The sequence below is a fragment of the Agrobacterium tumefaciens genome, assembly GCF_013337285.1.
In the GTDB taxonomy this organism is placed as follows: domain Bacteria; phylum Pseudomonadota; class Alphaproteobacteria; order Rhizobiales; family Rhizobiaceae; genus Agrobacterium; species Agrobacterium burrii.
Map to the genome: position 1 here is coordinate 112,916 of NZ_SUPW01000002.1, position 448,559 is coordinate 561,474.

The 448,559-nt window shown below is 59.2% G+C and carries 446 protein-coding genes, 3 tRNA genes, 1 other RNA gene and 1 pseudogene (2 of these 451 running past the window's edge); 265 read left to right on the top strand and 186 right to left on the bottom strand.

Annotation, left to right across the window (positions count from 1 at the left end):
- From purU to FCH38_RS06300, 7 genes are all read right to left on the bottom strand, one after another.
- Window positions 1-268 carry the 5' end (the start) of a formyltetrahydrofolate deformylase gene (gene purU, locus FCH38_RS06270; RefSeq protein ID WP_149899857.1) on the bottom strand. The gene continues 617 nt to the left of window position 1, outside the view, so the window shows 268 of its 885 coding nt (coding positions 1-268); the start codon lies at window positions 266-268; its stop codon lies beyond the left edge, outside the window.
- Between the two features lie 205 nt (window positions 269-473).
- A complete protein-coding gene (locus FCH38_RS06275; protein ID WP_174373216.1) occupies window positions 474-1,250 on the bottom strand; it encodes a YbaY family lipoprotein in 777 nt (258 codons plus the stop codon).
- An 83-nt stretch (window positions 1,251-1,333) separates the two neighbouring features.
- Window positions 1,334-1,576 (bottom strand): helix-turn-helix domain-containing protein, encoded by a 243-nt coding sequence (locus FCH38_RS06280; RefSeq protein ID WP_174373217.1) that lies wholly within the window; start codon window positions 1,574-1,576, stop codon window positions 1,334-1,336.
- 9 nt (window positions 1,577-1,585) lie between these two features.
- Complete coding sequence (locus FCH38_RS06285; protein ID WP_149899860.1) at window positions 1,586-2,125, bottom strand: DUF2975 domain-containing protein; 540 nt, start codon at window positions 2,123-2,125, stop codon at window positions 1,586-1,588.
- Window positions 2,126-2,266: 141 nt separating this feature from the next.
- Window positions 2,267-2,653, bottom strand: a complete 387-nt coding sequence (locus FCH38_RS06290) for a hypothetical protein (protein ID WP_236776570.1) — start codon at window positions 2,651-2,653, stop codon at window positions 2,267-2,269.
- 193 nt (window positions 2,654-2,846) lie between these two features.
- Entirely contained in the window at window positions 2,847-3,371 is a 525-nt protein-coding gene (gene hutX, locus FCH38_RS06295; protein ID WP_149899861.1) for a heme utilization cystosolic carrier protein HutX, read from the bottom strand.
- Window positions 3,372-3,381: 10 nt separating this feature from the next.
- Window positions 3,382-3,729, bottom strand: coding sequence for an antibiotic biosynthesis monooxygenase family protein (locus FCH38_RS06300; protein ID WP_149899862.1), 348 nt, complete (start codon window positions 3,727-3,729; stop codon window positions 3,382-3,384).
- 196 nt (window positions 3,730-3,925) lie between these two features.
- Between FCH38_RS06300 and FCH38_RS06305 the strand changes: the two genes are divergently transcribed.
- From FCH38_RS06305 to FCH38_RS06315, 3 genes are read left to right on the top strand one after another with little or no spacing between them, the layout of a single operon-like run.
- Window positions 3,926-4,819, top strand: coding sequence for a heme/hemin ABC transporter substrate-binding protein (locus tag FCH38_RS06305; protein WP_174373218.1), 894 nt, complete (start codon window positions 3,926-3,928; stop codon window positions 4,817-4,819).
- Window positions 4,816-5,904, top strand: coding sequence for an iron chelate uptake ABC transporter family permease subunit (locus FCH38_RS06310; RefSeq protein ID WP_174373219.1), 1,089 nt, complete (start codon window positions 4,816-4,818; stop codon window positions 5,902-5,904). Before FCH38_RS06305 ends, FCH38_RS06310 begins: the two co-directional genes overlap by 4 nt.
- Window positions 5,901-6,683 (top strand): heme ABC transporter ATP-binding protein, encoded by a 783-nt coding sequence (locus tag FCH38_RS06315; protein WP_149899865.1) that lies wholly within the window; start codon window positions 5,901-5,903, stop codon window positions 6,681-6,683. The genes FCH38_RS06310 and FCH38_RS06315 overlap by 4 nt, the downstream gene beginning before the upstream one ends.
- Window positions 6,684-6,694: 11 nt before the next feature.
- Here the strand turns inward: FCH38_RS06315 and FCH38_RS06320 are convergent, their stop codons facing one another.
- Window positions 6,695-7,051 carry a YbaN family protein gene (locus tag FCH38_RS06320; RefSeq protein WP_149899866.1) on the bottom strand — a complete coding sequence of 119 codons (357 nt, stop codon included), beginning with the start codon at window positions 7,049-7,051 and terminating at the stop codon, window positions 6,695-6,697.
- A 252-nt stretch (window positions 7,052-7,303) separates the two neighbouring features.
- On the opposite strand from FCH38_RS06320, the gene FCH38_RS06325 reads away from it, so the two are divergent.
- The 5 genes from FCH38_RS06325 to FCH38_RS06345 all read left to right on the top strand — a co-directional run bounded on the left by FCH38_RS06325 (window position 7,304) and on the right by FCH38_RS06345 (window position 11,571).
- Window positions 7,304-7,699: a VOC family protein gene (locus FCH38_RS06325; protein ID WP_149899867.1), complete on the top strand. Its 396-nt coding sequence runs from the start codon at window positions 7,304-7,306 to the stop codon at window positions 7,697-7,699.
- 30 nt (window positions 7,700-7,729) lie between these two features.
- A complete protein-coding gene (gene ung, locus FCH38_RS06330) occupies window positions 7,730-8,443 on the top strand; it encodes a uracil-DNA glycosylase (RefSeq protein WP_153516477.1) in 714 nt (237 codons plus the stop codon).
- A 70-nt stretch (window positions 8,444-8,513) separates the two neighbouring features.
- Window positions 8,514-9,590, top strand: a complete 1,077-nt coding sequence (locus FCH38_RS06335; protein WP_174373220.1) for a DUF2218 domain-containing protein — start codon at window positions 8,514-8,516, stop codon at window positions 9,588-9,590.
- A gap of 164 nt (window positions 9,591-9,754) precedes the next feature.
- Entirely contained in the window at window positions 9,755-10,699 is a 945-nt protein-coding gene (locus FCH38_RS06340; protein ID WP_174373221.1) for a VOC family protein, read from the top strand.
- Between the two features lie 257 nt (window positions 10,700-10,956).
- Window positions 10,957-11,571, top strand: coding sequence for an alpha/beta hydrolase (locus tag FCH38_RS06345; protein WP_174373222.1), 615 nt, complete (start codon window positions 10,957-10,959; stop codon window positions 11,569-11,571).
- 74 nt (window positions 11,572-11,645) lie between these two features.
- Here FCH38_RS06345 and FCH38_RS06350 read toward each other — a convergent pair whose 3' ends face one another.
- Window positions 11,646-12,230: a hypothetical protein gene (locus FCH38_RS06350; RefSeq protein WP_153516481.1), complete on the bottom strand. Its 585-nt coding sequence runs from the start codon at window positions 12,228-12,230 to the stop codon at window positions 11,646-11,648.
- Between the two features lie 673 nt (window positions 12,231-12,903).
- Between FCH38_RS06350 and FCH38_RS06355 the strand changes: the two genes are divergently transcribed.
- Window positions 12,904-13,437, top strand: coding sequence for a transglutaminase-like cysteine peptidase (locus FCH38_RS06355; protein WP_174373223.1), 534 nt, complete (start codon window positions 12,904-12,906; stop codon window positions 13,435-13,437).
- Window positions 13,438-13,491: 54 nt separating this feature from the next.
- Here the strand turns inward: FCH38_RS06355 and FCH38_RS06360 are convergent, their stop codons facing one another.
- Complete coding sequence (locus tag FCH38_RS06360; RefSeq protein WP_174373224.1) at window positions 13,492-14,379, bottom strand: EamA family transporter; 888 nt, start codon at window positions 14,377-14,379, stop codon at window positions 13,492-13,494.
- 241 nt (window positions 14,380-14,620) lie between these two features.
- Between FCH38_RS06360 and FCH38_RS06365 the strand changes: the two genes are divergently transcribed.
- Both FCH38_RS06365 and FCH38_RS06370 read left to right on the top strand, forming a co-directional pair.
- Window positions 14,621-15,919 (top strand): adenylosuccinate synthase, encoded by a 1,299-nt coding sequence (locus FCH38_RS06365; RefSeq protein WP_174373225.1) that lies wholly within the window; start codon window positions 14,621-14,623, stop codon window positions 15,917-15,919.
- A 70-nt stretch (window positions 15,920-15,989) separates the two neighbouring features.
- The gene (locus tag FCH38_RS06370) at window positions 15,990-18,272 is read left to right on the top strand and encodes a hypothetical protein (protein ID WP_174373226.1); all 2,283 of its coding nucleotides are present in this window, start codon (window positions 15,990-15,992) and stop codon (window positions 18,270-18,272) included.
- Window positions 18,273-18,716: 444 nt separating this feature from the next.
- Here FCH38_RS06370 and rpoH read toward each other — a convergent pair whose 3' ends face one another.
- The 3 genes from rpoH to FCH38_RS06385 form a co-directional block, all read right to left on the bottom strand.
- Window positions 18,717-19,619 carry an RNA polymerase sigma factor RpoH gene (gene rpoH, locus FCH38_RS06375; RefSeq protein WP_149899876.1) on the bottom strand — a complete coding sequence of 301 codons (903 nt, stop codon included), beginning with the start codon at window positions 19,617-19,619 and terminating at the stop codon, window positions 18,717-18,719.
- Between the two features lie 167 nt (window positions 19,620-19,786).
- A complete protein-coding gene (locus FCH38_RS06380) occupies window positions 19,787-20,611 on the bottom strand; it encodes a class I SAM-dependent methyltransferase (RefSeq protein ID WP_174373227.1) in 825 nt (274 codons plus the stop codon).
- 286 nt (window positions 20,612-20,897) lie between these two features.
- Window positions 20,898-21,920, bottom strand: a complete 1,023-nt coding sequence (locus FCH38_RS06385) for an RluA family pseudouridine synthase (RefSeq protein ID WP_174373228.1) — start codon at window positions 21,918-21,920, stop codon at window positions 20,898-20,900.
- Between the two features lie 38 nt (window positions 21,921-21,958).
- Here FCH38_RS06385 and FCH38_RS06390 point away from each other — a divergent pair, with 38 nt between their 5' ends.
- Together FCH38_RS06390 and FCH38_RS06395 are read left to right on the top strand one after the other, a co-directional pair.
- Window positions 21,959-22,351 carry a hypothetical protein gene (locus tag FCH38_RS06390; RefSeq protein ID WP_153516486.1) on the top strand — a complete coding sequence of 131 codons (393 nt, stop codon included), beginning with the start codon at window positions 21,959-21,961 and terminating at the stop codon, window positions 22,349-22,351.
- Window positions 22,341-23,201, top strand: a complete 861-nt coding sequence (locus tag FCH38_RS06395; protein WP_174373229.1) for a TrmH family RNA methyltransferase — start codon at window positions 22,341-22,343, stop codon at window positions 23,199-23,201. Before FCH38_RS06390 ends, FCH38_RS06395 begins: the two co-directional genes overlap by 11 nt.
- Before the next feature lie 253 nt (window positions 23,202-23,454).
- Here FCH38_RS06395 and FCH38_RS06400 read toward each other — a convergent pair whose 3' ends face one another.
- Entirely contained in the window at window positions 23,455-24,690 is a 1,236-nt protein-coding gene (locus tag FCH38_RS06400) for a hypothetical protein (RefSeq protein ID WP_174373230.1), read from the bottom strand.
- Window positions 24,691-25,000: 310 nt separating this feature from the next.
- The gene (locus FCH38_RS06405) at window positions 25,001-25,597 is read right to left on the bottom strand and encodes a DUF1134 domain-containing protein (RefSeq protein ID WP_174373231.1); all 597 of its coding nucleotides are present in this window, start codon (window positions 25,595-25,597) and stop codon (window positions 25,001-25,003) included.
- 251 nt (window positions 25,598-25,848) lie between these two features.
- Between FCH38_RS06405 and chpT the strand changes: the two genes are divergently transcribed.
- The 3 genes from chpT to FCH38_RS06420 all read left to right on the top strand — a co-directional run bounded on the left by chpT (window position 25,849) and on the right by FCH38_RS06420 (window position 28,276).
- Window positions 25,849-26,496: a histidine phosphotransferase ChpT gene (gene chpT / locus FCH38_RS06410; protein WP_149899883.1), complete on the top strand. Its 648-nt coding sequence runs from the start codon at window positions 25,849-25,851 to the stop codon at window positions 26,494-26,496.
- Window positions 26,497-26,583: 87 nt separating this feature from the next.
- A complete protein-coding gene (locus FCH38_RS06415; protein WP_174373232.1) occupies window positions 26,584-27,123 on the top strand; it encodes a GNAT family N-acetyltransferase in 540 nt (179 codons plus the stop codon).
- A gap of 106 nt (window positions 27,124-27,229) precedes the next feature.
- Window positions 27,230-28,276 carry an alpha/beta hydrolase family protein gene (locus FCH38_RS06420; RefSeq protein WP_174373233.1) on the top strand — a complete coding sequence of 349 codons (1,047 nt, stop codon included), beginning with the start codon at window positions 27,230-27,232 and terminating at the stop codon, window positions 28,274-28,276.
- A 71-nt stretch (window positions 28,277-28,347) separates the two neighbouring features.
- On the opposite strand, the gene FCH38_RS06425 is transcribed toward FCH38_RS06420, so the two are convergent.
- Window positions 28,348-28,863, bottom strand: a complete 516-nt coding sequence (locus FCH38_RS06425) for a GNAT family N-acetyltransferase (protein ID WP_174373234.1) — start codon at window positions 28,861-28,863, stop codon at window positions 28,348-28,350.
- 139 nt (window positions 28,864-29,002) lie between these two features.
- Window positions 29,003-29,707 carry a response regulator transcription factor CtrA gene (gene ctrA, locus FCH38_RS06430; protein WP_006314973.1) on the bottom strand — a complete coding sequence of 235 codons (705 nt, stop codon included), beginning with the start codon at window positions 29,705-29,707 and terminating at the stop codon, window positions 29,003-29,005.
- A 479-nt stretch (window positions 29,708-30,186) separates the two neighbouring features.
- Between ctrA and FCH38_RS06435 the strand changes: the two genes are divergently transcribed.
- Together FCH38_RS06435 and FCH38_RS06440 are read left to right on the top strand one after the other, a co-directional pair.
- Complete coding sequence (locus tag FCH38_RS06435) at window positions 30,187-30,537, top strand: flagellar export protein FliJ (protein WP_149899887.1); 351 nt, start codon at window positions 30,187-30,189, stop codon at window positions 30,535-30,537.
- A 286-nt stretch (window positions 30,538-30,823) separates the two neighbouring features.
- A complete protein-coding gene (locus tag FCH38_RS06440; protein WP_174373235.1) occupies window positions 30,824-31,027 on the top strand; it encodes a DUF1059 domain-containing protein in 204 nt (67 codons plus the stop codon).
- Window positions 31,028-31,148: 121 nt separating this feature from the next.
- Here the strand turns inward: FCH38_RS06440 and FCH38_RS06445 are convergent, their stop codons facing one another.
- The 4 genes from FCH38_RS06445 to cysQ form a co-directional block, all read right to left on the bottom strand.
- The gene (locus tag FCH38_RS06445; protein ID WP_174373236.1) at window positions 31,149-31,430 is read right to left on the bottom strand and encodes a GNAT family N-acetyltransferase; all 282 of its coding nucleotides are present in this window, start codon (window positions 31,428-31,430) and stop codon (window positions 31,149-31,151) included.
- A gap of 223 nt (window positions 31,431-31,653) precedes the next feature.
- A complete protein-coding gene (locus tag FCH38_RS06450; protein ID WP_004430042.1) occupies window positions 31,654-31,929 on the bottom strand; it encodes a DUF1153 domain-containing protein in 276 nt (91 codons plus the stop codon).
- 191 nt (window positions 31,930-32,120) lie between these two features.
- Complete coding sequence (locus FCH38_RS06455) at window positions 32,121-33,164, bottom strand: DUF2793 domain-containing protein (RefSeq protein ID WP_174373237.1); 1,044 nt, start codon at window positions 33,162-33,164, stop codon at window positions 32,121-32,123.
- 352 nt (window positions 33,165-33,516) lie between these two features.
- Complete coding sequence (cysQ, locus tag FCH38_RS06460) at window positions 33,517-34,305, bottom strand: 3'(2'),5'-bisphosphate nucleotidase CysQ (RefSeq protein ID WP_174373238.1); 789 nt, start codon at window positions 34,303-34,305, stop codon at window positions 33,517-33,519.
- A 333-nt stretch (window positions 34,306-34,638) separates the two neighbouring features.
- Here cysQ and FCH38_RS06465 point away from each other — a divergent pair, with 333 nt between their 5' ends.
- The 6 genes from FCH38_RS06465 to FCH38_RS06490 all read left to right on the top strand — a co-directional run bounded on the left by FCH38_RS06465 (window position 34,639) and on the right by FCH38_RS06490 (window position 40,321).
- Window positions 34,639-35,541, top strand: coding sequence for a branched-chain amino acid ABC transporter permease (locus FCH38_RS06465; protein ID WP_046797796.1), 903 nt, complete (start codon window positions 34,639-34,641; stop codon window positions 35,539-35,541).
- A 4-nt stretch (window positions 35,542-35,545) separates the two neighbouring features.
- Window positions 35,546-36,943 (top strand): high-affinity branched-chain amino acid ABC transporter permease LivM, encoded by a 1,398-nt coding sequence (gene livM / locus FCH38_RS06470; RefSeq protein WP_153516495.1) that lies wholly within the window; start codon window positions 35,546-35,548, stop codon window positions 36,941-36,943.
- Window positions 36,943-37,833 (top strand): ABC transporter ATP-binding protein, encoded by an 891-nt coding sequence (locus tag FCH38_RS06475; protein WP_149899892.1) that lies wholly within the window; start codon window positions 36,943-36,945, stop codon window positions 37,831-37,833. Before livM ends, FCH38_RS06475 begins: the two co-directional genes overlap by 1 nt.
- The gene (locus FCH38_RS06480) at window positions 37,833-38,561 is read left to right on the top strand and encodes an ABC transporter ATP-binding protein (RefSeq protein ID WP_153516497.1); all 729 of its coding nucleotides are present in this window, start codon (window positions 37,833-37,835) and stop codon (window positions 38,559-38,561) included. The genes FCH38_RS06475 and FCH38_RS06480 overlap by 1 nt, the downstream gene beginning before the upstream one ends.
- 170 nt (window positions 38,562-38,731) lie before the next feature.
- Window positions 38,732-39,085: a DUF6867 family protein gene (locus tag FCH38_RS06485; protein ID WP_149899890.1), complete on the top strand. Its 354-nt coding sequence runs from the start codon at window positions 38,732-38,734 to the stop codon at window positions 39,083-39,085.
- A gap of 117 nt (window positions 39,086-39,202) precedes the next feature.
- Window positions 39,203-40,321, top strand: coding sequence for a branched-chain amino acid ABC transporter substrate-binding protein (locus tag FCH38_RS06490; protein WP_153516498.1), 1,119 nt, complete (start codon window positions 39,203-39,205; stop codon window positions 40,319-40,321).
- A gap of 100 nt (window positions 40,322-40,421) precedes the next feature.
- Here FCH38_RS06490 and FCH38_RS06495 read toward each other — a convergent pair whose 3' ends face one another.
- The 5 genes from FCH38_RS06495 to FCH38_RS06515 all read right to left on the bottom strand — a co-directional run bounded on the left by FCH38_RS06495 (window position 40,422) and on the right by FCH38_RS06515 (window position 47,566).
- On the bottom strand, window positions 40,422-40,982 hold the full coding sequence (locus tag FCH38_RS06495) for an AAA family ATPase (RefSeq protein WP_174373239.1): 561 nt from the start codon (window positions 40,980-40,982) through the stop codon (window positions 40,422-40,424).
- Between the two features lie 265 nt (window positions 40,983-41,247).
- Window positions 41,248-42,177, bottom strand: coding sequence for a response regulator (locus FCH38_RS06500; RefSeq protein WP_149899896.1), 930 nt, complete (start codon window positions 42,175-42,177; stop codon window positions 41,248-41,250).
- Complete coding sequence (locus FCH38_RS06505) at window positions 42,174-45,572, bottom strand: hybrid sensor histidine kinase/response regulator (RefSeq protein WP_174373240.1); 3,399 nt, start codon at window positions 45,570-45,572, stop codon at window positions 42,174-42,176. The genes FCH38_RS06500 and FCH38_RS06505 overlap by 4 nt, the downstream gene beginning before the upstream one ends.
- A 31-nt stretch (window positions 45,573-45,603) precedes the next feature.
- The gene (locus FCH38_RS06510; RefSeq protein ID WP_174373241.1) at window positions 45,604-46,374 is read right to left on the bottom strand and encodes an SDR family oxidoreductase; all 771 of its coding nucleotides are present in this window, start codon (window positions 46,372-46,374) and stop codon (window positions 45,604-45,606) included.
- 157 nt (window positions 46,375-46,531) lie between these two features.
- Complete coding sequence (locus FCH38_RS06515; RefSeq protein ID WP_174373242.1) at window positions 46,532-47,566, bottom strand: glutamine synthetase beta-grasp domain-containing protein; 1,035 nt, start codon at window positions 47,564-47,566, stop codon at window positions 46,532-46,534.
- Window positions 47,567-48,047: 481 nt separating this feature from the next.
- Between FCH38_RS06515 and FCH38_RS06520 the strand changes: the two genes are divergently transcribed.
- From FCH38_RS06520 to aidB, 22 genes are all read left to right on the top strand, one after another.
- Window positions 48,048-48,254 (top strand): DUF2735 domain-containing protein, encoded by a 207-nt coding sequence (locus FCH38_RS06520; RefSeq protein WP_174373243.1) that lies wholly within the window; start codon window positions 48,048-48,050, stop codon window positions 48,252-48,254.
- Window positions 48,255-48,595: 341 nt separating this feature from the next.
- Window positions 48,596-49,885 (top strand): urea ABC transporter substrate-binding protein, encoded by a 1,290-nt coding sequence (urtA, locus tag FCH38_RS06525; protein ID WP_174373244.1) that lies wholly within the window; start codon window positions 48,596-48,598, stop codon window positions 49,883-49,885.
- A gap of 288 nt (window positions 49,886-50,173) precedes the next feature.
- Window positions 50,174-51,787, top strand: coding sequence for an urea ABC transporter permease subunit UrtB (gene urtB, locus FCH38_RS06530; protein ID WP_174373245.1), 1,614 nt, complete (start codon window positions 50,174-50,176; stop codon window positions 51,785-51,787).
- Window positions 51,784-52,956 (top strand): urea ABC transporter permease subunit UrtC, encoded by a 1,173-nt coding sequence (gene urtC / locus FCH38_RS06535; protein WP_174373246.1) that lies wholly within the window; start codon window positions 51,784-51,786, stop codon window positions 52,954-52,956. The genes urtB and urtC overlap by 4 nt, the downstream gene beginning before the upstream one ends.
- Before the next feature lie 4 nt (window positions 52,957-52,960).
- Complete coding sequence (gene urtD, locus FCH38_RS06540) at window positions 52,961-53,722, top strand: urea ABC transporter ATP-binding protein UrtD (protein ID WP_174373247.1); 762 nt, start codon at window positions 52,961-52,963, stop codon at window positions 53,720-53,722.
- 76 nt (window positions 53,723-53,798) lie between these two features.
- Complete coding sequence (locus FCH38_RS06545; protein ID WP_174373248.1) at window positions 53,799-54,317, top strand: hypothetical protein; 519 nt, start codon at window positions 53,799-53,801, stop codon at window positions 54,315-54,317.
- 14 nt (window positions 54,318-54,331) lie between these two features.
- Window positions 54,332-55,027, top strand: coding sequence for an urea ABC transporter ATP-binding subunit UrtE (urtE, locus tag FCH38_RS06550; protein WP_174373249.1), 696 nt, complete (start codon window positions 54,332-54,334; stop codon window positions 55,025-55,027).
- Window positions 55,028-55,281: 254 nt separating this feature from the next.
- Entirely contained in the window at window positions 55,282-56,535 is a 1,254-nt protein-coding gene (locus FCH38_RS06555; protein WP_174373250.1) for an alpha/beta hydrolase family esterase, read from the top strand.
- On the top strand, window positions 56,442-57,293 hold the full coding sequence (locus FCH38_RS06560) for an urease accessory protein UreD (RefSeq protein ID WP_174373251.1): 852 nt from the start codon (window positions 56,442-56,444) through the stop codon (window positions 57,291-57,293). The genes FCH38_RS06555 and FCH38_RS06560 overlap by 94 nt, the downstream gene beginning before the upstream one ends.
- A gap of 111 nt (window positions 57,294-57,404) precedes the next feature.
- A complete protein-coding gene (locus tag FCH38_RS06565; RefSeq protein WP_006315002.1) occupies window positions 57,405-57,707 on the top strand; it encodes an urease subunit gamma in 303 nt (100 codons plus the stop codon).
- 10 nt (window positions 57,708-57,717) lie between these two features.
- Entirely contained in the window at window positions 57,718-57,975 is a 258-nt protein-coding gene (locus tag FCH38_RS06570; RefSeq protein WP_153516511.1) for a DUF1272 domain-containing protein, read from the top strand.
- A gap of 20 nt (window positions 57,976-57,995) precedes the next feature.
- Entirely contained in the window at window positions 57,996-58,301 is a 306-nt protein-coding gene (locus FCH38_RS06575) for an urease subunit beta (RefSeq protein WP_046797816.1), read from the top strand.
- Between the two features lies 1 nt (window position 58,302).
- Entirely contained in the window at window positions 58,303-58,659 is a 357-nt protein-coding gene (locus FCH38_RS06580) for a GFA family protein (protein ID WP_149899908.1), read from the top strand.
- 3 nt (window positions 58,660-58,662) lie between these two features.
- On the top strand, window positions 58,663-59,085 hold the full coding sequence (locus FCH38_RS06585; RefSeq protein ID WP_174373639.1) for a lysozyme inhibitor LprI family protein: 423 nt from the start codon (window positions 58,663-58,665) through the stop codon (window positions 59,083-59,085).
- A gap of 5 nt (window positions 59,086-59,090) precedes the next feature.
- The gene (locus FCH38_RS06590; protein ID WP_174373252.1) at window positions 59,091-59,735 is read left to right on the top strand and encodes a Urease operon accessory protein; all 645 of its coding nucleotides are present in this window, start codon (window positions 59,091-59,093) and stop codon (window positions 59,733-59,735) included.
- A 4-nt stretch (window positions 59,736-59,739) separates the two neighbouring features.
- Window positions 59,740-61,449 (top strand): urease subunit alpha, encoded by a 1,710-nt coding sequence (gene ureC / locus FCH38_RS06595; RefSeq protein ID WP_149899910.1) that lies wholly within the window; start codon window positions 59,740-59,742, stop codon window positions 61,447-61,449.
- Window positions 61,450-61,461: 12 nt separating this feature from the next.
- Complete coding sequence (locus tag FCH38_RS06600) at window positions 61,462-62,127, top strand: TIGR02117 family protein (RefSeq protein ID WP_174373253.1); 666 nt, start codon at window positions 61,462-61,464, stop codon at window positions 62,125-62,127.
- A gap of 153 nt (window positions 62,128-62,280) precedes the next feature.
- The gene (locus FCH38_RS06605; RefSeq protein ID WP_153516515.1) at window positions 62,281-62,817 is read left to right on the top strand and encodes a peroxiredoxin; all 537 of its coding nucleotides are present in this window, start codon (window positions 62,281-62,283) and stop codon (window positions 62,815-62,817) included.
- A gap of 145 nt (window positions 62,818-62,962) precedes the next feature.
- A complete protein-coding gene (gene ureE, locus FCH38_RS06610; protein WP_174373254.1) occupies window positions 62,963-63,457 on the top strand; it encodes an urease accessory protein UreE in 495 nt (164 codons plus the stop codon).
- Between the two features lie 3 nt (window positions 63,458-63,460).
- The gene (locus tag FCH38_RS06615; protein WP_174373255.1) at window positions 63,461-64,132 is read left to right on the top strand and encodes an urease accessory UreF family protein; all 672 of its coding nucleotides are present in this window, start codon (window positions 63,461-63,463) and stop codon (window positions 64,130-64,132) included.
- Window positions 64,133-64,393: 261 nt separating this feature from the next.
- Window positions 64,394-65,005 carry an urease accessory protein UreG gene (ureG, locus tag FCH38_RS06620; RefSeq protein WP_046797824.1) on the top strand — a complete coding sequence of 204 codons (612 nt, stop codon included), beginning with the start codon at window positions 64,394-64,396 and terminating at the stop codon, window positions 65,003-65,005.
- Window positions 65,006-65,008: 3 nt separating this feature from the next.
- On the top strand, window positions 65,009-65,833 hold the full coding sequence (gene aidB / locus FCH38_RS06625) for an AidB family quorum-quenching N-acyl homoserine lactonase (RefSeq protein ID WP_174373256.1): 825 nt from the start codon (window positions 65,009-65,011) through the stop codon (window positions 65,831-65,833).
- Between the two features lie 71 nt (window positions 65,834-65,904).
- On the opposite strand, the gene FCH38_RS06630 is transcribed toward aidB, so the two are convergent.
- The 11 genes from FCH38_RS06630 to FCH38_RS06680 form a co-directional block, all read right to left on the bottom strand.
- Entirely contained in the window at window positions 65,905-66,594 is a 690-nt protein-coding gene (locus FCH38_RS06630; protein ID WP_174373640.1) for a Crp/Fnr family transcriptional regulator, read from the bottom strand.
- A 444-nt stretch (window positions 66,595-67,038) separates the two neighbouring features.
- Entirely contained in the window at window positions 67,039-70,359 is a 3,321-nt protein-coding gene (locus tag FCH38_RS06635; protein ID WP_174373257.1) for an efflux RND transporter permease subunit, read from the bottom strand.
- 13 nt (window positions 70,360-70,372) lie between these two features.
- Window positions 70,373-71,566 (bottom strand): efflux RND transporter periplasmic adaptor subunit, encoded by a 1,194-nt coding sequence (locus tag FCH38_RS06640; protein ID WP_174373258.1) that lies wholly within the window; start codon window positions 71,564-71,566, stop codon window positions 70,373-70,375.
- A 364-nt stretch (window positions 71,567-71,930) separates the two neighbouring features.
- Window positions 71,931-72,923 (bottom strand): ABC transporter substrate-binding protein, encoded by a 993-nt coding sequence (locus tag FCH38_RS06645; protein ID WP_174373259.1) that lies wholly within the window; start codon window positions 72,921-72,923, stop codon window positions 71,931-71,933.
- 21 nt (window positions 72,924-72,944) lie between these two features.
- Complete coding sequence (locus tag FCH38_RS06650) at window positions 72,945-73,817, bottom strand: ABC transporter permease (protein ID WP_174373260.1); 873 nt, start codon at window positions 73,815-73,817, stop codon at window positions 72,945-72,947.
- Complete coding sequence (locus FCH38_RS06655) at window positions 73,814-74,689, bottom strand: ABC transporter permease (RefSeq protein ID WP_174373261.1); 876 nt, start codon at window positions 74,687-74,689, stop codon at window positions 73,814-73,816. The genes FCH38_RS06650 and FCH38_RS06655 overlap by 4 nt, the downstream gene beginning before the upstream one ends.
- A gap of 249 nt (window positions 74,690-74,938) precedes the next feature.
- Window positions 74,939-75,733 (bottom strand): ABC transporter ATP-binding protein, encoded by a 795-nt coding sequence (locus tag FCH38_RS06660; protein ID WP_174373262.1) that lies wholly within the window; start codon window positions 75,731-75,733, stop codon window positions 74,939-74,941.
- Entirely contained in the window at window positions 75,730-76,167 is a 438-nt protein-coding gene (locus tag FCH38_RS06665) for an NUDIX hydrolase (RefSeq protein ID WP_153516524.1), read from the bottom strand. The genes FCH38_RS06660 and FCH38_RS06665 overlap by 4 nt, the downstream gene beginning before the upstream one ends.
- Window positions 76,168-76,169: 2 nt before the next feature.
- A complete protein-coding gene (gene hydA / locus FCH38_RS06670) occupies window positions 76,170-77,627 on the bottom strand; it encodes a dihydropyrimidinase (protein ID WP_174373263.1) in 1,458 nt (485 codons plus the stop codon).
- Between the two features lie 2 nt (window positions 77,628-77,629).
- Window positions 77,630-78,058 carry an endonuclease domain-containing protein gene (locus FCH38_RS06675; RefSeq protein WP_174373264.1) on the bottom strand — a complete coding sequence of 143 codons (429 nt, stop codon included), beginning with the start codon at window positions 78,056-78,058 and terminating at the stop codon, window positions 77,630-77,632.
- Between the two features lie 188 nt (window positions 78,059-78,246).
- Window positions 78,247-79,494 carry a Zn-dependent hydrolase gene (locus tag FCH38_RS06680; protein ID WP_174373265.1) on the bottom strand — a complete coding sequence of 416 codons (1,248 nt, stop codon included), beginning with the start codon at window positions 79,492-79,494 and terminating at the stop codon, window positions 78,247-78,249.
- A 260-nt stretch (window positions 79,495-79,754) separates the two neighbouring features.
- On the opposite strand from FCH38_RS06680, the gene FCH38_RS06685 reads away from it, so the two are divergent.
- From FCH38_RS06685 to FCH38_RS06695, 3 genes and pseudogenes are all read left to right on the top strand, one after another.
- Complete coding sequence (locus FCH38_RS06685; protein WP_149899924.1) at window positions 79,755-80,396, top strand: TetR family transcriptional regulator C-terminal domain-containing protein; 642 nt, start codon at window positions 79,755-79,757, stop codon at window positions 80,394-80,396.
- Between the two features lie 255 nt (window positions 80,397-80,651).
- A pseudogene (locus FCH38_RS06690) lies at window positions 80,652-80,975 on the top strand (DUF2325 domain-containing protein); the annotation flags it as partial.
- Window positions 80,956-81,243 carry a hypothetical protein gene (locus FCH38_RS06695; RefSeq protein WP_174373267.1) on the top strand — a complete coding sequence of 96 codons (288 nt, stop codon included), beginning with the start codon at window positions 80,956-80,958 and terminating at the stop codon, window positions 81,241-81,243. The pseudogene FCH38_RS06690 and the gene FCH38_RS06695, both read left to right, overlap by 20 nt.
- A 6-nt stretch (window positions 81,244-81,249) precedes the next feature.
- Here the strand turns inward: FCH38_RS06695 and FCH38_RS06700 are convergent, their stop codons facing one another.
- The 5 genes from FCH38_RS06700 to uppO all read right to left on the bottom strand — a co-directional run bounded on the left by FCH38_RS06700 (window position 81,250) and on the right by uppO (window position 84,263).
- Window positions 81,250-81,660 carry a DUF423 domain-containing protein gene (locus FCH38_RS06700; RefSeq protein ID WP_210267129.1) on the bottom strand — a complete coding sequence of 137 codons (411 nt, stop codon included), beginning with the start codon at window positions 81,658-81,660 and terminating at the stop codon, window positions 81,250-81,252.
- Window positions 81,657-82,058 carry a group II truncated hemoglobin gene (locus FCH38_RS06705; RefSeq protein ID WP_149899927.1) on the bottom strand — a complete coding sequence of 134 codons (402 nt, stop codon included), beginning with the start codon at window positions 82,056-82,058 and terminating at the stop codon, window positions 81,657-81,659. Before FCH38_RS06705 ends, FCH38_RS06700 begins: the two co-directional genes overlap by 4 nt.
- A gap of 103 nt (window positions 82,059-82,161) precedes the next feature.
- A complete protein-coding gene (locus FCH38_RS06710) occupies window positions 82,162-82,515 on the bottom strand; it encodes a DUF86 domain-containing protein (RefSeq protein WP_149899928.1) in 354 nt (117 codons plus the stop codon).
- Window positions 82,515-82,811 carry a nucleotidyltransferase family protein gene (locus FCH38_RS06715; RefSeq protein WP_149899929.1) on the bottom strand — a complete coding sequence of 99 codons (297 nt, stop codon included), beginning with the start codon at window positions 82,809-82,811 and terminating at the stop codon, window positions 82,515-82,517. The genes FCH38_RS06710 and FCH38_RS06715 overlap by 1 nt, the downstream gene beginning before the upstream one ends.
- Window positions 82,812-82,847: 36 nt before the next feature.
- Entirely contained in the window at window positions 82,848-84,263 is a 1,416-nt protein-coding gene (gene uppO / locus FCH38_RS06720) for a polysaccharide biosynthesis phosphomannomutase UppO (protein ID WP_174373268.1), read from the bottom strand.
- A gap of 257 nt (window positions 84,264-84,520) precedes the next feature.
- Here uppO and uppM point away from each other — a divergent pair, with 257 nt between their 5' ends.
- Window positions 84,521-86,146, top strand: a complete 1,626-nt coding sequence (gene uppM / locus FCH38_RS06725) for a polysaccharide biosynthesis protein UppM (RefSeq protein ID WP_174373269.1) — start codon at window positions 84,521-84,523, stop codon at window positions 86,144-86,146.
- A gap of 19 nt (window positions 86,147-86,165) precedes the next feature.
- On the opposite strand, the gene FCH38_RS06730 is transcribed toward uppM, so the two are convergent.
- The gene (locus FCH38_RS06730; RefSeq protein WP_174373270.1) at window positions 86,166-86,375 is read right to left on the bottom strand and encodes a hypothetical protein; all 210 of its coding nucleotides are present in this window, start codon (window positions 86,373-86,375) and stop codon (window positions 86,166-86,168) included.
- Window positions 86,376-86,621: 246 nt separating this feature from the next.
- Between FCH38_RS06730 and uppL the strand changes: the two genes are divergently transcribed.
- Both uppL and FCH38_RS06740 read left to right on the top strand, forming a co-directional pair.
- Window positions 86,622-87,416 carry a polysaccharide biosynthesis UDP-hexose transferase UppL gene (gene uppL, locus FCH38_RS06735; protein WP_174373642.1) on the top strand — a complete coding sequence of 265 codons (795 nt, stop codon included), beginning with the start codon at window positions 86,622-86,624 and terminating at the stop codon, window positions 87,414-87,416.
- A gap of 226 nt (window positions 87,417-87,642) precedes the next feature.
- Window positions 87,643-87,888, top strand: coding sequence for a hypothetical protein (locus FCH38_RS06740; protein ID WP_149899931.1), 246 nt, complete (start codon window positions 87,643-87,645; stop codon window positions 87,886-87,888).
- A 24-nt stretch (window positions 87,889-87,912) separates the two neighbouring features.
- Here FCH38_RS06740 and uppJ read toward each other — a convergent pair whose 3' ends face one another.
- On the bottom strand, window positions 87,913-88,857 hold the full coding sequence (gene uppJ, locus FCH38_RS06745) for a polysaccharide biosynthesis UDP-hexose transferase UppJ (RefSeq protein ID WP_174373271.1): 945 nt from the start codon (window positions 88,855-88,857) through the stop codon (window positions 87,913-87,915).
- A gap of 8 nt (window positions 88,858-88,865) precedes the next feature.
- The gene (uppH, locus tag FCH38_RS06750; protein ID WP_236776571.1) at window positions 88,866-89,777 is read right to left on the bottom strand and encodes a polysaccharide biosynthesis endo-1,4-beta-xylanase UppH; all 912 of its coding nucleotides are present in this window, start codon (window positions 89,775-89,777) and stop codon (window positions 88,866-88,868) included.
- 210 nt (window positions 89,778-89,987) lie between these two features.
- Here uppH and uppI point away from each other — a divergent pair, with 210 nt between their 5' ends.
- Together uppI and uppG are read left to right on the top strand one after the other, a co-directional pair.
- Window positions 89,988-91,058: a polysaccharide biosynthesis UDP-hexose transferase UppI gene (gene uppI / locus FCH38_RS06755; RefSeq protein WP_153516532.1), complete on the top strand. Its 1,071-nt coding sequence runs from the start codon at window positions 89,988-89,990 to the stop codon at window positions 91,056-91,058.
- A 2-nt stretch (window positions 91,059-91,060) separates the two neighbouring features.
- Window positions 91,061-92,140, top strand: a complete 1,080-nt coding sequence (gene uppG, locus FCH38_RS06760; protein WP_174373643.1) for a polysaccharide biosynthesis glycosyltransferase UppG — start codon at window positions 91,061-91,063, stop codon at window positions 92,138-92,140.
- Window positions 92,141-92,182: 42 nt separating this feature from the next.
- Here uppG and FCH38_RS06765 read toward each other — a convergent pair whose 3' ends face one another.
- Window positions 92,183-93,253 carry a GNAT family N-acetyltransferase gene (locus tag FCH38_RS06765; RefSeq protein ID WP_174373644.1) on the bottom strand — a complete coding sequence of 357 codons (1,071 nt, stop codon included), beginning with the start codon at window positions 93,251-93,253 and terminating at the stop codon, window positions 92,183-92,185.
- A 525-nt stretch (window positions 93,254-93,778) separates the two neighbouring features.
- Here FCH38_RS06765 and uppW point away from each other — a divergent pair.
- From uppW to FCH38_RS06785, 4 genes are all read left to right on the top strand, one after another.
- Entirely contained in the window at window positions 93,779-95,149 is a 1,371-nt protein-coding gene (uppW, locus tag FCH38_RS06770; RefSeq protein ID WP_236776572.1) for a Wzy-type polysaccharide biosynthesis protein UppW, read from the top strand.
- A 590-nt stretch (window positions 95,150-95,739) separates the two neighbouring features.
- Window positions 95,740-97,689, top strand: coding sequence for a methyl-accepting chemotaxis protein (locus FCH38_RS06775; protein WP_174373274.1), 1,950 nt, complete (start codon window positions 95,740-95,742; stop codon window positions 97,687-97,689).
- Window positions 97,690-97,891: 202 nt separating this feature from the next.
- On the top strand, window positions 97,892-98,944 hold the full coding sequence (locus FCH38_RS06780; RefSeq protein ID WP_174373275.1) for a type I restriction endonuclease: 1,053 nt from the start codon (window positions 97,892-97,894) through the stop codon (window positions 98,942-98,944).
- Between the two features lie 437 nt (window positions 98,945-99,381).
- Window positions 99,382-100,647, top strand: coding sequence for a tyrosine-type recombinase/integrase (locus tag FCH38_RS06785; RefSeq protein WP_174373276.1), 1,266 nt, complete (start codon window positions 99,382-99,384; stop codon window positions 100,645-100,647).
- Here the strand turns inward: FCH38_RS06785 and FCH38_RS06790 are convergent.
- Window positions 100,644-101,105, bottom strand: coding sequence for an Arc family DNA-binding protein (locus FCH38_RS06790; RefSeq protein ID WP_174373277.1), 462 nt, complete (start codon window positions 101,103-101,105; stop codon window positions 100,644-100,646). The two genes, FCH38_RS06785 and FCH38_RS06790, sit on opposite strands and share 4 nt — an antisense overlap.
- Before the next feature lie 119 nt (window positions 101,106-101,224).
- Between FCH38_RS06790 and FCH38_RS06795 the strand changes: the two genes are divergently transcribed.
- From FCH38_RS06795 to FCH38_RS06875, 17 genes are all read left to right on the top strand, one after another.
- Complete coding sequence (locus FCH38_RS06795; protein ID WP_174373278.1) at window positions 101,225-101,461, top strand: hypothetical protein; 237 nt, start codon at window positions 101,225-101,227, stop codon at window positions 101,459-101,461.
- Between the two features lie 92 nt (window positions 101,462-101,553).
- Window positions 101,554-101,832, top strand: coding sequence for a hypothetical protein (locus FCH38_RS06800; RefSeq protein WP_174373279.1), 279 nt, complete (start codon window positions 101,554-101,556; stop codon window positions 101,830-101,832).
- Window positions 101,829-102,041 carry a hypothetical protein gene (locus tag FCH38_RS06805; protein WP_112998192.1) on the top strand — a complete coding sequence of 71 codons (213 nt, stop codon included), beginning with the start codon at window positions 101,829-101,831 and terminating at the stop codon, window positions 102,039-102,041. The genes FCH38_RS06800 and FCH38_RS06805 overlap by 4 nt, the downstream gene beginning before the upstream one ends.
- Window positions 102,038-102,508 carry a hypothetical protein gene (locus tag FCH38_RS06810; RefSeq protein ID WP_174373280.1) on the top strand — a complete coding sequence of 157 codons (471 nt, stop codon included), beginning with the start codon at window positions 102,038-102,040 and terminating at the stop codon, window positions 102,506-102,508. Before FCH38_RS06805 ends, FCH38_RS06810 begins: the two co-directional genes overlap by 4 nt.
- Window positions 102,505-103,338, top strand: a complete 834-nt coding sequence (locus tag FCH38_RS06815; RefSeq protein WP_174373281.1) for a hypothetical protein — start codon at window positions 102,505-102,507, stop codon at window positions 103,336-103,338. Before FCH38_RS06810 ends, FCH38_RS06815 begins: the two co-directional genes overlap by 4 nt.
- On the top strand, window positions 103,338-103,613 hold the full coding sequence (locus FCH38_RS06820; RefSeq protein WP_236776586.1) for a DUF6074 family protein: 276 nt from the start codon (window positions 103,338-103,340) through the stop codon (window positions 103,611-103,613). Before FCH38_RS06815 ends, FCH38_RS06820 begins: the two co-directional genes overlap by 1 nt.
- Complete coding sequence (locus FCH38_RS06825; RefSeq protein WP_174373283.1) at window positions 103,610-103,906, top strand: hypothetical protein; 297 nt, start codon at window positions 103,610-103,612, stop codon at window positions 103,904-103,906. The genes FCH38_RS06820 and FCH38_RS06825 overlap by 4 nt, the downstream gene beginning before the upstream one ends.
- The gene (locus tag FCH38_RS06830) at window positions 103,903-104,343 is read left to right on the top strand and encodes a hypothetical protein (RefSeq protein ID WP_236776573.1); all 441 of its coding nucleotides are present in this window, start codon (window positions 103,903-103,905) and stop codon (window positions 104,341-104,343) included. The genes FCH38_RS06825 and FCH38_RS06830 overlap by 4 nt, the downstream gene beginning before the upstream one ends.
- The gene (locus tag FCH38_RS06835) at window positions 104,340-104,798 is read left to right on the top strand and encodes a hypothetical protein (protein WP_174373284.1); all 459 of its coding nucleotides are present in this window, start codon (window positions 104,340-104,342) and stop codon (window positions 104,796-104,798) included. The genes FCH38_RS06830 and FCH38_RS06835 overlap by 4 nt, the downstream gene beginning before the upstream one ends.
- A complete protein-coding gene (locus FCH38_RS06840; RefSeq protein WP_174373285.1) occupies window positions 104,749-105,339 on the top strand; it encodes a hypothetical protein in 591 nt (196 codons plus the stop codon). Before FCH38_RS06835 ends, FCH38_RS06840 begins: the two co-directional genes overlap by 50 nt.
- A complete protein-coding gene (locus tag FCH38_RS06845; RefSeq protein ID WP_174373286.1) occupies window positions 105,336-105,557 on the top strand; it encodes a hypothetical protein in 222 nt (73 codons plus the stop codon). The genes FCH38_RS06840 and FCH38_RS06845 overlap by 4 nt, the downstream gene beginning before the upstream one ends.
- The gene (locus tag FCH38_RS06850) at window positions 105,554-105,874 is read left to right on the top strand and encodes a hypothetical protein (protein WP_210267130.1); all 321 of its coding nucleotides are present in this window, start codon (window positions 105,554-105,556) and stop codon (window positions 105,872-105,874) included. Before FCH38_RS06845 ends, FCH38_RS06850 begins: the two co-directional genes overlap by 4 nt.
- Window positions 105,871-106,080 (top strand): hypothetical protein, encoded by a 210-nt coding sequence (locus FCH38_RS06855; protein WP_174373288.1) that lies wholly within the window; start codon window positions 105,871-105,873, stop codon window positions 106,078-106,080. Before FCH38_RS06850 ends, FCH38_RS06855 begins: the two co-directional genes overlap by 4 nt.
- Window positions 106,077-106,979, top strand: coding sequence for a ribonuclease H family protein (locus tag FCH38_RS06860; RefSeq protein WP_236776574.1), 903 nt, complete (start codon window positions 106,077-106,079; stop codon window positions 106,977-106,979). The genes FCH38_RS06855 and FCH38_RS06860 overlap by 4 nt, the downstream gene beginning before the upstream one ends.
- Window positions 106,976-107,398, top strand: a complete 423-nt coding sequence (locus FCH38_RS06865; RefSeq protein WP_174373289.1) for a hypothetical protein — start codon at window positions 106,976-106,978, stop codon at window positions 107,396-107,398. The genes FCH38_RS06860 and FCH38_RS06865 overlap by 4 nt, the downstream gene beginning before the upstream one ends.
- Entirely contained in the window at window positions 107,395-108,012 is a 618-nt protein-coding gene (locus FCH38_RS06870) for a DUF6362 family protein (RefSeq protein WP_174373290.1), read from the top strand. The genes FCH38_RS06865 and FCH38_RS06870 overlap by 4 nt, the downstream gene beginning before the upstream one ends.
- A gap of 68 nt (window positions 108,013-108,080) precedes the next feature.
- Window positions 108,081-108,150, top strand: a tRNA-Met gene (locus tag FCH38_RS06875).
- Window positions 108,151-108,186: 36 nt separating this feature from the next.
- Here FCH38_RS06875 and FCH38_RS06880 read toward each other — a convergent pair.
- Genes FCH38_RS06880 through FCH38_RS06890 form a run of 3 tightly spaced genes read right to left on the bottom strand, consistent with a single transcriptional unit; the run spans window position 108,187 to window position 109,039 of the window.
- Entirely contained in the window at window positions 108,187-108,432 is a 246-nt protein-coding gene (locus FCH38_RS06880; RefSeq protein ID WP_174373291.1) for a hypothetical protein, read from the bottom strand.
- 24 nt (window positions 108,433-108,456) lie between these two features.
- Window positions 108,457-108,813, bottom strand: coding sequence for a DUF4160 domain-containing protein (locus tag FCH38_RS23630; RefSeq protein ID WP_174373292.1), 357 nt, complete (start codon window positions 108,811-108,813; stop codon window positions 108,457-108,459).
- A gap of 7 nt (window positions 108,814-108,820) precedes the next feature.
- The gene (locus FCH38_RS06890) at window positions 108,821-109,039 is read right to left on the bottom strand and encodes a hypothetical protein (RefSeq protein ID WP_174373293.1); all 219 of its coding nucleotides are present in this window, start codon (window positions 109,037-109,039) and stop codon (window positions 108,821-108,823) included.
- Between the two features lie 113 nt (window positions 109,040-109,152).
- Between FCH38_RS06890 and gp10 the strand changes: the two genes are divergently transcribed.
- From gp10 to FCH38_RS06980, 18 genes are all read left to right on the top strand, one after another.
- Window positions 109,153-109,485, top strand: coding sequence for a capsid staple protein (gp10, locus tag FCH38_RS06895; RefSeq protein ID WP_174373294.1), 333 nt, complete (start codon window positions 109,153-109,155; stop codon window positions 109,483-109,485).
- Window positions 109,486-109,487: 2 nt separating this feature from the next.
- Window positions 109,488-109,727, top strand: coding sequence for a hypothetical protein (locus FCH38_RS06900; RefSeq protein ID WP_174373295.1), 240 nt, complete (start codon window positions 109,488-109,490; stop codon window positions 109,725-109,727).
- A gap of 27 nt (window positions 109,728-109,754) precedes the next feature.
- Window positions 109,755-109,997: a spike base protein, RCAP_Rcc01079 family gene (locus FCH38_RS06905; RefSeq protein ID WP_174373296.1), complete on the top strand. Its 243-nt coding sequence runs from the start codon at window positions 109,755-109,757 to the stop codon at window positions 109,995-109,997.
- A 2-nt stretch (window positions 109,998-109,999) separates the two neighbouring features.
- Complete coding sequence (locus FCH38_RS06910; protein ID WP_174373297.1) at window positions 110,000-110,440, top strand: helix-turn-helix domain-containing protein; 441 nt, start codon at window positions 110,000-110,002, stop codon at window positions 110,438-110,440.
- Complete coding sequence (locus FCH38_RS06915; RefSeq protein WP_210267131.1) at window positions 110,437-111,933, top strand: terminase; 1,497 nt, start codon at window positions 110,437-110,439, stop codon at window positions 111,931-111,933. The genes FCH38_RS06910 and FCH38_RS06915 overlap by 4 nt, the downstream gene beginning before the upstream one ends.
- Window positions 111,934-111,942: 9 nt before the next feature.
- Window positions 111,943-112,239: a hypothetical protein gene (locus FCH38_RS06920; RefSeq protein WP_174373298.1), complete on the top strand. Its 297-nt coding sequence runs from the start codon at window positions 111,943-111,945 to the stop codon at window positions 112,237-112,239.
- 10 nt (window positions 112,240-112,249) lie between these two features.
- The gene (locus tag FCH38_RS06925; RefSeq protein WP_174373299.1) at window positions 112,250-112,465 is read left to right on the top strand and encodes a hypothetical protein; all 216 of its coding nucleotides are present in this window, start codon (window positions 112,250-112,252) and stop codon (window positions 112,463-112,465) included.
- A gap of 1 nt (window position 112,466) precedes the next feature.
- Entirely contained in the window at window positions 112,467-114,173 is a 1,707-nt protein-coding gene (locus tag FCH38_RS06930; RefSeq protein WP_174373300.1) for a portal protein, read from the top strand.
- Window positions 114,170-114,463 (top strand): hypothetical protein, encoded by a 294-nt coding sequence (locus FCH38_RS06935; protein WP_174373301.1) that lies wholly within the window; start codon window positions 114,170-114,172, stop codon window positions 114,461-114,463. The genes FCH38_RS06930 and FCH38_RS06935 overlap by 4 nt, the downstream gene beginning before the upstream one ends.
- The gene (locus tag FCH38_RS06940) at window positions 114,441-115,235 is read left to right on the top strand and encodes a hypothetical protein (protein ID WP_174373302.1); all 795 of its coding nucleotides are present in this window, start codon (window positions 114,441-114,443) and stop codon (window positions 115,233-115,235) included. Before FCH38_RS06935 ends, FCH38_RS06940 begins: the two co-directional genes overlap by 23 nt.
- A gap of 3 nt (window positions 115,236-115,238) precedes the next feature.
- Window positions 115,239-116,234 carry a major capsid protein gene (locus FCH38_RS06945; RefSeq protein ID WP_174373303.1) on the top strand — a complete coding sequence of 332 codons (996 nt, stop codon included), beginning with the start codon at window positions 115,239-115,241 and terminating at the stop codon, window positions 116,232-116,234.
- A gap of 25 nt (window positions 116,235-116,259) precedes the next feature.
- Window positions 116,260-116,703, top strand: a complete 444-nt coding sequence (locus tag FCH38_RS06950; RefSeq protein WP_174373304.1) for a Bbp16 family capsid cement protein — start codon at window positions 116,260-116,262, stop codon at window positions 116,701-116,703.
- A complete protein-coding gene (locus FCH38_RS06955; RefSeq protein ID WP_174373305.1) occupies window positions 116,696-117,175 on the top strand; it encodes a hypothetical protein in 480 nt (159 codons plus the stop codon). The genes FCH38_RS06950 and FCH38_RS06955 overlap by 8 nt, the downstream gene beginning before the upstream one ends.
- A 76-nt stretch (window positions 117,176-117,251) precedes the next feature.
- The gene (locus FCH38_RS06960; RefSeq protein WP_174373306.1) at window positions 117,252-117,833 is read left to right on the top strand and encodes a hypothetical protein; all 582 of its coding nucleotides are present in this window, start codon (window positions 117,252-117,254) and stop codon (window positions 117,831-117,833) included.
- Between the two features lie 3 nt (window positions 117,834-117,836).
- Entirely contained in the window at window positions 117,837-120,155 is a 2,319-nt protein-coding gene (locus tag FCH38_RS06965; RefSeq protein WP_174373307.1) for a hypothetical protein, read from the top strand.
- A complete protein-coding gene (locus FCH38_RS06970) occupies window positions 120,152-120,619 on the top strand; it encodes a hypothetical protein (RefSeq protein WP_174373308.1) in 468 nt (155 codons plus the stop codon). Before FCH38_RS06965 ends, FCH38_RS06970 begins: the two co-directional genes overlap by 4 nt.
- Complete coding sequence (locus FCH38_RS06975) at window positions 120,612-121,136, top strand: virion core protein, T7 gp14 family (protein WP_174373309.1); 525 nt, start codon at window positions 120,612-120,614, stop codon at window positions 121,134-121,136. Before FCH38_RS06970 ends, FCH38_RS06975 begins: the two co-directional genes overlap by 8 nt.
- Before the next feature lie 3 nt (window positions 121,137-121,139).
- Window positions 121,140-123,410, top strand: coding sequence for a TIGR02594 family protein (locus FCH38_RS06980; RefSeq protein WP_174373310.1), 2,271 nt, complete (start codon window positions 121,140-121,142; stop codon window positions 123,408-123,410).
- Between the two features lie 309 nt (window positions 123,411-123,719).
- Here FCH38_RS06980 and FCH38_RS06985 read toward each other — a convergent pair whose 3' ends face one another.
- A complete protein-coding gene (locus FCH38_RS06985) occupies window positions 123,720-124,010 on the bottom strand; it encodes a hypothetical protein (RefSeq protein WP_174373311.1) in 291 nt (96 codons plus the stop codon).
- Between the two features lie 76 nt (window positions 124,011-124,086).
- Here FCH38_RS06985 and FCH38_RS06990 point away from each other — a divergent pair, with 76 nt between their 5' ends.
- The 13 genes from FCH38_RS06990 (at window position 124,087) to FCH38_RS07050 (ending at window position 138,647) form a co-directional block, all read left to right on the top strand.
- A complete protein-coding gene (locus tag FCH38_RS06990; protein WP_174373312.1) occupies window positions 124,087-131,109 on the top strand; it encodes a hypothetical protein in 7,023 nt (2,340 codons plus the stop codon).
- Between the two features lie 62 nt (window positions 131,110-131,171).
- Entirely contained in the window at window positions 131,172-132,491 is a 1,320-nt protein-coding gene (locus tag FCH38_RS06995; protein ID WP_174373313.1) for a hypothetical protein, read from the top strand.
- Window positions 132,491-133,045: a hypothetical protein gene (locus FCH38_RS07000; protein ID WP_174373314.1), complete on the top strand. Its 555-nt coding sequence runs from the start codon at window positions 132,491-132,493 to the stop codon at window positions 133,043-133,045. The genes FCH38_RS06995 and FCH38_RS07000 overlap by 1 nt, the downstream gene beginning before the upstream one ends.
- Window positions 133,042-133,608 (top strand): macro domain-containing protein, encoded by a 567-nt coding sequence (locus FCH38_RS07005; RefSeq protein ID WP_174373315.1) that lies wholly within the window; start codon window positions 133,042-133,044, stop codon window positions 133,606-133,608. Before FCH38_RS07000 ends, FCH38_RS07005 begins: the two co-directional genes overlap by 4 nt.
- 167 nt (window positions 133,609-133,775) lie before the next feature.
- Complete coding sequence (locus FCH38_RS07010) at window positions 133,776-134,357, top strand: Panacea domain-containing protein (RefSeq protein ID WP_174373316.1); 582 nt, start codon at window positions 133,776-133,778, stop codon at window positions 134,355-134,357.
- Entirely contained in the window at window positions 134,329-134,745 is a 417-nt protein-coding gene (locus tag FCH38_RS07015; protein WP_174373317.1) for a hypothetical protein, read from the top strand. Before FCH38_RS07010 ends, FCH38_RS07015 begins: the two co-directional genes overlap by 29 nt.
- Before the next feature lie 76 nt (window positions 134,746-134,821).
- The gene (locus tag FCH38_RS07020; protein ID WP_174373318.1) at window positions 134,822-135,346 is read left to right on the top strand and encodes a peptidoglycan recognition protein family protein; all 525 of its coding nucleotides are present in this window, start codon (window positions 134,822-134,824) and stop codon (window positions 135,344-135,346) included.
- Window positions 135,346-135,636 carry a hypothetical protein gene (locus FCH38_RS07025; RefSeq protein WP_174373319.1) on the top strand — a complete coding sequence of 97 codons (291 nt, stop codon included), beginning with the start codon at window positions 135,346-135,348 and terminating at the stop codon, window positions 135,634-135,636. The genes FCH38_RS07020 and FCH38_RS07025 overlap by 1 nt, the downstream gene beginning before the upstream one ends.
- On the top strand, window positions 135,633-135,980 hold the full coding sequence (locus FCH38_RS07030) for a hypothetical protein (protein ID WP_174373320.1): 348 nt from the start codon (window positions 135,633-135,635) through the stop codon (window positions 135,978-135,980). Before FCH38_RS07025 ends, FCH38_RS07030 begins: the two co-directional genes overlap by 4 nt.
- Entirely contained in the window at window positions 135,962-136,261 is a 300-nt protein-coding gene (locus FCH38_RS07035) for a hypothetical protein (protein WP_174373321.1), read from the top strand. Before FCH38_RS07030 ends, FCH38_RS07035 begins: the two co-directional genes overlap by 19 nt.
- A complete protein-coding gene (locus tag FCH38_RS07040) occupies window positions 136,258-137,727 on the top strand; it encodes an SGNH/GDSL hydrolase family protein (protein WP_174373322.1) in 1,470 nt (489 codons plus the stop codon). The genes FCH38_RS07035 and FCH38_RS07040 overlap by 4 nt, the downstream gene beginning before the upstream one ends.
- 65 nt (window positions 137,728-137,792) lie before the next feature.
- The gene (locus FCH38_RS07045) at window positions 137,793-137,945 is read left to right on the top strand and encodes a hypothetical protein (protein WP_174373323.1); all 153 of its coding nucleotides are present in this window, start codon (window positions 137,793-137,795) and stop codon (window positions 137,943-137,945) included.
- A gap of 87 nt (window positions 137,946-138,032) precedes the next feature.
- Entirely contained in the window at window positions 138,033-138,647 is a 615-nt protein-coding gene (locus tag FCH38_RS07050; protein ID WP_236776575.1) for a hypothetical protein, read from the top strand.
- Here FCH38_RS07050 and FCH38_RS07055 read toward each other — a convergent pair.
- The 5 genes from FCH38_RS07055 to FCH38_RS23460 form a co-directional block, all read right to left on the bottom strand.
- Window positions 138,644-138,880, bottom strand: a complete 237-nt coding sequence (locus tag FCH38_RS07055; RefSeq protein ID WP_174373325.1) for a hypothetical protein — start codon at window positions 138,878-138,880, stop codon at window positions 138,644-138,646. The genes FCH38_RS07050 and FCH38_RS07055 overlap by 4 nt on opposite strands.
- 212 nt (window positions 138,881-139,092) lie before the next feature.
- Window positions 139,093-139,509: a hypothetical protein gene (locus FCH38_RS07060; protein WP_174373326.1), complete on the bottom strand. Its 417-nt coding sequence runs from the start codon at window positions 139,507-139,509 to the stop codon at window positions 139,093-139,095.
- A 10-nt stretch (window positions 139,510-139,519) separates the two neighbouring features.
- On the bottom strand, window positions 139,520-140,182 hold the full coding sequence (locus FCH38_RS07065; RefSeq protein WP_174373327.1) for an SOS response-associated peptidase: 663 nt from the start codon (window positions 140,180-140,182) through the stop codon (window positions 139,520-139,522).
- A gap of 2 nt (window positions 140,183-140,184) precedes the next feature.
- Window positions 140,185-140,556 carry a hypothetical protein gene (locus FCH38_RS07070; protein ID WP_236776576.1) on the bottom strand — a complete coding sequence of 124 codons (372 nt, stop codon included), beginning with the start codon at window positions 140,554-140,556 and terminating at the stop codon, window positions 140,185-140,187.
- A 94-nt stretch (window positions 140,557-140,650) separates the two neighbouring features.
- On the bottom strand, window positions 140,651-140,851 hold the full coding sequence (locus FCH38_RS23460) for a dehydrogenase (RefSeq protein ID WP_336510793.1): 201 nt from the start codon (window positions 140,849-140,851) through the stop codon (window positions 140,651-140,653).
- Window positions 140,852-140,981: 130 nt separating this feature from the next.
- Here FCH38_RS23460 and FCH38_RS07075 point away from each other — a divergent pair, with 130 nt between their 5' ends.
- Window positions 140,982-141,395, top strand: a complete 414-nt coding sequence (locus FCH38_RS07075) for a hypothetical protein (RefSeq protein ID WP_174373329.1) — start codon at window positions 140,982-140,984, stop codon at window positions 141,393-141,395.
- Window positions 141,396-141,425: 30 nt separating this feature from the next.
- Here the strand turns inward: FCH38_RS07075 and FCH38_RS07080 are convergent, their stop codons facing one another.
- The 3 genes from FCH38_RS07080 to FCH38_RS07090 form a co-directional block, all read right to left on the bottom strand.
- Window positions 141,426-142,664 carry a hypothetical protein gene (locus FCH38_RS07080; protein ID WP_174373330.1) on the bottom strand — a complete coding sequence of 413 codons (1,239 nt, stop codon included), beginning with the start codon at window positions 142,662-142,664 and terminating at the stop codon, window positions 141,426-141,428.
- A 116-nt stretch (window positions 142,665-142,780) separates the two neighbouring features.
- Entirely contained in the window at window positions 142,781-143,389 is a 609-nt protein-coding gene (locus tag FCH38_RS07085; RefSeq protein ID WP_174373331.1) for a hypothetical protein, read from the bottom strand.
- Window positions 143,390-143,477: 88 nt separating this feature from the next.
- Window positions 143,478-143,554: transfer RNA gene (locus FCH38_RS07090), tRNA-Arg, on the bottom strand.
- 520 nt (window positions 143,555-144,074) lie between these two features.
- On the opposite strand from FCH38_RS07090, the gene FCH38_RS07095 reads away from it, so the two are divergent.
- Both FCH38_RS07095 and FCH38_RS07100 read left to right on the top strand, forming a co-directional pair.
- The gene (locus tag FCH38_RS07095) at window positions 144,075-144,581 is read left to right on the top strand and encodes a MarR family winged helix-turn-helix transcriptional regulator (protein WP_149899937.1); all 507 of its coding nucleotides are present in this window, start codon (window positions 144,075-144,077) and stop codon (window positions 144,579-144,581) included.
- 242 nt (window positions 144,582-144,823) lie between these two features.
- Window positions 144,824-145,099 (top strand): hypothetical protein, encoded by a 276-nt coding sequence (locus FCH38_RS07100; RefSeq protein WP_174373332.1) that lies wholly within the window; start codon window positions 144,824-144,826, stop codon window positions 145,097-145,099.
- Between the two features lie 46 nt (window positions 145,100-145,145).
- Here the strand turns inward: FCH38_RS07100 and FCH38_RS07105 are convergent, their stop codons facing one another.
- Together FCH38_RS07105 and FCH38_RS07110 are read right to left on the bottom strand one after the other, a co-directional pair.
- The gene (locus tag FCH38_RS07105) at window positions 145,146-145,607 is read right to left on the bottom strand and encodes a hypothetical protein (protein ID WP_174373333.1); all 462 of its coding nucleotides are present in this window, start codon (window positions 145,605-145,607) and stop codon (window positions 145,146-145,148) included.
- Window positions 145,608-145,699: 92 nt separating this feature from the next.
- Window positions 145,700-146,704, bottom strand: coding sequence for a LysR family transcriptional regulator (locus FCH38_RS07110; protein WP_153514870.1), 1,005 nt, complete (start codon window positions 146,702-146,704; stop codon window positions 145,700-145,702).
- A gap of 255 nt (window positions 146,705-146,959) precedes the next feature.
- Between FCH38_RS07110 and chvE the strand changes: the two genes are divergently transcribed.
- From chvE to araD1, 4 genes are all read left to right on the top strand, one after another.
- The gene (chvE, locus tag FCH38_RS07115; protein WP_149899941.1) at window positions 146,960-148,024 is read left to right on the top strand and encodes a sugar ABC transporter substrate-binding protein ChvE; all 1,065 of its coding nucleotides are present in this window, start codon (window positions 146,960-146,962) and stop codon (window positions 148,022-148,024) included.
- 91 nt (window positions 148,025-148,115) lie between these two features.
- Entirely contained in the window at window positions 148,116-149,654 is a 1,539-nt protein-coding gene (gene gguA, locus FCH38_RS07120; RefSeq protein WP_149899942.1) for a sugar ABC transporter ATP-binding protein GguA, read from the top strand.
- Window positions 149,651-150,847 carry a sugar ABC transporter permease GguB gene (gene gguB, locus FCH38_RS07125; RefSeq protein ID WP_153514874.1) on the top strand — a complete coding sequence of 399 codons (1,197 nt, stop codon included), beginning with the start codon at window positions 149,651-149,653 and terminating at the stop codon, window positions 150,845-150,847. Before gguA ends, gguB begins: the two co-directional genes overlap by 4 nt.
- Window positions 150,848-150,962: 115 nt before the next feature.
- A complete protein-coding gene (gene araD1 / locus FCH38_RS07130; protein ID WP_174373334.1) occupies window positions 150,963-151,958 on the top strand; it encodes a 2-keto-3-deoxy-L-arabinonate dehydratase AraD1 in 996 nt (331 codons plus the stop codon).
- Window positions 151,959-152,195: 237 nt separating this feature from the next.
- Here the strand turns inward: araD1 and FCH38_RS07135 are convergent, their stop codons facing one another.
- From FCH38_RS07135 to FCH38_RS07160, 6 genes are all read right to left on the bottom strand, one after another.
- Window positions 152,196-152,606 carry a VOC family protein gene (locus FCH38_RS07135; protein ID WP_149899945.1) on the bottom strand — a complete coding sequence of 137 codons (411 nt, stop codon included), beginning with the start codon at window positions 152,604-152,606 and terminating at the stop codon, window positions 152,196-152,198.
- Window positions 152,607-152,660: 54 nt separating this feature from the next.
- Complete coding sequence (locus FCH38_RS07140) at window positions 152,661-153,125, bottom strand: GNAT family N-acetyltransferase (protein WP_149899946.1); 465 nt, start codon at window positions 153,123-153,125, stop codon at window positions 152,661-152,663.
- Between the two features lie 119 nt (window positions 153,126-153,244).
- On the bottom strand, window positions 153,245-153,841 hold the full coding sequence (locus FCH38_RS07145) for a class I SAM-dependent methyltransferase (protein WP_149899947.1): 597 nt from the start codon (window positions 153,839-153,841) through the stop codon (window positions 153,245-153,247).
- A gap of 4 nt (window positions 153,842-153,845) precedes the next feature.
- Window positions 153,846-154,661, bottom strand: coding sequence for a transglutaminase family protein (locus tag FCH38_RS07150; protein ID WP_174373335.1), 816 nt, complete (start codon window positions 154,659-154,661; stop codon window positions 153,846-153,848).
- A gap of 21 nt (window positions 154,662-154,682) precedes the next feature.
- Complete coding sequence (locus FCH38_RS07155) at window positions 154,683-155,624, bottom strand: alpha-E domain-containing protein (RefSeq protein ID WP_149899949.1); 942 nt, start codon at window positions 155,622-155,624, stop codon at window positions 154,683-154,685.
- A gap of 3 nt (window positions 155,625-155,627) precedes the next feature.
- Window positions 155,628-157,037 (bottom strand): circularly permuted type 2 ATP-grasp protein, encoded by a 1,410-nt coding sequence (locus tag FCH38_RS07160; RefSeq protein ID WP_174373336.1) that lies wholly within the window; start codon window positions 157,035-157,037, stop codon window positions 155,628-155,630.
- Between the two features lie 477 nt (window positions 157,038-157,514).
- On the opposite strand from FCH38_RS07160, the gene FCH38_RS07165 reads away from it, so the two are divergent.
- From FCH38_RS07165 to FCH38_RS07180, 4 genes are all read left to right on the top strand, one after another.
- The gene (locus FCH38_RS07165; protein WP_174373337.1) at window positions 157,515-158,411 is read left to right on the top strand and encodes a DMT family transporter; all 897 of its coding nucleotides are present in this window, start codon (window positions 157,515-157,517) and stop codon (window positions 158,409-158,411) included.
- 78 nt (window positions 158,412-158,489) lie between these two features.
- Entirely contained in the window at window positions 158,490-159,107 is a 618-nt protein-coding gene (locus tag FCH38_RS07170; protein WP_153514885.1) for a L,D-transpeptidase, read from the top strand.
- 241 nt (window positions 159,108-159,348) lie between these two features.
- Window positions 159,349-159,738, top strand: coding sequence for a DoxX family protein (locus FCH38_RS07175; RefSeq protein WP_174373338.1), 390 nt, complete (start codon window positions 159,349-159,351; stop codon window positions 159,736-159,738).
- Between the two features lie 161 nt (window positions 159,739-159,899).
- Entirely contained in the window at window positions 159,900-160,808 is a 909-nt protein-coding gene (locus tag FCH38_RS07180; RefSeq protein WP_174373339.1) for an EamA family transporter, read from the top strand.
- A gap of 228 nt (window positions 160,809-161,036) precedes the next feature.
- Here the strand turns inward: FCH38_RS07180 and FCH38_RS07185 are convergent, their stop codons facing one another.
- Window positions 161,037-162,521: a DEAD/DEAH box helicase gene (locus tag FCH38_RS07185; protein ID WP_149899954.1), complete on the bottom strand. Its 1,485-nt coding sequence runs from the start codon at window positions 162,519-162,521 to the stop codon at window positions 161,037-161,039.
- Between the two features lie 460 nt (window positions 162,522-162,981).
- On the opposite strand from FCH38_RS07185, the gene FCH38_RS07190 reads away from it, so the two are divergent.
- Window positions 162,982-166,680 carry a response regulator gene (locus FCH38_RS07190; protein WP_174373340.1) on the top strand — a complete coding sequence of 1,233 codons (3,699 nt, stop codon included), beginning with the start codon at window positions 162,982-162,984 and terminating at the stop codon, window positions 166,678-166,680.
- 32 nt (window positions 166,681-166,712) lie between these two features.
- Here FCH38_RS07190 and mnmD read toward each other — a convergent pair whose 3' ends face one another.
- Window positions 166,713-167,468, bottom strand: coding sequence for a tRNA (5-methylaminomethyl-2-thiouridine)(34)-methyltransferase MnmD (gene mnmD / locus FCH38_RS07195; RefSeq protein ID WP_174373341.1), 756 nt, complete (start codon window positions 167,466-167,468; stop codon window positions 166,713-166,715).
- On the opposite strand from mnmD, the gene FCH38_RS07200 reads away from it, so the two are divergent.
- The 9 genes from FCH38_RS07200 (at window position 167,467) to FCH38_RS07240 (ending at window position 173,411) form a co-directional block, all read left to right on the top strand.
- Window positions 167,467-168,675 (top strand): NAD(P)/FAD-dependent oxidoreductase, encoded by a 1,209-nt coding sequence (locus FCH38_RS07200; RefSeq protein WP_174373342.1) that lies wholly within the window; start codon window positions 167,467-167,469, stop codon window positions 168,673-168,675. The two genes, mnmD and FCH38_RS07200, sit on opposite strands and share 2 nt — an antisense overlap.
- 96 nt (window positions 168,676-168,771) lie before the next feature.
- Window positions 168,772-169,479: a DUF1045 domain-containing protein gene (locus FCH38_RS07205; protein WP_153514894.1), complete on the top strand. Its 708-nt coding sequence runs from the start codon at window positions 168,772-168,774 to the stop codon at window positions 169,477-169,479.
- Window positions 169,480-169,682: 203 nt separating this feature from the next.
- Window positions 169,683-170,606: an allantoinase PuuE gene (gene puuE / locus FCH38_RS07210; protein ID WP_174373343.1), complete on the top strand. Its 924-nt coding sequence runs from the start codon at window positions 169,683-169,685 to the stop codon at window positions 170,604-170,606.
- The gene (gene uraD, locus FCH38_RS07215) at window positions 170,606-171,103 is read left to right on the top strand and encodes a 2-oxo-4-hydroxy-4-carboxy-5-ureidoimidazoline decarboxylase (protein ID WP_174373344.1); all 498 of its coding nucleotides are present in this window, start codon (window positions 170,606-170,608) and stop codon (window positions 171,101-171,103) included. Before puuE ends, uraD begins: the two co-directional genes overlap by 1 nt.
- 52 nt (window positions 171,104-171,155) lie before the next feature.
- A complete protein-coding gene (locus tag FCH38_RS07220) occupies window positions 171,156-171,446 on the top strand; it encodes a nucleotidyltransferase family protein (RefSeq protein WP_149899961.1) in 291 nt (96 codons plus the stop codon).
- Window positions 171,443-171,805, top strand: coding sequence for a DUF86 domain-containing protein (locus FCH38_RS07225; protein ID WP_174373345.1), 363 nt, complete (start codon window positions 171,443-171,445; stop codon window positions 171,803-171,805). The genes FCH38_RS07220 and FCH38_RS07225 overlap by 4 nt, the downstream gene beginning before the upstream one ends.
- Before the next feature lie 3 nt (window positions 171,806-171,808).
- Entirely contained in the window at window positions 171,809-172,306 is a 498-nt protein-coding gene (locus tag FCH38_RS07230; protein ID WP_174373346.1) for an ureidoglycolate lyase, read from the top strand.
- Window positions 172,306-172,662 carry a hydroxyisourate hydrolase gene (uraH, locus tag FCH38_RS07235; protein ID WP_174373347.1) on the top strand — a complete coding sequence of 119 codons (357 nt, stop codon included), beginning with the start codon at window positions 172,306-172,308 and terminating at the stop codon, window positions 172,660-172,662. Before FCH38_RS07230 ends, uraH begins: the two co-directional genes overlap by 1 nt.
- A gap of 5 nt (window positions 172,663-172,667) precedes the next feature.
- Window positions 172,668-173,411 (top strand): metallophosphoesterase family protein, encoded by a 744-nt coding sequence (locus tag FCH38_RS07240; protein ID WP_174373348.1) that lies wholly within the window; start codon window positions 172,668-172,670, stop codon window positions 173,409-173,411.
- A 3-nt stretch (window positions 173,412-173,414) separates the two neighbouring features.
- Here FCH38_RS07240 and FCH38_RS07245 read toward each other — a convergent pair whose 3' ends face one another.
- Complete coding sequence (locus tag FCH38_RS07245; RefSeq protein WP_174373647.1) at window positions 173,415-174,686, bottom strand: serine hydrolase; 1,272 nt, start codon at window positions 174,684-174,686, stop codon at window positions 173,415-173,417.
- A 191-nt stretch (window positions 174,687-174,877) separates the two neighbouring features.
- Here FCH38_RS07245 and FCH38_RS07250 point away from each other — a divergent pair, with 191 nt between their 5' ends.
- Both FCH38_RS07250 and FCH38_RS07255 read left to right on the top strand, forming a co-directional pair.
- A complete protein-coding gene (locus tag FCH38_RS07250) occupies window positions 174,878-175,462 on the top strand; it encodes a TetR/AcrR family transcriptional regulator (protein WP_174373349.1) in 585 nt (194 codons plus the stop codon).
- Window positions 175,459-175,803 carry a DMT family transporter gene (locus tag FCH38_RS07255; protein WP_149899968.1) on the top strand — a complete coding sequence of 115 codons (345 nt, stop codon included), beginning with the start codon at window positions 175,459-175,461 and terminating at the stop codon, window positions 175,801-175,803. Before FCH38_RS07250 ends, FCH38_RS07255 begins: the two co-directional genes overlap by 4 nt.
- Window positions 175,804-175,998: 195 nt before the next feature.
- Here the strand turns inward: FCH38_RS07255 and FCH38_RS07260 are convergent, their stop codons facing one another.
- The 4 genes from FCH38_RS07260 to puuD form a co-directional block, all read right to left on the bottom strand.
- Window positions 175,999-177,132: an alpha-hydroxy acid oxidase gene (locus FCH38_RS07260; protein ID WP_174373350.1), complete on the bottom strand. Its 1,134-nt coding sequence runs from the start codon at window positions 177,130-177,132 to the stop codon at window positions 175,999-176,001.
- Window positions 177,133-177,212: 80 nt separating this feature from the next.
- Window positions 177,213-177,932 carry a sulfite exporter TauE/SafE family protein gene (locus FCH38_RS07265; RefSeq protein ID WP_174373648.1) on the bottom strand — a complete coding sequence of 240 codons (720 nt, stop codon included), beginning with the start codon at window positions 177,930-177,932 and terminating at the stop codon, window positions 177,213-177,215.
- Between the two features lie 304 nt (window positions 177,933-178,236).
- Window positions 178,237-179,547 carry a guanine deaminase gene (gene guaD / locus FCH38_RS07270; protein ID WP_174373351.1) on the bottom strand — a complete coding sequence of 437 codons (1,311 nt, stop codon included), beginning with the start codon at window positions 179,545-179,547 and terminating at the stop codon, window positions 178,237-178,239.
- The gene (puuD, locus tag FCH38_RS07275; RefSeq protein WP_149899972.1) at window positions 179,544-180,806 is read right to left on the bottom strand and encodes a urate hydroxylase PuuD; all 1,263 of its coding nucleotides are present in this window, start codon (window positions 180,804-180,806) and stop codon (window positions 179,544-179,546) included. Before puuD ends, guaD begins: the two co-directional genes overlap by 4 nt.
- 461 nt (window positions 180,807-181,267) lie before the next feature.
- Between puuD and FCH38_RS07280 the strand changes: the two genes are divergently transcribed.
- Window positions 181,268-181,606 carry a hypothetical protein gene (locus tag FCH38_RS07280; protein ID WP_174373352.1) on the top strand — a complete coding sequence of 113 codons (339 nt, stop codon included), beginning with the start codon at window positions 181,268-181,270 and terminating at the stop codon, window positions 181,604-181,606.
- On the opposite strand, the gene FCH38_RS07285 is transcribed toward FCH38_RS07280, so the two are convergent.
- From FCH38_RS07285 to FCH38_RS07305, 5 genes are all read right to left on the bottom strand, one after another.
- Window positions 181,582-182,511, bottom strand: coding sequence for a LysR substrate-binding domain-containing protein (locus FCH38_RS07285; protein WP_174373353.1), 930 nt, complete (start codon window positions 182,509-182,511; stop codon window positions 181,582-181,584). The genes FCH38_RS07280 and FCH38_RS07285 overlap by 25 nt on opposite strands.
- A 237-nt stretch (window positions 182,512-182,748) precedes the next feature.
- Window positions 182,749-183,603, bottom strand: coding sequence for a xanthine dehydrogenase accessory protein XdhC (gene xdhC, locus FCH38_RS07290; RefSeq protein ID WP_174373354.1), 855 nt, complete (start codon window positions 183,601-183,603; stop codon window positions 182,749-182,751).
- Window positions 183,604-183,796: 193 nt separating this feature from the next.
- On the bottom strand, window positions 183,797-186,136 hold the full coding sequence (gene xdhB, locus FCH38_RS07295) for a xanthine dehydrogenase molybdopterin binding subunit (protein ID WP_174373355.1): 2,340 nt from the start codon (window positions 186,134-186,136) through the stop codon (window positions 183,797-183,799).
- A gap of 3 nt (window positions 186,137-186,139) precedes the next feature.
- Window positions 186,140-187,609 carry a xanthine dehydrogenase small subunit gene (xdhA, locus tag FCH38_RS07300; RefSeq protein ID WP_174373356.1) on the bottom strand — a complete coding sequence of 490 codons (1,470 nt, stop codon included), beginning with the start codon at window positions 187,607-187,609 and terminating at the stop codon, window positions 186,140-186,142.
- Window positions 187,610-187,745: 136 nt separating this feature from the next.
- Complete coding sequence (locus tag FCH38_RS07305) at window positions 187,746-188,522, bottom strand: 3-hydroxybutyrate dehydrogenase (RefSeq protein WP_174373357.1); 777 nt, start codon at window positions 188,520-188,522, stop codon at window positions 187,746-187,748.
- 220 nt (window positions 188,523-188,742) lie between these two features.
- Here FCH38_RS07305 and FCH38_RS07310 point away from each other — a divergent pair, with 220 nt between their 5' ends.
- The 4 genes from FCH38_RS07310 to sbmA all read left to right on the top strand — a co-directional run bounded on the left by FCH38_RS07310 (window position 188,743) and on the right by sbmA (window position 193,558).
- Window positions 188,743-189,804: an LLM class flavin-dependent oxidoreductase gene (locus FCH38_RS07310; RefSeq protein ID WP_153514914.1), complete on the top strand. Its 1,062-nt coding sequence runs from the start codon at window positions 188,743-188,745 to the stop codon at window positions 189,802-189,804.
- Between the two features lie 54 nt (window positions 189,805-189,858).
- Window positions 189,859-190,611: a type I methionyl aminopeptidase gene (gene map, locus FCH38_RS07315; protein ID WP_153514915.1), complete on the top strand. Its 753-nt coding sequence runs from the start codon at window positions 189,859-189,861 to the stop codon at window positions 190,609-190,611.
- A gap of 295 nt (window positions 190,612-190,906) precedes the next feature.
- Window positions 190,907-192,097 carry an MFS transporter gene (locus FCH38_RS07320; RefSeq protein WP_174373358.1) on the top strand — a complete coding sequence of 397 codons (1,191 nt, stop codon included), beginning with the start codon at window positions 190,907-190,909 and terminating at the stop codon, window positions 192,095-192,097.
- Between the two features lie 192 nt (window positions 192,098-192,289).
- Window positions 192,290-193,558, top strand: a complete 1,269-nt coding sequence (gene sbmA / locus FCH38_RS07325) for a peptide antibiotic transporter SbmA (protein WP_174373359.1) — start codon at window positions 192,290-192,292, stop codon at window positions 193,556-193,558.
- Between the two features lie 53 nt (window positions 193,559-193,611).
- Here the strand turns inward: sbmA and FCH38_RS07330 are convergent, their stop codons facing one another.
- Window positions 193,612-194,595 carry a polysaccharide deacetylase family protein gene (locus FCH38_RS07330; protein ID WP_174373360.1) on the bottom strand — a complete coding sequence of 328 codons (984 nt, stop codon included), beginning with the start codon at window positions 194,593-194,595 and terminating at the stop codon, window positions 193,612-193,614.
- Between the two features lie 151 nt (window positions 194,596-194,746).
- Between FCH38_RS07330 and FCH38_RS07335 the strand changes: the two genes are divergently transcribed.
- The 5 genes from FCH38_RS07335 to FCH38_RS07355 all read left to right on the top strand — a co-directional run bounded on the left by FCH38_RS07335 (window position 194,747) and on the right by FCH38_RS07355 (window position 199,262).
- The gene (locus tag FCH38_RS07335; RefSeq protein WP_149899982.1) at window positions 194,747-195,331 is read left to right on the top strand and encodes an NnrU family protein; all 585 of its coding nucleotides are present in this window, start codon (window positions 194,747-194,749) and stop codon (window positions 195,329-195,331) included.
- A gap of 155 nt (window positions 195,332-195,486) precedes the next feature.
- Window positions 195,487-196,158 carry a tetratricopeptide repeat protein gene (locus FCH38_RS07340; RefSeq protein WP_149899983.1) on the top strand — a complete coding sequence of 224 codons (672 nt, stop codon included), beginning with the start codon at window positions 195,487-195,489 and terminating at the stop codon, window positions 196,156-196,158.
- Between the two features lie 133 nt (window positions 196,159-196,291).
- A complete protein-coding gene (der, locus tag FCH38_RS07345) occupies window positions 196,292-197,722 on the top strand; it encodes a ribosome biogenesis GTPase Der (RefSeq protein WP_149899984.1) in 1,431 nt (476 codons plus the stop codon).
- Window positions 197,723-197,919: 197 nt separating this feature from the next.
- Entirely contained in the window at window positions 197,920-198,528 is a 609-nt protein-coding gene (locus FCH38_RS07350; RefSeq protein WP_149899985.1) for a DUF2026 family protein, read from the top strand.
- 122 nt (window positions 198,529-198,650) lie between these two features.
- A complete protein-coding gene (locus FCH38_RS07355) occupies window positions 198,651-199,262 on the top strand; it encodes a hypothetical protein (RefSeq protein ID WP_174373361.1) in 612 nt (203 codons plus the stop codon).
- Window positions 199,263-199,460: 198 nt separating this feature from the next.
- Here FCH38_RS07355 and FCH38_RS07360 read toward each other — a convergent pair whose 3' ends face one another.
- Window positions 199,461-200,510 carry a bifunctional monoglucosyl/glucuronosyl diacylglycerol synthase gene (locus FCH38_RS07360; RefSeq protein WP_149899986.1) on the bottom strand — a complete coding sequence of 350 codons (1,050 nt, stop codon included), beginning with the start codon at window positions 200,508-200,510 and terminating at the stop codon, window positions 199,461-199,463.
- 139 nt (window positions 200,511-200,649) lie between these two features.
- A complete protein-coding gene (locus FCH38_RS07365; protein WP_174373362.1) occupies window positions 200,650-201,570 on the bottom strand; it encodes a PfkB family carbohydrate kinase in 921 nt (306 codons plus the stop codon).
- A 156-nt stretch (window positions 201,571-201,726) separates the two neighbouring features.
- On the opposite strand from FCH38_RS07365, the gene FCH38_RS07370 reads away from it, so the two are divergent.
- From FCH38_RS07370 to FCH38_RS07380, 3 genes are all read left to right on the top strand, one after another.
- Window positions 201,727-203,391: an alpha-glucosidase family protein gene (locus FCH38_RS07370; RefSeq protein ID WP_174373363.1), complete on the top strand. Its 1,665-nt coding sequence runs from the start codon at window positions 201,727-201,729 to the stop codon at window positions 203,389-203,391.
- Complete coding sequence (aac(6'), locus tag FCH38_RS07375) at window positions 203,388-203,843, top strand: aminoglycoside 6'-N-acetyltransferase (protein WP_174373364.1); 456 nt, start codon at window positions 203,388-203,390, stop codon at window positions 203,841-203,843. The genes FCH38_RS07370 and aac(6') overlap by 4 nt, the downstream gene beginning before the upstream one ends.
- Window positions 203,844-204,143: 300 nt before the next feature.
- Complete coding sequence (locus FCH38_RS07380; protein WP_174373365.1) at window positions 204,144-204,782, top strand: cell division protein ZapB; 639 nt, start codon at window positions 204,144-204,146, stop codon at window positions 204,780-204,782.
- Between the two features lie 69 nt (window positions 204,783-204,851).
- On the opposite strand, the gene ade is transcribed toward FCH38_RS07380, so the two are convergent.
- Window positions 204,852-206,546: an adenine deaminase gene (gene ade / locus FCH38_RS07385; protein WP_174373366.1), complete on the bottom strand. Its 1,695-nt coding sequence runs from the start codon at window positions 206,544-206,546 to the stop codon at window positions 204,852-204,854.
- 272 nt (window positions 206,547-206,818) lie between these two features.
- Between ade and FCH38_RS07390 the strand changes: the two genes are divergently transcribed.
- Complete coding sequence (locus tag FCH38_RS07390; RefSeq protein WP_174373367.1) at window positions 206,819-207,766, top strand: HD-GYP domain-containing protein; 948 nt, start codon at window positions 206,819-206,821, stop codon at window positions 207,764-207,766.
- Here the strand turns inward: FCH38_RS07390 and FCH38_RS07395 are convergent.
- Both FCH38_RS07395 and FCH38_RS07400 read right to left on the bottom strand, forming a co-directional pair.
- Window positions 207,763-208,272, bottom strand: coding sequence for a GNAT family N-acetyltransferase (locus FCH38_RS07395; RefSeq protein ID WP_174373368.1), 510 nt, complete (start codon window positions 208,270-208,272; stop codon window positions 207,763-207,765). The genes FCH38_RS07390 and FCH38_RS07395 overlap by 4 nt on opposite strands.
- Window positions 208,272-210,461, bottom strand: coding sequence for an anthranilate synthase (locus FCH38_RS07400; RefSeq protein ID WP_174373369.1), 2,190 nt, complete (start codon window positions 210,459-210,461; stop codon window positions 208,272-208,274). Before FCH38_RS07400 ends, FCH38_RS07395 begins: the two co-directional genes overlap by 1 nt.
- Window positions 210,462-210,743: 282 nt before the next feature.
- Here FCH38_RS07400 and FCH38_RS07405 point away from each other — a divergent pair, with 282 nt between their 5' ends.
- On the top strand, window positions 210,744-211,652 hold the full coding sequence (locus FCH38_RS07405; RefSeq protein ID WP_174373370.1) for an extensin family protein: 909 nt from the start codon (window positions 210,744-210,746) through the stop codon (window positions 211,650-211,652).
- Between the two features lie 70 nt (window positions 211,653-211,722).
- On the opposite strand, the gene FCH38_RS07410 is transcribed toward FCH38_RS07405, so the two are convergent.
- Window positions 211,723-213,963, bottom strand: coding sequence for a TonB-dependent hemoglobin/transferrin/lactoferrin family receptor (locus FCH38_RS07410; RefSeq protein ID WP_174373371.1), 2,241 nt, complete (start codon window positions 213,961-213,963; stop codon window positions 211,723-211,725).
- A gap of 354 nt (window positions 213,964-214,317) precedes the next feature.
- Between FCH38_RS07410 and FCH38_RS07415 the strand changes: the two genes are divergently transcribed.
- On the top strand, window positions 214,318-214,839 hold the full coding sequence (locus tag FCH38_RS07415; protein WP_149899996.1) for a TIGR00645 family protein: 522 nt from the start codon (window positions 214,318-214,320) through the stop codon (window positions 214,837-214,839).
- Between the two features lie 100 nt (window positions 214,840-214,939).
- Window positions 214,940-215,656: a helix-turn-helix transcriptional regulator gene (locus FCH38_RS07420; RefSeq protein WP_153514931.1), complete on the top strand. Its 717-nt coding sequence runs from the start codon at window positions 214,940-214,942 to the stop codon at window positions 215,654-215,656.
- Between the two features lie 26 nt (window positions 215,657-215,682).
- On the opposite strand, the gene FCH38_RS07425 is transcribed toward FCH38_RS07420, so the two are convergent.
- The 3 genes from FCH38_RS07425 to FCH38_RS07435 all read right to left on the bottom strand — a co-directional run bounded on the left by FCH38_RS07425 (window position 215,683) and on the right by FCH38_RS07435 (window position 218,293).
- Window positions 215,683-216,840: a DUF2333 family protein gene (locus tag FCH38_RS07425; protein WP_153514932.1), complete on the bottom strand. Its 1,158-nt coding sequence runs from the start codon at window positions 216,838-216,840 to the stop codon at window positions 215,683-215,685.
- Between the two features lie 241 nt (window positions 216,841-217,081).
- The gene (locus tag FCH38_RS07430; protein ID WP_149899999.1) at window positions 217,082-217,534 is read right to left on the bottom strand and encodes a pseudoazurin; all 453 of its coding nucleotides are present in this window, start codon (window positions 217,532-217,534) and stop codon (window positions 217,082-217,084) included.
- 177 nt (window positions 217,535-217,711) lie between these two features.
- Window positions 217,712-218,293 carry a thymidine kinase gene (locus tag FCH38_RS07435; protein ID WP_149900000.1) on the bottom strand — a complete coding sequence of 194 codons (582 nt, stop codon included), beginning with the start codon at window positions 218,291-218,293 and terminating at the stop codon, window positions 217,712-217,714.
- A gap of 385 nt (window positions 218,294-218,678) precedes the next feature.
- Here FCH38_RS07435 and FCH38_RS07440 point away from each other — a divergent pair, with 385 nt between their 5' ends.
- The 4 genes from FCH38_RS07440 (at window position 218,679) to FCH38_RS07455 (ending at window position 222,531) form a co-directional block, all read left to right on the top strand.
- Window positions 218,679-219,581, top strand: a complete 903-nt coding sequence (locus tag FCH38_RS07440) for a choline ABC transporter substrate-binding protein (protein ID WP_369809539.1) — start codon at window positions 218,679-218,681, stop codon at window positions 219,579-219,581.
- Between the two features lie 187 nt (window positions 219,582-219,768).
- Complete coding sequence (choW, locus tag FCH38_RS07445) at window positions 219,769-220,620, top strand: choline ABC transporter permease subunit (protein ID WP_149900002.1); 852 nt, start codon at window positions 219,769-219,771, stop codon at window positions 220,618-220,620.
- A complete protein-coding gene (choV, locus tag FCH38_RS07450) occupies window positions 220,617-221,663 on the top strand; it encodes a choline ABC transporter ATP-binding protein (protein WP_149900003.1) in 1,047 nt (348 codons plus the stop codon). The genes choW and choV overlap by 4 nt, the downstream gene beginning before the upstream one ends.
- A gap of 544 nt (window positions 221,664-222,207) precedes the next feature.
- The gene (locus FCH38_RS07455) at window positions 222,208-222,531 is read left to right on the top strand and encodes an ArsR/SmtB family transcription factor (RefSeq protein ID WP_046797913.1); all 324 of its coding nucleotides are present in this window, start codon (window positions 222,208-222,210) and stop codon (window positions 222,529-222,531) included.
- Between the two features lie 140 nt (window positions 222,532-222,671).
- Here FCH38_RS07455 and FCH38_RS07460 read toward each other — a convergent pair whose 3' ends face one another.
- Window positions 222,672-223,847, bottom strand: a complete 1,176-nt coding sequence (locus FCH38_RS07460) for a DUF3095 domain-containing protein (RefSeq protein ID WP_174373372.1) — start codon at window positions 223,845-223,847, stop codon at window positions 222,672-222,674.
- A gap of 286 nt (window positions 223,848-224,133) precedes the next feature.
- On the opposite strand from FCH38_RS07460, the gene FCH38_RS07465 reads away from it, so the two are divergent.
- The 4 genes from FCH38_RS07465 (at window position 224,134) to queF (ending at window position 227,249) form a co-directional block, all read left to right on the top strand.
- Window positions 224,134-225,240 carry a branched-chain amino acid ABC transporter substrate-binding protein gene (locus FCH38_RS07465; protein ID WP_149900005.1) on the top strand — a complete coding sequence of 369 codons (1,107 nt, stop codon included), beginning with the start codon at window positions 224,134-224,136 and terminating at the stop codon, window positions 225,238-225,240.
- A 68-nt stretch (window positions 225,241-225,308) separates the two neighbouring features.
- A complete protein-coding gene (locus FCH38_RS07470) occupies window positions 225,309-225,710 on the top strand; it encodes a glyoxalase superfamily protein (protein WP_174373373.1) in 402 nt (133 codons plus the stop codon).
- 154 nt (window positions 225,711-225,864) lie between these two features.
- Window positions 225,865-226,767, top strand: coding sequence for a cation diffusion facilitator family transporter (locus FCH38_RS07475; RefSeq protein WP_174373649.1), 903 nt, complete (start codon window positions 225,865-225,867; stop codon window positions 226,765-226,767).
- A gap of 17 nt (window positions 226,768-226,784) precedes the next feature.
- Window positions 226,785-227,249 (top strand): preQ(1) synthase, encoded by a 465-nt coding sequence (gene queF / locus FCH38_RS07480; RefSeq protein WP_149900007.1) that lies wholly within the window; start codon window positions 226,785-226,787, stop codon window positions 227,247-227,249.
- A gap of 25 nt (window positions 227,250-227,274) precedes the next feature.
- Here queF and FCH38_RS07485 read toward each other — a convergent pair whose 3' ends face one another.
- Together FCH38_RS07485 and FCH38_RS07490 are read right to left on the bottom strand one after the other, a co-directional pair.
- On the bottom strand, window positions 227,275-228,024 hold the full coding sequence (locus FCH38_RS07485; RefSeq protein ID WP_174373374.1) for a DUF2076 domain-containing protein: 750 nt from the start codon (window positions 228,022-228,024) through the stop codon (window positions 227,275-227,277).
- Between the two features lie 100 nt (window positions 228,025-228,124).
- Window positions 228,125-228,715, bottom strand: coding sequence for a HupE/UreJ family protein (locus FCH38_RS07490; protein ID WP_153514941.1), 591 nt, complete (start codon window positions 228,713-228,715; stop codon window positions 228,125-228,127).
- 232 nt (window positions 228,716-228,947) lie between these two features.
- Here FCH38_RS07490 and FCH38_RS07495 point away from each other — a divergent pair, with 232 nt between their 5' ends.
- Window positions 228,948-229,529 (top strand): ATP-dependent Clp protease proteolytic subunit, encoded by a 582-nt coding sequence (locus FCH38_RS07495; protein ID WP_046797919.1) that lies wholly within the window; start codon window positions 228,948-228,950, stop codon window positions 229,527-229,529.
- A 174-nt stretch (window positions 229,530-229,703) separates the two neighbouring features.
- On the opposite strand, the gene FCH38_RS07500 is transcribed toward FCH38_RS07495, so the two are convergent.
- Window positions 229,704-229,961 carry a pentapeptide MXKDX repeat protein gene (locus tag FCH38_RS07500; protein WP_149900010.1) on the bottom strand — a complete coding sequence of 86 codons (258 nt, stop codon included), beginning with the start codon at window positions 229,959-229,961 and terminating at the stop codon, window positions 229,704-229,706.
- Between the two features lie 184 nt (window positions 229,962-230,145).
- On the opposite strand from FCH38_RS07500, the gene FCH38_RS07505 reads away from it, so the two are divergent.
- Window positions 230,146-230,694 carry a sigma-70 family RNA polymerase sigma factor gene (locus FCH38_RS07505; protein ID WP_149900011.1) on the top strand — a complete coding sequence of 183 codons (549 nt, stop codon included), beginning with the start codon at window positions 230,146-230,148 and terminating at the stop codon, window positions 230,692-230,694.
- Window positions 230,691-231,335: an NrsF family protein gene (locus FCH38_RS07510; RefSeq protein ID WP_174373375.1), complete on the top strand. Its 645-nt coding sequence runs from the start codon at window positions 230,691-230,693 to the stop codon at window positions 231,333-231,335. Before FCH38_RS07505 ends, FCH38_RS07510 begins: the two co-directional genes overlap by 4 nt.
- A gap of 63 nt (window positions 231,336-231,398) precedes the next feature.
- On the opposite strand, the gene FCH38_RS07515 is transcribed toward FCH38_RS07510, so the two are convergent.
- Window positions 231,399-232,481 carry an esterase-like activity of phytase family protein gene (locus FCH38_RS07515; RefSeq protein WP_174373376.1) on the bottom strand — a complete coding sequence of 361 codons (1,083 nt, stop codon included), beginning with the start codon at window positions 232,479-232,481 and terminating at the stop codon, window positions 231,399-231,401.
- 281 nt (window positions 232,482-232,762) lie between these two features.
- On the opposite strand from FCH38_RS07515, the gene FCH38_RS07520 reads away from it, so the two are divergent.
- The 4 genes from FCH38_RS07520 to leuA all read left to right on the top strand — a co-directional run bounded on the left by FCH38_RS07520 (window position 232,763) and on the right by leuA (window position 236,494).
- Window positions 232,763-233,941 carry a benzoate/H(+) symporter BenE family transporter gene (locus FCH38_RS07520; protein ID WP_174373377.1) on the top strand — a complete coding sequence of 393 codons (1,179 nt, stop codon included), beginning with the start codon at window positions 232,763-232,765 and terminating at the stop codon, window positions 233,939-233,941.
- Between the two features lie 34 nt (window positions 233,942-233,975).
- The gene (locus FCH38_RS07525; RefSeq protein WP_153514948.1) at window positions 233,976-234,245 is read left to right on the top strand and encodes a BrnT family toxin; all 270 of its coding nucleotides are present in this window, start codon (window positions 233,976-233,978) and stop codon (window positions 234,243-234,245) included.
- Window positions 234,226-234,462 (top strand): type II toxin-antitoxin system BrnA family antitoxin, encoded by a 237-nt coding sequence (gene brnA, locus FCH38_RS07530; protein ID WP_174373378.1) that lies wholly within the window; start codon window positions 234,226-234,228, stop codon window positions 234,460-234,462. The genes FCH38_RS07525 and brnA overlap by 20 nt, the downstream gene beginning before the upstream one ends.
- Before the next feature lie 322 nt (window positions 234,463-234,784).
- The gene (leuA, locus tag FCH38_RS07535; RefSeq protein ID WP_149900015.1) at window positions 234,785-236,494 is read left to right on the top strand and encodes a 2-isopropylmalate synthase; all 1,710 of its coding nucleotides are present in this window, start codon (window positions 234,785-234,787) and stop codon (window positions 236,492-236,494) included.
- Between the two features lie 213 nt (window positions 236,495-236,707).
- Here the strand turns inward: leuA and FCH38_RS07540 are convergent, their stop codons facing one another.
- Complete coding sequence (locus FCH38_RS07540) at window positions 236,708-237,658, bottom strand: metallophosphoesterase family protein (RefSeq protein ID WP_153514950.1); 951 nt, start codon at window positions 237,656-237,658, stop codon at window positions 236,708-236,710.
- 81 nt (window positions 237,659-237,739) lie between these two features.
- Between FCH38_RS07540 and FCH38_RS07545 the strand changes: the two genes are divergently transcribed.
- Window positions 237,740-238,219, top strand: a complete 480-nt coding sequence (locus tag FCH38_RS07545) for an NUDIX domain-containing protein (RefSeq protein ID WP_153515120.1) — start codon at window positions 237,740-237,742, stop codon at window positions 238,217-238,219.
- 15 nt (window positions 238,220-238,234) lie between these two features.
- On the opposite strand, the gene FCH38_RS07550 is transcribed toward FCH38_RS07545, so the two are convergent.
- Window positions 238,235-239,227: a glutathione S-transferase family protein gene (locus FCH38_RS07550; protein ID WP_153514952.1), complete on the bottom strand. Its 993-nt coding sequence runs from the start codon at window positions 239,225-239,227 to the stop codon at window positions 238,235-238,237.
- Window positions 239,228-239,523: 296 nt separating this feature from the next.
- On the opposite strand from FCH38_RS07550, the gene FCH38_RS07555 reads away from it, so the two are divergent.
- Both FCH38_RS07555 and FCH38_RS07560 read left to right on the top strand, forming a co-directional pair.
- Window positions 239,524-240,093, top strand: coding sequence for a GNAT family N-acetyltransferase (locus FCH38_RS07555; protein WP_153514953.1), 570 nt, complete (start codon window positions 239,524-239,526; stop codon window positions 240,091-240,093).
- Window positions 240,094-240,607: 514 nt separating this feature from the next.
- Window positions 240,608-241,921, top strand: a complete 1,314-nt coding sequence (locus FCH38_RS07560) for an MFS transporter (protein WP_174373380.1) — start codon at window positions 240,608-240,610, stop codon at window positions 241,919-241,921.
- Between the two features lie 57 nt (window positions 241,922-241,978).
- On the opposite strand, the gene FCH38_RS07565 is transcribed toward FCH38_RS07560, so the two are convergent.
- Window positions 241,979-242,944, bottom strand: a complete 966-nt coding sequence (locus FCH38_RS07565) for an MBL fold metallo-hydrolase (protein ID WP_174373381.1) — start codon at window positions 242,942-242,944, stop codon at window positions 241,979-241,981.
- A gap of 87 nt (window positions 242,945-243,031) precedes the next feature.
- On the opposite strand from FCH38_RS07565, the gene FCH38_RS07570 reads away from it, so the two are divergent.
- Window positions 243,032-243,985: a LysR substrate-binding domain-containing protein gene (locus tag FCH38_RS07570; protein WP_174373382.1), complete on the top strand. Its 954-nt coding sequence runs from the start codon at window positions 243,032-243,034 to the stop codon at window positions 243,983-243,985.
- On the opposite strand, the gene FCH38_RS07575 is transcribed toward FCH38_RS07570, so the two are convergent.
- The 5 genes from FCH38_RS07575 to FCH38_RS07595 all read right to left on the bottom strand — a co-directional run bounded on the left by FCH38_RS07575 (window position 243,982) and on the right by FCH38_RS07595 (window position 251,335).
- Window positions 243,982-244,395, bottom strand: coding sequence for a GNAT family N-acetyltransferase (locus FCH38_RS07575; RefSeq protein ID WP_153514957.1), 414 nt, complete (start codon window positions 244,393-244,395; stop codon window positions 243,982-243,984). The genes FCH38_RS07570 and FCH38_RS07575 overlap by 4 nt on opposite strands.
- A gap of 84 nt (window positions 244,396-244,479) precedes the next feature.
- Window positions 244,480-246,564 (bottom strand): hypothetical protein, encoded by a 2,085-nt coding sequence (locus FCH38_RS07580; protein ID WP_174373383.1) that lies wholly within the window; start codon window positions 246,562-246,564, stop codon window positions 244,480-244,482.
- A 1-nt stretch (window position 246,565) separates the two neighbouring features.
- A complete protein-coding gene (locus FCH38_RS07585) occupies window positions 246,566-249,376 on the bottom strand; it encodes a DUF4159 domain-containing protein (protein WP_174373384.1) in 2,811 nt (936 codons plus the stop codon).
- On the bottom strand, window positions 249,373-250,287 hold the full coding sequence (locus FCH38_RS07590) for a DUF58 domain-containing protein (protein ID WP_174373385.1): 915 nt from the start codon (window positions 250,285-250,287) through the stop codon (window positions 249,373-249,375). The genes FCH38_RS07585 and FCH38_RS07590 overlap by 4 nt, the downstream gene beginning before the upstream one ends.
- A 37-nt stretch (window positions 250,288-250,324) precedes the next feature.
- A complete protein-coding gene (locus tag FCH38_RS07595; protein WP_149900025.1) occupies window positions 250,325-251,335 on the bottom strand; it encodes an AAA family ATPase in 1,011 nt (336 codons plus the stop codon).
- A 138-nt stretch (window positions 251,336-251,473) separates the two neighbouring features.
- Here FCH38_RS07595 and FCH38_RS07600 point away from each other — a divergent pair, with 138 nt between their 5' ends.
- Genes FCH38_RS07600 through FCH38_RS07610 form a run of 3 tightly spaced genes read left to right on the top strand, consistent with a single transcriptional unit; the run spans window position 251,474 to window position 253,988 of the window.
- A complete protein-coding gene (locus tag FCH38_RS07600) occupies window positions 251,474-252,103 on the top strand; it encodes a DUF1285 domain-containing protein (RefSeq protein ID WP_174373386.1) in 630 nt (209 codons plus the stop codon).
- Entirely contained in the window at window positions 252,100-252,735 is a 636-nt protein-coding gene (locus FCH38_RS07605; protein ID WP_174373387.1) for an NUDIX hydrolase, read from the top strand. Before FCH38_RS07600 ends, FCH38_RS07605 begins: the two co-directional genes overlap by 4 nt.
- On the top strand, window positions 252,732-253,988 hold the full coding sequence (locus FCH38_RS07610) for a CCA tRNA nucleotidyltransferase (protein ID WP_174373388.1): 1,257 nt from the start codon (window positions 252,732-252,734) through the stop codon (window positions 253,986-253,988). Before FCH38_RS07605 ends, FCH38_RS07610 begins: the two co-directional genes overlap by 4 nt.
- Window positions 253,989-254,014: 26 nt before the next feature.
- On the opposite strand, the gene FCH38_RS07615 is transcribed toward FCH38_RS07610, so the two are convergent.
- From FCH38_RS07615 to hemF, 3 genes are all read right to left on the bottom strand, one after another.
- Window positions 254,015-254,200: a DUF1059 domain-containing protein gene (locus tag FCH38_RS07615; protein ID WP_046797940.1), complete on the bottom strand. Its 186-nt coding sequence runs from the start codon at window positions 254,198-254,200 to the stop codon at window positions 254,015-254,017.
- Window positions 254,201-254,333: 133 nt separating this feature from the next.
- Window positions 254,334-254,603: a hypothetical protein gene (locus tag FCH38_RS07620; RefSeq protein WP_174373389.1), complete on the bottom strand. Its 270-nt coding sequence runs from the start codon at window positions 254,601-254,603 to the stop codon at window positions 254,334-254,336.
- 122 nt (window positions 254,604-254,725) lie between these two features.
- A complete protein-coding gene (gene hemF / locus FCH38_RS07625; RefSeq protein ID WP_174373390.1) occupies window positions 254,726-255,637 on the bottom strand; it encodes an oxygen-dependent coproporphyrinogen oxidase in 912 nt (303 codons plus the stop codon).
- A 231-nt stretch (window positions 255,638-255,868) separates the two neighbouring features.
- Between hemF and FCH38_RS07630 the strand changes: the two genes are divergently transcribed.
- Window positions 255,869-256,144: a hypothetical protein gene (locus FCH38_RS07630; RefSeq protein WP_149900030.1), complete on the top strand. Its 276-nt coding sequence runs from the start codon at window positions 255,869-255,871 to the stop codon at window positions 256,142-256,144.
- A gap of 13 nt (window positions 256,145-256,157) precedes the next feature.
- Here the strand turns inward: FCH38_RS07630 and FCH38_RS07635 are convergent, their stop codons facing one another.
- Both FCH38_RS07635 and FCH38_RS07640 read right to left on the bottom strand, forming a co-directional pair.
- On the bottom strand, window positions 256,158-257,810 hold the full coding sequence (locus FCH38_RS07635) for a Na/Pi cotransporter family protein (RefSeq protein ID WP_149900031.1): 1,653 nt from the start codon (window positions 257,808-257,810) through the stop codon (window positions 256,158-256,160).
- Between the two features lie 174 nt (window positions 257,811-257,984).
- On the bottom strand, window positions 257,985-258,458 hold the full coding sequence (locus tag FCH38_RS07640) for a tRNA (cytidine(34)-2'-O)-methyltransferase (protein ID WP_174373391.1): 474 nt from the start codon (window positions 258,456-258,458) through the stop codon (window positions 257,985-257,987).
- Between the two features lie 234 nt (window positions 258,459-258,692).
- Here FCH38_RS07640 and FCH38_RS07645 point away from each other — a divergent pair, with 234 nt between their 5' ends.
- From FCH38_RS07645 to FCH38_RS07660, 4 genes are all read left to right on the top strand, one after another.
- On the top strand, window positions 258,693-259,568 hold the full coding sequence (locus FCH38_RS07645) for a phosphodiesterase (protein WP_174373392.1): 876 nt from the start codon (window positions 258,693-258,695) through the stop codon (window positions 259,566-259,568).
- 379 nt (window positions 259,569-259,947) lie between these two features.
- Window positions 259,948-261,798: an ABC transporter ATP-binding protein gene (locus FCH38_RS07650; RefSeq protein ID WP_149900034.1), complete on the top strand. Its 1,851-nt coding sequence runs from the start codon at window positions 259,948-259,950 to the stop codon at window positions 261,796-261,798.
- A 123-nt stretch (window positions 261,799-261,921) separates the two neighbouring features.
- A complete protein-coding gene (locus tag FCH38_RS07655) occupies window positions 261,922-263,787 on the top strand; it encodes an ABC transporter ATP-binding protein (RefSeq protein WP_174373650.1) in 1,866 nt (621 codons plus the stop codon).
- Between the two features lie 198 nt (window positions 263,788-263,985).
- Window positions 263,986-265,899, top strand: a complete 1,914-nt coding sequence (locus FCH38_RS07660) for a methyl-accepting chemotaxis protein (protein WP_174373393.1) — start codon at window positions 263,986-263,988, stop codon at window positions 265,897-265,899.
- 75 nt (window positions 265,900-265,974) lie between these two features.
- On the opposite strand, the gene FCH38_RS07665 is transcribed toward FCH38_RS07660, so the two are convergent.
- Complete coding sequence (locus FCH38_RS07665) at window positions 265,975-266,907, bottom strand: endonuclease/exonuclease/phosphatase family protein (protein WP_174373394.1); 933 nt, start codon at window positions 266,905-266,907, stop codon at window positions 265,975-265,977.
- 307 nt (window positions 266,908-267,214) lie between these two features.
- Between FCH38_RS07665 and petA the strand changes: the two genes are divergently transcribed.
- The 4 genes from petA to FCH38_RS07685 all read left to right on the top strand — a co-directional run bounded on the left by petA (window position 267,215) and on the right by FCH38_RS07685 (window position 270,800).
- Window positions 267,215-267,793: a ubiquinol-cytochrome c reductase iron-sulfur subunit gene (petA, locus tag FCH38_RS07670; RefSeq protein WP_149900037.1), complete on the top strand. Its 579-nt coding sequence runs from the start codon at window positions 267,215-267,217 to the stop codon at window positions 267,791-267,793.
- Between the two features lie 14 nt (window positions 267,794-267,807).
- A complete protein-coding gene (locus FCH38_RS07675) occupies window positions 267,808-269,091 on the top strand; it encodes a cytochrome b (protein ID WP_174373395.1) in 1,284 nt (427 codons plus the stop codon).
- Window positions 269,092-269,113: 22 nt separating this feature from the next.
- A complete protein-coding gene (locus FCH38_RS07680) occupies window positions 269,114-270,022 on the top strand; it encodes a cytochrome c1 (protein ID WP_149900039.1) in 909 nt (302 codons plus the stop codon).
- Between the two features lie 235 nt (window positions 270,023-270,257).
- Window positions 270,258-270,800: an adenine phosphoribosyltransferase gene (locus FCH38_RS07685; RefSeq protein ID WP_045019026.1), complete on the top strand. Its 543-nt coding sequence runs from the start codon at window positions 270,258-270,260 to the stop codon at window positions 270,798-270,800.
- Between the two features lie 14 nt (window positions 270,801-270,814).
- Here the strand turns inward: FCH38_RS07685 and FCH38_RS07690 are convergent, their stop codons facing one another.
- The 4 genes from FCH38_RS07690 to ychF form a co-directional block, all read right to left on the bottom strand.
- Window positions 270,815-271,450 carry a class I SAM-dependent methyltransferase gene (locus tag FCH38_RS07690; RefSeq protein WP_174373396.1) on the bottom strand — a complete coding sequence of 212 codons (636 nt, stop codon included), beginning with the start codon at window positions 271,448-271,450 and terminating at the stop codon, window positions 270,815-270,817.
- 62 nt (window positions 271,451-271,512) lie between these two features.
- Entirely contained in the window at window positions 271,513-271,980 is a 468-nt protein-coding gene (locus FCH38_RS07695; RefSeq protein ID WP_174373397.1) for a MaoC family dehydratase, read from the bottom strand.
- Entirely contained in the window at window positions 271,977-272,450 is a 474-nt protein-coding gene (locus FCH38_RS07700; protein ID WP_174373398.1) for a MaoC family dehydratase, read from the bottom strand. Before FCH38_RS07700 ends, FCH38_RS07695 begins: the two co-directional genes overlap by 4 nt.
- Window positions 272,451-272,764: 314 nt before the next feature.
- Window positions 272,765-273,868, bottom strand: a complete 1,104-nt coding sequence (ychF, locus tag FCH38_RS07705) for a redox-regulated ATPase YchF (RefSeq protein ID WP_174373399.1) — start codon at window positions 273,866-273,868, stop codon at window positions 272,765-272,767.
- 238 nt (window positions 273,869-274,106) lie between these two features.
- Between ychF and clpS the strand changes: the two genes are divergently transcribed.
- Entirely contained in the window at window positions 274,107-274,418 is a 312-nt protein-coding gene (clpS, locus tag FCH38_RS07710; protein ID WP_149900044.1) for an ATP-dependent Clp protease adapter ClpS, read from the top strand.
- Between the two features lie 3 nt (window positions 274,419-274,421).
- On the opposite strand, the gene FCH38_RS07715 is transcribed toward clpS, so the two are convergent.
- The 5 genes from FCH38_RS07715 to FCH38_RS07735 form a co-directional block, all read right to left on the bottom strand.
- Window positions 274,422-274,874 carry a GNAT family N-acetyltransferase gene (locus FCH38_RS07715; protein ID WP_174373400.1) on the bottom strand — a complete coding sequence of 151 codons (453 nt, stop codon included), beginning with the start codon at window positions 274,872-274,874 and terminating at the stop codon, window positions 274,422-274,424.
- 5 nt (window positions 274,875-274,879) lie between these two features.
- A complete protein-coding gene (gene pth / locus FCH38_RS07720) occupies window positions 274,880-275,596 on the bottom strand; it encodes an aminoacyl-tRNA hydrolase (protein WP_174373401.1) in 717 nt (238 codons plus the stop codon).
- A gap of 99 nt (window positions 275,597-275,695) precedes the next feature.
- Window positions 275,696-276,424, bottom strand: coding sequence for a substrate-binding periplasmic protein (locus tag FCH38_RS07725; protein ID WP_174373402.1), 729 nt, complete (start codon window positions 276,422-276,424; stop codon window positions 275,696-275,698).
- Window positions 276,425-276,440: 16 nt separating this feature from the next.
- On the bottom strand, window positions 276,441-278,828 hold the full coding sequence (locus FCH38_RS07730; RefSeq protein ID WP_174373403.1) for an EAL domain-containing protein: 2,388 nt from the start codon (window positions 278,826-278,828) through the stop codon (window positions 276,441-276,443).
- Between the two features lie 236 nt (window positions 278,829-279,064).
- Window positions 279,065-279,673, bottom strand: coding sequence for a 50S ribosomal protein L25/general stress protein Ctc (locus tag FCH38_RS07735; RefSeq protein ID WP_149900049.1), 609 nt, complete (start codon window positions 279,671-279,673; stop codon window positions 279,065-279,067).
- 302 nt (window positions 279,674-279,975) lie between these two features.
- Between FCH38_RS07735 and FCH38_RS07740 the strand changes: the two genes are divergently transcribed.
- The 3 genes from FCH38_RS07740 to adh all read left to right on the top strand — a co-directional run bounded on the left by FCH38_RS07740 (window position 279,976) and on the right by adh (window position 284,797).
- Window positions 279,976-282,060, top strand: coding sequence for a putative bifunctional diguanylate cyclase/phosphodiesterase (locus FCH38_RS07740; protein WP_174373404.1), 2,085 nt, complete (start codon window positions 279,976-279,978; stop codon window positions 282,058-282,060).
- Window positions 282,061-282,166: 106 nt separating this feature from the next.
- A complete protein-coding gene (locus FCH38_RS07745) occupies window positions 282,167-283,126 on the top strand; it encodes a helix-turn-helix domain-containing protein (RefSeq protein WP_149900296.1) in 960 nt (319 codons plus the stop codon).
- A 153-nt stretch (window positions 283,127-283,279) separates the two neighbouring features.
- Window positions 283,280-284,797 (top strand): aldehyde dehydrogenase, encoded by a 1,518-nt coding sequence (gene adh, locus FCH38_RS07750; protein ID WP_153514973.1) that lies wholly within the window; start codon window positions 283,280-283,282, stop codon window positions 284,795-284,797.
- 134 nt (window positions 284,798-284,931) lie between these two features.
- Here the strand turns inward: adh and FCH38_RS07755 are convergent, their stop codons facing one another.
- Window positions 284,932-287,196 (bottom strand): methyl-accepting chemotaxis protein, encoded by a 2,265-nt coding sequence (locus tag FCH38_RS07755; RefSeq protein ID WP_174373405.1) that lies wholly within the window; start codon window positions 287,194-287,196, stop codon window positions 284,932-284,934.
- 187 nt (window positions 287,197-287,383) lie between these two features.
- Between FCH38_RS07755 and FCH38_RS07760 the strand changes: the two genes are divergently transcribed.
- The 4 genes from FCH38_RS07760 to FCH38_RS07775 are packed head-to-tail and all read left to right on the top strand — an operon-like array spanning window position 287,384 to window position 290,855.
- A complete protein-coding gene (locus tag FCH38_RS07760; protein WP_149900053.1) occupies window positions 287,384-288,223 on the top strand; it encodes a glycosyltransferase family 2 protein in 840 nt (279 codons plus the stop codon).
- A 20-nt stretch (window positions 288,224-288,243) separates the two neighbouring features.
- Window positions 288,244-288,531 (top strand): lipid-A-disaccharide synthase N-terminal domain-containing protein, encoded by a 288-nt coding sequence (locus tag FCH38_RS07765; RefSeq protein ID WP_142840682.1) that lies wholly within the window; start codon window positions 288,244-288,246, stop codon window positions 288,529-288,531.
- On the top strand, window positions 288,506-290,017 hold the full coding sequence (locus tag FCH38_RS07770; protein ID WP_174373406.1) for an ArnT family glycosyltransferase: 1,512 nt from the start codon (window positions 288,506-288,508) through the stop codon (window positions 290,015-290,017). Before FCH38_RS07765 ends, FCH38_RS07770 begins: the two co-directional genes overlap by 26 nt.
- Window positions 290,007-290,855 carry a phosphatase PAP2 family protein gene (locus FCH38_RS07775; RefSeq protein WP_149900054.1) on the top strand — a complete coding sequence of 283 codons (849 nt, stop codon included), beginning with the start codon at window positions 290,007-290,009 and terminating at the stop codon, window positions 290,853-290,855. Before FCH38_RS07770 ends, FCH38_RS07775 begins: the two co-directional genes overlap by 11 nt.
- 244 nt (window positions 290,856-291,099) lie before the next feature.
- On the opposite strand, the gene FCH38_RS07780 is transcribed toward FCH38_RS07775, so the two are convergent.
- The 6 genes from FCH38_RS07780 to lgt all read right to left on the bottom strand — a co-directional run bounded on the left by FCH38_RS07780 (window position 291,100) and on the right by lgt (window position 297,134).
- Window positions 291,100-292,032, bottom strand: a complete 933-nt coding sequence (locus FCH38_RS07780; RefSeq protein WP_046798416.1) for a ribose-phosphate pyrophosphokinase — start codon at window positions 292,030-292,032, stop codon at window positions 291,100-291,102.
- A gap of 220 nt (window positions 292,033-292,252) precedes the next feature.
- Window positions 292,253-293,017 carry a hypothetical protein gene (locus FCH38_RS07785; protein ID WP_149900056.1) on the bottom strand — a complete coding sequence of 255 codons (765 nt, stop codon included), beginning with the start codon at window positions 293,015-293,017 and terminating at the stop codon, window positions 292,253-292,255.
- A 90-nt stretch (window positions 293,018-293,107) separates the two neighbouring features.
- A complete protein-coding gene (locus FCH38_RS07790) occupies window positions 293,108-294,259 on the bottom strand; it encodes a M24 family metallopeptidase (RefSeq protein WP_174373407.1) in 1,152 nt (383 codons plus the stop codon).
- A 1-nt stretch (window position 294,260) separates the two neighbouring features.
- The gene (pgeF, locus tag FCH38_RS07795; protein ID WP_174373408.1) at window positions 294,261-295,055 is read right to left on the bottom strand and encodes a peptidoglycan editing factor PgeF; all 795 of its coding nucleotides are present in this window, start codon (window positions 295,053-295,055) and stop codon (window positions 294,261-294,263) included.
- A gap of 150 nt (window positions 295,056-295,205) precedes the next feature.
- Window positions 295,206-296,306: a class I SAM-dependent methyltransferase gene (locus FCH38_RS07800; protein WP_174373409.1), complete on the bottom strand. Its 1,101-nt coding sequence runs from the start codon at window positions 296,304-296,306 to the stop codon at window positions 295,206-295,208.
- A 15-nt stretch (window positions 296,307-296,321) separates the two neighbouring features.
- Entirely contained in the window at window positions 296,322-297,134 is an 813-nt protein-coding gene (gene lgt / locus FCH38_RS07805; protein WP_174373651.1) for a prolipoprotein diacylglyceryl transferase, read from the bottom strand.
- 308 nt (window positions 297,135-297,442) lie between these two features.
- On the opposite strand from lgt, the gene FCH38_RS07810 reads away from it, so the two are divergent.
- From FCH38_RS07810 to FCH38_RS07825, 4 genes are all read left to right on the top strand, one after another.
- Window positions 297,443-297,706 (top strand): accessory factor UbiK family protein, encoded by a 264-nt coding sequence (locus FCH38_RS07810; RefSeq protein WP_149900061.1) that lies wholly within the window; start codon window positions 297,443-297,445, stop codon window positions 297,704-297,706.
- Window positions 297,707-298,134: 428 nt separating this feature from the next.
- Window positions 298,135-298,635, top strand: coding sequence for a YbjN domain-containing protein (locus FCH38_RS07815; RefSeq protein ID WP_142840357.1), 501 nt, complete (start codon window positions 298,135-298,137; stop codon window positions 298,633-298,635).
- A gap of 2 nt (window positions 298,636-298,637) precedes the next feature.
- Window positions 298,638-299,456: a pyrroline-5-carboxylate reductase gene (gene proC, locus FCH38_RS07820; protein ID WP_174373410.1), complete on the top strand. Its 819-nt coding sequence runs from the start codon at window positions 298,638-298,640 to the stop codon at window positions 299,454-299,456.
- Window positions 299,457-299,484: 28 nt separating this feature from the next.
- Window positions 299,485-299,826, top strand: coding sequence for a tRNA-binding protein (locus tag FCH38_RS07825; RefSeq protein ID WP_174373411.1), 342 nt, complete (start codon window positions 299,485-299,487; stop codon window positions 299,824-299,826).
- A 76-nt stretch (window positions 299,827-299,902) separates the two neighbouring features.
- On the opposite strand, the gene FCH38_RS07830 is transcribed toward FCH38_RS07825, so the two are convergent.
- From FCH38_RS07830 to FCH38_RS07845, 4 genes are all read right to left on the bottom strand, one after another.
- Window positions 299,903-301,282 carry an ATP-binding protein gene (locus FCH38_RS07830; protein ID WP_174373412.1) on the bottom strand — a complete coding sequence of 460 codons (1,380 nt, stop codon included), beginning with the start codon at window positions 301,280-301,282 and terminating at the stop codon, window positions 299,903-299,905.
- A 29-nt stretch (window positions 301,283-301,311) separates the two neighbouring features.
- Complete coding sequence (locus tag FCH38_RS07835) at window positions 301,312-302,025, bottom strand: response regulator (RefSeq protein WP_046797979.1); 714 nt, start codon at window positions 302,023-302,025, stop codon at window positions 301,312-301,314.
- A 2-nt stretch (window positions 302,026-302,027) separates the two neighbouring features.
- Window positions 302,028-302,555, bottom strand: a complete 528-nt coding sequence (locus FCH38_RS07840) for a MarR family winged helix-turn-helix transcriptional regulator (protein ID WP_153514983.1) — start codon at window positions 302,553-302,555, stop codon at window positions 302,028-302,030.
- Between the two features lie 199 nt (window positions 302,556-302,754).
- On the bottom strand, window positions 302,755-303,360 hold the full coding sequence (locus FCH38_RS07845; RefSeq protein ID WP_149900066.1) for a DUF1236 domain-containing protein: 606 nt from the start codon (window positions 303,358-303,360) through the stop codon (window positions 302,755-302,757).
- A gap of 233 nt (window positions 303,361-303,593) precedes the next feature.
- Between FCH38_RS07845 and FCH38_RS07850 the strand changes: the two genes are divergently transcribed.
- Window positions 303,594-304,238: an MBL fold metallo-hydrolase gene (locus FCH38_RS07850; protein ID WP_153514985.1), complete on the top strand. Its 645-nt coding sequence runs from the start codon at window positions 303,594-303,596 to the stop codon at window positions 304,236-304,238.
- Between the two features lie 87 nt (window positions 304,239-304,325).
- On the opposite strand, the gene FCH38_RS07855 is transcribed toward FCH38_RS07850, so the two are convergent.
- From FCH38_RS07855 to FCH38_RS07870, 4 genes are all read right to left on the bottom strand, one after another.
- Window positions 304,326-304,541, bottom strand: a complete 216-nt coding sequence (locus FCH38_RS07855; protein WP_003494703.1) for a cold-shock protein — start codon at window positions 304,539-304,541, stop codon at window positions 304,326-304,328.
- Between the two features lie 447 nt (window positions 304,542-304,988).
- Window positions 304,989-305,891 carry a DMT family transporter gene (locus FCH38_RS07860; protein WP_149900069.1) on the bottom strand — a complete coding sequence of 301 codons (903 nt, stop codon included), beginning with the start codon at window positions 305,889-305,891 and terminating at the stop codon, window positions 304,989-304,991.
- Between the two features lie 181 nt (window positions 305,892-306,072).
- Window positions 306,073-306,381, bottom strand: coding sequence for a hypothetical protein (locus FCH38_RS07865; RefSeq protein ID WP_149900070.1), 309 nt, complete (start codon window positions 306,379-306,381; stop codon window positions 306,073-306,075).
- Between the two features lie 145 nt (window positions 306,382-306,526).
- Window positions 306,527-307,456 (bottom strand): EAL domain-containing protein, encoded by a 930-nt coding sequence (locus tag FCH38_RS07870; RefSeq protein ID WP_149900071.1) that lies wholly within the window; start codon window positions 307,454-307,456, stop codon window positions 306,527-306,529.
- Window positions 307,457-307,678: 222 nt separating this feature from the next.
- On the opposite strand from FCH38_RS07870, the gene FCH38_RS07875 reads away from it, so the two are divergent.
- A complete protein-coding gene (locus FCH38_RS07875; protein WP_149900072.1) occupies window positions 307,679-308,881 on the top strand; it encodes a pyridoxal phosphate-dependent aminotransferase in 1,203 nt (400 codons plus the stop codon).
- A gap of 53 nt (window positions 308,882-308,934) precedes the next feature.
- Here the strand turns inward: FCH38_RS07875 and FCH38_RS07880 are convergent, their stop codons facing one another.
- Window positions 308,935-310,041 carry a calcium:proton antiporter gene (locus FCH38_RS07880; protein WP_149900073.1) on the bottom strand — a complete coding sequence of 369 codons (1,107 nt, stop codon included), beginning with the start codon at window positions 310,039-310,041 and terminating at the stop codon, window positions 308,935-308,937.
- Window positions 310,042-310,238: 197 nt separating this feature from the next.
- Here FCH38_RS07880 and FCH38_RS07885 point away from each other — a divergent pair, with 197 nt between their 5' ends.
- Window positions 310,239-310,505 (top strand): DUF2188 domain-containing protein, encoded by a 267-nt coding sequence (locus tag FCH38_RS07885; RefSeq protein WP_149900074.1) that lies wholly within the window; start codon window positions 310,239-310,241, stop codon window positions 310,503-310,505.
- A 109-nt stretch (window positions 310,506-310,614) separates the two neighbouring features.
- Here FCH38_RS07885 and FCH38_RS07890 read toward each other — a convergent pair whose 3' ends face one another.
- A complete protein-coding gene (locus FCH38_RS07890) occupies window positions 310,615-311,559 on the bottom strand; it encodes a LysR family transcriptional regulator (RefSeq protein ID WP_174373413.1) in 945 nt (314 codons plus the stop codon).
- A gap of 89 nt (window positions 311,560-311,648) precedes the next feature.
- On the opposite strand from FCH38_RS07890, the gene FCH38_RS07895 reads away from it, so the two are divergent.
- A complete protein-coding gene (locus FCH38_RS07895) occupies window positions 311,649-312,686 on the top strand; it encodes an NAD-dependent epimerase/dehydratase family protein (protein ID WP_174373414.1) in 1,038 nt (345 codons plus the stop codon).
- Window positions 312,686-313,075: a DUF6220 domain-containing protein gene (locus tag FCH38_RS07900; RefSeq protein ID WP_174373415.1), complete on the top strand. Its 390-nt coding sequence runs from the start codon at window positions 312,686-312,688 to the stop codon at window positions 313,073-313,075. Before FCH38_RS07895 ends, FCH38_RS07900 begins: the two co-directional genes overlap by 1 nt.
- A 54-nt stretch (window positions 313,076-313,129) precedes the next feature.
- On the opposite strand, the gene FCH38_RS07905 is transcribed toward FCH38_RS07900, so the two are convergent.
- The 4 genes from FCH38_RS07905 to trxB all read right to left on the bottom strand — a co-directional run bounded on the left by FCH38_RS07905 (window position 313,130) and on the right by trxB (window position 317,158).
- Window positions 313,130-314,242 carry an alkene reductase gene (locus FCH38_RS07905; RefSeq protein WP_174373416.1) on the bottom strand — a complete coding sequence of 371 codons (1,113 nt, stop codon included), beginning with the start codon at window positions 314,240-314,242 and terminating at the stop codon, window positions 313,130-313,132.
- Between the two features lie 127 nt (window positions 314,243-314,369).
- On the bottom strand, window positions 314,370-314,660 hold the full coding sequence (locus FCH38_RS07910; RefSeq protein WP_149900079.1) for an ArsR/SmtB family transcription factor: 291 nt from the start codon (window positions 314,658-314,660) through the stop codon (window positions 314,370-314,372).
- A gap of 602 nt (window positions 314,661-315,262) precedes the next feature.
- The gene (locus tag FCH38_RS07915; protein ID WP_003513405.1) at window positions 315,263-316,159 is read right to left on the bottom strand and encodes a LysR family transcriptional regulator VtlR; all 897 of its coding nucleotides are present in this window, start codon (window positions 316,157-316,159) and stop codon (window positions 315,263-315,265) included.
- A gap of 24 nt (window positions 316,160-316,183) precedes the next feature.
- Window positions 316,184-317,158 carry a thioredoxin-disulfide reductase gene (gene trxB, locus FCH38_RS07920; RefSeq protein ID WP_174373417.1) on the bottom strand — a complete coding sequence of 325 codons (975 nt, stop codon included), beginning with the start codon at window positions 317,156-317,158 and terminating at the stop codon, window positions 316,184-316,186.
- A 250-nt stretch (window positions 317,159-317,408) separates the two neighbouring features.
- Between trxB and FCH38_RS07925 the strand changes: the two genes are divergently transcribed.
- Window positions 317,409-317,876: an Lrp/AsnC family transcriptional regulator gene (locus FCH38_RS07925; RefSeq protein ID WP_149900081.1), complete on the top strand. Its 468-nt coding sequence runs from the start codon at window positions 317,409-317,411 to the stop codon at window positions 317,874-317,876.
- A gap of 31 nt (window positions 317,877-317,907) precedes the next feature.
- On the opposite strand, the gene FCH38_RS07930 is transcribed toward FCH38_RS07925, so the two are convergent.
- Window positions 317,908-318,963, bottom strand: coding sequence for a glycosyltransferase family 4 protein (locus FCH38_RS07930; RefSeq protein ID WP_174373418.1), 1,056 nt, complete (start codon window positions 318,961-318,963; stop codon window positions 317,908-317,910).
- Between the two features lie 84 nt (window positions 318,964-319,047).
- Window positions 319,048-319,524, bottom strand: coding sequence for a transcription elongation factor GreA (gene greA, locus FCH38_RS07935; RefSeq protein WP_149900083.1), 477 nt, complete (start codon window positions 319,522-319,524; stop codon window positions 319,048-319,050).
- Window positions 319,525-319,745: 221 nt separating this feature from the next.
- On the opposite strand from greA, the gene FCH38_RS07940 reads away from it, so the two are divergent.
- The 3 genes from FCH38_RS07940 (at window position 319,746) to FCH38_RS07950 (ending at window position 323,720) form a co-directional block, all read left to right on the top strand.
- Window positions 319,746-320,978 (top strand): putative DNA modification/repair radical SAM protein, encoded by a 1,233-nt coding sequence (locus FCH38_RS07940; RefSeq protein ID WP_174373419.1) that lies wholly within the window; start codon window positions 319,746-319,748, stop codon window positions 320,976-320,978.
- The gene (locus tag FCH38_RS07945) at window positions 320,978-322,432 is read left to right on the top strand and encodes a UdgX family uracil-DNA binding protein (protein WP_174373420.1); all 1,455 of its coding nucleotides are present in this window, start codon (window positions 320,978-320,980) and stop codon (window positions 322,430-322,432) included. The genes FCH38_RS07940 and FCH38_RS07945 overlap by 1 nt, the downstream gene beginning before the upstream one ends.
- A 148-nt stretch (window positions 322,433-322,580) precedes the next feature.
- Window positions 322,581-323,720, top strand: a complete 1,140-nt coding sequence (locus FCH38_RS07950; RefSeq protein WP_174373421.1) for a GGDEF domain-containing protein — start codon at window positions 322,581-322,583, stop codon at window positions 323,718-323,720.
- Here FCH38_RS07950 and FCH38_RS07955 read toward each other — a convergent pair.
- From FCH38_RS07955 to FCH38_RS07965, 4 genes are all read right to left on the bottom strand, one after another.
- A complete protein-coding gene (locus FCH38_RS07955) occupies window positions 323,717-323,905 on the bottom strand; it encodes a hypothetical protein (RefSeq protein ID WP_149900087.1) in 189 nt (62 codons plus the stop codon). The genes FCH38_RS07950 and FCH38_RS07955 overlap by 4 nt on opposite strands.
- Before the next feature lie 4 nt (window positions 323,906-323,909).
- Entirely contained in the window at window positions 323,910-324,038 is a 129-nt protein-coding gene (locus FCH38_RS23555) for a hypothetical protein (protein WP_256368011.1), read from the bottom strand.
- A 146-nt stretch (window positions 324,039-324,184) separates the two neighbouring features.
- The gene (gene carB, locus FCH38_RS07960) at window positions 324,185-327,673 is read right to left on the bottom strand and encodes a carbamoyl-phosphate synthase large subunit (RefSeq protein WP_174373422.1); all 3,489 of its coding nucleotides are present in this window, start codon (window positions 327,671-327,673) and stop codon (window positions 324,185-324,187) included.
- 156 nt (window positions 327,674-327,829) lie between these two features.
- The gene (locus FCH38_RS07965; RefSeq protein WP_174373423.1) at window positions 327,830-328,684 is read right to left on the bottom strand and encodes a LytTR family DNA-binding domain-containing protein; all 855 of its coding nucleotides are present in this window, start codon (window positions 328,682-328,684) and stop codon (window positions 327,830-327,832) included.
- A 48-nt stretch (window positions 328,685-328,732) separates the two neighbouring features.
- Here FCH38_RS07965 and FCH38_RS07970 point away from each other — a divergent pair, with 48 nt between their 5' ends.
- Window positions 328,733-329,221, top strand: a complete 489-nt coding sequence (locus tag FCH38_RS07970; protein ID WP_174373424.1) for a DUF2306 domain-containing protein — start codon at window positions 328,733-328,735, stop codon at window positions 329,219-329,221.
- Between the two features lie 86 nt (window positions 329,222-329,307).
- Window positions 329,308-330,243: a KPN_02809 family neutral zinc metallopeptidase gene (gene ypfJ / locus FCH38_RS07975; RefSeq protein ID WP_153515002.1), complete on the top strand. Its 936-nt coding sequence runs from the start codon at window positions 329,308-329,310 to the stop codon at window positions 330,241-330,243.
- 42 nt (window positions 330,244-330,285) lie between these two features.
- Here ypfJ and FCH38_RS07980 read toward each other — a convergent pair whose 3' ends face one another.
- A complete protein-coding gene (locus FCH38_RS07980; protein ID WP_174373425.1) occupies window positions 330,286-330,765 on the bottom strand; it encodes a DUF2938 domain-containing protein in 480 nt (159 codons plus the stop codon).
- A gap of 137 nt (window positions 330,766-330,902) precedes the next feature.
- Window positions 330,903-332,993, bottom strand: a complete 2,091-nt coding sequence (locus FCH38_RS07985) for a methyl-accepting chemotaxis protein (protein ID WP_174373426.1) — start codon at window positions 332,991-332,993, stop codon at window positions 330,903-330,905.
- 329 nt (window positions 332,994-333,322) lie between these two features.
- Between FCH38_RS07985 and FCH38_RS07990 the strand changes: the two genes are divergently transcribed.
- Window positions 333,323-334,720, top strand: a complete 1,398-nt coding sequence (locus tag FCH38_RS07990) for an MATE family efflux transporter (protein WP_174373427.1) — start codon at window positions 333,323-333,325, stop codon at window positions 334,718-334,720.
- A 40-nt stretch (window positions 334,721-334,760) separates the two neighbouring features.
- On the opposite strand, the gene carA is transcribed toward FCH38_RS07990, so the two are convergent.
- Window positions 334,761-335,966: a glutamine-hydrolyzing carbamoyl-phosphate synthase small subunit gene (carA, locus tag FCH38_RS07995; RefSeq protein WP_149900095.1), complete on the bottom strand. Its 1,206-nt coding sequence runs from the start codon at window positions 335,964-335,966 to the stop codon at window positions 334,761-334,763.
- A gap of 334 nt (window positions 335,967-336,300) precedes the next feature.
- On the opposite strand from carA, the gene FCH38_RS08000 reads away from it, so the two are divergent.
- On the top strand, window positions 336,301-336,753 hold the full coding sequence (locus tag FCH38_RS08000) for a GatB/YqeY domain-containing protein (protein WP_149900096.1): 453 nt from the start codon (window positions 336,301-336,303) through the stop codon (window positions 336,751-336,753).
- A gap of 289 nt (window positions 336,754-337,042) precedes the next feature.
- Here the strand turns inward: FCH38_RS08000 and FCH38_RS08005 are convergent, their stop codons facing one another.
- Window positions 337,043-337,372: a BrnA antitoxin family protein gene (locus FCH38_RS08005; RefSeq protein WP_149900097.1), complete on the bottom strand. Its 330-nt coding sequence runs from the start codon at window positions 337,370-337,372 to the stop codon at window positions 337,043-337,045.
- On the bottom strand, window positions 337,335-337,628 hold the full coding sequence (locus FCH38_RS08010) for a BrnT family toxin (RefSeq protein ID WP_174373428.1): 294 nt from the start codon (window positions 337,626-337,628) through the stop codon (window positions 337,335-337,337). Before FCH38_RS08010 ends, FCH38_RS08005 begins: the two co-directional genes overlap by 38 nt.
- A 186-nt stretch (window positions 337,629-337,814) precedes the next feature.
- On the opposite strand from FCH38_RS08010, the gene dnaG reads away from it, so the two are divergent.
- From dnaG to FCH38_RS08025, 3 genes are all read left to right on the top strand, one after another.
- Window positions 337,815-339,803, top strand: a complete 1,989-nt coding sequence (gene dnaG, locus FCH38_RS08015) for a DNA primase (RefSeq protein ID WP_174373429.1) — start codon at window positions 337,815-337,817, stop codon at window positions 339,801-339,803.
- A 382-nt stretch (window positions 339,804-340,185) separates the two neighbouring features.
- Window positions 340,186-342,240: an RNA polymerase sigma factor RpoD gene (gene rpoD / locus FCH38_RS08020; RefSeq protein ID WP_174373430.1), complete on the top strand. Its 2,055-nt coding sequence runs from the start codon at window positions 340,186-340,188 to the stop codon at window positions 342,238-342,240.
- 257 nt (window positions 342,241-342,497) lie between these two features.
- Window positions 342,498-343,421, top strand: coding sequence for a DUF930 domain-containing protein (locus tag FCH38_RS08025; protein ID WP_174373431.1), 924 nt, complete (start codon window positions 342,498-342,500; stop codon window positions 343,419-343,421).
- 114 nt (window positions 343,422-343,535) lie between these two features.
- Here the strand turns inward: FCH38_RS08025 and FCH38_RS08030 are convergent, their stop codons facing one another.
- A complete protein-coding gene (locus tag FCH38_RS08030) occupies window positions 343,536-346,088 on the bottom strand; it encodes an HWE histidine kinase domain-containing protein (RefSeq protein WP_174373432.1) in 2,553 nt (850 codons plus the stop codon).
- 266 nt (window positions 346,089-346,354) lie between these two features.
- On the opposite strand from FCH38_RS08030, the gene FCH38_RS08035 reads away from it, so the two are divergent.
- Window positions 346,355-346,777, top strand: a complete 423-nt coding sequence (locus FCH38_RS08035; RefSeq protein WP_149900103.1) for a secondary thiamine-phosphate synthase enzyme YjbQ — start codon at window positions 346,355-346,357, stop codon at window positions 346,775-346,777.
- Window positions 346,778-346,927: 150 nt separating this feature from the next.
- Complete coding sequence (locus FCH38_RS08040; protein WP_149900104.1) at window positions 346,928-347,275, top strand: hypothetical protein; 348 nt, start codon at window positions 346,928-346,930, stop codon at window positions 347,273-347,275.
- 165 nt (window positions 347,276-347,440) lie between these two features.
- Here FCH38_RS08040 and FCH38_RS08045 read toward each other — a convergent pair whose 3' ends face one another.
- Window positions 347,441-348,184 carry an SIMPL domain-containing protein gene (locus FCH38_RS08045; RefSeq protein ID WP_174373433.1) on the bottom strand — a complete coding sequence of 248 codons (744 nt, stop codon included), beginning with the start codon at window positions 348,182-348,184 and terminating at the stop codon, window positions 347,441-347,443.
- Between the two features lie 182 nt (window positions 348,185-348,366).
- Here FCH38_RS08045 and FCH38_RS08050 point away from each other — a divergent pair.
- Window positions 348,367-348,442: transfer RNA gene (locus FCH38_RS08050), tRNA-Ile, on the top strand.
- Between the two features lie 108 nt (window positions 348,443-348,550).
- On the opposite strand, the gene FCH38_RS08055 is transcribed toward FCH38_RS08050, so the two are convergent.
- Entirely contained in the window at window positions 348,551-348,925 is a 375-nt protein-coding gene (locus tag FCH38_RS08055; protein ID WP_149900128.1) for a hypothetical protein, read from the bottom strand.
- Between the two features lie 217 nt (window positions 348,926-349,142).
- Complete coding sequence (locus FCH38_RS08060; protein ID WP_052818041.1) at window positions 349,143-349,775, bottom strand: outer membrane protein; 633 nt, start codon at window positions 349,773-349,775, stop codon at window positions 349,143-349,145.
- 440 nt (window positions 349,776-350,215) lie between these two features.
- On the opposite strand from FCH38_RS08060, the gene FCH38_RS08065 reads away from it, so the two are divergent.
- The gene (locus tag FCH38_RS08065; protein ID WP_174373434.1) at window positions 350,216-350,668 is read left to right on the top strand and encodes a hypothetical protein; all 453 of its coding nucleotides are present in this window, start codon (window positions 350,216-350,218) and stop codon (window positions 350,666-350,668) included.
- A 211-nt stretch (window positions 350,669-350,879) separates the two neighbouring features.
- Complete coding sequence (locus FCH38_RS08070; protein ID WP_153515016.1) at window positions 350,880-351,440, top strand: dual specificity protein phosphatase family protein; 561 nt, start codon at window positions 350,880-350,882, stop codon at window positions 351,438-351,440.
- A 165-nt stretch (window positions 351,441-351,605) separates the two neighbouring features.
- On the opposite strand, the gene FCH38_RS08075 is transcribed toward FCH38_RS08070, so the two are convergent.
- On the bottom strand, window positions 351,606-352,847 hold the full coding sequence (locus FCH38_RS08075) for an AGE family epimerase/isomerase (RefSeq protein ID WP_174373435.1): 1,242 nt from the start codon (window positions 352,845-352,847) through the stop codon (window positions 351,606-351,608).
- 213 nt (window positions 352,848-353,060) lie between these two features.
- On the opposite strand from FCH38_RS08075, the gene metH reads away from it, so the two are divergent.
- Window positions 353,061-356,834: a methionine synthase gene (gene metH, locus FCH38_RS08080; protein WP_174373436.1), complete on the top strand. Its 3,774-nt coding sequence runs from the start codon at window positions 353,061-353,063 to the stop codon at window positions 356,832-356,834.
- Between the two features lie 67 nt (window positions 356,835-356,901).
- Here the strand turns inward: metH and FCH38_RS08085 are convergent, their stop codons facing one another.
- Entirely contained in the window at window positions 356,902-358,233 is a 1,332-nt protein-coding gene (locus FCH38_RS08085) for an MFS transporter (protein ID WP_174373437.1), read from the bottom strand.
- A 79-nt stretch (window positions 358,234-358,312) separates the two neighbouring features.
- A complete protein-coding gene (locus tag FCH38_RS08090; protein ID WP_174373653.1) occupies window positions 358,313-359,089 on the bottom strand; it encodes an AAA family ATPase in 777 nt (258 codons plus the stop codon).
- A 333-nt stretch (window positions 359,090-359,422) separates the two neighbouring features.
- Between FCH38_RS08090 and FCH38_RS08095 the strand changes: the two genes are divergently transcribed.
- On the top strand, window positions 359,423-360,067 hold the full coding sequence (locus FCH38_RS08095) for a hypothetical protein (protein ID WP_174373438.1): 645 nt from the start codon (window positions 359,423-359,425) through the stop codon (window positions 360,065-360,067).
- Window positions 360,068-360,111: 44 nt separating this feature from the next.
- On the opposite strand, the gene FCH38_RS08100 is transcribed toward FCH38_RS08095, so the two are convergent.
- The 6 genes from FCH38_RS08100 to FCH38_RS08125 form a co-directional block, all read right to left on the bottom strand.
- The gene (locus FCH38_RS08100) at window positions 360,112-361,155 is read right to left on the bottom strand and encodes a zinc-dependent alcohol dehydrogenase family protein (protein ID WP_174373439.1); all 1,044 of its coding nucleotides are present in this window, start codon (window positions 361,153-361,155) and stop codon (window positions 360,112-360,114) included.
- 141 nt (window positions 361,156-361,296) lie between these two features.
- Window positions 361,297-362,355 carry an ABC transporter ATP-binding protein gene (locus tag FCH38_RS08105; protein ID WP_174373440.1) on the bottom strand — a complete coding sequence of 353 codons (1,059 nt, stop codon included), beginning with the start codon at window positions 362,353-362,355 and terminating at the stop codon, window positions 361,297-361,299.
- A 12-nt stretch (window positions 362,356-362,367) separates the two neighbouring features.
- On the bottom strand, window positions 362,368-363,150 hold the full coding sequence (locus FCH38_RS08110) for an ABC transporter permease (RefSeq protein ID WP_174373441.1): 783 nt from the start codon (window positions 363,148-363,150) through the stop codon (window positions 362,368-362,370).
- Window positions 363,147-364,031: an ABC transporter permease gene (locus FCH38_RS08115; RefSeq protein ID WP_149900140.1), complete on the bottom strand. Its 885-nt coding sequence runs from the start codon at window positions 364,029-364,031 to the stop codon at window positions 363,147-363,149. Before FCH38_RS08115 ends, FCH38_RS08110 begins: the two co-directional genes overlap by 4 nt.
- Before the next feature lie 102 nt (window positions 364,032-364,133).
- Window positions 364,134-365,240: an ABC transporter substrate-binding protein gene (locus FCH38_RS08120; RefSeq protein WP_149900141.1), complete on the bottom strand. Its 1,107-nt coding sequence runs from the start codon at window positions 365,238-365,240 to the stop codon at window positions 364,134-364,136.
- A gap of 288 nt (window positions 365,241-365,528) precedes the next feature.
- Entirely contained in the window at window positions 365,529-366,407 is an 879-nt protein-coding gene (locus FCH38_RS08125) for a MurR/RpiR family transcriptional regulator (protein WP_149900142.1), read from the bottom strand.
- A gap of 176 nt (window positions 366,408-366,583) precedes the next feature.
- Between FCH38_RS08125 and FCH38_RS08130 the strand changes: the two genes are divergently transcribed.
- From FCH38_RS08130 to FCH38_RS08170, 9 genes are all read left to right on the top strand, one after another.
- The gene (locus FCH38_RS08130) at window positions 366,584-367,357 is read left to right on the top strand and encodes an N-formylglutamate amidohydrolase (protein ID WP_174373442.1); all 774 of its coding nucleotides are present in this window, start codon (window positions 366,584-366,586) and stop codon (window positions 367,355-367,357) included.
- A 215-nt stretch (window positions 367,358-367,572) separates the two neighbouring features.
- Window positions 367,573-369,087: an amino acid permease gene (locus FCH38_RS08135; RefSeq protein ID WP_153515024.1), complete on the top strand. Its 1,515-nt coding sequence runs from the start codon at window positions 367,573-367,575 to the stop codon at window positions 369,085-369,087.
- 63 nt (window positions 369,088-369,150) lie between these two features.
- Window positions 369,151-370,518 (top strand): glutamine synthetase family protein, encoded by a 1,368-nt coding sequence (locus FCH38_RS08140; protein ID WP_174373443.1) that lies wholly within the window; start codon window positions 369,151-369,153, stop codon window positions 370,516-370,518.
- 18 nt (window positions 370,519-370,536) lie between these two features.
- Window positions 370,537-371,925 carry an aldehyde dehydrogenase family protein gene (locus tag FCH38_RS08145; protein ID WP_174373444.1) on the top strand — a complete coding sequence of 463 codons (1,389 nt, stop codon included), beginning with the start codon at window positions 370,537-370,539 and terminating at the stop codon, window positions 371,923-371,925.
- Window positions 371,922-373,067, top strand: a complete 1,146-nt coding sequence (locus FCH38_RS08150; protein ID WP_153515027.1) for an iron-containing alcohol dehydrogenase — start codon at window positions 371,922-371,924, stop codon at window positions 373,065-373,067. The genes FCH38_RS08145 and FCH38_RS08150 overlap by 4 nt, the downstream gene beginning before the upstream one ends.
- Window positions 373,068-373,079: 12 nt before the next feature.
- Window positions 373,080-373,460: a hypothetical protein gene (locus tag FCH38_RS08155; protein ID WP_110760159.1), complete on the top strand. Its 381-nt coding sequence runs from the start codon at window positions 373,080-373,082 to the stop codon at window positions 373,458-373,460.
- A 167-nt stretch (window positions 373,461-373,627) separates the two neighbouring features.
- The gene (locus tag FCH38_RS08160; protein ID WP_153515028.1) at window positions 373,628-374,344 is read left to right on the top strand and encodes a ParA family protein; all 717 of its coding nucleotides are present in this window, start codon (window positions 373,628-373,630) and stop codon (window positions 374,342-374,344) included.
- 143 nt (window positions 374,345-374,487) lie between these two features.
- Entirely contained in the window at window positions 374,488-375,135 is a 648-nt protein-coding gene (locus FCH38_RS08165) for a TetR/AcrR family transcriptional regulator (protein ID WP_149900300.1), read from the top strand.
- Between the two features lie 46 nt (window positions 375,136-375,181).
- A complete protein-coding gene (locus FCH38_RS08170) occupies window positions 375,182-376,387 on the top strand; it encodes an MFS transporter (protein ID WP_174373445.1) in 1,206 nt (401 codons plus the stop codon).
- A gap of 72 nt (window positions 376,388-376,459) precedes the next feature.
- Here the strand turns inward: FCH38_RS08170 and FCH38_RS08175 are convergent, their stop codons facing one another.
- Entirely contained in the window at window positions 376,460-377,854 is a 1,395-nt protein-coding gene (locus FCH38_RS08175) for a L,D-transpeptidase family protein (RefSeq protein ID WP_149900151.1), read from the bottom strand.
- Between the two features lie 156 nt (window positions 377,855-378,010).
- Here FCH38_RS08175 and FCH38_RS08180 point away from each other — a divergent pair, with 156 nt between their 5' ends.
- From FCH38_RS08180 to FCH38_RS08190, 3 genes are all read left to right on the top strand, one after another.
- A complete protein-coding gene (locus FCH38_RS08180; protein WP_174373446.1) occupies window positions 378,011-378,844 on the top strand; it encodes an aldose 1-epimerase family protein in 834 nt (277 codons plus the stop codon).
- 126 nt (window positions 378,845-378,970) lie between these two features.
- Window positions 378,971-379,309, top strand: a complete 339-nt coding sequence (locus FCH38_RS08185) for a TIGR01244 family sulfur transferase (protein WP_149900153.1) — start codon at window positions 378,971-378,973, stop codon at window positions 379,307-379,309.
- A 49-nt stretch (window positions 379,310-379,358) separates the two neighbouring features.
- On the top strand, window positions 379,359-379,700 hold the full coding sequence (locus tag FCH38_RS08190; RefSeq protein WP_052818029.1) for a RidA family protein: 342 nt from the start codon (window positions 379,359-379,361) through the stop codon (window positions 379,698-379,700).
- A gap of 164 nt (window positions 379,701-379,864) precedes the next feature.
- Here FCH38_RS08190 and FCH38_RS08195 read toward each other — a convergent pair whose 3' ends face one another.
- The 4 genes from FCH38_RS08195 to FCH38_RS08210 all read right to left on the bottom strand — a co-directional run bounded on the left by FCH38_RS08195 (window position 379,865) and on the right by FCH38_RS08210 (window position 384,717).
- On the bottom strand, window positions 379,865-380,629 hold the full coding sequence (locus FCH38_RS08195) for a HugZ family protein (protein WP_174373447.1): 765 nt from the start codon (window positions 380,627-380,629) through the stop codon (window positions 379,865-379,867).
- 187 nt (window positions 380,630-380,816) lie between these two features.
- A complete protein-coding gene (locus FCH38_RS08200) occupies window positions 380,817-382,466 on the bottom strand; it encodes a thiamine pyrophosphate-binding protein (protein WP_174373448.1) in 1,650 nt (549 codons plus the stop codon).
- Window positions 382,463-383,665, bottom strand: a complete 1,203-nt coding sequence (locus FCH38_RS08205) for a CaiB/BaiF CoA transferase family protein (RefSeq protein WP_174373449.1) — start codon at window positions 383,663-383,665, stop codon at window positions 382,463-382,465. The genes FCH38_RS08200 and FCH38_RS08205 overlap by 4 nt, the downstream gene beginning before the upstream one ends.
- A 101-nt stretch (window positions 383,666-383,766) precedes the next feature.
- Window positions 383,767-384,717 carry an alpha/beta hydrolase gene (locus tag FCH38_RS08210; RefSeq protein WP_174373450.1) on the bottom strand — a complete coding sequence of 317 codons (951 nt, stop codon included), beginning with the start codon at window positions 384,715-384,717 and terminating at the stop codon, window positions 383,767-383,769.
- A gap of 147 nt (window positions 384,718-384,864) precedes the next feature.
- Here FCH38_RS08210 and ettA point away from each other — a divergent pair, with 147 nt between their 5' ends.
- The 3 genes from ettA to metF all read left to right on the top strand — a co-directional run bounded on the left by ettA (window position 384,865) and on the right by metF (window position 388,582).
- The gene (gene ettA, locus FCH38_RS08215; RefSeq protein WP_149900157.1) at window positions 384,865-386,514 is read left to right on the top strand and encodes an energy-dependent translational throttle protein EttA; all 1,650 of its coding nucleotides are present in this window, start codon (window positions 384,865-384,867) and stop codon (window positions 386,512-386,514) included.
- Window positions 386,515-386,673: 159 nt separating this feature from the next.
- Entirely contained in the window at window positions 386,674-387,687 is a 1,014-nt protein-coding gene (locus FCH38_RS08220; RefSeq protein ID WP_174373451.1) for a metalloregulator ArsR/SmtB family transcription factor, read from the top strand.
- A 1-nt stretch (window position 387,688) separates the two neighbouring features.
- Window positions 387,689-388,582: a methylenetetrahydrofolate reductase [NAD(P)H] gene (gene metF, locus FCH38_RS08225; protein WP_174373452.1), complete on the top strand. Its 894-nt coding sequence runs from the start codon at window positions 387,689-387,691 to the stop codon at window positions 388,580-388,582.
- Window positions 388,583-389,046: 464 nt separating this feature from the next.
- On the opposite strand, the gene FCH38_RS08230 is transcribed toward metF, so the two are convergent.
- The 7 genes from FCH38_RS08230 to FCH38_RS08260 form a co-directional block, all read right to left on the bottom strand.
- Window positions 389,047-390,273, bottom strand: a complete 1,227-nt coding sequence (locus tag FCH38_RS08230) for a lytic murein transglycosylase (protein ID WP_174373453.1) — start codon at window positions 390,271-390,273, stop codon at window positions 389,047-389,049.
- Window positions 390,274-390,396: 123 nt separating this feature from the next.
- The gene (locus FCH38_RS08235) at window positions 390,397-391,176 is read right to left on the bottom strand and encodes a glycoside hydrolase family 25 protein (protein ID WP_149900160.1); all 780 of its coding nucleotides are present in this window, start codon (window positions 391,174-391,176) and stop codon (window positions 390,397-390,399) included.
- Between the two features lie 263 nt (window positions 391,177-391,439).
- Complete coding sequence (locus tag FCH38_RS08240; protein ID WP_174373454.1) at window positions 391,440-392,156, bottom strand: class I SAM-dependent methyltransferase; 717 nt, start codon at window positions 392,154-392,156, stop codon at window positions 391,440-391,442.
- The gene (locus FCH38_RS08245) at window positions 392,153-393,403 is read right to left on the bottom strand and encodes a DUF3419 family protein (protein WP_174373455.1); all 1,251 of its coding nucleotides are present in this window, start codon (window positions 393,401-393,403) and stop codon (window positions 392,153-392,155) included. Before FCH38_RS08245 ends, FCH38_RS08240 begins: the two co-directional genes overlap by 4 nt.
- A 340-nt stretch (window positions 393,404-393,743) precedes the next feature.
- The gene (locus FCH38_RS08250) at window positions 393,744-394,823 is read right to left on the bottom strand and encodes a transglycosylase SLT domain-containing protein (protein WP_174373456.1); all 1,080 of its coding nucleotides are present in this window, start codon (window positions 394,821-394,823) and stop codon (window positions 393,744-393,746) included.
- Window positions 394,824-394,948: 125 nt separating this feature from the next.
- Window positions 394,949-395,584 (bottom strand): LysE family translocator, encoded by a 636-nt coding sequence (locus tag FCH38_RS08255; protein WP_174373457.1) that lies wholly within the window; start codon window positions 395,582-395,584, stop codon window positions 394,949-394,951.
- Window positions 395,585-395,635: 51 nt separating this feature from the next.
- The gene (locus FCH38_RS08260) at window positions 395,636-396,847 is read right to left on the bottom strand and encodes a pyrophosphate--fructose-6-phosphate 1-phosphotransferase (protein ID WP_174373458.1); all 1,212 of its coding nucleotides are present in this window, start codon (window positions 396,845-396,847) and stop codon (window positions 395,636-395,638) included.
- A gap of 331 nt (window positions 396,848-397,178) precedes the next feature.
- Here FCH38_RS08260 and FCH38_RS08265 point away from each other — a divergent pair, with 331 nt between their 5' ends.
- The 6 genes from FCH38_RS08265 (at window position 397,179) to rnpB (ending at window position 402,525) form a co-directional block, all read left to right on the top strand.
- Window positions 397,179-397,919 carry a J domain-containing protein gene (locus tag FCH38_RS08265; RefSeq protein ID WP_035220735.1) on the top strand — a complete coding sequence of 247 codons (741 nt, stop codon included), beginning with the start codon at window positions 397,179-397,181 and terminating at the stop codon, window positions 397,917-397,919.
- The gene (locus FCH38_RS08270; protein ID WP_174373459.1) at window positions 397,916-398,695 is read left to right on the top strand and encodes an N-acetylmuramoyl-L-alanine amidase; all 780 of its coding nucleotides are present in this window, start codon (window positions 397,916-397,918) and stop codon (window positions 398,693-398,695) included. The genes FCH38_RS08265 and FCH38_RS08270 overlap by 4 nt, the downstream gene beginning before the upstream one ends.
- 247 nt (window positions 398,696-398,942) lie before the next feature.
- Window positions 398,943-399,482, top strand: a complete 540-nt coding sequence (locus FCH38_RS08275; RefSeq protein WP_149900166.1) for a lytic transglycosylase domain-containing protein — start codon at window positions 398,943-398,945, stop codon at window positions 399,480-399,482.
- A gap of 149 nt (window positions 399,483-399,631) precedes the next feature.
- On the top strand, window positions 399,632-400,819 hold the full coding sequence (locus tag FCH38_RS08280; protein WP_174373460.1) for an FAD-dependent oxidoreductase: 1,188 nt from the start codon (window positions 399,632-399,634) through the stop codon (window positions 400,817-400,819).
- Window positions 400,820-400,878: 59 nt separating this feature from the next.
- The gene (locus tag FCH38_RS08285; RefSeq protein WP_174373461.1) at window positions 400,879-402,069 is read left to right on the top strand and encodes an NAD(P)/FAD-dependent oxidoreductase; all 1,191 of its coding nucleotides are present in this window, start codon (window positions 400,879-400,881) and stop codon (window positions 402,067-402,069) included.
- Window positions 402,070-402,125: 56 nt separating this feature from the next.
- Window positions 402,126-402,525: RNase P RNA component class A (rnpB, locus tag FCH38_RS08290), an RNA gene on the top strand.
- 160 nt (window positions 402,526-402,685) lie between these two features.
- On the opposite strand, the gene FCH38_RS08295 is transcribed toward rnpB, so the two are convergent.
- Complete coding sequence (locus FCH38_RS08295) at window positions 402,686-403,117, bottom strand: winged helix-turn-helix transcriptional regulator (protein ID WP_174373462.1); 432 nt, start codon at window positions 403,115-403,117, stop codon at window positions 402,686-402,688.
- An 88-nt stretch (window positions 403,118-403,205) separates the two neighbouring features.
- Here FCH38_RS08295 and FCH38_RS08300 point away from each other — a divergent pair, with 88 nt between their 5' ends.
- The 14 genes from FCH38_RS08300 (at window position 403,206) to murB (ending at window position 419,621) form a co-directional block, all read left to right on the top strand.
- Window positions 403,206-404,021, top strand: a complete 816-nt coding sequence (locus FCH38_RS08300) for an oxidoreductase (RefSeq protein ID WP_174373463.1) — start codon at window positions 403,206-403,208, stop codon at window positions 404,019-404,021.
- 48 nt (window positions 404,022-404,069) lie between these two features.
- Window positions 404,070-405,071: an NADP-dependent oxidoreductase gene (locus FCH38_RS08305; RefSeq protein ID WP_174373464.1), complete on the top strand. Its 1,002-nt coding sequence runs from the start codon at window positions 404,070-404,072 to the stop codon at window positions 405,069-405,071.
- A gap of 607 nt (window positions 405,072-405,678) precedes the next feature.
- Entirely contained in the window at window positions 405,679-406,119 is a 441-nt protein-coding gene (gene mraZ / locus FCH38_RS08310) for a division/cell wall cluster transcriptional repressor MraZ (RefSeq protein ID WP_149900171.1), read from the top strand.
- A 14-nt stretch (window positions 406,120-406,133) separates the two neighbouring features.
- Complete coding sequence (gene rsmH / locus FCH38_RS08315) at window positions 406,134-407,159, top strand: 16S rRNA (cytosine(1402)-N(4))-methyltransferase RsmH (protein ID WP_149900172.1); 1,026 nt, start codon at window positions 406,134-406,136, stop codon at window positions 407,157-407,159.
- 1 nt (window position 407,160) lies between these two features.
- The gene (ftsL, locus tag FCH38_RS08320) at window positions 407,161-407,715 is read left to right on the top strand and encodes a cell division protein FtsL (RefSeq protein ID WP_149900173.1); all 555 of its coding nucleotides are present in this window, start codon (window positions 407,161-407,163) and stop codon (window positions 407,713-407,715) included.
- A complete protein-coding gene (locus FCH38_RS08325) occupies window positions 407,715-409,457 on the top strand; it encodes a peptidoglycan D,D-transpeptidase FtsI family protein (RefSeq protein WP_149900174.1) in 1,743 nt (580 codons plus the stop codon). The genes ftsL and FCH38_RS08325 overlap by 1 nt, the downstream gene beginning before the upstream one ends.
- A gap of 59 nt (window positions 409,458-409,516) precedes the next feature.
- Window positions 409,517-410,977: a UDP-N-acetylmuramoyl-L-alanyl-D-glutamate--2,6-diaminopimelate ligase gene (locus FCH38_RS08330; protein ID WP_174373465.1), complete on the top strand. Its 1,461-nt coding sequence runs from the start codon at window positions 409,517-409,519 to the stop codon at window positions 410,975-410,977.
- Complete coding sequence (locus FCH38_RS08335) at window positions 410,974-412,407, top strand: UDP-N-acetylmuramoylalanyl-D-glutamyl-2,6-diaminopimelate--D-alanyl-D-alanine ligase (RefSeq protein WP_153515046.1); 1,434 nt, start codon at window positions 410,974-410,976, stop codon at window positions 412,405-412,407. The genes FCH38_RS08330 and FCH38_RS08335 overlap by 4 nt, the downstream gene beginning before the upstream one ends.
- Window positions 412,408-412,430: 23 nt before the next feature.
- Window positions 412,431-413,531, top strand: coding sequence for a phospho-N-acetylmuramoyl-pentapeptide-transferase (gene mraY / locus FCH38_RS08340; RefSeq protein ID WP_149900177.1), 1,101 nt, complete (start codon window positions 412,431-412,433; stop codon window positions 413,529-413,531).
- Window positions 413,532-413,534: 3 nt separating this feature from the next.
- Window positions 413,535-414,944, top strand: a complete 1,410-nt coding sequence (gene murD / locus FCH38_RS08345; RefSeq protein WP_174373466.1) for a UDP-N-acetylmuramoyl-L-alanine--D-glutamate ligase — start codon at window positions 413,535-413,537, stop codon at window positions 414,942-414,944.
- Between the two features lie 5 nt (window positions 414,945-414,949).
- On the top strand, window positions 414,950-416,104 hold the full coding sequence (ftsW, locus tag FCH38_RS08350) for a putative lipid II flippase FtsW (RefSeq protein ID WP_149900179.1): 1,155 nt from the start codon (window positions 414,950-414,952) through the stop codon (window positions 416,102-416,104).
- 6 nt (window positions 416,105-416,110) lie between these two features.
- Window positions 416,111-417,247, top strand: coding sequence for an undecaprenyldiphospho-muramoylpentapeptide beta-N-acetylglucosaminyltransferase (gene murG / locus FCH38_RS08355; RefSeq protein WP_153515048.1), 1,137 nt, complete (start codon window positions 416,111-416,113; stop codon window positions 417,245-417,247).
- Window positions 417,244-418,659: a UDP-N-acetylmuramate--L-alanine ligase gene (murC, locus tag FCH38_RS08360; RefSeq protein WP_153515049.1), complete on the top strand. Its 1,416-nt coding sequence runs from the start codon at window positions 417,244-417,246 to the stop codon at window positions 418,657-418,659. The genes murG and murC overlap by 4 nt, the downstream gene beginning before the upstream one ends.
- Complete coding sequence (gene murB, locus FCH38_RS08365) at window positions 418,656-419,621, top strand: UDP-N-acetylmuramate dehydrogenase (RefSeq protein WP_174373467.1); 966 nt, start codon at window positions 418,656-418,658, stop codon at window positions 419,619-419,621. The genes murC and murB overlap by 4 nt, the downstream gene beginning before the upstream one ends.
- Before the next feature lie 426 nt (window positions 419,622-420,047).
- Here the strand turns inward: murB and FCH38_RS08370 are convergent, their stop codons facing one another.
- Window positions 420,048-421,352, bottom strand: coding sequence for an MFS transporter (locus FCH38_RS08370; protein ID WP_149900183.1), 1,305 nt, complete (start codon window positions 421,350-421,352; stop codon window positions 420,048-420,050).
- Between the two features lie 533 nt (window positions 421,353-421,885).
- On the opposite strand from FCH38_RS08370, the gene FCH38_RS08375 reads away from it, so the two are divergent.
- The 9 genes from FCH38_RS08375 to FCH38_RS08415 all read left to right on the top strand — a co-directional run bounded on the left by FCH38_RS08375 (window position 421,886) and on the right by FCH38_RS08415 (window position 434,171).
- The gene (locus FCH38_RS08375; protein WP_149900184.1) at window positions 421,886-422,812 is read left to right on the top strand and encodes a D-alanine--D-alanine ligase; all 927 of its coding nucleotides are present in this window, start codon (window positions 421,886-421,888) and stop codon (window positions 422,810-422,812) included.
- The gene (locus FCH38_RS08380; RefSeq protein ID WP_174373468.1) at window positions 422,800-423,732 is read left to right on the top strand and encodes a cell division protein FtsQ/DivIB; all 933 of its coding nucleotides are present in this window, start codon (window positions 422,800-422,802) and stop codon (window positions 423,730-423,732) included. The genes FCH38_RS08375 and FCH38_RS08380 overlap by 13 nt, the downstream gene beginning before the upstream one ends.
- Window positions 423,729-425,060 carry a cell division protein FtsA gene (gene ftsA, locus FCH38_RS08385; protein WP_149900186.1) on the top strand — a complete coding sequence of 444 codons (1,332 nt, stop codon included), beginning with the start codon at window positions 423,729-423,731 and terminating at the stop codon, window positions 425,058-425,060. Before FCH38_RS08380 ends, ftsA begins: the two co-directional genes overlap by 4 nt.
- Window positions 425,061-425,152: 92 nt before the next feature.
- Window positions 425,153-426,892: a cell division protein FtsZ gene (ftsZ, locus tag FCH38_RS08390; protein ID WP_153515053.1), complete on the top strand. Its 1,740-nt coding sequence runs from the start codon at window positions 425,153-425,155 to the stop codon at window positions 426,890-426,892.
- A gap of 270 nt (window positions 426,893-427,162) precedes the next feature.
- The gene (lpxC, locus tag FCH38_RS08395) at window positions 427,163-428,122 is read left to right on the top strand and encodes a UDP-3-O-acyl-N-acetylglucosamine deacetylase (protein WP_153515054.1); all 960 of its coding nucleotides are present in this window, start codon (window positions 427,163-427,165) and stop codon (window positions 428,120-428,122) included.
- Between the two features lie 235 nt (window positions 428,123-428,357).
- Window positions 428,358-429,224, top strand: a complete 867-nt coding sequence (locus tag FCH38_RS08400) for an outer membrane protein assembly factor BamD (RefSeq protein ID WP_149900189.1) — start codon at window positions 428,358-428,360, stop codon at window positions 429,222-429,224.
- Between the two features lie 15 nt (window positions 429,225-429,239).
- Window positions 429,240-430,913 (top strand): DNA repair protein RecN, encoded by a 1,674-nt coding sequence (gene recN / locus FCH38_RS08405; RefSeq protein ID WP_174373469.1) that lies wholly within the window; start codon window positions 429,240-429,242, stop codon window positions 430,911-430,913.
- Window positions 430,914-431,037: 124 nt separating this feature from the next.
- Entirely contained in the window at window positions 431,038-433,212 is a 2,175-nt protein-coding gene (gene ligA / locus FCH38_RS08410) for an NAD-dependent DNA ligase LigA (protein WP_174373470.1), read from the top strand.
- Between the two features lie 65 nt (window positions 433,213-433,277).
- Window positions 433,278-434,171 (top strand): aminoglycoside phosphotransferase family protein, encoded by an 894-nt coding sequence (locus FCH38_RS08415; protein ID WP_174373471.1) that lies wholly within the window; start codon window positions 433,278-433,280, stop codon window positions 434,169-434,171.
- A gap of 4 nt (window positions 434,172-434,175) precedes the next feature.
- Here the strand turns inward: FCH38_RS08415 and FCH38_RS08420 are convergent, their stop codons facing one another.
- Together FCH38_RS08420 and FCH38_RS08425 are read right to left on the bottom strand one after the other, a co-directional pair.
- Window positions 434,176-434,709, bottom strand: a complete 534-nt coding sequence (locus FCH38_RS08420; RefSeq protein ID WP_149900193.1) for a GNAT family N-acetyltransferase — start codon at window positions 434,707-434,709, stop codon at window positions 434,176-434,178.
- A 184-nt stretch (window positions 434,710-434,893) separates the two neighbouring features.
- Window positions 434,894-435,823, bottom strand: coding sequence for a DMT family transporter (locus FCH38_RS08425; protein ID WP_174373472.1), 930 nt, complete (start codon window positions 435,821-435,823; stop codon window positions 434,894-434,896).
- A gap of 197 nt (window positions 435,824-436,020) precedes the next feature.
- On the opposite strand from FCH38_RS08425, the gene gcvA reads away from it, so the two are divergent.
- Genes gcvA through FCH38_RS08440 form a run of 3 tightly spaced genes read left to right on the top strand, consistent with a single transcriptional unit; the run spans window position 436,021 to window position 438,113 of the window.
- Window positions 436,021-436,923: a transcriptional regulator GcvA gene (gene gcvA, locus FCH38_RS08430; protein WP_174373473.1), complete on the top strand. Its 903-nt coding sequence runs from the start codon at window positions 436,021-436,023 to the stop codon at window positions 436,921-436,923.
- Window positions 436,924-436,966: 43 nt separating this feature from the next.
- Window positions 436,967-437,575, top strand: a complete 609-nt coding sequence (locus FCH38_RS08435) for a 3'-5' exonuclease (protein WP_174373474.1) — start codon at window positions 436,967-436,969, stop codon at window positions 437,573-437,575.
- 46 nt (window positions 437,576-437,621) lie between these two features.
- Window positions 437,622-438,113, top strand: coding sequence for a CreA family protein (locus FCH38_RS08440; protein WP_174373475.1), 492 nt, complete (start codon window positions 437,622-437,624; stop codon window positions 438,111-438,113).
- 45 nt (window positions 438,114-438,158) lie between these two features.
- Here FCH38_RS08440 and FCH38_RS08445 read toward each other — a convergent pair whose 3' ends face one another.
- Window positions 438,159-438,626, bottom strand: a complete 468-nt coding sequence (locus tag FCH38_RS08445) for a chemotaxis protein CheW (protein WP_003513183.1) — start codon at window positions 438,624-438,626, stop codon at window positions 438,159-438,161.
- A gap of 223 nt (window positions 438,627-438,849) precedes the next feature.
- Between FCH38_RS08445 and FCH38_RS08450 the strand changes: the two genes are divergently transcribed.
- From FCH38_RS08450 to FCH38_RS08460, 3 genes are all read left to right on the top strand, one after another.
- Window positions 438,850-439,008, top strand: coding sequence for a hypothetical protein (locus tag FCH38_RS08450; RefSeq protein ID WP_236776579.1), 159 nt, complete (start codon window positions 438,850-438,852; stop codon window positions 439,006-439,008).
- Between the two features lie 141 nt (window positions 439,009-439,149).
- On the top strand, window positions 439,150-439,758 hold the full coding sequence (gene sco, locus FCH38_RS08455; protein WP_174373477.1) for a cytochrome oxidase assembly protein Sco: 609 nt from the start codon (window positions 439,150-439,152) through the stop codon (window positions 439,756-439,758).
- Window positions 439,759-439,838: 80 nt separating this feature from the next.
- The gene (locus FCH38_RS08460; protein WP_174373478.1) at window positions 439,839-440,717 is read left to right on the top strand and encodes a 50S ribosomal protein L11 methyltransferase; all 879 of its coding nucleotides are present in this window, start codon (window positions 439,839-439,841) and stop codon (window positions 440,715-440,717) included.
- Window positions 440,718-440,865: 148 nt separating this feature from the next.
- Here the strand turns inward: FCH38_RS08460 and FCH38_RS08465 are convergent, their stop codons facing one another.
- On the bottom strand, window positions 440,866-441,039 hold the full coding sequence (locus FCH38_RS08465; protein ID WP_174373479.1) for a hypothetical protein: 174 nt from the start codon (window positions 441,037-441,039) through the stop codon (window positions 440,866-440,868).
- A gap of 293 nt (window positions 441,040-441,332) precedes the next feature.
- Between FCH38_RS08465 and FCH38_RS08470 the strand changes: the two genes are divergently transcribed.
- The gene (locus FCH38_RS08470; RefSeq protein ID WP_174373480.1) at window positions 441,333-443,174 is read left to right on the top strand and encodes an aminopeptidase P family protein; all 1,842 of its coding nucleotides are present in this window, start codon (window positions 441,333-441,335) and stop codon (window positions 443,172-443,174) included.
- Here the strand turns inward: FCH38_RS08470 and FCH38_RS08475 are convergent.
- Entirely contained in the window at window positions 443,171-443,485 is a 315-nt protein-coding gene (locus FCH38_RS08475; RefSeq protein WP_149900202.1) for an AzlD family protein, read from the bottom strand. The two genes, FCH38_RS08470 and FCH38_RS08475, sit on opposite strands and share 4 nt — an antisense overlap.
- Complete coding sequence (locus FCH38_RS08480; protein WP_153515064.1) at window positions 443,482-444,201, bottom strand: AzlC family ABC transporter permease; 720 nt, start codon at window positions 444,199-444,201, stop codon at window positions 443,482-443,484. Before FCH38_RS08480 ends, FCH38_RS08475 begins: the two co-directional genes overlap by 4 nt.
- A 180-nt stretch (window positions 444,202-444,381) precedes the next feature.
- On the opposite strand from FCH38_RS08480, the gene FCH38_RS08485 reads away from it, so the two are divergent.
- The gene (locus FCH38_RS08485) at window positions 444,382-444,618 is read left to right on the top strand and encodes a DUF2164 domain-containing protein (RefSeq protein WP_046798086.1); all 237 of its coding nucleotides are present in this window, start codon (window positions 444,382-444,384) and stop codon (window positions 444,616-444,618) included.
- A gap of 8 nt (window positions 444,619-444,626) precedes the next feature.
- On the opposite strand, the gene pncA is transcribed toward FCH38_RS08485, so the two are convergent.
- Complete coding sequence (gene pncA, locus FCH38_RS08490) at window positions 444,627-445,253, bottom strand: bifunctional nicotinamidase/pyrazinamidase (protein ID WP_174373481.1); 627 nt, start codon at window positions 445,251-445,253, stop codon at window positions 444,627-444,629.
- Between the two features lie 452 nt (window positions 445,254-445,705).
- Between pncA and FCH38_RS08495 the strand changes: the two genes are divergently transcribed.
- Window positions 445,706-446,974: a DUF2778 domain-containing protein gene (locus FCH38_RS08495; protein WP_153515065.1), complete on the top strand. Its 1,269-nt coding sequence runs from the start codon at window positions 445,706-445,708 to the stop codon at window positions 446,972-446,974.
- 13 nt (window positions 446,975-446,987) lie between these two features.
- Here FCH38_RS08495 and FCH38_RS08500 read toward each other — a convergent pair whose 3' ends face one another.
- The 3 genes from FCH38_RS08500 to FCH38_RS08510 form a co-directional block, all read right to left on the bottom strand.
- Complete coding sequence (locus FCH38_RS08500; protein ID WP_046798088.1) at window positions 446,988-447,413, bottom strand: DMT family transporter; 426 nt, start codon at window positions 447,411-447,413, stop codon at window positions 446,988-446,990.
- Window positions 447,410-447,892 (bottom strand): DMT family transporter, encoded by a 483-nt coding sequence (locus FCH38_RS08505; protein WP_149900207.1) that lies wholly within the window; start codon window positions 447,890-447,892, stop codon window positions 447,410-447,412. The genes FCH38_RS08500 and FCH38_RS08505 overlap by 4 nt, the downstream gene beginning before the upstream one ends.
- Before the next feature lie 286 nt (window positions 447,893-448,178).
- On the bottom strand, window positions 448,179-448,559 hold the final stretch of the coding sequence (locus FCH38_RS08510; protein ID WP_149900208.1) for a glycosyltransferase family 25 protein. Its footprint extends 432 nt past the window's final position; 381 of the gene's 813 nt are visible here — the last part of the coding sequence; its start codon lies off the right edge, out of view; it ends in the stop codon at window positions 448,179-448,181.

The window sequence follows — 448,559 nt, forward strand, 5'->3', positions numbered from 1 at the left end:
GCATCGCCTTCATGCGCTGGCCATCGGGATAGATATCCGACGCCATGCCGAATTTTTTCGCAACCGGCTGAAAGCCTTCGGTGATGGCCTCAAGAGACGCGCCTTCCTCCGAAATGAAGGAGACGCGCATGAAGAATTTGCCGGTTTCCAAATCGTCGAACTGCGAACTGTCGACGATGTTGCAGCCTTTTTCCGCCAGATAACCGGAAATCGCGGCGACGATGCCGCGGGTTGATTTGCAGGCTACGGTCAGAACATAGGATGTCATGCGTTTTCCCTCAAAGACATCGCGCCGGCATGAACCGGCGCTGTTTGGCGCGTTCCATAACGCAGCTTGGCGGCAGAGCAAAGCGCCAAGACGAACGCAGCCAAAGTCATAAAACGGGAAAGGCACCCGCGCCGTGCCGGAAGCGACATGGAATGTTCCACGGCCAGCACGGCGGCGGGCGCTTGCGACAGGGTGGTTACCGGCTTCAGGCGCGGCGCAGGCGCATGGCCGGGCGGCCGCGGCCGTCAATCAGCTCCAGCGTGCCGCGGCGCGGCTCCAGCCGGAAGGAGCGCGCGCCCTCCAGCGCTTCGATGAACTGCCGTTCCTGGCGCATGATATCCGGGGCGCAGGCCATCTGGGTGGAAATCATCCGGCCGAAATCGACGCGGTTGCGGCTGATTTTCACTTCGCCGCCGATGCCGTTGCAGCCGACATTGGCTGACACGCGGCCCTCGCGGGAAATTTCCAGCGTCGCCTCACGGCGGCCGCGAACCCGCTCGCCACGGATGTCCTGCACCAGCCAGCGCCCATCGATACCGGCTTCCGGCTCCGGCCTGCCCGGATTTTCCCCAACGCGTTCCAGCACGAGATCGGTATCGTCACGGCCGCCGGTCAGCACGGAATAACGGCGGGTGGTGGTGAAAAGCAGCCGGTCGCGGTCACGGATTTCGGCGCTCAGCGCATAGGAGCGGCGGGCGCGGATATCGCGGTCGTCATACCGCAGCACGAAGGGCACCGGCACCTGTCCGCGCGGGCGGATGGTGGTTTCAGCAATCGTCTGCGATGGCGCATCCGCCAGCGAAACGTCGATCAGGCGCACGGTCACGGTCACGCCCGGCGGCAGAGCGATGCGCTCACGATAGGAAACGCTGCCGCGCAGGCTTGCCGGTGCGGCCGCCGCACCGCTCGCCGCAAAAAGCGGGGCGAGCGCGAGAAGCCCGGCAAAACTGCGGCGCGAAAGAAGAGGCTGGCGGTCGTTCATGGTGCTTGCTCCGTTCGAATTTCAGCGGATGATAGAAAACGGCACTGAACGGGCGATGAACCAAAGGTGTCTGTTCGCGTGCTTCAGGCTTCGTCCTCGGTATCTTCCGCCAGGGCAAGAGCGTCCCGCCTGTATTCGAGAAGGTCGCCGGGCTGGCAATCCAGCGCTTGGCAAATGTTTTCCAGGGTCTCGAAGCGCACGCCTTTTGCTCTGCCGGATTTCAGGATCGACAGGTTCTGTTCCGTGATGCCGATACGGGCTGCGAGTTCCTTCGAGCGCATTTTCCGTTTTGCAAGCATGACATCCAGATTGACGATAATCGGCACGGGCGTTTCCTAGATGAATTCACGGTTTTCGTCAGCGATGCGCGCCGCTTCTCCAAGCACCCAGCCCACCACAATCAGCAGACCGCCGGCAAAGCCCGCAAGCATTTGCGTGCTCTCGAAAGAAAAGGAGATGCTCGGCACCGGATTGCCCATCGTCAGGAGGAAGGACGCCAACCCGGTCATGATGATCTGCGCCGGCAGGAGTGCTGTGAGGGCAACCCCGATATGGATCAGTCTCTTGCCCGAGGCCTGCGTGAATATCTCGCCTCTTTCGAAGAGGCGGAAAAGATGGGTGGCGAACCACAGGCCCCCGAGTGCTGCCAGAAGCGGCAGAAGCCCGATGACGAAACCGGAAAAGCGAACGAAGTCCGTCAGCAGGTAAGGGGTGGCGGGCGGCAGGATCTGCTTTTCGATCACCTCCCGCAGGCTTTCCGTATCCGTCCACATGGCGGCATAGCTGGCGATGAGGAGGCTCGCGAGAAGGAAGGCGAGGCATATCAGCATACGGCTGACACGCGCTATGCGGTGGCTGACGGAGGGGTCGGTCATCAGGTGATCCCGTGGTTCCTGTTCCTCCAATTCATGTAGGGCGATAAATTTATAACGTCAATCGAGGTCGCACCCTGCGCCGAAATCCTGTTACGCATGCTGGAGGGTTGCACCCTCTCCCGCCAGCATGCTTGGTTAGGCCTATCGAGCTTGCATGTCGATATTGGTGATCTGGCCCCGGCCGTTGAGGCTGAGTGACCAGAGCATCTGGCCCTTTTCGAAGGTAACCTTGAATTTATGGAGATCGCCCGCTTCGGTCGTCTCTTTTCCAAGGTACTGCACAGCCGTCACTTTGCCACGGCGTTTCAGGTCTCCGGAAACCGCGCCCGCATTGGCCCTGACGTCGGCGACGATATCGTCTTCGAAGCGCGAAAGGTTGAGGCTGCCGCTACGCGCTTCTTCAAGAACGGTCCGCAAGGTGCGTTCCGCCGCAGCGGGGTCCTGACCACCCGCTGCCTGGGCGGGAACCAACAAAATGCAGGCTTGCAGCAGGGCGCTCGCCACAGCGATGGCAAGTAATTTCTTCATTATCGAAATTCCTTTGTACAAATGACGACCGGCTCGGCCGACGACGGCCAATCTCGATCAGGAATATCGATTTTGCAATATTTTTTATCGTAAAACGATAATTAATTGCTCTATGTCATTGTTTCGTTCGTTGCTGATCACCAGCGGACCGCGAGAGAGGCCACCCCGTTACCGTGGCGGCCTCCCAGAAGCCTCAACCGCGAAAACCGTCCCGCAGCGTTTCGAACTTCGCCAACTGCTCGGCCCGCAATTCCTTGTTTTCGTCGCGGCGGACGAAAATCTTGAACATGGCGCTGCCGGCGGCATTCATGAACCAGACGGAACAGGAGCGGCGGCCGTGAAAACCGCGATCGACGAAGGTGATCGTGGCGCAATTGTCCTTCTTGATGTGACCACCGATCGGGCTGTCGCCGTGGATGTTGAACCAGCCGTGGCTTTCCGTGCCTTCCGGCAGGTGGCCGGGCACTTCAAACACGATATCGCCGGTCTGCACGATCATCAGGACTTCGCCCCAGCCGCGCATCTCGTTCCAGATCGCGTCGAACTGATCAGCGGCAGCGGAAACGGCCGCACCTTGCGGCAGGATCGCCAGAATTTCGGCCGGCGTCACCTCGGCCTTGGCGGCGATGGCTTCGACGATGCCGTCAGGCTTTTCGGCAAGGGCGGCGGCGGCGCGGGCCTGCCTGTCGTCGTCGGTCTTTTGGGCTGCAATGCTCATCGGGCGGGTCTCAGGCGGCAATCGAACGGCGTTCGCCATTCTTGTCTTCATGGATGATGACGTCGAAACCTTCGAAATGCGGGCCGGAAAGATATTCGACTTTGCCGCGATTTTCGCCGGCCTTGGCGTGGGCAGCGCGGAACTGTTCGGACTTCGTCCAGGCAAGGAAATCGTCCTTGGTGGCCCAGAGCGTGTGCGAGGCATAAAGCGTGTGGTCGTCCGCCTTCGGGCCTTTCAGCATGTGGAATTCGATATAGCCCGGCAATTCGCTCAGGTGCGATTTGCGCTCGCGCCAGATGGATTCGAAGGTTTCTTCGTAACCCGGTACGACGCGAAAACGGTTCATTGCGATAAACATGGAATTCTCCCTTTAAGTTTCCTGTTTCAGTCAGGATATCCAGCCGCGGCGACGTTGGGAAGAGGCTCACGACAAAGCGAACAAAATTACTCCACTTATTGATTGCGCGGCTCATAAACATGTGCAAATAACTCAAGTTAAAGGGCGCGGGCAAAGCCGCGCCCGCCCGTGTTTGGTCGTGTTTCAGGATAACGCCATGTTGAATTTTCGCCTTCGCCCGCTCGTTTTCGCCGCCCTTGTGCCCGCCGCAATCGCCTTTGCCGCGCCGGCTGCCACGGCTTCGGACAAGGGTAATCCGGAGGCGAAACGTATTGTCGCGGTGGGCGGAACGGTGACGGAAATCCTCTATGCGCTGGGTGCGCAGGACCGTATCGTGGCGCGCGACAGCACCAGCAGCTATCCGGCTGATGCGCTCTCCAAGCCTGACATCGGCTATATGCGGGCGCTGTCGTCGGAAGGCATTCTGTCGCAGAAACCGGATCTCATCCTCTCCGAGGACGGCTCCGGCCCGGCGGATGTCGTTGCTATTCTCAAGGCAAGCGCGGTGCCTTTCGTCACCGTCGATACGCCGCCAAGCGGCGATGCGATACCGAAGAAGATCGAGGATATCGGCGCGGCTGTGGGGCTTTCTGACAAGGCTAAGGCGCTGGCGGCGGACACCAGGGCCGGACTGGATGCGCTTGCCAAGGATGTTTCGACTGTCCCTGAAAAGAACAGGAAGCGCGTTCTTTTCGTGCTCTCCAGCGCCGGCGGCCGCGTCATGGCGGCGGGCAAGGATACGGAAGCCGCGGCGATCATCGAAATGGCCGGCGGTATCAATGCCGCTCAGGAAATCAGCGGTTATAAGCCGCTGACGGATGAGGCGGTCATCGCCGCCGCACCCGATGTCGTGCTGACGATGGCGCGCGGCGACCATGCTGGCAAGATGGCCGAGATTTTTGCGCTGCCCGCCTTCCAATCCACGCCGGCCGCCGCTGCAAAGGCGCTGATCAGCATGGACGGGCTTTATCTCATCGGTTTTGGTCCGCGCACGCCGGCTGCCGGCCGTGAGCTGGCAGCCAAGCTTTACCCGGAGACGGTAAAGCCGTGAGCCTTGCTGCCTTGAGTTCCGCTGAGGGCAGGGTTGCCGGCGACAGATCCCGGCAGGGGGTCGTCACGCTTGCCGTGCTTGTCGGCATCCTGCTGTTTGCCTGTGGTGTGTCGCTTGTCAGCGGCCCGACGGGCGTCGGCATTTCTGAACTCTTCGCTTATCTTACCGGCGGTGCGGCTGAGCTCGACGCCCGTGACAAAATCATTCTCGAAGCGGTGCGCCTGCCACGCACGGCGCTCGGCATGTTGATCGGCGCGGGGCTTGGCGTCTCCGGTGCGATGATGCAGGGCCTGTTCCGCAATCCGTTGGCTGATCCCGGCATTGTCGGCGTCACCTCGGGTGCCGCGCTGTTTGCGGTTGCCGCCATTTCTCTCGGGGAAGGCGCGCTTGCCACGGTCGCTGTGTTTTTCGGCCCGCATTTTCTGCCGCTGATGGCGTTTTTCGGTGGGCTCCTGAACACCTGGGTGCTTTATCTGATCGCTACGAAGGACGGCGCCACCTCCACCACCACACTCATTCTGGCCGGCATCGCGGTGGCGGCGATCAGCGGCGCACTGACCGGGCTGATGATCTTCATGGCCGATGATCGGGCGCTGCGTGACATTACCTTCTGGTCGCTCGGCTCGCTTGGCGGGGCGACGCCCGCCAAGGTGCTCGCCACCTTGCCGTTCATCATCGTCGTGCTTGCCATCATTCCCTTCGTCGCACGCGGGCTGGATGCGCTGATTCTGGGTGATGCCGCCGCCTTCCACATGGGCATTCCGGTGCAGCGGTTGAAGCGGATCGTCATTCTGGCGGTTGCCGCCGCCTGCGGGGCAAGTGTAGCGGCGGCCGGTTCTATCGGTTTCGTCGGCATCGTCGTGCCGCATCTTTTGCGCCTTGCCATCGGCCCGTCGCACCGCTTCCTTTTGCCGGCCTCCGCCCTTGGCGGCGCGGCGCTGCTGCTTTTGGCCGATAGTTTCGCCCGGACGGTGGCGGCACCGGCGGAATTGCCCATCGGCGTCGTCACGGCGCTGATCGGCGCGCCGGTCTTCCTGTTCCTGCTGCTTGGGCGCGGCGGCTTTTCCATGCGGAACGCGTCATGATCCGGGCCGAAAACATCACCCTCATCCGCTCCGGTCGCCGCTTGCTGGACGACGTCAGCGTCGACCTGAAACCGGGCAAGGTCAATGTCATCATCGGCCCAAACGGTGCGGGTAAATCCACGCTGATGAAGGTTCTGTGCGGTGAGCTGCCTCCAGAGCATGGTTCGGTTACCTATAACGACATCGCCCTGCCGCTGTTCAAGCCGGTGCAGCTTGCCCGCCTGCGCGCCGTGCTGCCGCAGAATACCCAACTTGCCTTTCCTTTCACCGCGTTTGAAATCGTGCGCATGGGGGCGGTGGCGCAAGGCTCGCGTGCACCGGATGAACAGGCCCGCCGGGCGCTTGCCAAGGCCGGCTTGAGGGGTTTCGAGCAGCGCTCCTACAACATGCTGTCGGGCGGCGAGCAGCAGCGGGTGCAATTTGCACGCGCCTTGGCACAGGTGCCTTTTCCGGTGGAAAACGGCGAGGTGCGGGCGCTGTTTCTCGACGAGCCAACGGCAAGTCTCGATATCGGCCACCAGATCGCAGTCCTGGAAACGGCCCGCGATTTCGCAGCCGGTGGCGGTCTGGTGCTGGCCATCCTGCATGATCTCAACCTGGCGGCGGAATTTGCCGATCAACTTATCGTCATGCATGGCGGTCAGGTGACGGCGAGCGGTCCCTCGCTCGACACGATCAGCGATGAGACGATTGCAAGGGTCTATGGCATTGGCGGCGTCGTCGGCCGGTTGCCGGCGCGGCATATTCCTTACGTTCTGCCGCAGTCGCGGCATCGCTAGGAGAAAACCGCTCAGCTTTCCGGGCGGGTGGCGATGAACAGTGCAGAGCCAAGCATGACGGCGGCAACAATTGCCGCGCGCACAAGCGGCGGGTCGCTCAGGAACCAGAAGGCAGCGTAACTCACCGTCATGGCCGAAAGCGCGGCGATCTTGGCCTTGCGGGCAATTGCGCCGCGTTCGCGCCAACGCCGAAGCGAAGGGCCGAATCTGGGGTGGCTGAGAAGCCATGCCTCGAGCCTGGGTGAAGAGCGGGAAAAACACCAGAGCGCCAGAAGCAGAAACGGCGTGGTGGGCAAAACGGGAAGAAACGCGCCGACAATGCCGGTCGCGACCATAAGCCAGCCAAGACAGAGGTATAGAAGGCGCATGGCTATGCCGGTATCATGACTTATCTACTCATGATAGAGCGGGTGTGAGAAAACCGCGAGCCTTGTTGCCGCAGGCCCCTCGCCAGACCGGGAAAACCGGCGGTTTTTGCCATCACATTTGGCGTGATCGAACCGTTACGCGCCGTCGCAGGTTGCCTTTAGGGTTGAAAGCGCGACGCTCAGTCTTTATCCCCTTGGGCCGCATGCCCGGAGCATAACCGGGCCACCACGGGTTAAGAAGAAGGAAACACCATGGCCAAGCTGATCCACTCGATGGTCCGGGTGCTGGACGAAAAGCGTTCGGTGGAATTTTACAAACAGGCTTTCGGGCTTGAGATTGCGGAACGCGCCGAGTTCGAGAATTTCACGCTGATTTATCTCAGCAATGCCGAGGGCGATTTCGAGCTGGAGCTGACCGTCAACCGGGCGCGCGAAGTGCCCTATGCGCTGGGTGATGGTTACGGCCATCTCGCCGTCAGCGTTGCCGATGTGGATGCGGAGCATCAGCGCTTCACCGAGATCGGCCTGTCTCCCGGCAAGATCATTGAGGCCGAACACAAGGGCCAGCCTTTCGCAAAATACTTTTTCATCTGCGATCCTGATGGCTACAAGATCGAGGTATTGCAGCGCGGCAACCGGTTCAAATAGGTTAGAGGAAAGATCATGGGAGAGGCGGGCATGGCAGAGGCAGGCGTCAAACTTGAGGATAGCTGGAAACGCGTTCTTTCCGCCGAATTCGCCAGCCCCTACATGCTGAAGCTGAAAGACTTCCTGCTTGCCGAAAAAACTGCCGGCAAGCGCATCTTTCCCAAGGGCGCCGAATATTTCCGGGCGCTGGATCTGACGCCGCTGGATGAAGTGAAGGTCGTCATTCTGGGACAGGACCCCTATCACGGGCTGGGTCAGGCGCATGGCCTGTGTTTTTCAGTCCAGCCCGGCGTGCGCATTCCGCCTTCGCTCGTCAATATCTATAAGGAATTGCAGGCCGATCTCGGTATCCGCCCGGTCGGGCACGGTTTTCTGGAAAGCTGGGCGAAACAGGGCGTGCTTTTGCTCAACAGCGTACTGACGGTGGAAGAATCCCGCGCCGCCTCGCATCAGGGGCAGGGCTGGGAGAAATTTACCGACGCCGTCATCCGCGCCGTCAATGACGAATGCGACCATGTGGTGTTCCTGCTCTGGGGTTCCTATGCCCAGAAAAAGGCGGCCTTCGTCGACCAAAAAAAACATCTGGTGCTGCGCTCTCCGCACCCTTCGCCGCTTTCGGCCCATAACGGCTTTTTCGGCAATGGTCATTTTTCCAAGGCGAATGCCTTTCTCGTCTCCCACGGTCGCCAGCCGATCGACTGGCAATTGCCGGAAACGGCGGGAAGCGATAAAAACCTTCTTTAGATACTCATAAATACCTTTACGCTTTGCGGTTGTCGGGATTAAAGATAACCGGACTATAAAGTGAAGGATTATGCCCGTGTCTCTCCTGTCTGCAGAAACCTCCGTCTCGCTGCCCGATCCGCTGTCGATCGTTGACGCTTTCGAAGATCATTTTTCCGAGCATATGGAGATGGAGCGAGAGGGGCCGACGGTGCGCTTCAAGACCGAATATGGCCATGGCAGCTTCAGCGCCGAAGGTGGCCGTTTTGCCGCGCGGGTCAGTTGCATTTCCGAACACATCCTGATGTCGGTGAAGGCCATGGTGGCCGAGCATATTGTTGAGTTTTCCGGCAAAACGGGGCTGGATTTCCGCTGGAGCGGCCATGGGGCCTATCAGCGTGAATTGCCCAATCTCTTCATCGGCAGGGTTGCCCGCGCCTATAACCTCACGCCGCATATGCGCCGGCTGGTGGTATCGGTTGAAAGCGGCATCGAAAGACTTGTGACCGGCGGCATGCATGTGCGCCTGCTTCTGGTGCCGGATCAGGCCCGCGCACCGGTCTGGCCCTATCTCGCACCCACCGGCGCCATCGTCTGGCCGGCCGGCGACGATCTTCTGATGCGGCGCGTTTATACCATCCGTTCCGGCGATATTGGTCGCGGCGAGGTGGATATCGATTTCGTCATGCATGAGGGTGATGACATGCCGGGCGCAACCTTCGGCGCGACGGCAAAGCCGGGTGATGTTCTCGGCATCATCGGCCCGAGCGGCACTTGCCCGGAAGCGGAGCGTTACGTCTTTGCCGGTGACGAAACGGCGCTGCCGGTGATGCTGCGCATGGCAGCCGAAATGCCTGTTGGCAAGACGCTCAGCGTCTACGCCGAAATTGACGACGAGACCGAGCGGCAGGAGATTGTCTGCGCCGCCAATGTTGAATGGACATGGCTCTATCGTCGCGGCAAGCCTGCCGGCACCTCCGGCCTCATCGAAAAGGCGCTGCGCGAGCATGCCTGGAGTGCGGACCACGAGGGCCTGCATGTCTTCGTCGCCTGCGAAAAATCAGAGGCGAGGGCGGCCAAATCCTTCCTGACCGACGAGATCGCCTTCCCCAAGGCGTCGCTGCGCGCTGTCGGTTACTGGACGATGGGCGCTGCCGACGATCACTAAGGTTGCCTTGGCCGGCTGATTGAACAGTGAATCTTATTGTTCACTGATCGGGAACAATCCGTTCCTGTTGTTCGATCTATCCCCGGCGCGTCCCTTGCCCCATCTTTACGCCATGAACAGGGCAGGCCCGATTGCGAGGCCTGCCAGGCGAAAAGGGGTTTATCATGCTCAACCAGATCAAGGGCCTACACCACGTCACGTCAATGGCGGCCAGTGCGCGCCAGAACAATGGCTTTTTCACCGATACGCTCGGCCTGCGCCGGGTGAAGAAGACCGTCAATTTCGACGCGCCTGACGTCTATCACCTCTATTATGGCGATGAACTCGGCACGCCCGGCTCCGTCATGACCTATTTTCCGTTTCCGCATATCGCCCAAGGCCGTCCCGGCACTGGGGAAGTGGGCACCACGCTGTTTTCCGTTCCGGAAGGCTCGCTCGGCTACTGGCAGGAGCGTCTTTCGAAGGCCGGCGTGGATGGCCTGAAGGCCGATGAAGCCTTCGGCAATAAACGTCTGCATTTTGCCGGACCTGACGGAGACGGTTTCGCGCTGGTCGAGATTAAGGATGATGCCCGCGCACAATGGACCGGCAATGGCGTTGGCGAAGATCAGGCGATCCACGGTTTTCAGGGTGCCTCCTTGCGTCTTCGCGATGAAGGGGCGACTGCCGAGCTGTTGAAATTCATGGGATATCAGGAAGTGGACCGTCAGGACGGCGTGCTGCGTCTGGGCATTCCGGGCGGCAATGGTGCTGATGTCATCGACATCGAAACCATGCCGAATATTTCCGGCGCACGGCTGGGTGCAGGGTCGGTGCACCACATCGCCTTCGCGGTTGAAAACCGGGCGACGCAGCTGGAAGTGCGCAAGGCGCTGATGGATACGGGTTATCAGGTGACGCCCGTCATCGACCGCGATTATTTCTGGGCGATCTATTTCCGCACCCCCGGCGGCGTGCTGTTTGAAGTGGCCACCAACGAACCCGGTTTCGACCGTGACGAGGACACCGCCCATCTCGGCGAGGCGCTGAAGCTGCCGAGCCAGCATGCGCATCTGCGCGCCCAGCTGGAAAAGCAGCTGGAGCCGCTGGGTGATGAGAAGGCGGTTTAATCCGCTCGATTGCGCTTGGCACGACGTTGCCGTGTATTTCTTCTCCCCGTTTGGGGAGAAGGTGGCCCGAAGGGTCGGATGAGGGGGCAACGCCAGCGATAGATCGAGAGCTTGCCCCCTCATCCCGCTGCCGCGACCTTCTCCCCGGCGGGGAGAAGAAACAAGCGGCGCTCGCTCGCTCAACATGATTGCTCCACCTGGCTGAAAAAAGCCGCGGGGTATCGCTGAACCTCTTCCTTCCAGAAAGGATTTTTCCCATGACCAAGGACACCTATTTCCACAAATCCCGCGCCGGTGCGGCCAGCGCGCCACTTTTCCTTGTGCTGCATGGCACGGGTGGCGATGAGAACCAGTTTTTTGATTTCGGAGCACGGCTGTTGCCGCAGGCCACCGTCCTCTCACCCGTCGGCGATGTGTCCGAACATGGCGCGGCGCGTTTCTTCCGGCGCACGGGCGAGGGCGTTTACGACTTGGCCGATCTTGCCCGCGCAACGGTGAAGATGGCCGATTTCGTCAAGGCGAACCGCGCGCATTACCAGTCCGGGCCAATCATCGGTCTCGGCTTTTCCAACGGCGCGAATATTCTCGCCAATGTGCTGATCGAACAGCCCGAGCTTTTCGATGCCGCAGTGCTGATGCATCCGCTGATCCCGTTCGAGCCGAAGATCTCCCCAGCCAAATCGTCACGCCGGGTGCTGATCACGGCGGGAGAGCGCGATCCGATCTGCCCGGTGCCGCTGACGACAGCGCTGGAACGGAGCCTTCAGGCGCAGGGTGGAACCGTGGAAACGGTATGGCATCCGGGCGGGCATGAAATCCGCTCCAGCGAGATCGATGCTGTGCGGGAATTTCTGGCGGTTTACGGGGAGTAACACTTGCACTATCGGCGTTCTACGCCGGGTGGGGGGCTTCGGCTCCACATCAGCGAGCCTCTTCCCGCCCAACCTCAGCGATACCCGCATTGCTGCAACTGCGCCTCGTAACGCAGCGCCATGTTGGCGGAGCGGCGGGCGGCCTTCTGGACGGCGGAATTGTTGCGCCAGCTGCCCTTGGCATAACCGGCATGGCCGGAATAATAGGCGAGGTAGAGATTATAGGGGTCGTTCAGCGAAATGCCGTTTTCGCGGCGGCTTTTGGCGTGATACCAGCCGACGAAGTGGATGGCATCGGTGAAATCGGTGCGGCTTGCTCCCCGGCGGCCGGTTTCACGCTGGTAGACACTCCATGTGCCATCCAGCGCCTGGGCATAACCATAAGCGCTGGACTGGCGCGTCCAGGGAATGAAGCCCAGGAGCTTGGTGCGCGGCGGCCGCGCATAGGGGCGGAAGGCGGATTCGGTATAGATCGTCGCCATCATCACAGGCACCGGCACGCCAAACTCCCGTTCCGCCGCTTTCGCATCACGTCGCCAGTTGTTGAAGATGCCGTTTCGCTGCTCGAAAATCGCACAGGCATTGGTGACCTGCGACGGTGCGGTGGCGCAGCCGGCAAGAACGAGCATCAAAAAAACTACGGCCAATACGCCACGCATAACGGAACCCTTTCGTTCCGCTATTCTTAAATTGCTAACCATTAACGTCGGGTTTTAAGACAAGGTTAATTCAAATGCCGCCGATCAGGGGCTCGTTAACCCGCTGAAAATTCCTGTGTCCGGGATGGGGCGAAAGCGTGTGCCCAGCTTCGCCTGCGCGCCTTTTTTCAAGACATTCATCCCCGCGCATCCCCGGTCCTGCCGGGCCGGCTATACTCGCCGCCATCCCGGTCATCGAGCGTGCGCGCGGCGCAAGATGGGCGGGACAGGCGGCCAAAACCGGGGAGTTTCCCGATGTCACGGTTGAGGCGGCCGGCATATGTCCATCCTCCAAACAGGAACCGGTTTGGCGGGCGGTGTATATGTTGAGACCGGGGCCGCATCGCCTGCAAACCCTCAACCATCCATTCAATACCCCGCAGCGATGCGGCCCATTTATCGCCTCTCAACACTGCTTCCGAATTGGGGCGGTGATATCGGCGCATATTTGAATAAAAAGCGATCGCTGTACAAAAATGAAAACCGATAAAATTGTAGCAATCGGCTTAAAGCGGTCGAAAACAGTCGTGTGCCATTGTGGGATCACAGACGGAGAGCGCCTTTGAAAAGAGACGCTTCCAAAAACAGAAATCGAGACCGGCACAAGTCGGCGGATCGCCAAACGGGGTATGAAATGTTGAAGAAGATTATTGCTGCTGCCATCTGCGGAATTGTCGTTGCTTCCATGTCCACCCATGCCGATGCGGCGGGTGCTGCCGGTTTTGCCCGTGGTTTTGCCGCCGTCGAAAAGAGTGCGGTAACGCAGATCGGTGTTTCGGCTCCCGGCGGTTTCGATGGCTGCGTTCTTGCCGCCGGCCAGTGTGTTTCGACGATTGCCGCGCCGCTCAACGGCGAGCGCCGTGATAAGCTGCTGCGCGTCAATCGCGATGTGAACGCCACCATGGGCGCGCTCGATGATTATTTTTCCGGTTTCGCAACCGATGTCCCGGCAACGCCTTCGTTAAGCCTTGGCGATTGTGGTGATTGTGCCGCCATCAAGCGCACGGCCCTTGCCGGTGCCGGCTGGTCTTCGAGCGCACTGCGCCTTGCCTTTTCGCTGAACAATGACGGATCGCTCGAAAAAGTGCTGATCGTCACCACCGACAAGGGCGATATTGTTCTCGGCAATGCCCACTTCTCTCCTGCTGAGCGCGAAACCGCGCTTTAAGCCCATCTTTTCATGCCTGCCAGACTGCGCCGGTTTCTCCTGATCCTTACGTGATCAGGGAGCCGGCGATTTTTTTCGTTCGGCCACGGCAATGCCGGCCAGCGCCATGACGAGTGCTGCGATCTGGTAGGTGTGCAGGGTTTCGCTGAGGACAACAACTGACAGCAATGTCCCGAAGACCGGCACGAGGTTGATGAAGAGGCCGGCGCGGTTCGCGCCGATCTGTTCTACACCCTTGATGTACAGGATCTGCGCGATGAGTGACGCAAAAATGGCGGCATAGACCACCAGAACCCAGCCCTTCTGATCCGGCCAGACGACGCTGTCTCGCGACATTTCCCAGAGGACCAGCGGCACTGAGGTGAGGAGGGCAAAAAAGGCGGGGATGGCCATCAGCGTGCGCCAGTCGACGATGGGTTTCCAGCGCAGGATGACGGTGTAGATGGCATAGACCAGCACGGCGAGCAGCATGATGGCGTCGCCCGCATTCATTTCCAGTTGCAGCAGCGAGACCGGATCGCCATGCGAGGCGAGCAGCGCTACGCCTGATATGGTGAGGCAGAAGCCGACGATCTGACCGAACAGCACGCGGGTGCGGAACAGGATGAAGTTCAGGACGAAAATGACCATGGGAATGCCGGCCTGGATGACCGCGGCATTGATGGCCGAGGTGTGCTGCAGGGCCGTGTAGAGAAAAACGTTGAAGGCGGTGTAACCGACGCTGCCGAGCACGAAAAAATAGGGCAGGCGCTTTTTCACCACCGGCCAGTCCTTGATCAGCTGCGGCACGGAAATGGCGAAGATGATGGCGACGGCGAAGACCCAGCGCAGGAAGGTGAAGGCCATGGGGCTGATGTGGCCGACGGCCAGTTTGCCGGCAACGGTGTTGCCGCCCCAGCAGAGCGTGGCGATGATGAGGGCGATGTAGGCTTTGGAGGGCACGCTGATGTTTCGCTTCTTCACGGGGCGGGATAACGGCTAAGGGGTGAATGGCGGTCTTGCGCCCGCGCTTGCCCCCCACGGGGCGAGATAATGCGGGAAATCCGCGCCTTGTCACGGAAAAAGCAAAATTCTCCATAAGAAACAGGGTCGCTTTCCGTAAAACAACACAGTATACATTCGCGGGTTTGGGTTTCCCATCGGGTTATCGGGCGCGCAAGCGCCATGAGCAGGAAAGCAAGAAATGACGAATGTTGTGGTGGTCGGCTCGCAATGGGGCGACGAAGGCAAAGGCAAGATTGTCGACTGGCTGTCCGAGCGGGCAGATGTCGTCGTGCGGTATCAGGGCGGCCATAATGCCGGCCATACGCTTGTCATCGATGGCATCAGCTACAAGCTTTCGCTTCTGCCGTCCGGCGTCGTGCGTCCCGGCAAGCTCGCCGTCATCGGTAATGGCGTCGTGGTCGATCCGCATGCGCTGATTGCTGAAATCGGCCGTCTGGAAGTGCAGGGCGTCAAGGTCACGCCGGAAAACCTGCGCATTGCCGACAATGCCACGCTCATTCTGTCGCTGCACCGTGAACTGGACGGCATGCGCGAAGACGCCGCCTCCAACAGCGGCACCAAGATCGGCACCACCCGTCGTGGCATCGGCCCGGCTTACGAAGACAAGGTGGGCCGTCGCGCCATCCGCGTCATGGATCTGGCCGACATGGAGGCGCTTTCCGCCAAGGTCGATCGTATCCTGACACATCACAACGCGCTTCGTCGCGGTTTCGGCGCTGCCGAAGTTGCGCATGCAACCATCATGGAAGAGCTTGGCTCGATTGCCGAGCGCATCCTGCCGTTCAGCGAAACCGTCTGGCTGCTGCTCGACAAGAAGCGCCGCGCCGGTGCACGCATTCTGTTCGAAGGCGCTCAAGGGTCGCTCCTCGATATCGACCACGGCACATATCCTTATGTGACCTCGTCCAACACTGTTGCCGGCCAGGCCGCTGCCGGTTCGGGCATGGGTCCGGGTTCGCTGGGTTACATTCTCGGCATCACCAAGGCTTACACCACCCGCGTTGGCGAAGGCCCATTCCCGACCGAGCTGAATGACGAAATCGGCCAGTTCCTGGGCGAAAAGGGTCATGAATTCGGCACCGTCACCGGCCGCAAGCGCCGCTGCGGCTGGTTTGACGCGGCACTGGTGCGCCAGTCGGTCGCCACCAACGGCATCACCGGCATCGCGCTGACGAAGCTTGACGTGCTTGACGGTCTCGATGAGCTGAAAATCTGCGTCGGCTACAAGCTCGACGGGCAGGAAATCGACCATCTTCCGGCAAGCCAGGGCGCGCAGGCGCGGGTCGAGCCGATCTACATCACGCTGGAAGGCTGGAAAGAATCGACCGTCGGTGCCCGAAAATGGGCGGATTTGCCTGCTCAGGCAATCAAATATGTCCGTCAGGTCGAGGAATTGATCGGAGCGCCTGTCGCACTCCTGTCGACAAGTCCGGAGCGTGACGACACCATACTTGTGACTGATCCGTTTGAGGATTAATGTCCTCGGCGATCTAGATTCATAAACCATATCGGGCCGGTACGTCGCCGGCCGCGACGAGAAAGTGCTTATGGCGGATTTTGTAGCAGTCATTCGCAAGGCCGTGGATGGCTTGGCGAGCAATACTCCCGAAAACCGGGCGAAGGTTTACGACAAGGCGCGCAGTGCGGTTGTGCGCCAACTCGAGAATATGAAGCCACGTCCGCCGGAAGAATTGTTGCGCCGGCAGATCGCCAAGCTGGACGCCGCCATTGCCGAAGTGGACAGTGAATATGCCGAGGCGCTTCCGGCGCTGGAGGAGGATGATGCGTTCTCTTCCACTGCCGAAGAGGCGGCAGCGCCCTACCATCAGCACGATATCGACGAAGATCGGGTGGCCCATGCCCCCGAGCCTGTCGAGGCGGAAGAGCCGGCCGCGACTGAGATCGCACAGCCTGAGCCAGCTTATGAAGAACCCGCCGTCGAGGAAGAGCCTCGCCACGAGGCACCCCTTTCCGCGGCAGCCGAGCAGGATGAGCAGGTTTACGAGGAGCAGCGGGAAGAAGACCGCGAACCGGAAGAGCTCTATGAAGCGCCCGCTCCGGTAGCTCCTGTCGTTGCCGATGAGACGCACGGAACCTATTTTACCCGTGCGGAGGAAGAGCCGGCCTATCGCTCGGCGGACGAGCACGATCGCGAATTCGAGACCGCGCCGCGCGAAGAAGAAACGTCCGTTCCCGCCCATTGGGCAAAGCCCGTGGATGAGGACGACTGGCGCAAGCTTGAAGAAGCGCAGGCCGACGATGTGCGCCCTGCTGAAGATTATGCCGATGTGCGTGCCGAGACGGACGAGCGCCCGCTGGTCGCCGGTTATGCCGCGCAGCATTATCAGGACCCGGCGGTGAATTTCGAGCCGGAAAAGCGCGATGCGGATGACCGCTTCGGCCATGCGGCGGTTGATCACGATCCGGTCTTCGGCCGGCAGGATGAATTTTCCGAACCGCGCCAGACGGACGATACGACCCCGAAAAAGTCTGCCGTTGTTGAGGACTTCTCGTCCTACTTTCAGGACACGGAGATCGCCATTCCGGCCAAGGACGCGCCGGCTCTGCCGCGCGCTGACAATGATCCCTTCGGTGATCAGACACCGGCCAAGGACAACAAGGAACGCACCCCCTGGGACGATCTGGATGAGCTGATCGGTTATGACGGCGCGTCGTCTTCCAGCCGGGCAACTGCAGACGATACGCCCGCCGTGGGCGCAGGTGCTGCGACGCCGGCTTACATGGTCAAAAAGAAGCCGCGCCGCAACTATGCGTCGCTGGTGCTTGCCCTTGTCGGTGCCGGGCTTCTGGCAGGTGGCGGTTATGCGCTGTGGATGAACCGCGACGCCCTGAACGACATGGTCGGCGGGCTGGTGCAATCGGCACAGAATGGCGGTCAGACCCAGACGCCTCCGGCCAATACTCCGACAGGTGAGGCGCAGACATCGACGCCGCCTGCAACCCAGCAGCCGCCCGCCACCGGGCAGCAGCCGGCAAATCACCAGGCGCCGACGCATGGCGACGATGGTTCCGTGACCGGCACGAAGTTCACCCAGCGGCTTCTGGCTGACGGGACCGAGCGTGACGAGGGACCAGCGCCGGGCGCGAACGGCCAGCCGGTTACGGCAGAAGGCCAGTCGGTTTACGAACAGAACGTTGCGCCGCCGCCTGCGGGTGAGGCTCCTGCCAATACTGCCAGCGCGCCCGCCGGAACGCCCAATGGAACACCGGCCGGCACGCCGCCGGCCCAGCAGCCCGCAGCTGCCGCCACCGGCGATCGCATGTTCCTTTACGAGGAAGTGCTGGGCCAGACCGTTCCAACGGCCATTCAGGGCAGCGTTTCCTGGTCGCTACAGCAGGAAAACGATGCGGAAGGCAAGCCATCGCCGACCGTTCAGGGCCAGATCACGGTTCCCGGCCGGGGCCTGAGCGCGCTCATCACCTTCAAGCGCAACACCGATCCGTCGCTGCCGGCCAGCCACCTGATCGAGATCGTCTTCTCGGTTTCGCCCGGCTTTGAAGGCGGAGCGATCGACAGCGTCCAGCGTATCGCGATGAAGAGCACGGAGCAGGATCGCGGCAATGCCCTGATCGCGGTGCCGGCCAAGATCACCGACGATTTCCACATGATTGCGCTCAACGACTTCCCGGATGCGATGAAGACCAATCTGGAGCTGCTGAAGAGCCGGAACTGGATCGATATCCCGGTCTCCTATCGCAACGGTCGCCGGGCGCTGCTTACCCTGCAAAAGGGCAATGATGGCATCGCCGCCTTCGACAAGGCGCTTAGCGAATGGGCGGCGGCTGCACCTGCTGCCGGCGGTCAATAAGGATTGAAAGGGCGGCTCGGGCCGCCCTTTTCGTTATATGGCTACGGCGGTGTCTTTGCGTTTGTCGGGTGATGGGTGGGTTAGTTGGTGCTGGTGGGTGTGGCTCACCCCCCTCTGCCCTGCCGGGCATCTCCCCCACAAGGGGGGAGATCGACATGCCGCGAGGTCTCGACCAACTCAACGGTCGAGGATGAAGCGGCGGTAGAGCGTCTTGCCGATCTCCCTCCTTGTGGGGGAGATGCCCGGCAGGGCAGAGGGGGGTAAGCGGCATCCCCCGAAGCATGGATATTTTTCCTGCCGGTTTTCCTCCAGCGCAATCGCCGGTCTCGGATGGCAGGCCATTTCCAGTCGTCAGCCTTTTACTAACAAAAAATCCCCGGCCGAGGGCCGAGGATGATCGATGGTCCGGACGCAAAACCGCTCCGCACTTTTGTTGGATATGCTTTAAGCATCCACCACGCGCAAGGCGCGCGCGGCTTCCAGTGCTTCCTTCTGCACCGCTTCCTGCACCTTCTCAAAGGCGCGCACCTCGATCTGGCGCACGCGTTCGCGGCTGATGTCGAACTCGGAGGAGAGTTCTTCCAGCGTCACCGGGTCTTCCGCAAGGCGGCGGGCCTCGAAGATGCGGCGTTCACGGTCGTTCAGCACGCCCATGGCCTTGGCCAGCATGCGGCGGCGGGTTTCCAGCTCGTCCTGCTCGATCAGCACGGCTTCCTGGCTTTCATGGTCATCCACCAGCCAGTCCTGCCATTGACCGGACTCGCCTTCGGAGGCCTTGATCGGCGCGTTCAGCGATGCGTCGCCATGCAGGCGGCGGTTCATCGAGATCACTTCTTCCTCGGAAACCTGCAGCTTGGTGGCGATTTCCTTGACGTGTTCCGGCTTCAGATCGCCATCGTCAATCGCCTGGATACGGCCCTTCAGCCGGCGCAGGTTGAAGAACAGGCGTTTCTGGTTGGCGGTTGTGCCCATCTTCACCAGCGACCACGAGCGCAGGATATATTCCTGGATCGACGCCTTGATCCACCACATGGCATAGGTGGCGAGACGGAAACCGCGTTCCGGATCGAATTTCTTGACCGCCTGCATCAGGCCGACATTGCCCTCGGACACGACTTCGCCGATCGGCAGGCCGTAACCGCGATAACCCATGGCGATCTTGGCGACGAGACGCAGATGGCTGGTGACGAGCCGATGGGCGGCGTCGCGGTCGCCATGCTCGGCGTAACGCTTGCCAAGCATGTACTCTTCCTGCGGCTCCAGCATCGGAAATTTGCGGATGTCGTCGAGATATCTATTGAGACCGGCTTCGCCGGCCGTAATCGTAGGCAAACTATTGCGGGCCATAAAGCACCCCCTTATCTATGGTCTGGAACGGCACCCTCTTTGGACTGGCAATCACCCGCCCCGAGGCACACCGTAAGCTGCGGGTCGTTACCGACCCCGCACGAACCCATGTAACAAATATGTATGCACCCGCCGCGTTTCAAGCGACGGCTGTGTTCACAGCTCTGTTATGTGCCGACAGCATTGTCTCTGACCTGTTTAACTTTCGAACGGTAGATTCGTTCCGAAAAACCGCCAAGGCCGGAGCGGACCATCAACTCATACATCACCCGCCGGCGCATGGGATTGTGCAGCCGCACGACATTGGAGCCGAGAAATTGCGTTTCCCCACGGCCAAGCGCCTGTAAATCAGGGTCAGCGGTGATTGCGCTGGCGTAGGTCGCGTGAAATTCCCGGCGGCAGACATAGGTTTTATATTTGGTCATGCCGAAGCAGACGAGGCTGTGGCCGTGGGTGCGCAGAAAATCGGCGACGCCCACCGTCACCTCCGGCCAGGCGGGGTTGAAGGTATCGTCAAAGACGATGACGCCATGCGGTGCGATGACCTCCATCGCCAGTTTCGCATCGGCGAGCACATGATGCAGGTGGTGACCGCCATCGATGCTGAAGAAACGCGCCGGGCCGATGCGCGAGGTGATCTCGGCAGGCGCCAGCCGGGTGCTGTCGCCCCTAATGATCAGGTCCTCATCCATAGGAAACCCCAGCCGGCGGCCGTTTTCCATCAGGCGCTCATATTGGTCGAGACTGCCATCTTCGGGCGGATCAAGATCGAACAGGTCGACGCCCAGCACCTTTTCCTGTGTCTGGGCAAATTTGCGCAGCAGGAAATAAGAGCGGCCGTAATAGACGCCGATTTCCGCCATGCCGCCCTTGAGGCCGTCTCTTGTCTGCGCCTGCAGCAGCGCCTTGAACACAAGCGCGTCGGGCGGGTCGATGTAACCTTCTATGCTGCGTAGATCCTGAAATATAAACCGGCGGTCTTCGATATTCATGCGCGATAGATCCCGTCATCATGCCGGTTCCGCTGAGGCTGGCGCATCGAACGGACGGCGTTGCTTGCGGCGTCGGTTATTCGGCAAGCTCGGCATGCGGACACGGCGTTCACCGGAGCGGTTGCAAGCTTTCCGGGGCCGAGGAGGTGCGACGATTGAAGCGAAATTGGGGCGGTCTACAAAAAGGACCGACTGCGGAATATCGCTATCCGCTAATCTTTTTTTATTATCCGGGACTTCCGGCGAGATATATGGCGCGGTTTTTTTGACCGCGCCATACCAGTTTTCAGCTGCGCAGAGCTTCAAGCAGCTCTTGCATATCGTCAGGCATATCGGTTTCGAACTCCATCACCTCGCCGGTGCGGGGGTGTTCGAAGGCCAGCAGATAGGCATGCAGCGCCTGTCGGGGAAAGCGGTTGACGGTGGATCTCGCCGGTTCTTCCAGCAGGTTCGCCTTGGTGCGGAAGGCTGCGCCATATTCGGGATCGCCGATCAGCGGGTGGCCGATATGGGCCATGTGCACACGGATCTGGTGGGTGCGGCCGGTTTCCAGACGGCACTCCACCATGGAGGCGAGGCAGGATGCATCGGGCTTTTCGTGGAACCGTTCGATCACCTCGTAGTGGGTGATCGCCTCGCGGGCGTCATCGGTATCCTCGCGCTTGACGGTGCGTTTGGTGCGGTCGGCGCCACGGCCGAGTGCGGCGTCGATGGTGCCGCGCAGCGTGCGCGGGCGGCCCCAGACGACGGCCTTATAGGCGCGTTCCAACGGCCCGGTGCGGCCGTGATCGGCAAATTGGGCGGCCAGATGACGGTGGGCATTGTCGTTTTTCGCCACGACCATGACGCCGGAGGTTTCCTTGTCCAGCCGGTGCACGATGCCGGGGCGCTTGACGCCGCCGATGCCGGAGAGGCTGTCGCCGCAATGGTGGATGAGGGCGTTGACCAGTGTTCCCGTCCAGTTGCCGGCACCCGGATGCACGACGAGACCGGCGGGCTTGACCAGCACGATCAGGTCTTCGTCCTCATACTCCACAACCAGCGGAATGTCCTCGCCCTTGGGTTCAGGGTCTTCCGGCTCCGGCATGACGATTTCGATGCGATCGCCCGGATGCACTTTCTTTTTCGGCTCGGTCACGGGCGTTCCATTGAGGAGGACCGCGCCCTGCTCGATCAGCGCTTTCAGGCGGCTGCGGGACAGATCGCTGCCAACTTCGCCCACCAGCCACACATCAATGCGGCCTTCGGCGTCTTCCCCGGCAATCAGGACTTTCCTTGGGTCTCCGCCTTGTTTAAAGGGGTCGTTCATTGTTATTTTTCCGATCCATCAGCATTTCAGGGAACCCTATGACGCAGATCGAGCCAGACGAACAGGAAGACAAGCCGCTTGATCCGGCCGTGGAAAAAGTTCGCCGCAAGATGATCCGTTTGCAGATCGTGTCGGGCTCCGTGATGTTTATCAGCCTTATGGCCGTCTTCGGCGCAGTTGTCTACAAGGCGATGGGGCCGTCGAAAACCGTTGCAACGCAGAGTGCTGCGCCAAATCTTGCCGTTCCCACCGGTAACGGCCCGCTGGCCGTCACCGCCAGCCTGCCGCAGGGCTTTACGATCGACAATGTCAGCTATTCCGGCGGCGACATGCTGTTTTACGGCCGGCTTGCCAATGGCACCCGCAAGGCGCTGGTCTTCAACGTCGCGGCCGGCCGTTTTCTGGCCGATGTGACTGTTGATGCCCAGTGACAGCAACGAGGGTGTGCTGCTGGATGGGCGGGCGCTGATTCCGGTCGATGACCCGGCCGATCCGCGCATCGCCGCCTTTCGCGATATTCGCGAACGCGACCTCACCGGACGGCAGGGCCGCTTCATCGCCGAAGGTACGGTGGTGCTGCGCATGCTGGCCGCCGCCCACAAGGCGGGTGGCGCCTTTGCGGCGGAAAGCATTCTCATCCTCAAGAACCGGCTTGCCGGCGTGGCGGATATCCTTGCCGATTTTCCGGCCGATGTTCCCGTCTATGTGGCCGAAGCGCCGGTGCTCGATGGTATCGTCGGTTTCCACCTGCATCGCGGCATTCTGGCGCTCGGCCGCCGGGTGCGTGATGAGGGGCTTGAGGAAATGACGGCAGCGCTTCCCGCCTCTTCGCTGGTGCTGGTGGGCTGCGGCATTTCCAACCACGACAATCTCGGCGCGATGTTCCGCAATGGTGCGGCGTTTTACGCCGATGCCGTGTTGCTGGACGAGACGTGCTGCGACCCGCTCTATCGCAAGGCGCTCAGGGTTTCCGTCGGTTCGGTGCTGTCGGTGCCCTATCATCGCGGCGGCGGGGCGGTGGAAATGCTGGAGCGGCTGTCCGAGGCCGGATTTGCGATCTGGAGCCTTTCGCCAAACGGCGAGACCGAGATCCGCGATATTCCCCGCTCCGAGCGCATGGCGCTGGTTATCGGCACGGAAGGCGAGGGGTTGCCGCAATCGGTGCTGTCGCGGTTTCATACCGCGCGGATTGCGCAATCGCCGCAGCTGGATAGTTTGAATGCGGGGACGGCTTCGGGGCTGGCGCTTTATCAGATGGCGGGGGTTATGGGGCGGGTTTAGGTTCTGCCTGCTTCAGGGGGTGGGATTTATAGCGAGTGTCGGTGTATGCCGCTTCACCCCCCTCTGTCCTGCCGGACATCTCCCCCTCAAGGGGGGAGATCGACTCGTGGTTAGGTCTCGCCTCTCTCAACGCTCGCAGATGAAATGGCGGTAGCGCCGCTTGCCGATCTCCCCCCTTGAGGGGGAGATGCCCGGCAGGGCAGAGGGGGGTGAGCCGCACACACTAAGGCGAACTATCCCGCAGCCACCAGCCTCACCCCTCCCGCTTCCCCATCAACGCACCCGCCCGCACTGCAAGACTATCGCGCCCTGATGCGCCAGAGGCCTTGGCCAGCAACCCCGGAATAGGCGATTTATCACCCTCCTGTGCCGCCGTCAGCGCGATCATCCTGGCGGCGATCCTCGCGATTTCGCGGCGGATCGGTTCGTCATTGCCGGTGCCGCGCACATTCAGCAGGCGTTCGGTGAGCGCCGTTCCCTGATTGCGGATATCCTCGATTTCCTGTTCCAGGCCTTCCGGCGACGGTGCCGTTGGCTCAACCACGGCGGAGGCTGCGGCCTCCTCTGTCCTCACCGCCTGCGCCACGTCCTCCGCAACGACGGGTACGGTTTCGGGCACGTCGGCTGCGGCAGGGGCTGCCGGTGGCAACTCGCTCGCTGCTTTCTCAACCGGCACTGCCGGGTTCGGCAGGCGAATGATCATGTCGTTGGCGCGACCGCCGGTTGCCGCAAGCTGTTCCTTGAGACGGGCGACTTCCTGATTGCGCAGCGTCAGCATCGTATCGAGATCGGCATTTTTCGCCATCACGGTAGCGACCTGGTCTTCCAGTCGGGTGACCTTGCGGCTTTCGCGCGCAACCGCCGTCATGGCCTCCTTGTTACGGGCCGCCACATCCTGCAATTCGCGGGTCGCGGTCTCGCCTTCCTTGCGGAAACGCGTGGCGCTCTGTTTTGCCTGCTCGGCTTCCAGATCGCGGGTGGCAGAGGTGATTTTCGTGTCATCCAGCTCGCGCGTCAGATTGGTGAGGCGGGCGGTGAGATCAGACATCTGGGCGGCGCGCTCGTTGGCGGCCTGTTCCTGTTGCGTCAGGTTCGTGGCAATCGCATCGGCGCGTTCTTCGCTGGTATCGAGGGCGGCGCGCAACTCACCGATTTCCAGCGTCAATTCCTCGATTTTCAGCGAAAAGCCGCGGTTCTGTTCGCCAAGGCGATAGGCATCGCTGGAGGCGGCTTCGTTGGCGAGGCGCAGCGAGGTGTTTTTCTCCCGCTCGGTATCCAGTTCCTGGCGGACCTTGGCGTTTTCGGCGGCGTAAAGCGCGCGCGCCATATCCTTCTGGGCGCGGACTTCCTGCGGGCTGATGGGCATGGTCGCGCGCAGGCGGTTTTCCGTATAGGCGACAATGCGGCGGTGGATCGCGGGCGCGATCAACAGGGCCAAAAGGGTTGCGGTGAGAAAACCCAATCCGAAAAGAATGGCATATTCGATCACGCGGGACAGTCTCCGAAACTCAGATACGCGCGCATTCGGAAAGAGGAGCGCGAAAGCACGTTACGCTATTATTGCAACCGTGGGGAGGGGTTTCCCTAGGCAATTAGCAGGGCGGGAGGTTGCCGCCTGTTTCTTCTCCCCGCCGGGGAGAAGGTCGCGGCAGCGGGATGAGGGGGCGAGGGTCGTGAGATACGGCGACGGTGCCCCCTCATCCGACCCTTCGGGCCACCTTCTCCCCGGCGGGGAGAAGAAACCTGCCGCAATGCTTCATCCTATAGAGCACCCTTAGCTCCGCTTAGACCTCAGCGAATCAGAAGGGGTTCCAGGTCGGCTGCTGGGTGAGCTTCAGGTAACCGACATTGATGCCGAGGCGCGCGCCGATGCCGGTGCGGATGGGGGCGAGCGTCACATCGCTGCTCTTCAGATAGGTCATGCCGACGCCGGCGACGATGAAGGCGGAACCGCTGACGCCGCCGTAACGGCGGTAAAGCGCATCGACCGATGGCAGATTGTAGACCAGCATCATGGCGCGGGTGCCCTGGCCACCGTAATCAAGCCCGAGCGACGGGCCTTGCCAGAAGACCGGATGCTGGCCGGCATTCTTGGTATAAAGCGTGCCTTCGCCATAGGTGAGGCCGGCAACGAAAGCGCCGGAGCCTTCCTGACCGAGAATATAACCGTTCGGAAGTCCGTATTGCTGGAAGGCGCGCTCCACCACCTTGGCAAGGCCGCCGGTGGTTTCACCGAAGAATCCGTGGCCTGCATCCACGACTTCCTGGATAGAATATTGATCGCTGGTCTGGGCAAAGGCCGGTGCGACCCACATCAAGAGGCTCGCAAGGAGCGCGACAATCTTTCCCAGTCCGAGGCGTGCAATGGTGCGGGTTTTCGTAAGGCGCATCGTCATGTCCGTCCGTCTGTTTCGTTAACGCATCAGCCCGAAAAACCGAATCGATTTTCGCAAGGGCCGAGGCGTAGAGTCAAAGTTCTACAGCATCTGTCGTGCATCCTGGCGGATACACGGGGCTCCAATGTGGCCTGTTAAGGCATTTGGCATTTTGAAACCATCCTATTAACAATCGGTTTACCAAATATGGTGTCATTATGGCTTAACAATTTCCACACCGTCCGCGCCTCCCTTGCGCAGGAGAGAATTTTATGACGAGCAAACTCAATATCACGCTGTCCGGTCCCGATCTGGCGGCTCTTTTGTGCAGTCGCGTGTGCCATGATGTGATTTCTCCTGTCGGCGCCATCAATAACGGCCTCGAATTGCTGGACGAGGGCGGCACGGATGACGATGCGCTCGATCTCATCCGCACCTCAGCCGTTAACGCATCCGTGCGGCTGAAGTTTGCCCGACTTGCTTTCGGCGCTTCCGGTTCCGCCGGCGCTTCCATCGATACCGGCGAGGCCGAAAAGGCCGCGCAGGATTTCGCCGCTGCCGAAAAGAAGGCTGAAGTCAGCTGGAGCGGTCCGCGCGCCATCGTTCCGAAAAATCGTGTCAAACTGCTGCTCAACCTGTTCCTCGTCGCTTACGGCGCAATCCCGCGCGGTGGCAATGTGGATGTGGTGCTGGAAAACCCTGACGGTGACGCCAGGTTCGAAATCGCCGTCAAGGGCCGGATGATGCGTGTTCCGGCCAAGTTCGTGGAGATTTACGAAGGCCGGCTGGAAGAGGCGGTCGATGCCCATTCCGTGCAGCCCTATTACACGCTGCTTCTGGCGGAAGAGGCCAATATGACGGTGGAATACAAGGTGCATGAAGATCGCATCGTCTTTACCGCAAAGATGGCTGCCGAGTGACCGCTCAATTGCGGACGTGATTTTGCGAAAAGGCTGGGGCTGCGTCTGCCGACGCGCCGGCCTTTTTTCGTTTTGGGGGGCACGTTCATGGTACGTCTGACAACCGCTCGCCTTCTCCTTCGGCCGCACGCCATCGGGGATGAAGCGCTTTATCGCGCATTCTGGGGGGCGGATGTTCCACCGATCGAGGGGCTTACCTCGATTGCGCCGCTGGATGCGGAACTCGCCTTTGCCCGGCTTTTACGGTTTATCGGCCATTGGTCCGTTTATGGATTCGGCCCCTTTGTGGTGGAGGAGCTTGCCACGGGGCGCATCGTCGGCGAGGTGGGTTTTGCCCATATGCGCCGCGGAAACGGCGCTGATTTCGATACTGCGCCCGAGGCGATGTGGAAAATCGACGGAGAACTGAACGGCAAGGGCGTCGCGACCGAGGCGGTGGAAGCGGCAACACGGTGGTTCGACAGTAGCGGAATTTCGCCGCGAACAGTCTGCATGATCGATCCGCTGAACAGCCCTTCATTGGCCATTGCTGCCCGATTCGCCTTTCGGCCATTCCGCGAGACGACGTTCCGTGAACACCCCATCCGGCTTTTCGAGCGTGTGGGCGGCAGTCAGGTGAGCGGGTGAAGGCGCTGCCTTGATCGTGTTTCAGTCCGTCCTGAAACCCGTTTGAGGTCTCGGGCGGTGGCGGTTTGAGCCAGGGGGTGGTGCATATCAACTCCTGGAGCACCTCATGCGCAATTTTCTTCTGGCGACAATTGTCATCTTCTCCCTTGCCCCCGCCGCGACGGCGGAAAGCACCATCGGTTTCAGGCAGATCAAATTGCCGGATGATACCGGTGCAAGAGCACTCAATGTCTCATTATGGTATCCGGCTATTCCATCGGGAAAAACCGAGGTCGTGGGTGAAAACGCTGCCCTATACGGTCTTGAGGTCCAACCGGATGCTTCCATTCCAGCCGGTTCCCGTCCTCTTGTGTTGTTGTCGCACGGGTTTGGCGGAAGCTGGCGCAATCTGAACTGGCTTGCCGGGGAGCTTGCGCAGGACGGTTATGTCGTGGCCGCGCCGGATCATCAGGGCGAATCATTTACCGAGGAAAATGCTGCCGAGATCGTCCCCTTATGGGAGCGGCCGCGTGATATCGGCAGAACGCTGACGGCACTTCTTGGGGACAATCAGCTTGCCGGCGAGATCGACACGATGCGCATCGCCGTGATTGGCCATTCCCTTGGCGGCTGGACCGCTATGGAACTGGTGGGAGGCCGTTATAGCGCCGAACTTGCCTTGAAGGGCTGCAATGCGGAGAAAGCGCCACCGCAATGCAAGGCGCCCCGGCTCCTGGCCAAGGTTGGCATTGTTGGCGGTGGCAAGGCCGATCCGCGCCTTTCGATGGATATGAGGGATATCCGCATCCGCGCGGCCATTGCGCTTGATCTCGGCCCGGCTGCCGGGTTTCTGCCGGAAACGCTTGAGGGTGTGGACGTGCCGGTTCTGGTTCTGGCTGCCGGTGTGGAGACGCCCGAGATCGCCGCGATCAGGGCCGATTCCGACTATATCGCCCGGCATCTGCCAAAAACCACGACGGTCTATCGGGAAATACTGGATGCCAGCCACTTCAGCTTCATGCAACTCTGCAAAGCCAATGGTGAAAAAATCGTCGAGGCGCTGTCACCGGGCGAAGGTTTCGTGTGCCGGGATGGCGGGGGCAGGGGCCGCGCTGAAATCCACGCGCAAATCGCGGAGATAATCGGCGGCTTTCTCAAAGAGAAACTGCGTTAAGAAAGCTATGCGCCTGATAGATGGGGGACGCCTCGCTGAAACTTTTCGGTCTTGCGCGGCGTCCCGATCTTTCAAGCCTTATTGCGTGGGTAATATCGATAAACGAGATCTTCCGGGTCGCTGCGCGGCGCAGATGGGTCGAGAGAACCACCGATTCGCGTGGCGACGGCTGCGGATTTGCTGTTTTCCGGTGATACGTAGCTCACCAGCGTCGGCAGCTGCAGGGTTTCGAAAGCCCAGCCGCGCAGCGATATGGCGGCTTCGGCGGCATAACCTTTGCCCTCGTGACCGTCATAAAGCAGCCAGCCCAGTTCCTTTTCGGGAAATAGCGGGCCGTGATTGATGCCGACCTGGCCGATGCATTCACCCGTCTCGCCAAGTTCGATCATCAGCGCGCCGTGTCCGAAGAAGTGCCAGTTGGCCAGATCGTGGCAAAAAACGCCCCAGGTTTTCCAGAGGTCATAGGGTCCGCCGACACCGAGAGAGCGCGGTGAGGCCATGAAGGCCAGATAGGCGGGGAAATCCGCCATGGTCTGCGAGCGCAATGTCAGGCGTTGGGTTTTAAGGGTCGGGATAGGGTGGTTCATCGCATTGGTCCTTTTTGGGAGTGCCAATATGCGCTTTCTGTTGCGTCTGAATGAAGCGGGCATGTTTCGGATGTGACGCACAACAAAAAACCCGCTGTCGCCAGCGGGTCTTTTAAAACTGTCCTGTTCCGAGAAGAAATCAGGCGGTTTCGAGGAATTCCGCAGCGCCGTCAGGCTCGCGCAGAACATAGCCGCGGCCCCAGACGGTTTCGATGTAGTTCGCGCCGCCTGCGGCGTTTGCCAGCTTCTTGCGCAGCTTGCAGATAAACACGTCGATGATCTTCAGTTCCGGTTCGTCCATGCCGCCATAAAGGTGGTTCAGGAACATTTCCTTGGTCAGCGTCGTGCCCTTGCGCAGCGAAAGCAGCTCGAGCATCTGATATTCCTTGCCGGTCAGGTGAACGCGCTGGCCACCCACTTCAACCGTCTTGGCATCGAGATTGACGATCAGTTCGCCGGTGGAGATGACCGACTGCGCATGGCCCTTGGAGCGGCGGACGATGGCGTGAATGCGGGCGACAAGCTCGTCCTTGTGGAACGGCTTCGTCATGTAATCGTCGGCGCCGAAGCCCAAGCCGCGCACCTTGTCCTCGATGCCGGCCATGCCGGAGAGGATGAGGATCGGCGTCTTGACCTTGGAAAGGCGCAAGGTTCTCAAGACTTCGTAACCCGACATGTCAGGCAGGTTGAGGTCGAGAAGAATAATGTCGTAGTCGTAGAGCTTGCCGAGGTCCACGCCTTCCTCGCCGAGGTCGGTCGTGTAGACGTTAAAGCTTTCCGACTTGAGCATCAGTTCAATGCTCTGCGCTGTCGCGCTGTCGTCTTCAATCAGTAGAACCCGCATAATTATCCCCTTTGCCGCCCGCGAACCGGTAAAACATTGCCTCGCGCGATGCGGATCCAGACGTTGCCTGATTTGCAGGCTGCCACCAAATGGTTAACAAATTCTAATTGCCTTTGGCAAGGTGTATCGAATTTATTAAGCAAAGAAGGCATTTCGCTGTTTTTGCACGTGAATCCACCATCGCCAAAATTGAAGCTTAACGTGAGGATTTCTCGCTAAGTGATTCAATCGACTCTTACATCGTCTGGCCCATTTTTTGGACCTGGCATTTACCGACCCTTAAATGATCGTGTTTATCATTAACGATGCCCGTAAACGAAAGGTTAACGACGGTGGTTTTTTATTAACGTCGGGTAACTTTTAGGAATCATTCCGGCACAGGGATTAACCTTTGCGGAATGACGGGCGGGTTAAACGGGCCGATCAGGGGGGCATAGTGCCTTTTTGATCCGGGTCTCGCTATCCATGGAGTATTGCGTATGAAGTCGCGTGACAGCCTGGTTCGCCTGAAGGAATTTCAGGTCAACGAAAAACGTCGGCAACTTAACCAGTTGCAGCAGATGATGTCCGAATTCGAGCGGATGGCAAAGGAACTGGTGCATCAGATCTCGCTGGAAGAGAGCAAATCGGGGATTACCGATCCCTCGCATTTTGCCTATCCGACCTTTGCCAAGGCCGCGCGCCAGCGTGCGGATAATCTTCAGGTCTCCATTCGGGAGCTGAAGACCCAGCAGGAAGCCGCCGAAGCTTCGCTGGAAGAAGTGCAGGCCGAATATGAAAAGGCCGCTGCCCTCGAAAACCGCGACGGAGCAATCCGCGCCCGCGCCTGACAACTGGCGCGAAATCGGACGAATGATCGTCCTCATTGACGGCTGCCGGTGGATCAGGAGGCGGCTTTCAATGACGGGACGGCATGCGTTTTTTTGAAAGGCCGCCCCGTAAAGGGCGGCCTTTTGTTTTGGCGCGATGCTCCGTGTCTTTCTGCGGGACGGCGTCGCCTGATTTTTATTGTCCGGGGGTGGGGAAAGGCGTAATTTAAGGGGGTTCCGACCGTGAGCCGGAGGCTTTGCGTGCGCGCCTCAAGCGGGCGCGCACGGCTATGGCAGGGAGGGAAAAATGGCCCGCCAATATATTGATTGCCGCGAATTCCCCAGTGACAGCAAATGCACGATCGCCATCTCCGCCGATTCTCCGGAGGAGCTTTTGGAGGCAGCGGTGCACCATGCCGTGGCGGTGCATGGGGCCAAGGATACGCCTGAATTTCGCGAGGAAGTCCGCCACAGCATGCATGCAGGGACGCCGCCGCTGAAGGTGGCGTGACGCACATTTATGAATGACGCGATATTTGGAACGGCTGTGAGGGACCGGGCGTAGGCCGCTTGTTTCTTCTCCCCGCCGGGGAGAAGAAACGCGCGGCGACGCTTGTGACTATTCTGCCGGCTTATCCCTGGATGACATCCGCCCATTCTTTATGGCGCAGCGTCTGGGCCTTGAAAAACGGGCAAAGCGGAATGATTTTCCAACCGCCTTTGCGGGCCTCATCGATCGCGTGGGCGGCGAGAGCCTGGCCGACACCTTTGCCGCGCAAGGCATCGGGCACGCCGGTATGATCGATAATGATAAGGGAAGGGGAGGTGCGCGAATAGGTCATCTCGGCCTTATGGCCATCGACGGTTGCCGAATATTCGCCGTGCGATCCAGTTTCGGTTGTCTTGATATCCATGATGTGCGCCTCCTTGCTGTTCGTTTTCGCCACTGTAACGGCTTGCGCCTGAATTGAAACAGCGGGAAAGCGAACGCAGCGGACACAAACCGGCGACAATCATTTTACCAGTGGGACTGGCATGCTATGCGGGGAAATCCGAAATCAAACCAAATGCTCCGTCGAAAATCCGACGGAGCATTTTGATAATTCGGTCTGGGCGCGTTGCCGCGCCGGCGCAATATCAGTGGCGATATTGCTGAATGCGCGTGGTACGCAGGCCGGCAAGGCCATGATCGGAGATCGAGGACTGCCAGGACAGGAATTCTTCAACGGTAAGCGTATAACGCTCGCAGGCTTCCTCGAGGCTCAACAGTCCTCCGCGTACCGCTGCAACCACCTCCGCCTTTCTGCGAATGACCCAGCGTCGGGTATTGGCAGGCGGAAGATCCGCGATCGTCAGAGGGCTGCCATCGGGGCCGATGACATATTTAACTCGTGGGCGTATCATTTCGGTCATTGGACACTCTATACAAACTCAAGACCATATGACGGGAACTTTAGCCCCGTACCTTTAAAAATTGCCTAAGCAGGTCGTGACAATTTATTAAGAATTTGAACGGTTTCGCCTGATTTGTTCGAGTCGCCTTATTTTGCCGGGAAAAAATTTTTCCAAAAATCACAATTTTTATCGTCTGTCGGTTGTTTTCCTCACAGCGCTGCAAGCGAAAGGCACGTTTTGCCGTTGCCTTGGGTAAATTCCGCCGATCCTTCATGTTGTAGTCGCAGGCGGTCGCCGGCGTTGAGGGAAATGATCGATGTCGTCGACTGCAATGTCCCGGCGTTCGATGTGTTGCCGGTGACGCCGAAGCTGCCAACCGCGCCGTTGACGGAGAGCCACACCCGGTGGCCGGAAGAGGATGCCACGGCAAGCGACAGGACTGCGAGATAAAGGCCCTTTGCCGGAATGACGAGTTCCTTTCCGCCGCCCGTGCCGACGGGCTCACCGAGTGCAAAACCACCCTCGGCGATGAAGAGCAGGGAAAAACCTGCGGCCGAATTGTCGGCGGGCTTCGTGGTGCCTGCCGGCAGGCCGGCGACGGCGAGCGGTCGGTTCGGCATTGAGACCCGACCATCGCCGCTGCACAGAAGCGCCGTGTGCCAGGAGTTTCCGTCCGCGCTGGTCTTGATCGAAAACCCGTCATGGCCGGCAAGACCCATTTCGGCGCGACCGCTCCAGCCGGACTGGAACAGCAGCGAGGCGGTATCGATCTTTGCCGCCTTGTTGACCGTCATGCGGTGGCTGCCGTCGGCCTGTGTGTGGGTGAAGAGACTGGCGGGGGCGGCGAGCGCCAGCCGGTTCGTCGCGTCGGCCTCCGTGCCGATGCCCAGCCTTTCCAGCCGGCCCATGGCGGGCAGCGGCATGTCCCGCCACACGCCGTCCCGCAGGAGGCGATATTTGCCCTCAGCGGCGAACCAGGCGGTCCAGCCGGGCTGCGGCGTTATCAGCAACCACGCGCCGTCCTGCCGGAAGGCGAGTTTTCCGCCTTTGCCCGCCCAGTCGCCGGTGGCATCCGCGGAGAGGAGAAAGCAGTCTCCTTCCACGGGCTCGCCGGGCGGGGCGGCAATCACATCCTTTATGGTGAGCTGCACGATCGCATCCAGCCTTTGCAGGGCCTCATTGTGGGTGACGTGTTTCTGTGCCTGCGAGGGCAGGATATAGGGAAGCTGAAGTCTCGCCGTTTGGTCCGTCATGGTGTCTCTCCGCGCTCGGGTGTCGTTTGGCGGGGATTGTGATGCGGTTGGGCGGGGCGGGGATGAGTGGGGAAGAGATTATTTTTGCTGGTGGGATGGGGATGTTTTCGGTCGTTGCGGCTTCGGTGGGTGTGGCTTACCCCCCTCTGCCCTGCCGGGCATCTCCCCCACAAGGAGGGAGATCAGCAAGAAGTGCTACTGCCGCTTCATTCTCAAATGTCGAGATGGCCGAAGCCTCGCCTCGAGTCGATCTCCCTCCTTGTGGGGGAGATGCCCGGCAGGGCAGAGGGGGGTAAGCCGCATACGCCAAAGCGAAGAAACCCGTCGGATCACCGAAGGGAGCCGCGTCTATCTATCCCGCGATTTCCACCGCCATCGCGCCTTCAGCAATAAAATCCGGATTGGCCAGCGCATCCTCGCCATCGCCCCTCACCGCATAGGCAAGCAGCCGGCCTTCGCAATCGAGCGTCCGGCCGCCGGCGGCGCGCAGCACGGCGTCGCCGGCTGCTGTGTCCCACATCATGGTGCGGCTGAAGCGGGGGTAAATATCGGCAGCACCTTCGGCCAGCATGCAGAATTTCAGCGAGGAGCCGACGGAAATGCAGTCTTTCAGCCCGTGTTCGGCCACGAAAGCTTCCGTCTTCGCCGTACAGTGCGAGCGGCTGATGAGCGCGACGGGAGAAGCGCCGCGCTGGCGTGCGCGGATGGGGTGGCGCGACAGGATCGCGCCTTGCCCGGAAATGGCGAGCTTTTCGGCCTCGTTACTTTCGCCCGTCCACGCCTGTCCACGGCAGGGCGCGTAAACCACGCCGGCAACCGGAACGCCATTGCGGATAAGCGCGATATTGACGGTGAAGTCGTCCTTGCCGGAAATGAATTCCTTGGTTCCGTCAAGCGGATCGACCAGAAAGAATTCCTGGCCCGTTTCCGGCTGGATGCCGTTCGAGACGGCCTCTTCGGCGATGACAGGAATGTCGGGAAAATGAGCGGCCAGCGCCGCAAGAATGATCGTCTCGGCGCGTTGATCGGCCTCGGTCACCGGCGAGCAGTCATCCTTGTACGACACATGCGGGCCGGCGCGATGGACCGCCATGATCGCCTGCCCGGCGTCCAGCGCCGCTTTCGTCAATATGTCGATCATCTCTTTGCCGTTGCCATCCCGTGCCGGGATCTTTCGATCCTCAATGTCGCTACTCCTTTGGCCGTCGCCCGTCAAATAATGGCGGTAGACAAGACTAAAATAAGCATTCCGATGTCATTTTTTCAGCACTTCCTGCCAAAATCATGGCTCTTTTGATCGGGAAACGGGCAGTCCATGTGGAAATTCCAAATTTTGTGCAGGATCGCCCGTTTTTGACTTCACATTTTTAACGAACACGATATGCATTTTGGGAGTGGGGATGCTCGCAGGGGTTCCCCCGATAATTAACATAACGAGGCGTGGCTCATTTGAGGCCATACCCGGGGGAAAGACATGGAGTATTTTATCCAGCAGCTCATCAACGGGCTGACTCTTGGATCGATCTATGGCCTCATCGCTATCGGCTATACGATGGTTTATGGCATTATCGGCATGATCAACTTCGCCCATGGCGATATTTTCATGCTTGGCGGTTTTGCCGCGCTGATCGTTTTTTTGATTGCAACATCGTTTTTCGCCGGCATTCCGGTGGCGCTTCTTCTGCTTTTGATGATGGTCGTCGCCATGCTGATGACCGGATTGTGGAACTGGGTGATCGAGCGCGTCGCCTATCGGCCGCTGCGCGGCTCATTCCGGCTTGCGCCGCTGATCACCGCCATAGGCATGTCGATCGCGCTGTCCAACTTCATCCAGGTCACGCAGGGCCCGCGCAACAAGCCGATCCCGTCAATGGTGACGGAAAGCTATCACTTCGGCGCCATCACCGTATCGCTGAAGCAGCTGATCATCATGGTGGTTACCTCGGTGCTACTGTTCGCCTTCTGGTATATCGTCAACAAGACCCCGCTCGGCCGGGCGCAGCGCGCCACCGAACAGGACCGCAAGATGGCCGCCCTGCTCGGCGTTGATGTCGACAAGACGATCTCAATCACCTTCATCATGGGTGCGGCGCTCGCTGCCGTCGCCGGTACGATGTACCTGATGTATTATGGCGTGGCTTCGTTCAGCGACGGCTTCGTTCCCGGCGTCAAGGCCTTCACTGCGGCCGTTCTCGGCGGCATCGGCTCGCTTCCGGGCGCCGTTCTCGGTGGCCTGTTGATCGGTCTGATCGAATCGCTGTGGTCGGCCTATTTCTCCATCGCCTACAAGGACGTCGCGGCATTCGGCATCCTGGCTTTCGTGCTGATCTTCAAGCCGACCGGTATTCTCGGTCGTCCGGAAGTCGAGAAGGTGTGAGCCCATGACCAATATCGCTTCCGAAAATGCTGCTTCCAGCCCGAGCCTGATGGCGACGGCTGTGAAGGAGGGGCTGATTGCCGGCGTCATCTCGTTCGGCATGTTCATTCTCTACATCGGCATCATCACCTATCAGGACATCAACAACCAGCTGATCTGGGGCACCCGCTGGGGGCTGCTGGCGATCTTCGTCGCTGTCGCCGCCATCGGCCGTTTCCTCGTGGTCGGCTTTTTCAAGCCGTCCATGGATCGCCGCAGGCTTGCCAAGGCGAAAACCGGCATTCTGGAAATCTCCGAGGAAAAGGGCTTTTTTCACAAGCACTTCCTGAAGCTGGCGCTGGCGCTGCTGCTGCTTTATCCTGTCATAACAGTGCAATTGTTCGGCTTTCAGGGCTCGCTGAAATACGTCGACAATTTCGGCATCCAGATCCTCATCTATGTGATGTTGGCCTGGGGTCTCAATATCGTCGTTGGGCTGGCCGGTCTGCTCGATCTCGGTTACGTGGCCTTTTATGCGGTCGGCGCTTATTCCTATGCGCTGCTGTCGAGCTATTTCGGCCTGTCCTTCTGGGTGCTTCTGCCGCTTGCCGGCATTCTCGCCGGCTTCTGGGGCATCATTCTCGGCTTTCCGGTTCTGCGGCTTCGCGGCGACTACCTGGCGATCGTCACGCTTGCCTTCGGTGAAATCATCCGGCTCGTGTTGTTGAACTGGACGGCGGTGACCAAGGGCACATTCGGCATTTCGGGTATCGCCAAGGCCTCGGTCTTCGGCATCTGGTCCTTCGATGTCGGCGCGCCGAACAACTTCGCCAAGGTTTTTGGCCTGTCGATGTCGTCGGCCTATTACAAGATCTTCCTGTTCTACGTGATCCTGTTCCTGTGCATGCTGACGGCTTACGTCACCATCAAACTGCGCCGCATGCCGATTGGCCGCGCATGGGAAGCGCTGCGCGAAGACGAGATCGCCTGCCGTTCGCTCGGCATCGATACCGTCATCACCAAGCTCACCGCCTTTGCGACGGGCGCGATGTTTGGCGGTTTTGCCGGTTCATTCTTCGCCGCGCGTCAGGGTTTCGTGTCTCCGGAAAGCTTCGTGTTCCTCGAGTCTGCCGTCATCCTCGCCATCGTCGTGCTTGGCGGCATGGGCTCGCTGACCGGCATCGCCATCGCCGCCCTCGTCATGGTTGGCGGCACCGAGCTTCTGCGCGAAATGGAATTCCTGAAGCACATCTTCGGGCCTGATTTCACGCCGGAACTCTACCGTATGCTGCTGTTCGGCCTCGCCATGGTCATCGTCATGCTGTTCAAGCCGCGCGGCTTCGTTGGCTCGCGTGAACCTACGGCCTTCCTTAAGGAACGCAAGGCCGTGTCCGGCAGCTTTACCAAGGAAGGTCACGGTTGATGGCTTCCGGAACGATGAACATGACATCCAATACGACTGGCAATACGACTGGCGACACGATCCTCAAGGTCGAACATCTGTCGATGAAGTTCGGCGGCCTGATGGCCATCAATGACTTCTCCTTCGAGGCGAAGCGCGGTGAAATCACCGCGCTGATCGGCCCCAACGGTGCTGGAAAGACCACGGTTTTCAACTGCATTACCGGTTTCTACAAGCCGACGATGGGCATGATCACCATGCGCCAGCAAAGCGGCGAGGCGCATCTTCTCGAGCGCCTGCCGGATTTCGAAATCACCAAGAAGGCGAAGGTGGCGCGCACCTTCCAGAACATCCGCCTGTTCTCGGGTCTTACGGTTCTGGAAAACCTGCTGGTGGCACAGCACAATGCGCTGATGAAGGCCTCTGGTTACACCATTCTCGGTCTTCTCGGCCTGCCCGCCTATAAAAGGGCGGTCGCAAGTTCGATCGAGAAGGCCAAATACTGGCTGGACAAGGCCGATCTGACCGACCGCGCCGACGACCCGGCCGGCGATCTGCCCTATGGCGCGCAGCGCCGTCTGGAAATCGCCCGCGCCATGTGCACCGGGCCGGAGCTTTTGTGCCTTGATGAGCCGGCCGCCGGTCTCAACCCGAAGGAATCGCTGGCGCTCAATGCACTGTTGCGCGGCATCCGCGATGAAGGCACGTCGCTGCTGCTGATCGAGCACGACATGTCGGTGGTGATGCAGATTTCCGACCATGTGGTGGTTCTGGAATATGGCCAGAAGATTTCCGACGGCACCCCGGACCATGTGAAGAACGACCCGAAGGTCATCGCCGCCTATCTGGGTGTCGAGGATGATGAAGTGGAAGACGTGATTGCGGAAGAACTCGACGGAGGAGCGGCCTGATGTCCGGTGAATCGCTTCTCAAAGTTCAGGGTGTCGAAACCTATTATGGCAATATCCGCGCTCTGGCCGGTGTCGATGTCGAAGTCAACAAGGGTGAAATCGTCAGCCTGATCGGCGCCAACGGCGCCGGCAAGTCGACGCTGATGATGACCATCTGCGGCAGCCCGCAGGCCCGTGCCGGCCAGGTGATCTTCGACGGCGAGGATATTACCCAGTTGCCGACACATCTGATTGCCCGCAAGCGCATCGCCCAGTCACCCGAAGGCCGCCGGATTTTCCCGCGCATGACGGTGCTGGAAAACCTGCAGATGGGCGCCAATCTCGATAACCTGAAATATTTCAAGGAAGACGTCGAGAAGATTTTCGTCATGTTCCCGCGCCTGAAGGAGCGCCAGAGCCAGCGTGGTGGCACGCTTTCCGGCGGCGAGCAGCAGATGCTCTCCATCGGCCGCGCGCTGATGGCACGGCCGAAGCTGCTTCTGCTCGACGAGCCGTCGCTCGGCCTCGCGCCGCTGATCGTCAAGGGCATTTTCGCGGCGATCAAGAAACTCAACCAGGAGGAAGGGCTGACCGTCTTTCTGGTGGAGCAGAACGCCTTTGCCGCGCTGAAGCTTTCCGACCGCGCCTATGTGATGGTCAACGGCCGCGTGACGATGAGCGGTTCGGGCAAGGAATTGCTCGCCGATCCGCAGGTGCGCGCCGCTTATCTCGAAGGCGGACGGCACTGAAAGATTTTACTTGCGCCGGAAATTTTGCGGCGCAAGACTGCAAACGGTGTTCAGCCTAAACCTTCGGGACCATGGCGGGACGCAAACAATAAAATGCCCACCGGCAAAACGGCGGGACGACAGACAAGGCAGGGCGCGGGCGTTTTCGCCCGGCACTGATGGGGAAAGAGATGCAGGGCCTTTTTTTCGAAACCGATAACGGCGTGCGTTATGTTCTGCGCGCACTGGTTGTTCTCTTGGGTTTCTGGACGGCGTGGCGCACGGGCAGATCCGTCGCCGATGGCTGGGGCGATTATACGCGTGTGGTGATCTACACGCTGGCATTGGGGCTGGTGATGCGCTTCCTGCATTACGCGCTCTTCAACGGGCCGTTCATCAACGGCTTCTACTACGTGTTTGACGTCGCTCTTCTTCTGGTCTTTTCCAGCATCGGTTTCCGCATGCGCCGGGCGAGCCAGATGGTCAATAACTACTATTGGCTTTACGACCGGACGTCGGCATTTTCCTACAAGAAGAAAGATTGACAGGCGGATTTTTCCGGCTGCACAATGCTCGTCAGAGTGGAACGGTTTCTGTTCGGTTAAGGTGGGTACCGAACAGGTCCTTGCAATCAACCCATCCAAGGAACTGGGAGTAAAGTAATGAAGAAGTCTCTTCTTTCCGCTGTCGCGCTGACCGCCATGGTCGCCTTCGGCGGTTCGGCCTGGGCCGATGTCGTGATCGCTGTCGGCGCACCGCTGACCGGCCCGAACGCTGCTTTTGGCGCTCAGATCCAGAAGGGTGCCGAACAGGCTGCAAAAGACATCAATGCCGCCGGCGGCATCAATGGCGAGCAGATCAAGATCGTGCTGGGCGACGACGTATCCGACCCGAAACAGGGTATTTCGGTTGCCAATAAATTTGTTGCCGACGGCGTGAAATTCGTCATCGGTCACTTCAACTCCGGCGTTTCCATTCCGGCTTCCGAAGTTTATGCCGAAAACGGCATTCTCGAAGTGACGCCGGCTGCAACCAACCCGGTCTTTACCGAGCGCGGCCTGTGGAACACCTTCCGCACCTGCGGTCGTGACGACCAGCAGGGTGGCATTGCCGGCAAGTATCTGGCCGACCACTTCAAGGACGCCAAGATCGCCGTCATTCACGACAAGACGCCCTATGGTCAGGGCCTTGCCGATGAAACCAAGAAGGCAGCCAATGCCGCCGGCGTGACGGAAGTCATGTATGAAGGCGTCAATGTCGGCGACAAGGACTTCTCGGCGCTGATCTCCAAGATGAAGGAAGCCGGTGTTACGGTCATCTATTGGGGTGGCCTGCACACCGAAGCCGGTCTGATCATCCGCCAGGCGGCCGATCAGGGCCTGAAGGCGAAGCTGATTTCGGGTGACGGCATCGTCTCCAACGAACTGGCTTCCATCGCCGGCGACGCCGTCGAAGGCACGCTCAACACCTTCGGCCCGGATCCGACGCTGCGCCCGGAAAACAAGGAACTGGTTGAGAAGTTCAAGGCCGCCGGCTTCAACCCGGAAGCCTATACGCTCTACTCCTACGCAGCCCTGCAGTCGATCGCAGGCGCGGCAAAGGCCGCCGGCTCCATTGAGCCGGAAAAGGTTGCCGAAGCTCTGAAGAAGGGCACCTTCCCGACGGCGCTCGGCGACATCTCCTTCGACGAGAAGGGCGACCCGAAGCTTCCCGGCTACGTCATGTACGAGTGGAAGAAGGGTCCGGACGGCAAGTTCACCTACATCCAGCAGGGCAGCTAAGCCCTTCTGCGATACACGATCGAAGCCCGGCAGCGATGCCGGGCTTTTTTGTTTTCGAGGTAAAGCCTCCCGACCTCAGTCAGGTCGGCCTTGAGCGGCATCAAGCCAGCCCAAGTCCTTGGGCGGTGAGGCCTCCCTCCGCCAACCGCTCCAGCACCACCTCGACGCGCTCCGATACCGGCACCTTCGGCACTATCACCGTTTCATAATCCAGCCGGGCATAGTCCGCGAGCAGGCGCTCGTATTCCTCAACGGCCGAATCGAAATCATGTTTGCGCTCATCATCGCCCCGGTAGATTTCCGGCCAGGGTGGGGTGAGGAAAACCAGGCTGTTGTAGCGGTGCACATGGCGCAACGTATCGATGAAGGCATCGCCGCTGACATGGCGCAGCGCGGAGGCGGCATCGATCAGGCCACGGTCGAAGAAGACGAGGCCTTCCGGCGGCGCCTTTTGCCGGTCTTCGAGTGCAACGGCGATGGCGCGGCGGGCGAAGGCTTCGATGTCTATCCAGGGCAGGGCGGTGCCGCCATTACGGGTTTCCTCGATGACGATCCGCCGCCCTGGTTCCTCGACGGTGGCGAAACCGCGCCTTGCAAGTTCGGCAAGCAGGGTGGATTTGCCGCCGCCGGAGCAGCCGGAAAGGATGATGAAACGGTCCATGGGGGGTATTCCTGTTTCGGGGGGCATATGGGTCTGTGGTGATTTTTGGGAGATGGGTGCCGCTTGTTTCTTCTCCCCGCCGGGGAGAAGGTGGCCCGAAGGGCCGGATGAGGGGGCAACGCCGGAGATAAACTGAGAGCTTGCCCCCTCATCCCGCTGCCGCGGACTTCTCCCCGGCAGGGAGAAGAAACAAGCGGCGCGCGCTCGCCCGGAAGCGGCTACTCAGGGGATGTCAGTAGGAGCCTAACGCATCACGCGCCGAAATTCACCCCTGATGCAGAACATGCGCCGCCTTGACCGCAGCAGAGGCGCGGTTTTCGACGCCGAGCTTCACATAGATCTGTTCCAGATGCTTGTTCACGGTTCTGGCGGAAAGGCCGAGGATTTCGCCGATGTCGCGGTTGGATTTGCCCTTGGCGATCCATAGCAGCACTTCGGATTCCCGCGTCGTCAGGGCGAAGTGGTCCTTGAGCAGATGGTCGTCGGATTTCTCGTTGGCGGCAGTCAGGCGGAAGAGATATTCGTCCGGTCCCATCGCGCCGAGGAAGGAGAGTTGCAGAGCAGGCCGCCCGGCTTCGGTGATCGTCAGCGGTGTGTCGCGGGCGGCGTCCACCGTCGCCCTGTCTTTTAGCCAGCCCGAAATATGGGCGACGACGATCTCCAGCCCGTCATCGCGGCCGGTGGCGGCATTGACGAGCCGCGTTGCCTGCGGGGTCGACCAGTGGATGGCGCCATTGGCGCGAACCGCGAGCAGGTGGCGGCCGGCGGCATCGAGGGCGACGCGGGCGCTCTGGGCCGAGCGGGCATTGGAGAGATGCACGCGAATGCGGGCGCGCAGCTCGTCGATATTGATCGGCTTGGTGAGATAATCCACACCGCCGGACTCCAGCGCCCGCACCACATGTTCGGTTTCCGTCAGCCCGGTCATGAAGATGACGGGCACCTGCGCCACCGCCGCATTGGCTTTCAGGCGGCGGCAGGTCTCGAAACCGTCCATGGATGGCATGACGGCGTCGAGCAGGATGATGTCGGGGGTGATGCGTTCGGCGATGTTGAGCGCGGCCTGACCCGAGGTGGCGATGAGGGCCGAAAAGCCTGACTGTTCCAGCGCGTCGGTCAAGAACCCCAGCGCTTCCGGGCTGTCATCCACCAGCAGGACGATGTCTCTTGGAGCCGCTGTCGCCTGACCGCTCATGCCGTGCCGTCTCCCCTGTTGTTGTCGTCAGAAAATCGCTTGAGAAAATCGGCGTAACCGGTGAGATCGAAGGCCTGCACATAGGCGCCAAGTTCCTGCGTGAAGGGCAGGTTTTCCGTGTTACGGGCAAGATCGGCGAGTTTCGCCTCGATGCCACGTATGTAGCCGATTTCGCCGAGCCGCTGCAAATCCTTGATATGGATTGCGCCGGGATGGATGATCTGCGGTATTGGCTGCGGGGCAGGTGCCGGGGGCAGGTCGGCCTCGTAAATCCATTTCAGGCCGAGATGCACGGCGAGCCTGTCGCAAAGGTGGCGGATATCGACCGGCTTGGCGATGGCGTCGTTGTGGTTGTCTTCGCCGGCACCCGCAACTGTCCCGTCGCCGATATTGGCCGAGAGCATGATGAGCGGGGCGGTCTGGCCGGCCTCGCGCAGCTTCGTCACCAGCTGCCATCCGCTCATGCCGGGCATGGAAATATCGATGAGGAAAAGGTCGGGCTTCACGCCTTCGATGAGCGTCAGGCATTCCGGTCCGCTCTGCGCCGTCAGCACTACGAAATCAAGCGGCGAAAGCACCTGCCGCATCAACTCGCGGTGGTCCTCATTATCGTCGACCACGACGATGGTGCGGCGCGGGCCGGAATAGGAGCGGATGGTCTTCTCCGGCGCGGGTGCCGTGCTTGGCCGGTGGACGGCTGATAGCATGAGGCGGACGCGGAAGGTGGAACCCTCGTCCTTTTCGCTGGAGACGGAAATCTCGCCGCCGAGCGTATTGGTCAGAAGCCTTGTTATGGTGAGGCCGAGGCCGAGGCCCGGCATGGGTCGCACGCTTTCTGCCTCTCCGCGCTGGAAGGGTTCGTAGATGCGGGCGAGGTCCTTTTCGGCAATGCCGCGGCCGGTATCGGACACCGTGAAGCTTGCCACCTGGCTGCGATAGGCGACATCGAAGGTGACGGCTCCCTCATCGGTGAATTTGATGGCGTTGGAGAGCAGGTTGACGAGGATCTGGCGCAACCTTTTTTCATCGGTGCGGACATATTGCGGCAGCGCGGCGGTGCGCTCATGGCGGAATTCCAGCCCCTTGGCCTGCGCCTGCGGGCGAAACATATCAACGATCTGGTCGAGGAAATCCTTGATATTGATCTCGTTGGAATAGACCTGCAGACGACCCGCCTCGATCTTGGAGATATCCAGAAGCCCGTCGATCAGGCCCGAGAGATGATCGGCGGAGCGGCGGATGACCCGGATGGCCGATTGCCGGGGAGCGGGAATTGTCTCGTCACGTTCGAGGATCTGGGCATAACCCAGGACGGCGTTGAGCGGGGTGCGCAGTTCATGGCTGAGACCCACCACGTAGCGGCTCTTGGCGCGGTTGGCGGCCTCAGCCGTTTCCTTGGCGTCCTGAAGGGCGGCGTCGGTCTTCTTGTGGGCAGCGATTTCTTTGAGGAGCAACGTGTTCTGGCGGGAGGATTCCTCTTCCGCCACCACCCGGCTGTCATGGGCAAGCACGAGGAACCAGCAGACGATGCCGGCAATGACGGCAAAGACGAAAAACACGATGAGGATGGTGCGGTTGACCACATCAGCCGTTGCCGGCGATGCGGTGCCGACCTGATGGGCGATGAGCGCCAATATGCCGCCAATGGCGGTGACGGCAATGGCCGCCGCCATGCCGTAACGCCCCAGCCGGGTGGCGAGTTTTGCCACCAGCTGCCGTGGCAGGAAAGTCTTTGCGACGGTGGCGACCTGATAGTTGAGCTTGGCCTTCGGTTTGCACATGTCATGGCAGCGGCTGTCCAGCGAACAGCAGAGCGAACAGATCGGCGCGGCATAGGCCGGACACCACGCCATGTCCTCCGGCTCGAAGGGGTGTTCGCAGATCGAGCAGGTGATGCTGCTTTCTTCGCGCCATTGCTGGCGCGGCTTGCGGGCGAGGTAGAACTTGCCCCTGGTGGCGAAGGCGAGGGCGGGGGAGGCGATGAAGGCGACGATGAGCGTCAGATAGGGGGCCAGCGAGGCGGCAAGCGGGCCGAAAGTGCCGAAATGCGCCATCAGCGCAATGGTGGCCGAAAGCGCCATGGAACCGACGCCGACCGGATTGATATCGTAGAGATGGGCGCGCTTGAATTCGATGCCCGGCGGGGCAAGGCCGAGCGGCTTGTTGATGAAAAGATCGGCGGAAATGGTGCAGAGCCACGCCATGGCGATGATGGAGAAGATGCCGAGCGTTTCCTCGAGCAGCCGGTAGATGCCGAGTTCCATCAATAGCAGGGCGATCGCCACATTAAAGACCAGCCAGACGACGCGGCCGGGGTGGCTGTGGGTGAGGCGGGAGAAGAAATTCGACCAGGCGAGGGACCCCGCATAGGCATTCATGACGTTGATCTTCAGCTGCGAGACGACCACGAAGGCGACCATCAGCAGCATGGCGGCGGTCTGGTTGGGGATCATGTAACCGAAGGCGGTCAGGTACATCTGCGCCGGATCGGCGGCGCGGTCCACCGAGACGCCGGAACTGAAGGTCAGCACCACCAGGAACGAACCGGCCAACAGCTTCGGCACACCGACGACGACCCAGCCGGCACCGGCGAGGAAGACGGCGATGCGGTGGCGAAGCCTGCTCTGGCCTTCGGCCGGCAGGAAGCGCAGGAAATCCACCTGTTCGCCGATCTGCGACATCAGCGCCAGAATGACGGCGGACGCCGCGCCGAACTCCACCAGATTGAAATCCGCGACTGTGCCCGGCGGGCCGGAGGCATGGTGAATGCCGGCAAAGGCCCGCCAGAGATCGTATTTTTCCCAGTCCATCAAGGCGATGAAGATGAAGGGCAAAACGTTCAGCACGATCCAGAACGGCTGGGTGATGATCTGGAAGCGGCTGATGAGGCGCACGCCATGGGTGACGAGCGGAATGACCATGACGGCGGAGATGATGTAGCCGATCCAGAGCGGAATGCCGAGCGCCAGTTCCAGCGCGCCAGACATGATCGACGCCTCGATGGCAAAGAGCATGAAGGTGAAGGCGGCATAGATCAGCGAGGTGATGGTGGAGCCGATGTAACCGAAGCTCGCGCCGCGCGTCAGAAGATCGATATCGACACCGTGGCGGATGGCATAGCGACTGATCGGCAGGCCGACGGCGAGCATGGCGATCGCCGCGACGATGATGGCATAGAAGGCGTTGGTGGTGCCGTAGGACAGCGTGATCGCGCCGCCAATGGCTTCCAGCGCCAGAAAGGAGATCGCGCCGATGGCGGTGTGGGAAATGCGGTTTGACGAAAATTGCCGGGCGCTTTTGGCTGTGAAGCGCAGCGCATAGTCTTCCAGCGTCTGGTTGGCGACCCAGCGGTTATATTCGCGCCTGACGGGGATGATGCGTTGCCGTGCGGCCATGCCTATCGAGCGCCTTTCCGCAACGGGCTTCTCACAGCCGCACCGACATGCCGCCATCCACCGTCAGCACATGGCCGTTGACGAACGAGGCCGCATCGCTGGCCAAAAACAAAGCCGCACCGGCGATTTCATCCGGCCTGCCCCAGCGCTCCAGCGGCACGCGCAGCTTGGCGAAGGCAACCATGTCAGGGTTTTCGGCAAGGGCGGCATTGGTTTCTGTTGCAAACATGCCGGGCGCAATGGCGTTGCTGGTGATGCCGCGCGCGCCATATTCCACGGCAATCGCCCGCATCAGCCCGGTCAGCCCCTGTTTGGCGACGGGGTAGATCGCATCCCCCGGCCGGACGATATGGCCGAGAATGGAGGTGATGGTGATGATGCGGCCATAACCGTTGGTATTCATGGCCTCCGCAGCATCGCGCGACAGCGAGATGGAGGAGGTGAGGTCGGTGCGGATCAACTCCAGCACATCCTCGTCATTAAATTCAGCAAGCGGGCGGCGGTCGCGCGCGCCGACATTGTTGACGAGAATATCGAGATGGCCGAATTCGTCCATGATACGGCGGACGAGCGCGCTGCCGGCTTTGGTATCGGCGATGTCGAAAGCGGCGTAGTCGGCCTTTCCGCCGGCCTGGCGAAGCGTGTCGACCGCCTGTTGCAGCGTCTCGGGGTTGCGGCCGGTCATCCACACATGCGCACCTGCCTCAGCAAAGGCGCTGGCGATTTCGAAACCGAGACCACGGCCGCTGCCGGTAATGACGGCGATGCGGTTTTCGAGAGAGAATTTCTGGAGAATGCCCATCGCTCACCTTCTTGCTTGACGTGCTGCAACTTCTTGGAGTTTGCGAAGGAAGAATATGCCGCGCGGGGCAGGGGGCGAAAGGTCGCCTGTCCGGCCTGTCCGTTCGCTGGACACAAAAATGGCGTCGCCCGGTTGGGCGACGCCATGTCTTGGATTATCAGGCAGCAGCCGACTTTGCGAGCGGCACTTCTGCAATCGTCTGCAGAACGACGGAAGCGATCTGGTAAGGGCAGCCCTGCGAGTTCGGACGACGGTCTTCGAGGTAACCACGGTAGCCGTTGTTGACGAAGGAATGCGGAACGCGGATCGAGGCACCACGGTCTGCAACGCCGTAGGAGAACTTGTTCCACGGCGCGGTTTCGTGCTTGCCGGTCAGGCGCAGATGGTTGTCCGGGCCGTAAACGTCGATGTGTTCCTGCCAGTTCTTGGCAAAAGCGGCCATGAGGGCTTCGAAATATTCCTTGCCGCCAACTTCGCGCATGAACTTGGTGGAGAAGTTGCAATGCATGCCGGAACCGTTCCAGTCGGTATCGCCGAGCGGCTTGCAATGGAATTCGACGTCGATGCCGTACTGTTCGCAAAGACGCAGCAGCAGGTAACGGGCGATCCAGATCTGGTCGGCGGCGCGCTTGGAGCCCTTGCCGAATACCTGGAATTCCCACTGGCCCTTGGCCACTTCGGCATTGATGCCTTCGTGGTTGATGCCGGCTTCGAGGCAGAGATCGAGGTGCTCTTCAACGATTTCGCGGGCAACCGAACCGACGTTCTTGAAGCCGACGCCCGTGTAATACGGACCCTGCGGAGCCGGGTAGCCCTGTTCCGGGAAGCCGAGCGGGCGGCCGTCCTTATAGAAGAAATATTCCTGTTCGAAACCGAACCATGCATCCTCGTCCTCGACGATGGTGGCGCGGCTGTTCGAGGCATGCGGGGTAACGCCATCGGGCATCATGACTTCGCACATGACGAGCGCGCCGTTGGTGCGGGCCGGGTCGGGGTAGATCGCGACGGGCTTCAGCACGCAATCCGACGAATGGCCTTCAGCCTGCTGGGTGGACGAACCATCAAAACCCCAAAGCGGCAGCTGCTCGAGCGTGGGGAATTCGTCGAATTCCTTGACCTGTGTCTTGCCGCGCAGGTTTGCGACCGGCTTGTATCCGTCCAGCCAGATGTACTCGAGTTTGAACTTAGTCATTACGAACCTCTCATAGGTAACAATGCGAAGCCTTGAGGCTTGCCGTGGCGTTTGCCACCGGAAGCACATTCGCGTTCAAGGGCTGACCCCTTAGATGCATGCCGCGTGCCAGATTGGCGATATCCGACGATTTATTCGAAAAATCTTTCAGCGGCTCTTTCTCAAGCCCATCGCATTACCGCTCCCGTCTCCGCTTGTTGCGCCGCAGCAGGCAAATTCGTCCCTCAAGTTTCATCATTGAATCCTTATAGATAGCCGGCTCGTTGCCCTCAAATGCCCTGCTGCGGTGCAGTGATTTCGATTGCGCGCGATGGATCGGCATTTGCCCCAAAAACCGGCGCTTTCGGAATGGTTTTTCTTGCTGATTGGCTGTTTAATGCCTATATTTTTCGCAACGTGATTTTTTTTTAATCAAACGGAGCGAATCCGGTCTTTGTGGGTTTGCTTCCTGAACAAAGTGCTTCGATGCAACCAAAGTGAGATGATCGAAATGGCAACTGGCTTTCATCGCGAGACGGCAACGATCTATCAATTCCCGGTCGGCGGGCGCGCGGGCCTTTCCAAGTTCCACAATAGCGGGCTTAGCGAGCTTGAGCGTCAGGCACGGGAGCCGCATGTGGATTTTGGCTCCTGGTATCATGATGATGCGATCCGGGATGAAGAGCGGGACGGCAAGCCGCATTCCTGATCTGAGACGTCGCCGCGCATTTCTTCTCCCCGCCGGGGAGAGGTGGCCCGAAGGGTCGGATGAGGGGCAACGCCCGCGATTGACCGCACCCGTGCCCCCTCATCCCGCTGCCGCGACCTTCTCCCCGGCGGGGAGAAGAAACAGGCGGAAACCTCCCATTTCACATGGGAAACCTCTGCTTGAAATCTGCCTTCCCCAAATCGCCTACCGCTTTCGCCACCCCGCCTACGTCAATTGACGTATACGGTTTCGCACCCCTCAGGCCGATAGTCCCCTCCAGCAGCGGTCAACGATGCCGCTGAGGCCCCGACAGGGGCTAAACAAGGAGAGGGGTTCTTCCGATGATATTCCGCAAGACGCTTAGCGCCGCGCTGCTCGGCGCGATCATGTCCACCACCGCCTTCCACGGCGCTTTCGCCGCTGACGATACGATCAAGGTCGGCGTGCTGCATTCTCTTTCCGGCACCATGGCGATTTCAGAAACGACTCTGAAAGACGCCATGCTGATGCTCATCGACGAGCAGAACAAGAAGGGCGGCGTTCTCGGCAAGAAGCTCGAAGCCGTGGTGGTCGATCCGGCTTCCGACTGGCCGCTGTTTGCCGAAAAGGCCCGCCAGCTGATTTCGCAGGACAAGGTCGCCGCCGTTTTCGGCTGCTGGACGTCGTCGTCGCGCAAATCCGTGCTGCCGGTGTTCGAAGAACTGAATTCGCTGCTTTTCTACCCCGTGCAATATGAGGGTGAAGAATCCTCCCGCAACATCTTCTATACGGGTGCCGCTCCCAACCAGCAGGCCATTCCGGCCGTCGATTATCTCGCCAGCACCGAAGGTGTGGAGCGCTGGGTTCTGGCCGGTACTGATTATGTCTACCCACAGACCACAAACAAGATCCTGAAGGCCTACCTGATGTCGAAGGGCGTCAAGGAAGAGGACATCATGATCAACTACACGCCGTTCGGCCATTCCGACTGGCAGACGATCGTGTCCGACATCAAGAAATTCGGCTCGGCCGGCAAGAAGACCGCCGTAGTTTCCACCATCAATGGTGACGCCAACGTGCCGTTCTACAAGGAACTGGCCAATCAGGGCATCAAGGCGGAAGACATTCCGGTCGTCGCTTTCTCGGTTGGCGAAGAAGAGCTTGCCGGTCTCGATACCGCGCCGCTGGTCGGCCACCTTGCCGCATGGAACTACTTCCAGTCCGTTGATTCTCCTGTTAATGCCGAGTTCATCAAGACCTGGCATGCGTTTACCAAGAACGACAAGCGCGTGACCAACGACCCGATGGAAGCCGCCTATATCGGCTTCAACGCCTGGGTAAAGGCCGTCGAATCCGCCGGCACCACCGATACGGACAAGGTGCTGGACTCGATCCTCGGCGTTTCCGTGCCGAACCTCTCGGGCGGTTACTCCACCGTCATGCCGAACCACCACATCACCAAGCCGGTGCTGATCGGCGAAATCCAGGCCGATGGGCAATTCGAGATCGTGCAGCAGACGCCGCAGGTGGTGGGTGATGAGTGGTCGGATTATCTGCCGGACTCCAAGGATCTGATTTCGGATTGGAGGAAGCCGATGTCTTGCGGGAACTTCAATGTGGCCACGGGTAAGTGCGGTGGCAAGGGTAGCTGATTAGTTGGGTTGTGTGCCGCGCCCTTTGGTGGGGGCGGGCCTATTTGGAAACTGAGCAAGAATTACCCCCCTCTGTCCTGCCGGACATCTCCCCCTCAAGGGGGGAGATCAGCAAGACGCTGTCTCGCCACTTCATTCTCAAACGTTGAGATGGCCGAGACCTCGCCGCAGGTCGATCTCCCCCCTTGAGGGGGAGATGCCCGGCAGGGCAGAGGGGGGTAAGCCGCATACTCAAGCCGCGCCAACCACAGACATCGCTTTCACCGGAACCGCTCCAAGGGAACCCACATGACGATCCGATCTTTTCTCGGAGCCATCTTCCTCTGGCTCACCATGGGGATCGCATCCCACTCCTTCGCGCAAAGCGATCCGAAGGCGCTGATCGATGCGCTCGGCACGGCCGACTTCAAGCAGGCCGAAACCTTGATCGGCCAGATCGCCGCCACCGGCGACGCGCGCGTGGTTCCGGCGCTGGAGGCTTTCGCTGCGGGCGATCTCTACGTGCGCAAATCCGACAATCTCGTTTTCATGACGAAGCCCGCCGGATCCAACTTCACGCTGGTCGATCCGCTGACCGGCGAAAGCGCCGGTGAAGCGCCGAAGGCTGCGGTATCCAAGATCAAGATCAACAATACCCTGCGCCGCGCCATCCGCGCTGCCCTTGGCGGCCTGACCCTGCTCAGCCCGGAAAAATCCGTGCGGCTTTCGGCAGCAGACGCCGTCCTGAAGGCCCCCAGCGCTGAAAATCTCGAATTGCTGGAAGCGGCCCTATCAAAGGAAACCGATAATGAGGTGCGGACCCGGATGGAGGAGGCGCGGGCTGTCTCGCTGCTCTCCTCCGACCGCCCCCTCGAGGTAAAGAAAGAAGCTATCGCCACCATCAAGAAACTTGGCGGGCGCGATGCGATCAGCATTCTGATGGCGGCGACGCCATCGGTCGATCCGAGCCTGAAGCCTGATGTCGATGAAGCGATTTCCAGCATTGAAAGCGCGCTCGCCTTCTGGGATTACGTGCAGAATATCTGGTATGGCCTGTCGCTCGGTTCCGTGCTGCTGCTTGCCGCCATCGGCCTTGCCATCACTTTCGGCGTCATGGGCATCATCAATATGGCGCATGGCGAGATGGTGATGATCGGGGCCTATTCCACCTTCATGGTGCAGGAGGTTATCCGCACGCATTTCCCCGGCCTGTTCGACTGGTCGCTGGCCATCGCCTTGCCTGTCGCCTTTCTGGTGACGGCGTTTGTCGGTCTCGTGATGGAGCGTGGCGTCATCCGCTATCTCTACGGCCGGCCGCTGGAAACGCTTCTGGCCACCTGGGGCATCTCGCTCATCCTGCAACAGGGCGTGCGCTCCATCTTCGGCCCCACCAACCGCGAAGTCGGCAGCCCCGGCTGGATGTCCGGCTCCTTCAGCCTCGGTTATCTCAATTTCACCTGGAACCGGGTGTGGATCGTCTGCTTCTCGCTATCGGTGTTCTTCGCGCTGCTGGTGCTGCTGAAACGCTCCGCCTTCGGCCTGCAGATGCGCGCCGTGACCCAGAACCGCCGCATGGCTTCTTCCATGGGCATCCGCACGCCGTGGGTGGATGCCTTCACCTTCGCGCTCGGCTCCGGTGTCGCCGGTCTTGCCGGGGTGGCCCTGTCGCAGATCGACAATGTCTCGCCCAATCTTGGCCAGAGCTACATCATCGACAGTTTCATGGTCGTGGTGTTCGGCGGGGTGGGCAATCTCTGGGGAACGCTGGTCGGGGCGCTGTCGCTCGGTGTGCTCAACAAGTTTCTTGAGCCGACGGTGGGCGCCGTGCTCGGCAAAATCCTCGTGCTCGTTCTCATCATCCTGTTCATCCAGAAGCGGCCGCGCGGTCTCTTCGCACTCAAGGGAAGGGCGATCGAAGCATGATTACCGGCTTCCTCCTGCGCGCGCTCGATCGCCGCATTTCCATCGCCATCGGCATAATTCTCGCCATTGCCGTGCTGGTGCCCGCCTCCAACCTGCTGTTGCCTCAAGACAGCGCCTTGCACATCCCGACCTACATCATGTCGATGCTGGGCAAATATCTGGCCTATGCGCTGCTTGCGCTGGCGCTCGATCTGGTCTGGGGTTATTGCGGCATTCTCTCGCTCGGCCATGCCGCCTTCTTCGCGCTCGGCGGTTATGCCATGGGCATGTATCTGATGCGGCAGATCGGCACGCGCGGGGTCTATGGCCATCCGGTGCTGCCTGATTTCATGGTGTTCCTCAACTGGAAGGAACTGCCGTGGTTCTGGCAGGGCTTCGACATGTTCTGGTTTGCGGCGCTGATGGTGCTTGTCGTGCCGGGGCTTCTCGCCTTCGTGTTCGGCTGGTTTGCCTTCCGCTCGCGCGTCAACGGCGTTTACCTCTCGATCATCACCCAGGCCATGACCTATGCCCTGCTGCTTGCCTTCTTCCGCAACGATATGGGTTTCGGCGGCAATAATGGTCTCACCGATTTCAAGGATATCCTCGGCTTTTCCGTGCAGGCGGATGGCACCCGCGCCGTGCTGTTTGCCATGACGGCTGTGATGCTGGCGCTTTCGCTGCTGGTTGCGTCCGGCATCGTCAATTCCAAATTCGGCAAGGTGCTGGTGGGCGTGCGTGATGCCGAAAGCCGGGTGCGGTTCCTCGGCTTTCGGGTGGAAAACATCAAGCTCTTCACCTTCGTCGTCTCGGCCATGATGGCAGGCATTGCCGGCGCGCTGTTCGTGCCGCAGGTGGGCATCATCAATCCCGGCGAATTTTCGCCCGCCAATTCCATCGAGGTCGTGGTGTGGACGGCTGTGGGCGGGCGCGGCACGCTGATCGGACCGATCATCGGCGCCATTCTCGTCAATGGCGGCAAGAGCTATTTCACCGGGGCATTTCCAGAATTCTGGCTGTTTGCGCTGGGTGGACTGTTCATCGCGGTGACGCTGTTCTTCCCCAAGGGCATCGTCGGCACGGTGCAGCATTATCTGGCCGGACGACGCGAAAAGCGGGCGGCGCGGGCGGCAAGCGCTGGTGAACAGCCGGGCAATGACAGCGCGGTTGCGCAACAGGCGGCGGAGTAAGCCCATGAACACGGTTTCCGAAAACAGAACCAAAAGCCTGCTTTATCTCGATGGCGTCTCCGTTTCCTTCGATGGGTTCAGGGCATTGAATTCCCTTTCCTTCGTGGTGGAGCCGGGCGAGCTTCGCGCCATCATCGGGCCGAATGGCGCGGGCAAAACGACGATGATGGATATTATCACCGGCAAGACGCGGCCTGACAGCGGCACCGTGCTGTTCGAAGACAGTATCGACCTCACTAAAAAGGACGAGGTCGACATCGCCCAGCTCGGTATCGGCCGGAAATTCCAGAAACCGACGGTGTTTGAAAGCCACACCGTCTGGGACAATCTGGAACTGGCGCTGAACCGCAAGCGCGGGGTGTTCGCCACGCTGTTCTACCGGCTGACGCAGGAAGACAAGGCCCGCATCGAGGAAATCCTCGCCACCGTGCGCCTTGCCCACCGCCGCAGCGACCTCGCCGCCAACCTTTCGCACGGCCAGAAACAATGGCTCGAGATCGGCATGCTGCTGGCGCAGGAGCCGAAGCTGCTCTTGGTGGACGAGCCGGTGGCGGGCATGACGGATGCGGAAACGGCCGAAACCGCCGTGCTCTTGAAGGAAATCGCCAAGACCCGTTCGGTGGTGGTGGTGGAACACGACATGGGCTTCATCCGCGAGTTGGGCGTGAAGGTGACGTGTCTTGCCGAAGGTTCGGTGCTGGCTGAAGGGTCTATCGATTTCGTGTCCAGCGATCCGAAGGTGATCGAGAATTATCTGGGGCGATAGAAAGAGCTGGCCTCTACTTGTGCCTGTAATAATAACCGGATTTAAGTTGAAAAATTTAAAATCTGGAGTTGATCTAATGGCGTTGATTGGAATTCTGGTTATGGCAATCGGTGCTGCAGCAGTCTGGTATTGGCGGTTGAAGATGGTGCGTGAGGCAGGTAGCGAAATCATCGATACCGTCGAGAAAATGCGCGGCGCCTATAAGCGCAGATCGTTTCGCAAGAAGGCCGAAGTTGCTCCGATAGCCTCCATCCGCGATCCCGCCATTGCTGCGGTGGCATTCTTCATGTGCCTTGCGAACGAAAAGCCGATGTATCTCGAGATGGCCAAAAATGTCGTTCGCGACAGGATGAAAGGTATCATCCCGCCCGCGGATATGGAGGAAGTGATCGTCTTTGGAGAATGGGCGTCCAGAAATGTCGTCAATCCCGAAGACCCTATCCGCAGGTTTCGCGATTTATGGGCAAATGCGCTCGATTTCGATGAAAGACGCCAACTGATCGATATAGCCGAAGAGGTCAGCCGAGTGGGGGGTGACAAGACCTCTGGGCAGGACCTTGCCCTGCAGGCGTTGCGACGAACATTACTGAACTAGAACAGGTGGATGACATGCTGACAGTCGAAAACATCAACCTCCACTACGGCGCAGCGCAAGCGCTCCGCGGCGTGTCGCTCAATGCGGAGATGGGCAAGATCACCTGCGTTCTCGGCCGCAACGGCGTCGGCAAAAGCTCGCTGTTGCGCGCCGTGACCGGCCAGCACGCCATCAGTGCCGGCTCGATCAGTTTCGGCGGCGCGCCGCTGGATGGGCTGGCGCCGTACCACCGGGCCAAGCGCGGTGTCGGTTATGTGCCGCAGGGGCGGGAGATCTTTCCGCTGCTCAGCGTTCAGGAGAACCTCGAAAGCGGTTATGCGCCGCTGCCGCGCAAGGAACGGTTCATTCCCGATGATATTTTCAGCCTGTTTCCGGTGCTGCAAACCATGCTGGGGAGGCGCGGCGGTGATCTCTCCGGCGGCCAGCAGCAGCAGCTTGCCATTGGCCGGGCGCTGGTGACGCGACCGAAAATCCTCGTGCTCGATGAGCCGACCGAGGGCATCCAGCCGTCGATCATCAAGGATATCGGCCGGGCGATCAAATATCTGCGGGATTCCACCGGCATGGCGATCCTGCTGGTCGAGCAATATCTGGATTTCTGCCGTGAACTTGCAGATTACGTCTACATCATGGATCGCGGTGAAATCGTGCATGAGGGGCTGGCCGAAACGCTGGATACACCGGAAGCGCGGCGTCATTTGACAGTATAAATCGAGACTAAAAATGCCGCGCGCCGATCACGGCGTGCGAACGGCCGATTAATATTTTGAAAGCCTATGCGCCTGAGCATGGCTTTTATGCGCAATTTTAGTATTTCGTTGAATAAAAGCCTGTGATATTGGCAGCGCAAATGCTGCATGCGAGACACAGGAAAAGTCTATTCGCACGCCGCGACAGTTGATCCCTTACATTCCATGCACCTCCGACGTATCGTCGGAGACATAGTGCCAATAAAGGCGTGTCAATGCATCAAGACTTTGCCCTTGGCCGGGCCGCCCGGCTGTTCCGCTCCGCCCGCACCCTGGTGCTGGGCTTTGCGATATGTGCGAGCGCTGGCGCCGCAGCGTCGGCCTCGACCTGCGGTCAGCTTCCCGGACCCGGCATGGAGCCAGGTCGGCATGATTTTTCCATTCTCTCTAACGGGCAGAAACGCGACGGCGTCTATTTCGTTCCATCGGCCTATGACGGAAAAAAGCCGTTGCCGGTGGTATTCGATTTCCACGGCTCCAACAGCAATCCGCACGGCCAGCTGAACCGCAGCGGCTGGGACAAGCTTGCCGAGCGCGACGGTCTGATGGTCGTGGCGCTGGCGGGCAGCCTTAATGGCGAAATGCCCGGCACTCACGCCTGGAATGTTCCGGGTGTTACCACGCGTCCGGGCGGGCTGGATGAAGTGAGCTTCATTCGCAATGCGGTTGACATGGTCAAGGGCAAATTCTGCGTGGATGAAGAGCGCTTTTACGGTTCAGGTTATTCCGGCGGCGGGCGCATGCTGTCGCAATTCATCTGCACCGGAGCCAAGGATTTCAACGCTGCCGGCTTTGTCGCATCGCTGCGTGCCGGTTATCCGCTGGAGACCGAAGGCAAATGGGGACCGGATGCGGCAAGCTGCCAGCCGGCGCGGCCGATGTCGATCATCGCCTTTGCGGGCCTGAAGGATCCTGCCAATCCCTATCAGGGCGGCGGCAAGTCCTATTGGCAATATGGCGGCGAAACGGCGCTGAAGCGTTGGGCCGAAATGGACGGTTGCAAGGGCGGCGCAAAAAGCAAGCCGGGCGAGAGCTTTACCGTTAATTCCTACGACGTCTGCAAGGGCGGTGCGCGCATTCAGTCCTATGTCATCGAAAACTGGGACCATGCCTGGCCGCGCGCCACCATGAAGGCGGAAGTGCTGGCAGCGGCTGCCGTTGTCACCCGCAAGCCCGGTGGCGAGCAGACGCCGAAAGCCGAACCGGCCGTGGAGCGCAAGATGCCCACAGGCGAAGTGATGCGCACGGTTGATGCGGCCGAGAGAATGTGGGATTTCTTCCGCAACACGGAAGGGCAGCTGGTGGTGGACGCCGTCGTCAAGAAGGATTGTGGCGCCAAGGCCTCGTCCGCTTCCGCAAGTACATCGGAGACCGCGTGCAGCAGCAACAGCAAGCCATCGGCCCTTCCGGTTGTGAAGACGCTGAACCTGTCCGGCAGCAGCGCGCCCGTGGCAGAGGACGCATTGTAACCAAAGCCGTCGAAGGGCGCAGCCGGCTGGACCAGCTGTTTCAGGAAGGCTGCGCCAAAATCCGCCTGCCGGATACGTTTTCGAATGAGATGGAAGCCATTCTCATCAATTCCTCCGGCGGCTTGACCGGCGGAGACGAAATAGAATGGCGGGCCACGGCCGCTGCGGGCACCTCGCTGGTGGTAACAACGCAGGCCTGCGAGAAGGTCTACAAGGCATCATCAGGCACAGCCACTGTCACCGCCCGTGTTTCTGCCGGGCCGGGCGCCAGATTGCACTGGCTGCCGCAGGAAACCATTCTGTTCGACCAGGCGTCGCTGACCCGCAGGCTGGAAGCCGATCTCGACGCCTCCTCCGAATTCATCGCCGTCGAAGCCGTTCTGCTCGGGCGTCAAGCCATGGGCGAGGCGATGACGCATGGCCTGTTCCGCGACCGCTGGCGCATTCGCCATGGCGGCAAGCTGGTGCATGCCGAAGAGCTGCTGCTTGCGGGTGAGGTGGCGGAGATGACGGCGAAGACGGCGGTTCTGGCCGGGCAGGTGGCCTTTGCGACGCTGCTTTATATCGGGCCTCTCTCCGAGGCGCTTCTGCCTAAAATCCGGGCTATTGCCGGTGAAAGCGGCGGTGCCAGCGAATGGCAGGGCAAGCTTGTCGTGCGTGTCTCTGCGGCAGACGGTTTCTCCCTCAGAAAATTGCTTTTTCCGATCATTTCGCTCTTGCGAAACGGCGCGCCAGTGCCGAAGGTCTGGAATCTGTAACCTCCGGATCGCCCGCGACAGGCGACCTTCCGGGGTCTGTCAAACAAGTCGGACCTGTTCCCCGAAACCCTCAGTGGTTTGCGGTGCAGGTGCGCAAGCTGCGGGACGACGATGAACCTTAGCCCAAGAGAAAAAGACAAGCTGCTGATTTCCATGGCCGCCATGGTGGCGCGCCGCCGGCTGGAGCGCGGCGTGAAGCTCAACTATCCCGAAGCGATTGCGCTGATTAGCGATTTCGTCGTCGAGGGCGCCCGTGACGGCCGCGCCGTGGCCGATCTGATGGAAGCCGGCGCGCATGTGATTTCACGCGATCAGGTGATGGAAGGCATTGCCGAAATGATCCATGATGTGCAGGTGGAAGCGACGTTTCCTGACGGCACCAAGCTGGTGACCGTTCACGAACCGATCCGGTGAGGGGGAAGGCATGGCGCTGGAACTGAGGCCCAATTGTGAATGCTGCGACCGCGATCTCGCGCCCGACAGCCGGGATGCGATGATCTGCTCGTTCGAATGCACCTTCTGCGTTGATTGTGTGACGGATGTGCTTCAAGGCGCCTGCCCGAATTGCGGCGGTGAGCTGGTTCGCAGGCCGGTCCGCCCGACGGCAAAGCTCGTCAACAATCCGGCGTCAACGAAGCGCGTGCTGAAGGCCGAAGGCTGCGCGGCCGCGACCGCCGCCTGAGACAGACAAGGGAGAGCACCATGAAGCCAGGCGAAATCATTGCCGCAGAGGGCACCATCGAACTCAATGCCGGCCAGCCGACGGTGACGATCGAAGTGGCCAATTCCGGCGACCGGCCGGTCCAGGTGGGCAGCCATTACCATTTCTTCGAGACCAATGCCGGGCTTATTTTCGAGCGCGACAAGGCGCGCGGCATGCGTCTCGATATTCCGGCAGGCACGGCGGTGCGTTTCGAGCCGGGCCAGAAGCGGGAAGTAACGCTGGTGCCGCTTTCCGGCAAGCGTGAGGTTTATGGTTTTCGTCAACAGGTCATGGGGAGGTTATAAGATGGCCAGTGCGCATTATCATGGAAGCTGCCAATGCGGCGACGTCAGCTTCGAGGTCGATGCCGATCTCGATCATACCATTGTCTGCAATTGCTCGCGCTGCAAGCGTCTGGGTTCCACGCTGGCCTTTGCGCCGCGTGAGAAATTCACGTTGCTTTCCGGCGAGGACAAGCTGAGCGAGTATCTCTTCAACAAACATAAAATCCATCATCTTTTCTGCTCCACCTGCGGCATTGAAAGCTTTGCTTATGCCGATGGGCCGGATGGAACGCCGATGGTGGCGGTGAACGCCAATTGTCTTGATGGCGTTGATCCTCGGGCGCTGAAGCCGCAGGCTTTTGACGGCGCGGCGGCCTGAATGATGATTGAGAGACGGAAAAATCTTTTCTTGGCGGCTGTGCTGCTTACCGTCACCGCCGGCTTTTCGATGCCGGCTGCCGCGCAGAACGAACCGGATTGCAAGGCACCGGAAACGCAGGCGGACATGACCATCTGCGCCGGCAAGGACTATGAAAAGGCCGACAAGCAGCTGAACGCCGAATATCAGAAGCTGCGCAAGCTGCTCACCGAGCGTGACAAGGCGGCGGATGCAAGCGGCAAGGGTGCGACTGACGCTCTGGTGACTGCGCAGCGCGCCTGGGTGGCGTTTCGGGATGCCAATTGCGCTCTCTCCGGCTTTCAGGCGCGCGGCGGCTCGATGGAACCGATGCTGATCTCTTCCTGCCTTGCCGATCTGAGCGGCAAGCGCGCCGAAGAACTGCGCCAGCTTGCCGAGGGTTTCTGAACGGCATGGGGCGGCGCATCACGATTGTCGGAAACGGGGAACTGCCGCCGGGTGCGGCTGATTTCATCGACCGTTCCGACATCGTCATCCGCTTTAATGATTGCCGGTCTCTGGGGCCTGGCGGCACACGCACCGATGTGGTGGCCGTCTGTAACACCGGGCGGCCGGGTCGCGAGATGACTGAAGGCACCGAATGGCGCGACAGCGACGGGGTGCGGCAGGCTGCGGCCATCTGGTCGGTGCGCGATCCCGCAAAGTTTGCCGAAATGGAGCCGGATATTCGCCGGCGCTGGCCGGAACTGACCGACTTCTGCGCCGATTACACCGCTGGCTTTGCCGCCATCGCACGAGAAACCGGCAAGAGCCACATCGTTATTCCGCGCGGCCTGCACGAAAGGCTGGATATGGCGCTCGAAGCCTATACGCCCGCACCCTATGTCTGCCCCAGCACTGGCCTTTTCGCCATCGCCCATGTTCTTGAGAGCGTCAGCGGTGATGGTGATGAGGTGGCGATTGCCGGTTTCGGCCATCAGGGCTGGAGCGGTCACCCATTTGCCGCCGAACAACAGCTGGTCGAAGCCCTTGCGGGCAAGGGCCGGCTCAAACGAATTTCTCGCACATCGATTTTCTCCGCATCCCAAGGAGCCTGAGCCCATGCCTTACAAGATTTCCCGCGCCGCCTATGCCGGCATGTTCGGCCCGACCGTTGGCGACAAGGTGCGTCTTGCCGATACCGAACTCTTCATCGAGATCGAGAAGGACCACACGACCTATGGCGAGGAAGTGAAATTTGGCGGCGGCAAGGTCATTCGCGACGGCATGGGCCAGAGCCAGGCAACACGGGCGGAAGGCGCTGTCGATACCGTCATCACCAATGTGGTGATCGTCGACCATAGCGGCATCTACAAGGCGGATGTCGGCCTGAAGAACGGTCGCATCCACGCCATCGGCAAGGCAGGCAACCCGGATACGCAGCCGGGCGTGACGATCATCGTCGGTCCCTCTACGGAAGCGATCGCCGGCGAAGGCAGGATCCTGACCGCCGGCGGTATGGACGCGCATATCCATTACATCTGCCCGCAGCAGATCGAGGAAGCGCTGATGAGCGGCATCACCTGCATGCTGGGCGGCGGCTCCGGCCCGGCGCATGGCACGCTCGCCACCACCTGCACCGGCGCATGGCACATCGAGCGGATGATCGAAAGCTTCGATGCTTTTCCGATGAATCTGGCGCTGGCCGGCAAGGGCAATGCCTCGCTGCCCGCACCGCTGGAAGAGATGATCCTTGCCGGCGCATCGTCGCTGAAGCTGCATGAGGACTGGGGCACGACGCCCGCCGCCATCGACAATTGCCTGACGGTCGCCGACGAATACGACGTGCAGGTGATGATCCACACCGATACGCTGAACGAGAGCGGCTTCGTGGAAGACACGGTCGCCGCCATCAGGGGCCGCACCATCCATGCCTTCCACACCGAAGGTGCGGGCGGCGGGCATGCGCCTGATATCATCAAGGTCTGTGGCAATCCCAACGTCATCCCGTCTTCCACCAACCCGACGCGGCCCTATACCGTCAATACGCTGGCCGAACATCTTGACATGCTGATGGTGTGCCACCATTTGTCGCCGTCCATTCCGGAAGACATCGCCTTTGCCGAAAGCCGCATCCGCAAGGAAACCATCGCGGCGGAAGATATTCTCCATGATATCGGCGCGTTTTCGATCATCTCGTCCGACAGCCAGGCCATGGGCCGTGTCGGCGAAGTGGCGATCCGCACCTGGCAGACCGCCGACAAGATGAAGCGTCAGCGCGGCCGCCTGAAGGAAGAGACCGGCGAAAACGACAATTTCCGTGTGCGCCGTTACATCGCCAAATATACCATCAACCCGGCCATCGCCCAGGGTGTCAGCCATGAGATCGGCTCTGTCGAAGTCGGCAAGCGCGCCGATCTTGTCTTGTGGAACCCGGCCTTTTTCGGCGTGAAGCCGGAGATGGTGCTGCTCGGCGGTTCGATTGCCGCTGCACCCATGGGCGATCCCAATGCCTCCATTCCCACTCCGCAGCCGATGCATTACCGGCCGATGTTTGCGGCCTACGGCAAGCTGCGCACCAATTCCTCGGTTACTTTCGTATCACAGGCGTCGCTGGATGCCGGCCTTGCCCAGCGCCTCGGCGTCGCCAAGAAGCTTTTGGCGGTGAAGAATGTGCGCGGTGGCATTTCCAAGGCGTCGATGATCCACAATTCCCTCACCCCGCATATCGAGGTTGATCCCGAGACCTATGAAGTGCGGGCGGATGGCGAATTGCTGACCTGCGAACCGGCCACCGTGTTGCCGATGGCGCAGCGTTATTTCCTGTTCTAACGGGGCGTTACGTTGAGAACTGTCCTCAGATGGATCGGCGGCGGCGTGCTGCTGATCGTGCTGCTTCTTGTGTTCGGCACTGTGGTGCCGCGCCCCTTTTTCGCCGATGATGCAAGCGGCGTGAGGGATCGCGAAATCCTGCTATTGTCCAACCCGATCCATACGGACATTGCCCTGCCGGTGGATGACGATCTGCGGCGGGTGTTTTCCGAGTTGCAGGAATGCGGTATTGCCGTCAACCATCCCGCAGCTGCCACTCTGGTGTTCGGCTGGGGTGGCCGGTCGTTTTACATACAGACACCTACATGGGCAGATCTGAAACCGATGCCGGTGCTGCGCTCGTTTACGCTGGATCAATCGGTGATGCATGTTGATGTGACGGGGGATTTTCCCGCCGATCTGGCCGGGGTGAAACGGCTTCGTATTTCTGAAGCCGGTTATCAGCGCCTTCTCGCCGGTATCAGGGCAAGTTTCCTCAGAAACGGTGGCAAGGTTCAGCTCGTCCCCGGTGCCGCCTATGGTCTGACGGACGCGTTTTTCGAGGCGAATGGCTGGTTTAATGCGCTGGCCGGTTGCAACACGTGGTCGGCCGCCATGTTGCGCGAGGCCGGTATTCGAACCGGCTGGTGGACGCCCTTGCCGCCGCTGTTGCGCTGGTCGGTCGATCTCCACAATTGATCCCTCGCCGATGCGGCATTTCGTACATTCGATGACTTAAATCCGATTTTTATGCTGCACCGCAGCGCATCTTGCGTTATGGAAACGGCAAAAGAATTCCGCGCGGATTGATCCCAAGCGATCCGCATAAAACACCTGATCAGGAGAAAAGACATGCTCGGCAAAAAAGTGCCCGCCGTAACTTTCCGCACGCGCGTTCGTGACGAGGCCGTTGGCGGCCCCAATCCGTTCCGCTGGCAGGACATGACCTCCGACGATTATTTCAAGGGCAAGAAGGTCGTCCTGTTTTCGCTGCCCGGCGCCTTCACGCCGACCTGCTCGACCTTCCAGCTGCCCGATTTCGAAAAGCTGGCGGGTGAATTCCGCGCGCTCGGCGTCGATGAAATCTACTGCCTGTCGGTCAACGATGCCTTCGTCATGAATGCCTGGGCAAAGGGCCAGAACCTCGAAAACGTCAAGGTCATTCCGGATGGTTCGGGCGAGTTTACCCGCAAGATGGGCATGCTGGTCGCCAAGGACAATCTCGGTTTCGGCATGCGCTCCTGGCGTTACGCCGCCGTCATCAATGACGGTCTGGTCGAGCAGTGGTTCGAGGAAGAGGGTTATCAGGACAATTGCGAATCCGATCCTTACGGCGTTTCCTCGCCGCAGAACATTCTGGAAAACCTGAAAAGCCGCGCTGCGGCCTGATTGGTTTGTTATTTTGTGAAGGCCCGGCAGCGATGCCGGGCTTTTCCTTTTTCCGAGGCACGCGTGCCCCGAAATCGCTTCTTGAAATCCCCCCGCCTATCCGTCAAAAATCGAAACCCCAAGACAGTTTCGAACGGATCATCCCATGCTGCGCGTTACCTCTTACCATCCCGCCGGAACCCCTGGCGACGAGCCTTCCGGTTATGTCACGCTGGCGCATGACCAGCGGCATCTGCGCCGCAAACTGCTGCATCTGCAAAATGACGAGATGGTGATGCTCGATCTGAAGGAAGCCGTGCTGTTTGCCCATGGCGATCTTCTCGTGGTGGAAAACGGTGATCTGATCGAGGTTCGGGCTGCGGCTGAAAAGCTGTTTGAAATCACGCCGAAGGATCGGCTTCACCTGATCGAGCTTGCCTGGCATCTGGGCAACCGGCATCTTGCCGCGCAGATCGAGGAGGAGCGTATCCTCATCCTGCGCGACCACGTCATCCGCGCCATGCTCGAAGGTCTCGGTGCCACGGTGCGTGATGTGGAAGAGCCTTTCCAGCCGGCTCGTGGCGCCTATCACGCCCATGGCGGCCATTCCCATGGGCATGGGCATGGGCATGACCATGGCCACCATCACGATCACGGCTGATCCGTGAGCGACGATCGCGGCGTTGCCGCGCTGCTGCGGCTGATGGCCTGGCTGTCGCCAGCCTTTCCGGTTGGTGGCTTTTCCTATTCCGGCGGGCTGGAAAAGGCGGTTGAGGACCGGCGTGTCTGCGATGCCGCTGAACTGGGCGGCTGGGTGGAGACGCTTTTGCGCCACGGCAGCCTGTGGAACGATGCGGTGTTTCTGGCGGAAGGCTGGCGCAGGGGCACCGATGCCGCCGCCCTGAATGAAACGGCCACCCTGGCGCGGGCGCTGGCCGGCTCGGCGGAGCGATATCGCGAAACGGTGCTCCTGGGTGATGCCTTCGTTGCCGCTGCCGGCGCATGGCCGCATGCGGTTCTGGAACTATTGCCGAAGGAGTGTCCATATCCTGTCGCCGTCGGGGCCGTGGCCGCTGCGCATGCGGTGCCGCTTCAGGAAACGCTTGCCGCTTTCGCACATGCCGGGGTCTCGCAACTGGTTTCGGCCGGCATCCGCCTCGGCGTGGCAGGCCAGAAGGATGGCGTCGCCATTCTGGCCGCAAGCGAGGCGGTGATTGCGGAGATGGCGGCACGGGCTGCGCAATCCACGCTCGATGACCTCGGCAGCGCCACGATCCTCGCCGATACGGCGGCGATGCGCCACGAGATGCAGGGCACGCGGCTTTTCCGTTCTTGAAAGCTACGGCATTGATGGAGCGAGTGTATGCCGCTTGTTTCTTCTCCCCGCCGGGGAGAAGGTCGCAGCAGCGGGATGAGGGGGTAAGCTCTCGGTATATCGCTGGCGTTGCCCCCTCATCCGACCCTTCGGGCCACCTTCTCCCCGGTGGGGAGAAGAAACAGGCGGCACGGTTCTTGCTTATCTTGAAGCGATAAGCGGAGGAGATATGGTGAGACAGGACCGAAGCATAGTGAAGGAAACACAGTCGTGAAATCGGGCATGAAATCGGGCAATGGCCCGCTGCGCGTCGGCATTGGCGGGCCGGTTGGTTCGGGCAAGACGGCGCTGACGGAAAAGCTCTGCAAGGCGATGAGCGCCGATTATTCCGTCGCCGTCGTTACCAATGATATCTACACCAAGGAAGATGCCGAGGCGCTGGTGCGCATGCAGGCGCTGCCATCGGAACGGATTGTCGGCGTGGAGACGGGCGGTTGTCCGCATACCGCCATCCGCGAGGATGCGACGATCAATCTGCAGGCGATTGCCGGGCTCAATGCCCGCTTTCCCGATCTTGATGTCGTCTTCATCGAATCCGGCGGCGACAATCTCGCCGCGACCTTTTCGCCCGATCTTGCCGATATCACCATCTATGTGATCTCCGTCTGCCAGGGTGAGGAAATTCCGCGCAAGGGCGGGCCGGGCATCACCCGCTCCGACCTGCTGGTCATCAACAAGAAGGATCTGGCACCTTATGTCGGCGCCGATCTGACTGTCATGGACAATGATGCGACCCGAATGCGCAATGCCATGCCCTTCGTTTTCACCGATATGAAGCGGGGCGATGGGGTGGAGCATATCGTCGGTTTCCTGAAAGAGCAGGGTGGTCTCTGAGCCATGAATACGTCTCTTCATTTCGGCCCCTATGCCGTGTCCCGTTTTGTCGATGGCGTTTACAAGGCGCCCGTCGGCCATCTCATCCATCGGCAGGGCGAGACGGCGCTGGCCGCGGTTCTCGACGGGCTTGAAGGCGAGACGGTGGATGTGGACGTCAATTGTTTCACGCTCTCCGGTCCTGATGGCATCTGGCTGGTCGATGCCGGTTGCGGCACGGCCTGGGGTGCCGCCTATGGCCATGCCCGCGCGGCAATGATTGCTGCCGATATCCAGCCGACCGATGTGAGGCGTGTCATCCTCACCCATATTCACGGCGATCATGCGCTTGGCCTCATTGATGGCGACAAGCCCTATTTTCCCAATGCGGAAATATGGGTGCCAGAGGCCGATCTCGGCTTTTTCACCAGTGCGGATGCCCGCAAGAGCCTGCCGCCTGCCCGGCAGGGCGGTTTCGATCTCGCCTCCCGGCTGCTCGATATCTGTGGTGCCATGCTGCGGCCGATCCCCATGGGCATGATTGCCGACGACATCGAGGCGATCGCCATGCCCGGCCACACGCCGGGGCATGCCGGCTATCTCATCGGCAGCGGCGATAACCGGCTGTTATTGTGGGGTGATGTGCTGCATGTGAGCGGATTGCAGGCGGACGATCCTGCAATCGCTTTCGTTTACGATATCGATTCCGAACTTGCCTATGCCACCCGTCTTGCGGCGCTGGCGGAGGCGGCCGATCACGGCTGGCTGGTATCCGGCGGCCATCTCGGCGGGTTTTTCCATATTAAACGGCAGGGCGACGGCTTCCGCTTTGTGCCGCAGCCGGGCTGATCTGCCCTTTCCGGAACGGCGAAAGGCGGGCTGCCGGCTGGCATCCCGCCCTTCTTCCTCTCCCGCTATCTTCAGATCTGCTTCAATGCGGCGACGTCATTGACCTGCACGATGCGGCCACGCACGGTGACGCCTGATTTTTTCAGCGCCGAGAAGGCGCGCGACAGGGCTTCCGGCGCAAGGCCGAGCTTGCCGGCAAGCAGGCTTTTCTGGAATGGCAGTCGCATCGAAAAGGATGTCGCGTCGCGCGGGCCCTGATTGATGAGATAATGGGCGACGCGTTGTGGTGCTGTCTGCAGCCGGTCGTTGGCAATGCAATCCATGGTGCCAAGCAGGCTGTTGGAAAGGCAGCGCATGACGGCCTTGGCGATTGCCGGTTCCTGGTCGATCAACGTGCGGATTCTCGCGAGCTCGAAACGCGCCACGGTGCAGCTTTCCGCCGCCTGTGCGCTGTAACGATAGCTGTCGCTGCCGAAAATCAGGCATTCGTTGAACGTATCGCCCGGACCGCTGACGCGCACATCCGCCTCGCGCCCATGCCTGTCCAGCCGGTAAAGGCGGACATAACCCGACAGAACGCAATAAAAATGCTGCGCCGCTTCGCCTTCCTTGAAGAGCACATGGCGGGCGTTGACATTGATGATGGTCGCCGCCTCCATCAGCTTCAACGCCACTGCGTCATCCGCTATCCCGATCAAGGGCGCGCGCAGCAGAATGTTCCTGTCCCTGTTGCTCAGCTTCACGGTCTTGTTCACGTCCATCCGGCTCCCGCTCAAACCTTTTGCCGGGCTGTCCGCAGCGATACGAAACCGGGGATGTTCCGTCTCTCTCACGCCTATCTGCAAAGAACTCATCGCATTATCCTTCGACCGGCAATTCCCGATGCGAGGGAGATTAGCAGTTCACCTGAAAAGCGAATTGATTTCGATCAAACGGGCTTTGGCAATATGGCCGGGCCATTCGTGCTCCAGACAGAAGGTTAAATATGGAGCGGGCGAGTACGGCATATTTCTTCTCCCCGAGGGGGAGAAGGTCGCGGCAGCGGGATGAGGGGGCAAGCTCCCCGTAAATCTCTGCCGTTGCCCCTCATCCGACCCTTCGGGCCACCTTCTCCCCCTTGGGGAGAAGAAGCAAGCGGCGACGCATTGCGCAAAATAAGAACGCCGGGCACAAGGCCCGGCGTTTCAATCTTCATTTTGCAAGCTTCACTCCGCAGCAAGCGGCGGCAGCCGCAATATATTGCTGCCCCTGTCGCTGGATTTGTCTCCCGAGCCCTTTTCCATGCCGGCGACGCGGGCCTCCAGCGAGGAGAGCGCCAGGCTGTTTTCGCGGGCGATCTCCGAGAGTTTCTCATTGGAGAGAGCCTCTTCCTCCTCTTCCTTCTTGCCGACGAAGCGGCCGAAGAGGTGGGCGAGCAGGCGCGACAGGTCGTCCATGATCAGGAAGAAGGCCGGAACCACGATCAGCGACAGCACGGTCGAGACGATGATGCCGCCGATGACCGCGATTGCCATAGGCGCGCGGAACGAGCCGCCTTCGCCGACGCCGAGTGCCGAGGGCAGCATGCCCGCCGACATGGCGATGGAGGTCATGATGATCGGGCGGGCGCGCTTGCGACCGGCCTCGATCATGGCTTGCACCCGTTCCATGCCGTGACGGCGCATTTCGATGGCGAAGTCTACCAGGAGGATGGCGTTCTTTGTCACGATGCCCATCAGCATCAGGATACCGATGAGAACCGGCATGGACAGCGCGTTCTGGGTGATGATGAGCGCGACGGCCACGCCGCCGATGGCGAGCGGCAGTGAGAACAGGATGGTGAAGGGCTGGATGACATCCTTAAACAGCAGGATGAGCACCACCAGCACCAGCAGCAGGCCGAGCAGCATGGCGTTAACGAAGCCCTGCTGCATTTCACCCTGCACCTTGGCGTCGCCGCTTTCCGCCAGGCGGACGCTTGCCGGCAGTTTGGTTTCCGCCACGATCCGCTTGAACTCGGCCGTCGATGTATCGAGCGCCGTGCCGAACGGCACGTCGGAGCCGATGGAGACGACGCGGTTGCGGTCGTTGCGCTTGATCGAGCTTGGACCTTCCGAATAGTCGATATCGGCAACGCTGTAGAGCGGCACCAGCGACCCGGATGCGGTCTTGATCTTCAGGGCGCGGATGGTGGCGAGATCGCGGCGGGTATCGATGGACGCCTGTACGCGGATCGGAATCTGCCGGTCATCGAGCGAGATCTTCGTCAGCAGCGCATCGATATCACCGATGGTGGCGACGCGAACCGTCTGCGAAATCTGCTGCGGCGTGATGCCGAGGCGGGCGATTTCATCCTTGCGCGGGCGGATCTGCAATTCCGGACGCGGCAAGGCGCCTTCCGAGCTGACATTGGCGAGGATGGGCGAGGCGCGCAGGCGGCTTTCGAGAATGCCGACGGCGTCGTTCAGGTCCTTCTCGTTCGACGACAGGAAGTTGAAGCTCAGCTCGCGTTCCGCACGGTCGTTCAGCTTGATGATGCGCACATCCGGAATGGTGCGGACCTTGGCGAAGATATCCCGTTCCACATCCCATTGCGGTCGGATGCGGCCCTTTTCTTCCACCTTCGGAAGATATTGGCCGATGAGCGGAATGGAGCCCAGCCCCTTGTTGACCAGCACCTTCAGCAGCGAATGGTCGATATGCTGGAGGATGACGTTGACGGTGGCGCGGCGAAGTTCCAGATCGCCCTTGGGCGACGCGCCGCCGAGAATGAAGACGCTTTCCACGCCGTTGATGTCACGGATGGCATGGTAGATCTCGGTCGTCGTCCGGTCGGTTTCATCCAGCGTCGCATTGGGCGGCAGTTCCACCGAAAGCGTCACACGCGAGGCGTCGTCCGGCGGCAGGAAGCTGCCCGGAACGCCGGCGAGAAGAATGACGGAGGCGACGAGGAAGCCGATGGCGCCGATGAGCGTCAGGTAACGCGCCCACCATTTGCGGGTGGTGGCGGAAACCATGCGCGTATAGGCCTTCATCAGGCGGCCGTCATTGTCGTGATGGTCGTCCATCGCGTCTTCGGCACGCATCAGATAGGCCGCCATCAGTGGCGTGATGAGGCGGGCCACCGCCAGCGAGAAGAACACCGAGAAGGCAACCGTCAGACCGAACTGGATGAAGTACTGACCGGGAATGCCGGGCATGAACGACACCGGCACGAAGACGGCGATGATGGTGAAGCTGGTGGCGATGACGGCGAGGCCGATTTCGTCGGCGGCCTCCAGTGCTGCCCGATACGGCGTCTTGCCCATCTTGATATGGCGGGCGATGTTCTCGATTTCCACGATGGCGTCGTCCACGAGAATACCCGTGGCGAGCGTCAAGGCCAGGAAGCTGACGAGGTTGAGAGAAAAGCCCATCAGGTCCATGATCCAGAAGGTCGGGATCGCGGAAAGCGGTAGCGCCACGGCGGCAATCAGCGTGGCGCGCCAGTTCCTGAGGAACAGCAGGACGACGATGATGGCGAGGATGGCGCCCTCGATCAGCGTATCCAGCGCCGCCTTGTAGTTGCCATAGGTGAAATAGACGGCGTCATCGACCATCTGGATCGAGACTTCCGGATGATCCTTGCGGACCTTTTCGAGGCTTTCCGCCACGGTTTCGGCGACCGAAACCTCGCTTGCGCCCTTGGACCGGAACACTGAGAAGGTGACGGCGGGGTTGCCGTTGAACCGTGAGAAGGATTTCTGCTCCTGATAGGTGTCGGCCACCGTACCCAGTTCGGAAAGCTTGACGAAGCGGCCGTTGGAGAGCGCGATGGTGGTGTTGGCAAGTTGCGTCACGTCGCGCGTATCGCCGAGCGTGCGGATCGTCTGCTCATTGCCGCCGATCTGGCCGCGGCCGGAACCGAGATCGATGTTGGTGCCGCGCAGCTGGCTGTTCACCTCGCTTGCGGTAATGCCATAGGCATCGAGCTTTTCGGGGCTGAGCGACACGCGCACTTCGCGGTCCGCACCACCGTAACGGTCGACCTTGCCGATGCCGGACTGACCCTGCAGCGAGCGCTTGATCGTGTCGTCGACGAACCAGGACAGTTCTTCGAGTGTCATGTTCGGCGAAGAAACGGCAAAGGTCTGGATCGCCTGGCCTTCGACGTCGATCTTGCTGACGACAGGCACTTCGATGTCAGCCGGCAGATCGCTGCGGATCTTGTCGATGGCGTCTTTCGTGTCCTGAACCGCTTCTTCGGTCGGCTTTTCGATGCGGAAGACGACTGTTGTCGTCGACTGGCCGTCGACCACGGTGGACTGGATTTCATCGACGCCGCTGATCGCGGCGACGGCGTCTTCGATTTCCTTCGTCACCTGCATTTCCAGCTCGGAGGGCGAAGCGCCGCTCTGGGTCACGGTGACGGCAACGACGGGAACGTCGATATTCGGAAAACGGGTGATCGGCAGGGTCTTGAAGGCCTGCATGCCGAGGATCATCAAAAGCGCGAAGCCGAGAAGCGGCGCAATCGGGTTACGGATTGACCATGCGGAGAAGTTCATTTCATTCCCTCAGTCAGTTGGACGCAGCCGTCTGGGCCTCGACCGGTCGGATCCGGTCACCATCACGCACGAATGCTCCAGCTTTCTCGACAACCTTGTCTCCAGCGGTAAGGCCGCTGACAATTTCGATAAAACCGCTGTCTTCTATGCCGGTCTCGATCTTCACCTGCTTGACGACGTCGCCTTCCACCTTGCGGGTGGTCGAGCCTTCGCGTCCGGAGGTGACGGCCGATAGCGGCAGGGCAAGCGCGTTCGTCTCTTCGACGATGATCTCGGCGCTGGCATACATGCCGGATCGTGCCGGGCTGTTTTCCGGCAGCACCACATGCACGGAGCCGAGGCGCGTCGTCGGATCGACGGTCGGCGACACGAGGCGCACCTTGCCCTCTATTTTCTGGGCTCCGCCGGCAACCGTCAAATAGGCTTTCTGGCCGGCCTTGACCTTCTGGATATCGGTTTCGGAAAGATCGGCGACGAGTTCGATGGCGCCATCCTTGATGACGGTGAAAAGCGGGTTGCCGGAGCCGCTGGCAATGGCCCCGACCTTGGCGTTCTTGGCGGAGACGATGCCGGCCACGGGGGTTTTCACGCCCGTGCGCGTCAGCTTCAGATCGATGTCGTCGATCTGCGCGTCAACGACCTTGATATCTGCTTCGCCAGCGGAAACGGCCTGTTTGGCGGCCTCGAGCCGGGCCTGCGCCACCTGAGCGGCGGCCTCGGTCTTTTCCGTCTCGGAGACGGAACCGGAGCCGCTCTGGCCGAGCTTGGCGGCCCGGTCTCGCTGGCGGATAGCGTCGTTGAGATTGGCCTGCGCTTCCAGAACCTGCGCCTTCGACTGGGTGACGGAGGCTTCGGCCTTGGCCTTGTTGGCCTCAAGCTGGCTCTTCTGCAGCACAAGGCTGTCGGAGGAGAGCACGGCCAGAACCGCATTGGCTTCCACCCGGTCGCCGATATCGGCATTCAGCGTATCGATCGACAGGCCGTCAACCAGCGGCTGGACGTAAATCTCGTCCACGGGGCGGATCGTGCCTGTCGCGATGATGCGGTCAACGAGATCGCGTTTTGCGGCGTGCGCCACGATGATGGAGGGCAGGTTCTGCTGTTTGGCCGGTGCCTGCGCTTCGCCTTCGGCGGCAGCCGAAAAAGGCAGTGCCGTTGCGGAAAGAAGGAGTAAAACAAAGCGGTTGAAGGTAAATTTATGCTGCATGTGTCTTGGCTCGCGCAATATCCGATCGCATGTCCTGCAGCCGTAAGGCGTGTTTTAATAGGTCATGCGATAGCGAATGTGAAACAAGGGATCACAATACTTCCTTTTCGATCCTCCCGATTCAAACGCCCCTCAACGCGAACCTTAAGCACATTGCCCTTGTGCTTTTTCTACAAGATCAAATTTGGCAGTCTTGTGGGGCGGACTCTAATTGTTGTTGTCGTGCAAATCAATCCGCATAGCCACGATGGTTGATATACATTTTTGTATAGGTCTGGATATTGTAATTGGTCAAATAGGTTACCAGTGAAAAAAGAAACGCGCGGACAGGGCCGCGCGTTCCATGCTTTCGGGTTCGATTTGGCTATTTCAGCGCCGCATCGGTGATTTCGGTGGTGTAAGCGCCGGAGGGTTCCTTGGTGATGACAGGATCGGACCCGCCGCCAAGCAGGGTTTTGACGGTGCGATCATAATCCGCCTTGTCGAGCGCGCCTTTCGAACCGGCAGTCAGCTTTGCCACTTCGCCCATCATCCGCTTCTGGTGCTTTTCGGTCTGGGCGCCGGAGGCGTCGTTTTCGAGAACGATACCGGCGGCATCGTCAGGGTTTTCTTCCGCCCATTTCCAGCCCTTCATCGAGGCACGGACGAATTTGACCATGTCCTCCTTGAATTTGGCGTCCTTCAGCTTGTCTTCGAGAACGTAGAGCCCGTCTTCCAGCGTCGCCACGCCTTCATCTTCATATTTGAAGGTGACGAGGTCTTCCGGCTTGATGCCGGCGTCGAGGACTTGCCCGTATTCATTGTAGGTCATGGTGGAAATGCAGGCGGCCTGCTTTTGCAACAGCGGATCGACGTTGAAGCCCTGCTTGAGAACGGTGACGCCATCAGCCCCGCCGGTGGTCGGGATTTTCAGGTGCGCCATCCATGACAGGAACGGATATTCATTGCCGAAGAACCAGACGCCGAGCGTCTTGCCCTTAAAGTCGTCGGGCTTGGTGATGCCGGTTTCCTTGAGGCAGGTGAGCATCATGCCAGAGGATTTGAACGGCTGGGCGATGTTGACCAGCGGCACGCCCTTTTCACGGGTGGCGAGTGCGGATGGCAACCAGTCGACGATCACGTCAGCACCGCCACCGGCCAGAACCTGTGCCGGCGCAATATCCGGACCGCCCGGCTTGATGTCGACATCAAGCCCTTCGGCTTCGTAGAAGCCCTTGTCCTTGGCGACGTAATAACCGGCAAATTGCGCCTGGGTCACCCATTTCAGCTGCAGGGTCACCTTGTCGGCGGCCTGCGCATTCATCGCCGTCATCAGTGACGCGCCGGTCAGAAGCATGGATGCAAGTTTCATTTTCATCGCTGTTCCCTTTTTCGTTATTTACGTTCGTCCCCCACGGACGGACGGATGCCAGAAGGTGACGGCCCGCTCTGCGAGCGCCACCAGACCATAAAAGCCCGAGCCTGCCAGCGCCGCGACAGCGATTTCGGCCCAGACCATATCGACATTGCTGCGGCCCATTTCCGCCGAAATGCGGAAACCCATGCCGACGATGGGTGTGCCGAAAAACTCCGCGACAATGGCGCCGATCAAGGCCAGCGTGGAGTTGATTTTCAGCGCATTGAAGATGAAGGGCGAGGCGGCGGGCAGACGCAGTTTCACCAGCGTCGGCCACCAGCCGGCGGCATAGGTGCGCATCAGGTCGCGCTCCATGTGGCTTGCGGCGGCAAGGCCCTGCACCGTGTTCACCAGCATCGGGAAAAACGTCATGATGACGACGACGGCGACTTTCGACTGCCAGTCGAAGCCGAACCACATGACCATGATGGGGGCGACGCCGACCACCGGCAGAGCGGAGACGAAATTGCCGATGGGCAGCAGCCCGCGCTGGAGGAAGGGCGATCTGTCGATGAGGATGGCGACGATGAAGCCGAGGCCGCAGCCGAGCACATAGCCCGTCAGCACGGATTTAAGGAATGTCTGGCGGAAATCCGCCCAGAGGATCGGCAGAGAGCCGAGAAGACGGGCTAGGATGGCGCTGGGGGCCGGCAGCAGGATGGGCGGCACGGCAAAGCCGCGCACAATGCCTTCCCAGAGCGCCAAAAGGGCAAGTCCGAAAAGCAGCGGCACGGCGATGTCGCTGATGCGCTTTGCGGCGGGCGCGGAGAACCTGCGGCGCACCAGCCATTCGTTCACGGCCCAGGCGGCAAGCCAGAACAGGATCGCGCCAATAAACCAGCCGGGGTTCGTCATGGCCTTGCTCCCATTCGCTTGAGGACTGCGGCATGGGCGATGCCGATAATGGAGACCAATAGGGCGGCGACACCGGCTGCCATGAACAGCGCCGCCCATATCTGCACCGTCTGGCCATAATAGGAGCCGGAGAGCAGCCGCGCCCCGAGACCGGCGACGGCCCCTGTCGGCAATTCGCCGACGATGGCGCCGACCAGCGCAATCGCGATGGCGATTTTCAGCGAGACGAAGAGGTAGGGCAGGGCGGCAGGCCAGCGCAACTTCCAGAAAATCTGGCCCGGCGAGGCATTATAGGTGTGCATCAGGTCCCGCTGGATGGTTTCGGGACTTCTCAGCCCCTTCACCATGCCGACGACGATGGGGAAGAAGGACAGGTAGGTGGAGATCAGCGCCTTGGGCAGCAGCCCGGAAATGCCGATGGAATTCAGCACCACGATGATCATCGGTGCAATGGCGAGGATGGGGATCGTCTGGCTGGCGATGATCCACGGCATGACGGAGCGATCCATGGCGCGGTTATGCACGATGGCGACGGCAAGCAGGATGCCGAGGACCGCACCGATGGCGAAACCGAGCAGCGTGGCCGAAAGCGTGACGCCGGCATGATAGACGAGGCTGCGCTTGGAGGTGATCGCCTTGTTGACGGTGGTGTCCCACAGTTCGGCGGCAATCTGGTGGGGGGCGGGGAGAACCGGGCGTTCCTGTGCGAAGGTTTGCGGCAGGAGTTGTGAGAAGCTCAATGTCTGGCCTGCGCGGGTGGCCTGATCGCGGGCGAAGGGCATGTTGAGATAGATGACGGCGAGGTGCCAGATGATGAGGATGGCGAGGAAGACGGTGAGGATTGGGAGGATGCGGTGGCGGAGGAGGGTCATTGTTTTTCGCTCCGCTGCGTGCATCGAGGGTGATGATTAGCGGTGACCTGTGGGTGAGGCTTACCCCCCTCTGCCCTGCCGGGCATCTCGCCCACAAGGAGGGAGATCGACTCGCGGCGATGTTTCGGCCATCTCAACGCCTGTGGAAAGAGCATTGGTAGCGCTCCTTGCCGATCTCCCTCCTTGTGGGGGAGATGCCCGGCAGGGCAGAGGGGGGTAGCACTTGCCGCAACGGCGTCTTTTCCAGCGTCACCCCTCATAACTATGCCCCGCCTTCAGCCCCTCGCGCACCCGATGCGCAATCGCCAGAAATTCCGGCGTTTCCCTGATTTCAAGCGGCCTCTCCCTCGGCAGAGTAGACTCGATCACGTCAGTCACTCTCCCCGGCCGCGGCGACATGACGACAATTTTCGTCGAGAGATAAACGGCTTCCGGAATGGAATGGGTGACGAAGCAGATGGTCTTGCCGGTCGTATCCCAGAGTTTCAGCAGCTGTTCGTTGAGATGATCGCGGACGATTTCGTCGAGCGCGCCGAAGGGTTCGTCCATCAGCAGCAGGTCGGCATCGAAGGCGAGCGCGCGGGCGATGGAGGCGCGTTGCTGCATGCCGCCGGAAAGCTGCCAAGGGTATTTCTTGCCAAAACCTTTGAGGTTGACGAGGTCCATCGTGCGGTCGATGCGTTCGCGCTGCTCGGCCTTGGTGTAACCCATGATTTCGAGCGGCAAAGCGATGTTCTTTTCGATGTTGCGCCAGGGATAGAGGGCTGCGGCCTGAAAGACATAACCGTAGGATCGGTCTTGCCGGGCGGTTTCCGGCGTCGTGCCGTTGACGGTGATCTCTCCCGATGTGTGTTTTTCGAGATCGGCGATGACCCTCAGAAAGGTAGTCTTGCCGCAACCCGACGGGCCTATGAAGGAGACGAATTCGCCCTTGCCGACTTTGAGATCGACATTGGACAGCGCATGCACCGGGCCATCTCCCGTTTCGAAGGTGAGGCCGAGATTTTTGGCGGAAACGACGGAATAGGGGGAGGCCGGCTTCATCGTGGCTTGGTTTCGCTTTCCGTCAGGGCCGCGCGCGCCAATGGCAGCATGCGGGTTTCGGTGAGTCTGGCGATCGGCAGATCGGGCTTGGCGTCGAGATCGAGCCAGCGCACTTCCTCGATTTCCGCCTGCGGCAGAACCTCGGTATGAAGTCTGGCTATAAAAGCATGGGCAACAACGTCGGCCCCCGGCTCATTGGCGGCCTCCTCCCGGAAGACACCTTCGTAACGAACGGCATGGTCTGGCAACGTCAGGCCGATTTCCTCGGCAAGTTCGCGGTGAAGCGCCTGCTGTGGTGTTTCGCCCGGGTCGATCTTGCCGCCCGGTTGCATGAATTGCGTGGTGCCGCGCTTGCGCACCACCAGCATCTGCCGCCGCTCGTTTAAAAGAACGGCAGCGGCGATGATGATTTCACGTTTTGCTTCAGTGTTCATGATCACACGCCCGATGCCGGAATGCCGCTGCGTTCCACCCGGCGCGGCGAAACGAGTTCTTTCCAGGTGGAAAGCGCCCGGCTGACGGCGGGGTAGGGATCGCGGGGGATGAACTGGCCGTGGCCCGGCTGCGTTTCGATGCTGCCCTCCTCGATGCTGACGAGACCGCGCGACACGGTGAAGCGCGGCAGCCCCCTGATCTTTTGTCCCTCAAACACGTTGTAGTCGATGGCCGATTGCTGGCTCGCCGCGCTGATGGTCTTTTTCAGTGCCGGATCCCAGACAACGATATCGGCATCACTGCCAACGAGGATCGCGCCCTTTTTCGGATAGATGTTGAGGATCTTGGCGATGTTGGTGGAGGTGACGGCGACGAATTCGTTCATCGTCAGACGTCCGGTCACCACACCATGGGTCCAGAGCAGCGGCATGCGATCCTCCAGCCCGCCGGTGCCGTTGGGTATCTTGCGGAAATCACCAATACCGAAGCGTTTCTGCTCGGTGGTGAAAGCGCAATGATCGGTCGCCACGCATTGCAGCGAACCTGACGCCAGACCCGCCCAGAGGCTGTCCTGATGCTGCCGGTTGCGGAAGGGCGGCGACATGACCCGGCGGGCGGCGTGATCCCAGTCGGGATTGGCATATTCGCTGTCGTCGAGGATCAGGTGCTGGATCAGCGGTTCGCCATAAACACGCATGCCATTCTGTCGGGCGCGGCGGATCGCTTCATGCGCCTGCTCGCAGGAGGTGTGGACGACATAAAGCGGCGCGCCGGCCATATCGGCAATGATGATGGCGCGGTTGGTGGCCTCGCCTTCAACGGCGGGCGGACGGGAATAGGCATGGGCCTCGGGGCCAATATTGCCTTCCGCCATCAGCTTTTCCTGCATCTGCGCGACGATATCGCCGTTTTCCGCGTGCACGAAGGGAATGGCGCCCAGCTCGGCGCAGCGCGAGAAGGAGGCGAACATCTCGTCATCATTCACCATCAGCGCGCCCTTATAGGCCATGAAGTGCTTGAAGGAATTGATGCCCTTTTCCAGAACCACCGTCTTCATCTCGTTGAAGACCTGCTCGCCCCACCAGGTGACGGCCATGTGGAAGGAATAATCGCAATTGGCCCGCGTCGCCTTGTTGTCCCAGCGTTGCAGCGCGTCGAGAAGCGATTGCCCCGGTTCGGGCAGACAGAAATCCACCACCATGGTGGTGCCACCGGCCAGCGCCGCCCGCGTACCGCTCTCGAAGTCATCGGCGGAATAGGTGCCCATGAACGGCATTTCCAGATGCACATGCGGATCGATGCCGCCGGGCATGACGTAACATCCGGTGGCATCGAGGATCGTGCCGCCGGTCAGATCAGGCCCGATTTCGGTGATTTTGCCGTGCTCGATCCTCACATCGGCCTTGTAGGTGAGGTCGGCGGTGACGATGGTGCCGTTTTTGATGATGGTGGCGGTCATGGTTACGTGTTCCCGGTAGCGAGGGCTGGCGAATAACGGTCGGGATGATCAGGCAGGAAACTCTCGGCGTTCAGGACGGCGAGGATGGTGTTGAGCGTCGAGGAGGGCTCTTCGAAAATTTCGTGGTTCCAGAAGCGCAGAACCGCATAGCCCTCGCGGTTCAGCCAGAGTGTTCGTTGCCGGTCGTGCGTGGAAGAGGCGTGCTGCGACCCGTCCAGTTCGACGATCAGCTTTTTTTCGCGGCAGACAAAATCGGCGATGTAAGGGCCGAGGGGAACTTGCCGACTGAATTTGAAACCGTTTAGCCGCCGGTTTTTCAGTTCGTACCAAAGGCGGTATTCGGCATCCGTTTCGTCATGGCGGAGCTTTCGGGCCTGGGTGGTTTTGCCGGAATGGCGCTTCGATGCTTTTTTACCGATGTGATCGGCCATGACCCTTGCCCCCTCATCCGGCCCTTCGGGCCACCTTCTCCCCGGCGGGGAGAAGAAATGTGAGGCACCGTCGCAGGTTTTTGCGACGTGGGTGAGAGGGGCGAAAACACTGCCGCGTGTTTCTTCTCCCCGCCGGGGAGAAGGTGGCCCGAAGGGCCGGATGAGGGGGCCTGCCATCGTGGGTACGATCATTCCACGATCTCCGCAGTCTCAAGCACCGCATGCAGCAGCACGTCGCAACCGGCCTTTGCCCATTCCTGCGAAATCTCTTCCGCCTCGTTGTGGGAAAGCCCGTCCACGCAGGGGCAGAAGATCATGGTGGAGGGGGCGACCCTTGCGGTCCAGCAGGCATCGTGGCCGGCGCCGGAGATGATGTCCATCTGGCTGTAGCCGAGTTTTTCGGCGGCGGCGCGCACGCGGCCGACCAGAACCGGATCGAAGGTGACGGGATCGAAATGGCCGATGGCCTCGATGGTGCAGCCGACGCCGAGTTCTTCGGCGATCTGGGGCACCTCACGTTCGAAAATCGCACGCATGCTGTCGAGTTTCGCCTGCGAGGGGGTTCTGAGGTCGATGGTGAAAACCACTTTGCCCGGTAACACATTGCGGGAATTGGGGGTGAAGATCATCTGGCCGACGCCGGCCACCGCACCCGGCTGGTGGGCCATTGCCACTTCCTGCACCTTTTCGAGAATGCGGGCGGCGGCGAGGCCGGCATTGACGCGCATGGCCATCGGGGTGGAGCCGGTATGGGCTTCCTTGCCGGTCAGCGTCACCTCCAGCCACCACAGGCCCTGGCAATGGGTGACGACGCCGATCTGTTTTTGCGCCGCCTCGAGGATCGGCCCCTGTTCGATGTGGTATTCGAAATAGGCGTGCATTTTACGCGCGCCGACCTCTTCCTCGCCCAGCCAGCCAATGCGCTTCAGTTCGTCGCCATAGGTCTTGCCGTCAGTATCGGTGCGGCTATAGGCGTAATCGAGATCGTGGATGCCGGCAAAGACGCCGGATGCCAGCATGGCGGGCGCAAAACGCGCGCCCTCCTCGTTGGACCAGTTGGTGACGGTGACCGGGTGTCTGGTCCTGATATTGAGATCGTTCAGGCTGCGCACCACCTCCAGCCCGGCCAGCACGCCAAGCACGCCATCGAACTTGCCGCCGGTCGGCTGGGTGTCGAGGTGGCTGCCGATATAGACGGGCAGCGCGTCCGGATCCTCGCCGGGGCGGGTGGCGAACATGGTGCCCATGCGGTCGATACCAAGCGTCAGGCCCGCCGCCTCGCACCAGCGCTTGAACAGGTGGCGGCCTTCTCCATCCTCATCCGTCAGTGTGCGGCGATTATTGCCGCCGGCGATGCCGGGGCCGATCTTCGCCATGTCCATCAGACTGTCCCACAGACGGTCGCCTTTGACCGTCAAGTTCTTACCCGCCGCCATGAAGTGTCGTCCTCACCTGTTTTGTTTTTATCGAAGCAAAGCTTGTGCCGTTCCCGTTTTTGCCGGCTAAGATAACAGCCATTGCCTTGTGCTGGCGATGATGGATAAATTGACCGGCTGGTAAACAATGCAAATTTGCGATGACGTCAGCAAGGGACTTTTGTGACGAATCGCACTAATTTTGCCCAAACTGTACGCGTCGATTATTTTTTAATCATACTGTAGCGGCAATTGCATCGAAAAGAAACAGAGAGCAGAGAATGGCCATACCGCGCGCAGCGAAAACACAGAAGCGGACCCGCATTCAGGAGGAAAAGCAGGAAGCTATCCTCGAGGCAGCGCTTAGTGTCTTTTCCATCAATGGCTTTCGTGGTTCCACCATAGACCAGATTGCCGAGGCGGCCGGCATGTCCAAGCCGAATGTGCTTTATTATTTCCGCACCAAGGAGGCGATGCATCGCGCGCTCATCGAACGGGTGCTGGATACCTGGCTTGATCCGCTCAGGGCTTTTGATGCCGGGGGCAATCCCGAAAGCGAGATCCGTTCCTATATTCGCCGCAAGCTGGAAATGTCGCGGGATTTTCCGCGCGAAAGCCGGCTATTCGCCAATGAAATCCTGCAGGGCGCGCCGCATATCGAGGATGAGCTGAAAGGGCCGCTGAAGCAACTGGTGGATGAAAAGGCCGAGGTGATCCGCGCGTGGATGAAGGCCGGCCGGATCGCCAAATGTGATCCCTACCATCTTATCTTTTCGATCTGGTCGACGACCCAGCATTATGCGGATTTCGATGTGCAGGTGCGGGCAGTGCTGGGTGACAGACACGGCGGTGATGGCCGTTTTGAAGATGCGGCCCGGCATCTGGAGCAGCTTTTCATGGGTGGATTGCGGCTGAACGGCTAAGCGGGACCGGGTTCTCGCGAATATGTGATCGATGTTTTGCGCCAAAACATGAGGAAAATGATCACCTTTATACTTTACTCCAAAACTCATCTTTATTATGGTGCCGCTATCCCGAACGTCCGGGGCATGAAAAATCAACCGGCAGGTGAGGGAATGGCACGCAAGGAAAAGAAGAAGGTCGGACGCGGCGGCAAGCAGGGTATTGGCGCGCCACAACCTGAAAGGGACGTGGTCGCACAGCAGCCTTCCGGCCCGAAAAGCTTTCTTTATGTCGGCGGCCGTGACTGTCAGGTTGCGCATCTTCGCCAGATCGCCAGCAATTTCGGCGCCGAGCTGATCCACCACGATGGCGGCCTGCGTGAAGCGGTGTCGCGCATCGATACCGTTCTCCCCTCCGTCGACTGCGTTTTCTGCCCGATCGACTGTATCAGCCACGATGCGTGTCTGCGGGTGAAGTCGGGTTGCAAGAAATTCGGCAAGACGTTCATTCCGCTGCGCAATGGCAGCAAATCCAGTCTGGAGCGGGCGCTGCAGACCATGAATGAACGGACCTCCAGCGATGAGCGACGAGCGCAATAATTTCCATGATGATGAGCCCGCGGCAGCAGAAGCCTGCCGCGTGGAACTGCACAAGATGGCCGAACATGCCGCCGATCCGGCCCTGACGGACATGTATGAGATCGTCGGCGAACGGGAGCGGCGCAACCGTGCGGCGGCCGCCGACAGCAATGTGGTGACCTTTCCCCATCTACGCGCCCGCCAACCCGGCGAAACGCCGTCTTTCGCGCTCGGCGAAGCGGCTGAAGGCGGCCGCAACATCCTGTCATTTCGCTGGACGCGGCGTTAAGGTCGATCAGCCTTTCGGCTTCAAAAACGCCCCGGCGCAGAGCACGAGCCATCCGGCAATCATGCCAAGGCCGCCCGTGGGGGCGGCGAAGGGAAACAGGCTGTAGCCGGAAAAATGCCTTGTGACGAGATCACCGACAAAGATCGCGGTGCCAAGCCCGAGGATCAGGCCTGCCGGAATGGCGGTCCTGATACGGTCCGCACCGATATTGAGCGCCACCAGCACCGGCGCATGCGCCAGCGCCATGGCCGAGGCATTGCCCAGCATATAGGTCTCGCCGGTATGCGTGGCGGCGGCAGCAAGCATGACGCCCGCAGCCCCGAGCAAACCGCCCAGCAGCAAAATGAAGGATCGCAGCCGTTCGCGCGGCACTGTTGCGCCTGTCGAACTTCCGTTGCTCACGCTTGAATTGCTCATGGGCTGTCCGCCTCCTGGTTCTGCATGTGAAAAGCCAGCCGCTCCACCGGCGCCCAGATGATCTCGCGCAGCTTCGGGTTCTCGATGGTCTCGTCCATGGCGCGGCGGAAGCAGAGCAGCCATTCGTCCCGCTCGGCAGGGCCGATGGGCGCGACGAAATGGCGGCGGCGCAACATTGGATGGCCGTGTTTCTCGACATAGACGGGCGGTCCGCCAAGATATCCCGTCAGATAATCGTAAAACTTCGCTTCGCTGCCGGAAAGATCGGCCGGGTGAATGGCACGGCAATGCGCCGCCTCCGGCAGGGTGTCCATCAATTCATAAAAGCGCCGGGTCAGGGCCTTGACGGTCGCATCGCCGCCGATCGCTTCATAAAGGGTAGTGGTCTCGCCGCTCATCGTCCGCCTCTTCTGGCCCTGCGGTCCTTATCGCTTTCTCAAGCGGGAAGAGCAACAGGGAAAGGCGGGATGCGACATTTGGGACATTGTGCCAATAGACCCCTCAGTTTTCGGATCTGATGGATCGTTGAATAGCCTGAACGGCGATTTTGAGTGGTGCAACATGTTCGGTAACCACGGCCCAAACCACATCGTCCGCGATCTTGTGGTATTCATGGCGGAGAATATTGCCGATCCCGCGAATTTGTTTCCATGGAATGTCCGGTGCGAGGTCCAGCAAGTCCTCCGGAATGTGCCGTGACGCCTCGGAAACGATCTCCAAGGCGCGCTGTACAGCAAGCTTGAGGAGCCAATTCTGCTGGAAATCAGCAAGTGACAGGCCTGCGGTGTGGGTCTCAATGCCGTTTATGGCCTCCAGAATTTCGGAGAGAACTGGTCCGACCCTGCGTTTAATCATCAAAATATCCGGACTGCGGATTGTTCGATGTCATTGCGAAGCAGCGGGTGGAGGCTGTTGCGTGTCGTCACGTCCACTTCCACCGCCAACTCTTCTTCCAGAAACTGCTTGATACCGACGAGATCGAGCAATGAGAAACGGCGGTCCGGATCATAGTCGATGAAGATGTCCAGATCGCTCGAGCCAAGGGCTTCATCGCGGGCCGTCGATCCAAAAAGATAGAGCGACGTTGCGCCCATGCTTTTCACCGCATGGGCGTGTCGCCTGAGTTTTCTGATCGCGTCCGTTCTCTTCATGCGTTCAGCTTATATCATCCCGCATGCGCCATCCACTCATCCAAAATTGCGGATGAGATCGAGCCCCTTGTTCAGCAGCGTTTCGGCTTCGTCCTGATTGGCGGCTTCGACGTAGCAGCGCATTTCGGGCGCGTTGCCGGAAGGGCGGAAGTGGATGGTGCTGCCGTCGGTGAGCGCCACGCGCAGGCCGTCGATGTCGCTGAGCGTCTTGACCTTGCCGACCGGGGCGAGGAAAGCCTCAAGATTGTCGCGCGAAGCGCGCAGATGCGTCATCAGGGCGGCGCTTTTTTCCTGGGCGAAATTCTCCAGACGGTCGGCGGCGGCGACCGGCAGATTATAGGCGGCGGCGATCTCCGACAGCGGCTTTTTCTGCTCGGCCGACAGAAGCAGCACGGCGAGAACCGGCAGGAAGCTGTCACGCGTCGGCAGCGGCGAAACTGCCCTGCCGTTGAGGGTGAAGGCGGAAGCGGTCAGCAGGCCGCCATTGGCCTCGAAGCCCATGACGCCGTTTCTGCCGGCGGCAAGCGCCTCTGCCATGCCGGCGATGACGAAAGGCGAGCCGACCCTGGTGCGGACGACCTCGAAGGAACCGCTGGCTTCAATGCCGGAATTGGAGGTAACGGGGGTGACGACCACGCCGGCATCGAGGAAATTCGCGGTGATAAGCCCGATCAGGTCGCCGCGCAGCGGCACGCCGTTTTCATCGGCAAGCAGCGGGCGGTCGCCGTCGCCATCAGCGGAAACGATGGCATCGAGCCTCTGCTGCGGTGCCCATTCCCTAAGAAGCGCCAGCGTTTCCGGCGAAACCGCCTCGGTATCAACAGGGATGAAGGTTTCGGAACGGCCGAGCGGCACGACATCAGCGCCATAATGGGCGAGCACGTTGACGAAGAGATCGCGCGCCACGGTGCTGTGCTGATAAACGCCGATCTTGAGGCCCGACAGCGCCTTTTCCGGCAGCAGCGCGATGTTGCGTTCGTAAAACAGTTCGGCTGCGATTGCGGAATGGTCGTCCGCCGTCGCGGCCTCGTCGCTGATGCCTTCCGCTTCGACTTCGACTGCAAGGGCGGCGATTGCCGTTTCATCCTGCTTGTCGATTTCGCCGTCCGGGCGATAGAATTTGATGCCGTTGCGGTCGGCCGGAATATGCGAGCCGGTGATCATCAGCGCGCCTGCCTTCAGCGACAGGCCGTAAAGCGCCAGAGCCGGTGTCGGCACTGTGCCGCAATCGAGCGGGGTGAGACCGGCCTTTTTCAGGGCGGCGATACAGGTGGCGGAAACATCCGGGCTCGAGTCGCGGAAATCGCGGGCCACAAGAATGGGGTCGCCGGCCTTTGCCTGACCCGATGTGAGAAGGTGCCTTGCAAATGCCGTCGCATAGACGGCCGAGGCTTTTCCTTTCAGATCGACAGAGAGACCACGAAGGCCGCTCGTTCCAAATTTCAGGCTCATGCCAAACTCCGTTTCGATAAAATCTTTGAGGTTCAAATGGATAATATAAAAATATAACGGCTGAAAGAACCGTATTGATCCATTCAGGTCAATCATCTCTTTCATGGCGGCCACGAATGGGCGATGATGGCTTGGATGAAGCGGGTAACCTAAAATTCACCCGTCATATTTAAACTTGTCTGTCGATAGCGGCTCTGGCGACGATGGAAACCATATGTTGCCGGCCTTTTTGTGGTTCATTCGAGTTGGATTGGCTAATGTACAGGCTTCAAAAGGCGGGACATAAGCAGGCACGTCCGCTTGATGAAAAAACGACGCCCGCCGCCAGACCCCACGGTTCCCTGCTGGACGATCTGGTGGATGAGGACGAGGTTTTCGAACGCACGGTGCTGAAAGAGCATCTGGAGCCGAAACCGGTCGTCGCCGCCGAGCCGACCCCGGCCGAGAAGCCGGTGAAACCATCCTCGCCGACCGGTAGTCTGGCGACCGCACTGCCGGGCCTGAAACATATCGACAGGATCGGTGTGGACGATGTCATCATCTGGCTGCGGAACGGCATCGCCTGGATCGTGCTGGCGATCATTCTCTGCGTCGCCGCCGCGCTTACCTATGCTTCCATGACGCCGCCGCGTTACACCGCCTATACGGATATCGTCGTTAATCCCTCCAATCTCAACGTCGTCAATGACGGCGTGTTTTCGCCGAGCCAGCAGCGCGACACCCAGATCCTCGAAGTGGAAAGCAAGCTGCGCACCATCACCTCGCGCAACGTGCTGGCACGGGTGGTGGATGAGCTGAAGCTCGATCAGGACGGCGAATTCATCAATCCGCCGCCGCTTGCCCGGCTGAAGGCGATGTTTTCGTCCAAGCCGGAAGATGGCGACAACCGGGTCGGCGCGCTCCGTTCCCTCGGCGACCGGGTAGCGGCGGAACGCGATCCGCGCTCCTTCGTGGTGACGCTTTCGGTCTGGACCAACGACGCGGAAAAATCCGTGGCGGTTTCCAAGGCCATCGTCAAAGCCTTTGAAAGCGAGTTGTTCCAGACGACCTCCGACAGCAGCCAGCGCGTTGTCGACGATCTCAAAAAGCGGCTTGAGGAAATGCGCGAGAACGTGACCGTTGCCGAAAAACGGGTGGCGGATTTCCGTCGTGAAAACGGGTTGCAGGAAAATAACGGCCAGCTGGTCAGCAATCTCGCCTCCGGCGAACTGAATGCGCAGGTTCTTGCGGCACAGCAGCGCGTCATTCAGGAAGAATCACGCCTGAAGCAGATGGAAGCGGCGATCGCCCAGAACCGCACGCAGAGCGACGCCATCTTCGATAGCCAGACCATGAACACCATCCGTGCGCAATATAGCACCCTGCAGCAGCAGATCGGCGCGATGACGCTGACCTATGGTGCGCGGCATCCGCGCCTGGCAACCGCAGGGGCGGAGCGCGCCATGCTGGAACGCGGCATGGCGGATGAAGCGCGGCGCATCCTGCAGGCGGCCAAGACCAATGTCGCCGAGGCCCGCTCCTCGCTTGATGCCCTCAGATTGAAGGCGGTAGCGGAACGCGCCAACGTCTTCACCGACAACGAGGCGCAGGTGCGGCTCAGGGATCTGGAGCGCGACGCCAATTCGGCCGCCGCGATCTACGAGACCTATCTCACCCGCTCGCGCCAGCTTGCCGAACAGCAGTCGATCGATTCCACCAACGTGCGGGTGATTTCGCAGCCCGTTGCGCCCAATTCCAGAAGCTGGCCTCCGGGCAAGCTGACCTTCCTGATTGCAGGTGGCGCAGGCGGTCTTTTCCTTGGTCTCGGCATTGCCGTGGCGCTCGGGCTCTGGGGTTATCTGCGCCGCAACGACCACGATGAAATTGCTGCGCGCTACGCCTGACGGGGCTGACCCGCGGCGCTTATTCTTCCGACGTCAGACCGTCATAAACTTCGAGTAGGGCAGCGGCGATGGCGGCACCCAGCGCATTGCCCGCATCCCGAATGCCGGCCTCGTCGCCGTCGCGCACCGAAACGGCGAGATCGGACGCTTCGTTGGCGACGATTTCCTTTGCCCGTTCTATTGCCCAGAGGCCGAAATCGCCGCGGTTGTCGATCGAGATAGTTTCCATGGCCTTGACCTTTTCTGTGGTGTGGGTTCGCGGTTCCTTAACCCATCGGTGGGCAAACCGGAATAGGCGGAAAGAGCGGTCTCAACCTGCGGGCGTGTAAATTGTCGGCTTCAAGCGGCGGGTTTATAAAAATATTAATGATAGTTCTTCGTAGTGTTTGAAGCCTTATACTCTAAGCATATGTGTGACTATAACAATGAAACGATGCCTATCTTGGACACCGGACAGATTATGACAGGGAGCGAAATGCCGGATGCGAAAGGGCCGAACAAGACCTGGCCCGTCATTCCGCTTGCGGCTTTACCCATCACTGACGTGACGATTGAAGAAACGGCTGAGGATTTCATCCTGCGGTCGGTGCGCGTGCGCGCTGCCGGCGCAAGGCCGTTCTATTCAACCTCGGCGAACGGTCAGGTCATCGCGCTCTGCCATCACGACAGGGAATTTGACGCCATGCTGCGGCAGGCGGACCAGATTCACGCCGACGGCATGTCCCTGGTAATCTTTTCCCGCAAGTTCTGCCCGAGTGCGCTGCGCGAACGCGTCGCAACGACGGATCTCGTCCACGCGGTTGCCCGCCGGGCCGAAGAGACGGGTGCGCGGTTTTATTTCCTCGGTGGCTCCGAAGAGGTCAACCGCGCCGCAGTCGAGGAAATGCAGAGGCTTTATCCGCGTCTGGTTTTTTCCGGGCGGCGCAACGGTTATTTCAGCCGGGACGAAGAAGAGGCGATCCTGGCCGATGTCGTCGCATCGCAGACCGATATTCTCTGGGTCGGTTTCGGCATTCCGCTGGAGCAACGCTTCGTTTCGCGCAATCTGGACAGGCTTTCCGGCATTGCCGTGGTCAAGACCTGCGGTGGCCTGTTTGATTTTCTCGCCGGCAAGAACAGCCGCGCACCGCAATGGATGCAGGATATGGGGCTGGAATGGCTCTACCGGGCGATGCTTGAGCCGAGACGTCTCGGCAAACGTTACCTGCTGACCAATCCGATCGCTATATATTCGCTTCTGAAACACAGCTACCGGGCTTCGGGACGCTGACAAGGCGGAGAGGAAAACGGCAGTTTCGCCGTCCTCGGTTTTGCCATTCTCAGTTTTGACTGTTCAGCGGTTTTTTTGAAAGCCGCGCTCGCCAATCTATATGAGATCACCCTAACGTATTGAAACAATGCGTCTCGCCGCTGAAATTCGTTGCAACTGGGCGCAACGGCGTTACACTGGGGAAATATTATAAATTTATTCGAATCAGAGATATTTGAGGGCAGCAATGGTCATTACGTCCATTTCTCTTTTTGTTTATGGGATTGGCACCGTTACCTCTCTCGCCATGACCTATATTGAAGGCGCCCGCCGCGACAGGGATTGGGATTTTTATCGGGTGACCGGTATCGTTCTTTGTTTCTTCTGGCCGGTTTTGGTTCCGCTTCTCATCCTTGCAGCCGTCTTTTCCTCCCTCGGTTTCCAGAAGCGCATGAATACGATTTCGCTGGGCAGGGAAAAAACGCTGGGCTGACACTGGCACCCGTAATCAGGGGTATCAGGCCTTTTTCACCGGCGCCTTATAGGGCGTGAGCGTGATGCCGAGGCTCGCCATCACGCGGCCGATGGACATTAGCGGCGGATGGGTGGCGGGCAGCAGCGCTCCGGTTTTCAGGAAAGCGGCAACGGCGCGGATAAGCGACAGGCCCAGGCTGACGATATTTTTGGCCGCAAGCAGCAGTCCGCCCTTGAGGCCGGGACGGCGAGCGCGGTCGATGCTGTAATTGATGATACCGGTTCTGAGCGAGCGCTCCATGATCCAGCGCGGCGCCATGCGGTTTTCCGGCACATATTCGATGATGAGGGCTTGAGCGCTCCAGGCGAATTTGAAACCGGCCTTGCGGCAGCGGGTGAAGAAATCCATATCGCCGCCGCCGAGGAAATTGAACCGCACGTCGAATTCCGGTTTCGGCAAGCTTTCGAAAACTTTCCGCGAAATCAGGCAGTTACCCGATCCGTGGATCTGCTCGACGGGACCGGTCGGCGCTTCGATGGAGCCGAACAGCGGATGCGACAGAACCGCCTTTGGCGCGGGCGCGTCGAATTCACGGTTGACCGGCCCGCCGACGATATCGACGCCGAAGGACTTGGCCGCCGACACCATCTCGGCGAGCCAGACGGTGGAGGCGGCCTCGTCGTCATCGATCATCAGGAACCACTGAGCGGAAGGGTAGCTCTGCCGGGCGGTGCGGAAGGCGGTATTGATGGCGTAACAATTGCCCTGCGTCGGCTCCACCAGAGCCTGCCCGGCCATGCCGCTTTCGCCAAAAAATGCGCGTGCGACGGCAAGGCCCTGCTGGCCTGCGCCATCATTGTCGACCACGACGACTGCGAAGGGAAAATCGACCTTCTGGGCTGCGAGCGACAAAAGCGTCTTTCGCAGGCCTTCGGGCCGGCGGAAACTGGGAATGCACACCACCGCTTCCGGCATGATCTCGGGCATGGAAACTCCTAAATACCGGCAAGCGCTGCGGCGGAAAAAACGATGGCCCGGAGGCTCTGGCGTGGGCGATTGAGAAACGTATCGGCAAGCGCGGAGAAAGCCTCACGGTAGCGGCGGGCGCGAAAAGCCTGCGCCACGGTATAGGCGTTCATGTGGTTTTCGGATTTGTGGCGAAGCCGCCGCAGTTCCTGCGGGGAAATGGCGGTGACGATGGCGGGGTCGGAAAACACTGCCTCGATGGCCGGCTCGCAGTCCTGAAAGGTCAAAAGCCGGTTCATCATCACGCTCGTGCGGTGCACCCGGTAATCGAGCACATGGCAGCCGGGCAGATAGACAAAGCGGCCGGCGGCGGCGAGCCTACACCAGCCATACCAGTCTTCCGCATAACGCAATGTCTCGTCGAAACCGCCGAAATCCTGAAAGATCCGGGTCCTGACCAGCATGATGCCGCCATTGACGATGAAGTTCCCGCCCAGCAGCGGCTGGAGGATGAAACCGTCAGGCTTTTCACGGCGGCGGATGAGATTGCGCCGGCCGATCTTGACGCCGTTTTCGTCGATGCGCTCGTAGTCGCCATAGACGGCAACGACGTCAGGGCCGGAGATACCGGCGCAAAGGGCGGCGATGGCGCCGGGCTTCAGACGGTCGTCGGCATCGAGGAACATCGTCCATTCGCCGCGCGCCTGCGACAGGCCGAAATTGCGCACGGCGGAAACGCCCTGCCTTCCCTGCGGCCGGGCGAGCAGTTTGACACGCGGATCGGAAAAACCTTCCACCTTTTGCGCGGTGGTATCGGTGGAGCCGTCATCGACCACCAGCACCTCGCGGACGGTCTCGCCCTGAAGCAGGACGCTTTCGATCGCTTCCACGATGTAACGCTCGCCGTTGCGAACGGGGATGACAATCGAAACGGAAACCAAGGTTTTCAACTCCATAAGGGTGGGCCAAGAATTCGCACAGCGAAGTTACTACCGGATTAAGCGGGCCTCGCCAATTATGACGTGGTATAGCGTCGGTTAACCTTGCAAATCTTTAATATCCTTTTGGCATGATCGAGATGTTATGTTTTGAGAATTAGAGCGCGGTTGCGTCCTTTCGGACGTTAATGTGTGGGTTGCGGAGGCGGGTGAATGCGGATCGGGCGGCGGAATTTTCTGGGCGGTGCGGCGAGTGCCGGCCTGTTGCATGCCATGGCCGGCCCGGCCCTTGCCGCGCAGAAGAAGACGCCGGTCAAGACCGCCCCTTATGGTGCGGCGGTTTACCTGCCGGATCTTAATGCCGATAGCCGCATTGGCGAGGCTGTTGTCAAATATTGCTCGCGCATCACCCCGGTTACCGAAATGAAATGGGAGGTCATGCGGCCTTCCGCTGACGTGTTCGATTTCGCCGCCGCGGATGCAATCGCCAACTTTGCGCGCCAGCACAAGCTTTCCATGCACGGCCATCCGCTGATCTGGTATGCCTCCAACGCGCCCTGGCTTGCGAGTGTCGGCGGCAGCGGCAAGGTCGAGAAGCTGATGGAGACCCACATCGTCAAGGTGATGGAGCGTTATAAGGACGTGATCCACAGCTGGGACGTGGTCAACGAGCCTATCCCCGATGTGCCGGGCAATGTGCGCGCGCGGCGTGATGCCTGGTATTATGGCGCAGGGTCGGACGCCATCAAGAAGGCCTTCGATATTGCCCATGCGGTCGATCCGAAGGCGCAGCTTGTTCTCAACGAATATGATGTGGAATTCGCAGTCGAAAAATCACCGGCCAAACGCGCGGCCTTCCGCAACCTCATTCTCGAACTGCTTGAGAAGGGCGCGCCGATCAACGCCATCGGCCTGCAGGGGCATCTGCGTGGCGGCTGGCCGATCGCCAAGGATGAGCTTGCCGCCTTTGCCACGGAAATGCGCAGCTACGGCCTTGCCGTTCTGGTGACGGAGCTGGATGTGATGGACCAGACGCTGCCCGGCCCGGAGGCTGAGCGCGATATGCTGATCAACGGCCAGGTCCGCGATTTTCTTGAAGCGGCCTCGGCGGGTGGCGGGCTTTCCTCGATCACGACATGGGGTATTTCGGACCAATATAGCTGGATCCGCTGGGCCTATCCGCGCCGGGACGGTACGGCCAACCGGCCGCTGCCGCTGGACTGGAGCTTCAACGAAAAACCGATGATGGCCGTCATCAACGAATTCCGGAACCGTGGTGCATGAGCATGAGTGCTGAAACGTCGCTTCCTCCCGTACGGAAAGCGCTGCAGATCAACCTGCATCCCTTCGATGCGCCGCATGCGGCCCTTACCCTGCCGCATCAGCTGCGGGTCTGGGGCGGTCAGGTGGACCGCATTCTTCTGACTGTTGATACCGGGCAGGTCGGGGCAGGCCGTTACAAGGGCAATGGTTTTGATGCGGCCAGCAAACGCCTTTTCGACATGCTGGAGGAAATGCAGACCAATTATCCGCATCTGCATGTGGATGTGGTTGATTACAGCGATGCGGCGCGCAACCTGGTGGCAAAGACCTTCTTTTCGCGCTCGCCGATCCCCTATCCGGCCAAGGCCTTCGATGGGGGGCCGTTTCATGTGTATTTCTACGGGCTGAAACGTGCCAATGCCCGTTATGTGCTGCATATGGACAGCGACATGATGTTTGGCGGCGGCAGCCAGAACTGGTTCGAAGAGGCCGTTGCCCTGCAGAAGGCCAACCCGGATGCCCTTTGCATCACGCCGTTTTCCGGACCGCCGACGGTGCGCGGCGATCTTGATATTTCCCGCCATGTCGGCATGCCGGGGGTGAGGAATATTCCAGAGCCGCGCAAGCTGCCATCGCGCATTCCCACATGGCGTTTCGCCACCGTCTCCACGCGGCTTTTCATGATCGACATGGACCGCTTCGCCAAGCGGATCGGCTCTCTGGAACTGCTGCGGCCCGATGCCAAGCGGCGTATCCGCTCCTATGCTTATAATCAGCAGCCGGTGTCGATGCCCGCCGAAGAGGTGCTGAGCACCAACATGATGCGCGTGGGCGTGCACCGGCTGGATTTTCTCGGCACGGGAAAGGGCATGTATTCGTTGCATCCGCCCTATCGCTCGCCGGAATTTTACGCGGCGCTGGGGTCGATCGTCGAGCGTATCGAAAAGGGCGACGTTCCCGAAGGACAGCTGGGAGACTTCGATATCAACGGCTCGATGGTGGACTGGACCAGCGCGCTGGCGGCCAAGACGCGCTCCAAACGTTATGCGAAGGCTCTGCGCCACCTGATTTCGGCGAATGTCCAGCGTTTCACCAAAGCGTAAAACGCTGCGGCCTGCCTTCTGCGTCAATGGCGAAGGGGCGGCTCAATAGTCGGTTATCAGCTTGCTCCAGCTTTCCGAGCACAGCCCGCCAATATAGATGTCGCCGGCAATCGCCCGGTCCCTAAGCGCCTCATCCCGGGTTGCCATGCAGAAATATCCGTCATGGCGAAAGCTCATATGGTTCTGGCGGTATAGCGCGTTTATGAGAAAGGGCTGCGACATGCCGGTGACGTGGGCGTAATTCTCGTCGTCGAAATGGTGGAACAGGGTGTTGAGCACATCGTTTTCACGACCGGCATCGCAGACGAGGTTGAGCACATAGGCGGTTCGTCCCGGCTGGCCAAAAAACAGGGCGGCGCCCATGACATGGCCTTCGGCGGTCTCGATCGTCAGGCTTTTCAGTTCACCGAGGCTCTCATTGGCCCTGCTCATCTCTATCAGCCAGTGGAACTCCTCGTGAGACCATTCCGGACGAATGGAAAACCGCTCGATCATCGTCAGCGCCTTGCGGCGGAATGTCTCGAAATCCACGGTTCTTACCCTGGCGCCGGCGACCCGATGCGGCCTCAGGCCTTTTTTCCATGATCGCAGGATGCCGTCGACAAATCCAAGCGCCGACAGGGCAAGGGTGGTCTTGGCCAGTTTCGAGCGTCGCGGCATACGCAGCGCAATCGTGCAGAAGGGCTTGAGAGCCTTGTGCCATTGCAGGCTTTCGATCGGCATCATGGTGCCGCCGGTCGTGACCCAGTGATCGGCGCTGACGGGGGAGGCCGTGTCCGAAAACAGCATGTCATGTTTCGTTGCGCGCATGCTGCGAGACAGGCGGGCAGCCCCAAGCGAGCCGAGTTTCCCATCCGATGCGAAAGCGCATAATAATCTGGCGGTAATGGCTTTTCCATTCGCGATGAACCGCATGGGGACCGCGAGGATGACGCTTGTGACCCTGTTCTCCCCCGCATCGTAGACGACACTGCCGTATTCCGGATCAAAGGCGGGGCTGCTGAAAAACAATGTCTCGACATAGGAGCGGAAATCGAAGTTTCTCTCACGCCCGGTCTTCTTGAAAGCGCTGTTGAGCACTGCCTCGACCGCCTCGACATCGTCCTTGCGCATGGGGCGAATGCCGGCCGTTCCGGGCTTTGCCGGGTACCGTGTCGATTGACCGCTATCGCCATCGTCCATGTTGGTGTGTCTCGGAACGTCCACCTTATGTCTCCAGCCTTATGCGCAATTATGAAATCAACTCAAGGGTACATCTTGAGTTGTTAATATACGCTAAAGAGAGCCTTGGGCCATACCCTCAATACTCCGAAATGGCTCCTATGTTGCGCAGATGGAAGTAATTTATTCGAGGGTATATTTCATTCAGATATTAATAAAATCAAATATTTGATATGAATTCGCAAATTTTTTTCCCGGCGAAAATCCCATCACTTCCCAAACTAACCTCCAGAATTGGGCTCCATTTCTCTGTCAGCGGGTCTATCTCTTCATCACAGAAGAAAAAGACGGAATTACTATTCTTCCGTGCATTATGCATAACTAAAAAATAGGATTTTTGCAGGATATTCCTGTGACGGGGATGAAGCATCGGATACGATGTGTGCTGACGTGGAAAAAGGAAGAGAAAAACCCCTTATGGATGCAGCGGACGACGGACAGGGGCGTGGCTATTGGCGGGACGCATTGTTTTATGTGACCTTCCTTTTTTTCACGGTCGGTTTTTCGCCCTATATCTCACTTTCCTCCACCTATCTGGGCTCCGCCATGGCGGCCGGGTCCAGCCTGCTGAACCAGCTGACCGCGATCATTCTGTTTTTCAGTTTCCTGGCGTTCATGGCGAAGGAACGGTCTTTCTCCATTCTCTTCATGCCGCGCCTGCTGATGGCGGCGATTTTCGGCTGGTTTGTTTTCACCTCGCTGGTGGGCGAAGCGCCGCTGTTTTCGCTGCGGCGGCTTGTGATGTGCGCCATCATCTGCGTGCTTGCCGGCGGTTTCCTGCAATTGCCCCGCACCGAGCGGCATTTCACCTCGCTGCTTGCCGTCTGCTCGCTGATCATCCTGTTCCTGTGCTATTTCGGCGTCGCCTTTCTGCCTTCGCGGTCGATCCATCTGGCGAGCGATGCGCTGGAGCCGCTTCTGGCCGGTAACTGGCGAGGGGTGTTCCGCCACAAGAACGAAGCGGCCTCGGTCATGTCGGTACTGATCATCGTCGCAATCTATCTTTACAAACGCTGGTCCTTTTTCGGCGGGCTGGTGGTTCTGTTTCTGTCGCTGATCTTTCTGGTCAAGTCGGGTGGCAAGACGGCGCTTGGCCTGATGCCGATCATTGTTGCGACCGGCTGGTTCATCGTGCGTTGGCCCCGATGGCGCTATGCGGTCGTGACCCTGCTTCTGGTAACTTTCGCGATCGTCATCGTCGGCACGACAGTCGATCCGGTTTTTTCGCAGATGCTGACGAAATTGGGGATCGATCCCAGTTTCACCGGCCGAACCGATATCTGGACCGTTGCCATCGATTATATTCGCCAGAGCCCGCTTGTCGGATACGGTTATCAGGCCTTCTGGCGCAGCGATGCGTTGATGTCGAGTTTCACCGAGAACAATACCTGGGCGACGACCGCGCCGGATTCGCATAATGGTTATTTCGACCTTCTGCTTGCCGGCGGCGTGCCGGGGCTGGTGCTGGTGCTGACGTGGATTTATCTGCTGCCGCTCCATTATCTCGGCAAAATGGATGACGCCACGCGCAACAGCCCGCTGACGAGGCTTTATGTCGGTGTCTGGTTATATGTGCTGCTCTACGGTTTTCTCGAAACGCTGTTCTTCCTCAGCACCGGCTTCGTCTGGTTTTTCCTCATCGTTGCCGTGATGGGCCTGCATTTGCAGGCCAATGCCAGCCTTGTCGAGGATGAGACGGGGCCGACACCGGCGCGAAGCGGTGGGGACGAGGCAATGGTGACGAAACCTCTTTCGCAGCAACCTTCGCAGGCTGTTCGTCACAGCTGATGTTGGTTGGAATATGCGCCATACGGCTCATATTTGGCAGCGCCCGCAATCCGCGGTTCCGTGATGGCTGGTCTTGCGGCATTGGCCGCCGTCTTTCGGCGCTGGGCGGTGATGCGAAAGCACGGTCTTTTGCCCGAAGCGCATGAGGTGACGGACGGCAGGGGATGCGTGCTGCAGGCACCGACTTTGTTTGGCGAGGCAGGCTGCAAAAGCTCTGTTGCTGCTTTCCTATCTTATATTTTGCTGACCGCACGGACTTGAAGGAATTGTAAAGTTTTTGACTATAATCATTTTACCAGACAAGAAATGGCAGCCGGCATCCGAAAATCAGCCCCTTTCCATTTTTCTCGAAATGTGGTCCGGCGCGCCCGCTCGCTGGCGGGCCGCCCGCGTCTCACGAATGGTAACCTGTCGATATCTGAGGAACAGGCATCACCCTTCGCGGATGCAGGCATGATGCAAATTGCGGCCCGAGCCGATGATGCGTCTCGTGAAGCCTTGATGATCAAGGCGTTCGACGTGCAATGTCAGTCTTGCCGAACACCTCCGGCACGGGGAAGGAGCGGCTTTCGTTGACGTGAGGTTTCACCGTGTCCTTTCTTCAAAATACCAGCATCCGCACCAAAATCCTGTCGCTTATTCTGCCGCTCTGCGTCGTTGGCCTTGGCGCAACCGCATTCATGTCCAACCGCTACAAGGAAGCGGATACGGCCTATTCATTCTTCATCGCCAACGACAACGCCGCTCTGGTGGAACTTGCGCGCGCCAACCGAAATCTCGCCGCAGTCGCTTATGGCGCCTATCAGGTCATGGCCTATGACGCGGCCGGGCCGGATATCAAGGTCGCACGGGATTTCTACACCGAAAGCAAGCGGCTGCTGGTGATGCGCCTTAACAATGTGAAGGCGGCATTTCCGGAGGAGACGACTGCCATTGACGGGTTTCTTGCAAAGTCGCAGGAGATTACCGCAATCACGGACAAGGCGGTCGAACTAGGCCTGGCCAATCGCAACGAGGACGCGGCAGCTCAGATGCTGATGGCCGATGCCTCCATTCGTCCGACCGCTGACAATTTGGCGGCGCTGCTGGAAAAGCTGGTCAAGGGCGTTGCGAAGGGAAGTGGCGAGCTGACGGCGGAGACCAATTCGACGATCCTGACATCACTTGCCGTGATTGGATTTGTTTTCTCCATCGGCGTCATTCTGGCGATTTTCGTGGCGTCGCGTGGTATCACCACGCCGATCGCCCGTCTGCGCGAGCGCATGGTATCGCTTGCCGGCGGCGAGACGGCGGCGGAAATCGACGGCACGGGACGCGGAGACGAAGTCGGCCAGATGGCGCAAGCCGTTCAGGTGTTCCGCGAAAATGCGATCGAGCGCATTCGCCTCGAGCAGGAGACGGAAGCCAATCGCAGCCTGTCGGAAAAAGACCGCATCGAGCGTGAGCGGCAGAAGGCAAATGAAGCGGCCGACGTCAAATTCGCCGTCGACAATCTCGCAGCCGGCCTCTCGAAACTGTCCGAAGGCGATGTTTCCTACCGTATCGGCCAGCCGTTCACGGCGACGCTGGATGGCGTTCGCAACGACTTCAACATGTCGGCTGAAAAGCTGCAGGGGGCGCTGACCAGGGTTGCACAGAATGCCGGCGGCATCGGTGCCGGCGCAAACGAGATCAAATCGGCCGCTGACGATCTGGCCAAGCGCACGGAACAGCAGGCGGCCGCCGTGGAAGAAACCGCCGCCGCCCTGGAAGAGATCACCACCACGGTGCGCGATTCCACCCGGCGCGCCCAGGAGGCCGGCCAGATCGTCAGCCGCGCCAAGGCGGGCGCCGAACAATCCGGTGAAGTGGTGCGCCGCGCCGTGGTCGCCATGGAACAGATCGCCAAATCCGCCAATGAGATCAGCAATATCATCGGCGTGATCGATGAGATCGCCTTCCAGACCAACCTTCTGGCCTTGAATGCCGGTGTGGAAGCGGCGCGTGCGGGTGAAGCGGGCAAGGGCTTTGCCGTGGTGGCGCAGGAAGTGCGCGAGCTTGCGCAGCGCTCAGCCAGTGCCGCCAAGGAAATCAAGGCGCTGATCAACACCTCGAACGATCAGGTGCAGCAGGGTGTTCAGCTGGTGGGTGACACCGGCAAGGCGCTGACGACCATCGTCTCGGAAGTGCAGGAGATCAACCGGCACGTCGTCTCCATCGTGGAATCCGCACAGGAGCAGTCCTCCGGCCTCCAGCAGATCAATACGGCCGTCAACCAGATGGATCAGGACACGCAGAAAAATGCGGCGATGGTGGAGGAAACCAATGCCGCAAGCCATAACCTCGCCAAGGAGGTCGCGTCGCTGAACCAGCTGCTGTCGCAGTTCAGGCTTGCCGACGTTGCCTATCAGCAGAAGAGCCAGCCCGCGCCGGTTCGCAATGCCGGCGGCAACGACAGGCCGGTAGCATCCCCCGTGCGCGCGCTCGGCCGCAAGATCGCATCCGCCTTCGCGGGCAATGCGGCCGTGGATACGTCAAAGGACGACTGGCAGGAGTTTTAAGCGAGGCTGGTTGCTTGCAGGAAAGTCGGTGGGGATATCTCCGCCGACTTTCAGGAAACAAGCGGCGCAATTAAAATCGTTTGCGCTAAACCATTGCTTCCCTCGCGGCATTAAGCAAATCATCAAATTGGTGACAATCCTAGATTGACGTAGTCGAACTGTTCGGCAACTCTATCTTGATTATGGTGCGACAGGGGGAAACATGAGCACGATCGAAGAGAGCTTGCGCGCAATTGCTGAGCGCGTGAAATCGCATTCCAGCACCATGGCAACAGAGGAAGCTGTGAAAACAGCCGTGGTTCTGCCCTTTCTGCGCTCACTTGGCTACGATGTGTTCGATCCTTCTGAGGTCGTTCCGGAGTTCACTGCTGATGCCGTGGGAAAGAAGGGCGAGAAGGTCGACTACGCGATCAAAATTGAAAATGAAGTACGCATTCTGATTGAATGCAAACCGATCTCGGTAGCGCTGGATAAAAAGCACCTTGATCAGCTATATCGCTACTTCAGCGTGACAAATGCGAAGTTTGCGATTTTAACGAATGGTCGAACTTTCAATTTTTATACCGACCTTGAGGCGCCCAATAAATTGGACACCCGCCCGTTTTTCGTATTTGATGTCACCGATTTCAATTCCGGTATCGTTAACGAGTTACGCAAATTCGAAAAATCCTCATTCGATGTGGATGCTATCCTCGCGACGGCTGAACGCCTAAAATATACTTCTGGAATAAAGCAGGTGATATCGAAGCTGATCGAAGAACCGTCAGAAGAGTTTGTACGGATTGCCTCTGCAGGCGTCTACGATGGCCGCATGACCGCTCAGGTTCGCGAAATGCTGACTGGGGTAGTCCGGACTGCTTTTCGAGAAGTTATTATGGACACAGTGAAAAGCCGCCTTTCGAGTGCGCTCGCGGATACCGAAGAAGTTATCGAAAAGATTGATGCTCCCGTCGAAGACGAGCCTGAGATCGTCACGACCGAGGAAGAGCGTGAAGGCTATATGGTCGTTAAGGCAATCGTGCGGGATACTATCAGCTCGAGCCGTGTCGTGATGCGGGATCAGAAATCCTACTGCGGCATCTTGATCGACAATAACAATCGAAAACCTCTGGCACGCCTGCATTTCAATCGGTCCATCAAATATATTGGTCTCTTTGACGGTGAAGCAGAAGAGCGGTTGATTATCGACAGTCTGGATCAGATTTACGATCATTCTGAGAGGCTCAGAGCTACGGCGAAAAGATATATTGACTGACGCCATTTCGCGGTCAGGAATGCTGTCGATAGTGCCTCTTATCGGAAGCAGATAAAACTGCGGTGAGACCAGCGTGGCTAAGGCAGAGTCGTCCCAAGTCTGGGGCGGCTTCCGTCAGATCGTGGCGATTTCACGCGGAGATGCATTTCTGTGCGGACTGCCGAACAAAACCCGCGCAAATAGCTCGCTATCGAGCCCCACGCTCTTGGGTATGTAGAAGAAAATGGCGCACCCGACAGGATTCGAACCTGTGACCTTTGGAATCGGAATGCAGCGGTAAACTATTTTACGTTGCTTCCTCTTGTTTACCCCAATGCGATTTTGTTATCAATATCAGAAGGTAATGGCTTTCTGCGATTACAACGGTTGGGATCGAGTTTACCGCAATTTGCTTCCTGCTGCTTCCTATGCGCTTCCTGCTGCGGTGAGGTTTCGGTATGTCAAAGCTCACGAAACGAACGATAGACGCTCTCCAGCCGAGGGACAAAGACTATTTCGAATGGGACGATGAACTGGCTGGCTTCGGCGTTCGCGTATGGCCGACTGGCAAGAAAACCTATGTCGCGCAGTACAGGGCAGGGAAGCAGACGAGGCGCTTCAAGATCGGCAGCCACGGCGCCCTCACAGTCGAGGAGGCCAGGAAGCAAGCCAAGACTGTCCTAGGCGATGTGGCGCGCGGGGAAGACCCGCAGCAGGACCGAGCCACACGCCGGAAGTCGCTTACTGTCAAAGACCTCTGCGACACCTATTTCGCGGCGGCCGACAAAGGTCTGATCTTCGGGAAGCGCGGCAAGCCAAAGAAGTCGTCAACGCTGTATGTGGATAGGGGAAGGGCGAACCGTCACATAATCCCGCTTCTCGGCAACAAACTTGTGCAGGATCTGACCACCGCTGATGTCGTCAAGATGATGCGAGATGTCACCGTGGGGAAGACGGCGCTGAACGAGAAGACCGAAAAGCTACGGGGGAGGGCCATCGTGCAAGGTGGAGCCGGTACCGCATCGCAAGCCGTCACGCTCATGAGTGCAATCCTAACCTATGCGGCGTCCGAGGGAATCGTTCCTCACAATGTTGCCCGCGGCATTCAGAAACCCGCCGTAGGAAGGCGCACGCGACGGTTGACCGCTGACGAGTATTTGTCACTCGGCAAGGCGCTGGACGCGTCACAGGGTGAGCCTTGGCAAGCGGTGGCCGGTATCAAGCTTTTCCTGCTCACGGGCTTCCGTCTCCAGGAGATAGCCGCTCTAAAATGGAGTGAAGTGGACGAGGCTGGCAGTTGCTTCAGGCTTGGTGACAGCAAGACAGGCGAGAGCGTTCGTCCAGTGGGAAGACCCGTCTTCGACGTTCTGAAATCGCTTGAGCGCATTCCCGGCAATCCGCATGTCTTGCCGTCCCCTCGAAAAGAGGAAGGGTATTACACGGCGCTAGACACGGCTATGGAGCGCGTTACGGAAGCGGCGGGGATATCTGGCGTCACGTCCCACACTTTGCGCCACAGCTACGCCTCCGTGGCTGGCGACCTAGGGTTCACCGAGATCACGATATCGGCTCTGCTTGGCCATGCGGCTGGGAACGTAACCCAGCGCTATGTGCATCATCTGGATACGGTATTGATAGCGGCAGCCAACAAGGTTTCAGGTGAGGTCGAGCGGATGATGACCGGCAAGTCTGCGAAGGTGATCGATTTGCCGAGGCGGGCCTAGTCCTTTTTGTGCTCATAAGGGATATCGTCTGGGAGGTTGAACGGGTCGTCACCCAAGTACGGCGGTTCCTCGTGGAATGGGCTTTCGTTTCTCTCTCGCCAATTGTCCATCTCAAGATCCTGCCAATACTGCAGGCGCTCATCGACCATGGATTTGAACTTGGGGTCGACGCCGTGACCTAAGTTGCGAACCGTCTCCTCAATTTCCTGAATCAGATAATCGACGCCTGCCGGGGTATCTTTTGAGTCCTTCAGCATCGAGACCATGTTGGCCAGCTCAAGGAGCTTTTCTTCTAGCGTCACTTCAGCCGGGAAGTGTTTTTCGAGGCACCAGACTATAGCCTCGTTCATAGACATGCCAGCTTGTTCCGCCTTCATCTTGATTCGATCTCGCATTCCAGGCGGCAAGCGCAGTTGGAACTGGTCATAGTCTTTGACCTTCGATTTTTCCCGCTTCATTTTCAAATACTTCCTGCAATCATATCACATAGTGCTAGGTTGAGCTTGACCTAACCACGGTTTTACCTCTTAATACAATCATAGCACCGAATGCTATGACGAATTAAGGAGAAGGTTAAGTGACAGTTACCACCGAACGCCCGAGGCTTCGGCGCGCAGAAGTGCCGGCCTACCTGCTCGAGAAGCACGGAATCCCGATCGCGCTCAATACTCTCAACAAGATGGCTACAGTCGGCGGCGGCCCTGCAATGAGGTACGCTGGCCGCATCCCGCTCTACGACGTCATCGATCTGGATAAGTGGGCTGAAGAGCGCCTGTCCGGCCCTGTCTCATCGACGTCGGGTAGGGCGGCATGATGGTCAACCGTAGAAAAGAAAATGGCCCGGCGAGCGTTGGCGCGCTCCCAGACCATGGCTCAATTACTCACCCCTGCATGAGGAAAGAAGAAATGAACGAGGTAACGAATACCACGGCTTCGGCCGCAACGCTAGACATAGCTGATCTGGAAAATCCGCTTGCTGATGCCACCCGCATGGCGTCGATCACCTCGCGGTTGATAGGCGACTGCCTTGGCGGTCCGAATGACGGCAACAAATATTACCTCACCAACAACCAGATCGAAGACATGCTGTTCGCCACCTACCAGACGGCTGACCTCATCAAACGCATTTACCAGACTTGGGAAGCGATCTTTGAGGCCAATCGCCGGGAAGGAGCTTCCGCATGAGCGCGCCTTCTCTCGCACAGCGCAAGCTCCTCGACATCACCGACATGATCAACACAGTCAAATACCTCAATGGTGCGCTCTTCATGGCCTGCGGTGACGTTGCCGATCATCAGAAGACAAACGCTCTCCAAGCGGTCTGTGATGAAGTCGAGGCGCGCATCTTGATTATCGTGGATCGAATTGAAGAGCTTCGGGAGGAACTGGCATGAGCAAGTTCGTCATCGAAAAGAGCGATTGCCTCGATTCCGCCGCCCGCAATCTGAACGACCTTTTGGATGTCATTTGCCAAATTCAATTCGAGTGCGGCCCTGATCAGGCCGACCGGCGCGTCGACAGCCTCCTCTGGATTGCCCGCGACATGTCCGAGGGCATTGTGGACCGGACGAGCAATAGGTCAGCGCAGCCTGCCACGGCCGACATCATCGAAGGTATCTCCGACGTTGCTGGTGCGGAAATCGAACTTCTTTCCGAAATCATGGCCCTGACAGCAAAGTTTCAGCGTCGGCGGCAAGCCACCCCGATCGAGAAAGCCGCCATGTGGCTGTCAGAGCAACCGCAAGACCTGCCGAACAAGCTGGCCATGCTCCAGAACATTTTCAGCCTGACGGCGGCGCAAGCAGCCCAGACACTCACCTTGGCGAACCAGTACCGCCAGAACCGGAGGGCGTTCGGTTGAAGGCAATCCACAAGTCGAACCGTGATGGCTCCGAGCGCGTAATGCTCGGTAAAGTCATCTGGAAGGAGAAGCCGGCGCACAAGAAGGCGCACAGGCTGGATTGGCAACACTCGAAAGAGTTTCAGCGTTTGCGGGAAATTGAGAAGGTTATCCGCCACCGACACGGCGGTATGATCCCAGATCCGGTTGGGACGGACGATTTTGATCTGTGCATCTCATATCTTCGGGCTGTCGCTCTCACGCCACGTTCGCAGGATGTGGCCTCATGGTGCTCAAAGTGGGCGCCTTGGATCGATACCGTCACGCTGCAAACGCTATCGGCGCTTGGTTTTAATCGTCGGTGGATGATCAAGGCCGATGCTGTCGCAAAGATGCTTCTCGTCACCATGGAAGAAAGATCGAAGCTCGGGCTCCGGACTATAGGCGCCTGCGATATGGACCGGGAGGAGAGAAACAGGACTGCCAAGGCGGCCAAACAAGAACGCGATCGTAACAGACAGGAACAGAAGCGCAGAGCTGAAGGTCGAGCGGATCGCAAGTCCTACGAGGCGGCATCACTCTCGAAGCTTCAACCGTGGTTGGCAGAAGGCATCACCCGTCGAACATGGGAACGGAGGCGTGTCGCAAGTCTATCGCGAATAGAAGAAACATGGATTGGCGACACACTTGCGTCAAAGCCAGAAAATCAACAGGTGGTACAACAATCTCGGTCGGGACAAGCTCGCGCAGCGGGGTTGTCTGTGGGTCTGGGGGATCATCCCCCAGCGGGGTTCCAAGGGGCAGCGCCCCATGGGAAGGGCGACGGTTCCCGAAATGGGAGGGCGGCTTGATGGAAACGGCTCAAACCGCGAAAATCATTCCTTTCCCCGTTGATCACGAAGTCCTGTTCATCAGGGAGACGGCCCGCATTCTCATGATCCGTCAGGGCGCAGCTGCTGAGCGATTTTGGCAGATGACCTGCCGGCGGCTTTACGCTCGCCTTCAGGTTCAAGGAATGGCGTATGCGGACATCGACCGAGAAGTGAAAAGTTTTTCCGCAGCTGTGTTCGCGCAGATAGACCGCGTGAATGCCCTTCAACATCACAATCCCAGAGGTGCAGCATGATCCTGCGCCCGATCTGCGATTATTTGGATTCCGATGGCCGTCGCTTCGTGTTTACCGGCTTCGGTGCATCAAACGGCCTTGCTTATGGCCTGGCTCTTGATCCCCGCCCCAAACGCTGGCGCCATAAACGAGCCGCCTATGACCAGACCCTTGGCGACGTGATGGGTCAGAATGCCGTCCTGATCTGCCCTTGGCCTGCAAACGACTGGCACATCGTATCCTTCTTCAAATTTTCCCCAGATGAAAACCGCACCGGCTTCAAATGCCGGGTTTATGGAGAACTCATCGCATGAGCAGCCTTGTACCTATCGAACCTGGCCAGTGGGTTCTCTCGTTCCACCAGCCCTACGGCCTATACGACGGCAAGACGATGGAAAGTCGCCTCGAAGAAATGGCTTTCCGGCATTGGATGGACGGTACCAGCGCCGACGAAATGTTTTTCGTCATGCAGGTGCAGAAGTTTATGCCGAACACCTTCACGGTGTCGGGAAGTGGCCGGTACATCAGCGAGGGCGAACGCCTCTATCGGTTCAATGTCGTCGCCGCTCTGAAAACGAGAGAGGCAGCGCTTGCCCTGCGCGATAAGCTTTTCGGCATTGGCGAAGATGTTGGCGACCGCATCGAAAAGGAAATGTATCGCCGCATCGAGAAGTTTTCCGAACGCGAGCAAGCCAAGGGCCTGAAGCGTGTTCACCGATGCCTGCCGGAATTCTTCGGGAGGTGCAAATGACCGTCACCAGCCTCAACCCAGAACATCGATTTGATGTCGCCCTTGTCCGCAACGCTGCAGCCGACTTGCGGCCAATGCTGGTGTCTGTCCGCAACAAGGCATTCGCCACGCAGCACCTTGTCCAAGGCGCGAAAAGCCTCGGCAGCATCGTCTTGTACTATGCGAAATGGCTAGGCGTCTGGCACCAGTCAGGGCTTGAAATGACTTGGGCCATGCATTTCAGCGGACGGCAGTTTCCCAACGGCCGGCACGCTGTTGCAGCGCTGCAAATCAAGACCGAGATAGCCGCTGTTACATCGCTCGTAGCTGGGAAAACCCACTGGATCGCCATTCCCAACGCCGAGAACACGCGCCGGTCGCTGATAACCAATCTTCTGAAAACCATCAACGCCTTGGACGCCGCGATTGAAGCTTGCGCCGTTCTCGAAGGCCACACCACGAACAAGGAAGCCTGAAATGACACCAGAACGCTACGAAGAACTGAAGAATTACATCCGCGAAACGATCAGCGTCGATATGGCTCCTGAAGCCATGCAAAAGGCGTTCATGGAACGCTTCGGCAAGGAGAAATTCACGGATATCGAAAAGGCGATGGCTGAGGTCAACGCCGAACTGGAAACCGAGCGCGGCAAGCCCGCTATGGTTTTGCTTCCTGAAGGTTTCGATCTGATGGATTTGCCGGCTGGATCCTACAAGGGGTCGCTGACCGTCATCGACCAGGGCATTATCAAATGCGTTTCGGAAACGCTGAAGCGTCTTTCCGAAGGCTTCGATAAAGAGGCCAGGTGGTTTGCCAAGGAGGTGCAGGAAGCGAAAGACGGCGACTACGACGAGTCCGACAAGGACTTTTACTCTCTGCTGCCATTTCGCAAGAACGCCGACCTTCACCTGTCGAACCTTGAGCGCGGCGCTGAGATGATTTCCCAGATAGTCGCCCAGCTGACGCTGATTGGTGAGCAATTCAATATTCCCGAAAAGACGGAGGATGCAGAATGAGCGCCACTGTCACGAAGCTACCAACAGCATCAAGTTCGTTCTACGAGTTCCGCCAGAAGCGATCCGGCTTCTGGGTTGGTGATCTCGTCACGCCGTCGGTGCCGCGCGCCCTGCGCACGACGCTAGTCAGCGGGCATGATCGTGATGCAGTTCTTGAAAGCATCAAGGATTCTGCCACGAGAACCCATCGCCCCCTCAAAATCAAAAAGGGGGCATGATGAGCAAAGATCAACGACCAATCATAAACAAAGAATGGGATGAGGCTTTCGAGCTTGTTTATCAGCGCGGCTTTTCGGCTGGCCTGAAACAGGCTGCTGAAATTGCGGATGCTTTTGCAGAAGAAAACTTCTCCATGGCACACGATACCATCATGCTTGATCCGGTGATTGGCAGGCGTGGCGAAACCGTGACGGCGGCCGACTTCGAAAAAAGCGAATCCCTCATGATCGACGGCTGCGTGCACTCATCGATGGCGCACGCGTCCCAGAACATTGCCGAAGCGATCCGGACGAAGGCGAAGGAGATTTCGCCATGATCCTGCTCGAGATCATCAAGACCCGCATTGCATTGTCACGTCGCGTCAAATTGCTTGAAGCGACGTTGAAAGAAACGTCGTGTCCGCGTCCGGCGAGTGGCCAGCCTTGGGACCAGTGCGCCGGCGACTGCATTAATCTCGGGCTTTGCGGCTGCCACATTGGCTGCGCGTTGGGTGTGCAGCACAACGGGGGGAGCCAGCCATGACATATACTTTCCCGCCGTCGCTGTACCCACTGCGCGACTATCTCAAAGGCCAAGGCGCTGACACCCGCGCTTTCGTTTCCGCCCGCCAAGCTGCCTTCATGGCGCAGCAGCTGCTCGGCACGCGCGTCAAGTTCCCCGACAAGGGCGCCGACATGACATCGACGCTCATTCTCATCCAGAAGGCCGTCACGGAAAAAGGTATTGCCACCATGGCAACACCTTCAAGGGATTCGCGTGACACGAATACCCCGAAGGAAGGCAAGAAAAAAGGTAACCGTCAGTTACCGAAAGCGAAATCGAATAAGCATAACAAGGACTTCAGCCCTGAGCGTTTTTCGCAAGGCGTGCACATCTTCTGCGATGGTGCGTCAATCCCCAATCCTGGCGTCGGCGGCTGGGGCGTTGTTGTCTTCGATGACGGCGTGGAAATCGCCTCGTTGCACGGCGGGGATCCTGAAACCACGAACAACCAGATGGAACTCGCGGGCCTGCTGAACGCGATCGAGAAGGCGAAAGCACTTTCCCTCAATTTTGAGGAAAAGCCCATCACGATCTGGTGCGATAGCCAGTATTGCGTCAACGGCGTGAATGACTGGCGCCACAAGTGGAAGCGCAACGGCTGGAAGAAGAGCCCTGCGGCAACCGAGCACGTCAAGAATGTGGATCTGTGGCGGGCGATTGATGAGGCGCTGGGAGAAAGTGTCCAGCGTGCTAGACACATTGCCATCCGATGGGTGAAGGGTCACCACGGCGTTGCCGGCAATGAACGCGCCGACGAACTGGCCGAACAGGGGCGGGTTGAAGCCGAAGCGCGCGGCCGGTGCGAAGATGAACTGTCTTTGCTCGACGCTGTCGATGATCTCGACGCGCGCTTCAGGCAGATTATGGGGGCGGTGTGAAGCATACCGTCAACATCTTCAAGGTGGCCCGAGAATGCGGCGTCATCCTGCGCGACTGGCGGCACCATAGCCCGACCAGCCGCAAGGGGCGCGAGTGCTTCTGCAAGCCGACGGTGCGCGAAATAGGCCAGCGCCATGGCGAGGACCATCTGCGTCTTGTCCTGATGTTGATTACCGGCAACCCGCGCAACTCAGGCGAACTCTATGCCGATGTCATTAAAGCTGTGTCTCGGCTCCTGATCGCGAACCCGGATTTGACGCGTCGGCCGTCGCTGGTGGCTGACTTCAATCAAGTGGACCTGAGCGCCATGCGGCGTGGCGCTCGATCGATGAAATATGAAATGACCGCAAGCGACGAAATCCTTGTGGCCTTGAGAATGCATTTCGGCCTGTGGCCATATCGAGGAGCGGCAGCATGACGGTGATATTCGCGGAATGGACATATGAGCAGGTGCGGGCGCAGATCATCGAAGCGGCTCACACGCTGCGCGCCTCCCCATCTGATGCGGGGCCGCGACTGAAGAGCGGTTCTATGGCGTCTGTCCTGCACGAAATGGTTGGGGCATTCGGTGAAAGCGAGCACAACGTTCGCCGCGCGCCTCCGTCGGCAGGAGCCATCAGCCGGATGCATCAGGTCTGGGACTGGATAAACGCCTATCTCGATGAGGAGGGCCGCAAGCTGGTTTACGAATATTCCTTCATCAAGACCCGCAAAGGCATCTATATCGAGGCCTATCTGCGAAAAATCGACATGTCGAGACGAACTTTCGACCGCCGAATTCAGGCGTATTGTCAACAAATTGCGGACAATCTCAACCAAAAGCACCAAATCCGGTTGACGACCGCGCTGGACGGCGTGGCGCAAATCGACATAGAACACGCATCAACAACGGTAGCTTCAAAGAAATGCGCCACGGACTGGCGAGACGATGAAGTCACCGGCCAGAAGGACAGAGTGAGGGCTGATAACCTTGCTTACGCCCAATGGCGCAACGAACGCCGCCGGCAGCTTATCGAGCGCGCCGAGCGGTAGGCCGCAATCGACCCTTCCCCCTTGCGGGGAATTCGAACACCGGGACACCGGGCGCGGCGTAAATTAGAGCAGGCAGGGCAAACGGTAAGCCGCGCGGCTCATAACCGCGAAATATCCGGTTCAATTCCGGAGCCTGCAACCAACCGCATGACAACGGACATTGCGTCGAATGAGTTAAGGTGTGGCCTTCCACTCGATTTCGGTATGCTCGATAGCAGCATCATTCGGTTCGTTGTAGTCGCGGCCATAGAACCCCGCGTGCAGTTCGGGAACGTCTTTGACCGTGATCTTATCAATTTCCGGTGTGTCGCTGGGATGCTCAAGTCGGGAGACCGCTTCTTTAAAGCTTGAAGCAAACACAGTCCACGGATGCGAGACTTCGCCATTTTTGTAGTCGAACCGGATCAAGAAGAGTTTCATAGGACGTCCTCGGGTTGGTTGCTGTTAGTCTGGAACAGGAACAGTGCCAACACGGCAATTTCCCGGTCGCGTGTTATTCCAGAATATTGCCAGCTCGCGGCGGTGCTCTCGCCACCACTCTTTGATCAGAGGCTCATGCTCCTCAAGGCCTCGCACACCGCGGAGACGTCTGCATTGATCCAGAGTGAAACTGGCGTCTTCGCCGTTGTATCTGACATGAAAATGCGGAGGCGGATGTTCGTTCGCCCTGACTTCGATTTTGAGGCCATCATACATCGCGACCATGTGCTTGGTGATCAAGCCGTTGCCGCCAGAACTATTTAAGAGAAGCCACAGTCGGCGCTCAAGCTTTTCGTCCAATGGGATTTTAATTAAACTCATTGCTGCCTTACCGACCAGGGTCTTCGGCAATTAGTTCAATGGTCTCATTGAGAAAATCGGAAATCTTCTTTGCCTCCTCGTAGGAAGTTCCTGGCTTCAAGCGAAAGTCAGTATTGTTGCTGAAAAATGCTAGATCGTCGCCGCTGTACGGATCGATAAAAATGAATGGCGTGCCGTCCCCAAATTCAGCGACACGGAAATGCGGGCGCGCGGTTTTCAAGGCCATATCTCTTTCCCCTATTTATGCGCTTTAAAGATGCATGAGTGAGAAATATTTTACAACATAGAAGTGCTACCGGCGGAAGTCACGCTGAAGCGCTCGCAACATTCAGGTGAAGCATGGCTGACCTCGTCGATCTGGCCCGCACAAAGGCAGAAAAGAAGGCTGAAACCGACCGGTGGGAGAAAGCCTCCGCCGAAGACCGTCCGGATTATCCGTATGGCCTGAACCTGTTTCTCGATTACGAGACGCTGAAGAAGCTCGGCATGACGGACCATGACTTTGACGCTGGCCTGCCGGTGACGATCCACGCGGAAGCGATGATCTCGGAGGATCGTGTGGAAGTCATCAATGGCGAGAAGCGGCATTCGGTCTCGCTGCAGGTGCAGAAGATGGCGATCGGCCAGGGCGCCGACAAAGACGTCGCTGAGAAATTCTACAAGAAGGCCTGACCATGGGAGAGGTCGTTTACAAGGACGGCGACCGCATCCTTTCAGAGCGCGGTCAGAACCAAGACTGCATCGAATGTCTCGAAGGGCTTCTGGAAAAAGCCAAGGGTGGCGAAATCTGCGGCGTCGCTGTTGCCATCCAATATTCGGACAGGTCAACGGGCGAGACTGTGGCCGGGTTCATCTGGAATCGCTGCGTCGTTGGTTCTCTGGCCTTCCTCACGAAGCGCCTGACGCAAGAGTAACAGCACACATTTCAAGGAGACGGCGACATGGCCGAGCGTAACCAGTACGGGACCGAGCCGGGACGGCTGTTCAACATCGCCAAGAGCGATACCGTCGATCTGGCGAATGATACTCGCGGACTGATCATCGGCACTGAAGGCGATATCAAGGTCACGGACGACAAAGGCGTCACCGACACCTTCACGATGCCTGCCGGCGTCTTCCCGATCCGGGTAAGGCGCATCTGGAACACAGGTACGACGGCGTCTGGGCTTGTCGGGATCTACTGACCATGGCGCGACAGACGTCATACAAGCCTGAATACGCGGAACAGGCTGAAAAACTCTGCGAGCAGGGGCTGACGGACAAGCAGCTTGCCGAATTCTTCGGAGTGTCTGACCGCACTATCCAGCGCTGGAAGATCGATTACCCGGAATTCTGTCAGTCCTTAAAGGTTGGCAAGGACATTTCGGACGAGGCCGTCGAGCGCAGTCTGTTTCAAAGGGCGATCGGTTATTCTCACCCTGACGTTGACATCAAAGTCATCGACGGCGCGGTGGTGAAGACCGAAGTTACCAAGCACTACCCGCCGGACACAACAGCGGCCATCTTCTGGTTGAAGAACCGGAAGCCGAAGGACTGGCGGGACAAGCAGGAAGTCGAGCTTAACGTCAACGGCTCGCTCGCTGAGCGTCTTAATCGAGCCAAGGCAAGGAAGCCTGAACAGAAATGATACCAGCACAGAAGCGCGACCCGGATGAAGACATTCTGGACGCCGCCGCTGAATATCAGTTCGACCCGCAAGGATGGTCCCTGTTCGCATGGGATTGGGGGCAAGGCAATCTGAAAGACATGGACGGCCCGCGCCAGTGGCAGGCGGATATCAACGCTGAGATACGCCAGCACCTGAACAGCGAAAACCGGTACCAGCCTTTGCAGATTGCCGTCGCCAGCGGCCACGGTATCGGTAAGTCGGCGGAAATGGGCATGCTTGCAAATTGGGCCATGTCCTGCTTTGCGGACTGCAAGATTGTCGCCACGGCGAATACTGAAAGCCAGCTGCGCACGAAGACGTCGCCCGAGATCGGTAAATGGTTTCGATCCTCCATCACGTCGCACTGGTTCGATGTGCAGGCCATGTCGGTCAAGGCGCGCGACGCGGAGCATTCGGACCTGTGGCGGCTCGATTTCGTCGCATGGTCTGCCCACAACACGGAAGCCTTCGCCGGTCTGCACAACAAGGACAAGATAATCGTCCTGATGTTCGATGAAGCCTCAAAGATTGCGGACAGCGTCTGGGAGGTCGCGGAAGGCGCGCTGACTGACGAGAACACAATCATCATCTGGATTGTGTTCGGCAACCCAACGCAGAACACTGGCCGGTTCCGTGAGTGTTTCCGTCGCCATCGCCGGCGCTGGATTCATAAGCAGATCGATAGCCGGTCAGTGCCAGGCACCAACAAAAAGAAGCTTGACCAGTGGGTCGAGGACTATGGCGAAGACCATGATTTCGTAAAGGTGCGAGTGCGCGGCATGTTTCCATCGGCTTCAGCAAAGCAGTTCATATCAGTCGATGATGTGGACGCTGCCCAGAAAGTCCACCTGCGCAAAGAGCAGTACGACTTCGCTCCGAAAATCATCGGCGTCGATCCGGCTTGGACAGGTGACGACGAACTGGTCATCTATTTCAGGCAGGGGCTTTACTCGAAGCTGCTGCTGACCATGCCGAAGAACGATAACGACATCCTTGTCGCCAACCACGTGGCGCGGTTTGAAGATGAGCTTGAGGCGGATGCGGTCTTCATCGACCTTGGCCATGGCACGGGCATCTATTCGGCAGGCATTACGCTCGGCCGCACATGGCAGTTGGTCAGCTTCGCAGAAAAAAGCGTTGACCGCGGCTGCCTGAACAAGCGGGCCGAGATGTGGAAGGGAATGCGCGACTGGCTCAAGACCGGCGGCGCGATCGATCCGAAGGACGACGTTCTCTACCAAGACCTGATCGGCCCGGAGCTAATTGCCCGTGTCGATGGCAAGCTTCAGCTGGAAAGCAAGGAAGACATGAAGGCCAGAGGCCTGCCGTCTCCAAACCGTGCAGACGCGCTGGGCCTGACCTTCGCTCGCCCCGTTGCGCCGAAGGAGCGCGGCGATGAACGCTACAATCACAGCCGTGACACCAGCTACGGCGGCTCATCCCAGAGTGACGAGTACAACCCCTATTCTTGAGGTCCGAACATGGAACCCGAAGATTTTGACGTGCTGCTTCAACGGCAGCATGAACGCAGTTGTGCGCTTGAACGTGCAAAGAACGCCACCACGAACGGGCGCTTGTTCGCCGCGATGGTGTTCCTGTTGATCCTGGCTGTTGCTTCAACCGGCTCGCATCCGGTCCTCTGGCTCGCTGTGCTGCCCTTGGCCTCCATCGGCGCTGCTTACCTTGGCGATGTCATCGGACCGCGCTGGGAGCGCCCTCTGTCGATTGCCGCGCTGTCGTTCGCCGTCCTCTCCCTTCTCATCTTCCTCTACCTTTAAGGAAATCAATATGTGCGTTTTCGGAAGCAAGGCCGCTGCACCAGCCGCGACACCCGCTCTACCCGTCGAGTACGCCGCCCAGCGCGCGCCAACCAAAGATGCGGCTGCTGCCGCCGGCACGAATGCCAAGGACAAGCTTAAGGCTGCAGCGCCGACGATGCTGACCGGCACTACTGGCGTTGGTGCTGTTGACGCTACGGGCAAGAAGACGCTGCTGGGCGCCTGATATGAACGACACGATCCGGTCGCGGCACGAAAGGCGCTTAGCCGCCCTCAAGAAAGAGCGAAACGATTATGAGGCGCTGTGGCAGGAACTGAATGACTTCATCGCTCCTGGCCGATACCGCAAAGGCGACGCCAAGGAAACGAAGGGCAGACCGCCGAACAGCCGGATCGTTGATAACTCGCCCTTGCTGGCTCACCGTGTGGCGAGATCCGGCATGCAGGCGGGTCTCACGTCTCCAACTCGGCCGTGGATGCGATACAGCACCTTCGACGATGACATGAAGGAATTCGGGCCGGTCAAGAATTACCTGTACCAGTCCACCCGTAAGGCTCGGGACAAGCTGGCCGTCTCAAACATCTACAATTGCCTTCACAGTGGGTACGGCGACGAACTGCTGTTTGGTCAGTTCTGCATGATCCTCACGACCAACAAAGGCACGCTGCACGGCATCATGCCGGTTGCTGGTCAGTACTGGCTTGCCTCAAGCGGTCAACAGCGCGTCGATACCTGCTATCGCCGGGTCTGGATGACTGTTGAACAAGTCGTCGGTCGCTTCGTGGTTCAGCCGAATGGCGATATGGACTGGACGAAAACATCCACGACCATCAAGAACTGCTGGGACAAAGGCAGTTACGACGATTGGGTCGAGGTCTACAATGCGATTGAACCTCGCCACGACCGCAATCCCAATATTCCGACAAAGGCCAACAAGCCGTTCATGTCGAACTATTGGGAGGCTGCGGGGCCAAGCAAGCTGATGCTGGAAATCAGCGGGTTCGATCGCAATCCGATCATCGCGCCGCGTTGGGACATCGTAGGCGAAGACGTCTATGCCGCCTATTGCCCCGGCATGGATGCGCTGCCTGACGTGAAGATGCTCCAGAAGGAACAAATCTGGAAGGGGCAAGGCATCGAGCATCAGGTTAAACCGGCTGTGGTGGCCCCGACAGCGCTCCGCAACAAGCGGAACTCATCCCTTCCGGGTTCCGTCACCTATGTGGACGAAACGAACCAGAGCGCCGCCTATCGCCGCGCCTTCGACGTCAACATCTCCGTGGGAGACTTGGCCGCCGATATCAAGGACGTCGATAACCGCGTCAACCGGGCATTCTTCGCTGACCTGTTTATGGCGATTTCGAACATGCAGGGCATTCAGCCCAAGAACGTCTATGAGCTTACCCAGCGCAAGGAAGAGCAACTGCAGCAGCTCGGCCCGACCGTTGAACGCCAGCATCACGAGCTTATCATGCCGCTGGCCGATTGGGTGTTCGGCACGCTCGACGACCTCAATGAACTGCCGGAACCTCCGGAAGAACTGGAAGGCGTTGAACTGAAGATCGAGAACATCTCGACGCTGGCGCAGGCGCAGCTTGCTGTCTCCACCGGCTCCATTGAGCGCTTTCTGGCCTTTGTCGGCAACATCAGTGGCGGCAATGCGGAAGCGATGGACAAGGTCGATTTCGACCAGGCTATCGACGAATACGGCGACGCTGTCGGTGTGGTGCCGACCATCGTCCGCGCAGATGACGAAGTGCGGAAGATCCGGGCTGACCGTGCCGAACAGCAACGCGCAGCGGCTTCCGCTGAGATGGCCTCGAAGATGGCACCTGTCGTTAAGCAGGGTGCTGAGGCCGCGCAGTTGCTCGCTGAAACCGACGAGACGGGCGGGCCAGCCGCGCTGCTGAGCCGTCTAGGGGTCGCAGGATGACGAAAACAAGGGAAGAAACAGAACTCGAGCTGTCAACGCAGTTCGTGTTGGAGCACCCGCGCGCTCGCGAATTCATCTGGTGGATCATTGCACAGTGCGGCGTCTACAGCGCTGCGCCCGTGGTCAATGGCGAAACCGGTATTTCCATCGGCCGCCGCGTGATCGGCGTGACCATCATCAATCAACTCAACTCTGTCGAGCCTACCGCCTACGCTCAAATGATGATCGAGGCACATAACCGCTCGGAGAAACGATCGAGGGAAGAGCATGAAACATCTTCTGAGGAATAGCGTCGTCTTTGCTCCCGCAGATGAGGGCGCTTCGGGGGGCGGCGATAGCGCGTCTGAAGCCGCCAAGGGCGCTGACACCATCCTCTCTGGCGTTCCTGCTGCCACCGAAGGCGAGAATGGCTCTGCCGACGCCGATAAGGCCAATGCCGCGGCGTCCGACTGGAAGGAATACGTTCCGGACAGCAACAAGTCGGCTGACGATAACGCCAAGCTGAAAGCGGAACACGACAAGACGAAGCCGCAGGAAGGCGACGAGAAGAACAAGGCGGCCACTGATCCGGAAGACACTGTGCCGGAAGATGGCAAATACACCATCGCCTTGGAAGACGGCATCCAACTCGATGAAGCCCTTCTGGAGAAAGCCTCTCCTGTCATGAAGGAAATCGGCCTCACCAACGCGCAGGCAACAAAGCTTGCCGGCGTTCTGGCTGAACAGCGCAAGACTGAATTCGACGCTCTCAACGAGCGACACCAGAAAATCACCGAGGACTGGCAGAAGGAAATTCGCACCGACAAGGACTTCGGCGGCGATCACCTGAAGGAAAACGTCCTCAAAGCAGATCGTGTGATTGCAACGTTCGGTGACGATGCGTTCCGCCGCGATCTGGTTGAACTCGGGATTGGCAACCATCCCGGTCTATTCCGGCTACTGGCCCGTGTCGGCAACGCTCTCAGTGATGACAAGCCCCTCACGTCGGAAACCCCAGCCGCCTCTACAAAGTCTCCTGAAGAGGCGATATACGGCGCAACCACTCCAACCCAACGAGGTTAAGACATGGCCACTGTCGGCAACATGTACCCCACGCTCTCCGACCTGAAAAAGCAGGAATGGGGCGATGACATTGCAACCATCATCGACATGCTCGTCCAGTACAACAGCATGTACGAAGACGCTCCCATTCTCGAATGCAACATGGGCACGTCACACCTGACCACCGTTCGCACCGGCTTGCCGGTCCCGACCTGGCGCAAGCTCTACAAGGGCGTAATGCCCACGAAGGGCACCACGGCGCAGGTCAAGGATGCGACCGGGATGCTGGAAGACTGGTCCGAAGTTGACGCGAAGCTCGTTGACATCGCCAAGAACCCGGCGAAGTTCCGTCTGAATGAAGCCAAGGCACACATTGCCGGTATGGCCAACATGCTGGGCTCGACCGTCTATTACGGCGATACCGACGTCATGCCGGAGCGCTTTACGGGCCTTCATTCGCGCTTCAACTCGAAGACTGCAGCCAACGGCAAGCAGATCATCGACGCGGGCGGCACTGGCTCGGACAACACGTCCATCTGGTTCGTCACCTGGGGCGAGGATTCGGTTCACCTTCTCTACCCGGAAGGCACCAAGGCCGGTCTCCAGCGTGAAGACAAGGGCAAGACCACGAAGGAACTGCCCGATGGTTCCCTCTATGATGTCTACCGCGAGAAGTTCTCGCAGGACATCGGCCTTTCCGTCCGCGACTGGCGCGGCGTGGCACGTGTCGCCAACATCGACGTTTCCGACCTCCGGGCGAACGCGACCGCTGGCGGTGCCGACCTCATCAATCTGATGATTGACGGTTACTACGCCCTCCAGAACCCGAACCAGCCGAACGGCAAGACGGTCATTTATGCGCCGAAGACGGTGCAGACCTTCCTGCACAAGCAGGCCATGAACAAGACCAACGTGAACCTCACGCTCGACCAGAGCCAGGGCAAGCCGGTTGTTTCGTTCCTCGGCCTTCCGATCCGCCGGGATGACAACATCCTCGAAACCGAAAGCCAGATCGTCTAACGGCGGTCGAAGAAGGGTTGAAACCATGATTTTCGACGCACAGAACCTCTTTTCGGATGCGCAGGTCATCACGGCCTCTGCACCGTCCACGAACGTCATCGACTTCGGCGCCAGCGGTAAACCCGTTGGCGCTGCTGCAAACATCCGCAAGGATCTCGGCCGGGGCAGCAAAGTCTCGCTTCGCGTCCAGATGATCGAAGCTGCACTGGCTGCCGGTGCCGCAACGCTCACTGTGGAATTGCAGACCGATGACAACGAAGCCTTCTCGTCTCCGAAGACCGTCTGGACCTCGGGAGCCATTGGAAAGGCGTCCTTGGTCGCCGGCTACGTCTTCCCGATCGACTATCTGCCGCGTGGCACAGACGAGCGCTATGCCCGCCTGAACTATACCGTCGCAACCGGCCCGCTGACCGCTGGCAAGATTACGGCGGGCGTCGTCGCCGCCGGGGAGGATAACAACTATGACTAAGCTCGTGCGCGCCAAGCGGGCCGGTGTTTACGGCCATCTCCGCGAAGAAGGCGATATCTTCGAAGTCGCGGAGGATCGGCATTTCTCCAAAGCGTGGATGGAGGAAGTTTCCAAAAGCGAAGCAGCCAAACAGCGCAAGGACGAACAGGCGGTGCCTGAAGCCGAGCGCGGCGTTGCTACTTCGACCATTGCCGACAACGCTGTGATTGCAGCCCTGAAAGCCGACCTGGCTGCGAGGGACGCGGAGATTGAACGCCTTACGCGCGGCAAGAAGGCGACAGCGGGAACCAAAACGGCGGCAACCACCGATGAACCAGAGAAGACCGCGGCTGAAGTCCTTGCCATGGGCAGCGACGGCAACGTCGAATTCATGACGTTCAAGGCCGCTGCGCGCAAAATCCTCGGGGATGCGCTCCCTGCGACGAAGGCTGAAATCATCGCCGCACTTGAGGACAAGGCCACGCAGCCCTAACCGCTGCTGCCGAACCATCACAGCAACCAGAAAGCCCGGCTTCCCGTCGGGCTTTTTTCATTCTTGGAGATAGTCCGTGGTTTCAGTCGTCAGCATCTGCAACACAGCGCTCTCGCATATCGGTAAGTCGACAATCTCCGATATCAACGAGCAGTCGGAGGAAGCCAACCAGTGCAAGCTTCACTATGGGCTGACCCGCGACACGATGCTGCAAGGCTTCAACTGGCAATTCGCCAACAGGAAGCTAGTCCTGGCCGAAGTGGCTAACCCGTGGCCGGAACGATGGGAGCGCGCCTATACGCGTCCCACGGACTGCCTGAAGCCGATCCGTATCATACCCGAAGTGGACCCTCGGCTAAGCACCGATGAAATTGCATATGAGACTGGCGAAGGCTTGATCTTCACCAGCCAGCCGGCCGCCAAGCTCGAATATACCCGCCTAATCGACGATCCGGCCAGTTTCCCGCCGCTGTTTCTTGATGCCCTTTGCTGGTCGCTGGCGACAAAGATTTGCCTGCCGCTGACCAAGGATCAATCCCTTCGCAAAGACGCTTTCCAGATCGCAGCACAAACGCTCGGCGCCGCCCAGGTGGCAGACGCGAATGAGCAGCAGGACAGCTACGATTATCCGTCCACCTTCATCCGGGCCAGAGGCTGAACCATGGCAATCTTGCGCACGATGCAGCCAGCCTTCACGGGTGGCGAGTTAAGCCCTGCGCTGTGGGCGCGTGTTGACATTTCGAAATACCAGTCTGGCCTCAAGACGGCAAAGAACGTCTTCGTGCATCCGCATGGCGGCGCTTCCAACAGAACCGGCTTGGAGTTTATTGGAAGGGTAAGGGCTTCGGGATTTGCGGTTTTGATCCCGTTTGTTTACGACGCCGAGACCGATCAGACCTATAATCTCGAATTCTCCGACCTGAAGATGAGGGTTTACCGCGCTGGTTCTCCCATCCTTCGCCCAGCCAAGAATATCACGGGCATTACCACAGCCAATCCGGCGGTCGTGACCTCTGCGGCTCATGGTTACACAGGTGGGCAAGAGGTATTCCTGTCCGGCGTTGCCGGTCCCGCGCAACTGAACGGCCAAAACTTCATCGTTCGGAACGTGACTGCTAACACGTTTACGCTTGAGGACCTGTTGGGGCATCCCGTCAGCACGGTTGGAACTCCCGCCTATGTCAGCGGCGGCACTACCCGAGCAATCTACGAGATCGACTCTCCCTACACCTCAGATCAGGTAAGGCGGGTTTGCTTCGCCCAAGAGAACGATGTCGTGTATCTGACCCATCAAAAGCACGCACCACGCAAACTTTCACGCCTTGCTGACGACAACTGGGCCTTCTCAATCCCGTCCTTTTCGCCGTCAATCGGGCCGCCCGGTGCGCCGAGCGTTTGGCAGATTGTCAACACGACTGGAGCACCCGGATATCAGGCGACGACATACAGCTACAAGGTTGCCAGCGTTTCGGAACTGAACGGTGAGGAAAGTTTGCCATCCGGTGCCGGCTCGACCGTGAACGACCTCGATATTGCCAAGGATGGCCAGAATGGCAAGAACCGGATCGCATGGGGCGCCGTCGCCGGTGCCGCTCGCTATATTGTGTACAAGGAAGACAATGGCGTCTTCGGCTATATCGGCGGAACCGTCGGCACTTACTTCGACGACGAGAATATTACGGCGGATTTGAGCAACACTCCGCAGGCCGGTTACAATCCATTCGCCAGCGCAGGGAATTTCCCGGCGGCTGTCAACTTCTTCGAGCAGCGCCTTGCGATGGCCGGAACGGAAAACATCCCTTCTGGTGTCTGGCTTGGACAGTCGGCAAACTATGAGAATTTCGGGGCGGCGACGCCTGCGAAAGCGAGTGATGCAATCACGTTCCGTGTGAAGTCCAAGGAGAAGAACTCAATCCGCGCGTTGGGCGAATCTCGTGGCCTTGCAGTGTTCACCTCCGCGAATGAGTTCAACGTGTCTGGCGGCTCAGAGGATTTCCTCAGTCCTTCGCAGACCGTCGTGAAAAAGCAGAGCAACCGCGGCTCTGGATTTGTCCAGCCGATCGCCGTGGGTGACGTGATGTTGTTTGCTGTCGCGCGCGGCGGCGTGATCCGTGACTACAGTTACGAGTTTGCGAACGACAACTTCACAGGCAAAGACCTGACCATTATGTCGAGGCACATGTTCGAAGGCCGCAAGGTGATCTCCTGGGCCTATGCTCAGGCGCCTTATTCGATTGTCTGGGTTATTCTCGACAACGGCGAATGCGTGAGCATGACATATATGCGCGAACACGACGTATGGGCATGGACGCGGCACGAAACCGACGGCGTTTTCGAGTGTGTCAATGTCGTCCCAGAAGGCGATGAGGACGCGGTTTATTTCGTCGTTCGCCGCAACGTTCAAGGTGTGGAGCATCGATACATCGAGCGGCTGCACACGAGAATGTTCACTTCGTCCAGCGACGCCTTTTTCGTCGATAGCGGCCTGACTTACGAAGGCGCGCCCATCAAGACGTTGCGTGGCCTCTACCACCTTGAGGGGCGGCCTGTTGTCGCGTTGGCCGACGGGAATGTCGTTCGGGATCTGGTTGTGTCGAACGGGTCAGTAACCTTGCCCGTCGCAGCGGCGAAAATCCATGTCGGCTTGTCTTTCGAGGCGGTAATGAAAACCCTTGATATCGACCTGGGCAGCGTGCAGGGGCTGGGTTCCGTTCAAGGCAGATTGAAGGCCATTGCGAACATTACGCTTCGTGTTGAACGGACGCGCGGTATTTGGGTTGGGCCAAGCGAAGATAAGCTGCACGAACTCAAGCAGCGCCAGTTCGAAAACTGGAATGAGCCAATTCGCTTGGCCACAGGCGACGTGGAGATAACTCCCACATCGGAATGGACAAAGGGCGGCACCATGATCGTCAAGCAGTTCGACCCGCTGCCGATGACGATCCTTGCGATACTGCCGGATTTGAAGGTGGGCGGATGAGCTTTCGCGTAGTCGAGACCACGGATGACCACCTGCTGGTAATAGCGCCGCGTATGCGCGAAGCGGACGCTGCGGAGGTATTCGCTGCAACGGGGCGCTCGCCGCTGTCAGCGCTTCGCTATTCGGTCGCCAGATCGGATTTTTCGTACACGATCGAGTTCGATGGCCAGCCTGAAACGGTCTTCGGTTGCGGGACCGTCAATCTGGTCTGCCGGATCGGCGCTCCGTGGCTGCTCGGCTCCGACGCGCTGGAGCGATACTACCGGCATTTTTTGAAAGGCTCCCGGTTCTGGGTGTCGAAGATGCGTCGGGAATACAGCGGGCTTCGCAACATCGTCGACGACAGGAACGAGGTTTCCAAGCGCTGGCTCCAGTGGCTCGGCTTCACGCTCAGCGAGCCTATTCCGATGGGATATGAACAGCGGCCTTTCCGCATATTTGAGATGAAAGAAACCAATGTGTGATTTCGGATTGGTCTTGACCGCTGCGTCAACGCTCGTGGGCGCGGCCGGCGCGAAACAGTCGGCAGACGCGAATGCCGCCGCGCAGGAATACAACGCAAAAGTTGCCGATATGAATGCGACGCTTGCGGAGCGCCGCGCCCGGAACGCTCTTGAGCGGGGCCGTGAAGCTGAACAGTTGAAGCGGCAGGAAGTCTCGCAGATCCAAGGCAAGCAAAAAGCAGCCATGGCCGCAAATGGCGTTGATCTCACTTTCGGTTCGCCGCTCGACACTCTCGTCAGCACTGCGACCCTCGGGGAGATCGATGCGCTCACAATTCGGAAGAACGCCGCCAACGAAGCTTATGACTACAAGGTGGACGCCGTGAACAAGCGGTCTGATGCGGCACTGAGCCGCGCCAACGCTACGAACACCAAGAAAGCCGGAAATCTCGCCGTGGCCGGAACAATCCTGACTGGAGCCGCGAAGGGATACGGACAGTATTCCACACCGCGCAGCGCCCTTGCATTTGGAGCCTGATGAATGCCCACAGTTCCTGTCTACAAGCGAACCGAGACCTCTGCGCCGATCCTTCACCAGAACCTGACGTCGCAGGCGTCGCCGGATGATTTCGGCGCGCAGATCGGGCGTGGGATGCAGAGAGTTGCGCAGGGCGTCGGCGCGCTTGGTGATGCGGTTGAGAAGGTGAATGCGCTTAAAGACGAGACCGGCGCGCGCGAGGCGCGGAACGCCTACATGCGTGAAAAGGACCAACTCATGTACGACCCGGAAAACGGCTACATGAACATGGCTGGCCGTAACGCGCTCGATGCCAGGCAAGGAGTGGTCGACAAGCTGAAGGCACTGCGGGCAAGCCATGCAGAGGGTCTGAGCCTTGGCGCTGCGAAACTGTTCAACCAATCTGTAGACGGACTCGAACTCGACACTGAACGTTCAATGGCGATCCATTCCGGCAATGAACTGAAGCAGTATGTCGTTCAGGAAGGTGTTGCCGGCGCGAGCAATCTCCAGAACGAGGCACTGCGCAATCCTGCCGATCAGGTGATGGCAGATAAATACACTGCCGCTGCACTGTTGGAATTGAGGGAGGTCTATCGGAAACAGGGACTGCCGCCGGAAGCGATCGACATGAAAGAGCGGGAGTTTCTTTCCGACACCACGAAAAAGATGGTCCTGACGCTCGCTGCAAAGGGTGAAAGTGGCGTTCTTCAGGCGAAGAGCTATATGGACAAGTATGCCGACCGTCTTTCTGCCGGCGATAAACTCACGCTGGACGATGCGATGAAGGCTCCGGTGTTGGCCGCGAAAGCGAACCGCAACACGCAGCAGCTTTTGTCTGGCGCTCCGGTTCAGAGATATGACGGGCCGGAGCGTCTAGATGGACCAGAGAGGCCTGATGCTGTAGAGCGCCGCGAACTTCCCGTGATCGGCGGCAAGCTCGGCACGGTTCTCGGTTCCCTGTCTGGCTTAAACGAGCGCACTGACGCCAAAGCGATATCCTCGTTCATTAAGAATTCTGCAGGCATATCGATCGACCCGCGCGTGACGCCGTGGTGTGCTGCTTTCGTCAACGCTGTTCTGGCTACGCAGGGAATCGAAGGGACCGGGAAACTCAATGCCCGTTCTTTCCTCAATTTCGGGATGGCAACGGACAACCCCCGGCCGGGTGATATTGTCGTCCTCAAACGCGGAACCGGAGAGCAGGGCCATGTTGGCTTTTTTCAGGGCTTTGATGGCAACGGCAATATCAAAGTCGTTGGCGGCAACCAGTCCAACAGCGTGAAGGAATCGACCTATTCCGCAGACGACCTGCTCGGTTTCCGCACGGCCGGAGGCGTAAACGAAAATACGGCCAGCCTTCCGAACTATTCGCCGCAGGGCATCGCCCACATCTACGACCAGTTGAACAAGATCACCGATCCGGAGGAACGCGAGGCAACACGCAAGGCCGTGGATGCACAACTGACCCAGCGCAAGAAGCTTATGGATGCGCAGAAGGAGCAGGTTCAATCGTGGGCGGAAACGCAGGTAATCTCGAACCCGACAATGGATCTCACACAAATTCCTATCGATGTCCAGCAGACCCTCGGGGCCAGTGGCATGACGACGCTGATGAATTATCAGGAGAAGGTGCGGTCGCAGGGGCAGCCGACAACGGATTACCGTGTCCTCTACGAGCTTCAAACGCAGTATGCGGAGAACCCCACGGCCTTTTCGCAGACGGACCTTTTCCAGTACCGTGACAAGCTGGACAATTCCGATTGGCAAACCGTTACCGGTTGGCGGCAGACGGCGCTGACGGATCAGCGCAAGGCCCAGCAAGACGGAACGCTCTATTCCGGCGCCTTCAAGCAGGCTGAGCAAGCCTTGAACTCGGCCGGCATAACAACCACCGGGATAAAGAGCGAGAAGACGGAAGACAGGGCCGAAATGGAGCGCCGGATCGGGCGTTTCCAGAGCGAGCTTAAACTTAGGATCGATGACTTTCGGAAGGACAACGCCGGCAAAGCGCCGTCGTTTTCCGAGATGCAAAGCCTGATTAACGAACTTCTCCTGCCCGTCGTCTTTCAAAAGCCCGGTATGGTATGGGGTACAAGTGAAGAGGATGGCAGATTTCTGTTCGAGGCGGCAACGCGCGAAGATGGAACGGCCTTCGAGGTCCGCGTCCCCTACGCTGACATTCCCGTCGATCTGCGTGAACGGATCAAATCCGACTTGCAATCGTCGACGGGGCGGAAGCCGACGCAGGAAGAAATCAGCGAAGAATACGCGCGCTTTATGCTCGGTCGTTAATTGCAGGTTACGCTACTAGCGCCGCCGCCAATGGGTGTGGCGGTGCAGAAGCTAGGCCGGTTCATTGACGAGATGTCCGAAACATCGCGCGCCACCTGCATGCGACGCTGTCTTTCGGCGTTGGCCTGCTGCATGTCCACCTGCATCAGACAGTTGGAATAAGCGTCTGTACCAGCCTTGAAGCCATAGTTTGTGCAGGTTTTAGCAATCTTATTCCGAAGCTGCTCTCTCTGCGCCTCCTGCTGAACGCAGCCGGAAACGGCCACTGCGCAGGTTATGGAAGTGATCAAATATAGGAAACGCACGGCCTTAACTCGCTTTCACAGTCGGACGAAAACTCTTCGCGCCTCGCCACAACGCAAACGGCGCGACGAAGACGGTAGCGATGAGCGGGAAGAGCAACGTTGAGTGAAGGTACGGTTGCTCTCTCAAAATCGCCACTGCTGCCATGCTCGACGCAAAGCCGATAACGACCAGGATGACCCAAACGGCGACAAGCCAAACCGGCTTGATGCCGCTCTTCGCCAGCCATTCAGAAATTCTTCTTGGCGCGTACCAACCAAGCGCCAAAGCAAATACCGCAAACACCGCCGTGATCATCTGACACCCCGCAACCTCATTGGCTTCAAAGAAACCAGAGGTTGGGGCGCTTGTCGAGTGGCCCCTTGGAGAAGACATGCCGACACTGGAAGAATACGACGTCTGGAAGACGCGCCAGGATGCCGCCCAAACCGGCAAGACCGATTTCGTTTTGGGCAACGCACGCAAAACTAATCCTGACGAATTCGCTTCGGACGTAAAGCTGGGCAAAGCTTTCGGCTTGAATGCTGACCTCGCAAATGCCGGCCGAAGCATGCTTGAGGACCGTCTGACCTCACTTCGGAATACTTCCGTGTTGAAGGCATCTCCGCGAACAGCGCAGTGGCTTCAGGACGCAGACAACGCGCGGGCGGCTTGGGATGATCTGGAGAACCTGTCGTGGTTCGAAGGTGCTGGTCGCGCCGTCAAGAACACCGGCATTCGTGCTGGTCAGCGGCTTTCGCAGGTCGGCAATCAGTACATGCTTGAACAAACGGCGGGCCGCTTTCAGGATCGCGATATGTCGTTCGGTCAGTTACTGCAGTCCGAACAGGACGTGGTCAAAGATGCCGACGGTCGCGATGTGACCCTGATGCCAACTGTTGGTGATCTGGCCTCCACCGTCGCTCGGTATGTCGATGCTCGATATGCGGACTTGATCGGGACCGACGATGCCGAAGCAGCGCGCGAGTATGCAGGCCGGCTCGTCGAAAACATGAAGGCGTCTTCGCAAGCCCCGAAACCGTTGAGCGCTCAGGAGTTTGAAGAAAATGGCTTGAAGGGCGAAACTTTCGGGGAGGCTGCAAGCAATCTGGTCAATGAGGCGGTCAGGAATCCGCTCGGCATGATGACGTGGGCGCTGACCACTGCCGGCGAATCCCTCCCACAGATGGCCGCCGCGCTTGGTGTGACCGCCGTTTCTCGAAATCCGTCGTTGGGTGCCGCCACCATGGGGGCAGGATCGTATGCGACCGAACGATACACTTCGCCGGCGGAGTTCCTTCAGGAGAAGGGTATCAATTTCGCCAGTGCTGAAGACGTTCAGCGTGTCATTGACGATCCGGCACTGCTGAAGGAAGCCGCGGATAGAGGCGCTATTCGCGGCGCCATCATTGGTTTGTTCGATATGGCCTCTGTGGGTTTGGCGGGCGTGTCGTTTTCTCGATCGCCATTCGTTGAGGCCATCGCTCAGACCGTTTCACAGGCGGTGTCGGGGTCGGCGGGCGAATACACGGCTCGTGTAGCGGCTGGACAGGAAATCAATTGGGGCGAAATTCTTGCCGAAGGTCTAGCCGAAATTGCCTCAACCCCTGTCGATATGGGTATCGCTGGAAGAAAGCTCTTCAAGCAGCGCACGGAATCCGTCCAAGCGACCGACGCAAAGGTGAAGATCGACGAGCTAGGCGACAAAGCCATGGTATCGAAGCTCCGCCAGCGTCTCGACGGTTCGTTCATGGACTTCGTCGGCAAGGCAACAGAAGGCACATCAATTCAGGATGTCTTCGTTCCGGCCGAGAAGATGCAGGAACTGTTTCAGAGCTATCGATACGATCCCACGGAGTTTCTGGGTGAGCTTCCGGGCGTCGATGTGGCCGATTGGGACACTGCGCTTGCCACGGGCGGGGACATCCGTATTCCAACCGCCACCTATGCGGCCAAGCTTGCCGGTTCTGATTTCGATGTCTTCCTTCGCGAGAACATGAGATTTTCGCCGGATGCGATGACGTTCGCTGAAGCGCAGGAATTCAATGCCCGCTCGTCGGAAATCCAGATGGAAGCATTCGAGGAATCGGAAGCTGCCCGGATTGCTGATGAGCGAGACCGCTCGCTCGACGTCCAGGAGCTGGACGAGATGATTGGCCGTCTTCGCGCCGCCGGTCGCTCGACCGATGTCGCTCGCTTTGAGGCCATGCCGCTGATCGCGATGCGCAGGACGATGGCGGCCCGCTCGGGGATGACGCAGGAAGAGTTTGCTCAGCGAAACCCGCTGCCGCTGGTTCGCGGCGCTATTCCAGAAGGTCTTAAGCCGAAGAATGTCGACCAACTCACGCGCCAGCTGGCGGAGATGCGTTCCTATATCCCGAAGACCGTCAACAATGGTCCTTCGTTGTTGGAGGCCATTTCTGAATATGGCGGTATCAATGACGTTGGCGGCGAACTGAAATCCCGTGATGCTGCAGTCATCAAACGCGGCAAGGGCAAGAAGACGCTGCGCCTTGCGCGGGGTGGTGTCGTCGATGGCGTGCGAGACATGTTCGGCGGTGGATCGGGCAAGAAGCATGGCATTGATGATGTCGCCCAGGCTATGCTCGATGCTGGTTATTTGCAGGACAATCCCGTAGCAATCGAGTACCGCGCTGCGCTGGAAAACGGCACAGAAGTTCCGGACATTGGGAAAGCCCTGCTGGATGCGATCGATGAAGAGCTTCGGGGCAACGTCCAGTATGCGGGCGAAGCCCAGATCGATGAACGCGGCGCTACGATGGAACGCAATATCGCGTATCTGAGCGAATTGGGCGTCACGCTCGATGACGCTGACGATGTCATTCGCGGAGCGCTGGAGAAGGCAGAGGCCGAAAATGGGAGGACGTTCGGCCAGGCGACGCTGCGGCAGAAGCTGGCGAAGCTGCGCCAGTCGCTTTCCGATCTCGTTTCCTTTTCCCAGACCGCCCCCCGAGGTGAATCTCAGGTGGTCGAAATTGCTCAGGTCTCGGATGCGGTCGCTGATATCGTTGAACAGCAAACAGGCTTCGATATTCACGGCTACCGCCATACGATCGACAGTTCGGCTATCCGCCACATCCTCAAAAATCATGGCGATGCCGGCAAGGAAACCGCGCGCGGAATGGTGCCGATCACTGAAGAGGATCTGGTCGGCATTCCCGATATGATCGCTTCGGCTGATAAGGTTGTCACCGGCGCCAAGGGTCGGCGCGGTGAGGAACTTGTGGGCTACCTCAAGAAGCTCGACGACGGCACGACGCTCTACATCGAAGAGGCTCGACGTGGTCGGAAGGCGCTGGCAGCGGTATCGATGAGAAAATATCCCGCCACGAGTGACTATTCTAGCATTGCTAAAACCATCAGTCCCAACGTCCGAAACGATGGCGGGAATGAGGTGACTATAACTGATGTCCCGGCAAACTCCAAGACGCTGTTTCAAAGCGAACGTCGTGGTTCTATCCAGCTTCCGCTCGGCGGCGCTTCGGAAAGCTCGGTCATCATCAGCCTTTTCGAAAGCGCTGATCTGTCCACGACCATCCATGAATCCGCGCACTACTTCCTTTTCACGCTGGAAGACCTGCGGACGATGGGGCCGGATATTCAGGAGATGCATGACGCCGTCAGGACTTGGTGGGCTGCCAATGCGGAAGCGGTCGCAACCGATGCAACTCAGGCGACTGGCCTCAAGGTTTCTGCGCAGAACGTCAATGACGTCATCCAGCAGGGAACATCAGGCGATGCGGCTATCGACAGGGCTGTCGAGGTGGGCATGCATGAACAGTTCGCCCGTGGCTTCGAGGCCTATGTGATGGAAGGCAAAGCTCCGTCTATCGAGCTTCGATCCGCTTTCGAGCGCTTCGCTCAATGGCTGATGCGCCTTTACAAAACCCTTCGAGGTTTGAATGTCAGCATCTCGCCGGAAATCAGAACGGTCTTTGACCGGATGCTGGCCACTGACGATGAAATTCAGGCCGCTCGCTCCGATCTGTCAGACGATATGCTTTTCGCTGCGGCGGACGCTGCTGGCCTATCCCCAGACGACTATCGCCAACTGGTTAAGCTGCACGATCAGTCCGTTGATGCTGCGAATGAAAAACTGCGTCAGGAGATCATGGCGCCGATAAAGCGGGAGACTGAACGCTGGTTCAAGGAAGAAAAGGGCAAAGTCCGCGACGAGGTGACCGACCAGATCAACCGCGCGCCGGTCTATCGCGCATGGGAATGGCTCGGCAACCGTCGTTGGTTGGGCGGGGAAACCCCCGAAGGCATGCCGGACATGCGCCTTGACCGCCAGATGTTGGTTGACCGCTACGGCGAAGGCGTCCTGAAAACGCTGCCAAGGGGTCGTTTCACGCTCTATGCCAACGAAGGCGGCATGGATCCTGATGAGGTCGCTGGCTGGTTCGGGTTCGAGAGCGGCGACGCGCTCGTCCAGTCACTTGAGAAAGCACCGTTGCGTCGGGAAGCGATCGATGCGGAAACCGACAGATTGATGCGTGAGAGGCATGGCGATGTTCTGCGCGATGGTCAGATCGAAGAACGGGCTTTGGATGCTTTCCATAATGACAAGCGAGCGCAGTTCCTTGCCGCCGAACTGAAGGTGCTTAAGGCACGGGCGGGAGACACTTCGCCTAGCACTACCGTTGCTCAGGCCAGAGAGGCTGCAAGGCTAACAGTAAGCCGGATGCAGGTTCGTGATGCCATCAACAGCAATCGCTTCCTGACGGCCGAAAGAAAGGCTGCGAATGAGGCAATCAAGCTTGCTCGCTTGGTGGAGCGTGAAAATCTTTGGTCTCGCCAGCGTCGCCGGGATGTTCAGTCCGCTGTTCGCAATGGCTCGCTGCGGGCCGCCAACAGTGCGACCGACCGCGCAAACGCTTCAACGGATCGATATAACGATGCCGTCTCGCTCCTCGTCGAGCAGAAGCGTCGGCAGCTTATGAACCACATGCTCTATGCTGAAAGTGTCAAGGCAGCAGAAGAGGTGGAGAAGGCTGAACGGTTCGTCTCGAAGCTGGGCAAGCGATCCACTCGTCAAAACCTTGCCGGTGATTATCTGGAGGCGATCGACGAACTGCTTGAACGTTACGACTTCCGGAAGCTTTCGGTGAATGCCGAACAGCGCCGCGGCTCCCTGTTGGCCTATGTCGATCGGATGACGGCAGAGGGCCGGGAGAACGAACTGTCGATCCCTGACAGCGTTGTCCAGGACGCTCGCCGCCGGCCGTACAAGCAGCTTTCTGTCGAGGAGCTCCGGGGCATCATCGACACCTTGAAGAACATCGAACACACGGCGCGTCTCAAGCAGAGGCTGAAGGACGCCAAGCGCGAACGGGAACTGGACGCCGTCGCCGGGGATATCGTTGCGGAGTTCGACGAAAACGTGAAGGGCAGCGCGCCGTCCCGCGCGAAGTCGGGAAGAGGCGGAGCAAAGGAGGGCTTCCGGAGCTATCTCAATCTGGTCAAGACTGCGGACACCATCTTGCGCGAAATCGACGGTTTCAAGGATGGCGCTGCCTATCGCCATATCAAGGCACCGATCGACGAAGCCGTCAACGAACTGACGGTCAAGCGTCGTCAGGCGGGAGAGGATTTCGAGAAGCTTTATTCCGTCTACTCGAAGGAAGAACGCCGTTCGATGACGCGGCTGCAATCTGTTCCGGAATTGAATGGCCAGTTCTCGAAGTGGGATTTGATTTCGTTGGCGCTGAATGTCGGGAACGAAGGTAACTTCCAGCGCCTTACGGACGTCCGTGTCAAAGGTCACTTCACCCCCGGCCAGATCGACATGGCCCTTTCACGTCTTGATGCTCGTGACTGGAAGTTTGTCCAGTCGGCATGGGATTTGATCGACGGCTACTGGCCAGATATCGAAGCCCGCGAAAAGCGCGTTACCGGCGTCGCACCTGAAAAGATTGCTGCGCGTGAAGTTCAGACGAAATACGGTACGTTCAAAGGCGGTTACTACCCGCTGAAATATGACGCCGAGATTTCGTCTCTCGCACGCGATGATGATCTTCATGACCTTGCGGCCTCGATGACTGGCGGTCGCTTTGGCAAAGCCCAGACGAAGAACGGCCACACGAAGGAACGTTCGAATTCCTCGGGCCGCCCGGTGCTGATCGATATCGGCGTCCTTCATGGCCACGTCAATCAGGTGATGCACGACCTTGCACTGTCGGAGGTCGTCGCGAACTCGTGGCGCATCCTGCAGAACAATGAGGTGAAAAGTGCCTTCCTTGATCGGGGAATGAAATCTGACTTCGATGCGCTCGAGGTGTGGTTGCAGGACGTGGCAAGCGGGGAGGTCCGCGGCGCTGACTTCATGAACAGGTGGGCGCGCAAGATGAAGTCGGGCTTCACCGTTTCGAAGCTGGCCTTCAACCTCACAACGGTTTTGCTCCAGCCTACAGGCATCGCACAGTCGTTTGTCGTGGTCGGAAAGAAGAATATGCTGCTGGGTATGCAGGATGTCTTCCGCCGGCCTCTGGGCGGGCCAGGCAGCGCGGCCAGCATCATCATCGACAAGTCGCCATTCATGCGTGAGCGCGAAACCACCTTCAACAAGGATGTTTATGACATCCTCGGAGACGTCAGAACCGGTCCCTCGCAAAACCGGATATCGCAGTTCACAAGCGATTATCTCGCGCCGTGGGGCTTCTGGCTGATGCAGAAGGCGCAGTTCTACACGGTGGACATGCCAACATGGCTTGCGGGCTACAGGCAGGCCACAGAGGAAGGCAGGAGCGAAGCGGACGCCATAGCGCATGCTGACCGGATCGTGGCGCGCGCAGCGGCCTCGGGCAACTTCTCTGACCGGACGCCGATCGAGCGCGGCTCCCTGTCTCGCAACGTTCGGCAGAACGACGTCGTGCGGCTCTTCACGGCGCTCGGGTCGTATATGTTCGCAAAGTTCAACGTCGCTTACGAAAAAACACGGCAGACCGAATTCCGAGATCCCCGGCAGGTTTTGTCGTGGACTTCCGACATGGTCATGCTGTTCACGGTCGAAGCTGTCCTTGCGGCGCTGGTGCGGGGCCAGCTGCCATGGGGCGATGACGACGATGACGATGACGGCTGGGCGGAATTCCTCGCCAAGCAAACCGCCCTTAGTGCAGCCGGAACTCTTCCGTTTGTGCGAGACGCCGCGAGCGCGGTGCAAGGCTTCAGCGGCGGCGGCGCCTACGGTTCAATCATGGACACCATAGCGCGGCCTATCTTCCAAGCCTCTCAGGGCGAAGTGGATAAGGCGTTTATTCGATCCATCGTCGATGCTGGCGGATTGTTCCTGCACATCCCGTCCACCCAGATAAACCGCTTCGTCGATGCGACGTGGCGGCAGGCCGAAGGCGAAGATGTCTCGCCCTTGGAATACATCATGGGCAAGTCGAAATGATCTGCCCGCCATTCACAATTCACCAACGCTCCTCCGGGGGCGTTTTTTTTATGGGGTGAAGCATGACTGTTTCGAGCGAAACAAATTCTGCCGGTCCGTATTTCGGAAACAATGTGACCACTGTTTTCCCGTACGAATTCAGGATCATCGATGAAACTCACCTCCAGGTTATCAAGCGTCTTGTATCCGGCGCAGAAAGCGTCCTCACTCTGGGCGTCCACTATACTGTTGCCGATGTTGGCGGCCAGACTGGCAGCGTTACGATCCTTGCCCCCCCCACTGTGGGCGAAGTCGTCAAAATCCTGCGCAAGGTACCTTTCAAGCAGGAAACGGCGCTGGAAAATCAGGGTGCCTATTTCCCCGATGTGGTCGAAGCAGCGTTTGATCTGGCAGCAATGCGCGACCAGCAGCTTCAGGAGCAGATTAACCGGACGGTGAAAATCCCGGCGTCTGCTGATCCAGAGGAACTGAACGCGCTTATCGCTGATGTTCTGAGATTGTCGGCCAGTGCAGACGCGCTCGACACGGTCGCCGCTATCGCGCCGCAGGTCGTGCAAGTTGCTGCGATTGACGATGAAGTCATCAATGTGTCGGGTATCCGCGACGCCGTCGTTACTGTCGCTGGCATCAGAGGCGAAGTGGCGACGGTCGCTGGCGTTGCTCCTGCCGTTCAGGCTGTGGGAGACAATCTGGTCGATGTTCAAAATGCGGCTGAGAACGCGCAAGCTGCAAAAGATGCTAGGGATTTGGCGCAGCAGTATCGCGATGACGCACAGGGGTTTGCTGAATCGATTGACCCGTCAAACTATTATTCAAGGGAAGAAGTTGACGCGCTACTTGCTGACCCATGGTCTCAGCAGCCGGTCGGCGCGCTGATCGCCCTTCGGCACGGCATCACACAGATACCAGAACCGCCCAAAAACAAGGCCTATCGCTATGTTTTGCTGACGGCGGGGCAAACCGGGGCAGGCTCGTACAATGAAGGCGTTTTGACATCGGAAGTCATTTCCGGGTCGCAGCCTGTCGTTTCGGCGTATGCGACCATTAATCTATCCGGATCAGTTCTGAATGGGCAAGTGGTCAGGCTCATCAACACAGAGCGGCGGTTCCTTCGCGCCGGCTCGGCCGGTACTCTTCAGGATAGCGCATTTGGTTCGCATGGCCACTCGATCAACGACCCCGGCCATAAGCATGCGCTCATAGGCGATGGCGCATCCGGTGTGGCCAGTATTCCCCGCATCGATAACCAGGGCATTTCGAACCAAAAATTCTTCAACGACGCCGTTTCAACGTCAACGACTGGGATCACTATCAACTCCGCAGGCGACACTGAAACTAGGTCGCGAAACATCGGTGTCGATTATTACGTGAGGATCAAATAATGCCCTATGCTTTCGAAGGTGGCATCTGCACCGATGCCCGCGACGGTGCCATTGAAATCACCGAAACACAGTATTCTGAGGCGCTGGCGGCCATTGACACGGGCAAGGCTGTGACCACAATAGGTGGGTTCCAGATCGTTGACGCCCCAGCCGTGGAAGACCCTGACCCGGATGCAAACCTAGATCTCGACCAGTGGAAATTGAAGCTGGCCAGCAAGATCGACGCGGATGCGGAAATTGCGCGTCTTCACTACATCACCGGCGGCGCTGGCCAAGCGATGACGTATCAGCAGAAGGCGCAGGAAGCCGCAGAGGTGCTTGCGCTTGTCGGATCTGGCGAGATTGATGGAAGTTATTTTCCGCTCCTGTCCGCAGAGGTGGGCATAACCGCGCCGACGTTGATCCAGGTCGCTCAGGTCGTGGATTCTGCCTATCAGACGTGGCGCGTTGTCGGCGCTCGGATCGAGGCGCTTAGGCTGGGCGGGAAAGCCTCTGTTTCGGCTGCATCGACAATCCCGGCCGCAAAGGCCGCCGCTCAAATTGAGTGGCCATGATGCGGATTATCATCTTCGACAGGAACCCGGCGATCCTCTCCGCTTTCGCTGAACAGCGGGATATCGAGTTATTTCACGGGACCCTTGATGAACTCGAAGCAAGCGCCGTTGTCAGCCCGGCAAATTCGTTCGGCTTCATGGATGGTGGTGTGGATTACGCCTACAGCGCTTTATTTGGGTGGGGCGCTCAAGAGCGCGTTCAGGCTGAAATCGCCAAGCTCCCATTCGGGGAATTGCTTGTTGGCCAGGCTCTAACGGTCTCGACGGATAATGAGCGTATTCCGTGGTTGATTTCCGCGCCGACAATGCGCGTTCCGAAGCAAATACTCGACGCCAACGATGTGATGCTTGCCGCAAGGGCCGCGACAGCGGAGGCGGTGAATAAAGGTCTGCAATCAGTGGCGTTCCCCGGCATGGGGACAGGGTGCGGGATGCTGGCACCAGAGATTGCAGCGGCTGCGATGATCTGCGGCATATCGAATGCTATACGACCGATGGATAAGCCCGCCTCATGGCGCGAGGCCCAATACCGGCATTTTCATCTCCAGTGTAACCGCACCTAAGCAACTTCTAAAATCAGGAGACAACAATGGCGACTGTACGCGAGGTACAGTGGGGGCGTAATGCATTGTTCACATATTTATTTAATTCTCTTCGTGTCGCCACTATTTGATGGATTGTGCGTTTCTGCTATTGACATTGCATAATGAATTCGAGTCGGAAAATGACAATGGCTAGGTCGAAGGCTGAAGTCGTAGATATCGCAGTTGATTGCGACCGGATAGTCGCGTCCATAGCGTATGCGATTGCAACAGCAGAAAGTAAGGAAGAGCATTTTACGCAGTATGATGTTGTAAAGTCTCTGTTTCTTGCTGATCGGGCGCACCTAAATAGGTTCGGTCGTCTCGTAACGAATGACACCTATGTGGCGATGATCCATGGCCCTGTTCCATCAGTGGCATATGACCTTTTGAAAGAGAACACATGGAGAATGCGATATTTCGAGATTAAAGAGCTCCCCTGGGAAAGCAAAAGTATCGGGGAAGGCAAGCGCGAATATTTTCATGCCGATGCGAGTTGGGTGGACGATTTCCTGTCTCCAAGCGATAAGGCCGCGATTGAAGATGCTGTGACAACAGTTAGCAGCCTTTCGTTTGGTCAAATACGAAAGCTGACCCACGAAGATGCTGCTTACATCGATGCATGGGAAGATGAGGCTGAGCGGAAACAGTTCCCCATGAGCCTTGGTCTGCTTTTCGATACACCCAACTTCGAAAAAGCACGTGAAATCAGGGACGTATCGCGCCTCTGATATGACATTTGCAGTAGGCGACATCATTTTATTCAAAAGCGAGGTTGCTGGCAAAGCCAAGTACCACTTTTGCTTCTATTTCGACAATACGAACGATGTTTACAGCCTGATGTTCTTGAATTCAGAAGGCATATACGCGGATCATTTTGCAGTTGATTGCAGCCGCATTCCTGAATTGCCGGCTTCGCGATCTGGAAGTTCAGTTTTCAGTTGCCCAACGGTAATTCGAAAGAAGACAGACCAACTCGCGAAGCTTGAACCTGAAAAGAAGTGTACTCTTCCGCGCGGTGTGGCCATAGACTTTTTGAGTTTTGCGAAAACCATCACATCAATGACGGAAAACGATAAGGCAAGGTTGATAGCAACTCTTGAGGTTTTGTCGAACTAACAGGTTCGTTTCCGGTTCAGTTATCCATAGGCGTCCTTCGGGGCGCCTTTTTTGTACCCACAATCAGGACATCGCTATGACTTACAAGCTTCCGCTGGAATGGCTCCAGCCGGTTAAGATGGTGCGCGTCGTTGTGCATTGGTCTGCCGGCGCTTATCGGGCGTCTGATCTCGACAAGGAGCATTATCACTTAATCATTGAGGGGACTGGCAACGTTGTGCGTGGCGATCACGCCATTGCCGACAACGTCAACACCGCTGACGATGACTATGCCGCCCATACTCGCGGCTGCAATACAGGATCGATCGGCGTTTCCTTCGCTTCGATGGCTGGTGCGATCGAAAGCCCGTTCAACCCCGGGAAGTTCCCGCTGACCGAAGCACAGTGGGCGCGGGGCATGGAGGTGGTTGCGCACCTCGCGGCGTTCTACAAAATCCCTATCACCGACAAGACCGTCCTGACCCATGCCGAAGTGCAGCCGAATCTTGGCATCAAGCAAAATGGCAAATGGGACATCACCCGCGTGCCGTTCGATGCCTCCCTGATCGGCGCGAAGGCGTGCGGCGACAAGATGCGGCGCGATGTGAAGGTGCGGATGTGATGAAGTTCTTCATGGATCACAAGGCCTCTGTTGAGTGGGCGGTGCGTCGGCGCATCATCATCATTGCCCTGATCTGGTCGGGTGGCCTCGTGACGTACCTTGCGATCTGGGGCCGGCCAATTGCTCTTAGCGACACGGTAGCGATGAACCTGATCTTGCTCATCGGCGGCATCATCGGTTCCTACGTCTTCGGCGCTGTCTGGGAGAAGAACACTCAGGTCAAAGCGGACATCGCCCAGCAGGCGGTGGATCAGGGCGATACCGACACAACGGTAAAGGTGGAGCCATGAGCGCCCTCAGCTACATCTACATGACCGTCGGCGCGCTGGCGATGTTGGCCGTTGCTCACCTCTACAACGTGACGATCGATAATCCCGCCGTCCGTCGGCAAGCACTGTCTGGTTACGTGCTGCAATCCGAAAGGGATGCGCTTCAGGCAAAGCTCGACCGTGAGCAAGCGCTTCGTGAAGCGGTCGACCAATCGTTGGCCGCAGCCACGAAACGCGCTGACGAGGCAACCAAGGCGAAACAGGCCGCAGAGGCTGAGGTTGACCGGCTGGCCGAAGAAGCCGCCAAGGACGCCACCCTTTCCCGCCCCAACGAAAGCGACAAGAAATGGCTATCCGAGCGTTAATCATCGCAGCCGTTGCGCTGATCCTCATGAGCTTTACCGGATGCCAAACGACCGGAGAACGCCTCAAGGCTGCATCTGTCGTCAAGGGCGAGACTGCCGCCCGTCAGCCGGTCCTCGTTTTCCCGGCAGCCTGCACCGCACTCATGGAGCGAGTGAAGCTACGCGACGAGCCGTGGGTGATCCACTCGTGGCGCTGGAATGTCGCCGCCGACAACCGCGACCAGTTGGCCAGAGACTGCCAAGCATGGGCAGACGATTACAGCAAAAGGATTGCGCAATGATCGGTCTTGGACTTGGCCTGTCTCTCGGGTTGTCGGGTAAGCCAAAGGGCGTCCCAAAACTGCCTGTCAGCCTGCCTGTCGCGCCTCTGCTATTCGCCGGCACTGTGCGTATGGCTGGCTGGGCCGGAAGCGCAGCGAAAGTAGCGCGAGCCGCCAACCCGACGACACCGCAGACGTTTGGATGGGCGAGTGATCGTCTAGACCTTGCAGCGATAGAGACCTATGCCGGCGGCGCAAACTCTGACGCCCGAGTTGATACATTTTTCGACCAATCAGGCAACGGGTATGACCTGATCCAGCCAACGGCAGGAGCGCGTGGCAAGGTATACAGGTCTCAGATCGACGCCGGCGCATTGCCGTTCACTGGTGGTCCAAATGTCCAATATCCGATCCCGGCAGGGCTTTCCGTGGACCGTGCGAACCATACCGTCTTCCTCGTCTTCAAGCCGCATTTGGCCCGCGCCTCCTTTTACTGGATACGTCTCGGCACCACGTTGCAATATGGCACGGCAACCCCTGACCTGACGACACCGGGCGGCGGGCCGCGTCTGCTCGACTCAGCCAACAGCGTTACTAAGGTCGGATCACGTGCGCCCAAGACATCCGGCGTATCGATCATGGGTTATGCCAGCGGCCCGAGCGGCATCACTTGGTACAACAACCGGAAGATTGAGACCGTTGCGGGTGGGTTGGCGGCCGGTACGCTGACAGGAGGCAACATCGAGAATGGAAACGGCTACAGCGAGATCATGGCCGTTGTCATCTTCCCCCGTGCCCTGACCGAAGCCGAAATGGCGTCGGTCGGCCGGCAGCTTGAAGCCGTCGCACCTATCCAGATCGGGCAGACCAAGGGCGTCTTCATGATCGGAGACAGCATCACGGCAGGGCAGGGCAGTGTTGCTGTATACACTGCTGGCCTTGGCATGACGGCAACGGAACCGGATCAGCTATTCGGCGCACTCGGCAGCCCGACAGATACAGCCATATTCAATTGCGGCCAGCCTTCTATCCCGATGACGGCTCTCAACTCCTCCAACGACCGGGCGCGCATCCTTGAACTGATGAATGCCTATCCAGAAATAACGAAGCGTGTTGCCCGCGTCCATGCCGGGATCAATGACCTTCGAGCTGCGTCTACGGACACGACGGTCTACAATGCCATTTCGGGATATTGCGCCTGGCTGCGTTCGCAGGGTGTGAAGGTGGTCGTATCGACCATCAACACACAGGTTGTGGATGCGACGTACACCGCGCAGGCTGAAACCTATCGCCTGTCGATCAATTCGCAAATTCGCACCAATTGGGCAACGTTCGCTGACGACATGGTGGACTACGCCAACATCCCCGAACTGGCCGATCCGAACAACACCACTTACTTCGCGACTGACAAACTGCATCAGACTGCGCAGGCCTATCAGCTTAAGTCGGCTCTCGTTGCTCCGAAAATACAGGCGCTTCTCGCCTGACGGTAAAGCAACGGTTTTAGTTTTATCGTAAAACCGAAGTCTCCATTACTTTAGGAGATTTGAAAATGGACAACTCAAAACTGATGGCGATTGAGGATCACCTTAAAGCCGCGTTACTGTTGGCAGAGCAAGCAAACATCGGCCTTCTAATATACTTGCTGAGTATGGTGCTTCTTGAGGTGCAAGACCGCATGAAGGGACGCGCCAGAGATAATTGACAGCACCCACGACATTCGCCCTCGACCCATGGCCGGGGGCTTTTCTTTACTCGCATCCAGGCTGGGATAATGGCAGGAAACGACGATATGGCGAACAACGGCAACATCGAGCGCAGCTATACCGATGCGGTTACCGCCCAGCTTGGTGAGCGCGTCACCAATCTTGGCCGCCGGCAAAGCGATCTTGAGACGGAGATGCGCGCCGGATTCAAGCAGGTTGAAAATGGCATGTCAGCCATTGCCAACGAGATGAGAACGTCCATATCGGCGCTTTCAACCAATTTGTCGGAGCGGAATAAGCCTCAATGGTCAGCAATCGGTGTTGCCATCACCTTCTGCACCGTGATTGGCGGCCTTGCGTACTGGCCCATCAATTCCTCTACCTCGCGCCTTGAAAGCGCCGTCGCCGTACTGGCTGAAAAGGTTGTCACCCGGCAGGAGATGGAATGGCGACAAGCTCGAGGCGCAGAGGATCGGAACCGTATGGAAGGATCGATCAAGGATATTCGTGATGCCCAAGTGCCGCGCGCTGAGCTTGAAAGGGTTTGGACAAGCCAGACGAACATAGATGCCGATCAGCAGCGCCAACTTGACGAACTGAAGCAGGCACAGGGAAGTGTGTATGGTGCCAGAGACGTGATCCTAGATCTTCGCCAGCGGGTAGACCGGATGGAGAGAGAAAAGGCCTCTCCGGGCGGCTAAAGCTTTAGGTAATGTACTGGAATAGGCGGCAGCCCCATTTTTTTCCGGTGCCAGTTTTCGATTGCTTCCCAAAAAATCGGAAAGAACATTTCACCAAGCACCGGCTCCGTTGCCCCATCAGGAATGAACCACGGATGATCCTCGGCATCCAAATGATATGTGCCAAGAAATTCGCCGTCCCTTGTAACCACTGAGCCGTCTTCCAGCAGATTGATGTTATATCTCAGCTCCAAAACGATTTCCCCTTGCCCCTGTATATTTATTTAGTTTTTGATCTGGCTGCGTCAATATCCCTATGCGGATAATGCTCCCAGCAATGCCACGTGGACTTCTCGGCCTTCGAACGGCTGAAGCCAAAGCCACCCCATGCCTTACAGCCTGGATACTCGCAGTAGTGGTTCTCGTGGACGCCGTCGCCGACTTTATTGTTTTGGTCGCTCATTCTTCAGTGGCCTTTGCGGGTGGGGTGTGGCGGGTCAAAGCTGGCCACCGGGGAAGCTCCGCCAGCGTGCATTTCCTTGGTCCATTCATGCAGGGCGTCTGCCGGAGAATCGGCTTTCACCCACGAAATGATTGGCCCAGACAATGCCGGATCGATGTAGAGAACAGCAGCAAGCTTTAAGGCGTCGCTGAACATCATCTGCATTGAAGCCCCTGACGCACGGTTGTCATCGGCCCAGAACCTTTCAGGGCCGGCATAAGCGTAGACCTCAAGAAATCCCGGCTTGGTTTTGATTGCGTCGACAAGCCAATTATCGACGGTTGGCAGCGCCACCCTATCCATATCCATGTAATCGCCGTCGGCTTGCTGCCCGACGACGAGGATGCCGCGCGCTCTGAGTGCTTCTGGCTTTATGAGCATCCGCTTTCTCCTATCCGAATAGATCGGCCGGCTGGCCTTCTCCTTCGACCGGCAGCAGCACAAGGCCGTCGTCAGGTAATGGCCGCTGAAGCGCCTTAGCCTCGTCCCACGGCGCGGTCAGCCACATTTCCACCTCATCCTTATTTGTCAGGATAACCGGCATAGCCTTCGGGTGGATCGGTTTCACGATGCCGTTCGGATCCGTCGTCAGGAATGCGAAAAGCTGATGCTCACCTTCGCGTGGGTTTTTCATCGATCCGCGGACGCCATGCCAATCCGTCCAGATCCCGGCGAAGAAGGCGAGGGACGTTTCCTCGTTCAGCGCAAACCAGCGCTTTGTCTTTCGGGGCTTGGTGTCTTCCCATTCGCAAAAGGTTGTCCATGGTACTACGCACCGGTTCTCCGGTCGCAGCCATCTTCGCCAGTGCGGAGAGGTGACGTTGCGGATGTTCGTCACGCCGGTGTCGGGTTTGCCTTGTGTGACGAACTGAGGCGATGGCATGCCCCACGTCAGCCCGACAAGCTCCCGACCGCTCTCTCCATTACGCACCACTGGTGCTGGACGATCTGGATAGACCTCGACGTCTGGCTCCAGGTTAAGCCGTTCCTGCATGATACCCACGATGTCGCGGATCGATTCCTGATTGGTCTTCACGCGGTACAGATTACACATACTCACCTCGGCATCTTGGCTATGGTGATCTTCACATCACCCTTGACGTTGCACCGTTTGCATTTCAGCCGCTTGGCTAGATCGTCTACAGTGGTGTCGGCCTTGGCCACGCGGTTCAGTTGCCAGTGCGGGACATTCGAAACGTGGCCGCAGTAATTGCACTTGGCAACGACAATTTCCCAGTTTCGTATTTCCTTGACCTTAACGGGTGGCGGCGGCGCTTGTTTCAAAGCTTCCATGAGGCTGCCAGATTTGGTGTGGTATCTGAGCCTGCACCGTCCAGAGAAGCCTTCCATAGGCTTTGGGCACTTGAAGACCTCCTGAGATATTTTTTCCAACATCGTCGGCATCTGTAAGTCGCCAAACTCGATCATGAGTTCTGCTGAGCTTATAGACTTGAGAAGCTCGCAGTCCTCGCACAAGACGCATACTGGCTCCCCGCCATAATCTGACAGCGTATATGCTTCTCTAGGTGGCATCTCGCTCAGCGTCCGGCTTCCATCCCCTCGTAAATCCTTTGCCCATGGCAGCGGTCGCCAGCGCGAGCTGCATCCGCAAGTGCTGGATATCCTCCATTAGGGTCTCTATCGCAGCGCGGCTATCGCCGTCGTGCCATGCGATAATGTGGTCAACCGGATCGGCTTCCGGTTCTCGTCTTTCTGGGCGCACGTTCTCATTCTCCGGTTCAAGAGTTAAATCGTCCCTGATTTTCCGAAAGGCACACGCCGCCGTGCCAAGCGATGTTCTGATTATGTTCTGGTTTGAGACGGAGTCAAGCTGGGGCATAAAGATTCATTGGATGACTGATCACCCCTACAACAAGGATCTAAGGATGCCAGACCGGGATTTTCCGCCGGTGACGCTTACAGAAATGATTACTCACGATGAGCTCATTGAACGTTGGCCTTGGCTGACCGCTCAGACTGTGAACAAGTGGCGCCGTGCTGGAGCTATTCGCTCCTTCAGGGGCAAAAAAGGAATTCTTGTTTATCCAATGGGTGATATCGAGCGAGCGCTCACGGACAGCCTCAGGGCGTTAGCGGAAAATCACAGTGGAGCGCCGTCTTCACCTGTCGAGGAACCAGAGCAGGCATCTTCGAGCCACCACGAGATGAGCGAGGCCGATCAAATTCGAGAGCAGTTATGGTTGCGCCAGATTCACGAGCGAAAATTCCCACGCGCCAAAAATGCTAATCCTTCGCCTGACAGATAAACGAATCGGATCAACTTTTCGGTCTTTAAGCTAGTCGTCCCAGTAGTTCAGCTTAGGTGGCGGCTCACCTTCGGGATCATGAAGTGGATCCGGATTCGCGAAAAGCAGCATGGCCTCTAAAGATGTCTGAATTGCCTCAACACGCGTTTGCTCCTCAAGCTGCATCAGCCGCTTTCGAGCCCACTCAAGCATTCGTCGGTAGTCCGCCGGGAGATCTTCGCAATATGGAACGATGGAAATTGTATCGCGTAAATCGTCTGCCTCACGGCGCGCATTGGCAATACTCTGCAAAAAGGAAAGGCGATCGCTTTCACGCTTCGCTCGTTGCTCTGCCATCTTCCTACGAGACGCCATATGCGCTCGACGCGCAGCCTCCTGACGATTTCGCTCATCGTTTTCGCGCGCGGCGACGTGCGCAATCCGATAGTTATCTACAATCTTGGATAGATGGCCCTCGATCGTTTGGGTCTCGGTGTCACACCACTCCGTTTTGACGCCAGCACCTGGGCCGTAAAAGTGTAATCTCAATCTCCCCACATGCACGTACGTGAAGTGCTGCCAGCCACTGCGAGATATCTCGATTTGTCGCTTTCTCGGAGCGTCAATAGTGAATCCCAATGTTGTCCCATCTTTCTCGAAACCTAGCCTAGGGGATGTGGCAGTAAAGGCAAAACCATAGGGTTCGAGTTTAGCGCAGAGGCTGTTTAAAATGGCGCCGACGCGAGGCAAATCTTTTGGTGTAACTTTTGCGCCCTTAAGTGAAACGTAGCCATCTCGATCGCTCTCACGACTTCGGAGTTCAGCTACGAAGGATTGGACTTCAGATCTAAGCTTTCCTGTCTGCATTATGACAGCTCGCTCGTCTTTGTCTTGGGATGCGAGAGGTTTTCGTGGTTGAGGCTGCGCATGAGGAAAGTGGGCAGTTGGAGAAGGCTGACGCAGGCGCTTGTCCTCGTCCTCTATTTCTCGCAGAGCAGTATCGAGAATTTGGGTTACGTAAGGGCTGCGGGTGCTCACCGGCCTAGTGCCGATGTGCACCGTGTGGAGCGCCGTATTCTCAACTGCCCGCAGGGGCGTCCGTTTAACGGGTTGCCCGGCGTCGATTTTTGCCCAGTGTCCCCTCGACGGCACTGGGACGAGATATCGCTGACAAGTCTTAGCTAATCCTCGATCTGATAGGCCGTACGTTTCCGCCAGCTTCTGCATTGGGGTGGACCACACTAGTTCGTAAAGCTCCTCCCGCGACATCGACCTCTTCGGATTTTCCATGATTGCCTCCTAGCGGTGAAGCGAGATTTATGAATCTATGGGGCGTCTGCGAGCTTTCACTGACGTCATAGACGCGGATCGATGCACGAGTTTTGTAGGCCATGCTCAGCTGCACGTCACGCCTTGTGAAAAGGTGACCCCAAGGCTACGAGCAGTTCAGTCCGGCATCTTGGAAAGTAAGGTCGTAAGATGACCGGTCCGATGTGAGCGAAGGGCAGCAGCGTTTCCATCCTCATGGCCGTAACAATTTGGCGCATGCCTTGGAGGCCATAGACCGCTACCAGTTCCTCCACCATGTCGAATGCCGCTCGATAGTCTCCGGCGGTCATGGTTCTGAAATCCACGCCTTCGTATCTGGATTGGAAAAACTGTTCGAGAAGATAAATTTTTGCGTGTTCTGCCAATCCCTCTTCAAGCACTGTTGCTTGTCCGGTCTGCGGGCCATTAGGAGTGAGGCAATGAACTAGTTCATGCGTCAGGTGGAAAAAGCGCGCCAAACCGTCATCGGCTTGATGCTCAGGCAGGCAAACCGCAACCTGTTTGGGATTGTCTGGGTCGGTGTAGATTGTGAAGGGAAACCTTCGCTCATGGAAATACACGCCATCGAAGATGACTTCCGGGTGAGGGGTGCCAAAGAAGCCAACAACAAGCTCCTGTATGAGCGCCACTTCGCTAGGTTCCATCTGGTTCAGAGTATCGAACTGGATAAAATCGTTCTGGCGCATCTCGGCTCCGATGGAAAGCAGTGCTTCCTATATGCTTCCTGTAAGATTTTTATCCATCTAACAAAATCGCTGGAAGCCTTGGAAAATATGGCGCACCCGACAGGATTCGAACCTGTGACCTTTGGAATCGGAATCCAACACTCTATCCAGCTGAGCTACGGGTGCAGCGGTCACGCTTGAATCGCGTGCAGCGGTTGGTTCATACCCCAGCTTTCTTTCCGCATCAATGTCTAAAAATCAGAGATTTACGAAACATCACCTGTTTTTTCGCCGGGGTGGGGTGCGATTTATTGTGGGGTGCTGATGCCTTTCTGCTGGTTGGGGAAACAATGCGTCGTTTGGCGTATTGCTTTTTTTATTGAAATTGGGTTTCCCCTATAAGTAGTATGTTATCGTCTGATGCGGCGGCTGTTTCGCCGCCACCATGGGCAGGTGGCCGGACGGGCGCAAAGCCTTTCAAACACGGCGCGGCGGGCGGCGTCATACCCTCAAAATCGGCGGGTAAATAGTGATACTTTTCCCGGCCTCCGGATGGCGGCCTGGAAGCCGGATTTGGATTTTTGCGGATTAACTGTCAAATTATTATACAATATTAGTATCACCTACATTTATTTAGGATACAGTTTTGGAACGTTGTCGGTTATGATTTCGGCAGGGTAAAGGAACGAATCAAGCGGGGGATCGGATGGCTTTGCGATTGGCACATAGCAACGGGCCGCGGGCGGAAAAGGCCGAAAGCGACGGAGTGGAACCGGTGCATCTTACGGCGATTGACTATGGATTGTTGGCGACGGCGATAGGCTATCATTTGCGGCACTCGCAACTTGCCGTGGCAAACGGGTTTTCAGATGTGCTGGCGGAACGGGGGTTGCGACCGGCCGATTTCTCAGTTCTCGTCATTGTCGGCGGCAATCCGGGCCTGAAACAGAGCGATGTGGCGGAAGCGCTGGGCATCCAGCGCGCCAATTTCGTCGCGATTGTCGACAACATGGAAGAGAAGGGTCTGCTTGTCCGCCGCCGGTCGGAAGAGGACAGGCGCGTTCATTTTCTCGACATGACCGAGGAGGGCAGCCGCCTTCTCGACAGCCTTTCCGATTCATGGCGCGACCGCGAGGAAAAGCTGATCGACAGGATCGGCGGCAAGAAAGCCCGTGACCAGCTGCTATCGCTGCTCGGACGTCTGCGAGGCTGAACGCCGCTATCGCCGATGGAGACGGCTCTGGGGGGGGCGCGACCCGGAAGTGCGGGTCGTGCCGGTTTTCCGGCCGGTTGGCTGTGCTTGGGGATTTGCCCTTTCACGACAGCCTGATTGGTGACGGCTCGATTTGCATTGCAATTTTCCTGTGAAACGGCCAAGACGACCTGCATATGCCTTTGGTCACCCGATGCCGTAAGCGCGCGGTGTGCCGAAAAAAGGCCGGAAACGGGAACGCCATGCTGAACATCGATACCAGCCATCCGCTTTATCGCCCTTTATGGGTCAGGTTGCTGATCGTCGGCTTCTGCGCGGCCTGGGCTGTAATCGAATTCGTCAATCGCGAGTTTTTCTGGGGAACGATCGTCGGCGGCATCGCCGCCTATGCGGCCTATGAACTTTTGGTGAAGTTCAAGCCTGTGAGTGCCGATGATGCGGCCAAGGCTGGAGCGGACAAGACCGTTTCAGAAGAACTCGCCGATAGCGCGCCCGTCGATAAAAACGACGCTGGCTGAAAGCTGCATATCCCCCGGCAGGCGCGTTTCGCCTTGCATTCAAGATTTAAGTTCTCAGCATCCAGATCGCCTGGTCGATCAGCAGGTTTGCCGCGGTCATGCGCAGGGTCGCATTGTGCCGGAATTCCGGTTTCACCCCGTCGGGGTGGTTGAGGCGGGCGAAAGCGCGGCGTTTTTCCGCAAGCGTTGCGGCGGTGTCGGTTTCATGGATCGCCAGTTCCACTGACACATCCGCGAGCGAAGTCTTTTCGAGATACGCCGGCATGGGTTCCGGCTCTGGCTCCGGTTGGGGTTCAGGCGGGGGCGCCGGGTCGGCCAGAAAGGCGAGATAGGCGTCGAGGCCGCCGTTTCCCGGTTGCGGTGCAGCAGAAGGCGTGCCGACGACGAAGCTGGAATTGAAACCGGCGATGCGATGGCGGGCAGGCGGCGGCGGTTCCGCGGCTTCCTCTTCTCTTTCCTGCTTCAGTCTTTCGACGACCGACTGGAAGACGGATTGTCCGAAAAGCATGCGGCTGTTTCCCCTGCGACGACCCTGATAAATCCGGCCTGTTTACAGGATGAAGGTGGTGTCTGGCTTGCCTCGTGTCATCGCCATGTCCATCATGGGCCGGTCAGTTTTCGGCTTTCATCCAGGACCAGATCGTAGAGCAGCCGGGCGCTGGGCGGCAAAACGCGGCCCTTGGTGGTGATGATGCTGTAGGGCTTGACGACAAGTTCGAAATCCGTCGGCAGGATGCGGGTGCGGCCGATATCGGCCTGCTGGCCGGCCACGAACTCGGCCATGTCCTGCGCGATCGGCGCAATCGCATTGGTGTTGCAGATCAGCGCAAGCGTCAGAAGCATGGATGGCGTGTTGATGATGTTGCGTGGCATGCCAACGCCGTGGGTGAGGAACACATCCTCCATCGTTCTGCGCAACAGGGCGCCGGGCGGCTGGAAAACCCAGTCATAGGCGGAAAGATCGCTCAGCGTTACCGGTTCGCCGCCAAGCAGGGGATGCCCGTCGCGAACCACCAGACAGGCGCGCTCGATGCCGATTTCGTGGATGGAAAACAGGCCCGGGTCGAAATCATCCGGAATACGGCCGATGATGAAGTCGTGACGCGCTGCCAGCAGCTCCCGGGCCAGCACGTTGCTGCTTTCCACCTGCACATTGATTTCGATGCCGGGATAGGTGTCCGTCGCCCGTTTGATGGCGGGAACCACAAGGCTGATGGCGGGTGCTGTAACGGCGCCGATATAGACCGAGCCACCGCTGCCGGATTTCATCTGGTTAAGCTCGCGGCTCGCTTCACGCAGTTCCAGCAATATGGTGCGCGCCCGACGCGCCAGCGCCTCGCCGAACTTCGTCAGCACCACGCCGCGGGAAGCCCGTTGACAGAGCGGGCTTTTGACGATTGCTTCCATTTCCGAAAGCATGCGTGATGCCGCCGGCTGTGTTATGTTCATGGCGGCTGCGGCGGCGCTGACCTGGCCGTGCTCCTCGATCATGACCAGCATGCGCAGATGGCTCATCTTTAATCCGGCGCGCAGAAGCGGGTTGTCTTCAAAGACGAAAAGCGCGTCTGTCGTTTGCGTCTGCTCATACACTTTCTGGTTGCTCATGCGCTGTTTTATACCCCTCAACGATTATTGTATCGATTTAATATAGCAGAATTGATATAGGTAAGCCGATATATTCTATTTGACAGTTATATGGATTCAGAACAGTTTGCGGGATGCCGGGGAGGAGCGGCATCTGTTCCGTTTCGCAGTTGCGAGATTGGGATGGGGCTTAGTGCGGCTTCTTCCTCTGACGGCATGAATTTCATGGTGCGGCGCAGCATGCGGACACCAGAGAAGGGTTCAAGGGAGAGAGTTATGAAGTCCATTATTTCGCTGATGGCGGCTTGTGCCATCGGTGCTGCTTCCTTCGCAGCGCCGGCTTTTGCGCAGGACAAGGGTTCCGTCGGCATTGCCATGCCGACCAAGTCTTCCGCTCGCTGGATCGATGACGGCAACAACATCGTCAAGCAGCTGCAGGAAGCCGGTTACAAGACCGACCTGCAATATGCCGACGACGACATTCCGAACCAGCTGTCCCAGATCGAAAACATGGTCACCAAGGGCGTCAAGGTCCTCGTGATCGCTTCGATCGACGGTACCACGCTGTCGGACGTTCTGAAGCAGGCTGGCGAGCAGGGCATCAAGGTCATCGCTTATGACCGCCTTATCCGCAACAGCGGCGACGTCAGCTACTACGCAACCTTCGACAACTTCCAGGTTGGCGTTCTGCAGGCGACTTCGATCACCGACAAGCTTGGCCTGAAGGACGGCAAGGGTCCGTTCAACATCGAGCTGTTCGGCGGTTCGCCTGACGACAACAACGCCTTCTTCTTCTACGATGGCGCGATGTCGGTTCTGAAGCCTTACATCGACAGCGGCAAGCTGGTCGTAAAGTCCGGCCAGATGGGCATGGACAAGGTCGGTACGCTGCGTTGGGATCCGGCAACGGCCCAGGCTCGCATGGACAACCTGCTGTCGGCTTATTACACCGACGCCAAGGTTGACGCCGTTCTGTCGCCTTACGACGGTCTGTCCATCGGCATCATCTCCTCGCTGAAGGGCGTTGGTTATGGTTCGAAGGACCAGCCGCTGCCGATCGTTTCCGGTCAGGACGCTGAAGTGCCGTCGGTCAAGTCGATCATTGCAGGCGAACAGTATTCCACCATCTTCAAGGACACCCGCGAACTCGCGAAGGTTACCGTTGACATGGTGAATGCCGTTCTGCAGGGCAAGGAGCCTGAGGTAAACGACACCAAGACCTATGAAAATGGCGTCAAGGTCGTTCCGTCCTACCTGCTGAAGCCGGTTGCAGTCACCAAGGAGAACTACAAGCAGGTTCTCGTTGATGGCGGTTATTACAAAGAAGACCAGCTGAAATAAGCCTGAAGACACATGCGGGGATGACTTGGCGTCATCCCCGTTTTTCCATAAAAATAAAAACGCCGAAATTAATCGGGCGCTGGATTGCGATATGGCCAATACCATTCTCGAAATGCGGAACATCACCAAGACGTTTCCGGGCGTGAAAGCGCTGGAGAACGTCAACCTCAAGGTAAAAGAGGGTGAGATCCACGCACTCGTCGGTGAGAACGGCGCGGGAAAGTCGACCTTGATGAAGGTCCTTTCCGGTGTTTATCCCGCCGGCACCTATGAGGGCGAAATTCACTACGAAGGCGCTGTGCGAAACTTTCGCGCCATCAACGACAGCGAAGATATTGGTATCATCATCATTCACCAGGAGCTGGCGCTGGTGCCGCTCCTGTCGATTGCCGAAAACATCTTCCTTGGCAACGAGGTCGCCACGAACGGCGTCATCAGCTGGCAGCAGACCTTCAACCGGACCCGCGAACTTCTCAAGAAAGTGGGCCTGAAGGAATCGCCGGAGACGCTGATCACCGATATCGGTGTGGGCAAGCAGCAGCTGGTTGAAATTGCCAAGGCATTGTCGAAGAGCGTGAAGCTGCTCATTCTCGATGAGCCGACCGCTTCGCTGAACGAAAGCGATTCCGAGGCGCTGCTCAACCTGCTGATCGAATTCCGCAAGCAGGGCATGACCTCGATCATCATCACCCACAAGCTCAACGAAGTGCGCAAGGTGGCCGACCAGATCACCGTGCTGCGCGACGGCATGACGGTGAAGACGCTCGACTGTCATCAGGAAGAAATCAGCGAGGATGTCATCATCCGCAACATGGTGGGACGCGATCTGGAAGATCGTTATCCGCCCCGCGATGTGCCGATCGGCGAGACCATTCTCGAAGTGAAGAACTGGAACGCCTACCACCAGCAGCATCGCGACCGGAAGGTTCTGCACGATATCAACGTCACCGTTCGCAAGGGCGAAGTCGTCGGCATCGCCGGGCTGATGGGGGCAGGGCGCACGGAATTCGCGATGAGCGTTTTCGGCAAGTCCTACGGCCACAAGATCACCGGCGACGTGCTGATCGACGGCAAGTCCGTGGATGTCAGCACCGTGCGCAAGGCGATCGATGCCGGTCTTGCCTACGTCACGGAAGACCGCAAACATCTCGGCCTGGTGCTCAACGACAACATCATGCACAACACCACGCTTGCCAATCTGGCCGGTGTGTCGAGTGCCAGCGTCATCGACGACATCAAGGAAATGAAGGTGGCGAGCGATTTCCGCACGCGCCTGCGCATCCGGTCTTCGGGCATCTTTCAGGAAACGGTCAATCTTTCAGGCGGCAACCAGCAGAAGGTTGTGCTGTCCAAGTGGCTGTTCTCCAATCCCGACGTGCTGATCCTCGACGAACCGACCCGCGGTATCGACGTCGGCGCGAAATATGAAATTTACACCATCATCAACCAGCTCGCTGCCGACGGCAAAGGCGTTCTGATGATATCATCGGAAATGCCCGAACTGCTCGGCAATTGCGACCGCATCTACGTCATGAACGAAGGCCGCATCGTCGCTGAATTGCCGAAGGGAGAGGCGAGCCAGGAAAGCATCATGCGCGCTATCATGCGCTCAGGGGAGAAGAACTCATGAGTTCGGCAAACACAACAAGCGAAGAAAGTAACGTCATCTCGGTCGCATCCTATATTCGCTCCAATATCCGCGAATACGGCATGTTGATCGCGCTCGTCGCCATCATGGTTTTCTTCCAGTTCTACACCGGCGGCATCCTGTTCCGACCGGTCAACCTCACCAACCTCATCCTGCAGAACTCGTTCATCGTCATCATGGCGCTGGGCATGCTGCTGGTCATCGTTGCCGGGCATATCGACCTTTCGGTCGGCTCCATCGTCGCCTTCGTGGGCGCGATTGCGGCCATATTGACCGTGCAATGGGGCATGAACCCGTTTCTGGCGGCGCTGATTTGTCTTGTCATCGGCGGCATCATCGGTGCGGCCCAGGGTTACTGGATCGCCTATCACCGCATTCCGTCGTTCATCGTGACGCTGGCGGGCATGCTGGTGTTCCGCGGCCTGACGCTGTTCGTGCTTGGCGGCAAGAATATCGGTCCTTTCCCGACCGATTTCCAGATCATCAGCACCGGCTTCCTACCTGATATCGGCGGTATCGAAGGTCTCAACACCACCTCGATGATCCTGACCGTACTGATTACGGTAGCGCTGTTTTATCTGGCGTGGCGTCGTCGCGTGGTGAACGTCAAGCATGGTATCGACGTGGAGCCGTTCGGTTTCTTCATCGTGCAGAATCTGCTGATCTCCGGCGCTATCCTGTTCCTCGGCTATCAGCTGTCCACCTATCGCGGTCTGCCGAACGTCTTGATCGTGATGCTGGTGCTGATTGCGCTTTACAGTTTCGTGACCCGTCGCACGACCATCGGTCGCCGTGTCTACGCCATGGGCGGCAACGAGAAGGCGACCAAGCTTTCCGGTATCAACACCGAACGTTTGAGCTTCCTCACCTTCGTCAACATGGGCGTGCTGGCCGGTCTTGCCGGCATGATCATCGCGACCCGCCTCAACTCGGCGACGCCGAAGGCAGGCGTGGGTTTCGAGCTTGATGTGATCGCGGCCTGCTTCATCGGCGGTGCTTCGGCCTCCGGCGGCGTTGGCAAGATCACCGGCGCGGTCATCGGCGCGTTCATCATGGGCGTCATGAACAACGGCATGTCGATCGTCGGTCTCGGCATCGATTTCCAGCAGATGGTCAAGGGCCTCGTGCTGCTCGCCGCCGTGTTCTTCGACGTTTACAACAAGAACAAGGGCTGATCGGCCCACCCAAATCGCAAGTCAAAAAAGTGGCCGGTTTCCGGCCACTTTCATAAGATACAGGCGCGATGCGCCGACGAAGATAAGGCGCTCGGCGCCGGAGGAAGGAAATCCCGTGCTTATTTCACAGATCAAAGATGCCAGTGGCAAAATCATCGTAGCGGTTCGCGAAGATGGCGGACAGGCGCAGGCGGTCAAGGGTGCCGCGTCGGTTTACGCGCTCGCCATGGAAGCCGCCAATGGCGGCAAGAGCCTTGCCGACGTCGTGTCCGCCCATGGTCTGGGCGATGCCGTTGATCTCGAAAAGGCCTATGCCGAAGGTCGCTTCCTGCCGCCGATCACCCATCCCGACCCGGCCCATCTGCATCTGACCGGCACGGGCCTCACCCATCTCGGTTCGGCTGCGACCCGCGACAGCATGCACAAGAAGACTTCGGAAGCCGCCGAGGAAAGCCTCACGGATTCCATGAAGATGTTCCGCATGGGTCTGGAAAACGGCAAGCCCAAGGCCGGCGAAAAGGGCGTGCAGCCCGAGTGGTTCTACAAGGGTAACGGCCATGTGGCAGCGGCACCCGGTGCAGCGCTCACCTCGCCGTCCTTCGCGCTCGATGGCGGCGAAGAGCCTGAGATGGCCGGCATCTATGTGATCTCCGACAAGGGTGAAGCGGTGCGTATCGGCTTTGCCGTCTCGAATGAGTTCTCCGATCACGTTACCGAGCGGGTCAACTATCTCTATCTCGCCCATTCCAAGCTGCGCCCGGCAAGCTTCGGCCCGGAAATCCGCGTCGGCGTTGCGCCTTCGGATATTCGCGGCACCTCGCGCATCCGCCGCGGCGACAACGTCATCTTCGAAAAGCCGTTCGTTTCGGGTGAGGACAATATGTCCCACACCTTTGCGAACCTCGAATATCACCACTTCAAATACGGCCTGTTCCGTGCGCCCGGTGATGTGCATGTGCACATGTTCGGCACGGCAACGCTCTCCTTCGCAGAAGGTATCAAGCCGGAAGCGGGCGACGTGTTCGAGATCGAGGCCGCCGGTTTCGGCCTGCCGCTGCGGAACCCGCTGGCGGTGGACGCGGAAGAAGAGATTGCTATTCGGCAGATCTGATCTGCGGGGTAGAGCATTTTCAGTAAAAACGGAAATGCTCTAGACGTTAAATTGGTTGAGGGTGGGTTCCCTGCATTGCTTCCCTCTCGACGTCATCCTCGGGCTTGTCCCGAGGATCTGCAACCGATTGATTTTGCACGCCGTGGTTAGATCCTCGGGACAAGCCCGAGGATGACGGAGGGAGGAGCTGCCGTCCTTTCCTCTTCTGTTGTATGACGGGCAACTTGGGCTTTCGGTTCAGGCGAGCCCCCAAAGCCTGCCTTCCCCCACCTCCACGGAATTGCCCGCCGGGTCGCGGATGTAGACGGAATAGCTGTCATTCGGCCAGCGGTGATAAAGTTCTATGGCAATTCCAAGCGCCTCGAAGCGGGCTTTCCAGCCATCCACCTCTGATCTGTTCTCCGCATAAAAGCAGAAATGGCCTTGCCCGACCGTGCCGTGGCGCGGGATTGGATTGTCTGGCGTGGCTGTGCGCGATTGCTGCGGATCGAAGATCAGCAGCATTTGCCGGCCGCACTTGAAGAAGACGAATTGACCCGGCAATTTGCGCACCACCTCCAGCCCGAAAACATCGCGGTAAAAAGCCTCGGCGGCATCGAGATCGTCGGCGTAGATCGCGGTTTCCATGATGGCGGCTGGCGGTTGCATGGTTTCCTCCTGGTCATCCATGGCTGTTCGGCACGTAGAGATGTGGCGAACGGCCTATGTTTTGGTGCTATAGGTCAGCACCGTCAGATCGTGTTTGCCGACGCCGCGTTCCAGAACGGTCCAGCCGCAATTGATGTAATAGGTTTCAAGATTGCGCTTGCAGCAGAGATAGCTGGTCTCGTGACCGAGTTCGACGGCCCTTTGCGTCGCGGCCTGCATCAAGGCTTTTGCGACACCTGAGCGTCGGCGGCCTTCTTCCACCCAGAGGGCGGCGACCCATGGCAGATATTGCGGGCGTTCCTCCAGATCGGAATGGATGAGGAAGGCGGAGCCGACATATGCGTCGCCGTCATGGGCGACGAAGCCGGTCGGCAAGGCATGGGGGTTGGTCATGTCCTTCAGGTGTTCCTCAACGTCGCCGACCTGAAGGCCGCTATCCTGCCACCATGCCGTCCAGACGCGGTTGGCGATTGTGGAGCCATGGGACTGGCAGTCGCGATAGTCGGAAATGCTGTACAAGGACGTCTCCCGGCCGGCTTCCTTCCCTCAAGACTGAAACCGGATCATGCTTGCAAATCGATGCGGCGATTTAAACGGTCGAGGCGTGCTTTCGCAACCTGCAAGTTCTTCGGAAAGGATCAGGACTTAGTTGCCGTCACATGCAGCCAGTCGGTCGGCAGCTTGTCATAACCGCTGCCGTGCCGGGATTCGATCTCGACGCTCGTCCATTCAAATTGCCGGTAGAGATCGTCGAGCCAGGCTTTCGAAGGATAGTTGTAATAACGGCCCAACGTGTCGCGGCCTTCCGCCTCTCCGGCCTTGAAGCTGGCGTAAAAAATGCCGCCCCGCTTCAGCGCCGTGTGGATGCGGCCAATAATGGCGGGCAGGGCGGGGCGTGGCACATGCAGCAGGCAGGCATTGGCCCAGACGCCGTCGTACCGTTGCCTGTCGTCAATATCTTCGAACAACAATGTTGCGACGGGAATGCCGAGCCGGGTTTCCGCCGCTTTGGCGATTTCGGGCGTTCCATCCGTGGGATGAACATCGAAACCGGCTGCCAGCATGAATTCGCTGTCCTGCCCGCCGCCACACCCAAGTTCGAGGATGCTTGCGCCATCGGGAAGGTGCGACAGGAATTTTTCCAGATGCGGGCGGTCCGCCGCCTGTCCTCTCGAGGTATAGGCGCCAGCGTTGTCGGTATAAAAACCGATGGTTTCGTCGTCCTTGCCGGCCATGGTCTCAGCTTTGCGACTGGCTCTGTGACTGCTGCACGGTGACGGAGACGTTCAGCGTTTCGCCAGCCGGGCCGATGCGCATGCCTGATATCGGCGCGCAGTCGCGGTAGCAGAGGCCGGATGCGATGCGCACATAGCGGTCGTCAGGGCAGATATTGTTGGCGGCGTCGAAACCGACCCAGCCCAGCCCCTGCAGATGCACCTCGGCCCAGGCGTGGGTGGCCGTCTGTTCCGCCACCTCCTCCATCATCAGATAACCGGAAATATAACGAGCCGGCAGGCCCATCAGCCGTGCTACGGAAATCAGGATATGGGCATGGTCCTGGCAGACACCCTTGCCAGCCTCAAGCGCCGCTTCCGCCGTGGTTTCGATGTCGGTCGAACCCGGAACATATTCGACCTTTTCATGGATTTTCTCCATGAGGTCGTGCAGGTGGGAGAGTTCGCTGTCGCCGGTGCTGGCCTTTGCCAGTTCGCGCACCAGTTTTCCGGGCTTGGTGAGCGGGGTTTCGCGCAGGAAGAGCCACAGCGGCGCATTGCCGGTGTGGGTGCCGAACACGCCGGCCTTGTCTTCAGTATTCACGAGGCCGCTTGCCACCACCTTGACCCTGCGTTGCGGGCCTTCCGTTTCCACCAGCGCCACCCGGTTGCCGAAATGGTCGTCATAGGTCACTTCGACGGTGGCGCCGTCGACCGAAACATCCCAGTTTTCCACCGTCTGGCAGGGGCCGGTCTGCGGTGTCAGCCGCAGCCGCTGCAACGCATAGGGCATAGGCTCGTCATAGACATATTCCGTCGTATGGGTGATTTTCAGACGCATAAGCTGTTCCCGTCCACGCGCTTACAGATAAAAGCGGTAGCCTTCCGTGATTTCCTGTCCCAATTGTCCATTGCGGTTGACAAATCTCTCCAGAAATTCGTGCAGACCTTCATCCATGACCCGGTCGATCGTCGTCTTGCGCAGGCTGTCGCGAATGCTCTCGGCCGTCTCGTGTGCCTTGTGCCTTTCGCTGTAATCCTCAGCGATGTAATTGAGGTTGCTGGCGATCTTCTCGTAACAATAGGCAAGCGAACGCGGCATGCGGCCATTGAGAATGAGGAAGTCGGCAATATTGGCCGGCTTGTATTCCGCATCATAGACCCAGCCATAAGACCGATGCGCCGAGACCGAGCGCAGGATGGATTCCCATTGGGCATTGTCGAGCGAGGAGCCGACATGTGCGACGGCCGGCAGCAGCACGTAATATTTGACGTCGAGAATGCGGGCGGTGTTGTCGGCACGCTCGATGAAGGTACCGATGCGGGAGAAATTATAGAGGTCGTTGCGCAGCATCGAACCATGGAAAGCGCCGCGCACCAGACCGGCGCGGTGTTTGATGCCGTCGATGGTCTGCGGCATGTCTGCCGCCTTTACCCGGCGAGCAAGGCTGCTCTTAAGCTCGATCCAGAATTCATTGGTCGCTTCCCATGTCTCGCGCGTCAGCGCCGTGCGCACCATGCGGGCATTGTTGCGGCCCGCCTCGATGCAGGAGAGGACGCTCGAAGGGTTCGCCTTGTCCCGCAGGAGATAATCGATTGCATCCGCCGTCGTTACCTTGTCGTGCGTTTCGAGAAAGGCCTCGCGCACGCCGGCGCTCTGCAACACGCCGTCCCAGTCCTCGTCGCCGCTGCCGGAGCGCGTCAGCGAAACGCGCAGGCCCGCATCGATCAGCCGGGCGATGTTTTCAGCGCGCTCGATATACCGGAACATCCAGTAGAGCCCGTTTGCCGTTCTGCCCAGCATGGCTTAATCCTCCAGTACCCATGTATCCTTGGTGCCGCCGCCCTGGCTGGAATTGACCACCAGCGAGCCCTCCTTGAGGGCAACGCGGGTCAGTCCGCCGGGAATGATCTTCACCTTGTCCGACACCAGCACATAGGGACGCAGATCCACATGGCGCGGGGCGATGCCGTTTTTCACCATGATCGGCACGGTGGAAAGCGACAGCGTCGGCTGCGCGATGTAATTGGAGGGGCGGGCTTTCAGCTTTTCCGCAAACAGCGCCCGTTCCTTTTTCGTCGAGGTGGGGCCGACCAGCATGCCGTAACCGCCCGAACCGTGGACTTCCTTGACGACCAGTTCGGCAAGGTTGTCGAGAACGTATTTCAGGCTGTCCGGCTCCGAACAGCGCCAGGTCGGCACGTTTTCCAACAGCGGCTTGCGGCCGGTGTAGAATTCGACGATCTCGGGCATGTAGGAATAAACGGCCTTGTCGTCGGAAATGCCGGTACCGGGGGCATTGGCGATGGTGATGTTGCCAGCGCGATAGACATCCATGATGCCGGGCACGCCGAGCGCCGAATCCGGACGGAAGGTAAGCGGATCGAGGTAGTCATCGTCGACACGGCGATAAAGCACGTCGATGGCCTCATAACCGCGGGTGGTGCGCATCTTGACCTTGCCGTCCATGACGCGCAGGTCTGACCCTTCCACCAGCTCCACGCCCATCATGTCGGCGAGGAACGAATGTTCGTAATAGGCGGAATTATAGATGCCGGGGGTGAGCACGGCCACACGCGGCTTGCCGGTGCAGCCGGGGGGTGCGAGCGAGGCGAGCGACTGGCGCAGCAGATAGGGATAGTCTTCGACCCGGCGCACCTTGTTTTCGTGGAAGAGCTCCGGGAACATCTGCATCATCGTCTCGCGGTTTTCCAACATGTAGCTGACACCGGAGGGTGTGCGGGCGTTGTCTTCCAGAACATAGAACTGGTCTTCGCCGGTGCGGACGATATCCGTGCCGACAATGTGGGTATAAACGCCGCCGGGCGGGGTGAAACCGATCATTTCCGGCAGGAAGGCGACATTCTTTTCAATGATTTCGCGGGGAATGCGACCGGCGCGGATGATTTCCTGCTTGTGGTAGATGTCATCGAGGAAAGCATTGAGGGCGAGAACGCGCTGTTCGATGCCTTGAGCCAGTTTGCGCCACTCACGGCCGGAGATGATGCGCGGGATAATATCGAAGGGGATCAGTTTTTCTGAACTGTCGGCATGGCCATAGACTGCGAAAGTAATACCGGTTTTTCGAAAGATGTTTTCCGCGTCTTTTGATTTCTGGATCAGGTGCGACCTGTCCTGTCGGCTGTACCACTCGTTATAGTTTTCATATGGGCTTCGCGGCGTGTCGTCCGCATTTATCATTTCGTCAAATGCCAACTTCGATGTCCCCTTTTTTACCATATGAATACAAGGCTAAATGCAATGCAAGAACTATGCGGAGCTCCCGATGAAGATTTTTTGTCGCCCTAGAGTTTTAAAAAAGAAGCGTTTTTTCGGTTTCAGCCTATAAATGCGGCATCGTCAAAATGGTTGCGCGGCGCGGCAGGGCGGAAGGGCATGATGGTGCTGTGTGCGCCGTGGGCGAATGCACAAAATTTGTTCGTTCGTTTTCGGTTGATGGATCGCGTATGCCGCATCAGAAAAACTGAAAGATGCGATCACGAAAACGCCTTTGACCTTTAGCGGGGATGACGATACCGCCTTGGGAAACGGCCCGGATGCCGCCGCAGGCCTGTGCCAAGCCGGCCTGCTCTTTCGCCGGTGTGTTTTGGCCGAAATATCAATTCGCTGCATGACCTTGCGCCTCCCGGCAATGTCCGAGAGGCGGGATCATGCCGCACAGGGGATGTTCCCATGTCGCTTGACCGTCTGGCTCCGGCCATCTTCGTCTTTCTCTGGTCGACCGGCTGGGTTACTGCCAAATATGCCGTCTATTATACCGGGCCGTTGACCTTCCTCTGTCTGCGTTACCTGCTGGCCGGCCTGATATTATGGGCGATCTGCCGGCTATCCGCCATTTCCTGGCCGAAGCAGCGCGCCGATGTTCTGAGGGCGATCCTCTCCGGCGTGTTCCTGCACGGCATTTATCTCGGTATGATCTGGTGGGCGATCGGTCAGGGTGTGCCGGCGGCGATCGGTGGCATCATTGCCGGTCTGCAGCCGCTGATGACGGCAGTGGCCGCCCGTTTCATGATCGGCGAGAGGATTTCACCCATGCAGCGCGCAGGTCTGCTGCTCGGTTTTGCCGGCATCTCCATCGCCGTGCTACCCAAGGTGATGGCGACCGGCGCGCTTGGCATGTCCGTGCCGCTTTATGCCGTGGCGGTGAATGTGCTGGGCATGGTGTCGGTGACCTATGGCACGCTTTACCAGAAGAAATACGTCCATGGAGGGAACATCATGGCGGTGGCCACGCTGCAATATGTCGGCGCGCTGCTCGTCACCGTTCCCTTTGCGCTTTTGCTGGAAGACGGGCATGTGGACTGGAGCCTCGGGCTTGCGGCCACACTCGCCTGGTCGGTGGGCGCGATCTCCATCGGCGCCGTGGCGCTGCTGCTTTACCTCATCCGGCGCGGGCAGGTGTCGCGTGCGGCCTCGCTGATCTATCTGGTGCCGCCGCTTGCCGCCGTGGAAGCCGCCCTGCTTTTCGGCGAAACGCTGACGCCCGCCATGATCGCCGGCACGGTTCTGGCGGTCACGGGCGTTTATCTCGCCAACCGCAGGCCTGCAGCAGCGGTTGCGGCACGTTAATTACTGCAACCTCATATTAGAGATTTGTTAACCATAAAATTATACCTCTCGTTAATCACATGATTTGGCGGGGGTTACATGTCTATTTCACGTCGTGGTGTTCTGTTCGGATTGCCGCTGTTTCTGGCTGGCTGCGCGAATACCGGCATCGGCCAGCAGAGGCTCAATTACGGGGCGAAGCCGGAGGAGAAATTCCCGCTTCCCGCCATGCATCTCGACAAGGTCAAGCCTGAGCTGCGCCGGCAGGAAGTCACTTATGATACGGCGCATCCGGCCGGAACGGTGGTGGTGGATACGCCGGCACGGCGGCTCTATTACGTTATGGGCGATGGTCGCGCCATGCGTTACGGCGTCGGTGTCGGCCGGCAGGGTCTTGCGCTGAAAGGCGATGCCTATATCGGCCGCAAATCCGAATGGCCTTCCTGGACGCCGACCGCAAACATGATGCGCCGCGATCCGCGCAATCTCAAGTTCGCCGGCGGCATGCCGGGCGGACCGAACAATCCGCTCGGCGCACGCGCGCTTTATCTCTATCGCGGCGGCGGCGATACCATGTTCCGCCTGCACGGCACCAACCAGCCGCAATCCATCGGCCACGCCATGTCGAGCGGCTGCATCCGCATGCTCAACCACGATATCATCGATCTTTACAGCCGCGTGCCTGTTGGCTCCAAGGTGGTTGTGCTGCAGGCGTGATGGAGAGGCGGAATTTTCCGCCTTTGCCGCGCGAAAAAATGCCTGTACCCTTGAGTTGATTTTTCCAGCAGACGGCCAATTTTATGCTGGAAAATCAACCATGTGTAGAATGCCTCCCTTTTTGTATTTAAGGGAGTTCTGCAATATCGGAAACGTGATTTCCGGTGTTCGAGACGTGTATCCATAAAGGAGAAAATGCACTGTATCGAGCGCGGCACCACTTCAACGGGGACACATGAACATGGCAATTTTCGACAATCTTTCTCGCTATCGGCCTTATGCTCTCGCGGCACTGCGCATCATCGCGGCGCTGCTTTTCATCGAACACGGAACGCAGAAGCTGTTCGGCTTTCCGGCATCGCAGATGCAAGGCTCACTGCCGACCCTGATGCTGGTGGCGGCGCTTCTGGAACTCGTCGGCGGCATTCTCGTGCTCATCGGCCTGTTCACGCGACCGGTCGCCTTCATCCTTTCCGGTCAGATGGCCGTCGCCTATTTCATGGCGCATGCGCCAAGCAGCCCTTTCCCGGCCCTGAACGGCGGCGATGCCGCCATCCTGTTCTGCTTCGTCTTCCTCTATCTGGTGTTTGCCGGTCCGGGTGCTTTCTCGGCAGATGAGCGCCGGGCCTGATCAATCCGGTTTCAGGACTGTATCTCGTGAAGCCCCGCATGGTTTTGCCATGCGGGGCTTCACGTTTTTTAAGAGGATGAAACTTCGGCCGTCGCCGAAGCATTGATGCTTGTTTTCGGGATAGAAAGGGTTCATCTTCTACACAGTTGGAAAATCGCTCCGTGACCATTCAAAATCCCATTGCCCGCGAATTGTTGCTGCTCGTCCTGCTGTCCACGCTCTGGGCCGCGTCCTATACATTCATCAAGATCGGCGTGGAGACCATTCCGCCCATCACCTTCATCGCCGCGAGAACCCTGATCGCCGGTCTGCTGCTCTATGCGGTGATCCGGCTGCGTGGATTGCGATTGCCGAAGGATTTTGCGACCTGGCGGTTGTTCTTCATTCAGGCCTGCATCAACAGCGTCCTGCCCTTCACGCTGATCGCCTGGGCGGAACAGAGCATCGATGCCGGTCTTGCCGTCATTCTCAATGCAACGACGCCGATCTTCACCTTTCTTCTCACCGCGCTGGTCATCCGGCACGAGGCGGTGAGCGGGCGCAAGCTGTTCGGCACCATCGCCGGCATGACGGGTGTCTGCCTCATCATCGGCATGGAGGCGCTGGGCGGTGCGGGCGAGGCGATATGGAGCCAGCTTGCCGTGCTGACAGCGGCGTTTTCTTATGCCTGTGCGGCGATATTCGGCAAGAATTTTAGGGGGCTTGATCCGATCATGCCCGCTGCTGGCTCGCTGATCTGCGGTGCGGTCCTGCTATTGCCCGTCAGCCTGATCGTTGATCGGCCCTGGACATTGTCACCTTCATCCGCATCGCTGACGGCGCTCGTGTGCCTCAGCGTCTTCTCAACCGCGCTCGCCTTCATGATCTATTTCCGGCTGATGCAGACGCTCGGCTCGGTCGGCACCACCTCGCAGGCCTATCTGAGGGTCCCGGTCGGTGTCGCCATCGGCATGACATTTCTGGGGGAGGTGCCGACACCAGCCATGTGGGTGGGGCTTGTCTGCGTGATCGCCGGCGTGCTGGCCATGACCTTGCCGTCCCGGCGTCGGCCGGTTGCGCATGGCGGGTGACGGCAAAGAAAACCCCGCAGGCTGGTGGCTTGCGGGGCTTGATTGGCGAGCGGCTTCCGCTTGTTTCTTCTCCCCGAGGGGGAGAAGTCCGCGGCAGCGGGATGAGGGGGCAAGGGTGGTGAGATACGGCAACGTTGCCCCCTCATCCGACCCTTCGGGCCACCTTCTCCCCCTAGGGGAGAAGAAACGCGCGGCAATGCCGAGCGCCCTCAATCCAAGCAGAACGACTCAGCGGCTACGGCCGCGATTGCCGTTGCCATTGCCGGAAGCGCGCTTTTCCTGGCCGTTGCCGCCAGCAGGTGCATGGCGGTTGCTACCGCTGCCGCCGGGCTTGCGGGCCGGGCGGCGCTGCTTGCGGGGGCCGGACGGACGACCTGCGTCGCCTTCAGCGGTCTTGACGCGCTTGAAGTCGGACGTGTTTTCCAGATCGTTGTCGGCATCGCGCGGAGCGTGGTCGCGGTGACGGGAAGGACGGGGATCGCCATTGTGGCGTCCGCCTTCGCGGGGAGCACGCGGCTGGCCGCCATTATTGTTGCGGCCGCCACGGTTGTTGTTGGGGCGCGTCGGGCTGGCGAGACCGGCCGGACGTTCACCTGATGCGACCGGGATATCGATCTTCATCAGCTTTTCGATGTCGTGCAGCAGGCGGGTTTCGTCCGGTGCGCAGAAAGCGATGGCGATGCCGTCGCGACCGGCGCGGGCGGTACGGCCAATGCGGTGAACATAGGCATCCGGCACTTCCGGCAGGTCGTAATTGAAGACGTGCGTCACGGCCGGAATGTCGATGCCGCGGGCGGCAACGTCGGTTGCGACCAGAACCTTGATCTCGCCGTCCTTGAAGCCCTTGAGTGCCCGCTCGCGCTGGCCCTGGCTCTTGTTGCCGTGAATGGAGGCGACCTTGAAGCCGATATGTTCGAGGTGCTTGTAAAGCTTTTCAGCGCCGTGCTTGGTGCGCAGGAACACGATCGAGCGACCGTCTGGGTTCTCGTTGAGCGACTTCTTCAAGAGGTCGGTCTTGTCGTTCTTGCCGGCGACGAAATGCACATACTGCTCGACCTTGTCGGCAGCCTTGCCCGGAGGTGTAACCTCGACCTTGATCGGGTCGGTCAGGAAGTTGCTGGCAAGTTCGGAAATCGCCTTCGGCATGGTTGCCGAGAAGAGCAGCGTCTGGCGCTTGGGCGGAACCATGCGGGAAATCTTGCGCAGATCGTGGATGAAGCCGAGATCGAGCATCTGGTCGGCCTCGTCCAGCACCAGATAGGTGACTTTCGAGAGCGAGATGGCGTTGCGGGCGATGAGGTCCAGCAGACGGCCGGGGGTGGCGACGAGAATATCCGTGCCCTTTTCCAGCTGCAGCTGCTGCTTGTTGATCGACGCGCCGCCGACAACCTGGTTGATGCGCAGCGGCGTCTTCTTCACGAAGGAGCGCAGGTTTTCGCCGATCTGGTTCACCAGCTCGCGGGTTGGGGCGAGGATGAGGGTGCGGGTGGTGCGGTTTGCCGGACGATCGGCCTGCTTCATCAGCATTTCGATGATCGGCAGGCCGAAGGCTGCGGTCTTGCCGGTGCCGGTCTGTGCGAGGCCGATGAGGTCACGGCCTTCAAGCAGCAGCGGAATGGCTTTTGCCTGAATGGGGGTAGGGGTGGTGTAGCCAAGCTGGGTAACGCTGGCCACAATCTTTTCAGAGAGGCCGAGTTCGCTAAAACTGGTCAATATATTGCCTTTCGGGGCGCCAAAACAAACTCAGCCGGAACAGGGCTGCTGTCCGGTGGTTTTGACGTCAAGAACCCCGCGTGAATTGGGAACTTGTGGGTTGGAATAACTTTCTGCGCATCAGTGCGGCAAACGCCGTCTTCTGTATTCGTTGCGCTTTTCCTTCATGCGGGCCAGATCGTTCTGGACATACGCTGCAGCTCACGCGGCTGCCGAAGGTGAAAGCTTGACCGGCATGTGGGCGTTTTGCGCGTTAAAGTCAAGCAATAGTTTTATAACGCCGCTGTCCGGCGACGCATGGCAGCCATGCGCAAGGTCGGCCGGTTATGGTGGGAATGGTGCGTCGGGGCGAACAATTATGGTTAAAAAAGGGTAGCGGTGCCGCTCGGTACATAGCAAACGGCGATTTTATCACATAACGTTTTTACGACGATATCCGGAAATATTTGATTCGACAGAAATGGAACTGCACGGTGTGGAGTATCGATTGACCGAAGGCAGCGGGTTGCTGGAAAAAGCTTACAGGGCCGTCACCGCCCTGGACCTGCCCGCGTGCATCAAGGACAGCGAGCTGCGCTATCTCATGGTCAATGCCGCCTATGGCCGGGTCATGGGGCGCCCGCCTAAAGCTTTTGTGGGACACACCAGCCTTTCCCTGTCCGCAGATGTTCGTGATGCCGAGCGCGAAGACAGGGAACGTCGCTCGCTGGTTTTCGCCACGGATGAGGTACTCGCCTGCCATGGTGCAGCTTCTTCCGGGCCATATACGCTTCGCTGCGAACGCTTCACCGGCGATGACGGCAATCTGTTCCTGTTCGAAGTGTTTGAGGATATGCCACCGGTTGCGGTGGAGAATTTCGTGGGCGGCGACAGCGCCTCCAACCTCCTTTTCGGCAGCGGCGTGATCGATCTCATCGATGCCGGCATCGTGATTTATGACCGTGAAAACCGGCTGATCTATTGTAACAACCGCTTCGTGGACTTTTACAGCGCCTTTGGTGTGGAGCTGAAACCGGGTGTGCGGCTCGAGACGCTGATGGAGGCGGTGTATTTTTCGAGTGGTTACAGCGACGCAAAACCAGGCGATCCGGCTTTCGACACGTGGATGCAGGAGCAATTGCGGGATTTTTCCCTGCCCTATCTGGAAAGGGTATCGCAGTTTGCCGATGGCCGCTGGGTGCGCATGGTCAACAAGCGGCTGGAGAACGGCATGCTGGTCGGTCTGCGCATCGACGTGACGGAGTTCAAGGCGCATGAGACCCTGCTCAGCACACAGATCCGCGAGACCTGGCTGCTGCGTGCCGCGTTGGAGCAATTGCCGGTGGCGGTGTTTCTGCGGGATCATGACAGGCGGCTGACCTTTGCCAATGCGGCCTATGAAAAATTTGTCGGAGGCGATCTCGCCCATTTTATCGGCAAGACCGAAAACGAGATGTTCCCGACGACCGGTGAGCAGTCCCGGCTTGAAAACGAGCGGCTGCTTGAAACGGGCGAAGCAATCGAGAAGGCCGAAACCCTGCCGCTGCCGGATGGCACCTCCGTTCCCGTCATCACCCGCCTCGGTCGGGTGGCGACGCCTGACGACGAATATTATCTGGTCGGCTCGGTCACCGATGTCAGCCTGTTGCAGGACCGCGAAAATGCGCTGATTGCGGCGCAGGCACAGGCCGAAGCGCTGCACCGCCAGCTGGAGACGATTCTTCATGCCCTGCCGGTGGGCGTGCTGCTCATCAACGCCGATCTCGTCATCGAATATGTCAATCCGTTCTTTTACGAGGTCTGGGGCGAAATCGGCGGCGAGAAATCGCTGGTCGGCAAAAGCTATCGCGAATTCATGGAGCTGAATTTCGAAAGCGGCCTTTACGACTATGGCGACATGTCGTTCGACGATCTCTATAACCAGCGAACGGAGCGGCTTCTCAGCAAGGAAGCCTCTGCCGCCCGCGAAGTGCGCAGCAAAAGCGGCAAGGTCACCGTCATCTCGAAAACCCGCCTCGATGGCGGGAAAATCCTCAGCACCTATGCCGACGTGACCGATGTGCGCATGCGCGACGCCGAGATCATGAAGGCCAAGGCCGAGCTGGAGCGCGTCGGCGAATATATGCAGGGCGCCACGCGCGCCATGGCGCAGGGGCTGGTGCTGGTCGAGCAGGGCACCATCATCATGTCCAACGAAGCGATGGCGCGGATGTTCGACGTGCCGCCGCATCTGCTGGAAAAAGGCCACAACTGGTCGGGCTTCTTTGCCCATTGCGCCAAGCGCGGAGATTTCGGCACCGCCGAGGAGGCGGCGGCAACGCTTGCCGCCTGGAAGGACAATATCGCCGCCAACCAGCCGTTTTCCTGGCTCATCCATGTGGCCGGCAAAACCTGGCTCAATCTGGAAGCCACCAACAGTTCCGGCAATTACTGGCTCGTCATCGTCACCGATGTGACCGAGATGAAGATGCGCGAGGAGGAGTTGCAGCGGCTGCTTTCGCGGGCGGAAGCGGCGGATCGCGCCAAATCGGAATTCCTGGCCAATATGAGCCATGAAATCCGCACGCCGATGAACGGTGTGCTCGGCATGGCGGAGCTTCTGGCCAAGTCCAATCTGGACACGCGCCAGAAGACTTTCACCGATATCATCGTCAAGTCAGGCAATGCGCTTCTGACGATCATCAACGACATTCTCGATTTTTCCAAGATCGAGGCCGGGCAGATGAAGCTGCGCAGCGTGCCTTTCGATCCGGCCGAAGCGGTGGAGGATGTGGTTTCGCTTCTGTCCTCGGCGGCGCTGGAAAAGGACATAGAACTGGTCATCCGGATCGATCCGTCGGTTTTCGGCAAGGTCATGGGTGATGCCGGGCGGTTCCGCCAGATCGTCACCAACCTCGTCGGCAATGCCGTGAAATTCACCGAAACGGGGCATGTGCTGATCGAGCTTGCCGCGCAATCGGCTGAGGCGTCCGAAACCATGCTCTCGCTGCGCGTTGAAGACAGCGGCATCGGCATTCCGCCTGACAAGCTGGAGACCATCTTCGACAAGTTCAGTCAGGTGGATGGTTCGGCGACGCGCCGGCACGAGGGAACAGGGCTTGGACTGGCGATCACGGTCGGCCTTGTCGGTCTTTTCGATGGTTCGATCAATGTCGTCAGCGAAGTCGGCAAGGGTTCGACCTTCGAGGTCAATATTCCATTTCAGGTCACCGAAAAACGGCGCGACGTTCCGCTTTCCGCTATGGCGATCGACGATATCCGGGTGCTCGTCATCGACGACAACGATGTCAATCGCCGCATATTGACGGAGCAACTGCGGACATGGGGCATCGATGGGCATGCGGTGGAGGACGGTCCGTCCGGCATCGCCGTACTGCAGGAGGCCGTGTCGCTCGGCTTTGCCATCGATGCCATCATCCTCGATTATCATATGCCTTTCATGAACGGGCTGGATGTGGTCGAGCGCATTCGTGCGGACCAGCGTTTCGATGAGATTGCCATCGTGTTCCTGACCTCCATGGATGTGGTGGGTGACGAGACGCTGTTTACCGATCTCAACGTGCAGGCGCATCTGATGAAACCGGCGCGGGCGAGGCTTTTGCGCTCCACCCTGTTCGATGTGGTGCGGGATGTGCGGCTGAAGCGCGCTAGGTCGCAGCCGCTGGCGCTGGAGGCAGGCGGCGGAACCGTACGCCGGGAAAGGCGTCTGGCTGAAAAGAAACCGCGCATTCTGCCAGTGGTACCGGCTGTTTCCGAACGCCGCCGGCCGAGCCTGATCGACGTGCTGGTGGCCGAGGACAATGACGTCAACCAGATCGTCTTCACCCAGATTTTGCAGCAGGCGGGTTTGCGGTTCCTGATCGTCGGCAACGGCAAGAAGGCGGTTCAGGCGTGGGAGGAGAACAATCCCGCCATCATCCTTATGGATGTCTCGATGCCTGTCATGAACGGCCATCAGGCCACGCTCGCCATCCGCGCCGCCGAACAGGCCGCCGCCGACGGCCGGCATGTGCCGATCATCGGTGTTACCGCCCATACCCAGGACGCTGACCGGGAACTTTGCCTGCAGGCGGGCATGGATGATTATCTGTCGAAGCCGATCAGTCCTGAAATTCTCGAGGACAAGATCGCGCAATGGCTGGGGGATGCCATGCCCCGCCGTGACGCGCCGGGCGTCTGAATCATCCGGCGCGGCGACGGTTCGGAATTGCCTCAGGTGGGCCGTTTGGTGCCGCAGAGCATCTCCCGCTTTCCGGCAAAGCCCTTGCGGCGCTCCAGATCAAAACCGGCGGCGATGAGGTTGCGGCGAACGAAACCGGCGGCGGCATAGGTGGCGAATGTGCCTCCCGGCGCCGTTTTGGCAAAGAGCGCCTGCATGATTTCCAGCGACCACATGTCCGGATTGCGCGCCGGCGCGAAGCCATCCAGAAACCACGCGTCGAAATTCTCATCGCTGCTGGAGATTCCGGCAAAGGCCTCGCCGCAGACCACCGTCAGGCGTGTCTCGTCATCCAGTGCGATGTCGACCCTGCCTTGCGGCTCTTCCGGCCAGAGGGCGACAAGCGCCTTGCGCTCGGTATCGATCTCCGGCCAGCGGGAAAGCGCCCGGTCAATCTCGTCCGCCTTCATCGGGTAAAGCTCGAAGGAGATGAAATGCAGCATGGAGCGGCCGTTGCGCATCTCTTTCCACTGGCGCCATGTCTCGCAGAGATTAAGGCCGGTGCCGAAGCCCAGCTCACCGATACGGAAAACGCCCTCCCGTTCAAGCCAACGCTCCGGCAGGCCGTTTCCGCACAGGAAGACATGGCCGCATTCCAGCCTGCCATCCGTCTGGCAATAAAAATGATCGTCAAAGGCCAGCGAATAGGGCATATCCCCGTCACGCCAGTCGAGTGCGGTACGGGTTTCTCCGGTTGCGGAACCGGTCTCTGTGCCAGTCTCTGGGATAAAGTCGTTGGAATTTTTCATGGCTAATGCCGATAATCCTGCTTTCGAACAGGGTCAATCTCCAAGATTGCCGGGCTCCGTGCCGCTCCTCATCGTTGGTGGCGGCATTATGGGGCTATGGGCCGCCGTCAAGGCGGAGCGGCTGGGAATAGACACCCTGCTGGTGGAGGCTGAGCAGCTTGGCAGCGGGGCGAGCGGCGGGCTGCTTGGCGCCTTGATGCCGCATATGCCGGATCGATGGTCGGACAAGAAGCAGTTCCAGTTCGATGCGCTTGTGGCGCTGGAAACGGAAATTGCCGGGCTGGAGGCCGAGACCGGGCTTTCGGCCGGTTATCGCCGTTCCGGCCGGATCATTCCTCTGCCCAAGCCGCATCTGCGCGGCATCGCGGAGCGGCACGAACGGGATGCCGGGGAAAACTGGGTGTCGGGTGAGCGCCAATTCCATTGGCATGTCGGCGACAGCCCTTCTGTCCTGGATTGGGTGGATGATGCGGCAGGGCAGGCGGGCTTTGTGCTGGATACGCTGGCGGCGAAGGTCTCGCCGCGCGCGATGATCGCCCTGCTGTCGGCTTTTCTCCGCACGGCCCGGCATGTGCGGGCGGTTGAACGGTGCTCCGTGGTTTCGCTCGACCCGCAGGCCGGGCGGGCAATGCTGTCTTCGGGGGAGGAGATTGTCTTCGGCCATGCCATTGTCGCCAATGGGCACGGTTCCTTCCCCTTGATCCGCGATGCACTCGGTCTTGCGGCGGGCGTCTCGCTCGGGCAGGCGGTGAAAGGGCAGGCAGCGCTTCTTGATGCGGCGGCCGACCCGTCCATGCCGGTCGTCTTCCTCAATGGCCTTTACATCGTGCCGCATGAGGATGGCACTGTCGCCATCGGCAGTACCAGCGAAGATTGTTTTTCCGAGCCGTTCAGCACTGACGAAAAGCTAGAAAAGCTGCTCGCCGAGGCGTGCTCGGTGGTACCATCGCTTGCCCACGCACCGGTTCTGGAACGGTGGGCCGGCCTGCGGCCAAAGGCGGTCGGGAGAGACCCGATGGTGGGGTCGGTTGCCGGCTATCCGAAGCTTGTCGCGCTTTCGGGTGGCTTCAAGGTCAGCTTCGGTCTTGCCCATTTTCTTGCCGATGCGGCGTTGCAAACCGTGTGCGGGGAGACACCTGACGTACCCGTCGGGTTTCGCCTTCAACAACACGTGAATATTGCCGTCACGGACTTTAGAAAGTGCTGATCAGGCCGTCCACGTCGTTAATCTGTCACGCAAATCACCTATTTGCTGGCCTGCAACGAGGCCGGTTTGGCCGCTTTTGCGGCGAGGTGACAGCGCATGCGATACGCCATTCATTTCACGCCTACCCCCAATGACCCCCTGACGCAGGCAGCCGCCGCGTGGTTGGGGCGCGATGCCTATTCCGGTCAGGCGGTGGAGCCGCCGGGCATGATCGATCTCGGCATGCAGGAGATTTCGTACCACACGGCGCTGCCGCGCCGTTACGGTTTCCATGGCACGATCAAGGCGCCTTTCCGGCTTGCTGAGGGCCACTCCGAGGCCGCGCTGTTGCGCGACCTGATGTATTTTTCCGGCAAGCAGGACCCTTTCACGCTTCCGCAACTTGTGATAGCAAGGCATGGGAATGTCTTCAGCCTCGTTCCAGAGCGTCCCTGCGAAGTGCTGCATTTTTTTGCCGCCCGCGTGGTGCAGGAATTTGACCGATATCGCGCGCCGCTTTCCGAGGCGGAGATTGAGCGTGCCGATCCGGACCGGCTTTCGGCCTCGCAGCTCACCAACCTGCATCGCTGGGGCAGCCCGCATGTGATGGATGAGTTCCGGTTCCAGATGTCGCTGACGGGTGGTGTTGAGCCTGCCAGCAGCCAGAGAGTTGAGCGTGCCGTGCGCAAGGTTTTCGAGCCGCTGCTGACCCGGGAGCTACAATTTTCCAGCCTTGCTCTCTTCATCGAGGATGAGCCGGGTGCACCTTTCCGTGTGCACTCTCTGCATCCCATGGGCCGCGTTTCCGCGCGCAAGATTGCCTGAGAAACAGCCGCCCATAATCGTATACAAAAAAGCATCGGAATGTCGGCAAAATTGATCTCGACATTCCGGATGCGGATGATACCGTTCGGCATCGCATATCCAAAGTTTGCGCCGTTTCCCATTCCGGGCCGGCGCGCTTTGGAGATTTGTTTATGTCTCCCGAAATCGGTTTCCGCCAAGGGAGAGATGTCTTGGGTGGCTGAATGATTTCCGACAATTACTCCCGCAATCTGGTGGGCTATGGCCGTGATGTTCCCGATCCGAAATGGCCGGGCGGCGCACGCATCGCCGTGCAATTCGTCATCAACTACGAGGAGGGCGGTGAAAGCTGCATTCTCGACAATGACAAGGCGTCGGAATCGCTGCTGTCGGAAATTGTCGGCGCCCAGCCCTGGCCCGGCCAGCGCAATCTGAATATGGAATCGATCTATGAATATGGCTCGCGCGCCGGCTTCTGGCGGCTATGGCGCATGTTCACCAGTCTTGGCGTCACCACCACCGTTTATGGCGTGACGGCGGCCATGGCCCGTAACCCGGAAGCGGTCGCGGCCATGAAGGAAGCGGGCTGGGAAATTGCCAGCCACGGGTATCGCTGGCTGGAATATAAGGATTTCTCCGAAGAGGAAGAGCGCAAGCATATAACCGAAGCGGTGCGCCTGCATAAGGAGGTGACCGGTGAACGGCCTTACGGCATGTATCAGGGCAAGCCTTCGGACAATACGCTGCGCCTCGTTATGGAAGAGGGCGGTTTTCTCTATTCATCGGATTCCTATGCCGATGATCTGCCCTATTGGGTGAAGGGAGCGGGGGACGAGCCGTTCCTGATCATTCCCTATACGCTTGACACCAACGACATGCGTTTCGCCACGCCGCAGGGTTTCAATTCCGGCGACCAGTTCTTCGCGTATCTGAAGGACGCTTTCGACGTGCTCTATCAGGAAGGCATTGACGGCGCGCCGAAGATGATGAGCATCGGCCTGCATTGCCGCCTTGTCGGCCGCCCCGGCCGCGCGGCGGCACTTCGCCGTTTCATCGAATATGTGCTCAGCCATGACAAGGTGTGGATCCCGCAGCGGATCGAGATCGCCCGGCACTGGCATGATCATCATAAGCCGGAGACGCTTTGATGGTGACTCGACAGGAATTTGTCGACCGTTTCGGCGGTGTGTTCGAGCATTCGCCCTTCCTCGCCGAGCGGGCCTGTGACGCCGGCGCGTTCGAGGGGGATTTGACGGCGAAGGTGGTTCACGCCGCACTCACCGCGCAGTTTCGTGGCGCTTCCGAGGCTGAAAGGCTCGGAGTGTTGCGGGCGCATCCCGATCTTGCCGGCAAGCTGGCGATTGCGGGCGAGCTGACGGCTGATAGCCGCAACGAACAGGCAGGTGCGGGGCTCGATCGGCTTTCGCCGGCGGAACATGCGCGTTTTACCGAGCTGAACAGCGCCTATACCCAGAAATTCGGCTTTCCCTTCATCATCGCAGTCAAGGGGCTGAACAGGCACGATATTCTTTCCGCCTTCGAGACCCGCATCGGCAATGATGCGGCGCAAGAGTTCGCGACTGCGACGGCGCAGGTGGAAAAGATCGCCTGGCTGCGCCTTTCCGCGATGCTGCCGGAGGGCTGAATTGGCGAGCGGTGGCCGTTCTGCTAGGATCGTGCTGTCTGGAGATTGAACCATGAGACCGTCCGAGGTGCTGGAGAAGAACAGGGAGGCGATCCGCGAAGCGACAAAGCGCTTCAATGCGGCGAACCCGCGCGTGTTCGGCTCCGTCGCTCGCGGTGAGGACCGGCCGGACAGCGATCTCGATATTCTGGTGGATGCGCTGCCGGGCACGACTTTGTTTGATCTGGGTGGTTTACTGGAGGAATTGAAGTCGTTGCTTGGTGTCGAGGTCGACGTTGTCACCACAGGTGGCCTGCATTCGGATATAAGAGCGCGTGTTCTGAAGGAAGCCAAAGCGGTATGAGTACGGATCGGCTTCTGCTCTATCTGAAGGAAATGGATGTTGCCGCCTCCAGAATAAGGGATTTCATTCAGGATATGGATGAGGCGGATTTTTCTTCTGACACACGGACGCAGATGGCGGTCATGATGGGTCTTGCCCTGATTGGCGAGGCGGTTGCCAAACTCGACAAGCATTACCCCGCGTTTTTACAGCAGCACCCGGAAATTCCCTGGATCAAGATGAAGGGTATGCGCAATCTGATCGTGCATGATTATTTCCGGGCGGAGCTCTCGGTCGTCTGGAAAACGATAACGCAGAGCATTCCGGATTTGCAGGCGCGTCTCTCCCTTCTCCGAAACTGGCATGCCCAAGGTGAATGACATTTGACTGATTATCTCGACATAAAACCCCTTACCAAGCAAGCATTCGCATCCTTCGGCGATGTGATCGAAATTACGCCTTCTTCCATGCGCCACATCAATGGCGGCCAGACCGAGAGGCACCATGCACTTGCCGCACCCGAGGCAGCGGGCGAGAGTGCGCGTATCATCCTCAATATTTTCCGCGGGCAGCCGCGGGTGTTCCCCCATGTCATCGAGATGATGGAGCGGCATCCGCTCGGCAGCCAGAGTTTTTCGCCGCTGTCCGGCAGGCCTTTCCTCGTCGTCGTTGCGGAAGACGACGGTGGCAGACCCACGCGGCCGCAGGTGTTTCTGGCGCGTGGGGATCAGGGTGTGAATTACCGCCGCAACGTCTGGCACTATCCCCTGATGCCGTTGCAGGCGGTCTCTGATTTTCTGGTTGCCGACCGCGAAGGGCCTGGCAACAATCTGGAAGAATATTTTTTCGATGAGCCCTTCATGATCGCGGAGCCCAAGTAATGACCGGTCTGACCACCCATGTTCTCGACGCCGCCCATGGCACGCCTGCCGAGGGGCTGAAGATCGAGCTATATCGGCTGTCGGGTGATCACCGCGAGAAGATCAAGACAGTCGAGACAAATAGCGATGGCCGTGTGGATGGTGGGCCGTTGCTTATCGGCGACAGTTTTAAGGCGGGTGAATATGAGCTGGTTTTCCATGCCGGCGATTATCTGCGCGGCAAGGGCGTTGTGCTGCCGGAACCGGCCTTTCTCGATATTATCCCGATCCGTTTCGGCATTGCCGATGAGAGCGGCCACTACCATGTGCCGCTGCTGCTTTCGCCCTTTAGCTATTCCACCTATCGAGGAAGCTGACCGCCATGATCTTTGCCGCCATTGCCGATATTCACGGAAACTGCGCTGCGCTGGAGGCCGTGCTTGAGGATATCGCCAGGCTCGGCATCAAGGACATCGTCAACCTCGGCGATTGTTTCAGCGGGCCGCTGGAGGCGGGTTTTACCGGTGACGTATTGGTTGGCAACTGGATACCCAGCATTCGCGGCAATCACGACCGGGAACTGATCGAGCGCGCACCGGAGGATATGGGCAGCTGGGAAAGGCCGGCCCATGCGCAGATGACCGCCGCGCATCTGGACTGGCTGCAGACTTTGCCGTTCAGCATGGTGTTTAAAGACGTTGCCTATTGCTGCCACGGCTCACCGCGCGACGATCTCGACTATTGGCTGGAAACGCTTTCGCCGGAAGGTGTGCTGAAACTGCGGCCGCTCGCCGAAATCGAGGCGAGGGCGGAAGGTATAGCGCAGCCGCTGATGCTGTGTGGCCATACCCATATTCCCCGCGCGGTACAGCTTTCCGATGGCCGCCTGATCGTCAATCCCGGCAGCGTCGGCTGCCCCGGCTGGAAGGACGATACACCCTTCGATCATCACGTCGAGGCCGGTCATCCGCTCGCCACCTATGCCGTGCTGGAAGAGACCGGGCGCGGCTGGCAGGTCTATTTCCGGAATATCCGCTACGACAATCTGGCCATGGCCGAGATGGCGCGGGCCAATGGCATTCCGTATCTGGCGGATGCGCTGGAGAATGGCTGGATCAAGCGGTAAAACTCACCCCTCGCTATTCATCACCACGCAGGCGTAAGACTGCGCCTTCAGTTCCTTGCAGGCGGAAACCGCCGAAGACTGGTCTTCGAAGCCGGTGAAGCGGGCGCGGTAGAGGGTTGCCGAGCCGCTTTGCACCGCTTCGGTATAGGGGGCGATCCCGGCATAGCTTCCGATGTTCGAGCGCGCATTGGCAAGCAGGGAGCGGGCGGCGGCTTCACTATCGGCTGCGGCAATCTGCACTTCCCAGCGGCTTCTCTCGCCCGTGGCAGCAGCGGGGGCGGGTTTCGGAATGGCGGAGACCTGGATCATGTCGGCCATCTGGTTGTTGGCCGTGGCGATCTGCATGGCGACCGGGTCGGAGCGGCGTTCGGCAAACATTGGCAATGGTACCGATGCGGTCGGGACGGCTGCGGGCGGCACATCGAAGGTGCGGCTGACATTGGCGCTGGCGACGAGCTGTTCGGTGTTGCGGCTTCTCGATGCCTGCGGCACGGCCTTGTCGAGAAGGGCGGCCATCTGGGCATCGCGGCTGCGGGCGGTCTTGCCGCCCAGCACGACGCCGACGACGCGGCGGCCATTGTGGTTGATGGCGCTGACGAGGTTGAAGCCGGAGGCATTGGTGTAACCGGTCTTGATGCCGTCCATGCCCTGATAACGATACATCAGATTGTTGTGGCCGCGGATGCGTTTTCCCCGGAAGCTGAAGGATTCCATGGCGAAGAGGTCATACTCTTTGGGAAAGTCGCGCTGCAGCGCAAGGCCAAGCTTCGCCATGTCACGCGCTGTCGTCACCTGCGATTTGCTGGGCAGGCCGGAAGCGTTGCGGAACACCGTTTTCGACATGCCGAGCTGGCGGGCCTTGCGGGTCATCATTTCGGCAAACCTTGCCTCGGAGCCGCCGAGGTGATCGCCCATGCCTTCCGCCATGTCATTGGCGGATTTGACGATCATGCCATAAACGGCTTCGCGCACGGTGAAGGTCTGGCCCTGACGGACATAAAGCTTGGAGGGGATGACGGCTGCACCATTCCTGGACATCTTTATCTTCTGATCCCAGCGAATCCGGCCGGCATGCAGCGCCTCGAAGGTCATGTAAAGCGTCATCATCTTGGTGAGCGAAGCGGGGTGGTTCAACACATCGGCATTGCGGGACGCCAGAACCTTGCCGGTATTGGCATCCATGATGAAATGGGCATAACCGGCCTGCGCAGGCGATGCCTGCAATGAGAGGATCGCGCAAAAGAAGGCGAGTGCGAAGACCCATGTTCCCGCCATTCCCCGTTTGACCGTTCCCGACATAATCCGCCCCTTTTGTTTGACCACCGCTGTTGATTTCAAGTTTTACTGACACTTTCAGGCAACAAAACCGCTAAAACTTTAGAGATCGCTTTCATGCTTAATTAAGTATGAATTTCAACCCATCCGCTGCCCTCACAATTTCCTTGAAAAGAAACCTACCGTCCGGTATGTTTGCAAACATGACAAATGCTCACGAACGTAAAAAACAGCCGGAAATCGTGCGCCGCAATCTTCTCGATTGCGCGGCGAAACTTGCTGCTGATCAGGGCGTTGCCGCGCTTTCCGTGCAGGCGGTGGCCGATGCGGCGGGGGTGACGAAGGGTGGGTTATTCCACCATTTCGCCTCCAAGCAGGTCTTGCTGGAGGCGGTGATGGCGGACCTTCTGGGCGCGCTGGATGCGGAAATCGATGCTCTCATCTCACAGGATTGTGAAGCTTATGGGAGCTTCACGCGGGCCTATGTCAACGCGGTTTTCGATGATCGCGACCGGGATTCGGGCAGGCAATGGGCGGCGATCTCGGTTTCCATGGTCGGCGAACCGTCGCTCAGGCGCATGTGGACCAGCTGGGTCGAGGGGCGTCTTGCCCGTCATAAAGATACGGATGACGGGGTGGTACTGGAGATGGTGCGGCTTGCGGCTGATGGTATCTGGTTTGCCGATCTGCTGGCCGATGATGGCAGGGCAGGTGGTGACAGGGCGGCTCTCAAGGCCCGGATGATCGCCCAGACGAAAAAGGAAACGGAACGATGAACGCGGCTGTTTTTACCTATGGGGCGCTTGTCGCGGCCATTATCTGCGAGGTCATCGCGACCTCTTTCCTGCAGCAGTCGCAGCAATTCACCAAGCTGCTGCCAACGGTGCTGATGGCGGTGTTTTACGGCGCGGCCTTTTATCTGCTGTCGTTCACGCTGCGCGTGATCCCTGTCGGCGTTGCCTATGCGATCTGGAGCGGGCTCGGCATCGTGCTGATTTCCGGCATCGGCTATTTCGTGTTTCGCCAGACGCTGGATATTGCCGCCGTTATCGGTCTCGGTTTCATCATCACCGGCGTGGTGATCGTGAATGTGTTTTCGAAGACGGTGGGGCACTAGGCTCTCTTGTCCTCATTCCTGTGCTTGTCACAGGAATCCAGCCGGCGCGTCTGCGCGACGGAAAGACTCCTTTCAGCCCAAGGACTTGGGCTGGCTGGATCCCTGTGACAGGCACAGGGATGAGGGAGGCAGCGTAGGGCGAAACTTCATGACGCCTCGGCTCTGAGGCGCTGCCCCATCTACTCTACGTCACCATCACGCCAAAATACTGCGATCCACATCCGTGATCAGCCTCTTGCCGCAAAGCGCCATGCTGATATCCATTTCCTTGCGGATGATTTCGAGCGCCGTCGTCACGCCCTGTTTGCCATCAGCGCCGAGGCCGTAGAGGAAGGGGCGGCCGATATAGGTGACCTTGGCACCGAGCGCGACCGCTTTCAGCACATCCTGCCCGGAGCGAATGCCGCCATCCATGTGCACCTCGACCCTGTCGCCGACAGCATCGACGATCTTCGGCAGCATGGCGATGGAGGAATGCGCGCCATCGAGCTGGCGGCCGCCATGGTTGGAGACGATGATGGCGTCGGCGCCTGTGTCGAGCGAGGCGCGCGCATCTTCCTCGTCAAGAATGCCCTTGAGGATCAGCTTGCCGCCCCAGCGTTCCTTGATCCATTCGACATCCTTCCAGGACAGGCGCGGATCGAACTGCTCCGCTGTCCATGAAGAGAGCGACGAGAGGTCGGAGACATTCTTGGCGTGGCCGACGATATTTCCGAAGCTGCGGCGCTGGGTGCGAGCCATGTCGAGGCACCATTTCGGCCGGGTCGCCATCTGCCAGATATGTTTCGGGGTGAATTTCGGTGGCGCCGACAGGCCGTTGCGCAAATCCTTGTGACGCTGGCCGAGGATTTGCAGGTCGAGCGTGAGCACCAGTGCCGAGCATCCCGCCGCCTTGGCGCGGTCGATCAGATTATTGACGAAGTCCCGGTCCTTCATCACGTAAAGCTGAAACCAGAAGGGTTTCGATGTGACCGAGGCGACATCCTCGATCGAGCAGATGCTCATGGTGGAGAGCGTGAAAGGCACGCCGAATTCCTCAGCCGCTTTTGCGGCCAGCATTTCGCCATCGGCATGTTGCATGCCGGTCAGCCCGGTGGGGGAGAGCGCCACCGGCATCGAAACCTTCTCACCGACCATTTCTGTCGCCAGCGAGCGGTCGGTCATATCCACCAGCACGCGCTGGCGCAGCTTTATCTTCGCGAAATCATCCTCATTGGCGCGGTAGGTGTTTTCCGTCCAAGCGCCGCTATCGGCGTAGTCGAAAAACATTTTTGGCACACGGCGCTGAGCCTGTCGCTTCAGGTCCGCTATGGTCAGGATTTTGCCCATGGATAAAGCCTTCACATTTGAATGATGGCTTCACATAGCATGAATGTGGCGGCTGCAACATCAAAATCGACGGATTTTCATCACCAGAACGCCCGCAAAAACAGTTCGGCTCCCAGTAAAAGCAGGCAGATGAGAAACCAGCGCCGGAACGTCGCCGGGCTGACGATATAGCGGATCTTCTGGCCAAGCCACATGCCGGCGAGCGCGGGCAGCACGGCCAGCGCGGAAAGCGACAGATGCTCAACGTGAAAGGCATTCTGGGAGGCAAGGCCGGCGGCGAGCGCGACGGTGGAGACGGTGAAGGAAAGACCGAGCGCCTGCACGAGATCATCGCGGTTGAAACCGAGCGACTGGACATAGGGCACGGCGGGCACGACGAAAATGCCGGTGCCGCCGGTCAGCAGGCCGGTCGCCAGCCCCATGACGGGGGAGAGTTTTGGTTCCAGTCCGGCCGGTATCGAGACGGGTCTGGCAAACAGACTATAGGCCGCGTAAGCCGCAAGGCACAGGCCGAGCGCCGAGGTGGTCCAGACGCCGGTGCCTGACGTCATCAGCCGGATGCCGATAAGGGTGCCGAGGGCAATGGCGATCATCATCGGCCACAGCCGCTTGACGATGGCCCGGAAATCCGGTCCGACCAGCAATTGCCAGATATTGGTGATGAAGGAGGGCAGGATGAGCAGGCCGGCGGCGGCGACCGGCGGCATGAAGAGGCCGAGCACGCCCATGGCGACTGTTGGCAGTCCCATGCCGGTCACGCCCTTGACGATGCCGGCAACGATGAAGGTTGCGATAACCATGAGCAGGGTGGTTGTGTCGAAGTTGGCCACGGGGTGCTCCAGAGCGTTTTCGCATTCGGCCGAGATGGCGTCAGGCAATCATGTATAGCGAGCGAGTGCGGCACGGTTCTTCTCCCCGCCGGGGAGAAGGTGGCCCGAAGGGTCGGATGAGGGGGCAACGCCAGCGATTGACCGCATGCTTGCCCCCTCATCCCGCTGCCGCGGACTTCTCCCCGGCGGGGAGAAGAAACAAGCGGCATCCGTTCGCTCCAATATGTGACTGATATAATTGAGTGAGCGGCTTTATGTTTCGGCCCAAACCGAACTATGCCAGCACGCTCTTCATTGCCCTGCCAGCCACATAGGTTTCCACCACCGTGCGGTCGTCGCCCATGGTCAGCATCAGGAACAATTCTTCCGTCAGGCTTTTCACCACTTCCATCTTCAGCGCCATGGCGGGCGTGGAGGAGGCATTAAGCACGGTGATGTCGGCGTCCGTGCCGGCGTCCAGCGTGCCGATGCGGTCGACCATGGAAAGCGCTTCGGCATTGCCGCGCGTCATCAGGTACCAGCTTTCCAGCGGGTTGAGGCGCTCGCCCAGCAATTGCTGGATCTTGTAGGCCTCGTCCATGGTGCGCAGCATGGAATAGCTCGATCCGCCGCCGATATCGGTCGCAACCGCGATTCGTACCGGCTTTTCGCGCCGTTGCAGCTTCTTCATCGGGAACAGGCCGGAGCCGATGAAGAGGTTGGAGGTGGGGCAATGTACGGCGACGGCGCCGGTTTCCGACAGCACATCCGCTTCGCGTTCGGAGAGGTGGATGGCGTGGCCGAGCAGGGTCTTGTTGCCCATCAGGCCGTAGCGCACATAGATATCGGTATAATCGGTCGCTTCCGGGTAAAGCTCGCAGGTGTATTTGATCTCGTCCAGATTTTCGGAAAGATGCGTCTGGATGAAGAGATCGGGAAATTCCTGCGCCAGCGCTTGCGCGGCTTCCATCTGTTTCGGCGTGGAAGTGATGGCGAAGCGCGGCGTGATGGCGACGTGGTTGCGGCCCTTGCCGTGCCAGTCGGCGATCACCTGCCGGGTCTCGTCATAGGAGGTTTCGGGCGTGTCCAGCAGGCCCTGCGGGGCATTGCGGTCCATCATCACCTTGCCGCCCACCATCAGCATGTTGCGCTTCATGGCCTCAGTGAAAAAGGCGTCTGCGGAGGTCTTGTGCACGGAGCAATAGGCAGCGGCCGTGGTGGTGCCGTGGCGCAGAAGCTCGTCGTAAAAATGCGTGGCGATGCGCTGTGCATGGGCGGTTTCGACGAAACGGCATTCTTCGGGGAAAGTATAGGTGTTCAGCCATTCCAGCAGATTGGCGGCATAGGAGCCGATGACCTGCATCTGCGGGAAATGCAGGTGCATGTCGATCAGGCCCGGCACGATGAGATGCGGCCTGTGGTCCTTTTCCTCGATGTCTTCGGGAGCTTTTTCGCGGATATTGGCATAGTCGCCGATGGCGGCGATCCTGCCGTTTTCGATCAGCAGGCCGCCATCCTCGATATAGAGATAGCTTTGTGTATCGTCGATGGAGAGCGGCGCGCGGCGGAAGCTCAGCAGGCGGCCACGCAGCAGAACCATGCTCATTCGGTCTTTCCTTCGGCTTTCCCAGCCCCGGAGACCGCGCTTTCATACCATGCGGTCAGCACTTTGCGCTCATCCGGGGTGATGGCGGTGATGTTGCCGGGAGGCATGGCATGGCTGCGGCCGGCTTGCAAATAGATTTCGCGGGCATGGGCGGCGATCTGTTCGTCGGTTTCCAGCTTCACGGATTTAGGCGTGAAGGGCACGCCCTCCCACACCGGCTCGGCGGCGTGGCACATGGAACAGCGGCCCTGAACCACATCCCGCGCCTTGGTAAAATGAGCGTCGCTGACGAATTGCTGCTGCATCGGCGAAAGCGTCGCCGCCTTCTGCTCTTCCTCGCCGGTCAGAACTTTCGGCACGGTGGAAAGCCACATGATGACGATGAAGATGAGGGCGGTCGCAAGCCAGGTCCATGTCGGCTTGCCCTTGCGGGCATGGGTGGTGTTGAACCAGTGGCGGATGGTGACGCCCATCAGGAAGACCAGCGCTGCGATGATCCAGTTGAACTCAGTCGCGAAAGCCAGCGGATAATGGTTCGACAGCATGAAGAAGATGACGGGCAGCGTCAGATAGTTGTTGTGCAGCGAGCGCTGTTTGGCGATGCGGCCATATTTCGGGTCCGGCGTGCGGCCGGCGATCAGGTCGGCGACAACGATCTTCTGGTTCGGAATGATGATGAAGAACACGTTCGCCGACATGATGGTGGCGGTAAATGCACCCAGATGCAGGAAGGCGGCGCGGCCGGTAAACACCTGCGTATAACCCCATGCCATCGCGACCAGCGCGACATAGAGCACGATCATCAGGCCCCATGTGTTGTTGCCAAGCGGCGATTTGCAGAGGAAATCGTAAAACAGCCAGCCGATGGCGAGCGATGCAAGCGACAGACAGATGGCCTGAAACTGGGTGAGCGCCAGCACCGAATGGTCAATGAGGAAAAGATCCGCGCCGCCATAATAAACGATGCAGAGCATGGCGAAACCGGAAAGCCAGGTGACGTAGCTTTCCCATTTGAACCACGTCAGATGCTCGGGCATCTGGGCAGGGGCGACCAGATATTTCTGGATGTGGTAAAAACCGCCGCCATGCACCTGCCATTCCTCGCCATAGGCCCCCGGCGGCAGATGCGCCCGTTTGACCAGCCCGAGATCGAGCGCGATGAAATAGAAGGAAGAGCCGATCCAGGCGATGGCGGTGATGACGTGGAGCCAGCGGACGGCAAAGGCCATCCATTCCCACGCAATGGCATATTCGTACATGCGGTTCCCCTGATCCTTGTGCAGCGCACCTTGCGAGAAATTTGACCGTTAGGAAAGGGAAAAGCAAACACCACGCGATGATTGTTCACAATCTGGTTCGCTTGTGTGCACAACCCTTTCGGCATGTGGATTGCGCGATGGCAAGCCCGGTAAAGCTGCGCCAAACGCTGTCGCCCTGTCGTTTGTGCTTAGCTGGCTAATGCGACTCAGCTATTATCCTTCGTGCGGTCTGCCGATGTGCTAGACTATCGGGCTGCGGGGCCTGAAGGCTTCGATGACATGTTTTCGCTGGCGGTTCATTCCGAAAGCGGGCGCTGCGAACCCCGGGGCGGGGCAGATCGAGGGCGGATGTCGCAGTTCCCGGTGCTGTTGCGTCCGGGTGTGCATGAATGCTTGGATTTTAAATGAAGTGACGCAATGACCTTCCGGCACCGCCGTTGTTTTCAACGGAGACCATGCCGATGCGCCTTGTTCTGACGGTCCTGTTTCTGCTGCTCGCGTTCAACGCCACAGCACTTGCCCATGAATCCCACAAGGGGTTCAAATATGAGAGCTATTGCTGCAATGGCGATGCCGAAACCGGCGACTGCCAGATGATCCCCACGCGAAGCGTTCGTGTCACGCCCGACGGTTATGAGGTTTCGCTCGCCCCCGGCGATCACCGCATGGTCACGCGGCGGCATATCTTCAACTGGTCGCAGAGCGAGGCAAGACGGTCCGAGGACGGCGAATATCATCTCTGTCTGTTTCCGGATGAGGATACGCCACGCTGTTTTTATGCGCCGGATATGGGATTTTGATGTGGCGGCAGGGGTCGGCTTTCCTCGATCCGCTTCAGTATCCAGTCGCGAAACAGCTTTATCTTGCGAATGTTCCGGCGGTTTTCCGGATAGACCAGCCAGTAGTTCTTTCCCTCGTTGCTAAGATGCCCGAAGGGCTGGAAGAGCCGCCCGAGCGCGATCTCGTCGGCGTAAAGTTCAGGGGTGAGCATGGCCACACCCTGACCCGCGATCGCGGCCGCGGCTTCAAAAGCCTGAACGCTGAGACGGCTGCGCGGATAACGCTCCAGATTTGGGTTTTCGATGCCGACTTCTCGGAACCATTGGCTCCACCACACGTCACCGGGATCGATGATGCGCAGCCGCAGCAGGTCTTCCGGTTGCTTCAAGCCGCCGATGCTCTGCGCAAGATCGGGATGCAGCATCGGCGTGTATACGCCGGGAAGCAGCCGGTGATAGGTCAATCCCTTCACGTCATCTTTGCTCCAGCGAATGGCGACATCGCAGTCCGACTGGTTGAAATCGATCAGTGTTCCCGATGTTTCCAGTCTGACGGCGATGGAGGGATGCTCCAGTTGGAAAGCGCCCAGATGTCGCGATAGCCAGCGCGATGCGAAGGTGGCGGTGGAATGGATGGTCAAGGTGGCGTCGGGCGTGTCGCGTACACTATCGACGGCCTCCGTCAGAATATCGAAGGCTTCCGCAACCTTCGGCGCCAGTTTCTGCCCCGCCTCCGTCAGCGACACCTGCCGCGCCGTGCGCAGGAAAAGCGGCTCGCCGATATTTTCCTCCAGCAGCTTCACCTGATAACTCACCGCCGTCTGCGTCATGCCCAGTTCCTCACCCGCTTTGGTGAAGCTCAGATGTCTGGCTGCGGCTTCGAAGACGCGCAGGGCATTCAGGGGGAACTGGCGAGACATTTTCATGGATAAGTTCTCTTTATGCAAGCCGCCAAAGGTTTCATTGGTTTTTCTCCGGAAACCAGAGCATTTTTAGCTCAATTCATCAACTGGACTTCTGACATTTCTGAATGGAGACGAACATGCGCACAGCACTCTTGCGCGCGTGGTCCCGCCTGCGCGCGGGTCTACGGACAGCGGAACGGTTTACCCTTGAAAGCTTTCAGCCGGACAATCTGGCCGATGAAAGCCTGCCCGATGGGCTCAGGCGTGATCTTGGTCTTGAGGATGGGCGTGTCGATTTTCGTTGCGACGGGTTTCGGCAGCGGAAAATGCTTGCAGCAACTCGGTTGCCACAAGGGCCGCTATGACGGCAGGGCGCTTGTCCCGGACGCTCGTGCCGCCGATGGGCAGGATGAGTTTTGCAAGGCGGGAAGGGGGCTCTCCTTCCCGCTCCAGCCAATGGGCGAAAGTGGCGCGTTTGGTTTTCGAACCGATCATGCCGACATAGGCGAGATCGTCGCGGGCAAGCGCTTCCTTCGCAATCAGGAAATCGAGCGCGTGATCGTGGGTGACGATGATGGCCGCGCCGTTTGCCGGGATTTTCGCAACGAACGCTTCCGGCATGGGGGTCAATATGGATGCGATGCCGGCCGGAAGATCGCGCAGCTCGGCTTCCCGCGTTTCCACCATGGTCAGGGTCAAAGGCAACAGCGACAGCGCCTCAGCCAGCGCCTTGCCGACATGGCCTGCCCCGAAAATGAAGACGGCGGGCTGCTGCTCGGCCTCGCCCTTCAGCCTTGCCTCCAGCGCGGCGGCGATTTCCGCCGTTATGCGCCGGAAGCGGATGAGGGTGCGACCGCCGCAGCATTGGCCTATTTCCGGGCCTAGCGGAATGTCCATGCGGTCTTCGGCGGCACCCGTTCGCAGCATGGCGCGGGCGTGGTCTATCGCCATATATTCGAACTGCCCGCCGCCGATGGTTTCCCAGAGGGCTTCCTGTGAGACCAGCATGAAGGTGCCGGCTTCGCGCGGGGATGAGCCTTTTACGGATTCGATTTCGACGAGGATTGTGGGGGTGGCGTGGGTGAGGAAAGCGGAGAGGGAGGTGTCAGGCATTGGGGCTGGCCCCCTCATCCGGCGCTTCGCGCCACCTTCTCCCCGGCGGGGAGAAGAAACCCGGAGGCATGGTTTCGCTCACTTCACTTGCTTTGAGGAAATGTGCAGCGGCGCGGCAAATTTCTTCTCCCCGCCGGGGAGAAGGTGGCGCGAAGCGACGGATGAGGGGGCGAGGCTCCATGGATACTCCCCCTCAAACCTTCTTCAGCCGTTCCACCGCCATCAGCACCCGTTCGGGCGTTGCCGGCGCATCGAGGCGCGGGCAGACCTTGTAGTCGGCGACGGAAGCGACGGCCATGGAGAGGGCTTCCAGAACCGAGATCGCCAGCATGAAGGGCGGCTCGCCCACGGCCTTGGAGCGGCCGATGGTGGGCTCGGCATTTTCCGACCATTCCGCCAGTTGAACGTTGAAGATTTTCGGCCGGTCGGAGGCGAGCGGGATCTTGTAGGTGGAGGGCGCATGGGTGCGCAGCCGCCCCTTGCCGTCCCACCACAATTCCTCCGTCGTCAGCCAGCCCATGCCCTGCACGAAGGCGCCCTCGATCTGGCCGATATCGATCGCCGGGTTGAGCGACTTGCCGACATCGTGGAGGATATCGGTGCGTTCCATCATGTATTCGCCGGACAGCGTATCGATCGACACTTCCGAGCAGGCCGCGCCATAGGCGAAATAATAAAACGGCGTGCCGCGACCGGCGGCGCGGTCCCAGTGGATTTTCGGCGTCTTGTAAAAACCGGCGGCGGAAAGCTGCACACGGGCGAAATAGGCTCGTTTGATGAAATCGTTGAAGGCGATTTCCTCAAGGCCGATGCGCACCCGGTTCGGCAGGAAGACGACTTCTTCTTCCGGCACATTCCAGTTTTCAGCGGCGAATTTGATGAGCCTTTCGCGGATTTGACGGGCCGCGTCATAGGCGGCCATGCCGTTGAGATCGGTGCCGGAGGAGGCGGCGGTGGCTGACGTGTTCGGCACCTTACCCGTGGTCGTGGCCGTGATCTTCACCCTGTTGATATCCACCTGGAAGGCATCGGCCACCACCTGCGCCACCTTGGTGTAGAGGCCCTGGCCCATTTCGGTGCCGCCATGGTTCAGGTGGATGGAGCCGTCATTATAGATATGCACCAGCGCGCCCGCCTGATTGAAGGCGGTCATGGTGAAGGAAATGCCGAATTTTACCGGGGTGAGCGCGATGCCCTTGCGGATGATCGGGCTTGTCCTGTTGAACTCGATGATGGCATCGCGTCGGGTGCGATAGTCGCTGGAGGTCTCCAACTCCTCGACGACACGGGCAATGATGTTGTCCTCGACTTCCTGATGATAGGGCGTCGTGGTGCGGCCCGAGCCGGTCTCGCCGTAGAAATTCAGCTTGCGGATATCGAGCGGATCCTTGCCGACCGCATAGGCGATTTCCTCGATGAAACGTTCCGCCCCCAGCATGCCCTGCGGGCCGCCGAAACCGCGAAAGGCGGTGTTTGAGACGGTGTGGGTTTTCAGCGGCCGCGAGGTGAGGTGCACATGCGGATAGAAATAGCTGGAATCCGCATGGAACAGCGCGCGGTCCGTGACCGGGCCGGAGAGATCGGAGGAAAAGCCGCAGCGGGCGGCATAGGTGGCGTCCACGGCGTGGATGCGGCCTTCGTCATCGAAGCCAAGCTCGTAATCGACGCGGAAATCATGGCGCTTGCCGGTAGCGCTCATGTCCTCGTCGCGGTCCGGGCGGATTTTCACGGCCCGGTTCAGTTTCTTGGCGGCGATGGCGCAGAGGGCTGCGAACTGGTTGCCCTGCGTTTCCTTGCCGCCGAAACCGCCGCCCATGCGGCGCACCTGCACGGTGACGGCGTTGGACGGCACCTGCAGGATGTGGCTGACGATATGCTGGATTTCGCTCGGATGCTGGGTGGAACTCCACAGCGTCACCTCGTCATCCTCGCCCGGCACGGCCATGGCGATGTGGCTTTCGAGGTAAAAGTGCTCCTGCCCGCCGATCCGCATCGTGCCGGTCAGCCGGCGGGGCGCGACATCCATTTCCAGCTTGGCATCACCACGCTTCAGTGTCATCGGATCGATGACGAGCGCGCCGCCATTCTCAATTGCCGTATCGATATCGGTGAAATGCGGCAGGTCCTTATAGGTGATCTTTGCCTTGCGGGCCGCCTTTCTGGCGATATCGCGGGTTTCGGCAAAGACCGCGAAGATCGGCTGGCCGTGAAATTCGACCTTTGTCTCGGCCAGCAACGGCTCGTCGTGACGGCCGCCTGACGAGACATCGTTTTCGCCGGGCACATCCTTGCCGGTCATGACCCACAACACACCCGGTGTGGCCTCCACTTCGGAAAGGTCCATCGAGACGATCTCGGCATGCGCCCGGTCGGAAAGGCCGAGCGCGCCGTGGATGAGCCCAGCGGGTTCGGGAATATCATCGATATATTCGGCGCTGCCGGTCACATGCTTATGGGCGGAGTCGTGCCGGAGCGACGTGTGGATGGGGCCGTCAATTTCGGTCTTGGTCTTGTCGAAGCTTGTGGTGTCCATGGGTCAAGCCTCCTCCAGCGTGAAGCGCGCAAGTTCCTGCTTTTCGCCCGAAGTCTCAAGGAAGAACCGCGTCAGCAGGTTCTTGGCCGTCAATTGGCGATATTCGGCGGTCGCGCGCCAGTCGGTTAGCGGTGTGAAATCCTCGTCCAGCACATCACGCGCCGCGTCGATCGTATCCTGCGACCACGCCTTGCCGAGAAGGGCTGCCTCCAGATGCGCGGCCCGTTTCGGCGTGCCGGCCATGCCGCCAAAGGCGATGCGGATGTCTTCGATGGTGCCTTCAGCGTCGAGTGTCAGATTGAAAGCGGCGCACAGCGCGGAAATATCCTCGTCGCGGCGCTTGGAAATCTTGTAGACGGCGTAATGGCTTTCCGGTCTTTGGGACGGTATGAAGAGTTTTTCGACGAATTCGCCGCTCAGCCGGTCCTGCTTGCCATAGTCGATGAAATAGCTCTCCAACGGCAGGGTGCGGCCGCCGGAAGACGAGCGCAGGGTGAGCGTCGCGCCAAACGCGATCAGCGCCGGTGGTGTATCGCCGATGGGCGAGCCGTTGGCGATGTTGCCGCCGATGGTTCCCATATTGCGCACCTGTTCGCCGCCGAGGCGGTTAAACAGCCGGGCAAGCGGTGGGAAATGGTCTGCAATGGTCTTGAAGGCCTGGCTGTAGGTGACGCCGGCACCGAGCGTGACGCCGTCCTCATCCACGGTAATCGTCTGCAAATCCCCGAGATTGTTGATGAAGATGACCGGGTTCAGCGCTCGCATCTGCTTCGTCACCCACAGGCCGACATCGGTGCAGCCGGCGACGATGGTGGCCTTCGGTTCAGCGGCGTAAATCTCGGTCAAATCGGAAAGCGTCGCCGGAATGATGGTGCGATCCTCGCCTCTGATGACGGTGATCGTCTCGTTTTCGCGGATTGCCCAGAGCCGTGCCATGATGTCGGTCCGGTCGCGTTGCAGCGGGTCGAACAACGCGCTTGGGCGCGCAGCGGCGATTTTTTCGGCGGCCTTCACGATCGGCTCATAACCCGTGCATCGACAGAGATTGCCTTGCAGCGCCTTTTCGATATCGGCGCGGCCGGGTTTTTCGCTGGTCAGCCAGAGGCCATAGAGCGACATGATGAAGCCAGGCGTACAGAAACCGCATTGCGACCCGTGGAAATCCACCATCGCCTGCTGCACGGGATGAAGCGTGCCGTCGCGGGCGGCCAGATGCTCCACCGTGACGATATGGGTGCCGTGCAGCGAGCCTAAAAAACGGATGCAGGCATTGACGCTTTCATACCGCAGCGAACCATCCAGCAGCCGCCCGACCAGCACCGTGCAGGCGCCGCAGTCGCCTTCCGCGCAGCCTTCCTTGGTCCCGGTCAACCGCTTGCTGATGCGGAGGTAATCGAGAAGCGTGTCGGTCGGTCCGAAATCCCTAAGCGAGATGGTTTCGCTGTTGAGGATGAAGCTGATCGCGTCTTTCATGCAATGCCCTGCTTTTTGTCCGGCTGCCGAGCCGGTTTCTTGTCATTATCCCGATACATCTATGCACGACCACGCGTGCATATCGATTTCCGTTTTGGCAATTCATTGTTTCCATAACGGAAAGAAATTCCGGCAATTATTGCGCCGTCCAGCCGCCATCGACGGAAATATGGGTACCGGTGATGTTGCTGGCCGCGTCGCTGGCCAGAAACAGCGCGGCAGCCGCCACATCGTCGACAGTGACGAATTGTTTGGTTGCCTGCAATTCCAGCATCACGTCGTTCTTCACCGCCTCTTCGCTGATGCCGCGCATCTTGGCCATTTCCGGTATCTGCTTTTCGACAAGCGGTGTCAGAACATAACCGGGACAGATGGCATTGACGGTGACGCCGGTCTGCGCAAGTTCAAGCGCTGCCGTCTTCGTCAGGCCCATGATGCCGTGTTTGGCCGCCACATAGGCCGATTTGAACGGCGAGGCGACGAGGCCATGGGCCGAGGAAATGTTGATGATGCGGCCTTTACCGGCCTTTTTCATCAGCGGTATCGCGGCGCGCATGGTATGGAAGGAACTGGTCAGATTAATGGCGATGATCCAGTCCCATTTTTCCGTCGGGAAGTCCTCGATGGGCGCGATATGCTGGATGCCGGCATTGTTGATGAGCACATCCACCGAGCCGAGCTTTTCGTGGGAGGAATTGATGAGGTCGGCGATCTCGTGCGGCTTCGTCATATCGGCCGGGTGGTAAAGCACACGCCCGCCGCTTTCGGCCTCCAGCAAAAGGCGCAGTTTTTCAATCTCGTCCTCGTCGCCAAAGCCGTTCAGCACGATATTGGCGCCTTCCCGCGCAAATCGCTGGGCGATGCCAAGGCCGATACCGCTGGTGGAGCCTGTCACGATAACTGTCCGATGCATGCTTTCCCCTTTTTGCATTACTTCGCACATATTTCAGCAGGTTATGCCCAAAGGGGGCAGGCTGGCAATCGCCATTTAGGATTGAGAGGTCAGCACGGTTCCTGGCGCTGCGGCCATCGATTTTTTCGACGCTAAGCATCCAGATTTTGCGGCAGATTTTACGTTTGTCTGCCGGGCCGCCCGTCCCTATCTCTCAGGCAAGCAAACAGAGGTATCGTTTATGGAACTCGGTCTTTACACATTCGCGGATGTCAATCCCAACCCGGCCGATGGCCGCGGGCCGGAAGGCGCGCGCCGTCTGAAGGATCTTCTTGAGGAAATCGAGCTTGCCGATCAGGTCGGGCTTGATGTTTTCGGGCTGGGCGAGCACCACCGCCCGGATTATGTCGCTTCCTCACCCTCCACCGTGCTTGCGGCTGCGGCGGTGAAGACGAAGAACATCCGTCTCACCAGCGCCGTCTCGGTGTTGAGTTCGGATGATCCGGTGCGGGTTTTCCAGCAATTTTCGACCGTCGATCTTCTCTCGAACGGTCGCGCCGAAATCATGGCCGGGCGTGGTTCTTTTATCGAATCCTACCCGCTGTTCGGTTACGACCTCGAAGATTACGACGTGTTGTTTTCCGAAAAGCTTGATCTGCTTCTGGCGCTGCGCGAGCAGGAAATCGTCACCTGGTCCGGCACCAAACATCCGGCCATCAATGGGCGCGGCGTTTATCCGCGTCCGTTGCAGGAACGTCTGCCCGTGTGGATCGCCGTGGGCGGCACGCCGCAATCGGTGGCGCGGGCAGGCGCCATGGGCTTGCCGGTAGCGCTCGCCATCATCGGCGGCGAATATCGCCGTTTCGCACCGTTGTTCGACCTCTACCATGAGGCAGCACGCCGGGCGGGACAGGAGAAGACGAAGCTGCGCACCAGCATCAATGTGCACGGCTTCATTGCCGACACCACCGACAAGGCGGCGGACCAGTTTTACGGGCCGCAGGCGGAGGTGATGAACCGCATCGGCCGCGAGCGCGGCTGGGGGCCGACGAACCGCGCCCATTTCGATGCAGCGCGCGGGCCGGAGGGCAATCTCTTCCTTGGCGAACCGGAACTGGTGGCGGAAAAGATCATCAAGGCACATGGCGTGTTCAAGAATGATCGCTTCCTGCTGCAGATGGCCATCGGGTTGATGCCGCATGATCAGATCATGCGCGGCATCGAGCTTTATGGTACGAAAGTCGCCCCTGTTGTCAGAAAAGAATTGACGGGGAGTGCCGATCCGGTGAAAGCCACGGCCTGATGATTACCAAGGCGGGCGTTTTCAGACCCGCCAAATAGAACGACGGACAGAGACATGGTCATTTCCACCGAAGAAGAACTTGATCTGCTGAAGGATATCGGCCGTTTGTGCGCCGTTGCCATGCAGACCATGGCGGACGCGCTGGAACCCGGCATCACCACGGCCGAACTGGATGCGATCGGCCGCAAGGTGCTGGAGGACAATGGTGCGCAATCCGCGCCGGAGTTCTGCTACAAGTTTCCCGGCGCGACCTGCATCAGCGTCAACGAGGAAGTGGCCCACGGTATTCCGGGGCCACGCATCATCAAGGCGGGTGATCTCGTCAATATCGATGTCTCAGCGGTGAAGAACGGCTTTTTCGGCGATACGGGTTCGTCTTTTGCCGTGCCGCCGGTGAAGAAGGATATCGAACGGCTGTGCCGTGATGGCAAACGCGCCATGTGGACAGGCCTGCAGCAGGTGAAAACCGGGCGGCCCTTCGCCGATATCGGCAATGCCATCGGCGCTTTCGCGAAAAAGAACCGCTATACGCTGATCACCAATCTGGCGAGCCACGGCATCGGCCGCTCCCTGCATGAGGAGCCGAAGGAACTGGCGACCTGGCCGGACAAGGACGAGCGCCGCATCATGCAGGAAGGCATGGTGTTTACCGTCGAGCCGTTTCTTTCGACAGGGGCCTATTGGGCCGAAGATGGTGATGACGATCCGTGGACGCTCTACAGCGATCCGAGCGCGCCGACTGTGCAGTATGAGCATACCGTAGTGGCGACGAAGAACGGGCCGCTGGTGCTGACGCTGGTTGAATGACAGCTAAACCTCCTCTCCGTCATCCTCGCTTTTAAGGGGAGTGCGTGCCGCTTGTTTCTTCTCCCCGCCGGGGAGAAGGTCGCGGCAGCGGGTTGAGGGGGCAAGCTCTCCGAAAATCCGGCAACGTTGCCCCCTCATCCGAACCCTTCGGGCCACCTTCTCCCTCTCGGGGAGAAGAAATACGCGGCACACTCGGAACGCATCGCTGCTCGCCGCGTGACCGATAAATCCGGCTTATGACGCCGATCAAAATAACTCGCTTGTCGCTTATCCGCCCGATTGCGATAAGCCATGCATGACCACCGACAAGCCACTTTCCGCCAGACATCTGACTGCACTCGGTTTCGCCGGGGCTCTCATGATGGCGTCCGCCATGGGTTTCGGCCGCTTTTCCTTCACCCCCATCCTGCCTGGCATGATGGCGGATGTGCCGCTTTCGGCGGGGGATGCGGGCATTGTCGCGGCGGGGAATTTTGCCGGTTATCTGGCGGGTGCGGTGCTTTCGGCCTATTCCTGGGGTTCTGGACGGGAGCGGCTGGTCGCGCTTGGTGGTCTGTTTTCCACGGCTGCGCTGCTGCTTGCCATGGCCGCGTTCAATTCCGTCGCGGCCTTCACCATCATCCGCTTTCTCGCCGGTGTCGCCAGCGCGCTGACCATGATCTTCACGTCGCAGATCGTCATCGGCCACGCCATGAAGGCCGGCAAGGATCATATTCAGGCGCTGCATTATGGCGGGGTTGGCGCGGGTATCGCCATCTCCTCGCTTGCGGTCTATCTGATCGGTGTGGTTTTTGATGGTGGCGGCGCCTCCTGGCGGGAGGAGTGGATTGCCGGCGCGGTCTTTTCCTTCCTGACATTTCTGCTTGTCTGGCGGGTGCTGCCCGCAGGCCCGCCGCGGCATGCGTCCTCGGCGGCGGAGCCGCCGCTTCAATGGACGCGGCCGCTGTTTCTGACAACGCTCGCCTATGGGCTGTTCGGTTTCGGTTATGTCATCACCGCCACCTTCATCGTGGCGATTGCCCGCATGGCGGCGGCCGGCGCTTTCGTGGAATTTCTGGCGTGGTTCATCACCGGCTGCGCCGCCGCCGTTTCGCTGTTCCTGTGGAAACCGCTGCTGAAGGCGAAGGGGCTGAAACGGGCCTTCGTGATCGTTCTTGCCGTCGAAGCCGTCGGCGTCTTCGCTTCCGTGATGCTGCCGCCGGTGCCTGGCGTTCTGGCGGGCGGTCTGCTTCTGGGGCTGACCTTCATGGTCATCACCGCCTATGGCCTGCAGCTCGGCCGGGAATTTGCCGGGCCAAGCCCGCGCCGCGCCTTCGCGCTGATGACGGCGGCCTTCGGAACGGGGCAGATCGTCGGGCCGCTGGCCGCCGGGTGGATCGCCGAGGTGACGGGAAGTTTTACCGCGCCCAGCATTCTCGCCTCCGCCGTGCTGGTCGTCAGTATCGTGCTGATGCTGCCGGTTCTTGCCGCCGAGCGGCTGCGTTGAGCCTGCACGGGGTCCCCGGCACCAATCCAGACCTTTTGCGAGGCTTTTCGCCGGGATCGATCTGCCGTTCGCGCCTTACATCTTGTTAAGGTCCGCGCTTCGCCGTTGCTGTGCACAAATTTCTGCCCTAGGTTCGGGCCATCTAGTGCTTCGCCAATAATGGCTGATTTCAAACGCGCGTGAGTTCTAAACGTGTTTCATTCTTTCTTTCCCAAGCCCAAATTGTTCTTCATCTCCGCGATTGTCTGGGCCTTCGTCGCCATCCTTGCCTGGTACTTCATCGTTGATAGCGTAGGCAGGTCTTGGGGTTATGTGATGCCCGAGCAGGAACCCTACGATCTCAGCTATTTTCTGGTTCCCGCAAATCTGTTCTTTTACGGCTATCTCGCATCGTGCCTGGCGTTATTCGGCGTTGTCTGGACCGTCATCGCCAGGGATCACCCCTGGAAACTCTGGTCCATATGGGGATCGCTGCTGATTATCGCGGTGACCTATTTCGGCGTTCAGATTTCCGTCGTCATCAACAATTTCCGGCGGCCTTTTGGCGATCTTCTGCAAAATGCCCTTTCCAAACAACCGGGTATCGAAGTCTGGGATTTCTACAGCCTCCAGATCGTCTTCGCCAAGATCGCCTTTCTCAGCATGGCGGTTTCGATCCTGACGGATTTCTTCACCAGCCATTACATCTTCCGCTGGCGAACCGCGATGAACGACTTCTACATGTCCAAGTGGGAAAAGCTGCGCCATATCGAAGGTGCTTCCCAGCGTGTTCAGGAAGATACGATGCGGTTCTCCTCGACGCTGGAGGCGTTGGGCATCACCCTGATCAACTCGGTGATGACGCTCGTCGTTTTCCTGCCGATCCTGTTTGCGCTGTCGTCCTATGTCTCTGAATTGCCGATCATCGGCGAAGTGCCGCATGCGCTGTTCTGGCTGGCGATCGTCTGGTCCATATTCGGTACGGTGCTGCTGGCGACGGTCGGCATCAAGCTGCCCGGCTTGAACTTCCGCAACCAGCGTGTGGAAGCCGCCTATCGTAAGGAACTGGTCTATGGCGAGGATCACGCCGACCGCGCCCAGCCGCCGACAGTCAAGGAGCTCTATTCCAATGTGCGGAAGAACTATTTCCGCATGTACTGGCACTATCTCTATTTCAACGTGGCGCGGTATTTCTACATCCAGGCCGATGCGGTGTTCCTGCTCCTGATGCTTGTACCTACCATCGTGGCCGGCAAGATCACCTATGGTATCTACCAGCAGATCGCCACGGCCTTCGGTCAGGTCAGCAATTCGTTTCAGTATCTGGTCAATTCCTGGACGACGATCATCGAACTGCTTTCCATCCATAAACGTCTCGTGGCCTTCGAAGCCGCGATCGACGACAAACCCCTGCCTGACATCGACGAGCGTTATCTTCAGCGGGAAGCGGAAGCAGGTGAGCTGGCGGCCAACAAGCCCTGACGAAAACAAAAAAGGCGGCCAACCGGCCGCCTTTTTTGCGCGAGCTGATAATTTCAGCCCTCGGTCTTCTGCTTCTTGCGGGCCTCGATCATCGGCATCGACTCAGCATAACTCACGCAGGCGACATCGTCTTTCCGGCAGACTTCGCGCAGCAGGCGCTCATAGGCGTTCCAATAGGCGCCGCCATTCATCTTCACGAAGTGAAAGCCCATCTGTAGCGGAATGCGCTCGCCATTATATTGCCTGTCGAAAGCGTTGCGGAAGGCCGTGTAGGCGCGTTCCTCGAATTCCTTCGAACGATCCGGTGTCTCGACGCCGATGGAATGGCGGATGAAGAGATTGTAGTCCATGGCGATGATGGGCCGGTTGCCAGATCCTTCCGGTATGAGCGGCAGGCCGAAATGTTGAATACCGTCACGCTCCACCGGCCATTCCGGGCCCTTGGTGACGCTGGTGGCGTCATAAACGAAGCCGTGCTTCTTTTGCGCGGCGGTCAAAGCCGGTCCTTGCGACAGATAAGGGGCGCGGAAACCGTTGATGTTCTTCACCATGGCGCGCCAGCCTTCCGGTTCCTCGCCCTTCTTGCCGATCATCTGCCAGGCGTTTTCCAGCATGCTGGTGAAGGTGGTGAATTCGCCGTCCCATTGTTCCGCTGTCCACTGCCCGCCATCGAAATGGCCGCAGGTGTGGTTGCCGATCTCGTTACCTTCGCGATAGGCGGCCCAGATGTTTCTGAGCCTTGCCTCCACCTCTTCCGGCGACTGGCCGAAACCGACATTGGAGCGACCGGCCTTCTGGCCGGGTCCCTGATAGGTCTTGGCGCTGGTCTTGCGATCCAGCACCAGTGTGCAGGCGAGAAAATAGGTGAAATGCGCGCCGACTTCCTTCGCTGTCGCCCGGCTTCTTTCCCATAGCGTATTGTCGCCTGCGCCATCAAAAGACACGATGACGAGCTGCTTCGGCTTTTCCGTATTTTCGGCAAAAGCGGGCAGGGCGGTGAGAAGCGACAGGGAAAAAGCGGCAAATTCGCGAAACATCAGTCATCCGTCATATGAAACATCGTGGCCTTTTGCGGGTGGAATAAGGCGAAGCTTTGAATAGTCTGGCTTTTAAATGTCTTTAAGCCTAATTCCTGTTCTGCCTCGCGGTTATTTTGGCCGCGTTCCGATCCACCGGGGACTGTGTTTCATGCTTTTTCTCGTACTCTGTCTTGCCTTGTTTTTCCTGACGCATCTTTTGAAAGTGTTTGCGCCGCAGTTTCGCGCGCGGCTGATCGCGAAAATGGGTGAAGGTCCTTTCAAGGGCGTCTATTCCCTCGCCAGCCTCATCACGCTCGGTCTCGTCATCTATGCCTTCGGGGAAGCCCGGCAGGAGACGGGCATGTTGTGGTATCCGCCGGTCTGGACGAGCCATCTTGCCGTGACCCTGATGCTGCCGGCGATGATCTGTCTTATCGCCAGCCTCATACCGGCTGGCCACATTGCGACGAAGACGAAACATCCGCTCATCCTCTCCGTCAAGATCTGGGCGCTCGCCCATCTTCTGGCGAATGGCGAAACCTCTTCGATCCTGCTCTTTGCCTCGTTCCTCGCCTGGGGTGTGGTGATGCGGATTTCGCTGAAGCGTCGCGAGAGAGCGGGCGAAAAAGTGGTTCGTTCGTTCGTCTCGGGCCGCTACGATCTGGTGGCCATTGTCGGCGGCATCGTTCTCTGGGGGGCTTTCATCCTGAAACTGCACGAATGGTTGATCGGCGTTCAGCCGATCGCGATGTAGGAAATCGACGTTTCCCCCTTACATATCAGGCAAAATAGGCTAGAAGGCCGACCATGACCCGGTCGGCCATGCTTGTGCCTGTCCGGGTAAGCGGCTTGGTATGTCCGCAGACGGATGGATCGGTAACGATCTCCGCGCGGGTAACGGAGAATTTGATGGCAAACGAAAATGATACCTTTATCCGCGAAGTGAACGAGCAGATCCGCTCCGAGCAGCTGTCGCGCTTCTGGGGCCGGTACGGTATCGTGGTCGTCGGCGCCGCCATTCTCGTGGTTGTCGGTGCCGCTGGCGCCGGTATCTACGAATACTGGAACACCAGCCGCGCTTCCAATTCCGGCGACCAGTTTCTGGCGGCCTTGACGCTTGCTTCCGAAAACAAGACGGATGAAGCGCTGAAGGCATTCTCCGATCTCGAAACCTCCGGCCACGGCAATTATCCGGTTCTGGCGAAGTTCCGCTCAGCCACGCTGCTGTCGCAAAAGGGTGATGCGGCCGGCGCCATCGCCGCTTTCACCGCCATCGGCAACGATACTTCGGCACCGCAGGTGTTTCGTGACACGGCCAAGGTGCGCGCTGCATGGCTTTTGGTCGATAACGGCACCTATGATCAGGTGGTTGCGCTGGCCGAGCCTCTGAGCGCAGAAGGCCAGACCATGCGCGCCTCCGCCCGTGAGGCGCTGGGTCTTGCCGCCTACAAGGCTGGCGATTTCGCCAAGGCCAAACAATGGTTCGAGCAGATCATCAGCGACACGCAGGCGCCGCGCAATGTGACGAACCGCGCGCAGATCATGCTCGACAATATCACCGCTTCGGGCAAAGCTGCTTAAAGCCGCTTCTCCGAGCCAGATCGTCCCGGCATATCTTCGCATTGCCAAAGCGATCCAACTCTTTATTTTACGCATGTCTTTTGCCCAAAACAGGTAACGTTTTGGGCAGACTTGCTCTAAGGAACAGACAACAATGAGCTTCACCGTCGCCATAGTCGGGCGCCCCAATGTCGGCAAGTCCACCCTTTTCAACCGTCTGGTCGGAAAGAAGCTGGCGCTGGTGGACGACACGCCGGGTGTGACCCGTGACCGCCGTCCCGGCGACGCGAAGCTCATCGACCTGCGCTTCACCATCATCGATACCGCTGGTCTGGAGCAATCCGGGCCGGAAACGCTTCAGGGCCGCATGTGGGCACAGACGGAAGCGGCGATCGATGAGGCCGATGTGACGCTGTTCGTCATCGACGCCAAGGCTGGCCTGACGCCTGCCGACGAGACGCTGGGCGAAATGCTGCGCCGTCGCGGCAAGCCGGTGGTGCTGGTGGCCAACAAGTCCGAAGCGCGCGGTTCCGATGCCGGCTTCTATGACGCCTTCACCCTCGGTCTTGGCGAGCCTTGCCCTGTCTCTGCCGAACATGGCCAGGGCATGATCGACCTGCGCGACGCCATTGTCGAGGCGATTGGCGAAGACGTCGCTTTCCCGCCTGAAGTGGACGAGGCGGAGACCGACATCGTGCTTCCGCGCACTGAGCCGGGCAGCGAGGAAGAAGAAGACGAAGAGCCCGTCTATGACGAGACCAAGCCGCTGCGCGTCGCCATCATCGGCCGACCGAATGCGGGCAAGTCGACGCTCATCAACCGGTTCCTCGGCGAAGACCGCCTGCTGACCGGCCCGGAGGCCGGCATTACCCGCGACAGCATTTCCGTTGAATGGGACTGGCGCGGCCGCACCATCAAGATGTTCGATACGGCCGGCATGCGCCGCAAGGCCAAGGTGACGGAGAAGCTGGAGAAGCTTTCGGTCGCGGATTCGCTGCGCTCCATCCGTTTTGCCGAAACGGTGGTGATCGTGTTCGACAGCACCATCCCGTTCGAAAAGCAGGATCTGCAGCTGGTCGATCTCGTCATCCGTGAAGGCCGAGCCGCCGTGCTCGCTTTCAACAAATGGGATCTGGTTGAAGACCCGCAGGCCTATCTTGCCGATCTGCGTGAGAAGACCGAGCGGCTTCTGCCGCAGGCGCGCGGCATTCGCGCCGTGCCGATGTCCGGCCAGACGGGTTATGGTCTCGACCGGCTGATGCAGAGCATCATCGATACGGACAAGGTCTGGAACCGCCGTATCTCGACCGCCAAGCTGAACCGCTGGCTGGATGGACAGACCACGCAGCATCCGCCGCCGGCCGTTTCCGGCCGTCGCCTGAAGCTGAAATATATGACGCAGGTAAAAGCCCGCCCGCCGGCTTTCATGATTTCCTGCACTCGCCCGGAAGCTATTCCGGAGAGCTATACGCGTTATCTGGTGAACGGCCTGCGCAAGGATTTCGACATGCCGGGCGTGCCGATCCGCGTGCATTATCGCGGGTCCGATAATCCGTTTGAGAGCAAGGCGAAGAAGCGGCGTTGATTTTGACGTGAGGCGTCGCGGCGTATTTCTTCTCCCCGCCGGGGAGAAGGTGGCCCGAAGGGTCGGATGAGGGGGCAACCTCTCCCATATCGACGGCCTCGCGCCCTCATCCCGCTGCCGCGACCTTCTCCCCCTCGGGGAGAAGAAACAAGCGGCGGACGCTCGTCCAACGTCCTGCCTTAGAAAAGTGAAAAACCATGCTGATCAAGCAGACCGACTATCACCGGATTTACCGGGTCATCAACAGCCTGCTTCTCAGCCAGAATGCCGATCCCGCTTCGGCTTCCATGTATTTCAGCACATTCGGTGCGTTCATTCTCCAGCAGCACTACAAGGTGAAAGCTGTGCCGAAGGGCGGGCTTGCCGCCTATAATCTCGGAGGCAAGGTTCTGCTGTTCGCGGATCATCGCGAGGATGGTTACGTGACGGGCGCGGGCGACAATTTCCATTGCTGGGTCGAGGCGGATGGATGGGCGATCGATTTCATGACGCCGGCTTTTTCGGATAGTGCGCGGGGCCTGTCAGTGCCGCCGAAGATGTTTCAGCGCCCGCTGTCGGCGATGGCGGCGTCCATCAACGATCTCGGGCAATCCGGCGATTTCTTCTACCGTTCAGAACCTGAAGCGACGGCAAAACGCTTTGCCGACTGGCACCGCCACGCGATGCTCGGCGATATGGCAAGCGTCGCCGCCAACTGGTTCCGCAAGTCGCCGAAACAGATGTCGGCATCATTGTCGGTGACGGATCGGGATGGCAAGGCACGGACTGTGCCGCTTTCCGGGCAAATGCTTTCCGGAGCATGGTGAAGGCGGGTTTTGCCGCACGGCGCTGATCCCTAAAGGTTTCGGCAGCGAAAGGTCTTTTGATTTATAAGGGCAACCCTGTTACGCAGATTAAACTGCATCAGGGACGGGATTGATGTGCTCCTATGGCCGATGACACCATTTCAATCAGCTTCACGCCCGACCCGAAACATGTGCCGTATTATGTCTACGGCTATCAAAATCAGGCCTATGAAAATTACAGTATGATTTGTGACAAGTCCTGGAAGCGCCATTTTGCCTCGGCAAGAGCGCATCTATCCTCGTTTGCGGGACTGGCTGCCGCTGCCATCTATTCCATAAGTCTGCCGTGGTTTCCCGGCGTCTGGCCGGTGGTCGGTTATTGGGTGTTTGCACCCGCACCGTTTGTGGCCCTCGCCATATGGTTCATTGTCTCGCGGGGCTCGAGAAGGGAGATGAAATCCTATTACGAGGTCCTGGCACATTGGAATATTGCCAATGATCGGATGTATTCGCCTCACACACAGGTGGAGATAGGACCCGAGGGTTACAAGCAGGTCACAAGACTGGACACCGTGCAGCTGAGCTGGGCGCGCTACCATCTCGCACTCACGCCGCAGGATAGTCTGGTGCTGGTTTTTCACGGGACGGTGGCTGTCATCCCCAACAGCGCCCTGCCGATGGCGCCAATGGAGATTATCGAGAAGATCAATCAATGGTCAGCAGCCCAGCAAAAAGAGCTGCTTGCTTTATCCTGAAGCGGCATCTCAAGGGGGCTGGCGGCGTATCATCGGGAAATAGGACGGCCAGCGTAATCTCGCGGCAACCGCCTGACGTCAATCAGCAGCCCGACCCCGTTCTAAAGATAACGGCGGTCGCGTCCTGATTGCCTTGTGACATTCCCGTCATGTTTCGTCCACTGTCCCCGCGCAAAAAAACCGGGGATGTGCCTGCCTTCAGGCAAGCTGTGAACGCGACAGGAGCGGTAGGGATTTTCCCGCCGCGTGGATGACATTGTCGAGGAATTGCCGTGAGGCCTTTTCCCAGCTGTAGCTTCTGGAAAGTGCCAGCGCCTCCTGCGGCGAACAATGAAGCGCCGCCAGACAGGCATTGCGAAGATTGTCGTCCAGTGCCCCCGCACCGGGATTGCCACCGAGAATATCGATCGGCCCGGTAACGGGGAAGGCGGCCACGGGCACGCCGCTTGCCAGCGCTTCCAGAATGGTGTTGCCGAAAGTGTCGGTCTTGGAAGGGAAAACAAAGACATCGGCCTGCGCATAGGCGTCGGCAAGCTCTTCGCCGGTTTTGACGCCGGTAAACAGCACGCCGGGATATTTTTCCTGCAATTCGTGGCGGGCCGGGCCGTCGCCGATGACGACCTTCGATCCGGGCAGGTCGAGGTCGAGGAATTCCGGCAGGTTCTTTTCCACCGCCACACGACCAACGGTCATGAAGATCGGTCTCGGCAGATCGAAAGGCAGCGTCGTCTTTGGGCGGGGATGAAACAGTTCGGCATCGATGCCGCGGCTCCAGCGCTTCAGGTTCTTGACGCCGCGCGCTTCCAGCTCGGTCTCAAGGCTTGGGGTCGCCACCATGCAGGTGTTGCCGCCATTGTGGAACCAGCGCACGAACGCATAAAGCCAGCTTTCCGGGATTGGAAAACGCGCCGCGACATATTCGGGGAAGCGGGTGTGATAGCTGGTGGAAAAACGCATGTGGTTTTTCACGCACCAGCGCCGTGCCATGAAACCCAGCGGACCTTCGGTGGCGATGTGTACGAAGGAGGGCTGGCTTTTTTCGATCTCCGCCGCCACACGGCGATAACCGGCGACCGAGAGGCGGATTTCCGGATAGGTGGGGCAGGGGATGCTGTAGAAACTCTGTGGCGTGACCATGTTCACATCCACACCAAGCCGCGCCAGCTCGGTATTGGTGTTTTCGATCGAGCGAACCACGCCGTTGACCTGCGGGTGCCAGGCATCTGTGACAATCGTGATTCTCGTCATGAAACACTGATCCTGCTCATCTGCGCGCAGGCGATTCCCCATTGCCCGGCTTCCGCCCGTATATGCGGCGTGCGTGTTACAGGATCATGTCAGGCCGTATGACGGTCAATATCGTCCCTGTTCAGGGCAGCCTCCCCGCCTATCCGACCAGCGGCAGAAGCTCGGGGCTGATCAGCGCACCGTGATGGCCGATGACGGTTGCCGCTGCCCTTGCGGCGAAAGTGGCGGCTTCTTCGGGTGAACTGCCGGTCACGTAACGGGCGAGGAACGCGCCGTTGAAACTATCGCCCGCGCTTGTCGTGTCCACCACGTCCACGGCTTCCACCGCTGGCGCGTGGCTGCGGTTGCCGCCGAAATCGAGCGTGGCACCCTTTACACCGTCTTTCACGACGATGTTTTCGACGCCCAGCGAACGATAACGGTCGATGGTCGCTTCCACGGAACTATCACCGAAATGGCTGGTTTCGTCATCGAAACTCGGCATGACAAGCGTTGCGGCGCGTGCGCCATTGGTGATCGTTTGCAGCATCGTGTCCTTGTCCGCCCAGAGACGCGGGCGGATGTTTGGATCGAAGACCACGGGCTTGCCTGCCGCTTTCGCGCGGCGAAGTTCCGCCAGAAACGTATCGACATCATGCGCGGAGGCGAGAATGGCGAGGGTGATGCCGGAGAAATAGATGACGTCGGCGCTTTCCACCGTTCGGCGCAGATGATCCGCGTCCGCGGCCAGCTGTCTTGCGGCGGCGTCGTTGCGCCAATAGCTGAAGGTGCGCTCGCCGTCTTTCAGGTTGATGAGGTAAAGGCCCGGTGTGCCGCCCTTGATGCGACGGATTTTTTCCGTGCCGATGCCGGCTTCCGCGATGAAGGCGAGCATATCTTCCGAAAGCGGATCATCGCCGAGTGCGGTGAAATAATCGACGGACCAGTCTTCCGGCAGGCAGGCGCGCGCATACCAGGCGGTATTGAACGTATCCCCGGCGAAACCCTTGCGCAGCAGCCCGTTGCCGGCCTGCGACAGTTCCACCATGCATTCGCCAATCGACAGAAACCGTCCACCCACGCCGTCATCCTCCCGTTTTTTCCAGCCATGCGGCTTACGACGGGCGAACGCCGCTGACAAGTGCGGTTCTGGTCGATTGTGCGTGTGCGAAGTTCCGGTTTACGTGGCCGCGACAGCTTTATATTCTCCCGGCCAGACACCATCAGGAGATCGCCGATGACGCTACCCCATGCCCCGGTCCATAAATCTCAAGCGCAATCGGACTGGTGGAAGGGAGCGGTGATCTATCAGGTCTATCCGCGCTCGTTTCAGGATACGACCGGCGACGGATATGGCGATCTTGCCGGGGTGACGAAACGGCTGCCCTATATCGCCTCGCTCGGCGTCGACGCCATCTGGCTTTCGCCGTTTTTCACCTCGCCCATGGCCGATATGGGCTACGATGTTTCCGATTATTGCAATGTCGATCCGATGTTCGGCACGCTTGCCGATTTCGATGTTCTGATGGCCGAGGCGCACCGGCTGGGGCTGAAGGTCATTATCGATCAGGTCATTTCGCATACGTCCGACAAACATCCCTGGTTCGTGGACAGCCGTGCCAGCCGCATCAACAGCAAGGCCGACTGGTACGTCTGGGCCAATCCCAAGCCGGATGGCACCGCGCCCACCAACTGGCTTTCCGTGTTCGGCGGGCCGGCATGGGAATGGGACGGCGTGCGCAAGCAATATTACATGCACAGCTTCCTCGCCTCGCAGCCGGATCTCAATTTCCACAATGCCGAGGTTCAGGATGCGCTCCTGGAAACCGTGCGGTTCTGGCTCGATCGCGGCGTGGATGGTTTCCGGCTCGATACCGTCAATCACTATTTCCACGACAAGCTGTTGCGCGACAACCCGCCGCTTTTCGATGACGAAAGTTTTGGTCTCGATGCCTCCGACGTCAATCCCTACGGTATGCAGGACCATCTCTACGACAAGACGCGGCCGGAAAACGTTGCCTTCCTCAAGCGCTTCCGTGCGCTTCTCAACGAATATGAGGGACGTGCCACCGTTGGCGAAGTAGGGGACGGGGCGCGTTCACTGAAGACGGTGGCATCCTATACATCCGGTAATGACAAGCTCAACATGTGCTACACGTTCGACCTGCTGGGGCCGGATTTCAGCGCGAAACATCTGCGCGGCTCGGTGGAAACCTTCGGAAAGGTGGTCACGGATGGCTGGGTGTGCTGGGCCTTTTCCAACCATGATGTGGTGCGCCATCTCACCCGCTTTTCCGAAAGCGTGGAGGAGCAGACACGGGTGGCGAAGCTCGCCATCTGCGTTCTGGCCAGCCTGCGCGGCTCGATATGTCTTTATCAGGGCGAGGAACTGGGGTTGACCGAGGCGGAACTCGCCTTCGAGGATCTGCGCGACCCCTATGGCATTCGTTTCTGGCCCGCCTTCAAGGGGCGGGACGGATGCCGCACGCCGATGGTGTGGGAGACCGGCAAGCAGAATTCCGGGTTTTCAAGCGCTGAAAAGCCGTGGCTGCCCGTGCCCTATGCCCATGCCATGCAGGCTGTGGATGCGCAGGAGCGCAAGCCGGATTCGGTTCTGAACCATTATCGTGCGGTTTTGTCTTTCCGTAAAAGCCATGGTGCATTGCGCGACGGGGACATACACTTCATCAAGACCAATCTCGATGTGCTGGCTTTCACGCGCAGCAAGGGCGATGAAAAATTGCTGTTCGTTTTCAATCTCACTCGCGAGGCGGTGGAATTTCCGCTGCCGAAGGCCATGCGGCTTGCGGACATCCTGCCGATGCCGGGTTTTGCCCCGCTGTTCGATGCTGATATCGTCAAGCTTGATGGGCTGGATGTGTTTTGCGGGGTCGTCGCATGAGTGGTCGATTCGTTATCAGCAACGCCGCCGCATCTGTGGATGACTGGGCCCTTTTGCGCCACCGTTTATGGCCGGATACCACCTCCTCCGAACATATGGCGGAGTTGCGGGGCGTCTGCGAAACCGGGGCTGGATTTATTGTCCATGATCCTGCTGGAATGGCTATCGGTTTTGCCGAGGTCAGTCTGCGGCGGGACTACGTCAACGGCTGCGACACGTCGCCCGTGGCCTTTCTCGAGGGAATCTATGTCGAGAAGGCGTTTCGCGGCCAAGGCATCGCTGCCGCGCTGGTGGGCGAAGTGACCCGATGGGCGGTGAGCCAGGGCGTGAGCGAGCTTGCTTCCGATGCCGATATTTCCAACGTCGATTCCCACCGCATGCATGCGGCGCTGGGATTTGAGGAAACGGAACGGGTGGTTTATTTCCGCAAGCTGCTAACCTCGGACCGATAACATTTCGCCACTGTTAAACCGCTGATGAGGCCGGAGTCTCGGGAGGCCCCGGCGATGAGATGCGAATCTGCAGTGGTCCCAACTTAAATAATAATATTTAAAGTATTAATATATATTAAAAGGCGCATAACATGGTTTTTTGTATGAATATTCTTCGTGATGCCGCCGATAGAATAAAATATGCACGGGATTTTATGATTTTACTTTAATATTGGCGAGCCATTGGCAAGTTTCGCGTATTAATTATTGAGGCGCTACATATTTTTCTGCCGCCAACCATCAAGCGAAGCAGGGATTGTCATGTCCGTTTCAATCAAGAACTGGAATCAGGCCGCCGCCGGTAATTCCACTTCCTCACGCGCCAAAGCTCTGGCCGCCGTACCCTCTATCAGAAACATTTTCCCTTCCGGGCAATCATCGGTCAGCAGATCATCGACAACCGCTCAAGCACCAAAAATGTCGTCAGCCGACTATCTCGCCTCGGCCGCCTTCATGCGGAATCTGAGGGTCAAGCTTTCGATGGCGGGTGACGATCCGGCGCAATATCTGCGTGCCCGGTCGATGGTGAGCGCTCTTGAAAGCGGGCGATTGCAGGTGTCAGACCCCACGCAGGGCAAATCGATCAATGCCTGGGATCCAAACCAGAAAAATGCCAAGCCGACGACTGCCACTGATATTGCCAAGACCAACTGGGTCGACTTCCTGAACTCAGAACTCAGAACTCAGAACTCAGAACTCAGAACTCAGAACTCAGAACTCAGAACTCAGAACTCAGAACTCAGAACTCAGAACTCAGAACTCAAGCGCAGCGAAGATGGAGCGCTTTCCAAGGATGGCAGCGGCAGCTATGTCGACAAGACAAGCGGAAAACAAGCCTATTTCGGCAGGGTCGCAGGCAAATATTACTACGTGACCTGGCCTGCGGACACGAAAGCATAAGACTGCTTCCGTCGCCTCAGACACGCGAACCGGATGCTTCGCGCTGCTTGCGGTCGATAAACGCCGTCATCAGATCAGGGCAAACCGGTCCACATCCACCATGCCCATATCTGAAATCTTCAGATGCGGAATGACGGGCAGCGGCAGGAAGGCGACCTGCAGGAAGGGTTCTTCCAGCGTCGTGCCGAGGGCATAGGCCGCCTTTCGCAGGGTGTGCAGCGTATCGCGCACCGTTTCGTAAGGTTCGAGGCTCATCAGCCCGGCAACGGGGAGCGGGATTTCGCCGCTCACCCTGCCGTCTTCGACCACCACGAAACCGCCCTTGATTTCGCCGAGCCGGTTTGCGGCCAGCGCCATGTCGTCCTCGCTGACGCCGACGACGCAGATATTGTGGCTGTCATGGCCGACGGTGGAGGCGATGGCGCCTTTCTTCAGGCCGAAACCCTGCACGAAACCGTTGGCGTGGTTGCCGTTCTTGCCATGGCGTTCGATGACGGCGACCTTGATGATATCGTTCTCGAGATCGATGGTCGTCTGGTTACCGTCCGTCGGTAGTTTATAGCGGCGATGTTCGGTAATGATCTTGCCGGGAAGCACGCCCATGACAGGGCTTTCGCCTTCGGTGACGGGCACGCCAAAATGGGAAGCGAGCACCGGCCTTGCCTTGACGCTGTCGAGACCGACAGGGGCGACCGGCTTGCGGGTGGCAAACAGGGCATCATCGACGATCCGTCCGCCGGAAAGCACCATGCTGGCCTTGCAGTTCTGCAGACTATCGATGACCACGAGATCGGCGCGCCAGCCGGGTGCGATGAGGCCGCGGTCGCGAAGGCCGAAGGCTTTCGCGGCGGAAATCGAGGCGGCGCGGTAGATGGCGAGCGGTTCAACGCCGCTGGCGATGGCGGTGCGGATCATATAGTCGAGATGGCCCTGTTCGGCGATATCGAGCGGATTGCGATCATCCGTGCAAAGCGCCAGATAGGGCGACAGTCGTTCGGTGATGATCGGCATCAGGGCATGCAGGTCTTTTGACACAGAGCCTTCGCGTACGAGAATATGCATGCCCTTGCGGATTTTTTCCAATGCTTCCGGTGCACTCGTGCATTCATGTTCGGTGCGGATGCCGGCTGCGAGATAACCGTTCAGTGCCGTTCCGGAGAGAAGCGGCGCGTGGCCGTCGATATGCTGGCCCTGAAAGGCCTCCAGTTTTGCCATGCATACCGGGTCCTTGTGGATGACGCCCGGAAAATTCATGAATTCGGCAAGCCCGATGACCTTCGGGTGATTGCGGAACGGCAAAAGCTTCTCGATCGGCAGATCGGCGCCCGAGGTTTCCAGATGGGTTGCGGGCACGCAGGAGGAGAGCTGCACGCGGACGTCCATGATGGTTTCCATGGCGCTGTCGAGGAAGAATTGAAGTCCTTCCACTCCCAGAACATTGGCAATCTCGTGCGGGTCGCAAATGGCCGTTGTGACGCCATAGGGCAAAACGCAGCGGTCGAACTCATGCGGGGTGACGAGCGATGATTCGATATGAAGATGCGTATCGATGAAACCCGGAACGACAATCTTGCCGGTAATATCGATTTCCCGGCGGCCGCGATAGTTCTCGCAGGTACCGATGATGGTATCGCCGCAGACGGCAATATCCGAAGCAACAAGTTCCCCGGTCACGAGGTCGAAGAAGCGTCCGCCTTTAAGAACCATATCTGCCGGTTCACGGCCCGTACCCTGATCGATGCGCGTTTCAAGTTTCGAATTCATGCGGTTCTTCTTCGGTTCCTGGTTTACGTCGTATGCGAGAATTATCAATATTTACATTCTCAGGTTGTTTCTTGATGTATTCAGATTGATTCTTCGTTTTTTAAATATATCCTGAGTAAATAATTTTCATATTCGTGCTATCTTATGTTCTGTGTTGCAGAGTTAAATAGTTCGGCGGGCTTATATTTATCCGTCTGAAGGCTGGTTTTACGTTAGTTTTTATCAATAGCGGGTCACGTTATCATTCCCGGGAAGGAAAATAAAAGCGTCTGATGCTTAAGCGAATTTCCACCCGGCAATTAACTGTTGGCATGTTTATCGAGGCGGTCGAGGGAACGCTGTCGAACCGGCAGACTATGCAACGACATCGGTTTCTCCTGCGGCATGAGGATGTGGTGCGCCAGCTGAAATCGAGCGGCGCGGAAAGCATAGTCATCAATACGGCGCGGGGAAATGATATCGAAGGCAGTTCGGGGGCCGGCGTACCTGCCCTCGTACAACCGGGCAGTTGCTCTGAAATCACGGTAGCCGTCAGCCATGCCGTTCGTTCGGCTGCTGATGCGGTTGCGGAGACCTTTGCGGTCGCAGAAGCCGGCGGTGGTGTTTCGCTGAAAGGCATGGCGGCGGCAACGGGCAAGATTTCCGAAGCGGTGCAGTCAAACCCGGCGATCTTCATCGGCGTTACCCGCCTGAAATCGAAAGACGAAACAACTTTCGTGCATTCGGTATCCGTCAGCGGTTTGATGATGCATTTCGGCTGCTATCTCGGGCTGGATAAGGCAGCGGTCGATCTGCTCGGCATCAGCGGCCTGCTGCATGATATCGGCAAGGTGGAAATTCCCTCGTCGATCCTCAACAAGGCGGATGGGCTGAACTCCAGTGAGCGGGAGATCATCAATCTCCATCCCGCCTTCGGACGCGATATCCTGTCGCGCAACGCGCAGATGCCGGAGATGGTTCTCGATGTCTGCTTCAACCACCACGAGCGGATGGATGGCGGCGGTTATCCGAGCGGCCGGTCAGGTGCCGAGATCAGCCTTTACGCCCGCATTGCGGCGATCTGCGACGTCTATGATGCCGTCACCTCGGTCAGGCCCTACAAGAAGCCGTGGACGGCGAATGAAGCGCTGACATGGATGCTGCGCCGGGAAGGCCATTTCGACATGCAGCTGCTGAAGAAGTTCGCGCTGTGCATCTCCGCCTCGCTGCCGAGGGCTTAGTTGCCGAAGATGATCGCCATGTTCAGGCTGTCAATGTAACGTCCGTCGATCAGAACAGCGTCGCGGCTACGGCCCTCATGCGCGAATCCGATTTTTTCGTAAAGCGCAATCGCCCTTTGATTATCGGCGTGCACGCTGAGTTCGACGCGGTGCAAGCCGAGTTTGCTAGCCGCGTCGAGCGTTTGCCGCATCAGTCGCGTGCCCAATCCCTTATCGCGATAGGCGGGCAAGATACCCATGCCAAGTGAACCGCGATGGGCGTGGGTCGGTCTGATCTCCCGGCGAATATCGCACCATCCGACAACCGAGCCATCCGCGATCGCCACGAATTGCGGATGGCCGTTATCGATCATGCCAAGAACGAAGGTACGAATCGCCTCAAGCGGTGGCGCCTCCACAAATGTCAGATATTTCCGCTCCCGCGACACCGTATCGAGAGCATGGTGAAAGCTTTCAACATGCTCCGCACGGATCGGCTCGATGGCAATCGCGTCGGTGGAAACCATTACGCCGCTTTCGTCTTTGCCTTGCGGGTCAGATGCACCACCACGTTTTCGATCATCCGCATGCCGGCGTCCTGGCCGAGCGTCATGATCGATTCCGGGTGGAACTGCACGGCGGCCACCGGTTCCTTGGCGTGTTCGATACCCATGATCGTGCCGTCCTCGCTTTCCGCGGTGATGATGAAATCACGCGGCAGGGTGGCGGGGTCGGCGAAGATCGAATGGTAACGGCCAACGGTCACTTCCTTGCCGAGGCCGGAGAAGACGAGGCCGGGCTCCAGTACGCGGATGCGCGAAGGTTTGCCGTGCATCGGCACCGCAAGCTGGCGCAATTCTCCACCATAGGCTTCCGCCAGGGCCTGAAGACCGAGGCAGACGCCGAAGATCGGCAGATCACGGGCGCGGGCGGCCTTGATCGTCGCCTTGCAGTCGAAATCCGTCGGGCTGCCGGGGCCGGGGGATAACACGACGAGATCGGGCTGAAAGCGATCGAACACGTCTGCCGCAACCGGTGATCTGACGGTGGAGACCGTCGCACCCGTCTGGCGGAAATAATTCGCCAGCGTGTGCACGAAGCTGTCCTCGTGGTCGACGAGCAGGATTTTGACGCCGGTGCCCACCTTGGCGGCATCGCGTTTGGTGGCGGCAGAGTTGGTGCCCTTGGCATCACGAATGGCTGATATCATGGCGGAAGCCTTCAGTTCGGTTTCAGCTTCTTCTTCCTGCGGATTGGAATCGTTAAGCAGCGTCGCACCGGCGCGAACCTCGGCAATGCCGTCCTTGATGCGGATGGTGCGCAGCGTCAGCCCGGTGTTCATGTCGCCATTAAAGCCGACCATGCCGATGGCGCCGCCATACCAGGCGCGCGGGCTCTTTTCATGACCTTCGATGAAACGCATGGCCCATAGTTTTGGTGCGCCGGTGACGGTGACGGCCCAGGCGTGGCTGAGGAAACCGTCAAAGGCATCCATGTCGTCGCGCAGGCGGCCTTCGATGTGGTCAACGGTGTGGATGAGGCGCGAATACATCTCGATCTGGCGGCGGCCGATGACCTTCACCGAACCGGGCTCGCAGACGCGGCTTTTGTCGTTGCGGTCCACATCCGAACACATGGTGAGTTCGGATTCATCCTTCTTCGAGTTGAGCAGCTTGAGAATCTGCTCGCTATCGGCAATCGGGTCGTCGCCGCGCTTGATGGTGCCTGAGATAGGGCAGGTCTCGATGCGGCGGCCGGAGACGCGCACGAACATTTCCGGCGAGGCACCGACCAGATATTCCTGATGGCCGAGATTGATGAAGAAGGAATAGGGCGAAGGGTTGATCGCCTTCAGGCGGCGCGAAATCGCCGACGGATTGCTTTCGCAACGCTCCATGAATTTCTGGCCGGGAACGACTTCGAACAGGTCGCCGCGACGGAAGCTCTCCTTGGCCTTCACCACCAGCTCGGAATATTCGCCGGGGCGGTGATCGCCCTTGGGCGGGATCGTATCGGTGGTCTTGAAGGGATCGGGTATGATGTCGGAGGACTTGCCGTCAGTCGTCACGCCGGCCTTTTCGAAATCGTAACGGTCGATCCAGGCCTTGGCGGAATAGTGGTCAACGACGAGGATTTCATCGGGCAGGTAGAGTACCATGTCGCGCTGGTCTTCCGGGCGCGAAAGCGACAGCTTGATGGCATCGAACTGGAAAGCGAGATCGTAACCGAAAGCGCCGAACAGGCCTATGGCAGAATCCGCATTCGAATAGAAGAGATCGACGATAGCTCTGAGCGCGGTGAAGACGGTCGGGATTTTCGAACGTTCTTCTTCCGTGAAGACGCGGTCCGGTTCGTTGACGGTCAGGTCGAGACGGCGGGTGGAGGATGCACCGAGGGTAAGATCGGGCGTCGCCTTCAGCTTTTCGGTGATGAAGCCGAGCAGCACTTCGCCACGGCCATTATAGGCCTCGATCCACATCTTGCGGCCAAAACAGGAAATGCCGAGCGGTGGGTCGATAATGGCCGTGTCCCAGCGGGTATAACGGCCCGGATATTCATAGTTGGACGAAAAAACCGCGCCGCGATGGGAATCGAGCTTTTCGATATAATTATCGATGGCGCTGGCATAATCGGCGGGCCGGCGCTTCCGGCTGACTTTTATGTCGCCTTTCGTCTCGTAGGTTTCCGCTCCGTCATCCTGAATGATCGTTACCATTTCTCTCATACTTCCCGTTGTTCAGGCCCGATGACAGGCGGCATAATAACAAAAAAGCCGCCTGAAAATTCGGGCGGCTTGGACTTTGTCTGAAGACATGACTGGTCAAGGCCGCGTAAAGCTGCTCCACCACCAGTTAGCAATGTTCATAGACACGATGTTCATGGCAAAATTGTTAGCCTGCGTAATCCGCCTTGGCAAGCGGATTTCGGTGAGGGACTGAACCTTACCGGCCGCTGCTGCGTTGCTCTCCTGCCGAAACGGTCAGGAGTGCCCCATAAAATGCTTCATCGCCTGTGTCTTCTGGTAACCAGCCTCGCATTGATTTCCGCCTCCGAACCGCCGGCACAGGTGCCGGTGCCACAGCCTAAACCGGGTGAGGCGCAATCCTCCACCCCCTCGGAAAAACCCGCCGACGAAAAGGCGAAAGATCCGGTGGAAGCGCCGAAACCGGTCCCGAAGCCGCAGGTTCCGGAAGAGCAGAAACCAGATGGTGAGAAGACACCCGCTGATAAGGGTTCCGATGATGCAAAGGGGAAAAGTGAGGGCAAGAACGGCGGAGAACAACAGAAACCGGCTGACGAAGCAGCAAAACCGGAAGAAAAACCGCCGGAGCCGGTAAAGCCGGAAGACCCGGCGGCACTTGAGGCCTGCCTTGGCGCGCTGAAGGAAATCGGCGCGGAATTCAAGAAGCTTGAACCGATCCGGGACGAGGAACAGGGCTGTGGTATTGAAGCGCCGATTGAGCTTTCCGTGGTTCTGCCCGGCATCAAGCTTGAACCTTCAGGCACCATGCGCTGCGAAACCGCGCTTGCTCTATCGCGCTGGACAAAGGAAATGATGCTGCCGGCGGCGGCGATCGCTCTTCCGGAGAGAAAGGTCACGTCGATCGCCAACGCCTCGACCTATATCTGCCGCAACCGCAACAGTGCCGAAACGGGCAAGATTTCCGAGCATGCCAAGGGTAATGCGGTGGATATTTCCACCATCGCCTTTGATAAGGGCGACCCGCTGGTGATGAAACCGCGCGGCGAGGATGGAACGCCGGAAGGCGCCTTCCAGCGCACGATTACGGCCGCCGCCTGCCTGTTCTTCCGCACCGTTCTTTCCCCCGGCAGCGATGCCACCCATCAGGACCACCTGCATCTCGACGTGCTGGAGCGAAAGGGTGGTTATCTCTATTGCCGCTGACAAAAAAGGGGCGACCCGTAGGCCGCCCCGACTGGAGATGATGTTCTGGAGATGATGTTTCTGCCCGGTTTTAGAATTTCTGGGTCAGGGAGATTTTGAAGGTGCGTCCGGCTTCCGTATAGAAGTCGACGGGCTGGTTCACGGAGCTGACGGCGTTGGGATTAACGTCGCGAACGCCGACCGCATTCCAGTATTGCCTGTCGAACAGGTTGTAGACGCCGGCCTGAATGCGCAGGCCCTTCGTCTGTTCAGGCTCCCACCATCCGGTCAGGTTGAAGATACCGTAACCGGGTGCGTCAAAGGTGGTCGCCACCTTGTCGTCACGCATTCCGGAGGAGAAGATGCCGGTGAATTCCGTGCCCCAGGTTTCCTGCGCGTAGCCGACGCCGACGACGGATTTGAACGGCGCGACCGTGCGAATGAACTCATTCGTGTCGGTGTCCTTGCCATAGGCATAAGCGAGCGAGGCATGGGCGAAGAAGCCGTTCGCGAGTTCCTTGCGGACCTTGGCTTCCACACCGGAAATTTCGACATTGTTGCGGTTGCGATAGGTGAAGAGCGAGCCGTTGCCCCTGCCGCCGAAACCGGGGAAGAGGGTGGTCGATGTCGTGTATTGCTCGATGAAGTTCTTGTATTTGTTGTGGAACAGCGTCAGGCCGCCTGTCAGGTCGCCGGAGGCATAGTTTGCGCCGATCTCAAAACCATTGCTGGTTTCAGGGTTGAGGGCGGAGTTACCCACCACCGCGTAACCGGAACTGATATTCGAGAAGTTCAGGTACAATTCATTGATTGTCGGCGCACGATAGGCCATCGACCATTGTGCGAAGAGCTGCAGTTCCGGCGTCACGTCATAGGTGGCAAGCAGTTTTGGCGAGAAGCGCGAGCCGCTGTTGCCGCTTGGCAGGCCGAAGGTGTTGTAGCCGCTGTTGCTGGATACCGAACCATCCGGATCGTAATCATAGGAATCGAAGCGCAAACCGGGGGTAAGACGGAAGCCGTTGCCAAACGCGATTTCGTCATCGAGATAAAGACCGAGGCTCTTGCCGCTCACGTCAGGCATGTCGGACTGCGACGAGGAGGTCGAACCGGCCGTGTTGGCGAAAAGCTCCTGGCTGAAATCGGTCGTCATGGCGTTGCCGCCGAAACGGACCGTGTGCTGCACACCGCCGAGTTCGAAACCGGATTCAAGGCCGCCGACGATGCCAAATGCGCTGTTGCGCATGCTGTCTTCGCGGATATAGAGCGAATTATTGGTCAGTCGGTCGCCAGCGCCGGATTCCTTGGAAAGACGCGTCCAGTAAAGCGACAGATTGGCGGCATCGATCAGGCCGTCGGTCGAAGGCGCTTCGTATTCGTAATCCAGCGATACGCGGTCGCGCTCGGTGTCCTCGTAGCCCCTATAGTCGCCGATGCGGTAGGTCGATCCCGAAACGCTGACACCCTGCAGGGTCTTCATGTCGCTGCGGTTTCTCAGCGAATAACGCTCGGCTGTCAGGCTGATGCGATGGCCGCCTTCAAGATCCTGACGGATCTTGAACATCAGGTTGCTTTCATAGGTGTCGGCCGGGTTGGGCTTGGTGCGGCGCGTTCCGTAGATATCGGCCGTGCCCTTGTTGTCCGTTTCGTTGCCGCGCTTGTAAGAACCCTGGAACAGAACCGAGGTGTTCTCGATCTTCTTGGCCACGGCGAGCGATCCGCCGACGCTTCTGTCTTCGCTGTCATAGGTGGTTTTGGCAACGCCGCCCCAATCCTTGCCTTCGCCGATCAGATCTTCCGGCTCGAGTGTGCGCAGCACGAGCGCGCCGCCAAGAGCGCCGGAGCCGATACGGCTGGAATCCGCACCGCGCACCACGTCAACCGTGGAGAGCGACGAAAAATCGAAACTCGAATTCGTATCGCTGAGCGTGGTGGTGGCCTGCCCCTGGCGGGCGAAATTGTTGAAGTAGGGAACGGGAATATTGTCAATCAGCGTTACGACGCGAGCGCCACCGAGGCCTCGAATGAACAATCCGCCGGGTCGGCCGGGCTTGGAATCCACATAATCGACGCCCGGCTCGGTCGAGTTTCCGAGATCCTTGATGCTGCCGATGTCTTTCTTCCTGATCTCTTCCGCCGTCGTCTGGCTTGCCAGCGGCGTATCGGCGGCGGCGTTTACGCTTTTGACGCGCTTGCCCTTGACCACGATCTTTTCAAGCGTCGTCGTGTCGTTCGCCTGCGAAGCGGCATCCTGCGCCCGTGCGGGGCCGGCAAGCGGCAGAAGAGACATGGCAGTGCACAGAAGCAGCGCGGAATGCGTGCGCGAGATGGACATTAATTACCCCCGGTAGGCGCGCGAATAGACACGGCGCGCAAAAACGCGCCGCACTTGTGCGCGGCTGAAAATGTTCTGAATTGTTACGGGCGAGCCGATAAGCGAGGACTAGAAAACATGATGATAACTGTCAACATATTATATATGACTTTTCGCATCATGTTTTAAAGCATAACGGTATGTTGCAGAAATGTTACGGGCTGTAGTGGCGTCTTCCAGACGCCGAATGCGGCAAAAAACGCCACGATGCCGCCAAAGTCCCGACATTGCCGCTTGCTAGGATATTCGCAGCCAGTTTACATGGCGAAAGAAAGCATGCTCCAACAGTAAACAGATTATTTATCGGATACGGAAATGAAGTCTCTTGAACTGCTCGTCGAGCGGATCATCCTCTCCAGCCGCTGGCTGCTCGTCGTCTTTTATCTCGGGCTTGTCGCGGCGCTGGCGGTTTATGCGTTTTCCTTCGCGCTCAAGTTCCTGAAGGTTGCAAAAAACGTCTTTATTTACGACGAGTCGGATATGATCCTCGCCATGCTTGGCTTGATCGATGCGGCGCTGGTCGCCAGCCTGATCGTCATGGTGATGATTTCCGGTTACGAGAATTTCGTCAGCCGCTTTGATAATGCGGATGCCGAGGTTTCGTTTCTGGGCAAGCTCGACGCCGGCAGTCTGAAGATCAAGGTCGCATCGTCGATCGTGGCGATTTCGTCCATCCACCTGCTGCAGATATTCCTCAACGCCAACCAATATTCGGACAGCAAGCTGATGTGGTTCACCATCATCCATCTGGCTTTTGTCGTCTCGGCGGTTATGCTCGGTTTTCTGGAAAAACTGATGGCCAAGCCGAAGGACAAGTCCGAAAACCCAGCGCTTTAATCCAGGTGGTCCGCCCGTCATGAAGGTCGCAACCGTCTTCGCCCCAGCTGTCTGTTTCTCACATTGGGGTATTTTGCGCCCATCGGGTGGCGGTGGCTGAATGTCGAAAACGGAGCGCCAGGCCAGACTTTGCCGTGACCTGTCGGCCGCCGCCGACAGGCAGCAATGGCTGATGGCGCTGCAAGAGGTAATGCGCGCGTTCGGCTATGCGCATGTGACGCTGATGAAATTACCCGGCGGCAGCAATGCCTATGCCTTGCCAACGGTTGTGGAAAGCAGCCTGCCGGTCTGGGTTGTGAATGCGATGACCGCGAATGGTGCACTTGGCGAGTGTCCCGTTATCAAGCGTGGCGCCTCATCGATGATGCCGCAATACTGGTCTCTGGAAGATGCCGATATTGCCTGCGGAACGCTGGCGGAAGCGGGGGCATCGCTTGGCAGCATCGGCATCACCTCCGGGCTCATGGTGCCGGTCAGCGGCATGAGCGGAAACCGGCATCTGATGAATTTTGCGGGTGATCGCGATGCCCTGTCGCAGGCGTCGCTGAATGAACTGGGCATGATCGTGCTGCATGCTCTGGAGGTCTATGATCGCCTTTGCCGCATCGGCTCGAAAAGCCCGTCACCCTTGACGAAACGCGAACTTGACGTGGTGCGCTGGACTGCGCAGGGCAAGACTTCCGTGGAGATCGCCGAGCTTCTCTCCATCTCGGAGCACACCGTCAATACCTATATGAATAACGCGATGCGCAAGCTCGACTGCGTCAACCGCACGCAGCTGGTGGCAAAGACCATACGTCAGCGCCTGATAGACTGAGCCGGCCGCAAAAGCCGGCTCCATTGTCAGCGGTCGAGAACGGAGCGAAGCTCGACGAGGTTGGAACGAACCCGCAGCACGTAAAATCCCATGGTGGCAAGATGCGACGGCATGATCCAGCCGCTTTCGTCGCCATTGGAAATGATCGCCGGCTGAATGCGAAGGGCGGCGCGGGTCTGTGTCAGCGTGTCGTTCCAGAGATTGGTCAGGTTGCGTTCGCGAATGACCTGCGCGAAATCCGATCCGGCGGCGGACAATATGCCGTAATAACCGTAGAGCTGGCCATAGGCGAACCAGAAACGGTCGTCGGCACGGGTGTCGAACCAGCCGCCATTATAGTTTTCCGAACGCTCGCGCAGAATAGCCGATGTGGAACCGATATCGCCGGCAATGCGGTCGATGAACTGGATGAGGTTGTCGGCGCGGGTATCGAAGACGGCCTTACAGGCGGTCAGTTCGCCGTTGAAAGCCTGGAAGCTGCGGATGGCGGCGCGGTAATAGCTGGGCGTTGGCGTCTTCGGGCCGAAGGGGTCGAGGCCGAAATACCAGGAATATTCGCTGAACTGCATGTTGCCACGCGCTTCCTGGAGATTGTTGTTGATACCAGAGGTTCCGCGCACGCGGCCAAGCGTATCCACCAGTTCCACCGAGGTACGGCGCACGGCCTGGTTCACGCCGCGCTGGAAGGACGCCTTGTTGTCCAGAAACGGCGTGCTGTCCCAGTCCATGCCGAAGAGGCCGAGACGGTAGAGCAGCATGGAGGAAATCCACGCATTCTGGTTGACGTTGAAGTCGGTGAGATCGATGGCGGCGTCGACGATGGCTGAACGCTGGCACACCGGTGCGGATGTGTTTGCGGCAGCGCCAGTCGCGCCGGCGGACGCAGCCGGGGTCGCTACCGGCAGTTCCAGTCCGGGAGAAACCGTTCGCTCCGCCAGCTTGTAGCGCGCCACGTAATCCGGGTCGAAATTGCTCCAGACCTGCGTTTGCCAGACGAAATATCCATAAAAGCCGGCAAGCAGGATGAGAACCAGAGCGATCGGTCCCTTGATGATCCAGTTGCGGTCGCGATACCAGCCATGGGCGGCCATGAAGGGCCACAAAAGCCAGGCGACGACCATGCCGGCGGCCTTGCCAATGGCGTTGAAGGCTGCCTGAATCAATGCGGTGATCCGGTCGATCATGTCGTCATAGTCTCCTCTGCCCGTGGGGCTGGACGCCGGAAGAAAAATCCGCGGTTCAATCGGGCGCCCTTCGGCGCTTCGGAAAAACCACGGTCATTTACTGTCTTCCAGATATGTCCCGGTCAACCGGGATACAACATGATTGCGAAACTTTTCTCAACCTGCGGTCCGCGTCGGCTGTCCGGTAGGCTAAGATTGCCTGACCGGATACCAGCCGCCGCGAAGCCGCGGGGATAGGCGGTTACAGGCCGAGCTTGGCGATCTCGGCGTTCAGACGGTCGCGGGCTTTTTTCGGCAGCTTGCCATTCTTGACGGCATCCAGATTGGCCGGCGGCGCATCGCCCACGACGACCAGCGCTACCATGCCCATACCGAGATGCGGTGTGCATTTGACGACATAGGCGCCTTCCTTGTCGACTGTGACCTTCACCGTCTCGTTCATCTTGCCCTTGAAGTCGGCGACACCTTCGGGGATCATTTCCTTGACAGCTGCCGCATCATGGCCCTTGTCAACGGGGACGAAGGTGATGACGTCACCGACGGCTGCCTTGACGGTTGCCGGTTCGAAGACCATCGCCTGACCGTCGCTGCCCTTGTTGAGCATCTTCACTTCGATTTCAGCCGAGAGGGCGGGAAAGGCGAAAAGGCCTGCGATGATGGCGAGGCTGGCGAATTTGGCAGTTTTGTTCTGCATAATTTTGCTCCTGAGAGAAAGCACATCCACGCGAATGTGTCCCCGTCGTCTTAGCGCAGGAGCAGGGCAGCCATCTTTGCGAAAAATCAAATGCGGCAACCGGACGCAGAGTTAGAGCGTTTCCGCTTTCGTTGAATCGTGGAAACGCTCTGACTTTTCGTTCAGACGCATTTTGCTCTAGCCGCCCTTCACGGTTTCCACCCAGTGGCGGCGGCAGAAGGAAACGTATTTTTCGTTGCCGCCGACATCGATCTGCGCGCCTTCCTTGACGACATTGCCCTCATTGTCGAAACGGGCAACCATCGTCGCCTTGCGGCCGCAATGGCAGATGGTGCGGATTTCGCGAAGTTCGTCGGCAATGGCGAGCAGTTCTTTCGAGGCCGGGAAAAGCTTTCCCTGAAAATCCGTGCGCAGACCGTAGGTCATGACCGGGATGTTCAGCCGGTCGGCAATGCCGGCCAGCTGCCAGACATGGTGTTCCGACAGGAAATTGGCTTCGTCGATGAATACGCAGGCGACCGGGGCTTCGGCGTTGAGGGCCGACACTTCGGCGAAGATATCAGTGCCTTCGTCGAAGGTCCGGGCGTCGGAAGAAAGGCCGATGCGTGATGCGACCCGGCCGGCACCCGCCCGATCGTCAAAGGCGGCCGTGAAGATCAGCGTGCGCATGCCGCGTTCCTGATAGTTATAGGACGCCTGCAGCAGCATGGTCGATTTACCGGCATTCATCGCCGCATAATTGAAATAGAGTTTTGCCATTATCCACTCCCGGAGCGCCTTTGCGTCCTTCAGACGCGTCGCAACCATGCTCCAACTTGTTGAATCGGCGCATTGCGCCTCGCGGAACCGATTCTGATTCCTGAACCGATGCTGCAATCTGCGTCTTTTGACGGCGAAGAAGCGGGTTGAAAAGTGCGGAGATGGAAAAAACACAGATTTCCGCGGCCTACCATTCTCGACATTACACGGCTAAAGACCGACATTTTCACGGTTTTGTCGCAAACGGTGGGCCAAAGCACGCAAATGCACGCGAGTTGATTGTGGCCGGCAGATATTGATAATGGCAAGGGAACGAAAAAAAAGGGAGCAAACGATGTTTGCAAATAGAAGCCGCTGTCTGGCCCTGGCCGCAGCAATCTCCTCCATGACGTTCAGCGCGGCCAATGCCGCCGAGCCGGCAAGTTGCGGTACGGTGCGTTTCTCAGATGTTGGCTGGACCGACATCACGGCCACAACGGCGACCGCCACCGTACTTCTGAAAAGCCTGGGTTATGAAACCGACGTCAAGCTTCTCTCCGTACCCGTTACCTATACATCCCTAAAAAACAAGGACATCGACGTCTTCCTCGGTAACTGGATGCCAACCATGGAAGGCGATATCGCGCCTTACCGCGAAGACAAATCTGTTGAGACGCTGCGTGAAAACCTGACGGGCGCCAAATACACGCTGGCGACCAACGCCAAGGGCGCCGAACTCGGCATCAAGGACTTCAAGGACATCGCCACCCATAGCAAGGACCTCGGCGGCAAGATCTATGGCATCGAGCCGGGCAATGACGGTAATCGTCTGATCCTCGACATGGTGGCCAAGGACAGTTTCGGCCTGAAATCTTTCGAGGTGGTGGAATCCTCCGAACAGGGCATGCTGTCGCAGGTTGCCCGCGCGGAAAAATCCGGCGAGCCGATCGTCTTCCTCGGTTGGGAACCGCATCCGATGAATGCGAATTTCAAGCTGACCTATCTGACCGGCGGCGACGAGGTCTTCGGCCCCAATCTCGGCGGCGCGACGATCCATACCAATGTGCGCAAGGGTTATGTCGAGGAATGCCCGAATGTCGGCGCTTTTCTGAAGAACCTGCAATTTTCCCTGCCCATGGAAAACGAGATCATGGGCAAGATCCTGAATGACGGCCTTGAGGGCGAAGCGGCAGCGACCGCCTGGCTGAAGGCCAATCCGGCAGCGATCGAGCCCTGGCTCGCCAACGTCAAGACCAAGGACGGCAGTGCCGACGCCTTGCCCGCCGCCAAGAAGGCACTGGGCCTTTAACGCATGACCATGCATGACTGCGTCCGGCCTGTTCGACAGGCCGGATTGCAGCAAGAAATAACGATGCCCATGCGTGACCCCAGCTCGCGAGTTTCGTCGCATCGCGGGTCGCGCGCCAGCACCGCGTCCGGCAGTTTTGATGCCGGCCGTCGTTTCTGCATTTGTTCACGAAAGGTATTTTCTTACCGTGGAATGGCTCAGCGCTCCTGAAAACCGCCTGCCTGTCGGCCGATATGCCAAGGAGGCCATCGATTGGCTGACCGGCAATCTCGCCTTTTTCTTCGATTGGCTTTCTTTCATCTTCCAAAGCGTCATCAACGCCCTGCTTTATGTTTTACAGGCGCCGCATCCGCTGATCATCGTCGCGATATTGACGGCGCTTTCGGCCTGGACGCGCCGTTCGGTCGGGATGCCGCTCTTCACGGCGCTCGGCCTGTTGCTCATCATCAATCTCGGTTACTGGAAAGCCACGACGGAAACGCTGGCGCTGGTGATGGCCGCGAGCGCCGTGTGCATGATCATCGGCATACCGCTCGGCATATTGGCGGCACGGCGCAAATGGATCTATGCCGGCATGCGCCCGGTGCTGGACCTGATGCAGACTATCCCGACCTTCGTCTATCTTATCCCGGCGCTGGTGCTTTTCGGCCTCGGCATGGTTCCCGGTCTCATCGCCACCGTCATCTTCGCCATTCCGGCTCCGGTGCGACTTACCCGCCTCGGCATCGTCTCGACGCCGCCGGCGCTGGTGGAGGCGGCGGTTGCCTTCGGTGCGACGCCGTCTCAGGTTCTGCGCAAGGTGGAGCTTCCCTTCGCCGCGCCGCAGATCATGGCGGGTCTGACCCAGACGATCATGCTGTCGCTGTCGATGGTGGTTATCTCCGCTCTCGTCGGCGCTAATGGGCTTGGTGTTCCGGTGGTGCGCGCGCTCAACACCGTCAACATCTCCATGGGCTTCGAGGCGGGACTGTGCATCGTCATACTGGCGATCGTTCTCGACCGGCTTTTCCGACTTCCCGGTGCGGAGGATGACCTATGAGCGACGCCATCATCTTTGGAAATGTCGATATCGTTTTTGGTGACCGGCCCGATGCCGCCCTGCCGATGATCGACAAAGGCAGTACCCGTGACGAGATCAATAGCGAGACCGGGCTGGTGCTCGGTGTCGCCAATGCTTCGCTTTCGGTGAAAGAAGGCGAGATCCTCGTGCTCATGGGGCTTTCCGGTTCCGGTAAATCGACCCTGCTTCGGGCCGTCAACGGGCTTGCGCCCGTGGTTCGCGGCAATGTCGGGGTGAAGACCAAGTCCGGTTATGTCGATCCCTATCGCTGCCCGGCGAAGGCGCTGCGCGACCTGCGCACGCATACGGTTTCGATGGTGTTCCAGCAATTCGGTCTTCTGCCCTGGCGCAATGTGGCCGACAATGTCGGCTTCGGGCTTGAGCTTTCCGGCACCCCGGAGGCAGAACGCAAACGCATGGTGGCCGAGCAGCTGGAGCTGGTGAACCTGTCTGCCTGGGCCAACCGCAAGGTGGGGGAACTTTCCGGCGGCATGCAGCAGCGTGTGGGGCTGGCGCGGGCCTTCGCCACCGGAGCGCCGATTCTCTTGATGGACGAGCCGTTTTCGGCGCTCGATCCCCTCATCAGAAGCCGTTTGCAGGACGAGCTTCTGGAATTCCAGAGCCGGCTGAAGAAGACCATTCTCTTCGTCAGTCACGATCTGGACGAGGCGTTCCGCATCGGCAACCGCATCGCCATGATGGAAGGCGGGCGCATTATCCAGTGCGGTACGCCGCAGCAGATCGTCAAGCAGCCGGCGACGCAATATGTCGCTGACTTCGTGCAGAACATGAACCCGATCTCGATGCTGACCGCCGCCGACGTGATGAAACCGGGTGTCGACGAACGAAACGGGCGGCTGACCGTGGCGGCTACTGCCCGTCCGTCATCGCCGTTGATCGATATTCTCGATGCGCTTGCGAAACATTCGGGCGCGATCGGCGTCGTCGACAATGGCGCCATCATAGGCACGATTTCCGCAGATGAGATCGTGACCGGGCTGACCCGGCACCGAAAAAAATAATATTTTTTTCTGCGAGAAAAGCATAAAGGGCCTTCAGCAATGGATGGCCCTTTATGCTTTTAAAGGAATCCCTGCGACGCAAGTTATACCTTCCCATGGTAGCAAAGAATATTTTTGATATCATAAGTTATGCATTAAAATAATTACTAATAAAAATCATATTGCAAATTTCGAGAAAATTGCGCAAAGTTAATCTAGATTCTGTAGCCCGTTGCTAAATTTAAGGTGGTATAAGATTGAAGCCTCAAAACCGGGCACTGGTCGTCAAGATTTATACGCTCAAATTTTGATCGTTTACTGCTTATAAATACTACTGCTAATACATAAGGTTATTGCTAAATTGATAAAAATCAGGCAAAAATATTATAATTTAGTCGCGATGTCTTAAGTAAATAAATGATCAAGAATAGTCTTTGAAAGGGACACGATATAAGCAAGATTTAGGTATATACAACGTATCCGCCGAATTATAAAAACTTCTTTTGGAACACCTATTATAGCCACCATGACGGTCTTTCCGACTGTCATCAGGAGACTTGAGCGTATGGATAACCAATCTCTGTCGGAACATAGCATCGCCGCTGCAGACTTGCTCTCAGCGATGGCGAATCCCAAGCGCCTGATGATCTTATGCACGCTGGTGGATACGGAAGTGCCGGTCGGTGTTCTCGCTTCGCAGGTTGGTCTCAGCCAGTCCGCTCTTTCGCAGCATCTTTCCAAATTGCGTGCGCAACGGCTGGTCAAGACACGACGGGATGCGCAGACCATCTATTATTCCAGCAATTCCGAATCCGTCAAAAAAATCCTCGCCTCCCTCGAGGAAATTTATTGCCAGGTGCAGAAGAGCAGCAGCAAGACCGCCGCTTGATCTCACGGCCATTTTCAGGCCTTCGCGGCAACATATCCGTTGAAACCGGCGCACGACGCCGGTTTTTCGTTTTCAGGTCCTGCGTATGGATCGAAGGGGCCATTCAGGCTAAAGAGATACGCCTCTCACAAGGGCGGGTTTCAGAAGGATTGCGCCGCCTGCATCTGTCGTTTTAGGCGGCTCGACGCAGCCGCATATCCGCCGTCCGCACCGTCCACGAAATGCATGTGATCCCGCGAAAGCGGCGAGGGCACGATGCAGGTCATCAAGGCGGCCTCCTGTTCGTGCAGGCCAAAATAACAGGTTCCGGACAAGCGGGCCTGTTCCAGCCGCGTTTGGATTTTTTCGAGCCGCGCGCTGTCTATGTCCACCGTCATCTTCAGGCCGTCATCGAATTTCCTGAAATCGGTATTGCTGGCCACCGAGCGTCGGTAACGCTCCGCATTGAACCGCCCGAGCGACAGCCCGGTCAGGCCTAGGAGATTGACAAGCAGGCTTTCGCCGAGGATGCGCAGCGAACGGCGCTTCTGCCCCCAGCCATCGTGATAGGCCGCGCCAGCCTTTGCCTCCAGACCGAGGCCTTCTCCAACAAAACCGAGTTTCGGCCCGTCCTCCGGCACAGGGTGGCCATCTCTTGCGTCCTGCGCGGCGAGATCAACGAGATCGACGACCAGTTGCCGGAAGGCGGGCATATCCTGCGACGGTCCCGGCACGGCAATGATCGACACCACCTTGCCATGGGTGGCCGGAATGGGGTTCCAGCGGCATGAGAGGCCGGTGAGATCCGGCCGCTCGCCCGCTGCGGCTGCTGGCAGGGTATATTGCCCATCCTTCATCCGCGCTTCCGCCCAGCTGTTGCCGCCGCCTGAAAACATGGCATAGGACACATCCTCACTTGCCTGAAAGCGGGCTACGCGAATATCGAACCCGTTTGCGCGAATGTCCTCTATGGGGACCAGGGCAACGCGCATCGAAAGGTCGAGGTCGTCCTTCACCCAGCGCTGCACGTTCGAAAGGGCGGTGCCTGCAAGCGGCAGTCCATTTGCCGGCACGGCGACGGCCGCACCATCGCCGCCGAAGACGAAGGGCAGGTCGTGACGGCCAAGACTGTTCGAGACGCCTGATATGACGGCCGCGCCCGCCATGTTGACGGCCTTGTATCTGCCGGCGCCGATCGCCGCCGTCGAATCGACGATATCGGCGATGGCCAGCCCCCATCCCGCCGGCAGGGCGCGGTAAAGCGCCGGGTCTGCCACGTCCTCAAAATGCCGGAAGACGGGAAGGCCCGTCAGAAATGCGTCATCTGCTGCGATCATGCCGGTATTATCCACTTCTGGCGGCCAAACGCCAAGGGTTTACGAAGGGTCGATTATCGGTTCTGATGGCGCAATCATGACGGGCGAGGCGATTGATTTACAGGTAATAGACCTTATCCAACAAAGGTGACTTGCATAAATCATCAAACCTTCCGTATGAGTTGAGATTGAAGGCTCGGAATTCAAACATGGAACGAGTTTTCGCCGGGAGGCGTCCGATAAGTTTCATTCGGTCAACGCCCATGGCGCTCACCGGGTCCGCGACCCCTTTTAAGGAGACACCAGGATGAAACTGAAGACATTGACCAGCGTGACGCTTGCAGCGTCCTTCGCATTCGCACCCCTTGCCCATGCCGAAATCGTCATCGGCCTGATTGCGCCGCTCACCGGTCCCGTCGCCGCCTATGGCGATCAGGTCAAGAACGGCGCCCAGACGGCAGTCAATGAAATCAACAAAAAGGGCGGCATCCTCGGCGAACAGGTCGTGCTGAAGCTGGCCGACGATGGCGGCGAGCCGAAGCAGGGCGTTTCCGCGGCGAACCAGCTCGTTGCCGAAGGCATTCATTTCGTCGTCGGTCCGGTGACGTCTGGCGTCGCCATTCCGGCATCAGATGTCTTTGCCGAAAACGGCGTGCTGATGGTCACTCCCACGGCGACCGCGCCGGGCCTGACCAACCGTGGCCTTTCCAACGTCTTCCGCACCTGCGGTCGTGACGACCAGCAGGCCGAGGTTGCGGCGAAATACGTTCTCGCCAACCTCAAGGACAAGAAGATCGCCGTCATCCATGACAAGGGTGCTTACGGCAAGGGTCTCGCAGATGCCTTCAAGACGACGCTGAATGCCGGCGGCGTTACCGAAGTTCTCTATGACGCGCTGACACCGGGTGAAAAGGATCTCGGCGCGCTGACGGCCCGCCTGAAATCCGAAAATGTCGATATCGTCTATTTCGGCGGTTACCACCCTGAAGCCGGTCTTCTGGTGCGCCAGCTGAAGGACATCGGCTCCAAGGCTGCCGTTATCGGCGGTGACGGCCTGTCGAACAGCGAGTTCTGGAACATCGGCTCGCAGGCTGGCGAAGGCACGATCTTCACCAACGCTTCCGACGCACTGAAGAACGACGACTCCAAGGCCGCAGCCGAAGCGCTGAAGGCCGCCAACATTCCGGCGGAAGCCTTCACCCTCAATGCTTACGCCGCTGTAGAAGTGCTGAAGGCCGGCATCGAGAAGGCCGGAAGCGCCAAGGATGCTGAAGCGGTTACCAAGGCTTTGAAGAGCGGTGATGCTTTCCCGACAGCAATCGGCAAGGTCACCTATGGCGAGAATGGCGACCTGACGTCGCAGACCTTCTCGCTCTTCAAGTGGCAGGACGGCAAGATCGTCGCCGCCGAATAAGTTGACGATACCGGCCGCACCCGTTGCGGCCGGTATTCTTTCGTGGCCTGAAAAAGGGGCAGGTGGGAATGGGCGACGCCGGAAAGCACAGCCTTTCAGAAATCGGTTTCGAACGAACATTCCCGATCGTCAGGATTTTCGACGAAGCCAAGGCGCGGGAATTCTATGTCGATTTTCTTGGTTTCGAGATCGACTGGGAACATCGCTTCGGCGAAAATTTTCCCCTCTACATGCAGGTATCGCGAGCGGGAATGGGGCTGCACCTCAGCGGCCATCACGGCGATGCGACGCCGGGCTCCAACATCTTCGTCACCATGCACGGCGTTCACGCCTATCAACGGGAACTGGTGGCGAAAGACTATCGCTTCCTGAAGCCGGGCGTCGAAGAACTGCCCTGGGGCGATGTGATGGAAGTCATTGATCCCTTCGGCAACCGCATCCGTTTCTGCGAACAGAAAAACGAGGATTGAGGTCCTTGCTGCGACCTTGAGGCTCTTGACCTTGCCTGCGGTTTGAACGATAGAAACCCCAATAGCGAACCGCGCGCACGGAGACCCCGGGCGCGCGGTTCGTGCGTTTTGGCAGTCGGTCATGCAATTCGTTCGCATCCGCACGGGGGCAAAAATGAACAGTGAAGGCAATGCACTGGTAAGGAAGCTCGCATTCTGGGGCATTCCACTTTCTTTCGGCGTGCTGGGCCTCAAGCTTTTGGCATGGTGGGTCACGGGGTCCGTCGCACTTCTGTCTGATGGTCTGGAATCGACCGTCAACGTCGTCGCGGCCTTCATCGCCTACTTCGTCATTCGGTATGCGCAGAAACCTGCCGATGACGACCATCAGTTCGGCCACCACAAGGCGGAATATCTCTCCGCTGTCGTGGAAGGCGTGCTGATCGTCGTTGCTGCGCTCCTGATCGTGCAGGAGGCATGGGGCAGCCTCTTCAATCCGAGGCTGCCGGAAGCGCCGGTTCTCGGTCTTGCCATCAACGCATTTGCAGCGGTCATCAACGCCGTCTGGGCGACGACCCTGATCCGCGTCGGCAGAAAATACGCCTCGCCGGCGCTTGCCGCCGACGGTCATCACATCATGTCCGATGTCGTGACCTCGGCGGGTGTTCTCGTCGGTCTTATTCTGGCGCTTCTGACGGGTTACGCCATTCTCGATCCGCTGCTCGCCATACTGGTTGCCATCAACATCCTGTTTCAGGGATCGAAGGTCATCCTGCATTCGCTTGGCGGGTTGATGGACCGGGCGGTGGAGCCTGAGGAAGACGAGGCGATCAAGAAGGCGATTGCCGAACATTCCGGCGGCGTCATCGGCGTGCATGATCTCCGGACCCGCCGCGCCGGTTCGGCCGCCTTCATCGATTTCCACGTCGTCGTTCCCGCCACGATGACGGTGCGGGAGGCGCATGATATTTGCGACCGCCTTGAAGATGCCATAAGGGAGGTCATACCGGGCGCCAGCCTTGCCATTCACGTCGAGCCGGAAGGCGAAAAGGCGCATGGCGTCAAAGTCATTTTATGAATGAACAGGAGTTTTCCATGTCCGTGACGGATGTTTCCGGCCTGTCGCAGCTGGGCACGAAGGTCGATACGCCTGAAAGCCCGGAAAAGGCCATTCTTGAAAAGGTGCCGAACGGCAATGCCGGCACCGATTATGTTGTGCGCTTCACCGCGCCCGAATTCACCTCGCTTTGCCCGATGACCGGCCAGCCGGACTTCGCCCATATCGTCATCGATTATATCGCCGGCGACTTTCTGGTGGAATCGAAGTCGCTGAAGCTGTTCCTGCAATCCTTCCGCAACCACGGCGCATTCCACGAGGATTGCTCGGTCTATATCGCCAGGCGGCTGGTGGACCTATTGCAGCCGAAATGGCTCAGGATCGGCGCTTACTGGTATCCGCGTGGCGGCATCCCGATCGACGTCTTCTGGCAGACCGGAGCGGTGCCCGAGGGCGTATGGCTGCCGGATCAGGGTGTCCCGACCTATCGCGGTCGCGGCTGATCCGGCTGTTTACATGATTGAAGGCTCAGGCGAACGAACCGTCGTCGCCTGAATCGGAATCCGTATCGTCAGCGCTGTCGTCATAGTCGGCCTGCTGGATATCGTCATCGTCGTTATTTTGCGGGTTGGCGCTGTCGCCGTAATAATTGTTGACGACGGTTTCTTCGACGGGGGCGTTGCCCGCAGGATTGCTCCCGCCAAAGGGTGAACCCAGCCCGAGCGACGACATATGGCTGCCGAAAATGCCGCTGAGCGAATTGGCAAGCAGCATGCCGCCGGCGACACCGGCGGCGGTGCCGAGCGCGCCTTGCAGAAAGCCACCGCCTGAACGCCCGACGGCAGTGGGCTGCTGGCTCCACGGGCCGCCGGGTTGCTGCTGGCCGGTCGGCGATCCCCAGGGGCCAGCCGTCTGGCCGGCGGTATCGTTGCGCCATGAGGTTGGGGCGGCAACCGGGGCTGGCGTCGGTGCGGGTGGCTGCGGTTGTCCTGTGCCGAAGATCGAACTGAGGAACCCGCCCTGTGCGGCTGCCTGCGGGGCGCTATTTCCGCTTTCCAGCGCATGGATGCGGTCTTCGAGCTGCTTGATATGCGCCGCTGCCGCTTCCAGACCCTTTTCCTGAACGATCACCGCCTGGGCGAGATAATAGGGGGCTGCTGGCTGATCGCGCACGGCGTCCGCGATCAATGTTTCCGCCTCGCTGTCGCGTGGGGTGGCGGATGCGGTTCTGGTCCTGTCGAACAGGCCCTTGAGAAGCTGGCTTTCTTCCGGTGACATAGGCTGCCTCCTTACCGTGAAGCGAAAATCCACGATAAGGAGGTAGGCGCAAATTCAGGCTTTTCAAAGCGGCCGGAATTTTAAATTTCGGTAATGATCGTCAGCCGCCGAAAGCAAGTGACAGGCCCGCAATCGCCGTCAATGCACCCACGGTGCGGCTGGCGGCTGAGCCAAAACGGGCAATGCCGAGACCCATAGCGATGCCGGCCAGATGCAGGGTCGCGGTGGCGATCATGAAACCGAGGCCGAATTGCCACGCACCGGCGCTGCCGAGTTCGCCGCCATGGGCGTGGCCGTGGAACAGTGCGAAAGCGCCGACAACGGCCGCTGCCGCTGCCGTGGGGAGCTTTGCCGCTGCGGCAACCAGCAGGCCAAGGCCGATGACGGAGGCGAGAATGGCGGGTTCGACGAAGGGAAGCTCGATACCGTAAACCGCCATCAGAAAACCGATGGCCATGGTGCCGACAAAGGCTGAAGGCACGATCCACAGCGCCTTGCGATCGTTCTGCGCCATTGCGATCTGTGAGGCCCAGATGCCGACGGCCACCATCGCCAGAATGTGGTCTGCGCCGAAGAAGGGGTGGGAGACGCCGGCCATGAAGGAGCCGTGTTCTTCCGGGTTCAGATGGGCGAAGGCGGGCAGCGTGGTAACGCCGAGCGTGGCAGCGGCGAGGCTTAGTCTTTTCAGCATGGTTCCCTCTTTTGATTGTCGCCGCCCGCCTGAGTATCTTGGGGTTCCCCGCAACGGTCGGCACTGCAATGAGGCGCTGACGATATCGCGAAGGCCGAGAGGCTGTCCATGCGTCATCTGCCGGGGGTGCTGTTTATTGTTCAGGCGCGAACCTTGTCTTTTTTGCTCATTGCCTTACGTAACAAGTCGCACTATGTCCGAAGGGCACGAATTACGCTGGAGAGAGCCGTTGATGAACGAAGACGAAGACGACAAGAGCAAGGAACTGCCGATCGGCAAGGAAACGGAAGCGAATCTTTTCAAGTCGCGTTCGATCTTCATCTATGGTGGCATCACACAGGAACTGGCGCAGAAGGTCTGCACGCAGCTGGTCGCCCTTGCCGCCGCCAGCGACGACGATATTCGCGTTTACGTCAATTCGCCGGGCGGTCATGTGGAATCGGGCGATTCCATCCATGACATGATCAAGTTCATCAAGCCGAAGGTCTATATCATCGGTACGGGTTGGGTCGCTTCCGCCGGCGCGCTGATTTATGTTTCGGTGCCGAAAGAACGCCGCCTCTGCCTGCCGAACACCCGCTTCCTGCTGCACCAACCCTCCGGCGGTACGCGCGGCATGGCTTCCGACATCGAAATCCAGGCCCGTGAAATCATCAAGATGAACCAGCGCCTGATCAAGATCTTCTCCAAGGCCACCGGCCAGAGCGAAGAAAAGATCGCCAAGGATATCGATCGCGATTACTGGCTCGGCGCGGATGAAGCCAAGGATTACGGCCTCGTCGGCAAGATCGTCGAGAGCCAGTCGGAACTCTGAGTTTTCTGACTTCCCGTTTTAAGAAGCCCGCGTTGGTGCAAACCGACGCGGGCTTTTTCATTCAGGCTAGAGCATTTCCGCTAAAAGCGGGATCGCTTTTACGTCAGGACAATGCGTAAAAACAAAGAGACAGAGTGTTTTCGCGTTTCGGAGAAAAGCGGAAATGCTCTGGCGTCATTTCATTGTGTCACAGGCCTTCATCATGTCGGCCTTTTTCATCTTGTCCATTTCCATGCCGGCCTTGTGCATGCAGTCCTTTTTGCTGGCCATGGACATGCCGTCTTTTTTCATCGTCTCCATTTTCATCGTTTCAGGCTTCATGGTGTCCTTCTTCATCGCGTCGGTTTTCATGCTGTCAGCATGGGCGATGCCTGCGAAAGAAAGAGCGGACAGCATGGAAGCGGCGGCGATGGCGGAAAAAATGCGGGTCATGAAGGTCTCCTCTGGACGTCTTCGAGTGTCGGCCGGCGTCTTGCCGGGGCTCACGATTGTCCATTCGGTCGGAAACGCCTCATCGTTACAGCTTCACGCGCTTGTGAGGTCATATTCGGGCGAGATTTTTTAAAAGCGATTATGTAACAATATTCCGTGGAGTGCGTATAACCCGATAGTGACGATGACAGGCAGCCTTTCGGAAGAAACATTAAAAACAATGATGCTGCGTTCCCTCGATGGGGACGAAAGCGCCTACAGGCATTTGCTCCATGCCTTGCGCCGGCTGCTGCTTGCCTATTACGGCCGGCGCATGACCTCCGCCTCCAGAGGCGATGTGGAAGATCTTGTGCAGGAAACCCTGTTGTCGCTTCACGCCAAACGGGAGACCTATGATCGTGGGCGACCGTTCACGGCCTGGTTCTTTTCGATCGCGCGCTACAAGCTCATCGACCACTACCGCGGCAGGGGCGCGCGGATGCGGGCGGAAGTCGAGCTCGATGAGACGCTGGAGGCGGAAACGTCCGTCGACGCGGTCACGGCGCGCATGGATGTGGAACGGTTGCTCAATGATTTGCCGGAGCGGCAACGCGACCTTATTCGCAGGGTAAAACTCGAAGGTCAGTCGATCGCCGAAGCGGCGGAAAAATCCGGCCAGACCGAACTTGCGGCGCGGGTCGGCATCCACAGGACGTTGAAAGCCCTGGCGGCAAAATTGCGAGGCGAAACGTGAGAAAGACGGAAGACATCATCGAACAACTGGCAGGCGACCTCAAGCCCGTCGCAGCTTTTGCAACAGAGCGCAGGCTCGCGCTCACGGCCTTGCCCGCGCTCGGCGTTTCGCTGTTGTTGATGCTCGTCATTCTCGGGCTGCGCGGTGATATGGATGATGCTCTGAGCGAACTGGGTTTCTGGATCAAGTCGGCCTATAATGCCCTGCTGGCCGTGGCTGCATTTGTCGCCGTCCGACGCCTTGCCCGGCCTGATGGCGACAGTGGCCTTTTTTTCGTTTGGCTCGCGGTGATTTTCATCGCGATGGCTGCGATTGCGCTCGTCCAGCTGGGGTTTGCCGTGCCAGGTAGTTACGCCGCCCTTATTCTGGGATCGTCGGCTCTGCATTGCCCGTTTCTGATCGTCGCTTTTGCGCTTCCCGTGTTTTTGGCGAATTTCACCGCTCTTAAGCGTTCCGCCCCCGCTGATCCCACGCTTGCCGGTTTTGTCGGTGGCCTTGCGGCGGGTGCGGCCGGAGCCTGGGTCTATTCCTGGTTCTGCACCGAAAACGGCATGGCATTCGTGTTGATCTGGTATTCGCTCGGCATTCTCATGATGGGCATGATCGGCGCCTTTGCGGGTTCCCGTTTTCTGCGCTGGTGAAAGGCGCATCTCTTGCCGGCTCCGAACATGGTCCGGAGCCGGTATCTCATGTCGTCATGGATTTCACTGACCCAGATTGGCCGGAATTGCGAAGGCCGCGAACTGGGTGAACTGCTTGCCGGGATTGAAATTGTCGTCCGAGGCGACGAAGAAAAGCTGCTTGCCATCCACCACCGGTCCGAATGCGAAGCTTTCGATATTGTCGATGTCGAGACCGAAATCGCCTTCGTTGATCTCGAACCACGGGGTTTTCGATACGGCGCGCACATTTGCCGCCTCGATCTTGTCCTTGCCGAGGATGTTTTCCGCGCCGGACAGGTCGGCAATGAAAAAGCGGATATGGTTGCCGACGCCGGAAGCGAAATTGCGCTCCACGGTGACGAATCGGCCATCCGGCATGGCGGCGATGGCGGAGAGGCCATTGTCGTTATATTTCGGCTCGGCGGCTGTCGGGGTCTTCGAGATCGCCTCGGTGACATAGACATGTTCGGCAACCGGCTTCAGTGTCGCCGTGTCGATGACGAGAATGCGGGACGGGCTGCCGGCCTGCGGCGTCGCCTTCTGGCCGTCCTGGGTCAGCGCGTTTTCCGTGACGGCGATGAGCTTGCCGGATGTCAGTGTCAGACCCTCAAAGCCGAGATTGTTCTGCACGCCTCTCGTCTTTGCATCATTGACGAGGTAGGCCTCGGGCAGTTCCAGCCGCTTCACATTGCCGCCATCGACGTCCGAGACATAGATCGCCGGCTGATTTTTCAGGTCGCGTTCCGAGGACCAATAGAGCTTGCCGGCCTTGCCGTCGAGCGCGATGCCTTCGGCGTCGATGCCCTTCAACGCGAAGGCTGCGCCGGTCTCGTCCTTCAATTCATGCGTGGCGGCGATGTTCAGCGTGACGGCACCTTCCGTCACGGCCAGTTCCAGTTCGTAATAACGGGCAGGGCCTTTTTCGACACGGTCATCGGAAATAGCCAGATAACGGCCGGTTTCGCTATCAAAGCTCAGATCGGAAATGCCGCCGAAAGCAACGCCGTTGATGGAGAGACCCGAAGGTACGACGATCTGGCCGAGAAAGGCCGGCGGTGGCGGGGTCTGGGCGGCGGCCGGAAGGGCCACAAGGCAGAAAGCGGCGGCGGTGGCGATGCGAAACATGGAGACGATCCTTTTTGCGGCGGATGCCTTGTTGTGATGGATGCCGCGAGGATTAGCGCCCTGCCGCTAAACTTTGATGACGTTTTCCGGATCTCCGTACCTGAAGTCCGGCCACTCATCTTGCCAAGCCTTGTCTTTTTTGATCCTGAATATAGTCATGCTTCATCCAAAGCGTGTCGCGCTGTCCGGATTCGCGCCCTACGCTTCAAATTTTGTTCCTGCCTGTCGCCCCGCCGTCCGCTGCGGTTCTTGCGACTGGCAGCAGGCCCGCAGAGTGCTTCATGCTGAAAGATTTTTCCGTCCAGAGCCTGTTCATGGGGTGCCTTACCGCCTTTGTCGGTTTTGCCAGCTCCTTTGCCGTTGTGTTGCAGGGCCTGAAAGCCGTCGGCGCGACGGATTTCGAGGCAGCTTCCGGGCTGATGGCGCTTTCGGTGGCGATGGGGCTTTGCGCCATCGTTCTTTCCGCCACCACCCGGCTGCCGATCAGCATTGCCTGGTCGACGCCGGGTGCGGCCCTTCTGGCAACCACCGGGGTGATCGATGGCGGATTTCCGGCGGCTGTCGGCGGGTTCATCATCTGCGCTGTCCTGATCATCATCGCCGGCCTGTTCAAGCCGCTCGGGCGCGCCGTTGCCTCCATTCCCGCACCGCTTGCCAATGCCATGCTGTCAGGTGTCATCATCGGCCTGTGCTTTGCGCCGGTGAAGGCGATCGGCTTTAACCCGGCGCTTGGTTTGCCGATCATTCTCGCCTGGATCGTGGTGGGGGCTTTCCGGCGGCTTTTCGCCGTGCCTGCCGCGCTTGCCGCCTTCGTGCTTGTCATGATCTTCGGCGTCGACATTCCGGCGGGCGCGCTTGATAGCGTGGCGCAATCGCTGACACCGCCGATGGAATGGGTGACGCCGGTTTTCAGCCTGCACGCCATCGTCTCCATCGCGTTGCCGCTCTTCATCGTCACCATGGCCTCGCAGAACATTCCCGGCATCGCGGTGCTGAAGGTCAATCATTTCGATCCGCAACCAGGACCGCTTTTCGCCACGACTGGTTTCTTCTCGCTGATTTCCGCCCCCTTCGGCGGCCACGCGGTCAATCTTGCGGCGATCACCGCGGCGATGTGCGCGGGCGAGGACGCCCATGCCGACCCCAAACGGCGCTATTGGGCAGCGATCATCGGCGGTGTCGGCTACATCATCTTCGGCCTGTTGGCCGGCGTGGTCACGGCCTTTGTGGCGCTGGCGCCGCCCATCCTCATTCAGGCGGTGGCGGGTCTTGCGCTGGTCGGCGCCTTTTCCGGCTCCGCCGTCGCGGCCTTCAAGGAGCCGGAAACCCGCGAGGCAGCGGCGATCACCTTCCTCATCACGGCTTCGGGACTTTCCTTCGGCGGTGTTTCCGGGGCGTTCTGGGGCCTGATCGGCGGTGGGATAATGATGGCGTTGCAGCGGGTGGTGAAGCGTGATTAGATAGGATGCTTATTGTTTTAAAGAAATACTATTTATGGATTTCGAATTCGATCCTGCCAAAAGTCAGAGCAACAAAGACAAACACGGAATAGATTTCGGTGAGGCAAAGGCGCTTTGGCTTGACGAGAAAAGACTTGTCGCACCTCTCGAAACCACGTCGGAAGAGCGGTATATTATGATTGCTCAATTGCGCGGAAAGTGCTGGAGCACAGTCTATACCTACAGAAATGACCGGTTGCGGATTATTTCCGTCAGACGTTCCAGAGACAAGGAAAGGCAGCGTTATGAAGACGATCAGCGCTGAAGATCTCGACAGGAAATTCGACGATGGCGAAGACATCGACGACTATGTCGACTGGTCGCAAGCCAGTCGCCCCGGCACGGAACACACTCATTTCGATCTTCCCAATGGCATTTTGCGTCGGGTGGATGCGGAAGCGGCTCGTCTTGGAACGACGCGCGAGGCGCTTATCGTCAAATGGATATCGGAAAAGCTTGAGAACAATCAGCGAGCAAAATAGGCGCGGAAGATGGACAACATCACTTGTCAGACCGCCAGCCGCTGTTTATACACGTGCCCATGAGCAACAGCATCGCAACCATTTTCGGCATGAGCGCGCAGATTTCTGCGAAGGCCTCGCCGTGCGGTGCACTCTCGCTTCTTAGCCTCGACCTTACACGCGGTTGCCGGGTCCAGTGAGGAGCGCCCGGCGGCCGAAAGCCCGCTGGCGCAAACGCTCCTCATCTCGAAATCTCATTTTATACTGGATTTAGGCCCTCAAAGGGCCGCGCATCCGCCGATGGCTTGAAGAAGCCCGCGGACTGCGCAAGGAGGAAGCGAAAATGGACGGCAAGATCACCAATATTTCCAAGGGCATGAACGACGCGAACGTCAAGTATCGCCCTTATCCGACCATCAATATTCCTGACCGCACATGGCCGGGCAAGACCATCGACAAGGCGCCGATCTGGTGTTCGGTGGATCTGCGCGACGGGAACCAGTCGCTGGTCAACCCCATGGGCCACGACCGCAAGGCCCGCATGTTCAAGCTGCTCTTGGAAATGGGTTTCAAGGAAATTGAAATCGGTTTTCCTTCCGCCTCGCAGACGGATTTCGATTTCGCCCGCTGGTGTGTGGAAGAAGGCAATGTGCCTGATGACGTGTCCCTGCAGGTGCTGGTGCAGTGCCGTCCGGAGCTGATCACCCGCACCTTCGAGGCACTGCAAGGCGCCAACAAGCCGATCATCCACTTCTACAATTCCACTTCGGAACTGCAGCGCCGCGTGGTGTTCGGCAAGGATGTGCATGGTATCAAGCAGATTGCCGTTGATGCCGCGAAGATGATCACCGACATGGCGGCGAAGGCCGGTGGTGGTTTCCGCTTCGAATATTCGCCTGAGAGCTTTACCGGCACCGAGCTGGAAGTGGCGCTGGAAATCTGCAACGCCGTGGTCGAGGTGGTGAAGCCGACGGCGGACAACAAGCTCATCCTGAACCTGCCTTCGACAGTGGAAATGGCGACGCCGAACATCTATGCCGACCAGATCGAATGGATGTGCCGCAATATCGACAACCGTGAAAACGTCATCATCTCGCTGCATCCGCATAATGACCGCGGCACCGGCATCGCCGCGACCGAACTGGCTCTGATGGCCGGCGCTGACCGCGTCGAGGGTACGCTGTTCGGCAATGGCGAGCGCACCGGCAATGTCGATGTCGTGACGCTGGCGCTGAACATGTATACGCAGGGTGTGGACCCGGAACTGGATTGCCGCGATATTGAGCGCATCAAGGCGGTCTATGAATATTCCAACGAAATGACGATCCCCGAGCGCCATCCTTATGTTGGCGAACTGGTCTATACGGCGTTTTCCGGCTCGCATCAGGATGCGATCAACAAGGGCATGAAGGCGATCAAGGTCGCCAACCATCCGGTCTGGGAAGTGCCCTATCTGCCGATCGATCCGAAGGATGTCGGCCGTTCCTACGAGGCGATCATCCGCATCAACTCGCAATCCGGCAAGGGCGGCATCGCCTATATTCTGCAGCAGGATTATGGCATCAACCTGCCGCGTAACCTGCAGGTGGAGTTCCGCGAGGACATCCAGCGCATCACCGATGAAGAAGGTGTCGAACTGCCGGCCAAGCGCATCTATGAGCGCTTCATGGAGCGTTACGTGACGCAACCGAATGCGCGCATCAAGTTCGTCGATCACCACACCTATCCGGCGGGCGATTTCAAGGGCGTGCGCATCGTTGCCGCCGAAATTACCGATAATGGCGAGGTGAAGCGCATCGAAGGCAAGGGCACCGGGCCGATCGACGGGTTCATCAATGCGCTGTCGGTTTATCTCGGGGTTGATCTGTCGGTGAATGATTATTCGGAGCATTCGCTGCAGCACGGTTCGAATGCTTCGGCCATCGCTTATGTCGAGATGGAGCATCCGGGTGGGAAGCTGTTCGGGGCGGGGGTCAATACGAATATTGTTGGCGCTTCGCTGGAGGCGATTGTTTCGGCGGCGAACAGGGTGCTGGAAGAGCGGGCGAAGTAAGTTGGCTTTGAGGGTGGGGCTTTACCCCCCTCTGTCCTGCCGGACATCTCCCCCTCAAGAGGGGAGATCAGCACGAGGCGCTACCGCCACTTCATTCACAAATGTTGAGATGGGCGGGACCTACCCGCGAGTCGATCTCCCCCCTTGAGGGGGAGATGCCCGGCAGGGCAGAGGGGGGTGAAGCCCCACCCTCCAAACTCACGGGAGCGAACGCTATTCCCCCAACCGCGAAAACCCCAACGGCCGCCCGTTGTCATAAAACACCCGCACATCCTCCAGCGCCACGCCCGTCCCCGTCTCATCAAGACTATGCCGTTCGCAGGTGACGTTCCATGTGCCGGGACCGCCGGAAATGTGGAAGAGATTATAGGCCGCGCGCGGTTTCTCCCCACCCGGCCCCTGGCTGGCCGAGGCGATGCCGACGACCGGGATGTGGTCTTCCCCGTGATGCGTATTCAGCCAGTAGACCGTGTTGAGATGGGTATGCCCATGCAGTACAAGTTCCGCGCCGCCGACGCCGAGCGCTGCGGCAAAACGGCGAACGCCGAACATGCGTTTGTGGGCGGCAGTGGCTCCCCGGATCGGCGGGTGATGGATCATCACCACGCGGAACAGCCCCTGTTCGCCAGCTTTTTTCAAAAGTTCCGCCGTGGCGCGGGCCTGCCGGTTGCCGAAATAGCCGGTTGCCGAAAAGGGCGGCGTGGCAATCGAGGTGGAGCAGCCTATCAGCGCCACGGGGCCGCGCACGCGCATATAGGGGAAGATCTTGCGGTCATCGTCCCATTCCGGCGGATCGCCATCACCGCGCACATAGGGGTACCAGGCCTGCATGGCCTTGTCGTGCGCGCCGGAAACATAGGCGTCGTGGTTGCCGGGAACGACGGAGGTCTTTTCAGGCTCGCCCACTTCCTCCAGCCAGTCGGCGGCGGCGCGAATTTCAATGCCGGTCGCAAGATTGACGAGATCGCCGGTGATAGCCAGATGATCCGGGGATTTGGTCTCCAGATCGTCGAGCAGCTTTTCCAGCGTATCGGTGAACAGGTGCTTGCGACGGTTGCGGTGCCAGTTGACGAAACCGGTGATGCGCTTGGATGCAAGTTCCCGGAAAGTGAGTTTTGGCAATGGCCCTAAATGGACGTCTGAAATATGCGCAAGTTTGAACATGGCGGCAGAGATAACCTATGATATGCCGCACGTCCAACAAAAGCCTGCCGACGGGGAGAAACCAGAGTGAGTGATGAAACAATGCGGCGGGAGGGCCGTCCGTTCCACACGCGCCTGCTGATCCGGCTGATGCATTTCGTATTTCTGTTCACGCGCGGTGCAACCCTTGGCGTGCGGGCTGCCTGCTTCGACGATCAGGGTCGGATTTTTCTGGTGCGGCACACCTATCTGCCCGGCTGGTACCTGCCCGGCGGCGGGGTGGAGCGCGGCGAGACCCTGCTGATGGCACTCAACAAGGAAATCCGCGAAGAGGGTAATCTCGTGGCCGCCTCGACGCCTGAGCTGATCCACGTTTATCTCAATCTGGAAGGCAGCAACCGCGACCATGTGGCGCTTTACCGGCTGGTTGTCACCCAGACCGAGCCGAAAAAGCCCGACCATGAAATTGTCGAGAGCGGCTTTTTCGATCTCTCCAACCTGCCGGAAGGCATGACGCCCGCCACCCGCCGCCGCCTTGCCGAATTGTCCGGCGAAGCAACGGCCATTGGCGACTACTGGTAGCGGCCGTCTTTTCCGTCAGGCAAGCACCTCGCGGCCATGGGCCATGGTCAGGTCCAGTTCCGGGCCAACGGACACGATGCCGGTCGGGTTGATGGTGTGGTGGCTGCGGTAATAGTGCTCCTTGATGTGGCGTATATCCACCGTGTCAGGTACGCCCGGCGTCTGGTAGAGATCGCGCAGGTAACCCGTCAGGTGCGGATAGTCGTGGATGCGGCGGATGTTACACTTGAAATGGCCGACATAGACGGGGTCGAACCGCACCAGCGTCGTGAACAGGCGCCAGTCCGCTTCCGTCTGCTCCGCACCGAACAGGAAGCGCCGATCCTTCAGGCGATCTTCCAGCATGTCCAGCGTTTCGAACACCTTCACGGCATTCTGCTGATAGGCATCCTGCGTGGTGGCGAAACCGGCCTTGTAGACGCCGTTATTGACGGTGTCATAGATGACGTCGTTCAGCGCATCGATCTCGGCGCGCAGCGCCTCAGGGTAATAATCCGCTTCCGATCCGGTGAGATCGTTGAAGGCAGCGTTGAACATGCGGATGATTTCCGCCGATTCATTCGAAACGATGGTGCCGCGCTGTTTGTCCCAAAGCACCGGCACGGTGACGCGCCCGGAATATTTGGGGTCCGCTTTGGTGTAGACCTGCCAGAGCGTGGAGGAGCCGAACAGGTGGTCTTCCGTCGCGCCCGGTGTGCGTTCGTTCTCAGGCCTGAATTCCCAGCCGTTTTCCAGCATCAGCGGATCGACAACGGAGACGGAGATCAGGTCTTCCAGCTTTTTCAGCTTGCGGAAAATCAGGGTTCGATGCGCCCAGGGGCAGGCGAAGGAGACGTAAAGGTGGTAGCGATCCTTCTCCGCCTTGAAACCGCCTTCTCCCGAAGGACCGGCAGCGCCATCTGCTGTGACCCAGTTGCGGAATTGCGAGGCGCCGCGCTTGAAATGCCCCTTGGTTTCCTTGGTGTCGTACCAGACGTCTTTCCATACGCCTTCCACCAGCATGCCCATAACGATCTCCTTGTTTGTTTCCTTGACGGCGATCCTAACCGTTCCTTGTCGTCTCGCGAACCCGCAAGGCGTTGAACAATGCGTTTCTGCTCTTGCAGAGGCTGAATGAGATGGCTTCGAGATTTGTTCTGGACGGGTGGGAATTTTCCTGATAATTGCGATTTTCACAAATCTGAGGAAATTGCCGACTATGATCGAACTACGGATGCTCCGACGACGCTGACGCTCCTGAACGCCCTTACCGGCGCAGTCGTCATCTATTGTCGCATCCGCATTCTGGAAGTTTCGGTCTCTTCATGTCCAAGCACGATCTTGTCTACCTCACCGAGGACGCGTCGCACGACGCCATCATCGAAGTCATCAACGAAGAAGCATTTGGTCCCGGCCGGCACACACGGGCGGCAGCTCGCATTCGCGAGCAGGGTCCGCATGACCGGTCGCTGTCCTTCGTCTGCGCCGATGATGGCGAGACGATTGCCTCGGTGCGCATGACGCCGGTTCTGGCCGGTGGGGTAAAGGGCCATATGCTTGGCCCGCTCGCGGTTCGGCCCTCGCACAAGAACAAGGGCATCGGCCGGGAACTCGTTCGGATCGCCATTGCGGCTGCCCGGCGGAAGGGTTCCGAGGCTGTGATCCTGATCGGCGATCCGCCCTATTACATGCCGCTCGGTTTCGAGAAGGTCGCTTATGCGGCGCTCGATTTTCCGGGGCCGGTCGACCCGAACCGGGTGCTGGTGGTGCCGATTGGCACCGACGTTCACCAGCGGTTGGAAGGCAAGATCGGCTGGCGCAAATGCGAGGCTGCTATGCCGGCCGCCACGGCTGAGGACGATGGTTGCGAGGAGCCTCTTCGGGTTTATGGCTGAGAGCGTTTCTTCTCAGGAGGCTTGATATTTTACAAAAGTACCTGCCCCGTTATCCCGGCTGAAGGCCGCCACCGTTCGATTTAAATGGTCGGATGCGCTTTATGATGCCGCTCTGGGCACGAGCAAAACATAGCATCATCAGATGAATGACGAACCTCGCCAGACACGCAGACATCATCCTCGGGCTTGACCCGAGGATCTGCTAACGTATTGATTTTTTCAATGTGCTTAGATCCTTGGGACAAGCCCAAGGATGACGCCGAGAAAAAGGTGCGCCGTTCCCGCCAACCTCGATGCAATGCAGTGTATCCGGTCATTTAAACCGGACAGCAGGGGTTCAAGGCGGGGATGACGGAAGGGAAACCTTGAGAACTCCGACAAACATCGAGACTGCCCGCCAATCTTCGCGAGGCGCAAGGTGACATGAAGTTCTCCTCACAACGTGAAAATTCAATTCCGTTTCTTCCCCCCATGCGATAGCAATCGACAGTCGATTTCGGCAAGGGGGCGGGGCATGACGGCGATTACCATGAACGATGCGCTGGAGCGCGCGGGTGCAGGTGCCTATCAGCGGCGGCTGATGGGTATATTCGGCCTCGTCTGGGCGGCGGATGCCATGCAGGTTCTGGCGGTTGGTTTCACCGCCGCCTCGATTGCCGCGACATTCGGCCTGACGGTGCCGCAGGCGTTGCAGACCGGAACGGCGTTCTTCTTCGGCATGTTGCTGGGCGCTGCCGGTTTCGGGCGGCTGGCGGATCGTTACGGGCGTCGCCGGGTGCTGATCGTCACCGTTGCCTGTGACGCCGTGTTCGGCGTGCTTTCGATATTCTCACCCGATTTCACCATTCTGCTCGTCCTGCGGTTTCTGACCGGTGCGGCCGTGGGCGGCACGCTGCCGGTGGATTATGCGATGATGGCCGAGTTCCTGCCTGCCAAAAATCGCGGGCGTTGGCTGGTCTTTCTCGAAGGCTTCTGGGCCATCGGAACGCTGATCGTGGCGCTGGCCGCCTGGGGTGCGAGCCTTGCCGGCGTGGCCGATGCCTGGCGTTATATTTTCGCCGTGACGGCTTTCCCGGCCGTTCTCGGTCTCGGCCTGCGTTTTCTGGTGCCGGAATCGCCGCTTTACCTGCTGCGCAGCGGGCGATTGGACGAAGCCAAGGCTGTCGTCAACCGTATGCTGGTGACGAATGGCCGCGCGCCTCTCGATGCCGGGACCGCGCTTTTCCAGCCTGACGTCGATAAAGGGCAGGGGATATTTTCACCGGCGCTCCGGCAGCGCAGCATCATGATCCTTACCATCTGGTTCCTCGTCTCGGTTTCCTATTACGGTGTCTTCACCTGGATGCCGGCGAAACTGGCGGGAGATGGTTTCGGCTTCGTGCGCGGTTATGGCTTTCTCGTGCTGGTGGCGCTGGCACAAATCCCCGGTTATGCGCTTGCCGCCTATGGCGTTGAAAAATGGGGCCGCAAGCCGACGCTGATCGGTTTTTGCCTGCTATCCGCGCTTGGTTGCCTGCTTTTCACGCTCGCTTCCGGCGGCGCGATGATTGCCACCTCGCTTCTCATCATGAGCTTTGCGCTGCTCGGCACCTGGGGTGCGCTTTACGCCTTCACGCCGGAGCTTTACCCGACGGAATCGCGGGCAACCGGCATGGGTGCCGCAGGCGCCATGGCAAGGCTCGGCGGCCTGCTGGCGCCGTCACTACTCGGTTATGCCATTGCGCAGGGCTTTGGGGTCGCAATCGGCATATTTGCCGGGCTGCTTGTACTCGCCGCCATTGCGGCAACGATGATCAATGCGGAAACGCGGCAGGTGGCGCTGACTTAGTTGCCGCAAAGGGTGATGGCCTGATCTGATCCATGATCAGGCCATTCTGTTCTTCGCTTACAGCGGCGTGTAATTGACCGGCAGCCAGTCGTAATTGGTGCTGTCGGTGCGCACATGGCCGATGCCGGGGAAGGCGATATGGGCGCCGGCCACCAGATATCTGCCCTCTACCGCCTGTTTGAATGCCAGATCGCGCGCCACGACGGCGGCCTTCTGGTCGACATCGAACTCGATGGCCACATCTGGCTCATCAAACTGGAGGATATCGCCATGGGTGATATCCCCCCAGAAGACGATCTTCTGGCCGTCGCTTTCCAAAACAACAGCGCTGTGGCCCGGTGTGTGACCGGCGTAAAGGATCGAGCCAAGACCGGGGACCGGTGCGGCATTATCGTCGAAAGTCTCGAATTTACCGACATCGATATAGGGCTGGATGCTTTCCTTGGCTTCGGCATACCCCTTCTTCAGCGCTTCAGGCGCTGCCTTGGCCTTTGCCTCGTCAAGCCAGAAGGCGGCTTCGCGCGCATTGACCCGGAGCGTTGCATTGGCAAAGACGCGTTTGCCATCTGCCGATAGCCCGCCGGAATGGTCCGTGTGGATATGGGTGAGGATAATATCGTCTATCTCGTCAGTTTTGTAACCGGAGGCCTCGATATTGGCGACGAGCCTGCCAAGGCTCGGACCGAGATAGGTGCCGGTGCCGGCATCGATCAGCATCAGCCTGTCTCCAGTGTTGACGAGAAATGCATTGACCGAAGTGGGCGTCTCTTCCGGCAGGAAGGCATCCCGTAGCACCTTGGCGGCATGTTCCGGCGTGGTGTTGGTATAGATTTTGGCGAGCGGCAGCGCAATGACGCCGTCCGAAAGGGCGGTGACCTCCACCTTGCCGACCATCAGCCGATAAAAGCCGGGTGCCTGTGTGGCGGCGAAAGGCGCCTTGGCGAATGCGACGGTGGGCGCCACGAAAGGGGCGGCGAAGATGGCGCTGGCGGCGCCTTTGAGAAGCGAACGACGTGAGGGCATGGGTGGCTCCTGAGTTGGGGGAAGGTCTTGAAAGTTTCCGAACTCCAGCTAAGTGTAGAGAGGCCAGCAATCAAATCGATGTGACTTATGCAAACTATCGATCATTTCAATCTCCGTTCCTTCGACCTCAATCTTCTCATCGCTTTTGATGCGATGATGGAGGAAATGAATGTCACGCGCGCTGCGCGGCGGCTGAAAATCCAGCAGCCGGCCATGAGCCACAACATCTCCACCCTGCGGACGTTGTTTCAGGATGAGCTTTTCATCCGCGTGGGACAGGAGATGAAGCCGACGGCGCGGGCGCTCAATCTGGCCGGACCTGTGCGGCAGGCGCTCCGGCATGCGCAGGCGGCGGTGATGACGGCGGACGTGTTCGATCCGGCGACGGAGCGCCGCACCTTCCGGCTGGGCATGTCGAGCGAGGTGGAACTGCTGCTGCTGCCGGACCTGACGGCGCGGCTGCGCGAGATCGCGCCGGGCATCCGCATCCTGGCCCGCAGCGGGCAGGAGCAGGAAATCACCGCGATGCTGGATACGGGCGTGATCGATATGGCCGTAGGATGCGCCTATTCGCAGGAGCAGCGTCACCATTGCGAGCCGCTTTATGTTTCAAGCGTTCTTTGCTGCTTCAACCCGAATTTGCTCGATCTCGCCACGCCCGTGGGGCTCAATGCCTATATGGCGGCAAAACATGCGGTCATATCGCAGACGGACAGCTTGCAGGGCTGCATCAAGGACGCGCTGGAATTGAGCGGCGTGGAAATCGATGTCGTTGCAGCCGCGCCGGATTTTCTCTCGGTTCTGGCAACGGCGCGATCTTCGGCGGTGCTTGCCACCGTATCTTCACGCATCGCGCTGCGTTATGCGCCGATGCTCGGGCTTGAAGTGAGCCCGGTACCGGTGACGCTGAATTTCCCGCCGGTTGCCATGGTCTGGACCTTGCAGACCGATGCGGATCTCGGCGCCGTGTGGCTTCGCCAGCAAATCCGCGAGGTCATGGACCGAACCGTTGAGTGCGGGATATCGGGGATTGCGGCCTAGAAGCGTTTCTCCAGCCATGTGATCGACTGGCCGCTGGAGAGAGGCGCGAGCGAGCCGATCCTGGTGAAACCATAGCGTTCGTAGGTTCTCAGGGCATCCGGGTTCATGGTGTCGATATAGGCACCGGTGCAGCCGCGCTTTCTGGCTTCTTCCTCCGCCATGGCAAGCAGCTTCGCAGCCGTGCCCTGACCGCGCATGGTTTCCGGCACGAAAAGAAGCTGCACATAAAGCCAGCCGCGGCCGGTATATCCCACCAGACCACCGGTCACAGTGTTTTCGTCATTGCGGATGGTGATATTGAGCTCGCGTTTGTCGCTTTCGCCGAAACGGGCGATATTATAGGCCACCAGCGGATCACGGATGGCTTTTTCCGCGTCTGCATCCGCGACGTCGCTCAAAACGAAATTCATGATTTTCTTTCCCGGACGCCGGGCGGCGGCCGTTTATCGTTTTCCCGTTCAAGACGCGGAAAGTCTTGCACTACTGCTAAGGTTCTATCGTCCCTCACGCCACCAGAGCGCGGAGAAGGCAAGCAGCAGGGCGGCGAGCCCGGCAAAACCGGCAAACAGCGGCAGGGTGTTGACACCTTTCAGCACCGTCTCATCGGTCAGGCGTATCAGCATGCGATCCTCGTCGGCAACCCTGATGTCACCGCGTACCGGCAATATATCGGGCAGCGCGATGCGGCCGGAATTATCGGCCACGCGGTGCACGCTGCCTTTGGTGGCGTCGGCCAGCGGCTTCAGCGTTTCGGTCGTCGAAATCATCGCCTTGAATTCCGGCGCATCGACAGCGCCGACATGGACAAGCGTGGTAAAATCGCCGTTTTTGATTTCGAACAGGCCAGTTTCATCCATGCGGCGCTCGATCTTGTAAAGACCGGGTTCCGTGGTGGTAAAGGCCATGTTTTCGGTTTTTCCGGAGGGGAAACGCACGCTTGCCTGACCGGGATCGTCGCCGATGGTCTGGCGGGTGATTTCCAAGGTGCGGCCATTGGCCCGCGCCGTCAGCGCCTCTTCCTCAAGCTCCGGCTCCTTCATCAGCCAGTGGGCGATGCGGCGGTAAAGCGCCACATGCGGGCCGCCGCCTTCAAAACCACGCGCCCATAGCCAGCCCTGATCGGACAGCAGCATGGCGACGCGGCCTTCGCCCTGCCGGTTCAGCACCAGAAGAGGGTCCTGTCCATCGCCCAGCATCACGGTCTGGCCCTGCGGCGGGTCAACACTGATGGTGCGGAACCAGCGGCCCCATTGCGGCGGCTCGTTGCCGGAGCCTTCCAGCCCGCGGGTGACGGGGTGTTTCTTGCCCGCTTCCGAAAGGCGCGGATAAAAGGCGGCCTGATGCACCTGACCTGTCGGCTGGGCGGGCAGCACGGAGGCGAGCGGCGTCATGGCGATCGAATCCTGGCCGGCATGTTCCGGGCCGGCGGCGATCAATAGCGCGCCGCCCTTTTCGACATATTGGGCGATGTAGTCGTAATAGAGGATCGGCAGCACGCCGCGATGCTGATAGCGGTCGAAGATGATGAGGTCGAAATCCTCGATCTTTTCCACAAACAATTCGCGGGTCGGGAAGGCGATCAGCGACAGTTCGTTGATCGGCGTGCCATCCTGCTTTTCCGGCGGGCGCAGAATGGTGAAATGCACCAGATCAACCGAGGCGTCGGATTTAAGCAGGTTTCGCCAGGCGCGTTCGCCGGCATGCGGCTCGCCGGAGACGAGCAGCACGCGCAGATTCTGGCGGATGCCTTCGATCAGGTGAACGGCGCGGTTGTTCGCTGCCGTCACTTCGCCGGGGAGCTCGGCGACGGAAAATTCCATGACATTGTTGCCGCCGCGCGGAACCTTGAAACTGAACGGCGTCGGCTGGCCGGGTGTCGCCTGAAGCGTGGCGATTTCTTCGCCGTTCATCTTCACCGTCACTTCCGCCGGACCGCCGCTCGCGGGGCGGCCGTCGTCAAAGACGCGCAGCGTCAGTTGCTGCTCCTCGTTGACGATGCCGAAGCGGGGCGCACGGACGATCTCGATACGGCGGTCGAATTCATCGGCCTTGCCGGTGATCAGCCCGTGAACGGGGGCGCGGAAACCAAGCGCCTGTTCGGCATTGGGCAGTGCATTGGGAATATCGTGAATCTGGCCGTCGCTGAGGAAGATCGCACCGCCGACGCGCGACGGCGAGACATCCGAAACGGCGGAGGAGAGCGCCGAGAAAAGCTGGGTCGAGGGGGAATCGCTCTCGCCATCGTCGCGCACTTCCACGATGCGTGGTTCGATGCGCGGGAAGCGGGAGAGCCGGTCTTTCAGCGTCTCCAGCGCCGTATCGGTCATTTGCGGCCGATCCTGCACATCCTGGCTCTGCGAGCGATCGACGATGACGGGAACGATGGTGGAGAGCGGTTCGCGCTCCTCCTGCGTCAGAAGCGGATTGGCGATGGCCGCAAGCAAAGCGGCGAGCGCCAGCCCGCGCAGCCACGCGCCGCGCACGCCGCGCCACAGGCCGATGAAGGAGAGGAGAAGGGCGGCGACGGCCAGAACGGCAATCACGATCCACGGCAGGAAGGGGGCAAATGTCAATGTCATGTCACTGCCCCAATCGTTCGAGAAGTGCCGGAACGTGAACCTGGTCGGCCTTGTAGTTGCCGGTCAGCATATACATCATGATGTTGACGCCGGAGCGGAAGGCGTGTTCGCGCTGCATCTCGTCCGGCGGGACGGTCGGCAGAACCGGTGCGCCCTGCGGGTCGACGGCCCATGCGCCGGCAAAATCATTGCCTGTTATCATGATCGGCGTCACGCCATCGCCGGAGGAGGAGAGACCCGACGTGGTCTTGGCCGCACCCTGCCGGGATTCGACCCAGAGTGGCGAACCGTTGTAACGGCCGGGGAAATTGGTGAGCAGGTAGAAGGAGCGCGTCAGAACGTGGTCTTCCGGCACAGGTTCCAAGGGCGGAATATCGATATTGGCGAGGATTGCCTGCAGACGTTCGCCATTTGGGCTGGTCGCGCCGGTATCGAGCGAGGTGAATTGGTCGCGCGTATCGAACAGCACGGTGCCGCCGGCGCGCATATAGGCGTCGATGCGTGAAATCGCAGCGCTTGATGGCATGGGCGCAGAGGCCGAAACCGGCCAGTAGATGATGGGGTAGAAGGACAATTCGTCCTTGGAGATGTCGAGGCCGACCGGTTGACCGGGTTCCAGCGTCGTGCGCCAGGTGAGGAATTCGCTTAAGCCCTGCAAACCCTGTTCGGAAATGCGGTCGACATCATCCTCCCCGGTGCGGACATAGGCGAGGTGGGTGGTGTCCAGCCGGTCGAATATCTGCTCGTCGCCGGGTTTCGGATCGTCGGCGCGGGCGTCACTCGGGGCCATCGCGGCAAAAGCGCCGAGCGCCAGAAGCACGGTCGCGACTGTGGCGCTGCGGGCTTTCGGCAGGCGCGCGAAGGCGCCGTTCATGAACAGCACGATCAGGCTGTCGGCGATCAGCATCAGGAAGGCGGCGATGAAGAGGGCGGGTCGCAGTGATTTCGCGGTTTCGCCAATCAACGCTTCGCTTGACGTGTTGATGCCTGCGACCGTTGTGTTGAGCGGGCGCAACGTCGCACCTGCGGCTAAAAGATTGAGAGCCACGAAACCATCCTCTGTGCCGTAAAGGCCGGGGGGATTGTCGAAACCGGTGCGGGGGGGCTGGCCGGCTGGCATTTCCAGCGGCCGGGCAGTGCCGATTTCGGCGGACAGAGCGCCTTCTGCCGTCAGCAGCCGAAAGGGCGGCAGGGCGGCCGCCGGGGCATTGGCGGCGGCGGAAGCACCGCCTGCCTTCGACAGTTGCACGATACGGCGGAGCATATCGACGAAATGGCCTGATATCGGCAGGTCGGACCAGCTTGCCTCGGCGCTGACATGGAACAGTACGATGCGGCCCGCCTGCACATTGCGGGTGGTGACGAGCGGCGTGCCATCGGCAAGGCTTGCCCACGTGCGCTCGGCAAGGTCCGGTGTCGGCTCGGCCAGAACCTGACGTTTGACGAGGATGCCATCGGCCTTCGGCATGCCGGCGAAAGCGCCGAAATTCGGGAAATCGGCAAGCGGTTGCGGCTCGGCCCAGGAGAGAGCGCCGCCGAGCGCGCGTTCGCCCTGCCGCAGCGTCACCGGCACCAGCGGATCATCAGCGGGGGCTGCGGCAAGGCGTGGTCCGGCGAAACGGATCAGCGTGCCGCCGCCAGCGAGCCAGCGCTGCATCGGCTCATAGGTTTCCTGCGGCAGACGACCGATATCGGCCATGACGATGACGGATGGGTTGGATTGCAGGATTTCCGGGATTGCCTGCGCCAGATCGGCCTGCCGCTGCGGGATGAGATCGGCAAAAGGCTGCAGCGCGCGGCTGATGTAATAAAGCGGCTGCAGCAGCGGCTGGAAATCATTGCCGGTTTCGCCGGCCAGCAGCGCGACGCGGCGGCGGCGGAAACCATCATCCAGCAGATGTACCGCGCCAGCCGTCGAAACCCGTTCGATGGAGAGACGGGCGAAATCGTTGCGAAGTTCGAATGGCGCTTCCACCGTCGCCGTCGTTTCCGCTTCGCCGGGGGCGAAAGCGGCGGTTCCGCTGGCGAGAATGCGGCCTTGGCTGTCCTGCGCATTGACGGTGAGGCTTGCGGCTTCCGCTGTGTCGAGCCGCGAGAGGGTGACGCTCATGGCATCGGCATTGTTGGTGGCACCGGTAATGGCGGCGATGGCCTTGCCGTCGCCCTTCACGATGCGGAATTCGGCGGGCGAGAGGCTGGCAAGTGTTCGCATCGCGTTTTCATCCTGCGCGGTTTGAACACCATCGGCAATATAAGCGAGCGTGCCGGGGGTTGTACCGTTCAGCGCTTCGGTGATGGCTTCGGCCGTGCGCACGCGGTCTGGCACCAATGGTTTCGGCTTGGCGGCGGCGAGCTTGTCCAGCGCCACGGCCGTCGTTCCCGGCACGGCGTCGTGTTCGGCATCGGCGGTGAAGCTGATGGAGACGGGGCGGTCGGCCCGTTCCGCATCGCCAATCAGCGCCTGAGCGGTTGCCACGCGTCTTTCCCAGTCGGGTGCGGAGGCCCAGCTATTGTCGACCACCAGCACCAGTGGGCCGCTGCCGGCGATGCTGTTGTTGCGCGGGTTCACCACCGGATCGGCCAGCGCGAAAATCACGGCGGCGGCGAGCGCCATACGCAACAAGGTCAGCCACCATGGGCTTTTGGAGGGCGTTTCCTCGCGTTTCAGCACCGTTGCCAGAATTTTCAGCGGCGGAAACACCTCCGCCTTGGGGCGCGGCGGAGTAAGCCGCAGCAGCCACCAGATGGCGGGCAGTGCCAGAAGACCGAAAAGAATGTAGGGGCTGGTAAACACGAAAGGCAATGCGCTCATCGGTTGCCACCACCTTGCGCGGGCGCGCCGGACAAATACATGTGCATGGCGACCAACGCCTCGGAGGCGAGATGATCGGTGCGGTGGAACACGAAATTCCAGCCCAGACGGCGCAGCGATGATGACAGCGCCTCGCGTCTTGCGAGATAGGCGCGGGTGTAATCCTCGCGAATGGTCTCGGCGCGGCCGGAAACCAGTTTTTCGCCGGTCTCGGGGTCGCTGAATTCGGTGCGGCCTGAATAGGGGAAGGTTTCTTCGGCCGGATCGGCGATTTCCACCACATGGCCGCGCAGTCCGCGCCGGGCAAGCGGCGAAATCCGCTCCATCACGTTTTTCGCATCATCGAGAAAATCGCCGATGAGCACGATGTCGCTTGCGCCGCGGATCATGCCTGTTTCCGGCATGCCCGATGTAAGCGGCGCATGCATGAGGGCGGTGGCCAGACGTTCGGCGGCGTTTCTGGCTGAGACCGGCTCCATGATGCCGGGGCAGCCGATGCGCTCGCCGGAGCGTGCGAGGATTTCCGCCAGCGCCAGCATCAGCACCAATGCGCGGCTTTCCTTGGAGACGGAACCGAGGGTGGATTTGAACATCATCGATGGCGACATGTCGGCCCAGAGCCAGATGGTGTGGGCTGCCTCCCACTCCCGGTCGCGCACATAGGTATGGTCGTCGCGGGCCGAGCGCCGCCAGTCGATCCGCGACAGGCTTTCGCCTTCGGCATAGGGACGGAACTGCCAGAAATTCTCGCCGATGCCGCGTTTGCGGCGGCCGTGCCAGCCGGCGGTAACGGTGTTGGCGATGCGCTTTGCCTCGACCATGCAGTCCGGCACCAGTGCGGCACGCTGGCGCGCGCGCGCCAGAACTTCGCTACCCGGCGTCTTGTCTACGATCTGGCCGATGGATGCCACAGGCACTCCTTTCGCGAAAGGTTAGGCACGCGTCTTTTTAGTTCTTCGCCTGCTCCACGAGGGCTGCGATGACATCGCGCACCGACATGCCTTCGGCGCGGGCCGCAAAGGTAAGCGCCATGCGGTGTTCCAGCACCGGCTCGGCCAGCGCGTAGACATCATCCAGCGACGGGGCGAGCCTGCCTTCGTAAAGCGCACGGGCGCGGGCCGTCAGCATCAGCGACTGGCCGGCGCGGGGACCCGGCCCCCAAACAACGTGTTTGTCGGTCAATTTGTTGCCATGGCCGGGGCGGGCGGAACGAACGAGCGACAGGATCGCGTCCACCACCTTGTCGCTGACCGGCATCTGGCGAATGAGGGTCTGGATTTCAATCAGGCGTTCTGCCTCGATCACGCCACGCGCTTCGCCGGAGGCGGTGCCTGTGGTGTCGAGCAGGATCTGGCGTTCGGCGGCAAGCTCGGGATAACCGACATCCACCTGCAGGAGGAAGCGGTCGAGCTGGGCTTCGGGCAGCGGATAGGTGCCCTCCTGTTCCAGCGGGTTCTGGGTTGCGAGAACATGGAACGGCTTCGGCAGCTCATAGGTCTGGCCGGCCATGGTGATGTGATATTCCTGCATGGCCTGCAAAAGTGCGGACTGCGTGCGCGGGCTAGCGCGGTTGATTTCATCGGCCATCAGCAGCTGGCCGAAAATCGGACCCTTGATGAAACGGAAGGAACGGCGGCCGTTTTCGTCCTGATCCATGACTTCGGAACCGAGGATGTCCGAGGGCATCAGGTCCGGCGTGAACTGGATGCGGTTGGCATCGAGGCCAAGAACGGTGCCGAGCGTGGTGACGAGCTTGGTCTTGGCAAGGCCGGGAACGCCGACGAGCAGCGCGTGGCCGCCGGAGAGAATGGCGAGAAGCGTGTTCTGCACCACTTTTTCCTGGCCGAAGATGACCTTGGAGACTTCCGCACGGATGGCGGCGATGTCCGAAAGCGCCTTTTCGGCCGAAGCGACGATGGCTTTTTCGTCGAGGGTTTCGCCGGTATTCATCACGCCCATGTCGCTCTCCTCATACCTTCGCCGCCGAGCCTATATCGCCCTGCTTACAGCTTATTGCTCTCTTGGCCGCTGACAAGCGCCATTCGAATGACTATGTCGTGACTTAGTATTTCCTTATCGGCAAAGCGAGACTCGAATATGGCAGCGGAGACGATAAATTCGGCTGATGATGCGGCGGGGCTGGCGGCGATGATTTCCCGCGCCTCCGAGCAGACCGGCGACGCCAAACGCGGGCCGGCCCCGGTGGAACGCTGGAATCCACCCTTTTGCGGCGATCTCGACATGGAAATCCGCGCCGATGGCACATGGTTCTACCTCGGCACGCCCATCGGCAGAGCGCCGCTGGTGCGGCTGTTTTCCACGGTTCTGCGCAAGGATGAAGACGGCAAGACCTACCTCGTAACTCCTGTGGAAAAAGTCGGCATCCGCGTGGTGGATGCGCCTTTCGTCGCCGTGGAAATGAAGGTGACGACGGGAGAGGCGGATGGCGAACCGCTGCTGACCTTCCGCACCAATGTTGGCGATGTGGTTGAGGTTGGGCCGGAGCACGCGCTGCGCTTTGAAATTTTCGGTGAGAACCGCGAATTGAAACCCTATCTTCTGGTGCGTGGCCGGCTGGAGGCTCTCGTCTCGCGGGCGGTGATGTATGATCTTGTGGCGCTGGGAGAGGTGATCGACGTGGATGGCGTCGACATGTTCGCCGTGCGCTCGGGCGGGATGATCTTTCCGGTCATGCCCGCCAAGGAACTGGAGCGGCTTTCGCAATGAATTCGACGACTGACTTCAAGACTTTTACCGCAGCCGATTTCCGCCGCCGGATTTTGCAGGAAGGCGAGGGCGTGGCCGAGCGGGAAAATGGCGACCATGTGCTCAATCCGGGCGTGGTGCTGTCTGGCAACGGCATCCGGCTGAAGGATGCCGCAGTGTTGATACCAGTTATCGACGATGGCAACGATGCGCGGGTGATCTTCACCCAGCGCACGGCAACCCTGCGCCAGCATTCAGGCCAGATTTCCTTTCCTGGCGGCGGCATCGATGCCGAGGACCGCACGCCGGAAGAAGCGGCGCTGCGTGAGACGGAAGAGGAGATCGGCCTGTCGCGTTCTTTCGTGGAAACGGTCGGACGGCTGCCGGATTATATTTCCGGGACGGGTTTTCGCATCAAGCCGGTGCTGTCAGTCGTCCGCCCCGGCTTTGATTTGACGCTTAATCCCACTGAGGTGGATGAGGTTTTCGAGGTGCCGTTGTCCTTCCTTATGGACCCGGCCAATCACGGGCGCGGCAGCCGCATCTTTCAGGGGAAGGAGCGGTTTTTCTACGAAATGCCCTATGGCGAGCGCTACATTTGGGGCATTACGGCGGGCATCGTGCGGACGATTTACGAGAGGTTTTATACATGAATAGCCTTGCCGGGCAGGACTGGTTCGAAAAACCGGCGCTGAAGCGCATCTTTGCGCTTTTGAATGCCGATGGCGGCGAGGTGCGGATCGTCGGCGGCGCAGTGCGCAATGCGCTGATGGATCTGCCGGTCGTCGATGTCGACATGGCAACGACGCTTACCCCCGATGTGGTTGTTCAGCGAGCGAAAGCAGCTGGTATCAAGGCGGTGCCAACCGGCATCGAGCACGGCACGGTGACGCTGGTGATCGATGGCGAAGGCTTTGAAGTCACGACTTTGCGCCGCGATGTCGAGACCAATGGCCGCCATGCGCAGGTGGCTTTCGGCACCGACTGGCAGACCGATGCCGAGCGGCGAGACCTCACCATCAACGCCCTTTATGCCAACGAAAAGGGTGAGATCATCGACCTTATCGATGGCCTTCCCGATGTGGAAACCCGCACGGTGCGCTTCATCGGTGATGCGGCGATGCGGATTGCGGAAGATTACCTTCGTATCCTGCGGTTTTTCCGCTTTTTTGCCCATTATGGTTCAGGCCGGCCCGATGCCGATGGCTTGCGTGCGAGTGCGCGGGCCAAGGACAAGCTTGGGACGCTTTCGGCCGAGCGGGTGTGGAGCGAGCTGAAAAAACTGCTTTCCGCGCGTGATCCTTCCCGCGCCCTGCTGTGGATGCGGCAATCCGGTGTTCTGACGGAAATTCTTCCCGAAACGGAAAAATGGGGCATTGATGCCATTCACGGGCTGGTGGCGACGGAGCAGTCCCTCGCCTGGGCTGTGGACCCGATGCTGCGGCTTGCCGCCATCGTGCCGCCCGACAAGGACAGGTTGGCGGCACTTGCGACGCGGCTGAGGCTTTCGAAGGCTGAGGCGGGATATCTTGCGCATTGGGCTTCCGCCCCGGTGATCGACCCTGACATGAAGGAGACGGCGCTTGACCGGCTGCTTTATCGCCAGGGTGTCGAGGGTGTGAGGACGCGGCTGAAGCTCGCGCTTGCCTCGGCCCGCGCCGACGTCTCTGCGGGTGATGCGGCGATGCAGAAAGTGGCGTGTCTTTCGACGCTGCTGACGAGAGCGGAAAAATTCAAAAAACCGGGATTTCCGTTGAGCGGTGCGGATGTGATGGCCGCCGGCGTCGAGGCTGGCCCGAAGGTGGGCGAGGTGCTGAAAAGTCTCGAGGAAAAGTGGATCGACGTCAATTTCTCGCTGGACCGGGCAGCGCTGACCGCCCGGCTGAAAACCATGCTGGAGAATTGAGACCGCAGCGATGACGGCGGTTCGGCTTAAGCCGCATTTGCCTCGTCGCGGATGCGGGCCTTGATGTTGTCGATCATATTTTCGCGGATCGTGGTTTCGCCATGGGCCGAGCGCATATGTTCCACCGTGCGGCGGACAACTTCGGCGTCGTCATCGGCGCGTGTATGCCAGGCACAGCCGGGCACGAGCGTTCCACATTCAAACAGTCTCATTGGTTTTACCTCCCTGTTTCGAGTGAGGGACAGCATTGAAAGAACATGCTGTCCCTCTGCCAAGAAACGAATGGTCGCCGCTTATGTTCCAGAGCGGCACCCTTCGACCCTGTTCGGGTCTCTATTCTGGTCCTTATTCTGGCATTGCCCAGCACTGGAAAACAGAGGATGTGCCGGCTGCCGGAATTTTTGTACGAGGCATTTCGTCATTGGCCGCCCGCCGTGCCGTGGTTTGTCCGGCAAGGGTGCGCTTTACCTGTTCGACATAAAAGGAATGCGGCAGTTCGCGATCGCCCGTGGCACGCATTTCCGCTGCCAGGCGGTCGATCAAATCAGGGGTATCGATGGAATGCTGCGCTTCCTCGGGGGAAGCAGAAATAGGCATGCTGTTCGAAGTAATCATGACGATAGCTCCTCCAGTACGTCTGCGGGAGGAGACTATCACTGCCTTGATTTTTCCATAAGTCCTAATTTGCGCTATTTGCGACAAATTGGCTGATGAGCGTCAAATTTGCGTGAGGTTTTTTAAGGCCAGCGCACTACTGGCGGCAGAGACGACAGGATCGATTCGACATTGCCGCCGGTCTTCAGGCCGAAGATGGTGCCGCGGTCGTAAAGCAGGTTGAATTCCACATAACGGCCGCGGCGGATAAGCTGCTCGTCGCGGTCCTCTTCCGTCCAGGGTTGATTGAAATTGGTACGGACGATTTTCGGATAGACCAGATTGAAGGCGCGGCCGACATCCTGCACGAAGGCGAAATTGGCGTCCCAGCCGCCCTTTTCTTCTTCCGGGTGGAGCCAGTCGAAAAATATGCCGCCGATGCCGCGGGCTTCGTTGCGGTGCTTCAGGAAGAAGTAATCATCGCACCAGCTTTTGTAGCGCGGATAATCGGCGACGGGGTGGCGTTTGCAGGTGATTTCGAAGGCGCGGTGGAACAGCTGGGTATCTGCGTCCTCCTGCGTCCGTCTGCGGCCCAGTACGGGTGTCAGATCCGCGCCGCCGCCGAACCAGTGGCTGGTGGTGACGACCATGCGGGTGTTCATGTGCACGGCCGGGACATTGGGGTTGACCGGATGGGCGATCAGCGAAATGCCCGAGGCCCAGAAGCGTGGGTCTTCTTCCGCACCCGGTATCTGCTGGCGGAATTCCGGCGAGAACTCGCCATAGACGGTGGAGGTGTGCACGCCGACCTTTTCGAAGACGCGGCCTTCCATCATCGACATCTTGCCGCCGCCGCCTTCGCCATTGTCACGCAGCCAGTCCTTCTGCACGAAGCGGCCGGGCTCCTGATCCGACAGGGGGCCCGTCAGGTCGTTCTCGAGCGTTTCGAAGGAGGTGACGATGGTGTCGCGCAGATGCTGGAACCAGGCTTGGGCAACGGCCTTCTTGTCTTCGATGTCCTCGGGCAAGCCCTTCGGCAAGATTGGCCGTTCCATGCATAGTCTCCTTAGAGCATTTCCAGGAAAAGCGGTATCGCTTTTCCGTCAGGACAATGCGTAAAAATAAAGAGCTAGAGCGTTTTCGCGATTCGAAGAAAAGCGGAAACGCTCTAGGTGAAGTCGATTCCCCGTCGCGTCTAGCAGGTGCCGGCTTCATGCACAAATTCGACTCGCCAAGTTCACATGCGGACACTATCTTTATCGATGTAGGTGCCAGAGGTGAATATCATGACGAAATTTGCCGGACCGCCGCCCCTCGACGGGCTGAAGCGCAGGATTGCCAATCACCGCAGGGAACGCGAAAGCGCCGGCGGTGAACAAAAACGTGACGGCATGTTCGTGCGGCAGACCTTCTGTCTTGAGCGTGAAGAGGCCCGCGCCAAGGCGCGCGAATGGTTCGACAGCTTTCCCAAGGCCGCCTATTGGACGGAAGTGGAAAGCTGGCGGCAGCTGGAAGGCGACCGCATCGAATTCACCATGCGGCGTTTGCCCTCGGCCGATTGAACTTTAGAAATGCTCAGGCACGCGGCTCGGCGTAACGCAGGCGGCTTTCGATCAGCACACCGCTTTCATCCAGAATGGGGTGGGCCACCGTTACGATATGAGCGTTGATGCGCTTCAGATCCCGCAGCATGTCGAGATGCAGCGAGCTGGTCTGCATGCTTTCTGCCAACCCGTCGCGCAGCCGCTCCAGATGGCGATTGGAGGACTGTTTCTCGAGGCGGCGGATGTCCACCTTGCTTTCCATCAGCCGGCGGGCGAGATCGAAATCGCCGGTGACCAGAATGCTCTGGGCAGCGCGCAGGTTCTCGATGGTCATGTCGAACAGGGTCTTCAACTCCTCATAACCGTCATCGGAAAACTTGAAGCTGTTCAGCACTTTCTTGCGAATCTGCTCGCAGATGCCTTTTTCGATGATATCGCCGATATGTTCGAGATTGATCGCATAATCGATGATGGCGATCGAACGGCGGGCTTCCTCGTCGGAAAGCCCCCTGCGCCCCAATTGCGAAAGATAGACCTTCACCTCCTGCTGACGGCGATCGACTTTGGTTTCGAGGAGCGAAACTTCCTGAAGCGGTGCGAGATCATTGTGCTTGAAGGCGTTTTCGGCGCGGATCAGCATGCGCTCTATGCTGTCGCCCACGCTCAGGACCTCGCGGGTGGCGTTGGCCAGCGCGACGACCGGCATATCAAGCGCCTGCTGGTCGAGGAAATTTGGACCATCCTCAGCCTTCGGATCGCCCGGCACCAGCTTTGCCATCAGGTCGGATATGAGCCCGGAGAAAGGCCAGGCGACAGCTGCCAGAATGACATTGAAGATGAGGTGGGCATCGACTGGCAACTTGGCGGGCGAAAGCGGCAATTGTTGCAAATACGTTGCGCCGTAAGAGGCGAGCGGCATGGCGATGAGGCAGCCGATGGTGCGCACCACGAGGTTGCCGATGGTGATGCGCCGTGCAGAGGCGGGGCCGGAGAGTGTGGCGATGACGGGCGGAATGGCGCCGCCGAGATTGGCGCCGAGAATGAGAACAATGATGAGGCCGGCCGACAGCGTGCCGGTGGCGGCCAGCGACAGGATCAGCACCACGACGGCGAGGCTGGAGGAGGAGACGAAGGCAAGCACGGCGGAAAAGATCAGCGCGACGGGCCATGCGCCATCCAGCAGGCCGATGAAAACGCCGAGTGCCGGCGAAGCGCGCATCGGCTCGGTGGCGCCGCTCAAAAGATGCAGCGACAGAAGCATGAGGCCAATGCCGATAACCGCCGTTCCGCCGCCCTGTCTGGCGTTGGAGCTGCCTTTTTTGAGAATGATGCCGGAAAGGATCAGAAGCGGCGACAGCCATTCCACGCCGGCCGCCACAATCCACGCGGTGACGGCGGTGCCGACATTGGCGCCAAGCAGCACCACCTGCGCCATGCGCGGTTTGATGAGGTCACGTTCGGCGAAGGAGGCGACGGTGAGTGCCGTTGCCGTCGAGCTTTGAAGTGCGACGGTGGCGAAGAAGCCGGAAAAGAACGAACGCGGGCCGTTCTGAGTGCCGGTGGCCAGCACGCTTCTGAGTTTCATGCCGAAAGCGCGGGTGACGCCGTCCTTGACCTGCGCCAAGCCGAAAAGCAGCAGCGCGACCGCGCCGAGAAGGTTGACGATGACAATGGTGGATTGCATGCGACGTCTCCTCACACCCGCCGGCGGATTGTCCCGGCGAGGGCGATTTTTAATTGCCCGGCTAATCAGTATAGGAGCGTAAACGCCTTCGGTACAGGCCGGGTTGCGACAGTTTCGCGGTAAAATTGGTCAATCTTTATGTTTGCCTGCAAAAATGGCTACAAAGATGGCAGGTCAGGCCCATGCCGTCTGGCGCAGGGCCTCGCCGGTGATCATTGCCGCCGACATGGCGACGTTGATGGAGCGTTGTCCGGGCATCATGGGGATGATGATTCGCTCATCCGCCTTGTCATGCACGTGGTCTGGCACGCCGGCACTTTCCCGGCCAAAGAGCAGGATATCATCGCTGCGGTAGCTGATGTCAGTATAGGGCAGGGCGGCCTTCGTGGAGGCGAGAACAAGGCGGCGGCCAGTGGTCGCCCGCCATTCCTCGAAGCGCTCCCAGCTGACATGGCGCATCAGCGCCGCCGCGGCAATATAATCCATGCCAGCGCGTTTCAGATTGCGGTCGGAAATATCGAAGCCGGCCGGCTCGATGATATCGACCCCGAGGCCAAGGCAGGCGGCCAATCGCAGAATGGTGCCGGTATTGCCGGGAATATCGGGCTGATAAAGAGCTATTCTGATTTCGGGCCTGATTTCGGGCATGGTCTTCTCATTGCGGTTGGCGTGCCTGCCCGATTATCACGAGCGGGGGGCGGGCAACAGATGCGGCACAAAAAGTCCCTTTCCGGTGCCGTTGCCGGGCGGATATTCATTCGCGTGACACACAGGGCGGCTACCCATTCATCAGCACATCGTCAGGCCTGCCCGGAACAGCGGACGTGGCCGTCACGATACTTTTCGAGCCGGATTTTCTGCACGCAACAACAGGAGGACGACATGTCCGAACGGGTGAATTTTGTCCATCTGACCGATCTGCATATCGGCAATCCTCAGGTGCAGGATGATGATCTTTATTCCGAGACCTCGGCCACGTTGTCCGCCACGCTCACGCAGATCAAGGCGCTGGTGCCGCCGCCGGAATTCATCGTCGTCAGCGGTGATCTGACCAACCGGGGCGATGTCGGCAGCTATGAAGAACTCAAGCGCCTGATGGCTGAGGCGGAACTGGATATGCCGGTGCTTTTCGCGCTTGGCAATCATGACCGTCGCGACGGTTTTTATCCCGTGATGCTTGGCCGCAACGAAGATCTGGATGCGCCCTACGACCATTCGCGGGTGATTTCGGATATCCATGTCATCGTCATGGATACCAGCGTTCCCGGCAAGGTCGGGGGCGCCTTCGAACCAGGCCAGATCGAATGGCTCGAGGAGGAACTCGAAAACCATCCGGACCTGCCGAAGCTTCTGGTGATGCACCATGCGCCGGCGCTCGATTTCGACCGTCCCGACGCGGAGTGGGAATCTCTGTCCTTCGACGATACCGAGGCGCTGGACGAAGTGTTGTTCGAACACGACGTCATGGGCATTCTGGCGGGCCATATCCATTATGATCGCATGTCGCACTGGCAGGGTATTCCCGTTGTCGTCGGCATCGGCCAGCATTTCGCTACCGACCCGTTGTGGCTGCATGAGGGTGTGCGCATGCTGTCCGGTGCATCTTTCGCCATCGGCACGGCGCGGGATACCGGTCTGACCGTCACCTTCGCGCCGCAGCCCAGCGATCGCCGGGAACTCAAGCGTCATACGCAGGCCGGCATGGTTGAGCTTGTTACGGAATATGAGAGCGGGCAGGCGCAGGACGCAGCTGAATAAGACGACATATCCAGATTGAGTGATGGGCGGAAACCTTTGCGGGTAAATCCGCCCATTTTGTTATGTTCGACACAATCGGAAGTTTTCTGGCCCATCCAGTATCTTTCCGACTGGTCATTGATTATTTTTTGCGCTACAAGGCCACATCTTCAACACCAGCTAGGGAGGTTCTCATGGATATTGACATTCGCTTTCGCCTCCCGGCCCCAGTAGTGCCGCTGCTGGCTTAGGTGTTACCCCGCGGTTTGACCGCGTTTCCCATTTCTCGATTCGTCATGTGGCTGTCACGGCCATATCCAAAGACTTTTCCGTTCCGTCGTGAGCCATATTTGCGTTTGCTCACCTTTCGATGGGGCGATTGATTGCCGGAGCTTGGCCTATGTTTGGCTGGTTTGAAAAACGCCTCGATCCTTTTCCTTCTTCGACGCCCGATGTGCCGCCGAAGACGCTGTTGCCGTTCCTGTGGCATTATGTGAAGCCCGCATGGCCGTGGCTGCTGCTGCTTGGCCTGATGTCCATGGGCATCGCCATTGCCGAAGCCATGCTCTACAAATTCCTCGGCAGTATCGTTGACTGGCTTTCCACCGCCGATCGCGCGACGTTTTTTGCCGATGAGGGCTGGCATCTGATCGTCATGGCCGGGCTGGTGCTCTTCCTGCTGCCGCTGATGGGCGCGATCCACACCATGACGATGCACCAGACGCTTGCCGGCAATTTCGGCATGATCGCGCGCTGGAAGATGCATCGTTTCCTGCTGCGTCACTCCATGAACTTTTTCGCCAATGAATTTGCGGGCCGGGTTTCGACCAAGGTGATGCAGACGGCACTGGCGATCCGCGAAGTGGCGTTGAAGGTGATCGATGTTTTCGTCTACGCCATCAGCTTCGTCGTTTCGATGCTGTTTATGGTGGCGGCGGCCGACTGGCGGCTGGTCATTCCGCTTCTGGCATGGCTCGGCATCTATATGGGTATCCTCGCCTATTTCGTGCCGAAACTCGGCCGGCTGGCGCAGGAACAGGCCGATGCACGCTCGCTGATGACGGGCCGGATCGTCGATAGTTACACCAACATCTCGACGATCAAGCTGTTTTCCCATGCGGGCCGTGAGGAGCGATATGCGCGTGAGGGCATGAATGTGTTTCTGGGCACCGTTCACCGCCAGATGCGCAAGATTTCCGCCTTCAACATCCTGATCGACCTCAATAATGCGGTGGTGCTGTTTTCCACGGCCTCGCTTGGTCTCTATTTCTGGATGCAGGGTTCGGTGACGGCCGGTTCGGTCGCCATCGCCATCAGCCTTGCCATGCGCGTCAACGGCATGTCGCAGTGGATCATGTGGGAAGTCACGTCGCTGTTTGAAAATATCGGCACGGTCTATGACGGCATGTCGATGATGACGAAGCCGCATGATATCGTCGATGCTCCGAAGGCGCCGCAGCTTGCGGCACCGCAGGGCGCCATCCGTTATGATAACGTCCGCTTCCACTACGGCAAGAACAAGGGTGTGATCGACGGGCTGACGCTAGATATCAAGCCGGGCGAGAAGGTTGGTCTCGTCGGTCGCTCAGGCGCTGGCAAGACGACGCTGATGAACCTGCTTTTGCGCTTCTATGATCTGGAAGCGGGCAGGATCACCATCGACGGGCAGGACATCTCCAAGGTGTCGCAGGACAGCCTGCGCGAGCTGATCGGTGTGGTGACGCAGGATACGTCGCTGCTGCACCGCTCGATCCGCGACAACATCGCCTATGGCCATCCCGAGGCCACCGACGAGCAGGTGATCGCGGCGGCGAAGCGGGCAAATGCCTGGGACTTCGTGGAAACGCTGGTCGATATGCATGGCCGACAGGGCCTCGATGCCCAGGTGGGCGAGCGCGGCGTAAAACTCTCCGGCGGCCAGCGCCAGCGTATCGCGATCGCCCGTGTCTTCCTCAAGAACGCGCCGATCCTGGTGCTGGACGAGGCGACCTCGGCGCTCGACTCCGAAGTTGAGGCGGCGATCCAGGAGAACCTGTTCTCGCTGATGGAAGGCAAGACGGTGATTGCGATTGCCCACCGCCTTTCGACGCTGACGGAAATGGATCGGCTCATCATCCTCGACAAGGGCCAGATCGTGGAAGCGGGCAGCCATGCGGAACTGGCGGCGATGGGCGGCATCTATGCCGATCTGTGGCGGCGTCAGTCCGGCGGCTTCATCGCCGACCATGACGCGGAAGTGGCCGCGGAATAAAAAAAGCATAGGGGCGGGGAACACTCCCCGCCCTTTTTCATTTCCCGAACGTTACCGAAATATAATCTCTTCCCCAACGCTCTGCGGCTGTTCCGGCAACGGGAATCCGCCTATATCCCGATGATGGTCATTACCCGCATCTTCGAGTTTTTCGAGAACTGGATAAAGCCCTTCGCCCGCAAGGACGATTTGCGGCCGCCTGAAAACACATTCGCTTTCATCTGGTTTTACATCTCGCAGGCCAAGGCGCCGTTTTTCGCCATGCTGGTGCTGGGCGGGCTGACGGCGGCCATCGAGGCGGCGCTGTTCTGGTTTGTCGGGCGGCTTGTGGATATTCTCTCGACCGTGAAGCCGGGAGAAGGCTGGGCGGGACTGCTTTCCACCCATGGCGGCGAGCTGGTGGGCATGCTGGTGTTGATCGGCGTCGTGCGTTTCATCGTCACCATGATTACGGCGCTGGTGGACCAGCAGATCATCACGCCCGGCTTTTACAATCTGGTGCGCTGGCAATCCTACATGCATGTGGCGCGGCAATCGCTTTCCTTTTTCCAGAATGATTTTTCCGGCCGTATTGTCACCAAGGTATGGTCGGGCGGGCAGGCGGCGGGCGATCTCGTTACCTCGCTGATGGAAAGCGTCTGGTTCGTCGGCATTTATTCCGTCTCGATGCTGTTTCTGATCGGCGGGCTGGACTGGCGGCTGGCCGTCGTCGTGCTGGTCTGGGTGCTGATCTTTTCGGCGCTGGCGCGTTATTTCGTGCCGCGCATTCGATACCATTCGAAAGAGACGGCGGAAGCCGCCTCGATGCTCTCCGGCCGCATGGTGGATGCCTATAGCAATATCCAGACGCTCCGGCTTTTCGGCCGCGATGACGCCAATGATCGCTACATGCGGCAGGGTTTCGACATCTTCCAGAACGCCACCATGACCTTTACCCGGTTCATCACCGGCGTGCGCGCCTCCATGGCGCTGCTGTCAGGGGTGATGATCACCTCCATGGCGGCGCTGTGCATCGATCTGTGGCTATCAGGCAGGATCAGTTCCGGTGCGGTGGCCTTCACGCTGGCGCTGGTGCTGCGCCTCAACTTCCTGCTCGGCCGCTTGATGACGCAGTTCAACGGCATCATGCGCAATTTCGGCACGGTGCAGAATGCCGCCGAGTTGATCTCGCAGCCGATCGGCCTTGTCGATGCGCCGGATGCGGCCGCGCTGGAAGTGAAACGGCCGAGCATCCGTTTCGACAATGTCAGCTTCCATTATGGGCGGGCGAACGGTGTCATCGACAATCTCAATCTCGATATCGAGGCGGGGGAGAAGGTCGGCATCGTCGGGCGTTCCGGCGCGGGCAAATCCACCCTCGTCAACCTGCTGCTGCGGTTTTACGATGTCGAGAAAGGCCGCATCCTGATCGACGGGCAGGATATCGCCAGAGTGACGCAGGAATCGCTGCGCGCCCATATCGGCATGGTCACGCAGGATACGTCGCTTTTGCACCGCTCCATCCGCGACAACATCATGTTCGGCCGCATGGATGCCACCGAAGCGCAGTTGCGTGAGGCGACGCGGCGGGCCAAGGCGGATGATTTCATCGAGAGGCTGGAAGACCAGCGCGGCCGCACCGGTTTCGACGCCCATGTTGGCGAACGTGGCGTGAAACTCTCCGGCGGCCAGCGCCAGCGCATCGCCATCGCCCGCGTGATGCTGAAAGACGCGCCGATCCTCGTGCTCGACGAGGCGACCTCGGCGCTCGATTCGGAGGTGGAGGCGGCGATCCAGAGTAATCTGGATGAGCTGATGCAGGGCAAGACGGTGCTGGCCATCGCCCACCGCCTGTCGACCATCGCCGCGCTGGACCGGTTGATCGTGATGGATCAGGGCCGCATCGTCGAGCAGGGAACGCATTCCGATCTGGTCTCGCAGGGCGGACTTTATTCGGAGCTTTGGGCACGGCAATCGGGTGGTTTTCTCGCTGCCGAGGAGACCGTCTGAGACTGCGCTCTGCGACCGGGCGGCTATTCAATATGCACAAATATGAAATCAATGGTTGCTAATATCTGAAAAAACACACGAATAAAAAAGATTTATTCAACCTGAAATTTATAACAGGGCGGTAAGCTCTTGTTTATCGGTGCATGCAAAAAAAGGACCGCGGGAGGAACGCGCTCATTTTTTTGTGGATCGAGAACAATGCATATTTTTAGAATTCGTATTCTTCTGCCGGCATTGTTCGGCATCACAGTTCTCTTTTCCATCGCCCAGGGGGCCGCAAGCATGCGGTCCATCGGTGAGATGGAGCAACAGGCCGGCAACATCGTTCGGCGTATGGAGCGTTCGCTCATCATCGCCGATCTGAGCGACAGGCTAAGCGATATTCGTCGCAACTATCTGGTGGCGATGAACGCGGCAACGCCGGAGGCGCGGAATGCCATGTTCCAGCGCATCCTCAAAGCCCAGCAGGAGCGCGCCGAGGCGTTTGATGCCTATGGTGCGCAATTGCAGCTGCCTGCAACGATTGAAAAATTCCAGCGCCTGAATGGAATGGTCACAAATTACGAGGCCATGGGCGTGGAGCTGAAAAAAATCATCGTCACCGGCGATGTCGACGCCGCCCGGGCGCAGGTCGCCAAGATGACGCCGGTGGGCAACGCGGCGGGTGTGCTGATGAAAGAGATGATTGAGGACAATCGCGAGCGCGGTCTGGCGGACCAACAGGCGGCAGAGGCGGCGGGTGATTTTGCCTTCTTCATGTCGCTTGGCGGCATGCTCGTTGCCGCTGCCGTTGCGCTTGCCGCTGCGGTTTTTAGTTTCCGGCGTATCTCGCGCCCGATCAATGACATCACCCGCGCCATGAACGGGTTGGCTGCTGGCGATAATGAGAGCGCCATTCCACATTCCGGCCGCAAAAACGAGATCGGTGAAATGGCCGCGGCCGTTGCCGTATTCCGCGACAATGCCATCGAACGCGAGCGTCTGGAGCGGGAAACCGAGGCCAATCGCAGCCTCAGCGAGCAGGAGCGGATCGAGCACGAAGCACAGAAAGCGCGAGAAGCGGAAGAAATCCGTTTCGCGGTTGAAAATCTGGGCGCCGGGCTGAAGAAACTCTCGCAGGGCGACATGACCTGTCGTCTGGATATCGCCTTTGCCGAGCGGCTGGATGGTTTGCGCGGCGATTTCAACGAATCGGTCGCGACGCTGCAGGCGGCGCTGCGCTCGGTCGGTGAAAATGCCCGGGTCATCGATGCGGGCGCCGGCGAAATTCTGGCGGCGGCAGGCGATCTTTGCCGCCGCACAGAACAGCAGGCATCTTCCGTCGAAGAAACGGCGGCGGCGCTGGAACAGGTGACGACGGCGGTGAAGGATTCGGCCCATCGCGCCGCCGAAGCCGGCCGGATCGTGGAGCGAGCGCGGGAAAGTGCCGAAATGTCCGGCCAGATCGTTACGCGCACGGTTCTGGCGGTGCAGGATATCGAAAAATCCGCCAATGAGATCAGCAATATCATCAGCGTCATCGATGAGATTGCATTCCAGACCAACCTTCTTGCACTGAACGCCGGGGTGGAGGCTGCCCGGGCAGGCGATGCCGGCAAGGGTTTTGCCGTCGTGGCGCAGGAGGTGCGCGAACTGGCGCAGCGTTCGGCCAATGCCGCCAAGGAGATCAAGGTTCTCATCAGCCGTTCCGGCGAGCAGGTGCGCGAAGGGGTGTCGCTGGTCGGCAAGACGGGGGAGGCGCTTGAAGGGATCGTCGACGAGGTGCGGGAGATCAACCGCCACGTCGCATCCATCGTTGTCTCGACGCGTGAACAGTCGACCGGTCTTTCGGAAATCAGTTCCGCCGTGAACCTGATGGATCAGGGCACCCAGAAAAACGCGGCCATGGTGGAACAGACGACGGCTGCCAGCGGCAGCCTCGCTTCGCAGGCGGGCGCCCTCAACGTGCTGCTTTCGCAGTTCACATTGCGGGGGGCGGGGGAAAACATTCTTGTGGCCGGTCCGGCCTCGGTTCCGCAGCCTTCGCCGGCACGCGCGATGGGGCAAAAAATCGCTGCCGCCTTCGGTGGTGGACGACAGGCCGCGTCGGCACAGGAATGGTCCGAGTTCTGATCCGGGCTCTGCGGCCCGGCAAAATAAGGACGGCGGCTTTCGGGCCGCCGTTTTCGTAGGTCAGGGCGTCTGGTGTTACCGGCCGATCATGAAATCCGCCATCAGTCCGTAATGATTGGAGCCGAGGCTGTCGGGCAGGCGGGTGGTCTTCATCAGGGTTGCCGGTTCACGGGCGAAGATGTGGTCGATGGCGATGCCGAAGCGGCCTGCCTCCGTTGGCCATGTGGCGGGTTCCCATGGTGCTTTCTTCAGGTCGTTGGCGGCAAGAAAAGCGCGCATGTCGGGGGCGATGCTCGCCGAATTGAAGTCGCCCGCCAGAATGAGCGGCCCTGTGACGCGGAACAGGATTTCGCTGATCTCGTCCAGCTCATGTGCATGATAATCGTCGAAATAGGGTTTGGTGATGTGACCGGCGGCAAGCGTCAGCTCCGTGCCATCGAAATCGACGCTGGCGATGGCGAAACGGTCGCGGCGCAGATCGCTGAGGCTGTGGAAATGGCCTTCCAGCAATGGCCGTTTCGACAGGATCAAAAGGTCGCAGGTGGGCGTTCCGGTATAACAGCCGAGCCTGTGGGGATAGGTTTGCTCAAGCCGTGGCAGAACCGATTGCAGCGCCGCCGCCTCGAACAGATAGACAGCATCCGCGCCTGATTCGAGAATGGTGTCGGCAATCGCATCCGCATTGACGCCATTGTCCATCAGCACGTTGAAGGACAAAAGCCGGAAGGGCCTCGCATCCGATGCCGGGTTGGCGGATGTGGAGAATTCCATCAGCATGGCGATGGCATGGATGGCAAGTGCCAGCGACCAGACCATGAGCAGGGCGGAAACGGTGTCGCGCGTGAACCAAAAGACGAGGCACGACAACAGGATACAGACAAGGGCGATGTGGAGCTGGAAACTTGTGACGAAGGCGAGAAGCCAGAAATCCGTCACATAACGCAGGCTGGCGATGAAAAGAACGGCAGCCACCATCGTGGAGACCATGCAAGCGAGCTTCGCCGTCATCCGAATCCCTGCTTTCCAAGCTCTCCCTGTGCGTCTCGTAACATGGGGCACAGGCGGGCACAATGTTGCCCGCCTGCCAAGGCCCGCGAAAAATGCGAAACAAATCGGCCCCTCAGGCAGAATTACGGCAGCTTTGTGTGCTTTGCTCTTGCCAAGTCAGTCAATATTTTGCGATCAAACACATTGACGCGGTTTCTTGATGCCGCAGTTGTGTCCAGGACGATGGGACGGAGTTTGTCCTGGATCAAATCATAGCGGGAGGACTCATGCGATTTACGGCAAAAACAGCGCAGAGGATGGTGTAGCGGTGAGCGAGCACGTAACCAATCACGACGCCTCGGGTGAACCGACCCGTCGCGATTTTCTTTATCTAGTAACCGGAATGACGGGCGCCGTTGGCGCTGCTGCAGTCGCATGGCCGTTCATCGACCAGATGCGTCCCGATGCATCGACGCTGGCGCTCGCTTCCATCGAAGTGAATGTCGCGGCGGTCGAGCCGGGCATGTCGCTTACCGTGAAGTGGCGCGGCAAGCCGATTTTCATCCGCAACCGCACGGAAAAGGAAATCGATGAAGCCAAGGCGGTCGCTCTCGGCGACCTCAAGGATCCGGTGGCGCGCAATGCCAACATTGCCGCCGAAGCGCAGGCGACGGATATCGACCGTTCCGCCGGTGAGGGCAAGGAGAACTGGATCGTCATGATCGGTTCCTGCACCCATCTCGGTTGCGTTCCGCTCGGCCAGGCCGGCGATTTCGGCGGGTGGTTCTGTCCCTGCCATGGCTCGCACTACGATACGGCGGGCCGCATTCGTAAGGGCCCGGCGCCGCAGAACCTCGCCATCCCGACATTTGCATTCACATCCGATACCGTGATCAAGATCGGATAAGGGGACAGATATTTATGAGTGGCCATTCCAGTTATCAGCCGTCCACCGGCATCGAGAGGTGGATCGATTCGCGGCTTCCCTTGCCGCGCTTGATCTATGACAGCTTCGTTGCCTATCCTGTCCCGCGTAACCTGAACTACGCCTACACCTTCGGTGCGATGCTTTCCGTCATGCTGATCGTGCAGATACTCACCGGCGTCGTGCTTGCCATGCATTATGCCGCTGAAACGACGGTTGCCTTCAATTCCGTCGAAAAGATCATGCGTGACGTCAACCACGGCTGGCTGCTGCGTTATATGCACGCCAACGGCGCGTCGTTCTTCTTCATCGCGGTCTATCTGCACATTGCCCGCGGTCTTTATTACGGGTCCTACAAGGCGCCGCGCGAAATCCTCTGGATTCTCGGCTGCGTGATCTATCTCTTGATGATGGCGACGGGCTTCATGGGCTACGTGCTTCCCTGGGGCCAGATGTCCTTCTGGGGCGCGACCGTTATCACCGGCTTCTTCACGGCTTTCCCGCTGATTGGTGAATGGATCCAGCAGTTCCTGCTCGGCGGCTTTGCGGTGGATAATCCAACGCTCAACCGCTTCTTTGCGCTTCATTACCTGCTGCCCTTCATGATCGCGGGTGTCGTCATCCTGCACGTGTGGGCGCTGCATGTGACCGGCCAGACCAACCCGACCGGTGTGGAAGTGAAGAGCAAGACCGATACGGTTCCCTTCACGCCCTATGCGACGCTGAAGGATGCGCTCGGCGTTTCGGTGTTCCTCATCGCCTATGCCTGGTTCATCTTCTACATGCCGAACTTCCTCGGCCACCCTGATAACTACATCATGGCCAATCCGCTCTCGACGCCGGCGCATATCGTGCCGGAATGGTATTACCTGCCGTTCTACGCGATGCTGCGCGCCATCACCTTCAATGTCGGGCCGATCGATTCCAAGCTCGGTGGCGTTCTCGTCATGTTCGGGGCGATCATCGTGCTGTTCTTCCTGCCCTGGCTCGATACGTCGAAGGTTCGCTCTGCCGTCTATCGTCCGTGGTACAAGTTGTTCTTCTGGATTTTCGTGGTCAACGCCATCCTGCTCGGCTGGCTGGGTTCACGTCCTGCGGAAGGCCTCTATGTCGTCATGTCGCAGATCGGCACGCTGTACTATTTCGGGTTCTTCCTCGTCATCATGCCGATCCTCGGTCTGGTCGAAACGCCGCGGCGTATTCCGAATTCGATTACCGAGGCCGTTCTTGAAAAGAACGCCGCCAAGAAGGGTGCCGCGCCAGCGGTCGCCCAGATCTGAGCGCGAAGGAAGGATGACGACAATGAAGACGCTTCTCACGAGCATCGCGCTTATCGCCGCCATTGGCTGTTCCGCCGCCGCTTTTGCGGCGGAGGAAAGCCATGACCTCGCCACCAAGACCGAACATGCTATTGTCGGCAGTCACTTCCCGGTCATCAAGCCCGAGGAACAGAGCTGGTCCTTTGCCGGACCTTTCGGCAAATACGACAAGGGCCAGCTGCAGCGCGGTCTCAAGGTCTATAAGGAAGTCTGCTCCGCCTGCCATTCGATGAGCCTTGTTTCCTTCCGCACGCTGGGAGATTTCGGTTATTCGGAAGATCAGGTGAAGGCTTTCGCTGCCGAATATGAAGTGCAGGACGGCCCGAACGCCGATGGCGAAATGTATAATCGCAAGGCTGTGCCTTCCGATCATTTCCCTTCGCCGTTCCCGAACCATGAGGCGGCAGCCGCCGCCAATGGCGGGGCGGCACCGCCCGACATGTCGCTGCTTGCCAAGGCGCGCGGTGTGGAGCGTGGTTTTCCGCAATTCATCATCGACATGATCCCGATCATCGGCGGTTATCAGGAAGGCGGCCCGGATTATATCCATGCGCTGCTGACCGGATATCAGGATGCGCCGACAGGTATCAAAAACTCGGATGGTTCGGACTACCAGGTGCCGGAAGGCACGCACTTCAACCCGTATTTCGTCAGCGGTCCTTCCTTGAAGATGGCGCCGCCGATCAGCGCCGATCAGGTGACATACGACGACGGTGCGCCGCAGACGGTGGATCAATATTCCAAGGACGTGTCCGCCTTTCTGATGTGGGCTGCGGAGCCGCATCTGGAACAGCGCAAGCGCACCGGCTTCATGGTCATGGTGTTCCTGTTCATCTTCACGGCACTGATCTATCTCACCAAGAAATCGGTCTACGCCCGCAAGGAACATTGAGCCGCATCCAGTTGCCGGCCAATCAACGGCCTCCACGGTCTTCCGTGGGGGCTTTTTTATGGCCTGTCGGACAAAGGAACTGTTATCCGATCGCAGTTCACGCGACCTAGGCTGTCGAGGTTCTTTACCAACAGATGATGGCCGACGGTCGCGGTCCTTTTTTGTTGGTCCGCCGCCATCAAGTTGATAGGGTGGCCCGAACCCTCTGATCATTCCCATACCAAATGGAAATACCATGACCGTTATCGCTTCGGAGCTTTCCGCTGCCATCCGTTCCATTCCCGACTATCCGAAGCCGGGCATCATCTTTCGGGACATCACCACATTGCTCGGCAATCCGCGCGCTTTCCGCCGGGCGGTGGACGAGCTTGTGCAGCCCTATGCGGGAACGAAGATCGACAAGATTGCCGGCATGGAAGCACGCGGCTTCATTCTGGGCGGGGCGGTGGCGCATCAGCTTTCCGCCGGTTTCGTGCCGATCCGCAAGAAGGGCAAGCTGCCACACACCACGGTACGGGTTGCCTACAGTCTGGAATATGGCGTGGACGAGATGGAAATGCATGTGGACGCCGTGCAGCCCGGTGAGAAGGTCATTCTGGTCGATGATCTGATTGCGACTGGCGGCACCGCCGAAGGCGCAGTCAAGCTTTTGCGGCAGATGGGCGCGGATATCGTCTCCGCCTGCTTTGTTATCGATCTGCCCGATCTCGGTGGCCGCAAGAAGCTGGAGGACCTTGGCGTGGAGGTGCGGACGCTGGTGGAGTTTTCCGGCCATTGAGGCAGAAATAACGTTCAGGGCTGCTGCGGTAGCCCGCTCGTCCCGCCGGTTTTTCGTAAGGCAATCCATGTCCAGTAAACGCCCAGAGCGCGGTTCCCGGCCTGAATGGAACCGACCTCCGCTTCCCGGATTAACGTGAAGCCAAGACGGGCGGCCTCGTCTATGGTTTCCGCCGGGGAAATGGCAAAGGCGCGCCGGCCCTCGGGCGCCGGACCATGACGCAGCGACATGATGAGCAATCCGCCTGTCGCCGTCATCGCCGAGAGGCTTTCCATCGCAGCCCGCCTTGCATCGTGATTAACGTGGTGCCAGACGCCGCACAGGACCACCAGATCGAAGGTGCCATAGCGGCGAGCCTTTGTTAGCGCGGGCAAACTGTCATCCAGCCACGTTATTCTCTCCGATGAATGCAATTGCATGCCGGGTTCCCGAAGCTCTCCGACCGGCTCGACGGCAAGAACGCCATGGCCCTGCGCGGCAAACCAGGCGGCGTCGCGGCCGGTGCCGCTGCCAATATCTGCGATCCGGGAGAGTGTCGTCGGCAGCAGGTCGATGACGGGTGCGTAAATCGCGCCGCAGTCGAGATTGTCGAATCTGGAAATCAGCTCGGGCGTTGCTGCTTCGGCATAACCCTTGAGAATATCATCCATATTTACCGGCCCGCCGCTTTTCCTGCTGAAAGGTATCGCGGCGGCGTGATAGGGGCCAGTGCCTATTCGAACTCCAGAACCCCGCTGCGGAAGGTCAGAACCGTCTCTCCCGACTGGTTCACACCTTCGTTGAAGGTGGTGTTGAGCCAGACGCCGGCGCGGGATTCCAGCGGGCGGGTATCGAGCAGGGTGACGAAATAGGTCACATCATCACCGGCAAACACCGGCTTCTTCCATTTGAGCTCTCGAAAACCCGGCGAGGGGCCGAGCCGCGGTGGCTCAAGGCCTTGCTGTTTCAGCCTCTTTACCTCTTTTGTCCAATGGGACAGGAAACACTTCATCCAGCCCGCGCCCGTGTGCCAGCCGGAGGCACAGAGGCCGCCGAAAACGCTGTCTCTGGCGGCCTCGGCATCGAGATGGAAAGGCTGCGGATCAAAATCGCGGGCGAAGCGAATGATGTCTTCGGCGGAAAAATGCAGCGTATCAAGGGTCACGCGTTCGCCGATCGGGGAAAGTTCTGCCAGTCTCATGCTGCAAGGCCTCCATTTGCCCGCATCAGGAACATGACGGTGTTTTCGCCGTGCGATACCAGCACGCCGCGCTGGTTAAAAAGCTCGTGGCGGAATTTCACGAGGCCGATGCCGGGGCGTGAGCCGGAAGGGCGCTGTTCCAGAACGATGGATTTTCCCGAAAGCGTATCGCCCGCCAGAACAGGCTTTTTCCAGTCGACGTAATCGATGCCGGGGCTGCCCTGCGAGGTCGAGTTGGCAATATAGCTGTCTGCCATCATCCGCATCAGCAGGCTGCAGGTGTGCCAGCCTGATGCCGCCAGCCCGCCGAGAATGCTCTGACGGCCGGCTTCTTCGGAAAGATGCATGGGTTGAGGGTCGAATTCGCTGGCGAAAGCAATGATCTGCTCGGCCGAAATCGATTGCGGTCCGAGGGGAAATTCCCGTCCGACGGGGAAATCCTCATAGGCATAAGTCGCGACCGGCGTCATGGCGTCCTCCCTTCGCACAGTCAAGGTTGGCGCATCTAAGATGATTTTTCCGTTTACGTAAAGGTCAAATCGAAGGTGTGATGCGATGGAGGGATGGCGAGCGGGTGAGGCCCGTTTCTTCTCCCCGCCGGGGAGAAGTCCGCGGCAGCGGGATGAGGGGGCGAGGGTCGAGATATACGGAGAGCTTGCCCCCTCATCCGACCCTTCGGGCCACCTTCTCCCCGGCGGGGAGAAGAAACGGGCGGTAAGGCCGGCGCCCCTTCGATCAAGGCTTCAAAGAAGCGATCTATCCCCCAGACGGGCTCCAAACCAGATCAGGTATTGAAGCGGAAGTGGATGACGTCGCCGTCCTGAACCACATATTCCTTGCCTTCATCGCGCCCCTTGCCGGCTTCCTTGGCGCCCACTTCGCCCTTGTAGGCGATGTAGTCGTCAAAGCCGATGGTGAAGGCGCGGATGAAGCCGCGTTCGAAATCGGTATGGATGACGCCGGCGGCGGCGGGGGCTTTGGTGCCGCGCACGATCGTCCAAGCGCGCGTTTCCTTCGGGCCGACGGTGAAATAGGTGATGAGGTCGAGCAGGTGATAGCCGGCACGGATCAGCCGGTCGAGACCAGCTTCGGTAAGGCCAAGCGCCGAGAGGAATTCCTCGGCTTCATCGGCCGGAAGCTGCGCGACTTCGGCCTCGATCGCCGCCGAGATGATCACGCATTCCGCGCCCTGCTGCTTTGCCATCGCTGCGACGGCCTCAGTGTGCTCGTTACCGGAGGATGCGTCGGCTTCCGAGACGTTGCAGACATAGAGGACCGGGTGCGATGTCAACAGATTGAGGCCCTTGAGGATTTCGATCTCCTCGGTCGCCAGCGACTTCAAAAGCAGACGTGCCGGCTTTCCGTCGTTAAGCAGCGCGATGACGGCTTCCATCACGGGCAGTTGGGCGAGGGATTCCTTGTCCTTGCTGCTGGCGCGCTTGCGGGTCTGCTCAACGCGGCGCTCCAGGCTTTCGAGGTCGGCGAGCATCAGCTCCGTCTCGATCGTGTCGGCATCGCCGACAGGATTGATGCGGCCTTCCACGTGGGTGATATCGTCGTCCTCGAAGCAGCGCAATACATGTACGACGGCATCGACTTCGCGGATGTTGGCGAGGAACTTGTTGCCGAGACCTTCACCCTTCGATGCGCCGCGCACCAGGCCGGCAATGTCCACGAAGGAGATGCGGGTCGGGATGATTTCCTTAGAACCGGCGATGGCCGCAAGCTGCTGCATACGCGGATCAGGCACCGCAACTTCGCCGGTATTCGGCTCGATGGTGCAGAAGGGATAGTTGGCGGCCTGTGCGGCAGCCGTTTTCGTCAGCGCGTTGAAGAGGGTGGACTTGCCGACATTCGGCAGCCCGACGATACCGCATTTAAAGCCCATGGCTTGAAACCTGTCCGTTTGAAAGAATTCGTTGAGGAGCCTTTTGCGGAATGGGCAGGGCAAGGTCAAGCCCGCGGGCCGATTTGGGCCGGCAAAGCCCTGCGAATGGGTCGGAATTTCGCGCGAGCGCCGCACCGGGCTTGTCGATGGTACGGTTGCGGCGCAATATAAGTGGATCAAACGATCTTTCGCTAGCCAAGGGGATTTTCCCCGTGAACGACCATGATGAGCGACAATCATGAGTGACAGTCCTGTCGATCTCAAACCGAAACCGAAAGTCAAACCGAAGCTGGAGCGGCCGAAGCTCTACAAGGTCATGCTGCTGAATGACGACTATACGCCGCGCGACTTTGTCACCGTGGTGCTGAAGGCCGTCTTTCGCATGAGCGAGGAAACCGGCCATCGGGTGATGATGACGGCGCATCGCTTCGGCAGCGCGGTGGTTGTCGTCTGTGAGCGCGACATCGCCGAGACCAAGGCCAGGGAAGCGACCGATCTTGGCAAGGAGGCTGGGTTTCCACTGATGTTCACCACGGAACCGGAAGAGTGAATATTAGTCCTGCCGGATCTGAAAGCCGGTCTTGTTCTGCACAAAACCGCAGCTTTCGTAAAAGGCATGAACCGCAGGGTCGTCGCGGCCCGTCAGCAGCATGACCTTGTAACAGTTTGCGGTGAAAGCGGCCTTGATGGCATGGCGCACGACCATGCGGCCATATCCCCGACCGCGCTGGGCCTCCAGCGTCACTACATTTTCGATGAGGGCATAGGGGCGGGCGGCACGCGTCAGGTTTGGAACAACCAGAAGCGTAGCGGTCGCAACCGGTTTTCCGTCATGCATTGCCAAAAACACCGTCAGGCCGGATTGCTCAAGCATGGCGGTGAAGGGCGCACCAGCCTTTTGCGCCGTCAATTCGGGGTCCGATGGATTGAGCGCCCGGTAAAGTTCAAGCAGGCCAGGCAGATCGCCGGGACCGGCTTCGCGCAGGACAATGGTCTCTGAAGGCATTCGAGTTAGTCCTTCTTGCCGAACATTCGCTTCAGCATTTCTGCCATCGGCCCCGTTTCCGGCAGCTTTTTCGGCTGGGCGCTGTTGCGCGCCTGATGGATGTGGGACTGCCCGGCGGGTTTGGCCGCCTTCACCGGCTTTTCGGCTTCCGGCTTGCTGCCCGTGGCCAGCGCTAGCTTGTTCATCAGCTGCGAATCTTCACCCTTCACCAGCATGGCGGCGTTGTCGGCAATGGCGTCCAAAAGCGGATCGAGCCAGACCCGGTCGGCCTTGGCGAAATCGCCGAGCACATGGCCGTGCACGCGTTCCTTGTCGCCGGGGTGGCCGATGCCGAGGCGCAGGCGGCGGTATTCCTTGCCGCAATGGGCGTCGAGCGATTTCAGACCGTTATGGCCGCCATGGCCGCCGCCCGTCTTGATGCGCGTGCGGCCGGCGAGAAGATCGAGCTCGTCATGGATGGCGATGATGTCGCCCGATGTAAGCTTGAAGAAGCGCATGGCTTCGCCGACGGATTCGCCGGAAAGGTTCATATAGGTGAGCGGCTTCATCAGCAGAACCTTCTCGCCGGCGATTTCACCTTCGGAAATCTCCGCCTTGAACTTTCTCGCCCACGGCGAAAAGGAGGGTAGGCGCTGCAATGCGTCGACGGCCATGAAACCGATATTGTGGCGGTTTCCCGCATATTGTGCGCCGGGATTACCAAGTCCTGCGATGATCTTCATGGGGCATGTCCGCATTTTTACCTGATGATGCTGTTGTCACCACCCCGAAATCCGCTGGCTGTCAATCATTTTATCGATTTGGGCAATATTTGAAGGATGTCAGGGGCTGACGAGATTATAGCGGTCGAATATCCGCTGTTGCGCGCCGTCGGCGATCATTCTGTCCAGCCGTGCCTGCAATTTCGCGATGACCGCGTCGGGAACACTCTTGTTGCAGGCAAGTCCCAGCTGTTGCCGCGAAAGCGTTATCACTTCCCTGAAGGTATCGGCCGGCAGGCTTTTGAAGGTGCTCTCCGACATGGGCATCAGGTCGATGCGCCCCGCTCTCAATTTATGAAGCGTGATCTGGAAATCCGCGCCGACATCCACCTGCGGGAAACCGAGCGTTTCCAAGAGGGTTTCGGTATAGTCGCCGCGCTGGGTGCCGACGCGATATTTCTTCGCGTCCTCAAGGCTGGAGACATTGATATCCGCCTTGCGGCGCGCCACGAGAATGTTGCGGTCGGTGTGGATCGGCGAGACCCATTTGAAGAGTTTTTCCCGTTCCGGCGTTCGCGCCGTGGCGAAGACGCAATGCATGGTCTGTGTCGTGGCGAGCGCAATTGCCCGCGCCCACGGCATGACAGCGACTTCGTAACTGGTGCCGGTTTCCTCCAGCAGGATCTTCAGCTGGTCGAAATAGACGCCGTGCACGCTGCCGTCGGCGGCCTGCAGATTATACGGAGGATAGACTTCGGTCGTCAGGAAAAGCTTGGCCGCGCTGGCCGGCCATGGGGCAAACAGGGGTGCGAGAGCAAGAAAGATCAGACAAATGCGGATCAATCCCATGGCTGTCTCCACCGCCTCACGCTTGCCGTGCCGCAATGCGGCCAATATCGGATATTGTGTCCAATGTAGTGATCAGCCTTTCGACGGGCTGTGGCCTTGCGAAGAAATAGCCCTGTCCGTAATCGGCGCCTATTTCCGTCAGAAGTTCCTTCTGCTCTTCCGTCTCGACGCCCTCGGCGATGACGGTGCAGTTCATCTTGTGCGAGATGGCGGCTATGCCTTCGACCAGCATGCGGTTGCGCTGCCTGATTTCCACCGCGTCGTCGCAGATGGAGCGGGTGAAGGACTGGTCGATCTTGACGATATCGACCGGAAAACGGCTGAGATAGCTGAGTGAGGAATAACCCGTGCCGAAATCATCCAGCGCGATGCGGCAGCCCAACTGGTGAATGGCGTTGAGGATCGCCCGGATTTGCGGGTCGTCCTTCATGATGACGGCCTCGGTTATCTCGATGACCAGCCGTTTGGGAAGGATGCCGTGCCGGTGCAGCACGCCGGCGATCCGCGTCGGCAATCCCGGTTCGAACTGTAGCGGCGAAAAATTCACCGCCACATAGGTCTGTTCCATGCCCGGCAGGCGCGACAGCCTGGCAAGATTGGCGATCGACTGATCGAGGATGACATTGCCGATGCGATTGATGGTGCCGTTCTCTTCCGCAAGGCTGATGATGGCGGCGGGGGAGAGCAGACCCTTTTCCGGGTGATTGAGACGCAGCAAAGCCTCGAAACCCGCCGTTCCGCCGGTCGAGAGGTCTTGAATTGGCTGGAAATGCGCCTCGAACCAGTCTTCGGAAAGCGCCTGTGCGATATCCCTCTCCAGTTCGGCATATTCGCGCGCCCGGTCCATGATCGAGGGATCGAAGATCTGTGAGCCGTTTTTGCCCGTTCTTTTGCGGCTATACATGGCCATGTCGGCATTCTGCAGAAGCTCGGAGGCGCTGGTTGCATGCAGGGGATAGACGGCCATGCCGATGCTGGCGCTAAGGCGGATACTGTTGCTTCCGATCTCAAAAGGCGTATCCAGTATGGCGCAGATCCGCTCGCAGAACTGCAGGGCGCGCTCTTCCACCGTGTGGCCGGCAAGCAGAATGGCAAACTCGTCGCCGCCCAGACGCGATGCGCTGTCGAGCGGCGTCAGTAGCGGTTCGAGTTTCAGCGTGAATTCGCGCAGAACCGCGTCGCCCGCAGCATGGCCGAGATTGTCGTTGATGGCCTTGAACCGGTCCAGATCAATGAAGAGGCAGGCCAGTTCGCTGCCGTTCCTGTCCGCATCGCGGATTTGCAGGTCGAGAATCGCTTCGAAACCCTGACGGTTGAAGAGGCCGGTCAGATGGTCGGAAATGGCCTGCTGGCGGTTACGTTTTTCAGACTGGCGCAGTTCGGTCACGTCAGTCATGACGCAGAGGCATGTGCTCTGCTGCGTGGCATCGCTGGAATCGAGGGCTTTCTCGAGAATGAGGGCGTCCATGACGCCGCCGTCCATGCAATGAAAGCGGACCGTAATGCCGGTATGTGGGGCGTCCGGCGACTGTTGTGCCGCCTTGCGCTGCTGGAACAGGGGCCGGTCATCCGGGTGGATGAGGTCGGCGAAATTCAGGCCTAGTATTTTCGCGCGGTCGTAACCGGTCGCCTGCACCCAATAATCGCTGACGGCGGCAATCCGGTCATGCCTGTCGAGCGAGAACAGCATGGCGGGTGTGCGGTTGTAGATCTCCGTCTTGCGTTCATGGGCGTTCTTGATCTCCAGCTCTTCCTTTTCAAGCTGGGTCTGCATTTCGTTGAAGCTTTTCGCCAGCCGGCCGATTTCGTCCTTCGAGCGCCAGTCGACATGGTGACGGGAGCCGAGACGCCGTGTCGCCTCTATCGCTGCCGCAAGCCGCATCAGCGGGCGGATGACCATGAAGCGGTTGCCGGCGATGGCCGCCAGGACGATGGTGAGAATGGCGAGAACGAAAATGGTGATGAAAGCCATCTCGGTGCGGCTGAGAGAGGTGAGGAGGCTGACATTGTCGTAATAGACCGTCAGTTCGCCAACGGTAACAGTGCCCTTCGTCGTCTTGTAGGTTACCTCGCGCGTCGTTGAGGCGGCATCCTGAATAAAACCGCTGCCGGCCGTCTGCACGATATCGAGCTGGCCGGACGTATCCTTGACCTCGACCATCTTGATCGTCGGATCGGAAACAAGGGTTCCGGTAATCTGATTTATGGTGTCGTCGTCCATATCCCAAAGGGGGCGGGCGAGCGCCTGCGCATTTGTCGACAGCAGAATCTCAAGGTGATTGCGCTGGCTACGGATGGCCTCGTGATAGGAGAGCGTCAGCAAAAGGGTAAAGAGCGGAGCGACCACTGTAAGAAGTGCGCCGGAAACAATCGCGATAAAGCGGCTTTCGACGGAATGAGCCATGTTTGATTGCAGCTACCCTTTGCCCCGGAATTTTGCGCCCCGTTTTCATCCGTCCGAAGTTTCCACGACAGCGCAAGGGTATCTTTTCATGGAAGTGTTAATCGACACTGAAACAGGTCCCGCATCATGGGCTGGCGGCAAGCTTTCTGTCTTTAAAGTTCACAAAAACTAAAAGGCCCGTTCCGAAAACGGAACGGGCCTCAATGTCCAAAGCTATCCGGCCTTGCGGCCGCCGATTATTCCTCGGAAGCTTCTTCGGTCGTCTCTTCTGCAACGCCTGCAGCCGGAGCAATGATCGTTGCGATCGTGAAGTCACGGTCGGCGATGACAGGCGTGATGTTCTTCGGCAGCTTCACATTCGAAATGTGGACGTTGTCGCCGATCTTCAGACCGGAGAGATCAACGGTGATGAATTCCGGAATGTCGTTGGCCGGGCAGTGGAATTCCACCGTGTGGCGAACGATGTTCAGAACGCCGCCGATCTTGATGTCCGACTTTTCTTCGTTTTCGAAGTGAACCGGAACTTCAACGTTGACGAGCGTGTTGCCCGAAACGCGCAGGAAGTCGACGTGCATGGTGAAGTCGCGGACCGGATCAAGCTGGTAGTCCTTCGGGAGAACCTTGATCTTCTTGCCGTCGACGTCGATCGTCCCAACCGTCGTCATGAAACCGCCAGCGTGGATACGCTTGGTGACTTCATTGGTCGAGAGTGCGATAGAAATGGGGGCCTGCTTGTCACCATAGATGACAGCGGGAATCAAACCGTTGCGGCGAAGTTCACGAGAGGACCCCTTACCAACTCGTTCGCGCGCCTCGGCCTTGAGCTCATACGATTCTTTGCTCATGGCAATTCCTTTCGAGGTTATATGGAGAGTTCATGCCCGCAGGCGCTGAACTGGAGAGGCTTAAAAGCCATCCCGCCCGCGTTGCCTCCAAGGGTGTCTACACGGGTGCGGGCGCTATAATACAAAAGGACCATAAAGACAAGAGCGGCCCGTTTTTCACGAGGGCGTAGTCCTGATTTTATTAGTTGCAACTAATTCACTCGTTTGTTGCAACTTTTAATATATGCTTATCCATGCATATAAACCCGCTGAAAACCTGGCAAATGATAAAGCTGCACAAAATTCCAATAGTGTAGATGATAATGCTGACAGTTCTCCAGTGCCTCGCCATCGATCATGACTTCCGATATACCATTGCAGCGGTCTTCGTCTGCATGCTGGGAAGCTTCGTTACGATACGTCTTTTTTCGAGGGCGCGCCTGGCGACCGGGCTGCAGAAGGTCAATTGGCTGTTTCTGGCGGGTGTGAATGGTGGTGCTGCGATATGGACCACCCATTTCGTGGCGATGCTGGGTTATTCCGCGGCGGGCGAGGTGGGTTACGATCCCTATCTGACCGGACTGTCGCTTCTTGTGGCCATTGTCACGACAACTGCCGGCTTTGGCATTTCCGCCTATGCCGGACGCAGCGCGCTGGTGGAAGCGGGTGGCATGATCCTCGGTCTTGGTATCGCGGCGATGCATTATACCGGCATGGCCGCTTATAATGTGCAGGGCGTGATTTTCTGGAACCAGGCTTATGTCATCGCCTCGCTGGTGCTGGGCGCGGTGCTGGGCGCGATTGCGGTCAACCGAGTGGCGCGGCCCCTCAACCGCTTTTGCCAATATAGTGCGGTAACGTTTCTGATCCTGGCCATCGCCTCGATGCATTATACCGGCATGGCCTCGATGTCCTTCGCGTTTGATCCTCGCGTCGTCATTCCGGAGAATCTGCTGCCGCCGGCCATTATGGGCGGAGGTGCCATCGCGGTCACGCTTCTGCTGCTGGCGCTCGGACTTTCCACCTATGTCATCGATGCCCAGTCCACTCAGCAGGCGGTTGCCCGCTATCGCCATCTTTCGCTGCACGATCCGCTGACGGGCATTCCCAACCGCGCGGCTTTCATCGAACATCTCAACCGTCGCACGCGTCATATTTCCCTGGGCGCGCATACCGCACTTCTGTCCATCGATCTCGACCGCTTCAAGGAAATCAACGACGTGCACGGTCACGCGGCGGGGGACGCGGTGCTGCGCGCCATTGCCGACCGGGCGAGTTCCGTGCTGAAGGCCGGGGAGTTTCTGGCCCGCATGGGTGGCGATGAATTCGTGGCGATGACCCATTCCTATTATACCCGTGGCGACGGCGCGGAATTCGCCCAGCGACTGATCGAACAGATCAGCAAGCCGGTCGAGTGGAACGGGCAGACATTTTCCGTGGGCGCAAGTGTGGGCATATCGGTCCGCAACAGCGGCGCCATTGATGCCGACACGCTGATGGCGCAGGCCGATGTCGCCATGTATCGGGCAAAAGGCGGCAGTTCGGATACGATCTGCTTCTATGACAAATCCATGGACGAGGCTGCCCGCGAGCGCAACGCGCTTGCCATCGCCATGCGCAGTGGTCTCGCCAACAAGGAATTCGAGCTTTATTACCAGCAGCAGAACGATACCAAAAGCGGCAGCATTGTCGGTTTCGAGGCGCTTTTGCGCTGGAAACATCCCGAACGGGGCATGGTTTCTCCCGCTGAGTTCATTCCGATTGCCGAACAGACCGGCTTCATCGTTGAACTCGGCGAATGGGTTCTTCGCGAAGCCTGCGCGCAGGCCGCGCTGTGGAAGAAGTCGCTTTCCATCGCCGTGAATGTTGCGCCGCAGCAGCTCGCGGATAATGATTTCCCCGAAAAGGTGGAGAAGATCATTCTGGAGACGGGACTTGCGCCGGAACGGCTCGAGCTGGAAATCACCGAAGGCAGCATCATTGCTGACCATCGCCACGCGCTCATCACGATCCGCAAACTCAAGGCGCTCGGCGTAAAGATTGCCATGGACGATTACGGCACGGGCTATTCCTCGCTGTCGACGCTGCAGAGTTTCCCTTTCGACAAGATCAAGATCGACCGCGCCTTCATTGATGGCCTGTCGACCAATGTGCAGTCGGAGGCGATCGTTCGCTCGACCCTCATTCTGGCGCACAGCCTCAACATCCCGGTGCTGGCGGAAGGGGTGGAGACCAAGGCCCATATCGAATTCCTGCGCCGCGAAGGCTGCCTGCAGGTGCAGGGCTTCTTTTTCGGCAAGCCCGGTCCGCTGAACTCCATCGCCAATCTTGTCGATGATACGTTCCTATCAGTTGAGGAAGAAACCGACGCGACCGACGGCCGGCGTTACTTCAAGGCGGTTCGTTAGGCCGGCCGCAGCCCGCGGTTGCGGCCGGCCATACCGGTCGCAAAGTTTTTAGTTGAAACATGAACGCTTCCAGCGCACCATTGCCGAAAAGCTTTGGGAGGAGCGTATGCCGACAGACATCGCCCATGCGGACCGCGTCTATGAAACCGCGGGCCACCGTTCCGCAGCCGCAAGTTCTCCGATTGTCGCTTCATGGCGTCGTTGCATGGTCAAGCACCGACTTGCGCCGGAGGAAAACCGTAAACCGATCTTCCTGAGCGATGTCGAGTTTCGCCGTGCCCGCGAAAGTGCTGCGGGCCTGATCGCCGAAAGCACTGATGAACTCGACCGCATCTTTCACAGTGTCGGCAAATCCGGCTGCTGCCTGCTTTTGACCGATGCGCAGGGTGTTGCGCTGGAACGGCGCGGTGCTGCCGCCGACGACCGGGAATTCCGTGCCCTCGGTCTCTGGTCCGGTGCGGTCTGGAGTGAGGCGAGCGTCGGTACCAACGGCATTGGCACGGCACTTGTTGATGAGCGCTCGGTGGTGGTCTATCGCGACCAGCATTTCTTCACCTCGAACACCGAACTCTGCTGCACCACGGCGCCCATCCGCGATCACACTGGCCGGGTGACGGGGGCGCTCGATATTTCCACCTGCCGCGACGACATCAACGAGATGACCTTCTCCTTCGTCACCCAGGCGGTAAGGGATGCGGCGCAGCGCATCGAGGGCAATCTTTTCCGCCGGGCCTTTCCCGGAGCACGCATCGTCGTTGTGCCGAGCGGTTTCGGCGCGGCGCTTTCGCTGCTGGCGGTGGATCAGGACGATCTCGTTCTCGGCGCGACGCGTGCCGCACGTCTGGCGCTGAAGCTCGACGACCATGCCATCGCGCAGGGTCTGCCCGCTGCGGATATTCTGCAGGAAGAACGTCACGACGGCGGTTCCGACCTTGCGGAAGCGGAGCGCTCGGCCCTGCGCCGGGTTCTGTCGCGCACCAATGGCAATGTCACGCAGGCTGCATCCCTGCTCGGCATCAGCCGCGCCACGCTGCATCGCAAGATGAAGAAGCTTGCCGTGCATTGAGGCTGTTTAAGCCTTCCCGCAGCGCGTCTGTCGCAGATGTGAGACAATGTGCGCTGCGGAACTGCGCCGCCCCTCTACCGGCCCGCACCATCCAGGCCCACCTTCCTCTCATGCGATCCGTCGCGGATCGTTTTCATCAGGGAGGATGAAATCATGAATATTCAGGTTCAGCAGAAAGCCGGCGAAGCGCCCTTCAAGCTGAAATACGGCAACTACATCGGCGGCAAATGGGTGGAGCCGAAATCCGGCCGCTACATGGATAATCTTTCCCCCGTCACTGGCCACAAGATCTGCGAAGTTCCACGCTCTGACGCGTCGGATGTCGAATTTGCGCTCGATGCCGCCCACAAGGCGAGGGAGAAATGGGGCAAGACGAGCGTAACCGAGCGCTCCAACATCCTGCTCAAGATCGCCCAGCGTATCGAGGACAATCTCGACCTCATCGCCCGGGCTGAAACCTGGGATAACGGCAAGCCGCTGCGCGAGACCACCAATGCCGATATTCCGCTCGCCATCGACCATTTCCGTTATTTCGCCGGCTGCATCCGCGCACAGGAAGGCACGATCGGCCAAATCGACAACGACACGGTCGCCTATCATTTCCATGAACCGCTCGGCGTCGTCGGCCAGATCATTCCGTGGAACTTCCCGATCCTCATGGCCACATGGAAGCTTGCGCCAGCGCTCGCCGCCGGCAATTGCGTGGTGCTGAAGCCAGCCGAACAGACACCTGCCTCCATTTTGCTGGTGATGGAGCTGATCGAGGACCTGCTGCCGCCCGGCGTGCTCAACATCGTCAACGGCACCGGTCTCGAAGCGGGTAAGCCACTGGCGCAAAGCAACCGCATCGCCAAGATCGCCTTTACCGGTTCCACCTCGGTGGGCAAGGAAATCATGCGTTATGCGGCCGACAACGTCACCAACATCACGCTGGAACTGGGCGGAAAGTCGCCGAACATCTTCTTTGCCGATGTGATGAACGAAGACGACGCTTTCCTTGATAAGGCGCTCGAAGGTTTTGCCTTCTTCGCGCTCAACCAGGGTGAGGTCTGCACATGCCCGTCGCGGGCGCTGGTGCATGAATCGATCTATGACCGCTTCATGGAAAAGGCCATCAAGCGGGTTCAGGCCATCAGCCAGGACGATCCGCTCAATCCGTCGACCATGCTGGGCGCGCAGGCCTCGCAGGAACAGTTCGACAAGATCATGAGCTATCTGGACATCGGCAAGAAGGAAGGCGCCAGGGTTCTGACCGGCGGCGACCGCAAGACGCTCACTGGCGATCTGAAGGACGGCTATTACATTCAGCCGACGATCTTTGAAGGCAACAACAAGATGCGGATTTTCCAGGAGGAAATCTTCGGTCCGGTTGTTTCCGTCACCACCTTCAAGACGGTGGAAGAGGCGCTCGAAATCGCCAATGACACGGTTTACGGACTGGGCGCCGGTGTCTGGAGCCGTGATACCAACATCGCCTATCGGGCCGGTCGCGGCATCGAGGCGGGCCGTGTGTGGACCAATTGCTATCACGTCTATCCGGCGGGTGCGGCATTCGGCGGCTACAAGCAATCGGGCATTGGTCGCGAGACCCACAAGATGATGCTCGACCACTACCAGCAGACCAAGAACCTGCTGGTTTCCTACAGCCCGAACAAGGTTGGCTTCTTCTGAGTTCCTCCCCGGAAGCCGGCGGTGGTTCTTCATGATCTCAAGCCGCCGGCGCGTTCCCAGGGGCTTCGGCCCCTGGGAACCCGGTACAAACAAAAAGGCCGGAGGTTTTGCCTCCGGCCTTTCGTCGTTACGGCTTATGCCGCGTAACGCTGATCCCGCTGCTGGGTATGGCCGACGGAGAATTGCCCTACCTGTTCGGTCAGGCCATCCGCCTCGTTTGCCAGCGAGAAGGCCGCTGCCGTGGTTTCCTCCACCATGGCCGCATTCTGCTGCGTCACATGATCGAGTTCGTTGACCGAGGCATTGATCTCGCCAAGGCGGCCTGACTGTTCGCGCGATGCCGTGGCAATCGCGCCGATCTGGTCGCTGACCGACTGGACGCGTTTCTGGATTTGCTCCAGGCTTTCGCCGGTCTTCAGCACCAGAGCCACGCCGCTTTCCACATCGCCCGCCGAGGTGGCGATCAGCGTGGTGATGTCGCGCGCGGCGGCGGCCGATTTCTGGGCGAGTTCGCGAACCTCCTGCGCCACGACCGCAAAGCCCTTTCCGGCTTCACCGGCGCGCGCCGCTTCCACACCGGCATTCAGTGCCAGAAGGTTGGTCTGGAAGGCGATCTGGTCGATGACGTCGATGATCTGGCGGATCTTCGACGACGAGGTTTCGATCCGCTCCATGGCGACGATCGCTTCTTTCACGACAGCCGTGGATTTATGGGCGTCCTGCATGGTTTCCGCCGTCGTGCCGACTGCGACATCGCAGCGTGACAGCGAAACATTGACGGCCTGCGTCATGTCGCCCAGTGCCGCTGCGGCTTCTTCAAGGGCGGCGGCCTGACGTTCCGTGCGCCGCGACAGATCTTCCGATGCGCTTTTCAGCTCGCCGGAACCGGAGCGGATGGCATTGGCGCTTTCGCCGATATTGGAGATTGTCGCTTCCAGCCCTGCCATGGAGTTGTTGAAGTCGATGCGCAGATGATCGAGCGACGGCACGAAGGATTTTTCAATACGAAGATCGAGCCTGCCGGCTGCAAGATGAGCAAGGCCCGAGGCAAGCGCATCGACGGCCTCTTCCAGTTCCTTGGCGCTTCTTGCCTTTTCCATTTCGCGCTGGGCGCGTTCCTCGTCCAGCTCCTCGCCCTTACGATGCGACTCGGCTTCCATGTTCTGCTTGTCGAGAATGCCCTGCCTGAAGGATTCCAGCGCGCGCGCCATGGTGCCGATCTCGTCGCCACGGGAAACCGCCTTGATCTCGATGTTGTTTTCACCACCGTTCAGGCGCTCCATCAGCCCGGCAAGGCCGGTCAGCGGCTTGGTGAGGCTGGCGGAAACGAAGATGCCGATAAGCGTCATGACGGCGAGCACCGCCAGTGTCGCCAGCGTAGCCCAGAAGGCCAGATCGTTGGCGGCGGCGAGAACCTTGCTTTCCTGCTGACCGATGGCCAGAAGATGCTTCTGTCCGAAGACGGAGACCGGGCGATAGGCATAGAAGATGTTGCCCGCAGACGTATGCGCCATCACCGTTCCGGCTTCGCTGCTGCCGGAGAGGGCCGCGAGGCTTTCGGAAATGGCGGCATCTGCGCCGCCCGAAAGCACGCCTGCCCGGCGTTTGCCATCCGCCGTCAGAAGAACGGCGTCGTCGATGGTCTTGCCGGTTTCCTCAGGGGTGACCACCGCACCGATGCGGTCGGCTGAAATGCGCATGATGACGGCGCCCTTGCGCTGCAGTTGCCCCCAGTTGGAGACCGCGAGCGGCATGCCGACCATGGCCGCATCATTTGCTCCGCCGGTAAATCCGGTCGTGCTGACGACACCGTCCTTGCCGGCTTCCACGCGGTCGAACAATTCCTTGATCGCGCTGTTCTCCGGGTCCTTCACATCGGTCAGGAAGTTCTTGCCCTTGGTGACGGAGTAGATAATCAGCCCGGTCTTGTCGATCACATAGATATCGCTGACCCGGGTGTTGCGCCAGACGCTGGCGATGGTCGCGTTGATCGTTGCGTGGCGGATGGCGTAGAGCAGCCGCAATCCTTCGCCATTGAAGGAGGCGCGCTCTTCCTCGGAGACACCTTCGCGGCGGAAAGCCTGGATGATCGCATCCTTTTCCGTCGGCACGACATTGGTCATGGTTTCCAGCGCCTGGGCGATCGCGGCATTTTGCGACAGTTCGGAAATGCTCTGTTCAACCCGCAGCGTATAGGCGTCCAGCTGCTTGGACTGGTTTCCTGCAACCGTCTCCAGCCTGATTTTACTGGCGTCGATCAGGCCCGACTTGCCCATCTCATAGGACAGCAGCCCCACGGACAGGCAGGAAACCAGCGTTGCGCCCGTAACGAGCGCCGCAAATTTAGCCTTGATTGACAATGATTTAGCTCTGACAGCAGTCGGATTTGCACCCGGCATCTGTTTCCTCCCCCAAAAAAACGTTGCCGCAGCGTCGCAACAATTGTTTACGGCCACGTTAAAGGGCTGAAATTTGTATGATTATTTCCCGCATACCGCGAAAAAATCGTCGACCTGCTCAGGCGTCGTACCCGTAATAAAACTGCAACAGAACGGGCGCATACCGTGCAAAGTTCAACGGTCGTTCATGTTCATGCAAGCTTTTCGCGCTCCATCTCCTGCCACAATCGATGATGTTTGCGGAACCCGCGCAGACGGATATGACGGAGCCACTTTGCGATCGACGCCTGATTTCGCCGTTATCGTGCCCATGCACAATGAGGAAGCGAGTGTTGAGACGCTCGTGGCAGAGATCGTGGCTGCGTGTCAGCCGGTCGGCCAGTTCGAGATCGTCGTGGTAGACGACGCCTCCTCGGACCGCACGGCGGACGCCGTTCTTGCGCTTGGCGATCGTTATCCCATGTTGCGGCTGGTGCGGCACGACCGCCAGGGCGGGCAGTCGGCGGCGATCCATAGTGGTGTGCAGGCGGCGCGCGCGCCAGTTATCTGCATGCTTGACGGCGACGGCCAGAACCCGCCGGACAATCTGCCGGCGCTGCTTGCACCGCTTCTTACCGCCAATGGCACCGGCCGCCTTGGGCTCGTTGCCGGCCAGCGCGTCGGCCGGCGCGATACGCTTGGAAAACGTCTTTCCTCCCGCTTCGCCAATGGGCTGAGGGCGCGGATATTGAAGGACGGCACGCGCGATACCGGCTGCGGCCTCAAGGCCTTCCGCCGTGACGCCTATCTCGCCTTGCCCTATTTCGATCATCACCACCGCTATTTCCCGGCGCTGTTTAATCGCGACGGCTGGCAGGTCGCCCATGTCGACGTGACGCATCGGGCGCGGCAGCATGGCAATTCCCATTACACCAATATCGGCCGCGCGCTTGTCGGCATCCACGATCTGATCGGCGTCGCCTGGCTGTTGCGCCGGCGCAAGCGGGCAAGCTGGGCTGAAACTTTCAAAACGGAGACATCGCCGTGAATACACCGGCTCTATGGTCCATGCTGCATGTTAACAGCTGGAAGGAATTTCTCTGGGTCATGACCGGCTTCATGGGCCAGATGCTGTTCACCATGCGTTTTCTGGTTCAGTGGATTTCATCGGAACGGGCCAACCGTTCGGTCATTCCCGTGGCCTTCTGGTATTTTTCCGTGCTCGGCGGGTTGGTGCTTTTGTCCTATGCGGTGTGGCGCCGCGACCCGGTCTTTATCATCGGACAGGCATCCGGGCTGTTCATCTATGCCCGAAATCTCTGGTTGATCCATGCAGAACGCCGCCAGCATGCATGACGGGGCAGCAGCTCTTCCCTATGCGCAGGCGAGCGAACAGCGGCAATGGATGACGCTGGCGCTTGCGGCCATCGTGCTGGTGACGGCGCTGCGCGTCCTCGGTCTTGCCTTCAATCGCACCGATCTCTTCGTCGATGAGGCGCAATATTGGCTATGGGGCCGCGAGATGGCTCTCGGCGCTTATTCCAAGCCGCCGCTGATCGGCTGGCTCATTCGCGCGTTCAGCATTCTGGGTGGCGGCGAAGGCACTTTTCAGGTGCGGCTGGCCGCACCTGTGGTCCATGGCGTGGCGGCGGCGGCCATCCTTGTGCTTGGGCGGATGATCTATGAGGCCAGGCTCGCTTCGCTCGCCGCGGTCGTCTATCTGACATTGCCCGCTGTGACGCTCGGCAGCCTGCTGATCTCGACCGATACACCGATGATGCTGTTCATTGTGCTGTCGATGATCTGCGTGCGCAAGTTGGCGCAGGCCCGCAGTGAGGGCAGGGCGGCGGTGGGCTGGAGCCTCGCGCTCGGCCTCTGTTTCGGCCTCGGCCTGATGTCGAAATACGCGATGATCTATTTTCTGCCCTGCTTCATCGCGGCTGGCTGGCTTTGCACGGGTTGGCGCATCCGGCTGCGGGATGCGGCGATCGCTGCTCTGGTTTGCGTCGCGGTCATCGCTCCCAATCTGTGGTGGAATGCGGCGCATGATTTCATGACCGCGCGCCATACGGCTGACAATGCCAACTGGCATGGCATTCAGCTGAAAATTGGCCCGGCGCTCGAGTTTTTCTTCTCGCAGGCGGGTGTTGTCGGGCCGTTCGTCTTCGTCGCCATGATCGTTGCGACATTGCGCGCCAAGAGTGCTGAAACCCGGGCGCTGGTTGCTCTTTCGGTGCCGATTGTGCTGTTGATCACGGCACAGGGGTTGATGTCGCGGGCGCTCGCCAACTGGGCTGTCGGGGCCTATGCCGCGGGGGTGCTTCTGGCGGTGCCGGTGCTGGCATCCCGGCGCTGGCTGACGGTCTCCACCCTTGTGCTCGGTGGTGTCGTCGCCGTCGCGCTGCCCGTCATGACAATTGCCGGGACGCAACTACGCCTGCCGAGCGGCGAACTGGCGATGAAGCGTTATCTCGGCCGGTCGGAATTGGTGTCTACTGGTTTTATTCGGGCGAAAGAAGCGGGGGCGGATGCCATCGTCGCGTCCGATCGCTCCATATTGGCCGAGCTTTTTTATCAGCTGCGGGACGAAAAACAGCTGCTGACACGCGCATTGCCGGAAACGGGCGTGCCTTCCAGCCACTACGCGCTTCTTTACCCGCTGAAAGCCGGTGAAGCGAAAAACCCGCTGTTTCTGGCAAGCGCGGATGGCCTGCCTACCTGCCTTTCCGGCGAAGCGCCGGTTGCACGCTGGACTGCCGGGCCGGGTTTCCTCGAGGGCAGGGAAATCGGGCTCTGGCGCCTGCTGCCGCAATGCATTCCGGGAGGCGCTAATGGACAATGACCTTTCGCATATGCGGATCACGATCTGGGTGATGTTCGTCACCCTGGCGCTTGTCATCCTGTTTGCGACCTTCCCCTCCATCGATCTTGGGTTCTCTTCGCTGTTCTTCTCTCCCGAGGGAAATTTGTGGTCTGGCCGCGAACCGCTTCCCGAGTGGTTTCGCGACACATTGCGCGAGCTGACGGAACTCGCCACCATTTTGGCCTTCATCGTCTTTATCGGCAACATCCGGCTCGGTTCCCAGCAGCGCACCGGCTGGCGCGTCTGGGCTTTCCTCTGTGGGCCGGTGGTTTTGTGCGCCGGGCTTCTGGTCAACGGCGTGTTGAAGGCCAATATCGGCCGTGCCCGGCCGTTCAGCGTCAGCGATTTCGGCGGGCAGCAGCTTTTCACACCACCCTTCCAGTTCAGCACCCAGTGCTTTTCGAACTGTTCGTTTTCGTCGGGGGAAACGGCGCTAATCGCCAGCTTCTTCCTGCCGCTCTGCGCGCTCGTCTGGCCCCGCCTGCAATGGCCCGGTCGTGTCGTGATGGGCAGCTTCGCCGCCGGCGCGGTCATCCTCATGTCCGGTCTTCGTATCGCGGCCGGCGGGCATTTCCTCAGCGATGTGGTGATGTCTGTGCTGTTTTCAGCCCTGACGACGCTCTTTCTCTACCGGGCGCTGGCAATCGGTCGTCATCGCCATCTGTTTACGAGTGATGCCGTCACCGCAGATACGGTCAGCCTGTGGCGTCATGGCAGCCATGCCGTCCGTCTCCGGGCCAAGCGATGGTGGCCGAAAATCAAGGCCGCCGCCACACGCCTGCAACGGCCTCCGGATGCGGGCGCGGCATCGTCTTGAGTGGCGTAGAATGATTTTTGCGGTCGTGCTTTAACGCTTCAATGGTTTTCCGGGAGGCGAGGGCGACGACCTTTCGGACGCGCATGAAGTATGGGGGTCATCCGATGAATGGCAAACCTCACCCAGCACTCCGACGTCATCCTCGGTCCTGTCCCGAGGATCTGCAACGGCTTGATTTCGTTGACGTGTCTAGATCCTTGGGTCAAGCCCAAGGATGACGTTGAGATGATGTGTAACGGCAGCGTCAGTCGAACAGGCCGGAAACCGACTGTTCCTGTGCGGTGCGGTTGATTGCTTCGCCGAGCAGGCCCGCCGTGCTGATGACGCGGATATTGTGTGCGGATTGCACACCGGTGGTCGGCTGGATGCTGTCGGTGATGACGAGTTCGCGCAGCTTCGAGGAGGCCACGCGGGCAACTGCGCCGCCGGACAGCACGCCGTGGGTAATATAGGCGGTGACGCTGGTGGCGCCCTTCTTCAGCAGCGCTTCGGCCGCATTGCAGAGCGTGCCACCGGAGTCGATGATGTCGTCGATGAGGATGCAATCCTTGCCGGAAACATCACCGATAACGTTCATGACTTCGGATTCGCCCGGACGGTCACGGCGCTTGTCGACGATAGCTAGCAGACAGTCCAGACGTTTCGACAGGGCGCGGGCGCGCACCACGCCGCCGACGTCAGGTGAAACGACCATGACGTTGTTGGTGTCGTAATGTTCCTTGATGTCGCGAGCGAGAATCGGTGCTGCGAAAAGGTTATCGGTCGGAATATCGAAAAAGCCCTGGATCTGGCCGGCATGAAGATCAAGCGTCAAGACGCGGTCGGCACCGGCTTCGGTGATCAGATTGGCAACGAGCTTGGCGGAAATCGGGGTGCGGGGGCCGGCCTTGCGGTCCTGGCGGGCGTAGCCGAAATAGGGAAGCACTGCCGTGATGCGTTTTGCCGAGGAGCGGCGCATGGCATCGATCATGATGAGCAGTTCCATCAGATGATCATTTGCCGGAAACGATGTGGACTGAACGACGAAAACGTCCTCGCCACGGACGTTTTCACTGATTTCTACGAATATTTCCTGATCAGCAAACCGCTTTACGGTGGCATTTCCCAAGGGAACGTTGAGATACTTGCAGATCGCTTCGGCAAGGTGCCGGTTCGAATTGCCTGCGAAAACCTTCATTGCGCCCGCCTGTTTCCATGCCATCGCCTTGCGCTACGGAAATCTGTCTGCCGTAACCAAGCGTCGTTCAAGGGGAGGAACATCCGGCTGAAAAACCTTTGCCGGACACGCCTTGTTGCCATGCGCGCCTTAATAGCGCTGTTGCTTCCGATTGCAAGAGGACTCAGCGCTTTCGCAATGATTTTCATGAAATCTCTGTGACTTCTCCCGCCGTTTCACCTCATCCCCTTTGAGACTGCTTCCATGATGAATAGTCGCTAAGCGTTTTTGCGGCGATATCCTGCATGACCCTGTCGGTCACGGCGGCCCATGGATCGCTGCCCTTTGCGGCCACTGTCTCCTGTCCCTGAAGACGGTGAAGCCGCACGCCATTGGCATCCAGCACATCCCACACGTAGATAACATTGACCTTGGCGCCATCGGCAAAGGCGGAGAAATATCCTTTCAGGATGTTCTCTGCCGAGTTGTCGTTGGAGGCGCGGATGGTCAGTCCCTTCGCCCGTGCCTCGGCACCCAGCTGCCGCGAGAGCGGCGTGACGGCCTGAACGGGCGCGCCGATGATCGGCAGGAAGCGGATGGTATTGCCGGAACCGGCCGGAGCAAGCGCGGCCGTTTGTTGCAAGGGCGGTGGCTGGCCACCCGCAGGGGATGGTGCGGATGAAGGGGCCTGGCCAAGCGGCTCGCCATACTGGCTGCCGCTGGAAAGCGCTTGTGCCTGCGCCTGCAGGGAATTCTGCGGCGCATAGGCTGGCACGGAGGATGCGATTGCCGACGCACCTGCCGGCGCGCGGTCGGCGGCGGCGGCCATCTGGTCGAGATCGCCCTGGGTTACCGGCGTCGACTGTGACGTATTGTGGCCGACATCCACCTGCGGTGTCAGCGCTTCCGTGGTGTTGCAGCCCGAGAGGGCCAGCACCAGCGCCGGAACGACAAGAGCTGGAGAGGCAAAGGCTGGGAAAGGGGAGACAAACCCCGTCCGGCTCACGTGACGTTTTCTCTCATGTTCCGCTCCTTCCTGCCCAAGGTGGCGGCAATGTAAGGGCGGTTTTCACGCTCTGTCAAACCCGGCGGCGATTTAAGCTGTGAGAAGATCGAGACTATGGCGCGAGAGCGGCTCCGGAGCGCTGTCGGTGGTCAGATAGGTCTGGCCGAGCGTCATGGCGGTGCCAGCATCGGAGTCCATCACGATCATATGCACGAACAGCGTCATGTCGCTGGTAATCTCCTGTGGATTGCCGGCGTGGAACATCTGATGCTCCATCCAGGACGGCGAGAAACGCGCGCCCAGCGAATAACCGCAGGAGTTCAGCCGGTGACGGGTGAGCCCGCGCTCGTCCATGACGCGGGCGTGGACGTCGAAGACATCGCCGAAGGTCTTGCCCGGCCGCAGCACTTCCTCGATGGCTGTGAGATTTTGCAGGCAGGCGCTGTAAAGTTCCTTCTGGCGGAAATCCTGCTCGCCAATCACCACCGTGCGCATCATGGCGGCATGGTAATGGGCGCTGACGCCGGCCCATTCCAGCGTTAGCTGGTCCTTGGTGTCGAGCCTGCGGCGGCCGGATTTGTAACGGCACAGCAGCGCATCCGCGCCGGAGCCGATGATGAATTCATTGGCGGGATAATCGCCTCCGCCAGCCAGCACCGCGCCCTGCATCGCTGCGAGAATTGCGGCTTCGTCCGCGCCGGCCTTGATGAGCGGCAGAGCGGCGTCGAGGGCGTCGTCGGCAAGCTGGCCGGCCTTACGGGCATAAGCAATCTCGGCCGGGCTTTTGACGAGCCTAAGCGTGCTGACGAGGTAGGAGGCGTCAACCATCTGGCCGAAGCTGGCAAGCTGGTTGTCCAGCAGGCGGGCGACACGGCCGGTCATGCCGTGGGTATCGTATTCCACGCCGATTTTTGCGCCGAGCAGGTCGAGGTCACTCAGGAGATTTTTAAGATCGAGCGTCGGGTCGGCATTGGGCCGGTCGACCCAGATGAGGATATTTTCGATGATCGAGGTGTTGCGCGCCTGACGCAGATCGGCCGAGCGGGTCAGCAATGTCATTGAACCGTCCGACTTGACCACCAGCGTCTGGAAAAAGCAGTAGCCGAAGGTATCGTAACCGGTCAGCCAATACATGCTTTCCTGCGCAAAAAGCAGCAGGGCATCCAGCTTCTCTTCCGCCATTTTCGCCATCAGCCGCTCGCGGCGGGCTTCGAATTCCGAAAGCTCGAAGTGCAGGGCCATGTCAGTCCTCCAGAATTGCGATTGCGGAAATCTGCCGGCCATAATCGGGTTCGGCGCGGTGGGTCGTGCGGCGGTAGGAATAGAAACGTTCTTCATCCGGATAGGTGCAGAGGCCGAGATTTTCCGCCTTTACGCCGGCTTTGGTCAGGCGGTCGATGGTGAACCGCTTGAGGTCGAAGAGGGCATGGCCCTGCTTCTCGGCTTCGGTGAAATAATCCGCGTAAGCCGGATCGATATCGATGAAGCGCGCCACATATTCTGGCCCGACCTCGTAATTGCTCTGGCTGATGGAGGGGCCGAGCGAGGCTGCGATGCGCTCGCGGTTGGCGCCCAGCTTCGTCATGGTCTCGATGGTGTTTTCTAGCACGCCGAACAATGCGCCCTTCCAGCCAGCGTGGGCAGCGCCCACGACACCGGCTTCGGCATCGGCAAACAGGATCGGGCCGCAATCGGCGCTCAAGACGCCGAGTACGAAACCCGGCGTCGCCGTCACCATCGCATCGGCTTGCGGGCGGTTGCCGTCATAGCTTTCATCGACCACGAGAACATCGGGAGAATGGACCTGATGAACGGTGGCGAGGCGTTCCGGGGACAGGCCGAACCATTGCGCCACGCGCCGGCGGTTTTCCTGAACAAGTTCCGGCTCGTCATGCGAGCCGAGACCGACATTGAGACCCTGATAAAGCCCTGAGGAGACGCCGCCCTGCCGAGTGAAGAAACCGTGGCGAACACGGTTTTCACCTGACGCGGCGAGCAGGGGGCTCTGGATGGGGAGCGGCAGCGTTACGTTCTGCATGGTGCGGGAGTTCCTTGGAGAATATCGCTGTTGGCCAGTGGGGTGCGTTAAGCGAGATGTTTCCTGTTGCTGCGGCGTTGCGCGGCGTGTGTGATGCAGTGTGCCTGCTTCGTGTGTCGCGACGATGTTGGCCCAGAGGTTATTGCGCTGTCAATCCACCGCACGAAACGGCATGAGATGAAGCGCGGGACTTGAAACGGCGATGACCTTGAAAAGTTCCCCCATCTTGCCGGCGCCTTCGCCGGCGAGACGGTTGACCGCTTCGGCAATCGCCAGCATCTGGTCGGGTGTCGCCTTGGCGGCAAGGGCTGCCGCCCGCTCCTTGAGGCCGAGACCGTAAAGAAAGTCACCCTGTCTCAGGGTGCCGTTGACATGCACACCGGTCGCTTCGGCTGTTTTCACGAGGCTTTCGAAATCGACATGGCTCGTCAGGTCCGCTTCGCCGGGATGCGCAAGCGGTGGGTCGAAGGCGTGGTGGCGCATGGCCTGCAGCGTATCGCCAAATCCGGCGACCAGATGGCCGTAGTCGATGGCGAGCGCCGTGCCGCCATGGATAGACAGGCGCTCGCAGATCGCCGTCATCACGGCTTCGCGGGCGGGTGAAACTTCGAATATGGTGCCAAGCGGCTGTCGTTCAGGCTGCGGTGGCAAGAGGGCTGGGTCGATGCCGGCAAGGCCGGTCGAGAAGACAAGCTCGTCATTTGCATCGAGACTGACAACCCGCTCGCGGAAACCCTGCGGTGTTCTCACGAATTGCCGTATCGGGATGGCGTCGAAAAGTTCGTTGGCGACGAGGAGCAGGAAGCCTTCCGGCACCGCGTCGAAGCTTTCATGCCATGTTAGCCGGCCGGCATGGTCGGCAAGCGTTTCCTTCTGGATTGTGGAAAGGCGAGGACTGGTCTCCACCAGATGGACCCGCATCGCCTCGTAAAGCGGCGGTGCGATGCGGCGGATGACGCGCAGCATGTCCGACATCATGGTGCCGCGGCCGGGGCCGATTTCCACCAGCCGGGTCTCCGTGGGCGCGCCGTGCCGCTGCCAGGCATGCACCACGAAAACGCCGAGCATTTCGCCGAAAAGCTGGCTGACATCAGGCGCGGTGATGAAATCACCCGAGCGACCGAAGGGCTCGCGGCTTTTGTAATAACCGTGTTCGGGATCAGCGAGGCAAAGCGAGAAATAGTCGGTGACGCTGAGCGGACCGTTGAGCCGGATAAGGGATTTGATGCGTTGCGCAAGCGGTGTCGTCATGGCAGGCCATACCGCTTAGGCGATTTTTGCGGCGCTGCGTGCGCGCAGGACCGCCCAGAGGCCGAGAAGAAACATGGGTGTGGAAAGCACCATGCCCATGGTCAGCCAGTTGCCGGCGAGATAACCGATCTGCGCATCCGGCTCGCGGAAAAATTCCACGAAGATGCGTGACAGGGCATAACCGCAGACGAAGATGCCGGTGACGACGCCGGGTGTTTTCAGCGCCCTGAAGGCATAGATGGCGATGGCCAGAATGATGACGAGTACGAGGCCTTCGAGGCCTGCTTCATAAAGCTGGCTCGGGTGCCGCGCAAACGGCCCGCCGGTCGGGAAGACGACTGCCCAGGGCACATCGGCGATGCGGCCCCACAATTCGCCATTGATGAAATTGGCGATGCGGCCGAACAGCAGGCCGATGGGTGCGACGGCTGCGATGACGTCGAACATGCTCCAGACCGGGATGCCGTTCTTGCGGGCAAAGAGGATCATGGCGACGGTGGTGCCGATGAGGCCGCCATGGAACGACATGCCGCCGTTCCATATTTCGAGCGCCCTTAGCGGATTGGCGGCGACGGCGCCGAGATCGTAAAACAGGATGTAGCCGATGCGGCCGCCGAGCACGATGCCGCCGGCTGCCCAGAGGATGAAATCATCAAGGTGCTGTGCCGAAATCGGCGAGGTATCGTTCGGCCACAGGCGATCCGTGCGGGCGAGGCGGCGGGCATAAAACCAGCCGAGCATGATGCCGGCGACATAGGCAATGCCATACCAGTGGATCGCCAGAGGCCCAATGGAGAGCGCAATCGGATCGATATTGGGAAAGGGCATGATGGCAAGTTGGGTGGGAGCGGCTAACAATCCGTATATTCCGTCATCGTTGCTGGGCGGACAACAGAATGATCCATTGCCTCGAGGGGCCGGGCGATGATGCTCACCGGTCTCCCTGACGCCAAGGAAAATGGCGATTGCCGAGGCGGCGGTCAAGGTGATTTTTCGTGAGCGGATTGCGATGTCGGGCGCTGCAGCGAAAGGCCGCATTTTTCGATTTCGCTTGCAAGGCGGCTGTCGAGCACCTACCTGAAAGGCATCAACAGCAGGGAATGGAACGCTCCCTGAACCGACGAAGGAACAGCGCCATGAGCACGACAGGCACCAACCGTATTCTGGATGAATTCGCCAGGCTGATGACCGATGCGGCCGGCGCGGCGCAGGGCGTGCGCAAGGAAGCGGAAGCCGCCCTTCATGCACAGGCGGATCGCTGGCTGAACAGTCTCGATGTGGTCAAGCGTGAGGAATTCGACGCGGTGCGTGAAATGGCCATCAAGGCGCGCGATGAAAACGACGCGCTGCGCGCCCGCATCGAGGCTCTGGAAGCAAAGCTTTCGGCCGCCAAAGACTGATTTTTAGCGCTTTTTCCTGATGGGTCCCGGATCGCCTGCGATTCCGGGACTTTTTGTTTGCGGGCCATGCAACCCGAAATAATCTCCGGTTGCCAAAACCAGCCTCTGGCGCGATTTTTTTGGTGCCTGTGGACACTTCCAAAAAACGCAATCGCCAGAGTCGCTTATGTATCTCGCCTGAGGTGATGGGGGAGAAGATATCCACTGCTCAAAAAGCAAAAATGGCGGGCGAGGGGTGGCAGCAGGACTCGGCCATTATACACTGATTTTAAATGATGATTCGAAACGACCTGGTAAGCTCCGGACAGGGTGAATGGTTAATTCTGTTGGTGTCGGGCAATCGTCTCAAATGTTGAATCCGGTTTGTGTGTGCGTTTTGTGCCCGGCGTTCAAAACAGAACATTCAATACCGGCTGAGAAGGTGCCGCATGAGCCTGATAGAATTTGAAATTGAACGTCAGTCCAATCCCGTGGACATGATCGAGATTGTCGCTGCCTCGAATGACTGGTCGTTCGAGCGTTCCGGCGAAGACGAGATCGCCATGACGGTGGCTGGTCACTGGGCCGATTACCACGTTTCCTTTGCGTGGATGGAGGATTTCGAGGCGCTGCATCTGGCCTGCGCTTTCGACATCAAGGTGCCTGACCACCGCGTCAACGAAGTCATTTGCCTGCTGTCGCAGGTCAACGGGCAGGTGCTGATGGGTCATTTCGATCTGTGGCGGCAGGAAGACGTTGTGATCTTCCGCCAGTCCCTGCTTCTGGCGGGTGGTGCCGAACCCAACAACCAGCAGGTGGAAGTGCTGCTTTCCAGCGCGCTTGAGGCCTGCGAACAATATTATCAGGCATTCCAGTTCGTCGTCTGGTCGGGGCTGGATGCGAAAAGTGCAATCGAAGCGGTCATGTTCGAGACCGTCGGAGAAGCGTGAAGATGGTATACAAGGCTTCCGGTCCGCTCGTCCTCGTCGGTGCCGGCAACATGGGCGGCGCCATGCTTTCGGGCTGGCTGAAAAAGGGCGTGCCGGGATCTCAGGTCATCGTCATCGATCCGCGCCCTTCCGATGCCATGCGAACGACGATTGCCGAGGCCGGAGCGACTCATAACGAAAGCGTGCCTGAAGGCGTCAAGGCTGGCATTCTGTTTGTGGCGGTGAAGCCGCAAATGATGGAAGCCGTGCTGCCGTCCCTCAAGCCTCTGCTCGGAGCGGATACCGTCGTCGTCTCGATTGCGGCCGGCACCACCATCGGCACGTTCGTCTCTCATTTCGGCGCGGTTGCCGCCGTGCGGGCCATGCCCAACACGCCGGCCATGGTAGGGCGCGGTGTGACGGGGGCTTATGCCAACGATCGGGTGACGCCGGAACTTAAAGCTGTGGTGGACGGGCTGCTAAAGGTCAGTGGTCCGGTCGAATGGGTTGAAACCGAAAGCGATATAGACGCGGTGACCGCGGTTTCGGGCAGCGGCCCGGCCTATGTCTTTTATCTGGTGGAATGCATGGCGGAAGCCGGCCGCAAGGCCGGTCTGCCGGCGGATGTCGCCATGCGCCTGGCGCGAGAAACCGTGGCCGGTGCAGGCGAATTGCTGCATCAGTCCCCAGACGAGGCGGCGCGCCTGCGCCAGAACGTGACCTCGCCCGGCGGAACCACGGCGGCGGCACTTTCGGTGCTGATGGCTGATGATGGCATGCAGCCGCTGTTCGACAAGGCGATTACGGCGGCAAAAACGCGTGCGGAAGAACTTGCTGGTTGAAAAACTTGCAGGCAAGCGGGAGCAGGGTATGAGCGGTGAAATTTCCTATGCCGATTTCGAGAAGGTCGATATCCGTGTCGGCACCATCGTCGAGGCCGAACCCTTTCCCGAAGCCCGCAAGCCGGCAATCAAGGTGAAAATCGATTTCGGTCCTGACATCGGCATCAAGAAATCTTCCGCGCAAATCACCGTGCATTATACGCCGGAAAGCCTGATCGGCCGGCAGGTGTTGGGTGTGGTGAATTTTCCGCCGCGCCAGATCGGCCCGTTTCGCTCCGAGGTCCTGACGCTGGGCTTTGCTGACAGCAACGGCGATATCGTGCTTGCTGCCGTCGAACGGCCGGTGCCGAACGGCGAGAAGATGTGCTGAGACAGCAGCATGGCCGCTCGATCTCTTAGGTTGAGCACGGTATTCCCGAATTCATGACAGTTTTCGCTCCGGTGTCTTATGCCGGAATTTTAACGATTACCCGCAAACCGCCCATCGGGCTGTCGTCCAGCGATACGTCGCCGCCATGGCCGCGCGCGATGTCACGGACGATGGAGAGGCCAAGTCCTGTGCCCGAGGCGTTGAGGTTGCGCGCCTCGTCCAGCCTGAAAAACGGCTTGAAGACATCTTCGCGGGAGGCCTCCGGAATGCCCGGCCCGTCATCATCGAAGGTCATGATGATGGAGCGCGGCGCCTTGCGGATATCGACATGGAGATTGGTGGCATAACGCTGGGCATTTTCCGCCAGATTGGCGACGAGGCGGGAAAGGGCGTTCGGTCGCGCGATGATACGGTCGATATTATAAAGCTCGTAGCTGAATTTCTTGCCGTGAAGCTCGAAATCATGGCCGATCTTCTCCAGAAGTGCGGGAAGCTCCAGCGTGCCGACATCCTCCTCGACATCGGTGCGGGCAAAGGTCAGATAGGCCTCCAGCATCGACTGCATGTCCTCGACATCCTTGTCCAGCCCTTCAAGGTCCGGATTGTCGCCCGCCAGAGCCAGTTGCAGCTTGAAGCGCGTGAGGATGGTGCGCAGGTCGTGGCTGACGCCGTTCAGCATGGCGGTGCGCTGCTCCATCTGCCGCTCGATGCGTTCGCGCATGAGGATGAAGGCGAGACCCGCCCGCCGGACTTCATCTGCGCCACGGGGAGAATAGGCACTGATCTTCTGGCCGCGGCCGAAATTTTCGGCCGCTTTGGCAAGCGCTTCGATGGGCTTGATCTGCCCGCGCAGGAAGAGGATCGAAATAGCAATCAGCACCAGCGATGCGCCGACCATCCAGACGAGGAAGATATGGGTATTTGAAGCATAGGCCGCGCTGCGGCTGGTAAAGACGCGCAGGGTCTTGTCGTCCAGCTGGACGCGGATTTCCACCAGCGAGCCGTTGCCATAGGTATCAATCCAGAATGGCCTGCCGATCTGCTGGCGCAACTGATCGGCCAGAATTCTGTCGAGGATCGAAAACAGTGGCTCCGGCCTCGGCGCGGGCAGGTCTGCCTTCGGTTCGATATAGACACTGAGATCCAGTCTCTCGCGGGCAATGCGGATGACGCGCTGGTAGTCATCTTCCTCGGGGTCGGTTTGCAGAAGCTCGATGATCGCGGCAATATCGCGCGTCACGGCGGCAGAAAGACGCTCCGTCACCAGCTGCCAGTGCCGCTCCATGAAGACGGCGGCGACCACGCCCTGAAGCAGGATCATCGGCAAAATGATGATCAGCAGCGAACGTGTGTAAAGCCCGGTGGGCAACCAGTGGCGCAGCCCTCTGGCAAACGAACGCCAGGCCTTCGCTATGCCGCTTTTTTTGACCGTATTGAGAAAATCGAGGCTCGCCATGGCCGTGCGCCCGCCTTTCGTTTGTCCTGTCAATCCACGCTCAGCCGGTAGCCGATGCCGCGCACCGTTTGCAGATAGACCGGGTTGGCTGGGTCGTCCTCGATCTTGCGGCGAAGACGGTTGATCTGCACGTCAATGGTTCTTTCGCCCACTTCCGATTCCGCCTCAACCAGTTCATGCCGCGGAATGGTGTCGCCGGCGCGAAGCGCAAAAAGCAGCATGATCTCCTGTTCACGGTCCGTCAGGCGGATCGTTTCGGGGCCGCGGCGCAATTCCTTTTTGGGAATGGAGAAGCTGTAGGGACCGAACATGATCTGCTCGATCTTGGGCGTATCGGGCGAAGTGTTGCGCCGCAGGATATTGTTGATGCGCAGGACAAGCTCACGTGGGTCGAAGGGCTTGGCGAGATAGTCATCAGCGCCTGCCTCCAGCCCCTCGATGCGGGAATCCGCTTCCGAGCGGGCGGTCAGCAGAATGACCGGCACGGATTTGTCTTCGTTCAGCGAGCGGGTGAGCGAAAGTCCGTTTTCTCCCGGCATCATCACGTCGAGGATGAGCAGGTCGAAACGGATGCCGATCATTTTGCGGCGCGCTTCGGCGGCATCCGCAGCGACGGAAATTCGGTATCCCTTCTCACCCAGAAAGCGCTGGAGAAGGTTGCGAATGCGGGCATCGTCATCGACGATCAGGAGGTGGGCGGCGTCGTCATCCGCCGGCGGGCGTTTTGTCGTTGCTGTCGCCATTGTCAGTCACTTTCGCCGGTTGCCGGGCTGCGCATTTGCGCCAGGAATTTTCGCACGCAGGCGCGGGCATCGGGGCCAAGTCCCTCCAGCGCACGATCGATACGCCGCGATTGTGGTTCGCTCAGGGCCAGCGCCAGTTCGCGTCCCGTCAGTGTCGGATAAAGCCGGCGCTGGCGGCGGTCTTCGGGGCCGGCCATCTGGCGGATATAACCGTCGTCGATCAGTTGCTTGAGGACGCGGGCAAGGCTCTGTTTGGTGATCTGCAGGGTATCAAGCAAATCCGCCACCGTCATGCCCGGCTGCCGGCTGACGAAATAGACTACCCGGTGATGCGCCCGTCCATATTCCAGTTTCGACAGGATAACATCGGGATCGGAGACGAAATCGCGATAGGCGAAAAACAGCGCCTCGATTATATCGAAGTCGATCTTGCCGTCGTCAACCTTCGGGAGTGCCGGTATTTGTCTCGCGGCGGCGGTTTTGAGCGATTGCGGTGGCACTGCGGTTCCTTCATATCCTGCGGCTGACATACGTCGATGCGCCAATATTCTGTAAACATAGCCGAAAATGCGTCCGCTCGGGAGAATGCCGCCGATCATTTTCTGTTGCGGTGGATAATATGCTGCGGGTGCGGGTGCAACTGGAATCCTGAGTGGCCTTTACCGGAAATAGAAAAGAGCGCGGGAAGTCCGCGCTCTTCAGTTGTTCCATACCATTCAGCCAATGGGTCTACTGATAAACGTAGACGATCCGGTGCGTTGATGGCTCGACCAGAACCGGCACGTCGTTCACCCGGACATAACGATACTGATAGTCGGGGACTTCAACGAGACGGGTATCGGACGGCAGAGTTGTGCCGACGACCACATCGCCATCGAAGGTAACTGTGTCCCCAGGATGCTCGTCCATATAGGTGATAACCGCTTCGGGCGGGGTGATGTCGACGTCGCCCACGCGGCCGAGGTTCGGGTCGCCGGGATTGGGTTCAGCCTGCACGCTTGAGGTCTTTTCATACGTCACGACAGGCACGCTGAGTTCCGTGCGGCGGTCTTCGAGAATGACGGGAGAACCCTCATACATCACATTCAGATAATCGGCATGCGCCCAACCGCGCAGGCCATTGACCTCGATACGGCACCAGCTGCTGCCATCCATGCAGCCGTCCAGCACTGCGCTGCTGCCACGGGTGGCCAGACCCAGTTCGGGATAGTCTTCGCCGGGGCCGGAGCGAACGGAAATGTCCGATGCGGTGGTGGCGACCATGGCGGCGTTTGCATAACCGGCCATCAGGGCGAAAGCGCCGCCAGCCATGAGCATTTTAAGCGTCTTGTCCATGTGTCTCACTCCTTTTAAGACTGGAGCTACAACGTCGCAGCCACCCGGGCGTTCCACATTTTTCGACGGCTATTGCCGTTTTTGGCCAGGGGTTAATCGCTATCTAATTGAATTTTATTGTGATTTTCAAGGTCAGTCTGACAGCGGAAAAGCCGTATCTTTTCTCCGCCATTGTGCTGGAACCGGTCGCGGTCTATAGGAAGCGGGATTTGTCGGACAAGGAGATACGGGATATGGGAAAGTTGCAGGCGGGCATTATTCCGGTCACGCCGTTCGAGCAGAACTGCACCATCCTCTTCGATGAGGACACCAAGGAGGGTGTTGTCGTTGATCCCGGCGGCGATGTGGACGTCATCCTCCAGGTCGTCGCTGAAAACGGCATCACGCTCAAGGAAATCTGGCTGACGCACGGGCATCTCGACCATGCCGGCGGTGCCGAGGAATTGCGTGCGAAACTCTCGCTGTCGGTCATCGGTCCGCATGAGGACGACCGGCCGTTGCTTGAGAGGATCGAGACGCAGGCCGAGAAATATGGCATCACCGGTCTTCAGAACGTCGTGCCGGACAAATGGCTGAAAGACGGCGACAGGGTATCCTTCGGGGGCCATGTCTTTGAGGTCTATCATTGCCCGGGCCATGCGCCTGGTCATGTCATCTATTATAATCGCGAGCAGCAATTCGCCCATGTTGGTGACGTGCTGTTTGCTGGGTCGGTGGGGCGGACCGATCTGCCCGGCGGAAACCATGAGCAATTGATGGCGTCCATTCGCGACAAGCTTTTGCCGCTCGGCGACGATGTCGGGTTCATCTGCGGGCATGGCCCGGGCGGGCGGCTGGGCGATGAACGCCGCAACAATCCCTATCTTCAGGGGCTCTGAGTGCCTTATGTATGGTGCGTGGGGCAGGCATAAAAAAACCCGGCATTCCTGCCGGGCTTCAACTAGAAAAGAAAGCCGTTTTTAGGGTCAGCCAGCAATCTGCAGATTGACTGCCTTCGGGCCCTTGCCGCGACGATCCGGTTCCGTGTCGAAGCTCACTTTCTGATTTTCTGAAAGTCCGGACAGGCCGGAAGCCTGTACAGCAGAGATGTGAACAAAGATATCAGCGCCACCATTGTCTGGCTTGATGAAGCCGAAGCCTTTGTCTGTATTGAAGAATTTTACGGTGCCAGTTTCGGCCATGCATCAGGTCCTTTTCGCTCTGCCCGCGTTCAGCTACAGGCAGCATTACAGTTTTGCCCCGCGAGGGCGTTGGCAGGCAGCTCTTGACTATTGAGAAAAAGGACCTTCACAGCGGGAAGTAATGGCGTTCTCATCCAACGTTTTTCGTCCCACCGCCCGAGGTTTATAGCGTCCCCAGTGCGCAAATTTTATAGGCCTTCCCATGCTCGCAAATTGCCCGAACCGCAGTAGATTGATGCGTTTATGGAAAATTGGCAAGCAAAAGTTTTCACGGGCTTTTTGTCAGATAAAAAACCTGCGGTAGAATTATAGCGTGTAATCGCACATTTTTTTCGCATAAGTGATACTTGATGAAATAATTGCCGGTTGGTACGGGTGTTCCCGGCAAAAAATTGGATGCCGAAACGCGTTTTTTCCGCCGAGTGAGAAAAAACGGTTCTTTTTGCGTCAGGCAGTTCCAGCCACGGTTTTTTGCCGCTTTCGCGTCAGTTCCGGTACCAGTTCCACGATCAATATGGCGATGAATATGATCAGGCATCCGACATAACCGGCACTGGAAATGGCCTCATTCAGGAAAAGCGAGGCCATCAAAGCGCCGAAAAGCGCCTCCGAGGACAGGAATATCGCCGCCTGCGGCGCCGTGGTGTAACGCTGGCCGATGACCTGCAAGACGAAGGCGAGGCCGGAGGAAACGAGGCCGACATAGAGGATTTCCGCCAGCGACGCCTCGATGGCCGCCAGGCTGATCGGTTCGAAGACGATGCCGATCATGCAACTCAGGAGAGCGCAAACCGCAAATTGTGTGCAGGAGAGCGCCAGTGGTCGTCCGCTCTCGGAGACGAAGCGTCCCGCCAGCGTGATCTGAATCGCCCAGAAGAAGGCGCAGATGATGCTGAGAATATCGCCCCGGGTCAGTGTCTCGAACGCGCCGCCAGACAGAAGGAAGATGCCGCCAAGCATCATCAGGGCGCAGGGCCAGACGACCCAATGGGGATGACGCCGGTAAAGGACGACGGCGATCACGGGTACGAAAATGACGTAAAGCCCGGTCAGGAAGGCGGAATTGGTAACGGTCGTCGTTAAAAGCCCGACCTGCTGGGTGGTGGCGCCGCCGAATAGCGCCAGACCCACGAGGATGTAGCTACCGATTTCCCTACGGCGCGGCGGTGATTTTTTCGACCGGGTTTCCATCATGGCAAAGGGCAGCACGGCGATTGCGGCGATGGCGAAACGCAGGCCGACAAACCAGAACGGACCAATGGAGGCCATGGCGGAGGATTGGGCGACGAAACCGCCTCCCCAGATCGCTGCGGCGAGCAAAAGCAGCATATTGGCCTGAATACGCGTCATGATTGGCACCAGCACACAAGGGGCCGGAAGATCATTCAATCGGCCTTGGCAATTCGGGGATTTTTTGAAATGTCGATCAGACGGTTTCCCGGGTGCTTTAGCAGTAACCTGCCGGTGCCGCAAGCCGGCGGAAGGCGGTCACTCTCACAGGCGCGACTGCCACGGCTTTTGGAGCCCCGGCTTATTTGTAGCGGCGGGCTTCGTCCTTGAGGCTCCGCCGGGTAAGCGTCAGGCCGCCGATGCCGAGGCCGATGAAGGCCGCCGCCGACAGGATGATGAGCAGGACATGGGGACCGGCCTGCGACGTGGCCGCTTGCGGGATCGAGGCAGTTTGCAATGTATCGACGGCTTGGGCCGCCGCATTGGCGGATGTCGCGATACCCGCAGCCATGGTGACGATGACAAGAAAAGCAGCCGCCGCCATCCAGAGGGAAAACAGCGTTCTCTGCGCCCTTAACCTTTCAACGGAAGTCCGGTCGTTGGTAAACATGGCGATTGCCTCTTGTCCCTGTCCATGAACGATAAAAGAGGCTTCGAAATGGACGGCTTGGAGACCGAATTCTGGCGTTCCGCGGTATTTATTGCGGCAATATTGTGGCAAACGGGATTACAGGGGGTGCCTGCCGCAGATAACCTCAGAGGCCGCGTTTTCCGAAGGTGCGGGTCGGGCGCTGTGGATGCGGCTCAGTCGGGCGCTCTTCACGGAAAAATGGCGGCATCGTGCCGTTCCGGTCCGTCCGCGGCGCAGTGTTGAAATAGGCGCTGCCGAGTTCGGGAAAACGTGCGTCGAAACTTGTAGGTGCGAGTTCCGGCTTGGCGAGAGCATAACCCTGCATCAGCAGGACGCCGAGATCTTCACACAGATCGACCTGCCAGGCGCTCTCCAGCCCTTCGAATACCGGCTCTATTCCATCGTCGCGAAACTGGCTGACGATGACGCGCAGGAGGGCGGCGCCGGCTGAATTCTGCATGAAATCACGCACCCAGCCCGCTTCGAATTTCACATAATCGGGCTTGATGAGTTTTACCCGGTCGATGTCGGAATCGCCTGCACCGTAATCGTCCAGCGCCACGCGAAAGCCGATGTCGTGCATGTGGTAGGCGAAGTCTGCGACCATCTGCGTGTCGGAGGCTTTTTTCTCGGAGATTTCGCAGACGATGCGGTCTGCCGTCATGCCGGCTTCGTGGGCGGTAAGCCGCATGCGCTCCACTTCCTGCCGCATCTTGGCGGGGGTCTGGAACAGGCCCGGATGGAAGTTGACGAAGATGCGGGCGCGGGAACGGTTGAGCCTGCCGGTATTGAGAATGTGGATCGTGCGCAGGATGCTGTCGATATTCTCGATATCGTCAGGCTCCACCAGCGAGAAGAACTCGCCTGGCGTCACCGGTTCGCCATTGCGATGGGGCCGTACCAGACCTTCGAAGGAATCGATGTCGAGCGCGCCGCTCGTCGTTCGGCGAAAGATCGGCTGCAGGGCCGATTTCAGGTTGAATGTTTGGTAGGCCGTGGACCATGTGCCATCGACCTCGCGGACAAGACTGGAAAAGATGCTTTTGGGCGCCATTTTTCAACCAGCTATAGAGACACGACCCCTAGGCTCGCGAATGTAGCGTATCAAGCGTTACTTCCGGGTTAAGGAAGGTTAAATTCTCCGCTACGGCACATAAGCCGGCTTTTGACCTTGAAAGAAGGCCAGTCTTTCGACATAGAAAATGCCGCAGATGACAAGTTTTTCAGCCTCTGCCCCAGCCTCTGTCGATGTCAACCACAACAGGACCGATTAAAAATGGCCTTCCTTGCCGACATTCTCTCCCGCGTAAAGCCATCCGCCACCATCGCTGTTACCCAGAAAGCCCGCGAGCTTAAAGCGAAGGGCCGCGATGTGATCAGCCTTGGCGCCGGCGAGCCGGATTTCGATACGCCCGAAAATATCAAGGAAGCGGCCATTGAGGCCATCAAGCGCGGCGAAACGAAATACACGCCCGTTTCCGGCATTCCGGAACTGCGCAAGGCCATCGCCGACAAGTTCAAGCGCGAAAACGGCCTCGACTACAAGCCGGAGCAGACGATTGTCGGCACGGGCGGCAAGCAGATCCTTTTCAACGCCTTCATGGCCACCCTCAACCCGGGTGACGAAGTCGTCATTCCCGCACCTTACTGGGTCAGCTATCCGGAAATGGTGGCGATCTGCGGCGGCACGCCTGTATTCGTCGACACCACGCTTGAAGACAATTTCAAGCTGACCGCGGAAGCGTTGGAAAAGGCGATTACGCCGAAGACAAAGTGGTTCGTCTTCAACTCGCCTTCCAACCCCTCGGGTGCCGCCTATTCGCATGACGAGCTGAAGGCGCTGACGGACGTGCTGGTCAAGCATCCGCATGTCTGGGTGCTGACGGACGACATGTATGAGCACCTGACCTATGGCGATTTCAAATTCGTCACCCCGGTCGAGGTGGAGCCTGCGCTCTATGACCGCACGCTGACGATGAACGGCGTCTCCAAGGCCTATGCCATGACCGGCTGGCGTATCGGTTATGCGGCCGGCCCGCTGCCGCTGATCAAGGCCATGGACATGATCCAGGGCCAGCAGACCTCGGGCGCCAGCTCGATTGCGCAATGGGCGGCTGTCGAGGCGCTGAACGGCACGCAGGACTTCATTCCGGCCAACAAGAAAATCTTCGAAGGTCGTCGTGATCTCGTCGTTTCCATGCTCAACCAGGCCAAGGGCATCAATTGCCCGTCGCCGGAAGGCGCATTCTACGTCTACCCGTCCTGCGCCGGCCTGATCGGCAAGACCGCGCCGTCGGGCAAGGTCATCGAGTCGGATGTGGATTTCGTCTCCGAGCTTCTGGAAGCCGAAGGCGTCGCCGTCGTACAGGGATCGGCTTTCGGCCTTGGCCCGAACTTCCGCATTTCCTACGCCACGTCGGAAACGCTGCTGGAAGAGGCCTGCAAGCGCATTCAGCGCTTCTGCGCCGATTGCCGCTGATCGGTTGATACAGTCTTGAAGGAAGCCCGGCAGCAATGCCGGGCTTTTTTCGTTTAAAGCCCGAGAAACAGCAGCATGATGAAGGTGGCGAAGAGGATGAAATGTGTCATTCCCTCAATCGCATTGGTCTCACCGTCATTGAGATTGATGGCGGCGGCGATGAGGGTGATGAAGACCATCACGGTTTGAACCGGCGTCATCGCCATGATGAAGGGCTGGCCGGTGTAAAGCGCAATACCTTCCATGACAGGCACGGTGAGAATGACTGTCGACAGTGATGCGCCCATGGCGATGTTGACCACGGCCTGCATGCGGTTGCGCAAGGCTGAGCGGAGCGCGGTGAGGATTTCCGGCGATGCCGAAATCGTCGCCACCACCACTGCCATCAGCGCCGGTGGCGCGTTAGTGCCTTCAAGGCTGACGCTTAAAAAGCTCGACATGAATTCCGCCAGCACGCCGATCAGCACCACGCCGGCGATAATGAGGCCGATGGAGAGCGGCACGCTGCCTTCGTCCTCTTCCTCCGCGTGGCTGTCGGATGGTTGACCGGCTGGGTGCGCCTTGCGGGGATAGGCATAGCTGAAGAAATAGCTGTGCGGGCCGACCTGCATTTTCAGGAACAGGGCATAAAGCGCAATCATCGCGACGATGGTGAAGGCTGAATAGACGTGCCAGCTCTGTTCCGGAATGAATTCCGGCACGATCATCGAGATGCCCATGGCGGTGAGGATCATCACACCGTAGGTCCTGCCGGAATCGTCATTATAGGACTGTTCGCCGTGGCGCAGCCCGCCGAGGAGAGCGGCGAGGCCGAGAATGCCGTTGATATCGATCATTACGGCGGAATAGATCGTGTCGCGTACCAACGTCGGCGAATTGGATTCATTCATGATGATGGCGAGGATCAGCACTTCCACCGCCACCGCCGAGAGCGTCAGGATCATCGTGCCATAGGGATCGCCGACTTTGGCGGCGAGGATTTCGGCGTGATGGGCAACTCGCATCGAGACCAGAACGATGAGCCCGATCAGGGCGATCGCGGCGATGAGCGATGCCGTTTTCCCGCCTTCGAATATTGCATGTTCGGCCATATAGGCGGCGATTGCTGCTGGTATCGCCAGCAGCAATATGCGCTCCTGCTTCAGAATAGAACCCACCATCGATTTCCCTTCCCCTGATAGTCGCAGGCTGTGACGTATCGTCCCTCAGATCAAGCAGGATTTGCGCTTGAGTGCTTTTGGTAGGATAGTGGTGCCGTCAAGGACATGCTGCTCATGCCGTGTTGTCCCCTGTCGGGTGCAATGCTTGAAGCGCGGTTGTGGTTGCCATGTCGCCGACTGAAACAGGAGGAACATGCATGACCAAAGTGGTGTATGAAGTCGTGGAACATGACGGTGGCTTCGCCTACCGCATGAACGGCGCTTATTCCGAAACTTTCCCTTCCTATGCGGATGCCGTCGAGGCTGCGCGTATCGTTGCCGCCGAACAGCAGGTGGGCGGCGATGACGAGGAAATCAGCTATCAGGACGAACGCGGCCAATGGCATGAAGAATATAGCCAGGGCGGCGACCGGCCGGAAGCCGAGGTCGTGGACAAGACTTTACCGCCGGCCAGACCGTTTTGATGAAAGAGCCGGCATTTCCGGCGAAATCCGCATCATCTTCCATGTTCCGCCAGTTGGTTTTCAAGTCATCGCGGACGAGACGCGCTCGGCAACCCGTTCTCGAGTAATCCTAACGCCGCTGCGGCGGAGCGCCCGGATCGGTCTCCTTGAGATGCGCCTTCAGGCCTTCGACGAGGGCGCTGAACACGGCACGGCATCGCGGCGAGGTCTTCAGATTTTCATGCATCGCCACCCAGGTGTGCAGCGGGATGTCTATACCAGGAAGAACCTGCACCAGCCGAGGATCCTTGCGCGCGAGACCGATCTGGCAAACGCCGATGCCAGCGCTGGCGCGGATCATGGCAAGCTGGGCGAGATTGCTGTCGGCGCGGATTTCGAAGCAGATGTCTTCAATGTCGGGTATTTCCGGATCAAGGGCGCGCATTCGCTGAATGGCCGCCCTGATGAAAGGCGTCTTGCGGTCGAAACCGACCATCCGGTGCTCGTTTAATTCTTCCATGATCTTTGGAATGCCGGCTTTCGCCAGATAGTCGCGCGTCGCATGAAAGCCCAGACGGAAATTGCCGATGTAGCGCATGACGATCGCATCCTGCTGCGGTTCGGTCATGCGGATGGCGATATCGGCTTCGCGCCGTAAAAGGTCTTCCAGCGTATCCGATAGCGAAAGCTCGATCTCGAGCCGCGGGTGAATCTCCTGCATGACCGCGATGATGGGCGGCAGCATTTCCACGCCGATGATGTCAGACGCGCTGATGCGCACTGTGCCTTCGATCTTGCCGACTTCGCCGGAGGCCGCCCGCATGAGCGCTGCCGCTGTCGCCGCGAGATTTTCCGCATAGGGCCGGAGCGCAAGGGCAGCTTCCGTCGGCATCAGCCCGTGCGGTGAGCGGATGAACAGCGGAAAACCGACCGCCTCTTCCAGAGCGCCGATATGACGCCCCGCAGTCGGTTGTGTAATGCCCAGTTCACGCGCGGCCGCAGACAGCGAGCCGTCGCGCAGCACGCTGAGGAAGGTGCGGTAAAAATCCCAGCTGACATCCCGGCTCTTGATCATAAATTTTTGTATACCTGCTCCACTCATTTCGACAATTTCGTATATCGCGCGACGGAACGATACTCCAGCCAGAAAACGGAGTGTTGGTCATGATAGATGAAAACCACGCAAATACAGCAGAGAATAACAAGCCTCTGGCGCTGATTGTCGGGGCGAATGGCGGCGTCGGCAGCCATGTTGCGAAGATGCTGTTGCAACGCGGCTGGCAGGTGAGGGCGCTGACGCGCCAGCAAGCATCATCCGGTGCGTCGGACGGTATCGAGCGTGTGACCGGCGACGCGCTGAACCGACGGGACGTGGTGGAGGCCGCGAAAGGGGCAACGCTCATCGTCCATGCGGTCAACCCTCCGGGATATCGCAACTGGGACAGGCAGGTGCTGCCGATGCTCGACAACACCATCGAGGCGGCTGAGGCTTGTGGGGCGAGGATCGTGTTTCCCGGCAGCGTCTATAATTTCGGCCCGGACGCTTTTCCGCTCCTGACGGAAGACAGCCCGCAAAAACCTTTCACCCGCAAGGGTGCGTTGCGGGTGGAGATGGAGCGGCGGCTGAAGATGGCGTCGATGCGCGGCGTGCCGGTGCTGATTGTCCGCGCCGGGGATTTTTTCGGACCAGACGCGAAAAACAACTGGTTTTCGCAGATGCTGGTGCGACCGGGCAAGCCTGTCCGCAGTGTTCAGAACCCTGCGGCACCCCATTCCGGACATCAATGGGCCTATCTGCCTGATGTGGCGGAGACGATCGGCCGGTTGCTCGACCGCTCGGACGAACTACCGGCTTTCGCCGTTTATCACATGGAAGGTTTCTGGGATTTCGACGGGTTGCAACTGGTTGCGGCAATCGAGCGGGTCGTTGGTCACCCGGTCAAGATGCGGCGGCTTTTCTGGCCGGGCATAAAGCTGGCCGCGCCTTTCGTTCCCCTGTTTCGCGAAGTGCTGGAAATGCAATATCTCTGGCAGATGCCGATCCGCATGAGCAACCGCAAGCTTGCGGATTTTCTCGGAACGGAACCACGGACGCCGATTGATGCGGCCGTCTCGGCGACATTGGCGAGACTCGGCTGCCTCGCGCAGGTGCAGCAACCGGCGAGCCTCCATCATCCGGCGGATGCCGGGGGCAGGGTGTGATGGCCACTGTGGCAAACGGGATGTCAGCTCGGCGTCGCTTGTTCGCGGTGATTTCGGCGGGTGTGCCGGTGTTGATTTTCTTGCAGGTGCTGCTGGCGGGGTTGTCGATCTATTATGACGGATCGCTGCTTTCGGTGCACAAGGGGCTCGGCATGTTTATCGCCGTCCCCATCTCGTCGCTGGTCTTCCTGGCGCTGCGTTATGACGATCTGCGGCCGAACCTCAAACGTGCGCTGGCGCTGCTTGCGCTCTATTGTCTGCAGGTGGCGCTGATGAGCATCGGCCGGGAAGCGGGCAATGGCCTTCTGCAGGCGCTGCATGTGGCCAATGCCTTTGTCATGGGGGCTTTTTCCGATTTCGCCGCCCGGCAGGCACGCGCCGCATCCTGAAACGCAAAACGCCGCACTGCGGAGAAGCAGTGCGGCGTTTGGCTTTGTCAATGATCAGCCGAGCGCGGGATAGTCGGTATAGCCTTCTGCACCGCCGCCATAGAAGGTCGGCTGGTTCGGATCATTCAGCGGTGCATCGTTCTTGAAGCGGCGCACCAGGTCCGGATTGGCGATGAAGGCCTTGCCGAAGGCCACAGCATCGACCTTGCCGCTTTCCACGGCTTCGATGGCGCTTGCACGGTCGTAGCCGTTATTGGCAATCCACAGGCCCTTGCCGCCGGCATTGCGATAAGCGCCCTTGAAGGCGGCGTAATCAAAGGGCTTGTCACCCTGTTTGAAATCACGCGGGCCACCCGTTGCACCCTCGACGACGTGGATGAAGGCGAGATTGCGCTTGCCGAGTTCAGCCGACACATAATTGTAGAGCGGCTGCGGGTCGGCCTCGAAAATATCGTTGGCAGGGGTGACGGGGGAGAGGCGGATACCTGTGCGGCCTGCGCCGATTTCTTCCGTAACCACATCCACCACTTCCAGAAGGAAGCGGGCGCGGTTCTCGATCGAGCCACCATAGTCGTCGGTGCGCTGGTTGGTGCTGGATTTCAGGAACTGCTCGATCAGATAACCATTGGCGGCATGGATTTCGACGCCGTCGAAACCAGCTTCCAGCGCGGCACGGGCGCCGCTGCGGTAATCTTCAAGGATGAGGCCGATATCGTCGATGGTGAGCGCGCGCGGTTCGGAGGTTTCCGCAAAAGCACCGGTGCCGTCATCATTGATGATATAGGTCTTCGACTTGGCGGGGATGGCGGAAGGAGCGACCGGCTGGCCGCCATGCGGCTGCAGTGAGGTATGCGAAATGCGGCCCACATGCCAGATCTGCGCGACGATCTTGCCACCGGCCGAATGCACACCGTCGGTGATCTTCTTCCAGCCCTCGATGGCTTCCTGCTTGTAGAGGCCCGGAACATCCGCATAGCCCTGACCCTGCTGGGAAATCGGCGTGCCCTCTGTGACGATCAGCCCGGCTGTGGCGCGCTGCTCGTAATAGGTGGCGTTGAGGTTGTTGGGAATTGCGCCCGGCGAACGGTTGCGGGTCAGGGGAGCCATGACGATACGGTTGGCGAGTGCGATATCGCCGGCCTGTGCCGGTTCGAAAAGACTGGTCATGCGACTTCACTTTCTGGTCGGTTGGCGAAATTGCGCTTAAGGCGCGCTGTCTTTCGGTCTGGGTGCCGGACTGAAAACCGTTTGGTGGTTTCCGGTTCGGCACCCCAGGGCTCAAAGCTTGGGAGGCTCAGAGATTCGCGTGCAGATAATTGCGGAACGCGTCGATGGTTTCCTCGTTGCGTTCGAAAAACACCCATTGCCCGACCTTCTTCGACCTTATCAGGCCGGCTGCCTGCAACACCGCCAGATGCGATGAGACGGTGGATTGTGACAGGCCGCTGATCTGGAACTGGTTGGCGCACACACCCATGCTGAGCGGATGGTCCTGACAGAAGTGACTTTCGGGGCTTTTCAGCCATTCAAGGAACTTCAGCCTTGCGGGGTGCGAAAGAGCTTTGAGGATTTCCTCCGGGTTCATCGGTATTTCTTCAATATCTGGCATAAACGATATTTATATCGATGATTTACGATATACAAATCACGTATCCGTGAGGCCTACTAGGGGGGCCAGGAGCGCTTCCCAAAAAAGAAGGCCGCTGGATGTCTCCGCGGCCCGATAAGTTTGAAGGTTAAAACCTCCAGAGGGGAACAGCTGTCTCGTGCCTTATGGGAGCGTGACAGCCAACTAAAATATGGGAGCGCTAATAATGCAAAACAAGGTTGCATCGTGCGATATTTCGCCAAATTGGGGAAAATTCTTGCGGGTAAAAAAAGAGGGCCGCCGGATAGATCCAGGGCCCTTTAAGTGTGAAGGTCAAAAACCTCCAGAGGGGAACAGCTGATGCGGTGGAACTGGGAGGAAAAGCCACCGTGTGCATCAGCTGAGTGCGATATGATGCTTATTTGTGCACGAAACAACTCTTTTTTGTGCAGGTCAGGCATGCGCATGATGCAGGCCTCGATATTTCCGGTATATTTTATGTGCAATGCTGGTTGGCAAAAGGTCTGGCGCGCGACCGCGCCAGACAGATCAACCGTCTGAATTAGTATGATTTTTTATGGTGCTGGCCTATTTAAACGTCAGAAATTCCAGTTTCGGGCTTTTGCCACGACAAAGTCTCTGAAGGCTTTCAGTTTTGCTGCGTTTTTCATCTCGTCCGGGTAACAGAAGTAGGTATCGAACGAGGGAATATCTGCCGCGAGCGACAGCTGGATCAATCCCGGATCGCGGCCGACAATGTAATCCGGCAAACAGGCTATGCCTATTCCCAGCAGACAGGCGCGTTTGATCGAGGTCTGGCTGTTGATCTGCAGATGCGGAATGCGCGTGTTGTCCGAGGAGCGACCGGCATTCTCCAGCCAGTTGACATCAAGCAGGTAGTTGGGTGCTGGTTCACCGAACGAGATGATGCGGTGATTGTCTAAATCCTCGATCGACTGGGGTTCGCCGTGGCGATTGATGTAAGACGGCGCGGCATAGACGTGCATATGCACTGTAAACAGCTTGCGCTGGATGAGGTCCGATTGCTGCGGCTGGCGCAGGCGGATGGCGCAATCGGCGTGACGCATGTTCACGTCCAGCTCCTCATTGTCGAGGATGAGCTGGATCGACATTTCCGGATAGAGTTGCAGGAACTCCTGCACCTTGTCCGTCAGCCAGCCCTGGCCGAGACCAACCGTGGTCGTCACGCGCAGCTTGCCGCTCGGCTTCTCCGTCGTTTCGGTCAGCTGCATCTTCACCGTTTCGAGCTTCAGCAGCACGTCATGGGCGGTGCGGTACAGCAACTCGCCCTGCTCGGTAAGAATCAGACCGCGAGCGTGGCGATGGAACAGCTTGACGCCGACATCCTGCTCCAGCGCGCTGACCTGACGGCTGATGGCCGACTGGGACAAATGCAGCTTGTCGGCAGCGTGGGTGAAAGACCCTGCTTCGGCTGCGGCATGAAAAATGCGCAGTTTATCCCAGTCCAATGGCATTGCCATGCCTATCCTGCCTTTCGGTTATTCCGCTGCAACCGCGAGCGGTTGTTGTGCGGTGAGATAGCGTTCTGCTTCCAGCGCCGCCATGCAGCCCATGCCGGCGGCGGTGATCGCCTGGCGGTAAATGTCGTCGGTCACGTCGCCGGCCGCGAAGATGCCTTCCACGTCGGTCGCCGTGGAATCGGGCGCGGTCCACATGTAGCCATTGTCCTTGAGCTTCACCTTGCCCTTGAACAGTTCGACTGCCGGCGCGTGGCCGATGGCGACGAAGACGCCGTCGATGGGCGTGTCGTTGACGACGCCGGTTCTGGTGTCACGCAGCCGCACACCCGAGACGGAGGGTGGCATGGGCGGCTTGGAGGGTGCGCCGGTGATTTCGGCGATTTCCGTGTTCCAAAGGATCTTGACGTTTTCCTTGGCGAACAAGCGTTCCTGCAGGATCTTTTCCGAGCGGAAGCTGTCGCGGCGGTGCACCACGGTCACAGACTTGGCGATATGGGCGAGATAGAGCGCTTCTTCCACGGCGGAGTTGCCGCCGCCGACCACGATCACGTCCTTGTTGCGATAGAAGAAGCCGTCGCAGGTGGCGCAGGCGGAAACGCCAAAACCCTGAAATTGCTGTTCGCTTTCGATGCCGAGCCACTTGGCCTTGGCGCCGGTGGCGATGATCAGCGTGTCGGCAGTCCAGACCTGACCGGAATCGGTCTTGACCACGAAAGGCCGGATGGTGGTATCAACTTCGGTGACGAGGTCGCTGACGATTTCCGCGCCCACATGTGTGGCCTGCTTCAGCATCTGGTCCATCAGCCAGGGGCCTTGGATCGGATCGGCAAAGCCCGGATAGTTCTCCACATCGGTGGTGATCATCAGCTGGCCACCCTGTTCCATGCCGGCAATCAGCACGGGTTTCAGCATTGCGCGGGCCGCGTAGATGGCCGCCGTATAACCGGCGGGACCAGAGCCGATGATCAATACCTTGGTATGGCGGGCAGACATGGAAACAATCCTTTCAATAACGGGGTCTTTCGGTAAGGGGCCTTCCAGCCGCAGAGCGGCGGACGGGCCGCAACCCCTTCGTTGCCCGGTATTTAAGGTTGTCTAGTGTCTTTATTCAAGGGCAGCCTTGCGTTACCAACAAGGCAGTTGTGGATGCACACGCAATTTTGTGTCCGGCTGGCGGCATATTGTTGCGAATCCTGTGCCGAATAGTACAAGGAAGTTCCCCCGATTAACGAGGAACCTCTCCGTGACCAGCGTCGACCTCGATGCCATCGATCTGAAAATCCTGCGCGAATTGCAGCGTGACGGGCGCATGACCAATGTGGAGCTGGCCGAAAGGGTCGGTATTTCCGCACCGCCCTGCCTCAGGCGCGTCCGCAAGCTGGAAGAAGCCGGCGTAATCGAGGGTTATCACGCCATGTTGAACGCGCCGAAGCTCGGTTTTGACCTCGTCGCCTTCTGCATGGTCGGCCTCAAGCGTCAGTCGGACAGCAATCTGAAGGCCTTTGCGGCGGCGACCGCTGGCTGGTCGCTGGTGCGTCAGGCGTGGATGGTGTCTGGCGAAAGTGATTTCCTGCTGCATTGCATCGCCAGAAACCTCACCGAGTTTCAGGATTTCGTCATCGAGGTTCTGACGGCGGACGAGAATGTCGATACGGTGCGCACGATGCTGACCATCCGTCAGGTCAAGCGCGTCGGTCTCGTGGAAATCTGAACGGCGGGCTTTGCAACTGCTTTGCTGAGCGTTATCCGCGCCGTAGCGCGTCATAGACCGCACCGAGACTTGTCGCCTCTTTTTCCAGCGGGAATGCGGTGCGCACATGCGCAAGCCCGGCGAGTGAATGGCTCTTGGCCAGAGCCGGATCGGCAAGATAGGGCTTCATCGCATCCCTGAGCGATTCATAGTCGCCCGCTTCGACCACCATGCCGGTCTTGCCCTTGACGATCATTTCCTCGTAGGCACCAGCATTGCTGGCAACGACTGATGTTTCCGAGGCCATGGCTTCCAGCGGCGTCAAGCCGAAACCCTCGTTGCGCGACGGCGCGACATAGAGCGTCAGCCGTCTGTACCAGGGTTTGATGTCATCAACTTCGCCCTGAAACACGATGCGGTCGGAAAGGCCGGCTGCCGCGACATCGGCCTGGAGCTTGTCACCAAAGGCCTTGTGTTCCGCCGTCACGCGGCCCGAAACCACGGCCGTCCATTCAGGGTGTGCGGGCAAAAGCTCGATCATGGCGCGCACGAAGAGATCGGTGCCCTTCTGGTGGCGCACGCGTCCGAAGCAGCCGATCAGATAGTGTCCCGGCAGGCCCGTTGAGGCGATCGTGTCCTCGGGGCCTTCCGCCGGATGAAACAGATCGGTGTCGACGCCATGCATCACGACGCTATGTGGGACTTCCAGAAACGAGCCGGAACGGCCGCTGGTTGCGACCACCGCGTCCATCTTCGAAATCAGAAAGCGGGTATAGGCGGAATGCCGTCTTTGCGCGGCCGAGGTGAAGAGCAGCTTTATCTTCATGCGCAATACATCGCGCATGAAAATGCCCGGCAGCATTTCAAGATTGCGGCGGGCGTGCCAGATGCGGGGGCCGCCGAACGGCCCGTTTTGCCAGAGACGCCACAGATCGCGGAAACGCACATGCGGCAGATGTGGCGGCAGGCCGGGGCCGATGACGGCCACTTTCTGTCCCAGCCGGTTCTGCACAGGAATGAGCTGAACGATGGTGGAGGTAACGCCGGAGAGCCTGCGCTTGAAGTTCGGTGCAAGCACCTGCACATCTTTCAGACTGACGTGGGGCAAGATGAGCTTCCGTTGTTCCGGCTAATTGGCTTCAGCGCGTCAGAGCGCCATGCATCCGAGAGGATGCATGGCCTGCGAGAGCAATCAGCCCCACTGTACGGCGAGGATTTCGTAACCCTTGGCGCCGCCCGGTGCGTTGACTTCGATGCTGTCACCGACTTCCTTGCCGATGAGGGCGCGGGCAATCGGCGAGGAAATGGAAATGCGGCCAGCCTTCACATCGGCTTCCTGATCGCCGACGATCTGGTAGGTCTTTTCCTCGTCGCTATCCTCGTCGACCAGCTTGACGGTGGCGCCGAATTTGATCTTGGAGCCGGACATCTTGGAAAGGTCGATGACTTCCGCGCGCGCGGTCAGGTCTTCGAGTTCAGTGATGCGGCCTTCATTATGGCTCTGGGCTTCCTTGGCAGCGTGGTATTCGGCATTTTCCGAAAGGTCGCCATGGGCGCGCGCTTCCGCAATTGCCTCGATGATACGGGGACGCTCCTCCTGCTGGCGAACGCGCAGCTCCTCCTGCAGCTTGACGAATCCACCCTGAGTCATCGGTACTTTTTCTACCATTTTTTTATCCTTCGCATTCCGGTCGCTTTACTTGCAGACACAAAAAGAAACAGGTTCCGGAGAGGAACTCCGGAACCATGCCAAAATCAAAACTGAGCCGACTATATCAGAAGAGGACAGCGAAATGCCAGCAAATTTGAGCCGGTGAAATTTCCGCAATTATTCATTGGCTTAGTCGACATGATTGACATTTTTCAATAGAACATATAGTGAACATTATTATGAAGAAGTCAATCAGGCAACGGCTTGCCATTCTCTCCGACGCGGCGAAATATGACGCGTCCTGCGCCTCCAGCGGCACGACGAAACGCAACTCCGCAGTATCAGGCGGACTGGGTTCAACGGAGGGGTCGGGCATCTGCCATGCCTATGCGCCGGATGGGCGCTGCATCTCACTCCTGAAAATCCTGCTCACCAATTTCTGCATCTATGATTGCGCCTATTGCATCAACCGCTCTTCCAGCAATGTCGAGCGGGCGCGGTTTACCGCCGAGGAGGTGGTGTGGCTGACGCTGGAGTTCTATCGGCGCAACTATATCGAGGGGCTGTTTTTGTCCTCCGGCATTATCCGCTCCTCGGATCATACGATGGAAGAGATGGTGCGCGTGGCGCGGGAACTGCGTGTTACGCATGGCTTTCGCGGTTATATCCATCTGAAATCGATCCCTGAAGCGTCGCCGAAGCTCATAGAGGAGGCGGGGCTCTACGCGGACCGGCTGTCGATCAATATCGAATTGCCGACCGATAGCGGTATTGGTCGCTTTGCGCCGGAAAAGCAGCCTGCCAATATTCGCCGCTCCATGGCCGATATCCGTCTGAAGATCGAGGAGGCGGGCGAGCCGACGGTGCGGACGCGCCGGACCAAGCGCTTCGCGCCCGCCGGGCAGAGCACGCAGATGATCGTCGGGGCTGACGGCGCTGACGACAGCACCATCCTCTCCACCAGCGCCCGGCTTTATGGCAGTTATGGTCTGCGGCGCGTCTATTATTCGGCCTTCAGCCCCATTCCGGATTCCTCGAAAAACCTGCCGCTGATCAAGCCGCCCTTGATGCGTGAGCACAGGCTTTATCAGGCGGACTGGCTTTACCGTTTTTACGGTTTTGACATCGGCGAAATAACCGCGATCGGCGGCGATGGCATGCTCGATCTCGATATCGACCCAAAGCTGGCATGGGCGCTCAAAAATCGCGACCGTTTTCCGGTGGATGTGAATGCCGCGGATCGGGAAATGCTGCTGCGCGTGCCCGGTTTCGGCACCAAGACGGTCGCTTCCATCCTGTCATCACGGCGGTTTCGGCGGGTACGGCTGGAGGATGTTGCCCGTTTTGGGGTGTCCCTGAAAAAGGTGAAGGCCTTTATCGTCGCGGATGGCTGGACGCCGGGCAAACTGACTGAACGGCCGGATCTGCGGGCGATGTTTGCGCCACAGCCCGAACAGTTGTCGCTGTTGTGATGTACGGCCCGGTTCTGGAAGGACGGGGCGATTTTGGCGAGTGGCGTGATGCGGCGCGTTCGGCGCTTGCCGCCGATGTGCCGCCGGAGGCGATTGACTGGCGGCTACGGGACGATGAGGCGGGACTGCTGGATTTTGCCGGTGAGCCGTTGCCGACGCCCAAGGCTGGTGAAACGCAGGTTTCCGTTCCGGCCGCCTTCGTGGCACTGGCGCAGGCGGTGATCTGCCACAGCGAAAAGGGCCGTTTCGCGCTACTCTACCGGCTGCTGTGGCGGCTTAGGCAGGATCGGGCTCTGCTGCAGTTCAAGTCCGATCCGGATGTTTCACAAGCGCGATTGCTCGAAAAATCCGTCCGTCGTGACTGTCACAAGATGACAGCCTTCGTTCGTTTCAAGGAGTTACCCTTACCGCAGGGGCAGGGCGGGCGACGGCGCTTCGCCGCCTGGTTCGAGCCGGATCATTTCATTGTCGAGCGCGAGGCCCCGTTTTTCCAGCGGAGGTTCACTGACATGGACTGGCTGATCGCGACGCCGAAAGGCTTTGCGCGATGGGATGGAAGCGTGCTGCAAACATCGCGGGAGGCCGCCGCCAAACCCGATTTGGCAGACGAGACGGACGATCTCTGGCGGACCTATTATGCCAATATATTCAATCCGGCCCGCCTGAAGATCAAGGCGATGACGGCGGAGATGCCGAAAAAATACTGGAAGAACCTGCCGGAAGCGGATCTCATTCCCGGCCTCATTCTGGGGGCGGAGGCGCGGGTGCTTGATATGGCGGCCAAGGCCGCAACCCAGCCGCAGCCGTTTCACCACCGCCTGCAAGCCGTTGCCGCCGCGGCACGGGAGGAGGTCCTGTCGCCGGAACCGGAAGATTCGCTTGCCTCTCTGAGGCGGCAGGCAAGCCAATGCACGCGGTGCCCGCTGCATTGCAAGGCGACGCAAACTGTTTTTGGCGAGGGGCCGCAGGATGCTGATGTCATGATCGTCGGCGAGCAGCCTGGCGATCACGAAGATCTTGCCGGAAAACCTTTCCTCGGCCCTGCTGGTCAGCTCTTTGACCGGACGCTCGGCGAGATCGGCGTGGATCGCAGGCGGCTTTACGTCACCAATGCCGTCAAGCATTTCAAATATGAAACACGTGGCAAGCGGCGTATTCACCAGCGGCCGGATGCGGGTGAGGTGCAGCAATGTCGCTGGTGGCTGAACCAGGAAATTGCACTGGTGCAGCCGAAGCTCATCGTCGCCATGGGTGCGACGGCGCTTTATGCGCTGACCGGTGGCAAGGAGAAAGTCACCGACGTTCGGAGCCGCGCTCTTCCCATGCAGGAAGGGCGAACGCTGTTTGTCACGGTGCATCCATCCTATCTGCTGCGCCTGCCGGATGCGCGGGTGAAAGAGGCGGAAATTCTGCTCTTCAAAAAGGATATGGAGTTTATAAGATTATTCGAATAGATTGTTTTATTAATTTATGAAAATATTGTACTATTCTTTTACTTTTATGAATATAATTTACTATTTTTTGGTTCGGTATTTTTATTGAAATTTTATACTTATCGATGATAATTGAATCGGTTTTATTTATTTATTGCGTGGACATATCATGTTGGGTGAACTCGACCTCACGACAGTCATACTGATGCAAAAATGCTCTTATATTGTGGGATTGCTGAGTTTCATCTATCTTAAGTTGTCAAATCGTGGATTGCGTGGCCCGGTTGCTCTTGCCGCCGGCTTTGCAGCCATGACTATTGGCTCCACACTCGCCGGTTACGGCGAATGGGGGATAATGTCACCGGCTTTATGGCAGCTCGGCAGTGTCGTTTTCGGCATTATTGGTTATGCGCTGATCTGGCTCGGTCTGAAAGTTTTGAGCGACGGACGCCCTGTGGGCCGGCGGACGGTGGTCGCCCTCTGTCTTGTCGCGCTGCTGGCGATTGTCGTCGCGCTGCAGGTGGCTGAAAACAATGCGTATCGTGCGGCTCTTTTCAATGGTTGCGCGGCTCTCGCCTATCTTGCGGGCGCGGGTGGGCTTTTCGCCAGGTGGCGCAAGGAGCGGCTTCTCTCCCGTCTGGCGCTCGGCGCAATCACCGGCATTTCCGGTCTGATTTCGCTATCCGTGGTGAAAAGCATATTCTTCCCGGACTATGCCACCATCAATCTGGTCAATGCGTTTTTCTTCATCATCATGTTGAACTTCGCCATCGCGCTGTTCGTGATGATGCTGGTAGCCGAGCGGTCCGAACGGAAATTGCTGGTTCTCGCCAACACCGATCCGCTGACCGGCGTCAAGAACCGCCGGTTCTTTTTCCAGGCCATGCCTGCGGCACCCGATCCCGCCGATGCGGCCATGCTGCTCGATATCGATCACTTCAAATCGATCAACGACCGTTTTGGCCATGCCGTTGGCGACAGTGTCCTTCAGGAAGTGGCAAAACGCATCGGCGGCAGCATACGCGGCGGCGATGTACTGGCGCGTTACGGTGGTGAGGAGTTCATCATCTTCCTGCCGGGTGCGGGTGGTCAGAAAGCCTCTGTTATCGGCGAGCGTATTCGCAATGCGGTTGCGGTCAATGACGTCGATTGTGGTGGGCTGCGCGTCGGCGTAACGATCAGCATTGGCGTCGCGACCACCGGCGAGATGCGCTGCGACCTCCAGACGCTGGCGGAAATGGCGGATCGCGCCCTCTACCGCGCCAAGAGCGAAGGGCGCAACTGCGTGCGCGAGGCGCTTGCGGCCTAGCCTCGCGGCTCGCTCACTTCATCCGCCGCGGCGCGATGGTGCAGGGCTTCCTTGAGCAAGATCTCGATCTGGGCATTGATACTGCGCAATTCGCCGCTGGCGGTGTTCCTGATCACGTTCAATATTGCGGGTTCGATCCGCAACGGAAAAGCCACCCGTTCCGGTCCCGGCGGACGTCCTGCCATAGCTTCAGTCCCGCAAGGTTTCGGTGTTGATCATCGGGGTTGTGTCGATAGGCGCGGAAATGCCGGCGATCATGCGGGCAAGCGCATATCCGCCGGTGGCCGGCGACGGTGTTTCGGCAATGGATAAGGGCATCACGGACCTCACGTGGGAATGATGCGTTTTTGATACCGGAAACGGATTGCAGGGGGATTACGCAATGCGAAACGCCGCAGATCTTGCGACCTGCGGCGTTTCGTTTTCATTCAGTATTCAATCCGCGGATTTCTCACGCAGGCTGCTTACTGGAAATAGCTCTGCAGCGGCTTCACTTCGAGATTGCCGGCCTTCAGTGCCTTGATGGCAAGGGCGGCTGCTTCTGCGCCGGCCATCGTCGTGTAGTAGGGCACCTTCTGCATCAGCGTCGCGCGGCGCAGCGACTTGCTGTCCGAAATCGCCTTGTTGCTGTCGGTGGTGTTGATGACGAGCTGAACCTGACGGTTGCGGATGGCGTCTTCGATATGCGGACGGCCTTCCTGCACCTTGTTGATCTTTTCGGCGTTGATGCCCTGTTCGGCAAGGAAACGCTGCGTGCCGCCGGTTGCGAGCACCCTGAAGCCGCTTTCCACCAGAATGCGGATGGCGGGCAGAACCCGATCCTTGTCGTCGTCACGCACCGAAACGAACACCGTGCCGGAGCGCGGCAGGTCGACGCCGGCACCGAGCTGGCTCTTGGCGAAGGCCAGTGCGAAATCCGTGTCAAGGCCGATGACTTCACCCGTCGAGCGCATTTCTGGTCCAAGCAGAATATCGACGCCGGGGAAGCGGGCGAAGGGGAAGACGGCTTCCTTGACGGCAATGTGCTTCAGGTTGCGCGGATCGGGCTTTTCGCCATAGGCGGCAATCGCCGCATCGAGCTTCTCGCCGGCCATGACGCGGGCGGCGATCTTGGCGATCGGCGCGCCGATGGTCTTGGCGACGAAAGGCACGGTGCGCGAGGCGCGCGGATTGACTTCGAGAACGTAGATCGTGCCGTCCTTGATGGCATATTGCACGTTCATCAGGCCGCCGACCTTCAGCGCCTTGGCAAGCGCCGTCGTCTGGCGCTCCAGTTCGTCAAGGGTTTCCTTGCTGAGCGAACGGGACGGCAGCGAGCAGGCCGAGTCGCCCGAATGGATGCCGGCCTCTTCGATATGTTCCATGATGCCGGAAACGAAGACGCTTTCGCCGTCGCAGAGCGCATCGACGTCGACTTCGACGGCGTTGGTCAGGTAGCTGTCGAACAGAAGCGGGTTCTTGCCGAGCAGGGTGTTGATCTGGCCGGTCTTGTCGTTGGGGTAACGCTGCTTGATATCTTCCGGCACGAGACCCGGAACGGTGTCGAGCAGGTAGGTCTGCAACTGGCCTTCCGAATGGATGATCTGCATGGCGCGGCCACCCAGAACGTAAGACGGGCGCACCACCAGCGGGAAGCCGATTTCAGACGCGACGAGGCGAGCCTGCTCGACCGAATAGGCGATGCCATTGTTCGGCTGGGCGAGATCGAGCTTCATCAGCAGCTTCTGGAAGCGGTCGCGGTCTTCGGCAAGGTCGATCATATCGGGTGCTGTGCCGAGGATCGGGATGCCGTTCTTTTCCAGCGCTTCGGCGAGCTTCAGCGGCGTCTGGCCGCCGAACTGCACGATGACGCCGACCAGCTCGCCCTTTTCCTGTTCGGCGCGCAGGATCTCGATCACGTCTTCGGCCGTCAGCGGTTCGAAATAGAGACGGTCGGAGGTGTCGTAATCGGTGGACACCGTTTCGGGGTTGCAGTTGATCATGATCGCTTCGAAACCGGCATCCTTCAGCGCGAAGGCGGCGTGGCAGCAGCAATAATCGAACTCGATGCCCTGGCCGATGCGGTTCGGGCCGCCGCCGAGGATGACGACTTTCTTGCGATCGGAAACCTGTGCTTCCGAGCGGGCCACACCGACGAAGGGCGTTTCATAGGTCGAATACATATAGGCGGTGGGCGAAGCGAATTCGGCGGCGCAGGTGTCGATGCGCTTGAAGACCGGGCGAACGTTGAGGCTGTTGCGCAGTTCGGCCACTTCCTTCGGGCGCTTGCCCGTCAGAATAGCAAGGCGGGCGTCGGAGAAGCCCATGGCTTTCAGCATGCGCAGGTTTTCGGCGTCCTGCGGCAGGCCGTGCTCGCGGATGCGGGCTTCCATATCCACGATTGCCTTGATCTCAGCGATGAACCACGGATCGATCTTCGAATTTTCGTGGACTTCCTCTGCCGTCATGCCCATGCGCAGCGCCTGTGCGACCATGCGCAGGCGATCCGGCGTGGGCGTGCCGATGGCGGCGCGGATGGCGTTCTTGGAACCTTCGCCTTCCTCAAAGCCGGGGATTTCGATCTCGTCGAGACCGGTCAGGCCGGTTTCCATGCCGCGCAGCGCCTTCTGCAGCGATTCGGCGAAGGTGCGGCCGATGGCCATGACTTCACCGACCGACTTCATGGCGGTGGTGAGGATCGGCGAAGCGCCGGGGAACTTCTCGAAGGCGAAACGCGGAATTTTAGTGACCACGTAGTCGATGGACGGCTCGAACGAGGCGGGCGTCGCGCCGCCGGTAATGTCATTTTCCAGTTCGTCCAGCGTGTAGCCGATGGCGAGCTTGGCGGCGATCTTGGCGATGGGGAAGCCGGTCGCCTTGGACGCCAGCGCCGACGAGCGCGAGACGCGCGGGTTCATTTCGATGACGACGAGGCGGCCGTCCTTGGGGTTGACGGCGAACTGCACGTTCGAGCCGCCGGTTTCCACGCCGATCTCGCGCAGCACCGCAATCGAGGCGTTGCGCATGATCTGGTATTCCTTGTCCGTCAGCGTCAGCGCTGGCGCAACGGTGATCGAGTCGCCGGTGTGGACGCCCATCGGATCGATGTTTTCGATGGAGCAGATGATGATGCAATTGTCCGCGGTGTCGCGGACCACTTCCATCTCATATTCCTTCCAGCCGAGCACCGATTCCTCGACCAGCACTTCGGTGGTCGGCGAGGCGTCGAGACCGCCCGAGACGATGTCGAAGAATTCCGAGCGGTTGTAAGCAATGCCGCCGCCGGTGCCGCCGAGCGTGAAGGATGGGCGGATGATGGCGGGCAGGCCGACATGGTCGATGGCCTGGGCGGCAATGGCAATTGCATGCGCCATGTAGCGCTGCTTGCGGTCGGTCTCGCCAAGGTTCCACTGGTTTTCGAGATCGTCCAGCGCCTTGTCGAGTTCCGGGCCGGAAAGCTTTGCCTTCAGCTCAGCGCGCGCCGCCTCATGGGTCTTGCGGTCGGCATCCTTGATTTCGGTGGCGTTGGCCAGCATCGATTTCGGCGTTTCAAGGCCGATACGCATCATCGCCTCGCGGAAGAGCGCACGGTCTTCGGCCATGTCGATGGCTTCGGGCTTTGCGCCGATCATTTCCACATTGTAGCGGTCGAGAACGCCCATGCGCTTCAGGGAAAGCGCGGTGTTGAGCGCGGTCTGGCCGCCCATGGTCGGCAAAAGCGCGTCCGGACGCTCCTTGGCGATGATCTTGGCCACGACTTCCGGCGTGATCGGCTCGACATAGGTTGCGTCGGCAAGGCCCGGATCGGTCATGATCGTCGCCGGGTTGGAGTTCACCAGAATAACCCGGTAACCCTCTTCCTTCAGCGCCTTACAGGCCTGGGTGCCGGAATAGTCGAACTCACATGCCTGACCGATGACGATCGGTCCTGCGCCAATGATGAGGATGGACTTGATATCTTGGCGCTTGGGCATGGCTCTCTCGTTCCGCGTTTTGGTTGCGCAAAACACCAGCCAGGGTGAAAGATCACCGGCCGGGGCGCGCAATTCAAAGTTTTCAGGCTAGAAGCGGCTTATAGGCAAATGTTTTTGAGAACGGAACCCCATAAATTCCGGAATCGACAGAAACTCTTAACGGTTAGGGCCATGGGCGGAGAAACGGGCCTGTACCGCGGCATTATAGGAGCGGCTGACGGGAATTTCCGTGCCGTCCCCTGTTATGAGATGCAGACGGCCTGCATGTTTGCGCAGTGAGGCGACGTCTGCGTCTGCAATCCAGTGGGACCGGTGTACCTGCAAGCCCTGCGTATTGCCAATTTCCTTCATGGCGTCGGCAAAACGCAGCAGAACCAGTTGACGTCCTCTGGTCGTCACCACCTCGGTGTAATGATCCTCTACGGACAGCCGCAGCAGTTCTCCACGCTTTTGCGGGGGTAGCCGCTCCAGCAGCGTTGCGGTGTTTGTCTCCTTGCGACCGGCATCATCATGTGTCTCGGCCGTCGTCTGGAGAGACTGACGGGCGGTGAGATAACTCAGCAGACAAAAGATCGCGCAGAGCGGCAGGGCGGTGAGGCTGCTTTTAAGAATGGAGAGGAAGCCGAGTTGCTTGTCGTAAAAGGTGTGGTTCGTAAGGCCGAGCAACAAACCGATCGGCAAAGACGCTAGCAGCGAGCCGATCATCATTCGCGCCAGCATGCTTTCTATACGAGCTGCAAGGATGGCATTGGCGACAATGGAGAAGACTATGGCGATTGCCCAGGCCCCAGTCTGAACGATGGTCCAGTAAAGCAGCCGGTCGGCGAAGCTCATGGTTTCGCTCGTTCCGAAAGGTCCGGTCAGGATGAAGATCGCCAGTATCGCAAGGAATGTCAGCCACAGCCTGCGGGACTGCAGGATGGCGTGCATTTCACGAAGCGTGGATTGCAGATAGGGGTGATCCACGAAGTTTTCCTGCGATTGACGCCAATCCATTTTTCTTTCGTGCATGTTTTGCCGAAATTGCCGGTGATTTCAACCGGGCCAGACAGGAAAGCCATGTCACTCCAGCCTTTGCTAGACGCACCGCTTGCCGTGCAATTTCATGTCTTCACCGTCGTTCCCGCCGCCCTTTTCGGGGCCTTTGTCTTTCTGCGACCCAAGGGCACCGCCATCCATCGGCTGCTGGGCAAGATCTGGGTGGCGCTGATGGTCATGACATCAATTTCAACCTTCTTCATCCATGAACTCAGGATGTTTTATGGTTTCAGCCCGATCCACCTGCTGTCCATCTTCACCATATATGGTTGTCTGCAATCGGTCTATTTTGCGCGCCGTGGTGATATCAGACGCCATATGCGCATCATGCAAAGCGTTTATCTCGGCGGCATCGTGATTGCTGGCGGCTTCACCTTCGTTCCGGGACGTATCATGCATGAGGTTGTTTTCGCTGACGGCAAGGCGGGTTTTGCCACCCTTTCCGCCGGCATTTTCGTTTTTGCCGTCCTGCTTCTGACCGTCATCAGGCAAAGAAGGAGAACAGTCTGAGCGGGCCAAGCTTTCTTCCGGAACAAGATGTATTATAGTGCCGTTATAAGGCAGCTTGTTGAGGCGACGTTCGCCGGGAGAATAGTATGGAATGGAGAGGGCGTCGCCAGTCGGACAATATTGAGGACCGGCGCGGCATGTCGGCGGGTTCGGGGCCTTCTGGCAACGATCCCTTTTCCCGAGGTGGGATGCGCGTACCGATCGGGCGTCGCGGCGGTGGTCTTGGTATCGGCGGTATTCTGGTCATCCTCCTGATCAGCTGGGTGCTTGGAATCAATCCGCTGACGCTGCTTTCAGGCGGCGATATTTCACTGGATGGCGGTGGCACGACACAGCAGCAATCCGGAACCCAGCAGTCCGGCACGCGTCCGCAGGGCCAATCGTCCGATGAGACGACGGCTTTCGTGCGCACCGTGCTGGCCGAGACCGAAGATACGTGGAGCGGCATTTTCCAGTCCGCCGGCGAGACCTATCAGAAACCGACGCTGGTGCTGTTTTCCGGCCAGGTATCGTCTGCCTGCGGTTCTGCTTCGGCGGCCAGCGGTCCGTTTTATTGCCCGGGTGACCGCAAGGTCTATCTCGACACCAGCTTCTTCAATGAACTGGACAAGCGTTTCGGCGCTTCCGGCGATTTCGCGCAGGCTTACGTGATTGCGCATGAAGTGGGCCATCACGTCCAGAACCTGACCGGCGTTCTGCCGGAATTCAACCGTCGCCGTCAGTCCATGAGCCAGGCGGACGCCAACAAGATGTCGGTGCGTGTGGAGCTTCAAGCCGATTGTTATGCCGGTATCTGGGGCAAGTTCACCGAGCAGAAGGGCATTCTGGAAACCGGCGACCTCGAGGAAGCGCTCAACGCCGCCCACCAGATCGGTGACGACACGTTGCAGAAACAGACGCAAGGATATGTGGTGCCTGATAGTTTCAACCACGGCACCTCGGCGCAGCGCATGGAATGGTTCAAGCGCGGTTTCCAGAACGGCCGTGTCGAAGATTGCGACACCTTCTCGGCGAATATCTGAGAATGAAACAGATGAGGGGGCTTTTCAGCCCCCTTTTTTTATTTAGCGCATCAAAAGCGCCACGGCATACATGCCGAGTGCGAAAACGGTGTGCGCAATGAGGTTGAGAACACGGACCTTGGTGGGATTCGGCGTTTTCGATGCCGCCCAGCCGATGCCAAGACCCGGCTGCAGCAGGAACCAGCCCGCGCCGACCGTGACGATGCCGACGATCCATGGCTGGATGAAGGACGGGTTCGCAAACCAGGCAGCCGACACCACCAGCGCCAGAATGATGCCGTAGAGGATGCCAACGGCGTAGTGCGAAATCCAGCCGAGCGCCAGTTCATGCTCGTAAGGTGCGGCCGTGGCGATGCTGTCGTGAAACACTTTGCCCTTCGGCACATGCCAGAACCAGCGGCCGACCGGCGCCCAGTTCGGCGCTGACTGGCCGAAAAACCGGTGCAGCACAATCGCCCATATATCCATAAACACCGTGCCGCCAATGCCCATGGCAATGCCGCGCCAAATCAGTTCCAGCATAGATCCCTCCGAAAATCATGATCGATCCAGCTCTAGCGGATCGTGTGAGTGGCGGGAACCGGCTATTATGAGGGTGGACAAAAAAATGGCCGGATCGCTCCGGCCATTTTGATTGTAGGCTTTTCCGTTTTTGGCCTTCAGGCCGCACGCCCATATTCCGCCTGCCGCCGGGTTGCCGTGGCGAGCTGGAATTGGGCCAGCAGATCGTTGAGCGCTGCCGCTTCCGAAGCCAACCCATGACTTGCCGCTGTCTGTTCTTCGACCATGGCGGCATTCTGCTGTGTGCCCTGATCGATGGTGTTGATGGCGGTGTTGATTTCCTGAAGCCCTGTCGACTGTTCGCGCGAGGATGTGACGATGGCGTCGATGTGGCGGTTGATTTCCTGCACTTCGCGCACGATGGTTTCCAGCGCCTTACCGGCGTTACCGACGAGATCGACGCCGGATTGAACCTGCGATGTCGAGGCGTTGATCAGCGTCTTGATCGCTTTTGCCGCATTGGCGGAGCGCTGGGCGAGCTCGCGGACTTCCTGCGCGACGACGGCAAAACCCTTGCCGGCCTCACCGGCACGGGCGGCTTCCACGCCGGCGTTCAGTGCAAGCAGGTTGGTCTGGAAGGCGATCTCATCGATCACGCCGATGATATTGCTGATCTCGGACGATGATTTTTCGATGCCTTCCATGGCGCGAACGGCGTCGCCGACGATGACACCGGACTGTTCGGCATTGTTGCGCGTGCGGTCGACCAGACGGCCGACTTCTTCTGCCCGGCGGGCGGAATCCTTGACCGTCGTGGTGATTTCCTCGAGTGCTGCCGCCGTCTCTTCCACGGAAGCCGCCTGCTGTTCGGTGCGCCGCGCCAGATCGTCGGCGGACTGACGGATTTCTCCGGCCCCGGCGTCGATTGCCAGTGCGTTCTGGCCGACGGTGCTGAGTGCGACGTTCAGCTTGGCGACGGAATTGTTGAAATCGTCGCGAAGCCGGTCGATGCGGCTCACGAACGGCGTGTCGATACGGTAATTGAGATCACCGTTCGAAAGATGCGTCAGGCCCTTGGCCAGCGAGTCGACTGCGAACTGGATGTCCGCCGCTTCTTTTGCCGTCAGTCTTTCACGGTCGCTGCGTTCCTGTTCGGAAAGCGTGCGGTTCTGTTCCGCGTCACCTTCAAGGCGCAGGCGCTCCATGGCGTTCGATCTGAAAACGGCGACCGCTGCGGCCATCGAGCCGATCTGGTCGCTGCGTTCCTGGCCGGGAATGGCGACATCGAGATTGCCGGCCGCAAGGCCTTCCATGGCCGAGGTCATCTGCGTGACGGGGCGGACGATGAAACGGGAGAGCACGGTTGCAAGCAGCGCGATCATGATTGCGGCGGCAAGAACCGTGGCAATTGTCGCCGCCAGCCGGAATTGGCCGATTGCGCTGTAGGCGACATCGGAATCGACGACGAAGCCGAGATACCAGTCGACCGAAGGCAGGCCGGCAACCGGGATGAAGCTGGTGATCTTGCCCTTGCCGTCAATTTCGGTCTGGGAAATTGCCGAGGAAATTGTCGGTGTGTTGACCTTGAAAAGATCGGTCAGCGGCTTGTCGACGAATTTCGGATCGGGATGAATAAGGATCTTGCCATCCTTGCTGACGAGGAAGGCATAACCGTCCGTGCCAGCATCCACCAACTTGATCATCGTCACCAGTGATTCCAGCGAGAAATCGCTTCCTGTTACGCCGGCCAGTTTGCCGTCGATGGAGACCGGAATAGCGGCAGTGATGATGAGACCACCGGTCGATGCGTCGTTGTAGGGTTCGGTCAACACCGGCTTGCCGGCTTTCACCGCATCCAGATACCAGGGGCGCTTGCGCGGATCATAACCTTCCGGCAGCGATGTTTTAGGGAATGTCGTGAAGACGCCGTTTTCGGCATTGCCGAAATAGGTGGACATGAATTGTGCGGTCAGCACGTCGTTCTGCAGGAATTGCACCTTGGCATCATCGTCGGAAAGCTTGGCGAGCGTTTTCGCCACCGTGTCGGTGAGCATGATGCGGCCGTTCAGCCAGTTGGCGATGCTCTGTGCGGCCTGTTTGCCGGACGAATCGATGTTTTCTGCCACCGCTTCTGTCGTGACCCGGTGCTGAAGACTATCGATATAGAAAGAAAAGCCCGCAAAGGCGGCGACGACCAATGATGACGCCGCAAACAGGATGCGCGTCATGAGGTTGGATTTTTTTGGCAAGCTACACGTCCTTGAAACCAGATGTACCCGGTCGGGTCATCTTGGAGAATGGGGGGAAAGACATGCCTCTAAGGCGGGAATATTCTGCGTCATGCAGCTTATGATTTAAAAGAACTACGCGATGTTCTAATAGGTAAAGTGAAATGGTAAAATTCGACTAAATTTGTTTTGGTTCATGCCGTTTCAGTCGGTGCGGGCAGGCTTTGCAATTCTGCGTAAATTTTGATCATTGGGCTGCAAAGGTTGCGTGCAGGAAGGGAATATTTTATTCATCACCCTGCTGCCGTTGCGCAATTCGCGGGCAATGGCCAAAATTCAGGTGAATTACAATGTCTTCGTCGGTTGTTGCAGAAACCGTTCCCTCCGGATCGGGGTCGTGGCTTTCGCATTTCAAGGCTACGCTTGCGCTTGGAATTCCGCTTATCGGTGCGCAGCTCGCCCAGCTTGGCATCCATACGACTGATATGGTCATCGTCGGCCAGCTGGGGGCTGAAAAGCTGGCGGCCATGGTGCTGGCCGGGCAGTTCTTCTTCGTCGTCTTTATTTTTGGCTCGGGATTTTCCGTGGCCGTGGTGCCGATGGTGGCGCAGGCTTACGGGCAGGGCGATGCGACGGCGGCCCGCCGTTCGCTGCGCATGGGCATGTGGGTGGCGATTGCCTACTGGGTGCTTGCTCTGCCGATATTCGTCAATGCCGAGCAAATTCTGGTCTATCTTGGGCAAAACCCCGAAGTTTCGGCACTGACCGGCCATTATCTCGCCATCGCCAAGTTCGGCCTCCTGCCGGCGCTGCTTTTTTACGTGCTGCGCGGACTTGTCAGCGCCATCGGTCGTGCAGGCATCATTCTTTACGTCACCATCATCATGCTTGTGATGAACGGTTTGATGGCTTATGCGCTCGTGTTCGGCCATTTCGGCCTGCCGGTAATGGGCATGAATGGCGCTGCCGTCGTTGCCGTCATCGTTAATGCCTTCAGCTTCATCTTCATCGTTGTCTATGTGCAGACGCGTGAGGAGACGAAGAAATACGAGCTTTTCGTGCGTTTCTGGCGGCCGGACTGGCATGCGCTTTTCGAAGTGCTGCGTCTCGGGCTGCCGATCAGCATTACCATTCTTGCCGAAGTGACGTTGTTTGCCGCCGCATCGATCCTGATGGGGCAGATCGGCACCGTGCAGCTTGCGGCGCATGGCATCGCGCTACAGCTGGCGTCCATCGCCTTCATGATCCCGCTCGGCCTGTCACAGGCGGCAACCGTGCGCGTGGGCATCGCCCGTGGTCAGGGCGATTTCAAAAACCTCATTCGCGCATCGATCATGATCTACGCCATTGCCTGCGGCATTGCCCTTTGCGGCGGCATCCTGTTTGCGGTCGTTCCGGACTTTCTGGCGAAATGGTTCCTCGATCCAAAATTGCCGGAAGCGGCGGAAGTGCTCGCTTATGCCAGCAGCCTCGTGGTGATCGCCGGCGTCTTCCAGCTGGTGGATGGTATTCAGGCCGTGACGGCGGGGCTGCTGCGCGGGCTGAAGGATGCGCGTATTCCAGCGATGCTGGCGCTGATTTCCTATTGGCCGATCGGCCTGGCGCTTGCCTGGACCATGGCCTTCCCGCTCGGTTTTGGCGGGCGCGGCGTCTGGTTCGGTTTCGTGATCGGCCTTTCGACGGCGGCTGTTCTGCTCACCATACGTTTCGTCATTCTGGTGAAGCGCGAAATGCAAACGGCCCGCTGATAGCGGGCCGCATATTCTTACCGGATATTTTGAAAGTCTATCAGCGCTCGGCGAGCGCTGCCTCACCTTGTCTCTCGCGTAGCAAGTTGACGAAGCGGCGGAAGAGGTAGTGGCTGTCCTGCGGGCCGGGCGATGCTTCCGGGTGATGCTGGACGGAGAAGACCGGCTTGCCGATAATGCGTAGGCCGCAATTGGTGCCGTCAAACAGCGACGTGTGGGTTTCCTCAATGCCTTCAGGCAGCGACTTGGCGTCGACTGCAAAGCCGTGGTTCATCGAGACGATTTCCACCTTGCCTGTCGTGAAGTCCTTGACCGGGTGGTTTGCGCCGTGATGGCCCTGATGCATCTTTTCGGTCTTTGCACCAACCGCGAGGCCGAGCATCTGGTGACCGAGGCAGATGCCGAAGATCGGCAGGTCGCTGTTGATGAGGTTCTGGATGACCGGAACGGCATATTCGCCTGTCGCGGCCGGGTCTCCTGGGCCGTTGGAGAGGAACACGCCATCCGGCTTCAGCGCCAGAATGTCTTCCGCCGATGTCTGGGCCGGAACCACCGTCACCTTGCAATCGAGACCGGCGAAAAGGCGCAGGATGTTGCGCTTGACGCCGAAATCCACGCAAACAACGTGGTACTTCGCATCGGCTTCGCCGAGCGAACCATAACCCTTGTTCCAGACCCACGGCGTTTCCGTCCAGGTCGAAGACTGGCCGGAGGTGGCTTCGATGGCGAGGTCGAGGCCGACGAGGCCGCTCCATGCCCTGGCTTCCGCCTTCAGCGCTTCAATGTCGAAGACGCCGTTCGGATCATGGGCGATGACCGCGTTCGGTGCGCCGTTTTCGCGGATCCATGCGGTCAGCGCGCGCGTATCGATGCCGCAAAGACCGATGACGCCGCGGGCTTTCAGCCAGGCATCCAGATGCTTGACGGCGCGGAAGTTCGACGGTTCGGTGATGTCGGCCTTGAAGATGACACCGACAGCGCCGCGGCGGGCGGCGGGGGTCAGGTCTTCGATGTCTTCTTCATTGGTGCCGACATTGCCGATATGCGGGAAGGTGAAGGTGACGATCTGGCCGAGATAGGACGGGTCGGTGAGGATTTCCTCGTAACCTGTCAGCGCCGTGTTGAAGCAGACTTCGGCCTGAACCTTGCCGGTTGCGCCGATGCCTGTGCCCTCGATCACCGTGCCATCGGCAAGAACAAGCATTGCGGTCGGTTTGCGGGTAGTCCAGGGCGCTGTCTCGGTCATCTCGTTCCGTTTCTGCCGCTTCGCACCCCGCCTCTTGAAAGGCAGGGGGTAAGGGGCCATTTTTGTCGCAGGCTTCGTGACATAAAGGGGCGCGCGAAAAACTCGCGTTCCGACCCTTCGTTAAAATCTCGTGCAGGTGCCGGAAAATAACGAAAGCAGCCCAAGCGGTCAACCGCAGGCTCAAGATTTACGCGGATTTAAGATGCCGTGGATTCAAGGGCTTATGCAATTGATTTGCTTGAGCGTAGTTGCTCGTTTATGTCGTTGCGAAAAATAAGGTGGAAAGTTTGCCTATCGCGAAGCTGCGGAATGGGCTTTCCCAAGGAGAAGAAAAATGCTGCGCGACACGTTCGCAAATACTTTGAAAGATGCGCTGAAGGCTCGTGATGCCCGACGTACATCGACCGTGCGTCTCATTCAGGCGGCCATCAAGGATCGCGATATCGCCAATCGCGGCGTTGGAAAAGACCCCGTCAGCGATGAAGATATCATGCAGATCCTGACCAAGATGGTGAAGCAGCGTGAAGAGTCGGCCGCCATCTATGAAGGCGCCAGCCGACCCGAGCTTGCCGCGCAGGAGCGCGAGGAAATCGTCATCATCAAGGAATTCATGCCGGAAGAAATCCCGGCCGAAAAGGTGCGCGAACTGTGCCAGGCCGTCATCAGCGAGACCGGCGCGTCCGGCCTGCGTGACATGGGCAAATGCATGAATGCGCTGAAGGAACGCTATCCCGGCCAGATCGACTTCGCCAAGGCCTCTGGCGTCGTCAAGGATTTGCTGAAGTAGGTTTCCGCCACTTGAGAGAAGTAAAGGCAGGGTAGCCGGAGCTACCCTGCCTTTTTTCTGCCGACGAAGATGCATTCCGGCGGATCAAAATGCTCTCCCGCGCAGGCTTTTTTCGGGGGACGTGCCTGCGGGCGTCGGCAGATTTATGGGAATGTTCAAGCACTGCCTTTGACTGTGCTTTGTTTTTACATCGTCGCGATGGGCCGCTCAAATTACAAAAACATAATTTTTGGTGATGTTGCACTGCCATAAATTTGCCTGAAGCCGGCGCAATGGCGGCCTGCCGTCTTCAACCCGGCCGCTTTTTTTGCTCATTCACATAGTGGCGCAGCACCGCATTCATGCGGGTTTGATAGCCTTTGCCAGTAGATTTGAAGAAGTCCACGACATCCTGATCGACGCGGATCGAAATCGATTGCTTGGGGGTGGGGAAAACCACTTCGGCCTTTGACCAGTCGATGTCTTCAAAGCCGGCCCAGTCCGGATCGTCGCGCGTGGCGCGGTCGATATCTTCGTCGGTCATGGCGTCGATGCGGGCCAAATCGGTGCGATCTTCACCTCTGGCGATCTTTTCCCGGATCTCATCCAGAGAATATCTGACGATACGTTCTTCGCTCATTTTTCCTTGTCGCTCTTGCCGATATGATCCGGCAGACCTCGCCCCGCATCGTATAGATGATTGCGATGAGATCGTCTGTTTCCGGGCATATCGCCAGAATACGACACTCCCCGTTTTGATCGGAGCGACTTTCCAGATGGGGTTGTGAAAGTGCTCTTGCCGCCCTTGGAAAGTCGATGCCGTGCTTCTCGATGTTGCTCAGTCGCTTGTTTTCATCCCATTCAAAGGAAATGAAGTTTTTCGTCACCACACCCATGAGTTACCTATCGCTGTTTTCAGCTCATAGGCACTTATGCATCGCGCGTGTATATGCGTTCGTATATGCGCCTGTATATACACTGATGTCAATGCCGCCTGTGAATATCGGGTATTATTTACCTACCCGTTTTGTAATGTGGTCTTTATGCGCTTATATGAAAGACTGGCCTCCAACAGGTAACCCATGCGCTTTTCCAATTCTTTTCTCGATGAGATACGCGACCGCGTGAACATCTCCGATGTGATCGGTCGACGTGTGTCCTGGGATAAGAAGAAGACCAACACGCCGAAGGGTGATTATTGGGCCTGCTGCCCGTTCCATGGCGAAAAAAGCCCGAGCTTTCACTGCGAGGACCGCAAGGGGCGGTATCATTGCTTTGGCTGCGGTGTGTCCGGCGATCATTTCCGATTTTTGACCGACCTTGAGGGCCTGAGTTTTCCCGAAGCCGTGCAGCAGATCGCCGATATGGCTGGCATTTCCATGCCGCAGCCCGATCCGCAGGCGGAAAAGCGTGAACGTGAGCGCACCTCCCTGCAGGACGTCATGGAAATGGCGACGCTGTTCTTTCAGGATCAGTTGCAGACGGCGCCTGGTGCGCGGGCGCGGGCTTACTTGCGCGATCGCGGGTTGACAGGGCGCACCATCGAGACATTCAGGCTCGGCTTTGCGCCGGATAGCCGCAACGCGCTCAAAGAGCATCTGGCGAGCAAGGGCGTGGCGAAGGAGCAGATGGAGGCCTGCGGGCTGGTGGTGCATGAAAATGTGCCGGTTTCCTATGACCGGTTCCGCGACCGCATCATGTTCCCCATCCTGTCGTCGCGCGAGAAGGTCATTGCTTTCGGCGGCCGCGCCATGGCGGCGGATGCGGTGGCGAAATATCTGAACTCCAACGAGACCGAGCTTTTTCACAAGGGCAATGTTCTCTACAATTTCGCCCGTGCGCGCCGCGCTTCGCAGGCGGCCGGCGGCACGGTCATCGCCGTCGAAGGTTATATGGATGTCATCGCGCTTTATCAGGCCGGTGTCGAAAATGCGGTGGCGCCGCTCGGCACGGCACTGACGGAAAGCCAACTCGATCTCCTCTGGAAAATGTCGCCGCAGCCGGTTCTCTGCTTCGATGGCGATGGTGCGGGCATTCGCGCCGCCAACCGTGCGGCTGATCTGGCTTTGCCGCATATCAAGCCGGATCGCTCCGTCAGCTTCGCTCTTCTGCCTGATGGCAAGGATCCGGACGATCTCGTGAAGCTCGAAGGGCGTGCACCGTTCGACCGCGTGCTTTCGGAAGCCAAGCCGCTTGCCGCGATGATCTGGAGCCGCGAGACCTCGTCGGTCACTTTCGATACGCCGGAAAAACGCGCCCAGCTTGAAAGCCGCCTGCGGCAGATCGTTGCCGTCATCGGCGACGAGGCGGTACGGCGGTTTTACCAGCAGGATATGCGCGACAGGCTGAATGGTTTCTTCCAGCCCCGCTTTCAGCAGGGCGGGCAACAGGGCAATAACTTCCGCCGCAATAATGGTGCGCAGGCCACGGGCCGTGGCTTCCAGCGCAATGCGTCGGGACGGGGCGGGGCCATGTCCGCGCCGGCCAGCAGTATATCGGACCGGTTGACGCAGTCGGGTCTGGTCAGGGGGCATCAGACCAAACCGTCGCTCCGGGAAAGCGTTCTTGCCATCACCATCGTCAACCATCCTGAATTGCTGCTCGAGGAATATGACGAGATCGCTGCGATTGACTACGAGAACCGTGATCTGCAGCGGCTGTGGTCGACGGTGCTGACATACGCGGCCGAGAGTGCGGCTGATATATCGCGGGCAGGGCTGATCGAACGGCTGTTGCAGCATGGTTTTGAGGGGCTTTTGAAGACCATGGACCGGCAGGTGCGCAATACCCGAGAATGGACGGCGACCGAACAGGCGGCGCTGGAGGATGCGCGCGAAGGATATGTGCAGGCGCTTTCCCTGCATAAGAGAACGAAGTCCCTGCTTTGGCAGATGCGGGAGCTGGAGCGGGAAATCGGCGAGGCGACGGATGACGAGCGCGGCACGCTTCTGGTACGGGCGTTGGCCGAGGTGCAGCTGGAAATCGGCCGCATGGAAAATCAGGAAGCGATCATCGATGGTTTCGGGGTCATGTCCGGCCGGGTGAAGGGGCCAGCCTTCGGCCATGGCTGAGAGAATTGAAAGACGTGTGGGGTTGCCTTTTCCGGCAAGCGTCCTAAATAGGGGATAGTCTGGTGATAACCGCGAAATGCGGCCTTTTTTGAGAAATTCCGTGGCTGTCTCGCCCTCAAAGGCTTGACGGGGCGGGAAATAGCGGGAATCACCATTTCATGAATAGTAAAGTGGAATGAGCCTTGGCGGATAGAAATTGCATGAGCAAGCATTTCCGGGTGCACTGTCTTTGCATTCTGCCTGAGGCTGCCGTGGTTAATCGGCAATTAAAGATCACTCCGTTAGGTGTCTGACAGTGATTCGCGGCAAACCGCTGGATGCTCAAGGGGCGGACGGCGATGCGGCGGAACAGGTGTTAGCGTCAGGGAAAGCGACGAGATAGATGGCAACCAAAGTCAAAGAAAACGAAGAAGCAGAAAACGAACGCGACGGTGCGACGGACGGTCCGCTTCTCGATCTTTCGGATGACGCGGTCAAGAAAATGATCAAGGCCGCCAAGAAGCGCGGCTATGTGACGATGGACGAGCTGAATTCCGTCCTGCCGTCCGAAGAGGTGACCTCCGAGCAGATCGAAGACACGATGGCGATGCTGTCCGATATGGGCATCAACGTTATCGAGGACGAGGATGCTGAGGAAGCGTCTGGCGAGGCCGAGAGCGACGATTCGGAATCGGAAGAGTCCGAAGGCGGCGAACTGGCGCCTTCCAGCGGCACAGCCCTTGCGACCGCCAAGAAAAAAGAACCGACCGACCGTACCGACGACCCGGTGCGCATGTATCTGCGCGAAATGGGTTCCGTCGAGCTTCTGTCGCGTGAAGGCGAAATCGCCATCGCCAAACGCATCGAGGCCGGCCGCGAAACGATGATTTCGGGCCTGTGCGAAAGCCCGCTGACGTTCCAGGCGCTGATCATCTGGCGCGACGAACTGAACGAAGGCACGACGCTGCTGCGCGAGATCATCGATCTCGAAACCACCTATTCCGGCCCGGAAGCCAAGGCTGCGCCGCAGTTCCAGAGCCCGGAAAAGATCGAGGCCGACCGCAAGGCTGCCGAAGAGAAGGAAAAGACCCGCCGGCTGCGTTCGCCGACCGGCGACGAAGATGTGACTGACGTTGGCGGCGACGGCCTGCCGCCGGAAGAGGAAGAAGAGGACGACGACGAGTCCAATCTTTCGCTTGCGGCGATGGAAGCCGAACTGCGCCCGCAGGTCATGGAAACGCTCGATACCATTGCTGACACCTACAAGAAGCTGCGCAAGCTTCAGGATCAGCAGGTTGAGGCGCGTCTTGCCTGCACGGGCACCCTGTCTTCCGGACAGGAGCGTCGTTACAAGGAACTGAAGGATCAGCTGATCACGGCCGTCAAGTCGTTGTCGCTGAACCAGAACCGTATCGACAGCCTCGTCGAGCAGCTTTACGACATTTCCAAGCGTCTGATGCAGAATGAAGGCCGGCTGCTGCGCCTTGCCGAATCCTACGGCGTCAAGCGCGACAGCTTCCTCGAGCAGTATCACGGTGCGGAACTCGATCCGAACTGGATGAAGTCGATTACCAATCTGGCCGCTCGCGGCTGGAAGGAATTCGCCCGCGAGGAAAGCAACACGATCCGGGAAATCCGTCAGGAAATCCAGAACCTCTCCACGGAAACCGGCATTTCCATCGCCGAATTCCGCCGCATCGTTTCGATGGTCCAGAAGGGTGAGCGCGAAGCGCGTATCGCCAAGAAGGAGATGGTCGAGGCCAACCTGCGTCTGGTGATCTCGATTGCGAAGAAATACACCAACCGTGGTCTTCAGTTCCTCGATCTCATTCAGGAAGGCAATATCGGCCTGATGAAGGCGGTGGACAAGTTCGAATATCGCCGTGGTTACAAGTTCTCGACCTATGCGACCTGGTGGATCAGGCAGGCGATCACCCGTTCGATTGCCGATCAGGCGCGCACGATCCGTATCCCGGTTCACATGATCGAGACGATCAACAAGATCGTTCGTACCTCGCGCCAGATGCTGCACGAGATCGGCCGCGAGCCGACCCCGGAAGAGCTGGCCGAGAAGCTCGCCATGCCGCTTGAAAAGGTGCGCAAGGTTCTGAAGATCGCCAAGGAACCGATTTCGCTCGAAACCCCCGTGGGTGACGAAGAGGATTCGCATCTCGGCGACTTCATCGAGGACAAGAACGCGCTGTTGCCGATCGATGCCGCCATTCAGGCGAACCTTCGCGAGACGACGACCCGCGTTCTGGCGTCGCTGACGCCGCGTGAAGAACGTGTTCTGCGCATGCGTTTCGGCATCGGCATGAACACTGACCATACGCTGGAAGAAGTCGGCCAGCAGTTCTCGGTCACGCGCGAACGTATCCGCCAGATCGAAGCGAAGGCGCTGCGCAAGCTGAAGCATCCGAGCCGCTCGAGAAAGCTGCGCAGCTTCCTCGACAGCTAAGCGTTCCGCTTCCTTTAAAATTGAACCCGGTCAGTCACCTCTGGCCGGGTTTTTTGTTTCCCGCACTGGCGAACTCTGCGACAAGCCTTATGTGTGAAAATAAAGCGCTCCGCTCTTCTCTGAAAAGCCAGATGCTTTATCCCTTTGTTTTTACGCATTGTCCTGATGTGACGGCGGTTTCGCTTTTACAGGCAATGCTCAGGTTCGATGAGATGGAACAGGTTTCGGCAGAAAAATGGCGGTGGAGAGGTTGGGCTGTGCCCGTCTCCGTGCTGCTGCATCTTGCCGTTGTCGCGATCTTCCTTTTCGAACTGCCGGAACGGATAGCCGAACCGCAGGAGCCGGAAAGCATCAGCGTCGATCTGGTGTCGCCGCCCGAGGAGAAGAAGGCAGAGGAAGGCAAGCCGCCCGGTGCGGAAGAGGCAAAGCAGGAGGAAAAACCGCAACCTCCCCCACCCCCGCCTGCGCCGCCGGCAGAGGAAGCAAAACCTTTGCCGCCCATGCCGGCAACGCTGCCCGCCATCGCCATGAGGCCGGAAGAGGCGCAGTCGGACTCCGAAGACAAGCCGGGAAAGGCGGAAGAAGCGGAAAAGACCGACCCTTCCGAGCAACCAGAAAGCCAGCCGGAAAAAACGGCAGAGGAGAAGCCCGCGCCTGCTGCCGCCAATAGCGATCTTCAGGCCTCCGCCGATCAGGGGGAAATTGCGGTTTCGCCCGTCAGGCAAGAGGCTGAGCCGGAGCGGGCGCCTGTGCCGCAGGCGAAGCCCACTGAGGAAAAGCCAGCTGACGTGGCGGAAGAAAAGCCCGCAAAACTTCCTGCTGCCAAAAACCTATTGTCTTCGGCGCTGCTTTCTCCGGCCCAGAGACGCCAGATGTTCGGTGATTTACCGCCGCGCCGCCGTGTCGTGCAGCTTTGCAGCACGGAAGCGCTGGCCCAAATTCAGAGTGCGGGATTTGCCGCCAGAGGCATGATACCATTTTCGGACACCGGTGGCAGGATATCCGGGAACTCAATCGATGCTTCGGGCGGCGCATTCAACACCGGCAATAGCTGGCACGATGTATCGTTCCAGTGCGAGGTTGATCTGGAGAACTATACCGTAACGGAATTCCGATTTAAAATCGGCAATGCGATAAGCCCGGATGATGCGAAAAAGCGCGGCTTCACACGTTTTCAATGAGGGCGGCAGATTCTGAGATTGCTAGTGGAGTCTCCAACCTCTTCTACGTCATCCTCGGGACAAGCACGAGGACGACGTAGAGCGAAGCATCAGCGTTCTCGTGAACCCAAGGCGTTACACCCTCTCCGGATCACCCACCAACAGCCCGATACCCGCCATCAACGCATCCTCGTCATAGGGTTTGCGTATCACCGGCACATTGCCGAATTCATCCGGTACCATGCTGCCATCCGCATAACCGGTGGCAAAGAGGAAGGGAACGCCGCGGCGGTGAAGTTCTCTGGCGACCGGGATCGAAGTGTCTGAACCGAGGTTGATGTCGAGAATGGCGACATCAGGCACGTAAGTCTTCAGCTTTTCAATCGCCATCGCCGATGAGGTCGCCGTTTCGATCGTCTTGATGCCGTTGTCTTCCAGCATGTTTTCGACATCCATGGCGATCAGCATCTGGTCTTCGACAAGCAATATCTTCAACGGTTCCTCCCGATTGTAACGTCTGGCCTGTGGCGCGATTTCTTCTTCGGTTTTTGCGGTGGAAGCCGCCGCGACCGATGAAACGTGGCGGGAGGGCAGGACAAGGTCCGCCTCCAGCCCGTCCGGCAAATATCGCATCGTGCTGCGTCCGCCGAGATCATAAGGAATGCTGCGGCTGATGAGCGCCGTGCCGAAACCGGCGCGCGACGGCGTCGGCAGCGTGGTTGGCAGGGTTTCACGCCATTGGATTTCGCAATCGCGGTTCTCGTTGATTTCCCAGTGCACGTGCAATTGCCCGCCGGTCTGCGAAAGCGCACCATATTTGGCGGCATTCGTTGCCAGTTCATGCAGAACCAGCGCCATGACGGAGAAAGCGCGCGAATCGAGCGTGACCTGGGGTCCGGCAAGGTGCACCAAGGTTTCCGTGGACCGATGCGGCGACAATTCGGCATCCAGCAGGTCGCGCAACGCTCCGCCGCCTTCACCGCGAATGATCTGGTCATGGGCAAAGGACAGCGCCTGAATGCGGCCCTTCAGCGCGGTGACGTATTCCTGCAGGGTCTTGCCCTCCTGCGAGGGATTGCCGACCAGCGATTTGATGATGGCCAGAACATTCTTGACGCGGTGGTTGAGCTCCTCGTTTAGCATGCGCTGGCGCACTTCCGCACGCTCCCTTTCGCCGGCCATCAGTTCGCTGTGATGGAAGGCGACCTCGACAAGCGCAATTCTGGCGGCTTCGGCAATTTCCCGGTCGGCTTCCGACCAGGGCTGCGCCTGCAGGCGAACGGTTTCTTTCCAGATCGCGAAACTCTTGCGGGGGGTGAGGCGGTCGCCCAACGGCCCGGTCTCATAGGATTTTTCCGGATTGCCTGCCCAGTTCAGATTTTGCACGATCTCCTTGCGGAAAAACAGCAGATAGTCGTTCTTGACCTGCGACAATGGAATGGCGAGCATTCCGGCAGCGGTGCTGGCATAGATCTCCGCTTCCGGTATGGCCTGCGACAGCGCATGGGTGGCCCAGACCTTGCCTTCGGAAGCGGATGCAACGAAACGCGTCAGTCTTGGAATGGTGTCCTGCGGCGGTGTTGCGCCATGGCCGTGCCAGTTGTTGCCCACCCAGAGCCCGACGCCATCGCAGGGCATCAGATCGGCAAAATCCTGAAAACTGTCGATCAGCAGTTCTTCGATGTTGGCGTGGTGGGCGGCAAGCCGCAGGAAGCGGTCAAGTGCAGCATGGGCGTGGTTGACGGTATCGAGCCGGCGCTTCTGCTTCAGGACCTGCAGATGCATGGAGAAAAACTCTCCGAACATTTCGGCGGCGATCCTGACCGGCATCGTCAACACGCGCGGAGAATAATGGTGACAGGCAATCAGGCCCCAGAGAGCACCATCGACAATCACCGAAATCGACATGGAGGCGCCGACACCCATGTTGCGAAGATATTCGCAGTGGATGGGTGAGACGCTGCGCAGATGCGCGAAGGACAGATCGAGCGGTTCGCCGGAGACATCGAGAGCGGGCAGGACTGCAACGCGTGCGCCGCTGGCGTCAGAAATGATGCGCAGCGTGTTTTTGAGATAAAGCGCGCGCGCCTGCTGCGGTATGTCGCTGGCCGGAAAATACTGCCCGAGAAAGCTCTCCAGTTCCGGCTGCTTTGCCTCAGACACGACCTTGCCGGCCCCGTCTTCCTCAAAACGATAGATCATCACCCGGTCGTAACCGAGCGTCGCCTTTATCAGCCGGGTCGTTCTGGAAATCAGGGTTTCGAGACTGTCGGCCTCGCGGATGCGGTCCACCATCTTGCGTGCCGTGCCGAGCGGCTGTGTTTCGCTTTGCGACGGTTCGAACTCGATGATGGTGGTGGATTTGTAGCGGTGCAGAGCAATATCGAAGTTGCGGCCATCGATCATCTGCATGTGGGGCAGCATGGCGGGGCGCGTGGTTCTGCCGGTGACAGTCAGCGCGTTGCGAAGATCGTGGACGAGGTCTTTTCCGAGCACCTCTTCGGCAGTCCTGCCGTTCAGATCGCCCTCGATACCCAGAATGTCGCGACAGTTTTCCGAATGCCGCAGAACCATGCGCAGGGAATTGTCGCAGGCGATCAGACAGCCATGCGGTTGAATATAACCTGGAATGTGGATGGGTTCGCGGTCGCAATTGGTCAGGTCGACTTGATAGTCAGTGGATGCCATGAAGAAGTCTTTCGCACCCTGTGCCTGGCTTGGTTCTTGTCTTGCGCTGAAAATGATCTGTTCGTCGAGGGACGGGGAAGCCTGAATAGTTCATTCTGATATTGCCAACCCTTCCCCGTTTTCTTGCAACCGTGACGCTGCTTTTCCGTTAGTTGTTACGGCCCGCCGTCGCGTTATTATTTTATCTCTATCGTTATCGGATAGAATTTGACATGCCGTAACGTTGGCAGCGCCGATTTTGTTCCAGCGTGTTTGAAAGAAAAAATGTGCCGCAAAAGACAATAACCATCGCCACCCATGGTCAGGGGCTCTACGAATTCACATCCGAGGCCACGGGTTTCGTGAGAGAGACCGGCGTGGATGAAGGCTTGCTGACCGTCTTCGTCCGGCACACATCCTGCTCGCTGCTTATCCAGGAAAATGCCGATCCGGATGTCCGGCGCGATCTCTCGATGTTCTTCTCCCGCCTCGTGCCGCCTTCGGACGACGCCTCGATGCGCTGGATTATCCACACGCTGGAAGGCCCTGACGATATGCCTGCCCATATCAAATCTGCCCTGACGGCGGTTTCCATTGGCGTACCGATCGGGCAGGGCAGGCTCGCGCTTGGCACGTGGCAGGGGCTTTACCTGTTCGAGCACCGAGACCGACCGCATCGCCGCGAAATCGTGCTGCATATCTCCGCCTGATATTTCGTTCGATAATGTGTGTTTTCCCGTTAACAACCATGAACCTCTGCTGAACATGCGGTTCTGTTCATATTCAGATGTTTGAGGCTAGGGTCTCCTCAATCGCTGAGGGACGTTCCCTGCCGGCGAAGAACAAATGGAGTGAGTTTCATGTTCAACACCTTTGCAAAAGCCGGCCTCGCCGCTCTCATTGCCTTCGGCGGCATCTCCGTCACCGCTCCTGCGGCTTCGGCTGGTTCGGATGTTCAGTTCAGAGTTCAGGTTCAGGATGGCTATGGCCATGACAGAGGCCGTGGCCCGGGCTGGGGTCGTCCTGATCGCCCGCGCTTTGGTTGCTCGCCGCGTTTTGCGGAAGAAAAGGCAAGCCGCATGGGTCTTCGCCGTGCCCGCGTTGTTGATGTATCGCCGCGCCGCGTTGTGGTTGCAGGCTTCGACCGTCGAGGCCGTGACCGCATCGTTTTCGCCAATGAGCGCGGCTGCCCGGTCATCCGCCGCTAAAGCGGACAATATCGATCCGGTGACATCCCCGTCCGCCGGATGGATAAAAAATGCCCCTCGCTTGTCCGGAAAGGCAGGCGAGGGGCATTTCTTTTTTTAACCGGCCGATGGCCGGATTTAAAAACGGTCGGGAGGCGACACGCAGGTGCCGCCCCTGAAGTGTTCTTACTGTTCGAGGGCGAAGGTGACGTTGACCACCACGCTGTAATTGTTCTCACCCGAAGCGATCGGCACGCTGTCGGCTTCCTTCATCATCGAAGCGCGCATCGCGCCGGCTGGTACCGGCATCGGGCGCTGCGAGTTTTCGCTGATCTGAATGACGCGGCCGAGCTTCACGCCTGCCGCTTCCGTCAGCGTCTTCGCCTTGGCGATAGCATCGGCCACGGCCTGCTTGCGGGCCTCGGTCACCGTGGCTTCGGGCTTGTCATTGCTGAAGGTGATATCGCCGCCCTGATTGATGCCAAGCTTGACGGAGGTATCGAGGATCGCGCCGAGCTTCTTCAGGTCGCGCACCCGCACGGTCAGGCCGTTGGAAACCTGATAGCCGGTGATCTCAGGCGCAATATAAACGCCATCCTTGGGCTCATAATGCTTGTAGAGCGGCTGTACCGAGAAATTGCTGGTCTGCAGATCCCGGTCTTCGATAGCGGCTTCTTTCAGCGCTTTCAGAACCTCGGCGAGCGCCTTGGAATTCTCCGTAAGCGCCGCAGCCGCCGTCTCTGCCTGCTTGACGACGCTGAAGGACAGGATCGCCATATCAGGGGCAATGGCCGCCTGGCCTTCACCGGAAACACTGATGGTTGCTTCACGCGGGTTGGCGTCCTGCGCAAGCACCTGGCTAGCCAGGGGCACCATTGCTGCTGCGGTCAAAGCGGTGAGTGCGAAAAGGCGGGCCTTTTTTGTCGTCATGGTGTTTCCTCGTTGATTGTGTCCCTTTGGAGGGTATTGCCTTAGATTGTGTAGCTAATACGGCGGCGCTGCCTTGCGAAAGCATCAATGGCTTGTCGGGCTATAAAAATTACGTTAGAGCGTGACCCACCGGATTCGAACCATTGCGAAACCGGTATTTCGGATCACCTTGTTTCCGAATAGGGCCTGTAGCTCAATGGTTAGAGCCGGCGGCTCATAACCGCTTGGTTGGGAGTTCGAGTCTCTCCAGGCCCACCATTCTTGATCAAATTCTGACTTGCACAAGAGCCGACGGTTAGTCCAAAAAAAATCCGACCAGCCATTCAGACTGATCGGATCATCCGTTTATAAATCTGAGCTATGCGGTCAGTTACAAACCCGCATGCTTTCCGTATGCCAGCCGCCATCATAGGAATTGGGAACACGGCGGTCTTCGAACCAGCAGCGCGGGCGGGGCGGCGGTGGGGGTTCGTAGTAGCGGGGGGCGTTGTTGTTGCCGTTGGCGATGGCGCCGCCGATCAGGCCGCCGATGACGCCTGCAGCGAGGCCGCCGGCGATCGCTGCGCCATCATTGTGGCGGCGGTGTTCGCGGTAGGGCGGTGGGGGCGGGCCGCCACGGTCATAACCACGGTCGTGGCGCGGACGATAGGGATAATCCTGCGCGGCAGCGGTGCCATAGGATGCGAAGACGCTGCCGGTGGCGACCAGCGCGGCAAGGGTGGAAAGAATGATCTTTTTCATCGGGGCTACTCCATAAGCCTGCCTTGGGAGATAGAGGCTCATTATGCCCGCATGATGGCACGGGTCTGCTGAACGGTTTGTGAATGTTTCGTTGTTGAGGGGTTCATGTTTTTCGCGTCGCTAAAGTCGGCGGCGGGTTGAGGCGGGCATTGTTGTGTCAGTCAAGAAAAAGCCCGGCGATGGCCGGGCTTTTGATGCGTGATGCAGTTGGACAGGATCAGAATTTTACACCGAGACCCACCTTGACGGTGTGCTGGTCGAAATCGGTATTGACGCCGAAAATGTCCTTATCGCCATAATCGTTGTAGCGATATTCCAGCCGGCCGAACACATTGTCGGTGAAGGCGTAGTCAAGACCTGCGCCAACGGTGAAGCCGTTGAACGTGGTGCTGTCCTTGCCGGCGCCGGGAGTTTCGATGAAACCGCGTGTGGCTGTCCAGCCGGCCGTACCGTAGAGCAGGGCGCGGTCGAAGGCATAACCGACGCGGCCACGGACGGAGCCCTGCCAGTCGGTGCCGATCTGCACGCCGGCATAGTCGTTATCATTCCAGTTATAATCGACGTCACCTTCGATGCCGACGACGAAATTATTGTCGAACTGGTAATTGTAACCGGCGAAGGCACCGAGAATGCCGCCATCGAAATTATCCGAAGCGACGGGGCCGCCAGCCGAAAAATCGCCATTCGCCCAGCCCGCGCCGCCTTGAATACCAAGATAGGGACCAGACCAGGTGAAGACCGGCAGGGTTTCCTGCGCGACCGGAGGTGCCGGCGTTTCGTAGACGGCATCCGCGGCCATTGCGGTGCTGGCCGAAAGGGCCAGAAGTGACGTTACGATCAGCGTTTTCATCGTTATTCTCCCTGAGCTGAATGACCTTCCTAGCATATATTAGGTCAATTTAATATGGGTTGGGGCTCGGCAGTTCCAAGGGGCATCGTTCCCCTTGTGTCGCTGGCTGTCTTGCCCGGATCGTGAGCGTTTTTTAGCGCCCCCGTCATGCTGTTCTGATGCTGCGAACGTCTTTGGCGGTGTTTGGTTCCCTTGATCTTGTCCTCAAAGGTTCGGCGGCGCGGTTGGCCGGTGTCACGCTTGGTTGTCTTGACAGCGGGGGGCATGACCATAGAGTTGTGCTGTCTGCGGCGTGTCCGGTGCTTCGGGCGCACCGGAAAAGGTGTGGCGAGGCGGTTAATATCGTCATGCAACGGCGTGGTGATCATAGTTGCCGCAGGCATGAGTGGTAAGGGAGGGCAGGATCGTATGAGGGTTTGTTTTTATGTGGGAGGGGCGACGTGATAGTCGGAGCCGTTCTCAGCGCCATTCTTCTCCTCACCCTCATTGCATTTCCTCGGCATCTCAAACCCGTCGTCATCTGCCTGCTGCTGATCTGGGGGGCGACCGCTGCCTTTGTCATTTATGACTGGTGGCGTGGCAGCCAGCGGCTCGGCCATGTTGTTGCGACAGCCAGTTTTGATACGACCTGTGCGGATCCGGCTTTGCCCATTCGCGTCAGCTTCCGCAACGACAATGATGTGGCCGTGCAGCGCCTGACCTATACGCTTGAGGGGTTCGAGCCGGCCTTCCGCGCCTCCGTCGCGTTTGATCCCTATCAGGTCAGCGAAAGGCGCATCGAGGCGGGGGAGACTTTCGCCGCATGCCGGGCTTTCCGGCTGCGCAACAATGAAAGAGTAGAACCGCAGCGGCTGGAATGGCGCGTTACCGTTATTTCGGCGGAGTTCGACTAAGCGGCTGGGCGCGGTTCCCGTCATCACGGCATTTTGAAAACTCCCGCGCCGTTGCGCAGCCACCGGTAAACCCTTGCGGCGCAACGGGTGTGCAAGGGCTGCCATCGGGCCGCCGGCCACACCGATGCCCGTTCGGCCGGCGTCGGACTTGTTTTCGCCGGTTTGCGATGCCATCTCCGCACCCGTTCGATGAATGTCGCGGGTTGATGTTTTGCGTATTGTTTTGAAGTTTTTGAAAATCACGGCCATCGGTCTTGTTGCCCTGCCGGTTCTGGCGGGCGCGCATATGGGCATCGGCCAGCTGACCGGAAATTTTCACGAGGTCATCCCCGGCGAGCTTTATCGTTCGGCCCAGCCGAGCGGTAAGGACATCGCAGCCTATGCCAAATCCTACGGCATCAAGACCATCATCAACCTGCGCGATGAAAAGCGCGAAGGCTGGTATGACGCCGAAAGCCAGGCGGCGAAAAGCAATGGCATCCGGCTTGTCGATTTTCCGATGAGTTCAAGCGAAAAGCTCTCGCCGCAAGATGCTGAAACGCTGGTGGCCGTGCTGCAGAATGCGGAAAGGCCGATCCTCATCCATTGCGAACATGGCGCTAACCGCACGGGGCTTGCCTCGGCGATCTATGTGGGGGCCGTGGCTGGCAAGAGTGAGGCGGCGGCCGAATTCCAGCTTTCGCCCTATTACGGGCATGTGCCTATCCCCGGTATCGGCAGATATGAGATGTATCAGTCGTGGGATGACTTCGAGGAAACCATCGGCTTTTGATGCGGTTCAAGGGCTTTTGATACCGCTCTCGACGTCATCCTCGGCCTTGTGCCGAGGATCCATCCACGTCTCGTTGAGTCGATAGGTTGCAGATGCTCGGGACAAGCCCGAGCATGACGGAGAGTGGTTCGCGACCTCCGTCGCCATCCGCCTATCGCAACACTCTCAATAATCCCCGCCGTTTTCCGCAATCACCTTCGTCAGGCTTCCCGTGGCTGGGAAAAGCGGAATGAGGCACGCCTGTAGCGCGTGGTAGATGTCGCCCTTGCCGGGGAACAGCGTATGCGCCGGAACCAGATTATCCGTCAGTTCCTCGTGCCAGCCGCCATTGTCGTGGTCGATGAAGTTGTTGGCGATGGTGCTCCAGATGCGGCGGTAGCTGTCTTCGTAGAAAGGGTCTGCCGGCAGGTTTTCGTTGAGGAAGTGGGCAGCGCCCGCCGCCTCGCACATCGGCCACCACAGCTTGGCCGTCTTGTCGGGATTGTCGTTCCAGTCGAGCGTATAAAAGAAGCCGCCCTTTTCCCGGTCCCAGCCAAGCGCCATGGATTGCACGAACAGCGATTTTGCAGCCACCGGCATCCAGTCGTGGCGGCGTTCGCCCAGCACCCATAATTGCAGGATGAGGCGTGCCCATTCCAGCCAATGGCCGGGGGTGGAGCCGGAGGGGCGGAACATTTCGTTGCCGCGATACGCCTTGTCCAGCGTCCAGCTCTCGTCAAAATGTTCCGGCACGCGGAAATCCAGTTCGCCGGCGCGGCGGCGAATGACGAGGTCGGCGATGCGTTCGGCCTTGTTGAGATAATTGCTGTCGCTTGTCGCCTCATAGGCGGCCATCAGCGCTTCGGTCAGGTGCATGTTGGAATTCTGGCCGCGATAATTGTCGATGGGCGACCAGTCGCGGTTGAATTCCTCGGCAATCGCACCGTGTTTTTCTTCCCAGAAGCGGGTTTCCAGCACTTCGGTAATATCGGCCAGCATCCGGTCGGCCAGCGGATGCCCGACGGTCTTGGCGGAAGAGGCGGCCAGCAGCACGAAGGCATGGCCGTAACCCTGCTTGGTGGCGTCCACTGGGCCGGCATCGTTCACCTGCCAGAAATAACCGCCATGCTCGCTGTCGCGATGATTGTTCCAGAGATAGGTCATGCCGTGGTCGACGATATCGCCGCAGCCGGGCCGGCCGAGCAGATGGCCGATGGAGAAGCAATGCACCATGCGCGCCGAAGCATGGATGCCGCGCACGGGGTCGTTTTTCTGTAACGGTGCGCCCTTGGGGTCGAGATCGAAAAAGCCGCCGGCGGAATTCACGGCGCGATACTGGAAGAAGTCGAAAAGTCCCTCTGCCTGCTTGACCAGCCACTGGCGGTGCCAGGGCAAAGCGTTCCAGTTTTTGCGATCGTCGTCGGCCATGTCGTTCTCCCATGCGATTTGCTGCCTGCGCTTATATCCTTGCCGTATAAACCTGTCATCTGTCGTTCAAATTTCGTAGTCTGCCGCAACAGCGCCAAGCTATGCCTGTCCCTTGAAGATATATGTCTGGCCCTTGAAGATATATTGACATAAACATATCTTTATGTGACTTGACGGCTTGCGTTCTTGCAAATCGAAATGAGGAGTGTGCCCGTGTTTGACAACCTGTTCGGTCCTGAAGGGGCAAAGCGCGACGGCGCGGAAATCTTGCAGGCGCTGCGCGAAGCCGCCAGCGAACGCATCCTCATTCTCGACGGCGCGATGGGCACACAGATCCAGGGTCTCGGTTTTGATGAAGACCATTTCCGGGGCGAGCGTTTTATCGGCTGCGCCTGTCACCAGCAGGGCAATAACGACCTTCTGATCCTGACCCAGCCTGACGCTATCGAGGAAATCCATTATCGCTACGCCATGGCGGGTGCGGATATTCTCGAAACCAACACGTTTTCGTCGACGCGCATCGCGCAGGCCGATTACGAGATGGAAAACGCCGTCTACGACCTCAACCGCGAGGGTGCCGCGATCGTTCGCCGTGCCGCCCAGCGCGCCGAGCGGGAAGATGGTCGCCGTCGTTTCGTCGCCGGTGCAATCGGCCCGACCAACCGCACGGCCTCGATTTCGCCTGACGTCAACAACCCCGGTTATCGTGCCGTCAGCTTCGATGATCTGCGCACCGCCTATGGCGAGCAGATCGACGGCCTGGTCGACGGCGGTGCCGACATCATCCTCATCGAGACGATTTTCGACACGCTGAACGCCAAGGCGGCGATCTTTGCCTGCGAGGAACGTTTCGAAGCCAAGGGCATCCGTCTGCCTGTCATGATCTCGGGCACGATCACCGACCTTTCCGGCCGCACGCTGTCCGGCCAGACGCCTTCGGCGTTCTGGAACTCGGTGCGCCACGCCAACCCTTTCACCATCGGCCTGAACTGCGCACTCGGTGCGGATGCCATGCGTCCGCATCTGCAGGAACTCTCAGATGTCGCCGATACCTTCGTCTGCGCCTATCCCAATGCCGGCCTGCCGAATGAATTCGGCCAATATGACGAAACGCCCGAGATGATGGCGCGTCAGGTTGAAGGCTTCGTGCGCGACGGTCTCGTCAACATCGTTGGCGGCTGCTGCGGCTCGACGCCGGAGCATATCCGGGCGATTGCTGAAGCCGTGAAGGGTTACAAGCCGCGCGAGATTCCCGCGCATGTGCCCTTCATGTCGCTTTCTGGTCTCGAGCCTTTCGTGCTGACCAAGGACATTCCCTTCGTTAATGTCGGCGAACGCACCAACGTTACCGGCTCAGCCCGCTTCCGCAAGCTCATCACTGCCGGCGATTATACAGCGGCGCTGGCTGTCGCCCGCGATCAGGTTGAAAATGGCGCGCAGATCATCGACATCAACATGGATGAGGGCCTGATCGATTCCGAAAAGGCGATGGTGGAGTTCCTGAACCTCATCGCTGCCGAGCCTGACATCGCCCGCGTTCCGGTCATGATCGATAGCTCCAAGTTCGAGATCATCGAGGCTGGCCTGAAATGCGTTCAGGGAAAATCGATCGTCAATTCCATTTCGCTGAAGGAAGGCGAGGAGAAGTTTCTCCAGCAGGCGCGGCTCGTCCACAATTACGGTGCGGCGGTTGTCGTCATGGCTTTCGACGAGACCGGGCAGGCCGATACCTATCAGCGCAAGATCGAGATTTGCGCGCGTGCCTACAAGCTTCTGACCGAAAAGGCCGGTCTGTCGCCGGAAGACATCATCTTCGATCCGAACGTCTTTGCGGTGGCGACGGGTATCGAGGAGCATAACAACTACGGCGTGGACTTCATCGAGGCCACCAAGACCATTCGCGAAACCATGCCGCTCACGCATATTTCCGGCGGTGTCTCCAACCTGTCCTTCTCCTTCCGCGGCAATGAGCCGGTGCGTGAGGCGATGCATGCCGTGTTCCTCTACCATGCCATTCAGGTCGGCATGGATATGGGCATCGTCAATGCCGGGCAGCTTGCGGTTTACGACAATATCGATGCGGAACTGCGCGAGGCCTGCGAGGACGTGGTGCTGAACCGCCGTGATGACGCGACCGAGCGTCTGCTCGAAGTGGCCGAGCGTTTTCGAGGCACGGGTGAAAAGCAGGCGAAGGTGCAGGATCTTTCCTGGCGCGAGCTGCCCGTCGAAAAGCGGCTGCAACATGCGCTGGTCAACGGCATTACCGAATATATCGAGGCTGATACCGAAGAGGCGCGCCAGCAGGCTGCCCGGCCGCTGCATGTCATCGAAGGGCCGCTGATGGCGGGCATGAACGTGGTCGGTGACCTGTTCGGTTCGGGCAAGATGTTCCTGCCGCAGGTGGTGAAATCCGCCCGCGTGATGAAGCAGGCGGTTGCCGTTCTGCTGCCTTACATGGAAGAGGAAAAGCGCCTGAATGGCGGCTCCGAGCGCAGTGCCGCCGGCAAGGTGCTGATGGCGACCGTGAAGGGTGACGTGCACGATATCGGCAAGAACATCGTCGGCGTCGTGCTTGCCTGCAACAATTACGAGATCATCGATCTCGGCGTCATGGTGCCGACGACGAAAATCCTTGAGACGGCGATTGCGGAGAAGGTGGATGTGATCGGCCTCTCCGGTCTTATCACGCCGTCGCTGGATGAGATGGTGCATGTGGCGGCTGAAATGGAGCGGCAGGGTTTCGATATTCCGCTCTTGATCGGCGGCGCGACGACCAGCCGTGTGCATACGGCAGTGAAAATCCATCCACGCTACGAGGCGGGGCAGGCGATCTATGTCACCGATGCCTCGCGCGCCGTGGGTGTCGTCTCAGCACTTCTTTCGGCCGAGCAGAAGCCCGCTTATATTGACGGCATCCGCGCCGAATATCAGAAGGTGGCGGAAGCCCATGCCCGCAATGAGCGCGAAAAGCAGCGCCTGCCGCTTTCCCGTGCCCGTGACAACGCGCACAAGATCGACTGGTCGAGCTACAGCGTCGTCAAACCGCAGTTCTTTGGCACCAGGGTGTTCGAGACCTATGATCTTGAAGAGCTTTCCCGTTACATCGACTGGACGCCGTTCTTCCAGACCTGGGAATTGAAGGGCCGTTTCCCGGCCATTCTCGAAGACGAAAAGCAGGGCGAGGCGGCGCGGCAGCTTTATGCCGATGCGCAGGCGATGCTTGCGAAGATCATCGAGGAGAAGTGGTTCCGGCCGCGGGCGGTGATCGGCTTCTGGCCCGCCAATGCGGTGGGCGACGATATCAAGCTGTTCAACGATGAAAGCCGTAACGAAGAGCTGGCGACCTTCTTCACGCTGCGCCAGCAGCTTTCCAAGCGTGATGGACGCCCGAATGTGGCGCTGTCGGATTTCGTCGCGCCGGTCGATAGCGGCGTTGCCGATTATGTCGGTGGATTCGTGGTGACGGCGGGCATCGAGGAAGTGGCGATTGCCGAGCGCTTCGAGCGGGCCAATGACGATTATTCGTCCATCCTCGTCAAGGCGTTGGCCGACCGTTTTGCCGAAGCCTTTGCCGAGCGCATGCATGAGCGGGTGCGCAAGGAATTCTGGGGTTATGCGCCGGATGAGGCTCTTGCCGGTGACGATCTGATCGGCGAGGCCTATGCCGGTATCCGTCCGGCCCCCGGCTATCCTGCGCAGCCTGACCATACCGAAAAGAAGACGCTGTTTGCGCTGCTCGACGCCACCAATGCGGCGGGCGTGGAACTGACGGAAAGCTACGCCATGTGGCCGGGCTCTTCGGTCTCCGGCCTCTATATCGGCCATCCCGAGAGCTATTATTTCGGTGTCGCCAAGGTGGAGCGGGATCAGGTTCTCGACTATGCGCGCCGCAAGGATATGCCGGTCACGGAGGTGGAGCGCTGGCTCGGGCCGGTGCTCAACTACTTGCCGACAAATGGTGCAGAGGAAATCGACAGCGCGGCCTGATGTTCCGGGCGTGTTGCAATAAAAAAGCGCGGGTCATGCCCGCGCTTTTTTTGTGTTCGCGTTGAACTTACGACCGCAACGCCGCCAGTTCCTCGATGCCGACATGGCTTTCGACCTCGCTGCCGCGCAGATAGAGGTAAAGGCCGATGCAGAAGGCGAGGACAGCGATGAACACCAGATACCAGGCATGCGCCATGGGATTAATGGCAAGTGCCGTGGTCACGCCAATCGGCGTCAGCCCACCGAAGATGGCATAGGAGACGTTATAGGCGAAGGAGAGGCCGGAGAAGCGGACTGATGCCGGGAAGGCGCGGACCATCACATAGGGCACAGCTCCCGCCATGCCGACCGAAAGGCCCATGACACCGTAGAGAATGAACATGGTTTCAAGCGACGCGCCGGCATAGCTGTAGAAGGTGAAGGTGGCGACGCCGAAGAAGATGCTGGCGGCCATGAAGAAAATGCCGGAGCCGACACGGTCGATCAGTGCGCCGGCGATGATGACGCCGAAAATCAGAAACAGCGTGCCGAAGCTGGTGCCGGCAAGCGCCTGCGTCGGGGTGTAGCCATAGAGCTTCTGCAGGAAGGTGGCCGTCATCAGCGTGGTGACGACGATGGCTGCCGACAGAACCCAGGTCAGCAGGGCGGAAATGATGACACCGCGCATATGGTGCTTCAGCACCAGCCCGAGCGGTAGCTTGTCCGTCAGTGATTTCGATTTCTTCATCTCGTTGAAGATCGGCGTTTCTTCCAGCCACCGGCGCAGATAGACGGCGATCAGGCCGAAAATTCCGCCGAGCAGGAAGGGAATACGCCATGCATAGGCGGCGACATCTTCTGCCGAGAAGAGGGAATTGATGGCAAAGGCGATCAGCGATCCCAGCATGATGCCGAAGGAAAGGCCGGATGTCAGAAAGCCGCAGGCGAGCCCGACACGGCGGAAAGGGACGTGTTCGGCAACGAAGGTCCAGGCACCCGGCACTTCACCGCCGATGGCCGCGCCCTGCAGCATGCGCAGGATGATGAGGAGGATTGGAGCGGCGACGCCGATGGTGGCATAGGTCGGCATCAGCGCCATGCCGAGGGTGGAGAGCGCCATCAGGAGGATGGAGAAGGCGAAAACCCGCTTGCGGCCATAACGGTCACCATAGTGCGCCAGAATGATGCCGCCGAGCGGTCGCACCAGATAACCGGCGGCAAAGATGCCGAAAGTCTGGATCATCACCAGCCAGTCCGGCATTTCCGGCGGAAAGAACAGGTGGCCGATGACGGTGGCGAAAAACACGAAAATGATGAAATCGTAAAATTCGAGCGCGCCGCCCAAGGCGGAAAGGCCAAGAGTTCTGTAGTCCTGGCTGTTCAGGGGCCGGGCCGCTGCCGGTGTGCTGGTGGGAGACATAAGCCTGCTTCTTTTTCTAATTCACATGTTGCTAATGGGCATGCTGCAAGAGAAGCGGGATTTCAAGCCTTATCGGTCCCTAATCGCTCATGAATTTTGATGGACGATCGAGAAATCGCCTGAGAAATGAGATGTTCTCCAGCTCGTCATAGAGGCGTTCGGTGATACCGTCCTCATCGAAATAATAGATTGTCGCTTCGGGAATAGCCAAAAGCACGGGCGAATGGGTGGCGATGATCAGCTGCCCGCCGCTATCGGCGGCGTGACGGACGATGGCTGCAAGCTCCAGCTGTTTTTGCGGTGAGAGCGGGCTTTCCGGTTCGTCGAGGAAATAGAGGCCGGCGCCATGGACCCGCTGCTGCATGATGTCGAGAAACCCTTCGCCATGCGACCGCCGGTCGATGGTGTTGTTCCTGACGATCCTGCGAAAGGTCTCCGGGGTTTCTTCCGGAAAATCTTCGCCTTTTTGCAGGGCCTTTTCCCGCTCCCAGCGAAAATCGTCCAGCGTCTCCTCGTTCAGCCGGCGTATATAGCCAAGCACATCTTCCGCACGCATGAACATGCGGATCTTCGGATATTTCTTGCGGGCGAAATAGAAGGCTTTCGCCACTGTCTCGGCATGCTGAAGGTACAGATCACCCGAAACCTGGCCATGATTGCCGATGGCGTAGGCCGTCATTCCGGCCGCCAGTCCTTCCAGCAGCGTTGATTTGCCCGAACCGTTATTGCCGGCAAAAAAAGTGATCGGCGTCTTGAACTCGAGGCGTTCCAGATGGCGCAGCGCCGGAACCGAGAAAGGATATTCATCCCGTCCGCCCGGGGGTTCTTTCATGGTTACGCTATCGAGAAACAGCATGTCGCGGTCCTTGCATCTCATCCGTCATGTTCACCGACGTTGCGCTCTGTCGCATCATCGCGGCGCTATGCTCAAAGCAATTGCGTGCGATTGCGGCTTAACGTGGGGCGTTGTTCGCACCAATGGTTTACAGCGTTGGCGGAGATACGTCATGTCGCATCGTTAGAAATTCATTTTATTATAAATTAGTACAGTTCACTCTTAGTAACAAAGCGATAAATATTAGACATATGCAATAAATACCTTAAATTTAAGATGTTATCGTAAGTATAAACTTCAAATTAATTCAGTAATGCCAGTTGTCATCATTCTCGTTGTTATTGGAGAGGGTGAATGAAGCGTATTGCGCTTTTTTCGGTCGCGATTCTATTTTCCGCGATATTCGTGAGCGAAGCTGAGGCGAGGAGGTCTCGGTTTTTTGCCGTCCCCGGATTTGGCGGCGGCGAGACCATCGATCTCGTTTATGATCTGCCGGACAACGGGCCTTTTCTTCGCGACGGGGAAGCATTCGACATTGGTTATCTCAACAGCGGGGATAGGAGCGGTTATGTACTGTATCGTGGCGAGCGGTACAGCAGGCTCAGCGATGCTGATATCGCCAGGCTGAAGGCGACGCTTGGTTTTGATCCGACGACAAAAGATCGCATGGAGCGGGCGGCGAGGGGCAGCGATGCTCCCTGGAACCTCGTGATTATCATAGCGGTCGCAATTATTGGTATCTTTGTGCTTGTTCACAAGGGCATGCAGATCGTGCGGTGGATTTCGCGATTGGCGACGACCTCCGCAGTCACGGGAAGCAAGCAGCACCAGGAGGAGGACGCCCCCGACCCGCTGGAAGTCCGCACGAAACAGCTGGTGAACCGTCAATGGAGCGGTAGCCAGACGGATCACGCGACGCGTATCCCGGCAGCATCATCGGTCCATGCGTCTGTCCCGGGAGCCGCTCCTGTCCGTGCGTTCGGGCGCAGGGGTGCCTGAACCGGACGCAATTCGCCAATCTCAGGTGGTTGCGGGAGCCTGCACTATTCGAAACGGTCGATGATGCTGATGCCGCTTTCCCTGAAACTGTCCATGGCGGGCAGGGCCGTGATGGCGTCGGAGAGGGTTATGTGGCGGCCGATCAGTTTTTCCGGTGCAAGCTTGCCGCTTTCGATCGTGGCCAGCATGTCTTCGTAACGCCACGCCTGCATGCCGTGGCTGCCATAAATCTCCAGCTCGTGGGCGATGACCCGGGCCATGGGAATAGCGGGCATGGCGTGGTCGGCCAGCATCAGCCCCACCTGCACATGGCGTCCGCGACGGCGCAGATTGCTGATGGAATTGCAGCAGGTTTGGGGGTGGCCAAGTGCATCGATGGAAACATGCGCACCGCCGCCCGTTACTTCGCGCACCGCTTCCGAGACATCGGCGACCGAGCGGCTGTTGATGGTGGCGGTCGCGCCGAGCTGTCGGGCCAGTTCGAGCTTGTCTTCGGCAATGTCGATGGCGACGACCTGCGCGCCAAGGCCCGCGCCGATCATGATGGCGGAGAGACCGACGCCGCCGCAGCCATGCACCGCCAGCCATTCGCCACCCTTCAGACGTCCCTGATCGGTCACGGCGCGGAAGGAGGTGGCGAAACGGCAGCCGAGGCCGGCGGCAGTGGCATAGCTCATCGATTCCGGCAGATGCACGAGATTCTGGTCGGCATAATCGATGGCGACATATTCGGCGAAGGAACCCCAATGGGTGAAGCCCGGCTGGAACTGCGTTTCGCAGACCTGCTGATTACCGGAGCGGCACTCATGGCAATGACCGCAGCCGGAAACGAAGGGGACCGTGACACGGTCGCCTGCCCGAAAGCGGGTGACGCTTTTTCCGACCGCGGCGATGACGCCAGCGAATTCGTGGCCGGGAACATGCGGCAGGCGGATATCCGTGTCATGCCCCATCCAGCCGTGCCAGTCGCTGCGGCAGAGGCCTGTCGCTTTTACCTCGATGACCACGCCACCATCGGTTGGCTCCGGATCGGGCAGGGATGCGACGACAGGGGTCTCGCCGAATCGTTCGTAAAAAAGCGCGCGCATCATGGCCTCATATCGCTGGCAGGCAGGTTCGGGTTCAATACCTGCTCTATATCTTTGTTTCTTCGCATTTTCCGGACGCAAAACCGCTACGCACTTTTACTGGAAATGCTCCATCTTCTTCCACCGATGGAGAAAAGCGATTTAGTCCTTGATGACCATCAGATCGCCCGCTGCGAATTTGAGCGTTACCTGTTCGCCAAGGGCGGGTGGCGCGGTGCCGGGATCGTTAAACATGTCGAAAGACAGGGTCGAGCCGCCGAGATCAAGACGGGTTCGGATGACCGAACCGAGGAACTGGCTGGAGGTGACGAGGCCGGAAATGGCGACATCACCTTTGGCATCGCTGCCGAGCGCGCCTGCTTCCGGGCGCAATGCGAGGGTGATTTTTTCACCGTTCGCAGCTTCGACCGGTTTGTGCAGTGTCACGTTTTGCTCTCCGACACGAATGGTGTTGGTCGAGGAGTCAATGACGGTCGCATCGATGAGGTTCAGCGTGCCGACGAAGGAGGCGACGAAACGGGTCGCGGGCTTGTTGTAGATCTCGAAGGGCGTGCCGATCTGGTCGGCGCGGCCAGAATTCATCACGACGATACGGTCGGAGATCGACAGGGCTTCTTCCTGATCGTGGGTCACGAAAATGGTGGTGATGCCGAGTTTCTGTTGAATCTGGCGGATTTCCTCGCGCAGCGATACGCGGATCTTGGCATCGAGCGCCGAGAGCGGTTCATCCAGAAGAAGCACTTCCGGTTTTGGCGCCAGAGCGCGGGCAAGCGCCACGCGCTGCTGCTGGCCACCCGACATCTGGTAGGGATAACGGTCGGCCAGATGTTCCAGATGGATAAGCTGGAGCATTTCCTTCACGCGGGCGTCGATCTCGGCTTTCGGCTTGCCGGCGACTTTCAGGCCGAAGGCGACGTTCTCGTAGACATTCATGTTCGGAAACAGCGCATAGGCCTGAAACACCATGCCGATATTGCGCTGGTTGGGCCTGCGTGTCGTCTGGTCCTTGCCGTTGATGACAATCGATCCGCCGGTCGGGATTTCGAAGCCGGCGATCATGCGTAGCACGGTGGTCTTGCCGCAGCCCGATGGTCCGAGAAAGGAGACGAATTCGCCCTTTTCGATGGCCATGTCGAAGTCATGCACGACCTGCACGGAACCGAAGGATTTCTTGATGTTGCTAAGTGTCAAAAAGCTCATGAAAATCTGTCCTCAGGCCTTGGGAGGCGCGCCCTTCTGGTAGCGTGAAACGAGTTGGATCAGGCCCAGGCAACCCCAGGTGATGCCGAAGGAAATCACGGCAAGCGCTGCCGGTTCATAGGCGCGGTTGGCGCCGAGCAGCTGCATGTAGGGGCCGAAGGCCGGGCGGTTCAAAAGGGCTGCCATGGTGAATTCACCGATGACGATGGCGAAGGTCAAAAACGCACCTGACAGCACGGCGACCAGAACATTGGGCAGGATGATGCGCGACAGGATGGTCGTCCAGCCGGCCCCAAGGCTTTGCGCTGCTTCCGTCAACGTCGAGACATCGATGGTTCTGAGACCGGTATCGACGGCACGGTACATATAGGGCAAAGCGAGCGTCGCATAACCGAACATCAAAAGCAGGTTGGTGCCGAAGGTCGTGCCGGTCAGCGGCAGCCAGCTGGAGGTGTTGTAAAGCCGGATGTAACCAAAGACGATGACGATGGCCGGGATGACCAGCGGCAAAAGCGTGATGAATTCGATATAGGGCCGCAGGCCGGGCAGTTTCAGCCGCACCCAATAGGCGGTGGGCACGACAAGCAGGACACCGAAGACGATGGTGAACAGCGCCATCACGACGGAGTAGCTGAAGGTCTCCTGAAAACGCGGATCGCTGAGCACCTTGCCATAGGCGTCGAAGGAATATTCGCCGCGCCGCATCTTCAGCGAAAAGTTGGTCATGCCGATCAGCGGCAGGGCGAAATAGAGCAGGCCGAAGACCAGCGCGCCCCAGGCGAAGAACTTCTTCATTTAAGCCACCTTTCGCTGCGGGCGCGCAGCCAGATGTAAAGCGCATTGGCAATGCCTGTCACGACGATCATGCCGAAGGCGAGCGCGTAACCAAGGTGCGGATTGCCGAGAACGTCGCCGCGGATCTGCGCGAAGAGCAGGATCGGCACGATGTTGAGCGAGGAGCCGGTGAGCGCGATCGCGGTGGCCACCGCGCCGAAAGCATTGGCGAACAGCAGCGACATGGTGCCGAGCAGCGACGGCAGCAGGATGGGGAATGCCACCATGCGCCAATATTGAAAGCCGGTTGCGCCGAGAATTTCCGCTGCTTCGCGCCATTCGCGCTTCAGGCCGTCCAGCGCCGGCGTGATGATGAGGATCATCAGCGGTATCTGGAAGAACAGATAGGTGACCGTCAGGCCCCAGAAGGACAGGATGTTGAAGCCGAGCAACCGAAGATCGATGCCTATCTGCGTCTTCAGGAAGACGGTAAGCAGGCCGACAGGGCCGAGGGTGGCGATGAAGGCGAAGGCGAGTGGCACGCCCGCAAATTGCGAGGCGACGCCGGAAAAGGTCAGAAGCGGCCCACGAATGCGCTGTGGCAAACCACCGAGCACGACGGCGGCGGCGACGCCAAAGCCGATCAGGCAGCCGAGGGCCGCCGAAGCGAGGCTGATCTTGATCGAAATCCAGTAGGCCGAGAGGATGGACGGGGTGAAAAGCCCGGCAATGTTTTCCAATGTCAGGCTGCCATCGGCATCCTGAAACGCGCCGATGACGATCTTCATCGTCGGCATGATCAGAAACAGCATGACAAAAACGGCAAAAGGTAAGACGCCTATCCAGTGCAACGGCAACTTTCTGCCTGCGTCGGATGGTCCGCCGGTGTTGGTTGATGGCATGCGTTGTCCCCAAACGCCGTTTTCGAACGGTCTGTCTATTAAGGTATTTATTATAAGAGAAACACCCCGGCCTTTGATCAGCCGGGGTGCGTTTTCAACAATTTACTTCACGTTCGCGCCGACGACGCTATCCCAGCCGGCCGTTACGGCGGCCTTGTTGGCATCAACTTCCTCGAGCGTCGGGAAGATCGCCTTTTCATAGGCTGCTGCCGGCGGCAGGCTGTCGATCAGTTCCTGCGGAACCTTGCCAGCCTTGACCATGGCGTTGAAGCGGATCGGGTGGCAATAACCCTTCAGCCAGCCGAGCTGACCGTCGTCGGAGTAGAGGTGTTCCATCCAGAGCTTGGCAGCATTCGGATGCGGCGCGTAAGCGGAGATGCCCTGCACGTAGACGCCAGCCAGAACGCCCTTCTCGGGAACGACGACTTCCGTCGGCGGGTTGTCGTTCAGCGTCTTCTTCCAGGAAAGTGCGTTATAGTCCCAGGCGACGATGATCGGGGTTGCACCCTGCGCCAGCGTGCCGGCCTTGCCGATAACAGGCAGGAAGTTGCCGGCCTTGTTGAGGTCGGCGAAGTACTTCAGGCCAGCTTCACCGGCTTCCTTGCCGGATTTCGCACCGGTGGAAAGACCGGCGGCGAGAACGCCGAGGATGGCCTGGTTGGAGGCGCGCGGATCGCCGGCAAGAGCGACCTGACCGGAATATTCCGGCTTCAGCAGGTCGGCCCAGTCCTTCGGCGTGTTCTTGACGAGGTCCTTGTTCACGAACATCGACATGACGCCGTAATAGTCGCCGTACCAGTAACCGTCGGCATCCTTGACGTTGTCAGGGATTTCGGACCAGGTGGAGACCTTGTAGGGCTGCAGCAGGCCTTCGGCCTTCATCTGCGGGCCGAAAGCGAGACCGACGTCGACGACGTCAGGAGCCTGCGGGCCTTTGTTGTCCTTGTTCGCCTTGACTGCTTCCACTTCGTCGGCGGAGCCGGCGTCGGGGTTCAGTTCGTTGACGGTGATTTCCGGGTACTTCGCCTTGAAGGCGGCGATGACGTCGCCGTAACCACACCAGTCGTGCGGCAGCGCGACGGTGGTCAGCATGCCTTCCTTCTTGGCGGCAGCGATCAGTTCGGCGCTCGGTTCAGCGGCAGCGATGGCGGTGGAGGCGATGACCAGTGCGGTGGTCGTAGCGAGCAGTCGGCGGCAGTGAGAGATCACTTTTTTCTCCTCTTCGTGTTCTCATATTGCGGACGCTGATACGGATTCTAGATGAAGCTAATGTGACGGCCGGATTGCAATTTATTTATCCGGATTCCGTCACTTTACGCCCGTTTTCCGCCATTATCAGGCTTTTTGCCTGCAATTGCGGGAGTTGTCCGTTGTCGTCCGTTTGGCAGGATACGTTCCCCAGCTTGGTGTTTTCCCCTGTTTTATCGTGCTGGTAGCGATCACAGGTATCCAATCAGCGAGTGGCATCCGCGTCAAGTCGTATGCCGGCTACGCAACTCAAGTCCGATCCGGCCGGCGGAACAGACGCGTCTGCTCGAACAGGCCCTCCAGCGCGTTCATGCGCTGCTTCGTTTCATCCCAGGTACCGCTCTGCACCGCTTCGATCAGCGCTTCGACCACAAACAGCGTGACGACCGAGGAATCCCACGCCGAGGGCGCCTCGATCCTGACGCGGAAAATGTGCAGCGCGTGGCGCGCCACAGGTGATGTCCATTGGTCGGTGAAGAGAATGATCTGCACGCCGTTTGCTTTCGCGACCTCGGCGAGCGTCGTCATATCGTGTTCGTAACGGCGGATATCGAAGATCACCAGCACGTCGCCGGCGCTCATATTCAGCATATATTGCGGCCAGGCGCTGGAGTTCGACGACATCAGCGTCGTTTTCGGCCGGATCACCTGCATATGGGTGAAGAAATATTCGGCAATGGCACCCGTGATACGGCCACCGACGAAATAGATGCTGCGTTTGCGGTCGGAAAGCAGTGCCGCGGCATTGTCGAAGACGGCGGTGTCGAGGTCGCTCAGCGTATCGCGCAGATTGCCGGTGATGGCATCGGCGAAGCGGTTGAGAATATGCAGGCCCGGCGCATTGGTGGCCCAGCGGTCATGTTTGGCGACCGGGCCGGAGATCGTCGCTTCCAGTTCCTGATGGATATGCGCCTGAAATTCCGGGTAGCCTTTATAGCCGAGCTTCTGGACCATGCGCGCCACGGTCGGCGTCGAGACGCCGGCATTTTCGGCAATCGTGGTGATGCTGCCCAGACCCGAGACGGGGTAGTTGCCAAGCAGGCTCTCCGCCAGCCGTTTTTCCGAACGGGTCAGCGCATCGTAGTGGCCATGAATGACATCCGACACGGTTGCGGTCGAGCTGCGCAAATTTTTCCCCTTCCGGTCTTTTTGCCGGTGTGCTGGCTCAAATAAACATCTCAGTCAGCTATCGAGTCAATGGAAAAAATGAAGAGAAAATTTCAAAATTCCATTTGACACTGGCATTAATGTGAAGAATTCTTTTCGGCATTGGCGGGATAGCGGGTTTCGGAGCGGATGCTTGCATGACGGTGCGTTCACGGTTTTTCACGGAAGCAGAGGGGCAGGCTGTCGGTGTCGAGAACGCCGGGGCCAGTGGTGACGTCCTGCTTGTCTGCGAACACGCCTCCGCGACCATTCCGCAAAAACTGGGGACGCTCGGTCTTTCGCCGGAGGTGCTGGCAAGCCATGCGGCCTGGGACCCCGGCGCGCTCGCCGTTGCCCGGTTGCTGTCGCAAACCATGGATGCCACGCTCGTTTACCAGCGGTTCTCGCGGCTCGTCTATGATTGCAACCGCCCGCCCGAATCACCTTCCGCCATGCCGGTGAAGAGCGAGATTTACGATATTCCCGGTAATTTCGAGCTTGGCGAGGCGGAACGTTATGCCCGCACGTCGGCGCTCTACGTGCCATTTCATGACCGGGTGAACCAGATTATCGCCGAGCGGCAGGCCGCCGGGCGTAAGGTGGTGGTGGTGACGGTTCACAGTTTTACGCCTGTCTATCACGGAAAATTCCGCCCGGTGCAGATCGGCATTCTGCACGATACCGATAGTCGCCTGGCCGACGCGATGCTGGCGGGCGCGCAAGGGTCGGCGCTGACGATCAACCGCAACGATCCTTACGGCCCGGAAGACGGCGTAACGCATACGCTCAGGCTACATGCGCTGCCGGACGGGCTTTTGAACGTCATGATCGAGATCCGCAACGATCTTGTCACCAATGAAGGGGAGCAGGCGGCCATCGCCGGTTTCCTCCACGAGCTTATGGGGAAGGCGCTCTCATCAATCGATGAGTGAGGGAGCAAAGGGCTGGCCGATGGTGAAAACACCGGGGCCGGTCGTCAAAACGAGACTGCCGACATTCAAGGAAAGCCGGAAAGGCATGAAGCGGCAAGGGAACAGCAAGTGCGTGCGGCACAGCGCGGAAACATTCCGCAAGTGCTGAAAACTGGGGCACAATCGGCCAATAATGGCTGACTGGCTTGTTTTTTTCTTATTCAGGAGAGAAGGGCATGGACAGTTCATCATCAGGCGTCAGCTATAAGAAGGCTGATGCATCCTATTTCGAAAAACGCGGACTATCCCGTTATGCGGGCGTGTGGTCGCTCTGGGCGCTCGGTGTCGGCGCGGTCATATCAGGGCATTTTTCCGGATGGAATTTCGGTTTTTCCACCGGCGGCTGGGGTGGCATGCTGGTGGCGGGCATCATCATCGCCATCATGTATCTCGGGCTGACATTTTCGATCGCGGAAATGAGCCCGGCCTTGCCGCATACGGGTGCGGCCTATTCCTTCGCCCGCACGGCGATGGGTCCCTGGGGTGGCTTTGTCACCGGGCTTTGTGAGAATGTCGAATATGTACTGACGCCGGCGGTCATCGTGACCTTCATCACGGCCTATATGAATTCCATTCTAGGGCTCGATCCGGCCTATTCACCCTTTGTGTGGATAGGTTTCTATGTGATTTTCCTTGCTCTCAACGTTTTCGGGCTGGAGCTTTCCTTCAAGGTGACGCTGGTCATCACGCTGATTTCGCTCGGCGTTCTGGTGTTCTTCTGGATCAGCGCCATTCCGAACATGGATTTCTCACGTTATGCGCTGAATATCGGCGTCGGTCCTGACGGCAAGGCGGTGGAGTTGCCGGAGGGCGGCGGTTCGTTCTTCCCCTTCGGTTTTTCGGGCGTTCTCGCCACGCTGCCTTTCGCGGTCTGGCTGTTCCTCGCCATCGAACAGTTGCCGCTGGCGGCGGAAGAATCGGTCGATCCGAAACGCGACATGCCGAAGGGCATCATTCTCGGCGTCATCACGCTGATGGTTTCGGCCTTCATGATCGTGTTGCTCAACCCGTCCCTGCCGGGCGTTGGCGCCTTCCATCTCAGCTCGTCGCTTGAACCGCTGCTGGATGGCTTCAAGGCAATCTATGGTGATGGCGGCGTGGTGCTGCTCGGTCTCGTGGCGCTGACGGGTCTGATCGCCAGCTTCCATACGATCCTCTATGCGCAGGGCCGGCAGATCTATTCGCTGTCGCGTGCGGGCTATTTCCCGACCGTGCTGTCGATTACCCATCGGAAATACCGCACACCGTTCGTCGCCAACATTGCCGGCGCGCTTGTCGGTCTTGCGGTCATGCTGGTCATCTGGTTCTCGCTGGGTGCGGAAGAGGGCGGCAGTATCATCGGCAGCGTTCTTTTGAACATGGCCGTGTTTGGTGCGATGTTCTCCTATATCCTGCAGGCGATTTCCTTCATCCTGCTTCGGAAAAACCTGCCGCATATCGAGCGGCCTTTCCGCTCGCCCTTCGGCATTCCGGGCGCGGTGCTGACCATCATCATCGCCATCGTCACGCTGCTTTATCAGATCCAGGATCCGAACTTCAGCAAGGGCGTGCTTTGGGTAGCGGTGTGGTTTGCCGTGGCGATCGCCTATTTCGCCTTTATCGGGCGCCATCGCCTCATCCTGTCGCCGGAAGAGGAATTCGCACTGGAGCACAAGCAGGCTGCCATGGCAGCGGCGGCTGCAAAGGCCTGATACTCAAACAAACGGGCGGCCGCATCCGGCCGCCCGGCCAGGACAATAGAGGGAACGGACAAAATGACGAGCTATACATTCGACGCGCTTAAGATGGATGTCGCCGAGGGGCGCATCGACACGGTTCTGGCCTGCCTTGTCGACATGCAGGGGCGTCTGATGGGCAAGCGATTCCAGGCGGAGTTCTTCGTCGAAAGCGCTTATGAGGAAACCCATAGCTGTAACTACGTGCTTGCCACCGACATGGAGATGGAAACCGTTCCCGGCTACAAATCCTCCAGTTGGGAAAAGGGTTATGGCGACTATGTACTGAAACCCGACCTTTCGACGCTGCGGCGCGTGCCGTGGCTGGAAGGCACGGCGCTGGTGCTGTGTGATGTGCTTGACCATCACACCCATGAAGAAGTGCCACATTCGCCGCGCGCGCTTCTGAAAAAGCAGGTGGCGCGGCTGGAGGCCATGGGATTGAAAGCCTTTATGGCGACCGAACTGGAGTTTTTCCTGTTCGACCAGACTTTCGATGCAGCGCGCGTCAGCGGCTACAAGGACCTCAACCTCGCCAGCGGCTATAACGAGGATTACCACATCTTCCAGACGACCAAGGAAGAGGACGTCATGCGCGCGCTGCGTAAGGGCCTGCAGGGTGCGGGAATTCCGGTCGAAAATTCCAAGGGCGAGGCGTCCCCCGGTCAGGCGGAAATCAACGTGCGTTATGCCGAGGCGCTGACCATGGCTGACCGGCACGCCATCATCAAGAACGCCACCAAGGAGATCGCCTGGTCCAAGGGCAAGGCGGTGACGTTCCTTGCCAAGTGGAATTACAACGCCGCCGGCAGTTCCTCGCATATTCACCAGTCGCTATGGAGCCTAGACGGCAAGACCCCGGCGTTTCTGGACAAGGACGCCAAGCATGGCATGTCGGAGCTGATGCGGCATTATGTTGCCGGTCTTTTGACCCATGCCAGCGACGTCACCTATTTTCTGGCGCCCTACATCAATTCCTACAAGCGGTTCATGGCTGGCACGTTTGCGCCCACCAAGGCGATCTGGAGCCTCGACAACCGCACGGCGGGATATCGCCTGTGTGGCGAAGGCACCAAGGGCATCCGTATCGAATGCCGTGTCGGCGGATCCGATCTCAATCCTTATCTCGCCATGGCCGCTCTTCTCGCGGCGGGCATTGACGGCATCGAAAATAAACTCAAACTTGAGCCCGCTTTTGTCGGCGACGCCTATGGCGGCAATGGCGTGCGCGAGATACCCAAGACATTGCGCGACGCCACCGCCTTTCTGGACGGATCGAAAATGCTGCGCAGCGCCTTCGGCGACGACGTGATCGATCACTACGTCCATGCCGGACGGTGGGAGCAGGAAGAATACGACCGCCGCGTGACCGACTGGGAAGTGGCGCGCGGTTTCGAACGAGCCTAATCATTACGGGAAAACATCATGACCATGATCCAGAATATCTCGCCCATCGATGGCTCGGTTTATGCCGAGCGGGAGGCGATGTCGCTGGAGGCGGCGCGGGCCGCCGTTTCGAAAGCGCGCAAGGCACAGAAAGATTGGGCTCGACGCCCGCTTGAGGACCGCGTTCAGCTGGTTCTGAAGGGTGTCGCACGCCTCAACGAAATGGTTGATGACGTTGTGCCGGAGCTGGCGCATATGATGGGCCGTCCGGTTCGTTACGGCGGCGAGTTCAAGGGATTCAACGAGCGCTCCAATTATGTCGCGTCGATTGCCGCCGATGCGCTGGCGCCGCTCGTCATCGAGGAAAGCGGAAATTTCGAACGCCGCATCGAGCGCGAGGCGCATGGTGTGGTCTTCGTCATCGCGCCGTGGAACTATCCTTACATGACGGCGATCAACACCGTCGCGCCCGCTTTGATGGCCGGCAATACGGTGGTCATCAAACATGCGGCGCAGACGTTGCTGGTGGGCGAGCGGATGGTGAGGGCTTTCGTCGAGGCTGGCGTGCCTGACGATGTCTTCATCAACGTCTTCCTCGACCATGGCACGACCTCGGCGCTGATTTCCGAGGGCCTGTTCAACTTCGTCAATTTCACCGGCTCGGTGGAAGGCGGCCGTGCCATCGAGCGCGCCGCTGCCGGCACCTTCACCGGTCTCGGGCTTGAGCTTGGCGGCAAGGACCCCGGTTACGTGATGGAGGATGCCGATCTCGACGCCGCCGTCGATACGCTGATGGACGGCGGCACCTATAATTCCGGGCAATGCTGCTGCGGTATCGAGCGTATCTACGTCAACGAAAACCTCTATGACGAATTCGTCGAGAAGTCGGTGGCGTGGGTTTCGAACTACAAGCTCGGCAATCCGCTAGAACAGGAAACGACGCTTGGGCCGATGGCCAACAAGCGCTTTGCCAAGGTGGTGCGGGCGCAGATTGCTGATGCTGTTTCGAAGGGTGCGAAGGCGCTGGTTGATCCGAAGCTGTTCTCTGCCGATGACGGTGAAAGCGCTTATGTCGCGCCGCAGATCCTCGTCAATGTCGATCATTCCATGGAATTCATGACCGAAGAGACTTTCGGTCCTGCCATCGGCATCATGAAGGTCAAGAACGACGATGAAGCCATCGCCCTGATGAATGACAGCAAATACGGCCTCACCGCTTCGCTCTGGACGCAGGATGCGGCGCGGGCTGCGCGGATCGGTCGCGAGATCGAAACCGGCACCGTGTTCATGAACCGCGCGGATTATCTCGATCCGGCGCTTTGCTGGACCGGTGTGAAGGAAACCGGCCGTGGCGGTTCGCTCTCCGTGCTTGGTTTCCAGAACCTGACCCGTCCGAAATCCTACCATTTGAAGAAAGTCACGAAATGAATATCGTCGCCAACTGGAGCTACCCCACCGCCGTCAAGCTTGGCCGTGGCCGGATCAAGGAACTGGCGGAAGCCTGCAAGACGCTTGGTATCAAGAAGCCGCTTCTCGTGACGGATCGCGGCCTTGCCAATATGGCGATCACCGCGCATGCGCTCGACGTGCTGGAAGAGGCAGGCCTCGGCCGGGCGATCTTCGCCGATGTCGATCCGAACCCCAATGAGATCAACATGGAAGCGGGCGTGAAAGCCTATCGCGATGGCGGCCATGACGGCGTCGTCGCCTTCGGCGGCGGCTCCGGTCTCGATCTCGGCAAGACCATCGCCTTCATGGCCGGACAGACGCGTCCGGTCTGGGATTTCGAGGATATCGGCGACTGGTGGACACGGGCGGACGCTTCGAAGATCGCGCCCATCGTTGCGGTTCCGACCACGGCGGGCACCGGTTCGGAAGTCGGCCGCGCCAGCGTCATCACCAATTCGCAGACGCATGTGAAGAAGATCATCTTCCATCCGAAGCTCTTGCCGGGCGTCGTCATCTGCGATCCGGAACTGACGGTCGGCATGCCGAAGGTCATCACGGCCGGCACGGGAATGGATGCCTTCGCCCATTGCCTCGAAGCCTATTCGTCGCCCTTCTTCCATCCGATGAGCGCCGGTGTAGCGCTGGAGGGCCTGCGTCTCGTCAAGGAATTCCTGCCGCGCGCCTATAAGGACGGCACGGATATTGAAGCGCGCACCAATATGATGGCAGCGGCAGCGATGGGGGCGGTGGCTTTCCAGAAGGGGCTCGGGGCCATTCACTCGCTCTCGCATCCGATCGGCGCGGTCTACAACACCCATCACGGCATGACCAATGCCGTCGTCATGCCAGCGGTGCTGCGTTTCAACCGTCCGGCCATTGAAGACAAGATTGCCCGCGCAGCCGCCTATCTCGGCATCTCCGGTGGTTTCGACGGCTTCTATGACTACGTGCTGGAACTTCGCAAGGAACTCAACGTGCCTGAAAATCTCACCGCCATGGGCATCAAGCCGGACCGTATCGATGAACTGGCGGCGGAAGCGATCAAGGATCCTAGCTGCGGCGGCAATCCGGTGCCGATGACGCTGGAAAATACCAAGGCGCTTTTTGAGGCTTGCTTTTAAGGGGTGGGCAGAGTGACCGCGAGATTCTCACTTTTTTCGTCACTGATCGCGGTGGCGTTGTTGGGGTCGCCCGTCGTTACGCAGGCTGCTTCTTTTAAGGAACTTTCAGGGCAGGGCTACAAAGTTGGAGCCCTCTCGAGCAACAAGGCGGGAATTCGAGGCTGGAACCTGTCTAAAGGTTCTGACCGCTATTTTTGCGAGATGCGCGCGACCATGGCCTATTCCGGAAAGAATGGCATGGTGTCCTTCACCAGTGCCGGGCGCATGATTTCGCTTGATCGCAATACCGTTGAAAAAAGGCTGGGCGGTTCACTGAATCTGCCCAAATATGAAGATCTTAAAGCCGGCCGGTTACGGGCGGACGATGTGGGTTCCTGCCGTAAGCTGATGTAATCCACTGAACTGGAGAAGCCCGCGACGACCCGGTCGCGGGCTTTTCGTTGCGGGGCATAACCGTTCTTAGCTTTTTCTTAACCATGTTCGTTAAGGTTATGGAAAGCACCATGGATTGCTTCGGTGCGTGAATGAGCATGAAACGGCTCTGACCAACAGGGGGTATCATGTCAGTCATCACTTTCGCCAATACCAAGGGCGGTGCCGGAAAAACCACGGCCGTGCTGCTTCTGGCAACCGAACTGGCCCGCAGCGGCCACCGCGTGACGGTTCTGGATGCCGATCCGCAATTGTGGATTTCCCGCTGGCACGAATTATCAGGTGAGATCGAAAATCTTTCGGTGATTTCGCATGTGACCATGGCGTCGCTCGAGGGCCATATCCGCGAGAATAAAAGCAGCACCGACTGTTTCATCATCGATCTGCCGGGGGCGAAAAATCCGCTTCTGACCATGGCGCTCGGTATTTCCGACCATGTACTGATCCCGGTTCAGGGCTGCGCCATGGATGCGCGCGGCGCTGCCGAAGTCCTTGATCACATCGAATTCCTGAACCGCAAGATGGGCAAGGAGATTGCCCATTCCATCGTGCTGACGCGGGTGAACGCCATGGTGGCGACGCGTTCGCTACTGCTCGTCAAAATGCTGCTGGCCGAGAAAAATGTCTCGGTTCTCAGCACGCCGATTGTCGAGAGAGCGGCCTATCGCGATATTTTCGATCTAGGCGGGACGCTTCTCTGTCTCGATAAGAACAAGGTGAGCAACATCGACAAGGCGGTGGAGAATGCCAAGGCATTCGCGGGTGAAGTGCTCGGCCTGCTGCCGAAACGCCTGTCGCGGCTCGGCACACCACCCGCGCGCCTCTTCACCCGCAAGGCTGCCTGAAACACTGCTTTCGACATTCGATCCGTCTGCGGCGTTCATCGCCGCAGAGGCGGGATGATGTTCCAGACGATCGACTGCCGTTCGGCTCGATCGAGTGCAGTCGCGGCTTTTCCTGTCAGCTTCATTATTTGCTTGATTTGGAAATGATCGTTTCCTATATTCCGGTCATGAGCAATATCAGCCACAACCAGTCCGAGGAACAGCGCCATCGCGGCAGGCCGCGTGAGTTCGATATTGACCGCGCGCTCGATGGTGCGATCCGGGTTTTTTCCAGGCGCGGTTATCACGCCACCTCTGTGGGTGACCTTACCGATGCGATGGATCTGGCGCAGGGCAGTCTTTACAAGGCCTTCAAGGACAAGAAGGCTGTCTTCATCGCCACGATGGAGCGCTACAGGATCGTGCAGACCGAGCGTTTCGAGGCAGCGGTGGCCGGTTACGATACCGGTCGCGAACGCCTGCGGGCAGGGTTGATGTTCTATGCGGAACGGTCGCATGGCGGTGCCGGCTCTGATGGATGTCTGGTTGTCGGTGCTGCTGCCGATCTGGCGGCGCTGGATGACGACATTGCCGCCGTGGTCGAACGGGCCGTGAAGGTGAGGGAGCGGATTGTCGCTCGCCTCGTTGCCGAGGGGCAGAAGGATGGTTCGGTGCATTCGAAGGTCGATCCCGATGATCTCGCCCGCGCAATGCTGTGCATGATGTATGGCATGCGCGTGGTGGGAAAGACGGGGCGCAGCCTCAAGGACATGGTGGCCGTGGTGGATATCGCCATGAAGCTTTCCGAGTGATTTTATGTCGATTTAGGAAACGTTTGTTTCCATATTGGAGAACATGATGACGACGCGTGTAATTGAAGGGGAGGATGTTGATGCAACATCCCTTTCTCCGGCTTTGACTTTTCTGCTGGCGACAGCCTGTGGGCTGATTGCCGCCAATCTTTATTATGCCCAGCCGCTTGCCGGCATCATCGGGGCGGAACTTGGTCTTTCCGCCGGCGCGACCGGGCTGATCGTGACCCTGACGCAGATCGGTTATGGCGTCGGCCTGCTGTTCGTCGTACCGCTCGGTGATCTCATCGAAAATCGCAAGCTGGTCGTCAGTGCCGTTTCCATGGCGGTACTGTCGCTGGTGGCGGCGGCATTCGCGCCGCAGGCGGCCCCGTTTCTGATCGCGGCCTTTCTGGTTGGCGTCAGTTCCGTGGCGGTGCAGGTCATCGTTCCCTATGCCGCGCATATGGCGCCGCACGCCATTCGCGGACGGGTGGTCGGCAACGTCATGAGTGGGCTTATGGCCGGCATCATGCTGGCGCGTCCGGTCTCCAGCCTGTTGTCGGAAGTGGTGTCGTGGCGTGGTGTCTTCCTGACCTCGGCGGGCGTTATGGCGATCCTCGCTGTCGTGCTCTTCCGGCTTTTGCCTGCTCGTATGCCTGAGGCAAGACTGGGTTATGGCGCGTTGATGGCCTCGATGGGCAGGCTGGCCATGCATACGCCGCTCCTGCGGCGGCGGGCAATCTATCACGCCTTCCTGTTTGCCGCGTTCAGCCTGTTCTGGACCACGACGCCGCTTTATCTGAGCGGGCCGCATTTCAATCTCAGCCAGGGCGAGATCGCGCTGTTTGCGCTCGCTGGAGCGGCGGGCACCGTTGCCGCGCCGATTGCCGGGCGGATGGCCGACCGGGGCTGGACCTATGCGGCCACATTCCTTGCACTGGTGGCGGTGGCGCTCTCCTTCGCCGTCACGCATCTTGCGCCCGAAGGCTCGCATCTGGCACTCGCCATTCTGGTCGTTGCCGCCATCGTTCTCGATTTCGGTGTTACCACCAATCTGGTGCTCGGCCAGCGGGCGATCTTCACGCTCGGTGCGGAATTCCGCAGCCGTCTCAATGGCATCTATATGGCGACGTTTTTTATGGGTGGAGCGATCGGCTCTGCGGTCGGCGGCTGGGCCTATGCTGTGGGTGAATGGGGCGCAGCCTCGTGGATCGGCTTTGCGTTGCCGGTGGCGGCTTTGCTTTACTTCGTGACGGAAAAGCGCGGATAAAACTTTCTCAACGAAAAAAAGCCCGGCGGACCACAATCCGTCGGGCTTTTCTATTGTTTTTCACCGTCAGCTCTATTCCGCGAATTCGACTACGACGCCGGGGCGGACCATTTTCGCCAGTTCGGTCGCATCCCAGTTGGTGAGGCGAATACAGCCATGGCTGTTGGTTTTGCCGATCTTCGATGGTTCCGGGGTGCCGTGAATGCCGTATGTCGGCTTCGACAGGGCAATCCAGACCGTGCCGACCGGGCCGTTCGGACCCGGCGGGATCTGCAGGATCTTGTCGTTCTGGCCCTGCTTGAAGTTGATCTTCGGATTATAGGTGTAGCCGGGATTGAGCGCGATGCGCTCCACCGTGTGCGTGCCGCTCGGCGAAGGCGTATCCGTGGAACCGATGGTGGCGGGATAAGCGGCGATCAGATTGCCGTCCTGACCATAAGCGAAGACCTGCTTGATGCCCTTATGCGCGACGATGCGGGCCACCTGTCCCTTTTTCGTCTCGCCCGGATTGACCACCTTGATGATGGTGCCGGGCACCGTAAAGTCGATGCCGGGGTTCAGTTCCTTCAGGTAATTCTCATCCATGTGGAAGCGCTCGGCGAGCGCCTCGGAGGTCTTGGTGAAGGACAAAGCGGGCAGCTGCGATTTCTCGGCGTAGTCGTCCGGAATGGAGGCGACATAGGGGCCGGCGGCATCGGCAGCGCTGATGGTGTAGTCGACGATCGGCATGCCGCCCGAGGAGCGCAGACGTTCCAGAATGTCGTCGGAATTGTTCGGGTCCAGCTTTTCGCCGGTCATGTCCTGCCAGGCGGCAATCGCCTTGTTGACGTTGTCACCCATCTTGCCGTCGATTACGCCGGGGGAGATGCCTTCACGGTCGAGGAAAGTCTGAAGTGCGACGATTTCCTGACGGGAACGGTTGACCGGTGTCGTCACCGGCGTGTGGCGTTCGATCAGGTGATCCGGCTGCGGAACGGCGGCCGTGGTGCTTTCGCCGGGCATGGGCTGGCCGAGCGGCCCGCTTTCCACCGCACCGGGGCCGGGAACGGAACCGGTATAGACATTGTCGCCGGAACCGTCGCCGCGATATTCGCGATAGTCACGCACGCTGCCATTGTCTTGATAACCGTAGTCGCGTTGCGGCTCACGATACTGGCCGCCGGGGGCGGGCGGATAATAGGTTGTGTCGCGCTGCTGGCGCGCCTGCTGCCGCTGCTGCTGATAACCGGAGGGCATTTCGGTGGCGAGCAGATTGCCGTACTGGTCGTAAAATACCGTGCGACCCATCCCGTCGCGGCTGATGACGATATCGCCGCGCTCGGGCATGAAGTCGAGCACACGGCCATCCGGTGTCACCAACATCGTCTGCTGGTCGCCATAACGCTGCTGCGCGCCAGCCTGTAGCGGGGCGAAAGCCGCCACTACCGTGACTGTCAAACCCAGAGCTGCGTTAAGAAACTGTTTCACGATTCTGCTATCCTTGCTTCGTTCGCCCATAAACACACCGCAATCTTGACCCTATTGTGAAAAAGGTGAATTCGCGGTTAATGCAATCTTAATTTCCGTCACGACTAGTAGCGTTTCCGTGATTCATGCGTTTTTACTGCCACAGGAGAGGTTGTCTTGCGTTCGTTTCAGGCCGGCAGATCGCCCCATATTTTCCTCGATGAAACCTCTGTTTTCGATATTGGTTCGTCTATTGTCGATGGCATCGACATCGCGCCCGGCCGTGCCATTCCCGATGATGGCGATGCGCGTATCGACCACTCATTGGAAGGCTTCCTTTTCACCTGCGGTCCCGATCATATCCGCCATCCCGAGCCGATCGAGGGTGACGGGGAGGGGCGTCGCTATCCGTTGCATGGCTCCTTTTCCTCCCATCCCGCGACGATCATTGCCTTTGACGTTCATGAGACCAATGCATTGGCTCGCGTCGAGGTTCCCGTGAAGCTTGCCGATGGCGGGACTGCGCTGCTGGAGCGGACATGGCGCATCGATGGCGAAAGCGGCGAAGTCAGCCTCGATGACCGGGTCGTCAACACTTCAGAGCGGCCGATTCCGGTCTTTCTCATGTATCACATGAATGTCGGTGCACGTCTGTTTGACGATGCCGTGCGGCTGGAAGGCGCGATGCTGGATGGAGGCGGCCATGGCTGGCGTTTCGGGGATGAACCGGGCACCGTCTTCTGCGTTCCCGCCGGCAATGATGAATGGGCGGAATTGCGGCTTGGTCCGATTGCGGCCATCGGCGGCAGGACGCTGACCGTGCGCTTTCGCTCGGAGACGCTGCCCTATCTGCAGATGTGGCGTAACCAGCAGGACCCGGCCAATGTGCTCGGCATCGAGCCGGTTTCGCATCGCTGGGTGGGGCGGACCGAGCTTGAGGCTGCCGGCGAGTTCAATATTCTCCAGCCGGGTGAAAGCCGCTCCTTCGGCCTGCGCTTTTCCATCCTTTGAACGCCGTACCGAATGAACACGGCGCATCATTGACGCATGGGTTTTCAGCCCTTACATCGGATGCGGATTTCTAAGGATGGCGAGAGCGTGCCAGCGGCGCGGACGTCGGTTTCAGCGGAGGCAAACATGGATATCAGGCGTATAGACGACGACTATTCGGTCACGGGACAGATCAGCGTCGCCGATCTGGATGAGGTCAAGACGCTCGGCTTCAAGTCGATCGTTTGCCACCGCCCTGATGGCGAAGAAGATGGCCAGCCGCTTTTTGCCGATATTGCCGAGCGTGCCGAGCAGCTTGGCCTCACCATCATGCATGTGCCGGTCGGCCGTTATGGCGTCGATGCCGATGCCGTTGCCGGCATGGTGGATGCGCTGGACGAATTGCAGCGCCCGATGCTTGGCTATTGCCGTTCCGGCGCGCGCTCCACGGCGATCTACGAAAAGACCCATCACCTGCGCGGCTGATTTTTCGCGCATCATTCTACTTTTAAATGCCAATCAACAGGAGTTTTCCATGACCATCAAGCGTATCGAGCCAGGCAAGCGCATGAGCGGCGCCGTCGTTCACGGCAACACCGTTTATCTGGCCGGCCAGGTTGGCGAAGGCACCAGCGTGACGGAACAGAGCAAGTCGGCGCTGGCTGAAGTCGACCGCCTGCTGGCCGCTGCCGGTTCCGACAAGTCGAAGGTCCTGCAGACCATCATCTACCTCTCCGACATGTCCACCTTCGGCGAAATGAACGCTGTCTGGGAAGGCTGGATCGACCCGGCAAACCCACCGGCCCGCGCCACCAGCGAAGCAGCGCTGGCAACGCCGGACTACAAGGTTGAATTCATCGTGACCGCTGCTCTCTGAGCAACGGTTTGATTTTCCAAAAAAGGCCGGATCGCGGAATGCGACCCGGCCTTTTTTGATGGGAAATTCGAAACGCTCGTTTCGTCATCTTCGGGCTTGTCCAAGGAGCCCGAGCATGACGGAGGAGAGGCGATTGTCCCAGGTTTGTGAATCGTTTGCGCCCTTCATTTCAGAAGCAAAGCGAGCGCCTTCTCAAACTGCTTAACCGTCTTCACCCGCTCCGCAAACCACAGCCGTGCCAGATCGTTGGCCGAGGCGAGGTCGATGCCATCCGGTTCGATTGAGGTGATTGTCCAGCGGCCGGTCTTTGCACCGGCGAGAACTGCTAACCGCGATGCTTCGCCCTTGATGGCGTTGAGGCGGGTCGCCTCGCTTTCCGCCGCCGCCATCAGCTCGTGCGCGCCTGACAGATCGGTGCGCAGATCGGCGGGCGTGATGTTGCTGGCATTGCGGGCCGGGCCGCCATTGATCTGCACGCCTTCCGTCCGCAGCCGGTAAAGCCTTGTGTCGGGAAGGGAGAGATAAAGTTTCGCTTTGGGGTAACGGGCAATGTAGCGCCTGATGGCGAGTGGCGTCTCATCGGGGCTGAGCTGCTCCACCTTGCCCACCAGCGTCAGCCGCGGCAGCGTGAGCGCGTCGCCCTTGCCGAATGGCGCAAGCGTCAGCGAGATGCGCGGGTCTGCCTCCATGTTGCGGGCATGCAGCGTCAGGCCGGCCGCGAAGAAAAACGGCGTGCCATCCGGCTCGATGCCGATATTGGTGGCGGTCGTATAGGGATAGCTGCTGACCGGATCGAGCGTGGCAAGTGCCGCCGTGCGGGATGTATGCAGGACATCACGGGCAACGCGCACGGCCTCGAAAGGCGCACCGGCCGAGGGCTCGATCTTCGCGCCGCGTGGGGTGATGACGGGAGGAGCAACGTCCGGCATGTCGTATCCTGAGTTAGTGGATGCTGAAAGAAGCGTAAAATCTCTCCACGTCATGCTCGGGCCTGTCCCGAGCATCTGCAACCGATCGATTTAGCGCAACGTGGTTTGATCCTCGGGACAGGCCCGAGGATGACGTCAAGCGAGCGTCAGGATTTACACCATGCCGGAGGCATGTCCATGCGTTATGTCAGCTTTTTGTCCTGATCTGCGTCAGCGTGCGCGTCGGCGTGATTGCTTCCGGGTCCAGCTTCACTTCTATGATGGCCGGTTTGCCGCTTGCGCGCGCACGCTCGAAGGCGGCGGCGAAATCTTGCGTTCTTTCCACCGTTTCGCCGTGGCCGCCATAGGCTTTCGCAAAAGCGTTGAAATCCGGATTGACGAGATCGGTGCCGCTGACGCGGCCGGGATATTCCCGCTCCTGATGCATGCGGATGGTGCCGTAGGTGCCGTTATTCACGAGGACCGTGATAATGGGCAGGCCATAACGCACGGCGGTGATGAATTCCTGCCCGTGCATCATGAAACAGCCGTCGCCGGCAAAGCAGATCACCTCACGCTCCGGGAAGAGATGCTTGGCAGCGACTGCTGCCGGCAGGCCGTAACCCATCGAGCCCGAGGTCGGGGCCGATTGCGTGTTGTAGCGGCGGAAGCGGTGGAAGCGGTGGACCCAGGTGGCATAATTGCCAGCGCCATTGGTGAAGATGGCGTCATCAGGCACATTGGCCTCGATCCACTCCATGATCGGACCCATCTGCACCGCGCCGGGGCCTGTCTGCGGCGGCGTCGACCAGCTGAGGTAGGCCGCGTGCACGGCGGCCGTGCGGTCTGCCCAATCGTTGACCGAAAGCGAGACGGAGGCAAGGGCAGCGACGAAATCATCCGGTGCGGCGCAGATGGCGAGATCGGGGCGATAGACGCGGCCAAGCTCTTCGGCTTCCGGATAGATGTGAACGAGTTTCTGCGACGGGTAGGGAATGTCGAGCAGCGTATAACCGGAGGAGGGCATTTCGGAGAGGCGGCCACCGAGCAGCACCACGAGGTCGGCTTGCTTGATCTCCTTCGCCAGCGCCGGGTTGATACCGATGCCGACATCGCCAACATAGGAAGGGCTCAAGTGGTCGAACAGCATCTGGCGGCGGAAGGAGCAGCCGACGGGCAGATTGTGTTTTTCGGCGAAAGCCCCGAAAGTCGCGACACTCTCTTCCGACCAGCGTGTGCCGCCGATGATGAAGATCGGGCGTTTTGCCTCGCTCAGCATTTTTGAGAAGGCGGTGATCTGCGACGGGCCGGGATGCGCTTCGACGGGCGTATAGGGTTTTGCTTCCGGCGCTTCGACCTCTTCCACCAGCATATCTTCGGGCAGCGTCAGAACCACCGGGCCGGGGCGTCCGGAGGTGGCGACGGCAAAGGCGCGGGTGACGAATTCGGGAATGCGGCGCGCATCGTCGATTTCGCCCACCCATTTGGCGAATTCGGTGAAGGCGCGGCGATATTCCACTTCCTGAAACGCCTCGCGCTCGCGGGCTTCGCGCTGCACCTGGCCGATGAACAGGATCATCGGGATGGAATCCTGCCTTGCAATATGCAGGCCGGCCGAGGCGTTGGTGGCGCCCGGTCCGCGCGTCACCATGCAGATGCCGGGTTCACCCGTCAGCCGGCCCCATGTATCGGCCATCATGGCGGCGCCGCCTTCCTGGCGGCAGACCACGGTTTCGATGCCGCTTTCATAGAGCGCATCCAAAACCGCCAGATAGCTTTCGCCCGGAACGCAGGAAACGCGGGAGACGCCATTGGCCTTCAGCGCTTCGACAATCAGTTCTCCGCCCGTTCTTTTCATGGCGTGGTGGTCCTTTCGATGTTTTCCAGTTCGGCCAGCACCTGTGCCTGATGCTCTCCGAGCTTCGGGCTGGGGCGTTCATAGCGCAAGGGGGTTTGCGAGAGCACGATGGGGGTGCGAACGCCGGGAATGACGGTGCCGTCTTCCGCTTCAAGATCGACACGCAAGCCCCGCGCCTTGATCTGCGGATCGGCGAACATGTCTTCGATGGAATTGATCGGCCCGGCCGGCACGGCATTCTGCTCGCAGGTGTTCAGAAGATCGCGCTTGTACCATTTCAGCGTCTCGGTGGAAATGATCTGCCGGACTTCCACCTTATGCGCCACGCGCGCCTTGTTGGTGGCGAAACGCTCGTCATCGGCAATCGCGCCGATGCCGAGGATGTTGCAGAGGCGGCGGAACTGGCCGTCATTGCCGACCGCGAGGATCAGGAAACCATCGGCCGTCGGCACCACCTCATAGGGGGAAATATTGGGGTGGGCGTTGCCGAGCCGAACGGGCGGCTTGCCGGAAATCAGGTAGTTCATGTTCTGGTTGGCGAGCACGGCCGATTGCACATCAAGAAGCGCCATGTCGATATGCTGGCCTTCGCCTGACCGTAAGGCATGGATCAGCGCTGCCTGAATGGCTGTCACGGAATAGATGCCGGTGAAGATATCGGCAACCGCCACGCCCGCTTTCATCGGCTGGCCATCCGGTTCACCTGTTATCGACATGAAGCCCGACATGCCCTGTACGATATAGTCGTATCCGGCAAAATCGGCATAAGGCCCGGTCTGGCCGAAGCCGGTGATGGAGCAATAGATCAGCTTTGGATTAAGCGCTTTCAGGCTCTCGTAATCGAGGCCGTATTTGGCAAGCCCGCCGCGCTTGAAGTTTTCGATGACGACATCGGCGGTGCGCACCAGCCGGCGCACCAGCTCGCAGCCCTCAGGCGTCTTCAGATCGGCGACGATGGAGCGTTTGCCGCGATTGGTGGCGTGGTAATAGGCGGCGGAAAGGTTTTCGCCTTCCGCGTCTTCAACGAAGGGCGGTCCCCATGTGCGGGTGTCGTCGCCGCCTTCGGGGTTTTCCACCTTGATGACATCAGCGCCCATATCGGCCAGCATCTGCCCCGCCCAGGGTCCGGCCAGAACACGCGCCAGTTCGATGACGCGAATGCCTGATAGCGGCGGTTTCCTGTTCGGCATGTCGGTCATCTGTCCCCCGGTATTGTCGGCCTGCCGGTTTATAGACCGCTCCTTGCCCCGCCGCATGTGATTTTATCTCATGGACTTATTCCGTTTCGGCAAAGACATCCTCAGCCGTTAACGACGCGGCCGCACCAGGCGGCGAAATCCGCCGCTACCGCCTGCCAGCCGATCTCGTTCAGCGTTTCGTGCCGCATGCCCTTGTAGATGGTGTGTTCGACATGGCTGAAGCCGGCTTGCCGAAACCGCTCTGCGAGCCAAACGATCTCCCTGCCGTCATTGGTAGCGGCGTCCTGGTCGCCGCTGACCAGCAAAAGCGGCAATGTCTTCGGCAGGCGTTCGATGAGTTTCGGGGCGCGATAGGAGAGTTCGAAGACGTCCTGCCACAGGGAAACGCTGGCCTCGAACTGGCAGAGCGGGTCTTCGACATAGGCGTCCACTGCCAACCTGTCATGGCTCAGCCAGTCGGCATGGGTGCGCCTTTCCGGCATTTTTGCATTCCAGGCGCGGAAGGTGGCTTTCGGCAGGATGGCGCTCGGCACATCGGAGCCTTTCAGCATTTTTTCAAGCCGCAGCACCACCTGTGCGAGACGACCCATCACGCCGGGATTGAGATTGGAATTCCAGATCGACAGGCCATCGAAGGCATCCGGATGGCTGACGGCCGTGTTGAGCGCCACGAGGCCGCCCATGGAATGGCCGAACAATATTACCGGCAGGCCGGGGTGTCTTTCGCCGACCATCCGGCGCATCGCCATGACGTCGGCGACGACCTTTTCCGCACCATCTTTCCAGGCGAAGCGGCCGATCGGCGCATCCGCCGCTTTCGTGCGGCCGTGGCCACGATGGTCATGGGCATAGACCTCGAAACCCTGCTGCGACATGACGTCGGCAAAACGGCGGTAACGGCCGGCATGCTCCACGAGGCCATGGCAGATCATCAGCACGCCGCGGGCCGGGGCGAGGGTGGAAGGCTGGTGGCGGAAGGCGATGGATGCGCCGGAGGGGGCGTCCAGCCTCTCTATCCCGCTGAAGGCGAAGTTATCCGTCGTCTCATTCATCATCTCACCCATCGTGTCATCACGCAGCTTGTCATAATCATGGGGTCATAATCGTGCCAGAGGTTGCCCCAAGGTCCTATTTACCCTACATAGCGGCAAATTTCCCGATACGTACTCTTAAAAATCCGATGTGGAGCATTCGCTACAATGGCACGTCAATTCATCTATCACATGGCTGGGCTGAACAAGTCCTATGGCGCGAAGAAGGTTCTGGAGAACGTCCATCTCTCCTTCTACCCCGATGCCAAGATCGGTATCCTCGGCCCGAACGGCGCCGGTAAGTCGACCGTTTTGAAAATCATGGCCGGCCTCGACAAGGAATATACCGGTGAGGCCTGGCTCGCCGAAGGTGCGACGCTCGGTTATCTCGAGCAGGAGCCGAAGCTCGACGAAAACAAGACCGTGATGGAAAACGTCATGGAAGGTGTGGCGAGCAAGACGGCGATCGTCGACCGCTACAACGAGCTGATGATGAATTATTCCGACGAGACGGCGGATGAGGGCGCAAAGCTCCAGGACATGATCGATAGCCAGAACCTGTGGGATCTGGAAAATCAGGTCGAAATGGCCATGGACGCCCTGCGTTGCCCGCCCGGCGATTCTGCCGTAACCGGCCTTTCGGGTGGTGAGCGCCGCCGCGTGGCGCTTTGCAAGCTGCTGCTGTCGCAGCCCGACCTGCTGCTGCTCGACGAACCGACCAACCATCTGGACGCCGAAACCATCGCCTGGCTCGAAAAACACTTGCGCGACTATCCCGGCGCCGTGATGATGATCACCCACGATCGCTACTTCCTGGACAACGTCACCGGCTGGATTCTCGAACTCGACCGTGGCCGCGGCATTCCCTACGAAGGCAACTATTCGGCCTATCTGCAGGCGAAAGCCAAGCGCATGCAGCAGGAATCCCGCGAAGACGCCTCGCGCCAAAAGGCCATCAGCCGCGAACAGGAGTGGATCGCTTCCAGCCCGAAGGCGCGCCAGACGAAGTCCAAGGCGCGTATCCGTGCTTATGACGAGCTGGTGGAAGCCGCTGAGAACCGCCGTCCCGGCGACGCGCAGATCGTCATTCCGGTCGCCGAACGTCTGGGACGCGTCGTTATCGAGGCGGAAAACCTGACCAAGTCCTACGGCGACCGTGTGTTGATCGAAAACCTCACCTTCAAGCTGCCTCCGGGCGGCATTGTCGGCGTCATCGGTCCGAACGGTGCGGGTAAGACTACCCTGTTCCGGATGATCACCGGCCAGGAACAGCCTGATAGTGGTTCCGTGACTGTGGGTGAAACGGTGCAGCTCGGTTATGTCGACCAGAGCCGCGATACGCTGGCGGGTGACAAGACCGTGTGGGAGGAAATCTCCGGCGGCAACGACATCATCAAGCTCGGCAAGTTCGAAGTGAACTCGCGCGCCTATTGCGGCGCCTTCAACTTCAAGGGCGGCGACCAGCAGCAGAAGGTCGGCAATCTCTCGGGTGGTCAGCGTAACCGCGTGCACCTTGCCAAGATGCTGAAGGCCGGCGGCAACGTGCTGCTGCTCGACGAACCGACCAACGACCTTGACACCGAAACGCTGGCAGCACTTGAAGAAGCGCTGGAAGCATTTGCCGGTTGCGCCGTTATCATCAGCCACGATCGCATGTTCCTCGACCGTCTGGCCACGCACATCCTCGCTTTCGAAGGTGACAGCCATGTGGAATGGTTCGAAGGCAACTTCGAGGACTACGAAAAGGACAAGGTCCGCCGCCTCGGCCCAGAAAGCATCAAGCCCGGCCGTGTGAGCTACAAGCGCCTGACACGCTGATCTCTTCCGCCTCTTTACAAAAAGGCCCGCCGTAAAGCGGGCCTTTTCGCGTGTAATAAGTGGACTTGATCAAGGCGTAAGACAGTTTGTGCTTGCATCCAGCGCCACATCGACATAAAGATATCTTTATATGTTGATTAGCTTGCGAGGCGCGGCAGAGTGGCGTTCGGTTTAGACAAATTGGTGGATCTTTTGAAGGCGGCGGGTGAACCGACGCGCTTCCGATTGCTGGCGCTTCTTGGGGCTGGCGATCTGACGGTCACCGATCTTACCGAAATTCTCGGCCAGTCGCAGCCGCGTATTTCCCGTCACCTCAAGCTTTTGACGGAAGAGGGGCTGATCGAGCGTTATCAGGAAGGCGCCTGGGCCTATTTCCGCCTGCGGCAGGATGGTGAGCCTGCCATTGTCGTCAGGCAGCTGCTTGGCGCAGCATCGCCCGCTGACGCTGTTCTGCAGCGTGATAGTGAACGTCTTACAACCGTCAAGCGGGTCAGAGCGGAGCGGGCGCAGGATTATTTCAGCCGCAATGCGTCCGCCTGGGATGAGCTGCGCCGTCTGCATGTGAGCGACGAGGCCGTTGAAGGCGCGCTGTTGAAGCTGGTGGGCACCACGCCGGTCGATTCGCTGCTTGATCTCGGCACTGGCACCGGCCGCATTCTCCAGCTTCTGAGCGGCATCTATCGCCGGGCGATCGGTGTCGATGCCAGCCGCGACATGCTGTCGGTGGCGCGCGCCAATCTCGACAAGGCGGGCGTGATCAATGCATCCGTTCGCCATGGCGATATTCTCAACCTGCCGCTGGAAGGCCAGGATTTTGATCTGATCGTCATCCATCAGGTTTTGCATTTTCTCGACCAGCCGGAAATCGCACTTTCCGAGGCCGCGCGTATGCTGCGTCCTGGCGGGCGGCTGATCGTCATCGATCTTGCGCCGCATTCCTTCGAATATCTGCGCGATGACCATGCCCATATCCGGCTCGGCTTTTCGCATCCGCTGATGGAAGAATGGCTGAAAAAGGCCGGGCTCGCGCCCGACCGCGCCGTTGACCTTCATTCTGAAAAAGCGTCCCACGAAGCTTTGGACGTGACGATATGGGTTGCCCGCGACCAGCGGCTGCTGATGGCAGACGATGTGGTGCAAGAGGCGGTTTTACTTGACTCCCGGAGGGCATGATATGTTGAGGTCGGAAACCATGCGCCACAATGGCGATATCCGGTTATCTTTCGAGTTTTTCCCGCCCAAGAATGCCGAGATGGAAACCCATCTCTGGGAAACGGTTGCCGAGCTGAAAAAATGGAACCCGGATTTCGTGTCGGTCACCTATGGCGCTGGTGGGTCCACCAAGGCGCCGACGCTGGATGCGGTGCGCCGGATGATCGGTGACAGCCATCTGCCGACTGCCGCGCATCTGACCTGTGTGGATGCCAGCCGTGAGGATGTGCATCAGGTCGTCGAAGAGTTCCGCAATGCCGGCGTTCGCCATTTCGTAGCGCTGCGCGGCGATCCCTCCACGGGCATCGGCACGGACTACAAGCCACACCCGGAAGGTTACGAGAACGCCGCCGCTCTGGTGAAGGGCCTGCGCGAGATCGGTGACTTCGAGATTTCCGTGTCGGCCTATCCGGAAAAACATCCCGAAAGCGCCAGCGAGGCTGTTGATATCGACATGCTGAAGCGCAAGGCGGATAATGGTGCGACGCGTGCGCTGACGCAGTTCTTCTTCGATAATGACGTGTTCGAGCGTTACATGGAGCGGGTGACGGCGGCGGGCATCACCATTCCGGTGGTGCCGGGCATCATGCCGATCCAGAACCTTCATCAGCTCAAGCGTTTCGCCGGCCGTTGCGGCACCAGCGTTCCCGGTTTTCTGGATGAGCGTTTCGAAGGTTATGACGACGATCTCGAAGGGCGCGCCCGCGTCGCTGCCGAGGTTGCCGCCGAGCAGATCGCCGATCTGCAGCGGCGCGGCGTGAACGAATTCCATCTCTATACGATGAACCGCGCGCCGCTGGTGGATGCCGTGCTAGAAAATCTCGGGCTGGAGCGTCTGCGCCGCAGCGCCGCCTGAAGTAAAAAAGTTTATTTTCGACATGAAAAAAGCGCAGGTCCCTCGGGGCCTGCGCTTTTTAAATTCGTGTCATCTACGGTTCTTATCTGCGTTTGGTCTTCACGTCTCGTTAGATGAACAGCATCATCGCTACGAACAAAAACGCCAAACCGACTGCCAAGGCATTGAGAGATTTTGTAAGTCCCATGGGTGCCTCCTGTTGTTGACAGGTTCGATAATATGACCGTTTTGTGGCAGTTGAAAAGCGGTTTCTGTGATGCAGTGCAGCACGTTTGGCAGCCGCATAAAAAAGCCTTTTCTGTAATATATTGAAAATAAATGATTATTTTCTCATCACGCACTGCTTCATTTATTTAAAAAAAGTAAATGACCGGGGTATTATCCCCAGTCATCCGGTCGAGATTAACGATTTCGCCTTGATTCCGACGGACAGATTAAAGGCCCGACAGCGTCGTTAAGATTGCTTAAAGCGCCTGCAGAAGAGCTGTCGACGGCCAGCCATCCGCGGGCATGCCGAGGCGCTGCTGTTCCTTCTGAATGGCGACGCGGGTGCCGGAACCGAGGATGCCATCGACCTTGCCGACATTGTGTCCACGCGCTTCAAGTTTGGTCTGAAGTTCCTTCATCGTCGCGTCATCGAAGCCCGGCTCGGGGTTGCCCTTGGTGTAAACGGGTGCGCCCATCAGGCGGTTGGCGAAATAGGCGGCCGAGGTCGTGTAGATGAACGACTGGTTCCATTCCAGATAGATGTTGAAATTCGGATAGGTGATGAAGGTCGGTCCCTTGCGGCCCTGCGGCATGATGAGCGCTGCGGGCAGGGAAGCGAAGTTTTTGTTGCCGTCACGCGGGGTCACACCAAGCGCGAACCATTCGCCGGCGGTGAGGGGACCGCCGAGGCCGGATTTTTCCCATGGCAGGTTTTCCGGCAGGGAGACTTCCTGAATCCACGGCTCGCCCTTCTTGAAGCCGAGATGCTGAATGAATTTCGCAGCCGTCAGGATGGCATCCGGGGCGCTGTCCTTGACGTTGATGTGGCCGTTGCCGTCACCATCGACGCCGAAAGCGATGATGTCCTTGGGCAGCATCTGCACCTGGCCGATTTCACCGGCCCATGCGCCGGTGTTGGCGGCGGGGTCGAGATCGCCATGCTGGACCATTTCAATGAGCGCCAGCAGTTGCGGACGGAAAAGTTCCGGACGGCGGCAATCATGCGAGAGGGTCACCAGCGCGTTGCGGGTGTTGAAATCACCCTGAACGGCGCCGAAGTCGGTTTCCATGGCCCAGAAGGCGGCGATGACGCCGGCCGGTACGCCATATTCACTTTCGGCGCGGGCGAAGGTGGAGGAGAGCTCCTGCAGCTTCCTGCGGCCGATATCGAGACGGGCCTGGCTGACGGTGCGCTGGGAGAATTCGAGGAAGGTCTGGCGGAAGACGCCCTGTGCACGGTCACGCGACAGCACCTTCGGGTCGATCTGCGCGCCGGCAAGCGCCTTCTGGATCGCGTCGGCCGGAATGCCCTTGGCCAGCGCATCGGCCTTCACGCCTTCGAGAAATGCGCCGAGATCACCGCCGCAGGCGACCTGCTTGGGATCGTCAGGCGAGGCGACGGGCGGCGTGGCAAGGGCGGAGCCAGTGGAAAGAAGCGACAAAGCGGCGGCAAAAATGATGCTGCGCGACCGGAAGGTAGACATGGGAATTTCCTCAATGGGTTGTAGGCCCGCTTTACCCATATGTTTGCGACAAAAAAACGGGTCTCGCAGCCAGACGACAGGTGAGAACGCGGTTTTTTCGAATGTGTTGCTTCTTGGCCGTGTTTATTTGGCGGAAGCGACCCATTTACGCCAGTTTTTCTCGCTGCCGGCAAAAACATTGATGTCGGTCGGGCCGTTGACGCCGGGCACGACCCCGGTTGCCGTATATTGCCAGAAGGCCCATTGGCGTTCTTCGTAGATCTTGGCCGGATGGGCGGCGACGGAGCGCACCCAGAAATGGTAATTCTTGAACTGGCCGACGAGATTGTCGCGGTGGAAATCAACCGAGGTGTAGATGATCGGGCGCTTGCCGTAATGGGCTTCAAGGCGATCCATGAAACGCTGCATTTCGGCGCGAACGATGCCCGGCGCGGGCCTTGTCTTGCAGGTGGGCGAGGAAGGGTTCCACTCCACATCGAGAACCGGGGGCAGGGTGACGGCTTCCTTCGGCACGTTGCGAATGAACCAGTCGGCCTGAGCATCGGCTGTCGAGCAGAAATAGTAGAAATGGTAGGGCGCGTGCAGAATGTCTGCGGCTGCCGCACTGCGCCAATGGTCGCCGAATTTCGGATCGATGCGGTCTGATCCTTCGGTCGCTTTGATGAAGACGAAGGAGACGCCGGATTTGCGCACGGTTTGCCAGTCGACGTCGCCGTTCCATTTGGACACGTCGATGCCGTGCACCTCATGGCGATGCGGATTGTTCATGCCGAAATCCTGCGGATCGGTATCGGCGAATTTCGGCTTGGAAACGGATGCGGTTTCAAGCAGGTCGTAACTCGTGGAGGTGCAGCCGCCGATCAATAGCAAAGCCGACAATAGTGCCGATAAACGCAGCCGCATTTGAACCCTGATGAAAGTGTTGTTGCCCATCCCGCAGCCGCAACATGGCGCGGCGCATCTCCCAATTTAGCCATAACATGGTAAACAAACTGATATGGCAAGGGGCAACGGCCTTTTTCGGCCTTGCAAGGCACTGAATATGAAGCGATTTGCCATCCGGTCCGCAAGAAAACGCCGGAGTTCTCTCTGGTGCGCAGCGGTTGGAATAGTATCGGGCGGTGCCGCGCCTGCCTCCGAATCGACAAGGCGCAATCCGTCGAGAATCAGGCGTCCGCCAACATCCGGCTGATTTTCGGCTGCACTTCGGCGACCGGAAGCGTGATGATGGCTCGCCAGGCGTAACCGCGGGCAATCTCTTCGAATTCAAGATTACCGTCAAAGCGGCCAGCCATATTGGCCAGAACATAACGAAGATTGGCGCGGGGCGTGACGTGGAAACGGGTGAGCCAGGCCTGCAGAAGGGTGCGGAACCACTTCGGCAATTGCTCTTGCTGGCCGAAATCGACGATATGCAGCGAGCCGCCGGGTTTCAGCGCCGTGAGTGCCTGCTCGATCGCCTTTTCCCAATCGGGTATCATCGATAGCGCATAGGGGATCATGACGCGGTCGAAACCGTCAGGCTGGCCGAATTCAGCGGCGCGGAAGGCAGTGGCATCGGCCACGCGCAGGATGGGGCGCTCCGCCTTGCCGGCAAAATTTTCCGATGCGGTCAGCAGCATTTCGGAAGAAATATCGAGGCCGAACAGTTTTGCCTGCGGAAACTTGCGGCTGGCCAAAAGCAGGTTGCGGCCGGTGCCACAGCCAACTTCCAGCAGCGTGCCGCCATTCGGTACGTCGAGGCCGGAAATGGTCCGGTCGCGGCCCAGAAGATAATATTTGCGGGTAATATCGTAGATATGCCGCTGGTGGCGATACATGCGGTCCATCATGCCCGCATGCGCGCTGTCTGCAAGGCCCACATTCTCGCCGATGGTTTTCATGCCATAGCCCTCTGATAGATATGGAAGCCGCCATAGATTGCCGAACGGTCCATGGCGTTCAGCTCTTGCGAACGCTCCTCGAGATAGACCCACTGGTTGCGGATGTCGGTGGAGAGCCGGCCTTCGATAACGCTTTTTTCTGCGGCGGTGCGGAAGATGACGCGCGCGCCGGGAGCAGCAGTGCGGCTGATCTGGGACCACAATTCGTTGAGCTGCCCGTCCGTCATCCAGTCCTGCGCGTCGAGGAGGATATAGCGATCAACGCCGCTTGCCGGCTTTTTGGAAAGAAGCTCGGTATAGGTGGCGTGGTGCACCGCGACGCGGGCCGTATTGTTGCGGATCGTCTCGTAATATTCCGGCTTCAGATAGGCGGGCAGGGCGCCTTCATGCGGCTCGGGATAACGGCGTGCAAAGGCCTGCCAAGCGAAATAATTGTCGCTGAGCGGGAAATTGCAGGCGAGCTTTTCCAGCCGCTCCCTAAGCACGGAGGCAACCGTGCCGTCGTCGGAAAGGCTGGCCAGCTCGTCATATTGGCGGGGCGGAATGCCGAGGCCGAAAAGCGAGCTTTTGCGCTTCGTCAGCCAGCGCACCACGGGCTTGTCGAACAGCGGCGCGACCTTGCTGTCGAAAAACTGGCGCTGTTCATCCATCGTGCGGCTATTGGCCATTTCCGTCAGCTTGACGCCGTGCAGGCGGGCCATGAGGTGACCGGCGCCGATGAAACGGCCGAGCAGGCCGGTGCGGTAGATGTTCCTGTCGAACACAGAGATGCGGCGGCGGCCGGACAGGGTGCGCTTCGACCAGTAGGCCTTGGTCGTGTCGTCGAGGTGATCGGCGATGAAACGGTCGTAACCATTGCTGTTGCTGCGCGTATTGGCGCGGCCGAAGTGACGCACCACGTCCTGATGGGCGGGCAGGTGGCGGAAGGCGGCGAGCTTCAGCTTGTTGAGGGCGATGTGATGCGGGTTCAGATCCACGACATCGATGCTGGCCGGGTTGCGGGAGAGATAGGCCAGCATGTTGCAGCCGCCCGAACCGATGGTGACGATGCGATGGCCTTCGCCCAGTTCCATCGCCTCCATGTCGATTTCCGGGTCTTCCCAGATTTGCGGATAAACGAGACCGGAGAAAAGAACTCCGAAGAACCGTTCGGACAGGCCGCTTTTCGAGAGTGCCTTGTGCTGGAGCAATGCGGACTTCAGTTTCGTGTTCTTGCTGAAGCCGGTCTTGGGTGCCGCACTCGTCATATGTTCACCTCTCAGTCGATTGAGAGGCGTCTACAGCCGTGACGCTACAGTTTGATGACAGGGGCTGTGGGTGAAAGCAACGAATCAGAAAGACGGTGGGAAACCAGCCCGTGCCCGCCCTGAACCGCACACCAAAGAACAGCGGCGTCGCTAGATGGGAATGCGAGCCACGCACTCACGCAGACGTCATCTTCGGGCTTGTCCCGAGGATCTGCAACGGATCGATTTTTTCGATGCGCTTAGATCCTTGGGACAAGCCCAAGGATGACGAAACAACGTACCTGGCATGTTTACCAGAGAAGCTGCAAGCTGCGTGGCTTCTCCACCATAGTCAAAGCTATTACTTCCGCAGAACGTGCAGCATGCCCTTGCGCTTGGCGTCGTAATAATAACCGCGGGCATAAAGACGGACCGCGTTGTCGCGGTTGTTATCGGCCACCAGCCACGCGCCGCTCAGATATTTGACGGCGTATTTGAGGTTGGTTTCGGCATCGAACAGGCCAGAGGCAGGGCCATCGAAGCCCATGGAGCGGGCCGTGGCGTGCCTGATCTGCATCAGGCCGAAATTGCCGCTGTTATAGGCGCCGGGATTGTACATGCTCTCACGCTGCACAACGCGGTGAACCAGATCTTCCGGCACATTATACATGACGGCATATTTGGAAATCAGCCCGCTCAGCTTTTCGCGCCCTGCGGGCGCTGCTTTGAGCGGCACCGTCATCGCTTCGTTCTGCCGGATGGCGGCAAGGGCGGCGTTGGTGGGGCCGGAGGCGTAAGCGAGAACCGTGCTGTCCGGCTTCGGCAGCGGAATGACTTTCCGCTCGGCCGTCAGTTCCGTGCCGATGGAAGGCGAGCCGGGTGGCGGCGGTGCGGGCGGGAAGCTGCCCTTCACGGCAACGACCTGTGGCAGATCGGCGGCGGCGTTGTGAGCGGCCGGTTTTGCCGCAGCACTGGCGGTTTCGATCGCGGCCGCAGCCGGAGTGGCGTTTGTCGGTGCGAGAGCTGCTGCCGCGGTCGGCGCGGATGTTGTCACACCTGCCTGCGCCACTTCGACCGGCTGTTGCATCTGCGCGGAGATTGCCGCGGCGGCGGCGATTTCAGAAGCCGGCGGCAGGGCCACGCGTCCGCCCTTGACGGCGACTGCGGTGGGAAGTGCTGCAGGCTGGGGAGCGGTTGCCGCATCAGCGGTCTGGGTCGCCGGTGCGGCGGCTGTTGCGCCGGGTACCGTTTCGGCTGCTGCCGTCTGCGTCGATGCCTGGGCGGGTGCCGTAGCGGGGTTGACTGTCGCGATTTTCGGGCCGTTCGGACCTTCCTTCGCGGTATATTCGACGCTGGTGCAGCCGCTCAATGCCAATGCCAGACCCACGGTGGAAGACAGAAGAAGTGCACTTCTTCCGCGGAATTTGCCCGAATTTCGCATGTTGCCGCCTTCGTTATGCCTGTCTCTCGATACCCCCGCGTCAAGCGAAGCAGGCAGTGTCCCGTCGAGCCTTCATTAACCTATTGTAAGGATAGCGGCAAGCCGCGACGTGGCATCCCGGTTTTTCAGGCCGCGATGCGCCTGTATCCGGCGCTGACGGCGCGGCCGGAAATGAAGTGGGTGCGGTACTTCGGCCGGATTTTTTTCTCGCCGGACATGCGGCGCACCAGCGTCAGTGTGGCGCCGGCAAACAGCGCCTGTGCGGTCAGAACGGCGAGCGCCACGAGCAGGATCGCGGCCTGCGCCATGGCGAGTGTTTCCACGGCGTTGCCGGAGGTGGAAATGAATTGCGGCAACAGCGCCAGAAAGAATGTGAAGTAGCGCGGGCGCAACGCGGCAATGGCGTAACAATCGCGGAAAATGCCGCTCCATGATTTGCCTGGCAGATTGTCGTTATCGGCATTGGCCGCCTGGGCGGCGGGTGTCGCAAAAGTCCACAACAGAAACAGCATCAGCCAGCCGATGCCGGCCCATTGCACTATGCCCAGAAAGGATTGCGGCAGATAAGCCAGACCGGCCACCGGAATGGCCGAGATCGTCATGGCTGTGACGATGCCGAGCGCGCCGCCGCTGACGGAGGCGAAGATGGTCTTCTTGCCGCGGATGGCGGCATAGGAAGCGACAGAGAACACAAGGGGAGAAGGAAGTGCGAACACAACGGCACATGCTGCACAAAAAATCAGCCAGGCCTGTCCAGACATTCTTTTCCTCCTTGCCCTCCCTGTCACCGCATTAATTAGCCTATCGTAAAATTAGGCCGCTGTGAACGGTTGACCGACGTGTTCCATCACTTCGGTAAACCATTTTGCAGAAAGGTCGAAATGCTTTCCGCCCTTGATACGCGGAAACTCGATCGTCCGCAATTTGCCGTTCTGATCTTCATCATGGCCGGTGACGCCGGAGACCTTGTTGAGCGCGCTTTCGACGGCGAGATCGACCATGCCCTGGATGAGGCGCAGATCGGCGCCATTTGCCGGCGCGGACCGGGCGAAATAGCCTGACTTCTGTACCATGGAGCGTTCCGCGCTGATAAGGCCGGCAAATTGCTTCTGGAACCAGCCGCCGACATTGATGGTGTCGATCTTCACATGGCCGAAGGCGTCGCGCTTGACGGCTTCGCCGGACGATTCCCGTTCGGCAACGATCGAATCAAGGCCGGCTCCTTCGGAGACAAACAGCGTGACGTAGCCGTGTTTGTCCATGATCGCCTTCAAACGCTCGGCTTCCGCCTCGATGTCGAAGGCCATTTCCGGCAGGTAGATGCCGTCGATGTTCTTCATCTGCGTGTTCATCATCAGGCCTTCGACATATTCATTGCCGCTGGTCTTCTGGATATAGGCGCGCGCGGTTGCCGCTGTCAGCCAGCCGCAATGGCGGCCCATGACTTCGTGGATCACGAAGGTCTTCGGCGCAGCGCTCTGTTCGTTGCTGACATTGTCGAAGAAGGCGGCACCAACTTCGGCGGCGGTCCATGCGCCGAGAGACTGCTTGATCGGCACCACGTCATTATCCACCGTCTTCGGCAGGCCGACGACGGTGAGGTCGTAACCATTGGCGCCGAGATAGGCGGCGAGGTCGGCGGCCGTGGTATTGGTATCGTCGCCGCCGATGGTGTGGAGAATGGTGATGCCGTCAGCGGCCAGCCGTTCTGCGGCGACGCGCAGCGGGTTTTCACCCTCCTTGACCAGCCCACGCTTGGCGCAATCGGCGGCGTTGGTGAGCTTGACGCGGCTGTTGCCGATGGGCGAACCGCCATAACGATGTAACAGATGCGCCTTTTCGCGCATGTCCTTGTTGATCTCGATGCGATCGCCCAGAAGCACGCCCTGATAACCGGAGCGATAGGCCACGATGTCGATTTCAGGCGCAACGTCGCTGTAGCGCTCGATCAGGCCGCCAACGGCCGAAGAGAGACAGGGGGCAAGGCCACCCGCGGTCAGCATTGCGACTTTCTGTTTGGCCATCATGGCTCTCCTTTTTGCATATACTCAAATACATGTCTGGCAAATGGATGCGACAGCCGCGTGTAGGTGTAAAGTGAATTTATCAAGAAAAACGCCGATTTCTCGCGGGTTTTCAGCGGCTTGAGGAAACTGGCCGAATATAATCGTTTCAATCCGCATCAAGGCTGCCAGCTGCCGGTGTCCACTCGTTGCGCCTGTGGAAAACCCGGGTCATGCTGTTTGCCCCGCTCTTGTTCCTGAAGCAAAACTGTCGCAAAGATGAATAAAAGTTAATGCCGCAGCACTGCCGGACATATTGCATTCACGGTAATATCCCGTCATGCTTGGCGTCATGATGTTCGATTTTGCCTGTCTGCAAATTTCATCCCTGTGGGAGCGGCTGCTCGGCGCAATCGGCGACGCTGCAGGTGGTGCGCTTGGACGCGTGGTTGAAGCCATCCGTACCCTGTTCGAAGGTGATCCGGAGACGCGGCGCAAGGTTTCCTTTTCCGTAGCGATTATCGCACTCTCCGCCAAGATGGCGAAGGCTGATGGCGTCGTCAACGATGCCGAGGTGCGCGCCTTCCGGCAGATCTTCGATTTTCCCGAAGAAGAAGCGCGAAACGTTGCCCGTCTTTATAATCTCGCGCGTCAGGACGTCGCCGGGTACGAGGCTTATGCCGAGCGGCTGGCCGGTCTTTGCGGTTCCGGCCACGACAATTGCGAGATGCTGGAAAGCGTCATCGACGGCCTGTTCCATATCGCCAAGGCCGATGGGCTGATCCATGAGCGGGAGCTGGCCTTCCTCGGCCGGATCGCGGAAATCTTTCATATCACCGAAGACCACTTCGAAACGATCATGGCGCGGCATGTCCATATGGACGGGCGTGATCCTTATCGCGTGCTCGGCGTTTCGCCCTCGGACGACTTTCTGGATATTCGCAAGCGTTACCGTTCGCTGGTTGCCGAACACCATCCCGACAAGCTGATTGCACGGGGCGTGCCGATGGAATTGCATGCTGCCGCCAATGAGCGTATGGCGGCTCTCAACGCCGCCTATGCGGCCATCGAGAAAGAACGCCGCGTCGCATGAATGAATGTCTGCCGGATTTTACCCCGGATTTTCCGGGCGCAGCCGTTGCGCCGTCGCCTAACCATGGCGAGAGACTTGATGTTGTCGGCCCTGATATCATTCTCCTGCATTATACCGGCATGACGACAGCGGACGGCGCGCTGTCGTGGCTCTGCAATCCCGAATCACAAGTCTCCAGCCACTACTTCGTCTTCGAGGACGGCCGCGTCATCCAGATGGTGCCGGAAACCCGTCGCGCCTGGCATGCGGGCAAAAGCACCTGGGCGGGGGATCAAGACATTAATTCCCGCTCCATCGGCATCGAAATCGCCAATCAGGGCCACCCCGGCGGTTTGCCGGAATTCCCGAAAAAACAGGTCGACGCCGTCATCGAATTGTGTCGCGATTGCGGCCAGCGCTGGAATATCGCGCCTGAGCGGGTGCTGGCGCATTCCGATGTAGCGCCAATCCGTAAGGTCGATCCGGGTGAGAAATTCCCGTGGGACATCCTGTCGCAGCATGGCGTTGGCCATTGGGTAGAGCCTGCGCCGATCCGCGGCGGGCGTTTTTTCCAGCGCGGCGATCATGGTCAGCCCGTCGAGGCGTTGCAATCGATGCTGTCCATTTATGGATATGGCGTTGAAATAACAGGTTCTTATTGCGAAAAGACCGAAGGCGCCGTGGCTGCCTTCCAGCGGCATTTCCGCCCGGCGCTTGTGGATGGCATTGCGGATTTTTCCACCATCGACACGTTGCATCGGCTGATCACCAGCCTGCCGAAATTTTCGGCCGCCTGAACGCGAATTCTGGAAAATAGTTCCTTGTTTTCCGGGCTTTCAAGTCGCTTTTTTTGATGTGCCACAGTTAATCCGCATTGAGGAAGTTTAAGAACAGCACTGTATGCGGTGCCGTTCTTCAGGGGAACCAGCCGTCAATATCAATCAAGGAGACTGGACTGCGGAAGGTCACGATCGACTTTCCGGGTGCTCACTATTTGTGTCATTTCATTGGTTCAGTCATCCGATCTGGAGACTTTTTCTACATATGAACAGGGTTGTTGTTGCTGTTGCAGCGGGTGTTGTTATGCTCGCTTCACAGGCGGGGATTGCTTTTGCCAAAGACGAGGACGTCAAGACCAAAACCGTGACGCTGGAGACCTTCTTCCGCAAGCCCGGTTATCCCATTCCGGAAAAGAGTCTGCCTTCGTCGCTCAAGAATGGTTATTCCGATCTGATCGTCAAATATGCCAAGCGTTATGGCGTTCCGACCAATCTGGCGCATGCCGTGGTGTCAGTGGAAAGCAAGTTCAACCCCAAGGCGCGCGGCAGTGCCGGCGAGGTCGGGCTGATGCAGATCAAGCCGGCAACGGCGCGCATGATGGGCTTTCGCGGCACGACAAAGGCGCTCTATGATCCCGAGACCAATATTCGCTGGGGCATGCAATATCTGGCGACCGCCCATCAGCTTGGCGGCGGTGAGGTCTGCAGCACCATCCTGCGTTATAATGCCGGCCATGGCGCCACACGGATGAATCCGGTGTCCAAACGTTATTGCGGCAAGGTGCAGGCGCTGCTGGCCAGCTGAGGTCCGAGTATCTTTCAGGAAGCATTTCCTGGAAAAGCGGAACGGGTTTTCCGCCCGGAAATCCGACAACGCCCCAGGCTTTTGCGAAAAGCGATTCCGGTTCGCGCAGGCATGCTGTAGTCAGGAATAAATCTGATACGGAGCATGTCATGCCGGATTTCAAATATATCGTGGTCGGGGCCGGGATGATGGGTGCGGCCGCGGCGCGGCACCTTTCGGCGCAAACGGATGGCGTGGCGCTGATCGGGCCGGACGAGCCTGCCGATCGCAAGAGCCACAAAGGCGTATTTTCAAGCCACTACGACGAAGCGCGTATTACCCGTGGGTTTGACGGCGATCCGGTCTGGGCGGAACTCGCGCAGCGTTCCATCCAGCGTTATGCGGAGATCGAGGCCAAAAGCGGCATCCGGTTTTTCACTGAAGCGGGCTGCCTGTTTACCGGAAATGGCAAGGGGCTTGCCGGAGACTATGTGTCGCGGGCGCTTTCGTCGGCTGAACGTCTCGGTCTCGGCGTGGAAACGCTCGGTGGCGACCGGCTTGCCGACCGATTTTCGATGTTTTCCCTCCCGGCCGATCACAGCGGTTATTTCGAGGCCCGCAATGCCGGCCACGTCAATCCGCGCGCCTTGGTGAAGGCGCAATGCGCAATTGCCGAGGCACAGGGCACGCGGCTGGTGCGCGAGACGGCGGCGCATATTCGCGATACATCCCAAGGCGTCGAGGTGGTAACGCGGGAAGGTGTTGTTCACACCGCCGAAAAGGTCATCGTGGCAGCGGGTGGTTTCACCAACATGGCCGAGCTGCTGCCATCGCCGGTCGATATGGCGGCGACGGGCCGCACCATCGTATTTTTCGAGCTGGATGAGGCAAGGCAGGCCATGTTCGGCTCCATGCCGTCAACCATCGTGCTGGCGGAGACAGAGGACGACATCGTCTACATCCTGCCGCCGGTGCGGTATCCCGATGGCAGGATGTATCTGAAAATTGGTGGTGAAAGCGAGAAAGGCAGGCTCGAGACGCTGACCGAGGCGGTGGAGTGGTTCCACTCGGACGGCACGCCCGGCGAGGTCGAATTCCTGACGAAGAAGGCATTGTCGTTGATGCCGGAACTTGCTGGCTGCCCCGTGACCTCCGGCTCCTGCGTCGCCTCCATTACCCGTAGCGGTTATCCCTATATCGGCTATACGCAATCCTCCAATATTGCGGTTCTGACCGGCGGTAATTTCGTCTCCGCCAAGTCGTCGGATGAAATCGGGCGGCTGGGCGCTGTGCTGCTTGCGAACGGCCAACTGACCGAGGATGAATTCGCCGCCGAAATGTCGCCGGTTTTCGTCTGACATCCTTCTGCGAAGCGGCTACAAGGTTGCGATTGAACAGGGTGGATGAAGAGGGCGGCATGTCGGGGCATTTCAACTATATCGTCGTTGGTCGTGGCATGATGGGTGCCGCCGCCGCCCGCCATCTGGCGGAAACGGTGGAGGGCGTCGCGCTGATCGGCCCCGGCGAACCTGCCGATATCAAATCGCACCAGGGCGTTTTCGCCAGCCATTATGATGAAGCGCGCATTACCCGCACCATCGATGGTGACGCCGACTGGGCGCTGCTCGCCAACCGCTCGATTGCGCGTTATGCCGATATTGCGGCTAGAAGCGGCGTGGAATTTTACGCACCGGTAGGTTGCCTGATGGTGGGGCCGGAGCGGGGCGGCGACAATCCGTTTGTCGACGATGTTCGCAAGGCAGCGGCGCGGCTCGGCGTTTCGACGGAATTGCTGGATGGCGAAAGCCTGAAAAGCCGCTTTCCCTATTTCTCCTTCGAACCGGGCTGCGAAGGCGTGTTTGAAAAGGACAATGCCGGATACGTCAATCCACGCGCCCTGGTGAAGGCGCAGGCTATTCTGGCGGCAAAGGCGGGTGTTGCGCTGATCGATGATATCGTCGTCTCGACGCGGGAAGAGGATGGCCGCGCATCGGTTCAGACGGCTTCGGGGGCGGTTTATTCCGCAGACCGGGTGCTGGTGGCGGCCGGCGGTTTCTCGATCACGAAGGATCTGCTGCCGCAGCCGGTCGCGCTTGATGTCTATGCGCGGACTGTCGCTTTCTTCGAGATTGATGAAACCGATCTTGGGCAATATGCAGCCATGCCGTCGCTGATCTACGAGCCGCGCGACACGACGAAACATATCTATCTGCTGCCGCCGGTGCGGTATCCCGATGGCAAATTCTATCTGAAAATCGGCGGTGATCCCGACGACAAGCCTGTTGGTAGCGACCCGGAAATCCGGGAATGGTTCCGTTCCGGTGGGCGTGAAAGCGTGCGTGATCATCTGTCAGCCATCGTCGGAGCGCTGGTGCCTGCCGTCGATCTCTCGCGTGTCTCGATGGCCGCCTGCGTCGTTTCCAAAACACGGAGCGGTTATCCCGCCATCGGCTTTACGGCTTCGCCGCATATCGCGGTTCTGACAGGTGGCAACGGGACGGCGGCCAAGAGTTCCGACGAGATCGGGCGGCTGGGTGCCGCATTGCTGCGGGACGGTGAAATTGCCGACGAGGCTTTCACAACGGATTTTAAACCGGCATTTCTTTGATCTTTTGTTGCGCTTTTCGGTGGCTTTCGTTCCAGAACATGGTTATGCAGCGCATGCCAGTTGGCCGGGCAGCCGCGCTTTACCAATGTCGAAAGACGGTAAGGTGAGGAAAGTCCGGGCTCCACGGAAATACGGTGCCGGATAACGTCCGGCGGGGGCGACCCCAGGGAAAGTGCCACAGAGAGCAAACCGCCATGCCTGCATGGTAAGGGTGAAAGGGTGGGGTAAGAGCCCACCGCGCCGCTGGTGACAGTGGTGGCAAGGTAAACCCCACCGGGAGCAAGACCGAATAGGGATGACACGGGATGGGCGAAAGTCCGTCTACAGCCGGTTTCCGGGTCGTCATCCGGGTGGGTTGCGAGAGGCGGCATGCAAATGTCGTCCCAGATGAATGGCTGCCACGTTCCGGGTCAAACCGGGGCCATACAGAACCCGGCTTACAGGCCAACTGGCGAATTTCCCCCGGCCTTGTGTGCGGTGCCTCTATTCTTCCGGAGCATTTCCGGTGCGAGCGAGAGCGGTTAATGCTCTCGTGATTTGCCTTTGCGAAATGGCTCGCTCAGAACCGCTTGGATGTTGCGCCGGCGTCGGCGCTCTTTCGTCTGCGATGGGTGGATCATTCGGGCATCGCGACCCGAATAGGGCGGGTTCCGACCGGAGCGCCGGTCGCGCGGTCGATGGTGACGGGGTCGATCTCGGTTCCGGTTTCGGCATCGAAAAACCGGGTCACCTCGCCCCCGCCGCGATGTTTACGTCCCCAGGCGCCGATAGCAAACAGCACCGGCAAAAAGTCGCGGCCAGCTTCCGTCAGTACATATTCGTCCCGTGGCGGGCGGTCGGAATAGCGGCGTTTCATCAATAATCCCTCCTCCGTCAATGATGAAAGCCGCCCGGTCAGCATCGTCGGAGCGATACCGAGGCTCTTGCGAAAATCGTCGAAACGGGTGAGCCCCGCATGGGCGTCGCGCATGATCAGCATGCTCCATGCGTCTCCCACAAGCGCCAGACTGCGGGCGACCAGACAGGGTTGCTCAGAAAGTTTTTTCATGTCGATATCTTTTTAGTAGTGACTTGATACTGATTTGATAGTAACTGAATGTTCATCAATGTTCCACGATAAAATGAAGGCGGAAGAGATGAGCAAGACAGAACGCGGCATTGCCCTGGTCACGGGCGCGTCCTCCGGCATCGGGCTGGTGACGGCGCAGGCGCTGCGGCGCGATGGTTACCGTGTCTTCGGCACGAGCCGAAAACCGATGCCCGATACTGCTGACGGGATCACGATGCTGATCTGCGATGTTGTCGACGATGCATCCGTGCAGCGTGCCGTGGATGAGGTTATCGGCCGGGCAGGGCGGATTGATCTTCTCGTTAATAATGCCGGAATCGGGCTGCTTGGCGGCGCTGAGGAATCGACGGTTGAACAGGCGAAGGTCGTATTCGACGTCAACGTATTCGGCACCATGAGAATGACCAATGCGGTCCTGCCCTTCATGAGGCGGCAGGGTCGAGGCCGGATTGTCAACCTCAGCTCCATACTCGGGCTGATCCCCGCCCCCTATAATGCACTTTACGCGTCAACCAAGCACGCCATCGAAGGTTATTCAGAATCTCTTGATCATGAGGTGCGAACGCACGGTATCCGCATCGTACTTGTCGAGCCGGGGGTAACCCGCACGTCTTTTGAAGAGAACATTACGCGGCCGGACCGGCCGCTTGCCGTCTACGATACGGTTCGCGCGGATGCGGAGAAATTGATGCGCGAGATCATCGAAAAGGGCGATGCGCCCGAGGTGGTCGCGAACGTTATCGTACAGGCCGCCAATGCGGCGTCACCCAAACGGCGCTATACTGCCGGAAAAGCTGCGGGACAGGCCCGCTTTATCCGCCGCTTCCTGCCTGAGTCGTTCGTCGACAAGAGCTTCCGGAAATTCAGCAGACTTCCCGATTGAGCTTATCGCCCGTGCTGTCGGCTGACCACAGAAACGAAAGTTAGTTTGATGAAATCATTCCTGATTGATCGCTATGCAAAAGGCGGCGCTCTCCGGCTCGGCGATAGCCCCGAACCTGAGTTGCGCGCAAACGACGTTCTGGTCGAAATCCGAGCCGCCAGCGTGAACCTTCTGGACAACAAGATCAGGGACGGAGAGTTCAAGCTTATCTTGCCATACCGCCTTCCACTGGTGCTGGGCAACGATGTGGCGGGAGTTGTGGTCCGCGTCGGCGCGAATGTCCGCAAATTCAAGCCCGATGACGAGGTCTATGCCCGCCCGAACCAGAATCGCATCGGAACATTTGCAGAGTACATTGCCATTGATGAGGCCGATGTAGCGATCAAGCCGAACAATCTGACCATGGAGGAGGCGGCGTCCATGCCACTCGTCGCCCTGACGGCATGGCAGGTGCTTGTCGAGCGGGCCAATGTGCAAAAGGGACAGAAGGTTCTGATCCATGCCGGCTCGGGTGGCGTAGGCACTATCGCGATCCAGCTTGCCAGGCATCTCGGGGCATATGTAGCCACAACCACGAGTACAGCCAATGTGGCGCTTGTGAAAAGTCTCGGGGCAGACGTCGTGGTCGACTACAAGAAGGAAGACTTCGAGAACGTGTTGCAGGGCTACGACCTCGTGCTGAACAGCCTCGGGAAGGACACGCTGGAAAAATCCCTTGCGGTGCTCAAGCCGGGCGGGAAGCTGATTTCAATTTCCGGTCCGCCCGATCTGGATTTCGCGCGGCAGAATGGCCTTGGCTGGCTGCTTCGGCAGGTTATGCGTCTGCTAAGCTCCGGTATCAGGAGAAAATCGAAACGCCGGGGGATCGGCTATTCTTTTCTCTTCATGAGAGCGAATGGCGGGCAGCTTGAAAAGATTACCTCTCTGATCGAGGCGGGGAGCATACGTCCGGTAGTGGATCGGGTCTTCCCGTTCGAGAAGACCAATGAGGCATTGGATTATGTCCAGACGGGTCGTGCGAAAGGGAAGGTCGTCATCGCAGTGAAGTGATGACTGTAGTCTGGGCTGGTTTCTGGCCTATCGGGCGACCCTGCAAAACGCTGCGCTTCTTTGCTGAGATTGCTCTCAATCGGGTAGATGCCGTAGCCTTTTCTCGTGAGGTATGGACCGCCAGCGCGGGTTTCGTCTTGTACGCATTTGGTCGGGGTCATGTTGGCCAGTGTCGTGTGCTGAACGATGCGTAAGAGCCATGAAATTTCAATGATGACCCTCGCGACTGAGATCAAGAGTGGGGTCTCGCAAATCATTCCATTGTTTTAAAAAAGAAAAATGGTGATTTCACTGCGTCTTGGTGTGCCGTGAAACAGCATCTTCCTGGGCGAAGTAAACCATTCGTTAAACTTAACGGCTTATGAATTTCCGATGCGAAGTCGGTATCGTGCCGGCTTCTCCCATTGACGCCCATAGTGTCCCATGGTATCCCAAATGCACACCACACTGGGTCGTGTTTTTGACCCGCAATCGCTGAAACGAGTGAGGAGCCTGCAAGGGGCTGCTGCAGGGCATGTTGCCCTGGCGCTTGGCGATGTGTCGTGCGTACCGGTGTTGTCTGTGGGGCGGGTTCGCCTGGTGGATTGCGGTTTGGGCGAGTTGAGTAATGGACCGCTTTTTATCGAACGTGACGAACAGGATCGACGCCAAGGGGCGCGTTTCGGTTCCGTCTCCGTTTCGTTCGGTGCTGGTGAGGCGCGGTATCCAGGAGCTTTATTGCCTTCAGGATTTCGCTTTTCCGGCAATCAGTGTCGGCGGTCCGGATTTGCTGGAACGCTACGAGCGGCAGATTGCATCCATGGATGCCTTCTCGCCGGAGGCGAACGCGATGTCGCTGCTGGTTCACGGCGGCGGTATCTTCATGAAGCTCGACCAGGAAGGTCGGTTGATGGTGACGGATTTCGTGCGGGAATTCACCGGCATATCCACCGAGGTCACCTTCGTCGGACGAGCGGATCATTTTCAGCTTTGGCAACCGCAGGCGTTTTTGGGCGCGCAGGCGGCAGCAAGAGCGGGGCGCGGTTTTTCGGCTGCTCGCCCCGCATAGGACGGGGACACGGAATGGCGGCGAATTCTGGCGGGCGATCTTCTGATGCCGATGGCGGACCTCAGCGTCACGTCCCGGTCCTGCTTCGCGAAGTCATTGCCGCGCTTGAGCCCGCATCCGGAAAGATCATCCTCGACGGCACGTTCGGCGCCGGCGGCTACACCCAGGCCATTCTCGATCAGGGCGCCAACGTCATCGCGCTCGACCGCGATCCGACCGCAATTGCCGGCGGTCAGGCGATGGTTGCCGCCAATGGCGGCAGGCTTACCCTTATTCAATCGCAATTTTCCGATCTGGCCAGCCACGCGCCTGAAGGCGGCCTTGACGGCGTCGTTCTCGATATCGGCGTCTCCTCCATGCAGATCGACGAGGCGGAACGCGGATTTTCCTTCCAGAAAAACGGCCCTCTCGATATGCGGATGTCGGCTTCGGGCGTGTCGGCGGCGGATGTCGTCAATCGTGCGAAGGTTGGTGATCTGATCCGTATCTTCGGTTTTCTCGGTGAAGAAAAGCAGCCGGGCCGCATTGCCCGCGCCATCGAGAAGAGGAGGGCGGAAGAGCCCTTCCGCACCACGCGTGATCTCGCCGGTCTCATCGAGATCGTCACGCCGCGCAAGGCAAAAGACAAGATCCACCCCGCAACACGGGTGTTTCAGGCGCTTCGCGTTTTCGTCAATGACGAACTCGGCGAGCTGGCGCAGGCGCTTTTCGCTGCCGAGCGGTCCTTGAAGCCCGGTGGACGGCTGGTCGTCGTCACGTTCCATTCGCTGGAAGACCGCATCGTCAAAAAATTCTTCTCCGACCGTTCGGGTAAAGCTGCCGGTTCCCGGCATCTGCCGATGGTCGAAGACAAGCCGGCCATTTTCGACAATATCGGCAAGCCGATGATCGCTGCCAGCGAAGAGGAAGCGGAGCTTAATCCGCGTGCGCGCTCGGCGAAATTGCGGGCGGGTCTGCGCACGACCGCGCCGGTGCGGGCGGCGGATTTCTCGATTTTCGAACTTCCCGATCTCGCCAGCCTTGAAAAGATGGGAGGCTGATATGCTGCGCACTTTCGATGTCATCTTGATGGGGGTCATGGTTGCTGCGGCCGTCGTGACCTATTCGATCAAGCACAAGGCCGATCTGAAGCTGGAAGAGGTCCGCAAGCTCGAGGCTGAAATCAAGCTCGAGAAGGATACGATCGATCTGTTGCGGGCCGACTGGGCGCTGCTGACGCAGCCGAACCGCCTGCACCGCCTCGTCAATGCCTATCAGGACGAGCTTGGCCTTTCGCCGACGCTGCCGACACAATTGGCGCAGCCGCGCGAACTTCCCATGCTGCGTTCGCAATTGCCGCAGCCGCCTGAGCCGGAAGGCATGAGCGTCGAGGATGTGATCGCCGCCGCCGTCAACGGTTCCAGGCCGGGCGCGACGCTTGGCGCTGCCACCAAAAAGAAATCGCCGCCGGCGGGCCAGATCGCTGCCAATGGCGCTCCGGTTCCAACGCCGAGGGCGCGTGTTTCCCGTCCCACCGCGGCTCCGGCCGTCTCCGCCGTCGCCGGTGATGAAACCGACGACATGGATGACACGATAACAGGATCGGTGAACCGCTGATGTCTTTTCTCTCCCGCGCCATGGTTTTGAAGAGCAAGGCTCACTTTTCCGCCAGCACCACCGGCGTCCACGCCGACCATGCGGCTTTCGAGGGTGCCCGCAAGAGGCGCGCTGCCCAGGCGAAAAGCCGGGTCGGCCTGATCATTTTCGGATTCATCGCTTTTTACGGCGTCGTTGGCGGTCGTCTGGTGCAATATGGCATCGCGGAACAGGAAACCGTTTCAAGCATCGCGCCCGCCGACAGGCTTATGGCGTCGCGTCCCGACCTTCTTGACCGTAACGGCGAGGTTCTCGCCACCGACATCCGCACCGTTTCGCTGTTTGCCGAGCCGCATCGCATCGTCGATATCGATGAGGCGATCGAGAAGCTGCGTACCGTTCTACCTGATCTCGACCAGCGCGGCACCTATCAGAAGCTCACGTCCAATTCCCGTTTCCAGTGGCTACGCCGTCAGTTGACGCCCAAACAGCAGAGTCAGATTCTGGCGCTTGGCATTCCCGGTGTGGGATTCCGTCCGGAAAAACGCCGTTTCTATCCGGGTGGCCCGACGGCCGCCCATGTCGTCGGTCACGTCAACATCGACAATCGCGGTGTGGCGGGCATGGAGCGCTATGTAGACAATCAGGGCCTTGCCGATCTGACAGCGCTCGGCATGACCAGCGACCAGCCGCTGGAACCGGTAAAGCTCTCGATCGATCTGCGCGTGCAGTCTATCGTGCGTGAGGTCGTAACCTCCGCAATCGCCAAGTTCCAGGCAATCGGTGCCGGCGCCGTCGTTCTGGATGTGCATACGGGTGAAGTTCTCGCCATGGCCTCCGTGCCGGATTACGATCCGAACAACCCGGCCGAAGGCGCGAAAGAGGGCTGGCTCAACCGCATGTCGAACGGCACGTTCGAAATGGGGTCAACCTTCAAGTCCTTCACCATCGCCATGGGCCTCGATTCTGGCCGCGTGCGTCTGGGTGACAGTTTCGATGCCCGTTATCCGATCCGGATCGGCGGCTTCACCATCAAGGACTTCCATGGCAAGAACCGCGTTCTGTCGGTGCCGGAAATCTTCCAGTTTTCGTCCAATATCGGTACGGCCAAGATCGCCGACACTGTCGGCACCGAAGGCCACAAGGAGTTTCTGACGAAGCTCGGGCTTTTGACCCGCATGCAGACGGAATTGCCTGAAGTGGCGCTGCCCTCGCAGCCGCGTGAATGGAAGAAGATCAACTCCATTACCATTTCCTTCGGTCACGGCGTTTCGACGACGCCGCTGCAGACGGCGGTTGCCGGAGCAGCCCTTGTCAATGGCGGCAAACTGATCGAGCCGACCTTCCTGCCGCGCACCCGCGAACAGGCGGATCTGGTGGCCAAGCAGGTTCTGAAACCCACCACCAGCAAGGATATGCGCTTCCTGTTTGAATGGAACGGTGTGAACGGATCGGGCCGCAATGCGCGCGTCGACGGTTTCAACGTTGGCGGCAAGACCGGCACGGCGGACAAGGTCGTCAATGGCCGTTATGTGCGTGACAAGAACTTCAACGCCTTCCTGTCAGCCTTTCCGATCGACGACCCGCAATATGTGGTGTTGACCTTCATCGATGAACCGAAGACGGACAAGGGCAATGGCGCAGCACTTGCCGGCACGTCCGCAGCGCCGATGGTGCGCGATATTATCGCGCGCACCGCAGCGGTTCTGGGCGTGAAGCCGAAGTTCGGCAAGGATGGCTCGGCCTTGCTCGTGTCTTATTGATTGTTAGAGCTTATGATGTTCCGGCGATTCGCGCCGGGGGGACAAGACGGACACAGTCGATGAATTTGCGAGATATATCCGGAAACGCGTTTCCGGAATTGAAAGAATTGCTCCTGTCTGAGATCGGGGCAATCGAAATCGGGGGAATAACCGCAGACAGCCGCAAGGCTCAGCCCGGCAGCCTGTTCGTGGCGGTCGCTGGCACCAAGGCGGATGGCGCGGCCTATGTGAAAGACGCGGTTGCCAAGGGTGCGGTTGCCGTCGTTTCTGCGCATACGGTGGAGGCCGATGTGCCGGTCCTCGCTGTCACCGATCCGCGCCTCTATCTCTCCCTTGCCGCCGCCCGGTTTTATGGAAAACAGCCTGAAACCATGGTTGCCGTCACCGGCACGGCTGGAAAGACGTCCGTCGCCTCCTTCGTGCGGCAGATATGGGCCTTTGCCGGCCATGCGGCCGCGCAGATCGGCACGACGGGCGTCATCGCTCCGGGCCGCGAGGATTATGGTGCGCTGACGACGCCGGATCCGGTAACGCTGCATGCGCTTCTGGCCGAACTTGCCACCGAGGGCGTCACCCATGCGGCGATGGAGGCTTCGAGCCACGGCCTCGACCAACGCCGCCTCGATGGCGTGAAGCTTGCGGCGGCCGGTTTCACCAATCTCGGTCGCGATCATATGGATTATCATCCGACTGTTGAGGACTATATGGCCGCGAAGATGCGGCTGTTCGATACGCTGATGGAAAAGGGCGCACCGGCGGTGATCTTTGCCGACGATCCCTGGTCGGAGCAGGCGATCCGCGCCGCTGGTGATGCGGGCCTTGATGTTCGCACGGTCGGCCGCAAGGGCGATTACCTGACGCTGAAACGGGTGGAGCATTTCCGTCACCGGCAGATGATCGAAGTGCATCATGACGGCGTGATCCACGAGGTGGATATTCCGCTTGCCGGCGATTTTCAGGTGGCCAATGCGCTGGTTGCGGCCGGTCTTGCCATGTCCACCGGCGTTTCCGCCACTGTAGCGATCAAGGCGCTCGAAAAGCTGATCGGCGCTGCCGGCCGGCTGGAGCTCGTGGGCCAGACAAAGAACGGCGCGCTTGCCTATGTGGATTATGCCCACAAGCCGGATGCGCTGGAAAATGTGCTGACTTCGGTCAGACCTTTCACTTCCGGCCGCATCATCACCGTCTTCGGCTGCGGCGGCGACCGCGACAAGGGCAAGCGCCCGATCATGGGCGAGGTGGCGACGCGGCTTTCCGACATCGTCATCGTCACCGATGACAATCCGCGCTCGGAAGATGCCGCAACGATCCGTTCCGAGGTCATGGCGGCGGCACCGGGTGCAGTGGAAATTGGCGACAGGTCGCAGGCGATCCACCACGCGGTGTCGCTGCTTTCGAACGGCGATACGCTGATCGTCGCGGGCAAGGGGCATGAAGAGGGGCAGATCGTCGGTTCGGTGACGCTGCCGTTTTCCGATCATGAACAGGTGCGTTCCGCGCTGGAAGGATTGAAGATTTGAGCTGGTTATGGACAGTCGCCGACATGATCGCCATCACGGCAGGACGCCCGGTGGGCAACCTGCCGACCGGAATCACCGGCATTTCCATCGACAGCCGGACAGTCAAGCCGGGAGAGGCCTTCTTCGCCATCAAGGGTGATCGGGTCGATGGCCATGATTATACCAGTTTTGCCGTTGCGAATGGTGCCGGACTTCTGGTGGTGGCCGAAGGCAAGCTGCCGGCGCTCGGCCGGCTGACCGTGCCGATGATCGTGGTCGAGGATGTTCTCGCCGCACTCGGCAAGCTCGCTATTGCAGCACGTGAAAGAACGTCGGCGCGCATCATCGCGGTGACCGGTTCGGTCGGCAAGACGACGACGAAGGAAATGCTGCGGCAGGCTCTGGAGCCGTCGGGACGGGTTCACGCGGCAGTCGCTTCCTTCAACAACCATTGGGGGGTGCCGTTGACGCTGGCGCGCATGCCCGCCGATACTGAATTCGGTGTGTTCGAAATCGGCATGAACCATTCCGGCGAAATCCGCCCGCTGGTGAAGATGGTGCGCCCGCATGTGGCGATCATCACCACCATCGCCGCCGCCCATCTCGGCAATTTCAAGAATATCGAAGAGATCGCGGCTGCCAAGGCGGAAATATTCGAGGGTCTGGAGGGCGGCGGCTCCGTCATTCTCAACCGCGACAACGCCCAGTTCGAGCAGCTTGAAGAGGCGGCGCAGGATCAGGGCATCGAACATGTTCTGACCTTCGGGCAGCACGCCAAGGCCGATTTCCGGCTTGCCGATTTCGAAAGCACGCCTTCGGGTTCAACCATCTGGGCGATCCTGAACGGCGAGACCAGCGAGTTGCACCTGAACGTTCCCGGCCGTCACATTGCCGATAACGCCATGGCCGTGCTCGGTGCCGTCGCTGTGACCGGCGCCAACCTAGATCGGGCTTTTGAGGCGCTTGGAACACTCGAGGCGGTGAAAGGGCGTGGCCAGCGCCATCGCCTGACGATTGAAGGCGGCTCCTTCCTGCTGATCGACGAGAGCTATAATGCCAACCCGGCCTCCATGCGGGCGGCGATTGCCGTGCTGGCGGAGACGGAAACGCAGGGTCACGGCCGGCGTGTTGCGGTTCTTGGCGACATGCTGGAGATGGGTGAATTTTCCGCGCAGCTGCATGAAGAACTGGCCGGGCCGTTGTTGGCGGCTGGTATCGAACATGTCTGGCTGGCGGGCGAGGCGATGGCGGCGCTGCGCGATGCGTTGCCTGACAGCGTCACCGTCATCTGGTTCCCGACGACAGCGGAACTCACCGATTTCGCCCTGCAATGGGTGCAACCGGGAGACGCGCTCATGGTAAAATCGTCACTGGGGCTTGGTTTCGGCAAGATTGTCGCCGCCCTGCTTGACAAGTATCCGGCATTCCCCGAGACGGAACGCCAAGTCTGAAATAGCCTTTTGAAAGGGCAAATATGCTGATCTGGCTCGTCGAACTGTCGGATAAAGTTCAAGTCTTCAACCTCTTCCGGTACATCACCTTCCGGGCGGGCGCGGCGATGTTCACCTCTGCGTTGATCGTCTTCCTGTTCGGACCGGCGATCATCAACTCGCTGCGCGTTCGCCAGGGCAAAGGCCAGCCGATCCGTGCCGATGGACCGCAGACCCATTTCAAGAAGGCCGGCACGCCGACCATGGGCGGACTGATGATCCTTGCCGGCATTCTCGGCGGTTCGCTGCTCTGGGGTGACCTGTCGAATGTCTATGTCGTCGCCGTCTTGATGGTGACGCTGGGTTTCGGGGCTATCGGCTTTTATGACGATTACCTCAAGGTGACGAAGCAGAGCGACAAGGGTTTTTCCGGCAAGGCCCGTCTCGGCTTTGAATTCCTGATCGCGGCGATTGCCGTGTTCTTCATGATGAAGATGGCGCTCGCCTCCGCGCCGCATGGCGGCACGCTCGGCAGCTCCATCGCCTTTCCTTTCTTCAAGGAATTCGTGATCAATCTAAGCTATTTCTTTGTGCTGTTCGGCGCTTTTGTCATCGTCGGCGCGGGCAATGCGGTGAACCTGACGGATGGTCTCGACGGTCTCGCCATCGTGCCGGTCATGATCGCCGCCGCCACCTTCGGGGTGATCGCCTATCTGGCCGGCAATGCGGTTTTCGCCAACTACCTGCAGATCAATTTCGTGCCGGGTACGGGCGAACTCGCCGTTATCGTCGGTGCGGTCATCGGGGCTGGCCTCGGTTTCCTGTGGTTCAACGCGCCGCCCGCCGCCATTTTCATGGGCGACACGGGTTCGCTGGCGCTTGGCGGTCTTATTGGCTCCATCGCGGTCGCCACCAAGCACGAGATCGTCATGGTCATCGTCGGCGGTCTATTCGTCATGGAAACCCTGTCTGTCATCATCCAGGTGTTCTGGTTCAAGCGCACCGGCAGACGCGTCTTCCTGATGGCGCCGATCCACCATCATTTCGAGAAGAAGGGCTGGACGGAAAGTCAGGTGGTCATCCGTTTCTGGATCATCTCCGTCGGTCTGGCGCTGCTCGGCCTCGCCACCCTGAAGCTGAGGTGAGCGATGATCCCGGTCACGTCGTTTAGAAGTAAGAAGGTCGCGCTTTTCGGGCTTGGCGGTTCGGGTCTCGTCACGGCCGGGGCGCTGGTGGCCGGCGGAGCCGATGTTGTTGCTTTCGACGACAATCCAGACAGCGTCGCCAAGGCGCAGGCTGAAGGCATCACCACAGCGGACCTTCGCACGATTGACTGGGCCTCGGTGTCCTCTTTCGTGCTGGCACCGGGCGTGCCGCTGACACATCCGAAGCCCCACTGGTCGGTTGACCTTGCGCGTGCGGCAGGCGTCGAGATCATCGGCGATATCGAGCTTTTCATTCGCGAACGTCGCGCCCATGCGCCGGATTGCCCGTTTATCGCGATTACCGGCACCAACGGCAAATCCACGACGACGGCGCTGATTGCCCATATTCTCAAGGCTTCAGGCCGCGATACTCAGCTCGGTGGTAATATCGGCACGGCGGTGCTGAGCCTCGATCCGCCGAAAGGGCAACGTTTTTACGTGGTCGAATGCTCGTCCTACCAGATCGATCTGGCACCGACGATCAATCCGACTGCCGGCATTCTCCTGAACCTCACGCCGGACCATTTGGACCGGCATGGCACGATGCAGCATTATGCCGACGTCAAGGAACGACTGGTGGCGGGTAGCAACACGGCGATCGTCGGCGTGGATGACAGCCATTCGACGCTGATTGCCGACCGCATCGAGCGCGCCGGCGTGAGGGTGGAGCGCATTTCCAAGCGCAATGTCGTGTCCGAGGGTCTTTATGCCGAAGGCAGCCGTATCCTGCGGGCGCATGGCGGCACATTTTCGCTGCTGGTTGATCTTGATGGTATCCAGACCCTTCGTGGCAGCCACAATGCGCAGAATGCGGCGGCCGCGATTGCCGCCTGCCTTGCTGTTGGCGTCTCGGAAGATGAGGTTGGTGCTGGTCTCAAATCCTTCCCCGGTCTCAAACACCGCATGCAGCCAGTCGGCCGGCGTGGCAACGTCACCTTCGTCAATGACAGCAAGGCGACCAATGCCGATGCTGCGGCACCGGCGCTTTCAAGCTATGAGCGGATTTACTGGATCGCCGGCGGTCTTCCCAAGGCGGGTGGCATAACCAGCCTGTCGCCGCTGTTTCCTCACATCGCCAAGGCCTATCTGATCGGTGAGGCGGCGGCGGAATTTGCCGCGACGCTCGGCGAGGCGGTGCCTTATGAAATATCCGGCACGCTGGACAAGGCTGTGCAGCATGCGGCAGCCGATGCGGAAAAAGATGCGACGGCCGGTAATGTCGTGATGTTATCCCCGGCTTGCGCAAGCTTCGATCAATATAAGAACTTTGAAATCAGAGGTGATTCGTTCGTCGCGCTGGTCGCGGCGCTCGACGGCATGACGATGCTCGTTCACTCTGGAAAAGGGGGCTGAAGGCCATGGTAAGCCGAGTTGATCGCGGTCCGGTCGCGGAATGGTTCTGGACTATCGACCGTTTCTTTCTGGCGGCGTTCGTCGCACTGATGGGCATCGGCCTGATGCTGTCCTTTGCGGCGTCGCCTGCGGTTGCCGAGCGTATCGGTCTCAACAGCTTCTTCTTCGTTGAACGTCAGGCGATGTTCATGGTGCCGTCGCTGGCGATCATGGTCGGCCTTTCTTTCCTGTCGCCCCGTCAGGTCAGGCGTGTTGCGGTCATCATGCTGATAGCCGCGCTGTTGATGATGATCTTCGCGCTGTTCTTCGGCATCGAGGTCAAGGGTGCGCGGCGCTGGATTTCCATCGGCACCTTCTCGATCCAGCCGTCGGAATTCATGAAGCCTGCCTTCGTGATCGTCTGCGCCTGGCTGTTCGCCGAACGGGCGCGTCATCCGGAAATTCCCGGCAATCTTTTCGCCATCATCACTTTCGGCATCGTGGCGGCACTTCTGATCGCCCAGCCGGACTTCGGCCAGACGATCCTGACCTCGGTTGTCTGGGGCGGCATGTTCTTCATGGCGGGCGTGCCGTGGTTCTGGATCATCATGCTCGGTGGCGTCGGTGTCGGCGGCATTATTTCCGCCTATCTGATGTTGCCGCACGTTGCGGGTCGTATCGACCGCTTCTGGACAGGCGAAGGTGATACGTTCCAGGTGGATACCGCACGTGAGGCGATCATTCGCGGTGACTGGTTCGGACGCGGACCGGGCGAGGGTATCGTCAAGCGCATCATTCCCGACAGCCATACCGACTTCATCTTCTCGGTGGCGGCGGAAGAATTCGGCATCGTTTTCTGCATGTTCCTCGTTGCGATCTTCGCCTTCATCGTGCTGCGCGGCCTGTCGCACGCCTTCAAAGAAAAGGACGATTTTTGCCGTTTTGCCGTGGCTGGCCTCGTGCTGCAGATCGGCATGCAGTCGATGATCAATATCGGCGTCAATCTGGAGCTTATGCCCGCCAAGGGCATGACGCTGCCGCTGATTTCCTATGGCGGTTCGTCGATGATGGCGATCTGCGTCACGGCCGGTTTCCTTCTGGCGCTGACACGCCACAGACCTGAAAAGCGGGCGCAGGAGCGCAGCTTCTTCCGCGTCGGTTCCGGCGTTCCTGCGGAGTAAACGATCATGAGCAAGGGTATTGTTCTTCTTGCCGCCGGTGGAACCGGCGGCCATGTGTTTCCGGCAGAGGCGCTGGCGCATACGCTGAAAGCGCGCGGTTATCAGGTGCATCTCGTCACAGACAGTCGCGCCGAGCGTTATGCCGGTAAGTTCCCGGCGGATGAAATCCATGTGGTGCCTTCGGCCACCATCGGCTCGAAAAACCCGATTTCCGTGGCGCGGTCGCTCTGGAAGCTGTGGGTGGGCTTGCGTGCGGCGCGTCGGCTGGTGACGAAATTGAAACCAGTCGCGGTGGTCGGCTTCGGCGGTTATCCCACCGTGCCGCCGCTTCTGGCATCCACCGGGCTTGGCGTTCCCTCAATCATTCATGAGCAGAATGCGGTGATGGGCCGCGCCAACAAGGCGCTGGCTGCCCGCGTGAAGGCAATCGCCGGCGGTTTCCTGCCGCCCGCCAACGGTCAATATTCCGACAAGACGGTGGCGACAGGCAATCCGGTGCGCCCGGCGGTGCTGGCGGCATCTGAAATTCCCTATACGCCGTCGCAGACGGGGGAGCCTTTCCAACTGGTGGTTTTCGGCGGCAGCCAGGGTGCGCAGTTCTTTTCGAGCGCCGTTCCGGCGGCGATCTGCCTGATGAAGGACGAGCAGCGCAAGCGCGTCGTCGTGACCCAGCAGGCCCGCCCCGAAGACAAGGACAGCGTGATAGCCTCCTACCAGAAGCTCGGTGTGAAGGCTGACGTTTCGCCCTTCTTCGGTGACATGGCCTCGCGCATCGCTGAGGCCGATCTCGTCATCAGCCGCTCGGGCGCTTCGACGGTGTCGGAGCTTTCGGTGATTGGTCGCCCGTCGATCCTCGTGCCTTATCCGCATGCGCTGGATCATGATCAGGCGGCCAATGCCGCAGCACTTTCGGCTGCCGGCGGCGCAAGCGTCATCAAGCAGGCGGAACTGTCACCGCAGAAACTATCCAGCCTGCTGTCCTCGGCGCTTTCCGAGCCGGACCGTCTTTCCGCAACGGCGGCGGCGGCCAAGGCGACCGGAAAACCGCATGCGGCGGATGTGCTGGCCGATCTGGTCGAGGCGATTGCCGAAGGCCGATCCGTCCAAGAATTTAAAAAGAACATTGAAGGAGTTGATGCATGAAGATGCCGAAAGCCATAGGCCTTGTCCATTTCATCGGCATAGGCGGGATCGGCATGAGCGGCATTGCCGAAGTGCTTCATAATCTTGGCCACCGCGTGCAGGGCTCGGACCAGTCCGACAGCGCCAATGTGCAGCGCCTGCGCGACAAGGGCATCGAGGTATTCGTCGGCCATACCGCAGATAATCTCGGTGATGCGGAGGTCGTTGTCGTTTCCACCGCCATCAAGAAGAACAATCCGGAACTGATCTCGGCGCGGGAAAAGCACCTGCCGATCGTTCGCCGTGCCGAAATGCTTGCCGAGCTGATGCGTTTCCGCAATGCCATCGCCATTGGCGGCACCCATGGCAAGACCACGACGACCTCCATGGTCGCGACCCTGCTCGAAGCCGGCAATCTCGATCCGACCGTCATCAATGGCGGCATCATCAATGCCTATGGCACCAACGCCCGCATGGGCGAGGGCGAGTGGATGGTGGTAGAAGCCGACGAGTCCGACGGTACTTTCCTGAAGCTTCCGGCCGATGTGGCCGTCATTACAAATATCGATCCGGAACATCTGGATCATTATGGCAATTTCGACGCCGTGCGCGCCGCATTCCGGCAATTCGTCGAGAACGTGCCGTTCTACGGTTTCGGCGTCATGTGCCTCGATCATCCCGAAGTCCAGGCGCTGGTCGGCCGGATCGAGGACCGCAAGGTCATCACCTATGGCGAGAACCCGCAGGCGGATGTGCGGTTTTCGAATGTGCGTATCGACGGTACGCGGTCGATCTTCGATGTGGAAATCCGTCGTCGCCGCACCGGCAAGATATTCTCTTTCACGGATCTCGTTCTGCCGATGCCCGGCCGCCACAATGTGTCGAATGCGACGGCGGCGATTGCCGTTGCCAATCGCCTCGGCATTTCGGAAGCCGATATCAAGAAGGGGCTTGCCTCCTTCGCGGGCGTCAAGCGCCGCTTCACGCTGACGGGCGAAGCCAATGGCGTGCAGGTCTTCGACGATTACGGCCATCATCCGGTCGAGATCAAGGCCGTTCTGGCGGCTGCGCGGGAAGCCTGCAAGGGCCGCATCGTCGCCGTGCATCAGCCACACCGCTACAGCCGCCTTTCCAGCCTGTTTGACGATTTCGCGCATTGCTTTAACGATGCCGACACGATTATTCTTGCTCCGGTCTATGCCGCGGGCGAAGATCCGATCGAAGGCGCAAGTTCGGAAGCGCTGGTTTCGGCCATCAAGGCCGCCGGCCACCGCGACGCCCGTTTTCTCGAAAAGCGGGAGGACCTTGCGTCACAGGTTGCAGCCATTGCGAAACCGGGTGATTTCGTGGTTCTCTTGGGGGCAGGAAACATCACGCAATGGGCAGCGGTGCTGCCCTCTGAATTGAAGAGCATATCAGGAAAGTCTGAATGAGACAGGTCGATGGGGTTAAATTGCTGGGGAGGCTCGGCGAAGGGGTAGATGAACTGCGGGGACGTCTGACACCGGATGCGCCCATGGACCGCGTGACGTGGTTCAGGGCTGGTGGTCTGGCGGAAGTCATGTTCCAGCCGCACGATACTGATGATCTGATTGCCTTCCTGAAAATTCTGCCGGAAGATGTGCCGTTGACCGTGGTCGGCGTCGGCTCGAACCTTCTGGTGCGCGATGGCGGCATTCCGGGCGTTGTCGTCCGTCTGTCCGCCAAGGGTTTCGGCCAGGTGGAACTTGCCGACGAGAACCGCATCAAGGCCGGCGCCATCTGCCCGGACAAACATATTGCCGCGATGGCCATGGATAATGGCATTGGCGGTTTCCATTTCTTTTACGGCATTCCCGGCTCCATCGGCGGTGCGCTGCGCATGAACGCGGGCGCCAATGGCGGCGAGACGCGCGATCGCGTGGTGGAAGTTTACGCGGTGGACCGTCAGGGCAACCAGCATGTGCTTTCCAACGCAGATATGGGCTATAGCTACCGCCATTCCGGCGCAGATAAGGGCCTGATCTTCACCGGTGCTCTGTTTGAGGGGTATCCGGAAGACAAGGCGAAAATTCGCGCCGATATGGATGCCGTGCGTCACCACCGTGAAACCGTGCAACCGATCCGCGAACAGACTGGTGGCTCTACCTTCAAGAACCCCGAAGGTCACTCTGCGTGGGAACTGATCGACGAAGCGGGCGGCCGTGGTCTGGTCATCGGCGGCGCGCAGATGTCATCGCTGCATTGCAATTTCATGATAAATACCGGCCATGCGACCGGTTACGATCTGGAATATCTGGGTGAAACCATTCGCAAGCGGGTGTTCGAGAAGTCGGGCATAAGGCTTGAATGGGAAATCAAGCGCCTTGGCCTGTTCATGCCGGGCCGGGAAGTGGAGCCTTTCCTGGGGGCTTGATGTATGAGCCTGGTGCATAACGAGCGCACGAAGTTGCTGGCGAATTCGATTGACCGCCTGTCAACGGCGTGCGTGGCGGCAGGCTTCATTGCGCCTGCCGTTTCCTTAGCGAATGGCTCCGGCTTGAGCATTGCCTGGGGTATAGTGGCTTCAACTTGCATTTGGCTTTTCACAGCTTTTACATTACATTTGGGGGCGAGACACGTACTTGGAAGGCTAAGGCCATGAGTTCTGCGACGTTCTTTTTTCTCTATATTTTGCCGCTTCTCATCGGTGCAGGGGTGTGGTCGCTTATCTTGTTGAGCGATTTTTCCAGAACCCGCCGAAACAAAGTTCATCCCGGCGAATAAGATCCCTACCTAATAAATGTAAAAGCCCGCGAAACTGATGTTTCGCGGGCTTTTTGCTGTCAGTATTTTATGCGGCTCAGACTTCGTCCTTGCGGGACAGAAGAATGCAGGCGAGCGTGATGATGGCGGAGACGCAGAGGTAATAACCAACATATCCCATGCCGTAATTCACCTGCAGCCATGTGGCGATGTAGGGCGCAAGCGATGCGCCGAAGATGCCGGCCATGTTGAAGGTGATGGACGAGCCGGTGTAGCGCACGCGGGTCGGAAAGGGGGCGGCGAGCGCCGTGCCGATCAGACCGTAGGTCATGCCCATCAGCATCATCGCAAGCGTTGCGAAGATGAAGATCGAGCCTTCGCCGCCTGTCATCAGGCTGGGCAGCAGGAAGGAGAACAGGGCGATCAGCACCGTCGTCAGGATCAGGATTTCACGACGGCCGAATTTCTCGGCAAGCTTGCCGGCGATCGGGATGAAGATACCGAAGACGATGGAGCCGAGGATTTGCACTTCCAGCGCGTCGAGGAACGGAATTTTCAGAACCTTGACGTTGTAGGACAGCAGATAGGCAGTGCCAATATAGAACAATACGAAGGTGGCCAGCGCCACGAAGGTGCCGAGCACGAGGCTGCGCTTGTGGCTGCGGAATAGTTCCACGACCGGCACAGCAACACGCTCTTCCTTTTCGATCGCCTGCTGGAAGGCAGGCGTCTCGGTGATCGACAGGCGAACCCACATGCCGACCGCAATCAGGATGATCGAGGCGACGAAGGGAATGCGCCAGCCCCAGCTTAAGAGCGATTCCTGCGACATGAAGTGCAGAAGGATCCAGAAGACGCCGGAGGAGAGGAACAGGCCCACGGGTGCGCCAAGCTGCGGGAACATGCCGTACCAGCTGCGTTTGCCGGGCGGAGCGTTTTCCGTGGCGAGCAGGACGGCGCCACCCCATTCACCGCCAAGGCCGAAGCCCTGACCGAAGCGGCACAGCGCCAGTAACAGCGGCGCAAGAACGCCTGCCGTTTCATAGGACGGCAGCAGGCCAATGACGACCGTCGAGACACCCATGGTCAAAAGGGCTGCGACAAGCGTGGTCTTGCGGCCGACGCGATCACCGTAGTGGCCGAAGACCACCGCGCCGAGTGGACGGGCGAAAAAGGCGATGGAGAAGGTGGCGAAGGACGCCAGAAGCGCCGTTGTCGGGTCGCTGTTCGGGAAGAACAATGTCGGGAACACGAGCACTGCGGCCGTGGCGTAAACATAAAAATCGAAAAACTCGATGGTCGTGCCGACCAGGCTGGCAGTGAGAACTCGTGCAGGCGAATTTGTCTTTACAACGTTCGAATTGCCAGCTGTCGGCGATACCGGAGATATCGCGTCAGTCATGGTATTGGTTCCATTTCGGATGATTGGAATGTCATGCCCTTGGGAGGCGACGACTGCGTTAACGCAATTTTCGTTCTTTTGAAATGCTAAAAAAGAAATAATGCAGATAATGTGATCGCAGGCGCATTCGCTTGGTGCATGTCGTCATTCAGTGTTTGAGAGACTGATTCAGGCCCCGGATTTAAAGCGCTGAAACGCCAGATGATTTAGCCGTGGAAAAACGCGCGTCGTTAACGTTTGTCTCTTGCCTTTAGCGGGCGCGGACAGGTGCCGTATGTGGATTTTATTTCCGACCATTGAAAACCTGCATGTTGCAATCAGTGCAACTCTCTGATTCCAAGGAGGGAATCCGGATCGATGCTGATTCTTTAATGGAACTCGGCATGTTGGGCGCGGCGGTTAACGAAAGTAAACGATTCATTAACCTTAATGGCGTTTAACTGATCTCAAGGGTCATGTGCCAGAATCACCGTCCGTCAAATTCGGTCGGTTCGGGCGTGGTTCGTAACGGAGAGTTGGTGTCAGAGGGTTCGATGGGCGGCAAACACGTAGCTGTTCTTTTGGGTGGGTTTTCGTCGGAGCGGCCGGTCAGCCTCTCGTCGGGCAACGCTTGCGCGCTTGCTCTGGAAGGCGAGGGCTATCAGGTCACCCGTGTCGATGTAGGGCGCGATGTCGCAGCCGTACTCGCCGAGCTGCGCCCGGATGTCGCCTTCAATGCGCTGCATGGCCCCTTCGGTGAGGACGGCACCATTCAGGGCATTCTCGAATATCTCGCCATTCCCTATACGCATTCCGGCGTGCTGGCTTCCGCCCTTGCCATGGACAAGGCGCAGGCCAAGAAGGTTGCTGCCGCCGCTGGTATCCCGGTTGCTGCCGAGCGCGTCATGAACCGCTTCGATTTCACCAGCGAACATCCGCTTGCGCCGCCCTATGTGGTGAAGCCGGTGCGCGAAGGTTCGAGCTTCGGCGTCGTGATCGTCAAGGAAGACCAGTCGCATCCGCCGCAAATCCTTACCTCGTCCGAGTGGCGTTATGGTGATCAGGTCATGGTCGAGCGCTACATTCATGGGCGCGAGCTGACCTGTGGCGTACTTGATGGCGAGGCGCTGGGCGTCACCGAAGTGGTGCCGCTCGGTCACAATTTCTATGATTATGACGCTAAATACGCGGCTGGTGGCTCGAAACATGTCATTCCCGCAGAAATTTCACCGAAAATTTACCAAAAGATTCAAACATTGGCGGTTATGGCGCATCAGGCGATCGGGTGCCGTGGCGTAAGCCGTTCAGACTTTCGTTACGACGACCGTTTCTCAGAAGATGGCGAAGTTATCTGGCTTGAAGTGAATACACAGCCGGGCATGACGCCGACCTCCCTGGTGCCGGAAATGGCGGCTCACGCGGGCCGCTCCTTTGGTAACCTTGTCAGCTGGATGGTGGAGGACGCTTCGTGTTCGCGGTGACCGGCAAAAAATCGACGGCGAAAAAGCGCGAGCAATATGCGGCGGCGGCCAATGCCGACGATCGCAGGGTGCTGCCGCGTCCGCTGCGCCGCTTCGTGCGTTTCGGTGTCAGCCTTGCGACCGGACGCATTCACATTCCCGCCCATACCGGTACGATTTCGGCCATCGCTTTTTACGCGGTGACCGGGCTTTACGGCATGTCGCTTGGCGGACACACCAACATCGTCACCCAGACCACGACATCGGCCGCAGGCTTCGCGGTTGAAGACGTGAAAGTCTCCGGCAATCTGCAGACCTCCGAAATCGAAGTCTTCCAGCTTCTCGGCCTTGATGGCAGCACGTCGCTGATCGCGCTTGATATCGATGCGGCGCGGCGCAAGCTCGTGCAGCTTCCCTGGGTGGAAGATGTGGATATCCGCAAGGTTTACCCCAAGACGGTGGAAGTTCGCCTGAAGGAGCGTCAGGCCTTCGGCATCTGGCAGCATGGCACGGAACTGTCGCTGATCGAAAAAAGCGGCAGCGTGATTGCGCCGCTGCGTGACAATAAATTCGCCGAACTGCCGCTGTTCGTCGGACGCGACGCAGAAACGGGCGCCGCCGGTTTCGTCGGGCAACTGGCCGACTGGCCGGAAATCCGCAACCGTGTCCGCGCTTATGTGCGCATTGCCGGCCGTCGCTGGGATCTGCATCTCGATAACGGCATCGTCGTCAAGCTGCCCGAAGAAAATCTGCCGCAGGCGCTGCAATTGCTGGCGCGGCTCGATCTCGAGGAAAAGGTTCTTTCGCGTGATGTCGCCGCGGTTGATCTCCGGCTCGCCGACCGCACCACGATCCAGCTGACCGAAGGTGCGACGGAACGTCGTCAGACCGCCGTCGATGCGCGCACCAAGGCTCTCAAGAAGGCGGAGAAGAACACATGAGCTTATTCGGTTCTTCCCATTTCGGCCTGCCGCGTCTGAAGCCGCTTTCCTCCAAGCGCAGCCACATCGTTTCGGTGCTGGACATCGGCTCGACCAAGGTCGTGTGCATGATCGGCCGACTGACGCCGCGTCAGGAAAGCGAAATTCTGCCGGGCCGCACCCACAAGGTCGAAATCATCGGCATCGGCCACCAGCGCTCGCGCGGCGTGAAATCCGGCGTGATCGCCGATCTCGACGCGCTTGAAGGCGTCATCCGTCTTTCGGTCGATGCGGCCGAGCGCATGGCTGGCCTGACTGTCGACAGCCTGATCGTCAATGTTTCTGCCGGACGGCTGGCGAGCGATATCTACACCGCGAGCATCGATCTCGGCGGCCAGGAAGTCGAGGCAAGCGACCTGCGCAAGGTTTTGGTGGCGGCCAGCCAGCAGTCCATGCGTCAGGACCGGGCGATCCTGCATTCGTTGCCGACGGGTTATTCGCTGGATGGCGAGCGTGGCATTCGTGATCCGCTCTCGATGTATGGCGACCTTCTCGGCGTCGACATGCATGTGGTGACGGTTGAGCGCACGGCGCTGAAGAACCTCGAGCTTTGCGTCAACCGCGCCCATCTGTCCGTCGAAGGCATGGTGGCGACGCCTTACGCCAGCGGTCTTGCGGCGCTGGTGGACGATGAAGTTGAACTCGGCTGTGCGGCCATCGACATGGGCGGCGGCACCACGACGATCTCGGTTTTCGCCGAAGGTCGGCTCATTCACACCGATGCGATCGGCCTTGGCGGCCATCACGTTACGACAGATCTTGCACGTGGCCTCTCGACACGAATCGAAGATGCGGAGAGACTGAAGGTGGTGCATGGTTCGGCTTTGCTGAATGGCGCGGATGAGCGCGACATGATTTCGATCCCGCCGATTGGCGAAGATGATCGCGATCAACCATCGCAAGTTTCAAGAGCCCTTGTAACCCGCATCGTGCGGGCGCGTATCGAAGAGACGCTGGAATTGATCCGTGATCGTATCCAGAAGTCCGGCTTCAGCCCCATCGTCGGCAAGCGCGTTGTGCTGACCGGCGGCGCAAGCCAGCTGACGGGGCTGCCGGAAACGGCACGGCGCATTCTCGCCCGCAACGTTCGTATCGGTCGCCCCATGGGGGTATCCGGTCTTCCGGTGGCGGCAAAGGGACCGGCATTTTCAACCGCCTGCGGACTGATGATCTATCCGCAGGTGGCGGACATCGAAATTCATGCGGCGCAAGGCGGAATGTTCTCGCCGTTTGGTACGGGCAGCGGCCGGATAGCCCGGGTGGGGCAATGGCTGAAAGAGAGTTTTTGAGTGGCCTCGTGGCGTAAGCCGGAGGTTTCAGAGTTGAGTTTTCAAGAATCGGCCAGCGGGGCGATGCGGCCAGAGAAAAAAGGAATGGTAAAATGACGATACAGCTGCAAAAGCCTGATATCACCGAACTGAAGCCACGCATCACCGTCTTCGGTGTTGGCGGTGGCGGCGGTAACGCTGTCAACAACATGATCACGGCTGGCCTCCAGGGCGTCGACTTCGTCGTCGCCAACACGGATGCGCAGGCTCTGACCATGACGAAGGCAGATCGGGTCATCCAGCTCGGCGTCAACGTCACCGAGGGTCTCGGCGCCGGTTCCCAGCCGGAAGTCGGCCGCGCCGCCGCTGAAGAATGCATCGATGAGATCATCGACCACCTGAACGGCACCCACATGTGCTTCGTCACCGCCGGCATGGGCGGCGGCACCGGTACGGGTGCTGCTCCTGTTGTCGCACAGGCCGCCCGCAACAAGGGTATCCTGACGGTTGGCGTCGTGACCAAGCCTTTCCACTTCGAAGGCGGCCGCCGCATGCGTCTTGCCGAACAGGGCATCGAGGAACTGCAGAAGTCCGTCGATACGCTGATCGTCATTCCGAACCAGAACCTCTTCCGCATTGCCAACGACAAGACGACCTTTGCCGACGCCTTCGCCATGGCCGACCAGGTTCTCTACTCCGGCGTTGCCTGCATCACCGATCTGATGGTGAAGGAAGGTCTCATCAACCTCGACTTCGCCGATGTTCGCTCGGTCATGCGTGAAATGGGCCGCGCGATGATGGGCACCGGCGAGGCTTCGGGTCCGGGCCGCGCAATGCAGGCTGCGGAAGCGGCGATTGCCAACCCGTTGCTCGACGAAACCTCGATGAAGGGCGCACAGGGCCTGCTGATCTCCATCACCGGCGGTCGCGACCTTACCCTGTTCGAAGTCGACGAAGCGGCGACCCGCATTCGCGAAGAAGTCGATCCGGATGCCAACATCATCCTCGGCGCAACCTTCGATGAAGCTCTGGAAGGTCTCATCCGCGTCTCCGTTGTGGCGACCGGCATTGACCGTGTTGCCGGCATCGGTGAACAGAACGTTGCCGAAATGCGCGCTGCTGCCGCCAAGCCGCTTATCCGTCCTTCCGCGGCCGTTGCTCCTGCTCCGGCCGCAGTTCAGCCTGCACATGCAGTATCGCAGGCACCAAAGACCGTAGACCAGATCGCCCAGACCATCCGTTCGGCGGAAGCTGAAATGGAACGCGAACTCGGTTTTGCCGCTCACCAGCAGCCGTCTCAGGACTTCCGTCCGCAGAGCAAGCTGTTCGCATCCGCTCCGGCTGAAGCGCCGGCGGCTCTTCGTCCGGCTCAGCCGGTTCAGCAGGCCGCTCCGGTTGCTCCGGCACCGGTCTATCATGCTCCCGAACAGGTTGCCGCTCCGCGTATGCAGCAGCCGCAGGCACCGGTCTACCAGGAGCCTGCTCCGGTTGCCCGCCAGCCAGAGCCTGTCCGCATGCCGAAGGTGGAGGACTTCCCGCCGGTCGTGAAGGCCGAGATGGATCATCGCGATCGCGCCGCTCCTGCCGCCCAGGAAGAGCGTGGCCCGATGGGTCTTCTGAAGCGCATCACCAACTCTCTTGGTCGCCGCGAAGAGGAAGAAGTTCCGTCCGACATGATGGATGCGCCGAGCATGGCGCCGCAGCGCCGCGCGCCGCTTTCGCCGGAAGCCAGCCTCTACGCACCGCGTCGTGGCCAGCTTGACGACCACGGCCGTGCAACGCCTGCAGCGTCCAGCCACCACGACGACGACCAGCTGGAAATTCCGGCCTTCCTGCGCCGCCAGTCCAACTAAAGGCGATTCCATCCGCCTCTTCAAACGCCCGGGTTTCACGACCCGGGCGTTTCGTTTATTTTGCGTGATTAACACTAAATTAATTAGCGTTTTCAATATTTTACGCGTGTAACAATCCGAAACGAACAGTGATTTGTCGTGGCACCTACATGTGCGTATGTATGAGGCTGGGTAAGGGGAAATACGGACTTGGCCGGTCGCCAAAACCGGCTTTAAAACTTGAACGGCGCTTCACCAAACGGCGCGGTTTGCAAAATAAGGCATATACGCATGACTATCGGACTGCTCGGATTTCAGACAACTATCGCACATGCTGTTCAGCTTAAAGGCATTGGCGTGCATTCCGGCAATCCGGTCTCTATGACGTTCCAGCCCGCAGAAGCTGGGACGGGCATCGTATTCCATCGCCTTCATGACAATGGCAACGTCACCGAGTTGAAGGCGGTTTCGGCCAATGTCGGCAATACCGACCTGTGCACCGTGCTCGGCCGTTCGCTATCCCAGTCAGTGGCGACGATCGAGCACGTCATGGCCGCCATTTACGCCATGGGCCTCGACAACCTCGTCGTTGAGGTTGACGGCCCGGAAGCGCCGATCATGGATGGCAGCTCCGCGCCTTTCATCGAGGCGATCGAATCGGTCGGCATCAAGAACCTTGGCGCGAAGCGCCGTTATATTCGTGTCACCAAGCCGGTTCGTATCGATTCGGGTGCCTCCTGGGCGGAATTCCGTCCCTATGACGGCACGCGCTTCGAGGTCGATATCGATTTCGACACGCCGCTGATCGGCAAGCAGTCCTGGAAGGGCGACCTGACGGCAGAAACGTTCAAGAACGAACTGTCGCGCGCCCGCACCTTCGGTTTCATGCGTGACGTGGAGCGTCTGTGGGCTGCCGGTTATGCGCTTGGTTCTTCGCTTGAAAATTCCGTCGTCATTTCCGACGACAACAGCGTCATCAACATGGAAGGCCTGCGTTACGCCAAGGACGAGTTCGTCCGTCACAAGACGCTGGACGCCGTGGGCGATCTGGCGCTTGCCGGCGCGCAGTTCATCGGCTGCTATCGCTCCTATCGCGGCGGCCACAAGGTTAATGCCAATGCGCTGAAGGCCCTGCTGAACGACCGTTCCGCCTATGAGATCGTCGAAGCTCCGGCTGCCCGCAACCAGATGGTGCGCGCCCGCGAATTCGTACCGGTCAACATGCCGGAATTTGCGCCCTGGTCGGCTTGAGTTTGTTCGCAGGCTATTGATTGACAGGAAAGCCGCTCCCCTTGGGGGCGGCTTTTTTATGATGCGGGGCGGGATGTTTCGTCATATCGCCTGATATTCATGCGATTGCGCGCGCGGATGCCATAAAAATGCGTTAATGCGTCATCATTGCGTTGCCCTGCGGATGCTTTTATGGCTAGAAACGCCAGTGCAAAGCCGATGCTTATGTATTTGCGCGGGAAGTGGGAACTGTCGAATGAAGCATGTAGGGTCTGGTGCGATGAAGGGTACGATGCGGGGGATCGCCGTTTCGTTGTTGTTGGTCGGTGCAAGTGTCGCCGTCACGGCCTGCCAGTCCGATCCGGATATCGACATTACCAAGCTCGGCTTCGAATCCGATCCGCCTGACGTTCTGTACAAGCAGGGGCTTGCCAACATGAACGCCGGCAACATGACGGAAGCCTCGCGCAAGTTCGAGGCTATCGACAAGCAATATCCATTCACCGAATGGGGCCAGAAGGCGCTTGTCATGCAGACGTTCATTGCGACGCGCACCAACAAGAATGATGTGGCCATCACCAACGGCAGCCGCTTCCTGCGGCAATATCCGCGTTCCAAGGATGCGGCTTATGTTCAGTACATGATCGGCCTTGCCTATTCGAAGCAGATTTCCGACGTGACGCAGGACCAGCGCGCAGCACAGCGCACGGTCGAGGCGATGAGCAAGGTCGTCAACGACTATCCCGATTCGGAATATGTCGCCGATGCGCAGGCCAAGATTCGTTTCGCCCGCGACCAGCTCGCCGGCCGCGAAATGCAGGTCGGCCGTTATTATCTTGAGCGTAAGGAATATCTCGCCGCCGTTTCGCGTTTCCGCATCGTCGTCGAGCAGTACCAGAACACCAACCAGATCGAGGAAGCGCTGGCGCGTCTGACGGAGGCCTATTATGCGATGGGTCTTGCCGAAGAGGCGCAGACCGCGGCCGCCGTTCTCGGCAACAACTATCCCGACAGCCAATGGTATGCGGACTCCTACAAGCTGCTGAAAGGCAACGGGCTGGAGCCGCGTGAAAACAAGGGGTCCTGGATTTCGCGCGCCGGCAAAAAGCTTATCGGCGCCTGAGACGGGGCATAGGCCATGCTGGTCCAGCTCTCGATTCGCGATATCGTCCTGATTGAAAGGCTCGACCTCGGTTTTGAGGCGGGCCTTTCCGTGTTGACGGGTGAGACGGGGGCGGGGAAATCCATTCTGCTCGACAGCCTTTCCCTTGCGCTTGGCGGCCGCGGTGATGGCGGCCTGGTGCGTCACGGGGAAGAGAAGGGGCAGGTTACCGCCGCTTTCGAAGTACCGAACAATCACCCGACACGGCTGCTGCTGCGCGAAAACGGTCTCGATGACGATGGCGATCTGATTTTCCGCCGGGTGCAATCCGCCGATGGACGGACCAAGGCCTATATCAACGATCAGGCGATCAGCGTGCAGATGATGCGCCAGCTTGGGCAATTGCTGGTGGAAATTCACGGCCAGCATGATGACCGCGCCCTTGTCGATACCGATGCCCACCGCACGCTGCTGGATGCCTTTGCCGGGCTAAGCGATGAGGCTCGCGCCGTTCAGGGTTTCTACCGCACCTGGAAAGACGCCGAGCGTGCGTTGAAGACCCATCGCGCCAAGGTAGAAGCGGCAGCCCGCGAGGCTGATTACCTGCGATCTTCCGTCGAGGAACTGGAGACACTTTCGCCACGTGATGGCGAAGAGGAGGAGCTTGCCGAGCGCCGGGCGGTGATGCAGAAGTCCGAACGCATCGCCGGCGATATCGCGGAAGCCAGTGAGTTCTTGAACGGCAACGCCTCGCCCGTGCCTGTCATTGCATCCATGATGCGCCGGCTTGAGCGCAAAAGCCACGAAGCGCCGGGGCTGTTGGAAGACACCGTGCAATTGCTGGATGCCGCGCTGGACAACCTCTCCAATGCGCAGATGGAAGTGGAGGCGGCGTTGCGCCGCACCGAATTCGATCCGCGTGAGCTGGAGCGGGTGGAGGAACGGCTGTTTGCGCTGCGCGCCGCCGGCCGTAAGTATAATGTCGCGGTGCCTGACCTGCCGGCGCTGGCCGAAAAAATGGTGGCTGATCTCGCCGATCTCGATGCCGGAGAAGAAAAGCTCGGGAAACTGGAAGCCAATCTCGGCGTCGTCAAAGCCGATTTCGACCGTGCCGCCCAGTCACTTTCCGACAAACGCCGCCATGCGGCGGACGCACTTTCCGATGCTGTGATGGCCGAGCTTCCGGCGCTGAAGCTGGAGCGGGCACGGTTTACCGTCGAGGTAACCTCCGATACCGAGCAGGCGACAGCGGATGGTATCGACACGGTGGAGTTCCACGTTCAGACCAATCCGGGGACACGGCCGGGGCCGATCATGAAAGTGGCGTCTGGCGGTGAATTGTCCCGTTTCTTACTGGCGCTGAAAGTGGCGCTGGCGGATCGCGGTTCGGCACCGACACTGGTGTTCGACGAAATCGACACAGGGGTCGGCGGGGCTGTGGCGGACGCCATCGGCCAGCGACTGCGTCGTCTGTCTAAGACCGTGCAGGTTTTGTCCGTTACCCATGCACCGCAGGTGGCCGCACGGGCCGCAACCCATCTTCTCATTTCCAAAGGTCCATCTGGTGATGGCAGCGAGCGCATTGCCACCCGCGTAGCGACGATGGAGCCAAAACACCGCACCGAAGAGATTGCCCGGATGCTTGCCGGCGCGTCGGTGACGGACGAGGCGAGGGCTGCGGCGGCCCGTCTGCTGGCTGCCAAGGACTGATTGCTCGCGAAAGCGTTACGAGAGCGCCTCGGTGTTGTGGGTCTTGTGAGTCTGGCGGCAAAACTGATTTTATTGCTGTTTTATTTCGGCTAAAAGCGTTCGGTAATTCTGAAAAGAGGCCGCCATGTCGAAAGACCAGATTCCCGTCGAAAACCTGACTGAGCTTGAGGCCTCTTCCGAGCTGGCATTTCTGGCAGCCGAGCTTGCCCGTCATGATGCGCTTTACCACGGCAAGGACGCGCCGGAGATTTCCGATGCGGACTATGATGCGCTGAAGCGGCGCAACGATGCTATCGAGGCGGCGTTCCCGGCGCTGGTGCGAGCTGACAGCCCGTCGAAAAAAGTTGGCTTCACACCGCTGCCGACCTTTGCGCCCATCGTGCATGCCCGCCCGATGCTGTCACTCGACAACACGTTTTCGGAAGAGGACCTGCGCGATTTCGTCAGTTCCGTCTATCGTTTTCTCGGACATCTGCCTGACGATTCCATCGCATTTACCGCAGAGCCGAAGATCGACGGGCTTTCGATGTCGATCCGCTATGAGAAGGGCAAGCTGAAGACGGCGGCGACGCGCGGCGATGGCACGACCGGCGAGAATGTCACCGCCAATATCAGGACCATCAAGGAAATCCCAAACGAATTACCTTCGGACGCGCCTGATGTGGTGGAGGTGCGCGGTGAAGTCTATATGGCCAAGAGCGATTTCATGGCGCTCAACGCCCAGATGGAGGCCGAAGGCAAGCAGACCTATGTGAACCCGCGCAACACGGCATCCGGTTCGCTGCGTCAGCTTGATGCCAATGTGACGGCGAAACGCAAGCTGCGGTTCTTTGCCTATGCGCTGGGGGAGGTCTCGAATGGCGGCCAGCCGGCACGCCTTGCCGATACGCAATATGGCATTGTCGAGAAATTCCGGGAGTGGGGATTTCCGGTCAATCCGCTGATGAAGCGATTCACCTCCGCCCAGCAATTGCTTGAACATTATAATGAAATCGGCGTGGCGCGGCCTGATCTCGACTACGATATCGATGGTGTGGTCTATAAGGTCGACCGGCTTGATCTTCAGGAGCGGCTGGGTTTCCGCTCGCGCAGCCCGCGCTGGGCCACCGCGCACAAGTTCCGGGCCGAACAGGCCTTCACTACGGTCGAGAATATCGAAATCCAAGTGGGGCGCACCGGCGCACTGACGCCGGTGGCGCGCCTGACCCCTATCACGGTTGGCGGCGTTGTCGTCACCAATGCGACACTGCATAATGCCGACTACATCGAGGGTATCGGCAATAGCGGCGAGCGTATTCGCCCTGAAGACCACGACATACGCATCGGCGATACGGTCATCGTCCAGCGCGCCGGCGATGTCATTCCGCAGGTGCTGGATGTGCTGCTGGAGAAGCGCCCTGCCGAGGCGGTGAAATATGCGTTCCCGGAAAAATGTCCGGTCTGCGGCAGCCATGCGGTGCGCGAACGCAATGAGAAAACCGGCAAGCTCGATTCGGTCACGCGCTGCACCGGCGGTTTCGTCTGCCGGGCGCAGGCGGTCGAGCATCTGAAACATTTCGTTTCGCGCAATGCCTTCGATATTGAAGGGCTGGGCACCAAGCAGATCGATTTCTTCTTCGAAAGTGATGATCCAGCGCTCTCTATCAAGACTGCGCCCGATATCTTTACGCTGAAGGCGCGGCAGGAAGCGTCCCACCTTACCAAGCTCGAGAATATTGACGGTTTCGGCAAGGTCAGCGTCAAGAAGCTGTTCGATGCCATCGATGCCCGCCGCGAGATCGATCTGCATCGGCTGATCTTCGCGCTCGGCATCCGTCATGTCGGCGAGACCACGGCAAAGCTTCTGGCGCGCTCCTATGGCACCTATGAACATTTCGAAGAGGCCATGAAGGCGGCGGCGGATCCGGCAAGTGACGCCTGGGCGGAACTCAACAGTATCGACGGCATCGGCGAGGTCCTGGCCCGCGCCATCATCGAGTTTTACAAGGAACCGCGCAATCTCGACGTCATCGACCGACTGATCCGGGAGTTGCAGCCGAAAGAGGCAGAAAAGCCTTCGACCGAAGGCAGCCCTGTGGCGGGCAAAACGGTGGTGTTTACCGGCTCGCTGGAAAAATTCACGCGGGATGAGGCGAAGGCCCGGGCCGAAAGCCTCGGCGCGAAAGTGGCCGGTTCCGTTTCGAAAAAGACGGATATTCTGGTGGCAGGGCCGGGGGCCGGCTCCAAGCTTGCCAAGGCGGCGGAGCTGGGCGTGCAGACCATGGACGAGGATGAGTGGCTGGCGTTGATCGGTGGCTGATGCGGCGTCATCGCCCATGTTGCCGTGCGCCGCTGGAGGTTTGCGCCTGAAACGGGGAACGCAGCATGGATGACCGCATTGTCGTCACCACTCAGCAGGTCCGGGCGCTGATCGACAGCCAGTTTCCCCAATGGGCGGTGCTGGATGTTCAGCCGGTGGAACTGAGCGGCTGGGACAATCGCAGCTTTCGCCTCGGCGATGAGATGCTGATCCGCATGCCGAGTGCTGAGCGCTATGTGGTGCAGGTGGAGAAGGAACACCGATGGCTGCCGGCGCTTGCGCCCCTTTTGCCGGTTCCGATTCCAGCGCCGTTGGCGCTTGGACAGCCGGGCGAGGATTATCCGTTCTGCTGGTCCATTTATCGCTGGCTGGAGGGCGAACCTCTCGCTCGACATTTGGACGGTGTTGATCTTTCGGTCATCGCCATCGATGTGGCGGCGTTTTTGCAAGCCCTGCACGGTATAGATGCTCCGGCTGGTCCACCTGCGGGCGCGCATAATTTTCATCGCGGCGGATCGCTAGCGGTCTATGAGGAGGAGGCGAGGGCCTCAGCGGCACGCCTTTCCAATGAAGTGGATCAGGCACTGGCCATGGAGATATGGCAGCTTGCACTTTCGAGCCGCTGGCAGGGGCAGGGCGTGTGGGTGCATGGCGATATTGCCGAGGGCAATCTGCTGGTGCAGGACGGGCGCCTGTCGGCCGTCATCGATTTCGGCAGTTCCGGCGTCGGCGATCCGTCGTCCGATCTCATTCTCGCGTGGAATGTGCTTGATGCGGAAAGCCGGGCTGTTTTTCGCCGGGCGGTGGATCTGGATGAGGCTACATGGCAGCGCGGGCGCGGCTGGGCGTTATGGAAGGCGCTGATCGTGCTGGATTCCGAGCGCGGGCGGAACGAAAAAATGGCCGAATGGTCGCGAAGGACCATTCGGGAAGTGTTTGAGGATCATCTGAAAAACTGACCGCCTATCGAAGTCGTCCCATCACGTGGGCATCGACGTATTTTCCATCACGATAGGCATCGTTGCGCAGCGTGCCTTCGTGTTCGAAACCGAATTTCTCGTAAAGCCTGATTGCCGCGAGATTGTCGGTAAACACGTTCAACTCGATGCGGCGGATATCGTGCCAGTTATCGGCCGTGTCGATCAGCGCTGCGAGAATATGCGAGCCTACACCCTTGCCCGCGAATCCGTCGTGGACGCTGATCGCCAGATCGGCAACGTGAAATTGCCTTCCTGCCCTGCGGCGCAGCGCTGCATTTGCAACGATCTTTCCGCGCCACTCGCCGACGATGGAGATATCGGTCGGGCCGCGATTTTCCAGCGCCTGTCGTGTCTTTTCAAGTGACTGAAACGGTTGGCGAAGGGTGCCGTAACGAACCCCTGGCAGGTTAAACAGTTCGGTCAAAGCTTCGGTATCGTCCAAACGCGCAGCGCGCAGGACAACGTCGCTCAACTGGAACTGTTTATCTTCATTGTCGGCAAATTTCACATTTTGCATGCCTGTCTCCTTGGGCGCATAAGGAGCAGGTGTCCGAACCCTGCTCTTACTGGCAGGGTGGAAATGGATCGCTTAACGCGACGACATACCTTCCCCTACCGGATGGCCGGTGATGGTATGGCGACGGGTGGTCTTCTGTTGCGAAGCGATCATGGGCGCAGAATGCTTTTGCCCTGTGGTCCTGTCAAGCGGGCACGTTGCGGAACAAGTTCCTGAGTTTTGCCGGCAACCGGCCATCGATTGCCGCAAGGCCGGCGGCGATCATCGCCATGCCGGCGAAATGTTTCATTTCCAGCTGCTCACCGAGAAGCAGCGAACCGAGCAGGATGGCGCTGACGGGAATGAGGAAGGTGACGAGGGCGAGGTTGGTGGCGCCGGCGCTGGCAAGGATGCGGAAGAAGATGAGATAGGCGAGCGCGGTGGACAGGAGGGCGATGCCGATGAGTGCGCCCCAGGTTCCGAGGCTCGGCATGGCCAGCATCCATGGCTTGTCGATGAAAAGGGCGGCCGGGATCAGCATCAGCGTCGAGGACGATATCTGGCCGGTGGCGGTCATCAACGGCGGTACGCCCATGGCCTTGAAACGACGACCGAATATGCCCGCGAAGGAATAGGAGATGGCCGCGCCGAGAATGGCGATCTGGCCCCAGAGGCCGGATGATCCGCCGAAGGCTGCCGGGCCGATCATGGTCGCCACGCCGACGAAGCCGATCAGCACGCCAACGAGCTTGTTGCCCGTCATCTTTTCATCGACGGTCAGAAAATGCGCGACGATGACGGTGAAGAGCGGCGTTGTGGCATTGAGGATCGAAGCAAGCCCGCTGGCAATATGGGTCTGGCCCCAGACGATCAGGCAGAAGGGAATGATGTTGTTGAGCAGCCCCATGCCGAAAAAGGCACGCCACACCGCCCATTCGCGCGGCAGGCGAAGGCCCATGATGCGGCAGACGATCAACAGTGCCGTGGCGGCAAGGCTGACGCGCAAGGTGACGATGGTGACGGGTGGCAGTTCTTTGACGGCGACACCGATGAAAAAGAACGATCCGCCCCAGAGCAGCGAAAGTACTATGAGCATCGCCCATTCGCGGGCATCCATCTGTTTCTGTATCGCCATCTTCGTCTCCCAGGGCTTGAATATTGACATGGTCGCAGACAGGCCCGCCGTCATCCACCCGATATCGGTTGAGTTTACCTCAAGCAGGCGTTGCGTGTTTTCTGCAGCTTTTCATGTGCCATTGCGTCTATTTACTCCCTGTTTTATGATGTTTTCAAACGATTGTTTCTCGTCAGATAATTGAGTTTAGCTAAATCATGGCAGCGGAACTTCCATCGCTCAAAGGACTACGGGCCTTCGAAGCCGCGGCGCGGTATCGCAGCGTCACGCTTGCCTCCAACGAGCTGAATGTCACCCCCGGCGCGGTCAGCCTGCAGATCAGGGAGCTGGAAGCGCGCCTTGGCGTACAGCTGTTTTTCCGCAAGCCGCGCAGCATCCAGCTGACGCGTGAGGGGGAACGTTATTACGGCGCGCTTCGCACCGCCTTCCGGATGATGCGTGAGGCGACGGCGGAACTGACGGCGCGATCCGAGATCACTGTTCTGACACTCAGCTGCACGCCGACTTTCGCCATACAATGGCTGATGCCGAGATTGCCTGCCTTCCAGCAGCAACACCCGCATGTGGATGTCCGCATCAGCGTGACGAACCGGCTGGTGGATTTTTCGCGGGATGATGTCGATCTGGCGGTGCGGCACGGGTTCGGCCGGTATGAAGGGCTGGAGAGCATCCGTTTTATCGATGACAGCACCCTGCCGGTCTGCTCGCCGCAGCTCATGGAAAAATATGGGTCACTTCAGGGGGCGGGGGACCTGAAATCCGTTCCGCTTCTGCATGATGAAAACCGCAATGAGTGGCGGCGCTGGTTGGAGGCGGCGGGAGCATCGGAGGTTGATGCCTCCGGGGGGACGGTCTTCATCGACAGCAATGGTGCGCTGGATGCGGCGAAAGCCGGGCACGGCATTGCGTTGACCCGCCGTTCGCTCGTTTCCCGCGAGCTTGCGGAAGGCGCATTGATCGCGCCATTCGGGAAAGACATGGCCAGCACACTTGCCTATTTTCTCGTTTATCCGCGACGCATGCTTGATAATCCCGATCTCGTGTCGCTGATGGACTGGATGCTCTCGGAAGCGGGTTCGACCGAGGCCGGTTCTCTTTGAGGCCAATCCGGTCTATGCCGGAATGAAACAACGGGAATCACTCTTGAAAACCATCGCCATCGATTTCGAGACCGCCAATGAAGAGCGGGGCAGTGCCTGTTCAATCGGGCTTGCGTGGATAGAAGACGGTAATATCGTTCGTGTCGAGGAACGGCTCATCCGGCCGAAGGACATGCGGTTTTCGTCCTTCAACATCGCGGTACACGGAATTCGCCCCGCCGATGTCGAGGACGCGCCGGAATTTCCCGAGGTGATGGAAGAGTTTATCGACGACTTCCAGGGTGCCACCATGATCGCCCATAATGCCGCCTTCGATTTCAGCGTCATGCGGGCATCCTTCGACAAATATCGGCAGTCCTATCCCGATCTTTCTTATCTGTGCAGCGTGAAGATCGCCCGCCATGTCTGGCCGCATCTGGAATCGCACAAGCTGAATGTGATCGCCCATCATCTCCAGCTGCGTTTCGTGCACCATAATGCCGCCGAAGACGCGGTTGTCTGCGCAGCAGCGTCGATTGCTGCTGCCAAGGCTTTGCGCGTTGCCCATGTCCGCGACCTGCCGGAAAAGATCGGCATGGTGGCCGGCCGTCTCACTTCCACCGGTTACCAGCCCTGTAGCATGAAAAAACGCACCGTCTCCCGGGTTGCGTAACCGTTCCTCGCGCTTATGTTTGAAGCAGCGAAACGGAGAAGATACGATGACGATGAAAACTCTGTCGGGTGTGTTTGCGGGCCTTCTGGCATTGCTTCCCGTGACAGCGGCGCATTCACAGGTCGTAGGCAAGGTTGGGGTCGACTGGATCGGTAATGACATCGTCATCGAGGCGGTCGCTGATCCGAAGATCAAGGGCGTGACATGCCATGTCACCTATTTCGAGCGCGGCGTTATCGACCGGCTGAAAAACGGCAACTGGTTTGAAGACCCTTCCAACAACGCCATTTCCTGCAGCCAGACGGGGCCGGTGGAGATCGGTGACATCGATCTGTCGAAGGGCGGCGAGGAGGTGTTCCGGCAAGGCATGTCGCTGGTCTGGAAAAAGCTCGTCGTCAGCCGGGTTTATGACAAGGCGAACGATGCGCTGATCTATCTGGTACATGCGCGGGAACTGACCGACGGTTCGGCGAAGATGGCGATCTCGACCGTGCCGCTGTATAATCAGCAGGTGACGTGGGAAAAGGGCAAGCCGTGAGGTTTTGCCCTTTGCAGATGTATCGTTAACTGCCGGTAGGTCTGATCAGGCCGCTTCGCGCGCCAACTCGTCCGCAATGACGGTGTCGAGGTTGAGGAAGCAGACCATGCTTTTTTCCAGCGCCACGATGCCGCGGCAGAAGTTGCGCTGTTCTTCCGGAATGATATCGGGCGCGGGCTGCAGGTCTTCGGAGCGGATGGTCATCATGTCGGAGACCTGTTCCACCAGAAGTCCGACCAGCTTGCCGCCGATATCTGTGACGATGATGGCGGAGCGTTCGGAAGGTTCGGTCATTTTCATGCCGAGGCGGCCAGCCATGTCGATGACGGGAATGACGGCGCCGCGCAGGTTGATGAGGCCGAGAACATAAGGCGGAGTGTGCGGCATGGGGGTGACGGGCGCCCAGCCACGGATTTCGCGGATCGCCATGATGTCGATACAGAATTCCTGACCGCCGAGATGGAAGGAAACGATTTCGAGATATGCGCCGGATTGTTTGATGGCGTTGGACATGACGGCAGGTTTCCTCTGATGGCTCTTGAGCAGGCCCACGCAGGATTGAGCTTTATGCGGTGGCCGGAATGGACCGGGAGACATCATGTCGAGGCTTTAAAACCGCTATGGTCATAATGCACAGCAAGATTTTAAACTTTCCCTAACAATTGCCGCTTCCAGGCCGCCAAAACCCAGTATTTTGGCGGTTTTCGCATCGGTGCAAAAAGGTTATGATGGAAGCATGAAGGCACTCACGTTCCATCCGCTGAAGTTTATTCTCGCAAGTCTTGCCGCTGCGGCTTCGCTTGCCATCGTGCTTCTTGCCTTTGACGGCTGGGTGCGGCACAGCACGGATATTTTCCTTTCCGCAGTACAGAGCGGCATCGCCTGGTGTTTTTGAGCCTCGCGACGGTTGCGGCTTTGTGACAAATCAGCGCGGTACTCGCAAATACGCCCAGTTGATTTGCCGTCGCCGTCGCCGTTCGTTATCAGTCTGCCAAGGCCTGCGATATGCCGCCGGCTTTCGGGGTAGGATTGGACAATGAGAAACATTCGCATCGTATTATGGGCCGTGGTGGTCGTTCTCGCCGGTGTTGTCAGCTGGCTGACGATCGAGATGACGAAGACCCGTGAGGAGATGGTGGAGACGGTTTATGGCGTGCCGTTCGAGCTGACGGCGCAAAATGGCCAGCCGATCACCGAAAAGGCGTTTCAGGGCAAGCCGACGGCCTTGTTCTTCGGTTTCACCCATTGCCCTGAAGTCTGCCCGACGACACTGTTTGAACTGAACGGCTGGATGGAGAAGGTGGACCCGGCCGGGGACAAGATGCAGGCCTATTTCGTCTCCGTTGATCCCGAGCGCGATACGCCTGACATCATGCAGCAATATGTCTCCAACGTTTCGAAGCGGATCACCGGCATCACCGGTCCGGCCGACAAGATTGCCGAGACGCTGAAAGGCTATCGCATCTATGCCAAGAAGGTGCCTGTCGACGAGAAAGATCCGAATGGTGATTACACCATGGATCACACGGCGTCCGTCATTCTGCTCGATGCCAATGGCCGGTTTGCGGGAACGATCGCCTATGGTGAAAACCCTGACGTCGCCGAGCAGAAGCTGCAAAATCTTCTGAAGGGTACGAAGGCATAATTGCGCTGAGCTGCTTGGACTGATGAAGGTTTTGTGGCAAAGGCAGAACGAGTAGCCTTAGCCAGAGAAAGCAGCCCGCCGTGAGCGAAATCCGACTTTACGTCACCACGACCGAAATCAAGGCCGGTGAAATCCTCGATCTCATGTCGGATTATTTCGGCGAGGAGGATGTTGCGATCGCCACGACCGAGGTGGATGAGAAGCGCGACATCTGGGAAGCCTCCGTCTATCTAATGGCCGAGCAGGAAGACGAGTATCGCGAGCGCGTCAGCGCTTTGCTTGCTCCCACTTTTCCCGGTCTCGTCATAGAAAAAGAGACAGTTCCGGATGTCGACTGGATTGCCAAGTCGCTGGAGGGGCTGAAGCCGGTGCGGGCAGGGCGCTTCATCGTGCATGGCGCGCATGATCGCGACAAGGTGCAGCCGCATGATCTGGCAATCGAGATCGAGGCGGGGCAGGCTTTCGGCACCGGCCATCACGGCACGACGGCGGGTTGCCTTGAAATGATCGAGGACGTTCTGCGGGCACGGACGGTGCGCAATGCGCTCGATCTCGGCACCGGCAGTGGCGTTCTGGCGATTGCGGTGCGCAAGATGCGCCCTATTCCGGTGCTTGCGACGGATATCGACCCCATTGCCGTCAAGGTGGCGAAGGAAAATGTGCGGCTGAACGGCATTGTTTCCGGGCTGGCGCTGGAAACCGCCCCCGGTTTTCACTCCGATGCCTTCCGCAAGTATGGTCCGTTTGATCTCATCATCGCCAATATTCTGGCGCGGCCGCTTATCAAGATGGCGCCGCAGCTTGTCACGCATCTGGCGCCCGGCGGCACTGTCATCCTGTCAGGTATTCTCGCATCGCAGCGCTGGAAGGTTCTCGCCGCCTATAATGGCGCGCGGCTTTCCCATATCCGCACCATCTGGCGCAATGGCTGGGTGACGCTGCATCTGCGCAAAGACTGACGCTGTCGCGACATTCCTTTCGGGCAAAAGAAAAGGCGGCGCTTTCGCGCCGCCTGGAACCCGCGAGCATATGGGAGGAGCTTGCTCAAGCGGGTCGACGTATTCCTGTTCTGGTGCGGTGGAGGGAGGATCGCCGCACCGGAATTAATCAGAATACGTAGCTGGACTTTGCCTTGCGACGCAGATCGGCGCGGTTCACACCGAGTGCTTCGAGCGACTTGTCGTCAAGGTTCAAAAGTGCTGCGTTGACATGGCGGCCGACCTGACGCTGGCGTGCTTCAACGACGCGATCGAAGGCGGTGCGGAGGAAAGATTTTGCCATTGCTTCAAATCCTTGTTTGCCAGGAGAGTATCTCTCTCGCTGTGTTGATCTTGATATAAGCGATGTGATTTTGTTTAGTTAGATGGGATATCTCAATGTTGATATGCAGAAAATGCATATCACTTGTTTTTTAGTATTACTTATTTCGCAAAATATGCACAATTTATCGCCGCAATCGGTTCTGTCATATATGGCTTGAAACGGGGTTTGCCCACGTGGCATTGTCGTTGTGCGCCAATGATTTGACGGCGTGAATGAACCGCTTTCCTCATGACAGTTCCCGAAAGACGCCCATGTTCCAGACCTTCGAAAACAAATCCGCGCCGCAATTTGGCAAGGCCCGTGTCGAGGCGCTGCGCGCCGGTTTCGACGCGCTGGCTATCGATGGTTTTCTGGTGCCGCGCGCCGATGAATATCAGGGAGAATATGTGCCGGAATGCGCCGAGCGCCTGTCCTGGCTGACGGGGTTCACCGGTTCGGCCGGCATCGCGCTGGTGACACGCAGCGAGGCCGTGGTCTTCGTCGATGGCCGGTATACGACGCAGCTCAAGTCGCAGGTCGACCAATCCGTCTTCACGGGCGGTGATCTGGTCGGGGCGCCGCCTTCCGTATGGTTATCCGAACATGCGGCGCAGGGCTTCCGACTGGGGATCGATCCGTGGCTGCATACCGGCGCTGAATTGAAGCGGCTGGAAAAGGCGCTTGCGGCCAAGGGCGGCTCCGTCGTGCTGCTGGAGCGCAATCCGCTTGACGCCCTGTGGCAGGATCGCCCTTCCGAGCCGCTGGAGCCCGTTATTATCCAGCCGGAAGCCTTTACCGGCAAGCTGGCGAAGGAAAAGATCGCGCTGCTGGCGGAGGAGGTTTCGGCCAGGCAGGCTGATGCCCTGCTGGTTACCGATCCGTCTTCCATTGCCTGGATTTTCAATATTCGCGGCAATGACGTGCCGCATACACCGCATCCGCTCGCCCGCGCCATCATCTATGCCGATGGCAGGACGGATATTTTTCTCGACAAGCGCAAGACCGGCATCGAGGCTGAGGCCTATCTGGCGCAAATGGCGACACAGCTGCCGCCATCCAAGATTGCCGATCGCCTGCATGCGATTGCCAGCGCCAAGGGCCGGGTCATGGTCGACGCAGATCTGACACCGGTTGCGCTGACGAGCGCAATCACGGCGGCGGGCGGTATATTGGTGGAGACGTCCGATCCCGTCCGCCTGCCGCGCGCCTGCAAGAACAAGGCGGAGCTTGCCGGTTCGGCCGCAGCGCACGTGCAGGATGGCGCGGCTATGGTCGAATATCTGAGCTGGCTGGACCGCCAACAGCCGGGCAGCGTCACCGAAATCGCTGCGGTCAAGGCGCTGGAGGCAGCGCGGGCCAGGGTGGGGCAGGCGATGCAGAACCCGCTGAAGGATGTGTCTTTCGACACGATTTCCGGCGCTGGCGAACATGCCGCCATCATCCATTACCGCGTCACCACCGACACGGACCGCACACTTGCCGATGGCGAGATGTTCCTCGTCGATTCCGGCGCGCAATATGTCAACGGCACCACCGACATCACCCGTACTGTCGCAATCGGCACGGTGCCGGAAGAGCAGAAGCGTTTCTTCACGCTGGTGCTTAAGGGGGTGATCGGCATCAGCACTGCACGGTTTCCGAAGGGAACGCGTGGTTGCGACCTTGATCCCCTGGCGCGCACCGCGCTGTGGAAGGCAGGCGCCGATTATGCCCATGGCACCGGCCACGGTGTCGGCTCCTATCTCTCGGTGCATGAGGGACCGCAGCGTATCGCGAGGCTTTCGACGCAGGAGTTGCTGCCGGGCATGATCCTGTCGAACGAGCCGGGTTATTACCGCCCCGGTGCTTTCGGCATCCGCATCGAGAACCTGATCTATGTGCGGGAGGCGCAGGAGGTGGCCGGCGGCGACCAGCCAATGCTCTCCTTTGAGACGCTGACCTGGTGCCCCATCGACAACAGGCTTGTCGTCGTGTCACTCCTGACCGACGAGGAACTCGACTGGCTGAATGCCTACCACGCCGACGTTCTGGAGAAGCTCTCTCCGCTGATCACTGATGAAGAGGTTAAAGCCTGGCTTGTTGCAGCGACCAGGCCACTGGAGAGGATCGCTTAAAGCAGCCCAAAATGCCTGATGGCGATGACGACGGCCCAGCCGATCGCCAGCATCGTCAGGCCGGGAAACCGCAGGCAGACCAGAAGGGCTGCCGCCATGCCGATCTTCACCTCGTATCCGCCTTCGAAAAAGGCGGGTGCGACAAGCGTGGTCAGAACCGCAACGGGTACGGCGTTCAGCCCCGCTTCCATGCGCGGCGGGATGGATTTCATCCGCGTCATCAGCACATAACCGCCGATGCGGGTGAGATAGGTGGCGACGGCGGCGAGCGCGATCAGGATCATCGTATCGGTGTGGAGCATGTCGCTCATGGCGTTTCCACCCTGTTTTCAGGAGTGGCCTCGCCGTTGGGTTTGGGCGGATAAAGGACGGCGACGAGAATGCCGGCAATCGCACCGAGGCTGACATGCCAGGGGGAGCCGACGAAGTGATAGGCGACCGTTGCGCCAACCGCACTTGCCAGCATCACCGGGTAGAAATTCTCCCGCTGGCGGAAGCTCAAGACCATGCCCATGAAATAGATCGGCAAAAGCACGTCAAGGCCGATGGCCTTGGGATCGCCGACGAGATTGCCGAGCGAGGCGCCGAGAATGGTCATGGCCAGCCACAGCACATAGACCGGCGCGGCAAAGCCCATATACCAGGAGAAACCGACCGTGCCGGTGTTTTCATATTTCCGGACCGATTCGGCGAATTGCGGATCTACCAGAACGAAGAAGCCGGCCGCCTTTTGCATCAGCGACCAGCCGGAGATCATTCGGGCAATGGCAGCCGAATAAAGGATATGGCGGAAATTGACGGCGAAGACGGAAAGAACGATCAGCCATGGGGCGACCTTCTGGCCAAACAGTTCGATGCCGACAAGCTGGCTCGCGCCGGCATAGACGGTGCCGCTCATGATCGTGGCTTCGGTGACGCTCAGGCCGTTATCGACTGCAACCGCGCCGAACAGCGCGCCAAAGGGGGCGGCGGAAAGGGCGATTGGAAAACCGGTCCTCAGTCCCTCGCGAAAATCTTTATTGAACATTCTCTGGAAACTCCTTGCCGCCGCTCTATCGCCGTCCCGGCTGGCTGGCAAACGAATTGCATGAATGGATCGATTGATTCCCTTGAAGCTTCCGTTACGGTAACGCCGACAGGCAACGCCGGACGAGAGATCTCATAGGGTTTCGTCGGGGCGTCCAAATCGTGAAATCATGGAAGATCAATGCTCGAAAAGCAGGAAAAGGCGGTCCTGGCCGCGCGTATCAAGGATTACCTTGCCCGGGAGACCGAAACCGAGATGGGCCTTCTTGAGGCGGAAATTTTCGTGGAGTTTCTGGCCGAGGAGGTCGGATATGTTTTCTATAATCAGGGGCTGAAGGATGCACATGCTGCAATCCTGCGGCGTCTTGAGGACGCGGCCGGTGACATCGACGTGTTGGAAAAACCGAGGTTGCGTTAAAGGGGCGGTCAGTCGCGCAATATGTCGCGGCTGTTGACGATTGCGGCGCCCTTTTCCCGCATGGCTGCAATCGCGGCCTTTATGCCCTGTGGATCGATGCCGCGGCTTGCATCCTCGATGAAGCGGACCTTGATGCCGGGTAACATGGCGATGGCATCGAGCACCGAAAAACGGACACAATAATCGGTGGCGAGGCCGCATATATCGAGCTGCGTCACGCCCTGACGGGCCAGATAATCGGCAAGGCCTGTTGTCGCCGACTGGTCATTGTCGCGAAAGGCGGAATAGCTGTCGACGGCGGGGTTTTCACCCTTCTGCTGAATATAGTCGAATGCTTCCGTCTTCAGATCGGGGTGGAATTCCGCATCCTGCGTGCCCTGCACGCAATGGTCCGGCCACATCATCTGCGGTTTGCCGGAAAGTTCGCCCATGTCGAAAGGTTTCCTGCCGGGATGCTGGGACGCGAAACTGCCGTGGTTTTCCGGGTGCCAGTCCTGCGAGGCGACGATGAGGTCATAACCGCCATTGTCGATCAGGGCATTGGCGGCAGGCACGATCCTGTCCCCTTCGGTAACGGCCAGATTGCCGCCGGGGCAAAAGCCGTTCTGGATGTCGATGAGCAGCAGCGCCTTCATGATTTGCCTCCCTTTTGCCAGCAGGATGCCAAGCCGGCTTTGGCGGATCAAGTCCCCATTCAACCTTTGTGCCCACGTGACTGGTGGATGACGACAGCTTGTCCCGTCGCAGTCCTGCCGCATTTACAGCAAATTTCCGGCCAAGTCGGAATTTACCTGACGATGCGGCGACGGAAACTTTAAAGGCCGATGACGCCCCGCGGGGCATTTTTTGGGGACGAGCGATGTAATGCACGCCGTTCCAGTACAGTCATCGTTTCGCCTTCGCCTGACATGCGCAGACCTTAACGAAGTATTTTTGCAGGGACTCGTAAACACTTTGGTTACCATAATTCGTCATGCTTCGAACCAGTCAGTTCCGAAAGCGGCGTGGTGTTCACCCGCTGTTCGGATGCCCCAAAATCCCACCGGCATTGTCCGGGTGTGCGTGAACGGTTCGAGTAACGAGTATCATGGCGTTTTCTGCTGCGGCCTATAATGGCGCCGGTCTTGCCGGGTCGTCTTGCCTCAAGAAAGGCAAATCCTTTTCGCTTGGCCGAATGTCCGCGCTGCTCGGCGGCGGTGCCTTTGCCGGACTTTTCGCTTTTGCTGCCTTCGCATCGCTGCATAGCATGGCGGCCGCCTCGCATGGCGTTGGGCAATTTGAAAAGACGCTGGTGGCCCGGCTTGATTCCGCCGAAGCGGCGATCGGCCACGTGACGGGGCGGGATATTCACGTCCGCAAGTTTTCCCGCCTGAGCGATCACAGCCATGGCCCGCAAAAGGCCGTTCGCCTTGCCGGCATCATGCCGGAGATCGGCGCGAAGGAATTCCGCGAGCGTTTTGGCGCGGCGGCGAATGCCAAAGGGCAGGCGACGGTGAAGGAACTTGCCGCGCTCAGGCCTTCGGCAATCGTCGATTCGGCGCTTGGGCGCACCACTGATGTGGCCTATCAAAGCGCTGCCTCGCAACATCCGGCATTCGAAGTGGCGCTGGCACGCCCGCAGATCGAGGAAGAGGCGAGCAGCCTGCTTCCTGATGATGTGCCGCTTCCGAGCTTCCGGCCCGAAGTGGCGGCGGCCGAGACGGTTGAGCCGTCGCCGCGTCCCGCCCTTTCCAAAGCTGCTGTTGCTTCAGCCCCCGATTTTGATGCGCCGGTTCCGCTGCGCGCGCCGCAGCAGCCCAAGCAGGGCACCGGTGCCATGCTTGCCTTTGCAAAGCCTGACAATCCGATGCGCGAGCCGAGCAAGATGGATGCGGTTCCGTGGCCGGATCGCGGCAATGGCACGGCGATTTACGATATTTCCTCCGGCACGGTTCACATGCCGAATGGCGAGAAGCTGGAAGCGCATTCCGGCATCGGCAAGATGCGCGACAACCCCGACTTTGTTCACGTCAGAATGCGCGGCTCTACGCCGCCCTCCAGCTATCGTCTGACGATGCGCGAAGCGCGGTTTCATGGCGTCGAAGCCATTCGCCTGACACCGGAAAACGGCGTCAACCCGCATGGTCGTGATGGACTTCTTGCCCATACCTACATGCTGGCGAAACGCGGCGAATCGAATGGCTGTGTCGTGTTCCGGGATTATTCCCGCTTTCTGGCCGCCTTCAAGCGCGGCGAAGTCAAGCGCATGATCGTCGTGCCGAAACTGAACGGTAACCGACCGACGCTTGCCAGCAGCGGCGGTAAAAGTGGCGGCAAGACGCTGCTCAGCATGTTCTCGCGCGGCAGTGATTCCTGATCCGTCTTGTTTCTTAGCGGCTGCGCCGCTGCGTCAGCACCATGCCGGCGAGGATGAGAAGAATGCCAAGCGCGCTTGCCCAGATTTTCGGCGGATGATCGCTGAAAAGATCGAGCACAACGCCTGAGACCATTTGGCCGCTGATGACCAGAAGTGCGGTATTGACCGCGCCGATGCGCGGGATGAGCCAGCTGCCCGAGGCGATGAAGACGACGCCGATCGGCCCGCCGATAAAGGCGAGCCACGGTGCATCAGCCGCGCCCGGCGGAATGAGACCGCCGACGATGAGGCCTATGACGGTCAGCACGGCAAAGCCAACGATATGGTTCCAGAAGGAGGCGATAAGCGGTGAGTTCGACAGGCTCAAGCGGCCGTTGATCTGGCGACTCAGCGCCACGAAGACGCCGCCGGCAAAGGCCATGGCGATCCAGACGATCATGCCGTTCTCCCCACCAGAATGATGAGTGCGCTGCCGCAGAGGATCAGCGCTACCGCTGCCATGTCCCGCACATCCGGACGCCGTTTCGGCAGGCCGAAGAGGCCGAAAAGATCGGCCAACAGGCTGAAGATCACCTGTCCGCCGAGACCCAGCGCTATGGTGCCGGAAAGCGCCAGCGGCGAATTGACGGCGGTGGAGGTGAGGATGACGATGGCCGCACCCACGACCCCGCCGCAATAGGCCCAGAGCGGCGCCTTTGGTTTTGCCGGGGCCGCGGGGTCCTTCTTCGGGCGCATGATGGCGAGATAGATGAGCGCTGCCACCGTACCTGTGCCATGCGCCGTCCACGAGGAAAACAGCGCACTGCCGTAATGGGCTAGCTGGCCGTTGAAATGCACCATCAGGGTCAAAAGACAACCGCTCGCGAAGGCGGCGGCAAGATGCAGCGGGTTGAGGCGGGGATGCGTCATATCTGTCATGGCGGGTCTGTTGTGGCGTGCCGGGAGAGCTGAAGAGGTACCCGAGCTTTAGCCGATATGTGCCTGAAGCGGAATCGAATTGCGCCGTTTCTCGGCTTCAGGTGGCATTATCCTGTGCGCTACGGAACCAGTGACCCTGCCACGCATTATTCCAGCATGAAGAAAACGACGCGCAAGCCATTGAACCGGATGACGATTTTCGTCATTTCGATTTTCGTTCTCGCAGCCGTGATTGCGGCGGTTTATCTCGTCGGCTTCACGCCCGGCGAGGCATGATCCAGCTTGTTCAATTGCCGGCGGGAGCAGTCTTGCCCTTGCCGCCTTCGAGCGTGACACTCAGCTTGGCGATGGCGAATCGGAGGCCGCGCAGAAGGAAACGACTGGTTTCCAGATAGGCGCGATAGGGCAGTACCGTAAAATAACGCCAGCGCGGCAGGCGGTAAATGCGCAGATTGTTCTGGATCTGACTCTCACCATCCGCATCCTGCGTGGCGCAGAGCGGGTAGATGAAAGCCCCCTTGAGGCCTGCCAGATATTCCAGATCGAATGCGATATCATAAGCCAACCGCATCGGGATCAGTTTCGATATCCATTTTCCGGCGCGGCGGTTGACGAGATAGGCGCCTGAGCCTTTTTCCCGCGTCAGGGCAATGGCCAGCGAACGGCC

Bases quoted from the DNA above. Each gene is read 5' to 3' on its own strand.
- FCH38_RS07815 (WP_142840357.1), top strand. From the start codon at position 298,135: ATGAGCCTGATAGAATTTGAAATTGAACGTCAGTCCAATCCCGTGGAC.
- FCH38_RS08470 (WP_174373480.1), top strand. From the start codon at position 441,333: ATGTTCCAGACCTTCGAAAACAAATCCGCGCCGCAATTTGGCAAGGCC.
- metF (WP_174373452.1), top strand. From the start codon at position 387,689: ATGTTGAGGTCGGAAACCATGCGCCACAATGGCGATATCCGGTTATCT.
- FCH38_RS06450 (WP_004430042.1), bottom strand. From the start codon at position 31,929: ATGACCGAAATGATACGCCCACGAGTTAAATATGTCATCGGCCCCGAT.
- FCH38_RS06675 (WP_174373264.1), bottom strand. From the start codon at position 78,058: ATGGCCGATCACATCGGTAAAAAAGCATCGAAGCGCCATTCCGGCAAA.
- FCH38_RS06845 (WP_174373286.1), top strand. From the start codon at position 105,336: ATGAGCGCCACTGTCACGAAGCTACCAACAGCATCAAGTTCGTTCTAC.
- FCH38_RS08500 (WP_046798088.1), bottom strand. From the start codon at position 447,413: ATGATCGTCTGGATCGCCATGGCCTTTGCCGGCGGCGTCTTCGTGGCG.
- hutX (WP_149899861.1), bottom strand. From the start codon at position 3,371: ATGAGCATTGCAGCCCAAAAGACCGACGACGACAGGCAGGCCCGCGCC.
- FCH38_RS07595 (WP_149900025.1), bottom strand. From the start codon at position 251,335: ATGGGCGTGATGAATACCGGCGAAACCCTCGACGAAAAAGCCATCGTC.
- FCH38_RS06445 (WP_174373236.1), bottom strand. From the start codon at position 31,430: ATGGATATCAAGACAACCGAAACTGGATCGCACGGCGAATATTCGGCA.
- FCH38_RS23630 (WP_174373292.1), bottom strand. From the start codon at position 108,813: ATGAGTTTAATTAAAATCCCATTGGACGAAAAGCTTGAGCGCCGACTG.
- FCH38_RS06870 (WP_174373290.1), top strand. From the start codon at position 107,395: ATGACGGTGATATTCGCGGAATGGACATATGAGCAGGTGCGGGCGCAG.
- FCH38_RS07900 (WP_174373415.1), top strand. From the start codon at position 312,686: ATGGCCACTGTGGCAAACGGGATGTCAGCTCGGCGTCGCTTGTTCGCG.
- FCH38_RS08440 (WP_174373475.1), top strand. From the start codon at position 437,622: ATGACGATGAAAACTCTGTCGGGTGTGTTTGCGGGCCTTCTGGCATTG.
- FCH38_RS08285 (WP_174373461.1), top strand. From the start codon at position 400,879: ATGTCGGGGCATTTCAACTATATCGTCGTTGGTCGTGGCATGATGGGT.
- FCH38_RS06785 (WP_174373276.1), top strand. From the start codon at position 99,382: ATGTCAAAGCTCACGAAACGAACGATAGACGCTCTCCAGCCGAGGGAC.
- FCH38_RS06350 (WP_153516481.1), bottom strand. From the start codon at position 12,230: ATGCGTGGCGTATTGGCCGTAGTTTTTTTGATGCTCGTTCTTGCCGGC.
- FCH38_RS08375 (WP_149900184.1), top strand. From the start codon at position 421,886: ATGGGCGGCAAACACGTAGCTGTTCTTTTGGGTGGGTTTTCGTCGGAG.
- FCH38_RS07490 (WP_153514941.1), bottom strand. From the start codon at position 228,715: ATGCTGAAAAGACTAAGCCTCGCCGCTGCCACGCTCGGCGTTACCACG.
- FCH38_RS06800 (WP_174373279.1), top strand. From the start codon at position 101,554: ATGAACGAGGTAACGAATACCACGGCTTCGGCCGCAACGCTAGACATA.
- FCH38_RS07790 (WP_174373407.1), bottom strand. From the start codon at position 294,259: ATGGCCCTGCACTTCGAGCTTTCGGAATTCGAAGCCCGCCGCGAGCGG.
- FCH38_RS07455 (WP_046797913.1), top strand. From the start codon at position 222,208: ATGGATAACCAATCTCTGTCGGAACATAGCATCGCCGCTGCAGACTTG.
- FCH38_RS07425 (WP_153514932.1), bottom strand. From the start codon at position 216,840: ATGATCGACCGGATCACCGCATTGATTCAGGCAGCCTTCAACGCCATT.
- FCH38_RS07515 (WP_174373376.1), bottom strand. From the start codon at position 232,481: ATGTTTCGCATCGCCACCGCCGCCGCTTTCTGCCTTGTGGCCCTTCCG.
- FCH38_RS06890 (WP_174373293.1), bottom strand. From the start codon at position 109,039: ATGGCCTTGAAAACCGCGCGCCCGCATTTCCGTGTCGCTGAATTTGGG.
- FCH38_RS07605 (WP_174373387.1), top strand. From the start codon at position 252,100: ATGAATTCGACGACTGACTTCAAGACTTTTACCGCAGCCGATTTCCGC.
- FCH38_RS08265 (WP_035220735.1), top strand. From the start codon at position 397,179: ATGATGTTCGATTTTGCCTGTCTGCAAATTTCATCCCTGTGGGAGCGG.
- hydA (WP_174373263.1), bottom strand. From the start codon at position 77,627: ATGACCGCCACCATCATCAAAAACGGCACCATCGTCACCGCCGACCTC.
- FCH38_RS08370 (WP_149900183.1), bottom strand. From the start codon at position 421,352: ATGACTGACGCGATATCTCCGGTATCGCCGACAGCTGGCAATTCGAAC.
- FCH38_RS07010 (WP_174373316.1), top strand. From the start codon at position 133,776: ATGGCTAGGTCGAAGGCTGAAGTCGTAGATATCGCAGTTGATTGCGAC.
- FCH38_RS07585 (WP_174373384.1), bottom strand. From the start codon at position 249,376: ATGAGCGCATTGCCTTTCGTGTTTACCAGCCCCTACATTCTTTTCGGT.
- FCH38_RS06810 (WP_174373280.1), top strand. From the start codon at position 102,038: ATGAGCAAGTTCGTCATCGAAAAGAGCGATTGCCTCGATTCCGCCGCC.
- FCH38_RS08135 (WP_153515024.1), top strand. From the start codon at position 367,573: ATGGACAGTTCATCATCAGGCGTCAGCTATAAGAAGGCTGATGCATCC.
- FCH38_RS06880 (WP_174373291.1), bottom strand. From the start codon at position 108,432: ATGAAACTCTTCTTGATCCGGTTCGACTACAAAAATGGCGAAGTCTCG.
- FCH38_RS07400 (WP_174373369.1), bottom strand. From the start codon at position 210,461: ATGGTAACGATCATTCAGGATGACGGAGCGGAAACCTACGAGACGAAA.
- FCH38_RS07890 (WP_174373413.1), bottom strand. From the start codon at position 311,559: ATGATCAAGAGCCGGGATGTCAGCTGGGATTTTTACCGCACCTTCCTC.
- FCH38_RS06665 (WP_153516524.1), bottom strand. From the start codon at position 76,167: ATGAACACTGAAGCAAAACGTGAAATCATCATCGCCGCTGCCGTTCTT.
- FCH38_RS06710 (WP_149899928.1), bottom strand. From the start codon at position 82,515: ATGATTAAACGCAGGGTCGGACCAGTTCTCTCCGAAATTCTGGAGGCC.
- FCH38_RS06370 (WP_174373226.1), top strand. From the start codon at position 15,990: ATGGCGGATTTTGTAGCAGTCATTCGCAAGGCCGTGGATGGCTTGGCG.
- gguA (WP_149899942.1), top strand. From the start codon at position 148,116: ATGGCCAATACCATTCTCGAAATGCGGAACATCACCAAGACGTTTCCG.
- FCH38_RS07730 (WP_174373403.1), bottom strand. From the start codon at position 278,828: ATGGCTCATTCCGTCGAAAGCCGCTTTATCGCGATTGTTTCCGGCGCA.
- FCH38_RS08235 (WP_149900160.1), bottom strand. From the start codon at position 391,176: ATGCGGCTGCGTTTATCGGCACTATTGTCGGCTTTGCTATTGATCGGC.
- FCH38_RS07915 (WP_003513405.1), bottom strand. From the start codon at position 316,159: ATGCCATTGGACTGGGATAAACTGCGCATTTTTCATGCCGCAGCCGAA.
- FCH38_RS06480 (WP_153516497.1), top strand. From the start codon at position 37,833: ATGTCCGGTGAATCGCTTCTCAAAGTTCAGGGTGTCGAAACCTATTAT.
- FCH38_RS06275 (WP_174373216.1), bottom strand. From the start codon at position 1,250: ATGAACGACCGCCAGCCTCTTCTTTCGCGCCGCAGTTTTGCCGGGCTT.
- FCH38_RS07065 (WP_174373327.1), bottom strand. From the start codon at position 140,182: ATGTGTAATCTGTACCGCGTGAAGACCAATCAGGAATCGATCCGCGAC.
- FCH38_RS07205 (WP_153514894.1), top strand. From the start codon at position 168,772: ATGCGATACGCCATTCATTTCACGCCTACCCCCAATGACCCCCTGACG.
- FCH38_RS06915 (WP_210267131.1), top strand. From the start codon at position 110,437: ATGATACCAGCACAGAAGCGCGACCCGGATGAAGACATTCTGGACGCC.
- FCH38_RS07650 (WP_149900034.1), top strand. From the start codon at position 259,948: ATGTTTGGCTGGTTTGAAAAACGCCTCGATCCTTTTCCTTCTTCGACG.
- ftsA (WP_149900186.1), top strand. From the start codon at position 423,729: ATGAGCTTATTCGGTTCTTCCCATTTCGGCCTGCCGCGTCTGAAGCCG.
- queF (WP_149900007.1), top strand. From the start codon at position 226,785: ATGTCCGTGACGGATGTTTCCGGCCTGTCGCAGCTGGGCACGAAGGTC.
- murC (WP_153515049.1), top strand. From the start codon at position 417,244: ATGAAGATGCCGAAAGCCATAGGCCTTGTCCATTTCATCGGCATAGGC.
- FCH38_RS06555 (WP_174373250.1), top strand. From the start codon at position 55,282: ATGCATCAAGACTTTGCCCTTGGCCGGGCCGCCCGGCTGTTCCGCTCC.
- der (WP_149899984.1), top strand. From the start codon at position 196,292: ATGAGCTTCACCGTCGCCATAGTCGGGCGCCCCAATGTCGGCAAGTCC.
- FCH38_RS07265 (WP_174373648.1), bottom strand. From the start codon at position 177,932: ATGGTTATCGCAACCTTCATCGTTGCCGGCATCGTCAAGGGCGTGACC.
- FCH38_RS07005 (WP_174373315.1), top strand. From the start codon at position 133,042: ATGATGCGGATTATCATCTTCGACAGGAACCCGGCGATCCTCTCCGCT.
- FCH38_RS06565 (WP_006315002.1), top strand. From the start codon at position 57,405: ATGAACCTTAGCCCAAGAGAAAAAGACAAGCTGCTGATTTCCATGGCC.
- FCH38_RS08305 (WP_174373464.1), top strand. From the start codon at position 404,070: ATGAAATCATTCCTGATTGATCGCTATGCAAAAGGCGGCGCTCTCCGG.
- FCH38_RS07550 (WP_153514952.1), bottom strand. From the start codon at position 239,227: ATGGGCATGCTGGTGGAAGGCGTATGGAAAGACGTCTGGTACGACACC.
- uppG (WP_174373643.1), top strand. From the start codon at position 91,061: ATGAGTGCTGAAACGTCGCTTCCTCCCGTACGGAAAGCGCTGCAGATC.
- ureE (WP_174373254.1), top strand. From the start codon at position 62,963: ATGCTGCGCGTTACCTCTTACCATCCCGCCGGAACCCCTGGCGACGAG.
- FCH38_RS06315 (WP_149899865.1), top strand. From the start codon at position 5,901: ATGATCCGGGCCGAAAACATCACCCTCATCCGCTCCGGTCGCCGCTTG.
- FCH38_RS07980 (WP_174373425.1), bottom strand. From the start codon at position 330,765: ATGCTGGAACTGATTTGGCGCGGCATTGCCATGGGCATTGGCGGCACG.
- FCH38_RS06380 (WP_174373227.1), bottom strand. From the start codon at position 20,611: ATGAATATCGAAGACCGCCGGTTTATATTTCAGGATCTACGCAGCATA.
- xdhB (WP_174373355.1), bottom strand. From the start codon at position 186,136: ATGGACACCACAAGCTTCGACAAGACCAAGACCGAAATTGACGGCCCC.
- ade (WP_174373366.1), bottom strand. From the start codon at position 206,546: ATGAATTCGAAACTTGAAACGCGCATCGATCAGGGTACGGGCCGTGAA.
- uppL (WP_174373642.1), top strand. From the start codon at position 86,622: ATGCCGGATGCGAAAGGGCCGAACAAGACCTGGCCCGTCATTCCGCTT.
- FCH38_RS07220 (WP_149899961.1), top strand. From the start codon at position 171,156: ATGAGACCGTCCGAGGTGCTGGAGAAGAACAGGGAGGCGATCCGCGAA.
- FCH38_RS07255 (WP_149899968.1), top strand. From the start codon at position 175,459: ATGAACGCGGCTGTTTTTACCTATGGGGCGCTTGTCGCGGCCATTATC.
- FCH38_RS07555 (WP_153514953.1), top strand. From the start codon at position 239,524: ATGTCCAAGCACGATCTTGTCTACCTCACCGAGGACGCGTCGCACGAC.
- FCH38_RS06900 (WP_174373295.1), top strand. From the start codon at position 109,488: ATGGGAGAGGTCGTTTACAAGGACGGCGACCGCATCCTTTCAGAGCGC.
- FCH38_RS06855 (WP_174373288.1), top strand. From the start codon at position 105,871: ATGATCCTGCTCGAGATCATCAAGACCCGCATTGCATTGTCACGTCGC.
- FCH38_RS07405 (WP_174373370.1), top strand. From the start codon at position 210,744: ATGCTTCATCGCCTGTGTCTTCTGGTAACCAGCCTCGCATTGATTTCC.
- FCH38_RS06510 (WP_174373241.1), bottom strand. From the start codon at position 46,374: ATGGGCATTCTCCAGAAATTCTCTCTCGAAAACCGCATCGCCGTCATT.
- FCH38_RS06325 (WP_149899867.1), top strand. From the start codon at position 7,304: ATGGCCAAGCTGATCCACTCGATGGTCCGGGTGCTGGACGAAAAGCGT.
- FCH38_RS08165 (WP_149900300.1), top strand. From the start codon at position 374,488: ATGATCGTTTCCTATATTCCGGTCATGAGCAATATCAGCCACAACCAG.
- FCH38_RS07640 (WP_174373391.1), bottom strand. From the start codon at position 258,458: ATGCCCGAAATCAGGCCCGAAATCAGAATAGCTCTTTATCAGCCCGAT.
- FCH38_RS06990 (WP_174373312.1), top strand. From the start codon at position 124,087: ATGCCGACACTGGAAGAATACGACGTCTGGAAGACGCGCCAGGATGCC.
- FCH38_RS07635 (WP_149900031.1), bottom strand. From the start codon at position 257,810: ATGCAATCCACCATTGTCATCGTCAACCTTCTCGGCGCGGTCGCGCTG.
- FCH38_RS07620 (WP_174373389.1), bottom strand. From the start codon at position 254,603: ATGATTACTTCGAACAGCATGCCTATTTCTGCTTCCCCCGAGGAAGCG.
- FCH38_RS07525 (WP_153514948.1), top strand. From the start codon at position 233,976: ATGGATTTCGAATTCGATCCTGCCAAAAGTCAGAGCAACAAAGACAAA.
- FCH38_RS08230 (WP_174373453.1), bottom strand. From the start codon at position 390,273: ATGTCTACCTTCCGGTCGCGCAGCATCATTTTTGCCGCCGCTTTGTCG.
- FCH38_RS08000 (WP_149900096.1), top strand. From the start codon at position 336,301: ATGCTGCGCGACACGTTCGCAAATACTTTGAAAGATGCGCTGAAGGCT.
- FCH38_RS06395 (WP_174373229.1), top strand. From the start codon at position 22,341: ATGCCCAGTGACAGCAACGAGGGTGTGCTGCTGGATGGGCGGGCGCTG.
- FCH38_RS07765 (WP_142840682.1), top strand. From the start codon at position 288,244: ATGCTGCATGTTAACAGCTGGAAGGAATTTCTCTGGGTCATGACCGGC.
- pncA (WP_174373481.1), bottom strand. From the start codon at position 445,253: ATGAAGGCGCTGCTGCTCATCGACATCCAGAACGGCTTTTGCCCCGGC.
- FCH38_RS08195 (WP_174373447.1), bottom strand. From the start codon at position 380,629: ATGCCGGACGTTGCTCCTCCCGTCATCACCCCACGCGGCGCGAAGATC.
- FCH38_RS06740 (WP_149899931.1), top strand. From the start codon at position 87,643: ATGGTCATTACGTCCATTTCTCTTTTTGTTTATGGGATTGGCACCGTT.
- hemF (WP_174373390.1), bottom strand. From the start codon at position 255,637: ATGGAACGGCCAATCTTGCCGAAGGGCTTGCCCGAGGACATCGAAGAC.
- FCH38_RS06765 (WP_174373644.1), bottom strand. From the start codon at position 93,253: ATGCGCAAGGACGATGTCGAGGCGGTCGAGGCAGTGCTCAACAGCGCT.
- FCH38_RS06390 (WP_153516486.1), top strand. From the start codon at position 21,959: ATGACGCAGATCGAGCCAGACGAACAGGAAGACAAGCCGCTTGATCCG.
- uraD (WP_174373344.1), top strand. From the start codon at position 170,606: ATGGTGACTCGACAGGAATTTGTCGACCGTTTCGGCGGTGTGTTCGAG.
- FCH38_RS07630 (WP_149900030.1), top strand. From the start codon at position 255,869: ATGACGAAATTTGCCGGACCGCCGCCCCTCGACGGGCTGAAGCGCAGG.
- recN (WP_174373469.1), top strand. From the start codon at position 429,240: ATGCTGGTCCAGCTCTCGATTCGCGATATCGTCCTGATTGAAAGGCTC.
- FCH38_RS07865 (WP_149900070.1), bottom strand. From the start codon at position 306,381: ATGTTTACCAACGACCGGACTTCCGTTGAAAGGTTAAGGGCGCAGAGA.
- FCH38_RS07250 (WP_174373349.1), top strand. From the start codon at position 174,878: ATGTTTGCAAACATGACAAATGCTCACGAACGTAAAAAACAGCCGGAA.
- FCH38_RS08325 (WP_149900174.1), top strand. From the start codon at position 407,715: ATGTCTTTTCTCTCCCGCGCCATGGTTTTGAAGAGCAAGGCTCACTTT.
- FCH38_RS08060 (WP_052818041.1), bottom strand. From the start codon at position 349,775: ATGAAAACGCTGATCGTAACGTCACTTCTGGCCCTTTCGGCCAGCACC.
- FCH38_RS07260 (WP_174373350.1), bottom strand. From the start codon at position 177,132: ATGGGCAAAATCCTGACCATAGCGGACCTGAAGCGACAGGCTCAGCGC.
- FCH38_RS07430 (WP_149899999.1), bottom strand. From the start codon at position 217,534: ATGCAGAACAAAACTGCCAAATTCGCCAGCCTCGCCATCATCGCAGGC.
- FCH38_RS06700 (WP_210267129.1), bottom strand. From the start codon at position 81,660: ATGAGCAATTCAAGCGTGAGCAACGGAAGTTCGACAGGCGCAACAGTG.
- FCH38_RS07305 (WP_174373357.1), bottom strand. From the start codon at position 188,522: ATGCATCGGACAGTTATCGTGACAGGCTCCACCAGCGGTATCGGCCTT.
- FCH38_RS07200 (WP_174373342.1), top strand. From the start codon at position 167,467: ATGGCTAATGCCGATAATCCTGCTTTCGAACAGGGTCAATCTCCAAGA.
- FCH38_RS08505 (WP_149900207.1), bottom strand. From the start codon at position 447,892: ATGACAGATATGACGCATCCCCGCCTCAACCCGCTGCATCTTGCCGCC.
- FCH38_RS07745 (WP_149900296.1), top strand. From the start codon at position 282,167: ATGCCGACAGACATCGCCCATGCGGACCGCGTCTATGAAACCGCGGGC.
- FCH38_RS07410 (WP_174373371.1), bottom strand. From the start codon at position 213,963: ATGTCCATCTCGCGCACGCATTCCGCGCTGCTTCTGTGCACTGCCATG.
- FCH38_RS07165 (WP_174373337.1), top strand. From the start codon at position 157,515: ATGTCGCTTGACCGTCTGGCTCCGGCCATCTTCGTCTTTCTCTGGTCG.
- carB (WP_174373422.1), bottom strand. From the start codon at position 327,673: ATGCCCAAGCGCCAAGATATCAAGTCCATCCTCATCATTGGCGCAGGA.
- FCH38_RS07500 (WP_149900010.1), bottom strand. From the start codon at position 229,961: ATGACCCGCATTTTTTCCGCCATCGCCGCCGCTTCCATGCTGTCCGCT.
- carA (WP_149900095.1), bottom strand. From the start codon at position 335,966: ATGACCGAGACAGCGCCCTGGACTACCCGCAAACCGACCGCAATGCTT.
- FCH38_RS06640 (WP_174373258.1), bottom strand. From the start codon at position 71,566: ATGCAGCATAAATTTACCTTCAACCGCTTTGTTTTACTCCTTCTTTCC.
- FCH38_RS06585 (WP_174373639.1), top strand. From the start codon at position 58,663: ATGATTGAGAGACGGAAAAATCTTTTCTTGGCGGCTGTGCTGCTTACC.
- FCH38_RS07565 (WP_174373381.1), bottom strand. From the start codon at position 242,944: ATGCCCTCACGTCGTTCGCTTCTCAAAGGCGCCGCCAGCGCCATCTTC.
- FCH38_RS06805 (WP_112998192.1), top strand. From the start codon at position 101,829: ATGAGCGCGCCTTCTCTCGCACAGCGCAAGCTCCTCGACATCACCGAC.
- FCH38_RS08480 (WP_153515064.1), bottom strand. From the start codon at position 444,201: ATGTTCAATAAAGATTTTCGCGAGGGACTGAGGACCGGTTTTCCAATC.
- livM (WP_153516495.1), top strand. From the start codon at position 35,546: ATGACCAATATCGCTTCCGAAAATGCTGCTTCCAGCCCGAGCCTGATG.
- chvE (WP_149899941.1), top strand. From the start codon at position 146,960: ATGAAGTCCATTATTTCGCTGATGGCGGCTTGTGCCATCGGTGCTGCT.
- FCH38_RS06435 (WP_149899887.1), top strand. From the start codon at position 30,187: ATGAAGTCGCGTGACAGCCTGGTTCGCCTGAAGGAATTTCAGGTCAAC.
- FCH38_RS07545 (WP_153515120.1), top strand. From the start codon at position 237,740: ATGCGGCGGGAGGGCCGTCCGTTCCACACGCGCCTGCTGATCCGGCTG.
- FCH38_RS06570 (WP_153516511.1), top strand. From the start codon at position 57,718: ATGGCGCTGGAACTGAGGCCCAATTGTGAATGCTGCGACCGCGATCTC.
- FCH38_RS08095 (WP_174373438.1), top strand. From the start codon at position 359,423: ATGAAGCGTATTGCGCTTTTTTCGGTCGCGATTCTATTTTCCGCGATA.
- FCH38_RS07725 (WP_174373402.1), bottom strand. From the start codon at position 276,424: ATGGGATTGATCCGCATTTGTCTGATCTTTCTTGCTCTCGCACCCCTG.
- FCH38_RS06420 (WP_174373233.1), top strand. From the start codon at position 27,230: ATGCGCAATTTTCTTCTGGCGACAATTGTCATCTTCTCCCTTGCCCCC.
- FCH38_RS07905 (WP_174373416.1), bottom strand. From the start codon at position 314,242: ATGACCAGTCTTTTCGAACCGGCACAGGCCGGCGATATCGCACTCGCC.
- FCH38_RS06365 (WP_174373225.1), top strand. From the start codon at position 14,621: ATGACGAATGTTGTGGTGGTCGGCTCGCAATGGGGCGACGAAGGCAAA.
- adh (WP_153514973.1), top strand. From the start codon at position 283,280: ATGAATATTCAGGTTCAGCAGAAAGCCGGCGAAGCGCCCTTCAAGCTG.
- FCH38_RS08100 (WP_174373439.1), bottom strand. From the start codon at position 361,155: ATGCGCGCGCTTTTTTACGAACGATTCGGCGAGACCCCTGTCGTCGCA.
- rpoD (WP_174373430.1), top strand. From the start codon at position 340,186: ATGGCAACCAAAGTCAAAGAAAACGAAGAAGCAGAAAACGAACGCGAC.
- FCH38_RS07660 (WP_174373393.1), top strand. From the start codon at position 263,986: ATGCATATTTTTAGAATTCGTATTCTTCTGCCGGCATTGTTCGGCATC.
- FCH38_RS06345 (WP_174373222.1), top strand. From the start codon at position 10,957: ATGACCAAGGACACCTATTTCCACAAATCCCGCGCCGGTGCGGCCAGC.
- FCH38_RS06985 (WP_174373311.1), bottom strand. From the start codon at position 124,010: ATGATCACGGCGGTGTTTGCGGTATTTGCTTTGGCGCTTGGTTGGTAC.
- FCH38_RS06910 (WP_174373297.1), top strand. From the start codon at position 110,000: ATGGCGCGACAGACGTCATACAAGCCTGAATACGCGGAACAGGCTGAA.
- FCH38_RS07580 (WP_174373383.1), bottom strand. From the start codon at position 246,564: ATGACATTGACATTTGCCCCCTTCCTGCCGTGGATCGTGATTGCCGTT.
- FCH38_RS07610 (WP_174373388.1), top strand. From the start codon at position 252,732: ATGAATAGCCTTGCCGGGCAGGACTGGTTCGAAAAACCGGCGCTGAAG.
- FCH38_RS07770 (WP_174373406.1), top strand. From the start codon at position 288,506: ATGCAGAACGCCGCCAGCATGCATGACGGGGCAGCAGCTCTTCCCTAT.
- FCH38_RS08055 (WP_149900128.1), bottom strand. From the start codon at position 348,925: ATGAAAAAGATCATTCTTTCCACCCTTGCCGCGCTGGTCGCCACCGGC.
- xdhA (WP_174373356.1), bottom strand. From the start codon at position 187,609: ATGAAAGACGCGATCAGCTTCATCCTCAACAGCGAAACCATCTCGCTT.
- FCH38_RS07875 (WP_149900072.1), top strand. From the start codon at position 307,679: ATGGCCTTCCTTGCCGACATTCTCTCCCGCGTAAAGCCATCCGCCACC.
- gguB (WP_153514874.1), top strand. From the start codon at position 149,651: ATGAGTTCGGCAAACACAACAAGCGAAGAAAGTAACGTCATCTCGGTC.
- ftsW (WP_149900179.1), top strand. From the start codon at position 414,950: ATGGTAAGCCGAGTTGATCGCGGTCCGGTCGCGGAATGGTTCTGGACT.
- FCH38_RS08425 (WP_174373472.1), bottom strand. From the start codon at position 435,823: ATGGCGATACAGAAACAGATGGATGCCCGCGAATGGGCGATGCTCATA.
- FCH38_RS07965 (WP_174373423.1), bottom strand. From the start codon at position 328,684: ATGCACGAAAGAAAAATGGATTGGCGTCAATCGCAGGAAAACTTCGTG.
- FCH38_RS08005 (WP_149900097.1), bottom strand. From the start codon at position 337,372: ATGAGCGAAGAACGTATCGTCAGATATTCTCTGGATGAGATCCGGGAA.
- map (WP_153514915.1), top strand. From the start codon at position 189,859: ATGGTCATTTCCACCGAAGAAGAACTTGATCTGCTGAAGGATATCGGC.
- FCH38_RS06440 (WP_174373235.1), top strand. From the start codon at position 30,824: ATGGCCCGCCAATATATTGATTGCCGCGAATTCCCCAGTGACAGCAAA.
- FCH38_RS07040 (WP_174373322.1), top strand. From the start codon at position 136,258: ATGATCGGTCTTGGACTTGGCCTGTCTCTCGGGTTGTCGGGTAAGCCA.
- leuA (WP_149900015.1), top strand. From the start codon at position 234,785: ATGGACGGCAAGATCACCAATATTTCCAAGGGCATGAACGACGCGAAC.
- FCH38_RS06475 (WP_149899892.1), top strand. From the start codon at position 36,943: ATGGCTTCCGGAACGATGAACATGACATCCAATACGACTGGCAATACG.
- FCH38_RS06860 (WP_236776574.1), top strand. From the start codon at position 106,077: ATGACATATACTTTCCCGCCGTCGCTGTACCCACTGCGCGACTATCTC.
- FCH38_RS06500 (WP_149899896.1), bottom strand. From the start codon at position 42,177: ATGAGCGGTCAGGCGACAGCGGCTCCAAGAGACATCGTCCTGCTGGTG.
- FCH38_RS08075 (WP_174373435.1), bottom strand. From the start codon at position 352,847: ATGGCCGACGACGATCGCAAAAACTGGAACGCTTTGCCCTGGCACCGC.
- FCH38_RS07320 (WP_174373358.1), top strand. From the start codon at position 190,907: ATGACCACCGACAAGCCACTTTCCGCCAGACATCTGACTGCACTCGGT.
- FCH38_RS08045 (WP_174373433.1), bottom strand. From the start codon at position 348,184: ATGACGACAAAAAAGGCCCGCCTTTTCGCACTCACCGCTTTGACCGCA.
- FCH38_RS06495 (WP_174373239.1), bottom strand. From the start codon at position 40,982: ATGGACCGTTTCATCATCCTTTCCGGCTGCTCCGGCGGCGGCAAATCC.
- FCH38_RS07655 (WP_174373650.1), top strand. From the start codon at position 261,922: ATGGTCATTACCCGCATCTTCGAGTTTTTCGAGAACTGGATAAAGCCC.
- FCH38_RS06830 (WP_236776573.1), top strand. From the start codon at position 103,903: ATGAGCAGCCTTGTACCTATCGAACCTGGCCAGTGGGTTCTCTCGTTC.
- FCH38_RS08040 (WP_149900104.1), top strand. From the start codon at position 346,928: ATGTTCAACACCTTTGCAAAAGCCGGCCTCGCCGCTCTCATTGCCTTC.
- FCH38_RS07910 (WP_149900079.1), bottom strand. From the start codon at position 314,660: ATGAACCCGGAGGAAATCCTCAAAGCTCTTTCGCACCCCGCAAGGCTG.
- FCH38_RS08130 (WP_174373442.1), top strand. From the start codon at position 366,584: ATGACGGTGCGTTCACGGTTTTTCACGGAAGCAGAGGGGCAGGCTGTC.
- FCH38_RS08275 (WP_149900166.1), top strand. From the start codon at position 398,943: ATGAACAGGGTTGTTGTTGCTGTTGCAGCGGGTGTTGTTATGCTCGCT.
- uppW (WP_236776572.1), top strand. From the start codon at position 93,779: ATGGATGCAGCGGACGACGGACAGGGGCGTGGCTATTGGCGGGACGCA.
- FCH38_RS07735 (WP_149900049.1), bottom strand. From the start codon at position 279,673: ATGAGCAAAGAATCGTATGAGCTCAAGGCCGAGGCGCGCGAACGAGTT.
- FCH38_RS06970 (WP_174373308.1), top strand. From the start codon at position 120,152: ATGAGCTTTCGCGTAGTCGAGACCACGGATGACCACCTGCTGGTAATA.
- FCH38_RS08030 (WP_174373432.1), bottom strand. From the start codon at position 346,088: ATGGCATCCACTGACTATCAAGTCGACCTGACCAATTGCGACCGCGAA.
- FCH38_RS07855 (WP_003494703.1), bottom strand. From the start codon at position 304,541: ATGGCCGAAACTGGCACCGTAAAATTCTTCAATACAGACAAAGGCTTC.
- FCH38_RS07690 (WP_174373396.1), bottom strand. From the start codon at position 271,450: ATGGATGATATTCTCAAGGGTTATGCCGAAGCAGCAACGCCCGAGCTG.
- FCH38_RS07105 (WP_174373333.1), bottom strand. From the start codon at position 145,607: ATGCTTTTCGGACAATCCGTCTTCCAGTCGGTCGTCGAAAGACTGAAG.
- urtD (WP_174373247.1), top strand. From the start codon at position 52,961: ATGAACACGGTTTCCGAAAACAGAACCAAAAGCCTGCTTTATCTCGAT.
- FCH38_RS07560 (WP_174373380.1), top strand. From the start codon at position 240,608: ATGACGGCGATTACCATGAACGATGCGCTGGAGCGCGCGGGTGCAGGT.
- FCH38_RS07825 (WP_174373411.1), top strand. From the start codon at position 299,485: ATGAGCGGTGAAATTTCCTATGCCGATTTCGAGAAGGTCGATATCCGT.
- FCH38_RS06655 (WP_174373261.1), bottom strand. From the start codon at position 74,689: ATGACCCTCCTCCGCCACCGCATCCTCCCAATCCTCACCGTCTTCCTC.
- ureC (WP_149899910.1), top strand. From the start codon at position 59,740: ATGCCTTACAAGATTTCCCGCGCCGCCTATGCCGGCATGTTCGGCCCG.
- FCH38_RS06580 (WP_149899908.1), top strand. From the start codon at position 58,303: ATGGCCAGTGCGCATTATCATGGAAGCTGCCAATGCGGCGACGTCAGC.
- FCH38_RS08205 (WP_174373449.1), bottom strand. From the start codon at position 383,665: ATGACCGACATGCCGAACAGGAAACCGCCGCTATCAGGCATTCGCGTC.
- FCH38_RS07885 (WP_149900074.1), top strand. From the start codon at position 310,239: ATGACCAAAGTGGTGTATGAAGTCGTGGAACATGACGGTGGCTTCGCC.
- FCH38_RS08085 (WP_174373437.1), bottom strand. From the start codon at position 358,233: ATGTCTCCCACCAGCACACCGGCAGCGGCCCGGCCCCTGAACAGCCAG.
- FCH38_RS07280 (WP_174373352.1), top strand. From the start codon at position 181,268: ATGCGCCTTGTTCTGACGGTCCTGTTTCTGCTGCTCGCGTTCAACGCC.
- FCH38_RS07020 (WP_174373318.1), top strand. From the start codon at position 134,822: ATGACTTACAAGCTTCCGCTGGAATGGCTCCAGCCGGTTAAGATGGTG.
- FCH38_RS06630 (WP_174373640.1), bottom strand. From the start codon at position 66,594: ATGGACGTGAACAAGACCGTGAAGCTGAGCAACAGGGACAGGAACATT.
- murD (WP_174373466.1), top strand. From the start codon at position 413,535: ATGATCCCGGTCACGTCGTTTAGAAGTAAGAAGGTCGCGCTTTTCGGG.
- FCH38_RS07700 (WP_174373398.1), bottom strand. From the start codon at position 272,450: ATGACGCCGGTCGCGACTTATGCCTATGAGGATTTCCCCGTCGGACGG.
- ftsZ (WP_153515053.1), top strand. From the start codon at position 425,153: ATGACGATACAGCTGCAAAAGCCTGATATCACCGAACTGAAGCCACGC.
- FCH38_RS06955 (WP_174373305.1), top strand. From the start codon at position 116,696: ATGACTAAGCTCGTGCGCGCCAAGCGGGCCGGTGTTTACGGCCATCTC.
- FCH38_RS07285 (WP_174373353.1), bottom strand. From the start codon at position 182,511: ATGAAAATGTCTCGCCAGTTCCCCCTGAATGCCCTGCGCGTCTTCGAA.
- FCH38_RS08400 (WP_149900189.1), top strand. From the start codon at position 428,358: ATGAAGCATGTAGGGTCTGGTGCGATGAAGGGTACGATGCGGGGGATC.
- urtC (WP_174373246.1), top strand. From the start codon at position 51,784: ATGATTACCGGCTTCCTCCTGCGCGCGCTCGATCGCCGCATTTCCATC.
- FCH38_RS06520 (WP_174373243.1), top strand. From the start codon at position 48,048: ATGATCGAAATGGCAACTGGCTTTCATCGCGAGACGGCAACGATCTAT.
- FCH38_RS07095 (WP_149899937.1), top strand. From the start codon at position 144,075: ATGGCTTTGCGATTGGCACATAGCAACGGGCCGCGGGCGGAAAAGGCC.
- FCH38_RS07360 (WP_149899986.1), bottom strand. From the start codon at position 200,510: ATGACGAGAATCACGATTGTCACAGATGCCTGGCACCCGCAGGTCAAC.
- FCH38_RS07840 (WP_153514983.1), bottom strand. From the start codon at position 302,555: ATGTCAGCCGCAGGATATGAAGGAACCGCAGTGCCACCGCAATCGCTC.
- pth (WP_174373401.1), bottom strand. From the start codon at position 275,596: ATGAAGATCATCGCAGGACTTGGTAATCCCGGCGCACAATATGCGGGA.
- FCH38_RS07955 (WP_149900087.1), bottom strand. From the start codon at position 323,905: ATGGCAGGACGTCCGCCGGGACCGGAACGGGTGGCTTTTCCGTTGCGG.
- FCH38_RS06660 (WP_174373262.1), bottom strand. From the start codon at position 75,733: ATGAAGCCGGCCTCCCCCTATTCCGTCGTTTCCGCCAAAAATCTCGGC.
- FCH38_RS07945 (WP_174373420.1), top strand. From the start codon at position 320,978: ATGTACGGCCCGGTTCTGGAAGGACGGGGCGATTTTGGCGAGTGGCGT.
- FCH38_RS06940 (WP_174373302.1), top strand. From the start codon at position 114,441: ATGAAACATCTTCTGAGGAATAGCGTCGTCTTTGCTCCCGCAGATGAG.
- FCH38_RS06820 (WP_236776586.1), top strand. From the start codon at position 103,338: ATGGAAACGGCTCAAACCGCGAAAATCATTCCTTTCCCCGTTGATCAC.
- ureG (WP_046797824.1), top strand. From the start codon at position 64,394: ATGAAATCGGGCAATGGCCCGCTGCGCGTCGGCATTGGCGGGCCGGTT.
- clpS (WP_149900044.1), top strand. From the start codon at position 274,107: ATGAGTGACAGTCCTGTCGATCTCAAACCGAAACCGAAAGTCAAACCG.
- FCH38_RS07520 (WP_174373377.1), top strand. From the start codon at position 232,763: ATGCTGAAAGATTTTTCCGTCCAGAGCCTGTTCATGGGGTGCCTTACC.
- FCH38_RS08200 (WP_174373448.1), bottom strand. From the start codon at position 382,466: ATGAAAAGAACGGGCGGAGAACTGATTGTCGAAGCGCTGAAGGCCAAT.
- FCH38_RS07665 (WP_174373394.1), bottom strand. From the start codon at position 266,907: ATGACGGCGAAGCTCGCTTGCATGGTCTCCACGATGGTGGCTGCCGTT.
- puuD (WP_149899972.1), bottom strand. From the start codon at position 180,806: ATGTACGAATATGCCATTGCGTGGGAATGGATGGCCTTTGCCGTCCGC.
- FCH38_RS08485 (WP_046798086.1), top strand. From the start codon at position 444,382: ATGCTCGAAAAGCAGGAAAAGGCGGTCCTGGCCGCGCGTATCAAGGAT.
- FCH38_RS07145 (WP_149899947.1), bottom strand. From the start codon at position 153,841: ATGGCCGGCAAGGACGACGAAACCATCGGTTTTTATACCGACAACGCT.
- FCH38_RS08465 (WP_174373479.1), bottom strand. From the start codon at position 441,039: ATGGCAAAATCTTTCCTCCGCACCGCCTTCGATCGCGTCGTTGAAGCA.
- FCH38_RS07240 (WP_174373348.1), top strand. From the start codon at position 172,668: ATGATCTTTGCCGCCATTGCCGATATTCACGGAAACTGCGCTGCGCTG.
- puuE (WP_174373343.1), top strand. From the start codon at position 169,683: ATGATTTCCGACAATTACTCCCGCAATCTGGTGGGCTATGGCCGTGAT.
- rpoH (WP_149899876.1), bottom strand. From the start codon at position 19,619: ATGGCCCGCAATAGTTTGCCTACGATTACGGCCGGCGAAGCCGGTCTC.
- FCH38_RS07675 (WP_174373395.1), top strand. From the start codon at position 267,808: ATGAGTGGCCATTCCAGTTATCAGCCGTCCACCGGCATCGAGAGGTGG.
- FCH38_RS07465 (WP_149900005.1), top strand. From the start codon at position 224,134: ATGAAACTGAAGACATTGACCAGCGTGACGCTTGCAGCGTCCTTCGCA.
- FCH38_RS08145 (WP_174373444.1), top strand. From the start codon at position 370,537: ATGACCATGATCCAGAATATCTCGCCCATCGATGGCTCGGTTTATGCC.
- FCH38_RS07100 (WP_174373332.1), top strand. From the start codon at position 144,824: ATGCTGAACATCGATACCAGCCATCCGCTTTATCGCCCTTTATGGGTC.
- FCH38_RS06905 (WP_174373296.1), top strand. From the start codon at position 109,755: ATGGCCGAGCGTAACCAGTACGGGACCGAGCCGGGACGGCTGTTCAAC.
- FCH38_RS07600 (WP_174373386.1), top strand. From the start codon at position 251,474: ATGGCAGCGGAGACGATAAATTCGGCTGATGATGCGGCGGGGCTGGCG.
- FCH38_RS07895 (WP_174373414.1), top strand. From the start codon at position 311,649: ATGATAGATGAAAACCACGCAAATACAGCAGAGAATAACAAGCCTCTG.
- FCH38_RS06705 (WP_149899927.1), bottom strand. From the start codon at position 82,058: ATGAGCGGCGAGACCACTACCCTTTATGAAGCGATCGGCGGCGATGCG.
- FCH38_RS06415 (WP_174373232.1), top strand. From the start codon at position 26,584: ATGGTACGTCTGACAACCGCTCGCCTTCTCCTTCGGCCGCACGCCATC.
- FCH38_RS08495 (WP_153515065.1), top strand. From the start codon at position 445,706: ATGGCGTTTTCTGCTGCGGCCTATAATGGCGCCGGTCTTGCCGGGTCG.
- FCH38_RS08140 (WP_174373443.1), top strand. From the start codon at position 369,151: ATGACGAGCTATACATTCGACGCGCTTAAGATGGATGTCGCCGAGGGG.
- FCH38_RS07110 (WP_153514870.1), bottom strand. From the start codon at position 146,704: ATGAGCAACCAGAAAGTGTATGAGCAGACGCAAACGACAGACGCGCTT.
- FCH38_RS07170 (WP_153514885.1), top strand. From the start codon at position 158,490: ATGTCTATTTCACGTCGTGGTGTTCTGTTCGGATTGCCGCTGTTTCTG.
- FCH38_RS06335 (WP_174373220.1), top strand. From the start codon at position 8,514: ATGCCCGTGTCTCTCCTGTCTGCAGAAACCTCCGTCTCGCTGCCCGAT.
- FCH38_RS07380 (WP_174373365.1), top strand. From the start codon at position 204,144: ATGTCCGTTTCAATCAAGAACTGGAATCAGGCCGCCGCCGGTAATTCC.
- FCH38_RS07395 (WP_174373368.1), bottom strand. From the start codon at position 208,272: ATGGTTTCCACCGACGCGATTGCCATCGAGCCGATCCGTGCGGAGCAT.
- sco (WP_174373477.1), top strand. From the start codon at position 439,150: ATGAGAAACATTCGCATCGTATTATGGGCCGTGGTGGTCGTTCTCGCC.
- FCH38_RS06635 (WP_174373257.1), bottom strand. From the start codon at position 70,359: ATGAACTTCTCCGCATGGTCAATCCGTAACCCGATTGCGCCGCTTCTC.
- FCH38_RS08330 (WP_174373465.1), top strand. From the start codon at position 409,517: ATGAATTTGCGAGATATATCCGGAAACGCGTTTCCGGAATTGAAAGAA.
- FCH38_RS06505 (WP_174373240.1), bottom strand. From the start codon at position 45,572: ATGGCCGCACGGCAACGCATCATCCCCGTCAGGCGCGAATATAACCGC.
- lgt (WP_174373651.1), bottom strand. From the start codon at position 297,134: ATGCCCTTTCCCAATATCGATCCGATTGCGCTCTCCATTGGGCCTCTG.
- FCH38_RS07000 (WP_174373314.1), top strand. From the start codon at position 132,491: ATGCCCTATGCTTTCGAAGGTGGCATCTGCACCGATGCCCGCGACGGT.
- FCH38_RS07495 (WP_046797919.1), top strand. From the start codon at position 228,948: ATGAACGAAGACGAAGACGACAAGAGCAAGGAACTGCCGATCGGCAAG.
- FCH38_RS07070 (WP_236776576.1), bottom strand. From the start codon at position 140,556: ATGATCGAGTTTGGCGACTTACAGATGCCGACGATGTTGGAAAAAATA.
- FCH38_RS07615 (WP_046797940.1), bottom strand. From the start codon at position 254,200: ATGAGACTGTTTGAATGTGGAACGCTCGTGCCCGGCTGTGCCTGGCAT.
- FCH38_RS07540 (WP_153514950.1), bottom strand. From the start codon at position 237,658: ATGTTCAAACTTGCGCATATTTCAGACGTCCATTTAGGGCCATTGCCA.
- FCH38_RS08270 (WP_174373459.1), top strand. From the start codon at position 397,916: ATGAATGAATGTCTGCCGGATTTTACCCCGGATTTTCCGGGCGCAGCC.
- FCH38_RS08150 (WP_153515027.1), top strand. From the start codon at position 371,922: ATGAATATCGTCGCCAACTGGAGCTACCCCACCGCCGTCAAGCTTGGC.
- FCH38_RS06925 (WP_174373299.1), top strand. From the start codon at position 112,250: ATGTGCGTTTTCGGAAGCAAGGCCGCTGCACCAGCCGCGACACCCGCT.
- FCH38_RS07370 (WP_174373363.1), top strand. From the start codon at position 201,727: ATGACGCTACCCCATGCCCCGGTCCATAAATCTCAAGCGCAATCGGAC.
- FCH38_RS06850 (WP_210267130.1), top strand. From the start codon at position 105,554: ATGATGAGCAAAGATCAACGACCAATCATAAACAAAGAATGGGATGAG.
- FCH38_RS06825 (WP_174373283.1), top strand. From the start codon at position 103,610: ATGATCCTGCGCCCGATCTGCGATTATTTGGATTCCGATGGCCGTCGC.
- FCH38_RS07470 (WP_174373373.1), top strand. From the start codon at position 225,309: ATGGGCGACGCCGGAAAGCACAGCCTTTCAGAAATCGGTTTCGAACGA.
- FCH38_RS07715 (WP_174373400.1), bottom strand. From the start codon at position 274,874: ATGCCTTCAGAGACCATTGTCCTGCGCGAAGCCGGTCCCGGCGATCTG.
- choV (WP_149900003.1), top strand. From the start codon at position 220,617: ATGAGCGACGCCATCATCTTTGGAAATGTCGATATCGTTTTTGGTGAC.
- mraY (WP_149900177.1), top strand. From the start codon at position 412,431: ATGCTGATCTGGCTCGTCGAACTGTCGGATAAAGTTCAAGTCTTCAAC.
- FCH38_RS07440 (WP_369809539.1), top strand. From the start codon at position 218,679: ATGACGTTCAGCGCGGCCAATGCCGCCGAGCCGGCAAGTTGCGGTACG.
- FCH38_RS07225 (WP_174373345.1), top strand. From the start codon at position 171,443: ATGAGTACGGATCGGCTTCTGCTCTATCTGAAGGAAATGGATGTTGCC.
- FCH38_RS07245 (WP_174373647.1), bottom strand. From the start codon at position 174,686: ATGGCGGGAACATGGGTCTTCGCACTCGCCTTCTTTTGCGCGATCCTC.
- FCH38_RS07880 (WP_149900073.1), bottom strand. From the start codon at position 310,041: ATGGTGGGTTCTATTCTGAAGCAGGAGCGCATATTGCTGCTGGCGATA.
- FCH38_RS08255 (WP_174373457.1), bottom strand. From the start codon at position 395,584: ATGTCTGGACAGGCCTGGCTGATTTTTTGTGCAGCATGTGCCGTTGTG.
- chpT (WP_149899883.1), top strand. From the start codon at position 25,849: ATGACGAGCAAACTCAATATCACGCTGTCCGGTCCCGATCTGGCGGCT.
- FCH38_RS07340 (WP_149899983.1), top strand. From the start codon at position 195,487: ATGGCAAACGAAAATGATACCTTTATCCGCGAAGTGAACGAGCAGATC.
- FCH38_RS07990 (WP_174373427.1), top strand. From the start codon at position 333,323: ATGTCTTCGTCGGTTGTTGCAGAAACCGTTCCCTCCGGATCGGGGTCG.
- ettA (WP_149900157.1), top strand. From the start codon at position 384,865: ATGGCACGTCAATTCATCTATCACATGGCTGGGCTGAACAAGTCCTAT.
- FCH38_RS07420 (WP_153514931.1), top strand. From the start codon at position 214,940: ATGTCGAAAACGGAGCGCCAGGCCAGACTTTGCCGTGACCTGTCGGCC.
- FCH38_RS08415 (WP_174373471.1), top strand. From the start codon at position 433,278: ATGGATGACCGCATTGTCGTCACCACTCAGCAGGTCCGGGCGCTGATC.
- FCH38_RS07175 (WP_174373338.1), top strand. From the start codon at position 159,349: ATGGCAATTTTCGACAATCTTTCTCGCTATCGGCCTTATGCTCTCGCG.
- FCH38_RS07860 (WP_149900069.1), bottom strand. From the start codon at position 305,891: ATGACGCGTATTCAGGCCAATATGCTGCTTTTGCTCGCCGCAGCGATC.
- FCH38_RS07335 (WP_149899982.1), top strand. From the start codon at position 194,747: ATGCTTTTTCTCGTACTCTGTCTTGCCTTGTTTTTCCTGACGCATCTT.
- FCH38_RS06730 (WP_174373270.1), bottom strand. From the start codon at position 86,375: ATGGAAACTATCTCGATCGACAACCGCGGCGATTTCGGCCTCTGGGCA.
- FCH38_RS08250 (WP_174373456.1), bottom strand. From the start codon at position 394,823: ATGCGAAATTCGGGCAAATTCCGCGGAAGAAGTGCACTTCTTCTGTCT.
- uppM (WP_174373269.1), top strand. From the start codon at position 84,521: ATGTACAGGCTTCAAAAGGCGGGACATAAGCAGGCACGTCCGCTTGAT.
- FCH38_RS07850 (WP_153514985.1), top strand. From the start codon at position 303,594: ATGGGAAAGTTGCAGGCGGGCATTATTCCGGTCACGCCGTTCGAGCAG.
- FCH38_RS07355 (WP_174373361.1), top strand. From the start codon at position 198,651: ATGGCCGATGACACCATTTCAATCAGCTTCACGCCCGACCCGAAACAT.
- FCH38_RS06515 (WP_174373242.1), bottom strand. From the start codon at position 47,566: ATGACTAAGTTCAAACTCGAGTACATCTGGCTGGACGGATACAAGCCG.
- FCH38_RS07755 (WP_174373405.1), bottom strand. From the start codon at position 287,196: ATGCCGGGTGCAAATCCGACTGCTGTCAGAGCTAAATCATTGTCAATC.
- FCH38_RS06965 (WP_174373307.1), top strand. From the start codon at position 117,837: ATGGCAATCTTGCGCACGATGCAGCCAGCCTTCACGGGTGGCGAGTTA.
- FCH38_RS07030 (WP_174373320.1), top strand. From the start codon at position 135,633: ATGAGCGCCCTCAGCTACATCTACATGACCGTCGGCGCGCTGGCGATG.
- FCH38_RS08185 (WP_149900153.1), top strand. From the start codon at position 378,971: ATGGATATCAGGCGTATAGACGACGACTATTCGGTCACGGGACAGATC.
- urtB (WP_174373245.1), top strand. From the start codon at position 50,174: ATGACGATCCGATCTTTTCTCGGAGCCATCTTCCTCTGGCTCACCATG.
- murB (WP_174373467.1), top strand. From the start codon at position 418,656: ATGAGACAGGTCGATGGGGTTAAATTGCTGGGGAGGCTCGGCGAAGGG.
- FCH38_RS08450 (WP_236776579.1), top strand. From the start codon at position 438,850: ATGAAGGCACTCACGTTCCATCCGCTGAAGTTTATTCTCGCAAGTCTT.
- FCH38_RS06920 (WP_174373298.1), top strand. From the start codon at position 111,943: ATGGAACCCGAAGATTTTGACGTGCTGCTTCAACGGCAGCATGAACGC.
- FCH38_RS07695 (WP_174373397.1), bottom strand. From the start codon at position 271,980: ATGAGACTGGCAGAACTTTCCCCGATCGGCGAACGCGTGACCCTTGAT.
- urtA (WP_174373244.1), top strand. From the start codon at position 48,596: ATGATATTCCGCAAGACGCTTAGCGCCGCGCTGCTCGGCGCGATCATG.
- FCH38_RS06340 (WP_174373221.1), top strand. From the start codon at position 9,755: ATGCTCAACCAGATCAAGGGCCTACACCACGTCACGTCAATGGCGGCC.
- FCH38_RS07835 (WP_046797979.1), bottom strand. From the start codon at position 302,025: ATGGCGACAGCAACGACAAAACGCCCGCCGGCGGATGACGACGCCGCC.
- urtE (WP_174373249.1), top strand. From the start codon at position 54,332: ATGCTGACAGTCGAAAACATCAACCTCCACTACGGCGCAGCGCAAGCG.
- FCH38_RS07080 (WP_174373330.1), bottom strand. From the start codon at position 142,664: ATGGAAAATCCGAAGAGGTCGATGTCGCGGGAGGAGCTTTACGAACTA.
- FCH38_RS06980 (WP_174373310.1), top strand. From the start codon at position 121,140: ATGCCCACAGTTCCTGTCTACAAGCGAACCGAGACCTCTGCGCCGATC.
- FCH38_RS07845 (WP_149900066.1), bottom strand. From the start codon at position 303,360: ATGGACAAGACGCTTAAAATGCTCATGGCTGGCGGCGCTTTCGCCCTG.
- FCH38_RS07460 (WP_174373372.1), bottom strand. From the start codon at position 223,847: ATGATCGCAGCAGATGACGCATTTCTGACGGGCCTTCCCGTCTTCCGG.
- FCH38_RS07775 (WP_149900054.1), top strand. From the start codon at position 290,007: ATGGACAATGACCTTTCGCATATGCGGATCACGATCTGGGTGATGTTC.
- FCH38_RS07415 (WP_149899996.1), top strand. From the start codon at position 214,318: ATGAAGTCTCTTGAACTGCTCGTCGAGCGGATCATCCTCTCCAGCCGC.
- FCH38_RS06485 (WP_149899890.1), top strand. From the start codon at position 38,732: ATGCAGGGCCTTTTTTTCGAAACCGATAACGGCGTGCGTTATGTTCTG.
- uppJ (WP_174373271.1), bottom strand. From the start codon at position 88,857: ATGCCCGAGATCATGCCGGAAGCGGTGGTGTGCATTCCCAGTTTCCGC.
- FCH38_RS08295 (WP_174373462.1), bottom strand. From the start codon at position 403,117: ATGAAAAAACTTTCTGAGCAACCCTGTCTGGTCGCCCGCAGTCTGGCG.
- FCH38_RS06405 (WP_174373231.1), bottom strand. From the start codon at position 25,597: ATGACGATGCGCCTTACGAAAACCCGCACCATTGCACGCCTCGGACTG.
- FCH38_RS07685 (WP_045019026.1), top strand. From the start codon at position 270,258: ATGACCGTTATCGCTTCGGAGCTTTCCGCTGCCATCCGTTCCATTCCC.
- FCH38_RS06835 (WP_174373284.1), top strand. From the start codon at position 104,340: ATGACCGTCACCAGCCTCAACCCAGAACATCGATTTGATGTCGCCCTT.
- FCH38_RS06715 (WP_149899929.1), bottom strand. From the start codon at position 82,811: ATGAAGAGAACGGACGCGATCAGAAAACTCAGGCGACACGCCCATGCG.
- ychF (WP_174373399.1), bottom strand. From the start codon at position 273,868: ATGGGCTTTAAATGCGGTATCGTCGGGCTGCCGAATGTCGGCAAGTCC.
- gcvA (WP_174373473.1), top strand. From the start codon at position 436,021: ATGGCAGCGGAACTTCCATCGCTCAAAGGACTACGGGCCTTCGAAGCC.
- FCH38_RS08210 (WP_174373450.1), bottom strand. From the start codon at position 384,717: ATGAATGAGACGACGGATAACTTCGCCTTCAGCGGGATAGAGAGGCTG.
- FCH38_RS06320 (WP_149899866.1), bottom strand. From the start codon at position 7,051: ATGCGCCTTCTATACCTCTGTCTTGGCTGGCTTATGGTCGCGACCGGC.
- pgeF (WP_174373408.1), bottom strand. From the start codon at position 295,055: ATGCAGAACGTAACGCTGCCGCTCCCCATCCAGAGCCCCCTGCTCGCC.
- FCH38_RS06465 (WP_046797796.1), top strand. From the start codon at position 34,639: ATGGAGTATTTTATCCAGCAGCTCATCAACGGGCTGACTCTTGGATCG.
- FCH38_RS06680 (WP_174373265.1), bottom strand. From the start codon at position 79,494: ATGGCGGCGGGTAAGAACTTGACGGTCAAAGGCGACCGTCTGTGGGAC.
- FCH38_RS07190 (WP_174373340.1), top strand. From the start codon at position 162,982: ATGGAACTGCACGGTGTGGAGTATCGATTGACCGAAGGCAGCGGGTTG.
- FCH38_RS07680 (WP_149900039.1), top strand. From the start codon at position 269,114: ATGAAGACGCTTCTCACGAGCATCGCGCTTATCGCCGCCATTGGCTGT.
- FCH38_RS06425 (WP_174373234.1), bottom strand. From the start codon at position 28,863: ATGAACCACCCTATCCCGACCCTTAAAACCCAACGCCTGACATTGCGC.
- FCH38_RS06685 (WP_149899924.1), top strand. From the start codon at position 79,755: ATGGCCATACCGCGCGCAGCGAAAACACAGAAGCGGACCCGCATTCAG.
- FCH38_RS07155 (WP_149899949.1), bottom strand. From the start codon at position 155,624: ATGCTGGGCAGAACGGCAAACGGGCTCTACTGGATGTTCCGGTATATC.
- gp10 (WP_174373294.1), top strand. From the start codon at position 109,153: ATGGCTGACCTCGTCGATCTGGCCCGCACAAAGGCAGAAAAGAAGGCT.
- FCH38_RS06300 (WP_149899862.1), bottom strand. From the start codon at position 3,729: ATGTTTATCGCAATGAACCGTTTTCGCGTCGTACCGGGTTACGAAGAA.
- FCH38_RS07940 (WP_174373419.1), top strand. From the start codon at position 319,746: ATGAAGAAGTCAATCAGGCAACGGCTTGCCATTCTCTCCGACGCGGCG.
- FCH38_RS08160 (WP_153515028.1), top strand. From the start codon at position 373,628: ATGTCAGTCATCACTTTCGCCAATACCAAGGGCGGTGCCGGAAAAACC.
- FCH38_RS23555 (WP_256368011.1), bottom strand. From the start codon at position 324,038: ATGCCCTTATCCATTGCCGAAACACCGTCGCCGGCCACCGGCGGATAT.
- FCH38_RS07950 (WP_174373421.1), top strand. From the start codon at position 322,581: ATGTTGGGTGAACTCGACCTCACGACAGTCATACTGATGCAAAAATGC.
- FCH38_RS06935 (WP_174373301.1), top strand. From the start codon at position 114,170: ATGACGAAAACAAGGGAAGAAACAGAACTCGAGCTGTCAACGCAGTTC.
- FCH38_RS08280 (WP_174373460.1), top strand. From the start codon at position 399,632: ATGCCGGATTTCAAATATATCGTGGTCGGGGCCGGGATGATGGGTGCG.
- FCH38_RS08115 (WP_149900140.1), bottom strand. From the start codon at position 364,031: ATGCCATCAACCAACACCGGCGGACCATCCGACGCAGGCAGAAAGTTG.
- FCH38_RS08105 (WP_174373440.1), bottom strand. From the start codon at position 362,355: ATGAGCTTTTTGACACTTAGCAACATCAAGAAATCCTTCGGTTCCGTG.
- uppO (WP_174373268.1), bottom strand. From the start codon at position 84,263: ATGAGCCTGAAATTTGGAACGAGCGGCCTTCGTGGTCTCTCTGTCGAT.
- FCH38_RS08475 (WP_149900202.1), bottom strand. From the start codon at position 443,485: ATGAGCGACATGCTCCACACCGATACGATGATCCTGATCGCGCTCGCC.
- FCH38_RS08190 (WP_052818029.1), top strand. From the start codon at position 379,359: ATGACCATCAAGCGTATCGAGCCAGGCAAGCGCATGAGCGGCGCCGTC.
- ligA (WP_174373470.1), top strand. From the start codon at position 431,038: ATGTCGAAAGACCAGATTCCCGTCGAAAACCTGACTGAGCTTGAGGCC.
- greA (WP_149900083.1), bottom strand. From the start codon at position 319,524: ATGGTAGAAAAAGTACCGATGACTCAGGGTGGATTCGTCAAGCTGCAG.
- FCH38_RS08445 (WP_003513183.1), bottom strand. From the start codon at position 438,626: ATGTCCAACGCCATCAAACAATCCGGCGCATATCTCGAAATCGTTTCC.
- FCH38_RS07050 (WP_236776575.1), top strand. From the start codon at position 138,033: ATGGCGAACAACGGCAACATCGAGCGCAGCTATACCGATGCGGTTACC.
- rsmH (WP_149900172.1), top strand. From the start codon at position 406,134: ATGGCGGCGAATTCTGGCGGGCGATCTTCTGATGCCGATGGCGGACCT.
- FCH38_RS07970 (WP_174373424.1), top strand. From the start codon at position 328,733: ATGTCACTCCAGCCTTTGCTAGACGCACCGCTTGCCGTGCAATTTCAT.
- FCH38_RS08420 (WP_149900193.1), bottom strand. From the start codon at position 434,709: ATGCAAAATGTGAAATTTGCCGACAATGAAGATAAACAGTTCCAGTTG.
- uraH (WP_174373347.1), top strand. From the start codon at position 172,306: ATGACCGGTCTGACCACCCATGTTCTCGACGCCGCCCATGGCACGCCT.
- FCH38_RS06455 (WP_174373237.1), bottom strand. From the start codon at position 33,164: ATGACGGACCAAACGGCGAGACTTCAGCTTCCCTATATCCTGCCCTCG.
- FCH38_RS07830 (WP_174373412.1), bottom strand. From the start codon at position 301,282: ATGGCGAGCCTCGATTTTCTCAATACGGTCAAAAAAAGCGGCATAGCG.
- FCH38_RS08240 (WP_174373454.1), bottom strand. From the start codon at position 392,156: ATGAAAACCATCGGCGAGAATGTGGGCCTTGCAGACAGCGCGCATGCG.
- FCH38_RS06590 (WP_174373252.1), top strand. From the start codon at position 59,091: ATGGGGCGGCGCATCACGATTGTCGGAAACGGGGAACTGCCGCCGGGT.
- FCH38_RS07505 (WP_149900011.1), top strand. From the start codon at position 230,146: ATGACAGGCAGCCTTTCGGAAGAAACATTAAAAACAATGATGCTGCGT.
- FCH38_RS06385 (WP_174373228.1), bottom strand. From the start codon at position 21,920: ATGAACGACCCCTTTAAACAAGGCGGAGACCCAAGGAAAGTCCTGATT.
- trxB (WP_174373417.1), bottom strand. From the start codon at position 317,158: ATGTCTGCCCGCCATACCAAGGTATTGATCATCGGCTCTGGTCCCGCC.
- dnaG (WP_174373429.1), top strand. From the start codon at position 337,815: ATGCGCTTTTCCAATTCTTTTCTCGATGAGATACGCGACCGCGTGAAC.
- FCH38_RS07310 (WP_153514914.1), top strand. From the start codon at position 188,743: ATGGAACTCGGTCTTTACACATTCGCGGATGTCAATCCCAACCCGGCC.
- FCH38_RS07025 (WP_174373319.1), top strand. From the start codon at position 135,346: ATGAAGTTCTTCATGGATCACAAGGCCTCTGTTGAGTGGGCGGTGCGT.
- mraZ (WP_149900171.1), top strand. From the start codon at position 405,679: ATGGACCGCTTTTTATCGAACGTGACGAACAGGATCGACGCCAAGGGG.
- FCH38_RS07780 (WP_046798416.1), bottom strand. From the start codon at position 292,032: ATGAAGGTTTTCGCAGGCAATTCGAACCGGCACCTTGCCGAAGCGATC.
- ypfJ (WP_153515002.1), top strand. From the start codon at position 329,308: ATGGAATGGAGAGGGCGTCGCCAGTCGGACAATATTGAGGACCGGCGC.
- FCH38_RS07575 (WP_153514957.1), bottom strand. From the start codon at position 244,395: ATGAATTTCGTTTTGAGCGACGTCGCGGATGCAGACGCGGAAAAAGCC.
- FCH38_RS07475 (WP_174373649.1), top strand. From the start codon at position 225,865: ATGAACAGTGAAGGCAATGCACTGGTAAGGAAGCTCGCATTCTGGGGC.
- ftsL (WP_149900173.1), top strand. From the start codon at position 407,161: ATGCTGCGCACTTTCGATGTCATCTTGATGGGGGTCATGGTTGCTGCG.
- guaD (WP_174373351.1), bottom strand. From the start codon at position 179,547: ATGAGCATGGTTCTGCTGCGTGGCCGCCTGCTGAGCTTCCGCCGCGCG.
- FCH38_RS08245 (WP_174373455.1), bottom strand. From the start codon at position 393,403: ATGACGAGTGCGGCACCCAAGACCGGCTTCAGCAAGAACACGAAACTG.
- FCH38_RS06355 (WP_174373223.1), top strand. From the start codon at position 12,904: ATGTTGAAGAAGATTATTGCTGCTGCCATCTGCGGAATTGTCGTTGCT.
- FCH38_RS07060 (WP_174373326.1), bottom strand. From the start codon at position 139,509: ATGCTCATAAAGCCAGAAGCACTCAGAGCGCGCGGCATCCTCGTCGTC.
- FCH38_RS06930 (WP_174373300.1), top strand. From the start codon at position 112,467: ATGAACGACACGATCCGGTCGCGGCACGAAAGGCGCTTAGCCGCCCTC.
- proC (WP_174373410.1), top strand. From the start codon at position 298,638: ATGGTATACAAGGCTTCCGGTCCGCTCGTCCTCGTCGGTGCCGGCAAC.
- FCH38_RS07760 (WP_149900053.1), top strand. From the start codon at position 287,384: ATGTTCATGCAAGCTTTTCGCGCTCCATCTCCTGCCACAATCGATGAT.
- FCH38_RS06695 (WP_174373267.1), top strand. From the start codon at position 80,956: ATGAGCGACGAGCGCAATAATTTCCATGATGATGAGCCCGCGGCAGCA.
- FCH38_RS07350 (WP_149899985.1), top strand. From the start codon at position 197,920: ATGCTGATCAAGCAGACCGACTATCACCGGATTTACCGGGTCATCAAC.
- FCH38_RS07800 (WP_174373409.1), bottom strand. From the start codon at position 296,306: ATGACGACACCGCTTGCGCAACGCATCAAATCCCTTATCCGGCTCAAC.
- FCH38_RS08260 (WP_174373458.1), bottom strand. From the start codon at position 396,847: ATGGCCAAACAGAAAGTCGCAATGCTGACCGCGGGTGGCCTTGCCCCC.
- FCH38_RS06285 (WP_149899860.1), bottom strand. From the start codon at position 2,125: ATGACCGACCCCTCCGTCAGCCACCGCATAGCGCGTGTCAGCCGTATG.
- FCH38_RS07135 (WP_149899945.1), bottom strand. From the start codon at position 152,606: ATGCAACCGCCAGCCGCCATCATGGAAACCGCGATCTACGCCGACGAT.
- ung (WP_153516477.1), top strand. From the start codon at position 7,730: ATGGCAGAGGCAGGCGTCAAACTTGAGGATAGCTGGAAACGCGTTCTT.
- uppI (WP_153516532.1), top strand. From the start codon at position 89,988: ATGCGGATCGGGCGGCGGAATTTTCTGGGCGGTGCGGCGAGTGCCGGC.
- FCH38_RS06995 (WP_174373313.1), top strand. From the start codon at position 131,172: ATGACTGTTTCGAGCGAAACAAATTCTGCCGGTCCGTATTTCGGAAAC.
- FCH38_RS07570 (WP_174373382.1), top strand. From the start codon at position 243,032: ATGCAAACTATCGATCATTTCAATCTCCGTTCCTTCGACCTCAATCTT.
- FCH38_RS07045 (WP_174373323.1), top strand. From the start codon at position 137,793: ATGGACAACTCAAAACTGATGGCGATTGAGGATCACCTTAAAGCCGCG.
- FCH38_RS06545 (WP_174373248.1), top strand. From the start codon at position 53,799: ATGGCGTTGATTGGAATTCTGGTTATGGCAATCGGTGCTGCAGCAGTC.
- FCH38_RS07810 (WP_149900061.1), top strand. From the start codon at position 297,443: ATGAGCACGACAGGCACCAACCGTATTCTGGATGAATTCGCCAGGCTG.
- FCH38_RS06780 (WP_174373275.1), top strand. From the start codon at position 97,892: ATGAGCACGATCGAAGAGAGCTTGCGCGCAATTGCTGAGCGCGTGAAA.
- FCH38_RS07085 (WP_174373331.1), bottom strand. From the start codon at position 143,389: ATGCGCCAGAACGATTTTATCCAGTTCGATACTCTGAACCAGATGGAA.
- lpxC (WP_153515054.1), top strand. From the start codon at position 427,163: ATGACTATCGGACTGCTCGGATTTCAGACAACTATCGCACATGCTGTT.
- FCH38_RS07740 (WP_174373404.1), top strand. From the start codon at position 279,976: ATGCTGACAGTTCTCCAGTGCCTCGCCATCGATCATGACTTCCGATAT.
- FCH38_RS06950 (WP_174373304.1), top strand. From the start codon at position 116,260: ATGATTTTCGACGCACAGAACCTCTTTTCGGATGCGCAGGTCATCACG.
- FCH38_RS06790 (WP_174373277.1), bottom strand. From the start codon at position 101,105: ATGAAGCGGGAAAAATCGAAGGTCAAAGACTATGACCAGTTCCAACTG.
- xdhC (WP_174373354.1), bottom strand. From the start codon at position 183,603: ATGCCTGACACCTCCCTCTCCGCTTTCCTCACCCACGCCACCCCCACA.
- FCH38_RS06650 (WP_174373260.1), bottom strand. From the start codon at position 73,817: ATGACGAACCCCGGCTGGTTTATTGGCGCGATCCTGTTCTGGCTTGCC.
- FCH38_RS07645 (WP_174373392.1), top strand. From the start codon at position 258,693: ATGTCCGAACGGGTGAATTTTGTCCATCTGACCGATCTGCATATCGGC.
- FCH38_RS06975 (WP_174373309.1), top strand. From the start codon at position 120,612: ATGTGTGATTTCGGATTGGTCTTGACCGCTGCGTCAACGCTCGTGGGC.
- mnmD (WP_174373341.1), bottom strand. From the start codon at position 167,468: ATGAAAAATTCCAACGACTTTATCCCAGAGACTGGCACAGAGACCGGT.
- FCH38_RS08300 (WP_174373463.1), top strand. From the start codon at position 403,206: ATGAGCAAGACAGAACGCGGCATTGCCCTGGTCACGGGCGCGTCCTCC.
- FCH38_RS07075 (WP_174373329.1), top strand. From the start codon at position 140,982: ATGACTGATCACCCCTACAACAAGGATCTAAGGATGCCAGACCGGGAT.
- FCH38_RS06490 (WP_153516498.1), top strand. From the start codon at position 39,203: ATGAAGAAGTCTCTTCTTTCCGCTGTCGCGCTGACCGCCATGGTCGCC.
- ctrA (WP_006314973.1), bottom strand. From the start codon at position 29,707: ATGCGGGTTCTACTGATTGAAGACGACAGCGCGACAGCGCAGAGCATT.
- FCH38_RS07435 (WP_149900000.1), bottom strand. From the start codon at position 218,293: ATGGCAAAACTCTATTTCAATTATGCGGCGATGAATGCCGGTAAATCG.
- FCH38_RS07150 (WP_174373335.1), bottom strand. From the start codon at position 154,661: ATGCGTCTGAAAATCACCCATACGACGGAATATGTCTATGACGAGCCT.
- FCH38_RS07330 (WP_174373360.1), bottom strand. From the start codon at position 194,595: ATGTTTCGCGAATTTGCCGCTTTTTCCCTGTCGCTTCTCACCGCCCTG.
- brnA (WP_174373378.1), top strand. From the start codon at position 234,226: ATGAAGACGATCAGCGCTGAAGATCTCGACAGGAAATTCGACGATGGC.
- FCH38_RS08170 (WP_174373445.1), top strand. From the start codon at position 375,182: ATGACGACGCGTGTAATTGAAGGGGAGGATGTTGATGCAACATCCCTT.
- FCH38_RS08090 (WP_174373653.1), bottom strand. From the start codon at position 359,089: ATGCTGTTTCTCGATAGCGTAACCATGAAAGAACCCCCGGGCGGACGG.
- FCH38_RS08110 (WP_174373441.1), bottom strand. From the start codon at position 363,150: ATGAAGAAGTTCTTCGCCTGGGGCGCGCTGGTCTTCGGCCTGCTCTAT.
- FCH38_RS06575 (WP_046797816.1), top strand. From the start codon at position 57,996: ATGAAGCCAGGCGAAATCATTGCCGCAGAGGGCACCATCGAACTCAAT.
- FCH38_RS06605 (WP_153516515.1), top strand. From the start codon at position 62,281: ATGCTCGGCAAAAAAGTGCCCGCCGTAACTTTCCGCACGCGCGTTCGT.
- FCH38_RS07390 (WP_174373367.1), top strand. From the start codon at position 206,819: ATGCTTAAGCGAATTTCCACCCGGCAATTAACTGTTGGCATGTTTATC.
- murG (WP_153515048.1), top strand. From the start codon at position 416,111: ATGAGCAAGGGTATTGTTCTTCTTGCCGCCGGTGGAACCGGCGGCCAT.
- cysQ (WP_174373238.1), bottom strand. From the start codon at position 34,305: ATGATCGACATATTGACGAAAGCGGCGCTGGACGCCGGGCAGGCGATC.
- FCH38_RS08010 (WP_174373428.1), bottom strand. From the start codon at position 337,628: ATGGGTGTGGTGACGAAAAACTTCATTTCCTTTGAATGGGATGAAAAC.
- FCH38_RS06645 (WP_174373259.1), bottom strand. From the start codon at position 72,923: ATGAAAATGAAACTTGCATCCATGCTTCTGACCGGCGCGTCACTGATG.
- FCH38_RS06945 (WP_174373303.1), top strand. From the start codon at position 115,239: ATGGCCACTGTCGGCAACATGTACCCCACGCTCTCCGACCTGAAAAAG.
- FCH38_RS07870 (WP_149900071.1), bottom strand. From the start codon at position 307,456: ATGGCGCCCAAAAGCATCTTTTCCAGTCTTGTCCGCGAGGTCGATGGC.
- FCH38_RS06305 (WP_174373218.1), top strand. From the start codon at position 3,926: ATGTTGAATTTTCGCCTTCGCCCGCTCGTTTTCGCCGCCCTTGTGCCC.
- FCH38_RS06290 (WP_236776570.1), bottom strand. From the start codon at position 2,653: ATGAAGAAATTACTTGCCATCGCTGTGGCGAGCGCCCTGCTGCAAGCC.
- FCH38_RS07035 (WP_174373321.1), top strand. From the start codon at position 135,962: ATGGCTATCCGAGCGTTAATCATCGCAGCCGTTGCGCTGATCCTCATG.
- aidB (WP_174373256.1), top strand. From the start codon at position 65,009: ATGAATACGTCTCTTCATTTCGGCCCCTATGCCGTGTCCCGTTTTGTC.
- FCH38_RS07485 (WP_174373374.1), bottom strand. From the start codon at position 228,024: ATGTCACCGGAAGAAAGCCAGCTTCTCAAGGGCCTGTTCGACAGGACC.